The organism is Bacillus sp. iso_77, from assembly GCF_056173625.1.
Genome location: NZ_CM149683.1, coordinates 3335764 through 3740593, shown reverse-complemented (window position 1 = coordinate 3740593; position 404830 = coordinate 3335764). Strand labels below are relative to the sequence as shown.

Below are 404830 nucleotides of genomic sequence, written 5' to 3'. Positions count from 1 at the left end.
AAGGCTTCTCCCCCCTCCTTTTCTTTTTAAAATGACCAGTATCAAACTGTTATAGAACACGAAAAAGAGCAAATGGTCATCACCATTCGTGCACATACTTTGTTGAAAACAATTAATATAGTAGAAAAACGTCTTTTCGACAAATTACACAGGTTGTGGATAAACAATTCAACAAGCTGTGTAATAACTTTCCACAGGTTATCCACAAATTGTGGATAAGATAAATAGGCCAGATAAGTAATTAAGAGTTAAAACACAAATATAATATCAAAATAAACAAGATGGTGCAATGGGTGTCACAAACTTATCCACACACTTTACATCCTGTTGAAAAATAATTATCCACATAGGTTATTTGTGTGAAAAAAATGTCGATAATGGATGTGGATAGTCAAAATATGCCGGAAAAATATCCACAACCTTGTTTTGAAGGTTTTTTTGAAGGAAAAAAAGAATAAAATGCTGGAAACTAAAAAAGAAGGTTTCTTCACTTGATAACTTGTGTTATGCTTATAAGGTTGATAATAAGAGTTTTATCATTGATATTGACAATCGATGGGTTACACAAATATAATGAGTTAGACTGTCTTAAACAGCTATTCCTCAGGGAGGTGTCATAAATGAAAAGAACGTTTCAACCAAATAACCGTAAGCGTAGTAAAGTTCATGGCTTCCGCAGCCGTATGAGTTCTAAAAACGGACGTCTAGTTTTAAAGCGACGCCGCAGCAAAGGTAGAAAAAAATTATCAGCTTAGGCCACTGAATAATGTCAGTGGTCTTTTTTACATAAAATCGTAAATGAACTGTCAGTTTTTATCGGAGTGGAAGAAAACATGAAGAAGCGAAACAGGCTAAAAAAAAATGAAGAGTTTCAAACAGTGTTCAAAAAAGGTCAATCAATGGCTAATCGCCAATTCGTCATTTATCAGCTGGACCAACCAAATCAAGAAGAACTGCGTTTAGGATTGTCTGTCAGTAAGAAGATAGGTAATGCAGTGATAAGAAACCGGATTAAACGACTGATCCGTCAGGTGTTCTTAGAGGAAGGTCATAATCTAAAGCAAGAAAAAGACTACATTGTTATCGCACGAAAACCAGCAAGCGAATTGACCTTTGAAGAAACAAAGAAGTCTCTCCAGCATTTATTTAGAAAATCCGCTGTTTATCAACAACAACCGAAAAAGTCTTCGTAATAGAAACTTTCGTTGAATCAATTTTTAAAAGCGCTTCCTTCATCTAGTGAATTAAAATGAAACCACCACTTTGTAATGAAAAAATGTTACCATACTGATTAGGTGAGTCACTTTCGTAATCAATTCCAACTTAAATAAAGTTTGAAGTAATGGGAGGAATCTTGTTGAAAAGGCGATTATTACTAATATTTAGCTTGATTGGCGTGTTGGTTCTATTGGCAGGATGTACACAAATCAATGAACCAATCACATCAGATAGTAAGGGATTCTGGAATTCTTACATTGTATACCCGCTATCTCAATTAATCACTTACATGGCAAACTTAACTGGTGAAAACTATGGTGTAGCGATTATTATTGTAACTCTTTTGATTCGTTTGCTCATTTTACCATTAATGATTAAACAATTAAGAAGTACAAAAGCAATGCAAGCACTTCAGCCAGAACTAAAGAAGCTTCGTGAAAAATATAGCTCAAAAGATCAAAAAACACAGCAGCAGCTTCAACAGGAAACAATGGCTCTTTTCCAAAAGAATGGTGTAAATCCATTAGCAGGGTGTTTCCCAATCTTAATTCAAATGCCAATCTTAATTGGTTTTTATCATGCGATCATGAGAACAGCTGAAATCAAGAAGCATACTTTCTTATGGTTTGACTTAGGCAGTCCAGATCCATTATTCCTGCTACCGATTATTGCAGGTGTAGCTACTTTTATTCAGCAGAAGCTAATGATGGCTGGAAATCCTTCGGACAACCCTCAAATGGCGATTATGCTTTGGGTGATGCCAATTATGATCATTGTATTTGCAATCAGTTTCCCAGCGGCACTTTCACTGTACTGGGTTGTAGGTAACATTTTCATGATCATTCAAACTTTGGTCATTAAAACACCTCAAGTAAAAGTTGATACAAAAGAAAAAGCTGGCGGGAACAAAAAATGAAGGAAATAACTGCTGTCGGTCGCAAAGTCGAAGAAGCAGTAGATTCCGGACTGAAACAAATTCAACTACTACAAGAAGAAGTAGATATCACAATAGTAGATGAAGGAAACAAAGGGTTTTTAGGATTATTTGGTAAAAGACAAGCTGTTGTCAAGTTAGTAGAAAAGCGAGATGCGCTCAAATTAGCAACACAGTATTTAGATAAAATTGTTAAATCAATTGATCCTAAAGCAAACATTGTTTCGAAAAAAGAAACGAAAAAGATTTCTTTTCACATTAATGGAGACAAAACTTCATTAATGATTGGAAAAAGAGGACAAACACTGTACTCTTTAGAAACCTTGGTGCAGTTAGTGTTTAATCGTTATTCTGATCAGTATCATCATATTACAATTGATATTGGAGATTATAGGAAGAAACGACAAGAAGCACTTGAACAATATGCAATCAAAACGGCAAACCGTGTTTTAAAAACGAAGAGAAAGGTTCATTTAGAACCAATGCCTTCGAATGAACGAAAAGTCGTTCATGATACGATTGCAGCATTTTCTAAAGAACTTGCCACGGCATCTGAAGATACGGGCACCAAGCGTCATGTTGTGGTGCTTTATAAAAAATAGCAGAAAGGCTAAGATTCAGCAAAGCTGGATTTTAGTCTTTTTTTATTGAAAAATTACCTTTTAATAGTAGATTCCTCCTTTATTTCTAAAAGGTTATTGTGTTATTTAGATCGAAAACGTCATTTTCCCTTAGTTGCAAAGGGAGAAGGGCGTTTTAATTTATTGGATTTAGGTGTAAGATGTGAAGACAAGTTTAGAACGTCGTTATTCACATGTGGATAAGTTAAGTGTTAAAATAGACAGGGTGCAAAACTGTGGATAATTAAATGTGGGCTACTTTCGCTTCGCATGCATTTGTGGTATCTTTAAATTTTGGATTAAGCGTTTTTGATATAGAGATGGACAACGTCCATTTAATAGATATAAGACTGTCTATTGAATAGAGAAAGAGGTGAATGAGCGGTGGATACAATTGCAGCAATTTCTACACCAATGGGTGAAGGGGCAATTGCCATTATACGTTTAAGCGGGCCTGATGCAGTTCAGATTGCTGATCGCATGTATAAGGGGCCTAAGGAGAAAAAACTTGTATCAGTGGATTCTCATACAATTCATTATGGTCATATTGTAGATTCAAGTACCGAGCAAGTGATAGAAGAGGTCATGGTGTCTGTATTAAGAGCGCCAAAAACATTTACGAGAGAAGACGTTATTGAGATTAACTGCCATGGCGGAATTGTCACGGTCAATAAAGTCTTGCAGCTTGCTTTAAAAGAAGGAGCGAGATTAGCGGAGCCAGGTGAGTTTACAAAACGTGCTTTCCTAAATGGAAGAATCGACTTGTCACAAGCAGAAGCCGTAATGGACTTGATTCGTGCAAAGACTGACCGTGCGATGAATGTCGCAATTACTCAAATGGAGGGACGTCTCTCCGGTTTGATTAAACGTCTTCGTGGTGAGATATTGGAGACACTTGCCCATGTAGAAGTGAATATTGATTATCCAGAGTATGACGATGTTGAAGAAATGACACATCGAGTCTTAGTTGAGAAGGCGACATCTGTGAAAAAGGAAATTGAATCGCTTCTAACGACTTCACAGCAGGGGAAAATCCTACGTGAGGGCTTATCTACTGTTATTATTGGAAGGCCAAATGTTGGGAAGTCTTCCTTATTAAATAGTCTTGTTCAGGAAACAAAGGCGATTGTGACCGATATTCCTGGAACAACCAGAGATGTCATTGAGGAATATGTGAATGTAAGAGGAGTACCACTCCGTTTAGTAGATACTGCAGGTATACGTGAGACTGAAGACATTGTTGAGCGTATTGGGGTCGAACGATCAAGACAGGTCTTAAAAGAAGCTGACCTGATTTTACTTGTGCTCAATTATAGTGAAGAGTTATCTGAGGAAGATATTAAGCTATTTGAGGCTGTCTCAGGTATGGATATTATTGTGATTGTCAATAAGACTGATCTTGAGCCTAAACTTGATGTAGAAAAAGTAAAAGAGTTAGCGAAAGATCGTCCAGTCGTGACAACATCTTTATTACAAGAAAAAGGGATTGATGAGCTTGAAATGGCCATTCAATCTTTATTCTTCACTGGCTCAATTGAAAGTGGAGATTTAACGTATGTGAGCAATACTAGGCATATTGCGCTCCTTCAAGAAGCAAAACAATCGATTGAGGATGCTCTAGAAGGAATTGAAATGGATGTACCGATCGACATCGTTCAAATAGATTTAACACGCTGCTGGGAGCAGCTAGGTGAAATTATTGGGGATGCTGTTCATGAAAGCTTAATCGATCAGTTATTCTCTCAATTCTGTTTAGGAAAGTAAAGGGAGGAACAAAAGAAATGGGTTATGAAGCTGGCCAATATGATGTAATCGTCGTCGGTGCCGGTCATGCTGGTGTTGAGGCTGCTCTTGCTTCTGCAAGACAGGGCGCCAAAACACTTGTATTGACCATCAATCTAGATATGGTTGCTTTTATGCCATGTAATCCGTCCGTAGGGGGTCCCGCTAAAGGGATTGTCGTCAGAGAAATTGATGCGCTAGGCGGAGAAATGGCACGAAATATAGATAAGACGCATATTCAAATGCGTATGCTGAATACTGGGAAAGGACCTGCTGTCCGTGCGTTAAGAGCGCAAGCAGATAAGTTTCAATATCAGCACGAAATGAAAAAAACAATGGAAAATGAACCAAACCTAACAATGCTGCAAGGGATGGTAGATCATTTAATTGTAGAAGATGATGAATGTAAAGGTGTCGTGACTCAAACAGGTGCAAATTATCGCGCGAAGTCTGTTGTTCTAACGACTGGTACTTTCTTAAAAGGCCGCATTATTTTAGGTGATCTTTCTTATTCAAGCGGTCCTAATAATCAGCAGCCTTCCATTAAATTATCGGATCATCTAGCAGAATTAGGATTCGATTTGGTTCGCTTTAAAACTGGGACACCACCTCGAGTAAACAGCCACTCGATTGATTATAGTAAGACAGAAATTCAACCAGGTGATGATGTACCACGTGCGTTTTCTTATGAAACTGTGGAATATATTACAGATCAATTACCATGCTGGTTAACATACACGAGTTTAGAGACTCATCAAATTATTGATGAGAATCTTCACCGTTCTCCTATGTATTCAGGTATGATTAAAGGAACAGGTCCTAGATACTGCCCGTCTATTGAGGATAAGGTGGTTCGTTTTAATGATAAACCGAGACATCAAATTTTCTTAGAGCCAGAAGGCCGTAATACGCAAGAAGTGTATGTTCAAGGTTTATCTACAAGTCTGCCAGAGGATGTACAGCAGCGAATGCTGTCAACCATTCCAGGGCTTGAAAATGTACAAATGATGCGAGCGGGTTATGCCATTGAGTATGATGCGATTGTGCCTACACAATTGTGGCCGACACTTGAGACGAAGAAAATTTCTGGATTATATACAGCTGGCCAAATTAATGGTACCTCAGGTTATGAGGAAGCTGCAGGTCAAGGAATTATGGCAGGTATCAATGCAGGAAGAAAAGCATTGGGTAAAGAAGAAGTCATTTTAAGCCGATCTGATGCATATATCGGTGTTCTCATTGATGATCTTGTCACGAAGGGTACAAATGAACCTTACCGTCTTTTAACTTCTCGTGCAGAGTACCGCTTACTTCTGCGTCATGACAATGCTGATTTAAGATTAACGGAACTTGGATATAACATTGGTTTAATTTCTGAAGAGAGATTCCAAGCATTCACACAGAAAAAAGAGGCCATTGAAGCAGAGAAAAAACGTTTATATTCTGTCATTATTAAACCTACAGTAGAGACACAGGAATATATTCGTTCACTTGGTGGAAGTGAATTGAAGGACGGTATTCGCGCTAGCGATCTGATGAAGCGTCCAGAGATGAACTATGAATCTGTTGTGAAACTAGCTCCTGCTGACACACCGCTTCCTGCTGATGTGTGTGAACAGGTAGAGATTCAAATTAAATATGAAGGTTATATTGAAAAGTCGCTCCAACAAGTTGAAAAGCTGAAAAAGATGGAAAACAAAAAGATTCCGGATCGAATCGATTATGATGCCATCAAAGGGATTGCAACTGAAGCGAAGCAAAAGCTAAAAGAAGTCCGACCGCTTTCTGTTGCACAGGCTTCTCGTATTTCAGGCGTTAACCCTGCTGATATTTCTATCCTTTTAGTGTATTTGGAGCAGGGACGTATTGCGAAGATAGCAGAGTAGAAAGGATGTCGGCATGAACATTGAACAATTTACAGCAGCACTAGAGGAGAAAGGCATCACTCTTTCTCCAGTGCAGCTTGAACAATTTGAAACTTACTTCCATATGCTTGTAGAATGGAACGAGAAGATGAATTTAACGTCCATTACAGAAAAGGAAGAAGTATATTTAAAGCATTTTTATGACTCGATATCAGCAGCATTTTTTATTGATTTTCACAATGTGACAACAATTTGTGATATTGGAGCTGGTGCTGGTTTTCCAAGCATTCCTCTTAAAATTTGTTTCCCTCATCTACATGTGACCATTGTTGATTCTCTCCAGAAACGCATTACGTTTCTCAATGAGTTAGCAAAAGGGTTAAACTTACAAGATACTACTTTTTATCATGATCGTGCGGAGACCTTTGGACAACGTAAAGATCAACGTGAAAGCTATGACCTTGTCACCGCTAGAGCAGTTGCGCGCTTATCTGTCTTGAGCGAACTATGCCTACCTCTTGTGAAAAAGGAAGGATTGTTTGTTGCATTAAAAGCATCTGCTGCAGAAGAAGAGATGCAAGCAGGAAAAAAAGCCGTCACTGTCCTCGGAGGAGAGGTTGTTGAAAAGCATTCCTTTGTTCTTCCTTTAGAAGAAAGTGAACGGAACATCATTGTCATTGAAAAGAAAAAACAAACACCAAAAAAATATCCTAGAAAACCAGGAACACCTAATAAATCACCAATAGAGGGTTGATCATGTAAAAGGTCGGTTTTTCTTCAATATTTATGATTTTACAGAAGGAAAAAACATGAGAAAATAGAATTATAAAAAGGTAGTTTTTAAAGGTGGTGTAGGTTCATGAAGCATTCACTCTCACGCTTCTTCGGGCTTGGTGACAAAGAACATCCTGAGCGTGATACCGAAATAGAGGCAGAGATTGCTGAGCATGAAACATTAAAGGAAGAGATACAGGAGCTCCCGGTCGACACAATTATGCCTAACCGTTTTCAGCCACGCACCATTTTTTCAGAAGAAAAGATACAAGAGCTGGCCACAACCATTCATACCCATGGCATTATTCAACCGATTGTTGTTAGACCAACAGAAGAAGAAGGAAAATATGAACTGATCGCCGGCGAAAGACGTTGGAGAGCGGTACAAACTCTTCAATGGGAGAAGATCCCCGCTATTATAAAAGATTTTACTGATACGGAAACGGCATCTGTGGCATTGATTGAAAATTTGCAAAGAGAAGAGCTGTCTGCAATTGAAGAGGCTCATGCTTATGCACGTCTTTTAGAGCTTCATGATTTAACGCAAGAAGCGCTTGCTCAGCGTTTAGGTAAGGGACAATCGACTGTTGCAAACAAACTAAGACTTTTAAAGTTGCCTGAAGAAGTACAGCAAGCCATTTTGGAGAAAAAAATCTCAGAGAGACATGCCCGTTCACTTGTACCTCTAAAGCTGCCAGAATTACAGATCACGCTGTTGCAGGAAATCATCGAAAAGCAGCTGAATGTGAAACAGACTGAAGAGCGTGTAGTGAAGATGCTTGAACAAAAAACAGATCGCAAACCGAAGCCGAAACGTAAGGCGTTTAGCCGAGATACGCGAATTGCGATGAATACCATTCGTCAGTCTCTCCACATGGTAGAAGACAGCGGACTTAAAATAAATACCGAGGAAGAAGAATTTGAGGAATATATCCAATTAACGATTCGAATTCCTAAATAGAAAGAAGCTGATGAGCATTACTCGTCAGCTTTTTTTGTCTTTCTCTCCCTTCAATTCATGATATTTACTTATTATTAATTAATTGGTAAAATATGATTTTCATAGTAGAAGGGAGGTGACATATAACCGATGAAAATGAAAAAGACTATTTTTGCTATTATCTGTTATTTACTAATCTCTTTTTCTCTTTTTTCAAATGAAACGACTGTGTTTGCTGTGAGCACGTCAACGAATCATGAGACCTATTCAGCGGAAGAAACGATTACGAAAGAAGAACTGAGTACTCTGAAGAAACAAGGTGTGGTTTCGACAGATGTAACGGTTCAACAATTAAATCAAGAGCAAGCGTCTCAGGACGATGCGATCGATGTGATCACAGCTGATGATGATTTGGAGAACTATGGTTTAAGGCAAAACAAACAGGATGAAATGGTAACAGATGAAAGGCCGAATACCATTCGCCATCTTTTTGGTAAACCGTATCCTGGAACCGATATTATGCCTCAAAAAGGGGATATATTGGTGACGAGCACTGGTGCTTTGAATGGTTTAATTGGTCATGCAGGCATCGTCATTAATGAGAAAAGCTATGCATCCATTCCTGGGTTCCGGCAGCATCCAAATATTGATTCCATTCAAAGCTGGTTCCGCTATAGTGCCAATACAAAGGTGATTCGGATTAATCATCAGGAAAAGGCAGATTTAGCTGGGGATTGGGCGCACGATTACGTGAAAGACCATCCGAAGGCTCGATATTCGATCACTATGTCTATTCAATCTTTGGACCCTACATATTGTTCAAAGATTGTATGGCAGGCTTACGCGAAAACCGGGGACGCTGTTGGACATGCGACATTTACTATTAAAGCACCCTATGGTTTTTTGAAAAAGAAGAACTATAAAACAGTGACACCTAAAGTCATTGTAAGCGAAGGCCGAAAAATTGGCGGATTAAACTTTTGAATGTATCTCCCTCACTTTTCATGAAAAGTGGGGTTTTTTTGTCTCGTTATTTCTTTAAAAAGATATATTAATATATCTTTTAAGCACATTTTTATGCATCTATTCATGTACGGAAACACAGATTCATTCACGAATTTATAATGGGGGAACAAAAAAAGCAAACGTTTCATACTTTTTTTGATAGAATAGGAAGTATGAATGAATGAGAAACTTGTTAAGTTGAAAGTGGGTGACATCGTGGGGAAAATCATAGCGATTACCAACCAGAAGGGCGGCGTTGGGAAGACGACAACTTCTGTTAATTTGGGTGCGTGTTTAGCATACATAGGAAAACGAGTGTTGTTAGTTGATATTGATCCGCAGGGAAATGCCACGAGTGGTATTGGGATTGAGAAGGCAGACGTAGAGAAGTGCGTGTACGATATTTTAGTAGACGATGCAGATGTACTTGATGTGATTAAGACGACAGAGGTCGAAAATCTTGATGTCATTCCTGCGACGATACAGCTTGCAGGGGCGGAAATTGAGCTTGTGCCTACGATCTCACGTGAAGTGAGGCTGAAAAGAGCACTTGAATCTGTGAAGCAAAATTATGATTATATGATTATTGACTGCCCGCCATCGCTTGGGTTACTGACGATTAATGCGTTAACTGCATCCGATTCTGTTTTAATACCGGTTCAGTGTGAATATTATGCGCTTGAAGGATTGAGTCAATTGTTGAATACGGTTCGTCTTGTGCAGAAACATCTAAATACCGACCTTGCCATTGAAGGTGTTTTACTGACAATGCTTGATGCAAGAACAAACCTTGGAATCCAAGTCATCGAAGAAGTAAAAAAATACTTTAGAGATAAAGTCTATCAGACCGTGATTCCGAGAAATGTGAGACTAAGTGAAGCGCCTAGTCATGGGAAACCTATTATCTTGTATGATCCACGTTCAAGAGGTGCAGATGTCTATTTAGACTTAGCAAAGGAAGTGGATGCGAATGGCTAAAGGTCTTGGAAAGGGTATTAATGCGCTATTTAACAATGTGGATTCCAATGAAGAAACTGTCGAAGAAATTAAGTTGAAGGATTTGCGCCCGAACCCTTATCAGCCAAGGAAAACGTTTGATGATGATGCATTGTCTGATCTCAAAGAATCGATTCAGCAGCATGGTGTTTTACAGCCGATTATTGTTCGTAAATCGATTAAAGGATATGACATTGTCGCAGGAGAACGCCGTTTCCGTGCAGCACAACAAGCTGGTTTGACAACGATTCCTGCGATTGTCAGGGAATTTTCAGAAACACTGATGAGGGAGATCGCTCTTTTAGAAAACTTACAGCGCGAGGATTTATCTCCATTAGAGGAAGCGGAAGCCTATGCCTCCTTACTAGATCACTTAAGTGTGACTCAAGAGGAATTAGCCAAGCGGTTAGGAAAAAGCAGACCGCATATTGCGAACCACCTTCGTTTATTAACATTACCAGATGAAGTACAAAAGCTGATTGCGGATGGAACATTATCCATGGGACATGGACGCACGCTGCTTAGTTTGAAAAACAAAAAGAAGCTGGCGCCATTGGTAAAGAAGGTCGTGGACGAAGGATTGAATGTCCGTCAGGTTGAGAAACTTGTTCAGCAATTAAATGAAAATGTTCCACGTGAAACAAAGAAAAAAGAAGCACCAAAGGATCGCATGTTGAAAGAAAGAGAATCTTTCTTACAAAATTACTTTGGTACTTCAGTGACGATCAAGAAACAGAAGAAAAAAGGGAAAATTGAGATTGAATTTCTCTCAAATGAAGATTTAGAAAGAATCCTTGAATTGCTTTCTACGAGAGAATCATCGGAATGACCATCTTGATATGAGATGGTCTTTTTTATATTCTTCCCGTGATATTTTGAATAGGGGTAAAGAGAGAACGGCTTTTTTCTCTAGTCCAATCCATTTGATCAATGTGGGATAGACTTTCAGAAAGTGTATTGGCCATAGACATTACAAGATGAAGACGTGTGTTTTGGAGAACGAAGTATTCCATAAAACCGCTCACGTTGACGATTCCATTAATATGAATATTTCCTACTTCTGGTAGCTCTTTTTGCACACCTGCACCGGGCTTTAACGGTCCTTCTCCAATTTGAAACGATCCTACACTTTTCACTCTCCCTAAACAGGCATCAACGGCTACGATAAATGGGTGTTTATGAGCTTGTTCAATTTCAGCGAGCTTTTCCTTTAAATTGACCGCATGCACTGGGTCAGAGAGAGTGCCGTATACATGCAGCTTTTTTAAATCAAGACTTGAAAGCTTTGTTCCTACAAGTGGACCTAGAGAGTCACCGGTTGATCGGTCTGTTCCTATGCAGACGATGGCAACGGGTCTTTTTCCTGCTTTCTGGAGATGCGAGAATAAAATACTTTTAAGCTGCTGAATGGCATTTGTATCCGTATGGGACACGTATTCTTTCACCCTATTTCTTAAAAAAAGACCGTTCTTGCTATTCATAGGTCTCACTTCCTTGTCATAGTAGTTAGTATCAGTATACGGAAACAAGCTTAATTCTATACCTATGAGGTGATGATTGTGTGGAAGGCTGGTTCAAGGTGGACGCTTTTAATTTTAGGAAGCTTGATAGGAGCGGGATATGCCTCCGGTCAAGAAATTTGGCAGTTTTTTGGCCTTGATAGCGGACTAGCCATTCTACTGTTTACGCTCATGTTTATGCTGTCTACCTATGTGGTGTTAAAAATCAGTTATGAGGTGCGTGCCGATCATTTTGTGCCGGTGTTAGAGCGTCTTGTAGGTCCTTGGCTGGCCAAGGTGTATGATATTTTAATTGTTCTTTATCTATTCACGACAACAACAGTCATGATTGCCGGTGGCGGGGTGACACTTGAGATGTATCATGTGCCATTTTGGGTTGGAATCGGTGCATTTTGTTTATTCTCATTTATGATTTTTTTCTGGGATGTGAAAGGGCTCTTATCTGTGAATGCTTTCATTATACCAATTTTGGTGGCGGGGCTCATCTATGCGTTTGTTTTTTATTATATGAATCATGATCATATGTGGAGAATTGATTTTGGCCAGCAATACAATTGGCCTGCCAGTATCGTCTTTGCTTCTTTGAATATATTATCTGTTGTGGCGGTGCTGTCTTCAGTGGGGAAAGAAATGAAGGGGCTTGGAGAGGCCAAGGTTGCGAGTATATTAAGCGGTTTGATTTTTGGTGTCATTTCTTATGTGTATAACGAAATACTAGTTGATATTTCTGGGAGTCTTTCAGCAGAGGGGATTCCTTTGTTTACAGTATTAGAGGGGGCACCAACATCATTGTTTGTGTTTATGACCATTGTTCTTTGTTTAGCGATTTATACAACAACCGCTGCGGGATTATTTGGTTTATCCAGCCGCATGCTCTCTTTTGTACGAATGCCCCGCTGGTTCATTGTATTCATCATGCTTCTTTTGATGGCACCTTTAACCTCTCTTGGATTTGCTGATTTGATTGCTTTCTTGTATCCGATTTACAGCTTGCTCAATCTTTATTTGCTTGTCTGTTTAATGCTGTATCCGATTTTAAGTAAAAAGATATTTTTCCGTTCTAAAAATTATACTGATAAAATAAAATAAACACCTCTCTTTCAAAGAGAAGTGCTTATTTTATCCGAATGGAATCAATCGCTTCCTTGATATCGTCATATACAGGCATGTGCTGGAGACGCTGCATGCGTTCCTCTATTTCTGAGATGGCTTGTCCTTTTAAATGCTGGGATACATGTTGTTTGACAATGGTTGTTTGGTTCATCATGTCTTCTGTTTTGGACAATTGGTACTCCAAGTGCATGCGTGTGTTTGCCAATTCATCGTGAAGCCGCATTTTCAGCAATCGCTTTAAATCTTTTCGTTGTCCTTCTCTGCGCATGGCCTGAATAGCGGCAATTTCTTCAGGTGATTGCGATTGTGTTTGTGGTGCAGATTGACTTTCGAATACAGACATGGAGCGGCGGGCACTCACATTTTGCAAGAAACGCTGGGCGTCACTAGGAGGTTTATTTTGATTGATCATATGGCGACTCCTTTCTTAACGAATACCCATTTGCATCGCAAGGCGTCTATCTGCCTTGGCATAGTCATCACCCATTGTGTACATATGTCTTGAAAGGGTGGAAAGTTCTTGTTCGTAGTCTCTCAAGGTGTACAAGGCATTCAGTTGTTTTTCATGAGAATAAAAGGATGATTGCGGCTGCTCCATCCTTACTTCCTCTAACAGTGCTTCTACATCGCTATGGGTTAATAAATCATAGTGACCAAAGCCGACAAGTCCTTTCAGTTCTTGTTTTACATGATGGACGGCATCTTTTACACTATCATCAATTCCATCTATTTTCTCAAATACAGTGTGTACTTCATGTTCAATAATACTTTGTAGATCATAAGATGAATTTTTTAGTAAATGGGATTTTATGATAATTTCAAGCCCGCTTTGTGCATATGCACGGCCTGAATGGATTTCTTGTAAAAGCATCGCTGTAAAACTTGTATTGTGATCAAGCTGTTCATCTAAAATACGAGCGGTTCCATTCGGATGGAATGAATACCCATTCACTTTAAATTCTCCTGAAACGAGAGCTAAAAATGCATTTGTATCAAATGATTCGTTCCACTCTATATTCATTGATGCAAAAGCTGATCTTAAAAAGGTGTCAATTTCTCTTGGTTTATATTTTATGGATTCTTGGACCGATCCCTGCTCCCGGGGCGGTACGGTGTACTTGACTTGTCCAACTCCATGATCATGGCGATTGAGTAAACCTACATAATGATTGGGTTGAATATATTCTGTGAGAACATGGGTGTATTTTCCTTCTACTGCTTTTTGCTGAATGGAAGGTGCCAGGCTGCTCCATATATTTGGGCTATCGAATGTGATGGCTTTTTTGACAGCTGGCTGTTCTGTCACAATGTAAGCACAAACAGCACCGGCAAGCGCTTGTCCAGTGAGATAGATGGTTGCATTCGGGTGCTTCTGACAGACGTCCTCGATGTATTCCTTCCCTTTAAAAAAGACATGATCTTGTTTTCCGGCTAAGGATTTTCTTTCAATGGGGTAGGCATAATCCGTTTTTAACAATGATTGGGTAGCCGTTTGAACATCTTGTGTCGATGTCACCGTCATTTGTTTTGGCAGAGGACAGTGAAACGCGACAATGAACTCGTCTGACTGTTCCTGCTGCATCGTTAAACCATATAATTGATGATCTATTTTTAGAAAATCGTTGACAGTGAGCGTATGCTGACCTACTTCTATCGTATGGTTCTGCTGGTAATTCTCTGCGTTTCCAGCGTGATCGGATATGATTTTATAATCTTTGTCGGTTAATCTATCCTTTCGATTGACCATCGTACCTGCTCCCTCACATAACATTTATGCAGATATCATAAATCAAAAAATATGGAAAAACCACAGCGTTCTACCAATAAAAACCTTTTGACCTACAGTGTTTGTGACAATATTGAAAAAAAGCGGAGTTTAAGTAACTATTGGTCACAAATAAAATGATCTAAAAGAAGGGTTTTTTCTATAAAAAAGAACGGGATTGATACATGACAGCGGCTCTTTATTTTGTGCATTGCTCTCCATCGGCGTTTTTTTGTACAATAGATTTAATGAAGTGAGCAAGAGAGGTGAATGCTGATGGCAGACAAAGCATTTGGGTTACATGACGTCGTTGAAATGAAAAAACCCCATCCATGTGGTGCCAATCGGTGGAAAGTCATTCGTTTGGGCATGGATATTCGTATTAAGTGCGAAGGGTGTGGGCACAGCGTGATGATCCCAAGAAGAGATTTTGAACGAAAAATGAAGAAAATTCTCGTCAAGCATGAGGAGCCAACTGCTTAAGTAGGCCTCATGCTTTTTTGATGAAATTTGTCTTTTGTTCAGAGAAACAGATGCAATTTCTTATTTTAAAGCTCCGATTTAGTCTTTTTGGTAATGTTTCTTCTATTGAAAATGCATGATGGTTAGCTTGTCTTTTCATGTAAACCTACTTATAATTGCTCTAGGTTCATATTACGCAGTATAACGAGCACGTTTTATATAGAGGAGATGAAAGAATGGCTTTAACAGCTGGTATTGTTGGCTTACCTAACGTCGGGAAGTCAACGCTATTTAATGCAATTACACAGGCTGGAGCGGAGTCTGCTAACTATCCGTTCTGTACCATTGATCCAAACGTCGGAATTGTAGAAGTTCCAGACGAGCGTTTGCAAAAACTAACAGAATTAGTGCAGCCAAAAAAGACAGTTCCGACTGCTTTCGAATTCACTGATATTGCTGGTATTGTGAAAGGTGCATCTAAAGGAGAAGGTTTAGGGAATAAATTCCTTTCTCATATTCGTCAAGTAGATGCGATCTGTCACGTGGTGAGAGCTTTTGCTGATGATAACATTACACATGTGTCAGGTAAGGTTGACCCAGTGTCAGATATTGAAACGATTAATTTAGAATTGATTTTGGCTGATCTAGAAACGGTTGAAAAGCGTTTAACTCGTGTGAGTAAGCTTGCGAAACAAAAAGATAAGGAAGCGGTAGCTGAATTTGATATTTTGGAAAAGCTGAAGGACGCATTTGAAGCTGGAAAATCTGCAAGATCGGTTGAATTTACAGATGAGCAGCAGAAGCTTGTGAAGCAGCTTCATTTACTCACGTCAAAACCTATTCTGTATGTAGCAAATGTGAGTGAGGACGAAGTAGCAGATCAGGACGGAAACGAATATGTACAGCAAATTCGTGAGTTTGCATCTGGCGAAAACGCTGAAGTCATCGTCGTTTGTGCGAAGATTGAGTCTGAAATTGCAGAGCTTGAAGGAGAAGAGAAGCAAATGTTCCTTGAAGAGCTAGGCATCAAAGAATCAGGTTTAGATCAGTTGATCAAAGCGTCTTATTCACTTCTTGGCTTAGCTACGTATTTCACAGCAGGTGAGCAAGAAGTACGTGCTTGGACATTTAAAAAAGGAATGAAGGCACCAGAATGTGCTGGAATCATTCATACGGACTTCGAGCGTGGATTTATTCGTGCTGAAACGGTTGCTTATGAAGATTTACTAGCTGGCGGAAGTATGTCTGCTGCAAAAGAAGCAGGTAAAGTTCGTTTAGAAGGTAAAGAATATATAGTGAAAGATGGAGACGTCATTCATTTCCGTTTTAACGTATAGGTTCTTGTCATAGGCCAAGTAATTTGTTATAATATACAATTGTGAGTAATATAATTTATTGCTCCTTGCCCGTATAGGGCCGCTTAGACCAAAAGGAGGTGCAATCAGATGAGAAAGTACGAAGTTATGTACATCATCCGCCCAACAGTTGACGATGAGGCTAAAAAAGCAGTTATCGACCGTTTTAATAACGTGTTAACTTCTAACGGTGCGGAGATCACTGGAACAAAGGATTGGGGTAAACGTCGTCTTGCATACGAAATCAACGATTTCCGTGAAGGCTTCTACCAAATCGTAAACGTTCAATCTGACGCTGCAGCAGTTCAAGAATTTGACCGCTTAGCTAAGATCAGTGACGATATCATTCGCCACATTGTTGTTAAAGAAGAAGAATAAATCATTGAAATATATATTTAAAGGTGGTCTTTCAATATGCTAAACCGTGTTGTATTGGTCGGAAGACTAACAAAAGACCCTGAGCTTCGCTACACGCCTAATGGTGCGGCTGTAGCCACGTTTACTTTAGCTGTGAATCGTACGTTTACGAATCAATCTGGAGAGCGTGAAGCCGATTTCATTAACTGTGTTACTTGGAGAAGACAAGCCGAGAACGTGGCTAATTTCTTGAAAAAAGGAAGTCTTGCCGGTGTAGACGGTCGCTTGCAGACAAGAAACTATGAAAACCAGCAAGGACAGCGTGTCTTCGTGACAGAAGTTCAAGCTGAAAGTGTTCAATTTCTTGAGCCTAAAAGCGGCGGTGCTGGTTCAGGTGGATACAGCGGCGGTGGCAATAGCGGAGGCCAGTATTATGGCGGCAGCCAAAATGATCAGAATCCATTTGGAAATGAACCAAGTCAAAATCCATATGGCAATCAAAACAACCAAAATCGTAATCAGGGAAATAGCTTCAATGATGACCCATTTGCGAATGATGGTAAACCGATTGACATCTCCGATGATGATTTGCCATTCTAATTGATCTGAAAAAAATGACCAAAGGAAAGGTGTGAAAACAAATGGCAGGTGGACGCAGAGGCGGTCGTGCGAAACGTCGTAAAGTATGTTTCTTTACTTCTAACGGAATCACGCACATCGATTACAAAGATGTTGATCTTCTTAGAAAGTTTGTTTCTGAGCGTGGTAAAATTTTACCTCGTCGTGTAACAGGAACTAGCGCTAAGTATCAACGTAAATTGACATTAGCGATTAAAAAATCACGTCAAATGGCATTACTTCCATACGTTACTGGTGAGTAAGTCGTTGACTTAAAAGCGAAGGGCCTTGAGCTCTTCGCTTTTTTTATTTGTCTCACTTTTATGAGAAAGTCGTTTCTGGCAGTCTAACTAGGGGAAGTATGTAAAAAGAGAGTCAACGTGACAGTTTGTTCTATACAAATACTAGGTTAATCTGTCATATTGGTATTTTAAAATATACTTGCAGTCAGGGCGTGGGAAGATGATTGAATTTAAGAATGTATCGATGCAATTTTCTGATGACCGCTATGCCGTTCAATCTGTTGATTTGGAGATTCAGAAAGGTGAATTTTTTGTATTGATTGGACCTAGTGGAAGCGGGAAAACGACGACTTTGAAAATGATCAATCGTCTCATCTCTTCTACAGAAGGTGAGATTTACATAAAGGGTCGAACCATCAGCGATTATGATATTTATGAGCTGCGCTGGGATATTGGTTATGTGCTTCAGCAAATAGCGTTGTTCCCTCATATGACCATAGAAGAGAATATTGCTGTAGTGCCAGAGCTGAAACAATGGAAGCGGACTGAGACAAATCAGCGTGTTGATGAGTTGATGTTCATGGTGGGGCTTGAGCCTGCTACCTATCGACATCGAAAGCCAGCAGAGCTTTCAGGAGGACAGCAGCAGCGAGTGGGCGTAGCACGGGCACTTGCTGCTGATCCTGAGATTGTCCTAATGGATGAACCTTTTAGTGCGTTAGATCCACTGACGAGAGAGAAATTACAAGATGATCTGCTTGAGTTACAGCGCCGTATTCAAAAGACCATCGTTTTTGTGACACATGATATGCAGGAAGCCATGAAGCTTGGGGATCGGATATGTGTGATGAATGAAGGAAAAGTGGTGCAGGTTGGACGCCCAGAGGAATTGATTCAGCATCCAGTGAATCCATTTGTGCGGGAGTTTGTTTCAGGAGCTGCCCGTCATATAGACCATCAAGCATTTGAGCTGACAACTATTTCTCAGCCCATGCCTCAAGATGATCTGTTAGGCGATGAAGCGGTCTCCATCCATGCGACGCTGGAAGAGGTTCTATCTCGACTGGCAGAGCATGAAGAGCTTGTTGTTGAGAAGGATGGGGAACGGATCGGACTCATCACTCGTCAAGCAGTGATTCAGTATTTAGCCGGTACTTCTGCTGAGAGGGGCGAGACACATGAATGAATGGACCAGTGTGCTATGGGCTCGAAAAGATCAGCTCGGACACGCCTTACTTGAGCATATTCAAATTTCCTTCATTGCGTTATTTCTAGCGATTTTGATTGCCATTCCATTAGGGATTTATTTAACGAGAGTCCCTAAGATAGCAGAGTGGATCATTGGGGTGACGGCTGTCTTGCAGACAATTCCGTCTTTGGCGCTGCTTGGACTGCTGATTCCTCTCGTTGGGATTGGTCAAGTGCCCGCAATTATCGCTCTTGTCGTCTATGCTCTTCTTCCTATTTTAAGGAACACATATACAGGCATTCGTGAGGTCGATCCGTCGCTGCGGGAAGCGGCGCTCGCTATGGGAATGAATCACCGCAAACGCTTATTAAAAGTAGAACTCCCTCTTGCTATGCCTGTGATCATGGCAGGTATCCGAACGGGGATGGTCCTCATTGTAGGGACAGCCACTCTTGCAGCTCTTATTGGGGCAGGTGGATTAGGGAGTCTGATTCTGCTTGGAATTGATCGAAATGATATGTCGTTGATCATCATTGGTGCTATTCCAGCTGCATTACTTGCGCTCTTATTTGATGTGGTCTTGCGGACACTTGAGAAAATCTCCTTTAAAAAAACCGTGATCTCTGTGACGGTCTTTGCTGTAATAGCAGGAGCAGTTGTCTCTGCCCCATTGCTGTTTCAACAAGAAAAGAAAGAGATCACCATTGGAGGGAAGCTGGGGTCAGAGCCTGAAATTTTGATCTCCATGTATAAGCTTTTAATTGAGCAGGATACAGATATCCAAGTCAATCTTAAGCCTGGTCTTGGTAAGACGTCCTTTGTTTTTCAAGCACTGCGGTCTGGTGATATTGACATCTATCCTGAATTTACAGGGACAGCGATTTCTGAATTTCTGAAAGAAACAGCGAAAAGCACGGATAAGGAAAAAGTGTATGAGCAAGCGCGTCAAGGTTTGGCGTCATCCTTTCAGCTTCAGCTTCTTCAGCCGATGGCTTATAACAATACATATGCTTTAGCCGTGCCTCAATCACTAGCGGATCAATATGATTTATCAAAGATTTCAGATCTGGGTCAAATCAAGAATCGTATACGTGTTGGCTTTACTTTAGAGTTTTCTGATCGTCAGGATGGATATTTAGGCATTCAAAAAGCTTATCAGTTTTCTTTTGGCGATGTGGTCACGATGGAACCGAAACTTCGATATCGAGCCATTCAAAAAGGGAATATTCAGTTGGTCGATGCGTATTCGACAGACAGTGAATTGAGACAATACAAGTTGAAGGTGCTTGATGATGACAAGCATGTTTTCCCGCCCTATCAAGGAGCGCCTTTGCTAAGACAGGAGACATTAAAAGAGTATCCTGAGATTGAGGCCTCTCTCAACAAGCTCGCTGGTCAAATCACAGATGATGAGATGAGAGAAATGAATTACGAAGTCAATGTGAAGGGGAAAGATGCATTTCAAGTAGCCGAAGCCTATTTAAAAAAGAAAAAATTACTTCAATAATCAAGGGGAAGCAGGTCTGCTATATATAAAGCGGCCTGCTTTTGAAAACAAAAAAACAAAAATCATTGACATCTATTTCAAAAAAGAATATCCTTAATTCGAGATAAATATATTTTTTGGTCATATATCTCGAATTCGAGATAATATAAAAGCGTCAGTCAAGACATAATGAGTAGAGACATGTTACGTCATGAAGAGGAGGTCATTAGAAGTGAAGAAAACAGAAGGAATTCACCATATCACAGCAATTGTTGGTCATCCTCAGGAGAATGTTGATTTTTATGCAGGTGTTTTAGGTCTGCGTCTCGTGAAAAAGACCGTCAATTTTGATGATCCAGGCACATACCATTTATATTTTGGAAATGAAGGAGGTTCTCCAGGTACCATTATTACGTTTTTCCCTTGGCCAGGTGCACAAAAGGGACAAATTGGAGCAGGTCAAGTAGGTGTGACAACATATGTCGTACCGACCGGTGCCTTCTCTTTTTGGAAGGAACGCCTTGAGCAGTTTGACGTTTCTTATGAAATGATTGAACGCTTTGGTGAGGCCTTTCTCTCATTTGAAGATCCGCACGGTTTATTGATAGAACTTGTAGAGCGTGAAGAAGGAAAACAGAATGACTGGACATTTAATGGGGTGACACCAGAAGTAGCGATTAAAGGGTTTGGCGGAGCTGTTTTATTAACTTCACAGCCTGAGCAAACGATGCAGCTACTAGAGCAAACGATGGGACTTGAAAAAGTCGGCACAGAAGGAGATTATGTGAGATTCCGTTCGTTTGGAGAAATCGGCAATGTCATTGATGTGAACAAGACACCTGTTGCACGAGGACGTATGGGCGTTGGTGTTGTACATCATATTGCGTGGAGAGCAACAGATGATCAGGATCAATTAGATTGGCAAAGCCATATTGCGCAAAGCGGATATCAAGTGACGCCTGTGCAAGATCGAAATTATTTCAATGCGATTTATTTTAGAGAGCTTGGCGGCATATTATTTGAGATCGCGACCGATCCTCCAGGGTTTGCACACGATGAATCTGTGGAAACGATGGGTGAAGCGTTGAAACTGCCACCGCAATATGAGGCGCAGCGTAGTCAAATTGAACAAATCGTGCTGCCGATTGAGGTAAGAGAAATCAAAGGGAAAGGAGATTCATGATGAAGCATCTTTTTCAAAAAGGAAAGAATGAACAAAAGCCTGTCCTTCTCATGCTGCATGGAACTGGCGGGACAGAGCAAGACTTATTGCCGCTTGCAGAAGTGGTAGACCCTGAAGCATCTGTTCTTAGTGTGAGAGGAAATGTATCAGAAAACGGCATGCCGCGTTTTTTCAGGCGTTTGGCAGAGGGTGTTTTTGATGAGCAAGATTTAATTGAGCGTACACAGGAATTATATACATTTATCGGGGAAGCAGCAGATAAGTATGGATTTGATCGTCACAATGTGGTAGCCATCGGCTATTCAAACGGGGCGAACATTGCTGGAAGTCTGTTATTCCATTACGGAGATGCGTTGAAAGGAGCGATCCTGCATCATCCAATGGTCCCAAGACGAGGGGTTTCATTACCTTCATTAGCGGGGAAACAAGTCTTTATAGCAGCTGGTGAAAATGACCCAATGTGCCGTCCTGAGGAATCTCAGGAACTGGAGCAACTGCTTCAGGAGGCGGGAGCATCCGTAACGCTTCATTGGGAAAATCGTGGACATCAGCTAACGAGAGAAGAAGTCGATGCTGCGGCATTGTGGTATCGTCGTCAATTTAAATAAGGTGGGGAATACAGGTGGGATTTTTACAGAAGCTATTTGGGCAAACCAAACAAAAGGAGATGGAACAAGTGGAAAACGTAAAACTAGCGATTATTTATTATAGTTCAACAGGTACAAACTATCAGATGGCAAAATGGGCTGAGGCTGGAGCGAAAGAAGCTGGTGCTGAAGTCAAAATTTTAAAGGTTCCTGAATTGGCACCAGAAGCCGTTGTTGCATCAAATCCAGCATGGAAAGCACATTTAGATGAAACAAAAGATGTCCCTGAAGTTCAGTTAAGTGACTTAGAGTGGGCAGATGCCATTATTTTCAGCATGCCGACACGTTTCGGTAACTTACCGGCTCAAATGAAGCAATTCTTAGACACAACAGGCGGTTTATGGTTCCAAGGGAAACTAGCAAACAAAGCAGTGAGTGCGATGACATCTGCACAAAACCCAAATGGCGGACAGGAGCAGACAGTTCTGAGCCTTTATACAACGATGTTCCACTGGGGAGCCATTATTGCCGCTCCTGGATACACGGATGATTCCTTATACGGCGCAGGGGGTAACCCTTACGGTGTGAGTGTGACTGTTGACCAAAATGGAAAGATCCAAGAGGATGCGGAAGCAGCCGCAAAACATCAGGCGAAACGTACAGTGAATGTAGCAGAATGGATCAAAAAAGGTCAAAACGCTTAATAGATGTATACAAAAAGAATGCAGCCACTCCGCTGCATTCTTTTTTCATTAATAAGGATCTGAAGGTGTGCTGTTGTTGATCGCATCGTTGACAGCCTGTGCCGCGCCTGTTGATCCAATGGGTCCGCTTGGCTCCTCTTGTTTGAAGGTTTTTAAGCCATCGGCCACACGTTTTCCGTAGTCAGGATCAGCTTTTGTGAAGTTTTCGATCATTTGGTCTTGGATGTCTTTTTGACAGGTAGCTAAGGTGTTGACTAAGTTTTTAATCAGTTCCTCACGTTCCCAATCATTGAAGCGACGATAGGTTTCTCCGGCTTGTCCGAAATTGTTCGGGCGGTCAATGGCTTCCCGTTTGACTTCACCCTCTACAAAAGGCGTATGATCCTTTCCATCTTGCTGTGCTTCTTTTAATCCTCCGAGAATGGACGGTTCATAATTCACATGGGGGTTTTGTCCTTTTCCTTGATCCACATGATATTCCATTTGCCCATCTCGCTGATTGGTGGCAACATGCTTTTTCGGTGCATTGATCGGCAGTTGTAAATAATTTGGCCCGACACGATATCGCTGCGTATCAGAGTATGAGAAGGTACGTCCTTGCAGCAATTTATCATCTGAGAAATCTAATCCGTCTACAAGAACCCCCGTCCCAAAGGCAACCTGTTCCACTTCTGCAAAATAATTTTCTGGATTTTTGTTTAGCACCATTCGTCCGATCGGTTTCCATGGATAGTCATCCTTGTACCAGAGCTTTGTCGGATCGAGTGGATCAAAGTCTAGATGGGGGTGGGTGTCATCTTCCATGATTTGCGCGTATACTTCCCATTCAGGATGATCCCCTTGTTCAATGGCTTCATATAAATCCTGTGTGGCATGATTAAAGTTTTCCCCTTGAATGGCTTGGGCTTGTTCTTGTGTCAGGTTGCGAATTCCTTGCTTTGGTTCAAAGTGATATTTGACCAACACTGCTTTTCCTTCATGATTCACCCATTTATAGGCATGGACGCCAGAGCCTTGCATGTGCCGGTATGTGGCAGGAATGCCCCATGGCGAGAAGAGAAATGTCACCATATGTGTTGCTTCAGGTGATTGTGAAACGAAATCAAAAATGCGCTCGCCATCCTGACGATTGGTGACAGGGTCAGGCTTAAAGGCATGAACCAAATCAGGGAATTTCAAAGCATCTCGAATAAAGAAAATTTTGAGGTTGTTCCCAACGAGATCCCAGTTGCCGTCTTCTGTATAAAATTTGATCGCAAATCCCCGCGGATCGCGTAAAGTTTCTGGTGAATGTCCGCCGTGAATAACAGAAGAAAATCGAACGAAGACAGGAGTCTTTTTTCCTTTCTCTTGAAATAATTTGGCTCTTGTATAAGTGGAAATGGGTTCGTCACCGAATGTACCGTAGGCTTCAAAGTATCCGTGTGCGCCAGCACCTCGTGCGTGAACGACACGTTCAGGGATGCGTTCACGATCAAAATGACTGATTTTCTCTAGGAAATCGTAGTTTTCAAGCGTAGTCGGTCCTCTATTCCCAACGGTTCTCATGTTTTGATTATCTGTTACTGGGTGACCTTGGCGATTCGTCAAGGTTTCTTCTGACTCTGAAGATGATGTAGGCTGTTGATCTTCTTTCAAGGTAGAATCCCTCCTTCAATATCTCCTTAACAATATGGTCATGTTGCTCCCTATTTCATACAAGGATTGATATAATGAGTGAAAACTTTTATGAGGAGCGGACCTAATGATTCGATTGCACTGCCTTCACGCACATCCATCTAATATTTCTTACATTGACGACGCTTTTTATGACACAGGATTTGATCTGCATCACATCGTCGATTCATCATTTATGGAACGAGCCAAACAAGATCCCGCATTTGATCTTGAGCAGCAGCAAACCTATGCTATCAACAGACTCATGCAAGAAGGAGAGGCTGATCTTGTTTTATTAACGTGTACACAATACATTGCGGCTTTGGGGGAGCAGCAGCACCTGTTCAAACAACCAATTGTTTCGATAGATGAGCCGTTATTTGAGCAGATTTGTGAGCGAGAGGGTCCGCTTCAGCTAGTGTTTTCAAACCCAGATACAGTAGAAGGAACGATGAAGCGACTGTCTTCATATGTAAAAGAGCAGGGAAAGCAGTTAAAGGCAGAAGTGGTTGTGCTAGAGGATGTCTTTCATCTTTGCTTGAACGGTGATATACAAGCCTACCATGAGCGAATTATGGAACAGTTAAGGCGATCTGTGAAGCAGCATGGAGATATATGTGTGATGCAGCTCTCGATGGTTCACGCTGCAAAGCAGGTAGAGCAGGAAACAGGAGTGTCCATCATTCATCCGCTTTCACCACTTAAACCATTTGTTTATCAAAAAATAACGGCTTTAAAAGAGTGAACCCGTCAGGTTCGCTCTTTTTGTATAGAAACGTAAATGGGATGACATGTTAAAAAAATAATGGAGCGCAAACTATTTTTAACAGGTGCGCGTCTATCCAATGTAAGAAATAACAGATGCGCATTTAAGATAAAGGAGCTCTTTGTAAAATGAAGAAACGAAAGATTGATGATCAATTTGCGGATTACGTAATGGAGCATAAACACAGTTTTTATCGATTGTCCTATAGCTATGTCAAAAACCCAGAAGATGCGATGGATGTCGTTCAAGAGGCGATTCATAAAGCACTCAAATCTGTTCACCGATTAGAGGATGCGACCAAGATGCATAGCTGGTTTTATAAAATCGTCGTAAACGCTGCCCTCGACTTTTTACGAAAGAAGAAGCGTGTGCAAGTGACAGACGATGATACGCTGGAATTTTTATCACAGGGTGAATCGGATGTCTATGAGGATCAAGATGTCAGGCGGGCAATAGAAGATTTGCCGGAGATGTATCGGGTCATCATTATATTAAGATTCTTTGAGGATTTAAAGCTAGAGGACATTGCTCATATTCTTGGAGAAAATGAAAACACCATTAAAACAAGATTATATAAGGCGTTGCGGCTTTTAAAAGTAGAATTATCGCAGGAGGAAATATAAATGGATAAGCATTTGGAACAGTTAAAAGAGGAATATCTAGAAATCCCTATTCCCCCGGAATACGATGCTATGGTTGAACGGACATTAAAACGAAAAAACAAGCAACCTCATTTTCAGAAATGGACGATCGGACTTGTTGCTGCGGCTGCTTTATTTGTCACCACTGTAAATGTCAGTCCGCAGGCAGCAAGAGCGATTTCAGAAGTACCCGTCATTGGAGAGCTTGTGAAAGTCGTGACGTTCACAGAATTTAAAAAGAGCGATCAGGGAACAAATATTGATCTCAAAACACCACATGTTTCAGGGCTTGGGGACGGAAAATTACAAGACAGCCTGAATCAAAAATATTTAGCTGAAAACAAAAAGCTGTATCAAGATTTTGAAAAGGAAACAAAGGGTTATAAAAATGGTCATTTGAGTGTAGAGAGCGGATATGAAGTAAGAACAAACAATGATCAAATTCTTTCACTAGGTCGATACAAGGTGACGACTCAGGCTTCTGCGGCAGAGGAAATGACATATGATACGGTGGATAAGAAACACCATGTACTCATTACATTACCAAGTCTATTTAAAGATGACCGTTATATTGATGTGATTAGTGAAAATATTAAAGAACAAATGAAAAAACAGATGAAAGAGGATTCAAATAAGATTTACTGGATGACGAAGCAAGATACGGTTGATCCGTTTAAGAAGATTCAGCCAGATCAAAGCTTCTATATCAATTCAAAAGGCAAACTGGTGATTTCCTTCAACGAATATGATGTGGCGCCTGGTTACATGGGTGTAGTTGAATTCACGATTCCAACAAGCGTGCTAAAGGATATTCTCGTCAGCGATATGTACATTCATTAAAAGAAGAAAAAAGACTGCTGAAGATGTCAGCAGTCTTTTTATGTTTATGAAGAAAGTGCGTCTGTTAGTGCAGGCACGACTTGTTTCTTTCTTGATACAACACCTTTTAGTAAAGCAGTGTTGTTTTCAAGTGTGACATTGAATGCTTTTTCTACTTTTGCTGCTTCAGCACCAAGTGCAAGCGCAAGAGAGTCATTTTCTAGAATGTCTGTGATCACTAAAACAAATAGATCAAGACCTTTCGCTGCGATGACTTCATTGATTTTTGCTTCGATGTCAGCTTGTCTTGCTGTTACTTCAGCGATATCAACTGTATTAACTTGTGCAATTTCGACTTTGCTGTTACCTAGTGCAAATTCTTTTGCATCCAGTGTGATTAATTCTTGAACTGTTTTTTGGCTTAGGTCAGCTCCTGCTTTCAGCATATCTAAACCATATACTTCAGGGTCTACTCCTGCGATTTTTGCCAGCTCATGCGCAGCATCAACATCCTGCTGTGTGCATGTTGGGGATTTGAATAGCAAGGAATCAGAAATGATCGCAGACAAAAGCAAACCAGCGATTTCTTTTTCAATTGTGACTTGGTGCTCTTTGTACATTTTGTTTAAGATCGTTGCTGTGCAGCCAACTGGCTCAGCACGATAGTAAAGAGGTTCACTTGTTTCAAAGTTGGCAATACGGTGATGGTCAATGACCTCTGTCACTTGTACTTGATCAATATCGCTTACACTTTGTTGGAATTCGTTATGATCGACAAGAATGACTTGTTTTGTTTCGTTTGCAGCCGTTTCAATGAAACGAGGTGCTTCTTGTTTAAAGAAATCTAATGCGTATTGTGTTTCTCCATTGATTTCTCCAAGTCTGACAGCTTCTGCTTGAACGCCAATTTTGTTTTTCAGATCAGCATAAGCGATAGCAGAGCAAATCGTGTCTGTGTCAGGGTTTTTGTGTCCGAATACGAGTGTTTTTCCCATGTGAATTCTCCTTCTTACTTTTATTGATGATGTTTCTATTCTAACAGCTTTTGACCTTGAATTCAGGGTTTATAGCTAAGAATAATCTAAAAAATTGTAACATGCTGTCTGAAAAGTTGCATGTATAAGACGATCTAAGTTGTTCCACGTGAAACGCTCTTGGAATAGCCTGCATTTTACTTGCGATTTACGGCTATGGTAAAATAAAGGTTGGGTCAAGATATGACGGAGCGTACATCGTACGTATACATAGAAGTACACATTGAGCAAGATATAGAAAAATGATTGGATTGAGGTGAAGGTGTGAAACAAACAAAAGCGTTAGTAGAAGGCGCTATCATGATCAGTATTTTTGCGGTCATGACGCTGTTTTATTTGTATGTGCCACTTTTAGCCATTATTTTCTTCATGGCTGCTCCGATTCCGATCATTCTCTATACAATCAGGCATGGCTTGAAAAAAGGAATTGCGGCTGGCGCTATTGGCATAGTGATCAGCTTTTTAATTGGGTCTATTAATGGGCTGTTAAGTGCGCCAATGCTGATTGCTGTTGGAGTAGGTATGGGTGTTTTCTACAGCAGGAGGCAGCCAGGTCAGGCTATTATTACGGGTGCGCTGATCTACTTATTCAGTTTTCTCATTTACTTTGTTGTCAGTGTCCAGCTGTTTCAAGTAGATATACTGGGTGTCGCAAAGGAATCAATTGACCAAATCATGCCGATGGTAGAGAGTACCTTAAAACAATCTGGCGCTTCTGATCAGGAGATAGCAAAACAACTCAAGCAGTTTAGAGAGATGCAGGATACGGCATTAAATTCTTTACCTGTAGCGCTTTTGATTTTTGTCACGCTCATGTCTTTCGTCAATCATTGGTTTGTGCGACCGTTGATTAAACGGTTTGTTCCAGACATGCCAGCTCTTAAGAAATTTAAGGATATGCGGCTGCCAAAAAGCATGGTATGGTATTATTTACTCACACTGCTTTTGATGCTGATTCAGCCGGAGAAAGGCAGCTTTTTATCGCTCGTGCAAACGAGTGCTTTTCAAATTTTATTTATACTGGTGCTTATTCAGGGCTTTTCTTTTATCTTCTATTATTGCCACGAAAAAAACATCTCAAAAGTGGTACCCATTTTTGCCGTCGTATTGACGATTCTCTTTCCGCCAATCGGTGTGATTGTGCGTATTATAGGGATTGCTGACATAGGCTTTGATTTAAGAGAAAAAGTAAAAACAAATAATTCACTCTGAATGTTGAGGAGTTGATATCAGTGCCAAGCTTCTATCGAAAACCTGTCATCAAGTATCCGATCTTCGCGTTAATTGTTCTTGCGGTGATCACAGTCCTCCTCAACCTTTATTTTAATTGGATCATAGGAGCGGTTGGTCTTTTAGTCCTTGCGGGTGTGCTCTACTTTTTAAAGTGGGCAGATACGCAGGTGCAAAAAGAGATTGATTCATATATTTCAACATTATCCTATCGAGTCAAAAAGGTTGGAGAAGAAGCATTAATGGAGATGCCAATTGGTATTATGCTGTTTAATGACCAGTATTATATCGAATGGACCAATCCATTTCTCGCTTCGTGCTTCCATGAAAGCACACTTGTCGGCAGATCCTTGTATGATACATTTGAATCCATTGTGCCTCTTATTAAACAAGAGGTTGAGACAGAAAATGTGACGCTGAATGACCGGAAATTCAAAGTCATTATTAAACGGTCAGAGCGCCTTTTATATTTCTTTGATGTCACGGAACAAGTGCAGATTGAAAGACAGTATGAAAATGAACGAACGGTGTTATCTTATATCTTTTTAGACAATTATGATGATGTGACGCAGGGGCTTGATGATCAGGTGCGTAGCGCGATAAATAGTGAAGTCACATCGCTGTTAAACAATTGGGCACAAGAATACGGCATTTTCTTAAAAAGAATTTCATCTGAACGATTTATGGCTGTATTAAACGAGAGCATCTTAGCAGAGCTTGAAGCGTCGAAGTTTTCCATTTTAGACGAGGTTCGTGAGAAAACAGGGGCACATAGCGCCACACTTACCCTTAGTATTGGAATCGGTGCGTCTGTTCCTTCTTTAAAAGAACTTGGCGCACTTGCGCAGTCGAGTCTTGACCTTGCCCTCGGACGAGGCGGGGATCAGGTAGCGATTAAACAGCCGAATGGGAAAGTGAAATTCTACGGTGGAAAAACCAATCCAATGGAAAAACGGACACGAGTACGCGCACGGGTCATTTCACATGCTTTAAAAGAAATTGTATCTGAAAGCGGTAATGTCATGATCATGGGGCATAAGTTCCCCGACATGGACTCTATCGGTGCCTCGATCGGGATTTTAAAGGTTGCTCAAGCGAATGGAAAAGAAGGTTACATCGTCATTGATGCCAACCAGATTGGGGATAGCGTTCAACGCTTAATTAGTGAAATTAAGAATTATGAAGAACTTTGGTCCCGTTTTATCACGCCTGAGGAAGCGATGGAGCTTGCAAAGGATGACACATTGCTTGTGGTTGTAGATACACATAAACCGTCCCTTGTGATGGAAGAACGACTGCTAAATAAGATCGAAAACGTCGTTGTCATTGACCACCATAGACGTGGTGAGGAATTTATCCGAGATCCTTTACTTGTCTATATGGAGCCGTATGCTTCATCTACAGCAGAACTTGTGACAGAGCTGTTAGAGTATCAGCCGAAGAAATTGCGGATTAACATGATTGAGGCCACAGCACTTCTTGCTGGGATTATCGTGGATACGAAGAGTTTCTCCCTCAGAACGGGGTCAAGAACGTTCGATGCAGCATCCTACCTTCGTGCAAAAGGGGCAGATCCTGTCCTTGTGCAAAAGTTTTTGAAAGAGACAGTCGATCATTACATTAAACGGGCAAAGCTCATTCAGCATACAGAGCTGTATCAAAATCAGGTAGCGATTGCTTCCTTGCCGTCTGACAGATCTGAGTATTATGATCAAATTACGATCGCACAGACGGCTGATTCTCTCTTGTCGATGAGTGAGGTTGAAGCATCATTTGCTGTCGCAAGGCGAGATGACGATACGGTCTGTATTAGTGCAAGATCGTTAGGGGATATCAACGTTCAAATTATTATGGAAGCATTAGATGGCGGCGGTCATTTGACTAACGCTGCGACCCAGATTTATGGTATAACCATTGAAGAAGCGGTAGAGAAGTTAAAAGCTGCCATAGACGAATATTTCGAAGGAGGGGTTCAAAGATGAAAGTCATCTTTCTAAAAGACGTAAAAGGCAAAGGGAAAAAAGGCGAAGTCAAAAATGTAGCTGACGGATACGCTCACAACTTTCTCATCAAACAAGGGTTAGCTGTTGAAGCAACTCCAACGAACCTAAGTGCATTGGAAGGGCAGAAAAACAAAGAGAAAAAGAATGCCATCCAAGAGCTTGAGCAAGCGAAACAATTAAAAGAAACACTTGAGGCGCTGACAGTGGAACTCACTGCTAAATCAGGTGAAGGCGGTCGTCTATTCGGTTCGATTACAAGCAAACAGATCGCTGATAAATTGCAAAAAGAACATCAAATCAAACTCGATAAGCGTAAAATCGAGTTGAATGATGCCATTCGTGCGTTAGGATACACAAATGTACCGGTGAAGCTTCACCCAGAAGTACAAGCAACATTAAAAGTGCACGTCACAGAACAAGCATAAACAGAAAAGAACCCGTCTCCTCGTGAGACGGGTTCTTTTTTTATGATGGATCTGAAATATAGATGCTTCGTCCAGCACGCATACCGGATAAAAACATGAAAAATAGGACGATGATAAAGATGATAATAGATGGCGTCCATGTATGTGTCACATCAAAAAGGATACCGATCATGAATGGACCAACAGCGGCTAATAAATAACCGAGTGACTGCGCCATTCCAGAAAGAGCAGCTGCTTGTTCCATATTGGTTGTTCTTAATCCGATAAATGTGAGGGCAAGACTGATACTGGCCCCTTGTCCGACGCCGATTAATAGCACAGAGATAACAAGAATAGGCGTCGACCCTCCGAGAAGGAGACCAATCATGCCGAGTAAATACACAAGGACAAGGCCGACGACAAGCGGTCTTTGCGTTTTTAATTTTTCTGCAAAAACGGGCGTTAAGAAGGTGGATGGCAGACCGGTGAACTGCATAATAGAGAGCATCCATCCCGCTGTCGCTAGGTTCATGCCATGTGATGTCAAAATATCAGGAAACCATGCGATGCTGCTGTAGAAAAGGAATGATTGCAAGCCCATAAAAAAGGTCACCTGCCAAGCGACACGTGAACGCCATATTGGCTGCTCTTTGAGTGAAATGCTTTTGACAGCCGCTGTGTTCTGATGAAGAAGCTGCGGCGCCCACACCATCATCGCAAGAAGTGCAAGTCCGGCCCAGACAAGGAATGATGTATTCCAGCCGCCAGGCATTGCATGACTGAGCGGAACGCTGACACCAGATGCAAGTGCAGCAAAAACGGACATCGATGTCGTATACACGCTTGTCATTAATCCAGCATGTGCAGGGAATTTATGCTTCACAAGTCCAGGTAAAAGCACATTACAAATCGCAATCCCGACGCCGACTAGCGCCGTTCCCATCATTAAAAAGGTGATGCTGCCAAATGAACGAATGACAATCCCAAAGAGCAGGACAGCAAGCCCAAGCCAAAGTGTTCGTTCATTCCCAAGACGTTTTCCGATTTTAGGTGCAATGGGAGATAGCAATGCGAATGAGAGCAGTGGTAATGTCGTGAGGAAACCAGCAAGTCCATTTGAAAGCTGTAAATCGGAACGAATTGCGTCGATCACAGGGCCAACGGACGTAATGGCAGGCCGCAGATTAAATGCAATGAGCAAAATCCCAGCAATTAGCAGGATGGTTTGTCCTGTACTGCGAGGATGTAATGTTGATTTTTCTAGTTGTTGTTCCATGAATGTAAACTCCTTTATTTCTTTAAGAACGATCTTTCTTCTGTTCAAGATCCGCTAATTTAGCTAATAAGATATGCTGCGGCATATGCATAATTTGTTCTAACGGTACATTGAGTGATGCAGCAAGCTTTTGTGCGGTATCGGCTGAGATTTGTAAAGGTCTCATGCGCAAATCCCTCCTCTTTCAATCTATACGTTCCAATATACCATATCGACTTTGTGACTTGCTGATAAAAAATTAAGGTTTTCTTTTATAAAACCACTTGATGGCCGATAAGAAATTTTTTTGAAATTGTTTCAGATGGTGGCCCTCTCCTTGTTCAATGTGAAAGTGAAGCTTTCGTTCCTGCATCCCTTTCTGTAATAAAAGATCATGGAGTTGTTTGTTGAATAAAGGCATGTGCTGTTGGACAGATATTTTGCCTTTCCCTTCTTCACTGCCTACAGACAAATAGACAAGGTGGTCCACAGACTGAATGCTTTGTTGTTTAGCAAACGGTAGAAAATCTTGATACCAAAATGACCCAGAGATAGATGCGATGTTTTTAAAAAGAGCAGGGTACATCAATAAAGTATAAATTGCAAATAGCCCACCTAATGAAGCACCTATGTGACTATGTTCATGACCGGTCTGTTTGACTGGGTATTCTCTTTTGATATATGGAAGCAAGCCATTTGTTAAAAATGACACATATGTCTGTGCCTCACCTTTAAAGTCAGGGAATCCAGAACGCAGTGATGATGCTTTCCATGGTGTATATTCGTCAAGTCGATTGAATGGGTGTATACCGACGATGATGATTGGCGAGATGGTTTTGGCTTCAATCATGCTTTCGATCTCTAGCAGGTGGGTTCTAAACAAAGAAGAGCCATCTTGTACAAAGACAGCTGGAACATCAATAGAGGTGTCCGGTGGAAGGTAAATATCAAGCTGCCGCCCGTTCAATTCGTCATATAGAAACGTTCCGTTCATGTGTATTCTCTCCTTCAAGTTTTCAAGCTCTGCTGAAAAGAAGAACAAAGGGCTAAAATGTTTAGCCCTTTGTCAAGATGCGCATCTTTTTAGTTGGTTTGATCTAGCCATTTGACAGCCTGATCAAGGAAGGTTGTTTTGCTTAGTGCTGTTCCTCCCTGAAGCATAGGATCAACGACATTTTCATTGATGTGTCCATTTTTCACAGCTTTTAGGCTGTTCCAAATTTTATTTCCCTCTAAGTCCTTCAATGCATTTGGATTCGATGAGTTTTCCTCTTGGGAGAACTGAACAAAGATATAATCAGGATTGAGTTCGCCTAGGCGTTCCAATGAAATCATTGCTTGTGCTTTGGCTTTTTTGATATCACTTGGTGCTGTAAACCCTAAGTCCCCATATAAAGTAGAGTTGAAGTATACGTCTTCAGGGTACACGTACAGGTCGCCCTGTCTAATGCGTAAAATGACAGCTGTTTTGTTGTTGCTTTTGTCTTTCAGGGTTTCTTTCGCTTGTTTGAGATCTTTCTGATAATCAGAAATGATGCTTTTCGCTTCTTCACTTTTTCCAGTCAGTTCACCGAGTAATAAAAGGTTACTTTCCCAGTCGGAAGAGACATGTGATACTGGGATCGTCGTTTGGACTTTATCTAGTTTTTTAATTGTTGCAGGCGGGAACTTGGTTGATCCGAGTATCACGTCTGGTTTTAGTTTTAAGATTTTTTCTAGGTTCGGTTCTGTTTTTTCCCCAATGCCTTCTGTTTTTGCTGTAATGTCTTTAAATAATTCAGGGAAAGTGCCGCCTACAGTAGAAGCCCCAATAGGGTCGATACCAAGTAGTTTTGCATCTTCCATCGATTCTAGGCTTCCAGCAATGACGATTCGTTTCACTGGTGTTTTCAGTTTGTACGTTTGATCTAAGTATTTGATATTTGTTTCTGCTGCTTCAGCTGACTTGCTTTTGGTTGTGTTTGAAGCCGGTTTATTTTCTGCAGCACCACAGGCTGCTGCGATGATCGTCATGATACAAAGGATAAGCAATGCGAACCATTTTTTCATTTGTTTTCTCCTTTAAGTGATAATTGTTCTCAATTAAAGATTGTAGTAGTCATTCGTCCTTTTATCCATAGACAATGATCTGTCTAGTGATGGACTTTTTACGGAAAAAAAGATAAAAGGTCCTGAATGACTCGTTGATGACTGGCTGCTGTGTATTCACGCCAAGGGTCAGAAGCGAGTGGATAGACGGCTTGTTGCGTCACAGCCTTGAGATTTTGCCAAGCCTCCTGTTGCTTTAATTTTTGATAAAAAGCAAGGGTTTTTGGTTCTTTATGCAACAAGAGGAAGATTGCATCTGGGTCTAACTGCTGTATAGAGTGAATGCTGATTTTTTTTTCGATGAGCTGGCCATCATTCTGAAAAGCCGGCAGAAGGCCAATGTCATGAAAAATTACTTCTGACAAGGTGCGATTGACAGATAAGTAGAGCTGATCTTGAAAGATACGAAGAGGCAGGACGGTTCTTGGTGGATGATCAATAACGCATTCCTTTTTCGCTTGATTAACGAGTTCTTCGTAATGAAGCAGCCATTCTTCTGCTTCCCTCGTTTCGTTTAAGAACAGAGCTGTTTGTCTGAATTGAGTGCGCCAATCCAATTGTGTGAATGGAACAAAGTGCACAGGACAGATGGTTTTCAACGCTTGTTTTTCTGCCTCTGTCACATGATCATTGGCAATGATCAGCTCAGGTTGTGCTTCCTTCAATTGCTGTAAATTGGCTTCAGCGTGCTCGTTGATACGATGTGCACTCAGATGGATCGGAATTTCTTCTGCATAATGCTCAAAATCATGTGCTGTCCATTTAGGGTGAAGAGGGGCAGCATATGGGATGATATGAATAGGTGTGAGCTGCCCGAGTATGGAATGGCCATAGGCAGCCATTTTCCGTTGACGGCTTTTCATATAAGCAGAAGGAGTGATACCCGTTTTTTTCTTAAAGATGCGGCTAAAGTAATAGGGGTCTTGATAGCCGATGTCCTGTGCAATGTCTTTGAGCTTTGCATGACCTTTCGCCATTAACTGTTTGGCTCTAGCCAGTCTTTTCTTGGTGATATAATCAGTGACACTCACATCAAAATGCTTTTTAAATAGCTCACTGTAATGATTGGCGCTGATACCAGCCATATGAGATAGACTTGTAAGGCTGAGAGGTTCTTCGGAATGTTGATCGATATATTGTTTTGTTTTGAAAAGGGCGTGTGTTGTGTCACAAATGTCTTCTTTATGCAGTGTGAAAAGCTGCAGGATGAGCTGTTGAAAAAGGGTTTGGCTTCTAAAAAAGCTAATGGATTCAGGTTTTTGCCATTCTGTTGTCATGTCGGACAGTAAAGAATGAATTTGTTCAATCGAGCTAATATCGATAAATTGCCATACATTCAGTAAAGATCGGGCATGTTCAGTTGATACTTCTTCTATGTTTTGACCTTGTAGCGTGTACATCTGAAAGCGAAACAGATAGAGCTCGTGTTTTTGATAAGGCTCTGTTTTCAACATAAATGTTTCCCCAGGCATCATCGTATAGAGTGTCAGATTTTTCAATCGCCATCTTTGATCATTCAATTTAAGTAAACCGCTGCCGCTTATGCTAAAGAGGAGGCAGAAAGTATCTGACAACTGCTGCTCCGTATGTGGAAGATCTGCATTATTTATTTTTTCAGTATATGTTAATCGATAAATGCATTGTTCAGCATTTACCTTTGTACATAATTGATGATTGTTTCCCATAAAACCACCTGATCTCTTATTAATTGATAAACATTCTCAATTGAATTGTATCAGAAAGAGCTGGAAAATGGTGTGTTTATTCTGTTAAAAAAAGCACCCTGATGGAGATCAGGGTGCGATGATTTATTCCGTTTTTCCATGTGCTAACGCAGGTTCTTTTGTTAAGCTTAATGGCCGTAAGTCCTGCCAGTGTGTCTGGATATAATCAATGCAGGCATTTCTAGTGTCTTCACCAAAGACCTTTTCCCATCCATCTGGTATTGGTGCAAATGATGGCCAAAGTGAATGTTGTCCTTGTTCATTGACAAGCACAAGAAATACACCGTCTTCACGATCAAAGGGATTTGTCATTTGTCATCTCTCCTTTATTCTTAGTGCTTTTGTTTGACCCGGTGCAGAGCGTTGTCTAAGATGACACCAATTTCTGCTAGGGGTTTAGGCTGGCACATGTCTTTGTGCCGGCAATGAATGTCGTGCTGTTCAATGGTTCCGTTGATATAAGGTGCCCATGCTTCGGGATCAATCGGTGTAAACCAGTCTGGGATAATGGTAGATCTAAAGAATAATATGTCCCCTTGATAAGTTTTTGGCTGATATTCCCCGAGCAATCGCACTGAGTTGACATAGGTTTCTTTTAGATTTCTAATGGCATCCTCACTTAAGCTTGCTAGTGCACTGCCGTCTTTCTTCAAGATGTCGACAGCACTCTTCATCGTGAGCGGTTCACCTGTTAAGGTATCTGGATCATAACCGCCGAGTGCAAGAAGAGCGATTAGTGCTTCTTCTTCATCAGGTGCTTCTTTAATCGGTAAGAAATGGTTCGGATAGGCATCCAGCATCGCAACGAGAGCGATTTCTTCACCTTGCTGCTGGAGTTGAGTAGCCATTGCTTGTACAACGTTTCCGCCAAGTGACCAGCCAAGTAGATGATAAGGGCCTTTTGGCTGAATCGTTTGGATGTGCTTAATATAATCGGCAGCCATATCATCGAGTGTATGCGGATAGTCATCTTTTCTTGCGATTCCTCGTGCCTGTAATCCATAAATAGGGATGTCTTTCTCTAATGTATTCAAGAGACCTGCATAGCACCAGCTAAGACCACCTGCTGGGTGAACACAGAAGAGAGGATGTCTTTCTCCATTTGTTCGTAGCGGCAGTAAGATTTCTAGTGCGTTTTCATCGCTTCCTGTTTCTAGTTTCTCTGCCAAGCTGGCAACGTTCGGTGCTTCAAACAACGTTCCGATGCTCAGTTTCACACCAAGTGCATCACGAATGCGGCTAATTAAACGAACCGCAAGTAAGGAATGCCCGCCAATGTCAAAAAAGCGATCGTCAATGCTGATTTTTGGCAAATCAAGCACCTCTTCAAAAAGATGACACAGGACTTCCTCTTTCGGGTTTCTTGGGCCGCGGCCATCCGTCTGCTGTATATGCAATTGAGGAGCCGGAAGTGATTTTTGATCAAGCTTCCCGTTTGCTGTAAGTGGCATCGTATCAATCTGTACATAAGCCGCAGGCACCATGTAATCAGGAAGACTGGCTGCCGCAAAATGGCGAAGAGTCTCTGTATCGAAATGGTCTTCTTCAGTTGTGACGATGTATGCAACTAAGCGTTTGTCGCCAGGCTGATCCTCTCGCAAAATGACGGCAACTTGTGCAACTGCGTCGTGGCGTGATAGAACGGCTTCGATTTCTCCAAGTTCAATCCTAAACCCGCGTATTTTAATTTGATGATCAGCTCTACCAATGTAATCAAGTGCCCCTTCTTCTGTCCAGCGAGCGAGGTCGCCTGTACGATACATCCTTGTGCCAGGCGCTCCATAAGGATCGGCAGGGAATCGATCTGAGGTCAGGTCAGGCCTGCCTAGATAACCTCTTGCCAAACCAGCTCCAGCTACATACATTTCACCTGTTGTCCCAGGTGGAACAGGTTGTAGGTATCCATCTAGTACGTACACGTGTAAATCAGGAATTGGTTCGCCTATTAAACTGCTGGATTTCTTTGCGATCATGTCTCGATTGAGTACATTGTACGTAACGTGAACGGTGGTTTCTGTAATGCCATACATGTTAATTAATTTTGGCTTGCAGTCTGAGTGACGGCTGTACCAATCTTCTAATCTGCTAAGTTCTAATGCTTCACCGCCAAAGATGACATAGCGGAGTGATAATGCTTGACCAAGTGTTTGTGTTCCTTGTCTATCTGCATGAGCTGATAGAAGGCGGAAGGTGTTTGATTAAGTACAGTCACACCTTCATCGACTAGAAGCTGCATCATCTCTTCTGGAGAACGAGAGATGGTATGAGGAACAATGACAAGTCGCCCGCCATATAAAAGGGGTCCCCATATTTCCCAAACTGAAAAGTCAAAGGCATATGAATGGAACATTGTCCAAACATCCTCTTCATCGAAATGGAACCAATGTTCAGTAGATGTCAGAAGACGGATGACATTTTGGTGTGGAATGACCACTCCTTTTGGTTTCCCTGTAGAGCCGGACGTATAAATAATATAGGCCGGATGCAGAGAAGATAGCGGCTCAATTCTGTCTATATCAGCCGGATTGTGATTTGGCGTAGTCAGCAATTGATCAATTGTTTCTTTTTCGTCTAACAAAATCAAATCGCAGTCAGCAGGGAGATGCAATGCAGCTGCTTTTGTTGTGATGCTGCAAACTGGTTTGGCATCTTGTATCATGTATGCCAGCCTGTCTGCTGGATAGTCAGGATCAAGAGGAACATAGGCTGCGCCTGCTTTATGAACAGCTAATAAACTGACGAGCATATCAATTGATCTAGGCAGGGCAAGTGCAACAAACTGTTCTGGTCCAACGCCTCTTTGTATTAATAAATGAGCAAGACGATTGGCTTTGTTGTTTAACTCACCATAGGTCAGCTGCCTCTTGCCATCCGTTACAGCCACTCGATCAGGGAATTGTTGCACCGTTTTTTCAAATAAGGCTGGGAGATTAGGTGCTTGGTCTGACTGAGCGAATGTCTGTTTGTCAGGGAGAAATGTTTGTCGTTCTTGATCTGATAAAATGTTCATTTGACCAATCGGCAGATGTGGGCGCTCAACTATCTCTGTTAAAAAGCGCTTCATTCTGTCAGCGATTGCTCGAACGGTACTTTGTTTAAATACATCTGTGCTGAATTCAAACAATCCTGTTAATCCTGCTGCTGATCCAGTTTCAGTTCTTTGTTCTGTCAATTCGATGGTCAGATCAAATTTAGCTGATCCCACTGGTTTTACGTAGAGATCCGAATCAAGTTGTGTCAGCTTCATTTCTGCCTTTGGTGTATTTTGGAAGGCAAGCATGACTTGGAACAATGGATTCCGTGATCTGGAGCGGGTTGGATTTAGGATTTCCACTAGCCGTTCAAATGGCAGATCCTGATGCTCATAGGCTGCTAAGTCAACGTTTCGCACTCGCTTCAATAGCTCACTGAAGGTTGGATTACCAGCTGTATTTGTACGTAATACTAGTGTGTTCACAAACAATCCGACAATATCGTCAAGTGCATCGTCATTCCGTCCAGCAATTGGACTGCCGATTGGGATATCTGTCCCCGCCCCAAGGCGTGTCAGTAATGCTGCAAGTGATGCTTGAAGCACCATGAACAAACTCACTTGATGCTGTTTCGCAAGCTCAAGAAGGTTTTGATGTAAAGCCGGTTCGATCGTAAAGTCTATTGTCGCACCGTTGAAGCTTCCTTCCTGTGGACGTGGGAAGTCATAGGGAAGCTCAAGTTCTTCTGGCAGGTTATGTAAGGCACCTTTCCAATAGCTGAGCTGCTTGGCAAATAGACTATCCGTCTCTTTTTCACTGCCCAACAGTTTCTGCTGCCAAATAGCATAGTCAGCATATTGAACAGGTTCCGCTGGCAATGAGGTGGATTTCCCTTGAATACGAGCTTCATAAGCAGCAGCTAAGTCTCGTGTCAACGGTGCAAGTGACCAGCCGTCACCAGCGATGTGATGCAGCAACAGAAGCAGCACATATCGATTGCCATCAAGCGTGAATAATTCTGCTCGCAGTGCAGGTTCTTCTTCAATCTGAAAGCTATAGCGAATGGATTCATTTAATTGATTCTCAATTTGTTGATCACTTGAAGCTGTGACATGGAGCTCAGGCTGAACACTTTTTGGGTGTAAAATAACCTGTCTGGGCATGCCATTCTTATTTGGAAAAATGGTTCTAAGGGTTTCATGTTTTTCAGTGATATCTGCCAAAGCACCAGTTAGAGCTTGTTGATCTAGTGTACCTGTCAGCTGAATGACAAGTGGAATATTGTAAGTTGGACTTGGCCCTTCAAGGCAATGAAGGAACCAGAGCCGTTTCTGAGCAAAGGATAACGGAATCTCATCTGGCTTGTTTTCTACCTGAAGCGGCGGCCGAATGTCCTTTGCTTTATCTAAGTGCTGTGCAAGCTCAGCGACTCGGGGTGATTCAAAAATGGTGCTCATGCTTAGGTCTGCACCGAATGTATCGCGTATACGTCGAAGCAGACGAGCGGCAAGTAAAGAATGTCCGCCTAAATCAAAGAAACTATCATCTATGCCAATTTGAGATAGGCCAAGTGTTTCTGCAAATAAACTGCATAACATGTCTTCTTGGGGTGTTCTAGGTGTACGCTCAGAACTAACTAAAGACATATTTGGCACCGGCAATGCTTTGCGATCGATTTTGCCGTTTGGTGTAAGTGGCAGTTCCGGCAAAAAGACAACAGCAGAAGGCACCATGTAGTCTGGAAGTAATGCAGCCACAAATTGCCTGAGCTCTGAAGGGTGAAGAGCTGAGTCGTCTGTCAGCACAACATACGCACAAAGCAACTGTTGTCCAGGTTGATCTTCACGAACGATCACAGATGTATGCTTTATAGCTTGATGCTGCATAATCACGGTTTCAATTTCACCCAATTCAATACGGAAGCCGCGGATTTTAATTTGATGATCGGCACGGCTTATATAATCAATCGAACCATCTTCACGCCATCTGGCTAAATCTCCAGTACGATACATTCTCGTGCCTTTTGTGCCGAACGGATCAGCGACAAATCGTTCTGCCGTTAAGTCGTATCGTCCAAGATATCCTCTTGATACTCCTTCACCTGCAATATAAAGTTCACCGATTGATCCTGCTGGGACTGGGTTTAGTCCTTCATCTAAAATGTAAATGCTCGTATTCCAAATGGGTTTACCAATTGCCGGCCCGCTATTCTCTTGATGTGCTGTGACATTTTCCATCGTAGACCAGATCGTCGTTTCTGTAGGTCCGTACAAATTGGTAATGTCGCATTGAAGAGATTGCAGTGTGTGCAAAAGGGAGGCAGGAAGTGCTTCTCCTCCAACAAGAACACGCATACCTGTGATCACGTCAGGGTATTCATCTGCCAATGCATGCCACAACGTTGGTGTTGCCTGCATGATTGTGACATGATGAGAACGAATCATGTTTGAAAGCTTTGCTGGTTCTTGTATCGTTTCTTTTTTTGCCAATAAAATAGCAGCCCCATGTAAAAGTGGGAGGAACATTTCTAGCCCGGAAATATCAAAGGCTATGGTCGTTACCGCTAAAAGCTGGTCTCCTTGATCTAATAAAAATGCATCTTGCATGGACAATATAAAGTTGACTACATTTCGCTTTGTTACAACAACACCCTTTGGTTTGCCTGTCGATCCTGACGTGTAGAGGATATAGGCGGGGTGATGTGGAGAGCCCTCGCTCCAGGTAGGATTGAGATGCGGACTGCCTGCTATCTCCTGATGAACAGTTGCATCATCCAGTTGAACGATGTGCGGATAGTCCAAACCACCTGCTGTCTCATTGATTGTGAGCAAGCACGCCGGTTTGGCATCCTCTAGCATATAGACGACACGATCGTTAGGATAATCAGGGTCTAGTGGCAGATATGCGGCTCCCGTTTTGACGACGGCTAATAGACTTACGACCATATCGATGGATCGAGGCAGAGCGATTGCGACGAATTGTTCTGGTCCAATGCCACGATTTTTCAAATAATGAGCTAATTGATTTGCCCGCTGATTCAACTCTTCATAGGTCAAAATGATTCCTTCAAACTGTAATGCTTTTGCTTGCGGCGTTTTGCTCACTTGTTTTTCAAATAGTTCCCGTAATGATTCTTTTGGTAATTCTCGTTTTGTATCATTCCAGTGCTTGAGAATGTTCTCTTTTTCTTCAGACAAAAGAAGGTTGAATTGACTGATTGTCTGATCTTGCTCTAGTCCGGTTATTTCCTCCAGCAATTGAAGAAAACGATGTTGATGAGCGTCAACGGCTGTCTCTTTGTAAACAGCAGGGTTTGCATCAAAGTCGATTTGAAATCCGTTTCCATCCGCACGGTCGTATATGTTGATCGATAAATCATCTACCGGTCCTGCTGAGAGATTGTGTGCTCGACCAATGCTCTGATCGAACTTGAGATCATAATCAAATGGCATGATATTGATCTGTGGACCGAATAATCGTTGATTTCTTCCGATGAGCTTAAAGTCTCTCCTCATGTCTTCATGACGATATCGTTGATGAGGACGAATGGCTTTCAGTTCATCAGATACTTGACGAACAAGTGCTGAGAGCGTCATTTCTGGTTTGCATGTTAAACGAAGCGGTACCAGGTTCATGACCATTCCAGGTGTTTGCAAGGCGCACGATCCAAGGCGCATCATCACAGGTAATCCTAAAACAATATCATGTGCACCCGTCATACGATGCATATAGAGTGCGGATGCGGCAAGAATCATTTCATGCCACGTACTACCGAAGGCTTGGGCGTTTTTTTTCATTTTGCTTACCTTTTCGGCATCGTATCTAGCCGTTTTCCGGATAAAATGATCCGACGTTCTTGGGGCAAGCTCAGCAAGGCTGACAATTTCCGGTTGATCAGCAAAACGATTTTTCCAAAATGCTCGATCATCTTCAAATCGATTGGACTGTTGATAAGTGACCTCTTCTTGGACTACATCATGTAAAGCTCCAAATGTTTGAGGAGGCACAGGTGTCCCTTGCGATAGGGCTGAATAGACCTCAGCAACACGACGTGCAATGAGCGAAAAGGCGAATCCATCAATAGCAATATGATGAATGCGCTGATACCAAATGAATCGATCGTCAGCAAGTTGAAAAAGCACTTCACGGAATAATACATCTTTCTCTAAAGAGACTGGTGTGGAAAGATCGGCTTTCATCCATGCTTTAGCCGCATCAAACGGCTGTTTTTCATTTTGTAAATTGACATATTGAAATGGGATTTCTTTCTTAGATGTCATCCATTGCTTTGGACCGTCAGTATCCTCAACGAATTGCATATACAAGGAATCTGCTTCTAAGACAGTCTTTCGAATGGCTGCTTCAAAGTGTATGGGATCAATAGGACCTTTAATCTCTATATACTCAGCTGTATTGAAAATAGGGTTAGATGGATCAAGCTGCTGCGCATACCAAATGCCTGATTGGGCACCGGTTAGTGGGAATGAATCGACGGACTGGATCGACAAGGGCCTAAACCTCCTTTACAAGTAATCGATATTTGGGATAGATGGCTGTTTTTCTGGGAAAAGAAGAGTCCGCCAAGACATGAGCGTTGGATTTGCTGCAAGCTCAACGAAATTGACTGTTGCTCCTTGCTGTCTCCACTTTTCCGCTAGGCTCATCATTCTAATTGAATCAAGGCCAAGGTAGACGAGATTCTCGTCAAGCGGTATTTCATTTGGATTGATTTGAAGATACTCAGCTACTTGGTGAACGATGGCATCAAAGGATAGGTCATCACTGTTTGCTTCTTGTCCTGTTAAACGACTGATGATTTGGTTTGTCGTTGTGGTGACTGCACAGCGTTCAGCTGCATAGGTCATTGCCATTTTGTGATGCTTAAGTGAAAAGTCAGCGACGGCATCGGCGACAAAAAAGGTTTCAATATCGAACATGAATGCTTCTGCGGCTGTCAGCATACATCCAATATGTGCATATACGCCAGTAATGATCAGTTGATCACGTCCGCCTTCGTGAAGAAGATCTAAAAAGTTGGATTTTTTGAATGCGCTATAACGCCATTTTGTCAGCATTGTATCTGATTCAGATGGAGCAAGCTGATCAATGATTTTTGTCAATGCTTCATCATCACCAAGACCAGGTCCCCAAAAATCGGTTAATAAGGCACGATCCTTCGGGTCTTGATCACCAGGTTGAGCTGTATAGACGACTGGAATGCCGAGTTCTTTGCATGTATCACGTAATTGTTCAATATGCTGCACTAACTCTGTAATCGGTGAAGTATCTTGTTGAAATGCATTTAAAAAATATTGCTGCATGTCATGTATCAGCAAGACAGCACGTTTCGGATCAGGGATCCAGTTCACTTTATTTTCGGGTAAATCATGTATGCTTGGCATTGGATACGCAGGAATAGTAGGGATTGCCATGGTTTTCACTCCTCTTTTTTATACGTTGGCAGTATGGATTGCAGCTAATTCTCTTAATGCTTTTTTACTGATTTTTCCTACACCTGTTTGTGGGAACGCATCAATCCATTCAATGCGGTCAGGAATTTTATAGGCAGCGAGCCCACGTTCTCTTAGAAATAACTTTAAGACATGCGGTGCTGGTTTGTTGTTTCCTTTCGCAATAACAAAGGCACATGAGCGTTCGCCAAGAAATGGATCTGGCATGGACACCATGGCGGCATCATGAATGTCAGGATGCGCAAGTAAATGGTTTTCAACTTCTTCAGCAGCAACCTTTTCGCCACCACGATTGATTTGATCCTTGTCTCTGCCTTCTACAACAACATTTCCTTCTTTGGTTAATCGCACGATGTCACCTGTTCTGTAGAAGCCATCGGGTGTAAATGCTTTTTTGTTTTGTTCATCGGCTTTATAGTAGCCGCGAATCGTATAAGGTCCTCTTGTTAAAAGGTGTCCAGCCACTTCATTCGGGACGGGCTTGTCCTCATCGTCTACCACTAGTACCTCATCATATTCAGACATCGGGCGTCCTTGTGTATGGATAATGACATGTTCAGGGTCATCCAATCTGGTATAGTTGACCAGACCTTCTGCCATGCCAAAAACTTGCTGTAACTTACACCCAAGGGCAGGCATCACTCGTTTTGCTGCCTCAGCACTTAATTTAGCACCACCGACTTGTAAGACCTCAAGACTCGATAAGTCATCTGATCGATGAGGAGCGGCTTCGAGCCAAATCAATGCAATTGGTGGAACGACAGCGGTAATAGTCGCCCGTTCTTTTTCAATGAGTGGAAAGACGACATCAGGGCTTGATCCAGGTGCAAGAACGACTCTTCCACCAGCGTATAATGTCCCAAGAACGCCAGGCGAGCTTAATGGATAGTTGTGTGCAACTGGAAGTGTAGCTAGATACACACTATGTTGTGTGAGCTCGCACACCTCATTGCTTTTCCAAAGACTATAAATATAGTCATCATGTGTACGGGGTATGAGCTTAGAAAGGCCTGTGCTTCCTCCAGATAACTGAAGAAACGCAATGTCGCTTGCCTCTACATGTATTTGTGGATCGAGCGCTGGGTCCTTGCGCAAATCATCCAAGTCTAGGAATTCCTCAGCTTCTCCTGCAACAATGACATGAGGTAATGAGGGAAGTTTTTCTTTCACTTGACGAGCGAGTGATCGATAATCAAAGCCGCTATCGACATCTGGTATGACATATGCGTCTGCTTCGGCAAATTCAATAAAATAAGTGATTTCACTGCTTCTATGAGATGGCAGTGAGAAGACGGGTAAAGCACCGATACGAAATAAAGCGAAAACGACTTCAAAAAAAGCAGGAATGTTAGGTAGCTGCACGACAACTCGACTTCCCTTTTGGATTCCAAGCTGATGAAAACCGGCGGCAAGACTGCTGACGCGCTCATCAAGTTCTTGATAGCTCATGTGTGTATCAGCGTATGTAATCGCTGTTTTATTTCCTAACGATACGGCGCGTTCACGAAGCATCCCGCTAAAGGTTTCTCCACGCCAACAGCCGTTTTCACGGTAGCGTTTTGCAAATTCTTCTGGCCATGTAGGTGGTTGAACAAACATGTCTTTTGTCATCTCCTATGTATTTTTATAGCTGATGGATGCCCATCGCATGAAGCATCGTGTTGAATTTTGCAGATGTTTCGGCTAGCTCTTCTTCTGCCTTTGATCCTTTGACCACTCCTGCACCAGCAAAGAGGCGAAGGGAGTGACCTTCAGCTTCTGCACAGCGAATGGTGACAATCCAATCTCCATCACCATTTGCATCTGCCCAGCCGACCATTCCTGTGAAAAATCCTCGATCGAAGGGTTCAATCGCTTGAATGGCTTCACGTGCATCTGCTGTAGGTGTTCCGCATACTGCGGGTGTTGGATGGAGGCTAAGCGCTAAATCAATGGAGGACACATTGGAATCTGTTAATTCACCTTTGACCACAGTAGATAAATGCCACATCGTTTCTGTCTGTATGACGGATGGTGATGCAGGTACATCTAACGTATGACAGTAAGGAGCAAGCGCTTTAGTGACAGCATCGACAACCACTGCATGCTCGTGTAAATCCTTTGCAGAAGTAAGAAGTTCATCGTGACGACGCTGGTCTTCTACGGGGTCTGTACTGCGTGGCCGAGAACCAGCGAGTGGATTGGAAATCACAGATGAACCAGTTTTTGAAAGAAGCAGCTCAGGGCTTGCCCCAAGAAGTGTGCGCTTTTGGGAAGATTTCGGATCAGCTACGTTCGCAGCAAACGTATAACCAGTTGTATTATGACGAGCCAGCCGTTCGAGTATTGCTTTCGTATGAATGTCTTGATTTGATTTGAGATGGAGAGATCGAGAAATGACGATTTTGCTAAGCTCTCCTTTTTCAATTTTAGCTAACCCTTCGTTCACACCATTCATGTAGACTTCAGGAGAAGGGACAGGTGTCACCTCATAGGATGGTGATGTCACTTCTGATTCCTCATCACTTTGATGAAATTCGAGTGGATCACTAAACTGTACATGGACTGGCACATTTAAACGAACGGGTTGCGCCGGATCAAACGGAACAGCACCAGCAACAATCGGTGTTTGAATACCAGCTTGTTTGGCAGTCTCAAAAACATGGGCTACCTTTTTGGATAGTTCATCGAGTTGATTGGTTTTAATATGCTGGAATATCCCCTCTGCAAGTAACGCTCGTTTAGGAGAAGCAAGGAAAAATGCGCCTGGCTGATAGTCTTGGATCAGCTGTACTTTTTCTTCTGTCGACAATAATGAATGTTTCATGAAAAGGCCTCCTTTTTGATAAAATGCTAAATTCCGAGTGTTGCACCACCATCAATTGTGAGATTCTGCATCGTAATATGACTGGATTGCTCAGATGCAAAGAAGATGACTGCATCAGCAATCTGTTGAGGGTCAGCGATTTTTTGTAAAGGAATACCGGTTTTATACGTCTCTAATGAACCTTTAATCACCTGATCTGCTCCTTGCTCATCAGACCATAAAGCCCATTGCATAGGTGTTGCGGTAGAGCCGGGCGAGACGACGTTGCATCTGATGCCATAGGTAGCCAGCTCTAATCCAAGCGTTTTTGTAAAAGAAGTAGCTGCTGCTTTTGAAGCAGCATAGGCAGCCATATTCATTCTAGGAATGGCACCTGCGTTAGAACTGACAGTCACAATGACCCCTTCTGATCTTTTCATCATGTATTTGGAGACAGCTTGGGATATGTAAAAGAGACCATGTGTATTGACTGCGAAGGTTTGGTGCCAATCATCTGTACTAATCTGATCAATCGAACTAATCCGAAGAATGCCTGCTACATTGACCAGTAAATAAATGGGGCCAAGCTGCTTTTCAATTTGATCGACAATGTGCTGAACAGATGCTTGGTCGGTAATGTCACCTGGATAGGCAAAGGCACGTATGCCTTTATCATTCAACTTCTGCACGGTGCTTTGCAGCTGATCTTCATTTGTGTCAACTGCTGCAATGATCGCACCTTCATCTGCTAGTCTTTTGGCGACTGCTTGTCCGATACCTTGCCCTGCGCCTGTAATAAGGGCAATTTTATGAGACAGACCACTCTGTTTCATGTGTTCACTACCTTTCTTTCAAGTCTGTAGTTGTTAAAGGATCTTGATGATAAAATGCAAAACGAAAAGCGTCATTCATCAGCACTGGTAAAACAGACGTATGTCCTTCTTCAGGAAATTCGTGATAGGTCGTATGCAAGCCATACGAGGATAAAGGCAGCATACGATTGGCTAGAGACTTTGCATGAGCATTCATTTGACATGGATGATGTTTTTCTAACTCACCTACACCTACAAGTAGCCTTACATCCATAGGCACTTGACGGATGCGGTTGGTAAATTGGTGTTCTTTTTCTAGAAATAATTCTTTGTTCCAGTGGATAGAAGGACTGCCCGCAATATATGTCTGATAAGCGTCAGGGTGCTCAAATAGTGTGTGTAATACAAAAAGCCCGCCAAGAGAATGGCCAAATAGTGTTTGACGACTCTGATTGATCGGAAAGCGCTGCTCAATGTATGGCTTAACCGTCTTTTCTAAAAAAGAAAAGAAAGCAGAGGCGCCGCCATATGTATGGATGGAGAAGTCCTTTCTTTTACCCCCAATGGAAACGTCAGGGCCGGTAAGAGTGAGATCATAATGCCTAAGCGGATGATAGGGCGCTTCTGTCTGATAGCCAATTCCAACAATAATAGCAGGTACGACACCTGTTTTTTCAGGTCTTCTTGACTGTAAACGGATGGCTTCGACCATTGTGCCAAAAAGTGAATTCCCATCAAGCACGTACATGACTGGAAAACCAGTTTCGGGAGGAGTGGTATTCGGTTTAAATATAAAAAGTCTGTATGGGTGTGCTGTGATATCTAGTTGCTCCGTCCCAGGTATAAAAAAAGGACGGCTTTCTCCAAAAAGTGAATCATCAGTACCCATTCCTTCAGTGCGTTTGGCCATATGTGGAAAATCCCCTTTCTCAAATTGACCTCATATGATGATAAAAGCAGGCTTGCGGATAGTGGATGAGTGTAGTAATAAAAATTTAAATGAAAATGATTCTCAATTATCACGCAAGCAAATCAAATGATAATGTTTATCAATTAGGAAGTCAAATGTTCATAAAGTGGTATAATCGATAATTTGATCTAAATATTCAGAAAATAAAGGACTAACTAACTACCAAATGATTGGAAATAGAGAATGCCGGATTGTGTCATTAAAACAGAGTAGAAATGCCAAAAAACCTTGACAGTCTCAAAACATTTACCATTTTCTTCTGTTTGAATCATGATTAAATATAGGTTTTTCTTCTTGAAATAATTTTGAGAAAAATAAGTCTATAGACCTTCTTGTGTTTTTAGAAAAAAAGAGGTGGATTTTGGGGAAAGTTAGTGTTCTTAATTCACAACTTATTCAATATCATGCTTAAATTCATAGACAATTTTCTATGGAAGACAAGATCGCAGGGAATGTAGGTAGAATGAAACCCCCATTAGGAAAACTGAGGCTAAATCTGCTTGAAAATCAGCTCAAGCTGAAAAATACGTTTACAGTGGCGAAATATCATGAAGCGAAGCAATCATGACAAGCACTGTAGAGTGGCGAAATAACATATAGCATCAAAAATGAGGCAATAAAAAAAGTAAGGGATGTGCCCTTACTTTTTGATCAATTGGTGTACATATCTGTCAACATCATTCACTTAAAATCCATCTGTGACATCATATTCGTAACGGATATCGGCTTTGACATTGCTCATAGTAGATCTCGCCGTAGCTTTTGCGTTGTACTTAAAGCTCCATTTTTGAGCGACTCTTAATTGATCATCCAGAGATATACGATAAGAACCACTTGTTGCAGAGGAGAAAAGTGATTGATACCAAATGTTACTATCACTAGCCATCAGTTTGTGTGTGACATTCCCTTGGTTTGGTGTTTGAGTGCTAGTTGTCGTAATTGATTTAACGATTGCATTTTTAGGAATTGAAGAATTGTTCGTTAAATCCATTGTAATGACAGAAGAATCAACCCCTAAAAAATTTAAAGATGAATTCCCCAAGTTGGTAGCCGTCCCCGAAAAATTGAATGTCCCATTTCCAGATTTAATACGATCTTCAATGGAAACAGTAAAATACATATTCCCTGTATATGTACCACGGGTCACTTTCACAAAATAAGTTTCTGAAGTTGAAGTCAGGTCACCAGTATTTGCAAAAATAAAGGGTGTGACTGAATCAGGATTAATCACCCTGGAACCTGGCTTAGAACCCTTCGAATTATACACCTCGATTTTCATACCCGTATATTGCTTATTATAAGAACTTCGTACATAAACCCTTTCACCTTTATTAATCGTGAACTGATAATACGCTTCATTTTCACCTTCAGGTAAGATTGTCGTGTCTGAACGATTATTTTTCCAATAGCCCATTGAACTTGCAGTGTTAGGACTGTTATTCCCTGTAATAGCTGCTTCCGCTGACGTAGGTACAAAAAAACTAGTAACAAGCGCCAATAATAATGACGGTAATAATAAATGTTTAAAGATAGTATTTGTCATATATTAACCCCCCCTTGTAATAATTACTATATCGACATTAAACTAACAAATTTTAACTGAAATGCCGATATATTTAATAATCACTATTTTCTTAAAAAAGGAGAATTAAAATGAATATTAATACGTCATACACAGCCCGTGCTTCGAACAATTTGAACCAAATAGACGCTAAAGGTCAATCAGCTATTAAAAGTACAAACGAAGTGATGACCGAATCTGATAGACGAATGAAAATATTAGATGAAAAATACGAAAAAATAAATGAACAAAATAAACGATTCAAAGATCCTCATGGTCACATATTTGATAAGTATCGAAATCAACACTCTCCTTATTTCAGAAGTGATCTAACTAAAGTGGAGAGAGAAGCTGCTTATACGATGGAAATTGGATGGGCTAATTCTGGAACAGGTGGACAATATGACTTCAATGACGCTATTTTCCGTAATGAAAAACGGTACGATCCTACCCAAGAAAGTGTAGAAAAGAAACTATTAAATCGCCAAAAGGTGAACGAACAACTGCAAGCTTTGTTTTCTACCAATGGTTTGAATATTCCTAAAAATGCTAATTTAACTTTTACCATTGACCCTAATCATTTTAAATTAGTGGTGAGTGGAACAACTGATGAATCACTGATCAAACAAATAGAAGACATATTGAATACAAGCAACAATACAAGAGAACTATTTTTTCATATTATGAAAAGTAGAAATGATGATTCGACTCAATTCACGCCGGATTCACTTGCAAAGTTCCACCTTGTCAATCAAATCAAAACGGTGACAGGCTACAATTTAAAAGATTTAAGCATTGTAAACGGTCAATTTGTAACGGATACCGGAGCAAATATTTTTGATATCTACAAAGAAGAACTTCTGAAAAACCCATACACAGCAGAAAATGCCCGCATTGCTGCATCACATTATGGTGCACAACTCTTTGATTTAGCGAAGAACGGGTATGATTCTATTCCCGATTTGGTGTTATCTATTGGGTATGAAAACGGGTCTTTATATGACATTGGACAAAAGGTGAATTACGGAGTATCAAAGTGAAGATCAATACATCAAACGCAGCAACTGTTCTTAACAATCAGAACTTTACCGACTACAATAGCCAATCAGCTATTAAAAGTACAAACGAAGTGATGACCGAATCTGATAGACGAATGAAAATATTAGATGAAAAATACGAAAAAATAAATGAACAAAATAAACGATTCAAAGATCCTCAGAGTCATATATATGATAAGTATCGAAATCCATACTCTTCTTATTTCAGAAGTGATCTAACTAAAGTGGAGAGAGAAGCTGCTTATACGATGGAAATGAGTTGGGCAAGGAATAATAAAGGTGGACAATATGACTTCAATGATGCTATTTTCCGTAATGAAAAACGGTACGATCCTACCCAAGAAAGTGTAGAAAAGAAACTATTAAATCGTCAGAAGGTGAACGAACAACTGCAAGCTTTGTTTTCTACCAATGGTTTGAACATTCCTAAAAATGCTAATTTAACTTTTACCATTGATCCGAATCATTTTAAATTAGTGGTGAGTGGATCAACTGACGAGTCGCTGGTCAAACAAATAGAAGACATATTGAATACAAGCAACAATACAAGAGAACTATTTTTTCATATTATGAAAAGTAGAAATGATGATTCGACTCAATTCACGCCGGATACACTTGCAAAGTTTCACCTTGTCAATCAAATCAAAACGGTGACAGGCTACAATTTAAAAGATTTAAGCATTGTAAACGGTCAATTTGTAACGGATACCGGAGCAAATATTTTTGATATCTACAAAGAAGAACTTCTGAAAAACCCATACACAGCAGAAAATGCCCGCATTGCTGCATCACATTATGGTGCACAGCTCTTTGATCTAGCGAAGAACGGGTATGATTCTATTCCTGATTTGGTGTTATCTATTGGGTATGAAAACGGGTCTTTATATGACATTGGACAAAAGGTGAATTACGGAGTTAAGAAAACGATAGATTAAAAAACGCACGTGATATTTTCAATATTTGATCATGTGCGTGTTCATGCCATGTTGGAGTATCGATCACATGTGTGAACAACAACAGCTACAAATCCCATTAGCATACAAAGGACTCTATAACAATTTATGTTACAGAGTCTTTTCTATTTGAAGTGTGTTGTTTCGCTGTTCAACAAAACATCGACATGGTAATTTTGACTATAGTTGATGTTTTTCACTTTTTTATTGATGAAAATGTTAAAATGATGAGTAGCGTATTTTTTTATGAAAGGACGGTGCTTGGCATGACGGAACTTCTCGATGACCGGCTGCCGCCGCAAAATATAGAAGCCGAGCAGGCCGTATTAGGTGCTGTTTTTTTAGAACCATCTGCGCTAACGCTCGCTTCTGAGGTATTAATTCCAGAGGATTTCTATAGAATGTCGCATCAAAAGATTTACAATGCGATGCTTGTACTTGGTGATAGAGGGGAACCGGTTGACCTTGTCACGGTGACATCAGAACTTGCCAATACAGACTTACTAGAAGAGGTAGGCGGGATTTCGTATTTAACAGATATTGCGAACTCTGTCCCAACTGCCGCAAACATTGAATATTATGCGAAAATCGTGGAAGAAAAATCCATTTTAAGACGTCTGATCCGTACAGCGACAACCATTGCACAGGATGGATATACGCGTGAGGATGAAGTAGAAGATCTATTGAGTGATGCTGAAAAAACCATTATGGAAGTGGCTCAGCGTAAAAACTCAGGAGCTTTCCAAAACATTAAAGACGTTCTTGTTCAGACATATGATAATATTGAACAGCTTCATAATCGAAAAGGTGATATCACTGGGATTCCAACGGGTTTCTCAGAGCTTGACCGGATGACAGCTGGCTTCCAGCGAAATGACCTGATTATTGTAGCGGCTCGTCCGTCCGTAGGGAAAACAGCCTTCGCGTTAAATATTGCACAAAACGTTGCGACCAAGACAGATGAAAGTGTCGCCATCTTTAGTTTAGAGATGGGCGCTGAGCAGCTGGTCATGCGTATGCTTTGTGCCGAGGGAAATATCAATGCACAAAACCTAAGAACCGGTAACCTCACAGAAGAGGACTGGGGTAAGCTGACAATGGCGATGGGTTCGCTATCAAACAGTGGGATTTTCATTGATGATACACCTGGCATTAGAGTCAGTGAAATTCGCTCGAAATGCCGCCGTTTGAAGCAAGAAAACGGGCTTGGCATGATCCTGATTGACTACTTACAGCTCATCCAAGGGAGTGGACGATCAAGCGATAACCGTCAGCAAGAGGTATCTGAAATTTCTAGGGCTTTAAAGTCACTAGCAAGAGAACTTGAAGTGCCAGTCATTGCTTTATCACAGCTTTCTCGTGGGGTAGAGCAGCGTCAGGACAAACGTCCGATGATGTCTGATATTCGTGAATCAGGAAGTATTGAGCAGGATGCCGATATTGTGGCGTTCCTTTATCGTGATGATTACTATGACAAAGAATCAGAGAATAAGAACATTATTGAAATTATTATTGCGAAACAGCGTAACGGTCCAGTTGGAACGGTATCGCTGGCGTTCGTGAAAGAATATAACAAATTCGTCAACTTAGAAAGAAGATTTGACGATGCCGGTGTTCCGCCCGGTGCTTAAAGCCCAGCTCAAGAAGCTGGGCTTTTTTTGATCCATCTACATCGAAAGAATGACTGAAAAACAGTCGAAAAGAGGAGGAGTGGGAGAAAAAGAGAGCGTATACTAAAGGGAGAGAAAAGGAGTGATGACTGATGAAGTTTCAACAATTCGAAGCCGCTCAATTACGCATCGCACGTCCGACCGTCAACATGAAAGAGGTTGTTTCTTTTTATGAAGAAGGTTTAGGGCTGAAACGAATAGGCTCATTTGATCAGCATGAAGGGTATGATGGGGTCATGCTTGGGCTTCCTCACCAGCATGTTCATCTGGAAATCACCAAACATGAAGAAGACGAAAGCTTGCCTGTTCCCCACCCAGAGCAACTGCTTGTATTCTATATTCCGGATGAAGAAGAATTTCAGCAGATGAAAAAGAGACTGATCGCATCTGGCGGACGGCATGTCACCTCTACAAACCCGTACTGGGATCGAGGAGGCGTGACGATTGAAGATCCAGATGGATATCGAGTGGTGCTCATGAATACAGAAGGAATTACACCTGATTAAGAAAGACTCCCATCTTGTGGGAGTCCTTTTTGTTAGCAACGAGGCGTGACACGGAGCTTCAGTGCTTTTAGTCCATACATACCGCTGCTTGTCATTGGGACGTAAGAGAGAAGCTCTAGTGATTCATATCGTGACTGTATGGCTTTGATGGCAGTGCAGGCTTCCAGGCGAGCAAGTGGTGCGCCTAGGCAGAAATGAATGCCGTGGCCGAAGCCAATATGAGGATTAGGGTGCCGGTGTATATCGTACTCATGTGCGTTTGGAAATTGACGCTCATCCCGGTTCGCAGAAGCAAGAAAGACAATCACACTGTCTCCCTTTTTCAAGACTTTCCCTCCAAGTTCGGTGTCTTCTGTGACATACCGGACGATGGTAGGCGCAGGGGCACGAAAGCGGACAGCCTCCTCCACTGCACGAGGAATGAGGTCAGGTGATTGAGCGAGCGCTTCATACGACCCCGGATTTTCTAACAAAGTAAAGATCATATTGGAGATCAGGTTGGTGGTCGTTTCGTTGCCTGCTAACAGGAGCAGATTGCAGAAAGGAATTAATTCGTCTGCGGACAGCTTGTCTCCATTTTCCTCCGCTTGAATTAAAAGCGAAATCAAATCATCACTAAGGTTCTGCCGCTTCTTTTCAATGATGTCAGCAAAAAACGCCATCATGTCCGCTTCGCCTTGATCCCGTGTTTTTTGCCATTCAACGACATCTCTTTCTTCTTCACTTTTAGGCATGCTGACGAGAATATCGGACCATTCTTTAAAGGATTGTTTATGTTCTGTTGGCACACCTAAAAGCTCTGCAATGACAATCACAGGAAGCGGATAGGAGATGTCTTGAACAAGATCAATCTCTTCCTTACCTTCTATTTGTGCAATGAGATCATCCATTAACTCTTGAATGCGTGGTTCCCACAATTTCATCACCCGGGGTGTAAAGGCTTTGCTTACAATGGAGCGGATTCGTGTATGTTTTGGCGGGTCCATCATGACCATTGTTTTCATCAGTGAATGTTTCCGGTGGTCTTGAGGAGGTTGACTAGAAAAGGTATCTTTATCGATGGTGACGCGCTTTGCTTCTTCATAGGTGAAGACACTCCATGTTTGGCTGTGTTCATCAAAATGAACAGGAGATTCTTGACGCATTTTGGCGTACCAATCAAATGGGTGATACGGGTCCTGCTTATTTTTCCCTCTTAATAACGCTTTTTGAACGGCACTAGGTGTTGTTGTTTCCATGATCATCACTCCTTATAGGTTGTCAGATGATTCCTTTTTTTCACTGTGTTAGATTTAAAGGTAATTCATCAGGAGAAAGGATTCAACCAACAGAAAAGCGAAATCTGTTGAAGAAAATGGGAAGGGGAGAGCGGCTTGTGGCGGACTGCTACAGAGGGGATAAGCGCACAACTGAATCAAAGCAACAATTAAGAAAAGCATTATTTCAGTTATTAAAGGAGAAGGAATGGGGGAAGATTTCTGTACAAGATTTGACGAACAAGGCAGGAATCCATCGCACCACCTTCTATCAGCATTATGAGGATAAGTTTGACTTAGCTCAGCAGGTCATGGATGAGATGTTTGATGTCATGAAAACCGCTATTTTTGCTCCTGTACATGAAAATGAGTGGAAGAGCGATCATGCAGCATATGTGTATATTTACCGCTTTTATCAGCATTTGCAGGAACATGAAGAGGAGTATCAGATTCTCTTGAAAAGGGGAAGAGAGCTTAATATTCATCAGACAGCCAGTGCTTTTTTTGAAGAAAGCTTTACTTTGGGGCTAGAAGAAGTCACAGGTTCACCACCTGATCCACAACACGTTCCTCTCGAGATGCAGAAGCAATTTGTCATTTCTGCTTATGTTGGAACAGCTGAGTGGTGGCTGAGAAAAGGGAGACCATACTCACCCGACTTTATGGCAAGTTCGATGATTCAATTGATTGAAAATCACTGAACAAACGGAAATGAGAAAAACAGTAATTTTGATCGAAATCTTCTTATTTAAGCGTAGAATGAGCAATTAAAGCGCTTTTCCTCACATGTAAAACGAACAAAATTCGATTTCGAGATATTAATGTTCGGATTTCACGTTGACTTTTTCATTGTGCATTGATAAAATAAATGTGTTTGAAAGAGATAACGTTTTGAAAGGTTAACGGAGGTGCACGATATGTCTTCAGTAGTCGTAGTAGGTACGCAGTGGGGTGACGAAGGGAAAGGGAAAATTACCGATTTCCTTTCAGAAAATGCAGAGGTGATTGCCCGTTATCAAGGGGGAAACAATGCAGGTCACACAATCAAATTTGATGGAGTGACTTACAAGCTACACCTCATTCCGTCCGGTATTTTTTACAAAGAGAAAACTTGTGTCATCGGTAATGGAATGGTGGTTGATCCTAAAGCGTTGGTCACTGAGCTTGCGTATCTTCACGAACGGAATGTGAGTACAGATAACCTCAGAATCAGCAATAGAGCCCATGTCATTCTGCCTTATCACTTAAAATTGGACGAGGTAGAAGAAGAGCGGAAAGGGGCTAACAAGATCGGTACGACGAAAAAAGGAATCGGACCAGCTTATATGGACAAAGCTGCCCGCGTCGGAATCCGTATCGCAGATTTATTAGATCGTGAAGTATTTGAAGAGAAGCTTGCCCGTAATCTAGAAGAGAAAAATCGTCTTTTAGAGAAAATGTACGACACAGAAGGCTTCAAAATTGAAGATATTTTAGATGAGTATTATGAATATGGTCAGCAAGTGAAAAAATATGTCGTGGACACATCTGTTGTATTGAACGATGCTCTAGATGAAGGCCGCCGTGTTCTTTTTGAAGGGGCACAAGGCGTTATGCTTGATATCGATCAAGGGACATATCCGTTCGTGACGTCATCTAACCCAGTGGCTGGAGGCGTGACGATTGGTTCTGGTGTAGGTCCTACGAAAATTCAACATGTGGTCGGCGTATCAAAAGCTTACACAACTCGTGTAGGTGATGGCCCATTCCCGACAGAACTCCATGATGAAATTGGCGATCAAATCCGTGAAGTTGGCCGTGAATACGGTACGACAACTGGCCGCCCGCGTCGTGTTGGCTGGTTTGACAGTGTTGTTGTCCGTCATGCGCGCCGTGTGAGCGGAATTACAGATTTATCTCTTAACTCCATCGATGTACTGACAGGGATTGAGAAATTGAAAATCTGTGTTGCTTATAAATTGAACGGAGAAATCACTGAAGAATTCCCAGCAAGCCTTAATGAATTAGCGAAATGTGAACCTGTCTACGAAGAAATGCCAGGTTGGACAGAGGATATTACAGGCGTGAAGAATTTAAGCGAACTGCCTGCAAATGCCCGTCATTACTTAGAGCGTATTTCACAATTAACAGGTATTCCACTTTCTATTTTCTCAGTCGGACCAGACCGTTCCCAAACGAACGTTGTCCGCAGCGTGTACCGTCCATCATTATAGACTGATCAGACACCAGTAAAATCACACATTTTACTGGTGTCTTTTTTTGTTTAAATATTCCTTAATTTCTACGGAACGCTCTTCCTGTCATTACCAAAATATGATAACTGTATAAAAGGGAAGGAGCGTTCTAGTGAAAGAAAGAATACGATTATTAGATATTTTACGAGGTTTTGCGATATTAGGTACATTGGGTACAAACGTCTGGTTTTTTGCATACGCAGGGGATACCTTTTCGACAGATCAGATTGCGGATGAATATGAAAATGGTAGTTTTCTTGAAAGTCTTGTCTCTATGTTCGTTTATGGCAAAATGCTATCGTTGCTCACAATCATGTTTGGTGTAGGGCTAGAGCTGAAATACCAGCAGGCGAAAAGAAAAAATATGACTTGGCCGGGTACATATTTATGGATTCTTTTATTCTTATTGATTGAAGGCTTTGTCCATTTTGCGCTAGTGATGGAATATGATGTGCTCATGAGTTACGCCGTCACGGGTTTGCTTGTGGCGTTTATTGTCCGTGGAGGAAGTCGGCGCATCAAAAAAGGCATGATTGTCTCGGGTGTCATTCATTTGTTGGTGACGGCTTTTCTCGTTGTATTTTCTATCTCTGAATTGGAAAATGAATCCTATGACGAGAGCAGTGAACCAGCGTACGAAGAACAACTGCCGGAGACATGGATATCTCAAGTTCAAGACCGATTACAGCACTTTTTGATGTATCGAGAAGAAGCAATCTTTATTATCCCAATGAATACCTTTTTGTTTTTATTAGGTGTGCGGATGATGAGAGCCGGTGTATTTTATGCAAATGAGCGTGGGCAATCTCTGCGGAAAACATTGTTCCGAATGGGTTTGTGGATTGGACTGCCGCTGAATGCGCTCGTCTTCGTACCAAATGACATAGTAGAATTTGTGGTGCGCTATGTGTTTTCACCATTCCTCTCTATTTTCTATATTGCTGTCGTGGCGAAGCTTCTAGCACGCACGGAGTCATGGTTCATGTGGACTTGGTTTGAATATGTAGGGAAAATGGCGCTTAGCTGCTATATCCTGCAAAATGTCATCTGCTCTATCCTTTTTTACAGCTGGGGATTGGGTCTTGGCGGTCAAATCAACGCCCCCCTTATCGTCTTGTCATGGTTGTTGATCTCCCTGCTGCAAATCGCGATTTCAGCCCTTTGCTTACACGTCTGGCGAATCGGGCCAATGGAGTATATCAGATCACGGGCACTTCGCCGTGTGACAATGAAGAAAGCATCTTAAAGGGGAATAGATACAATGTTTTTCAAAAAAACGACGAAAAGAGAACAAGCCAATGCACAAAAAGCAGCAGGATCGGCGTTTGTTTTTTATCTTCTAGCATTAGGAGGACATGCGTCTTACGCTTTTTTTCAAGGTGAGAGTACACCTGTGACTTTTGTGATTTTAATGACAGGTCTTCTTGTGTTTTTCACCGCAGATTGGCTATACAACAAAAAACATTCATAAAAAAGAAGCCCTCTGATGAGAGCTTCTTTTTTATTTTAGGCTTTTATATTGGCCTTTTAAATTTTTACGAATATATTGAATGATTTTGCGCAGTTCGTTGGCATGCGGTCTGCCAAATGGACTTGTTTGTCTTTGCTGATAGAGGACTTGGCCTTTTTCGTTTAATAAGAAATAGGCAGGTTCTCCGTGCACCCCGTGATCTTCATATGGGGCATCTTCCCCGTGATAGAAGACTTCATAGGCTTTCAATGATGTGAGGTCTTGGTCAGACATGATGGGGAAAGAAAGTCCCTCTTTGTCTGCAAATTCTTTCAAGTCTTCAGGATTATCCGTTGAGATTGTCATTAAGTGAATATCCTTGTCTTGAAAATAGGATTGCTGTTTTTCCAGCTCTTTTAATTCTTCGACACATACTGGGCACCATGATCCTCTAAAGAAAACGATAAGGTGCCAGCTTTGATGCTCCTCTAAATGTTTGTAAAACTCAATGTGATCGCCCTGCACTGTTGGCAGTGAAAAATCGGGCATTTTATCTCCTAATTTAAATGAACTCATCCTATGCTTCCTCCTTTTTCAATCACCATGCTGTTTGTTTCTTGTATAACCAATATTGGTCGGAATCAAACGTTTCTGTGTGCTGGATTGGGCAGTAGCCATTAATTGAATGAAGGCGCTTTCGGATTTAGGCGATGTAACAGAAGATATCAAATCCGACACTTTTTTTAAAAAAATGTCGAAAAACGTATTGCCATATGTAATTACTCTATGATATTATAAATCTCGTTGTTGCAAAGGTCTCTGAAACTTGTTAAGATGCGATTTTCCAGCTTTTAAAGCGATTGGTTTGACGCAATACAGCTTCTTCAGATTCACTTTTCACAAACCGAGAGCCATTAGCTCAGTTGGTAGAGCATCTGACTTTTAATCAGAGGGTCGAAGGTTCGAGTCCTTCATGGCTCACCATGTTTTGGCCCGTTGGTCAAGCGGTTAAGACACCGCCCTTTCACGGCGGTAACACGGGTTCGAATCCCGTACGGGTCATTGATTTACTTTAGCGTTAAGCTAATTTTTCCTCACTTGCTTGAAGGAGCACCACGATTGCTTTTTCGGGCAAGTTACTGAGGTCCGGTAGTTCAGTTGGTTAGAATGCCTGCCTGTCACGCAGGAGGTCGCGGGTTCGAGTCCCGTCCGGACCGCCATTTATACATATTCATCTTTTGATGATGGCTCGGTAGCTCAGTTGGTAGAGCAACGGACTGAAAATCCGTGTGTCGGCGGTTCGATTCCGTCCCGAGCCACTTCCAAACGCATCTGCAATCGCAGGTGCGTTTTTATTATGAAAAGAAGGCATAAAAAGGGAGAAGCCGGACCTAGGTAGGGCCCGGCTCCATAAGAAGAAGACGTTACATGTATATAGACGTTTGGTGACTGGAAAAGTTTCAATAAAAAAGGAAAAAGTCATCAAATCTATTGGGTGAAGTTCTTCTATCCAACGTTTACTAGCAAAGAAAGCCGTTATTATTTTTATCTTTGCCTCGTAAAACGTTATAATAGACAGTGAGCCTTTTTTTCGTAAATGAAAAAGGCGTAATGAGACATGCAAAATGGAATGACATAGATGCTAAAAATGCAGGAGGAAATCACAATGGAAAAAAAGATTCTTGTCGTAGATGATGAAAAGCCGATTGCGGATATATTGGAATTTAACTTAAGAAAAGAGGGCTACGAGGTTCATTGTGCGTATGATGGAAATGAGGCCCTTGAAATGGTAGAAGAAATTAAGCCAGACATTATTTTGCTCGACATTATGCTGCCGAACAAAGATGGCGTTGAAGTATGCCGTGAAGTGAGAAAGAAATATGACATGCCGATTATCATGCTGACAGCAAAAGACTCTGAAATCGATAAAGTCATTGGTCTTGAGCTTGGCGCAGACGATTATGTCACAAAGCCATTCAGTACACGCGAGCTGCTTGCACGTGTAAAAGCAAATTTAAGAAGACAGACGGCTGCTCCGCAATCAGAGGAAGAATCTGAATCAAATGATATCGAGATTGGTTCACTTGTGATCTACCCAGATGCGTATGTCGTGTCTAAGCGTGACGAAACGATTGAGCTAACGCATCGTGAGTTCGAATTGCTTCATTACTTAGCGAAACATATTGGACAAGTCATGACACGTGAGCACTTACTGCAAACGGTTTGGGGCTACGATTACTTCGGAGATGTCCGTACAGTAGACGTGACAGTCCGCCGTCTTCGTGAAAAAATTGAAGACAACCCTAGCCACCCGAGCTGGATCGTAACAAGACGAGGCGTCGGCTACTATTTAAGAAACCCAGAGCAGGACTAAGATTCTTATGAGTAAAGTAGGTTTTTTTCGCTCGATTCACTTTAAATTGACCTTGATTTATGTGCTGCTGATCATTGTCGCCATGCAGATTATTGGCGTGTACTTTGTGAAGCAGCTAGAGCAGTCCTTAATTAATTCCTATGATAATTCCTTGAATCAGCGAATCTACTCGTTATCGTATTACCTAGAACAAGATTCATCGAAAAGCAAGGCAGAATTAAAAGAGGATGCTCAAAAGATACTAAATGATTTTAACAACAAAGATGAGTCTAATGAAATTTCTGAAGTCAGTTATATTGACGAAAGCAGAGAGGTCATTGCCTCTGTGAATAACGGCAGTCAAGAGATTGCCGGGAAGAAAATCACAGATCAAATCATTAGCCGTATTTTCGCGGTTGGCAAAGACTACGAGAAAAAATTCTATGACCCAGAATCGAATAAACGAGTCCGCATATCGGCGACAGCCGTGAAAAATGAGAACCAAGAAACCGTTGGTGTCATTTATGTGGTCTCATCCATGGAAAGTGTTTTTAACCAAATGCGAACGATCAACACCATTTTGGCGACGGGTACACTCATCGCACTTGGGACGACCGCTCTACTTGGTATATTCATATTCAGAACCATTACACACCCAATTTCGGATATGAGAAAGCAAGCGATCGAGCTCGCCAAAGGGAACTTTTCCAGAAAGGTCCGAAAGTATGGACATGATGAGATTGGTCAGCTAGCGACGACATTTAACCATCTGACGAGAGAGCTGGAGGAAGCGCAGCTGATGACAGAGGGTGAGAGGAAAAAGCTTTCTTCTGTTATCGCCTATATGACCGATGGCGTCATTGCCACGAATCAAAACGGTGCCATTATTCTATTAAACAGCCCGGCACTAGAGCTTTTGAATGTTTCACGTGAAACAGCTCTAGAGATGCCGATCACATCCTTGCTTGGCTTAGAAGAAACTCATACATTTGAAGATCTAGTCGAAAATCAAGACTCCATGCTGCTAGAAATTGAACGTGAAGATCAACTGTCTGTTTTGCGTGTCAATTTCTCAGTGATTCAGAAAGAGCATGGGAAAATTGATGGTTTAATTGCAGTCATTTATGACGTAACCGAGCAGGAAAAAATTGATGCGGAACGTCGTGAATTCGTGGCGAACGTATCGCATGAGCTGCGCACACCGCTTACGACGATGCGAAGCTATCTTGAGGCACTCGCTGAAGGTGCGATTGGTGATAAAGAGCTTGCGCCAAGGTTCCTCAGTGTCACGCAAAATGAAACAGAGCGCATGATTAGACTTGTGAATGACCTGCTTCAGCTGTCTAAATTCGACAGCAAGGATTATCAATTCAATCGTGAGTGGACGAATTTTATCAGGTTTATCTCGCTCGTCATTGATCGTTTTGAAATGACGAAGGAGCAGCATGTCGATTTCATCCGCAACTTGCCGCAGCGTGAAATATATGTGGAAATTGATCAAGATAAAATCACTCAGGTGCTCGATAATATCATTTCCAATGCTATGAAATACTCGCCAGAGGGTGGACACATTACGTTCACTGTCGATTTGGATGAGGAGCAAGGTCTTGTGTTATTCAGTGTCAAAGATGAAGGAATCGGTATTCCGAAGAAGGATATGGATAAAATCTTTGAACGTTTTTATCGAGTGGATAAGGCAAGAACAAGAAAGCTTGGCGGAACCGGCCTAGGCCTTGCGATTGCAAAAGAAATGGTTCAGGCTCATGGCGGAGATATTTGGGCTGACAGCATTGAAGGAAAAGGAACAACGGTAACCTTTACCCTTCCGTACAATGAAGAACAAGAGGATGATTGGGATGAAGCGTGAGACCTTTAAAACCATTATATTGACAATCCTAATTGCGATCAGTCTTGTGTTTACGTGGAATATTTGGATGTTCCAGCCCGTCATGCAGGATCAGGCGGATGCCGGCACACAGGTCGTGGAAACGAAGAAGATTTCAAGCGACGAGCCTCGGAGTCTCATTGATGTCGTGAAGCCGCGTGAGATGTTCATCCATTCCAATGGAGAGCATTTCAAAGTGGATCAAAAGGAACTCTTCCAAAACTTTTGGAATGATGTGAGCCTGTGGGATGTCAAAGAGATTGCTGATGTGTCGGACCAATATTCCGAGCAGAAATTTAAGAATTTCTTCTATGGACGCGAGGGGCAAGGCAAAACATTGGATCTTGTGTTCAATGATCCGATTCCGATTGATATTTTCCAAGCGCTGTTTAAATGGCCGAATAAATCCATTGAATACAACTCGTTTGACCGGATGATTGTGCCGTTCGCTCAGCCGGATAAGGCCAATAAGAAAGTTTATTTGGTTTCATACAGCAAGGAATCGGTGCTTGAGCTGACGATTGAATCTGCCAACTATCGTAATCTGATGGATAGTATTGCAGCCGCTCAAAACGAGATGCCGCGCTATGATCTATATACTTTCTCTACGAATTCAAAACGAGATTTCCTTCTGCCGCAGAAGCAAAAGCAGCTTGAAGCGAAAATGTTCTTTATCGAAACGATTAAGACAAGCAAATTCAAGGACGCTTTGTTTACAGACCCAAGTCTAGTTGGGGAGGAGTCTAATTTAAACCGGACGGTATATACAGATGGAACGAGTCGTCTTGAAGCAAATCAAAAAGACCACCGCATCCAATATCAGCATCGTAATATCAATTCTAGTACCGTATTCCAAACGGGGGATTTGATCAAGCGAAGCGTGAAGTATTTCAATGATACCGGAAGTTTTACCGATAATTATCAATACTTCGGCATTAACAGCAACCAGCAGCTGTCCTTTAATATGTTTATGGATGGACTGCCGATCGTCAACAGCACAAAACATCCATTTGGTATGACATCACTTGAAGTACAATGGGCGAATGATGACATCTTGAGTTATAAGCGTCCAAACTACATTCTCGGCAACAAAGCGAGTCAGAGTGAACAGGTCAAACTGATGAATGGGACAGAGCTGAAAAACTTGATCATCAAGCAGACGAAGTATGATGATTTAGAGAAAATTGAACAGATTTTCCCTGCCTATCAAGCGACATCCACGGCATCAGATCAGGATCAAGCGATGTTTGTCTGGCTAGAGCCGGTATGGTGTATGAAATATAACGGAAAAACCGTCATTTTATCGAATGATTTGCTGACAGAGGGGAGCGAGAATCATGGAGTGGAATAAGACCAAAACGATCTTTATCCTAGCCTTTCTCGTTCTCGATATCTTTCTAGGTTTTCAATACTTTGAAAAGCGATCGACCGATCATTTTGCGATTATCGAAAAAACAGATACGCTGGAAGAAATGAAGGCAGACGGAATCAAATATGGCAATCTATCAGATGAAGCGAAGATTGGATACCGCATTACAGCTGAGAAAAAGCAATATACGAAAAAGGATGTCGACGGATTAGCTGATCAAAAGACGAAAAGCACATTCCCGAAAACCGAGAAAGATGATCCTGTCACCCTGCTTGAAATGACCTTCAATAAACCAGTCGCATTGCCGAAAAAAGATATGAAAACAGCAGCGACCAATCTTGTGAGCCAGCGTTTACTGGATGGCAAGAATTATAAGCTCTGGAGCATCGATGAAGAAACAGGTGAAATCGTCTTTTTCCAAACGTATAAAGGAAAATACATCTTCCAAGAAGGTCTTGATGACACCGAAACCATTGGGAAGATCACATTGGATGTGAACGATCAAAACGAGGTCGTCTCGTATCGGCAGTCGATGGTGACATCGATTAATGAAGTGAGAAAAGAGACCCTTGTCCCGGCGCTTGAAACGGTGAAGGACTTATATACACAAAATATGCTGAGCCAAAACACGACAGTGAAAAAAGTGGAGCTTGGCTACTACACGCAATACCCAGGTGCAAGCACTCAAGTAATGGTTCCTGTATGGCGAGTAGAGATTGAAGGCGTGGCAACTGGTTCAAAGAAAAAGACAGAAGAAGAATATTTGATCAATGCCATTGATGGCTCAACACTTGATCATATAGAGAAAGAAGACAAATCTTCATTGGAGTGAGAGAACATGAGCTTGCAGTTCAGTGTACTAGCGAGCGGAAGTACGGGGAACGCTTTTTATTTAGAAACAGACGAGCATGCTTTTTTAGTAGATGCGGGCTTAAGCGGCAAACAGATGGTAGAGCTGCTTGGTCAAATCGATCGCAAGCCGGAAGACTTGGACGGAATTTTTGTCACACACGAGCACTCAGATCATATTAAAGGACTCGGTGTGATGGCAAGAAAGTACAAGCTTCCTGTCTATGCAAATGCGAAAACATGGAAGGCGATGGAGTCACATATTGGGAAAGTGGATACGGAGCAGAAATTCCACTTTGATATGGAGACGGTTCAATCATTCGGCGGTCTCGATGTTGAATCATTTGGCGTATCACATGATGCGGCAGAGCCCATGTTTTACGTATTCCATTATGGCGGGCGTAAACTTGCCCTTATGACGGATACAGGCTATGTGAGTGACCGGATGAAAGGGATTATTAAATCAGCCAATACGTTCGTATTTGAGAGCAACCATGATGTCGGCATGCTGCAAATGGGGCGCTACCCATGGAGTATTAAACGCAGAATTTTGAGCGATGTCGGACACGTATCCAATGAAGATGCAGCTCTTGCTATGACAGACGTGATTGGAGACGCCACCTCACGCATTTATTTGGCCCACTTGAGTCAAGACAACAACATGAAGGACTTAGCCCGTATGGCGGTCCAGCAGACGCTTGAAATGAAGGGCTTTGTTGTAGGGGACGGCTTTGATTTATATGATACGGACCCGAAAAAAGCAACCCCGCTTTGCGCCGTATGATTTTTACAATCGTATGATTAAGATAAGAGCTTCTTACCAACACTATATACATCATCTATTCACTGAAAGGAAGGAAACATAGTGGATTATCGCGATGTAGAGTGGAAGCCGAGACGAAGCAGAAAAGGATATTTCCTATCTGGTCTGATCGGTGTATTGGTAGGAGCTTTTTTAATGGGATTCTTTTTCCCCTATGTGTCTGGACAAAGCGGCAGCCCCTTTGGCTGGCAGTCAGCTGGAGATCAGCAGGCATCAGATGGCCCTTTAAAGACCGTCAATGTGAACGTGAATGATGCGGTCACAAAAGTGGTATCGAGTATGTCAGATACAGTTGTCGGCGTCATTAACATTCAAAAGTCGAGCTTTTGGGAAGAAGGCGGTGAAGCAGGCAGCGGGTCAGGTGTGATTTATAAAAAAAAGGGTGACACCTTTTATATCGTGACCAACCATCATGTCATCAAAGGCGCAAACCAGCTTGAAGTGAGCCTTCAGGACGGGACAAGGATCGGGGCAAATCTTGTCGGCAGTGATCAGCTTATGGATTTAGCGGTACTCACGGTCAAAAGTGATAAGATCAAGAAAACCGCCGCCTTCGGCAATTCAGACCATGTCAAACCAGGTGAGCCTGTCATCGCCATTGGAAATCCATTAGGCCTTGAATTTGCTGGCTCCGTCACACAAGGTGTGATTTCTGGAACGGAGCGTGCGATCCCTGTTGATTCTAATGGTGATGGACAGACGGATTGGAATGCGGAAGTTTTGCAAACGGATGCCGCCATTAATCCTGGGAACAGCGGCGGAGCCTTGATTAATATGGACGGGAAAGTGATCGGCATCAATTCAATGAAGATTGCTGAGTCAGAGGTGGAAGGGATTGGGCTGTCTATTCCTGCGAACCTGGTGATCCCTGTCATAGAGGATTTAGAGCGCTATGGAGAGGTGAAGCGTCCGTACCTTGGTGTTGGGATGAAATCACTAGCAGATATTGCGAGCTATCATTGGCAGGAAACGTTAAAACTGCCATCAAAGGTCACAACCGGAGTCGTTGTGATGAGTGTCGAGCCTTTGTCTCCAGCAGGAAAAGCGGGGTTAAAAGAGCTGGATGTCGTGACGTCATTTGACGGCAAGGAAGTACAAAATATCGTCGATCTGCGTAAATATCTTTATCAAAAGAAAGTCGGCGACAAGGTAAAGGTGCAATTTTACCGAAGCGGAAAGAAAAAATCAGTCGAGATCAAGCTCTCCCAAACCGATCAGTTCGGTGGCTAGCCAGTTCCTATAAGGGACTGGCTTTTTTTACATGCCCGGCATATGATAAAGAAAAGGGGGAGATACGATTGGTCACATTACTACCAATGTCGCAAACAGATTATGACGTCTTGATAGAGAAGGCCATTAAGCGGTACGCAGAAGAAAAGGTACACGCAGGGACGTGGAATCAGGAAGAAGCGCAAAAGAACGCAGAGGAACAATTTGACCGGCTGCTTCCTGAAGGACTTCAGACAGAAGATCATGAGTTGTGGAACATCTTACATGGAGAAGAAGCCATTGGATGGGTATGGCTTTGCTATGATCCAGATCATCCCCAGCATGAAGGATTTATTTATAATTTTATTTTGTTTGAAGCGTATCGAGGAAAAGGATTGGCAAAACAGGCCATGACGGCATTAGAAGAGCAGGCAAAGTCATTAGGTGTGAAGAAACTATCGCTGCATGTCTTTGCTCATAATCAAATCGCCCGCTCACTTTATGAGAAAACGGGATTTGCTGAGACTGGGATTTACATGAGCAAACCTTTATAAAAAAAGAGAAGTACCGTGCAGTGAGCGTACGGTACTTTTTTATGTTGACATCATGGCATCTTGCGCCGTGACTCGGTATAGGTCGACTTTGCATTTCACAAACGCACGGATGATGGCTGGGACTTGAGCTTCTGAACGAATCAACAATGAGGTCTCGTCATCTCTGATCACAAGGTCTGTTCCCACACTTTGTAAGTACTGCGTGAGAACAGGCTTCACCTCATCATCAATCCATGCATGCTTGAAGGTGGCACGAATGGTTGAGGACGTGATGGTTTTCTCTTGAGGATGAGTACTTGAGGACACGATTTTTCCTTCAGATATGAAAGCTGTTTTGGTACAAATAGGTTGGGTGAACCTTGGCTCGTCTGCTGTTAAAAAGACGGTTTTTCCTTCAAATTTTAACGATTCAATCACCCGCTGGATATGTAAGATAGAATCTGCATCAATATCCGCAAAAGGCTCATCAAGTAAAATAAAGTCAGGCCGATGAGCGATGGCCTGAGCCATTCCGAGCCGCTTCTTCATCCCAGGTGTAAAGGCACCGACTTTCTCTTGATGATAACGATGTAAGCCAACAAATTCGAGTAATTCTTCATAATAGCTCGTTTTCTGCCGAGTACCCGTAATTTTCGATAAATAGGCAATATGCTCAATAGCAGTCAGCCCTTCATATAAATCTGTATATTCAGGCAGAACACCGATATGATGACGTACTTTTTTTAACGACGTCATGTTCATCATGATAAATGTGCCAGAGGTGGGGCGGGAGATCCCTGTAATGATATTAAAAAAGGTCGTCTTACCAGCACCCTTCGGTCCAATGAGGCCGAAGATATCCCCTTGATGGATATCAAGATCAATATGATCTATTGCGACTTTTGTCCGATATTTTTTTGTCAGCCCTTTTGTGTGAAGCACTTAGACATCCCTCCTCTGAAACAGTAGTGCAGTTCCAACGAGTAAGACAACAGTCAATGCGGCATTCATCAGCACATAGGTCAGCGGTTCACTCCAGCGAGCATAATAGTAAGGCGTCACGTATTGGAACCAGTGAATCAACCGTTCTGAAGAAAGAACAGACATCATGCTCATGATTGGAAATAGAAAGGAAAACAACATGCCAACAAACATCGATTTCTGTGGTGTTGGAAAGAGCATGGACAAAAACAAAGCACAGGAGATGCCGACACTGATAAACGTTAATATTTTTAAGGCATCAGAGAACAGAAAACGATGTGAAATCACCATATTTAATATATATGTGGTCATAATGCAACTGAGCCAAAACAGCATCAGTCCAAGATATTTCCCGATGACAATGTTTAAACGGGTCGTTTTGCTGACGAGAAAACGAATGGTTTTCAAATGAATTTCACGGCTCAAAATATCATGAGATAATAAAAAAATAAGGAAGAAACCAAATAACGAAATCACTAGTTCATTCCCAATGGAATAGGGGTCTTTTGCCTGTTCCCACTTCCCTTGATAAGCAGCTATAAATGGAAGACTTGATACAAAAGTAGATAAAATGAAAATAATAACAATTGTTAAGATGGATTTTGTGCTTTTGAAGAGCTGCTTAAATTCATTCATACAGATGGTCCACACACACTGTACCTCCCTTCATCTTTATTATACCGCTAGAAAAGAAAGACACCATATCTCGCTCTTTAACATTTGCTTAAATTTTATAAAAAAGAAGACTCTTCCAAAACAGTTAACTCATTTTTAAAAATGTTCAGAAAAATATCTTGATTTATCAAAAAACATCATGTATGATAGCTTTAATTCAAGATAGTTAAACAGGCAATGACGAGAGAAAGTACAATCATCAATTTTTCCACAGAGAGCTTCGGCAGCTGAAAAGAAGCAAAAATAATGATTCGAAAAATGGTCTCTGAGCCTCGTGCTGAACATATCCATGATATTAGTAGGTGACGACGAGAGTTGGTACTCGTTATCAAAACCACAGTATATGAGCCAAATTGGAGCTTTGTACTTGTAGAGGCTGTTTAGCGCGAGCAAACAGTAAATAAAGGTGGTACCACGAGACAAATACCTCGTCCTTATGATTCATAGATAAGGATGGGGTATTTTTTATTGTCCACTTTTTTTTCATACAAATGTTCCACGTGAAACACCACAACCATTTTTTCAAATGAAAGGGAGATTAACATGAGTGAACATGCATTGGTTTTACAATCAGATTTCGGTATTGATGATGGAGCGGTCAGCGCAATGTACGGCGTAGCCAATACAGTGAGCAGCGGCATCCGCATTTTTGATTTAACTCACAACATTCCCCAATATGACATTTGGGAAGCGTCTTATCGCTTGCTTCAGACGGTTACATATTGGCCGGAAGAAACGGTATTTGTCTCCGTTGTTGATCCAGGCGTTGGATCAGAGCGAAAGAGCCTTGTCGTCAAAACAGCAAGCTCACACTACATCATCACACCAGATAATGGGACACTTACGCATGTCGCACAGGATATTGGCATCGTGGAGGCTCGGTATTTAGATGAAACCATCAACCGTCTGCCGAAGTCAGGAAAATCACATACATTCCATGGTAGAGACATTTACGCCTATACAGGCGCGAGAATTGCTTCAGGTGTGATTTCTTTTGAAGAGGTCGGGCCAAAGGCGAATATAGAGGACATTATTCACCTTCCAGTCGTACAAGCTTATGCGGAAGAAGAAGTGATCACAGGGACGATTGATATTTTAGATGTGCGGTTCGGAAACCTATGGACAAACATTCATCATACGTTATTTGAACAGCTTTCAATCAATTATGGGGATGCAATAGAAGTTACCATTGCCAACGGGCCAAAAAATGTGTATAAAAATATCATGACCTATGGACGATCTTTTGCCGATTTAAAGGTAGGCGAACCACTCGTATATGTCAATTCACTCGATCATTTAGGCGTGGCGATCAATCAAGGGTCATTTGCAAAGGCTTATAACATCGGTACAGGCACAGGCTGGCGCCTTTCGATTCGCAAAGCTCCGCGCATTATATATGAATAAGAGGAGGAAACATCATGGCAGGTAAACAACTTTCAACGAAAACTGTCGTTGCCATCGGAATTGGCGCAGCCGTCTTTGTCATTTTAGGACGCTTCGTCTCCATTCCAACTGGGATTCCGAATACACAAATTGAAACATCGTACGCGTTCCTTGCATTAATGGCCGTGCTATTTGGTCCTGTTGCAGGCGCATTGATTGGATTTATTGGCCATCTCATTAAAGATGCCACCACATTTGGACCTTGGTGGAGCTGGATTATCGTTTCGGGTGTTGTTGGTTTATTGATCGGCCTCATTTCGAACCGTTTAAAAGTAGAAGAGGGCGACTTTGGCTGGAAAAAAATCACGCTCTTCAACGCCGTCCAAGCTGGCGCACAAGCATTAGGCTGGTTTGTCATTGCGCCGGTACTCGACATTGTGATCTATGCAGAACCTGCAAATAAAGTGTTTGTTCAAGGCATCGTAGCAGGAATCTCAAACATCATCACAGTCGGTGTACTAGGCACCATCATTATTGCGGCTTATGCGAAAACAAGAAGCAAAAGCGGCAGTCTATCGAAAGAAACATCATGAAGCAAGGTGGAACACATAAATGAAGAAACCGATGATTCAATTCGAACATTTCGGATTCAAGTATCGCAGTCAGGCAGAACCAACATTGAAAGATATCAACCTGACCATCTATGAAGGAGAAAAAGTCCTCATCGCAGGCCCGTCTGGATCGGGAAAAAGCACACTAGCCCATTGTATCAATGGGCTAGTTCCTGCGTCTTATAAAGGTTCTATGGAAGGAAGTCTTCACATCGGCGGGAAAAATGCAGAGAAAGAGAACATTTTCTCCCTCTCACAGCTCGTCGGAACGGTGCTGCAAGATCCTGATGGACAATTTATCGGGCTGACCGTTGGAGAAGATATCGCGTTCACACTAGAAAATGATCAAGTCACACGCGAAGAAATGAAAACACGTGTCGAGAAAGCGGCAAAATTAACAGAGGTAGACGGCAAACTGGCATCATCCGTGCATGAGCTGTCAGGCGGTCAAAAACAACGTGTTGCCATCGCAGGCGTACTTGTCAACGATGTCGACATTTTGCTGTTTGATGAACCACTGGCAAGCCTTGATCCCGCAACAGGTAAAGAAGTGATCGATCTCATTGACCGTCTGCAAAAAGAAACGAAAAAAACGGTCGTGATGGTGGAACATCGATTGGAAGACGTCCTCTTCCGCCATGTCGACCGCATCATCGTTGTCAATGACGGCACGATTGCAGCGGATATGACACCAGATGAATTGCTCGCCTCAAATGTATTAGAAGCGGCGTATTTACGTGAGCCTTTATATGTGAGAGCGATGAAATATGCAGGTATTCCGATTGCAGCAGGAGATCAGATCGCTAATTTACAGCATCTCACCTTAAATGACGAGGCAAAAGAGAAAATCGAACAATGGATGGAAGCATCTGAGCCATCAGTCGAGCAGAATGAAGCGCCGGATTTACTAGAAGTGCGTGAGCTGAGCTTTGATTATCCGACAAGACCAAACACGCTGAGCAACATCTCTTTTAACGTCAAAAAAGGAGAAATGATCAGCATCGCCGGTGCCAATGGCGCAGGCAAGACGACACTATCCAAGGTGCTCTGCGCATTTGAAAAGCCAACAAAAGGGACAATCCTTTTAAATGGCAATGACATCACAGGAGACACCATCAAACAGCGCTCCGAACGAATCGGTGTCGTCATGCAAAACCCAAATCAAATGATTTCGAAACAAATGATTTTTGATGAAGTCGCACTCGGTCTCGTTTTAAGAGGTGTACAGGAAGACGACATCAAGGATCGTGTAGAGCGAGTCCTGAAAGTGTGCGGGCTGTATCCATTTCGGAACTGGCCGATCTCAGCCCTCAGCTTTGGACAGAAAAAGCGCGTCACCATTGCATCCATTCTTGTGTTAGAGCCAGAAATCATCATTTTAGATGAGCCAACGGCCGGTCAAGATTTTAGACATTACACAGAGATGATGACGTTTTTAGAGCAATTAAATCAGCAGGGCGTCACGATTTTGATGATCACCCATGATATGCATCTCATGCTCGAATACACGACAAGAACCATCGTCATTTCAGATGGAGAAAAAATCGCAGATGATACACCAGCCAAAGTGCTGACAGATCAGTTGCTAGTCCAAAAGGCGAGCTTAAAAGAAACGTCGCTGTATGAACTGGCGCTAAAAGCAGACTGGCCAAATCCAAATGAACTCGTGGATCGCTTCATTGAGGTTGACAGAAAGGAACGAATGACATGGCTGTAGACATGCTGTCTTATATCGATCGCCCATCGCCAATTCACCGGCTGACAGGGGCAACCAAACTCATTTGCTTTATCCTCTGGTCATCCGCAGCGATGCTCACATATGATACAGGCGTATTAGTGTTTATGCTAGTTGCCAGTATCGTGTTCTTTCAGCTATCAAACGTACGATTTCGTGATATCTCTTTCGTAGTGATTGTCTTGGCGATTTTTCTTGTCATCAATAACATCGCCATTTACGTCTTTGCGCCTCAGCAAGGTGTCGCCATCTATGGAGCGAAGCACGAGCTGTTTCACATTGCAGGCTGGTACAATGTCACACTTGAACAGCTTTTCTATCAATTGAACATTACACTGAAATACGTGACCGTGATGCCAGCGGCGCTTTTGTTTATCGTGACAACAAATCCAAGTGAATTCGCCTCATCGCTCAGCAGAATCGGGGTCAGCTACCGGATTTCGTATGCGGTAGCGATTGCTCTGCGCTACATCCCAGATATTCAGCGTGATTTTCGAACGATTGCCATTTCTCAGCAAGCAAGAGGCATTGATTTATCGAAGAATGAAAAACTGGGAAAACGGATTAAAAATGCGCTGTCGATTGTGATGCCGCTGATTTTCTCCAGCCTAGAGCGGATTGAAACGATCAGCAATGCGATGGAACTGCGCGGGTTTGGAAAGCATAAAAAGCGCACATGGTTTACGGCGAAAGACTTTCAAAAAGCAGATTATGCGGCGTTAATCTTTGTTGGAGCGGTACTGATTGTGTCGCTAGTGATTACATTTGTTAGAGGAACGAGATTTTATAATCCATTTTTATAGGAAGGAGCCTTCACAGGAGTGGAGGCTTTTTTATTTGGTTTGTGGATAAAAGGTGTGGAAAATGGTAAAAGACTATTAACATGTGAATAAATCGGTTATATTGAACAATGAGCGAAACACATGTGAATAACCAAACAACATATTGGAGGAATTAGAAACTTATGAACAAATCACTTTATGCTTGTGCAGAACATATAGAAACCGTATTAGACATGTACATAGATGATCACGAAACACCGCCAGAATTCAGAAAAATCGAACATACACACAGCTTATCCACAACCTGTGAATTGTGCGATGAACCTGCAATATATATAGTGGGGAACGAATGATCGGACACAAAATACACAAATTTTATCCACAATTGTTGATAACTTATATGAATAACTTGTTCTTAAGGTGGGGATGACCTGTGAATATATCAATTATCACAGTAGGAAAATTAAAAGAGAAATATTTAAAGCAAGGCATAGCCGAATACACAAAACGATTACAGGCATACGCAAAAATCGAGATCATTGAGCTCGCGGACGAAAAAGCACCCGAGAATCTTAGTGATCAAGACATGAAAATCATCAAAGACAAAGAAGGAGAACGCATCCTAAGCAAAATCAACCCAGACGCCCACGTCATCGCCCTCGCCATCGAAGGAAAAATGAAAACTTCCGAAGAATTAGCCGATACAATAGATAAGCTGGCAACATACGGAAAAAGTAAGGTGTGTTTTGTCATAGGCGGATCCCTTGGGTTAAGCGATGCTGTCATGCAGCGTGCGAATGAGAAACTGTCGTTTTCGAAAATGACGTTCCCGCATCAGTTGATGAGGTTGGTGTTGGTGGAGCAGATTTATCGGGCGTTTCGGATTGTGCGGGGTGAGCCTTATCATAAGTAAGTGAGGTTTTTTTATCATCCTACCATAATTAATAGTGTCTTGATGTAAAAGGTTTAGCTTAATGATCTAAAAAGATGTCTTTGCTAGGCATTGTAAACTTAAATCTTATGAATATCTGATAATGATACATTAAACTTTTCATTCGCTGTCTGCTCTGTTTTATCTTTTGTTGATGCATCATAGGAAAATCATTGAATTTTTCAATAACCAATATTTTTACTTTTTAAAATCGATAGGTTTATTCTTACTGTTGATTTTTTATGTCTAATTCCATAACTTATTTAAACAATAGTGAGTAGAAGAAATATGAATGATAATGAACCTATTTAGTGAAATTGTAGAGACTGACAATTTCTGTTAAAATATTATTCAATTGAATGAAGTTTTATTGAAATTAGGTAAGAAAATTAAATAATAGGAGACACAACTTGAAAAAATAAAATAAAAATAGATATGGATATCGCACTTGAACAGGCATTAAAAATATCTGGTGTAAAGATAGAGAAAGCTTTCTGACCAATACCTTTTCAGAACTTGTATCTCCAGCACATTATCCATATTGATTTTCAAGATAGCATACTAGAAAAAGATTCATAATTCTAATTATTAATCGGTTTTATAAATTAAATGTATTAAAAGAAAGGAGAATAAATAATGGCTACATCTATAGAAGTAAATAAACAGAGTGTAAAGCAACTGTTAGAAACAGGAAAAGTAAATAAATTTATTATTCCTGAATATCAACGTCCGTATGCATGGACTGACGAACAGATTCAAACGCTTTTTGAAGACTTAACAGAGTATACAGAAAATGATAATGGAAGCACTTATTTTCTAGGAACGATTGTTTCTTATGAAAATGATAGTGGTGAACAAGAAATTATAGACGGTCAGCAGCGAATTACGTCTTTATTCTTATTGTTACGAGCGCTTTACTTCAAACTTAAATCAATGAAAGAAACAAAAGAAGTAGCAAACTTTAAAGCACAAATAGAATCAGCATTGTGGGAACAAGATGAATTAACAGCTGAGGTTAACTTTGAAAAAGCTCTTATTGAATCTAGAGTTATAAGTGATGAGGGAAACAAAATTTTTGGTCAGATTCTTGTTAACGGGACTACTAAAGAAACTGCAAAAGATAACTATTCACTTAACTATAAATTATTTACAGAGTTAATTGAGAATTATGCTTCAAATGAACCGGAGTTATTTTTTTGGTTTATTAGGAATGTTTTAAACAAGGCAATTTTATTACCAATCACAGCTGATTCCCAAGATACAGCTTTAACGATCTTTTCAACTCTTAACGATAGAGGACTAGCTTTATCGGATGCTGATATTTTTAAAGCGAAAATCTATAATAATTTAAGTGTTGATATGAGGGCTGTTTTCATTGAGCAATGGCAACAACTTGATGATGAAGCGAAAGATGCTGGTGAAAGCATTCAAAAACTATTCTATTATTATATGTTCTATTTAAGAGCCTTAGAAAATGATCGAAATACTACAACTCCAGGTCTAAGAAAGTATTATTCAAGAAATAATTTTGAACAGTTATATAAAACTGATATTATTACAAACTTAAATTCAATGCTGAATTTATGGAGAGTGGTTAACAATCGTGTGGAAATAGAAGATGAGAATTGGTCTAAAAATATCGAGATTAAACAAATACTTGATGGGTTATCTTCGTATCCAAATGAATTTTGGAAGTATCCAGTAGTTATTTATTATCTTAATCATCATAAGTTACCAAATTTCGAAAACCTTTTTTTACGGTTTCTTAAAAATTTACTTGCTGTTTTGGCAGCTCGTTACATAGTTACGCCAACAATTAATGTAGTCAAGCGAGGGATTTTAAATCTAAACTCTGAAATTATTAATTCGCCTACACCTATATTTAATTTTAATAAGTTGGATGAACAAGAGCTAAAAATTAAGATTAAAACTGCGCATCGTAATACTGTTCGGATGATTCTAAAGATACTTGCTTATCAAAAGCAGGAGGAACTCCTTCCTGATAAATGGGAAATCGAGCATATACTACCTAGAAAATGGCAATCTAGTTATTTTCCAAATAATTCTGAGGAAGAGGTAAAAGAACTTGTGGAGCATTTGGGAAATAAAATACCTTTTGAAAAAAAGCTTAATATCATTGCAAGTAATGGATATTTTAAAAAGAAACAAGACAGCTACAATAAGTCTAAAGTTCAAATCTTATTAAATTTATCTAGCGAACATAAAGACTGGGGAATGAATGAAATTCGAGAAAGAGACATACGAATTTCTGACGAGCTATTAAATGTATTTAATGATTGGGGATTAAATCAACCCGATTTTCTAAGTAAAAGTGAAGAACAACCAACCCCAACCCCTGAAGATTTAAGAGCAATAAGGGAATTAAAAAGAAAAGGTCTAATTTAAAATTTATTTTTTAGAAGCTATGAATTTGAGTCACTTGTGTTATTTTCATAGCTTTAAAAATACTTAAAACTTCACTTAGATACGTCACGGAATTAAAAACATCAAATTAAATGAACAGTTAATAGAAATTAATTTTAAAAACTCTTAAAGGAGAAGAAGATAATTAAATCATTTATTATTACTTTTATTATATTACCTTCAATATTAGGAGCTGCAATGGCATTCACTGTAGAAATACTTCCCTTTATATGGAGTATCATTACACATAAAGGGACAAACTTAGCGTTTAAAGATTTAGCGATTATATTTGTTTTAGGCTATGTAATGTGTCTAGTGAATATTGTATATTATAAGGCGTTCATTCACAAAATTAATAAAAACAAAAGTCACAACTAACATATAGATACAAACTAAAAGCTCTTAGCGATTGCTAAAGCAAAACTAAGCATCGTAATATGCATTATTAAAAAACAAATTATTCCTACATAGTTGGATAAAGGTATCTATCAATATCATCCTATTCAGGCATCCTTCAATGACTCAGTGTCTGGGGAGTTTAAAAAGATAGGATGAAGAGTAAATATGTTATTAGAGGAGGAAAAATGGCTTCATATGTCTTGTTACTAAAAGAATACGAAAATCACACTACTGTCATATATAGATTTGGTCCAAATGAAAATAGTATGGGGAAAATTGAATTGAATAAATTGACGAAAAAAGTTTCAGAGATAGAAGCTATACCCGATGAGAATATTCCTTCAAAATTTTATTTTGATAGAGCTGCTCAAAGGTTAGCAGTGTGTCTAATCAGAGAGGGAGGGGTATTCCCAGAAAGAACTGCTTTTGAGTCATAAAAAAGATTCAAACACAACTTTATATATAGGAAGATGAGATACATGAGTCATTTAATATACCATGCATATTTTCCCGAGAACCATGAGTTTCATGTTTCACAGCAAGAAGTCATGAACAGTGGCATTAAATATTCTACGAAGTCAAATTATAAATATAGTAATGGTGGAAGAGTGAAATTAGAGATCACAGAAAACTTAAGACCTTCCAATATTCCTAAATGGATTCATTTCAAAGAAGCAATCGGCGCTGATATAATCAATCGTTTTTCAGAGTCTTTTTGTTTCCCTATATTTACGGACAAGATATTTGTATTTGATCGTGATATTTCGCTTTCTATTTATGATCAAGCGTTCTATGAAGATATGAAAGAGTTTGATGAGGAAGCTTTAAATTTTGACACTGGAGAAACGATGGAATATTGGATTGCGCAGTACTGGAAAAGTATGATCCCACTCAAAGATTATTTGAGGAAAAGGCCTTATCCAAAGCCAGAGGTATTAATATTTGAACCTGTACCGAAGGAAATCATTAGTTTTTGTGTAGAGTGATAAGCAATTTCTAATTTAAATATAGTTCTAGAGATCTTGCAACATAAAATAATATTCTAATAACCTCATTTAAAGGCATCACGGTGAGCCTTATACATAAGTGAGTGGGATTTTAAAAAAACAGAAACAGCACCAATCCATTGTAGGTGCCACCTTAGCTATGTTAATTATATTTTTTCTAAAAAAGAATTGAAGACTTACACATGTAATTATCTTCAATTAATAGTACACGTCCAATAATATCTCCAGCAGCAGTTTTATCATTTAGAACCATTACAAGATTACCTCCAACAAGGTTTTTCTGAAGAACTTCAATTAAAGATATCAGTGAGAATATTAACTAAGAGGAGATGAATTTATTCATCTCCTCTAGCACATCCCATAAGGTTCCTATTGTTTCTCTTTTACAAGCTTGATGGTAAGAAAGAAAAGAATGAATAAGATAAAATAATTCATTGGATTCTTAAATATGCTCATCTCTAGTGAAATCTGTAATAGAATCCAGAGGAAAAAAATGATTAGTATAGATGGAATGATGATTTTATACACCATGATCACCTTCCCTTTAGGATAAAAAGAGAGTACCCTTTTTGCAATTCATTAAAAACAAGATGCAGCAGCTCCTGTCATTGCTCCGCCAACAGTACCTGTGATTGCACCAACTGCACCAGCGCCTACAGTTCCGATACCAGGTATTGTGACAGTTCCTACAGCAGCACCAGCAAGACCAAGCGTACCACCTCCGGTTACTGCCCCACCACTAGTACCTAGAATACATTTTCCGACAGATTGAGTACTGATTTTCCCGCTTGTTTTTTCACTCACAACTTTAATTAAAATCCCATTTTTAATTTTTTCATAATGCAAGGTAACAGGATGATTGTTTTTATCGGTCGATGTTTTAGGAAGAACTTGTTTTTCATTCGTTATTTGATCTTCCAATATAGCATTTCCTTTAGAATCGATATGAACATCAGCATGATCGAACGTCATCTTTAATTCACTATCATTAAGGTTCTCCACTTTATATGTGGCTTGTGACTTTGTGGCATTTGCATCTTTAGGTGAAATTGGTAGAGCCACGGCGCTCATCAGAAATAGAGATGCTACCAATTTGATTAGAGTGCTTTTTAATTTAATATTCATCACTTATCATCCTCCTTTGGATGCCATACTAACATAGCTATACATGCTGTTAAATGATGAAAAGATAAAATAAGTAAATAATAATGTTTTAAATGAAATTTAATAATGACTTTTTTCTTATTTTTTAAAGTTGCATCTGTATTTTTATATTTAGAGGTTTCGATCTGATAAATCAGTTGTGATTACTTTTAATAGTAAGCGCTGCTTTGGCATATAAAGAAAGATGTTGCCAGTAAGAGATATAAAAATCTTGAATTGATAATTCAATGAGAAATAATAACTAGGAGAGGTAATGGGAATTTCTTGTTTCTTATAAGTTTATTATTTAAAGATTTTCTGTATTAAATATCGTATTATATAAAATGAAAACAACTATTCCAATAAATGAAATCATAGTAGGAAAAACATACTGATCTTATTCTAGTTATAAATAGTTAAAGGAGACTTTCATGGGTATTAAAGCTGACTTTAAACGTGAAATGCGTAACGTAATAAAAGACGTAGAAAAAGAAATAAATAAAACATGGAAAATTGAATATAAAGGGCATTCTATAGAAATTTCAAACCAAATAAAAGAAGAGCAACTAATCATTGATGGTGTGACAGTTGATAAAAAACAACGAAAAAGTTTATTGACTCATATGATCCCTTATTCAAAATTGTCAGGGATATTGGAGCTTCAAGATGGTACAAAACACAAAGTGTCCGTTAAACTTGGTGGGTATGTACGATTTCGTTGTATGGTGAAGGTAGATCATGAAACGGTTTTAGATGAATCAATGAAGATAGACTTTCTCCCATGGGATCATAAAGAGAAAATCGTTCCCTTTATTCAACAACAAATTCAATCACATCATAAAATAGTAGACGACCGTTTACCCGATGAAGATTATTTATTTGACGAAAATGAACCACGATTGGCTCCCGGTTTATCTGATTATTATGTAGATGAACGACCTGCCCCTTTTTATGTGAAGAAACTATTGAAGCTTTTTGAAATACAACTGAATCATCCTACAAACGAAACTAGAAAAAAAACATATGAAAAAATCATTTCTAACAATATGGCGAGTCGCAACAGTGAGCTAATTGAACGATTTCAGCAAACACAATGGGATGAATCCCGTGTACAGCAAGAAGCGTTATGGCTTCTTGAACATGCGGCACATCGGGAGGTCGTCAAATTTGCAGTCATGATACTGGGATGTACAAACTGTGAAAAATACAAAGAGCTTTTATTCACAATAGGTATGCATGAAGAATTTACTTCTTATGTCGTGTTTGCATTGAAGAATGGCACAATTCAAGGAAACGAACATGTTTGGCGTCTTGCAAAGTCCGTCGATGGATGGGGAAAAATTTCGGCTGTTGAGCAATTGGAAGCTTCGACGCCAGAAATAAAACGTTGGTTACTAACAAAGGGCTGCGAAAATACAATCATGAATGAATACTTAGCCTATACTTGCGCTCTTAATGGTGATCTGGAAACAGCTTTATCAGAAGATGAAATTTCCAAAGAATTATATGATGGAGCGAGTCTCATCATTCAAGCATTATTAGAAGATGAGGTTTCTATCTACGGAATCGATGAGTATTCAAATGCAAGCTCAGTTCTCTTCCGATTTATTCACCATGCTCATAAGCACTGCCAAACAATTGAGGACTTTTATCCAATATTGAAAATAAATGAGTTTTTAAATGATGAACAAGAGATTTGGGAAGACCGATTGAATGATTCATGGAAACAGGACGATTATAAGGCTATCCAGGAAGCTGTTCAACCGTTTATCAATGACAGTAGATGGCCAAAGCTTGCAACCGATTCGTTACAACAGGGTTTTAGCTCCCAAGCACTTGAAATCGCTCTCTTTTATCGTTTAGATGTGATTGAGCATCTATTTGCTTTACTTGAGAAAGATCCGACAAATAGTGAAATATACTTTGCTGTGATGGACACAAATCATCACCAGCATATTAGAGAGCTTTGTACATTTGCAGAAACACATTTATCGTTATCAAACCTCTCAGATGATGAAGTGGCTTGTCTACAATATATTGTGCAAGATTTATATGAACACGACGGTGTAGGATTGCCATTGATTCAAGCTGCACTTAGATCAAATGATGGAAATTTACAGTATCATGCTTTAAGTGTATTAAAAGAATGGTCTCCTTCGTATTCTCAGCAAGCGGCCACAAGAGAATTGATTGAACATATTGCTGTGAAGACAAAGGATAAAGAAGATCGAAAGTTAGCCAAATACTTATTAAAGAAATAGGCTTCGGTTTACCTTCGCACTACGATAATAAAATCTAAATATTAGAGAGCAGGCACACCATGCACACAATCAAAAAAATAGGCAACACCTTCTCCTACATCACACCAGTATCACTCACCGACCGCCCCATCCTAGGCTTGGTCGTAGGCAATAACAAAACATTAATGATCGATGCCGGTAATTCAGAAGATCATGCGAACTATTTTATCCAAAAGACCTTAAAACAAGAGAACGCCACGCCGGATATGGTTGTCCTCACTCATTGGCATTGGGATCATATTTTTGGTCTACCGGCGCTGCCTCATGCGGTTTCAATTGCTTCTGCAAAAACCAGAAAGGAAATGGAGAAGCTTGTTCCGTTTTCTTGGTCAGATGAGGCGATTGATCAGCGGGTGAGGGAAGGAACGGAGATTGAATTTTGCGCGAAGGCGATAAAAGAAGAATATCAGGATCATCGAGAGATTCAGGTGGTTTTACCGGATGTCACATTTGACCGTCGGATGGAGATTGATCTTGGCGGGGTCACTTGTGTTGTGCAGCATGTTGGGGGCGATCATGCTGCTGATTCAGTGATCGTGTATGTGAAAGAGGAAAAAATCCTGTTTCTTGCTGATTGCATTTATCCGAAAATGTATGCAGAAAAAGTACATTATACGGTGAAAGAAATTTTGCGTCTTATAGATGAATTAGATGCTTTTGATGCGGAGACGTATATTCCATCGCACCAAAGACCGTGGACAAAAGAGGAGTTTCGTCAGGAAACAGACAAGCTTCGAATGATGGCGAAATACACTGATCTTTATGGTGGAGATCAGGAGAGAATCAAGAGTGAATATCAAACACATGTGAACAGAGAACTAAAAGAAGATGAGTTAGAGACGATCGCATATTTTGTAAATGGTTATGAAGGATTAGCAGAGGGATAAACCTCTGCTTTTTTTATTTTCATGGCTCGTCCTTTTCCCTGAGTTTATATCAAGTTTATATACAGGCGATATACTCGAACCGGTGAGAAAAGGAGGAGAACGATTAATGAAAGTATTCAGATCATTTATTGATAAAATGTCTACAAAAAAAGGAGCTTGGCTGACTGTTATCATTTGGCTCGTTTTCATGATCGGGTTGAGTGCTGGGCCTAAATTGGGCGATCATAAAGTAAGCAATTTTCAATCTTTACCTAGTGATGCTCAGTCCATCGTGACACAAAAGAAGTTAGATCAGTATTTCCCAAATGATAAAGGGACTCCGGGATTATATGTGTTCCATAACCCTAATGGAAAGCTGGTTATACAAGATGTAAAAACGATCATTCAAGGAATCAAAGAGGCAAAGATTGAGGGAATTGAAGAAATTGTTGATGTGTCCGCATTGCCTCCTCAAGCGTTATCCGCTTTTTTATCAGAAGATGAAACGACGATGATTGTGCCAATGAATTTGAAAGCGGGATTAGGCAATGCTGATTATGCAAAGATTAATGATGAGACAACGGATGTCGGTACAAACATAGCGAAAGGGCTAGATGCTGATTTTTATATTACGGGTCCAGCAGGTATAGCGGGGGATACGGTGAAGCTGTTTGAATCTGCCGACTTGAAACTGCTATTAGCTACTGTTGCAATCATTTTGGTTTTATTGATCGTCATTTACCGTTCTCCGCTATTAGCGATCATTCCATTGTTCGCAACGGTCATTGTCTATCAAGTGGTGAATCAAGTTGTGGCTTTACTTGGCGTGGGTGGACTTGAAATCAATAACTCAACCACCTCGATTATGAGCATTTTGTTATTTGCTGCTGTGATTGATTATTCATTGTTTGTTTTCTCGCGTTATCGTGAGGAGTTACAACATCATGAAAATCAATTTGAAGCGATGAAAGTGGCGATGCGTTCAACAGCCAAACCGGTATTATTTGCAGGCGGTACAGTATTTGCGGCGATGATCATTTTATTTGTGGCGGATTTCCGTGATTATCAAAACTTTGCGCCAATCTTTGGTGCTGCGATGGTGGTCATTATGTTGGCTTCTGTCACACTGATTCCAGCCTTGTTTGCATTATTTGGCCGCAAAGCATTTTGGCCGAAAGTACCGACATATGGTGAAGCAAAAGAAGCAAAACATGGCATATGGGGACCTCTTGCCAAATTCGTGGTTCGAAAACCAGGATTAATTGGTGGTGCGGTCTTACTATTTTTACTTGTGACAGGTGCGAATATTTTCAATTTACATTATGAATTTAACTCGGTGAAAAATTTCCCGAAGGATTTACCTTCTCGTGTCGCATTTGAAATCGTTGAGGAAAAATTTAATAAAGGTGATCTAGCCCAGACAACAGTACTTGTGACTGGTCAAAAGCTAACTCAGGAACATTTACAAGAAATCTCCGCCCAATTCTCAGAAAATGAAGAGATAGGATCGGCTCGTCCTTCGGGGGTAACCAAAGATGGAGAACACGGCAAAATGACGATATCATTAAAAGTGAATCCATACAGTATAGAGGCCATTGAATTTTTAGGAGATTTCCGTACAGATCAAGCCATCTATCGATTATCAGATGGTCAAAAGGTACAGTTATCTTTTGCTGGCACAACAGCTAAATTAGTGGATGAGCAACAAGTGAATCAATCCGATATTAAAAAGATCGTATTACTGGAAACATTACTCATTCTGATCTTATTACTCGTTTTGACACGCTCCATGAAAATGTCGATTTATATGATGGCGACGATTTTAATCTCATTTGTATCTGCATTAGGCTTAGGTATTTTCTTAGTCGATGTGTTATTTGGATATGATGCGATTTCAACTCGCGCCCCTGTGTATGCCTTTATCTTTCTCGTGGCATTAGGAATTGATTATAACATCATCCTTGTGAGCCGTTTCTTAGAAGAACGCCAAACGTTACACGTCAAAGCTGCATTAGAAGTAGCGATACGAAATACAGGCGGGGTGATTTCTTCAGCGGGGATCATTCTTGCTGCAACATTTGCCGCATTAATGACCATGCCGATTACGGATTTATTTATCTTTGGATTTATTGTCGCTATTGGAATTATCATCGATACATTCTTCGTGCGAGGAATGTTGCTGCCGTCACTCATATTATTCTTTGAAAAAGACAAAGCTAAGGAAATAAAGGAGGAAGGATAATTGCATGTATTGGTTGTGGATGATGATGAAGCCATTTTGCAATTAGTGTCCATCCATTTAGAGCAGGCGGGATACCAAGTGACAAAAGCAAGCAATGCTGAGGCAGCGCTTGCTTTTTTGCAACAACAGTCATTTGATCTCATGATTATTGATGTGATGATGCCTGGGATGGATGGCTTTCAGCTGGCGAACATTGTGACGAAACAATATGAACTGCCTGTCATTATGCTGACAGCGAAAGGGCAGATTGAAGATAAGCAACAAGGATTTGAACAAGGGATTGATGATTATATCGTCAAACCATTTGAAACGAAAGAACTGCTATTCCGTGTAAATGCGATTTTACGACGATATCGTAAATCTATAGAAGCTATAACGACTGCGGGAAATGTTCAGATTGATACGAACCGTTGGGAATTAACGATTGCGAATCAGCAATATATCTGGCCCATGCGGGAATTAGAAATTCTGTATTATCTGCTGCAGCGGGCAAACCGCAATGTAAGCCGCTGGGATTTAATTGATGACATTTGGGGGGATACGTTAGATCAACCCGAATTCACATTAAACACGCATATTAATCGCATACGAGAACGTTTAAAAAGGGCGGAAGCGACGATTGAAATTGTCACAATACGTGGTTTCGGCTATCAACTTGAGGTAAAAGAATGAAACTACAACAACGTTTTATGCTATATACGTGTTTGATTGTTTTGATTAGTATCTTCATTGGATTTATTTGTTCTAACTTGATTTACAATCATGTTGTCAAAGAGCAAATGAATGATCGATATTTAGCCATTGCCAAGCAGTTATCTAAACAAATCAAAGAACATGAAATTACCTTGCGGGCCTCTTCTGATTTTTTGCAAACCATGAGCGATCTAGGGTACCAAATCGCTTTGGTTAAAGAAGATGGGGAGATGAAGATGTTTGGCGAACCATTTAAAACGAAAAAATGGAATGACCAAATGCACGCCTTATTTGAAGGCGGTAAAGCGTACAACGGGATCAAATCCTTTAAAAATTCATACTTAATCATGAGTCATTTCGCAAATGATATAAAAAATACGGTGGGGACAAAAATAGAAATTGACGGGGAAGAATGGGGCTTATTTTTACGCCCGAATAATATCAGTTTCTTTACAGAGTTTCATTTGATTATTTTTGGATTTATCTTCGCCGTTTTTGTGAGCAGTATCATTGGCATTTTATTCATGTCTCGAAAGGTAACCCAATCTCTTTCAGAATTGACGAGTGCGACGCAAGAGATGGCAAACCATAATTTTCAGTATCCATTAATGATCAATCGAAAAGATGAAATTGGTCAGCTTGCTGATCGTTTTCGGATGATGCAGCGGAAATTAGAGAATACCGATCAAGCAAGGAAGAAATTTGTGAATAACGTCTCGCACGATTTTCAGTCACCACTATTAAATATACGAGGGTATTCTGAATTACTAAATGAGGAGATTTCATCAAGCGAAGGGAAAAAATACAACCACATTATTCAAACAGAAGCAAAGCGATTATCTAACTTAACGAAACAACTTCTCATTTTAACCTCTATTGATCAAGGGACATATCCAACGAATAAACAAATCGTCAGAGTAGATGAGCAGCTTCATCAAGTGGTCCATTCGATGCTATGGCGGATAGAAGAGAAAGGTCTAGAAATTAAGTTGGATCTACAGCCTGTTTCGGTATATGCGGATCGGACTTTGTTGATCAATGTTTGGGAGAATTTAATTGGCAATGCCATTAAGTACAACAAAGAGTTTGGGGAAATCAGTATTCATTGTAATGAAAATGAATCGGAAGCGGTTGTGACGATTAGAGATACGGGGATTGGCATAGAACCACACACATTAGAAAAAATATTTGAACGCTTTTACCGGGTAGATCAGGCACGAAATAAAGAGGGAATGGGTCTTGGATTATCCATCGTGCAAGAAGTCCTGTCGTACCACAATGCTTCTATTGAAGTAGAAAGCAATGAAAAAGAAGGAACGACCTTTACGACGGTTTTTCCAAAGAAATAGTATTTGAGAAAAGTCTCGTTTGCGTGTGTCAAATGAGACTTTTCTTTTTAATGTTTATGGTAAACCTACAAAGTCTTCTGCATCACGAACTGTCATAGACATCTGTTTTGCATTTACAATAATGACACAATCCCATGTCGGCTTTATTTGCAGTTCGTCACTCTCATCAATACGGATCATTTCTTTAAATTCAACCGTTTGTTCTAGAAAAACCATTTTCTTTTCTGTATCATCTTTGACTGCTGTTAAATGGTCAGGATAGTGAATCGTCCAATCATAAAAAGCGGTTTTCTTCATAGTTTCTCCTATTTTCATTCGTACACATCTCCGAATACTTCTTTTGTTTGCCGGATTGTCAGTGATTTATTGGTTGGATCAATTGAAATGACACAATCCCAAGTAGGTTTGATTTGTAGCTCGTTGTTGTCATCCATCCAGATGATGCTATTTAGTTCAATGGATGGCTCTAAAATGACCATTTTCTTTTCATAATGATCGGTAATCGCTGTTAAGTCCGCTTGTAAATGGACGGTCCAGTCAAAAAAAGTGATTTTTTTCATTGTTTCTCCCCTCATCATCGCTTATATTTCCATTATAACTTGAGTGTTTTCTGACACTATTTTATAGCAAGTCTTCCATTACTAGAGAGGTAACTTACAGATGGATAAAATAACCAACCTATACGACACGTTCAAAACCAAAATATCGAAATATCGAATTGAACAAAATCATTGGCAAGCCTTCAAAGATGGAACAACGATTAAACAATTAAAAGCGGGTACATGCATAATCAAGGCTGGCGATCCGGTGAAGCATGCCTATTTCTGCATAACAGGTCTCTTCCGTCTCTTCTATGTGTTACCGGATGGAAGGGAGTACAACGTGGCTTTTACGTTGGAAGATGATTTTGCTACTTCTTATGCAAGTATGATCAACGGGCAGCCTTCTCCTTATTCGATTGAAGCGATGGAGGATTCTATCGTGATTGAAATTCCGTATGATCTGCTTCAAATGTTGATGGACAGCAGTCATATGTGGGAGCGGTTTGTTCGGGTGAGTGTAGAAAGGCTGTATACGAGAAAGGAAGAGCGTGAGAGGGAACTGCTATATTTGCCAGCCATTGAGCGATATCAGGCGTTTTTATTGAAATATCCCGGGTTACATCAGCGTATCGCTCAATATCATATTGCCTCATATATCGGTATTTCTCCGGTTTCGCTGAGCAGGCTGCTGCATCCTGCTGAACATTAACCTATGTTAATGCACATTCTCTAGATCTGGCGTACAATCATCACATCATAGAAGAAACGAGGGGCATGATGATGAAATATATGATGGTTGTTTTATTAGAGTTCTATCCATCTTGGCTTGCTTTACCACGAGAGGAGCGCAGAACCCATGCGGCTTCGCTGCAAGAGTTGATGCAGAAATATGAGGAACATGTGACGGTGCGCTTTTTTGATGCTGAAGCTCTTCCAGGTAAGGATTACACAGATTTTGTGATGTGTGAAACAGATGATCTGAAGTTCTATCATTTTATGTGGGAAGAGATTAGAGATTCTATTCCTTATACAAGTGGTTATGTCAAAATGAAAGAGGTCATCATGGGAATGGAAGATGCTTTTCAAACATATGAAAAAGAATCTCTGAAAATGGATCAGTAATCGAAAACCACCTGATAGCAAATGGTTTTTTGCACATTCTATTATTTGGTATAATCAGGGGTAAGGGAAGAACGGATAAATTTTTGAACGGAATCGGAGGTACTTATGAAGCAGCTATATATGAAGCAAAAGGTATTTAGTCTGAGCGGCAGGTTTACGGTAAAGGACCAACAGGAGAATGATGTATATGTGGTCGAAGGCAGCTTTATGAAGGTGCCAAAGACGTTTACCATTTTGAATACAGAACGAGAAGTCATCGCTTTAATTACGAAGAAAATGTTCAGCTTTTTACCGAAGTTTTTAGTAGAAGTCGGTGGGCAAGAGGTATTGACGATTAAAAAAGAGTTTACGTTCTTCAAAGCAAAATATTCAATTGATGCTGCTGGTATCGAAGTACAAGGGAACTGGTGGGATATGAATTTCCAAGTGCTGCAAAGCGGCGAAGTGATCGGTCAGGTAAAGAAGGAATGGTTTACTTGGGGGGATAGCTACAAGGTGGATATTTTGAAAGAAGAGATGGAGCCTGTGATGATTGCATTGGTTGTTGCGATTGATTGTGTGAAAGCGGATGAAGCGGCGTCTAGGTCTTCGTCGACGACGACTAACTAGAAACAGAATATAGTTATCCATAAAACACCTCAAAGAGCTTAAAGCTTTTCGAGGTGTTTTTGTAAATTGAGTTTTAATTGCTAATTCTTATGATTCATATATTATGAATTTTTTGGGTCATACTCTATTATTTAACTTTAGTGTTATAATAATCAAATAAATTGATTAAGGAGTATGAAAATGAAAAAAAAGACGTTATTTATTATTGGTAGTAGTGTAGTTCTGTTATTTATTATTATCTTTTTGGTAGCTGGACGTTCAGCAAATCCAGCAGATTTGGCAAAAGAATTTAAGGAAAAAGTGGAAAATGGGGATGCAAAGGGCCTAGTTAAATTAGTGAAGCTTCAAAATAAAGAGATGTCATGGGATAAAAATGATGCTGAAAGCATTATTAACTATCTAAAAAATGAAAGTAAAGAATTTGAAAATCAGGTTGAGTTATTAGAGTATCAAGCAAAGTATTATAATTCAGACGGTAAGGATAGTACATTTACTGAGAGTCTATTTGGAAAAGCCTTTTTGTCTATGGGACCATTCTTTATAGATAAAGAGAAAGGTTTTTTAGGGAGAGAGAAATATACGATTAAAGCGAGAGCTTATAAGGTAGAAGTGGAAGCCGCCAAGGGTGCTGAAATTTCTTTTAATGGAGAAAAAATCAACTTAAAAGACAGTAGTTCTAAAATGCTGGGCTATTACGGACCAGGTGTATATGATATAAAAGGAGAAAAAAAATTTAATTATACAACAGTAAATGATGAGGAGGAATTCACTCTTTTTGATGCCGATTCTTTTGAAAAAACAGTCAGTCTTAATTTTTCAGGTAATAATGTAGATGTTTCATCATCGATACCTAATACAGAAATAGTAGTGAATGGAAAAGGAACTGGAGAGAAAATAGAAGAAGGTACGACTTTTGGTCCTGTGAAAGAAGGGATCACTCTACAAGGTAAGGCTAAATTCCCATGGGGAGAAGGCAAAAGCAAAGAATATGAAGTGAAAGTTGAAGAAGATACAGATACGTCTTCTGTTTTCGGAGGATCAACAAATCAGTATGATTTAACACCTAATCCAATCATTGATAAAGCTTTTAAAGAAAATATGAAACAGGTGATAAATGATTTCGCAAAGCAGAGGGTCGAGGCTAAAAATTCTAAGGATGCAAATAAGTTAAAACAAGTGTCTGATAATCTTAAGAAAGAGTTTATAGAAGTGATTGCTGGGTATGATTCAAAGAATTATTATGAGGGAAAGGCACTAGGCACAAGAATTGATTTTTCGAAGGCTACCTATGAAATAGGAAGTGGAGGATCACATCTAATACATATTCCAGTAGAGTTTCATGATAAAGAAAGAGAAGTTCTTGAATACGTCGACAGTGAAAGCGAAGAAGGATTTTCAGAAGTTGAGCTTACTCTCGAATATATTGAAGATAAAAAATCATGGATAATTAGCAGTGTTGAAGACGATTACTCGTATAGTGATGATTATATGACAAGCACAGAGGTAGAAAAAACAAGTTTTTAATTTAGCAAAAGAAATGAGATAATTTTTACAGAAAGTACAATTTCTTTTAAAAGGAAATTGTACTTTCTGCGTTCCAATACTAATGGCCAGAAAGCAAAAGAGGTGAGCAAACGAATGACATTCCCATACAAAGTATTTCAAACAGTCGTCGAATGCGGCAGTTTTACAAAAGCCGGCGAGAAGCTTGGGCTGACGCAGTCTGGGGTGAGTCATAATATGGCGAAGCTTGAGTCAGAGCTTGGGATTGTGCTGCTTCATCGGAATCGAAACGGGCTGTCGCTGACAGATGCAGGTGAGCGAGTGATGCCCCATATTCGCCAAATCATTCATCATGCGTCATTGCTTGAGCAGGAGGCGGCGTTGATTCAAGGGATGGAAGTGGGGAGTATCAAGATCGGCACGTTCGCTAGTTTTTCTTCAAAAATGCTTCCGCAGCTCATTCATCGTTTTACGAAAAGTTATCCCAATATTCAATTGGAATTATACGAAGGTGGCTATGAAGAGATTGAAGAGTGGATCGCATCTGGCACAGTTGATCTTGGGTTTTTAACACAGCCATCTAGAGATTTGGAAACTGTTCCACTGTTTCAAGATGAATTGGTGGTGCTCATGCAAGAGGGTCATCGTTTCCATACAAAGAAGGTGATGGAAGTGGCTTCGTTCCAAGATGAACCATTTATTATGCCAAAAGCGGGCTGTGATCAACTCATTAAGAAAATATTAAAAGAAAGAGGCGTAAAACCCCATGTTTTGTTTGAGATTGGGGACAACAATACGCTCATCTCTATGGTTCAGGAAGGCCTTGGGCTCACGATCATTCCGAAGTTGATTTTGCCGCCTCAGGTGCCTCATGCGAACGTAATTCCACTTGAGACCCGTGTTTATCGCGAAATCAATATGGCGTTTAAATCTTTTAACGCAGCCTCTCCCTCTACTAAAAGATGGATTGAAGCAGTCAAAGATCATTTTAAATAGATTCAGCTTGAACGAGAGTCTCTATTCAAGCTGATCAATTTATAGCGTGACCACCCCACGAATGGTAATAACCGCTGCACCTGCTACTTTAATGACCGGCTTTGTTTCATTCGGAATGACCGTGATACGAAGCAATCCTGGTCTGCCGATTGCATCACCTTGGGCAATGCGCAGATGAGTGGTTTCTTGCTGAGGAATGATCCCTTCCAAATACAGATATCCGGCCAATGCCCCGTTTGCTGCTCCCGTTACAGGATCTTCGGGTATACCAATGCCAGGTGCAAAATCCCTTGTATAAAGATCATCACAGTCTTTTGTGGATTGAAACGTATAAAGATGAGTCGTTGTGATATCCTGCTCTTTATTCATTTTTCCTAAAGCTGCTAAGTTTGGTGCTGCTTGATCAATGTCATGCTGGTGTTTCAGCGGAACCAGGAGATGCCAGTTTCCGGTGTTTGCTAATTTTATAGGATAGGATGGATCAATCCTGTCACTGCTTATACCGAGCATGTCACTAAGCTCTTCTACATCGATGATAAAATCTCGCGTCTTTGGCGTGACCTGTGTCATCTCCACATCCACAACTTTGCCATTCTCTTCGTGCCATACAACGGGAACATGGCCGATCTTTGTTTCTAACACCACCCCTGATTTTTCTTTAGCCATCCCTAGCTCCGTCGCTAAAAGCCAAGTCAACCCAACCGTCGCATGCCCGCAGAAATTGACCTCTTCCGTTGGAGTGAAATATTTCACTCGATAATCGGCTTTCTCATCATGTGCCGGCAGCAAGAAAACGGACTCGGGTAAGTTCAACTCCTTGGCGATATTCTGCATCTCATCCTCCGTTAACCATTCCCCATCCAACACCACCCCAGCGGCATTACCTCCAAATTTCTCAGTTGTAAACGCATCGACATGATACACCCTAATATCTTTCATCTGAAGAATCCTCCTAACCATGTTGTTATGTTCATCATAAGTGTGTAGGATGCATTCGTAAAATGAATCTTTTTGATGTGATGTATTGGAATTGTTCATGTAATATCAAACAACTAGGCGCTAAGGTGGAAAGGTCTTACCGTTACAGGAAAAGGAATGTCAGAGAGTGGTAAGACGGTCAAGATGTTTAAGGCTGAAAAAAAATAATGATAGATCAAAAGGCAGGTTCAAAGAGAATCTGCTTTTTTGTAGTATGCTTGAACAAAACAAAAAGAAGGCGAGGGATTCAGCATAGCTTTAGGAGGATATATCAATATTGGATTGGTATTCTATGATGACATTCATTTAATAACCACTTTTCACAAACTGACTGACTATTTAACAAAGAAAGGCATTTCAATAACAAAAGTAAAGTTTAGTCAGGACGCTAATGGCGAAGCATGGATCGAACATGATGTAAAAGAGAATAAAATCAAAAACAATTACTTGGAAGGCTATTATACAGAATTTGAATTGACGGGAACATGTCTAAAACATACGACTATCAACATACAAAAAGAAGCTGGTTTTGTGGGATTCGTTCTATATTTAAAGTGGACAGAGGTTGTTTCACATGATGTCGTTCGTATTCAACAGGAGGATCGTACAGTGTCTTGTAGAACTTTATCATACTCTTCCGTTTGAGTATGCATTCATTGGTCATGAAATGGAAGTCGAGCTTCATCCAGATGATGTTGAAAAGATTCTGCAAGAACATCATGCTTTTCCAGTTGTTCTTATAGTTAAAGGGGATTATTTAGTCATTTTTTATGGTGATACTCTCATTGACGGGCTAACTACTCAAGAGAGAGGGAAGAAATATTTAATGGTTAAAAGAGAACAGTAGAAAAGCCTCCTGAATGTATCAGGGGCTTTTTCCTTTTATCACCCATAATAATTATTCGCCTGAATAAAAAATTGGGATTGCATGTAGTTATATGTGATTTTCGAGAAGTCGAAGGGCTGGCCGTTTGTGAGATGAAAGACGGTTTCGACGCGAAGAGCAGGATCATTTTGCTTAAGTCCGAGGTGCTTCGCTTCAGTTTCGTTTAGTTTGCCTACTTGTAAGTACATATCCGAGAAGCCAACTTTGAGCCCAAGGCCTTCGCTGATAAATTTAAAAACCGAATCGGCTGCAATTTCTGTGTTGAGGTAAGGAATAATGGTTTTCCGGTAATAGGACTCTTCTAAACATAAAGTTTGTCCATTGATGTAACGAATGCGTTTAAGGTAGAAAACATCCTCATCTAGTTCAATGTTTAAATTCAGCGCAGCTTCTTCTGGCGGTTTGACGGTATCTAACGTGAGAACTTCTGATGTCAGTTGAAATTCCTCTAAATCTTTTTTAAACCCTTGGTTGGATAATAGGCTAATATAGCCTTTGCGCCTATGCCTTCTCACAAAGATGCCGCTGCCCCTCACCTGATAGACAATCCCTTTTCTTTCGAGTAAATCTAATGATTTGATAATTGTACTTTTGCTCACAGCAAATTGATTCATGAGCGTCTCAAGCACAGGGAGTTTGTCTCCTTGCTGCAGCTCATGTGTGACAATATATTTTTCAATATCGCTCGCAATTTGTTGATACTTTAACATAGCCATTCCTCTTTGTTTTCACGATTTATTGTCTTTGTATTATAGCACATCCCGATTTCTCTTTGATATGCAAACTCAAATTATATATGTATTGATAAATTGTACCGGTATAATTATAATGTACGTATACTAGTAGTGATAAAGGGGGGGTTATATGTCAAAAGTGAGGGATTATCAAAAGCTTGCAGAAGACATTTTAGAAGCAGTTGGCGGAGAAGAAAATGTGGTGAGTGCCGCAAGATGCGCCACGAGGCTGCGTTTGGTGCTGAAGCGTTCTAATCCAAAGGCAAAAGAAGCAGTCAACGCCATGCCTGGCGTCATTACAGTGGTGGAAAACGGTGGTCAGTTTCAGGTTGTGATCGGTCAGCATGTAGGTGAGGTATATGAGCATTTTTCCAACCTGGTTCAGCTCCAAACGTCGGATGATGACCAGCCGAATGAAAACAAAGGAACGATACTGAATCGGGTCATTGCGACCATGTCCGCTGTGTTTGCGCCATTTGTGTATATTTTAGCCGCAGCTGGTATTTTGCAAGGTGCACTTATCTTAATAAATTTGATATTTCCAAGCTTCTCGAAAACAGGCACTTATGAAGTGTTTAGCTTTATTTCTTGGGCACCGTTTACGTTCTTGCCCATTTTTATTGCGATAACTGCAGCCAAGCATTTCAAAACGAATATGTATATCGCGGTTGCTTGTACAGCAGCGCTTGTTAGTCCAGCTTGGACAGAGATTGCCGGACGTGTAGCATCAGGGGAAGGTGTGACCTTTTTAGGGATTGCGTTATCTGAAACGGTTTATACATCATCCGTCTTGCCACCGCTTTTCTTAGTATGGATTCTTTCTTATGTAGAAAAATTCTTAAACAAACGAATTCATGAGGTCGTCAAACCGCTATTTGTCCCATTTTTATGTATGGTCGTCATGGTTCCGTTAACCATACTATTAATCGGTCCTCTTTCGACAGCAGGTGCAAATGGTATTGCAAACGGATACAATGTTTTAGCTGAAAATGTACCAGCTGTGGCAGGGGCCATTATCGGCGGTTTCTGGCAAGTACTCGTGATTTTCGGTGTTCACTGGGGCATCACGCCAATGGTACTTGCGAACTTTGAACAATATGGACGTGACTCCTTTCAGGCATATCAAACCATCGCTGTTATCGCTCAAGTCGGTGCGGTGCTGGGAGTTATTTTAAAAGCAAGAAATCGGGAAACACGGAAAGTTGGGGTTTCAGCTGGAATCACAGGACTCTTCGGTATTACGGAGCCTGCGATTTACGGTGTCACCTTACGTTTTAAAAAGCCGTTTATTTTCGGGTGTATTTCTGGAGCGGTCGGTGCCGTTGTGGCCAGCTTCTTTACGCCTTATTACTTTGCATATGCAGGGCTGCCCGGCCCGCTGACCATTGTGAACGGAATCAGTGCAGATTATCCAACGTCTATCATTGGTATTTTGATTGGTGTGGCCATTGCGCTGATCTACCAGTTGTGCTTATTCAAATGTTCGGATATGGAGAAGATACGGTAGAACAGTCAGCTGGTGAAACACCTGTTAAAGATCAAGACAGAGAAACGGCAAATACTTCTATGAACAATGAAGAAATGATCACGGCTCCACTTACAGGAAAGGTGCTTTCGTTATCTGAAGTGCCAGATGCCGTATTTAGCTCTGGGGCGATGGGGAAAGGCTTTGCCATTCATCCGACCGATAACAAACTGTTTGCACCGTTTGACGGCAGTGTCGTCATGCTTGCACCAACAAAACATGCGATTGGTCTGCGATCTGAATTTGGTGTAGAGTTACTTGTTCATGTAGGAATTGATACGGTCTCTCTAGATGGATCGGCATTTACACTCAATATCAAAGAAGGCGACAAGGTGAAAAAGGGTGACTTGTTGATGACATTTGATCAGGAAGCAATTGAAAGCAAAGGATTACAAACAATCACACCTGTTATCATTACCAATACCCAAGCATACGAAGATGTGATTGTAGAGGAACGTTCGACATGTCAACCAACTGACGTGATGATGACAATTGTGAAATAGGAGGAATAGATAATGACTTTACCAAAAGATTTCTTATGGGGCGGGGCATTAGCCGCTCATCAATTCGAAGGTGGATGGAATGCAGCTGGCAAAGGGCCGAGTGTTGTAGATGTGATGACAGCAGGTGCTCATGGTGTACCAAGACAGATCACGGAAACGATAGAAGAAGGAACTTTTTATCCAAACCATGAAGCCATTGATTTCTACCATCGTTACAAAGAAGATATCGCCATGTTTGCTGAAATGGGATTAAAATGCTTGCGAACATCGATCGGCTGGAGCCGAATTTTCCCTAAAGGGGATGAAGAAGAGCCGAATGAAGCAGGCTTACAGTTTTATGATGATGTGTTTGATGAACTGATTAAACATGGAATCGAGCCTGTCATTACGCTGTCTCACTTTGAAATGCCCCTCCATTTGGCAAGAGAATACGGCGGATTCCGAAGCAGAAAAGTCGCTGAATATTTCGCGAAATTTGCGGAAGTATGCTTCAATCGTTACAAGGACAAGGTCACGTACTGGATGACATTTAATGAAATCAATAACAAAATGGACGTCAACAACCCGTTGTTCCTTTGGACAAATTCAGGGGTATCTGTCAAAGAAGGCGAAAATGCCAAAGAAGTCATGTATCAAGCGGGCCATCATGAATTGCTTGCAAGTGCATGGGCAGTGGCAAAAGGAAAAGAGATCAATCCGTCCTTTCAAATTGGAGCGATGGTGTCCCATGTGCCAATTTATCCATATTCCTCAAACCCAGAGGATGTCATGCTGGCAGAAGAATATATGAGACAGCGCTATTTCTTCCCAGATGTCCAAGTGCGTGGCTACTATCCAAGCTACGCATTAAAAGAATTTGAGCGCGAAGGCTATCACATTCCATTTGAAGAAGGCGATGAAGAAAGTTTAAGAAAAGGAAAAGTAGATTACCTTGGCTTTAGCTACTACATGTCAACAACGGTCAAAAGCGATGCAGTATCTGATCACAACGGAGACATTGTCAATGGAGCACTGCCACATGGTGTAGAAAATCCGTATATCAAATTAAGCGACTGGGGCTGGTCCATTGATCCGACAGGCTTAAGATATACATTGAATCGTTTTTACGATCGCTATCAAATCCCGCTATTCATTGTGGAAAATGGCTTTGGTGCCATTGATCAAGTGGAAGAAGACGGCTCTATTCATGACCCAGAGCGAATTCAATATCTCGCTTCTCATATTCAAGCACTGAAAAAAGCGGTTGAATATGACGGTGTGGACCTCATCGGCTACACACCTTGGGGCATCATTGATATCGTGTCATTCACAACCGGTGAAATGAAAAAACGCTACGGCATGATTTATGTTGACCGGGATAACGAAGGTAATGGTTCAATGAAGCGTCTTAAAAAAGATTCGTTTACTTGGTATCAAAACGTCATCGCAACGAATGGTGAAGAAGTGTAATAAAGAAATGACTGGCCCGGATGAGCGTGGGATTCGCTTGTTCGGGTTTTTTTATTTCCTATGCTTCAATGTAGCTTGAATACAAAGAAAAAAGAGAGTGATCACAATAAAATAATTCATTGGATTGTGAAAGATATTGATGCTAAATGCTAATTGAAGAAGAATCCAAAAACCGAATATCACTGTAACAGCTGGGATGATTTTTTTATACACATTGATTCTCCTTTCGAGAGTAGTTTGTTTTTAGGTGGCATTGTCTCATATCATTGCAGAGATGAAAAGAGAGAAAGATATTAATAGGTTCTATTGCACAATTTGGTATAATTGGTCTACAAAAACGATAAATGGTAGATAAAGAATAGGAGTTGTTGAAATGAATCAAACTCTGCAAATGGGTGCCAATACCGTACTAAACTCTCCAAAGGGGCAATTATCCATCAGTTATGAAGTGTCATCTGCAATTGATATTTCTTTAACGGCGTTTCTCTTAACAGATTCAAATCTAGTTCAAGGAGATAATGGCATTATTTTTTACAATCAGCCGGAGAGTACTACGGGTGTCGCGACACTTTTACCAGCAGAGATATCAGATCAGTTGAAAAGACATCAATTGAATTTTGATATGAGCAAAGTGCCTGTCGGAATCACAAAGATGGCTATTACACTAACAGAGGATCGAGGAATCGGCTTTTCTCATGTGAAGAATCTGCAAGCAGAAATTCGAACAGGTGATGAGGTGCTATACCTAACACCAGTTAGCTTTACAAATGAAAAGGGTATTGTCGTAGTAGAGCTATACATAAGAAATAGTGAAACGAAAGCACGATCTATCTGGCGTGGCTTCGATTCTGGATTGGAAGGGCTATGCAAGCTTTATGGGGTGGAGGTTGAACCTGATGAACAGGATGTTTCTACACCTCCTCAAATGGTTTCTGAAAAACAAATTAATGAGCCTGCTCCAATGAAAACAGCCGCTAAAGAGAAAGTCGCTGCACCTATTAGCTTAGAGAAAGTTCAAGGTAAAATTAGTCTAGACAAAGGTCATAAACCGATCATCATTGAAAAAACACCAGAGATTACGGCTACAGTATCTTGGGAGTCTGGAACCGATTATGATATTTACGCATTGGTCTATACGAAGTCAGGAAAACAAATAGATGTGGCCATGTTTGGCGCAAAAGGTGTTCCCGCTCTCAAAAGTTACGGTAACGGGGCTGTTGAGCATATGGGAGATGTCGGTAGAGATCGTGAATCAATGAAAACAGAAGTCATTAAACTAAGGTTAAATGATGATATCCTTGCGGTGGTACCCGTTGTTTACTCTGCTCAATCAAATGGAACAGGTTCTTTCTATAGATATAGAGTGTCTATGAGTATCGATAATCATCAAGGAACGTCTGTCACGATTCACGCGAAACATGCAAATGACAATGATCGAATTTATTCTTGTGTTCCAGGTATTCTTCAAAACACAAATGATGGCGTGATCATCCGTCCACTAGAGCTTTACAGTAAACCAAACTCTGAGCGTAGACCGAAGTTAAAAATGAAATATTCAAATGAGATCGATGTTTTGATGGATAAAGGACCAATCAATGATTATAAGTAACGTGAACATGTGGCCAGACAGAGTATAATGAACTGTCTGGCCTTTTCTATATCTCTACAATGGATAAACTCGTTTATCCATTGTAGAGGGTAAATTGAATAGAGAGTCCATTCCATTTTTTATGTCATTTAGCCTATTTTTCCGTTTTGGAGGTCACGGTAAAATAGACTTTATGATCAATAATGGAGGGAGTGGCTTAATCTGGGCAAGATACTTGATGCAAAAGCACTAACCAGTGCCATGGATACAAGGGCAAAACACTATCAGGAACTCCGCGAACAAATGATAGATTTAAAAAAGGCACTTCAAGGTGTTGCCAACCTCGGTGACGACTTCACTGGAAAAGGTGCCGATAACATTAAAAGCTTCTACAAAGAACTCGCCGGAAATGTGGACATGTTTATCAGCTTCATCGATAAGCAAAAGGCCTTTCATGAAGGTGTTTCTGGGACGCTTGATGATACAAATTTTGGCGGCGACACCTTTGTAGAAGAACACTTTTTAGACAACGCTGTACATATGGGAATCAAGAATGCCAAAAGCATCGTGAAGGATCAAAAAAAGGCACTCAAAACGATTTTTCAAGATATTGATGACCTCATTTCTCTGGAGGTATTTGATAGTAAAACCTTTGACGAAAAGATTTCAGATGCGGAAGATGAACGGAAGAAAACGGTTAAAGATTTAATAGAACTTGATCAAAATCTAAAAGATGAATATGCTTTGTCAGAGACTGAGGAGAAGGCTACAATGGCATTGTACGCAGAAATGATCAATGCAACAAATGACGGAAAGTCCATTTCGCCTATGAATTTTGACAAGAAAGCGTATCAAAATAGCGAAATCTACAAGGCAAAAAGCGATATTGAGAAGCAAACTTCTGAATATCTAAAAATCAAAAAAGATCAAGAAGAAGCTCGCAAGATCGCAAAGGAACAAGAAGCGCTAGCCAACCGTCCGTGGTATGAAAAAGCTCTTGATTACGGAGGAAATATCGTCAATGAACTGACAGGCGTGAACGATGCAAAACGTGCCGCAACAGGTGTCGATCCGATCACAGGTGAAGAACTCACCGCAGGCCAACGAGTCGCCGCAGGCGGCATGGCAGCAGCAGGCTACATCCCGATTGTCGGCTGGGCAGGACGCATTTTTAAAGGCGGGAAAGCCGTCTATAAAACGACTCAAGCCACGTCCGCCGCAGTCAGAGCGGTCGACATTTACAAGACATCACAGAAGTCTTTCGATGCGTTGAAAACATCACAAAAAGGCTTATATGGACTCACCGTGACCAACGGCTTCAGCGAAGCGATTACGGGTCGAGATATGTTTGGAAATAAAGTCTCGAAAGAACAGCAGGAAGCGAGTATGAATGCGGCTTTGGGGATGCTTTTGCCGTTTGGGGCGAAAGGGTTTCATGGGAAGATGGGTGTGAAGGATAGTGCTGGTAAAGGTGGATTTAAACATAAGTATTCTGACAACAGCAAAAATCATCTAATACGACCAGAAGGTGTTAGTAAAACAGGTGTAAGTGGTGGTCATAATGAAAAGGAATTTTTCAATTATTTAAATGAAAAAGAAATTCCCTATAAATTGGAGAGAAAGGAACGCCATCCTTCGGTCCATGGAATAAATGATGTGTACTATAAAATAGCAAAACAAGAGCGTGGTATGTATACAAAAGAATTTAAAGCCTCTACTCATAAGAAGACTGTTTATGATGATAATGTATTTACTGATGAACAAATTTACCAATATGGACAAGAGGCAATGGAAAATGGTACTGAGTATGTAACTAGAGGCGGTCAACATGTAATACAAGGTACATCAAATGGTTTAAAATTTGAAGGATGGAAAAATCCAAAAACAGGGGAAATTGAAAGCTTGTACCCAGTATTAGAATGGAAAAAATATAGTAATTAGGAGGATCTTGATGTTAAAAAATATGCAGGCGATTATTCAAGACTTTTTTTCTTTTTTGAAGAATGATTTAGTTGAGGTGTTAGAGTGTTTGTCCCACAGAGAACCTTGGCAAGATCATATGATGGGATATGAACTTCCAGAGCATTCAGAGGATGTTGAATTTAATAATGGAGTAATGATATTTATGGACACAGCATCTTATCATGAAATTGTAATGGATAATCTAGATTTCTATAGTTGCTTGGAGGAAATTTGTATGGAGTATGTTGCTGAAACTCCAGAACAGGAGGCACAAGTTTATTTACTTTTGGACAAGGTAAAGACTACTTTAAATTTGTGAAAATTAAACCTAACTGAGTAAACCTTTAATACGAAGGTTGATTAACTTATATGAGGTATTCAAATGTATTTAAGGAGCAATATTTCGAAGTGTAGGGGAGAGATAAAAATCTTTAAAAACATCTATTTCAATTAATAAAATCAAAATGTGTAATGTTAATTGGATAAAGCTCGGAGGAGACAATAGAGTTTGTCTAATCACAAAAGGAATGTATTAAATTATGTGTTTTTCATTAGAGCATTTAAAACATCACAAAATTAAAGTTGATTGGAAAACTATATATGTAGGAATTAGGCTAGATTTGATCTCATACAAAGAAATAAGCAAGTATGCAGTGGAATACTTATCTAATCATACTGAATGTGAAAATTCTTTAATCCTAGAATTAGCTTGGGGTGCTGGCGATCCAGATGAGGATTATAGAAAACTCCAAATGATATTAGTAGAATTATACAATGATTTGGTAGAAGAAGAATCTAGCCAATGGGACATTGAAAAAAGGAAATGGAGATATGGTATAACGTCTCACTTAAAAGAAAAAAATAAGAAGTCACCTGAAGAGTTATTGGATGAATTGTGTGAAGTATACGCTGATTTTGGTTACCCTGAGGATATGGAACCATTTATTCATTATATGCCTCCTTCAGATGGTTATAATCCGTTACTATATTCAAAAGAAGAGAATATAAATAGATTAGTATCTTTTTTTGATGAGTTTTTACAAAAAGAAAAAGCAGTTGTCCAATTCGAGCAATTTTAATTACTGATTAAAGGTGACTAATGAAAATAAAACTTGAATTCGAACAAGGTGTGTCAAACTACTATAAGTGGTTAGATCAGAAAATAAATGAATGTAAACAGTTAAGTGTATATAGTATAAACGGATATCACTTTTTAAATGATGGTGGAATAGAGGCTTTTCAAAGTTATTGTCAAAATGAATTAATCGAAATTTTTAGCGGGCAATTAACTAATTACCATTTTTATATCTTTCTAAGTAAGAAAGTAAATGATGTACATTCGCGAATAGAGAGATTCCGAAAAGTATGGAAATCAATTGATTCGGAAATAAATACTTCAGGTTTTGAAAAGGGGCTAGAATTACTTTTAGATGAACAAGAAAATCAATTTTATGTCAGTATGGCCAAAGTACCTCAATCTGATTTAGATAAGGCATTGCGAATAATGGATCAGTATCAATCTAGTTGCATGATTGCCAGTAGAAAATGAGGCCGAATTGGCAATGATTTTAAATCAAGATCATACCCAGAAAATACAGGAGCGAATACAAAGCCATTCATAGTATCTCTAAAAGAGAATAATCCGTAATATTTTAAACAATCCCCACATTTGGGACTTGCCCTCCCTTTTTTGTGAGACTGGGAGCAAAAAACCGTATGAAACAGCCAGTTGTCGAAACTCTTTCGGTGACTGGTTGTTTCATTTCCCCCTTTTTTAGAGATCAAAAAAAATCATTTGTTTTGTCAGAAGGTATTTACTTTCCTGCAATCAAGAGAACATAAAAGTCAAATACATGGAGACAACTAACTAGAGCATATAGAAAAGCCTACACAACTGTTAACGGAAATGGCCTTAAGGGTGATAGCGACTCCTAAACAAGGGAGATTGCTGTTTTTCTGAGATCATGAAATTGAATTGCTCTTGATGAATGTAGATGAAGTGTTTCATCATTTAACGAAACTTCTTGAACACATCAAATGCTCAAGTGGATATGGTGATTTCATTTTAATAGCAGAGGATTTTCATTTTGGATGATGCATAGAGCGTAAAGAATATTTTTATGAGTTTAGTCTTTGGGGAATGTGAGTTTAGAGGGATTTTTTCTATCACCATTTCCCTCAAATTTAAGCAATTCACTATCATTACCTTTCACATTCATATAAAATAAGAGCTAGTGAAAATTTGAAGAGATGCTTGATAAATGAAGGGCATGTAAGCTGTGAGCTGCATGAAATGATGAGATGTTTCAAGTACGTGAAGGTTGCAAAGCTGTTTCTCCTCACGCATGAATCTTGTAAGCGTAACCATTATTTGTCACTTCATTGCAATGTGTTGAGGGGTGTGTCAGCATGAGGAATCCGTATTTGAGAACGGCTTCTAGTCTTTATATCAATTATTTTTTATTAGGTATGGTCAATATTATTTTGGCTTCTAATATGCCATTTTTGATCAAACAATTAGATACAAATAGTGCGGGGATAAGTTATATGATATCTGCACTCGGTATTGGCAGGGTGCTCACGTATGGTTTATCGGGCGTACTGTCAGATCGTTTTGGACGAAAGCCGGTCATTTTGGTTTCCGGGGTGCTGATGGCGGTGTTCCTCATTGGAATCCCGTTGTCTCCGAATTATCAAATCGCGTTTGCGTTTGCGATTTTGGCAGGGGTGGCGAATTCGGCGATGGATGCAGGGACGTATCCGGCTTTAATGGAAGCTTTTCCTCAAAACTCGGGATCTGCAAATGTGATGGTGAAGGCGTTTATTTCGATTGGGGCGACCATTCTGCCGCTCGCTATTTTCTTTTTAGCAGAGCATGATCTGTTTTATGGATTTGCGTTTTTTGTACCTGCTTTTATCTATTTAGTGAATGTGATGATGCTGTGGACATTGCCATTTCCGAATCATCGCAAGGTGGAGCAAGTTCAGGTGACGGAGCATGATGGACTTCCGCGCTTCTCATCAGAGCCTACGTTTTGGAGAGAAGGGGTCGCACTGATTGTGATCAGTTTTACATCAAATGGTCTGTACGCCTTGCCGCAAATTTGGCTGCCTACGTACGGTGAGGAAATATTGGGAATGGCTTCTGGCAGTGCTGTGAAGCTGCTTAGTTACTATAGCATGGGCGGTTTGCTGTCTGTCTTATTGCTCGCATTTCTTTTGCGCCGCATTGTTCGTCCGGTCACCGTGCTGCTATTCTATCCGATTATTACATTAGCCTCTATCTGTGTGCTATTGGTCGTGAAGTCTCCAGTCATCGGGACCGTCAATGCATTTGTATTGGGCTTTTCAACAGCGGGTGTCTTTCAGCTGACGTTAACCGTAATGGCTGAGTTCTTCTGGAAAAACAAAGGGACGATGACAGGAATTATCTCAACAGCAGGCGGAGTGTCCGCCATTGTGATTCCAGTCGTCACTGGTTTGATCGAAACCCACTCGACCATTTTGCAAATCTTTATATTTGATGCGGGTGTGGCTGTTGTGGCGATCATCGGCGCGGTGTATATCCTTTATCGATATCGCCGTGTGATGATACACGAATAAAAAAAGACGACTTCCAAAGCGGAGGTCGTCTTTTTTCTGTGTTTCGTTTAGAAACGGTCATTTTCAAATAGAATTTGTTTCACTTGTTCAACAGGCATATCCTCGCCAGTAAAGAGTTTGTACGCAAGGGCACCTTGCCATAGCATCATGCCAAGACCGTTAATCGTTTTGGCACCAGCTTCTTGTGCTTGAGCAAGAAGTTTTGTTTTTTGCGGGTTGTAGACGACATCTGTTACGATTAAGTCTTTGCGTAATACATCAAGAGTATCGTCAATAATGCTGAGCTCATCTAATGGTTTCATGCCAAGGCTTGTCCCGTTTGCTAAGATCGCACTTTCAGCTACTTCACGACGGAAAGCGTCTTTGTCTTCAAGTGGGAAGATATTCGCTTTGACACCGAATGATTTCATTTCGTTGTTGATGTAATTTACATTTTCTTCTGCTTGAACAAAGTATTGATCATTACGAGCAAAAATACTAATTTCACGAATACCTGATTGTGCAAGCTGAATGGCGATCGGTGTTGCAGCGCCGCCAGATCCAACGAGTGTAACCTTTTGTCCAGCTAATTCAACGCCGTGTTCAATTAAGTTTCTTACATAACCAAGACCATCTGTGTTGTAACCAACCAGCTTGCCATCTTTGTTCACAACTGTGTTGCTTGCGCGAGTATATTTTGCAGAATCATCTAGTTCATCTAAGTAATCGAGTACTTTCATTTTGTTCGGCATGGATACGTTAAATCCAGCTGCACCCATTGCTTTCATCCCGTTTACTGCTGCTTCTAGTTCATCATTTCCTACCTCAAAAGCAAGGTAAGCATAGTTGATTCCCGTTAGTGTATAGCCAAGGTTGTGCATCCGTGGTGACAGGCTGTGTCCGATTGGTGTTGCAAGAAGACCGACTAATTTTGTTTTTCCATCAATATTACGTTCATGTATGTTTGTCATGATTGACATCTCCTTTAATTATCTAAACAATTTTTTCATGCGTCGTAAAACAAAGACTGCTAACAATACGCTGATGACCGCAATGATCATATCAAAGAATAAAGTCATTTTAATATCGTACGTGCTGACGAGTCCGCTTGTAATCAGCGGAACAAGGATAAACGCTGAGCTTGCCGCAATGTTGACATATGATGAAGCCGTTGCTTTGTTTGTAGGGAATAATTTCATCATAATACTCATCGCCAACTGGAAAATGCCGGCTGTAAATAATCCTAAGAAAAAGGTACTAACAATGACAATGCCGTACGTTTCGATTTGAAATAGTGAAAGCATGGCAAGGAATGCCCCGATTGGGTAAATAATGGCGACCATAATCGGTGAAATGAATTTATCTAATACGATTGAAAGCAATAGAACAGATACGAGTGCACCAATACTAAAATAAGAAAGAAGCTGTGTCGCTTGTCCTGAGCCAAGCCCAATCAATTTCAACCCGAGCTGTGGAAGCCAAGTTTGCCATACGACAAATAATGAAGTAGACGTGAATCCCATAAGTACAACAGCTAAACCTTCACCAAACATTTTCGGTTCTTCCTTCATTTGCTCTTGAACGGGAAGATCGTTTTGAGAAGCCGTTTGCTTATGATTTGGGAAGGGCATAAAGATTAAGTAAATGCCTACAAGTAAATAGAGAAGTCCTAGACCAAAGAATGCCCAGCCCCAGAAGATGTCATGTGCAATAAGGAATGCCAAGATAAATGGAAGAACAGTCGCACCAATTGATACAGACGCCTTCACTAATACAGAAGCTGAACTTGCTTTTTTAGGAAATGATTCTGTCAAAGCAGGATATGTCCCTGAATCAAGCAATGAGTTTGCAATCCCTGCGGAAATGGCAAAGATGAAAGCCAATGTATAATTGGTCGTTGTTGGAATCCCAATTAAGAATAATAAGTAGAGAAAGTTACCTGTAATAATGACAGGTTTTCGCCCCCAGCTGTCTGCCAGCCGGCCAGAGAAAAAGAGAGCAATTAATTTACCGATCCCGATTGCTGATACAAGCAAGCTGATTTTTGGAATATCTACATGGTAGCGTTCAGATAAGCTTTCCATGTTTGAGGCCACAATAATATTGATCATGCCTAGCATAAAATAGTTTAAGTACATGCCAAGTGATGATTTAATGTATGGATTTTTCATGTTCCCACTCCTATATTTGAAACCCTGTTCGGGCCAAATTCTTGTTACCCTTTGTTATTTCCTTAAACGTAAATAATATTAAGTCCATCACAACACCCCTTGTGTGATTGATGAAAAAAATAATGAATATTCATCTGTTCTTCAAATAAGTACATCGTTCTACTAAATAATTAAAAATAATAACAGTTATCATAAGTTGATGGACTTCCTCGATTTGATCAGAATCAAAAGATCCATCTTTAACTGTAGTTGATATGATAAATAACGATATGTTTACAAAAGGTATAACGATATACTAAAAGAAGCAACGAGATAAATATACTCCTGTGTATAAAATGTGTCAAGTTTATGACTTTGTGATTTAAAAAAAGAAAAATGTAATAAAGAAATAGTTGACTTGCTCAATAAAAAAAGGAGAATCGCTTTGCAATTCTCCTTTTCATGATCATGTCGAGGTTTCTCGAATATGAAGTTGAGGCTTTAATATCAATCGCTGCAGTTCTTCATCCTGCTCGTTCATTTTATGATACAAAAGGTTGGCTGCTTTGACTCCAATAGATCGTGGAAATGATGAGACTGTGGTGAGCGGCGGGTGATACATCTCCGCTTCAGGGATGTTATCGAACCCAACTACATCAATGTCTTTACCAGGCTTGATGTCACGCGCTGCCAATTCTTGAATCACCCCAAACGCCACTAAATCACTGAAGCAAAAAATAGCAGTAGGTGGTTCGGGAAGGTCAATCACTTGGGCAAGGGCTTCTTTCCCGCCTTCACGGGTAGGCACCATATCAATAATAAGAGATTCATCCATCGTCAGGTCCTCATCATCATGGGCTCTTTTGAACCCTTTCATCCGTTCAATCCAAGTCGAGGAGGATTTGACTCCGCCTAAGAAAGCGATGCGGCGATGCCCTTTTTGAAGAAGATGATGGACCGCCATCCAAGTGCCTTGTTCATAATCAACGCCGACATAATCACAATGGACATCTGCTAATTCACGGTTTGCCAATACTTTTGGTGTGCGAATGTTGTTTAATTGTTTCACCGTTCGTGTCGAACTTTTCGATGCTGGATTTAAGATGATTCCACCCACTCGGTGCTCTACCATTGTGGAGATGAGCCGCTCCTGCTTATCCACACTATCAAAGGTTGTCCCAAGTAAAACGGTATAGCCAAGTGACTCAAGGGTGGTTTGCACACCGATTAAAAATTCAGAAATAAAGGTGTTTGAAATATCCGTGACGATCACACCTACAATATTTGAACTTTTCGACCGCATGTTGGCAGCGACGCGATCGTACACGTATCCCAAATCCTCCATGGATTGCAGCACTTTTTTCCGGGTGGCTTCAGAGATCCTAGGGTTGTTGCGAACAACGAGTGAGGCCGTTGAAGTCGATACACCGGCATGCCGAGCGACTTCTTGTAATGTCACACGCTGTTTGTTCATTTTTTTCATTTGTCCTCACCAACTTCATTGGATTGCCTAACTATGGTTCATCATCAAGATGGATGTCTCCACCAAACGAGCCGAACATTCTTTGTTTCATTATACCTTAATCAAGGGGTGTTGATGAAGTGATGTCATATCAGCTTCAGATAAGGAGGAAACAACATCTTAAAAGATTACCATTGACAGCTTTCTTTTAGAGGCGTAAAATATAAAATTATTCAGAAATAGCAACATTTAAAGTAAATATCGAAGGCTATGATTGCTGTGGGTCACACTATGGCAGGAGCAGCTTCTGGAGAGACCGCATGTATGTGCGGCGCCGAAGGGTTCACAATCTCAGGCAAAAGGACAGAAGAGTACGAAATATTGTATTTGTGATGCATGGATCATACTGTGTATTGCTTTTCTCTATTTTGCTATTCTTTTATGACCGTGAGATTGGAGCGCATCCAATCTCTTTTTTTATGGACTTTTTGAGAGTTCATTATTTCAGTATAGGATCGTGTCGTAGGAGGGTGTTGAAATTGGCACAACAAGAGTTAAAGCGAGATTTATCAAACCGTCATGTTCAATTAATTGCCATTGGCGGAACGATTGGAACTGGGCTGTTTTTAGGGTCTGGAAAGGCCATTCAATTGGCTGGACCATCGATCATTTTTGCGTACTTAATTGTCGGAATGGCCATCTTTTTTGTCATGAGGGCACTTGGAGAATTGCTCTTATCTAAGGCGGGCTATCAGTCTTTAACGGATATAGCAGAGGATTATCTTGGACCATGGGCTTCCTTTGTGACAGGATGGACGTATTGGTTTTGCTGGATTATGACAGCGATGGCGGATGTTATTGCGGTCGGGGTGTATGTGCAGTACTGGTTTGATATTCCGCAGTGGATTCCTGCTATTATTTGTTTATTGATTTTGCTAGGATTTAATTTATTAACGGTGAAGCTTTTTGGAGAAATGGAATTTTGGTTTGCACTGATTAAAGTGATTACGATATTACTGTTGATTGGCGTTGGAATTGTCCTGTTAATCATTGGTTTCCAAACAGATGCAGGGCCCGTGACGGTAACGAATCTGTGGTCACACGGAGGATTATTTCCAAATGGTGTGACAGGCTTCTTATTGTCATTCCAGATGGTGATTTTTGCGTATGTGGGCGTGGAACTTGTCGGTGTGTCAGCAGCAGAAACAGCGAATCCGCAAAAAAATATCCCGTCCGCGATTAATAAAATTCCATTAAGAATTCTATTTTTCTATGTAGGTGCGATTTTTGTATTACTATGCATCAACCCATGGACAGAACTCAGTGCATCAGAAAGTCCTTTTGTGAAAACCTTTGGGCTCATTGGGATACCAGTAGCGGCGGGACTCATCAACTTTGTCGTCCTGACATCTGCGGCGTCTGCTTGTAATAGCGGCATGTTCTCAACGAGCCGAATTTTGTATAATCTCAGTCATCAAAAACAAGGACCGGCATCTTTTGGCCGACTGAATAAACATGCTGTTCCAAGTAATGCCCTGTTTGTGTCGACAATTGTGGTGTCAGTAGGGGCTCTTTTAAGCAAGCTAATTCCTGAACAAGCCTTCGGTATTGTGACAACGATTAGTGCCATTTGTTTCATTTGGGTATGGAGTATTATTTTAATATGTCATTTGAAATATAAGAAGACACGTCCTGAACTGCATAAGGCGTCTACCTTTAAAGCGCCATTTACACCTTTTGTGAATATAGCGGTTCTTGTGCTCTTTGCTGCCATTCTTGTCATCATGCTTTTCGCTGATGCAACACGTCCAGCCCTGTTATTGACACCCGTATGGTTTGGGTTCTTATTTTTGATTTATGCACGACAGAAACGTCGGTCAGCATAATGAACAAAAAAGCACAGCCTTTTTAAATGGCTGTGCTTTTGCTTATTTAACGATTTCGAATCTTCAACATATAGTATGCATTAAGAATGATCAGAACAAGTCCAACGACGATGATGGAGAAGAGCTGAGAGTGATTGGCGCCAAGAGAATAGACAATCAAAATAAACATGGCACCGGTCAATAAAATATTCATCATTTGAAAAGTGTGAAAAAGCCCATCGAGCATCACATGCTTTTCGCCTTCATCAGAAATGGCGAGCAGTTTTTTGCCATAATCTTTATCGGTTGGACTAGGTAGGTGACGATTAGGATAGACGAGCTTTAGGACAGAGATCGATGCATAAGAAAGAATGACGGTGATCAAAAATAAGGCAGCATTTGCGAGAATCAGCCAGAGTGGTTGCTCGGTTACGATGGAAATACCAATTGCAATAATCGATAAAATGGTACTCACCGTATTAGCTAACGTTACATCAGTAAAGGTTCGGTACTGTTTTACCTCCAGTTCATCCTCCTCATCACCAGATACCGAAAGAGAGACTCTTTTCTTCATGCGTGAAATGCCTGAAAAACAATAAATGATGAATAGAACTGTCAAGCCAGTGATGACAAGAGTCGCTTCAAATGCAGCTTGCAGAAGTGTCAGCTCAAATTCGGCTGCCAGTAAACAGTAAGCACCGAGAAAACCAAGGAGAGCACCTAAGAGCATTTTGTATACAGTTTTCATGTGAGTTCATCCTCCTCGAATAGAAAAATTTGTTCAATGGGTTCTTGAAAAATACGTGAAAGCCTCATAGCAAGTAAGAGAGACGGCATTAATTCATCTCGTTCCATTAAGCTGATCGTCTGGCGGGAAACCTTTGCCCGTTTCGCAAGCTCCGTTTGGTTTAAACCATCACGTGCCCGCAGCTCTTTTAGCCGATTTTTCATTCTGTCACCTCAACTCTGATCAAAATGTTATCTTGATTGTAAAGTATTATATTCATTTTGACAAGTATAGTTGTCAAAATGATAAAAATAATTGTCAGAAAGATCGCCTTTATTCAAAAGGAAATCAATGATACGCTAAAGAAAAGAGAAACGGAAAATAGGTGATGCCCATGTTCATTGATCAATTAAAAAGTGACTTACATCAATCACAGCCGCTATTTATCGGAGAAGAGACAGCGTTCAAAGCGGCAGTCCTTGTCCCTTTGGTGCAAGTAAACGGGGAATGGCATGTTTTATTTGAAGTGCGATCACTGACGATGAGAAAACAGCCTGGCGATATTAGCTTCCCTGGCGGCAAACTCGACGGCGACGAAACCGCACAAGAAGCTGCACTGCGGGAAACATATGAAGAACTAGGGATTCCGCCCGAATCCGTCAAGGTGTTAGGACAGCTCAGTCCTTATATTGCCTCTCCATCCTTTGTGGTATATCCATTTGTCGGAATCATTGATGAACAGCAGGTCAAACATTCCTTTAATCAAGAAGAAGTAGAGGAGACCTTTACTGTGCCTCTATCATGGCTCAGCCAATACGAACCATACTTACACCATGTATCGGTGCAGCCAACACCAGGAGAGGACTTTCCTTATGAAAAAATCATGAATGGTGAAAAATACAGCTGGGGGAGTCGTTCGATTGAGGAGTGGTTTTATGATTACGATCGTTACACCATTTGGGGATTAACTGCCCGCATATTAAAACATTTTGTGATGGTTGCAAAAAGAAATTCCTAGAGAATCAGCTCTAGGAATTTGTTGTGGAAAGGCGTTCTTTTGCGGTTTCTTTTCCTTTCCCTTTTCCAATTAGGATGGGTGCTTTAGCTTGGCTCAATCCATATGAAGGCATGTTCACGTAGATAGATTCATATGATCCGGCTTGAATTTGATACGTTTCATGATAAATTCCGACCGCGTCATTATTTCGTGCTCTTTGGTTAAATCCTTTCCAAGCAGCCAAATGCTTCTCCATCTTGGCGTAGGCAAGGAGATCATCTGTTGATTTCCAATATTGGATCATGGTGGTGGTGCGTAAACCGAAGTAATTTTCTGTCCCGAGAAAACCAAGCTCTTCTTGATGTGTATAAAGTTCTTTGATCATCCCCGGCATCGCCTTAAATACTGGCAACCATTGATGGACAGCCCAGCGTTTATTGATTCTCATTCCGATAATGAACACAACAATCGGCTCAGAATTGTCTGTTGTATACCTGCCAGCACGTATATTTTTTTTCATTTGTTCATCCTTCTTTCTTCATCGATTCACAGGTCTCCACGCACCAATCAATTCCAGCCTGCGCCACTTTCTTTCCGTAATCTAATGTATATAGCCAATACTTCGCATCAGCTTCATCTGGATACAGCTCTTGAATGTTTTGTTCAATCGCAACATATGTCTCATAACGGATACGGAGCTGCCTCTCATAATCTTGTAAAAGCACCAATTTTTTCTCAAACGAAAGATATTGACCAAAGAATAACTTTAATAACACTTCATTTCGTTCTGATGGTACTTGATCGAGCGGCTGCGCCAGCCATTGCCTCAACGTGTCCAGCCCTTTTTCAGTCAGATGATACTCCCGCTTGTCTGAGCGCCCAGTTGTAGAAGCGGGTGAAACCTTCGCAAGCCCTTCCTCGACTATTAACTTTAAAGCTGGATAAATTTGTCCATAACTAATTTTCCAAAAGTGATGCAAGCTCCTATCAATTAATTGCTTCACTTCATACCCAGACTTACAATCTGTCGTTAAAATCCCCAAAATCGCATACGTCGTATCATTGTATTTTTTCATTGATTAACACACCTATCTAAAAGATATATCATTTAGATATATAATAAACGATGTATAACTGCAGATACAAGAGGTATGAGAAAAAAATAAATGCTAGAAAGGAGGTGAAGAGATCACTGATTGGTTAATCAATAAGATGAATCCTTCATATAGAGTGAACGATCATAGTTTGGAGGGGACATATGAGTAAATCAAAAATCTGGATCATGACTATTCTGGCGGTACTACTGATTGGTGGAGGCGGCTGGATAGCCTATCAAGCAATCGCAAAAAAGAGTGGTTTGAATCATCCCTACGCCTTTGCATATAAGACTCATGATCGTGTGAACTGGTTCAAGGTAACGGAAAGAAACGGAAAAGTAACAGGTCATCTGAATGAAACCATTTTAGAGGAAAATCCGAAAAGGCATTATGATCCCAATCTATTTATCAACAAATATCAATTAACTGGGAAATCAATTGAAAACGGTTACGAATTTTATGTGAAGCAAGGGAAAGAAACGGTCACATATGAAGTTCACCTTGCCGAAAAGGATCTTTCTGTGAAAAAACAAGGTGAAAAGCACAGCATCACATATAAAGCAGTTGATCAAAAAAACCTACGTGCTGTTCAACAGGACATTCATACTCGATATGAGAAACTGATGGATGACACGGAAAATAGATTTCATGATTATGTACGAAACTTCATTAAGAAAGTAACAGGCGCTTATGGTTATCTGTATACGGCAGAGGATGGTTCATACCAACTATTTCTAAAAGTAAAACGAATGTATATGCAGTCTGAATGGGCAGGTTCTTTTCTAATGAGAAAGGCCCCAGGAGATGGTGGTGAACCTTATAAAGAAACGAAACATACAGCCGGTGGAGTTTCAGATGGGATGATGTTTGATTTGAGTACTTATCCTGCAATTGAAAAGGGTTTTATTTTAGGTGAAACTGACCGAGACGCAACATACATTAAATTTCCTTTTAAAATGGCAGGCGGGACAATAGAATTTAAAGCGGTCACGAAAGAGGAATATCAAGAACAAACAGAAGCATTCAAAAAGAAGGCGAAAGAATGGCAAAAGTAGATCGTGTTGGAACAGATGAATGTTGTGAATGGCATTTCAGGGCGATCAGAATAAATAGGGATCATGAAGGTTTTTCAAAACATATTTGAGTGGAGGTACGTATGAGTAAACTGAAAATGTGGGTCGTGTCTATCCTGGCAGTACTCATCTTAGGTGGAGGCGGCTGGACAGCATATCAAGCAATCGCACAAAAGAATTCATTGAATCATGCCTATGCATTTGCGTATAAAACGAAGGATAGAATGAGCTGGTTTGAGATATCTGAGAATAAAGGCAAAGTAACGGGGCATTTGAATGAAAAGTATATAGAAGAAGTGAGGTGGGATCCGCAAATCTATAAAAAACAATTTGTCGTATCTGGCAGTTCAAAAGAAAATGGGTATGAATTCAAAGTCACACAAGGTAAAGAAACGATCGTATACGAAGTTCACTTTTCAGGAAAAGACCTTTCAGTAAAAAAACAAGGTGAAAAGAAAGGCATGATATATAAGGCAATCAATCAAAAAAAGCTAGATAAATATCATAAAGAGATTCAAAAACGATATGATTATCTATTCGATACCGCTGAAGATAGGTTTTATGATAGTATGAGAAACTTCAAGGAGAAAGTGGCGAAAGTATATGGTTTTCTCTATACGGCAAAGGACAAACAACTATTTTTACAGGTGAAAACCATGCATATTGAGCTTGGATGGTCCGGCTTCCTTCTAATCACAACTGTTCCCGGAGAAGAGTGTAAGCCTTATAAAGAAATGAGATTAGAAGTCATGGGTGATACGGATGGAAGAAATTTTGTAATGGGCCATGAGCCTTCAATTGAAGATGGGATCATTAAAGGTTCCACTGATCGAGATGTAAAATCAATCAAACTTCCATTTAAAATGACAGGCGGTACTGTAGAGTTAAAAGCGGTTACGAAACAGGAATACCAAAAACAAGCGAAAGCATTCAAAAAGCAGGCGGAAGAAAGAAAAAAATAGATGATATGAAACCAGATGAGTGAACTTATCTGGTTTTTTATTAATAAAGAGTTCTTATTGATGATAAAAAATATTGGTGTATAAAAAAAGTGAGAAAGGTTGCTTTAACTAAATTAAAGAAAATTAATTTAGGTATATAGACCTTAATAATTTTTAGAAAAATAAATGTTGACGCTTTCATATAATCAATATATACTAAAAACAAATCCAATATAAATAAATTAGACATGTGACTGGTCATGCAGGCAGGATCTAAAAACGATGAATTTCTTTAATTTGTCGTTTTAGGTCCTTTTTTTATTGCCAAAATATAGGTCTCATGTATGAGAAAAGGAGGAGAAAAAATGGATTACACACAAGTCGCCAAAGATGTTTTACAGCATGTAGGTGGTAAAGAAAACATTGCGCACCTTGAGCACTGCTCAACAAGACTTCGCTTCACACTAATTGATCAGAAAAAAGCAGATGTACCAGCATTAGAAAAAACACCAGGTGTCATAGCTGTCAGAATGTCAGGACAATGCCAAGTGGTCATTGGGAATGACGTGATTGAAGTGTATCAAAAGGTAACAAATTTAATGGGCGGCAGCTCATCCGGGCAAGGCGTGCCATCCAATCAGCCAAAAGAAAAAAGAAAAGCAGGCACAGTTCTATTAGATTTCATTGTGGGTGTCTTCCAGCCGCTTGTTCCGGCTATCGCAGGCGGAGGAATTTTAAAATCATTTCTTCTCCTTTTCTCTTTATTAGGCTGGGTGGATGCAAAAGGCCAAACCTATCAAATACTGAACATGGTGGGTGACGCACCACTATACTTCCTGCCATTACTAGTCGCTGTCACAACGGCAAATAAACTAAAGGTAAACCCTCTGGTCGCATTATCAGCAGTCGGTGCACTCCTTCTTCCGAACATGACAGCCATGCTTACTGAAGGTGCGCAATTAATGTCATTCGACGTAAAAAATATAGCTTATGCGTATCAAGTGTTTCCAGCAATCCTTTCTGTATTGCTTTACGCTCAAATGGAAAAATTCTTCACACGATTTTCACCAAAACCAATTCGGATTTTCTTTGTCCCAATGATGTCATTAGTCATTACTGTACCAGTTACGTTACTGTTATTAGGACCACTTGGTTTTACAGCAGGACAAGGGTTTTCATCCGTTATTCTTGCGATGTTTAATACAGTAGGCTGGGTAGCTGTCGCAATTTTAGCAGCGGTACTCCCGTTTATGGTTGCATCAGGCATGCACAAAGCAATGGTCCCTTATGCAGTGACAACGATGGGGAACCTCGGGAAAGAAGCACTTTATTTACCAGCATCACTTGCGCATAATATTGCGGAAAGTGGAGCATGTTTCGCAGTGGCACTACGCACGAAAGACAAGGTACTCAGATCAACAGCCATTTCGGCAGGAATTTCAGCATTTTTTGGCATCACAGAGCCTGCTTTGTATGGTGTGACACTTCAAAATAAACGCGTACTTGGAAGTGTCATGATTGGTTCGTTTGTTGGCGGGATCTTCATTGGATTAGTTGGTATACAAGCTTTTGTACTTGTTGGTCCTGGATTAGCAAGTATGTCGATGTTTATATCAGATGAGCTTCCACGAAATCTAATGTTTGCTGTCATTGGAGCTGTCATTTCCTTCGTTGTTGCTTTTATCGCTGCTTTTGTATTAGGTAAGGATAAAAAAGTAGAAGAAAAGACAAATGATCAAGAAGCATTTGCTGAACAAATTGGAGCAGGGGAAACTTTCAAAAGCCCTGTGATTGGTCATATGATCTCTCTATCTGAAGTAAAAGATGATATTTTCTCTTCAAAGGTCATGGGAGACGGAATTGCCATTGTTCCTTCAGAAGGAGCGTTATATGCACCAGTAGATGGTGAGGTCACCTTGCTGTTCGAAACAAACCATGCACTTGGTATGAAAACGGACAAAGGGGTGGAAGTATTATTCCACATTGGCATTGATACTGTACAGTTGGAAGGACAGTATTTTTATCCAAAAGTGCAGGCAGGAGATCGTGTACAAGCAGGGGATTTACTCATTGAATTTGATGTAGAAAAAATCATGGAAGCAGGATACGATCCAGTTACGCTTGCTGTCATCACGAATACAGATCAATATGATATTAAGGTACAGCCATTACAAGAGGTCAATCGCCAAGATACATTGATGGTTATCACCCAATTAGGAGGCTAAACATATGACGACAATAAAAGGTTTTCCAAAAGGATTTTTATGGGGCGGCGCCATTGCCGCCAACCAAGCAGAAGGCGCTTGGAATGTAGATGGAAAGGGCCCATCTGTTGCTGATATTGCGATGTACCGGTCTAATTTGAGTGTAGAAGATTATGAAGGGCATCTAGCTGTTACTTCTGAAAATATAGATAGAGCGATGAAAGACCCAGATGATAAAAAGTACCCAAAACGCAGAGGTGTTGATTTCTATCACCACTATAAGGAGGATTTGGCTCTATTTGCAGAAATGGGTTTTAAAACTCTTCGCATTTCTATTGCATGGAGCCGTATCTTCCCAACTGGAGAAGAGAAAGAACCAAATGAAAAAGGACTCCAATTTTACGATCGTTTATTTGCAGAAATGAAAAAACACAACATAGAACCGATTGTGACACTGTCACATTATGAAATGCCGTTAGCACTGAGCGTGAAATATAATGGCTGGGTTGAAAGAAAAGTCGTTGATCTCTTTGTTAAGTTTGCCAATGTATGTTTTGAACGCTATAAACATGATGTGAAATATTGGCTTACCTTTAATGAAATAGATAGTATTCACCGCCACTCTTTTATTACAGCAGGAATTATTCCTGATCGCTGCCCAGAAGGGAAAGAGGAAGAAACGGTTTATCAAGCACTCCATCATCAATTCATTGCCTCTGCACTCGTAACAGCAGATTGTCATCGCATCATACCAGGCAGTCAAGTAGGGTGTATGCTGACAAAATTAACAACGTATCCGCACACTTGTCATCCGAATGATGTGGAGCGGGCATTGAAACAAAACTTAGAAAACTATTTCTATGCAGATGTTCAGGTATTTGGTGAATACCCGCCGCTTATCAAGCGCATGCTTGAGAGAAAAAACATTCATATCCAAATGGAATCAGATGATCTTTCTATTTTAAAAGAAAATACAGTAGATTTTATCTCGTTCAGCTACTATATGTCTTTAACTGAATCAGCTGATGAAGGATTAGAAAAAACGGATGGAAATACCATCCGTGGGGTCAAAAATCCTTACCTTCCATCTACTGATTGGGGATGGCAGATTGATCCGGTTGGTCTGAAAATTTCTTTAATAGAATTATATGATCGTTATCAAAAACCACTGATCATTGTAGAAAACGGCATGGGTGCAAAAGATGTTGTAGAAAGTGATGGATCAATTCACGATGATTATCGTATTAACTATTTCAAAGAGCATTTCCGCCAAATGAGAGAAGCGGTGGAAGAAGGCGTTGATCTCTTCGGATATACGAGCTGGGGCTCAATTGATATTATTAGTGCAGGTACATCACAGATGTCAAAACGATACGGGTTCATTCATGTAGATCAAGATGACGATGGAAACGGTACATTAAAACGTTCTCGTAAAGACTCATTTTATTGGTACAAAAAGGTCATTGAAACAAATGGTGAATCGCTTGATTGAAAAACCACAATCATGAAAACAGGTGATGACGATGTTTAAAATCAAAAAAGTTTTAAACTCGAGTGTGGTTCTGGCTGAAGATCAGAACCAACAGGAGATGGTTCTATTCGGCCGGGGGATTGGTTATGGACAAAAACCAGGTCAAATGATTGAAGAAAAGAAGGCAGATCAAGTGTTTATGTCTGTCGATAACATGAGAGCGAAGGAATTTCTCCAACTGTTAGATTCAATGCCGCAAGAGTTTATCGATTTAACTCAGCATATTGTTCAATATGCTGAAAAACGCTTAAACTCAAGTCTGAATTCTGGTGTCTATTTTACCTTGATGGACCACTTGAATTTTGCAGTAGAACGGCACAAGAAGAATATTAATATTACAAATCGAGTATACTGGGAAATCAAAAACTACTATACCGAAGAATTTGAAGTAGGTAATTATGCGCTTGAGTTAGTCAACAATACATTGGGCATACAATTACCAAAGGAAGAAGCGGCCAATATCGCCTTCCATTTAATTAATGCGTTAGGTGAAGAGTCCGATTCCAAAGATGGCATGAAGTATGCCAAGATGATCGGAAGTATTGTGAATCTTGTCCGCTATACGTTGAATATGAAAATGGATCAAGAGAATATTCATTACAGCCGATTTATTACACATGTGAAATTCTTTGTTGAAAGATTTTACGCAAATAAATTATTATCAGATCAAGAAAATGAGTTGTTTGAACAAATTGCACACTTGTATCCTCAAGCGATGGATGTAGCTTTCAAAATCAAAGATTATATTAAACAGGTGCATAGTATTGTTATTCCTAATGACGAACTTACGTATCTGGCGGTACATATTCACCGCCTCATTTCTTATCAAGAACTAAAATAAATGTGGACCACTTGCCTTGTAACGAGGCAAGTGGTTATTTGTATTGTATCGGTTTATGTTCCGATAGGTCGTTCTGCTGGGCCAAGATGTGTATCATTTAACGAATTGTAAGACACCGTTTGTCCGAAAACAACGATGGCTAAAGCGAAAATGAGTAAACTCACTTTTTTCATCATAATTCCTCCAATTAAGTGTAGTGTGTTCTAATTGATAGGCATCCTTCAAAAAGAGGTATGCTTGGTGAATTGAACCTAGCTCTTCAAAGTGTTTGGCAGCTAGTGCACTTAATTCACGGGCACCTTCAACATCCTTTAATTCTTTCAGAATACTGATGTCATCGAAACAGGTTTGAGCTTTTTTGGATATGTCTTCAGTGAAATATAGGTGATAGAGAAAATTCATTTTTGCTGTATAGATGGGGTTTCTGTCTATTTCTTGTTTTTGTTTGACCAATTCAAAATAATAGAGAGCTTGCGACTTTTCATCAATGGAGAGTAGCTCTTTTAGTAACATAAACATGGAGTGTTCGAAATAACAAGATGAAAGGTAGTCATCATCACTAAGAGCCTTTTCTAGGGCATCAATACATTTTTTTGATTCTCCAACTTCGGCATATAGAATACTGATATTGTGATAAAGCTGTGATGCTAAAAAATGATCGTTTAATTGATTTGAGATGTGTAATGCTTTTGTGTAGTAATTCTCAGCTCTTTTGAAATCGCCAATATCCATGAAGTTGGTGGCTGCGATCACAAAAGCTGCTGCCAGTCTTCTTTCATAGCCATCATGACCTTTGAAAATATCGATAGCATTCTGAATATAATGAAGTGAAATCAGGCTTTGGCGAAGCATCATATATAGGTTTGCGACCTTCGTATGGAATTCTGCTACTTCTATTTCATCAGGAATGTTTTGTAGTTTTTTCTCAGCAATTTTAAACAGTCCGATGGCTGATGCATAGTCTCTGTTATATGAAGCGTAAAGGGCTTTATATAGGTAAAAATAATATTCAATTAAGTCGTTTGTTTTAGAAGGGTATTCTAGCACTGTCGGTTCATTCAGTTTTTTACCTCTTCGTTCATATAACATGAGCTTAAACTTGCCTTCTAGCAATGAATAGTAGGTCAAGACCTCCTGATTCTCTTCCATCTCTTGAAGTAATTCCTTTAATTCTGTGTAGATTGTCTTTGCATTGTGCACATCATGCTTACGAATGGCAATTCGCCAATCATTTAAACGGTTCCCCACCTGTTCAGCTGAAATGATTTTCATGGAAATTTCACCTCTTTAACATCCTTTCGCCTGTTTCAATAAAAAACGATATCACAATTTTTGGTAAAATATAATCGTTTCTGGGAGGTGATTGACAGGAGGTAATAAAAAGGACCTTATGTCATGAGATGTACGTTATTGTATTGATGATTGATTGTTTATTCAAATGAGTAAAATCTTTTTTTGGAAGTCTAAAAACGTGATAGATACTATTAGTTTTAAGTTTATGGTCGAAAATACCATCCGAATATATGAAATAAAGCTTTTTTAGCTATGAGAGAAGAACAATGAAAGGTCGATCTAGAAGGGAAAATCAGTTATGATGTTGCTAGATGATTTTGGAAAAGAAACTGGTAGTTACTGAGAAAGGCGAATATCCGAGACAAGTGTTGACCTTTCAGAAAGGATGTTGAAATGAAAAAAAGATTTCAAATGTTAAACTGGCAAATGACAATTGTGATGACGACGCTTTTACTTGTTTTAGTCACTCTTTATATCTCAAAGAGATACTTTTATAGCAAAGAAATTGAGTTGCTGACAGAATCTTGTCAACAAGAAGACGGCAAAATCATACTAGAAACAAATAGTTTGACTATGGATTACTCCTTTGAGTGTAAGAAAAAATAAAACAGGCAGCTTTCTGCCTGTTTGACACCAATTAAAACCCTAAGTTTTGTAACCACTTGTTTAACAAGGCCTCTCGTTTCTCAGCGGTAAAGCGATCGTATTTTCCTAAATTTAAATGGGCTGAAATTTCACCGTCATTCATAAACAAAATTCTTTCAGAGCAAAGGGCCACTTTTGGATCATGGGTGACGAGAAGCAGAGTTGTTCCTTCAGAATTGATTTGTGAAAAAATATCCATGACTTCCTTTGTGGTGCTTGAATTAAGAGCACCTGTGGGCTCATCGGCAAAAAGAATGTTTGGTTCATTCATAAGAGCTCGACAGATAGAGGCTCTTTGGAGCTGTCCTCCTGATACTTCTGATAAATATCTATCAGCTAAATGATCAATATCAAGTTTCTCCATTAAATATTTCGCTCGTTCATTGATTTCTTTTCTCGGCATTTTCTTCGCTAAGTAAGCTGCAGCAATGATGTTATCAAATAGAGTGAGGTTTTTTAGTAAGTGGCTGTGTTGAAAGACGAATCCCATCTCTGATAAGCGTAAAGCTGTTAACTGTTTGTCTGTCATTTCTGATAGCAGTTGACCTTTATATTTGATTTCTCCTCTGGAGGATGTCTCTATACCGCTAAGTTGATAAAGCAAAGAAGTTTTTCCGCATCCTGAAGGTCCCATAATGGTGACAAATTCTCCACGTTTAATGGTTAAGTGAATATTTCTAAGAATGGTCTGTTTTTGTCCTTTTAATGAATCAATTTGTAAAGACAATTGCTTCGCTTCAATTAATTGTTCCATGTGAAACATCTCCTTATGAAAGAGTATGACGGCTGATTTTACTAGAAAAAAAGGACTTCAATAGCCACGAGATGACAGTTAAATTCACCATAAACAGCAGGAGGGGATACACGATCCAAACCCATTTTGGGGCTAACCACTGAAGGCTGGATGCTCCTAATGATGCTCCGCCTGCACTCATCAACGCCGGACCAATAGTATGAACAGCGATTGCTCCAATGAAGGCGCCAATAGAGAGAACGACAATAAAACTTGTTAAGTATTGATAGGTTACATCTTTTTGAGAAAAACCAATCGTTCTTAACAAGTGAGTACGATTTAAATCTTTCGCCCTTAACATGTGCAGAAACATCATTAACATTAGGCTGGCTGTTCCAAAAGCTGCGATGGTTGAAAATAATGCAATCACTTTTACTAGAGATGCGGTGCTTCCTATTGTTTGATGCACATATTCTTTCATATCTGTCACTTTTGCAGGAGACTTATTTGTTTCAAGTGCTGCTTTTTTCTCTGCCATATCTATTCCTTGTTTTAATTGTATTTGAATGGTTTTCCAAAGGGATGAATGAGGAAAAGGCTGAGATAATGCTTTAGCTGTTTTCCCTCCGTTGGTGACGTCTTGATAAATGCCGGTAACCATTTTTTGAACTTGCTGTCCATTTGTGGCGAGAGTGACTTTTTCGCCTATCTTTTTCTGAAGTGAGTCAGCACTCAACACCGATAAAGCAATCTCTTCCTCCTTCAACGGTTCCCTTCCCTGTAAATAGGTGAGAGGGAATGCTGATAGATCACCTGTTTCTAAATAGAGCGTTTCTAAAGTATTCTCCATTGTTTTGGCTTGTAGAGAAGTTGTTTCATAGACGGCAGATGTTTGAATGTCTTGGTCTACGCTAATCATAGACGCTATTTTATTTGTACTTTTCTCTAAATGACTTCCCTGCCGAATATCAATTCGAAGGTCACTTTTTCCAGAGCCAAGATATGTGATGAAATCTGGTGATTGTAATGTGTACCATAACTGAATCGGCATTAACATTAAAAATGTACAAAGCGCAATAATACAGGTAATTGTTGAATACATCTTTATTCGCGAGAACAGATCTTTCAATCCAAACCAAAAATTGACTGGGAGGAATCTGTTTTTCTGGAGGTACATAGGAATTTGTTTTTTACGGCTTGGTGAGCTTATGCCGCCTTGAATAGCTTGAGCGGCTGATATTTGACCAAATCTCCTTAGGACAGTATAGCTGAATGAGATGACGATCATTGCCGTCAAAATTGACACCAAAAGCGGGATCACCTGATGAATAAAAGAGAAGCGATTCCCCATATATTGCTGAATATTGGCTGTAAACAAATCACCAAACATGAGTGTCATCAAATATCCCGCTATACACCCTATACAGGCAAGCACAGCATATTTCCCAACGTATAATTGTTTGATTTTTGATAAAGGGATTCCTAGTACTTTTAAGATTCCAATTTCACGTTCATCCTCTTCTATAGCGGCCGTCATAGCGAGACGAAGAGAGAGGAGGGAAATGCTAATGAGCAGAAAGCAGACAAGAAGGAGAATGGCGATCACCATACCATCTGTTAGGGCATTCAGCATGCGAAGCAGGGGTAATGTGACAGCAGGCCCCTGTTGTGGCAGCTCAGATGATTGATAGAGTGATTGAAAAGCATCTGCTTGACTAGCATCATGCAATAAAAATTCAATTAAGTACTCCTTTTTTTGAAACACTTGATTCAGTGCTACCCAGTCCGCATCATGCAGAAGAAACCTCTTTGAACTGACAAGACTTGGATTCATTTGGGCATCTCGTAAGAACGTTTTGATTTGAAAAGAGAATTGATGAGAGCCTTTTGAAATGAGTAACCTTTCGCCAATCTTTAAATGGTATTTTTGTTGAAAATAAATAGGGACTGCTACTTCTCCTTTATTTACAGTGAGCTTTTCATTTCGTTCGTTTAAAAGGAAATCAAAATAGCGATTTTGCTTTACAAATAAATGATCCATCACACCCGCTTGAGCAGGCTCCTGCCCGAACTTGATGCTGACGTGTTCGATCGGAATCATTGGAACAATTTGATGTGCCTTCACCATCGACTGTTTAATTGAAAATATATCGACCGCTTTTTCATCTAAGCTGCCATCGTGCATTTGGACAAAGTCTGGTGCTTTGGCTGATTGGAGTAGATCAGAAATGGAACCATTCAGCTGGACCGTCATTTGCGCAGCGCTTGTTGCTAAAAATGATGTCATCATGATGCAAAGGGTTAAGCCGATTGAAATGAGACGGTGGCGGGTTAGGTCTTTCTTGATAAACGTCAATCTCATGAGGCTGATTCTCCTTCATGTCGAAGCATATTTTTTGTAAGGAAGGCAAGTGCAAACATCAAGGCACTGACGATTAACACGGTCACATACATGCTGGCAGAAAAAGTGTTGAACAAGAACCCGTACATCATTTGCCCGAGCGGTGCAGCACATTGAGAGACCATTGTTAGATTGGCCATGACTTTTCCTAATTGAGCATTGGGTGTTTTCTTTTGAACATGTGAGATGACAACGATCGAAATCATGGTGAGCAGCATGGCAATTGGGAGACACCCTGCTAAAAAGAGAAAATAGGCTGGAAATGTACCAAATTGAAGAGTCATCTTGGATGTTGAAAAAGCAACAGGCAGCAAAATGACTGCGATGACGAGCAGCCAGCGATACAAAGTAGGAATTCGCCAATGTTTCGCTACAAGCCCAACTAGCAGGGCGCCTGCGATGACGGCAAACTCAATGATGCCCATTCCTATTCCATACATGATGTCACTGCTTTTCATTGTGACCCTTAAAATAATGGGACCTCCAACGATAAAAAATGGTGTGAGGATGAAATTTAGTAGCGCTGCAAGCAGCATGGCTCTTTTTAAAAATGGCTGGCTTCCGATATAGGAAAAGCCTTGTTTCATATCTTTCAAGAGTACTTTGGTCATCGGTTCTGCGAGTGGGCTAGGTGAGAAAGAGATATTTAACCGTAAAAGCATGCATGCTGATAGAAAAAATACAATGCTGCTAACGCCTATGATGACCTGGCTCCCAATGAGTCCGTATAAAACGCCGCCAATGATAGGAGCGACAACACCTGAAAGGGCCTGTACGCCATTCACGATGCCATTCGCTTGTTCTAATTTTTCTTCTTTCACTAGCTGAGGAATACTGGACATCACAGCAGGAGCATAAAACGTACTCATGACACCAAGGAGAATCATGACGGCTCCAATCATATAAAGTGAATCATGACCTGAAAATAACCAGAAATAAAAAGACAGAATCATAATGCCAGTAAGAACATCAAATAAAATCATCAAATTTCTTCTGTTAAACCGGTCAGCAATTGCTCCTGCTAATGGCGAAAGGAGGAGCGGGATATTGGATAAAGCGAAAAGCAGAGCATATAAATCAACACGATGTGTCATATCCAAGACATGTAAAGATAGAACAAAACGAATCAAGGAAGACCCGAAAACGGAAATAATTTGCCCGAGAACGAGATAGATAAAATGGGTGGAGCCATTTTTGGCTGATAACGACATGAAAATCACTCTCCTTTTAGACCGACCGTCAGTCTATAATGTATGCAGGATTGGTATTGAAGTGACCAATCACTGATTATTGTCTTCCGGTTCTCCAGTTAAACGTTGGAGAAGGAAGGAGAAACTCCCCTTTTCTGCATGTAATGAGGCTTCAAGGATTGCGATAAATGCTAGAGCTCGTTGTATGCTTTCCGCTGTGGTCCATTGGAAAAGTCCCTCATCAAAGATAACCTGTGCAGAAGCGAGGAGAAATTCGACAGTTTCTTGCGGGTAATCCGTTTGAAATATCCCTTCTTCTACCCCTTGCTGAATGACTTCTGCTAAAACGGGTGATAGCTCTGTAATGGCTTTGATCAAGCTTTTTTGATGCATCTCTGCATTAGCAGGCTGATGAAATTGTTCAATCATGCCTTCTTTATGGCTGCCCTGTTTAGGAGATTGTGCCATGATGATGCGAAATAATTTATCAACCACTGAGATATCTGGATCAGCGGCAATACGCTTTGCCTCGATGATATCTGCCTTTATGATCCGATCAATGATTGCATCCATCACTTCTTCTTTGGAAGTAAAGTAATAATAGAATGTGCCTTTTGCAATGCCAACGGCTTTGAGGATGTCAATAATTGTGGTTTGCTGATAGCCTTTGGTTGAAAAAAGCTTCTCTGCTGCATTTAAGATGTCATTTTTGCGTTCCTCAGGATGTTTAACGGTTCTCATAAAGCCATCCTTTCTTTTGATTAGACTGTCGGTCGGTCCCTTGATTTGATTAAACACTTTTTTGCGTATCTTTGTCAACGGCTGTTTTTTGAAGCTTTGCATTTATTGTGCAATGACACTATGATACATTGAATGAAAACCCCTTCAGGAGAGATGCTGAATGCAATTTTTAACCAGTGAATTGGCGCAAGAGATGGTTGAACGTACGATGCATATTTTACATCAAAACATCAATGTCATGAATGCAGATGGTGTCATTATTGGGTCTGGTGAACGAAAAAGGATTGGACAAAAACATGATGGAGCACGTCTAGTGCTGTCAAGCGGAGATAGTGTGGAGATTGATCAGGAGACATCCCGCTGCTTAAAAGGCGTGAGGCCTGGAATCAATCTGCCTATTTGCTTTCGCGAACAAGTCGTTGGTGTCATTGGGATTACGGGTGAGCCAGGGGACATTCGTCATCATGCCGAGCTGGTGAAAATGGCAGCTGAGCTCGTATTAGAGCAGTCTTTTCTACTTGAACGCTTCCAGTGGCGGCAGCGAATAGAGAGTGAAATTGTGAATCAGCTCATCTCCGAATCTGACATGGGTGATCATCAGCTGAAGCATCGTGCTGACTGGCTTGGAATGGATTTAGACAAGCGGCGAATGGCTATTGTTTTTCAGCCGATTCCATCGTCCGAGGACACTGTACATAAAATGATGCATGCCATTCAATACGATAAGAATGCGGATGATTTACTAGGCATGACCTTCCGTCATGAATTGATCCTATTAAGACAGCCGATATGTGACCATCAATTCAAGCATGTGATCGAACAGCTGCAACAAACAATGGCAGGTGCAGTTGATGGACAAGTGCTAGTGGGTGTAGGAACTGTCGCTGAGGACATGAGTCAATTACCGTTGTCCTTTCAGCATGCGAGAGAAGCCCTGCGGTTAGGAAAGGTGCTCCATCCAGAGGAAAGCATATATGTTTTTGAATCTTATCAGCTTGAAAGCTTGTTTATAAAAGCGAGAGCCGCCAAAGAGGGCAAACGGTGGAGTGATTTTTATCATCCGCTGATACAAGAAACGGAGCTCATTCAAACGTTAAAGGTTTACATTGAAGAGGGCGGGGATTTACAAAGAATCGTTGATCGTCTATTTATTCACCGTAATACACTGCGATATCGTTTAGATAAAATCCAGGCATTGACCGGAAAAGATCCTCGTCATGTGAAACAGTTGATGGAGCTGTACATAGCACAATTGGACAATCAACTGTCTTAATTGTGCATTTGCACAACTGGATGAAGAAATAAATAAAAGAAGTTCATCTAGATTCACAACTCGATCCCGATGGGTAAACGCTTACAATTAAGAAAAGACAATCAGGAGGGATGGAGTATGGGTGGAGATGTGACAGTGAGTACATTGGGCGCATTGACTGCGCTTGTGATCGCTATTGTTCTCATTCTAAAAAAAGTATCACCTGCTTATGGCATGCTGGCAGGCGCATTTATTGGCGGTTTGGTTGGCGGTGTAGATGTTGTGCAGACCGTGAACGTCATGATGGAAGGCGCAAAGGACATGATTCCGGCTGTTCTTCGAATCATGGCGGCAGGTGTACTGGCAGGGGTTTTAATTGAGTCGGGTGCAGCGTTATCTATTGCGGAGGCCATCGTGAAAAAGCTTGGAGAGGCGAGGGCACTTTTAGCACTCGCACTTGCAACAATGATTTTAACAACGGTGGGTGTTTTTGTAGATGTAGCAGTCATTACAGTAGCACCAATCGCACTTGCCATTGCCAAGCGTGCAAAACTTTCTAAAACGGGGATTTTACTTGCGATGATTGGAGGAGGGAAGGCAGGGAATATCATGTCACCGAATCCGAATGCCATTGCAGCCTCTGATGCTTTTGGTGTCCCGCTTACTTCTCTGATGGCGGCAGGTGTCATACCGGCTATTTTCGGGATAGCCGTCACGTATGTATTAGCCAAAAAGCTTGCGAATAAAGGGACACCTGTTTTGGAAGAGGGAACAGACCAAGGCGAGGTTCAAGTACCTGGTTTTCTACAAGCGCTTGTAGGCCCGCTTGTGACCATTCTCTTGTTAGCCTTAAGACCGTTGTTTCAAATAAATATTGATCCGATGATTGCCTTACCAATAGGAGGAATTGTAGGCGCTCTTTTCATGAAAAAAGGGAAGTTTCTCAATGATTATGCGATGTCAGGGCTGCATAAAATGTCAGGTGTAGCGATCATGTTACTAGGTACAGGCACATTAGCTGGAATTGTATCGAATTCTTCCATGAAAGAGGTATTTATTCAGGTGCTTGACGCTTCGGGATTACCTCCTTACTTGCTTGCACCAACGTCTGGAATTTTTATGTCGGCAGCCACAGCTTCGACAACTGCAGGGACGGCAGTTGCAAGTGGTGTATTTAGCGGAACTCTTATTGGTCTTGGTGTATCTGCCCTTTCAGGCGCAGCTATGATTCACGCTGGCGCAACTGTGCTAGACCATATGCCACACGGAAGCTTTTTCCATGCAACGGCTGGAAGTGTTCAAATGGATATAAAAGAACGGTTGAAATTAATGCCCTTTGAATCGTTAATTGGTTTGACATTAACCGTTGTATCGACCATTATCTTTGGTATTTTCCAGCTGTTCGGCTGAGGACTTAATGAGAAACGAGGGGTTTTTGGATGAAAATTGTGATCGCACCAGATTCATTTAAAGAAAGTTTATCTGCTTATGAGACAGCATGTGCCATTGAACGAGGATTTCGCTCTATTTTGCCAGATGCAGAATATATGAAAATCCCAATGGCAGATGGAGGAGAAGGCACAGTTCAATCGTTAGTGGATGCGACAGGCGGAACCATTGTCAAGCAAGTGGTCACAGGCCCGCTTGGCAAACCTGTGGATGCCTTTTTTGGTATGTTGGGAGATGGTCAGACAGCTGTCATAGAGATGGCAGCAGCATCAGGATTACATCTTGTCCCGCCAGAAAAACGGAACCCCTTATTCACGACGTCTAGAGGGACAGGAGAATTAATGCTTGCAGCGCTGGATAAAGGAGCGAAGCATTTAATCATTGGGCTTGGTGGAAGCGCAACAAATGATGGTGGCGTTGGCATGATGCAAGGTTTAGGGGCTTTTTTTCTCGATAAAGCAGGCCAAGACCTCACGCCGGGCGGTGGATCACTGAATCAATTAGCTTCTATTGATCTATCTCGACTGGATCCAAGATTGCAATCTGTCCGTCTGGAAGTGGCGTGTGATGTGGATAATCCTTTAACGGGTGAAAGAGGAGCGTCTGCTGTGTTCGGTCCTCAAAAGGGAGCAGATACAGAAATGGTTCAACTGTTGGACAAGAATTTATCTCATTTAGCACAAGTGGCTAAGCAGCATCTTCATGTCTCCTTTGGTGATGCGGCAGGTGCAGGAGCGGCAGGAGGACTTGGTGCGAGTTTATTAGGCTTTTTACAGGCTGATCTGCAAAAGGGAATTGATATTGTACTGAAAGCCGTACATTTTGCTGACGTACTCAAGGACGCTGACCTAGTCATTACAGGGGAAGGGCGGATTGATCAGCAGACCATTTACGGCAAAACGCCAATCGGTGTAGCCAAAGCTGCGAAACAATATGGACTCCCTGTGATTGGTATCGCTGGGTCCCTCTCAAAAGACAGTGCAGTCGTACATGATCATGGCATTGATGCACTTTTTAGTATTGTCCCTGGCGTCACGACTCTGGCTGAAGCCATGCATGATGCTAGTGTGCATGTAGAGAGAACAGCAAGGAATATTGCGGCTGTCATGACATTTGGAAGAGATAAGTAAATGATGAAAAATGTTTCCTTTTCTATCACATTCCTCTCTATAGAAATGTGGTAAAATGGTTCTAAATGAAAAAGAAAGTTGGAGGAAACACAAATGTCTAATCTACCGAATTGTCCATCGTGCAGTTCAACTTATACATACGAGGATGGCAGCATGCTTATTTGTCCAGAATGTGCGCATGAATGGTCGCTAGAACAAGAACAAGCGGAAGAGGAACAGCTTGTTGTCAAAGATGCGAATGGAAATCTATTAAGTGATGGTGACACGGTCACTGTGATTAAAGATTTAAAAGTCAAAGGCTCTTCTTCGGTTTTAAAAATAGGAACGAAGGTCAAAGGGATTCGTTTAGTCGAAGGCGATCATAATATTGATTGTAAAATTCCTAGCTTTGGCGCGATGAAGTTAAAATCGGAGTTTGTGAAGAAAGTATAATATATGAAAAGAGGCTGTCGATCATCAGCCTCTTTTTTATTTCGATATTTATAGGTGAAAGGTATAATCTTAAACATCATTTCATACATATGTACCTATTGAAAATCATTCTTTTTTTAAAAAATCAAGCCTCTTTTCTTATAAAAATTCACGCTTTTCTTAACTCTACCTTAAAAAAGGCAGATGATTCTCTAAATTTTGCCTAATCCCCTTCACAACTTTTGGGCATTGCTGTACCATATGGAAGTGTTCTTCTATTTTTGACGGATCATGGTGTTTATCAGGAAATAGATGATAGATGATACTTAGACAAAGAAGGAGAGGTAACGTGACGAACGTTTTAGAACTGCAAAATGTATCTAGGCATATTCGCGGGAAAAAGATTGTTCAAGACTTGAGTTTCTCTGTCCAAGCGGGCGAAGTCTTTGGCTTCTTAGGGCCGAATGGCGCAGGAAAAACAACAACCATTCGCATGATGGTCGGTCTTTCTCCCATTACATCCGGTGATATTCTGATTAATGGTCATAGTATTCAAACCTCATATCAGCATGCCATCCAAGATGTCGGTGCAATTATTGAAAATCCAGAAATGTATAATCATTTAACGGCAAGACAAAACCTTGTTCATTTTGCCAGAATGAATGGAAAAGTGGATGAAGGTCGAATTGATGAACTGCTAGAACTAGTTAGTTTGCAGCATGTGAAACATAAGCGTGTCCGTACGTTTTCATTAGGAATGAAGCAGCGTTTGGGGATTGCTCAGGCATTGATACATAAACCGAAACTGCTAATCTTAGATGAGCCGACCAATGGACTAGATCCAGAGGGAATTCGTATGATACGAGATTACTTGAGAAGGCTGGCAAAGGAAGAAGGGCTTGCTGTCATTGTTTCAAGTCATCTCATGTCAGAAATGGAATTGATGTGTGATCGTTTCGCCATTATCCAAAAAGGAAAGCTGATTGCGATTGAGGATCAGCGTGCGGAGACGAAACAGGATGATTTGGTCAATTATCGAATGAAAGTAGCATCAAGTGAGCTTGAAGAAGCTCAAAAGCTCATTGAAGCATTTGAGGAAGGCATCACAGTTAGAGAAGAGGAGCAGTACTTATTCTTCTCCATCCTAGAAGAGAAAATGCCACAATTGATTCGTCATTTGAGTGAAGCTTCTATTCATTTGTACGAAATCAAAATAGAAAAACAAACCTTAGAAGATAAGTTCTTAAGCTTAACAGGTAAAAAGGAGGCAGACGTATGATTCGCCTCATTCAAAACGAGTGGATGAAAATCAGTTATCGTGTGGGTACTTGGATTATGGTTGGGCTTCTTGTTTTAGGTATGATTGCGACGTTGATTTTTGCTGTTAAGACAAATGACGGAGATCAAGCATCCGGTGATTGGAAAACTGAGTTGCAAGAAATCAATAAAGCAAATAAGAAAGAATTGAAAGAGGATAATATAGGATTTTACAAGAGATCCCTTGAAACCGATATAGCGATCAATGAGTATCGAATCAAACATGATTTACCTCCAGCCGATCAATTCGGTAAAAATGCATGGACTTATGTGAAAACAAATGCTAATTTGCTTCAGCTGGTCGGTGTATTTGTGATTATTATTGCAGCCACAATTGTCTCGGCTGAATATAAGCATGGTACAATTAAATTATTACTGATTCGTCCGCCATCCAGGTTGAAGGTTCTTTTGTCTAAATACTTTACCGTTCAACTATATTCACTTTTCTTGATCGCTGTCCTATTTATCTTATCCTTTATCTTAGGTGCGATATTCTTTGGACTAAACCATGATTATGTGTATTTGGCTTATCAAAATGGTGAAGTCATTGAACGGTCTCAGTTTGCAAATATGGTCTCTTATTATTTGGCGCATTGTGCTATGTTTGTTGTATTAGGGACACTTTCTTTTGCCATCTCAACGGTGTTTAGAAGTGAGGCCATTTCCATAGCGATTAGTGTCTTAGCCTATGTTGTCGGAGCATCCATCACAAGCATTTTGATGTTCTTCTTTGATTGGGCGAAATACTTATTGTTTGCCAACGATCCTGTACAGTATTTCGCAGAAACACCTACTTATATCGAAGGCATGTCCCTAGGATTCTCACTAACGGTCCTAGTCATTTATTGGGCCATCTTCTTGGCGGTTGCTTTAATCGTCTTCCAAAAGCGAGAAGTAAAAACAGGTTAATTTAACTTTTTAGGAGGTTTCTATCAATGATTAAGCGTAAAGGTGAAAAAATTATGGGGATTATCAGTATTGTCCTCAACGTAATTGGTGTTGGTTTTGGGGCGTTGATGCTTTCTGTGGACCCAGCAGTTTATGAAGAATTGAATGAAGTGTTAAAAGAGGAAGGCAGCGCCTTGCCAGTTGAAACACTCGAGGCATCGGTTCATGCCTTTGGCGTTCAGTTTATGGTTGTTTCCGCAATTGCGGCTGTTTTAGCCCTTGTTGGTGTGATTGTTTTGAAAACAGACCGCCGTGCCGTGCTTTCTGGTATTCTTTTCTTGGTTTCCGCTGTGACTCTTTTAATTGGAACTGTTGGTCTTGCTTTCGTTCCGATGATCTTGTTGCTAATCGTTGGATTGATGTCACTCATTAGAAAACCGAAAACAGACATTCACACGAGTGAATATCCTTCATAATTCAAAAGAAAAAGACATGCGCTGGTTTGCGCATGTCTTTCTTTTTATATGATGCCAATCAGTTTGGCGATGATGAGTAAAACGATACTGAACCCCCACATCCAAAAGAAGGAGTAGCGGATATGTTTCCCCATATCGACCCCTGCAAGACCGATGGCAAGCCATACAGCAGGTGCAAGAGGGCTGACAAAGGTGCCGATGATATTTCCAATCATCATGGCGTATGCCGCAGATGTCCCTGACACGCCAACCTCTGATGTAATCGATTCGACAATCGGCAGAAGTGCATAATAATAGGCATCCGTACTTGTCAGCATATCAAGCGGAACCCCAAATATCCCCACAATGATATGTAAAAATGGCAGTAAGAAAGCTGGCAAAATGTGAATACTGTCCACTGCAATCGCCTTCAGCATGCCCGTTCCTTCAAGAATTCCTAAAAAAGAACCTGCGGAGAAAATTACAGCTGCCATCATTAGTGCACTCGGGGCATGCGCCTTAATTCGCTCCATTTGTACATTTACATTTGGAAAGTTAATCAGAAGTGCTAGTGAAAGACCAATCATAAACATATAACTAGCAGGAATCACGTTCAGCACGAGAAGGACAACAACAGCTAAAAATAGAATGAGATTGACCCACATTAAGTGATAACGCTTTAAAGACGCATCGCCTGTTTCGCTGATCGATTGAATGGCACGATCCCAATCAGCGCCTTCTAATTGGACAGCAGCTATTTCATTTGCCGCGATTTTCACCCGAATTCGTTTTTCTTCTCTTTTTCCTAAAATGAATGCCATTCCTAATACGAGCACGACCCCGATCAGCTGAATGGGAATAAGCGGTACCCACAGTTCAGATGGGTCCATATTTAGGACACTAGCTGCCCGTCCTGTGGGGCCAGCCCATGGAATCATATTGGTTAATCCAGCACTCGTCCCGATTAACAATAGCAATAAATAAGGACTCATATGTAATTTTTTATAAAGCGGAAGCAGTGCAGGTACAGTTAATAAAAAGGTTGTAGCGCCTGCTCCGTCTAAGTGTGCGATGACTCCAATCAAGGCAGTTCCCATCGCAACTGTGACAACATTCCCTTTTGTCAGCTTGATTAACGCTTTAATTACAGGTTCAAAGAACCCTGTATCTTGTAAAATGCCAAAAAATAAAATGGCGAAGATAAACATGGTCGCCACTGGCAAAACTTTGATAATCCCTTGTTCAAAGAAAGTTTGAATGTCATTGATACCAAATCCTGCGATGAGCGCCCCTATTAAAGGCACCATGACCATGGCGACAATTGGACTTGCTTTCCCCCAAATCAGCAAAACAACAATCGTTAAAATAATCAACAATCCAACAAACGTTAACATAAGCCCCTCCCCCTACAATAAACCGTTTACATTTGTTTGTTTTTTTACCAATGCAATCCCACATTTGCATTGAAAAAAAGAGTATCAAAAATATGAGTATTAGGCAACCGCTTTCATACCTATACAATGGTAAAAAAGGATGGCGGGGCCAATCATGATGCGGTGTTCAATATGTCAAAAAATTTAGATAAAAAATAATACTTCTATTGATAATCTACTATCGGGAGAAAATATATAGGTATTTAGATTCAACAAAAAGTAAAAAGCGCCCGTTGGATGGACGCTTCTTTCACACTATTTTTTCAAAATAACGTATTCGTAAGGATTCAGTTGTAACTGTTGAGATGTATGCTGTCCAGTCAGCATATTTTCATAGCTTTCCGATGAATCTAGTGAAATGTTCTGTTGCTGTTCTGTAAAATTCATCATAAACACAAAGTCCTGCGATCCATCTGTTCGTTTCTGGACGCTGACTCCCTCTGGAATTGAAGAGGAGAGGATCGGTTTTATCCCTATTCCTGTGATGAGATCTTCGTAAAAATCATCATAAAACGCTTGCTCATTTTCAGAAGCCATATAGTATGCTTTCCCTTTGCCAAATGGACGGACAGTAAGGGCGGGCTGTCCTTCATAGCAGCCATTCTCAAAATGCCCTAACACAGAGGCTGATTCTGGGTGAATGGATTCGCAATATTGCCCGACATGGTAGGTGCGTCCATTTCCTGTGGTCATTAAAACGTGTTCATCTGGCATCAATGTGTTGATTTCCTCTGCCCAAACACCAAGTACATGGCGGAGAGGGCCAGGGAAACCACCTAGGAAACAGAGGTCGTTTTCATCAACCATGCCGCTCCAGTACGTTGCTACAAAAATGCCGCCCTCTTTGACAAAGGCTTCAATCTTTTCTGCCACACCTGGTTTGATCATGTAGAGCATTGGTCCCACAAGCACTCGATAGGATGAGAAGTCCTTTTCCATCCCGACAATATCAACAGGGATACCCTTTTTCCAGAAACTGCGATAGTGAGTTTGGCAAGCCTCTACATAGCGTTTGTTGGTATTATTTAAGCCTTGCGCATCATCAATTGCCCAATGGTTTTCCCAATCATATATGATGGCGACCTCTGGTTGAACGGATGTACCCGCAATCGGCTGAAGCTGCTCCAGCTGTTTTCCTAAATCAGCGACTTCTTGAAACACACGCGTATGTTCATGTCCTGAATGATCCACAACAGCGCCGTGGAATTTTTCAGAGGCGCCTCGACCTTGTCTCCACTGGAAATAAAGGACGGAGTCGGACCCGTGGGCAATCGCCTGCATGGCAGAGAGCTGTGCCATTCCTTTATGCTTCACCTTATTCACTTCATGCCAGTTCACGAGGCTTGGTGTGCTTTCCATCACAAGAAACGGCTGACCACCCTTTAATGAACGATACAAATCGTGAACGAAGGCGACGTTTGACGCTAATTCTGCAGTGGATTCTCTGCTGCTATGCCATGCTGGATAGCTATCCCATGAGATCACGTCGACTTCTTTTGCAAATTGATGATAATCCAGTCCAAGGAATGGACGCATATGCGGATAGTCGCCCATAAAATTGGTGGTTACTGGCACATGAGGTGTTAATTCTCGTAGTGGTTCGATTTCATTTTGATAAAAATTGATCGTTTGCGCTGTGACAAAACGCTTCCAGTCTAGGTTCATGCCATGAATCATGTGCTCGCCATGAGGGGCTGGTGACTCGATTTGTGACCAATCGGTAAAGGTGTGGCTCCAAAATCCCGTCCACCATGCTTGATTCAAAGCTTCAAGGTCATGGTTGTATTTGTCTTTCAAATAGTCTCTAAATGCTTCTTGGCAAAGATCACAATGACATTCACCGCCGTATTCATTTGAAATGTGCCACATGATCAGCGCTGGATGGTCCTTGTAGCGTTCAGCAAGCAAACGATTGAGTGTATTCGTTTTTTCTCGATAAACCGGCGAGGTGAAGCAATGATTATGGCGAAGTCCGTGTAAGTTGCGCTGGCGGTTTGCTTCAACGCGTAAGACTTCTGGATATGTTTGCGAGAGCCAAGCAGGTCTTGCTCCGCTTGGCGTGGCGAGAATGGCGTGAGCTCCCTGCGCTGCCAAGCGATCCATGATATCATCCAGCCAGGCAAAATCATATTCCCCTTCTTTTGGCTCGAGCTTGCTCCAAGCGAAAATGTTGATAGAGAATGTTTGACAGTGTGCAAGCTTCATTAATCGAAAATCTTCGTCAATGATCTCCGGCATATGAAGCCATTGATCAGGATTATAGTCGCCACCATGCAAAAAGCCTTTCACATTTGGGTGAACGAGTGGGTAACGCTTTCCCATTTTGTCACGTCCTATCTGTTTAATTACGGTGTCATTTGTTTAAATACATCAAGAGAAGGCAGGGCTTTTCCGTTGAAATCAAACATGGCCTGATTTTCCCAAGCATTCCCGACTGTGCCGGTTGTTTGAATATAAGCGAGCCCGTATTGACTAGACCATGGCGCACCTTTTGCTGGAATCCAAAGCGGCTCCCAATAAAAGAACCCTTTCCCGCGATTGTTTTTTACTTGTGAAATTTTTTCTGATAGATCTCGTATAAAAGATGCCTGCCCTTGTGGTGATGCTGGATAACCGGCCGTATTGACTGAATCTTGGTTAAATGAGTTATCGAGGTTGTCACCATTTGCTGTCGTAAAGCCGTAGGCGGTTTCTACCACGATGACATCTTTGTTATAGCGGGCGCTAATATCATTCATGTTGTTAGTAAGACCGCTAAATCCCCCGTCCCAATACGGGTAGTAAGATAAACCGATCGTATCGAACGAAACGCCTCGTTTGGTGATTTCATCAAACCACCAGCGAGATGCACCATTGTCCCCTCCGTGTGCAAGATGAAGCATGACTTTGATGTTTGAATCGACAGAGCGGACAGCATTTGTCCCCGCTTTTAGCAAAGCAGCGAGTCGGTCAAATTCACCGCCGCCTTCACCCCAGCTCTTTCCGTTCGGCCAAAGCATACCTGAATTTAATTCATTCCCGACCTGTACCATATTTGGTAGGGCATTTTGTGCTTTCATCGCTTTAAGTACATCGCTTGTGTAAGTGCCAACAGCTTTTTCTAAATCGCTTTGGGAGAGATTGATCCAAGCTTTCGGTTTGAACTGTTTACCGGGATCGGTCCAGAAATCACTGTAGTGAAAATCAAGCAGCACTTTCATGTTTTGTGCTTTTGCACGTTTCGAGAGAGCAATGGCGGTATTTAAATCGTTTGTCCCCCCGTTATAGGCACGGCCTTGGTTGTCGTATGGATGGTTCCAGAGTCTGATGCGCACATAGTTGACACCTTTCTCTTTTAATAGCTTGAGCGGATCAACCTGCTGCCAGTTTTGGTTGTAGTATTTGCCGCCGCTTCGCTCCACTTCTGCGAGCATGGAGATATCGGCTCCTTTGATGAAATCACCTTGCAATCCATTGATCGGTTTCACCGAAATCGTATCAGCCTTTGCTTCAGGCAGAATACCTAACCCCATCAGAAAGAAAACGACAATAGTGACAAGCAACCATTTCTTCATCAAATCTCCCCTTATCCTTTTGTCCCGCCTTGTGTGAGGCCGGATACAAATTGTTTTTGTAAAACAAGAAACAATAAAGCAACTGGAATCGCAATGAGTAAAGCCCCTGCTGCAAAGGTCGTGTAGCTGGCACCCATTTTGTCTGATACAAGATTGTATAGACCGATTGGGAGCGTATACATTTCGGGTGAGCGGACAATGACACTGGAGATAATGAAATCACCGAGCGGTCCTGTAAATGAGTTGATGGCAACAACGGCTAAAATCGGCTTGGAAAGTGGCATAATAATTTGGATGAAAATCCGGAAATGCCCTGCGCCATCCATTCTGGCTGATTCATCGAGATCCTTTGGAATCGCATCAAGATAGCCTTTCATTAAATACGTATTCATCGGAATTTGTCCGCCTGCATAAATCAAAATCAATGCAAGATGGCTGTTAATGAGTCCAAGCATTTGAGCCAATACAAATATGGCAATCAGCGCTGAAAATTGAGGAATCATTTGCAGCAGCAAAAAGAGCATCAGTCCATTCTTGCGTCCTTTGAATCGGAATCTAGAAAAGGCATAACCTGTAAAGCTGACAAGGATCAACGTTAAGAGCATACTCGCAATACTGATTTTCATTGAGTTCCAATACCATTTTGCATAAAGTGCTCCCTGACCGAAGAAGAGTTCTGTAAAGTGGCTGAACGTTGGATTCTTCGGAAACATGCTTGTGCTCATCAGGCTGTTCCCAGGATTAAAGGAAGCGCCGATCGTCCAAAGGAGTGGATATAGAATACAAACGGAGGCAATGAAAAGGATGAAATAAGTGATACTCAGGCGAATGAGCTTATTTTGTTTTGATCCCATATCACATCATGTCCTCCTCTTTGAATGAATTCGTTCTCTTAAACTGCCAAAGTGCAATGGCAATGACGAAGATTGACAGTAAGATCGTAACAGCGGCAGCGAGTGCATATTGAGAAGACTGCATCGTCAGTTTGTAAATCCAAGACACCAAGATGTCTGTGCCCCCCGCTGTAGATCCAGCAACAGGTGGCCCCCCGCCATTAAATAAATAGATGATATTAAAGTTGTTAAAGTTAAACGTATATTGCGTGATTAATATAGGTGCAATTGAATAGAGGACAAGCGGTAATGTAATGGAACGGAATTTCTGAAAGAAATTTGCCCCATCAATGGTTGCAGCCTCGTATAAATCTTCAGGAATGGCCTGCAAAACGCCAGTTGTCATAATGAACACAAAAGGAAAACCAAGCCAAGTCTGCATCGCAATAAGAGCGATTTTGCTCCAAAATGGATCTGTCAGCCATGGTTTTGGATCAATTCCAATCGATGCAAAAAGGGTATTGTTGATCGCACCAAACGTGTCGTTAAACAATCCAGCAAACACCAAAATGGTCACAAATCCTGGAACAGCCCACGGCAGAATCAAAATCGTTCTGAAAAACCGTTTTCCTTTTAAATCTTTTTGATTGAGCAGAACCGCTAGGAAAATGCCGACAGCACATTGAAGGGTCGATGCAGCCAACGTCCATACGACCGTCCAGCCTAGTACATCAATGAATGTGTCTCTCCAAATATCGATTGAAAAGATATTTTGAAAGTTTTTGATTCCTACCCAATCAATGAGATTGGCAGGAGGCGAGTGGTATAAATCATAGTTTGTAAAGGCCAGCGCAAAGCTGAACATAATAGGAAAGACAACAGAGAATAGAAGTAAAAAGAAAGCAGGAGTGCTCATTAAGTAAGGAAAGCCTTGATCGATGAGCTGATGGTATTGAGCACGGATGGAATGAAGCGGAACCCCTTGATCACGTTTCTTTCCGTTCATAAATGCATCTCGTATCATGAGTACATAAAAACCGATGCCAAATCCAGCTGTTAAAAGTGCAATAATTCCTTTTGCTAAAAGGAAAACAGAGTTGTCACGAGGTAGCATCGTACCAAGTGTGAACAGCCCCCAGAAGCCAATATTGAATAAATCATAAAACACAAGTAGAAAAGAAACGCCAAACAGGAAAAAGAGTGTCCCTTTGCCATACTGTTTGTTGTATATTTGCCCCATCCCGGGTATAAGAGAGAACATTAGCGCCCGTCTCCGGTGTGTCTTTGATTCCACTATGTGTGTGCGGTCTAGTTCAAGGTTACCCGTCACGTTTAACACCTACTTCATATGAAATTAGATCAAGTGCAGGCAGCATGACAGATGAACAGCTACCTGCGCTTGATGTTTATTTGGAGTGATTCGCTTTAATTTGCGAGTCGATTTGTTTAACCGCATCATCAAATGCCTTTTTCACATCGGTACGGCCAGTCGCAATCAGCCCTAATGCGCTGTCAATCGGCTTCCACACCTCTGCCATCTCTGGATTGTTCGGTGTCAGCGTGGCATATTTCGTTTGCTTTGAAACAGCATCCGCATTAGCGTTTTCAGTAATGACTGGGTCTTTCATCAGCTTTTTCACTGGTGGAATTTCCTCTGTTACTTCAAAGCGCTTTTTCGAATTTTTTTCGTTCGTGATAAACTCAACAAATTTCTCGGCAAGTTCTTTATTTTTAGAATAAGAGGAGACGTTGTAGCTCTTTACACCTAAGAACGAGCTCATATGTTTTCCGTTAGGGAGTGTTGGTAGCTCGGACACGCCATAGTCGATACCCGCTTCTTTATAAGGACCAAATGACCATGGACCAGAAATCACAGCCGCTGCCTTTTTCTCAGTGAATAAGGAATTGAGGACATTGATTCCTTGCTCACCAATGATGCCTTTCGGGAAAAGTCCTTCGCTAAAGAATGTCTGAATGTATTTTCCGCCTTCGATGGCACCATCGTTATTAAGACCAATATCATTGACGTCATAAGAACCATCGTTTTTCTGTTTGAAAATATAGCCACCTGAACCGCCTAATACACTTTCTGCGTAGTAAATTTCATCCCACTTCGCAACAAAACCGTATTTCCCGTCCTTTGTCAGCTTTTTCGAAAGGTCATACCAGCCATCGAGTGTCGTTGGTGCCTTTTTGACAAGGTCTTTGTTATAGAAAAGCACAGTGGTTTCAACGGATTTTGGCAGGCCATACAGCTTACCATCTATCGTTTGTGATTGAATCGATTCGTCTGTGAAGGAATTGATCACTTTTTCATCTGGTTTGATTTCTTGTAACAATCCCTCTGTGACAGCTGATCCAATTTGGTCGTGAGGCATGGTGATGACATCTGGACCAGTGCCGGCTGCGCCATCGAGACGAAGCGCTTCAATTTGGTCGGCATATGCTTTTTCGACTACTTTGACTTTCACGTCGTTTTGTTTTTCAAATTCTTTGACGGCGTCTTGAATCCCATCAGACTTTTTGACATCCTCCCACACTAGCAAGGTCTTTGTACCTGTAGATGCCGGCTGTGTACCGCTTGAATTGTCATCTCCTGGTCCGCATGCTGACAGCAGCAGCACAGCAGTACCAACGACTGCCGATAATGTCGCCCATTTTCCCTTTTTCATTCGTAATCCCCTCTCGTTCTTTTTTCACAGATGATAAGAAAACGCTTTCTTAATGTGAGAATATCAACTTGAGTAAAAAAAGTAAACACATTTTATTAAATTTATTAAGTAAAATTTTTTACTGTAATAAAGAGAAAAGAAGCCCACCATATACGGCAGGCCTTCCAGCTGTTTATATCGTGCTTTTCCGAAAGACAGGTTCTGAGGCAATCAGCACGGTTTTTGGTAATGTTCTGCCATCAACAAGTCTTTCTAAAAGTAAATCGACAGCTGTTTCGCAAAGTAAAGAGGTATGGATGTGATAAGTTGTGAGCGGTGGTGACACATATTGAGAGACGTGAATATCGTTGATACTAAAGACACTCACTCGATTTGGTAAAGAAAAACCGCGTTCATTTAATGCTTGTAAACAGCCTATCGCAAGAGGATCACTTGCGACACAAAAAGCGGTTGGCAGGTGATCGCCGAGCTCGTCGATCGCCTTCATCATCAATGAATAGCCTTCATCTACAGAGAAGTGGTGACCGATATAGACCAATTGTTCATCCAGTTTGTTGTGTGCTGTCATGTACTGGCGGAAGGTCGTTTCACGAATATCTGGAATCCGCCTATTTGTATTGAGATCAAGATCTGTCCCGCCAATAAATCCGATGGATGTGTGCTGTTTTTCGATAAAAGAATCGATAATCTTTTCTACAATTCGTTTCAGGTTTGGTTTCACAGAATCAAAGCGGTCTTCATCTGGTGATGTATCAATAAAGACGATATGTTTTGTGATCGCATATAATTGATCAAGCTCAGTTTTTTTAAATCGACCGATGGCGATGATGCCTTCTGTAGAAGGATCAATCGATTGAAGACCATCAGATGGTTTGTAAGCGGTAACATTTAAGCTTCTGGTATTGGTGAGTTCCTCAATGCCTAGACGAATGGATTTAAAATAAATATCTTCAAGCTCTTCTTTTTCGGTCATCCAATAGAGAAAGGCAATTTTTTTTAGTGAATGTTTGAATGTCTTTTTTTGATAGGACAAAGCTTCTGCTGCCGCGTATACTCTCTCACGTGTTTGATCCGTAACCGATAGGTTGGGATCTTGGTTCAGTACGCGAGACACGGTGGCGATGGATAATCCGGCTTTTTCCGCAATGTCCTTTATTTTAGCTGCCAAGTCAGCACCTCCTATAGAAAATATCTCCTTTCAGTATAGAGTCTTTAAAAAAATTAGTAAATATTTTTATTAAATTGATTGGTTTAGGCTATTCTTTACGAGTTGGAAAGGAATTAGTAAGATATATGTATTGAAGATGTAGGATTAAGATTTCTGATAGGAGAGGGACAGATGTATTATGATGCACTGAAGACATTTGTGACAGTGGTAGAAGAGAAGAACTTTACAAAAGCAGCCCAGAAGCTACGCATTTCTCAACCGAGTGTCAGTCTTCACATTAAGAACTTGGAGCAGGAATTTCAGACGGTTCTGCTCAATCGTTCGCCAAAGCAATTAACGGTGACGCCAACTGGGGATATGCTGTACCATCGATCAAAACAAATCATTCGTTTATATGAACAGGCGAAGCAGGATATTTATGAGCATCATCATCTGGCACGAGGGAAGCTCACGATTGGAGCGAGTTTTACCATTGGGGAGTATGTGCTGCCGCAAATTTTGGCACAATTTCATCAGCTCTATCCGCATGTTGATATTGAAGTAGTCATTGATAATACAGAGGCGATTGCTAGACATGTTCGGTTGTTCCATGTCGACATCGGACTGATCGAAGGACAAACCAATGACAAAGAACTCTCTGTAGAAACGTTCCTAGAGGATGAACTGTATATCGTTGCTCCATTAGACCATCCGTTTGCAAAGAAAAAGGATGTCACCATTGATCAATTACAAAATGAAACATGGATCACAAGAGAAGAAGGATCTGGGACAGGAGAATACTTACAGCACGTCCTGAAATCAAATGGACTGAAAGCGCGGACCTTTGTGACATTTAGCAGCAATCAAGCGATTAAAGAAGCTGTCATTCATGGAATGGGGCTGTCTGTTTTATCTAAATATGTGCTCCAGCGGGGCAGCATTGGCGGGGAATTGGCTGTCATTTCTGTGAGGGGAATGGACTTTAAACGGACATTTTCCTATGTCGAATCCCCGATGACAGGTGGGAATAAAAATAAGGAATTGCTTGTTGAGTTGTTGAGAAAAGAGAAAAAAGACGCTTCTCCGCAGTAGGAGAAACGTCTTTTTTTATAATCCTTTGATGTTGATTTCATCGACTGGGAGGAAAATCTCACCTGTATCTGTGTACTTCATGGTGACTTGATCGCCTTCTTTTAAATAAATAATAAGAGGCTCTTTTTCAGATGACATGGTGTAGTTTTTCCCATCGTCTAGTAAGAAGGTGACGGTTGTATAATCACCGGTCTTTTCCTTATACACCCTCTTCACTTTGCCTGTTGACTCTTTCTTTTCTTGCTTTGATGAACTATTGACGGTACCGCCGCCTTTTTGAAGAGCTGTTTTATAGGCTCTTAGTGCTTCGTTTGGTGTAGAAGCGTATGCGGCGATTTCAGGATTGGCTGCCGAAACAATAAAGTAGTTTTGCAGGAACCCGTTTGAATCGAGAACAGGTGTAAGCCAGCTAGCTTCCCCGTAGAAATTATAAAGAATCGGCATGCGGCCCTTCCATTTCTTCTCGATAAATCGTTTCTCAATAATTTGCAAAGCTCCCTGTGAATCCATGTAGGATTCTTCAAGATTACCCGTATAATACGTGGCTTTTCCTGTTCGGGCATTTGTTAGTGCATACCCGAGCATGGAATCAACGCCCTCTTTTGGACTGGTGAAATCTGTGAAGTAATACATATCCCCTTTTGAATCAAACACCGGACTTACATTGGCTTCCGTTCCCTCGTCTGAAGGTAGCTTCACATCTGATTTTCCAAAGAGGCTGTTCCAGAAACCATGTACATAGTTGCCGAAGCAACTATTTTGCAGACTGACGGCCTCTGGTGACACAGCGCCATCAATAAAGGCTGGTACTTTGTCTAAGGAATATTTCTTCGTTTCACCCGTTTTGGCATCCACAACAACTACACCGGAAGCTTTAAACCCGTTTCGTGCAGAGATGAAATCTCCAAATGTTTGGATGTAATAAGGCTTGCCATCATCATTGATCTCGAGCTGCGTGTCTCCATAGAAAATCAAATCTGGGTACTGAAGACGGATATGCCGCTCAATTTCCTTATTGAAATAGGAAGAAGGCGTATAGACCATCTCGGTTTTCACAAACTTTGGATTGGCAGATGAGTCGGTCGCACTTAGTGTAAAGTAACCCGGTGTGCTACCAGAACGAATCCATTTAAAGAAATCGGAGAACTCGACGGGTGCGATATACACATACTCACCATTGACCTTCTGAATTTGCAAGCTGCCAAGCTCGTAGTAACTCGTGTTTGGCACCTGTCCGAACGATTTCTTCATCTTATTGCGAGCAAATTGCGGTGGTACACTCGCAGGTGTCTCTGTCTCATCGAACGCTTTGATTTCGACTTTTTGCTCCATTTTAGACACGTCGAATTTCTCATTTGCATTGAATAGAAAAGCGGTTGCCATATAAACACCGAGCAGCAATAAAATGAGAAATAATACGCCTTTGATCTTCCGCTCCAATCCCACTGATAAAAAGGCACCTGCTGCTGTCACAACAAGTCCAATGAGCCACAGTGATGATGGGTTGCGGTCTAAATTGGTGATGTAGTAGAAGCCGAAAATCCCGATGATAAACAGCAGTGCCAGTCCCGCAATCCACATAAGCGGCACCTGTTGTTCAGTCCCTTTCTTTCTAACGATTAACCTGAGTGGTGTGAGCAAAAGGGTCAGGACAAAACCGATCACAACCGAAAATAACAACATATATCCCACAAACAGAACTCCTTTCAAATCAATCACTCTTTTAGTATATACGAGTGAGACGGGGAAAAGATTCACCGGATGGCAGGTTCATTTAAATGCCGATCGAATCAATGGCTGATTGAACATCTTCTTTCAGCTCAAAAAATGTGAGTCTTTTTTCAATTTTTTCGATTAAGGCGTCAATGGCTTCACCTGACATATGGGTTTGGATGTTCCTTTGATGTTTGTACACGTTAATCAGAAGGTCATCAATCAGATCTACTATTTTTTTGGCTTCTTGGCGATCCTCTGCAAATTCATTTTGAAGTTGATGCCGGATGGCTCTGATCAGCGCTGTTTTCTGTTCTTCTTTGATCTTTGCCTTCAAAGCAGCCAGCTCTGCTGGTGTCATGTCTTCCGTGTTAAAGTTTGCTTGAGAGAAGATGGAGCTTGATGTATGCGTATCTGTCACTCTCTGCAAAAAACGATCTGCGTCTGTTGGTTGTTTCTTTGAAAATTCCATTTGTCGTACTCCTTAAGAAATACCCATATTCTTGGCAAGGGTTGTATCTGCATCGTGGTATTGTTTTCCTAGCTGGCTCATATCATCTGATATTGAGTCCATCCACCTTTTCATATCCATCGCATGATCAATCGCTGCATCATACTTTTTGACCGAATAGAATTCATTTTCAAGACCCTCTGTTTTTAAGTGGCGAATCACAGCATCCACATCTGAAGCCGTCAGCTGGTCATACGAACCAAAACCGACAATTTGTTTGTATCTTGAACGGACGCGTTCCACCGATTGATCCACTTTGTCATCGAGTTTCTCAATTTTACGAATGATTTGCTGCATATGGTGCTCGGCATATGTGGAGAATTTACGACCTGTGTTCATGAGAACATGCGACTTGATTAAAATCGCTACCACACTTTGCGGATGGACATTTGATTGGCTCAATTGATGTAACATGGCTGCAGTGAGAGAAGGGTTTTTTCTCAACATATCATCAATGGTTTGAACGGAGCCATCTGACGAAAAGGAATACCGGTCTAAGCCATGGCTGCCGGCGAGGGCTTCAAGAAATAAATTCGCATCAAGTGAAGGGTTCACACTCATTGCCCGATTGAGGAGATTTTTCATAAATTGGACGGCTTTTGAGGAGTCCTCAGTGTAATCGACGCCTTCAGGTAAAGCGGCATCATACATCACTTTCACACGACCGATTTCTGTCGTATGACGATTTAAGAGAGAAAGCCCGTCATTGAGATTGATATATTCTGTTAATCTACTACGGTAATCACCTTTTAATGCTTTGGCTTGCAGACCATCCGATAGATTTGGGTAAATATTCGGATTCTCAAAGGTGACCCCGCCTTGAATAAAATCATTTTTGACAAGAACATAAGAAGCATTTGACCCGCCAAGTGAATGCCCTGTCACATACATCTTCGCATTCGGCATTTTCTTATGGATCTCTTTTGCATACCGGTCCGCTTGCACCATTTGATTCTCTGCGCCGTGTTCAAAAGGGATATTTTTAATCAAATACTTCGTATCTGAAATCAACCAATCTTGTACAATCTCATTTGTATAGGTCGTTGTCCCTGTCGTCACTTTCGTCGTGACTTCCTTTGACGTCTCTGACTGGCTAAAAGGAGGCAGCTTTGTCAAAATGGTAGAAAGAAGATCATCTGACTCTTTTTTTCCATGTTTTTTAATGGTATCTTTATATTGGCCTGCCCCAATCGGTTCTGAGCCACGGTAGGCGATGACGGCGTTTTTGATTTTGGTGAGGTCTTTTCCGCCATCGGAGCGCTCGAAATCTTCTTCTGATACAAGGGTTAGTGAGTTAAGCCCTTTTTTTGTTTCTTGGTGGTCAACAACATACATTATTTTACCATTTTTCAAGTGTATATCTTTAGAATTTTCATAGTTGAAGATATCATAAGAGGCTGATGATATTTCATTATATTCTTTATCGCTAAGTTGATTAATTGCATATTTTTTGGCCAACATTTACACTCCTGTAATAATTATCATGTATATTATAAGATATTGTATGGTAAATATCTATAAAAAAAGGTATAAAAACCTATCGGTTGAATATTTAAAAGGTGGGATATTTTTTGTGAAAAAGACATTTAAGGTTGTACTGATTGTTTTGATTACTATCGTTTTTATTCTAGTATTATCACTTGTTTTTCAAAAAGATAAAGAAAAAAAATTGAATGAATCAGAAGGTGAAACAATCGTGAAAGAGAAGAACGATTTAGAACAAGCAAAAGAATTCGCAGAAGAAATGAAACCGAAAGTAGAAGAACGTTTACATAAAATAGATATTCACAACTTTATTAAAACCATTACGTTCGATAAGGGAGTAAATGTTAATCCAATGGGTTATATAATAATTAGAGGGTATATTAATGGTAACCCAGAAAAGTATGACTTCTCTGCATCATTAGAATACCGATCTAAGGAAGTAGGTACCATGACTTTTTCTCCTGAATTATCTTATCGATTTAAAGACTGGGATAAATTCAAAGATGAACCTGAACTAAAGGAAAACTATCTTAAAAGACTCTCCGAAAAAGAACGTGAACAGTATCTTAAAGATATTGGAGAAAAATAATAAAACAGGTAATCACCTACCTGTTTTTTATTTTTCATTATTAAGAAGGTGGCAACGGTAGACATGAAAAACACAATAAAGCTTTTATCTGTATTGTTTGTAGTCATCCTTGTCGCAGTGACTTCGTTAATCGTTCAGGTTAAGCATATTCAATCTAATAATGCGGTCAAGGAAAAGAGTGATCAAGCAAAAGCAGAAGAACTTGCAGAGAAGATGAAACCCAAGGTTGAAGAGCACTTGCACAAAAGAGATATTCATAAATTTATTAAAACCATAACGTTTGAAAAAGATGTGACCATCAATCCTATGGGGGATATTATAATCGATGGCTATATAAATAATGAACCGGAGAAGTACGGATTTTCAGCTTCTTTACAATATAGAGCTAAAAAAATCGGTTCAATGAGTTATGATCCTGAGTTGTCATATCGTTTTAAAGATTGGGATAAATTTAAAGATGAACCAGAATTAAAGGAAAACTATCTTAAACGACTCTCTGAAAAAGAACGAGAGCAATATCTCAAGGACATTGGAGAAAAAGAGTAGAACAGGTACTAGCCTACCTGTTTTTATTTTGTCAAATTCAATAGTCAGCTGATTAAAGTTCATTAAGGAGTTTTGCTTTTTATGAAAAATATCATGAAATTTTCTATCATAATTGTGGTCGCCGTCATCACCGTAACTGTGTTTGTTGTAGAGTACATTCATCAGAGTTTTTCAGATGAAGTAGTGCAAGAGAAAAGCGATCAAGAAAAGGCCGAAGAATTCGCAGAAAAGATGAAACCAAAAATTGAAGAATATTTACATGAAAAAGATATTCACAATTTTATTAAAACCATCACATTTAAAAAAAATGTATCTATAAGCCCTATGGGTTATGTCACAGTTGATGGATATATAAATAATGATGCAGAAAAATATCATTTTTCTGCATCATTAATATACAAATCTAATGAAATAGGTTCGATGAGTCATTCTCCTGATTTATCATATCGCTTTAAAGACTGGGATAAATATAAAGATGAGCCTGAAATAAAGGAAAACTATCTTAAAAGACTCTCTGAAAAAGAACGTGAACAGTACCTCAAGGATATTGGGGATAAATAACAAAAAGTTAATTTTTCATTATTAAGAAGGTGGCAACGGTAGACATGAAAAACACAATAAAACTTGTATCTGTTTTGGTCGTTATCATCATTGTCTCAGTGACTTCGTTAGTCACTCAGCACAATAAGCAAAGTAAATCAAATGATGTGGTAAAAGAAAAGAGCGATCAAGAAAAAGCAGAAGAGCTCGCAGAAAAAATGAAGCCTAAAATAGAAGAATGTTTACGCAAAGAAGACATCCATCACTTTATTAAGACCATAACGTTTAAGAAGAGGGTAACTATTGATCCAATGGGCTACATCGTAATTAGAGGATATATAAATGATGAGCCAGAAAAGTACGAGTTCTCCGCTTCATTAAAGTATAGAACAAAAGAAATCGGTTCAATGAGTTATTCATATGAGTTATCAATTCGTTTTAGGGACTGGGAAAAATATAAAGATGAACCGGAATTAAAAGAGAATTTTTTAAAAAATCTCTCCAAAAAAGAACGCGAACAATATTTGAAAGATATTGGAGAAAAAGTGAAATAACAAGTCGACAAAGCCGATTGATTCCCTAAATCAATTTCAAAATATGCTATCATTCCCCTAACAACACTTACAAACAAGGGAGAGCTTTCAAACATGGCAAATAAAAAGAAATTGATCTTGGATGTAGACACTGGAATTGATGATGCGATTGGTATTTTGCTTGCAGTGAAAAGTAAGCGGTTTGATATGTTGGGGATCACAACGGTGTGCGGGAATGTGTCTGTTGAAGCGGCGACGTTGAATACGTGTAAAGTGCTTGAGTTGGTTGAGGCAGAGGAAATCCCTGTCATCAAAGGTGCAGTAACGCCTCTTTTGAGAGCCCCTCATTATGAACATCGGGTGCATGGGGAGGATGGAATTGGCGGCGCTTTAAAAGATGTCGAGCCTAAGAAGACCGCAGATGAAGGTTTTGCGCCTGATTTTATCATTGACCAAGTGCTGAAGTATTCGAAGCAGGTTACGCTAGTGTTGACAGGACCGTTAACGAATTTAGCCCTTGCGGTAAAAAAATGCCCTGAGCTGATTCATCACGTGAATGAAGTCATTTTTATGGGGGGTGTCGTGCAGGGACAGGGGAATGTCACACCGGTTGCGGAATTTAATACATATGCAGATCCAGAAGCGGCGAAATTGGTGCTGGAGGCTGGTTTCCCTTCATTGACTCAAGTAGGGCTGGATGTCACGAGACAGGTCTTGTTAACGGATGAGAGAATTAATGCCATTCAAAATGAAACGTTAGCCAGTTATATCAGAGAGAGCACAAGCATTTACCGCCAGCGCTCTTTTGAGCGGAATGGGGTGTGGGCATGTGCCATGCATGATCCGCTTGCTGTAAGTCTTGCAATTGATAAACAACTTGTGAATACACAGGCTTTTCATGTAGAAGTGGAGACGAAGAGTGAGTTCTGCGATGGTCAAATGATATGTGATTTTCAGCATCAATGGGGAAAAGATCGCAATCTTCAAGTGTGTATGGATGTAGATGCTGAAGGGTTTTTTGATTTAATGATCAAAGTCTTGAATTCTTAAAAAAGAAGTCTGTGCAAACAGGCTTCTTTTTTATAAGATGGGAACATGAGGAAATGTATGCGCTCACATGAATGAGGAAGGAGTGAAGTCAATTGGCTTCTGTCAGTTTAAGTAGTATGGATAAGATAAGGGCAGCAAGCAGAGGATTGCCGCCAAAACTGAAAGCAATTGCTGAGCACATTACGAGTGAGCCCCGCGACATCATCCATTTGTCGATTGTCGAGCTTGCCAAAAAGACAGCGAGCTCAGAGGCAACGATTTTTCGTCTTTGTAAAAGGCTTGGATTTGAGGGGTATCAAGATTTGAAGATTGCTATTGCCCAGGAAATAGACCAAACGAAGCCTGATTATGTAGATGAAGAGATGAGTCTTGACGATGATACTGCTGTTTTTATGCAAAAGGTATTTCAGGCGAACATCACTGCATTAAAGGATAGTTTTCAAGTGTTGAATCCAGAAGATGTAGAAAGAGCCGTACAATTAATCCATGAAGCAGAGCGCTTAGAGTTTTATGGCAGCGGTGGGTCTGGCCTCATCGCCACAGATGCTTTTCACAAATTTATGAGAACAGGCATCAACTGTATTGTTCATACAGATTCTCACTTTCAAGCGATGTCGGCAGGTCTGCTTGATCAAAAGAGCACAGTGCTTGGTATATCTCATTCTGGTCGAAATAAGGATTTACTGGATGCGATGAAAACAGCTAAGGAAAAAGGAGCGAAAACCATTGGCATTACAAGCTATCAGCGTTCTCCATTGAGTCAGCTTGCAGATGTCACGCTGTATACATCAACGCAAGAAACGGCTTTCCGAACAGAAGCGATGTCTGCTAGGCTTGCCCAGCTTACTGTGATTGATGTGCTATATTTTGCGCTTGCACATTTAAGGCAGCAGGAAACATTAACAAACTTAAAGCAAATGAGAGAAACCATTTCTCAAAAAAGAGTGTAATGGTTTCAAAAATAAATTTTTCTATTAGTGAAAAATGCTGTTGTGGTAACGATTCTGAGGTTTTTAGTGAAAATTATTTTCTTTTTGATCGTTGAATGTCGAAAAAAATATTCCTATAATGGGATTTATCAGGTACACCGGCACCACGACACTTTATTTCAAATCAATGATTGGGCGTGATACAGATGAAGGGAAACCAGGCGGTAATTGGTTTGGATATTGGAACAACAAGTACAAAGGCGGTTCTATTTGGATCACAGGGGAAAGTCATATCAAAGCATTCTGTTCCTTATGACCTCATTCACCCCCAGCCAGCATGGGTTGAGCAGAACCCTGAACATATTTTAGATGCTGTGATTGCGAGTGTAAGAGGCGCATTGACGAAAGCAGCATTTGATGCAAAAAACCTCATAGGTGTGGGAATTAGTACGGCGATGCATTCCTTAATCGTCATGGATGAGAATGGAAAAGCATTAACAAACAGTATCATTTGGGCTGATAACAGAAGTGCAGAACAAGCGAAACGAATCATAACGGACTTAGATGGCTTTCAAATTTATAAAAGAACCGGAACACCGATCCATCCAATGTCACCGCTTTCAAAAATACGATGGATCAAGGAAATGACACCTGACGTCTTCAATCAGGCAGCAAAATTCATTTCCATCAAAGAGTATGTCCTTTATCATTTCTTCGGTCAGTATGTGGTCGATTATTCAATCGCATCAGCAACAGGACTGTTCCGATTGGAAACGCTTCAATGGGACGAGGAGGCACTACGTATTGCAGGAATTCAGGTGAATCAGCTGTCTGAACTTGTTCCAACGACGCATCAGCTGCGTGGTCTTCAGCCAGAAATTGCGCTGCGAATGGGCATTGAAGAAGATACACCATTTGTTGTGGGTGCAAATGACGGTGTCCTAGCGAATCTTGGTGTTGGTGCGATTGGCAAAGGTGAGGTAGCAGTCACGATTGGGACAAGTGGTGCAGTACGTACAGTCGTAGATCAGCCAATTACAGATGAGCAATCAAGAACATTTTGCTATGCATTGACGGACAAGCATTGGGTCGTCGGAGGACCGACCAATAACGGCGGGATTATGCTGAGATGGCTGAAGGATGAATTTGGGTCGTCAGAGGTGGAGGTAGCGAAGCGTCTAGGTGTAGACCCTTACGACCTGATGATTGATATTGCAGAAAAGGTTCCAGCTGGCTCAGAAGGACTGCTGTTTCTACCATTTTTAACAGGTGAGCGAGCACCTTATTGGAATCCAAACGCAAGAGGCACGTTCTTCGGGATCGGTCTTCAGCATAAGCGCGAGCACTTTATTAGAGCCGTGTTAGAAGGCGTCATTATGAGTGTTTTCTCGATCGGTGTGGCACTAAGAGATTTAACAGGTCCAGCGAAGGATGTCAGGGCTTCTGGTGGATTTGCGAGATCCCCTCTATGGCGGCAGATTTTGGCGGATACAATGGGCAGAGAAGTGCTTGTTCCAGAGAGCTACGAGGCTTCCGCACTTGGGGCGGCTGTCCTTGCACTTCATAGTTTAGGTCATATGGAAGAGATAGAAGAGGTGCAGGAATGGATTCGTATTTCTGCCCGCCATGAACCAAATATGAAGAACAACGAAACATACATAGAGCTGTTTTATTTATATGAGCGTCTCTATGACAAACTGAAGGATGAATTTGATGTCATTAGTGCGTTGCAATTAAAACAAAATCGTTAAACATCGGGGAAAAGGTGGGAGAACATGCTTTTATTCATTGTGATTGCGGCGATTGTCCTTTTACTCATTCTCATTACAGTCGCTAAGTTGAATCCGTTTGTGAGTTTGATCATTACCTCTATGCTAGTAGGCTTTGCTACAGGAATGGATTTACAGGAAATCATTCAATCGATTAAAACGGGATTAGGGAACACGTTATCGTTACTGGCGATTGTGCTAGCGCTTGGGACCATGCTTGGGAAAATGATGGCTGAGTCAGGGGGCGCTGAGCGGATAGCTCAAACACTCATCAGTCGTTTTGGGACGAAGAATGTGCATTGGGCGATGATGTTTGTAGCCTTTATCGTGGGGATACCTGTCTTTTTCCAGGTCGGATTCGTTCTTCTCATTCCCTTACTCTTTACCATTGCAATTGAAACGGGCATTTCGCTCGTGACGATTGGGATTTCATTAATCGCAGGATTGTCTGTTGTGCATGGGCTAGTTCCGCCTCACCCAGCTGCCATGGCAGCAGTAGGCATCTATCATGCCAACGTGGGAAAAACGATTTTCTTTTCAATCATCGTCGGTTTGCCAACAGCTATTATTGCTGGACCGCTGTACGGTAAGTGGATTGGAAAGCGGATACATAAACCAGTTCCAGAGCTGCTCAGAAAGCAATTCACGGAACGACATGCTGATCGGAAGCTTCCTGGTTTTGCGAATACGATGTTTACCATTTTGGTGCCGGTCATTCTTATGTTGCTTGCCACGTTGGCGGATATTATTTTGCCAGAGGATAGTATGTGGTATCAGATGTTCAAGTACATTGGAGATCCCATAACAGCTTTATTGATTGCAACAGTGTATTCTTTCTTTAGTCTTGGTTTTATACAAGGGATGAGCCGTGACCGAGTGCTGTCATTCAGTAACGATTGTTTGGGACCGATCGCTTCCATTCTGCTTGTGATTGGTGCGGGCGGAGCGTTCAATAATGTACTGATCGATTCAGGCGTTGGGGATTATATTGCTGATTTAGCCAAACACTCCCCAATTTCACCGATTTTACTTAGCTGGCTGATTGCTGCGGTTATTCGTGTGGCAACAGGATCTGCTACAGTATCCATGATGACAGCGGCCGGAATTGTAGCCCCAATCGCTGCATCCATGCCGGATGTGAGCAGAGAGCTGCTTGTTTTAGCAACAGGAGCGGGTTCACTGATTTTGTCTCATGTCAATGACTCTGGTTTTTGGCTGATCAAAGAGTATTTTGGTATGACCATTAAAGAGACGTTCTTGACTTGGACGGCTATGGAGACCATCATTTCCGTTAGCGCCATTGCATTTATTATGATTATTAATATGTTTATATAACGGGACAACAGCTCAATTCTTCGGAATTGAGCTGTTTTAGCTTGTTGTTATGCCGCTTTTGACAATTTAGGATAAAATAATGATATTGAGCTATGGGAGGCGGACATGATCGAACCATTAAAACATGTATATAATGAACCATTTATTCAACATTTAGCAGAAAAACTGGCGCAAGCGTCAACTGTATTTGATGCTGATCACTTTCAGCAGCTCGTGTTTCAAGAGGATTGGGAGCAGCTGGAGTTAAAAGGACGAATGAGAAGAGTGACTGAATCGATGCACGCCTGTCTGCCTGAAGATTATGAGAAGGCAATCGATGTACTGCGTCAGACAGCACCGCATTTTACAGGGCTCAGTGCGCTCGTATTTCCAGACTATGTCGAGACATATGGTGTTGACCATTGGGATATCTCGATCAAAGCACTTGAATTCTTTACACCGTTTTCCACTGCTGAATTTGCCGTTCGACCTTTTCTCATTCAAGATCAAGAGAAAATGCTGGCGCAGATGCTTGTGTGGTCACAGGATCAAAATGAACATATTCGCCGTCTCGCTAGTGAAGGGTGCAGGCCTCGTTTGCCGTGGGGATTATCCGTCCCTGTGCTGAAAAAGGACCCTTCTGTCACGCTGCCCATTCTAGAAAATTTGAAGTCAGATTCGGCCAAGTATGTGCAAAAAAGTGTAGCGAATCATTTAAATGATATTTCTGCAATTCAGCCAGACCTCATGAAGCAAATGGTCAAAAGCTGGTATGGAACCAATGAACATACAAACTGGATTGTCAAACATGCATCCCGTACGTTATTGAAAAAAGGTGATCCAGATATCATGGCTTTATTTGGCTATGGAGATGATCCGTCTATCCAAGTAACGGATTTGAAGGTGACGCAAGACCCCGTTCGTATTGGAGAGAAGCTGACGTTTCATTTTATTCTTCAGGCAGATAAGTCATTAAAGCTGCGCGTAGAGTATGCCATTGATTACGTGAAAGCTCGTGGTACACGCAATCAAAAGGTATTTAAAATCACAGAATTTGATACAGGATCGGCCCTGCATAGAGAATTTGTCCGATCACAGTCGTTTCAAAATATGACAACGAGAAAGCACTATGAGGGCATTCATACATTAACCATCATCATCAACGGCATCCCAAAAGCGTCTGTCGATTTCGAAGTCACAGCAGCTGCTCATGAAAAAACCCGCCACTGAGGCGGGTTTCAGCGTGTAGACAAACCCTCGCATTCTTTGTCAGTCCTGCGTGCTGGTGCTCACGAATATCAAATTCGCTCTGCGCCAGTACTCGTCCTTCCTGGACTGCAAAGGTTTTCTATCACGCTGAAAAGAAGACAAAGGGCTAAAATCAAGTTCATTTTAGCCCTTTATCAACAATCTGATACCCGCCATTGAGGCGGGTTTTTGCTTGCGTTTCTAAGCTTTCTTTTTCATTAAGAATGAAGCAATGATGGCGGCTGCTAAGAAACCGATACTGATAATCGAGCTAGGTAAGTTCTCTGGTCTGAATAGGAACAGAACAAAACTGACACTGAGTACAAGACCAGCAAATAAAGTGAAATACGGAAATAACCAAACTTTGAAATACGGCTCCTGCGGATATCTTGGACGCAATTTCAAATGAGCCAGACAGATGCTGATCCAAATAAGAGAAACCGCAAAACCAGGAATAGCCAGCATATAGCTGAAAATTTGATCTGGGTACAAGTAAGCAAAGAAGGTTCCGATTAAAAGAAACAGAACGGTCACCCATAAACTTAAAATAGGTACACCTCTTTTGTTGACCTGTGCCAGCTTTTTTGGACCGCCGTCTGATTTAGATAGAGAATGAATCATTCTCGTCGTGCCGTAAATACCAGAGTTGGCGGCAGATAGAACGGCTGTAATTAAGACGAAATTAATGAAGTGAGAGGCACCTTGCATGCCAGCTGCTGAAAAGACTTGGACAAAAGGACTGTTATTCGGATCAATTTGATTCCAAGGAATGAGTCCACAAATAATCAAAATCGGCAGTGTGTAAAACAAGATGATGCGCCACATCATACTTTTGACAACACCAGGTAATACCTTTTCTGCATCCTTTGTTTCTGTAATGGTCAGCCCGATCAATTCAGAGCCTCCATACGAGAAGATCACCACTAATAATGAGGCAAAGACAGCACCCCATCCGTTCGGGACAAAGTTTTGGTAATTGGTGAGAACAGGCGTGCTTTGTTCGCTCGGAATGATTCCAAATAATAATGCAGCACCGAGAAGAATAAACACAATAATAACGAAAATCTTCATTCCAGCGAACCAAAACTCAATTTCACCAAAGTATTTTACATTATTTAAATTAATTCCGATGACTAAGAGCGAGCAAAGTAAACATAAAGACCATAATGGTACGTTCGGCATCCAATATTGAAGCAAACTGCCCGCTGCAATAATTTCAATGACACATACAGTGAGCCACATAAAACAGTAAACCCATCCTACAACAAATGAAAAACGTTGACCAAGCGCAATCTGTATGAGGTCGCGAAGGTTATTCCCCGGGTAGACGATGGCCATTTCAGCTAAAGCCGCCATGACAATGAGAAGAAGCAATCCAGCAAATACATAGGAAAAGATGACTCCAGGACCTGCTAAGCCGATTGTATCGGCACTTCCTTTAAAGATTCCTGTACCAATGACCCCGCCCATCGCAATCATGCGAATATGACGCGGCGATAAAAGCTTTTTTAATTCGTGTTGTTCCTGATTCGCGCTCATGACGTTCTCCTTTTTTAAAATGCTTATGTTCCATTTTCTTTTTTCGAGCGGTCAGTGTCAATATAAAAAAAGAGATTTTTCAGACAAAATAGGCGGTTGATTCTATCAATTGAGCCGTTTTCTTCCATAAATCTTTTCCATGACCCATCCCCAAAATCTAAAACTTCGTGAAAAAATGAACATTTGCCTTCATTCTGACATAAACAATTTTCAGTTTTTGTCGATATATCTTTTGTGTTACTAAAGTCCTAATAAAGAATTGTTTATAATTGTAAAATATTTCAAAAATGTATGAAAGAATGAAAGGAGTTATTGAAGATGTTTATGAGAAAAGCAAGTGATTCATCGTCGGAAGCCCTTCTTAGTGAAAGCAGTCAATTAGTTGAACGAATTGAGAAGGGAGATTTTTCAGCCAGAATTGATACTGCTGCATTCTCTTCTAGTCAAACAATAGAAGCAGTGGCTCAAATAAATGAAGCGTTGCAAAAGATGCAAGAAGTGCAAGAAGATATTCATATGCGTATGAATTTAGTGACAAAAGCGATTCAAGTGGGTCTATGGGATATGACGGTTGTAGCAGGAGATCCTGTGAATCCAAAAAACGAATTCACATGGACAGATGATTTCCGCAAAATGCTAGGTTTTCAGAATGAAAACGATTTTCCGAATGTCTTAGACAGCTGGGCATCTCGAATTCATCCAGATGAGCAGGAATACACCTTGAATGCATTCTCTGCGCATTTATTGGATCATTCTGGCCGTACACCGTATGATATCGAGTATCGTCTGAAGTTGAAAAATGGCGAGTATCGCTGGTTCAAAGCAACTGGAACGACGATTCGAGATCGAAATGGGGTACCTCTTCGTGTGGCAGGGGCTCTTTTTGATATTCATGATCAGAAATTGAAAGAAGAAGAGCTGCAAGCATTCGTGACAAGATATGACTTGATCAACCGTGCGCTTGTGGAAGCTCCTTGGGATATGGTTGTAGAGGCTGGCGATCCTGTCAATCCAAACAATGAATTCTGGTGGTCTCCGCAGTTTAGAAAAACGCTTGGTTTTATAGATGAAAAGGATTTCCCGAACGTGTTGAGCAGCTGGAGTGATCGTTTGCATCCTGAAGATAAAGAATCGGCTCTCCAAGCCTTTGCGGATCACTTAAATGATCATTCTGGCCGTACACCATTTGACATTGATTATAGATTGCAGAGTAAAAATGGCGAGTACCGCTGGTATCATGCGGGCGGTGAAACCATTCGTGATGAGAAGGGTGTCCCTTTACGTGTCGCAGGAACGATTCGTGATATTACGTTAGAAAAAAATAAAGAAAAAACAGCCCATGAAATGGCTTCCCAAGTAGAGCAGCTTTCAAGTTCTATTAGTGAGATGGTATCTGGCATCAGTTCTGTGACAAACCAAGCACAGGAGCTTGCTGTCGCCCAAGAGCAGTCAACGTCTGCTGCTAATCTGGCGAAAAACAGTGCAGATGAGACGAAGAACATTTCAGACTTGATCAAAGAAGTGGCAAACCAAACGAATCTGCTTGGTTTGAATGCCGCAATTGAAGCAGCAAGAGCAGGCGAGCAGGGCCGCGGTTTCTCAGTCGTTGCCGATGAAGTACGTAAGCTAGCGCTTCATAGTGCCAATGCGACAGAAAATATCGAATCTAGTTTAACTGAAATGAAAACACAAATCGATCAAATTCTTGAAAATATCTCCAATATGACAGCTCTTACGCAAACACAGGCTGCTTTGACAGAGCAAGTGAACGCTTCAGTTGATGAAGTGAATCATATGTCTCAGCGTCTGGTGGCATATTCAAAGAGTATCTAATGCCAAAAAACCGCCTTTTCATCAGAAGGCGGTTTTTTTATTTAAGCATGATCTGCTGGGAAAACAATACCGGCGTCTTTCCTAGCGGTTTCAAGAACCTTCATGACAGAAAGGCTGTCATCAAGCCATTCATAACACTTTTCGACATTTCCTGTTTCAATGATATGCTGAAATGCTTCTGCTTCATAAAACAGGCGGTTTGAATTGGTTTGTGCATTGAGTGAAGTGACTTGTTCACCTATATGCAGCAACACTTCCTCACAGCCATTCGCACCATTTTTCACATGCAGGAACCCTTTTTCCCCTTGAATCAAAGCGAAATTCATACTGCTTGTATCTTTGCTGCCAACACTTGTGGCGATGAAATCATTGTAAGTAAAAGTTAAAACACCAGATGTGTCGATGCCGTTTGGATGGCGGTTGGCCTGGTAACGAATGTCTTTCGGTGAACCAAATAGATTCATAATGAAATGAACATTGTAAATGTTAATATCCATGAGGGCACCGCCAGAAAACTCTGGGTTAAAGACATTCGGCGTTTCCCCGGCGAGCAGCTGATCATATTTACTTGAATATTGACTGTAGTTGCATTGAACGAGTTTGATTCTGCCTAATTGATGAAGGTGTTTTTTGATTAAATGATAGTTGGGCATATGAACGGTCGTAATGGCTTCAAATAGGAAGAGCTGCTTTTCCTTTGCGAGAGCGATTAAGGCTTCTAGTTCTTTCACATTAGAGGTAAAAGGCTTTTCGCAAATCACATGTTTTCCGTGTTTCAATGCAGCCGTGGCATGCTCGCTATGTAAACGATTGGGTGATGCGATATATACCGCTTCTATATGGGGATCTTCTAACATAGTGGTTAAATCCGTATAAGTCGTTTGCACCCCAAATTGATCTGCGAGTTTCTTTGCCGTCGTTTCCTTTCTTGAATAGACAGCGTGGCAAGAAGCACCTTCAAGCTGTTCAATTGCCTGGAGGAAACCTTCCACAATCACACCTGTTCCAATGGTTGCTATTCTCATTCTATTCATAACCCCTTTCATACGATTGATGTCACGTCAAGCTGTCTCTAGTATACCTGATGTTTTCATACAACGTGTACTTAACAGCTAGGCGCAGAGGGGTGCCAGTAAAAAATACCGGCACATCTTTGGCAGTCTCTACAATTAACTAATGTTAGCTAATGTTTGTTTCGTTAACAGTTGAATGGCCGCCTTCCTCTTTTTTAACTCTTGAATGGATTTTTGAATATCTTCTACTTTTTGTTCGAGCAGCTGTTCCGCTTCTGTTTTTGACTGTTTCTCGAATAGTGACGTGATAATTTCTCGAATTTCTTTGAGTGAGAAATCTAGCTTTCTTGCTTCAGTGATAAAGGATAGCATGAGTACATATTTTTTATCATATAAACGATAGCCGTTATGTGCTCTCTTAGGCTCGGGGAGCACACCCTCATTTTCATAAAAACGAATGGTTTCAATATGTACACCAGACATTTTTGACAATTTTCCTCTCGTAAATGTAATCATTCCCTGCACCTCCTTTCTTTGCTATCCATCATACAATTAGATTTGCTAGTTTCAAAATATTCTCCGATGAACATTTGTTCCTTTTCATAGTGTTAAAATGACAGGTCTCTTCTATTCACAGCGGATTCCATAGAATAGGTTATAATAGATGAGGATGAAGTGATTTTTTGTTACAGATAGGAACAAGTAGACAGCGTGAGAAAAAAACGATAGGCTAAAATAGGTACATAGTATGATGAATAGCATGTGATTATGTAGATGATCACTCAAAATAGTGACAGCACGTTTTGCTGAGAAAAGGGGAGCAGTGAATGTATAAATTAGTCGCAATTGATATGGATGGTACGTTATTAAATGATCAGCATATGGTGCCGGATGAGGTGTTTGAAGCCATTCAACAGGCGAAGGCAGAAGGCGTTAAAATTGTTTTATGTACAGGCCGGCCGATTGGCGGGGTGCATCGCTATTTAAAAGAGCTGCAGCTTGATCAAGAGGGGGATTATGTCATCGCCTATAACGGAGCGCTTGTACAAAACAGCCATACAAATGAAGTCGTATCAGAATTAACTTTATCCTATGATGATTTGACTTCTTTATATGAACTGAGCCGTCAGCTGGATACACCTATGCATTATTTCGATTCGGCTCATCTATACACACCAAATCGGGATATTAGTGAATACACGGTACTTGAATCGTATTTAACGAAATTGCCGCTTAAGTATTTACCTGTCGAAGAGGCAGACCCATCCATGAGACTTCCGAAGATGATGTATATTGATCAGCCGGAACGTTTGGAAAAGACGATACAAGCCATTCCATCTGAAGTGAAGGATCAGTACATGATGGTAAAAAGCACAGATTTCTTCCTAGAAATTCTTCATCCTGATGTGAGCAAAGGGAATGCCGTGAAGCTTCTAGCGCATGAACTGGGGATTTCTCGTGAAGAAGTGATGGCGATTGGTGACAATGGGAACGACGTGTCGATGCTAGAATTTGCGGGCTGTGGCGTTGCGATGGGAAATGCCATTGAAGATGTCAAAGCAGTTGCGGATGTTGTGACAAAATCCAATAACGAAGCAGGAGTCGCACATGTCCTGCATGAGCGAGTCATCGGAAAATAAAGAAAGAGCGGTCTACCAATGAGGTAGCCGCTTTTTTATATGTGTGAGAAAAAGTAAACAAGCATACGTCTGCTGTTCAAATTTGTTTTTTCGAGCATCGCCTTTACATGATCATGCACCGTATGAGGCGAGATAAATAACGTACTGGCAATTTCCTTTGTGGATTGTCCTTTTATTAAACAGTCAAGGACGTTCATTTCTCTTTCTGTTAGCCGATATGTTTTCGCTATATAAGGAAGGATTTCACTTGTTTGAGCTCGTTTAATATGAATCATGACAGCCTCTTCCTGCCCGGCTGCCTGTGCTAAACGAAATGCTTGAAGAGAGAGAAAACGCCCTGTCGGCATTCTGGTGATGCTGACCGCTGTTTGGTCACCGCCGCCATATAAAAGCTTAGCACCTAATGCTCTAAACGGACGGGGCATGATGGCACCGTCATGAATTTGCTCAAAGGTTTGGAAGGTGTGGAGCCAATGAAGTCCGGTTTCATTTCCATAAAGAAGATGGTAATCGTGTGAAAGAATGAGGAAGCCTTGGTGTTCCGCCGTTTCATCTTCTTCCGTTTCTCTTCTTTTAAAAAGTTCATCTCTCAGTTTGGCTGCGAGTGCTGGTGTTTGGCGACTAACCGCTTGTATATCTTGTTCATGAAAAGGTTCCTTCTCCTTTTTCCGATAAAGGCTGGCGATTCCCCAGCATTCACCTTGAATCACAAGGGCTGCCCGCAATTCATCTGCCCATCCGTTAGGTAATAAAATGTGCTGGTATCGACCACTATTGATGTATTCTCCGCTTTGGACGAGACTGGCAGCGTGGACAGGACCTTTCGCTAGATCTTCATGCTGGTGCACATCTTTTTTTAAATATTCATTTTGAAACAGCTCGTTATGTATGGCTTCAATCGGTTCATCTGTAAAAGAACCCGTCGAGAGGAGAGTAGCTGGATCAATGGTTGTGATACAGGCAGCATCAAAATCACAGATAGCAGCAAGTTCATCTCGAATGCTTTTTCTCAGCTGCTGAAAATGAGCGGCTGGATTGTTCATTTGATCTCCTCCTCAATATCCCTACTTTTAGGGATCGTTTTTTCTCATCTATCTTCTTACAATGAAGATAACATACCGTTAGTGTAAAGGAAACGAAGCAAAGAGGAAACTGGAGGAGAAGACATATGAGTGTAAATCAACATTGGCATGATCCTGTTGCTGAATCCTATGCAGCGACAATTGCACATAAAGTACCGGGCTATCATCTTTTGCATGAGCTGACAGTGGATAGAGTAGAAATCGAATTAATGGGAGCGGCTTCTCGCATGTTAACAGTCGGAGCAGGTGGGGGCGAAGAGATCATCAACATGCTTCAAAGAAATAAAAACTGGCATATCACAGGGGTTGATCCATCTCCAACCATGCTTGAGATGGCCAAGCGCAGAGTGGCACAGCTTCATATGCAAGATCGCGTCACATGGTATGAGATGGCCTTAGACAAAGTGCCGGTTGAAAAGTTGTACGATGCAGCAGTAAGTTTGCTTGTCATTCATTTTGTAAAAGATCAGCTGACCTTTTTACAGGAGATCGCCCGCCGGCTTCAACCAGGGGCTCCTCTCGTGTTGGCGTTTATTCAAGGAGACCCGGAAACGCCGACATTTCAGCAGGAGCTTCATATGCTTTCTCTATTCATGAAGCGTCAAGGCTTGGGAAAGGAAGTGTTTACGTCCTTCCGAGAAAGGCTGGGTGTCACAACATATCCCGTGTCTGAAGAAAAGATGACAGCACAATTAACCGAAGCAGGATTTCAAGACATCAGACCTTATTTTCAAGCGGGCATGATCAAAGGGATTGTTTGTAAAAGAGGCGATAGAAAGGCGGTTGGAAAATGAGGTCAAAAGTGATGGTGATAGGCGGTTATGGACATGTGGGGCAGCAAATATGTCTTCAATTAAGTGACGTGTATCCTGGGCAAGTCTTTGCGGCTGGCCGAAGTTATGAGAAGGCTGAACAATTTGCACGCCAAACGAATGGGCGTGTACGTCCATTTCAGATAGACGTAAGACAACCAATGGATACGGACTGGATGGATGAAACGAGACTCGTGATCATGTGTCTGGATCAAGATGACACGTCATTTGCTGAAACATGCTTACGATCAGGTATTGATTATCTCGATATTTCGGCAAAAGGAGCCTATATTGAGAAGCTAGCAAAGGTCCATCAACAGCAATTGAACGCAACGGCTGTGCTGAGCGTAGGCCTTGCACCTGGTCTCACCAATTTGCTTGCAGCGAAGGCGGCATCTATTCTGACCTCTGTGGAGCAAATTGATATTAGTATCATGCTTGGGCTAGGTGACCAGCATGGAAAAGCAGCTATTGAATGGACGCTTGATCATGTGCATACGGATTATGAGCTGACGAAGAATCATCAGCGAAAGAAAGTCAAAAGTTTTACTGGAGGGAAACGCATTGATTTTGGCAAAACGCTTGGAAAGCGGCAAGCCTATCAGTTCCCTTTCTCTGACCAGCAAACATTGCCTTCGACGCTCCATGTGCCTTCTGTGACAACAAGGCTCTGTTTTGATTCTGGCGTAGCGACACGTGCATTTGCTCTCACAAGGAAACTCGGAATGACGTCCCTTCTCACGATGCCGAAAATCAAGGAACGTGCCATTTCACTGATTCAATCTGCTCAAATGGGTACAGATCAATATGCAGTGAAAGTGGAAGCGGTAGGAATGAAGGGTAACGAAATTCATCAAGCAGCGCTTGGAATAAAAGGTCGCGATGAGTCTCAAGCAACGGCTCAAGTCGCCAGTGCTGTGGCACTGCATGTATTGAGCAAGCAGTTTCAGGCAGGTGTTTTTCATATCGAAGAATTATTTTCATTAGCGTATGAGAATGGTGATTTTGCGTTGGTGGATCAAAAAACGAAGGAAAAGCACGCACTAGCATTGAGAGCCAGCCTTTTAACGGCATAAAAGAAAACGACAAAAGATACGCATCAGCTCAAAAGTACAGGTCAGTCATGTGGGCGCTTTATTCATGATCCATTTCAAAACAAGGTGTCTATGATCCGAAAACAACCGCTTGCTCTCGATGTAAATGGCCGAGAGGTGGAAGAGATTTAAATCAAGGATTGTAGTCGGACCTGATATAATGGTTACATTGGGCAAATAAATCTCAAGTGGGTGTTTACAAGTGTTAGATACAGAACAAGATGTAGTGAAGAATTATATAGATTCACCCCAAAAATTGAAAAATTTATATAAACGAGTATTGTTTGTTGTCAGTCTATCGCAAATATTTGGAGGGGCTGGAATAGCTGCAGGGATTACGGTAGGTGCCATTTTAGCACAACAAATGCTTGGAACTGAAGCATATGCAGGAGTCCCAATCGCTTTATTTACTTTGGGGTCAGCTGGGTCAGCTTTCATTGTAGGAAAGCTTTCGCAACGTTATGGACGACGCATCGGTTTATCGACAGGTTTTGTTGTTGGAGGGCTCGGAGCAATTGGCGTTGTGCTGGCAGCTATGATGAATAGTGTCATTTTATTATTTGCATCGCTCTTCATTTACGGAGCAGGAACATCCACGAACTTACAAGCGCGTTATGCTGGGACGGACTTAGCAAATTCTAAACAGCGTGCAACTGCAATTAGTACAACAATGGTCATGACAACATTTGGAGCAGTAGCAGGTCCGAATTTAGTTGAAGTGATGGGTAAATTTGCAGTGTCCATTGGTGTTCCAGCACTTGCCGGTCCTTTTATTTTATCAGCAGTAGCATTTATTGTAGCTGGTCTTGTCCTTTTTATTCTGCTGCGTCCTGATCCATTAGACATTGCCCGAAGAATAGCAACTTACAAAGCAGAACATGGGCATGGAAATAAATCAGATGCTGCTGATAAAAAAACAGATAAAAAAGGGCTTACAGTAGGTGCCACAGTGATGATCTTAACTCAAATTGTCATGGTGGCACTCATGACCATGACACCGGTGCATATGCAGCATCATGGTCATGGATTAGCCGAAGTGGGCATTGTGATTGGTTTTCATATAGGAGCCATGTATCTTCCTTCACCTATCACGGGTGTACTTGTAGATAAACTAGGACGAACAGCTATGAGCATAGCGTCGGGCATCACATTGTTACTTGCTGGTTTATTAGCAGCATTCGCACCAAGTGATTCAATGGTTCTATTAATCATTGCTTTGTCTTTACTTGGATTGGGATGGAACTTTGGTTTAATTAGTGGTACTGCTCAAATAGTGGATTCTACAGAACCATCAAACCGGGCAAAAACCCAAGGAACACTCGATGTTTTTGTTGCGTTAGCAGGTGCTTCTGGCGGTGCCCTTTCAGGAATGGTCATGGCGAATACGAGTTATGCTACATTATCTTTAAGCGGAGGAATTTTATCGTTAATTCTCATCCCTGTCATCGTTTGGTCTTTTAAAAGTAAAACATAATGCAGCTCCGTGCTCATCCATCACAAAAAAAGACATGCCTCCAATCATAGGAAAGCATGTCTTTTTTGAATCTCTCTTCACAGGATGCTAGTCTTCTTATGATGCCGAGGACACATCTCCTTTTTTCTTGATACTGGCTTTAATGAGCTCAGTCAATGTGTCAGAGCCTTTTGTGGAAAGATGAACACCATCTGGCTGAAAATAGGATGGCTGTCCGGTAGCGGCTGAATGCCAATCGACTAAGCTCACATTGTGGTGTTGATTGGCCACACGCTCAATGACTGCATTCACATCATTTTCCCAAGATCTTGGAACGCGAGTGTTCACAAGAAAAATATGTGCCTTCGAGAAATGTTGAATGAATGAGGTCAAAGTCCCCTCTGTAAAATAACCATTTGTGCCAAGCTCAATAATAACAGCGGCATCAGCCTTGTTAAAAGAAGCATATTGAGGGGCGATGCGGATGGCTTCGTTCATTTGCCTTCCGACCCTTGCGTCAATGGTGATGGGTTCATAGGCCTTTTCTAAATTTGAACCAATGTCTAACATGACGGAATCACCAATGGCAAGAACTTGGTGAAATTGTTTAGGATCCGCTGCTTTTTTCTCATGTTTGTCTTTCTTTTTCTTCACTTTTGATTCTGTCTGACCGCCTGCCTTTTGGGGCGCTGTCTTAATTTGTGTGACTTCTTGCGCATGCGGGGATATATGAGACGAGCTAGACATGCCAATGGTAAATAAAATCAAAAGGACTGCGGCAATCCCAAGAAACACTTTATTGGACATAGACCATTGCTTGATTCCTGTTTTCCAAATCGACCAAGAGGCAAAATAGTGTCTAAACCCGAGTTTACGAATCGGCTGTTCGATCAAACGATAGGAAGCCTCTGATATGAGTAGAATTGCGATGAGCTGCAATGTGACACGTCCCATGGAAGGCTGTCCAATCTCAATGACCGGTGTGGTCAGCACGATAATTGGATAATGCCATAAGTAGATGCCATAAGACCGCTTTCCGAGCCAAACGAGTGGTTGAAAAGACAGCCATTTCCCAATAAGACTGGCAGGATGGCAGACACACGCAATTAAGATCGCTGCATTCAAACAGAATAAAAGCATACCGCCTTGGTAGAGAAAGCCGTCAAATTCGTCGACTGCATAAACACATAAGAGGAAAATGACCATCGAACCGAATCCGGCTATTTGTAACATACGTCTGCCGATAGGAAGTAATTTTCTGCTGGAAAGTCTGTGCATGGGCCAGACAAATGCAAGACTGCACCCGATGAGGAGTGCAAACGCACGTGTGTCTGTTCCATAATAGATCCTGCTCGGGTCAGTATCCGGTGAATAGAGAATGGCCATCCATAAAGCAGATACAAGTGCCAGACCAAAGGTGATCATAGGAAGATGGGATCTATTTTTCACCCATTTCAGTCCAGCAATCAACAGTACCGGCCAAATGAGATAAAATTGCTCTTCAATCGCCAAAGACCATAAATTTTTTAGTGGAGATACAGCATTGAAGCTGTCAAAGTAAGAGAGCTGATGAAAAATGTACCACCAGTTACTCACATAAAAAAAGGACGATAAGGCATCGCCACGAATGGACATTAATGCATTTGAACCAGCAATGGCGCACCAGCTGACGATTAAAAAAATCATGACGTAGGCAGCTGGAAGCAGCCTTCTGATGCGGCCCATCCAAAAAGGCAGAAGCTCTTGATAGCCCAAATCCTGCTTATGCAGCAAGATGGTTGTAATCAAGTAACCAGAAATCACAAAAAACAAATCAACGCCAAGAAACCCGCCGCTCGCAGGTCCAATATGTAAGTGATAAGCAATGACCGCCAATACGGCAACAGCTCTCAGCCCATCTAATCCTAATATGTAACGTAAACGGTTTTCCTTGCTGTTCATGAAAAAGAATCCCCCATCAATGTCAAACGCGTCTTTTTTGTTGTCACTCCAAAAGAACAACGATTCTTTTATTTTATATAAGATTAGACGAATCAGCATTACATTTTGTTGGCGAATTTCTGTCTTTTTTTAAATTTTTTTATATGAAGAAACATTCTAAGGCTTGAGGGATTCTTATTTTTATACTCAAACCGAAAATCCCTGTCATAATAAAAAAAGAAGGAAAGGGGATGTGTTGAATGAAAACGATTGAAAATGATCTGTTATTGGTTCAAATCAATGAGAGAGGTGCCGAGGTGAGAGAGGTGCTTCATAAAGAAAGTGGACGTCAATATATGTGGTCTGGTGACCCTGCTTATTGGGGCAGGGTGTCGCCCGTCTTATTTCCGATTGTAGGACGGTTGAAGGATGATCAATACAAGATAGACGATCAAACGTATCAACTCTCGCAGCATGGATTTTTGCGTGATGTTGATTTTGAACTATTTGAAGAAGCAAAAGATCAGGTGGTTTTTCAATATCAATCAAATGGCCGTCACACGTCACAATATCCGTATGAATTTACAGCGCGCATCAGTTATGCACTGTCGGAAAATGGACTAACGATTTCCTGGGAAATTGTTCATGAAGGAGATGGCACGATGTATTTCTCGATTGGCGGGCATCCGGCATTTCATGTCCCGCTTGTTGAAGGCGAGCAGACAGCTGATTATTCACTCACATTGATACCTTCCACCGAACATGATCCAATTCAATATGAACTTCATGATTCACTTGTGAGAGAGAAGGAGAAAGGTGTTGAGTTTGAGCCGATTCAACTTCACCCAGAACTTTTTCAGAACGATGCAATGATCTTTAGTCATATTGATCAAGTATCATTGACTTCTCAAGCAGGTCACGGCGTTGAGGTCGATCTCAGTGGTTTTCCGTTCGTTGGTATTTGGTCTCCATATGATCAAGAAAAGGGAACAATGGCTCCTTTTGTTTGTATTGAGCCTTGGTATGGGATCGCTGATATGGAAGGGACAAACGGGCAGTATAAGGAGAAATTCGGCATTCAAACCTTAGAGAAGCAAGAGACCTTTCACGCAGCCTACACCATTTTCTTTAAATGAACATTTGTGCATGGTGAAGTGAACAATTTGTTATGATAGAGGAGAAAAGGAGGCGTACGAATGGATCGGGAGAAACAGCAATTAAGTATTGAAGCAGCAAGGCTCTATTACTTATCTGATTACAGTCAGCAGGAAATCGCCAAGCAGCTTGACCTGTCGAGGCCAACGGTGTCTCGTCTGCTTCAGTATGCGAAGGAAAAAGGGTACGTCCAAATTACAGTGATGGACCCATTTGAGGATTTAAATGAGCTATCCTTATTGTTGAAAGAAAAATATGATCTGCTCGAGGCTCATGTGGTATTTTCGCCAAAGGACGATTATCCAACGATTACTGATTACTTGAGCCGGTTTGGTGCAGATTATCTTCAGAATACGGTGAAAGACGGCGATATCGTTGGAGTGAGCTGGGGCACCACGATGTATCAAATTGCTCAAAAGATGCAACCTAAACAGGTAAAAGGGGTAGAAGTGGTTCAGCTGAAAGGTGGAATCAGCCATTCACATGTGAATACTTATTCTGCGGAAACGATTCAGCTGTTTGCATCAGCTTTTCAAACGGCACCACGCTATTTGCCACTGCCTGTTGTGTTCGATAGTGCCGCCGTTAAAGAGATGGTCGAACAGGACAGACATATTCAGCGCATTATTGAAATGGGCAAACAGGCAAATATCGCTGTGTTTACTGTTGGGACGGTAAGAGATGAGGCGCTTTTGTTTAGGCTTGGTTATTTCCGTGAAGAAGAAAAGGCGCTGCTCAAGACATCCAGTGTTGGAGATATCTGTTCGCGTTTTTATGATCAAGAAGGACGCATTTGCAGTGAAGCGATTAACAATCGCACAATCGGTGTGGAGCTGGATGATTTGAGAACAAAAGAGCGCTCCATTCTTGTGGCTGGTGGACATCGAAAGGTTGCCTCTATCCATGGGGCGCTGAGAGGAAAATATGCGAACGTATTGATGATCGATCAGCACACAGCAAGAGCTCTTTTAAATGTCACAAAATAGATGAACAAAATTTAATAACTATATTTACAATTGTTCAATAGTCATTTAAGATGAAAGTATCATATTTAAAAGGAAGTGTGAATCATGACAATAGCAAAGCTCATTGATCATACAGCACTAAAACCAGATACATCTAAAGCTGCGATCATGCAGTTACTAGAAGAAGCAAAGACATATCAATTTGCTTCCGTTTGTGTGAACCCAACTTGGGTATCTCTTGCGGCGAAAGAACTAGAAGGAACAGGCGTTGATGTATGTACAGTCATCGGTTTCCCGTTAGGTGCAAACACCACAGCAGTGAAAGCATTTGAAACAAAGGATGCCATTGAAAACGGTGCAACTGAAGTGGACATGGTCATCAATATTGCGGCATTGAAAGATGGCGAATATGATGCAGTTGAACAAGATATTCGTGCCGTTGTAGACGCAGCAAAAGGCAAAGCCTTAGTGAAAGTCATCATTGAAACTTGTTTACTCACAGATGAAGAGAAAGTACGAGCTTGTGAACTTTCTGTAAAAGCTGGCGCTGATTTCGTCAAAACATCGACTGGATTTAGTACAGGCGGTGCAACAGCTGAGGACATCGCATTAATGCGTAAAACAGTTGGACCTGACATCGGTGTCAAAGCATCAGGCGGCGTGAGAACAAAAGAAGACGTAGAAGCGATGACAGCTGTAGGCGCAACCCGTATTGGTGCCAGTGCAGGCGTTTCCATTATTAAAGGGGATCAATCAGCTCCTTCTAAAGACTATTAATTCATACGATCCTATGGTAGGATAACAATCATGACTCATTAGATGATGAAAAAGTCATATGCGGAAGGATCTCATTTCTGGGATTTTCTTCCGCAATTTGTTTGCGAAATAGGGTTTGTTCCATACAAGCACATTAATGTAAACGAATTCATTCAAGGAGGAAAAACATGAAATACGTCATTGGTATTATCGGTTTGCTGGTGATTCTCGCCATTGCATGGCTGGCAAGTAACGGGAAAAAGCGAGTGAAATTCCGTCCAGTCATTGTCATGATTGTACTGCAATTTATTTTAGGTTATATTCTGCTCAATACAGGTGTTGGGAACTTCCTAGTCGGGGGCTTTGCAAAAGGATTCCAAATGCTTCTAGGCTATGCTGGTGAAGGGATCAACTTCGTATTTGGCGGTTTAATGAATGATAATGCGTCAACTTTCTTTATCAATGTCTTGCTGCCGATCGTCTTCATTTCTGCCTTGATTGGTATCCTGCAGCATTGGCGTATCCTTCCGCTGATCGTACGCGGAATTGGGTATTTGCTTAGTAAAGTCAATGGAATGGGGAAACTAGAATCTTACAACGCCGTAGCGTCAGCGATTTTAGGTCAATCCGAAGTGTTCATTTCCATTAAGAAGCAGCTTGGATTATTACCTCAACAGCGTCTTTATACATTGTGTGCATCTGCGATGTCGACTGTATCAATGTCCATTGTCGGTGCGTATATGCAAATGATTAAACCGGAGTACGTTGTTACAGCACTTGTGCTGAACCTATTTGGTGGATTTATTATTGCGTCTATCATCAATCCATATGAAGTGTCTAAAGACGAAGACATGCTTGAAGTCGTAGAAGAAGAAAGACAATCTTTCTTCGAAATGCTCGGCGAATACATTATGGATGGTTTCAAAGTAGCCATTGTTGTGGCTGCGATGTTGATTGGATTCGTTGCATTAATTGCGATGATTAATGGCATTTTCACAGCTGCCATCGGTGTTTCTTTCCAAGATGTACTTGGATATGTGTTTGCACCATTTGCTTTCCTTGTTGGTGTACCTTGGAGTGAAGCGGTACAAGCAGGAAGTATTATGGCGACCAAAATGGTATCTAACGAATTTGTAGCGATGCTTGCTCTATCTGGCGACGGTCTTCATTTCACTGCTCGTACAGAAGCGATCATTTCTGTATTCCTTGTGTCATTTGCGAACTTCTCGTCTATCGGTATCATTGCTGGAGCAGTGAAAGGCTTAAATGAAAAACAAGGAAACGTTGTCGCACGCTTTGGATTAAAGCTGTTATTCGGTGCAACACTCGTCAGCTTCTTAACAGCAGGCGTTGTCGGTTTGATTTACTAAACTAAAAAAGGAATGGTGAAAACAATGAGAATGGTAGATATCATTGCGAAAAAACGTGACGGAAAAGAATTATCTTCAGAGGAAATTTCTTTCTTTGTCAAAGGTTATACGGACGGAACAATTCCTGACTACCAAGCAAGTGCCTTGGCGATGGCGATTTTCTTCCAAGATATGACGGATCAAGAACGTGCAGATTTAACACTCGCTATGGCAAACTCAGGGGACACGATTGACCTGTCTGCTATCGATGGCATTAAAGTAGACAAGCATTCAACAGGCGGTGTAGGCGATACAACAACGCTTGTACTCGCTCCTCTTGTTGCAGCACTTGATGTACCTGTTGCAAAAATGTCTGGGCGTGGTCTTGGACATACGGGTGGAACAGTCGACAAGCTAGAGGCAGTCAAAGGCTTCCACGTTGAAATTACAAAAGACGAGTTCATCGAGCTGGTGAACCGTCATAAAGTAGCGGTCATTGGACAATCAGGCAACCTGACACCTGCTGATAAAAAACTGTATGCCCTTCGTGATGTAACAGGAACTGTTAACTCAATCCCGCTCATTGCAAGCTCGATTATGAGTAAGAAAATCGCTGCTGGCGCAGATGCCATTGTACTAGATGTGAAAACAGGTGCAGGTGCTTTCATGAAAACACCTGAAGACTCTGAGAAGCTTGCAAAAGCAATGGTTCGTATCGGAAATAATGTTGGCAGACAAACGATGGCTGTCATCTCAGACATGTCTCAGCCGCTAGGATTAGCGATTGGAAATTCCCTTGAAGTGAAAGAGGCGATTGACACGCTTAAAGGCGAAGGCCCTGAAGACTTAAACGAGCTTGTGCTCACATTAGGAAGTCAAATGGTCGTTCTTGCGAAAAAAGCAGAGACACTTGATGAAGCAAGAGAAAAGCTAATTGAAGTCATGAAAAACGGCAAAGCACTTGAGAAATTCAAGGAATTTTTAGAAAACCAAGGTGGAGACGGCTCGATTGTAGATCAACCGGAAAAACTGCCACAAGCACCTTATCAAATCGAAGTGCCGGCAAAAGAATCAGGTGTGATCGCTGAAATCGTCGCAGACGAAATCGGTGTTGCAGCGATGATTCTTGGAGCAGGACGTGCAACAAAAGAAGACGATATCGATCTATCTGTTGGCATCATGCTCAACAAAAAAGTAGGCGATCGTGTAGAAAAAGGTGAATCTCTCGTGACGCTGCATGCAAATCGTGAAGATGTTGCGAATGTCATGGAGAAAATTTATGACAACATCCGCATCGCTGACCATGCTGATGCTCCGACTTTGATTCATACAGTGATTACAGAATAAAGAGAAGAAGACAAAAGTGATGAATCGCTTTTGTCTTTTTTTATGTAAATTTTAGGTAGCGCTTCTTCTAGATATGATAAGTTAGATGAGTGGGAGGGGATAAACCATGAGAATGCTCAAACTCATTCTCTTTATTTTTGTAGTCTTGATGATCATTGGATTTATCAGCTACTATGTGGGACCAACATCGACACCAAGTTCTTAAGACGAGCGTACAGCTCGTTTTTTTATTGAAATAAAAAATTTCACTTTATGAAACAAACCTCTTGCAATCATGAAACAATGGGTGTATATTAGTTGACGAGTCAATGATTGATATATCAACTAATTGATCTGAATAGAAAAGAGGGGATGGCATTGACTGCATTTTGCTCTGAAGAAGCAGAGGTATTATATCGTTTGCAGTGCGTGAACCGTATGATGGGTGTGAAGTTCGAAGCATGCACGGGCATCAGCCAATCAAGACTGGAGTTGCTATCACTGTTATTCCAAGCCGACGAAATCAGCCAATCCGATTTGCAGAAAAAAGTAAATATTGATAGTGCGGCTGTGACGCGTCACTTAAAACAGTTAGAAACAAAAGGAATGGTCACGCGCAGAAGAAAGCCGGAAGATAATCGAGTCACGCTTGTTCGTCTGACAGATGAAGGCAGAACAAGAATCGAAGCTTCTAAAAAAGAAAAAGAACGATTTATCTCAGAAATGCTTGAAAACGTAAGTGATGAAGAACGAAAGCTTCTCACTGATGTGCTCATCCGTATACAACAAAACATCGAGAAGATTCAAACAACCTAAAGGAGTGTTACACATGGCTACAACATTAAAAACAAACGATTTTATGGATATTATGAAAGGGCGCCGCTCCATTCGTAACTATGATCCAGCAGTGAAAATTAGCAAAGAAGAAATGACGGAGATTTTAGAAGAGGCAACAACAGCACCATCATCAGTGAATGCACAGCCTTGGCGCTTCATGGTCATTGACAGCCCAGAAGGAAAAGAAAAGCTCGCACCACTCGCAAAATTCAACCAAACACAAGTAGCTACATCATCAGCTGTCATCGCTGTGTTTGCAGATATGAAAAACAATGAATACTTAGAAGAAATTTATTCAAAAGCAGTAGAAAATGGCTACATGCCGCAGGAAGTAAAAGAAAGACAAATTGCTGCATTAACTGCACATTTTGAAGCTCTTCCAGAGCAAGTGAATCGTGAAACGATCTTAATTGACGGTGGACTTGTGTCAATGCAGCTGATGCTTGCTGCTCGTGCGCATGGCTATGATACAAACCCAATTGGCGGATATGACAAAGAAGTCATCGCTGAAACATTCGGCTGGGATAAAGAGCGCTATGTACCAGTTATGCTTCTATCCATTGGGAAAGCAGCTGACGAAGGTTATGCTTCTTACCGTTTACCGATCGATCGCATCACAGAGTGGAAATAATTTTTAAAAAAAGGGAGACGATCATATGATTATTATTCATGCAGGGATGACCATTCATCCAGAGAAAGAAAACGTATTTCTAGAAGAAATCAACGGTTTAATGAAAGCTTCACAGGAAGAAGCAGGCAATGTGTCCTACAAGCTTTTCAAGGATACAGAGAAAGAAAACACCTTTTTAATGGTAGAAGTGTGGAAAGATGAAGCAGCGGTTCAAAGCCATAATGCAAGTGCACATTTCCAAGCTTTCGTCGCAAAGGCAAAAGAATTTTTAGCCGCTCCACTTGATGTTATTGCATATCAAGGAGAGCAGCTTTCATAGAAAAACAACAAACACCCTAGGCATTTATAGCCTAGGGTACTTTTATTTTCGACAATTCGTTCCACCTATTTCAATCTCGTATTGTGCATTTTCCACAAAGTTTCTGAAAATAAAATGTTTTTCGACTTAAGTATATTGGAATATGCTAGAATTAGATATTATTTATTACCAAATTAGGGAGGAACCAATATGAAAAAAGGGAAATGGACGAGCATCGCACTAACAGCTGTCCTCAGTTTAGGCACATTGACAGCTTTCAGCACCCCTCTATCTGCCCACACCTCAGAAAAGTCAACATCCTCAGATGGTGGTCATTATTCAGGTATTCCATTCGACGCAAGTGTTGTCAATGAAGACCGCCTCATCAAAGCCTTGAAAAAACAAGGAAAGATCAAAAAGAATGCCAATGAGGCAGAAACCCAAAAAGCATTAAAGAACTACTTAAAGAAAAAAGAAGAAGCAGCGATGAAACAAAGCGCAAGTACCTTAACAGAAGAACCTGAATTCCTAAAAGAATACAAACAAAATGTACATAATAAACTAGCCAAAAAGAAAAAGTTAAAGAAGCATAAAGGAAAAGAAGGCAATCAAGTAAAGCCGGTGAAAAAGGAAAAATATAAAGGCGACGTCCGTAATGATAAAGTTTTGGTATTATTAGTAGATTTTAAAGATTATAAGCATAATAGTATTAAAAAAGAAGAGACTGATATGTACTATGACAAGTACGATCAGCAGCACTACCAAGACATGCTTTTCGGAAAAAATGGCTACATCGGTCCAGATGGTAAAAGAAAAGTATCTATGAAGCAGTATTACGAAAAGCAGTCCGGTGGAAGCTACACGATTAGTGGAACAGTAGCTGGATGGTATACAGCCAAGCATGAAGCAGCATATTATGGCGGGAACGTACCAGACGAATCAGGCAGTGACGGCAGACCGCGCGAATTGGTGAAAGAAGCCCTCGAAGCAGCGGCAAAGGATCCAAACATTGACCTTGGTGAATATGATCAATGGGACCGCTATGATATGGATGGAGACGGTGTTTATAATGAGCCGGACGGTATCATTGACCACCTCATGGTTGTACACGCTGGCGTAGGTGAAGAAGCTGGCGGCGGACAGCTTGGCTCTGACGCGATTTGGTCGCATCGCTGGTCACTTGGTGATGTATTTGAGATTCCAAACACTGAATCAGAAGTGGGTCAAGGCGGAAAGTTAGGCGCTCTAGATTATACGATTGAGCCTGAAGATGGCGCAGCAGGCGTGTTCACACATGAATTTGGACATGATCTTGGTCTGCCTGATGAATACGATACACAATACACAGGCAGAGGAGAGCCCGTTTCTTATTGGTCTATCATGTCAAGCGGAAGCTGGGCAGGTAAAGTACCTGGTACGGAACCAACAGGTTTTAGTCCATATGCAAAAGAAATGCTTCAAAACTTGCATGGCGGCAACTGGCTTTCTGGAAAAACCATTGATGGTAAGACATTAACAAAAAGCAAAACAGTTTTAATCGATGAAGCAGCAACAAAAGGAACCAACCATGATGCGGTTCGAGTCGATTTGCCAGATAAAGAGATTGTGGTCACTCAGCCTGCACAAGGGCAATATTCATACTTCAGCGGAACAGGTGACAATTTGAATGCTACCATGACGACATCAGGGATTGATTTGTCGAAGGGAAGCAAAGCCGAGCTTACGTTTAAAGCATGGTACGATATCGAAGAAGATTATGACTATGCGTATGTAGAAGTTCGTGAAACTGGGACAGACAAATGGACAACCATTGCTGGTAATATTACGAATGATCGAAATGAGGCAGGAGCGAATGAAGGCAATGGCATCGATGGAAAATCGGATGGCTGGGTAGATGCATCCTTTGACCTTTCTGCTTATGCAGGGAAGAAGATCGATCTGCAATTCCGCTATACAACCGATGCAGGATATTCACTGCCAGGTTTATTTGTAGATGATCTAAAGATTACAGCAGATGGAGCAAAAGTGTGGTCAGATGATGCCGAGGGAACGTCCACGTTCACTTTTAACGGATTCTCTCAATCTAATGGAAAACAATATGCCGCTCAGTATTATTTACTAGAATGGCGCTCTTATGCTGATGTCGATAAAGGCTTAAAGCATATCAAACGAGGAGCAAGTCTGATGAGCTATAATAACGGTTTGGTCGTGTGGTACGTCGATCAATCGTACAGTGATAACTGGGTTGGAAAACATCCAGGGAACGGCTTCCTTGGAGTCGTAGATGCAGATCAACAAGTGTTGAAATGGAGTGACGGCTCTATTGCAGCGACAGGTTTCCAAGTACATGATGCTGCATTCTCTTTGAATCCAAGCACGAAGCTGAATATTGATTATACAGCGACAACAGGCTTAACCTTAGAGGATCGCTATATCCGCCCAACGCGTACATTTAGTGATAAAAAGAACTATGTGAATCCAAATAACCCGGATGCAGGACGTGATGTGCCAACATACGGCCTATCCTTTAAAGTCGTCGGACAAAGTAAGGACCGTTCTGTTGGAAAGGTATTAATTTCTAAAAGCAACTAAACAAAAAGCCGGATTCTATCCATGAATCCGGCTTTTTGATACGTTAAGACATGGATTTTTAGCGTATGACTCGTCTTTGATCGAATGTTTGTTCTTTTTTATTTTGATATCCGAATGAAACCATTATATAATAGAGATTGGAAGGTTTTTCTTTCATTCAATGTTCTTTTTAGTTGTTAAAAAACCAAGAAAGGATGAGCGTTACCAATGAGTTGTGTCACTGCCAAGCAATTAAAGGTGATTCGAGGGACGATGCAGACTTTTTGCAGCCATTTAGAGTATGATGGCCACGGTAAGCTTCATATTAATACCATCATGGCTTTTATTAAAAAGGAATTTGGTGTAAGAAAAATGAAAGACATTCCACAAAGTCGTTTTCATGAGGCGTTAGAGCTAATCCAAGACTTTGATTTATACACGGACAAAATACAAATACGAGACCGTCTATCAGAAAGGAATTCACTAAATTGAATATTTTAGCAATGATTTTAGTAGGAATTGTCGCTTTAGAGCACATTGTCATCATGTTACTAGAAATGTTTTTTATGGAATCAAAAATGGCGAGAAGATCTTTCAATCTGCCTGAACACTTACAAAAGGATCCAAATGTGAAAGTGATGTTTGCTAATCAAGGGCTATACAATGGCTTTCTAGCTGCTGGACTCATTTGGGGGCTCATTCTTGGTTCGAATACCGTAGGATATATGATTCAGCTATTTTTCGTTCTTTGTGTGTTCATCGCAGCAGTATTTGGCGGTGTGACGTCTAATAAATCGATTATCATCAAACAAGGGTTACCAGCTTTTCTTGCATTAATTGCACTTATCCTGGCTATATAATCCTATCAGCGTGATAGAAAACCTTTGCAGTTTAGGAAGGACGAGCATCGGAGCGAATTTGACATTGGTGAGCACCGAAGCGCAGGACTGACACTGAATGCGAGGGGTTTGTCTACACGGTAAAGCCGCCCTAGAGGGCGGCTTTTATCTTTTACGCATTCCCATCAAACGAATAATGGACGTAAGACAAAGGGCAACAGCGACAGCCAATATGATTTTTCCATACATGACGCCCGTAAGATTCATTAAAAAGACAGCCAATATGATACAGAGCGTGATGATAATCATCACAATCGAATAGGTTTTCATCTCTTTTTCCACTCCTTTTAAATTCCCTCTAGCGCAAGAGGCCTGTCAATTGTTTCTCATATTATATCATTTCATCACAATTTTACATGAAATTCCCTGTCAATAGAATGTGACAGAATGATTAGATTTGAAGTGAGGCTATATTTTTTAAAAAATCGGGTATAACATAAAGAGTTGTATCCAAGTCTGATTGCTTGATATTTAATTGTGCAAAATATAAAATAGCCACATGATAAATAGAAAGGATGATAAAGTTGAGCAAGAACGTTTTATTAGTATCAACAAGCAGCTCAGAAATGAACGGACACCCAACAGGCTTATGGCTAGAAGAATTAGCCGAGCCATTTCATATTTTTAAAGAAAATGGACTCAACGTGCAAATTGTTTCAATAAAAGGTGGAACAGTACCGATCGATAAAAATTCAATTCCTGAAGGAGTTCCAGCACAATATCAAGATGTGTATGAATTACTTCAAGACACAAAGGCACTGACCGATGTAAACCCAGCTGAGTATGATGGCATTTTCTTTGCTGGAGGACATGGCCCAATGATCGACTTTGCGTCCAATCAATTGGTTGCCGATGCGATTTAGCGATTTCAGACAAAAATGGAGCCGTTGGGGCAGTTTGCCATGGCGTTTCTGCCTTTGTTGATGTGAAGGATCGTGATGGAAAATCATTTATCGACGGCAAGAAAATAACAGGATTCACAAATGAGGAAGAGGATGCTGTTCAATTGACATCTAAAGTTCCATTTTTATTGGAAACAAAACTTCGCGAGCAAGGGGCAGCATTTGAAAAAGGCGATGCATTTGCGCCATTCGCCGTTGTAGACGGACAAATCATTACTGGACAAAATCCAGGATCAAGTGCAGAAACAGCACGTTTATTTGTCAAAACCATTGCATAAATCATCAAAAAACCAGTCGTGACGCATACGGCTGGTTTTTTGTTATAAAAATTTCCTAAAAAAGCCCAAAACAAGTATTAGAAAAATGGTAAAATAATCACAGGGTAAAAAACCCAAATTAGGGAAAAGGGGATGTTCCTGTGAGAGCATTTTATGTCAAAATCACCGCCGCCTTACTGTCTATTTTATTGGTCACAACAGGTTTATTTTCACCAGCAATCAAAGCAGAAGATGCACCAAAATCAAGTGAAAAAGTATCGCCACTGACTGAAAAAGCCATTCAGCAAGTGCAAGAGTCGTTTGAAAAGCAGGATAAAGGGACTGCGGTTCAACAGAAGGAAGTAAAAAAATCATTTAAAGTAGATAAGAAAAAGGGAATAAGTATTAAACGAAAAGCGGCTACAGATGGAAAGATGCGCACGTCTGCCGTTCGCTCTATTGATGGACTAGCCATTAATCAATCGGCAGTTTTAAACGAGGAAGATCCAGTTGATTTATGGTTCTTAAGTACATCGTCCTCTCAGGCGCTCATCAGCCGGATTACCTCTCCAAATGCTGATTATTTCGTTCAATTATTTGTTATTGATTATGAAGAAGGACAAGCTTATCCAACGGATCTGATTCAACCGGCAGGCAGTCTGCTTGCGTTAAGCAATTTACCAGCGGGTGATTATGCGTTTGGTATTACTAGCGGTGGAGACTTTGGAGACTCATATACATTACAGGTGAATGCAAAAAACCCACCAAATTTCACAGGTGCTGAATCCCTGTCATCAACATTGCAATACTTTGTTGCTTCGTATGCCAATGGGGATGTTTTCGCAAATGGTACAAAAGTATATAACAAACAATCTAAGACCGCTGATTATAAATGGGAGCGTGTATTTTATTTCTCATATGATGGAAAATATCAACAGAGAACGCATTCTGTTGACAGTGTAAAAGTGAAGAGTATTTCGGCACCAGTATCGTACTCTGCTCCATATGCGAGTTCCTCTGAGGCCATTCTTGTCTACTTAGATGTGGAGACATTATTTATGTATCATGAATCATCGTTTGCTAGTGGGCAGTACTACCATAGCAGCTTTGTTGATACTCTCGGAAAGACAACGCCAAGGCGTTTAGACATTGATGACCTGACAAATTACGGCGATCATATTTTGGCTGTTGATTTAAAGACAGGAAAGCCAATTGATTTCTTCAGTGTCCTTAATTTCTACTATGCGGCAGGGATCGAGAAGCTGCCAACGATCAATACATTGAATTAAGATCGGCGGTTGACATCAAATCGCCACATGTGTAGAGTAAAGATAATTAAATGACAAAAGTCCACTAGGGGAGTCATGTATGACTGAGACAAGAGGAAATCTTGGACCCTTTGAACCTGATCTAGTTTGTACTAGCGGAGGGAAGTGGAGCTGGACCTTGTCTTATTCATGATTGAATCGATAAGAAGGCCGCTCCATTTGGGGTGGCTTTTTCATTTATTCAACTGAAAAAGAGGAGGCTTTTTTTATGACATTTTCAACCCAATTAAGGCAAGAAGCAGAACCATTATTTGAAGCGATTTATCAGCATCCGTTTGTGAGAGGACTCGCAGCAGGAGAACTCGAAAAGGAACAGATCATTCATTATGTCAAACAGGATGCGGAATATTTAAATGCCTTTATTAAAATTTATGCGGCAGCCATCAGCAGATGTACAGACAGAGAGGACATTACTTTTTTCCATCAACAAATGGCTTTTGTCCTTGATAGTGAGACACATCCTCATCAAAACCTTTGCCGAGTGGCAGGTGTCGCTTATGATGAACTGCAAGGTGCGTCTTTGGCGCCAAGTGCTCATCACTATATTCATCACATGCTGCAAGTCGCAAAGGAAGGGACGCTAGGAGAAATCATTGCGGTTTTGCTCCCTTGCCCTTGGACCTATTGGGAAATAGGCAAACGAATGCTTAAAGATGTTGAGCCCGACCCTGCCCATCCATTCTATGAGTGGATCACGTTTTATGGCGGGTTAACGGACTCTGTTACAGTGGAGCTTTGCAAACGGCTTGATCAGTGGGCGGAAGGAGCAAGTGAGAAGGAAAAGGAGAAAATGAAACAGCACTTCATCTTAAGCTGTCAGCTTGAGTATAAATTCTGGGACATGGCCTTTACTGTCGAAGAGTGGCCTGTCCAAATGGAGGTGCATTCTTCATGACATGGAAGATGAAAGAAGTCGTTCTTGCTGTCATTTTATCAGTGGCATGCGGAGTCATCTATTTAGGGTGGTCGACTCTTTATTTACCGATTACAGCCCTTGTCGGTCCAGCAGGAGGCAACATCATGTTCGGAATTTGGGTCATTGCCAGTCCAATCGTTGCTTACATTATCCAAAAGCCAGGAGCTGCCCTCATCGCAGAAACAGCTGCCGCTGCCGTGGAATTACTGACAGGCAGCCACTTCGGTCTTTCTGCGCTTTTGATTGGTGTATGCCAAGGACTTGGAGCAGAAATCGCCTTCGCTCTTTTTGGCTATAAGCGATATCGCATGTGGACACTCATGTTGTCTGGTGCCTTTGCAGCAGTAGGGGCAATGGCATATAGCCTCATTGCCAATGGATTCGGCTATTACACGCCTCAAGTGTTACTCATGACACTTGTCACTCAAGTCATTAGCGGCATGTTACTCGGTGGTTGCTTGGCAAAGGTTGTGGTGGATGCTTTATCTAAAACGGGTGTGCTGAATCAATATGCCATCATGAAAGAAAAACGAAGTAAGGGTGACCAGCATGGATTCATTTCTCGCGTGCAGTAATCTCGCTGTCCGTTTTTATGAACAGCCGAATCCCGTTCTTCATCAAGTATCTCTTTCTATTCAAAAGGGGGAAAAGGTGCTGATATTAGGACCAAGTGGAAGCGGGAAATCTACGCTGATTTCTGTGCTTGCTGGCATTATTCCAGAGCATATGGAAGCTGAAGTACAGGGAGAAGTGATGCGGCAAAGGCATACTGGTGTCATGTTTCAAGACCCAGATTCGCAGTTTTGTATGCACCGAGTCAATGAAGAAATTGCGTTTAGCTTAGAGAATCGATCTGTCCCTCGAGAACAAATGGATGACATGATTCAGCATCTCATGAAAAAGGTACAGCTGGATGTCGACCCAAATACAGATATTCATACCTTATCTGGCGGAATGAAGCAGCGGTTGGCGCTTGCTTGTTTACTAGCATTAGAGCCAGATGTCCTGTTCTTTGATGAACCGACAGCACAGCTTGATCCAGCAGGAAGAATGGAGATATTTCAATTACTTCAGCAGCTTTCGGCTGAACAGAATCAGACGATGATTTTTGTGGAGCATGTGTTAGACGGTGTCATCGAGTGGATGGATCGGGTGATCTTATTAGATCATCAAGGCCGTATCATAGCAGATGGAACGCCAAAAGACGTGATGAACACATTTGAGGGAGAAATGAAAGAAGCCGGCATTTGGCGTCCGAAAATATTTCCCGAGAAATGGTCCAATGTCTTACAAGATCCGTTTCATTCACTGAGTCAAACACTCTTGCAAACCTTTGAGGCGAGAAAAGAACGTCATGAGAAATTGTCATCAACAGATCGAGAGGTCATTATTCGCACAGATCATCTACAATTAAGCTACGGGAAAAAAAGCATTATAGATGACCTGCACCTTAATATAAAAGCAGGAGATTGGGTTGCGATCATCGGTGAAAATGGCAGCGGAAAAAGTACGTTTCTTAAACATGTCATCCGTTTAGAACCAATAAAGAAAGGTCACATTTACTTAAAAGGAAAACATCTGAAAAAGTGGTCTGACCGAACATTATATGAAAAAGCAGGCTTTGTATTTCAAAATCCAGAACTTCAATTTATACAGGACACAGTGTTTGATGAAATCGCATTTGGTGGGAGACAGCGAAATTGGCCAGAGCCTGTTGTGCAAGAAAAAACGAATCAGCTATTGGTAGAGTTCGGCCTAGAGAAGCATAGAGACGCGCATCCTTTCACCTTAAGCTTAGGACAAAAAAGAAGATTAAGTGTTGCCACGATGCTTCTTTTTGATCAGGATGTACTCATTTTAGATGAGCCGACCTTCGGGCAGGATGAGAAAACGGCGAGGGAGTTAATCCGGCGTTTAAAAGAACGTCAACGACAAGGCACCACTATTATCATGGTCACACATGATATGGAACTCGTTGATGAGTGCGCTGATCAGGTGCTTGTTTTTCATCAAGGGGAGCATGTTTATGATGGTACGCCTTTTGATTTATTTTCTCATCAGGAACTTGTCACTTCCTGTGAGCTGAGAGTGCCGTTACATTACCGCTATATGGTTGAAAGAAAGGAAGTGATGACGATTGCAAAGTAATCACTCCTTTCTATCCACTGTAAATCCAGTCATGAAATTACTCGCCCATCTCCTTGCGATGTGCTGTCTGATGGCGATTTCTGATCCTAAAACGACGTTCATCATCTGGCTGTTTGCACTTGGAATTGGACTTGTCCTAGGCGGCTGGAATTTGAAATACCTCATCACCAGACTTGTACCTTATCTGCTCTTTTTCATTCTCGTGTTTTGGATGATCGCGGCCTTTGGCAAGGGAGATCATACAGTTTGGAAATGGGCATGGTTTCATATCACAGAGGAGAGTTTAAGAAATGGGCTGACCATTTCTTTTAGAATGCTTGGCTTTGTGACATTTGGTCTCCTTTTTACATCAACAACTGATTTGACGGCCTTTATGATGAGCTTAATCCATCAATGCCGAATGTCACCCAAATGGGCATATGGAATGCTGGCAGGCTTCCGGTTTATCCCGTTGTTTCAAAGTGAATTGAAGCAAATGAAGGCTGCACATAAAATTAGAGGCTACAAGCAAAAAAACAGCTGGAAAGCCTTTATACGTTATGCACTCCCACTTTTCACGCAAGGTGTACGGAAATCTGAACGACTAGCCATTGCGATGGAAGCAAGAGGCTTCACAGGGACGAGGGAGAGAACGTATTATCATGTCATCAGCACTTCATGGATCGACTGCATGTATCTTTTTTTTATCGTCATTAGTGTGTTGATATGCATCTTCTTCTTTTAAAAACAGCCACATTCTCTTGATAGAATGTGGCTGTTTTATATGTCTTAGGTCATTTGGTTGATATTAGTACACATTGCAGGCTGTAATAGATCATATAAAGAACCGATAAAGAGAGTGTACTGAGAAAAAGAGAGGATGAACGTGAGCGAATGTCACAGAGAATTGATAACATAATAGACGCTTTACCAATCGTTGGACTAGCTATGAGAGAGCAGCTAACCTTTTCTGTATTAGGGAAAGAGAAGGTTCTTTATTATCAGCAGCACGGGAACATTGACTTAGGGTTTAAAGCTGGGGATGTTGTAGCTCCCGGGTTCCAAAACTTTTCAATGTTGAAAAATGGGAGAGAGCCATCGTTTATCCAGATTCCTAAAGAGGTGTACGGAATTCCTATGGACATCGTCGCCGTCCCGATTAAAGATGACAATGGTCAAGTGGTCGCTGCCTTCTGTGTAGCATATGACCAAACGAATCAACAACGATTAGAACACATTATGACGGAAAGTAACGATGCTTCCGAAAAACTAGTCGCGATGGTACAGCAAGTGGCTGCACATTCAGAGGAACTACAAGCGACAAGTGAACAAATTCTACAAAATACAAAAACCACTGTCGAAAATTCCTCTAAAATCAACCAAGTGTCTAATCTCATCAAAGGTATCTCTGATCAAACGAACTTACTTGGACTCAATGCATCCATTGAGGCTGCAAGAGTAGGTGAAGCAGGAGCAGGCTTTGGGGTGGTTGCTACGGAAGTGAGAAAGCTGTCTACTCACGCGAAGCAAGCAACGACTGATATTGAAACAGCGCTAAAAGATGTGCAAGGCTCTATCAAAGGAATGGAAGAAGAAATAGCACAAATCGTGGCTTCTTCTGAACATCAAGCAGAACTCGTTGGCACTTTCACAAAAATTATTGAGGGGCTGCACGAAACGAACGAAACGATGAAAACATTGGCAACAGACTTAGTGAATTATCAAGTGAAATAAATAAACGAATCACAAAACCTCCAGCTGTATCGGAGGTTTTTTAACGTGTTGAAGTGAGTTTTTTGTCATGATATTGACGGGTTTTTCACTGACAGGGAAGTTACACTTCTGTATGATAGAAAAAGATAGACCTGTTTTGATCATTAGACCTATTCATAAGGAGGAAGACCATCTTGACACAATCAGCAAAGCTGCAAGAAGTACTTGCGCCTTACCGTCCATCGTTAGATCAAACTGAAAAACCACTGATTCAATTACAGATAAAACAAGGAAAAACAGGACCATATGACAGCAAAATAGCAGGTGATCCTTATTTCCCAAAAAACGACGAATATCCCGTTGATGGAGAAGGCCATCCTATGAAGCTGCTGGCACAAATCAATTTCGGCCAGCTGCCAAAGCTGAAAGATTACCCAGAAACAGGACTTTTGCAAGTGTTTATTTCTGTACATGATGATCTTTATGGGATGAATATTGACCAAAAAACAGAGCAAAAAGATTTTCGGATCAAATTTATTGAGGAACCTTTCTTAGCTGAAGAAGACTTATTGACTGATTTTTCATTCGTGAAAATTCCTGACGATTTTTATTTTCCAGTTACGAAGGAAGGTGCGATTACAGGTGAATTATCAAGCGAAACGATCAGTGTAGGAGATTTCCGCTTTGAAAAAGTCACAGGAAAGCAAAGCTGGGATCTATTCGAAGATGCTGTTGGTATTGATGGTGATGAAGCAGATCAATTGCTAGATGAATTTTATGAGACAGCAAGTGGTTTTGGCCATAAAGTTGGCGGATACCCAGGTTTTACACAAGAAGACCCGCGTACCTATGTAGACCAAGAACATACTGTGCTATTATTGCAAATTGACTCAGATGATGAAGTGGACATGTTGTGGGGAGATTGCGGCATTGCTAACTTTTTTATCAAACCAGAAGACCTCAAACGAAAACATTTCGAAAATGTCGTCTATAACTGGGATTGCTCCTAATTTTGTAAAAAACACTCTTTTTGAAGAGTGTTTTTTGTCTATTTTTAGCCTTATTGCCCCTAAATCGTCATTTCTGAGAGGTAATATGTCATTCTTTCTAGTTGACCGTATCAAAAAAAAATGTAAAATCATCTTAAAGTCCTCTTTTTTGAAAATAATAATAAAATGACATATCAATCAACAATGAAATGCTCGAAAAAGCGGAATGTACTGGGGGGGATCAATTGATCATTTCGAAAGTAATCAACAATAATGTGGTCAGTGCGTATGATGACGAGCAGCATGAGCTGGTCATTATGGGCAGAGGGATTGCGTTTCAAAAGAAAAGCGGAGACCCGATTGACGAAGAACGTATCGAAAAAGTATTTTCCATTCAAAATAAAGATATATCAGAAAAATTCAAAACCCTGCTTTATGATATTCCGATCGAGTATATGCAAGTGTGTGAGGCAATTATCGATCACGCGAGAACGACCCTTAACAAAAATTTAAATGACAGCATCTATGTCACGTTAACGGATCATATTACCTTTGCTATTGAACGTCATCAAAAAGGAATGGACATTAAAAATGCCTTGCTTTGGGAAATCAAACGGCTGTACAAAGAGGAATTCATGTGTGGTGTAGAAGCGATTCGGATCATACAGGACAAGCTCAACATCCATCTTCCCGAGGATGAAGCAGGCTTTATTGCGATGCATATTGTCAATGCAGAACTGAATGAGGAAATGCCGAATGTCATTCAAATTACAAAACTGATTCAAGATATTTTGAACATCGTAAAGTATCATTTCCAAATTGATTTGGACGAAGAATCATTAAATTATTTCCGTTTTGTCACGCATTTGAAGTTTTTTGGACAGCGTCTGTTTAACGAAACACAAATGGAAAATCAAAATGAGTTTCTGTATGAAGTGGTAAAGGAAAAAAATACAGCCGCTTTTCAATGTGCGGAGAAAATTAATGACTATGTTCAAAAAGAATACAACCGAAGTCTCATAGAAGATGAGATGTTATACTTAACTTTGCACATCGATCGAGTCATAAAAAGAAAATAAATCAAAAAGAAAGCGTTGACATATCAAAATTAACATGCTAATTTATAACTATAAACTTAATAACCCACAATCTTTTAGGATTGTTACTGGTCAAGCAGGCAAAACCTAAATCATTGTCCCTATCTTTGATAAGGCATGATTTAGGTTTTTTTGTATCTAAAGGCTTATAAAATTGAATAACGATCAATCGCTATGAAGGATTGTTACTGGTTAAGCAGGCAAAACCTAAATATCGATTAATGTCTGAATCGCTATTTTTCGGGCATTAATGGATGTTTAGGTTTTTTCTATATCAAGATGAAATCAACGATTGGAGGGTAACACAATGAACCACAAACAAACAGCAAAAGAAGTTCTAGAGCTTGTCGGCGGTGAAAAGAATGTAAAGCAAGTCACGCATTGTATGACAAGGCTCCGCTTCAACCTATACGATGAAAGCAAAGCGGATAAAGAGAAGCTGCAATCAACAGACGGCGTCATGGGCGTGAATCAAAGCGGCGGTCAATACCATGTCATTATTGGCAACGACGTATCAAACGTCTATCAAGCAATGATTGCTGATTCTGGGTTATCAGCCGATGTGAAATCAGGCGGTTCAGAAGAAGCTTCAAAACAAAATGTGATTTCTAAACTTTTCGATTTTATCTCTGGTGTCTTCACACCGATTCTTCCAGCCATCGCTGGAGCTGGTATGATCAAAGGGATCTTGGCATTAATGCTGACGTTCCAATGGATCTCAGATAAAAGCAGCACATATGCGATTTTAACAGCTATCGGAGACGGAGCCTTTTACTTCTTACCGATTCTGCTTGCTGTAAGCGTAGCCAAAAAAATTGGCACAAATCAGTATATCGCCGCTGCCATTGCAGCAGCCGCACTGCACCCGCAGTTAACGGCTTTACTAGGCGCAGGAAATACAGAATTTCTAGGCTTGCCAGTGGTTGCCGTTGTGTACTCTTCATCGGTGATTCCAATTCTACTCACGATCTGGCTCGGCTCATATGTTGAAAGATTCGCGGAAAAATATAGTCCGAAATCACTAAAAATCATTCTTGTTCCAACAGTTACACTTCTTGTCGTGGTACCAGTTATGCTCATCGCGGTTGGACCGCTTGGTGGTATTATCGGAAATGGCCTTTCAGGTGGAATTGATTTATTGTTCAAACATGCAGGTATTTTGGCCGGACTCTTAATCGGTGGCTTTATGTCACCATTGATCATTACGGGCATGCACTATGCACTACTTCCAATCATGATCAACAACATTACATTAAACGGTTTTGACTTCATTCTTCCAATGATGTTTGTAGCGAATATGGCACAAGCAGGCGCAGCATTCGGTGTCTTCTTAAGATCAAAAAACAAAACATTCAAATCATTGGCGATGTCTACAAGTATCACTGCGTTAATGGGTATTACTGAACCTGCTATGTATGGTGTGAACATGCGATTGAAAAAACCGTTCCTTGCAGCCCTCATTGGTGCAGCAGCAGGCGGCGTGTTCATGTCTATCTTCAAAGTAAAGTCATATGTGATATCAGGATCAGCAGGTCTTCCAGGTCTCCCAACGTTCATTGGACCGACATTTGTTTACTCCATCATTGGATTAGTGATCGGCTTTGTTGTAGCAACCATCATGACACTTGTTCTAGGTTTCAAAGATGTACCAGTGAAAGATGATACAAAAGCAGACAAACCAGAAGAAAAGAAAGACACAGTAGCGCTTCAAAATGAAGTGGTACAAAGCCCGCTTGAAGGTCAACTAAAGCCGCTCAATCAAGTAAATGATGCAACATTCTCTAATGAAATCATGGGTAAAGGAACAGCCATTGTCCCAACAGTTGGACGTGTAGTAGCACCGTTCAACGGCAAAGTTGAAACCATTTTCCAAACGAAACATGCCATTGGTTTAAAGAGTGATCAAGGCACAGAGCTTCTCATCCATGTGGGGATTGATACAGTAAAACTTGGCGGTAAACATTTCACAAGTCATGTGCAGTCAGGTGATCTCGTTCAAGCAGGAGATCTGCTAGTTGAATTTGATATCAAGGGCATTCAGCAAGAAGGCTATGATGTAACAACGCCAATTATCGTCACCAACACAAATGATTATGCACAAGTTGATGCGAAAACAGATGGGGCGATTACAGTAAAAGAGACATTGCTTACAGTCAGTGTAGAAGAAAATGAGGAGGGCATTCAACATGACCAATTTAGAAAAAACATTTCCTAAAGGTTTCTTATGGGGCGGCGCAGTAGCCGCCAACCAAATTGAAGGTGCTTATAACAAAGATGGAAAAGGCTTATCAACAGCGGATGTATCACCACACGGTATTATGCACCCATTCGATGAATCAATGAAGGACCTTAACTTATATCATGATGCGATCGACTTCTATCATCGTTACAAAGAAGATATTGCCCTGTTTGCAGAAATGGGATTCAAGTGCTTCAGACTATCCATTTCTTGGCCACGTATTTTCCCAAATGGCGACGATGCGGAACCGAATGAAGCGGGCCTCGCTTTCTATGAAAAAGTATTTGATGAACTGCATAAGCATGGAATTGAGCCAGTTGTCACGATCTCTCACTATGAAATGCCGCTTGCACTTGTGAAAAACTACGGCGGTTGGAGAAACCGTAAGCTTGTGGGTCTTTATGAAACATACGCTAAAACATTGTTCACTCGCTTTAAAGATAAAGTAAAATATTGGATGACCTTCAATGAAATTAACGTCGTCTTACATGCTCCTTTCACAGGGGGTGGCCTTGTATTTGAAGAAGGCGAAGACGAGAAAAGCATTCAATATCAAGCAGCGCATCATCAGTTTGTTGCAAGTGCTCTAGCTGTTAAAGCAGGACACGAAATCATTCCAGATGCGAAAATCGGATGTATGATTGCAGCGATGACCACATATCCGTACAGCTCAAGACCTGAAGATATGTTTGCTGCGATTGATCAAGATCGTAAAACATTGTTCTTCTCAGATGTACAGGCAAGAGGCTATTACCCTGGATACATGAAACGTTATTTCCTGGAAAATAACATCAACATTGAATTCCAAGACGGTGACGAAGACATTCTAAGAAACCATACAGTCGACTATATTGGCTTCAGCTATTATATGAGTTTTGTGACAAGTACAGATCCAGAGGTACTTGGACAAGTGACTGGTGGCAACCTATTTGAAGGCGTGAAAAACCCTTATCTAGAAGCAAGTGATTGGGGCTGGCAAATTGATCCAAAAGGACTTCGTACAACACTAAACCAACTATATGACCGCTACCAAAAACCATTGTTTATCGTAGAAAATGGATTGGGTGCTGTGGATCAAGTAGAAGAAGACGGCTCCATTCAAGACGATTACCGAATTGATTACCTCAGAAGTCATTTGCTTGAGGCAAGAGAAGCGATCGCAGACGGCGTTGATCTGATCGGCTATACAAGCTGGGGCCCAATTGATCTTGTCAGTGCATCAACAGCTGAAATGAAAAAACGCTACGGCTTCATTTATGTCGACCGCGACAATGAAGGCAACGGTACATTAGATAGAAAGAAAAAGAAAAGCTTTGATTGGTATAAACAAGTGATTGCGACAAATGGAAAGCATTTAGACGCATAAAAAAGAGAGACAAACCGCTGATCAAACGGTTTGTCTCTTTTTATTGTGAGTGGACTATGATGTCCACACTTGATCCGCAATCTCAATCACATGACGCAGCTTTTCCCATTGCTGTTCTTCTGTTAACAAATTGCCTTCCTCTGTTGAGGCGAATCCACATTGTGGGCTCAAACAGATTTGGTTGATGTCCACATATTGTGCCGCTTCCTCGATTCTTCTTTTGATCTGATCAACGGGTTCAAGTTCCCCATACTTTGAAGTGACAAGACCTAGTACGATTTGAAGGTTTGAATTTTTCACATAACGAAGGGGTTCGAATCCGCCAGAACGGTCATCGTCGAATTCTAAGAAGAGACCATCCAAATCCAGACCGGCAAAAATCGTTTCTGCCGCTGCCTCATAACCACCTTCGGCTGCCCAAGTTGATTTAAAGTTACCACGGCAAATGTGCATGGTGATCACTAAATCATCTGGTCGATCGGCAACCGCTTCATTGATTGTTTTCGCAAACGATTCACGCAGTTCATCTTCCTCGCGGCCAAAAGCTTTGATTTGTTCATGTCCTTTTTCAGAAAAGAACACGGCCCATGCTGTATCATCCAGCTGTAGATAACGGCAGCCTGCATCATAAAAAGCACGGATGGCTTTTTTATAAGCCTGTGCCACGTCATGGTGAAAATCATCTAAGCTGTCGTACACACCTTCTTCAAGCTTTCCACGGAAAAAGAGCATATTCGGACTTGGAATCGTCATTTTAGCCGTATGATCACCCGCGATGCTGTGAAGGAAGCGATAATCCTCCAGCATTGGATGATCAGTAAAATCAATCTTACCTGTTACTTTGATGCCTCTGGCTTTTGTTGTCGTATTGTGGAATTGAATGCCTTGGTCTGCTTCAAATCCTTCGACCCCATCTAGCCCTTCTAGAAAGTCAAAATGCCACCAAGCACGTCTGAACTCTCCATCTGTGACAACCTCTAATCCAATCTCCTTTTGCTTCTCGACAATACGAGTAATTTCTTCATTTTCAATTTGTCGGAGCTGCTCTGCTGTGAGTGTACCGTCTGCTTTTTGCTTGCGGGCTTCTTTGATGCGTTCAGAACGAAGTAAACTCCCTACTTGATCTGCGCGAAATGGCGGCTTTGTCGTTTTCTTACCAATGGTTTGTACTTGTGTCATGTTGAATCCCTTCTTTCTTCAGGTTATAAATCAAATAAAAAAGCTCTTCCTTGGATAAGGAAGAGCATCATATACTGTGAGATCTCTGCCTTATCTTCAAACAAGCATCAGCTTGTTTAAGGAATTAGCACCATTCTGTTCCTAGGAACAGCGGTTGCCGGGTTTCACAGGGCCAGTCCCTCCACCACTCTTAATAAGGTTACCTTTGATTTAATTTTCTTAATAAACACAATTATTCAATCTTTTTGAGAAAAAGTCAATGGTTTTTCCTATTTATTTTCCTACATAAACAAATCAGCGACGAGAACACCAGCTAATCCAACAAGTGAAAGAACAGTCACCATCAATGTCCAAGTTTTAAAAGTTTGAGCCATCGACAGATTAAAGTATTCTTTGTAAATCCAGAAACCCGCATCATTCACGTGAGAGAATGTAATACTGCCGGCGCCTGTTGCAATTACCATTAATTCTGGGCTGACTCCCGTCAAACCAATCAGCGGTGCAGAAATGCCAGCTGCTGTGAGACCCGCGACAGTCGCTGACCCTAAAGAGACACGAAGGACAGCTGCAATCAGCCAAGTGAGGAGCAGAGGAGACAGTGTGCTTCCTTGCATAATCCCTGCAATGTATTGATCAACACCGCTGTCAATGAGAACCTGTTTAAAAGCACCGCCGCCTGCAATGATCAATAGAATCATCGCAATGGAGCCAATTGAATCCTTAATCGATTTCATGACGTCCTGCATGCTCTTTCCTCTGCCAAGACCAAATGTGTAGATGGCAAGCAGCACAGAGATTAATAGGGCAATCGCCGGCTCACCTAAAAACTCAGCCGCCGGTAGCAGCGGGGAGGACGGGAAGAAAATTTCTAAACATGCTCTGAATGTCATGAGCAATACAGGTAAAATAGCGGTGAAAATACTAATGCCGAAGCTTGGCATTTCCTCTTCTGTAAATTCCTTTGGATTAAACAAGTCCTTTGGAATGTGTGCATGCAGTTGATCTTTCTTAAATAGTTTCGTAAACAAAAGTCCGCCTACTAAAACAGCAGGAATGGCTAAAATAATTCCAACCAATAAGGTTTGTCCCATGTTGGCTTGAAATACATTGGCAATGGCTGTCGGCCCTGGGTGAGGAGGGAGGAAGCCATGTGTTGTAATGAGTGCAGCGACGAGCGGCATTCCCACATACAACACAGGAAGTCTTGCGGCTTGAGCAATGGTAAAGACTAATGGAATAAGAATAATGAATCCGGTTTCATAAAATAGAGCAATTCCGATAACAAATCCAGTCAGCATCGTCGCCCATTGGATTTTCCCGATACCAAAGCGGTCGATGAGTGTCATGGCAATACGCTGAGCACCGCCAGAATCAGCCATCAATTTACCAAGCATCGCTCCAAAGCCAAGAACCAACGCCAGATGGCCGAGTGTACTTCCAAGCCCTTTTTCGACTGAAGCAATCGCTTCAAGTGGTGACATGCCTTCTAAAACGGCAACGATTAAAGAGACAATAATCAACGAAATGAAAGCGTTTAACTTAAAGACAACCATGAGTAAAAGTAATAACAAAACGCCAAGTCCGATAAAAACTAACGACATGATCTTTCCTCCTTTGTGCTGCATAAGGGAGCGTGAACGCCCCCTCTGCTTTATCCTTCAAGTATGTCTACTGCTTCTTTTAACGTATCCTTTGAGCCAACATTTCCCGGGAAAATCACATAAGACATAAATGGGAATTTGCTTTCTTCTCCTGTTTGCCAAACGGGAATACCTGGTCTGATTTGACCTGCGACGGTCGCACGTTTGACGCTGAGTCCTCTTGTTCCAATATCGCTAGAGGTGATTCCACCTTTGGCAATGAGGTACTTAGGGCGAATGGAGAGGCGCTGAACAATGCTTGTCACAGCATCACTAATCTGAACAGACAGTTTCAATTCTTCCTCTTGACGATCGTCCCCAAGATCAAGCCGTTCTCTCCTTGTATAAACAGCAACCGATTGCCCGGTTGTTAAAAGCCGTTCAGTTTGTTGAATCACGCGGTCAATTTCCTCTTGAAATGCTTCAGGTTCTAACACGAGGTGTGTATCAAATTCAATAAATGCAATGTCTTTATTTTGCTGCAGCGCTCGCAATTGTTCGGTTGTTTTTTTGACATGGGAACCGACCATGATGAGGCCACCGTGCGTGCTTTCTTCCTGTATTAAGTCTTGTCTAGTTAATAGTGCTTGATCCTCAACACCGCCAAGCACTTTTGTGAGAGCTGCCGCACTTCTAAATAGAAAGTGCTGACCTGCTTTGATGGCATCTATGAGGGCAATGACAAAGACTTTGACATCGTCATAGTCCACTGCATTTACAACCACTTTTTGAAAATCCTTCACGGTCATCAGCTGATCCTTGATTTGTTCATTACGTAAAGCCCGGATATCTTCTAAAGAAATATAAGTAGTGTTTTCCTTAGTGAACGATCCGTTTGATTTCTCTTCGATCCATTCTCCGAGGTGAGAAGATTGAAATCCGAATGTACGATCCAATGCAAATTCTGTGTCACCAGCAGGAATTAATTCGTGACCTTCCTGTACGTAGTGAATATTGCCAATCGTAAAGCGGCCGCCTTCTTTAAAAAAGGGAAGAAGGATTTCGCCGTCAAATTGGCGGGAGCTTTGCTGTTCAATGGTCGTTCTGAGAATGTCAGTCTCTAGCGGGAAGTGTCCACGCAGGGTGGAGTCCCCCCGGCTGACAATGATGAAATCTTGATCAAGCCGTTCAGCCGTTTTCACAATCGTTGATGCGATCGTTTCATGAAGAACCGCCGTTTCTTTCTCTGTCATACTGCGAGAGTTGGTTAAGATAAAGAACATACGGCTGTCTTCAAGAAAACCAGCTTCAATGCTTTTCTCTGACCAATCGGTGAAAACAGAGACGCCGTGTACGGTTTGAATGCCTGTTGGGTCATCGTCTAATACAATCACTTTATGGTGAAAATGGTTTAGTGCTTGTTCGTATGCTGATTGAATGCGGTCTGAATCCGCTTTCGGAATGGCATTTAGTAACTCAATGCTTTGTTTCATAGAACCTCATCCTTTCTTCACTTCAACATGAGCCATTTTTTCGTAATATTGAACGATTCCGCCGTGATCAAGTCCAGACTTTCCGTCCGCTTTGAGGGCGTGGAAGATTTCCAGCAGCTGACTAGAAAGCGGGAGAGGAACGCCGATATCGTGGGCAGTTTCCATGACATTGGTTAAATCCTTTAAGTTGATGTCAATACGTCCGCCAGGCTCAAAGTTTCGTTCTAAAATGAGAGGAACCTTCGCATCGAGTACAGCACTTCCTGCCAGTCCACCTCGGATGGCTTCATACATTTTATCAATCGCAATGCCAGACTTAGCGGCAAGGACGAGTGCCTCGGACATGGCAGCGATATTTAAGTTGACGATGATTTGATTCGCAAGCTTTGCGGTTGTCCCGCTTCCATTTGATCCAACTAATACGACATCTGTGCCCATGGCATAGAGGACATCCTTTACTTGTTCAAAAATCTCTTTTTCTCCGCCCGCCATAATCGCAAGTGTCCCGTCTATCGCCTTTGGCTCTCCGCCACTGACAGGAGCATCGATAAATTCGACCTGATGCTGTTTTGCCAGTGCCGCTAATGCTCTAGAAGTAACAGGTGAAATAGAGCTCATATCTATAATAATCGTGCCAGGTCTTGCTGTAGCCAATATGCCTTGTTCACCTGCTACAACTGCTTCTACATGCTCACCTTTTGGAAGCATCGTGATTATGATATCGCTTTCAGATGCTGCCTCAGCAGCTGATGCAGCGGCATTTGCGCCCAATTCTTTTAATGCTAGAACAGCTTCTGTATGAATATCGAAAACAGTCACAGTATGACCGGCTTTTAATAGATTGAGTGCCATAGGTTTCCCCATAATGCCTAATCCAATGAATCCAATTTGCTTTGCCATTTTGTCCGCCTCCTATTTAGAAACCCCTTACAAAAAGCGCTTTCTTTTCTTTTTGTTAGTATATATACTATCGATTTAAATTAATAGTAGGAAATAAACTATTGTTCATTTAATGTACATGACGAAATAGGAATGTGTCAACGGAAAATATGAGAAAAGTCACAAAAAAAAGACCGGAAACAGCTCCGGTCTATGGTCGATTATGTTTTATTTTTAGCTACAGCTAATCGAGAACGTTTGACGTTGTCGATTGCATTTGATCCTAATTCTAAAACAGCTGTGACGTACAAAACATCAATAATCACAAGCTGATTAATACGAGAAATCATTGAGTCAGAACGATAGGTTGTTTCTCTCGATGAACTGAGCAGATGAAAGTCGGATTTCTTGGCGAGCTCTGATTTCGGATAGCTCGTAATCGAGGCGACCGTTGCACCTTTTTCCTTTGCAAATTGCACGGCATCAAGGATTTCTCTACTTTCTCCTGAATGTGAGATCGCGACGATAAAATCATGTTCCGTTGCATGTGTTGCAATCATATTCATCATATGAGGATCACTGCATAGACTCACTTCAAAGCCAAGCTGGAGAAACTTATGATAGGCATCTCCGGCAATAAAACTGGAGGCACCTGCTCCAAAGAAGACGGTTTTATGAGCCTGTTTCATTTGCTCAATAAATTGTGTCACAGCTTGGTCTTCTAAAATATGTTTCATATCCTGAATAGAGTTGGTGGTTAACTCTATGACCTTATGTTTAATATCTGCGACACTATCAGATGCTTCGATCTCACCGTATATGGATTGAGGTGTATTGGTCGCAATATCCTGCGCGACATGGACACGAAACACTTGATAGGACTCATAGCCAATTTTTCGCAGAAAACGAAAGATCGTCGTTTCACTTGTGTTGCATTCAGCAGCGAGTGCACTAATCGAATGAAGCACAACTTTCTGAGGGTTTTGTAAAATGTAATTGGCAATCTTTTTCTGGGTAGGGGACAAACTATGAAATGTTGTCCGGATATGACTAAAAATATTCTCTTCTATGATAAACACCACACTTCATCTAACATTCTATCTTAAGCATACAGGAACTTATGAAAACGGTAAACAAACCTCACATGAAAAATAAAGAATAATATGGAAGAAAACACTTCTTTTGGTTCTTTTGTCATGGTATACTCAATTGGTAATAGACAAAAATGGGGGTTTTTACTATGACAATGAAAAAAGGCCTAACGATCAGCCTGCTCATTTTTTCGCTGATTGTTTCATTGTTTGCGCCAGTTGGATCTGCGGATGCCAAACAAGTGAAAAAAGCAAAAGTAAGTACACACTATTATAAAAAGAAAAAAACGTTTAAATATGCACAGGTGAAAAACCTTAGTAAAGCGCATATGAAAACCATCAATCGTGATTTAAAAGATGATATTGCATTCTCTTATTCTACGTACTTGTTCTTAAAGGACGAAGCGAAAAAAGAAGGCATTGGGAAGATCACATACGAGAGATCGTTTAAAACGAAATTTAACAATGGGAAGAAACTAAGTATCCTAAACTATGATTACATGAATGACGGTAGTATGCACGGGGATACGATGGTTACGAGCATGAACTATGTGTTAACAAAGAAAAAAACAAAGCAACTGTACTTTACAGATGTGGTAAAAACAAAGAAAAAGCGTACAAAAGTAAGAGATTATATCTATAACTACACAAAGAAGCATAAAAGTAAATTCTATGCGAATCTGAAAAAAAGCGATATTCAAATCGGCTACGACACGCAGTACTACTTCACGAAAAAGGGAATCGCTGTTGTCTTCCAGCCATATGAAATTTCACCGTACTATGTAGGAATTCCTATGATTCAAGTACCTGCGAAGGTGTATAAATAAACAAGAGAAACGGCCATGAATTTGGTCGTTTTTTTATACATAAAAAGAGCCCCTGGTGATGAGGCTCTTCTTTTTACATTTATACTTGTTTGGGTGCATCGTTTAGTGGGTGACGGCGTTTGCCGTTGTAGTGGCGGCGCATACGAAAGATTTCAAACTCCGAAAGCTCTGCGCTTTTTCGTTTTTGGGTGCGGTTATCTTTTTTGAAAGAGAATAGTAAGTAGCAGCAAAGTGAAGCGATAATCAATAAAATCATCATATGACATTCCTCCAATTCATCCTATTCTTTAAGTGTAGACAGGGTGAGTGATGTTTATAACTGAAAATAGTTAGCAAATAGCGTTTAGTTCTAAAGGTTTATTCTTGCTGCTTTTTTAGGTCTAAAATACTGGTTGTTTTTAACTATTATATTTCCAGTTATTGCACTCGTCAAGAAGAATTTTTCTGGGGTTGTCTCTATTAGTACGATTAAGTGTCATAAAAGTTTCAGAAAATTGTAAACTTTTATTAAAAAACCGTTCCCGAACAGGAACGGTTGTAAACATGTTTATGCTTTTTCTTCAAATAAACGTGCAATTTCCACGATCACTTCTGACGCTTTCAGCATGTTCTCTACAGAGATGAATTCATATTTACCGTGGAAGTTTTCCCCGCCAGTAAAGATGTTTGGCGTTGGAAGTCCTTTATATGAAAGCTGTGAGCCATCTGTACCGCCGCGGATTGGTTCAATGACAGGTGTCACTGAGCGGTTTTCCATGGCTTCATGAGCGATGTCTACGATATGTTTGACTGGCTCAATTTTTTCTCTCATATTGTAATATTGATCCTGAATGCTAAGGGTGATGCTGTTTTCGCCGTAGACCGCTTTTAAGTCGTTTGCGATTTTTCCAAACAGTGCTTTGCGCTTGTTGAATTTCTCTTTATCAAAATCACGAATAATATATTGCAGCTCTGCTTCTTCTACTTCTCCTACAAACCTTGTGAGGTGGAAAAAGCCTTCGTATCCTTCTGTGTATTCTGGAGATTCATCTGAAGGAAGTTTGTTGTGAAAGAGCATGCCGATCTTTGCAGCACTGACCATTTTGTCTTTTGCTGTCCCTGGATGGACGTTGTTTCCTTTAATTGATACTTTTGCACCTGCGGCGTTGAAGCTCTCATATTGAAGCTCTCCTAGCGGGCCGCCGTCAATCGTATAAGCATAAGAAGCGCCAAAGGCATCAACATCGAATTTGTGAGGTCCTCTGCCGATCTCTTCATCTGGTGTGAAGGCGACACGAATTTTTCCATGCTTGATTTCTGGATGCTCAATCAGGTAATGCATGGCGGTCATAATTTCTGCGATACCTGCTTTGTTATCTGCACCAAGCAGGGTCGTGCCATCAGTCGTGATGAGCGTATGTCCTTGGTATTTTTGTAAATTTGGAAACTGTGCTGGAGATAATACGATATGTAGATCTTCGTTTAACGTGATGTCCCCGCCTTGATAGTTCTCATGAATCTGCGGTTTCACGTTCTTGCCAGTGAAGTCAGTGGCTGTGTCGATATGAGCTAGGAAGCCAATGGTTGGCACTTCTTTGTCTGTGTTAGATGGGATCGTGCCCATGACATAACCGTTTTCATCCATTGTCACTTCTTGAATGCCGATGGATTTCATCTCTTCAACAAGCTGCCTTGCTAGGTTCAGCTGTCCTTCAGTGGATGGGCAGCTCTCTATGTCTGCATCAGACTGTGTATCCACTTTTACATAACTTGTGAATCGCTGGATCATTTCCTCTTTCATCAATACGTCACTCCTTTTGTAGAATATGTTCATTTTATCATGTCTTGAATGCGCTTCATAACAAGAAAGGCTTTCTCTGGCAATTAGAGAGGAAAAAGACCTACTTTTATTTTGCGATGTGCTGAATGGTTCTTTAGGGTGATTTTTTTGGGTGTCTTTTTATTTATAATGAGGACATATAAAATCATCCATTTGTACGTTAATTTGGGAGAAAGGGGTGCGAAAGTTGGATTCTAGTCAAACACTTGCACTCGCTCAAAAGTTCCAGGAAGCTGCTGATGGCATTCGTCAGTCGAAGCAGCTGCTTGAGAATCGGCTGAAGGCAGTTGGATCAGGCTGGCAAGGGGAAGCAAGAGATAAATTTGATCAAAGCTTTGAGGAAACAGTGACACGCTATGATCAATTTGAAAAGGACTTGCTTGAAACAAGTCAGGAACTGCGGGATGCTGCTGTCAAAATCGAGGAACGTAAAGCTGAAATCGCCAGAATGGAAGAGCTTGAGCGAAAAAGGCGAGAAGAACGGAGAGAAAGAAACCGAGAAGGGAGATGATGTGATGGCGCGTGACATTGTAGTAGATCCAGATCAGCTGACAGGGCTGGCGAATGATTTTGTAGGAGAGCTTTCGGCCATCGAAACAAAGCACCACGATTTACATAGTGAACTGGATGGTCTCATCCTAGGCTGTGATCCCCGTTATCGAAGCTGTTTTTCTGGAGTAGGAGATGCATGGGGTTCTGGACAAGCCTTAATGAGCAAATTGAGCAGTGACGACATTGCCATTCGTCATGCAACGGATAAAATGGTCGAAGCTGATGATATTTTAAGGAAAATGTACAGTCTGTATGATCAATATGGTACACTCACGAGCCTAGCTGGTATTGTGATGATGCAGGCAAAATACTATGGACTTGGCATGACGACCTTTATTAAAGAAAATGGCCGCTATGCTGCGCAGCATTCAAAGCTCCTTCTTGATGTGACCGGACGGGTAGAAGGAACGAGATTTGACCGGTTGGCAAGGATTTGGCTGAGTAAAAAAGAATTATTAAAACGATCCAATTGGTCGATGGCTGACCTTGTCCATAAGAAATTTACGAAATTTTATCCTAGCGATACAGTTGCGTTCACGAACAGTGTACGTGATTTCACAAAAGGAAGTATCAATTGGAAGGACACAGCTGGCATCAAGTCTGTTCTGAAAAATGGTGCAAGGTTTGCGAAAGGAAATGCCATCATTGCAACGGTCGTCACGGGTGCAACAGAAACGGTTGGCTGCGGTCTGAAAATTGCGGAGAACTATGCGGAATTTGGGGATCAGCCGGAAGTTCTCAAGCGTGAAAATGCAAAGGCTGTTGGAAATGCAGTGAATAATACGGTCTTTATTGCAGGCGGATCTGTTGCAGGTGCCGTTGTGGGCGGCGCTCTTGGAAGTTTTGCAGGACCGATTGGAACAGTCGTTGGCGGTGCGATAGGATCAGCAGTAGGTGGCTTTATTGGTGAAAAAGTCTCCAAGCTTACTTCTGGTTTTGCAGAACAGGTCGCAGTGAAATTAAAAGACCCAATTCATGCGGTTGTCGATAAAGGAAAAAAAGCATTTGAACTGGCAGGTCAAGGTGTTAAAGCAGTCAATGACACCATTGATCAAGCAAATCAGGTGATACATAAAGGAATAGAAAAAACAAAAGAAACCGCAGATTCGCTGTTGAAAGGTGCAGGTGATTTCTTGAAGGGCGCATTTTCTTTTGGATAAGGAGAGATCAAGTTGGATCAGCTAAGTCTAAGTATCGAGGAACTCATCTTTAGTTTTTACAGTGAAGGCTATTTTGAGCAAGGGATGTCTTTAAAGGAAGCCTATTATCCAGATGTAGAGGATGAACGTCTTGGATTTTTATTTGAAATTGCATGTCGCTCTTTGCTGGCAAAAGACGTGCTGGAATTTCGAAATAGACAATACCGTTATAAAGAAAAATACCGGCATTTCATTCAAGCCATGAACGATGCATCACATACCGTGAAAGCTTCAAGGTTTGGTGCATTAGATGAAGAGGTCAGTACGTCCTTTCATACGACTCAGGCAGGTGTGTATTCACACCATACGCTTTATGATCAACAAGTGCATCAGATTCACAAACTAAAAGACGATCAGCAGACTGTGGAGCAAGTGACAACCTTTTTGAACATACACATGAGCGAACAACTTACACCAGTCATCAATTTGCAGGCGGAAGAATTTGAACTGCTGTTAGAACAAGCCAGTCAAGGGAATGATGATTGGCCTTCTTTTCTAAATAAAGCAGAGAACCAAGAGCTTGTGCGGGCATTTGTTTCTGATGTAAGGGTCAGAAAAGGAAAAATGGATTCTTTGATGAAGGTCACTTATGATAAAAATAATACGCCGGATGTAGAGTCTATGATATTTGTTATTCCGGGGCAGAAGCATTCTTGGCTAGTGTCGGGCATGAAGGAAAATGAATTTCGGATAGAGACGGCTCATAAGGACGGATTACGTTCTATATTCTAATGGAGAAAAGGAGAATGGCGCTTGAATCCAAGTGAAGTAATAGAAGTGAGGAGCAGACCCTTTCTAAGAGTATGGGCATTCTTAGCAACGGGCGGATTTGGCATCATCGGTATTTGGTTATTTTCAGAAGCTCTTACATTTGAATCGAATTATACGTTGTTTTTATTTTTAGGCGGATTATTAGGCATTGTCTATGGGTGGATCTCTTTTTTGATGATTCTTCCGGCTTTTACGAAGAGGGGAAATGTGATTTTTCGTATTCAGCGAGGAGAGAATGGCGCTGTTTTATACCGGCAACAAACAATCCCTTTTCAAGACATACAATCTATTGATATGCGCAGGCATCGTTACAGTATCAGGGGATTTCTGTTCATGGATGTGCTCATTCGGAAAATTGATGGGAAATTGATCAAGATTCCGGCGTACAGTATTTTAGATGAAGAAGTATTTGAGCAAACGGTGAAACAAGACATTTATCCATATTTACATGAGACCGCCCAAGAGAATTGGAAACAGCAGCATGGTCATGGTGAAAAGCAGAATCAATAGATGTTTTCGCCATCATTCCATGAGGTGAGACGCCACTTTTTTTAAGAAATCGTGTAAGATGTCAGTAAAGACTGAACAATCAAGAGGTGATGAGAGATGGACAAAGAAATGGTAATTGACCTCGTCACAGAACAAATGGCACGAATTCGAAAAGAAAAAGACTATACACAGGACCGCATGGCTGAGGTGCTTGGGCTAACCAAACGGCATTTGCAGCAGGTTGAAAAGAATCGTCTTCGCCTCAACTGGACGCAATCTGCGGCCGTATGTGCATTATTCAGGGATAGTGACATTTTAAAAGGGACACTTGGGGATGATCCGCTTGAGATTTTGGAAGTCGTCGCCCACGATGAATTGCATTTATCTGTTGAACGTACGATTGGCGGAAAGGTTTGGTGGCGGACGTCTGTGAGAAAAGGTACGTTTCGTCTTCAGCAGAATGTGCTAAGTCAGCATTACCGCATCTTAGATGATGAGAATTATCGCTATTATAGTTCCTTTAATAAAGAAGAAGCGAAGCGGCGGTTAGAGGAATTAAGTGAGCTGTCGTAAGCAGAAAAAGAGAGGTCCCTCTATGACAGGGACCTCTCTTTTTTGTGTTGTTTATACTTTCAGAGTGTTTTTCGCCCGAATAAAGGCAACAAGCTGTTTAATTTCTTCATCTGTTAGTGGAACGCCGTCTACATGGATGGTTCCTTCTTTTGCTTCCGTCAGCTCAATTTTGATATCAGAGATTTTGCGTTGTATCTCTGGCTCGTCCGTTCTACCAAGTAAAAAATCAATGGACGTATCATACAAATCAGCCAGCAGTTTCACTGCTTCAAGCGAAGGTCGTCGGTACCCAGATTCGTAACCGGCATAGGTGCTTTTGGCGATACCTAGGCGATCTGCCGTATGCTGGAGAGACCATTTTTTCTTTTTTCTAAGGGTGGTTAAACGATCGAGTATCATACATGAACGCTCCTTTATATACAACAACAGTATATCATATTTTGACAAAGAGTGTACGCGTTATGCGTAATAATTTCTTGATTAATTCGCGTTATGTGACTATAATGGCAATGAAGGTACGCGTAAAGCGTATATTATAGAATAGCACAAGCTGGCTTATAATATGTGTGACAAACGAAGTAATTTTACTGAAAGAGGTGGACCTGTTGAAGAAATTATTGCTTTTAACCACTGGTGGGACGATTGCATCTGTAGAAAGTGAAAATGGTTTAGCTCCAGGTGTTAAAGCTGAGGACCTTTTAAGCTATTTAAACGAAATTAATGCAGACTACACAATGGACACAAAGTCCCTAATGAGTATAGATAGTACCAATATGCAGCCTGAATACTGGGTTGATATCGCAACAGCCATTTATGAAAATTATGATCAATATGACGGATTTGTCGTCACGCATGGTACGGACACAATGGCCTATACATCAGCAGCACTATCGTATATGCTGCAAAATCCTGATAAGCCAATTGTCATTACAGGGTCTCAAATTCCAATTACGTTTAAGAAAACAGATGCGAAGAAAAACATTACAGATGCGATTCGTTTTGCATGTGACGGTGTTGGCGGCGTGTATGTCGTGTTTGATGGCAGAGTCATTCAAGGAACTCGCGCAATCAAACTAAGAACGAAAAGCTACGATGCATTTGAAAGTATTAACTACCCATATATTGCATCGATTGAAAATCATCAAATTGAATACAATAGCAAAGTAAAAAGATCATCAATGAAACCGCTTAAATTAGATGCATCCTTGAACACAGACGTTTGTTTATTAAAACTGCATCCAGGACTGAAGCCTGAGTTTTTAGATTCAATCAAAGGTTTGTACAAAGGAGTCGTCATTGAAAGCTACGGCAGCGGCGGAATTCCTTTCGAAGGAAGAAACCTTTTAGAAAAAATCAACGAATTGCTGGAAGAAGGCATTTCTGTTGTGATCACCACTCAGTGTCTCGAAGAAGGAGAAGACATGAGTGTGTATGAAGTAGGACGTAAAATCAATCAAGAACTGGTTGCTCGTTCAAGAAACATGAACACAGAAGCTATCGTGCCAAAGCTCATGTGGGCATTAGGTAAAACAACAGATCCACGAGAAGTGAAAAAGATTATGGAAACGCCAATCGCAGAAGATTTAGTGATTTAACTATTCTATAGAAAGCAGGTCATACGAGATGGTTCAAGCAACTTATCGTTACGAGAAGGATTTTCTAGGTGAAAAAGAAATTCCCGCAGACGTGTATTATGGTGTTCAAACGCTTCGTGCAAAAGAGAATTTCCCGATTACAGGATATCGCATGCATGAAGAACTCATTCGAGCATTTGCCATTGTCAAAAAAGCAGCAGCTCAAGCCAACATGGAAGTCGGACGTTTATATGAAGGAATTGGAAATGCGATCGTTCAAGCTTCAGATGAAGTCATTGAAGGCAAATTCCATGAATATTTCATCGTAGACCCGATTCAAGGCGGCGCAGGAACGTCTATGAATATGAATGCCAATGAGGTCATTGGAAACAGAGCCCTCGAGATCATGGGACATCAAAAGGGCGAATACATTCATTTAAGTCCAAACACACATGTGAACATGTCACAATCGACAAATGATTCGTTCCCAACGGCGATCCATATTGCAGTGCTCAAGCAGTTAGACATTTTACTTGAGACGATGCAGGCCATGCATGACGTATTTCAAAAGAAAGCAAAAGAATTCGATCATGTCATCAAAATGGGGCGTACTCATTTACAAGACGCTGTTCCGATCCGTTTAGGACAAGAGTTTGAAGCATACAGCCGTGTGCTGAGCCGTGATATTAAACGAATCAACCAATCAAAACAGCATTTATATGAAGTAAATATGGGTGCGACAGCTGTTGGGACAGGCCTCAATGCAGATCCTCGCTACATCGAAATCGTCGTGAAGAAGCTTGCTGATATTTCTGGACTGCCACTAGTAGGCGCAGAGCACCTCGTAGATGCGACGCAAAATACAGATGCATACACAGAAGTATCTGCTGCCTTAAAAGTATGCATGATGAACATGTCTAAAATTGCGAATGACCTTCGCTTAATGGCATCTGGCCCACGTGCAGGTCTTGCTGAGATTGCATTGCCAGCCCGTCAGCCGGGATCATCCATTATGCCTGGAAAAGTCAATCCAGTCATGGCAGAGCTCATTAACCAAATCGCATTCCAGGTCATTGGGAACGACCACACCATCTGTCTTGCTTCTGAAGCAGGCCAGCTTGAGTTAAATGTGATGGAGCCTGTTCTGGTCTTTAACTTGCTTCAATCTATTAGTATAATGAATAACGGATTCCGCTCATTCACAGATCACTGCTTAGCGGACATCGAAGCAAATGAAAAACGTTTGAAAGAATATGTCGAAAAAAGTGCAGGTGTCATTACTGCGGTAAACCCTCACTTAGGCTATGAAGCCGCGGCTAGAATCGCAAGGGAAGCCATTTTAACAGGACAATCGATCAGAGATCTTTGCCTGCAAAATGATGTGTTAACAGAAGAAGAACTTGATATTATTTTGAATCCTTACGAGATGACAAAGCCTGGCATTGCGGGTGCAGAGCTCCTAGAGCGATAATAATATCAAAAATTTTATTTTATTAATATGTGGAATTGCCTGTGAAATAGAGAAAAACAGGCAATTCACTTTCTTTCGAATTGACACACTTTTTTCACAATATTTTGAAAACGCTTAACGCACGCACAAAGGGAGGAAACAAAATGAAAACACCACGTCTACCGTCTATTTTAGAAGTCGTGTCTGTACTTGGCTTATTTTTAGCAATTGTTTTATCATTCACTCTTTACTTCAAACTAGATATTCAGCTAGCATTGTTCATCTCATGGTTTATGGTTATCGCTTTAGGAATTCGTTTAGGGCATTCGTACAAAGACCTTCAAAATGCGATCACAAAAGGGATATCAAATGGATTAGAGGCTGTTTTAATCTTAATTGCAGTAGGTGCACTTGTTGGTACATGGATTGCCGGCGGTGTTGTACCCACGTTAATTTATTACGGACTGGAATTTATTCATCCTAATATCTTCTTATTAGCTACACTGATTATCTGTTCTATTATGTCTGTTGCTACTGGTACGTCTTGGGGTACAGTTGGAACAGCAGGGATTGCGATGATTGCGATTGGTGAAGGATTGGGTATCCCATTACCGATCGTAGCTGGGGCTGTTTTATCTGGCGCTTATTTTGGTGATAAATTATCTCCTTTATCTGATAGTACTGTGCTCGCTTCCTCTCTTTCAAAAGTGGACGTGCTGGCGCATGTAAGAGCCATGATGGTCTTATCCATACCGGCCTTTGTGATTACGGCTATTATGTTTACAATTACTGGATTTATGTATGGTGGAAGAAATATTGATCAAGATAAAGTAGAGTTTTTGAAACAAGCATTGCAGGATACATTCACGATTAATATTTGGATGATCATTCCGGCAGTCATTGTTGTCCTATTACTTGTATTGAAAAAACCGTCAATGCCTGTTATCGCAATTGGTGCACTGCTTGGGGCAGTCTGGGCGATGGCATTCCAAGGAATGAACCCAGCTGATGCGCTTGGTACAGCTTATAACGGCTTCTCTATTAATTCAGATGTAGATTTCTTAAATACGCTGTTAAATCGTGGCGGTATTGTGAATATGCTTGGATCGCTAGTGGTCATTATTCTCGGACTTGGTTTTGGTGGCGTACTTGAATATCTCGGCGTCTTAAAAGTAATTGTCGCTACTTTCGAGAAGAAATTATATAATGCAGGAAATGTAACCCTATCTACACTTGTAGTAGCATTCTTTGCGAATATCTTTGGTTGTGCAATGTATGTCTCATTAATTCTTACACCAAAAATCATGGAAAAAAGCTATGACAAATTAAAATTAGACAGACGTGTGTTATCTAGAAACTCTGAGGTTGGTGGAACACTTACGTCTGGTATGGTTCCGTGGTCAGATAACGGAATTTACATGGCAGGGATTCTAGGCGTCTCGACATTCTCTTATTTACCATTTATGTGGCTGAGCTTTGTTGCCATTGGTCTTGCCATTATCTACGGCTATACAGGGAAATTCATTTGGTACGTGAAAAATCAACAAGACTCAGAAGAATCGGCATCATAAGCCGCTGCAAAAGCCGCCCCTCCCCCGGGCGGCTTTTGTTTGTCCTAGGACCGTAAGGCTATGTGTGTTTCCAGAAGGGTGGTTGTGTATTTTGACCCCCTATAAAAGAGGGCTTAAGGTGTGGTATGAAGCAGATTGAAAGCATATTTATACCATAAAAAGGGCACAAATCCCTATTCAAACATGAGTCTTTGAACCTTATAATAACAATATTGGAAAAAGTGCGATTCACCATTACGCTCGTTTAGAGGGACTCTAAGCAGCGTTTTTATTTTTTGACAGGAGGAGGAACCCATATGAGCTTATCGGATATGCTGTCTGCCCTTAACGGTGGCATTTCAAATAAAAAGGCAGAGATCGAAGAGAAAATTGCTCGACTCAAAAAAGCAAAAAGTAAGGTTGAACGTGAACAAGATGCCGCAGAAACAGATCTAAAACAAATCAAGCAGCCAAAAGCTTGGGGCCTCTTGGAAAGGTGAGCGGAGCCAAGATTTCAAATCAGAGCGAAATGAAGCGCATGATGCGCTGCAAACGATCATAAGCGATAAATACCCACGCTACGTGAGCCGAATCGAATTCAAAATCAGTACACTAGAAGCAGAGCAGGCTGCCTTATCCTTTGCCAGCTCTTTAGCTGGAGATGCCGCACGTTTGGCTGAAAAAGGAGAAGACGCAGTAGAAGACGCAAAACGCTTGATCTCAAAAGCATGGAGCAGCTTGTAAGCGAGCTTCATGCTGAACAAATCTGGAGGATATCATAATGGGACAAATTAAGTTAAACTACCAAACAGTGATGGATAAACTAGATGAAGTCTCCCAAGCAGTTGAAGCTTTAACAATGAAAAAAGCAGCAGATAAAGCTGGTGAAAACAGCCTTGAATTTGTAACCAAATGGACGTCACGTGAAGCAGAGGTGGGCGAAATGGTCTCAAGCTTTAAAGAAGCCTTGATCAAAAACGTTCAGGATACACGCTCAAATGTGAAGACACTAAAAGAACAGGATGAAGCGATTGCGGCAAAATCATAAGCCCCAATCGTTTTATTGATAGCGTAGCTGAGTACGATGTAAAATATAGTCGTAAAGACTCATATATAATTCGGGATTTATGACCTTAGATTATTCCGTTTTTCTTCCAAACACCATGTTAAAAGGACACCTTTTCCCTATTTAAGCCTAAGGCTTTTCGCCTTATACTATACTTAATGAAAGCGAACGATAGAAATGTCAGTACTGGAAAAAGCAGATGATCTGCTCGGTTTCAAAAATGCTGACGCCGTGCTTTCTTATGAGGTCTAATAGAGGTGGATGACATGAGTTTATCCGAGATGCTGCACCATCTGCATATGGGGATTGAAAACAAACGTGCAGAATTTGACGAAATGATCTCTCGGTTAAAGACAGCTAAAAGTAATATTCGAACAGAACAAGATCTTGCGCAGTCTGACATAAAGGAAATCAAGAAGCCTGCTCTAGATTCGTCATGGAAAGGTGAGAGAGGAACGGACTTTCACCGTCATCGGAAAGAAGCCTTTCACGTGCTGCACGACATTGTGAACAATGAGTATGAAACCTATATGACGGAGATAGACCAAAAAATTATGCACTTTGAGTTGAAAAAAATGGAACTCGCTGTCGCCAGTAATTTTGCAGGAAGAGCCCAAGATGTGATGGAAAAAGGCGAGGATTTTGCAAAGGATGTCAAACATTTAATTGAACGGGGCTGGAAAGCTCTTTAATAAAATAAACGAAACAGCCGGCTGAACAAGCGGCTGTTTTTTTGGTTTAGTCACATCCGCCGCTACCACCTGAATCACCACCGCAGGAGGCATCAGAAGCGTGATGTGTATACGAATCAGTATAGTTACTGGTTGTTGAACTGTGATGTGCAGAATGCTTAGAAGATGAACGCTTATCTTTTGGTGTAAACATGTGGGCGGTAATGGCGCCTAAAGAAGCTAGTATGATGATGATAACAAACATGATGTATCCCTCCTCTTGTTTCATATTCATACGTTTGAGCCATAACAAAGTTCCCGGTCGGAAAGAAAAACTGGGCAAAGAGTTCTATTTTCGTTTATGATGATAGGCAAAAGTAATTGACCAAGGGAGGGGAGTCTATGTTATCTCTACGTCAGGAGGAGCTGTTGAGGCGGTTAATGCAGGCAGAGCAGGAGCTGACAGGTGAAGAAATTGCACGCCTGATAGGCGTCACATCACGAACAGTTCGAACAGATATGAAAGCGCTTAAATCGATATTAGAAGCACATGGGGCAACACTTCATATGAAACGTGGAGCAGGGTATACATTGACTGTCGAAGATTATGGAGCATTTCGTACTTTTTTGAAAAACTCAATGAGAGAAAGAAATGAAAAAAAGAATCAAGTCATTCCAGATCAGCCGGAGGATCGTATCTCTTATTTATTGAGAAGGCTTTTATTGTCCGAAGACTATATGAAATTAGATGAATTGGCCGAGGAATTATTTGTGAGTGAATCTACTGTGAAAAATGACCTGAAAGCAGTCAAGCATATTTTCTCTTTACATGGCCTCTCTGTTGCACACCGTCCTAAATATGGACTGAGGCTGACTGGAGATGAAATGAAATTAAGGTATTGTCTAGCTGAGCATGTGTTTCAGCAGGAGCATCCGAATCCTGCCCTTTTACCTGAAGAAACATATCAATTGATTCAAGATATGGTGCGTTCACGTACAAAGGCAAGCGGCCTTCATGTGTCAGAGATCGGTTTAAGCAACTTAGTGACACATATCGCCATTGCGTGCAAACGAATTGAAGAGAAAAAATTGGTGATGATGCCGGAAGGAGAACTCAAAGACATTCAAACACAGCCCGCTTTTCAAGTGGCGAGGCAAATGGCAGAAGATATGCGTCACGTACTCGGTATAGATTTTCCATTATCTGAAATGGCCTATATTGCGATTCATTTAATGGGGGCAAAAATGATGGCGTATGGAGAAACGGGCCACACGCTATTTCACATGCTTGATGAAGAGCATTTCCGTTTAACTCACCAATTACTTGGTTATGTGGAAGAGCACATGTCACTTGATATTCAGACAGACAAGGAATTGATTGTGGGACTAAGTCTTCACCTGAGATCAGCGATTCATCGGTTCCGATATGATATGAACATCCGTAACCCCTATTTATCAGACATAAAAAGGCATTATCCGATTGCCTTTGAAGCAGGTGTCTATATGGGAAGATGGCTGAAGGAAAAAGAGAATGTAGAGATTCATGAAGATGAAATCGGATATTTGGCGCTGCATATTGGTGCTGCCATAGAGCGGACAAAAACTCAGACTGTGAGGAAAAAATGCTTGATTGTGTGTGCAACGGGTGTCGCAAGCAGTCAGCTTCTTCTCCATAAGCTGAAGGCCGCCTTTAGCGAAAGGCTAGAGATTGCTGGAACCGCAAGTGTCAGTGACCTTTTGTCGTATGACTTGAGAAGTATCGATTTGATCATTAGTACCATCCCGCTTCAGAACACACTACCTGTGCCAGTGATTGATGTACATACGATCCTCAGTGAAGACGATATGTCGAGGCTGAAACGATTTGTACAGGGGTCACAAGAAATGGGGGTCTTGCGATATATCAGTCCGAAGATGACTTTTTTTCAGCAAGATCTACAAACAAGGGAAGAGGTTCTTCAATTTTTCGTGAATGTATTGCAGGAACAAAACCGAATCCCCGATGATTTTGAACAGCTATTGCTGGAAAGAGAGGAAGTGTCACCTACGTCGTTCGGTCATTTGGTCGCAATTCCTCACCCAATCAAACCGGCAACAGATGATACGTTTTGTGCGATCTGTACGTTGAGAAAACCAGTGCTGTGGGGCGAAGAGCGGGTACAGGTCGTCTGTTTATTAAGTATACAGAAGACGTATCAGAAAGAATTGCAGTCACTTTATCAATTTCTTGTGCGTTTGACAGAGCAGAAGGAAGTGGTGGAGCAAATCATCAAAGCTGCTTCATTTGAAGAACTGACGGCGGCGCTGCACGTGTTGGAACAGCCAGATGAAAAAAAAGGACACCCATTTCCGCATCTGTGAGGAAAAAGATTAGATGTTAATGAAAGCGCTTTTAAAATAACATCAAAAAGGAGGATGATCACGAGTTTTTGTAAAGGGGGAGACGGATCATGAGCTTTAAAGAGAGAGCGGCCGACGTCATGGGACATGTCGCTTATCGTATTACAAATCAGAAATATATTATGGCGATTAAGCAAGCATTTGTCACATTAATGCCAATCATCATTACAGGGGCTTTTGCTGTACTGGTCGCAAATATGATCATGAGCCCGGAAACGGGGCTTGCCCATTTTGAGATATTCAGGTTTTTAGCAGAGCTTCAGCCAATTATGAAGGCAATCAATTATGCCACGCTGAACTTTTTAACGATCGGGGCTGTGTTCCTCATCGGGATTGAGCTCGGGAAAATCAATGGACATAAATCATTATTCCCAGGATTAATGGCATTGATTTCATTTATATCCGTTATTCCGACGACACTTCTTCTTGAAGTCGATGGATCGATGCGTGAGGTTGTCGATGTGCTAGCGAGGCAATTTTCCGATCCAAAAAGCTTATTTTTGGGTATGATCATTGCCATCGTCTCTGTAGAGATCTTTTGTAAGCTTACCGAGGTGAAGTGGCTGCAAATTAAGATGCCAGATTCTGTTCCATCAAATGTGGCGACATCTTTTTCTTCACTTTTCCCATCAATTATTACGATTACAATCATTAGTTCATTCGGGTTTGCGTTTCACCGTGTGACAGGCATTTATTTGCATGAAGCGGTGTATAACGTCGTGCAGCGTCCGCTTGAAAGTGTTGTGCAGGGACTGCCTGGTATTTTAACGTTAATGTTTGTGGCTCAATTTTTTTGGGTGATCGGTATTCATGGCAACCAAATGATTAAACCGATTCGCGAGCCGCTGTTATTAGGATCAATTGCAGTGAATATGACAGCATTTCAAGAGGGCAAAGAGATTCCAAATATTATCACGATGCCATTTTGGGATGTGTATATGAGCATTGGTGGTTCGGGTGTGACGATTGGTCTGTTGATCGCCATTTTTATAGCGGGTAGAAGGGAAGAGATGCGTAGCATTGCCAAGCTTTCATCAGGACCTGGACTGTTTAACATCAATGAACCAGTTATTTTCGGATTACCCGTCATGCTGAACCCTGTGATGGCGATTCCGTTTATCGTTACACCACTCGTGACAGGTACGATTGGTTATATCGCAACCGCTACAGGTTTTGCCGGGAAAGCGGTGGTGATGGTGCCGTGGACGACACCTCCGATTGTGAATGCTTGGCTGTCTACCGCTGGCAGTATGGGGGCTGTCATCACACAGCTCATCTGTATTGTTGTCGCTGTTTTCATCTATTTACCTTTTGTCCTCTTATCCAACCGGAAGCCAGAAGCAGCACCTGATTCAGAATAGAAGGAGGGCTCATGAATGAACATGCAATTTAGATGGTATGGCAAAGAAGACCCTGTCTCCCTTTCATATATTCGGCAAATTCCCGGCATGAAAGGGATTGTCAGTGCAGTCTATGATGTGCCGGCTGGTGATCTGTGGCCGGAGGAAAGTATTGCTCATTTAAAAGCGGAAATCGAACGTCACGATCTTGCTTTTGAAGTCGTAGAAAGTCTCCCGATCCATGAAGATATTAAACTGGGAAAGCCCAGCCGGGATGTTTATATCGAGCATTATCAAGAAAATATCCGCAGATTAGCAAGGCATGGTGTGAAGGTCATTTGTTATAACTTCATGCCAGTCCTTGATTGGACACGAACACAGCTCGATTTCCCACTAGCTGATCAATCGACGACCCTTGTTTATTTTCAGCATCAGCTTGAACAGATGGATATAGAAAAAGATCGACTTTCCTTACCAGGGTGGGATACGTCTTATACGCAGGAAGAAATGAGAAAGTTGATGGCTGCATACAGGGCATTGGGGGCGGAAGGGTTGTTTGAGAACCTAGACTATTTCTTGGGAAATATCCTTCCAGTTGCAGCGGAAGAGAACATGAACATGGCACTGCATCCAGATGACCCTCCTTGGAATATATTTGGTCTGCCCCGCATTGTCAGCTGTGAAGAACAAATAGATCGTATCCTTCAGCTCGATGAACGCTCACAGCATGGACTGACCTTTTGTTCCGGTTCCCTAGGCTGTAATGCGAAAAATGATGTTCCTTCACTTGCGAGAAAGTATGCCAAAAAAGGGCGTATACACTTTGCTCATTTACGCAATGTCAATTTGTATGAAAACGGTGATTTTGAAGAGTCGGCACACCTGTCGTCAGCAGGCAGCCTCGATATGGGAGCGATTGTGAACGCATTGTTTAAGGAAGGATTTGCTGGCTATGTCCGGCCAGATCATGGACGAATGATCTTTGGCGAGACGGGCAGACCTGGTTATGGATTATACGACCGAGCACTTGGAGCTATGTATTTACAAGGGATGTGGGAAGGACTTCAAATTCACACGAAGAAAGGTCAGGTGGTAACATGAACAAAATCGACATACCCAATGACTTTATTCTAGGTGCTGCGGCTTCTGCTTGGCAGACGGAGGGTTGGAAAGGGAAGAAACCGCATCAGGATTCGTATATAGACCTTTGGTATAAGGAGGGGTATCACGTATGGCACGAAGGATACGGACCAGCAGGAGCAACGAATTTTTACGAGCGCTATCCTGAAGATGTCGCCCTTATGAAGGAAATTGGGTTATCTCATTACCGGACATCGATCAATTGGTCGAGGTTTCTCATAGATTACGAGAATGGAATTGTAGATGAGACCTATGCTCGTTATATTGATGATTTCATCAATGAATTACTTGAAGCAGGTGTAGAGCCGATGTTTTGCTTAGAGCATTATGAGCTTCCTGCCGTTTTGCTTGAAAAGTACGGCGGTTGGTCATCTAAACATGTTGTCGAGCTGTTTGTTCTCTATGCAGAAAAGGTGTTTGAACGCTATGGAGACCGGGTCAAACATTGGTTTACCTTTAATGAACCAATTGTTGTTCAGACTCGTGTGTATCTAGATGCTATTCGTTATCCTTTCGAGCAAAATACGAAGAAATGGATGCAGTGGAACTATCATAAAGCCTTGGCGACAGCAAAAGTGGTGAAGCTGTTTCAGGAAATGGGGTTGAAGGATTCAGCCGGTGCAAAAATCGGGGTCATTCTCAATCCAGAAGTGACGTATGCGAGATCGACTGCTCCGCATGATCAAGAAGCGGCCCGCATGTATGATTTGTTTTTTAATCGCGTGTTCTTAGATCCCTCCATTAAAGGCGAGTATCCAGAAGAACTGCTTGATGTGTTGAAAAAGCATGACATTCTTTTCGATGCAACGGAAGAAGAGCTTCAGATCATTAAAGATCATACAGTCGATGTGGTCGGTCTTAATTTATACTATCCGCATCGCGTTAAGGCACCTAGCAAGGCTTGGAACGAAAATACACCGTTTCATCCATCTTATTATTACGATCTATTTGAGCTCCCAGGGAGAAAAATGAATCCATTCAGAGGCTGGGAAATCTATCCGAATATCGTCTATGATATGGGCATGAGAATAAAAGAAGAATACGGCAATATCGAGTGGTTTGTGGCTGAAAACGGTATGGGGGTCGAGCAGGAAGAGCGGTTTAAAAACGAAGACGGCATCATTGATGATCAGTACCGAATTTCATTTATCAGCCAGCATTTGAAAAAAGCCCTCCAAGCGAAAAAAGAAGGTTCAAACTGCAAGGGGTATATGCTGTGGGCTTTTACGGATAATGTCTCACCGATGAATGCATTCAAGAATCGCTACGGATTAGTAGAGATCCAGCTGGAGAAAGAACGGAATCGCCAAATGAAAGCGTCAGGATACTGGTACAAGACATTAATCCAAACGAGGAAATTAAGGGATGAACCAGATGTCATTTATCAATAGGAGTGATGGGATATGAAACGAATCATTCTCGCTTGTGCAGCAGGAATGTCGACGTCGATTGTGGTATCTAAAATGAAGGCAGCCGCAGAAGGAAAAGGGCTGGATTATGAAATTTATGCGATACCTGAAGGGGCCATTGCGGACGAATTAGAAGAGCATGGGGACGATGTAAAGGTCATTTTGCTAGGACCGCAAGTTAGCTTTATGAGAAAGGCAGCAGAAAAAACAGCGGCACCTTATCATATACCTGTCGATGTGGTAAATGTAAGATTATATGGAACAGCGAATGGAGAAAAAATTCTAGAACATGCACTGAAACTAGCAAATGAATCTTGAGCAATCGGAGGAGAAGCAGATGACGGTATTAGAGGAAATGCAGGGAGCAGCCTTTCAAATCATTGCCCATGCAGGTGAGGCACGAAGCCATTATGTAGAAGCCATTCGTCTAGCAAGAGCGGATGACTTTGAAGCAGCACAGCAGTTGATTGAAAAAGGGGAGGAAGCGTTTCGAAGCATCCATGACCTGCACTTGTCGCTGATACAAAAAGAGGCGGCAGGGGAACAGCTTCCCTTTTCCTTACTGCTCATACATGCAGAAGACCAAATGCTCACAACAGAGACCATCCATCTGCTTGCCATTGAAATGATCGAAATGTGTAAAAAAATGAATACCCTGTCAAAATAGATGTCAATGAATAACCAATTTCTGTTATAATCATTCGGTAGATAAAGAGAAAGCAGGATTGGTGAATGAAAAAAACATGTATGTGGCTTGCAGTTGGTTTAGTCATGCTGCTCATTTCGGGCTGTATGGGTACGAAACAGCAAACAGAAGGAAACCAGCAAGCCATCAAAGAGGTAAAGGGTCAAGTACAAACGAAAGAAACAACAGAAACGCAGCAAATTGAAGCGGCAGAGATAGACAAACAAAACTGGATTCAGCAAAAGGAACCCGTTGCGCTTCCAATCTTGATGTATCACAGTATTTCCAGCGGTAATTCGTTACGTGTGCCAAAAAGCGAATTTGCGGCTCATATGAAATGGCTGAAAGACAACGGCTATGTCACGCTGTCGCCGAAAGAGGCATATCAAGTTCTCGCGACCAATTCGACACCAAGTGAAAAGTATGTTCTTATCACATTTGACGATGGATACACGGATAACTACACAAAGGCATTTCCGATTTTAAAGGAATATGGTATGAAAGCCACGATTTTTATGATCGAGCAGTCCATTGGCCGTCCGCATCATTTAACCGATGCCCAAATGGATGATATGATGGCGCATGGTATTTCAATAGAGAGTCACACCATTCATCATTTAGAACTCAATCGTTTAACACAGAAGCAGCAGGAAGAAGAATTAAAAGGATCGAAGGTATTCTTTGACCAGCGGTTTTCTCAACAAACGATCATGGTCAGCTATCCGGTCGGTCGCTATAACGAAGACACACTGAAGCTGGCGAAGGAAGCAGGATATGAAATGGCTGTAACCACTGAACCAGGACATGCGAAAAAGGAACAAGGCATGATGTCATTACACCGCCTGCGCATTTCACCGGGACTTTCACCCGAAAGCTTTGGCAGGCTGATAGAGGGAAATTGATCAATATTAGATCACAGATGTTTCACATGAAACATTTTACGACATGTTTCGTGGAGATGCTTTGTGGATCGACAACATCATAGGGCTTGAGTACACATCTAGATATATTCTTAGACGTGATCGTCACGCATAATGTTTTTTAAATGATGTGAAAAGGGAGAGAGCAAAGATGTCAAATTTTCTTGGAATTGATCATGTCCAGTTAGCTGCCCCAAAGGGGAGTGAAGAGAAAGCACGTTTGTTTTTTGGGGAGATTCTAGGAATGAAGGAAATACCTAAACCTGTTCACCTAGCAAAACGTGGCGGTGTTTGGTTTCAGTGTGGCAATCAACAGCTTCACATTGGCATTGAAGATCAGTTTCAAGCAGCGAAAAAAGCTCATCCAGCTTTTCAAGTAAAAAAATTATCAAATTTAAAAGAGACATTAATGAAACATCATATTCTTATAAAGGAAGATCAGCCGTTAGATGGAGCCATCAGGTTTTATGTAGATGATCCATTTGGAAATCGAATTGAATTTTTAGAGAGACTGTAGAAAATAAATCTTGTGAGAAACAATAAGGATGTCGAGAAAATCTCGACATCCTTATTTTATGAAAGTATGTTATTGATAAACAGGATAACCCGTTATCTTTATATCTTTTCCGAGTGGTTCAAGAGAGAGTTGATCCAGTTCAATTGCATCACTCATGAGGCGTATGCCTTCGCCTCCGAAAAAAGAAGGAGAGAGTCGTCCGCCAATGAGCTTGGGCGCCATGTAGATGACGAGTTTATCGACAAGCTGCTGTTCTAAAAATGAGGCATTGATTTGCCCGCCGCCCTCAATCATTAGGGAGGAGATATTTCTTTCTCCAAGCACTTGAAGTACTTCTTGTAAGGGCACCCGGGTATCGCTATCCGTCATGATGACGCTGACGCCAGCTTCTTCTAAAGCGGCTCGTTTTTCTTCATTGGCTTGTTTTGTTGTAAAGATCCATGTTGGCGCCATTTGATCTGTGACCACCTTTGCTGTCAGCGGGATAGACAGCTTAGAGTCTAAGACAATTCGAATTGGATGATGACCGTTTGGAATCCGTGCTGTTAATGAAGGATCGTCGTGAATGACGGTTTGCGCACCGACCAAGATGGCATCGTTGATACTGCGAATGTGATGTGCATCATAACGGGACGTCTCTGATGTAATCCACTTGCTGTCAGACGTAGCAGATGCAATTTTTCCGTCTAACGTAATGCCCGCTTTGAGCGTCACGAAAGGTGTTTTTTTCGTAATAAAGTGATTAAATACTTCATTCATCAGAATGGATTCCTGTTCAAGTACGCCCGTGATAACTTGTATGCCTGCATCTTGTAAAATGGCAATCCCGCGCCCGGCAACAAGCGGGTTCGGATCCAGTGCAGCAACGACTACTTTTTCTACGCCAGCTTTCACAAGTGCTTCAGCGCATGGGCCTGTGCGGCCATGGTGGGAACAAGGCTCTAGTGTCACATAGATCGTGGCACCTTTTGCCTTATCTCCAGCCATTTTGAGCGCATGGATTTCTGCATGTGGTTCGCCGGCCTTCATATGCGCCCCGACCCCAACAATTTCATTTTCTCGCACAATCACAGCCCCCACGAGCGGATTGGGAGATGTCTGACCTTTCATTGCTTCGGCATTTTCAAGGGCTAGTTTCATATATCGCTCATGATGTGGCAATCGTACGCACCTCTTGATCCGCCTTCATATGACCTGAGCGGTTAATTTTTGTCTGCAAGTATTTTTCATTGAACTCAGAGACATCACCCCAAAGTGGAATCCGTCCAGAAAGAGAAAGGCCTGCATGACTGATAGCATCGGTCTTTTTCGGATTATTGGTAATAAGTCTGACTGGCTTTGTACGCAACGTTTGAAGAACAGCAATCGCTTCTTCATATTGACGTGTATCATCTTCAAAGCCTAGTGCTTCGTTTGCTTCTACTGTATCGTAGCCGTTTTCTTGCAAGATGTAGGCCATGGCTTTACTGAAAAGACCGATCCCGCGTCCTTCATGGTTGGCTAAATAAAACAGTGCGCCTGCTCCATTGTCCTCAATCATCCGCATAGACTGTTTCAATTGGAACCCGCAATCGCAGCGTTTGCTTCCGAAAATATCGCCGGTGTGGCAGATGGAATGCATGCGGATCAGCGCTTCATCAGCATGTTCGAAATCTCCGTAAACAAGGACACTTGATTGCTGATGATCTGCAAGCTCACGGGAGGAAAGGCTTTCGATTAAAGCTTCATCTGATAATGGTTCTTTCCCGTCATCTTTTAACCATGAATACCAGTTAAACATGACCGTTCTACCGTCTAAATTCACTGGCAGTTTAATAGGTCCAGTGATATATATAAATCCGTCTTCTTGCTGTACTCGTTTGATTTTATCTTTTAAAATGGCTGTTTTAACCTCTGTGTGTTTGTCCATATTCTGCACCTTCTTTTTTGTCTGTTTCTTCAATCTGTAAACGAACGAGAACGCCAAATGGATCAATAAATTCGTTACTTTTTCCTGTCGTGTTCATGTGAACGCCTGCTTTTGTCAGACGTTCGACGACGGATGTTCTATCGTCTTCTTTTGGGAAAACCAGTGTATAGCTTCTAATTCCTGAAAAACGTGGATCAATGGCTCCTTTTCTCCCGCGTCCCCATGCATTAAAGGCAAGGTGGTGATGATAGACGCCACCAGCAACGAATAAGCTGGCTGGGGGAGCCATTCGGATATGAAAACCGAGCGTGTTCACATAAAAGGAATCGGCTTCTTCTGGGTTGAGATGGAAATGCAAGTGTCCCATGACTGTACCAGCCGGGAGTCCTTCCCAGGTGGAATCAGCGGCTTCTTGCAGGAGACCATCTCCATCAAGCGGAGCATTTCCGCCACCTTTCAGCTCTCCATGCTCACCTACCCATATGTCCTGAGGACGATCAGCATAAATCTCAACGCCGATGCCATCTGGATCACTTAAATAAATGGCTTCACTGAAAAAGTGATCGCTTGCTCCAATTAAAGGATAGCCTTTTTTGAGCACATGCGCCAGCCATGTGCCCAGGTTTTTTCTGGTAGGTAATAAAACCGCAAAATGATAAAGTCCTGGCTCATGATCCGGCTTCTCTTTCAGCTGCACATCTTCTTTCAGCACAAGGATTGGTTCCTTTGCGTTGCTGCCAAGCGTGACAGTAGAATCCGTCTGTTCTAATAAAGTAAAACCTAAAATGTCTGTATAAAAAGGCAAAGAACGCTCAAAGCTGGACACATGTAATTCTGTTACACCTAATCTTACCTGCTCTATTGTATTCAAAGCTCGGTCATCTCCTTCATGTTATATGCATCTGCATGTTCAATGGTTTATTGAAAATTGATAAAAATGATTACCTTGTTACTTTTAGTAACTAAACTATATAATAGTTAGTGACTTATTTCAAGTAATTAATTATGTTATAATGAAAAAAAGTAGAGAAAAGCAGGAGGGAGTAAAGTATGGCTCAAGTAGATGGCTGCCCAATTACAGATGCCATGGAGATTTTAGGGAAGAAGTGGGTGATTCTGATCATCAATCAGCTTTTGACAGGGCCAAAACGTTTTTGTCAGCTAGAAAATGAAATGAACATCAGCGGACGGTTATTATCAGAAAGGCTGAAAGATTTAGAAGCTGAAGGCCTTGTTGAGAAAAAAGTTTATCCCGACATTCCCGTGCGGATTGAATATGAACTAACAGAACAAGGAAAGAAAATTGAACCAGTCATACGGGAAATGTATGCTTGGTCTTTAGAGCGAAAAAATAGTGAAAAGGGTGAACATGTCCCTTCTTAATCGATTTCGATCAGTGTCCCTGATCGATTTTTTTTGTGATTTTCCAGAAATCTAAGTCAATAGTATGAAAAATGATGTTGACAATAATTTCATTCATCATATAATATCAAGGAGAAGAGGGTTCTTTTCCCTGTAATGGAATGGGGAGGTTATGCCATGGTATCATGAATGGGACAGATTACCTAAACCGTGTATCACTACATCATGTAGCAACAGACATCTTTGACTTGTCAAAAGCAAAGATTTATTTTTTGGTCTCTATTGATAATGATTATCATAATCATTTATGAGTGTGATTCATACGCTGATAAAGGTTATTTTTTTTATTGTCTATTGAGAATAATTATCAATATCATTTAGGAGGATATATATGAAATCACTTCGTTCAGCATCACACGTCTTATTATTCTTTAGCTTTGTTCTATTGTTTGCTCTAGCCCCGGTTAGCTCTGCCTCAGCAGCAGGCTTAGCAGATGGTCAATATTCAGCACAATATGTGGTATGGAAAGCAGATAGTGATTCAACGTCAACAGCAAATACGTATTTTGAAAAACCAGCTAAGCTTGTTGTGAAGGACGGAAAAATCAAAGCGCAAGTCACGTTAACGAACAGCTCTTGGATTACAAGCTTTAAAACATTGGATCAAGGTGTCTACAAAGATGCGAAGGTGATCAGTACAAACGCAGCTGCCAACAAGAGAACGGTAGAGTTCAATGTCAACAGCCTGACAGATGTTGTACCAGCAAAAGTGAGTGTGACTGTACCGGTCATTGGATATACAGGCAATTACGATATTCGCGTCAAGTTTGATGCAGCAACTGTTCAATAAAAAGGGAGGAAATTCATTTGATGAAAAAATGGATCAGGATGCCAGCCTTCATGGCTGCATTGCTGCTGGCACTTATACTGCCTTTTTCAAATGCACAGGCTGCCTCATTAAATGATGGTACATACTCCGTCAATTACACTGTGATGAAGGCGGAAGGAACTGCAGTTTCGATGGCAAATGATTACTGGCTGAAGCCGGCAAAAGTGATCGTGAAAAATGGCAAGCTAACGGTTCAAATGACCATTAAAAACAGCAGCTGGGTAACGGAATTTAAAGTGCCGGGAAATGGCGGCTATGTTGATACGACGGTTCTATCAACGAATAAGAAAGCCAATACAAGGCTTGTTCAATTCCAAGCACAGAGTTTGTCTAAACCAATCAAGTCAAAAATCCATGTCACAGTCAAATCGGCTGATTATGATCATGACTATACCATCCAACTGAAATTCGATGAAAGCAGCATCAAGTCACTTTCTTCTGACAGTTCAAAAGAAACAGCAGGTGCAGCAAAACATCAAGAATCATCAAAGGAAACAACCAAAACAACTGATTCATCCACCAAAACAAAACAAGAAGAAAATCCTCAAACTGGTGATACAAGCCAGATGGGATGGCTCCTTGTGCTTGTCTTATGTTCAGGCGGGTTTTTAGCGAGAAAGTGGATCATCAAGCATTAACGGAAGGAAGTGTCATCTTTTGAAACGTCTTTTTCATCTACAGACAGCTATTCTGCTCGTTTTATTCAGTTTGTTGACTGCGTTTCAGCTGCCTCAAGGAACGGCTCAGGCGGCATCATTGGTTGATGGTGAATATACGGCCGGATTCACCATTTTAAAAAATGGCAGCACTGAAGCATCCATGATGGATACGTATACAGAAAAGCCAGCTAAGCTCGTCATCGAAAATGGCAAGACGACTGCCTATTTGACGCTGAAGCAAAGCAAAGAAATCACAGATTTCAAGGTCGAACAAAATGGCTCTCTCGTCACCACTGAAACGGTCAGTGAAGATGAGACAGCGAATACGCGTGTGATCAAATTTGATGTAGCCGATGTATCAGCCAAATTAAATGGCTGGGTCAAAATTTACTGGGACTTAGGCGGCTTTATTTATGATGAGGCGTATGACGTACAGATCGCTTTCGACGAGAGCAGTCTCACACTTGTCACGCCTGCGAAGCCAGACGATAGTGAAACAACACCAGATGATCAAAACGGTACGACGCCAGGCGACAGTGAAACAACACCAGATGATCAAAGTGGTACGACACCAGGTGACAGCGAAACAAAGCCGGATGATCAAAACGGCACAACACCAGACGATCAGCCGGAAACGCCAGACAATAACAACGGCACAACACCAGTTGATTCACCGCAGAACCAATTAAAAGATGGTGTGTATCGTATCAACTACAGTGTGCTGAAGGGCGATGAGGATGAGGCATCTCGGATGAGCCAATACTTCTCACATCCAGCATCTTTAACCGTTAAAAATGGAACGCAAACCGTTTCCTTTACGGTGAAGGATCATACGTCAGTTGATTCTTTGAAAATAGAGAAAAACGGTTCTTATCAAGAAGTGAAAAACGTGAGCACAGATCAAGCAAAGAACACAAGAGTGGTTTCATTTGAAGTGTCTGATCTGAAAAAAGCAGTTAACGGAAAAGTACACATTGTGGTAGCAGCCGCTCACTATGATCAAACGTACGATATTCGTTTTCAATTTGATTCAAAAAGTATCGTTCCACTGAAGGACGGTCAAATAGAGGAAGAAACACCGGCTACACCAGAAACACCAAAACCAAATAAACCAGCACCAGACACAACGAACGGCGGAACGAATCAAGAGACAGTTCAGCTAAAAGACGGGGTGTACAAGCTTCCTTTTTCAATGAAGAAAGCGGACAAAGATGAGCTTTCTCGCATGAACGATTACGTCGTGAGCCCTGCGACATTGGTGGTGAAAAATGGCCGCCATTTCGTTTCATACACTGTGAAGAACAGCTCAGCCATCACGTCGTTCCAAGTAGGAAGCGGCGGTAAATTTGAAGAGACGCTAGTTGCAAAGACTGATCAAAAAGCAGATACACGAGTGATTCAATATGAAGCAAAAAGTGTAAGCAGTGATCAGGCAGCACGCGTGAAAATTGACATTCCAGCTGCCAATTATCATGAGCAGTACGATGTCAAACTTGTCTATGATACGAAAGGCATTTCACTTGGTGAAGGAAGCGGAATTGCGACGGTAATCGGAGACGATGAGAGCATCGGCTTTGTGAAAAATCCAAATGATCACGATTCTCAACCAAGCCAGCTTGCGAATCTCGCCCCTGAGGAAACGGGTGCAGAGCAGATGACCTTTACGCCATCAGATGACCAAACCAAGTCTGAGACAGGTCAGCTGAACCCAAAAACAGGAGATACTTCACTTCTTTGGGTGTACATTCTTTTATTCGGCGGATCACTATTCGTGCTCGTCAGAAAGTATCAAACTCGTACAAGATAAAGAATCTATTTTAAGTGAGGTGCGCCATTCATCTCGGCGCATCCACTTCCTTTTTTTCGAAAGGAGGCTTCTGTTTTTTGAAGCATCGAATGTTATGTACCCTGATCACGGCTCTATGTGTGTGCGTCTTCTTAGCAGGCTGCTCACAATCAGCTGAAAGCTCAGCGAAAGGCAAAAAAAGCGCAGCATCAAATGCCCGCATTGTGGCAACGACTGTAGCTGCTGCTGAGATCATGGATGCGCTAGAGGTAGATCTTGTCGGGGTGCCAACAAGTCAAAAATCCTTGCCGGCTCGATACAAAGGACTCCCAGCAGTCGGTAACCCAATGAGCCCAGACATGGAAATCATCCAATCACTTCAACCGACAGATGTCCTGTCTGTCACGACCCTTCAATATGATTTAGAAACGCCTTTTCAACAAGCTTCTGTCCCTGCGACATACCTCAACCTTGAGAGCCTGGACAAGATGGAGAACGCCATCACAAAGCTTGGAGAAAAATATGATAGAAAGACACAAGCGAAACGCATTGTGGATGATTTTGAACAAAAAAAGAAAGACATACAAGAGAGAACGAAGGGAAAGACGAAGCCATCCGTTCTCATTTTGCTTGGTGTACCAGGCAGTTATTTAGTGGCAACAGAGAATTCGTATATCGGTGATCTTGTACGTATTGCAGGAGGAAAGAACATCGTAAAAGGTGAGAAAATGGAGTATTTGGCATCCAATACGGAGTATTTACAAAAAGCCAATCCAGATATCATTCTCCGTGCCGCACATGGGATGCCGGATGAAGTCGTCAAAATGTTTGATCAAGAATTTAAAACAAATGACATCTGGAAACATTTCCATGCGGTCAAACAAGACCGGGTGTACGACCTCGAAGAAAGCTTATTCGGGACAACAGGCAACTTAAAGGCAGCAGAGGCATTAGATGAATTGACTCGTATGTTGTATCCGTCATAAGCGGCGAATCTTAATGATAAAAGGACGTTCAAGATGAAAAAAACAGGGATTTTATTTCTGATAGTCAGTCTCTTACTAGCCGGCGTATTTATTTATTCCGCCATTACGGGGAGCATTCATGTTACACCAATTGAATTATTGGAAGGGCTTATGACCGGTCAACATGCACAGGTAGAAATCATTAAAGATTTAAGAATCCCCCGCATGCTCATTGCGATGTTTACAGGGGCGGCTTTATCTGTCTCCGGTGTCCTCTTGCAGTCTGTGATGAGGAATCCATTAGCAGATGCCGGTGTTATTGGTATTTCATCAGGAGCTAGCTTCTTTTCTTTAATGGCAATTACAGCGCTTCCTCAATTTTATTTCTACTCTCCTTTATTTTCAGTTTTAGGCGGGGCAATTGCCTGCTTCCTCGTATACGTGTTGTCTTGGAAAGGCGGCTTAAGCCCGATTCGAATGATTCTGGTGGGGATCGCCATCAATGCCATGTTTACAGGGATGGCAGAAGCGTTTGTGACCATTTGCAGCTATTTCAATATCACCATTAATCAGTGGGGACAGTCGAATCTGACGATGAAAACGTGGGGAGATGTCCGTTTAATCGGTGTCTATGGCGTCATTGGGCTTGTGGTTGCGCTTTTCTTTAGCAGATGGTGTAACTTGCTTGCCCTTCAAGATAAGACGGCAAAAAACTTAGGATTGCGTGTGACCAGAATGCGCCTTTTGATTTCAATCACGGCGGTGTTATTAGCAGCGGTGACTGCTGCGGTAGCGGGCGTGATTGCCTTTGTCGGCTTGCTCATTCCCCATATCTCTAGAAGGCTCGTCGGCTCGGACCATCGGGTACTGATTCCATTTTCTGCGTTAAGCGGGGCCTTGCTCATTTTGACGGCTGATACGCTCGGCAGAACGCTTGTGGCACCAAATGAAATCCCTGCTTCTACAATCATGGCTGTTATTGGCGGGCCGTTTCTGATCTTTTTATTAAGAAGGGGGGATCGTCTTCATGGACATTCGTGAGGTGTCGTTTTCCTATGATCGGCAGAGGGATATTGTTCAATCGGTCACTACAAAGATTGAAAAGGGGAAAATCACCACCATTATCGGTCCAAATGGCTCGGGCAAATCCACACTGCTTTCCTTGATGGCACATAACCATTGTCCACATAAAGGACAGATTCATTTAGATGGGCAAGAACTGAATGCGTTCAAGCCAAGGGAACTCGCGAGAAAGCTGGCAGTCGTACATCAGCAAAATGAAGCGCCGCTCGATTTAACGATCGAACGAGTCGTGGCATTTGGGAGAACGCCCTACCAGACGATGCGCGGCAGTGACAAGGAAGAGGATGAGAAAGCAATCGAGTGGGCACTGTCCTGTACAAAGCTGACGGATAAGCGAAAGGTGCCACTCGCCTCATTGTCAGGCGGAGAACGGCAGCGTGTATGGATTGCGATGGCTTTAGCGCAAAAAACACCGATCCTTTTCTTAGATGAACCGACGACTTATTTGGATATGTATTATCAATTTGACATTCTGGAGCTCATTCGAGAGCTCAATGTCGAGCATGGATTAACCATCGTGATGGTCCTGCACGATATGAATCAGGCGATTCGCTATAGTGATGTCATCATCGCCATGAAAGATGGACAAATTATCCGCGAAGGACGGCCAAATGATGTGTTAACAGAAGAGATGGTGCGGCACATTTATCATGTGTCCGTCACAATTAAGCAGGATGCAGAAACAGGGATGTATATCGTGCCTGTAGGCATATAAGTTGTGCAAAAAGCAGGTGAGACAGTGTGAAACGAGGGAAAAGGATCGGGCAGCGAATGCTGACGATCGTCTGTTTAGGTGTTTTTCTATATAGCGGTACTGCCATTGGCTTGGAGCTCTTTGGCAATTATCAAAATCGTCAGGTGCTTGCAAAGGCTCAGACACTTTACACACACGAGGATGGAATGAAACAGCGAAAACCTGGAGAAATCCGTCAGTCATTTGATGATTTGCGAAAGGTGAATGAAGACATTGTCGGTTGGATTGACATGAAGGACACGATGATTCAGTATCCAATTGTTCAGTCAAACGATAATGCATTTTATTTAACTCGTAATTATGTAAAGGATGACACACGGGCAGGCAGTATCTTTATGGATTATCGTAATGACGTCTTGCATGAAAGTCCCAATACAGTGTTATACGGTCATCGGATGAGGGATGGGTCTATGTTTGCTGGTCTCACAAACTATTTGAAAAAAGATTTCTTCCAAGATCATCGCACATTTCAGTACGATACGCTGTACCAAAGCTATGAAGCAGAGATTTTTGCTGTGTATGAGACGACAGTCGATTTCGATTATATTCAGACTGATTTTCAGGATCTTGGTGAATATGCGCACTACTTGCAAGCTGTGCGTAAGAAGTCAATCTATCAAACGAAAACAGACGTATCCACAGATGACTTGATTCTCACATTATCGACCTGTGATCATGTGCTGGCACCTAAAAACAAGCGCCTCGTGGTACAGGCGAAGCTAAAGAAAGTTTACTAGAAAAGGAGAGACAGACGGTTGAAATGTTTACATGTGATTTGGGCAGGACTCGTCGTCGTGCTTCTCCTCGGCGGATGCAGCCAGGCGGCGCCTGTCGAGAATGGGAGCGGGCAAGGTGCGCTCAACATTCAGGATTTTGCCGGCAGAACATTATCGTTTCATGAATCACCTGAACGGATCGTCTCGTTGTCAACTGGCGACATGAGCATCATTTATGCTCTAGGTGGTCAGGTGGTCGGCCGGCCAACTGCCGAATTGCCAGAGAATCTACAAAAGGCAAAGTCCGTACAATCAATTGGCACAACCCATCAATTTGATGTCGAGCTGATCACGAGTTTAAAGCCCGATGTGGTGCTTGGGAATGAATCATTAAACAGCAAGGATATCTCTACTATAGAAGGAATTGGTTCACAGCTTCTTTTGACAAGTGCCAACTCAGTGAAGGACATCCAGCGTCAAGTTACTTTATTTGGTGATTTACTTGGAAAGCAGCAAAAGGCCAAAGCACTCAATGCTCAAATCGATCAGCGGATCAAGCAAGTGAAGCAGCCTGAGAAAAAGGTAAAGACACTCGTTGTATATGGTGCGCCCGGCACATATATGGCGGCACTTCCACAATCTTTAAGCGGTGATCTGCTGCGGATCGCTGGTGGGGCGAATATTGCTGAAAATGAACCAGCACTCGAAAAGTTTCCGCAATATGCACAAATCAATGCAGAAAAGGTAATCGAGGCCGATCCGGATCTCATTTTGCTGATGACACATAGCAATCCTGAAGATGTCAAAGCAGGCTTTATGAGTGAAATGAAGCAAAATGCGGCTTGGCACGATGTATCAGCTGTCAAAAATGGACACGTTGAGATTCTGCCAAGTGACCTATTTGGGACAAATCCAGGCGCAGAAGTCATCAGAGCGATCGATGAATTAGAAAAGAAATTGAAGCGATTGTCATCATGAAGATGAATGCAGAACTAGATTTTCAAAAAAGGCAGTCAAGACGAAAATGGCTGTTACCAGGATTGTTTCTCTCTTTATGTGTGGGCGTCTGTCTAGGACTTGCGGTAGGTTCTGTCCAATTATCGCTGACGGATTTAATGGCTGTGTTCACGGGATCAGGTCTGCCTGTTCATGAAAAAATTGTCATGGATTTACGGCTTCCCCGTGTGCTCATTGGTTTTCTCGTTGGGGCCTGTCTCGCAGCATCAGGGGCGATTTTACAAGGAGTTGTCCGAAATCCACTTGCTGACCCTGGGATCATTGGTGTGACTGCGGGCGGCGGGTTAGCTGCTGTACTCAGCATGATTGTTCTCCCGCAGTTCACGTATTTGCTTCCGGCAGCTGCTTTTCTGGGCGCCTTATTAGCAGCTCTTGTCGTGTATATGCTGTCATTTGATCAAGGGGTTTCACCGCTTAAATTGATCTTGGCAGGTGTTGCCGTCAATGCCCTGCTTGGTGCGGTGATGAATGGGTTTATGGTGCTATATAGTGAGCGTGTGCAGGCTGTTTTGCCTTTTCTATCAGGGGGATTAAACGGGCGGAGCTGGCATCATCTTAGCTTTGTGTCGCCATATGCGCTGGCTGGATTATGTCTTTGTTTTTTCGCCATTAAACCGTCCAATCTCCTTTTGCTTGGTGATGAATCGGCTCAGCTATTGGGCCTTCGAGTAGAGCGGACTCGATTTTTTCTCATTGCGCTGGCTGCTCTTTTAGCTGGAGCGGCTGTCAGTGTCAGTGGTTTAATCGGATTTGTCGGGCTTGTTGTACCTCATTTTATCCGTCTTTTAATCGGAGATGATTACCGGTATTTGCTGCCGATTTCAATGCTTGGAGGGGGCGTGCTTGTGGTCTTTGCCGATACAGCGGCACGGGTCTGGTTTACACCGGTTGAATTGCCTGTAGGGATCTTGCTTGCCTGCATCGGTGCACCTTTCTTCCTCTATTTATTAAAAAAGAAAGGGAGGGGTTAAGATGGATGTCATTGCAATGGATGACGTGAGTCTCAGTCAAGGCGGCTTTCGGCTGTCTTCCATTTCAGCAGCTGTTCCTAAAGGGAGTGTAACCGGAATCATTGGCCCGAATGGGTCAGGTAAGTCAACTTTTATCAAAGCGGCCGCACGACTGACCTCAATCGAAAGCGGCATGATTTACATTCACGACATCCCGCAAAAAGAGATGACGGCACAGGAGATCGCCAAGGAGGTGGCGGTTCTCATGCAAACAAGAACCGCCATTCCATCGATGACAGTACGTGAGCTGGTCGCACTTGGACGCAGCCCGCACCGTTCTATCTGGAAAAAAAGCAGTACGTCAGATCATGAAGCGATTGAGTGGGCGCTTGAGGTGACGAATAGCCGCATCAATGAAAACAGAATGCTTCATACATTGTCAGGCGGAGAAAGACAAAAGGCATATATTGCAATGGCACTGGCTCAGAAGACAGAAACCATCATTCTCGATGAGCCAACCACTTATTTAGACATTGCGCATCAGCTTGAATTACTGGAGCTGCTCAAACAGCTGAATCAAACACATGGTATCACCATTTTAATGGTTCTCCATGACTTGCAGCAGGCCGCAAAATATTGTGACCGTCTCATTGCTATGAAGCGAGGTCAAGTGCATCAAATTGGCTCACCAAAAGAAGTGTTAACAGAAGACTTTTTCAAGGAGGTTTTTGGGATTCAGGCAGAGGTTCACTTAGACGGTGAGCATCCGCTCATTATCCCAATCGCCTCCATTCAACAACAAAAGGGAGATGAACCAAACATGATTATTGTAAACAACCAAGTAAGAGTAGAAAAAGGCAGTGCCGACCACCTTGTTAAACGGTTTAACAAGCAGGGGCAAGTAGAATTTATGGAAGGCTTTTTAGGAATGGAAGTATGGGTCACTCAGCAGACAACTGATTACGATGAAGTGACCATTCACACCCGCTGGAATCGAAAAGAAGACTTTGTGAATTGGACAAAATCTCAGGCATTTGGTGATGCGCATGCTCATGGAAAGGCGAAACCTGAAGGCCTGTTAAAAAACAAAATTACGTACTATGAAGTGCAAGTCACAAGACCCGCTTTACAGAAAAAAGCCTAAATATTCAAAAGCGCTGCAGCGAAGAAGCAGCGCTATTTTTTTTGTGATTGTCTCTTTCCGTCACATATTTTTGACAAAGTATTCAAACAACTGACACAATCCTATCCAAATTTTAGGTAAAATTTACTTTATTTTTGAAGCACATGGGTGTAAAGTACAGGTATAAATAACTAACCGAATGAAAATCAAGAGTAAAATTTCACCGAGTGAACTATATCAAATGGACTTTCACTTGTGAATCATTGAACAAATAGTGAACTTTTTGTGAAATGGTGAGCATAAATATCTCGAATCATTCGGCATGCGAAAGTAAGGGAGGATGTAAGGCTGTGAGTGAGCTGTTTTTAGCAAGATTTCAATTTGCCTCAACGACATTATTTCATTTTATTTTTGTTCCTATGTCTATAGGTTTGGTATTTATCGTTGCATTGATGCAAACCCTTTATGTGGTGAAGAAAAAAGACATCTATAAAAAGATGGCAAAATTTTGGGGTCACCTTTTCTTAATTAACTTTGCAGTAGGTGTGGTGACAGGGATTCTGCAAGAATTCCAGTTTGGGATGAACTGGTCAGATTATTCAAGGTTTGTCGGTGATGTCTTTGGTGCACCGCTTGCCATTGAAGCGCTATTGGCCTTTTTCCTTGAATCGACCTTTATTGGTCTTTGGATATTCGGCTGGGATCGTCTACCGAAAAAAATTCATTTGTTATGTATTTGGCTCGTTTCTCTTGGTACGATCTTTTCGGCGTTTTGGATTTTACTCGCCAACTCATTTATGCAGGAGCCAGTTGGATTTGTGATTAAAAATGGCCGTGCAGAAATGAATGACTTTGGGGCGCTCGTGACAAATCCGCAACTTTGGGTAGAGTTCCCGCACGTTCTGTTTGGTGCATTGGCAACCGGTGCTTTCTTTATCGCGGGTGTTAGTGCCTATAAAATGATCAAAAAACAAGAAGTGACCTTTTTCAAAAAATCTTTCCAGATTGCCATGGTGCTTGCTTTCATTTCTGGCTTAGGTGTGGCGTTCTCTGGACATGATCAAGCGAAGCATTTAATGGAATCACAGCCGATGAAGATGGCAGCAAGTGAAGCCCTTTGGAAGGATAGTGGAGATCCAGCGGCTTGGACACTATTTGCCAACATTGATACAGATAAAAAAGAAAACTCTGCGGAGATCAATATTCCGTTTGCTTTAAGTTACTTGGCCTATTCGAAGTTTAGTGGAGATGTGCCAGGCATGCTGACCCTTCAAAAAGAATATGAAGCAAAGTTTGGTCCTGGAGATTACATTCCTCCAGTCAAAACAACCTTCTGGAGCTTTAGAATCATGGTGGGTGCCGGCATGTTGATGATTTTTGCTAGTATGATTGGTTTGTATTTGAGCTTTAGAAAAAAACTAGAATCAAACAAATGGTTTTTACGCTTCATGGTATGGATGATTGCGTTCCCGTTTATTGCAAACTCAGCGGGCTGGATCATGACGGAAATTGGGCGTCAGCCGTGGACAGTCTTTGGTATGATGACAACCGCACAATCCATTTCACCAAACGTATCGTACGGCATGTTGCTATTCTCAGTCATTAGCTTTACGACCATTTATCTGATTCTTGCCATCGTGCTTGCCTACTTATTCATTCGAGAAATTAAAAAAGGTGCACATTCTGAAGAGAATACAGATCAAAAGGATGAAACGGACCTGTCTACAGATCCATTTGATGGAGGCGCATATCATGGCATATCTTAACGAGATTTGGTTTATTCTTGTCGCAGTATTGTTTGTTGGATTTTTCTTCTTAGAAGGATTTGATTTTGGTGTCGGGATGTCCATGCAACTGCTTGGAAAAGATGCACATGAGCGCCGCATTTTAATCAATACGATTGGCCCTTTCTGGGATGCGAATGAGGTCTGGCTGATTACAGCTGGCGGGGCTATTTTCGCCGCTTTTCCTCACTGGTACGCTACGATGTTCAGCGGATACTATATTCCATTTACGATTCTCCTATTAGCGCTCATTGGGCGGGGGGTCGCCTTTGAATTTAGAGGGAAGGTCGAGAAGGCTTCATGGATCAAAACGTGGGACTGGATCATCTTCTTTGGCAGTCTGCTTCCGCCATTTTTACTCGGAGTGCTATTCACAAGTATGTTACGAGGAATGCCAATTGATCAAGATATGAATATGTACGCTGGATTTACAGACTTTGTGAATCTTTATTCAGTGATCGGCGGGGTAGCCGTGACGGTGCTTTGCCTCCTGCATGGATTGATTTTCGTCACACTCCGCACTGAGGGTGATTTAAGAAATCGTGCAAGAAAGCTCGGTCAGCGTGTTTTATTGATTGCACTACCAGTTCTTGTTCTATTTGTTGGTGTGTCTATTCTTGAAACAGACATTTATACCGTGCGTCCGATCATCACAATCCCTTTAACTGTACTCATTGTGGTTTGTTATGTAGCGGCTCTATTCTTTATGAGAAAAGAGCGTGATGGATGGACATTTTTATTCACAGGTGCAGGTATTATGGTGACGGTGACCATGCTTTTCACAGCATTATTCCCGCGTGTCATGATTAGTTCGATCAACCATGCATTCGACCTCACCATTCAAAACGCTGCATCAGGATCTTATTCACTGACGGTCATGACGATTGTTGCCATTTCTTTGCTACCTTTTGTGCTTGGGTATCAAATCTGGAGCTACTATGTCTTCCGTAAACGTGTAAGCGGTAAGGAGCCAATGACCTACTAATGGATAAACGTTTGCTTCAACTAAAAGGAATGAGGGGGCTTCTTGCCCTCTTAGGTATTGTGTCAATCATCCAAGGAGCAAGTATTATTTTTCAAGCACAGTGGCTGGCACATGCCATAACAACGCTGTTTGACGGGAAGAGCCTCATGCAGGCAACACCTTATGTCTTGCTGTTTCTTGCTGCCTTTCTGGTGCGGCACGGTCTCACCTTGATGCGGGAGAAGGTCATGTTCACCTATTCTTCCCGAATTGGAGCAGACGTGAGAAAGCAGCTGTTGGACCAGCTGTTCCGTTTAGGGCCAGCTTTCACGAAGAAAAAAGGAACAGGAAAGCTTGTGACATTGGCGATGGAGGGCATTGCCCAATATCGTCAGTATTTACAGCTGTTTTTGCCGAAAATGGTGAACATGGCAGTAATTCCGGTGATGGTGCTTGTCTATGTTTGGACATTAGATGAAACATCTGCTGTCATTCTCATTGTCACGCTGCCGATTTTAATTGTTTTTATGATTTTGCTAGGACTTGTCGCTCAGCGTAAAGCGGCCAAACAATGGAGATCGTATGAGAAATTATCCAATCATTTTACTGATTCTCTCCGTGGTCTTGAAACGCTTCGCTACTTAGGGATTAGCAAAAAGCATTCTCGCAATATTGGAGAGGTCTCAAAGCGTTATCGAAAGGCGACGATGAGCACACTGAAAGTCGCCTTTCTTTCATCTTTTGCTCTCGATTTCTTTTCAATGCTGTCCATTGCGACTGTCGCTGTATTTCTCGGCTTGCGCTTAATTGAGGGAGATCTTTTGTTATTGCCCGCTTTGACCGCACTGATGCTTGCGCCAGAATATTTCTTGCCAGTCCGTGAAGTGGGAAATGATTATCATGCGACGTTAAACGGTAAAGAAGCGAATGAGGCGATTCAGGTGATTTTAGAGGAAAAGGGCTTCCGAGAGCAGGAGACACAATCCGTGCAGCTGAACGAGTGGAATGAGCAATCTGAGCTCATACTGCAAGATGTCAGTGTGTTGCATGATGAACATGCTCCTTATTCGATTCAGGATGTGGACCTCACTGTGAAAGGAAAGAAAAAGATTGGGATCATCGGTGCCAGTGGTTCGGGGAAATCGACGTTAACGGATGTCCTCGGCGGTTTTGTTGAACCGTCTGCAGGTGAAATGATCCTAAACGGAAAGCCGCTTGCTCATTTACAGCTGGCGGCATGGCAAAAAGAAGTTGTTTATATGCCGCAGCATCCTTATTTATTTCACATGACACTGAGAGAAAACATTCGTTTTTATGAACCGAATGCAACAGATGAAGACGTCGAAAGAGCGGTGCAAGAGGCAGGTTTGTCTCAGCTCGTAGCTGATCTCCCCAATGGACTGGATGAGGTCATTGGCGAACAGGGCAGAGGACTGAGCGGTGGACAAGCGCAGCGGATTGCCCTCGCTCGCACAGTGCTCGGCCAGCGATCCATTATGCTGTTAGATGAACCAACGGCTCATCTGGATATTGAGACAGAGTATGAATTGAAGAAAACAATGCTTCCATTGTTTGAAAATAAACTTGTGTTTTTAGCCACACACAGACTTCATTGGATGACGGATATGGATGAAATCATTGTGATGGATCATGGGACGATTGCAGAGATGGGGACTCATGTATCATTAATGGAAAGAAAAGGTATGTACTATCAATTGGTACAGGAACAAATGGGGGCGGTCACACATGGTCAGTAAAGGCTGGTTTATACCTTATATCAAGGAGAATCAAAAGCTGTTTGCCTTGGTGCTTTTTTTAGGGGCGATTGCGGTGTTTTCTGCTTCTATGCTCATGTATACGTCAGGGTTCCTCATTTCAAAAGCTGCCACAAGACCTGAGAATATCTTGATGGTCTATGTCCCAATCGTGGCAGTACGTACCTTTGGTATTTCACGCTCAGCGGCTCGTTATGCAGAGAGACTGGCGAGTCATCAGCTCATTTTGACGATGATTGAAAAAATGCGGGTACGTCTTTATGATATGGCTGAACGAAGTGCCAAACAGACAAAGCTAGGAACAGGTGAAATGCTTGGGCTGTTGTCAGAAGATGTGGAGAGATTACAGGATGCATATTTAAAAACAATCTTTCCATCCATCGGTGCGCTGCTTTTATATGCCGCTTCGATTGGAGCACTTGGGCTTTTTTCATGGCCTTTTGCCGGGTTGATGCTGCTTTATATGGCGCTGCTCGTATTTGTATTCCCATACATCACTGTACTTGTGAACCGGGCGCGACAAATTCAAATGAAGAAAGGCAGAAATGAACTGTACAGCCATTTAACAGATGCTGTCATGGGCGTGAGTGATTGGTTGTTTAGCGGCAGACAGAACGATTTTGTTGAGGGCTATGAACGAAAAGAAGCAAAGCTATTAGCACTCGAAGCGGCAAAGCACCGGTTTATCCGTCTGCGCCAATTTTTAGCACAGCTAGTGATTGGAGGAGCAGTCGTCCTTGTCGTGTATTGGAGCGGCTCAGTCGTTCAGGCTGGTTCTATGCCACACACGCTCATCGCAGCCTTTGTGCTTGTGCTGTTTCCATTAACAGAAGCCTTTCTTCCGCTGTCAGATGCAGCAGGCGATATTCCTGTTTATCAGCATGCCGTCAGCAGATTAAATCATTATGAAGAGCAGTCGTATGAAGGATTAGTGGAGAGGAAGGCAGCAGACGAGTCACTCGTCTCTGATGGCGTTGAAGCGGTCTGTTTTGATCAAGTCACCTTCGGATATGAAGTAGATCAACATGTACTAAAGCATTTTTCGTTTTCCCTGAAGCAAGGTGAATCGCTCGCTCTTTTAGGAAAAAGCGGTGCAGGCAAATCGACCATTTTAAAGTTGTTAGAAGGGGCAGTCGTGCCAAATCAAGGGGTTGTCAGCATTCAGGGGAAACCAGTACAAAGCATTCAAGAGGAGATATCCTCTTATGTGTCTGTGCTCAATCAACAGCCCTATTTATTCGATACGTCTGTTTTAAACAACATTCGCTTAGGTTCTCCAGAAGCGACAGAAGAGCAAGTAAAAGAAGCCGCGCGGCAAGTGCAGCTGCACGATTACATTGAGTCTTTGCCAGAAGGTTATCACACAGGTGTACAAGAGACAGGGGTTCGTTTCTCTGGTGGAGAAAGACAGCGTATGGCTCTAGCACGGATTTTGCTGCAAAACACACCGATTGTTGTATTAGATGAGCCAACCGTCGGGCTTGATCCACGCACAGAGCGTGAATTGCTTGAAACAATCTTCCGTGTGTTAAAAGGAAAAACAGTCATTTGGATCACCCATCATCTCACTGGCTGTGAGGCATGTGACCGTATGATGTTTATTGAAGGTGGACGTATTGAGATGGAAGGGCACCATCATGATTTGCTGAAAGAAAATGTGCGTTATCAAAAGCTGTATGAAATGGATCGTCCATTTTCGAACGTGTAAAAAATGTATGACAAGAACGTTCGGACAGAAGATTTCTGCCCGAACGTTTTTTTGGGCTTAAGGGTTTACTTTTCCTACACCCGCATTTGATACAACTTCTGATTTCACATTGTTCACGTTAAGCAAAGAGTAGTTATAAGGAGGGTTGTACGTACCTGTTGAAGACGTTGGCAGACTGCCTGTGCTATTAATATATGAGTTGTTGATGACATGCCATGTACCGACTTGACGGCTGTCCCAGCTGCCAATGGCATTGTTTGTATTTTCAAATACGTTGTGCTCAATTCTCATTTTTGCGCCCATACGAGAGTTAATCGCAGTTGTATGGATGCCTTTGTAGTAGTTGTTATACACATGACCTTCTCCGTAGCGCATAGACGGTACACGAGAGTTCAAGTTTTCAAAGCGGTTGTTGTGGAATGTGATTTTTCTGTTGTAGTTATCGTTATCGGAGCTGCCCATCAGCATTGTTTTCCAGCTGTCATGGACATAGTTCCATGAGAACGTAATGTAATCGGAGTCATTTTTCACATCGAATAACCCATCATAGTCATCTTTCCCAGAGTTCAAAGTGTTGTAGAGTTCATTATGGTCGACCCATACGTTTTTAGAGCCACCTTCGATTCCGATGGCATCTTTATCACCGATTTTGCTGTGATGGATTTTGAGGTTGCGGATGATGACGTTATTAGCACGCCATACTTTAATACCAATCCCATTAAATTCGCCGTTTGTCCCTTTACCGACGATGGAGACATTGTTTGTATCTTTCACATCAATTTTATTGGCCGAAGTATTAGAAGGAGTAATCGTTCCGTCTACCACGATTTTCAATTTTTCATTTGTTCCTTTGCTTTTGAGGGCAGCTAATAGTTCATTTCCGGTTTTCACCGTCACCGTTTTACCGCCTTCACCGCCTGTTGTACCGCCATTTAATGTGGAGAATCCTTGCTGATTAAAATTGGCCATAATCGAAGGGCTTTCTGGATATTTCGTTGCTGCTTTTGCCTCCCCATTTGGCGCAAATAATGAAGTCACGAGACCAACCGCTAACACACCAGCTAACATTGGAACTTTTTTCTTCAACATGAACATCTCCATTCTCTATTTTGTTTTAATGTAAACGTTTCCAAAATAAACTGCGATTCAACCGCTCCTCCTTCCTTCGCCAGCATCGCCTCTTTCGGAATGTAGGAAGAGCATAGCACGCAAAAAGGTATCATCGGCTAAGAATTGGAACGAAGTATTCCACGATTTTCAAGGAAACTAAGGCAATGATTATTTCAATTTATCTACATGAGACAAGGATCATTGACGATAGGTATTGGGGTAACCTAGTGATTATGAAAAGGACGTTCTTCTTTTCAAGGAAAATCAAGATGATTACGAAAGCGTCATTTTGTTAGAGACAAAGACATGTCATAATCATTACATAAGAAAAAATTGGATATCAAATAGATCCATGCGCTAAACAGCAGATAGAAAAGGCTCTAATTTAAAAAAAGATGGTCTATTTTAAACGATGCGATCACCGGTGTCGTCTAATCAATAAGAGATAGAAAGGAAGGAGGGACGTGTTTGGAGCAGACCGAGGAGACTTTATGGATCAAGCGGGCAAAACAGGGGGATGATGCCGCATTTACCGCCCTTTATCGGCATCATTATTCGTTTCTTTACCGTTATTTGATGAAATTGACCCTTCAACAAGAGCTGACAGAGGAGATCATGCAAGAAACGATGCTCAAAGCGTACATGAAACTTTCTTCTTTTAGAGGAGATTCATTATTTTCAACATGGCTCATGTCCATTGCATCTAGACAATTTTTAGATCATCAAAAGAAAAGAAAACGTGAACAAACGAGAGAAGGAAAGGCGAATCAAGAAGCCATCCGCCGGTTCAAATGGGATGTTCAGCAAAAAGGCTATACTTGGCATGACATGTGGGATGCTCTAAATGAGTTAAAGGCTCAGGAGAGAGCACCGATCCTTCTCCATTACTATTATGGCTTTACTTACCCTGAAATCGCTTCGATGCTCGGGGTGAGAGAAGGTACGGTGAAATCGAGGGTTCATCATGGGATCAAGAAAATTCGAAAGGAGTGGGACTGATGAAAGAAGATCGTTTCGCCGATCGTTTAAAAGAGGAGTTGCAGGAGCTCGATGAACAAATCGAAGTAGAAAAGCCGAGTGAACAAGCTTTGATGTTGATGCTAAAGCAGGCAAAGGAAAAAGAGAAAAAACGTTTTAAACAAGAAGTGCTGGCGTACATCATCGTCAGTCTGACCATCATGACACTTTTTGCAGCTGCCATTACTCATTTGCCCATCATCTTCATTCTTCTCCAAGTGGTGAGCGTGCCACTCTGTGTGGTTGTCGGCATCAAGGAATATCAACATATTAAAGGAGGGTCCTCCTTATGAGTCAGACGGAAATGATCATCTTATTGTGCGCATTACCGTTACTGTTTGCACAAGGATTTCTCTTATTTATGGATGCTAAGAAAAGAGGGCGTTATAAATGGTTCTGGGGCATCATTGGGTTAATCAACTTCCCATCTTCTTCTATTTTATATTGGCTGTGTGTTGTCTTACCTGATCGTAAAAGAGGAGAAAAGCTCAGGAAAGATTGAAAGACGTTGTAAAACTTTTGACCTTTTTTTTGAATGATCATCATCTAGAAAAAATGAAAGTTTCATGAATGTGTCAAAGAAAGCGGGATGTTGAACGTCCAGTTCGTCATTTCTAGCACGATAGTCATTCTTTGAGCGGGTCATTTTCATGACGGAAGGTACTTCTGCTTGATCTATCTCATTTCGGCATCGTTTTCATCTGTTATCAATATTGATCAGTTTTTACAAATGGTGTTAAATTAATCTCAATATGCGTTAGAAAATCTAACAACCAAAGAGTGAGATTTTGACAAGGAGGCAGATGAGACATGTTGACCTTAGATCGAGCAGCACAAACAGCACAAAGCTACATCCACCGTGTGCTAGAGGATGTAGAAAAACGTAATCCAGGCGAGGCGGAATTCCAGCAAGCCGTGAAAGAAATTCTGGAATCCCTCGTCCCGGTTTTTGCAAAACACCCAGAGTATGAAAAACAGGGGATCTTAGAACGCTTAATTGAGCCTGAGCGGCTTGTAATGTTTCGTGTACCGTGGGTAGACGATGAAGGCAAAGTACAGGTGAACAGAGGATTCAGGGTTCAATTTAATAGTGCCATCGGTCCTTATAAGGGGGGCATTCGTTTCCACCCATCGGTCAATGCCAGCATCATCAAGTTTTTAGGGTTTGAACAAATCTTTAAAAACGCACTGACAGGTTTGCCGATCGGCGGAGGAAAAGGTGGATCAGATTTTGACCCTAAAGGGAAATCTGATGGAGAAATCATGCGCTTTGTTCAAAGCTTTATGAGTGAACTCAGTCGTTATATTGGACCTGATCAAGATGTGCCGGCAGGAGATATTGGGGTAGGCGCACGCGAAATCGGCTATATGTTCGGCCAGTACAAAAAAATGCGTGGTGCGTATGAAGCAGGTGTCCTGACAGGAAAGAGCCCTGGCTTCGGAGGCAGTTTAGCAAGAAAAGAAGCGACCGGCTATGGACTGGTGTACTTTATGGAGGAAATGTTAAAAGCCCACGGAATGCAATTTGAAGGACGATCTGTTGTTGTATCTGGGTCAGGAAATGTATCGATTTATGCGATGGAAAAAGTATTGGAATTAGGCGGAAAGGTTGTGGCTTGTAGTGATTCAAGCGGAGCCATTTACGACCCTCAAGGCATTTCACTTGAGACAGTGAAGCAGCTGAAGGAAGTCGATAACCAGAGAATTAGTGCCTACATAGACATTCACCCGCATGCTGAATTGATTGAAGATTGCGAACAAATTTGGTCTCTCCCTTGTGACATTGCGCTGCCATGTGCGACCCAAAATGAAATTTCAGAGTCGCAAGCACAGCAGCTAGTGGCAAACGGTGTCATCGCTGTAGGAGAAGGGGCCAATATGCCGTCCACACTTGGGGCCGTCAAAGTATTTGAACAACATGATATTTTGTTTGCACCAGCAAAAGCAGCAAATGCTGGGGGAGTGGGTGTTTCGGCGTTAGAAATGGCGCAAAACAGTGCGAGAATGTCTTGGACTTTTGAAGAAGTAGATGGTCAGTTGAAACAAATGATGCAGTCGATTTATCGTCAGTGTACTGAGACAGCTGAAGAATACGGATACGCTGGAAACTTAATGGTAGGCGCAAATATTGCAGGATTTCGCAAAGTGGCAGATGCCATGATCGCACAAGGCGTCATTTAACTCCTGCTCTCCCGCACCTGTTTATTTCATGACAAGATCGGGAATCGTCTTGTAAGAATGACAATAAGGAGGCGCGGGAGAAAATGAAAAAGTGGCTGAAACAAATTGTCAAATGGGCACCAGTGATTTATCCAGTGGTGAGGAAAATATACAAAGAACGAAAAGTATCCAAAAGTCGTAACGTATCAGCCGGGTAATCCGGCTTTTTTTTATGAAATGAATGAAACAAAAAAATATGCTGTGTGAATGATCCATTTCACTTCTCTCTCCGTTAAGTACATAACAAACGGAAAGAGGAGGCAAAACAGATGAAAATGAAAAAAGCATTTTTAACGATCCCGCTTAGTGCAGCATTATTATTACCAACTGCTCAAATGGCAAGTGCACACGAAGGACATATGCATGGGGATGCAAAAAAGTCGTCATCATCACAAGAGGTGTCAAATAAAGCAACGGATCTTCGCGCAGCGCTTGATCAGCTCTTCTCAGAGCATGCTTATTTAGCAGTGATCACGATGCAAAAGGGAATTGACGGCAGTAAAGATTTTGATCAAGCAGCCGCAGCGTTAAATGAAAACACGAATGATCTATCGGATGCGATCGCCTCTGTGTATGGAAAAAAAGCAGGGAAACAATTCAAAGAGATTTGGTCAAGCCATATCGGCTACTTCGTTGATTATGTACAAGCGACAGCGAAAAAAGATGAAGCAGGTAAAAAGAAAGCGGTCAAAGAGCTTGATCAATACCGCATGAAACAAGCTGATATGCTTGATAAAGCAACAGGTGGAAGATTGAAAGCAAGTGAACTTGAAGAAGGTTTAAAGATGCACGTCAATGAACTGCTAAAAGCTTTTGACAGTTACACAGAAAAAGATTTTGATACAACCTATGAAACGGTCAGAAAATCCATTCATCATATGTTTGAAGTAGGTAAAGGTGTATCATGGGCGATTACAGATCAATTTCCTGGGAAATTTGATCAAAAATCAGTCGATACTCCAGCGGCAGATCTTCGTGAGGATTTAAACTACTTATTCTCAGAGCATTTGGCACTCGCGGTAGTGGCTATGCAAAAAGGGAATGATGGCAGCAAGGACTTTGACCAAGCGGCAGCAGCCTTAAATGAAAATACAAATGATTTATCAGATGCGATCGCTTCTGTTTATGGAAAAGATGCAGGAAAACAATTTAAAACGATCTGGTCAAGTCATATCGGATATTTAGTTGATTATGTTAAAGCGGATGCATCAGGAGACGAGCAAGCAAAAGAAAAGGCTGTCAAAGATCTAGATGCTTACCGTATGAAACAAGCAAAATTTTTAGATCAAGCGACAGATGGACGATTGAAGGCGGCTGACTTAGAAGCTGGGTTGAAAACCCATATTGATGAGCTCATCAAAACGTACACGTCTTATCATCATGGTGAATATGATCAGCTGTACCCGACTGTCAGAGAAGCATACGGCCATATGTTCATGGTTGGTCAAGATGTCGCATCAGCTATTGTCGATCAGCATCCTGACATGTTCAAATCCAACATGCCAAATGAGATGCCGAAAACAGGTATGGGAGGCACAGCCGGTCCATTAGGTATGTCATATGAAGCATTTGCTGGGATGATGGCAAGTCTCATCTTAGCCGGAGGTGCAGTGGGGGCGTTCTTCCTCATTCGCCGTAAACCATCAAATTAAGCAGGCATCAAGACAAGAGGGAACGTGCACAATCGTGCCGTTCCTTTCTTCAAAAGGAGGTCGACTTGCGTGAAAAGATGGCTGTTTGGTATTCTGACGCTTTTCATCATCACGGGCTGCGCATCCCAATCAATAGATGAAAAGTCATCCTCTGAAACTGCATCATCTCCTGAGCCAATGACAGCAAAACAAGCCAAGAATCAATCTCATTCACACGACACGTTAAAAGATGAGCCATCGGGTATTGTGCCAGCTGACATCTCCATTCCAGCGATTGATGTCCAAGCAAAAGTGGAGAAAACGACTTTATCAAAGGATGGCAGTATGGGTGTTCCGCAAAATTCAGATCACACAGCTTGGTTTGAAGATGGTCCGAAGCCTGGTGATAAAGGGAATGCTGTCATAAATGGTCATGTTGATAATAAATGGGGTCCAGCTGTTTTTTATCGACTAAAGGAGCTAAAAAAGGGAGAAAAAGTCATTGTGACATCCTCGTCAGGGGAAAAGCGAACCTTTGAGGTTCTCAAGGTGAAAAGCTATCCGCGCGAAGAGAAACCAAATGCTTTTTTCGGGTACGCCTTTACACGGAATCTCAATTTCATCACATGTACGGGAACTTTTGATCATGCAGCCGGTACACATGAAAAAAGATTGGTTGTCTTTACACAACTGATTTCCTCATAAGAAAAAGGCGGATACACGGAGGTGTAACGCCTTTTTTTTCATGATTTCGACAACAGCATCTTAGAAGAAGATTCATAGGTCATTAGATATGGTTGGTTGTATAAATAGGGGCGTTTGTCATATAAATGAGTTGGCAATTTTTATTTCTTTTCAGTAGAATATGAGTAATGAAGAGAACTGTAAGCGTATACAACCTGTCCGAACAAGGCAGATTCTCCACCCTAAATGAAGGAGGTCGACCTAATGCTGAGTAAAAGACTGGCGCACATTTTAAGTCAGCTGATGGCAGCTGAGACTCCTCTCACGAGCGCTGCGCTTTCTGTCAGTTTACAAGTGACAAGCCGCACCATCCGAACAGACATCAAGGAACTGAATGAGCGTCTAGCCCCTTATCAAGCAGCTGTATCAGCTGTTAGAGGCGCTGGCTATGAGCTGTTGATCAACGATGAGAATGCCTTTCGCCGTTTTATGAAGGAAGAAGTCGAACAGGAAGAACCGCTTGCTGTTCTTCCAGAAGAACGAGTTCGATTTATTTTGAAAAAGCTGCTTCTAGCGGAATCATATGTGAAGCTGGAAGACTTACAGGAGCAGCTGTTTATTAGTAAATCGACGATGAGTAATGACATGAAATGGGTCAAACGTAAGCTCGAACCCTTTGATCTGAAGCTGGAAGCAAAGCCGAATAAAGGCTGCCGGATCAAAGGATCTGAGATGAAAATCCGTTATTGCATGTCAGAATATTTATTCAATGAACGGCGTTCCTATCAAACAATGCTGAACACGGCGGTTACGATTTTGCCAAAACATGAGCTGGAATTGATTCAGAGAACCATGATTGATTATATCAACGAGGAAAAAATGAATCTATCAGACATTTGCATGAATAATTTAATTGTTCATATTGCTATTGCCTGTAAACGGATTAGACACGGAAACTATGTATCTGTGCTGCCTGAAGAAATCAACGAAATCCCAAGGGCAAAAGAATACAAGGTAGCCAAAAAAATGGTTGAGCGTCTTGAAGGGCTGCTGGATGTCTCATTTCCACAAGAGGAAATCGTTTATATCGCCATTCATTTGCTAGGAACAGCCAAAATGGTACAGTCTTTTTCAACGGGCGGTCAAAAACAAATTGTGGATGATGACACGAGCCGTCTTGTTCAGCTGATGCTGAAAGCCATTGATCAAAAATTGCAGCTGGATTTAGCGGGAGATGCAGAATTGCTGATTGGCCTCAGTTTGCACTTAAAGCCAGCGATCAATCGGTGTAAGTATGGAATGAATTTAAGAAATCCAATGCTTGATGAGATCAAAGCGGGCTATCCAATTGCCTTTGAAGCAGGGATTGTGGCGAGCAGGGTCATTGAAGAAGAGACAGGTTTGTCCATTCATGAAAATGAGATCGGCTATATGGCACTTCATTTTGGTGCGGCCTTAGAGCGCAGGAAAATGGAAATACCACCGAAGCGATGCCTGATTGTCTGTGCGTCTGGTGCTGGGAGTGCAAGGCTACTTCAAGATCGTTTGCGGTCACAATTTGGGTCGAAGCTGACCATTTTAGGCACAGCAGAGCTTTATTCCCTTCCGCATGTTTCTTTACATGCATTGGATTTAATTATTACGACCATTCCTATTCATATGGATTTACCGATTCCGGTCATTCAAGTGAACACGATTTTAGGAGGCAGTGATTTTTTAAAAATAGAAGAAGCTTTGACAAGTGAAACAAGAGTGACATTAGCTACGCAATATATGAAAAAGGAATTGGTCTTTACAAAACGCGCCTTTCAAACAAAGGAAGAGGTCATACACTTTCTCACGCAAAAGGTCATTGACATGGGCTTAGCGCCAGCAGAACTTACACAATCTGTGATGGAAAGAGAAGAGTCTGCACCGACTTCATTTGGGCATTATACAGCGATTCCGCATCCGATGACCCCGCTGACAAAAGAGACGTTTTGGGCGATCTGTACATTAGAAAAACCGATTATTTGGGGAGAGAAAAAAGTTCAATTTGTGTGCTTGCTTTGTGTCGAAAAAGAGAATGCCAAAGACTTAAAAGGCATGTACCGTCTGCTTGGAGAGCTTGTCCATCATGTGAAATTTATTCAGCACCTCATCACCTGTGACACCTTTGAAGACATGCTGGATGTCATGGATAAAAAAGCGCCTTCGTACAAGAACTAATGGTGTGATATTAACTTTTTCCGCTTCCTAAAGGAAAAAGTATGGGTGTTTGTGAAAGCGGTTTCATAATATGATGAATGTGTAAAGAAAAGCTTCATATTTCAAAAAGGGGGCGTTTACAATGAACATTTTATTAGTTTGTGCAGCAGGTATGTCAACAAGTTTACTTGTCACAAAAATGGAGAAAAGTGCACAAGAACAAGGAAAAGACTATCGTATTTGGGCAGTATCTGGAGATGCTGCAAAAAATCATATTGATCAAGCCGATGTGCTTTTATTAGGACCTCAAGTTCGTTATTTATTACCGCAAATGAAAAAACTCGGAGAAGACAAAGGAATTCCAGTAGACGTAATTAATACCGTGCATTATGGCGTATGTAATGGTGCTGAGGTTTTAAAATCTGCTGAACAGTTAGTGAACGGATAAAGGGGGCGGAAGGGATGAATGGATTCAACCGATTTCTAGAAGAGAAGGTTATGCCGTTTGCAGGGAAGATTGCCGCTCAAAGACATTTACAAGCATTGCGTGACGGAATTGTTTTAACCATGCCTCTCATTATCGTCGGTTCACTGTTTCTTATTTTAGCCAACCTTCCGATTCCAGGATATAGCGATTTTATGGCAAGTGTCTTCGGAGCCGAATGGGCCACGAAACTATCCTATCCTGTGAATGCCACCTTTGACATTATGGCACTTGTTGCGACCTTTGGGATCGCGTACAGGTTAGCTGAAAAGTATGCAGTCGATGCACTGTCATCTGGTGCAATTGCTGTCGCAGCTTTCCTCCTAGCCACACCTTATCAAGTACCGTTCACACCTGAAGGATCAACAGAAGCTATCCTAGTGAATGGCGGTATTCCCGTCACACTGATGGGCAGTAAAGGGCTATTCGTTGCCATGATTATTGCCATGCTTTCCACCGAAATTTATCGCTTTATTGTACAGCGGAATATCGTCATCAAAATGCCTGATGGTGTACCGCCAGCAGTTAGTAAATCGTTTATCGCACTTATTCCAGGTTTTGTGGTCATCACGCTGATCTGGGTCGCTAGGCTTCTGATTGAGATGACACCTTTTGAGAGTATTCATAATATCATCACGGTCTTAATCGGCACACCACTATCCATTCTTGGTGGAAGCTTAGGCGGAAGTATCGTTGCCATTGGTGTGCAAATGCTCCTCTGGGCATGTGGTATTCACGGAGCCACCATTGTCGGTGGAGTCATGGGTCCGATTTGGCTCGGTGCGATGGATGAAAACCGTCTTGCCTTCCAAGCAGGAGAAGTGCTGCCGAATATTTTCACAGCGCAGTTCTTTGAAATCTTTATCAATGTCGGCGGAAGCGGCGCGACGCTTGCTTTGGTACTGACCATGATCTTGCGTGCGAGAAGTAAACAAATGAAACAGCTTGGCCGTCTTGCGATTGGGCCAGCCATCTTTAACATCAACGAACCGATCATTTTTGGAATGCCGATTGTGATGAACCCAATGCTTCTCATTCCGTTTATCCTTACCCCAATTATGATGATCATCACCACATATATCGGAATGAGCACAGGACTTGTAGCAAAACCGGCAGGGATCGCTGTCCCGTGGACAATGCCGCCAATCATTTCAGGCTATCTCGCAACAGGCGGGAAAATCTCTGGTGCGGTCATGCAGCTGATTAACCTTGCCTTGTCATTTGCGCTATACTATCCATTCTTTAGAATGTGGGATAAGCAGAAATTGAAAGAAGAAAATGAGCTTGAAGCAAAAGCATCAACAGATGAAAATGTCGTCAGCATGTAATAGAGGGAACAAGGGGGATGCGGCCGATGGAAATGGAACAAATTGTGTTTCAACTCATCTTGCACGGTGGCAATGGTAGAAGCTCGGCCATGGAGGCCATTACATGTGCAAAGCAAGGCAATTTTGATGAGGCGAAGCAAAAATTGCAGGAAGCACAAGACGCGTTAAATGAGGCGCATCACGCACAGACAGAGCTGATCCAAGGAGAAATCAGAGGAGAGAAAACCGACGTCAGTCTCTTGATGATTCATGCACAGGATCATCTGATGAACGCAATGACCGTCAAGGAGCTTGCAACTGAAATCATTGAGCTCCATGAAAAAATGAAGCAATTCGGAGGTGTCAATTCATGAAAGACGGAATCAAAATTGTCACAATAGGCGGTGGATCAAGCTATACGCCTGAGCTCGTCGAAGGGTTTATTAAACGATATCAAGAATTGCCTGTAAAGGAATTATGGCTTGTGGATATTGAAGCGGGTCAGGAAAAGTTGAACATCGTAGGTGCCCTTGCAAAACGTATGGTCGAAAAAGCAGGTTTGCCGATTGAAGTGCACCTCACTCTTGACCGCCGGGCAGCTCTGAAAGATGCGGACTTTGTCACGACACAATTTCGTGTAGGACTGCTCGAAGCCAGAGCCAAGGATGAAAGAATCCCGCTCAAATACGGCGTCATTGGACAGGAAACGAATGGTCCAGGCGGGTTATTTAAAGGTCTACGCACCATTCCAGTCATTCTAGACATCGTGAAGGATATGGAAGAGCTTTGTCCAGATGCCTGGCTGGTGAACTTTACAAATCCAGCAGGCATGGTCACAGAGGCGGTGTTACGCTACACGAATCTGAAAAAAGTGGTCGGTCTATGCAATGTGCCGATTGGAATCAAAATGGGCATTGCAAAAGCGCTGGATGTCGATGTCGAACGCATTGAAGTGCAATTTGCAGGCCTCAATCACATGGTCTATGGCTTAGATGTGTATTTAGACGGGGTCAGCATTATGGATCAAGTGCTCGATGAGTTAGGAAATCCAAATAGCCAGTGGTCCATGAGGAATATTGAAGCGAAAAACTGGGAGCCTTCTTTCGTCAAAGGCTTAGGGGTCATTCCATGTCCGTATCATCGTTATTACTATAAAACGAAAGATATGCTGGAGGAAGAACAAAAAGCGGCTCAAGAAAAAGGAACAAGAGCAGAGGTTGTGCAGCAAGTCGAGCATGAACTATTTGAGTTATATAAAGACCCAGATTTATCGATTAAACCGCCGCAGCTCGAAAAAAGAGGCGGGGCTTATTACAGCGATGCAGCATGTAATTTGATCAGCTCCATCTATAATGATAAACATGACATTCAACCGGTAAATACAGTGAACAGAGGAGCGATTGCCAGCATTCCGGCCGAATCAGCGGTTGAAGTGAACTGTATTATTACAAAGGACGGACCGAAACCAATCGCGACAGGTGATCTGCCTGTGGCTGTGAGAGGACTCGTTCAACAAATCAAGTCCTTCGAGCGTGTGGCAGCTGAAGCAGCTGTGACAGGAGATTACGAGACGGCTCTTGTCGCCATGACCATCAATCCACTCGTTCCTTCTGACGAAATTGCAAAGCAAATCTTAGATGAAATGCTTGAAGCGCACCGTGAATATTTACCGCAGTTCTTCAAATCAGTGAATGCGTAAAATAAAATGGCCCCTTTATGGGGTCGTTTTTTATGATTTTTTCATATGGAAACCGGAGAAAGCAGTGTATGATAGAAAAAACAACATGTACTGCTTCAAAGAAAGGACGGTTAGAATATGGTGGCAATTGGTTTAATGCTTTACGGCTTTATCGTTCAACCTCTACTTAGTTACGGCACAGTGGTTTTGTTTTTGTATGGAATCATCGCTTCATTTATTGGCCTGATTCGGCATAGACAGGATGTGTGGATGTATGTTCTCCGCCTGCTCGTTTGTTTTACTATTCCAGTAACCAATCTGTTAATGTATTTCGCAACCATCGGTGGAGATGAAAGAGACTTTGATTTCCAGCCGATTCCGCCAGTTTATCATCTTGTTTTTATCCTAGAAATCATCATCGTCTTTTTACCAGAGATCTTTTTACTGATCGAGAGAAAGCGGAGTATCAAAGGGAAACAGTGGATATATGCAGGGGTCATTGTGGGGATATCGGTCTTGTTTTGGTGCACGATTTGATGAGAGGCTGACTGACATCTAAGTCTTTTTCGCCTTTTTATTGCGTAACCTCTTTCGCCTCACTTTTACAAAAGTAATGGAAAGAACAAGGATAGAAATTCCGAGAAACTTAAATAAAAAACGGGTGAAGAACGGTGAATCATCGAAACCTGTAGCGATGATGATCGATCCGATGCAAATCCCAAAGAACGCTAGTAAATAAGTAAAAAACATATCATCACTCCTTAAGCGTGGAATAGATCCATATTTTCCATTATGAGGTAGCGAAGGAGATAAAGAAACAAAAAAAGAACCCTTCATCAAATGAAAGGTTCTTTCGCTTGCTTATGCCTGTTTGACAACCGAATCGACTTCTACTGTCCAGCCGAAGATATCTGGCTGAGTTCCTTTTTGGATTCCAGTAATCGCTTCGTACAATTTCTTCGATACTTCGCCTGTTTGACCATTTTGAATGACGTATGGCTGATCGTGATAAATTAATTCACCGACAGGAGAAATGACGGCTGCCGTTCCTGTCCCGAAGATTTCTTCAAGTTCACCTGACTGATGTGCTTCGATTAACTCATCAATTGAAATTTTACGTTCTGTCACAGGGATTTCCCAATGCTTTAACAGCTCAAGCACAGAATTCCGTGTGATCCCTTCTAAAATGCTGCCGTTCAGTTCAGGCGTCACGATTTCTCCGTTGATTTTAAAGAAGATATTCATACTACCGACTTCTTCAATATACTTTTTCTCGATGCCATCAAGCCACAGGACTTGTGAAAATCCTTTCGTTTCAGCAACTTGCTGTGCTTTCAGGCTTGATGCATAGTTTCCAGCTGTTTTGGCATTTCCTGTTCCGCCTTTAACAGCGCGGACAAATTCGTTTTCCACCGCAATTTTGACCGGATGAATGCCTTCTTTATAATAAGAACCTACTGGAGATAAAATGATGATCAGCTTATAGGTGCTTGACGGTGCAACACCTAAATAGGGCTCAGTAGAAATAATGAATGGACGAATATACAAAGAAGTGCCCTCTGCATCAGGTACCCAATCCTTATCAATGCGAATGAGTTCATTTAAGCCTTCTAAAACCGTTTCTGTATCAATTTGCGGGATACATAGGCGATCATTTGATCTGTTTAAGCGTTCCATATTTTTTTCGGGACGGAATAAGAGAATCTTTTGATCCTCAGACACATACGCCTTCAAGCCTTCAAAAACAGATTGGCCATAATGATAAACCATAGAAGCTGGATCCATTGGAATCGCCTGATAAGGAATAATTCTCGGATCATACCAGCCTTTATCAATTGAATAATCCATCACAAACATGTGGTCTGTGAAGATTTTTCCGAATTCAAGTTGATCAGATTGAGGTTTTGGTTTTTTTGTTGAACTAAGTTCAACGCGGATGGGTTGTTTTGGCATCGTAAATCTCCTTGCTGTTTGATTATTTGAAAATTCTAATAATATGAAATAATTATGATTCTATTCTATACCTTCACAAAATATTAGCAATAGGTTTTCTGGAATTCAGACAAGAAAAATCTGTTAAAGCGCTTTCCTCCTCTCTGTCGTGGTTTTACTGAAGTTTCCCCTTAGAAATAAAATCCAATTTCATTATTAACTGATTAATCTGACAATTTAAAAGCGATTTGTTTTCCTGTAAGATATTCTTTCAACCATACACCTTTTGACTAGTACATTGCAAGGGGCATTGCCATATTTTAATCCTCTTTTTTTTAACCGATAAAGGTAGAAGAGAGTGGAAGGGAGCAAACAACGAGATGAAACGAATGATATCAGGCGCCTTATTGATTTTATTGATGACCGCCATTAGTTTTGGCTGTCAAGCGATGACGGAGGAGGCTGGTGCGAAGCAAGGTACTGCCTATTACGTCGCAGCAAATGGGAACGACAAACATCCAGGGACAAAGCAAAAGCCTTTCCGTACGCTGAAAAAAGCGGCAAGTATCGCGAAAGCTGGGACAACAGTTTATATGAGAGGCGGTACATACAAAGAGAGATTGATTGTCCGCCATTCTGGAACAAAGAAAGCACCAGTTGTTTTTCAAGCGTATGGAAAAGAGAAGCCTGTCATTAGCGGAGCATCTCTTAAAGGAAATCAAGCAGACGGAGGTCTCGTGAAGCTTGATCAAAAAAGCTATATCACCCTGAAAGGTTTGACAGTCGGTCATATTAAAACGAATAAAGAAGATGTGACACCCATCGGTATATTCATCACAGGAAGCGGCAAAGGCGTCAAACTGCTTAACAACCGTGTGTACGACATTCAGACGACACATCAAAATGGGAATGCTCATGGCATTGCGGTCTATGGAACGAAAGCACCTGCAGCCATTGAAGACATCGAAATCAAAGGAAACACTGTGGAAAAGTTAAAGCTAGGTTTTAGTGAAGCCCTTGTGCTAAACGGAAACGTGAAAAAATTCCGCGTGACACATAATACAGTCCGGCATACGGACAATATCGGGATTGATTTAATTGGTTTTGAGAATGTCGCACCTTCTAAAAAGTATGATCAAGTGCGAAATGGTGTCGTATCTAGAAACAAAGTTTATGAGATTACGAGTGTTGGGAATCCAGCGTACGGCAAGGACATCTCCGCAGGAGGAATCTATGTGGATGGCGGGAAAGACATCGTGATTGATCATAACATCAGCCATCATAATGACCTTGGGATTGAGGTCACAAGTGAACATAAAGGGAAGATGGCCGAACGCATTCGCATTGAGCACAATCAAGTATATTTAAATCGTTATACAGGCATCTCCATCGGCGGCTATGACAAGAAGCGGGGCGGAACCACAAACACGACCATCTCCCATAACATTTTGTACAAAAATGACACAGCCGGCTTAGAAGGCGGTCAATTGCTCATGCAATATCAATCGGTGAACAATCGAATCACGAATAATATCATGACAGCCAGTGCTTCGCATTACTTAGTCGTGAATCTTTACGAAGTGAACAAGAAGAATACATTCCAAAAGAATGTCTACGATGACCGCAAAGGTGCAAAAGCCTCACAGTGGGTATGGCGCGGGAAATGGCTGGAAGGCTACAAAACGTATCGCTCGAAAAGCGGTCAAGATAAAGGATCAGCACACCTCAATCCCCAATTTGTGAATGAGAAAAAATATGATTTCCGTCTTAAGGCATCATCACCTGCTAAGAAAATCATCGGCAGTTAAACAAGGCATTCGGTGCAAATGATCATTTTAGAAATTTTCAAAAAAGTCATTGACATTGATGAGACATCACATTAAAGTAAAGAAGACATTTCAACTAAAACAAATTTCATAACGGATCTCTTATCAAGAGAGGCAGAGGGACTGGCCCTATGACGCCCAGCAACCGTTTCTATTTAAGAAATTGGTGCTAATTCCTGCAAAGCTGTTACAGCTTTGACAGATAAGAGAGGAAGACTTCCCGATACATGTTTCATGCAACGGTGATCAAGCCTCTCTTTATCAAGAGAGGCTTTTTTTGATCTCTTTTTTTAGAATCAAAAGACTGGGTTCACAGGCATATTTCCACTTCTTTACCTAGTTTTCCGATGTGAAAAATAAAACAACTTGAGGAGGAACAGCAATGAAACGTAAATATTGGACATCATCTCTTGTATTATTGACGGTCCTGACCGTGCTATTATCTGGTTGCGGTACGGGATCAAGCGCAGGCTCAAAGGCTAGTGCAAACGAAAAGGTCTCCTTTGACAATGTCCCGAAGCGATTTGCAAAAGGACAGGGAGCAAAAATTAAAGTCATCCGTAAAATTGGCGGGGACGATCATACTGCTCAGTTTTTAGCAGGAACGAAGGCAGAAGGTGAAGCGCTAGGCTTTACAGTAGATGTCTACACGGCAAATGGTGATACGGCGAAGTTTCATGATGCCATTTCTCAAGCACTAGAAGAAAACTATGATGGCTTTATCATCTCTCATGGGGATGATGAGGCGACAGTCGCTGATGTGAAGAAGATCACAGCGAAAGGCATTCCAGTTGTGGCGTTTGATTCAAATCCGAAGCTGAAGGACATCAAAGGGGTCACAGTGACGTCTCAAGATGACGAGCAATTAGCGAAAAAATCATTAGATGCACTCGTGGCTGATTTTAAAGGGAAAGCAAATATTGCGTATCTTTGGGTAGACGGATTCCCTCCAATGGTGAGACGAAACAAGGTGTACCAAGAAACGCTCAAACAGCATACAGGAATCAAGGAACTTGACCGATTTGGCGTTGCGGCCTCTGATACATCAGTTCAAACACAAAATGCGGTTGCGGCTATGCTAAATAAATATCCAAAGGGTAAACTGGATGCGATTTTTGCCACGTGGGATGCATTTGCGATTGGTGCCGCAAGAGCTTTAAAAGAAGCAGGAAGAACCGAAGTGAAAATATACGGTATTGATGTGTCTAATGCCGATCTGCAAGAAATGACTGCGAAAGACAGCCCTTGGAAGTACACTGCCGCTGTCGATCCGAAGCTCATTGGCGCAATCGACGTAAGGATTCTTGCGAAGAAACTAGCTGGCGAGAAAACGCCATCTTCCTATGACCTTGAGGCCTCTCTCATTTCACAAAAGCAGCTTCAGGATGCAGGAAAGGCCATCAATATGGTCAATCTTGCAGATGAAGTAAAAGGATTCGGATCATCGACTGCTTTTGAAGAAGACTGGATGAAGACCTTGAAGAAGCATTATGCAAAATAAACAACGTGCACTCTCTTTTCATAGAGGGTGTTTCGTTTTTCAATTGACGATCAGGAGAGAAGGAGGACACCTATGACAACGCCGCTTGTTCATATGAAAAACATTTCGATTGAATTCCCAGGAGTCAAAGCGTTAGATCAAGCAAATTTCACATTAAAAAAAGGCACAGTCCATGCCCTGATTGGGGCGAACGGCGCTGGGAAGTCAACGTTAATGAAAGTTCTCTCTGGTGCTCATTCACATTTTGAAGGAACCATCCACATCAATGGCGAGGCGGCGACCATTCATACACCGAAGGATGCGGCCTCATACGGTGTGCAGACCGTCCATCAAGAAGTGGATACAGCTCTCGTGCCTTATTTAAGTGTTGGCGAAAATATGATGATTCATGAAATGGAGAAAAAACCATTCGTCTGTTGGAAAGAGATTCACCGCAAGGCAGCACAGCTGTTACAAGAGATGGACATTGACATCTCAACGAAGCGTCTTGTGAGTGATTTGACACTGGCAGAAAAACAAATGGTGCTCATTGCCAAGGCTGTGTCGATCAAATGCAGCATTTTAATTTTAGATGAACCAACCGCTCCACTTAGTCATGCAGAAACAAGCAAGTTATTCTCAATGATTCATCAATTGAAAAAGAACGGCACAGGCATCATTTTTATCTCGCATCGCATGCCGGAGATTTTCAACATCTGTGATGAACTGACTGTGATGAAGAATGGAACTGATGTGGCGGCGCACCTCATTAAAGAAACAGATCCAAAGCAGGTCATTGAAGAAATGCTTGGCGCGCCATTAGAGGATCAATTCCCATCTCGTACAACGCTTGAGGATGCACCGATTGTGCTTGATGTGAAAGAGTTGCATGACCAACATAAATTAAACAACATTCATCTTCATGTGAAAAAAGGAGAAATTCTCGGGATTGCAGGACTAGTCGGTGCTGGTAAAACAGAATTGTGCAAAGCCCTATTCGGCGCCTCAGAAAAAAAATCAGGCACTGTGCAGCTGCATGGTCAAACCATTCATATCAAGTCGCCTCATCACGCTGTGAGAGCGGGTATTGCCCTTGTGCCTGAGGAACGGAGAAAAGAAGGGATTCTAACAGAAGAAACTGTTGGATGGAACGTAACAGCTGCAAGTCTACGTTCGTTTACACGGCCGTTCAGCTTCTTACATCGTTCTAAGGAACGGAAGGCAGCAGATGGAATCGTCAAGCGGCTTGGCGTCAAGACACCTTCTCTTGAAGCGAAGGTGAAGCATCTATCCGGTGGAAATCAACAAAAGATTGCGATTGGAAAATGGCTGTTGGCTGAGGCGGATGTCTATCTCTTTGATGAACCAACCAAAGGTGTAGACGTTGGAGCAAAAAAGGACATTTTCTCCCTCATTGCAGAACTAGCTGCAAGAGGAAAAGCGGTTATTTATGCTTCAAGTGAGCTTTCAGAAATTGCAGGAATTGCCGACCGAGTATACGTCTTATATGATGGCAGCATTGCCCGGGAAATGACGGCACCAATGACTGAAGAAGAGCTTTTATATCATTCAACAGGAGGACAATCATGAGTGAACGACAAGTTTCAGCCCCAGTTCAACAAATCAAGAAACAGCGGCCATCCTTTCATCTGTTTGATTTCTTTTATCAATATGGCACCATCTTAACGATTGTCGTATTGATTGTTGTCTTTGCAGCAGCCAATCCGGCATTTTTACAGTCAGGAAATATCATCAATATTTTACGATCGATCTCGATTGTAACCATCATTGCGGTAGGGCTGACGATCTCCCTAGCAGTGAATGGCTTTGATTTATCTGTAGGCTCAGTTGCTACGTTATCAAATGCAATTGTGATCTCCATGTTTGTATGGTTCTCGCAAAACCCACTCATTGCGATCCTTTCTGCGCTGGCGGCTTCTCTTATTGTCGGTTTGCTGAATGCTTGGATGATTGTCAAAATGAAGATCCCAGATATGCTCATGACACTAGCCATGATGTTTATCATTCAAGGGCTGGCACAAACCTATACGAAAGGTGCGACCATTTCTGAAAATATGGTGCTGCCTGATGGCACTTTTTCAACTGGCACCATCCCTGCCTTTTTCAGCAAGATTGGGCAGGTCCCCTATATCATTTTGATTATGGCGGCAATTGTGCTTTTTGCCCATGTTTTTATGACTTACACAAAGCATGGGCGATTGATGTATATTATCGGTGGAAATAAAGAAGCCGCTCGATTATCTGGTATTCATGTGAACAAATACAAAATCGCAGCATATTTGTTGTCTGCCTTATTTGCGGCGATCGGTGGTATCGTGCTGGCATCAAGGGTGATGACAGCAGAAATTAACGCAGGAACGCCATATTTAATGGATGGGGTAGCTGCTGCTTTTATTGGGTTTTCAGTCATGGGAGCAGGTAAACCAAACGCATTCGGTACGTTTATTGGTGCGGTACTCATCGGTATTTTGCAAAATGGACTTGTGATGATGTCTGTCCCGTATTATGCAATGGATATCGTGAAAGGATCTGTGCTTGCACTGGCACTCGCGCTGACTTATTACAAACAGCGTGGCTAAGATGTATTTTTTTAAAACCATTTGTGTCCTCTCTCCGTCTAGTAAACGGAAAGCAGTGTAACAGCTGTTTGCCAAAAGGAGATGACAAAAAGAATGAATATGTCAGCAACTCATGTAGAAGATTTGAAAAGTGTCATGGAAGACTGGAAAAATGAATTATTAGTATATAAATTTGCATTAGATGAAATGGATACAAAGTTTTCGATTATTAGTCAGGAATATAATTTAATCCATGGACACAACCCAATAGAGCATACTAAATCACGGATCAAATCCTTTGAAAGCATCGTGAATAAACTCGCGAGAAAAGGATGTGACATCACCACACAATGTGCTAAGGAGTACATACATGATATCGCTGGTGTCCGTATCATCTGTTCGTTTATTCAAGATATCTATAACATTATTGATGTTCTGAGGCAAAGAGAGGATTTAAAGATCCTTGAAGTGAAGGATTACATTCAGCATCCGAAACAAAATGGCTATCGAAGTCTTCATTTAATTGTTGAGATTCCTGTTTACTTAACGAATCGTGTGGAGCATGTGAAGGTTGAAATTCAGGTGCGGACCATTGCGATGGATTTCTGGGCGAGTCTCGAACATAAAATCTATTATAAACTGCAAAACGATGTTCCTCATCAGCTCACCGATGAACTAAAGGAAGCGGCAGATATCGCTCACTACTTAGATGAAAAAATGCAAAATATCAAACGAGAAATTGATTAACCAATAAAAAGAGTAGCTGTTTTGAATGACAGCTACTCTTTTCAGTCTTATTAAGGGTTGGTGCCTCGATCTCTCTTTTGAATGATCGTACCGTCATCTTGCGATTGTGCAGACGGGCTGCCTTTTTGTGTAGAAGTGCCAATCCAAACACCTGTGAACAAGAGCGCAAAAATCGCACTTGAGATCAGCCATTTTTTCATCATACATCACTCCATCTTCTTAACAAGTTTTGAATGACAATGCCTTGTTCTGAAAATACATCGCTTCTTTCGGAAGACCATTTTCAGTTAAGTAGGCGGCTACATCCTGACAGATAGCCTCAAGATCAACAAGGAAATTCATAGATTCTAATTGGTCACAATAAGAAATGATCTGCTCAATCATGTTGTCTGGCTGGAGCATCAATGTTTCTAAAATGGATAATTTAAGTGAAATGTTCCGTTGTTTTAAATTTTCTGCTTTTTGAAGTGAAAGCTGTACATAATAGTGGAACAAACCAGGCTTTTTCAGCTTAAACAGCGCTTTCGTGTAGGCATACAAGGCCAGTAAATAGCCGCCTGGAGAAGAAGTTTCGAATGCCTCAATCAATAAAGCCTTTTCTAGGAGCGGTACAGCTTCACTGTATTCATTTCTTAGACTTTTAATAAAGGCTGCATTGCAATACGCGTGACCAAGTAAATCTGGGTCCTCCATCTGTTCTAGTGAGTGAATCACCTGTTCAAACAAAGTTTCTGCCTCATCATATTTCGATTGATCCGCATAATTCAGAGCAAGCATCATTTGACAGCTGATTGATTTTTTCACATAACATGGATCTGCGTCGTAAATAGACGAAGCCTTTTTTAAGTGGTGGATGGAGAGAAGTGTGGATCTTATATTATAGTATAGACAGCCTGTTTTATAATGGAATTCTGCCTTTTCAATGTCATCATGTACGAGATCTAATTTATCCTCGGCCAATTTCAAATGGTGAAATGCTGTATCTTGATTCCCTCTGCGCATTTCATACATGCCTTTAAAGAAATAGAAATAGTAGCTGAGCATATCATCTGTACGAATCGCATTTTCATCCACAAAAAGACTGTGATCTAACGAAGCTGTATCTTCGACTAAATCTTTGAAACGGTATTCTAAAAGTTGATAGTAGAGTAAGACGTCTTGATTCTCTTCCATTCGATCAAATGCTTGAAGAATCTCTTCTTTTAGCTGTATTGCTTCTTGTATGTCTCTTTTTTTCATCAAGACATACCAGTCATTTAGCATATTTGCTACATCAACGGATGACAAAACACCTGTTTCTGCCAATTGGTATCCTCCTTTCTTCACCTATTCATTTCTGCTGATTCTTATTTGTCTGAATCATCTTTCCATATTAAGTATCTTCTTATATTTTAAGCGGTCTATCTCAATTTGTAAAACATGTTTTTTGATGTAAATTCAACCAGTAGTGAAAAAAATAGGGAGTAACGACTGAATTGTATACGTTTACATTTTTTTAGGTAAAAAGAGGATATTGAAAAAAATATATCAGGATATCAATAGAGGAAGAGAGACAGTGAAAGAGGGTTTTTTCATAGGTGAGAAAGAAGTGTTATTTATAAAGGAGTGTTCGCGATTTTTTGTGAGATTATATCACATGAATATTGTGAAACATGCTTCTTTCAGAATAAAATGAGTTATTCGCAAAAAAGTAAAATTTAAAGAGACTATCGATCTAGAATTGTATGGATCTTTGGTATTGATAAAAAATATCACACAGTATAGCTTTAGCGTGGTATAGTAAGATTGTTGTTGCGAATATTTAGACAAAACTGACAATTGGGGGTCGTGTTTTATGAAGAAATCGATGTTACTGATCATGGGACTAATTGTTGTGCTCGTCATGGCAGCCTGTGGTTCAAAATCAGACAGCGGTTCGGGAGAAGGCAAAGGCACATATAAAATCGGGATAGATGTAACATATCCGCCATTTGAATTTGAAAAAGGCGGTAAAACTGTGGGAATAGACGTTGATTTAATTAACGCCATTGCGAAAGACCAAGACTTCAAAGTGAAGCTTGAAGCAATGGATTTCTCAGGGATTATTCCAGCGATGCAAGCAGGTCAGCTTGATGTTGGAATGGGTGGTATGAGTATTACAGATGAGCGTAAAAAGAAAGTGGATTTCTCAGATCCATACTTCGACGCTGGTCTGACAGTTGTTGTGAAAAAGGACAGCAGCATCAAATCAATTGATGATTTAAAGGGGAAAAAGCTAGCTGTTAAAAATGGGACAACAGGTGCAAAATTTGCAACAGATAACGCAGACAAATATGGGTATGAAGTAGTTCAATTCAATGACAGTCCATCTATGTTCCAAGAAGTATCTAATGGAAATGCAGATGCTTTAATTGAGGATTATCCTGTCATTACGTACGCGATCGCACAGCAAGACTTGAAATTGAAAACAGTTGGAGATCGCTTGAATGGAGACCAATACGGGATCTCAGTGATGAAGGGGAAAAACCAGGACTTATTGAAGAAAATCAATAAAGGGCTGAAAAACCTAAAGAAAAACGGTGAATATGACAAAATTATTGAGAAATATTTGAAGTCATAACACAAGCGAGGCGCGCTCAGAGCGCGCTTTCTTTATGTGTCAACCGTATGTGAATTAGGGAGGGAGAAACATGGATACGATTGTTAATGCATTTCCGTATTTAATGGAGGGTTTGCAAACCACTTTATATATCTTTGTTGTTGCTATCATTTTAGGTTTTATCATCGGGTTGATTGTGGCGCTATTCCGCCTGTCACCATTTAAAATCTTGAACTTTATTTCACTCATTTTTGTCAATGCCATTCGAGGTACGCCATTTATCGTACAGCTATTCTTCATTTATTTTGGGCTAAATACACTTGAATTCATTTCACTTGACCGAGTGCCGGCAGGGATTATTACAGTAGCGATTAACGCAGGAGCTTATTTCTCAGAAATTATTCGTGCAGGGATTCAGTCCATCGATAAAGGACAAACTGAAGCCGCACGCTCTTTAGGATTCACAGGTGGACAAAACATGCGCTTTATCGTCCTTCCACAGGCATTTCGCCGTATGCTTCCAGCCATTACTAACCAAGCCATCATCAGTTTGAAGGACACCTCTCTTTTATCGATTATCGGTATTGCTGATATCATGCAGCGGGGACAAGTTCAAGCATCGGCTACCTTTGATCCTTTGAATGTCTGGCTCATTGTCGGTGTCATTTATTTCGTGATCATTTATTTACTTTCTCTACTGGCTAGCTACGCAGAAAGGAGATTTGATGTGAAATGAGTATGATTACGGTGAAAAACTTAAAGAAATCCTTTGGTGACAACGAAGTTTTAAAGGATATTAATGCAGTCATCGAGGAAAAAGAGGTTGTATGTGTCATTGGTCCTTCAGGATCAGGGAAAAGCACATTTCTAAGATGTCTCAATAAATTAGAGGATATTACGGCTGGGGAAGTTGTTGTCCACGGACATACGATTACAGACCCAAAAGTGAATATCAATAAAGTACGACAAGAAGTTGGTATGGTGTTTCAGCACTTTAATTTATTTCCTCATAAAACCGTGTTAGAAAATATCACGATCGCACCGGTGAAAGTAAAAGGGATGGAGAAGAAAGCCGCAGTCGATAAAGCATTAGACTTGCTTGAAAAGGTCGGCTTGAAAGACAAGGCCAAAAGTTACCCTAACCAATTATCTGGTGGACAAAAACAGCGTGTTGCCATTGCAAGAGCTTTGGCGATGGACCCGAAAGTGCTCTTATTCGATGAGCCGACATCTGCTCTTGACCCTGAGGTCGTTGGGGATGTTTTAGCTGTTATGAAACAATTAGCAGTCGAAGGAATGACAATGATTGTCGTCACACATGAAATGGGCTTTGCAAGAGAAGTGGGAGATCGCGTGATCTTTATGGATGGCGGATATATCGTCGAAGAAGACAAACCAGAAGCACTCTTTGGAAACCCACAGCACGAGCGTACCAAATTGTTTCTTAGTAAGGTGCTATAAAAAAAGAGTAAGAGCAGGTATGCTCTTACTCTTTTTCTTTGTGACGAGAATGAATATACCGATTCGCATGCATTTCCTAGGAAATATTATCGTTGGAAGAACTCAATCCACTCTTGGTCTGGCCCTCGGAAAAAGAAGTAGCAATAGCCATTGGGCAATGTTGTGATTTCTTCATCTATTAGCTCAATTTGCAGCTTTTGAATACGGTTGAATTCCGCGTGAATATTATCTGTTGTGAAGGCGAGGTGGTGGACCTTTCCTTCAGATGGAAGGTCGCTGCTATACCCTTGAATGAGTTCAATTTCCGTTTCCGCTTCGTCTTTAAAGCCAAGAAAGGCAAGTTCAATGACTCCGTTTGTATGAGTGATGCGATCCTTTAATTTCATGCCCACCACTTTTTCATAAAAATCAATGGACTGATCAATATTTGTCACCATAATCCCTGTATGATCTAAGCGTAATGTTGTCAAAAAAGAGCCTCCTCCAAGTCGAGTTGATATTTTTCTCCTCATCTTATCATAATAGAAGTAACGTATACATTCATATGGTAGGATAGAGAGAGTCAATTTAGGATAAGGATGACACAAATGAAAAAAATCTCATTAAAACAAACATTTGCAGAACAAGTGAAAAAGGGATATCCGCTTATTTCAAAAGATGCTGTGTCGCGTGTGAACGGTGTACAGGAAGGCGAGCTCATTGAATGGGTAGATGAAAGAGGCTCTTTTTTAGGGAAAGGATATTATGGTGTGCAAAATAAAGGCATCGGTTGGGTGCTTTCCTTTGACGCTAACGAAAAAATAGATCAGGCCTTTTTTGTTTCTAAACTTGAACAGGCATCCAAAAGCAGAACGCATCTATTTCGTGATGCACAGACGACGGCTTTCCGAGTGTTCAATGGGGAAGGGGATGGAATTGGTGGAATCACGATTGATTATTATGATGGATTCTATCTCATCCAATGGTATAGCGAAGGTGTTTATACATTAAAAGAAGATGTATTGGCTGCGATTGAGCAGGTGTACCCTGACTATAAAGGAATTTATGAAAAGAAGCGATTTGATACGTCTGGACAATATATCGAAGATGACGATTTTGTAAAAGGGGAGAAAGGTGAATTTCCTCTTATCGTCAAAGAAAATGGGATGAACGTGGCGGTTTATCTAAATGATGGTGCGATGACAGGTATTTTCCTTGATCAGCGTCATGTGCGAAAAGCAATTCGAGATCGCTATGCAAAAGGAAAGACCGTCCTTAATACGTTCTCTTATACCGGCGCTTTCTCTGTAGCAGCAGCGCTTGGCGGGGCAAGCCGTACGACAAGTGTAGATGTTGCAAACCGCAGTTTGAAAAAAACATCTGAGCAGTTTGAAGTGAATGGCATTGATGTAGACGGGCAGGATATCAAAGTCATGGATGTCTTTAAATATTTCCCGTTTGCGGCGAAAAAAGGCTGGAGCTATGATGTCGTGATCTTGGACCCACCTTCCTTTGCACGAACGAAGAAACACACATTCAGTGCAGCGAAGGATTATAAGAAACTATTAAAAGAAGCCATCCAGATCACAGCTGAGAACGGCGTCATTGTGGCGTCAACCAATAGCAGTGCATTTGGGATGAAAAAGTTTAAAGGATTTATTGCACAGGCCTTTAAAGAATCTGGGAAAACGTATCGTATTCTTGAGGAATATACACTTCCTGAGGACTTCCGTACAACGAAAAATTATCCTGAGGGGAACTATTTAAAGGTTGTCTTCATTCAAGCATAAGAAAAAGCCATTTTCCGATAAGGGGAAATGGCTTTTTCTATAAGGCAAACGACATCAGGATAGGCGCTGCACATAATGTAATAATGGCCGAAATGATCATGGACACACTTGAGATCGTGCCTGAGACCGAGCTCAGTTCAAAGGCTTTCGATGTGCCTGCACCATGTGCTCCTGTACCAAGCAGAACGCCCATTGCAATGTCATTATCGATACGGAAATAACGGATAACCAATGGCCCAATGATTGAGCCAAATAATGCTGTTAAAATGACGAAGACAGCCGTAACGGACGGCATCCCGCCAATCATTTCAGACACACTCATCGCAACGGGTGTTGTGACGGATCTTGGGACGAGGCTCTCGATCAGACTCGTGTCCAAATGAAACAATTTGGCGATAAACGCTGTTGATAAAATTGCAACGATAGAACCGCAAGCCACATTCAAAATAATTTCTACTGCATGCTTCTTCAGAATGTGAAAATACTTATATAAAGGAATGGCAAATGCCACAGTCGCAGGTTGAAGCATATTTGTCAGCCATTTTCCGCCTTGATTGTAAGCATCGTAAGGAATGTTCACGATTAACAGCAAGACCACAAGAACAACCGGTGTCACAAGTAAAGGGGAGACATAGACTTTCGGGTGACGTTTATAAACCGCTTTTGATCCGAGATAGATCAGAATGGTTAGGATCAAGAATAGTCCGCCAACTAACATAGCTTTTTTCGCTCCTTTCTTTTCGCAATCATCTGCGTCATCATGCCAGTCGAGAGCATGACCACAAAGGTACTAAGTAAAACCACAAGGACAATACTTGTGCCAGATTGAGAAAGTAATGTTCCGTAATCAATCACACCTACTGCTGAAGGGATAAAGAAGAGTAGCAGTTCTCCGAGCAACCATACGGCGCCAAGTTCAATCCATTTTAATTTAATGATGTTAAAATGAAGTAATAAGAAAATGACAAGAATGCCTAAGATCGTGCCCGGAATTCTTAAATGTAAAAAGGCCGCCAGCACATTCATCAATTTCGCAAAAGCAAATAAAGCCATAACCTGAAGGGTAGCAATCAGCGACGTTTTGAGCAATTGCACTTTCTGTTCACTCCTTTTTCTATATAAATTGTTCACTGTTTCACAAAAACAACACAACGTTCTAATCGGTGAGCTTACTTTAAAGTGTACAGCACGTTCTATTATAGGTAAAATACATATATCGAATAGTTAGTATTCCTTTTGTCTATAGAAAGGGTGAACCATATGGACATCAGACATTTAACATATTTCTTAGAAGTGGCACGGTTAAAGAGTTTTACGAAAGCATCGCAATCGCTCTATGTGTCGCAGCCGACCATTTCCAAGATGGTCAAAAACCTAGAGGATGAGCTAGGTGTGCAGTTGTTTTACCGTAATGGCAGACAGGTTGAAATGACAGATGCTGGACAAACCATGTATACACAGGCGAGTGAAATCACACAGTCCTTTCAGAATTTAACGAGTGAATTAAATGATTTAATGAATGTGAAAAAAGGACATATCCGAATAGGACTGCCGCCCATGATTGGATCAAGCTTTTTCCCAAATGTGATGGGGGAATTTCGCCAGCAGTATCCAGATGTCACCTTTCAATTGGTGGAGCACGGCTCCATTAAAGTAGAGGAAGGGGTAGAGGATGGATCATTAGATATTGGTGTCATTGTTCTGCCTGCAAATGATAAAATTTTTCATACATACACCATCATTAAAGAGAATATGAAGCTTGTCACCCATCCATCACATCCGATGGCAGGACGTGATGAGGTTCATTTGGCTGATTTAAAGGAAGAGTCTTTTATTTTCTTTCGAGAAGATTTCGTTCTGCACAGCCGAATCTTAAATGAATGTATGAATGCGGGATTCAGGCCGAACGTTATTTATGAAACGTCACAATGGGATTTCATCAGTGAAATGGTTGCTGAGAACCTTGGAATCGGGCTTCTGCCTGAACGGATTTGCCGTGATCTAGATCCTGATAAAGTGAGGATCATTTCCTTAAATCCGTCTATTCCGTGGCATTTGGGTGTCATTTGGCGAAAGGACCGCTACTTGTCCTTTGCTGCAAGAGAATGGTTAAAGCATACAAAATCCTATGTGTGGGATGCAGAGTAAAAGGGAGGACGATACAGATGAAATTAAGCTGCGTGTCTCATCTTTTGGAAAAGGTTCGAGCGGAAAATCCGCTTGTCCATAATATCACCAACCAAGTTGTGACGAACTTTACAGCGAATGGACTGCTTGCTTTAGGTGCTTCTCCAGTCATGGCAAACGCCAAAGAAGAAGTGGCAGAAATGGCGCAATTAGCGGATGCACTTGTGCTGAATATCGGCACACTAACAAAGGATACAGTGGAGGCAATGGTCATTGCTGGACAAGCGGCCAATGAAAAAGGTGTGCCGGTTCTATTAGATCCTGTTGGTGTTGGTGCGACAACGTTTCGGACGAGTGCGGCGAAACAGCTGTTACAGCAAGTGGGCATCACTGTTGTCAGAGGGAATGCTGCTGAAATAGCTCATTTAATTGGAGTGAATGGCTGGCAGTCAAAAGGGGTTGATGCAAAAGGGGCAAATGGAGATGTATCGTCTTTAGCAAAGCAGGCGGCAAAAGCCCTTCAAACCGTTGTGGCGATTACGGGAAAAGTGGATGTCGTGTCAGATGGAGAAGAGGTTCTATCTATTCATAATGGACACGAATGGTTAACCAAGGTGACAGGGACTGGCTGTTTACTCACCTCTGTCATAGGGGCATTTTGTGCAACAGGGGAACGGCCCATTCATGCGTCGGCATCAGCTCTGCTGTTTTATGGTGTCGCTGCAGAAAAGGCAGCTCAGCAGACAGAAGAGAAAGGGCCAGGCACCTTTCAAATCGAATTGTTAAACACGCTATCCAATACAAATGGTCAAGATGTGATCACGTTAGGGAAAATAGGGGGAGTTTTGCATGACGAAGGTTGATCAGCAGCTAATCAAACAGCAATTATCGGTTTATTTTATTATGGGAACAGCGAATACAAGCCGGCATCCGCTTGATGTGGTGAAAGAGGCCATTCAAGGCGGATCACGATGTTTCAGTTTCGTGAAAAGGGTGAAGGTGCTCTGCAAGGTGAAGAAAAGAAAAAAATCGCTCAACAGATTCAAGCACTTTGCCAAGAAGCGAATATCCCCTTTATCGTAAATGATGATGTACAGCTTGCAATAGATCTTGATGCAGATGGTGTCCATGTTGGGCAGGAAGATACACTTGCACAAGATGTACGGCAAAGAATCGGGAATAAAATATTAGGCGTGTCCACGCACAATCTAGATGAAGTGAGGCAAGCGATGAAGGACGGGGCAGACTACGTTGGGATGGGTCCAGTCTATCCTACAGAGACAAAAAAGGATACACGCAGTGTCCAAGGTGTTTCTTTAATCAACGAAGTACGTCAACACGGTCTTCACATTCCTATTGTGGGCATCGGCGGTATCACGTATGAAAATGCGGCACCAGTCATCCAAGCGGGAGCCGATGGCATTAGCATCATCAGCGCCATTAGCCAAAGCGCTGATCCGAAAAAAGCTGCGGAAGAACTAACATCTCTTGTCGAGTCAGAGAAAGCAGCTCTTTCATCTGTAAAAGACATGGATTGACTCATCCATGTCTTTTCTTATCTGCGTGAAAAATAGACAGTAGAGATACAATTGTGTACAATCTAATCGTTCGATTGTTTTCGAAATGACAGGTAAATAAAGGAGAATGAATGATGGAAGTGCTCGATACGTATTTTCGTCGATATGATGAAGCGGGAAAAGGGCAAGAGCAAATGAACGAATTGCTGGGATTGTTTTCAGATGATGTCATGATTGTCTTAAATGGTGCTGAAAAGCCTGGCATCCAAGCGTTCACGCAGTTTTTGAACACATTTTTCCACGTACATGAAGACATTAAGCATATGTGGGATGGCTGGGTGAAACGTGAAGATGGGAAGTATGAAACAAACTGGGCTGTTTGCGGAAAGTTAACAGACGGTCGTGTATATACAGCAGAAGGCATTGATATTGCGGAGCTGGATGATCAAGGAAAGATCGTTTATTTAGAAAACGTCCCGAAAAACCCAGAGTTATTCCAGCGATATTAAAAAGCCGGCAGAGCAGCCGGCTTTTTTTATTTGTCTAACGAATAAGCGTCAATCGCTTCTTTAGCAGATGTTTCTTGATCAAAAAGAAGATATCGGCTGTACACTTCGCTTAAATGCAGGGGACCTTCGTCTAAGTCTTCGACTAGCTCAAAGATATCGAGTACGGCTACTAGTTTTGTGGTTGTTTGTCCATGATCTCCATTTTCAAATGTCTCATCTGGAAATTGGTCTTTGACGATTTGTTTCACTTTTCGATTGTTTTTTGCTCTCACTAAAATGATTCGTTCCTCAAAGATTTTATCCGGTCTCACCTTTGGTGAGGAGCTAGATTCAAATAATAATTTTGCTGAGTACAATTTATGCATATGTTTCACTTCTTCCTTGTGGGGTGACTTTCCCAGTATATGTTTAAAATGATAACATAGGAATAACAAGAGAATTGAAGTCTATGGGGGTAATAGGGTTGAAAAGAATCATTGATAACAGAGGAGAAGTTCATGAAATTCTGCTGATCATCATCACATGCTGTTCGTTGATCACGTTGAGGAAATGTGACAAGTTAGAAAGATATAAAGAGAGATTAAAAGGCCAATTTATCCCATATTGAGTACAGTTTTGAAATAGCAAGAACACTGAAAAAGCCGGCTGCTCTGCCGGCTTTTTCTCATCAATCTGTATCCATATGCATACCTGTGTGTGCTTTTACTTGAATTTCTGTAAAGGTGTCTTCATCTGCTTTTTCAGAGGAGAAAATGGTGCCTAAGTAAGCCGCAAGGAATCCAAGCGGGATCGAGATAATCCCAGGGTTCGATAGTGGGATAAGCGGCTCTCCTGTGAAAATGGCTGCCCCTGATGGGTCCCAGACGCTTGGGCTGAGTGACACGATCAGGAGTGCGCTCAGAAGACCTGTTAAGCTTCCTGCGATAGCCCCTGTTGAGTTAAATCGTTTCCAAAAGACAGTGAAGATAATCAACGGTAAATTCGCACTTGCTGCCACTGCGAAGGCAAGTGACACAAGAAAAGCGACGTTTAAAGATTGCGCAAATAATGCAAGAATGATGGAAAGGATGGCCACGCCGATAGAAGCAAAGCGTGCCGCCTTCACCTGTTCACGTTCACTTGCTTTTCCTTTGCGAATAATCTGGCTATAAAAGTCATGAGCAAAGGCAGACGCGGCGGATAAAACGAGACCGGTGACCACTGCCAGTATAGTCGCAAAGGCAATAGCGGAAACAAAGGCAAATAATAAATCTCCCCCTAGGGCCTGTGCAAGCAGTGGTGCTGCCATGTTTCCTGCTGCATCGGCTGCCGTAATTGCATCTGTTCCGACAAAAGCAGCGGCACCGAAGCCGAGGAAAACCGTCATTAAATAAAAAATCCCGATGATCCACGTAGCGGATAGAACAGATTTACGCGCAGAAATGGCATCCTTTACCGTATAAAAACGGATCAAAATATGCGGCAAACCTGCTGTTCCAAGCACAAGTGCAAGGTTCAGAGACAGGGTCTCTAAAGGCACATCATATTTATTTCCCGGGTGAAGAAAAGCTTCACCAAGCGGGGTCGCTGTTTTCATCTGTTCAAACATCTTCAGCAGACTAAAATCAAACTTGGCAAACACAAGCAGCGAAATAATCAGCGTGCCCAGCATGAGAAGCACAGCTTTCGTGATCTGTACCCAGCTTGTTGCGATCATGCCGCCAAACACGACATAAATGGTCATCAAGACACCTACGATCAGCACCGCAATCCAGTAATCAATGCCAAGAAGCAGTTTGATTAATGCACCTGCCCCAACAAGCTGTGCAATCATATAAAAAGTTGAGACTGTGATTGTGTTAAATGCGGCTACCCCTCGAATGGCAGGGCGTTTGAATCGTGCAGCAATCATATCAGCCATCGTATATTTTCCTAGATTTCGAAGCGGTTCAGCCACGACATAAAGGACGACAAGATACGCTACAAGAAAACCAATACTATAGAAAAAGCCGTCAAATCCATTTAAGGCGATCATGCCGGCGATCCCTAAAAATGAAGCAGCAGACATATAGTCCCCGGCAATGGCAAGGCCGTTCTGAAACCCAGTCAGACCGCCGCCTGCGGTGTAAAAATCACTCGCATTGCTGGTTTTTTTCGCAGCAAAATACGTGATGACCAATGTGAGCCCTACGATCGCTATGAATAAAATAAAAGCGGTCATACTCATTCGTCATCACCTCTTGATTCAACTTTTAAAGCGCTTACATATTTGTCGAACTGAGCTGCTTTTTTTGCATAAAGTCCACATAAAACCCATGTCATCACAAATTGCGTGAGGGCAAATAACCAAGCCCACGTGATCGCTCCAATTGCTGGCGTGTTCAAAAAGGTGAAGTAGGATGTAGCAACCGGAAGTGAAAAGTAAAAGAGAAAAAAGAAAATCGTCATCGGTACGATAAATCTGCGTTTTTCCTCAAGAAGTTTTCGAAAATCCTTTGAAGCGGCAACCTTCTTATAATGAACGTTTTTGTCTGCCATTGTTTCCTCCTTTGTACGAATTAGGGACAAGGTACTCCAATGCATATGAGACGATCTGGTTGTTTATGACAGTATATCATAAAAAAGGCACCCGAAAAGGGTGCTTTCTATCGATAATTTGCAAGAAATGTTTGTCTTGCTTTTTCATATGCTTCTGCATCAAAATGATCTCCGCATTTGTGAATACACCAGGGCTCTTCTTGCCTTGCAATCCCAACCTCATATCCCTGCTGTGCAAACTCAAAAGATTGTGACACATCATAAAAATGAAACCCGTCTAAGAGGTCCTCACGCCACTTGATATCATATTGTGTTGCCATAAAAAGACCGTCAATAGCAGAAGCTTTGATATAACCTTGGGGCTCTGTCTGTGGATGACCAGATTCAAACGTTAGCAGCTGATAGGTGTCGTGCCGATATTCAATGACTTTCCCTCTGCAATCATGGCTCTCCCACCAGATTCCATTGTCTGGCACACTTTCTGCACCTATTACCCCAAGCATGCCAAGTGACGGATTTTGCAAGAAAAGTGGAATCAGCTCGAGAAGCATATGCTGTTTGACGATGAGTGTATCTTGATGAAGGTAAATTTTAAACTGTGCAGGATGAGTGAGAGCTTCATTGTATGCAGAGGTCATACTTGATGCATGTCTAATGGGCAAAACCTCTACATGATACCCGTGCGGAGCAGGAAGTGAAGCAAGCTGCCGGAAGCAAGCTTGGAACATCGACTCATCATTTACACATAAAACAAATAAGATGGTGGGGCTACTCATTGAGTTGAACCGCCTCAACCACGTATTGATAGGCTGTCGCTGCCTCGTTAAAATCAAAACGGATGCCATGTTTTACGAGTAATTCATGTAGATCATTCATGACGCCCGTATAGGAAGGGTGTTGTACACGAATGGTTTCAAGCTCACGAACATGAAATCCGGCTGACTGAAAGAGGGCATGAATTTCGTGAAGGGTAAAGAAGCGTAAATGTGTTTGATCCATTAACCCTGCATCTGTATAAGTAAATCTCCCGGCTAGTAATTCTAAAACCGTTGAAATATGACCAATATTCGGAATGGAAGACAAGATGGCCCCTTCCCTTTTTAGAAAGGGTTTGACCTTTTTTAAAACGGCCCAAGGGTCCAATAAATGTTCAAGAACATCTCCGAAAATGATGCAGTCAAATTGTTCATGCTGATAAGGCAGCGCCATCTGTTCAATATTGCCGCATAAAACATGATCCAGCGTCTGCTCAGCCTGCTTTGCCGCATCTTCAAAAGATTCAATTCCATATATGGTACGGTCTTGTTGTTTTAGGACTTTGCCAAGCTGGCCTGTGCCGCATCCGATATCCAAGATAGACGTCCATTCCTTGCGAATACGATGGACAATCACAGGGTTCACACCGTGATAATATTGATCCTTCTTTTGATGATAATAAGATAGGGAATCTGAACTCACGCGCCACCCACCTTTCTTCTTTCTTGTGTCTTATGCTTAATATATGGGTGGGGAGCTTGGTTTTATAACGAAAATGGGCAATTTTCATGAATGACAGCTAAAAAGGGGTCATATAAAGAACAGGGAACGGACTGTCCTCCTAAAAATAGAAAGACAGAACCCCATTGAGTGGAAGGGATTGGTATGATGAGGTGTTCAATTATTGTAGCGTATCGTCATGAAAGGATGTTTAAAAGGTCAATTGACAGGTTAGAACTTTAGCCAAAGCAATCTGAAAGACAAAGGATAACGGCGTTGATTACGGTTTGTTTATCATCTTCTGATCACCGTTGGATGTTAAAAAAGCTTGTATTTCCTCGATGCCTAGTCCAATTTTTTTCGCTTCTTGAATCAAATAAACCCACTCTTCGTCAACTCTTCTTTTCACTTGCGTATCCATAATATCCTCCAGTTCAATAAGACATATTCATCTGCAACCAATGACTTGAACAAACCGTCTAGTAACTGTACGTGTATGTGAATGGAGTACAAAAATAGATTTTTGTCGAAAAATGATGACATTTAACCTATTTTGTAAAATCTATCACCTACCACGTCCCTAAAAAAATGACTAAAAAACCCATAAATATTGAATTCTTACTTCTCATAATAAACAATTGTAAAGTCAGTTAAAAGATTATAAATTAAAATAATGATAAAGACCTAAATCATTTGACTCATATAAACCAATAAGGTTGACATATGCCATCAGCGTGAACAAATTTCATCTTTACAGGACGCACATATTGTTCGTTTGGGAAGTTCTTCTTAAGATGGTATTCTAAAAGAAACAGAATTCACCAAGAAGGAATGAAGAAAGACATGTATAGCCTTTTTCAAAAGTATCAAGAAGTTGTCATGTATCTGATCATGGGTGTGTGTACAACCATTGTCAACATAGTCAGCTTCTATTTATTCGTTGAGATGTTTTCTATGGATTACAAAACAGCAACGGTTGTTTCATGGGTATTTGCTGTGCTCTTTGCTTATATCACCAATAAGAAGTATGTCTTCAAGCAAAAGGCTCGTGACACAAAAAGCCTGATGCGTGAGCTTTCTTCATTTTTTAGTGTCCGTCTCATGTCTCTAGGTGTAGATCTGGGGCTGATGATTTTATTTGTGAGCCAAATGGCGCTCAACGAAACCGTCGCAAAAATTCTTGTTAACTTTGTGATTGTCGTGGTCAATTATGTCGCCAGTAAATGGTTCGTCTTCAAGAAAACAAAAGAAGATGCGATTTAACACATGAAAAAGATAGGTGATGTGAAATGAGCAGCAGGCCAGACGAATTATATGATGCCATATATCAACAAACAGAAAAGCAGCATGAACAAGTGTTGAGGCTAGTCAAGGAAATGACCGCACATCCAGAAGCATTTTCTGAACAAGAAAAGGAAAAGATCAACCGGATGGACATTGCGCTTCAAACAGCAACGGACATTTTAGAAAATTTAATGACCCCTGATACGCAAATGACCATTGTTTTAAGACAAGGGAGAATTCGTGTTGACCTGACGAAAGCGTAAAAGAAGCAGCCAATTGAAAAGCGGCTGCTTTTTATTATGCATCGCTTGTTTCCCGGAGTTGCTTTGGAGACATGCCGATTTTCTTTCGAAAGACTTTATTCAAGTAATTCGCGTTTCGGTAGCCGCACTGTGTGGCGATTTCTTCAATCGAGTATTTCGTTGTTTTCAGTAACGTTTCCGCCTTTTCTAAACGAATATTGGTTAAATAATGAATCGGTGTGAAGCCAGTTGCCTTTTTGAATTCCCTCGTAAAATGACTTTTGGATAAACGTGCCGCAGCTGCCATATCGTCAGGCCCAATCTCCTCGTGAAAATGGTGGCTTGCAAATAAGGCCGCTTGGACGATGGGCTCAGGCCATTTCTCCATTTGTCCCTCAAGCTTTGGCAAATATGAATACAGTTCCATGACAAATTGATAAGCAAGGCTAGACCCCTCAAATGGATTGGTAATCCGTCTTTCACTGGCTTCATCATAAATCTTCTTTAGCAGGCGGATCGGTTTGGAATTCGGATGAAAACGCATGACCTGCTTTCCTTGATCGATAAATTGATCAAAGCAAAGGTCACAGGTTTCCCCATAAAGTGTTAAATAGAGAAATTCCCAATGTTCACTGTCTTCTGGAAAATAGTATTGATAAGCACTAGGGCTTTTCACCAGAAAGGCCTGTCCAGGCAATACTTTGAATCGTTTCTGTCCGATTTCAATCATGCCGTGTCCAGACAGTGTGAGCTGAAAGATGCACTTGCCCTGATCCTTCCGCTCTACGCCATTCCAGCTGTATAACGAAGATGATTGAACTTCCCAGCCAACAGACCAGATTTGGGCCGGCAATGTCACATCAGAATGGTGAAAACGAAATGCAAATGCTTCTTTCTTCAAATTGGAAACCCTCCTTCACAGCAAAAAACAACCTTTTTCTATTTTGAATCATGGTACACCTCATATCACATCGTACCATTCACAGCAAAAAAAGGGTATTTTTTAACGATTTTTTTACCATTGAACTTCAGCTGACAGGGCAACTAAAATAAGATTATCAGAAGAGAAAAGGGGAATGGATATGATCGACACATTACGAGCAGCATTTCACCAGCAATTTGGAGATCAGGAAGAACTCCGCTATTTTTTCGCCCCAGGCAGAGTCAATCTGATTGGTGAACACACAGATTATAATGGGGGCCATGTCTTTCCATGTGCACTCACCCTTGGTACATATGCTGCGGGAGCAAGACGATCAGATGGACGCGTCAGAATGTATTCCTTGAATTTTGAAGAAGAAGGTGTGAAAGAGTTCGACCTTTTTGAAATCGCTTTCTCAGAATCGGACGGCTGGGCGAACTATCCGAAGGGAGTATTCCAACAGTTTATCGAAGCAGGCATGGATGTGAAAGATGGCTTTGATATTGTGTATGCCGGCAATATCCCAAATGGCGCAGGCCTGTCATCCTCTGCCTCTATTGAGCTCGTCACGGCTGTCTTGATCAATGAATGGTCGTCATTCGGCGTAACGCAAATCGACCTAGCCCTTCTTGCGCAGCGTGCTGAAAATGAGTTTATTGGCGTGAACTGCGGCATTATGGATCAATTTTCAATTAGTCTTGGAAAAGAAGGTCACGCTATTTTGCTCAATTGTGACACGCTTTCCTTTGAATACAGCCCATTTCGGCAAGAGGGTCTGGCACTTGTCATTGCCAATACAAATAAAAAACGAACACTTGCAGATTCCAAATACAATGAACGCCGTTCAGAATGTCAATCTGCTTTAAACGATCTTAGAAAAGAACGAGATATTGCGCATTTATGTGAGCTCACGGTGGATGAATTCGCTAAGCATGAACATTTGATACAAGATGAAACGTGTAGAAGACGTGCAAGACATGCCATCACGGAAAACGAGAGGACCATGAAAGCAGTAAATTTTCTGAAAGATGATAAAATGGAAGAACTAGGTGCACTCATGAAGGCATCTCACCTTTCTTTAAAGAATGATTATGAAGTCACGGGGCTTGAGCTAGATGCACTGGCTGAAGCCGCATGGCAACATCCAGGGGCGATTGGTTCTCGTATGACAGGTGCTGGTTTTGGGGGCTGTACCGTCAGCATTGTGAAAGAAGAGCTGCTGGACTCATTTATAGAAGAAACAGGTGCGATTTATCAAGAAAAAACAGGCATTCAAGCCTCTTTTTACACAGCTGGAATTGGAGGCGGCGCTAGAGAATTAACGAAGGAGGACATTTGATGGCAATTTTAGTATGTGGAGGAGCAGGTTTTATTGGCAGTCATGCGGTAGCGGCTCTTTTGGCTAAAGGAGAACAAGTGGTGATTGTAGATAATTTGCAGACAGGTCATAAAGAGGCAGTCGTAAAGGGTGCCGTATTAGAAGAGGGAGATTTAAGGGATCACGCTTTTTTAAGACGTGTTTTTCAAACACATGACATTGAAGCGGTCATGCACTTTGCGGCAGATTCACTTGTTGGAGAAAGTGTAACAGACCCGCTGAAGTACTATGACAACAACGTCGGAGGGGCAACGGCTTTACTTCAGGTGATGAATGAATTTGATGTGAAACGCATTGTATTCTCTTCAACTGCTGCGACATATGGTGAACCAAAGCGTGTACCGATCGTTGAAACGGATGAGACGAACCCAACGAATCCTTATGGGGAAACAAAGCTCGCGATTGAAAAAATGCTGAAGTGGTCTGAGCAGGCATATGGTATCGAATATGTTGTGCTTCGCTATTTTAATGTAGCCGGTGCTCATACAGAAGGAATTGTCGGTGAAGATCATCAGCCAGAAACGCATTTAATCCCGATTATTCTGCAAGTAGCCTTAGGAAAACGTGATCAAATCATGATTTACGGTGATGATTATGAAACAGAGGATGGCACATGCATTAGAGACTACATTCATGTCATGGATTTAGTAGAGGCGCACATTCTAGCGGTTGAGCGTCTGCGTGAAGGAAAAGGAAGCGCGACGTACAACTTAGGGAACGGCACAGGCTTCTCTGTGAAGCAGGTCGTAGAAGCCGCAAGAGAAGTGACGGGCCATGCCATTCCAGCACAGGTGGCAGAAAGACGTGCGGGTGATCCAGCTAAGCTGATTGCTTCATCAGAAAAAGCGCTGAAAGAACTAGGATGGAAGCCTCAATATGCAGATCTCCACACCATCATTCAAAGTGCATGGGATTGGTTTCAGAAACATCCAGATGGCTATCAAAGTGAGTAACGTGTAGCAGGCAGGGGAGGAGACAAAGGGAATGGCGATTGATATTTTTGAAAAGCTGGAACAGCTGATTCAATATGGGGTTAATAAAGAGCTGATCTCACCACTAGATATGGATTATACAAGGAACCGGCTGCTAGAGGTGCTTGGTCTCGATGATGCTGAGGCAAGAACAGTCTCAGGAGACAGCGACCTTGAAGACATCTTAATGCCGATGCTCGATTGGGCAGTTGAAACAGGTCTTATTCCTGACGGGACAGATACGTATCGTGATTTATTAGATGCCAAAATCATGGGCTGCTTGGTGGCGCCTCCGAGTGTCATCTATGCAAAGTTTGAAGAGAAACGCAAGCATTGCGGACCAAAGGCAGCGACAAGCTGGTTTTATGAAATGCAGCAGCATGCCCACTATATTCATACCGGCAGAATCGCCAAAAATGTGCAGTGGTTTACACCAACAGAAGATGGTGAGCTTGAGATCACGATTAATCTATCGAAACCGGAAAAGGACCCAAAAGCGATCGCTGAAGCCAAAAAGCTTAGTCAAAAGCAATATCCTCTTTGTCTCCTTTGTAAAGAAAACGTAGGGTTTGGGGGACGCATCAATCACCCAGCAAGACAGAATCACCGGATTATTCCGGTGACACTTACAAATGAGTCGTGGTTTATGCAATTCTCGCCGTATGTGTATTACAACGAACATTGTATTGTGTTCAAGGGCGAGCATGAACCAATGCAGATATCTAAAAAGACCTTCGAGCGTCTGCTTTCCTTCATATCTATATATCCGCACTATTTCATAGGATCAAATGCTGATCTTCCCATTGTTGGAGGCAGCATATTAAGTCATGACCACTTTCAAGGTGGTGCTCATGAATTTCCGATGGCGAAAGCAAAGATGGAAGAAGTGTTTTCTCTCGAAAAGTTTCCGAGGGTGAAGGCGGGTATTGTGAAATGGCCGATGTCAGTGATCAGGCTTCAAAGTAGCGACCAGCAGACGCTTGCGGAGGCAGCAGATTTTATATTACATGAGTGGAAAATGTATTCAGATCCAGAAGCGAGTCTTTTCTCTCATACAGGAGAGACCCCGCACAATACCATTACACCAATTGCACGTCGTCATGGGGATGAGTACGAATTAGATCTCGTGCTACGAAATAATCGTACAGACAAGCAGCACCCCGACGGAATCTTCCACCCGCACAAAGAAGTTCATCATATTAAAAAAGAGAATATCGGTTTAATTGAGGTCATGGGTCTCGCCGTCCTTCCTGGAAGATTAGCAGAGGAATTAAGCCAGCTAAAAGCGGCGCTGCTATCCAAACACCCTCTTGAAGAAATCAAAGCCTGCCCGTCTATCATGAAGCACGAATCATGGGCAGCGCGTCTGATCGAAGAGAATACCTTTACGAAGGACAACGTAGAAGCCATTTTACAAAAAGAAATCGGCCTCATTTTTTCTCGTATACTCGCGCAGGCGGGTGTGTTTAAAAGAACAGAGCAAGGGAAAACAGCATTTAAACGTTTCATTCAAACACTCCATACAGGCAGGTGATGAGTTGATGATTGAACAGGTAAGAACTTTAATGGAAGAAAAGCAACTCGATGGTGTTCTGATTCAAAAGCGTAATAACTTTTCTTGGCTTACAGGAGGAAGAAGAAACCACATTGTGTTAAACACGCCAGAGGGCGTTTGTCAGCTACTTGTGTTGAAAGACGATATTGTCCTAGTTGTGAATCAAATGGAAGAAAAACGAATCATTGAAGAAGAAATGGCGTATTTTGACCATCCCTTTCAAGTCGTCACAATGGATTGGTTTGAGGATGAGACTCCTTACATTCAAACACTCATAAAAGACAAACGAATTGGTGCGGACATTCAAATGGAAGGAGTGGAATGGATCGAACCCGATTTGTCTCGTGTTCGATCGATCCTTTCAGCGCCACAGCTCAGCCAATACGAAACCCTTTGTCATGACACTGCGGTTATTGTAGAAAGTGTCTGTCAAGAAATCGTTCCAGGACAGACGGAGCATGAAATTGCTTCGCTTGTTGCTCAAAGAGCGATCGGGCAGGGAATGACGATAGAAGTGCTGCTTGTGGCAACAGATGACCGGATTCATCAATATCGCCACCCGATCCCAACAGAAAAAGCACTTCAAAAGCATGCACTGGTTGTCCTTTGTGCTGAACGGCATGGACTCGTGGCAAATGTCACAAGATCCGTTTACTTTGGACAGCTACCAAAGGAGCTTGAAGAAAACAAGGTAAGGCTTGCGCGAATCGACACGGTCATGAATGCGGCTACTCGTCCAGGGAACACCATTGGAGATGTATTGAAGGCCGGCATTGCTCAATATGAAAAAGAAGGATTTCCTGATAGCTGGAAAAAGCTTCACCAGGGTGGCAAGACTGGATTTGTGTCTAGAGAGATCATTGCAGTTCCTACATCGGTGGAAGAGATCCAGCTTCATCAAGTATTCACTTGGAATCCTTCCTTACCAGGATTGAAATCAGAAGATACGATGGTCGTCGAGAAAGAGGGGAATCGCTTTTTAACCTATACAGGCAAGTGGACGTATATAGACATAGAACATGAAGGAAGCATCTATAGACGACCAGACATTTTGGTGAGAGACGAATAATGAGAAGCCGGCGATGAGCCGGTTTTTTGCTGGAAGTCTTTAGTGAGTTTCCACTCATTTATCACCATTACCAATCATTACAGCGCATAGGTGGAGGATCGATACTTTCTTTTCTTGTCGACTTGCGTTAAAATGAGTAAGGTTTTTGTTAAATATGGGGATACCTATTTCAGAATTGTTTACCTAGATAAAATTTCATAAAGTTAAATTGAAATTTGACCAAACTTTTTTATTGTGGTAAACCTAAATTTGACAAAGTTCTTGATTGTATGTCCTTTGCCTTCAACTCTCAACTTTTCAAAATCCTAGAAATTTATTGTGTGTGCAATAATATAAATTTATGGCGAATTTATGACATTTCAATAGAAATCTGTTGAAAAATAAATGAACTTTTGAAAAAAGGGGAGCTAACTCCAACAGATTTTGATAGCATTACAAAGGGAAGAAAAGTTTTCGAAGGCAGATGGCTTTTCACAATTATTCAGCAATTTATACATTATTTAAGGAAGGATGGTGATCTTCTTGTTCAGAGCCATTAAACCTATGCTTTTATTAGCGATGCTCGTGAGTGTTTTTGTATTAGGAGGTTGCAGCAATATCGCTGTTTTAGATCCTAAAGGACCAGTCGCAGCACAACAAAAAGACTTAATCCTATTATCTATTGGATTCATGCTCTTTATCGTTGGTGCGGTATTTGTACTGTTTACCATCATTTTGGTTAAATACCGTGAGCGTAAGGACGTTGGAAACGCCTCTTATAACCCAGAACTACACGGGAATACGCTTCTAGAAGTTGTCTGGACAGTGATCCCAATATTAATCGTTGCTGCCCTTTCAGTTCCAACTGTAAAAACCATTTACTCTTTGGAAGAGGCGCCTCAAGCAACAAGTCATAAAGATCCACTTGTCGTTTATGCTACAGCAGTTGATTGGAAATGGATCTTCAGCTATCCAGAGGAAAATATTGAAACAGTGAACTACTTAAACATTCCAAAAGATCAGCCGGTTTTATTCAAAATCACTTCCGCTGATACAATGGCATCACTATGGATTCCTCAGCTAGGCGGGGAGAAGTATGCGATGGCTGGAATGGAAATGGAACAATATCTTCAAGCTGATGAAGTAGGCACATATGAAGGAAGAAACGCCAACTTCACAGGCGAAGGCTTTGCTCAGCAAAAATTCAAAGTCAATGCGATGACGCAGTCTGACTATGATAAATGGGTAAATAAAACGAAAAAAGAAGCACCGAAGTTAACGAAGAAAACGTATGACTACTTGATGCTTCCTGATGCTGCAGATGTGCAGACATTCTCATCAACACATTTATCTTTTGCGAAGCACGGAGAGGATTCTGAATATGCACTCCAAGCACGCAAACGTTTAGGTTACCAATCAGTTTCTCCGCATTCCAAGACAGATCCTTTCGAGAATGTGAAGAACTATAAAAGAAAACTAGAAAACGAATAAACTGACTAAGGAAAGGAGGAGGCCGTTATGCATTTAAAATGGGATGAGTTTTTTGTAACTGGAGACCCATTAATTCTTGGTGCGCAAATTTCTATCGCTCTTACTTCCATTGCTATTGTGTTTGTTTTAACCTACTTCAAAAAGTGGAAATGGCTCTGGAAAGAATGGCTGACATCAGTTGATCATAAAAAGCTTGGAATCATGTATATCCTTGCTGCTGTGATTATGTTCTTCCGCGGTGGGGTAGACGGACTGATGATGCGCGCGCAGCTGGCGCTTCCTAATAATACGTTTTTAGATTCAAACCACTATAATGAAATTTTCACAACGCATGGTACGATCATGATTTTATTCATGGCGATGCCATTCTTAATTGGTTTAATCAACGTCGTGGTTCCTCTTCAAATTGGTGCACGTGACGTTGCATTCCCGTATTTGAACAACCTGAGCTTCTGGACATTTATGGTCGGAGCAATGCTGTTCAACATTTCCTTCGTTATTGGAGGATCACCAAGTGCAGGCTGGACGAGTTACATGCCGCTCGCCGGAAATGATTTCTCACCAGGACCTGGACAGAACTACTACTTGCTCGGGCTCCAAATTGCAGGTATTGGTACACTAATGACAGGTATTAACTTCATGGTGACCATCTTAAAAATGCGTACAAAAGGTATGACGCTTATGCGTATGCCGATGTTTACATGGACAACATTGATCACGTCTGTCATTATCGTTTTCGCATTCCCTGTTTTAACAGTTGCTTTAGCACTTATGACATTCGATCGTTTATTCGGTTCAGCATTCTTTACACTTGAGGCAGGCGGTATGCCAATGCTTTGGGCGAACCTTTTCTGGATTTGGGGACATCCTGAGGTATATATCGTTATCCTGCCGGCTTTCGGTATTTTCTCAGAAATCTTTGCGACGTTCTCAAGAAAGCAGTTGTTTGGTTACAAAGCGATGGTTGTATCGATTGTGGCAATCTCTGTTCTTAGTTTCCTTGTGTGGGTTCACCACTTCTTTACAATGGGGAACAGTGCAGCGGTTAACTCATTCTTCTCGATCACAACAATGGCGATTTCTGTACCAACAGGTGTGAAAATCTTTAACTGGCTCTTTACAATGTATCGAGGCCGTATCAGTTTTACTTCACCAATGCTTTGGGCACTTGGTTTCATCCCGAACTTCGTAATCGGTGGTGTGACTGGGGTTATGCTTGCGATGGCAGCTGCGGATTACCAGTACCATAATACGTACTTCCTTGTATCCCACTTCCACTATGTATTAATCGCAGGTACTGTCTTTGCATGTTTTGCTGGTCTTGTTTTCTGGTATCCAAAAATGTTTGGTTACAAGTTAAACGAGCGAATCGGCAAATGGTTCTTCTGGGTATTCATGATCGGATTTAACATCTGTTTCTTCCCGCAGTACTTCTTAGGACTGCAAGGAATGCCAAGACGTATTTATACGTATGGACCAGAAGATGGCTGGACTGCACTAAACTTTATTTCAACAATTGGTGCATTCATGATGGGTATCGGATTCATCATCCTTTGCTATAACATTTACTACAGCTGGAGACACTCAAAACGTGAAGTGTCTGGAGACAGCTGGGGAGAAGGACGTACACTTGACTGGGCGACATCTTCTGCAATTCCGCCGCATTATAACTTTGCAGCACTTCCAGAAGTGACGACACCAGATGCATTCCATCATTGGAAGCAAAACAATGTAGACGTTCATCCTGAAAAAGAATTCAAGAAAATTCACATGCCGCACAATTCAGGCAGACCGCTGATCATGTCTGCATTCTTCGGACTTGGTGCATTCGGTCTTGTATTTGAATGGTACTGGATTGGCGTTATCGGCTTAATCGGAGTATTCGCAACAATGATTTTACGTTCATTTGAATATGACGATGGCTACTATATTCCTGTTGAAGAAGTGATTGAAACAGAGAAAAAGAATAAGGAGGCGCAGAAGTAATGGGACATAATGATAGCAGCTATGCAAATGCACCGCTTGAATATCAGTCTGAAACAGGACGTTTAAACATCCTTGGTTTCTGGATATTCCTTGGCGCGGAAATCGTGTTATTCTCAACACTTTTTGCGACCTACTTTGTTCTTCATGGCAGAACAGCTGGCGGCGTTTTGCCAGCTGAGCTATTTGATATGAAGCTTGTATTGATCATGACATTCCTGCTATTGGTGAGTTCATTTACATGTGGGATTGCCGTTCATGAAATGCGCCGTGGAAGTACAAAAGGGGTTGTCATTTGGACGATTCTGACACTGCTTCTAGGTGCAGGTTTCGTTGGTTTTGAGATTTTCGAATTCTTCCATTATGTACATGAGGGTGCGAGCATCCATACAAGTGCATACTGGTCTGCATTCTTTGTTCTTTTAGGAACTCACGGATTACACGTATCCATCGGTATCTTCTGGATTACAGGTGTCTTGTTCCAAATTAAAAAACGTGGATTAACACCACAAACAGCAGCGAAGATCTTTATCTCAAGTCTATACTGGCATTTCCTTGATGTTGTATGGATTTTCATCTTCACAGCTGTGTACTTGATCGGATTAGGGGGGCTTTTGTGATATGGCTGGAAAAACACATTCCTCAGCAGAGCACGAACACTTCCCTTGGAAACACGTAGTCGGCTTCATTCTCTCCATTGTGCTAACCATCTTAGCATTCTGGATTGCCATCGGAGCTGAAATTGGCAGTTCCGCAAAACTATGGATTATCTTTGGTTTTGCCTTCATTCAAGCATTCTTGCAGCTGTTCATGTTCATGCATATGACAGAGAGCGAGAATGGAACTGTTCAAGTCGGAAATACTTTATTTGGTCTGTTCTGTGCGATCATTTTCGTCATCGGGTCTGTATGGATCTTCGCGGCTCACTACAGCCACGGAGAGAACAGCAAAGACGGTTATTCACCATCTGCGCCAAAGCAGTCTGAGCATTCAGAGAAATAATAAAAAACCACTCATCTTTCATAGGTGAGTGGTTTTTATGCTGATTGTGATAACGCTTCCAATTGATGATGCAATATCTATCTGCTGCTGAATCTTTTGCGAATGAATGGAAGTCCATAGATGAGGAATGCTGCAATGTGAGCCAGAATCACGTTAATGGCAAAGAATGCGATCATGAAGGTATGTCCTGCTGGAGATAAACTGCTTGTCATGTAAAGACCGAAGAAAATCCACATAATCATGATGGGTGGAATAGATGCTAATGCAATCTTTCTGTTTTCCAACCATAAAAACAGGGGTGTAGCTGTTGCAATACATAGGTACGCAAAGAACATATCCATCGTATCCAACTCCTTTGTAAGTTGATGTTCAATTCAAATGAGAGGTCAGGATGCAATTGTGTCTGTTTTTAGGAGATATTGTGAACATTTTGTTACAAATATTATACCACAATTGACTTTGAAGTAAACTCAATAATTGGAAAATGGGCCTTATTCCGCAGAAATTGTTTTTTTCTTATACCTCAGTTAAGCTTATGCTGGCAAGATGTTAACCTTTCATATCGCCACATAAGTCATTGAATTTTCCCCTTAAAATCTGTAAAATAATCTTTTTAAAGGACTTATGATCGGTTGTCATGATAGAGTAGAAAGGGATTTTTTCCTATTATTAGGATGAAAAGTTTTTCATTTTTTGAAATTAGAATGGAACCTTTCAGGTGTCACTTCCGTCATATTTAAGGTGAGTTGCTTTTGTGAAAATTTCAATCTAATATAAATAAGGGCTTTTATGTTTTGTAATAAGGGTGGTTAGTTCATGAACAAGCAGAATACATCTCCTTACTATCAAGGAGATTTGATTTTTATATTTTTAGCCTTCTTTGCCATCAGTGTCATCGCTATTTATGCTGCGGGACAGTTTGGGCAATATGGATCTAATGCATGGACCAGACAGATCATTTACTACATGGTCGGGGTCATCTGTATTGTGGCTATTAATTACTTCGATCTGGAACAATTAGAAAAGTTAAGTCTATATATTTTTATAGGCGGCATTATGCTCTTAATTCTTTTGAAAATTGCCCCTGCACAAATTGCAGGTCATGATTTTGCTCCAATTAAAAATGGTGCAAAAAGTTGGTTCGTGTTACCGGGAATTGGAACATTTCAGCCTTCAGAGTTCATGAAAATTGGTTTGATTATGATGCTCGCCTCTGTCATTGGGAAGGCAACCCCAAGAGGAAAACGAACATTAGAAGATGATATTTTCCTACTATTAAAAATTGCCGGCGTGGCTGCTGTACCAGTCGGACTCATCTTTTTGCAAGATGCAGGTACGGCTGCGGTATGTATGTTTATTGTCGTTGTCATGGTCTTTTTATCAGGGGTCAACTGGAAATTGATCTCTCTCATCGGTTCAGTGGTTGTGCTTTTAGTTGCCGCTGTGTTAGCCGTGATTATTCTATTCCCTGATTTCGCACAAAAGATCGGGATTCAGCAGTATCAAATCAACCGGATTACCGCTTGGCTGCCTGATAGTTCTTCGACAGCTAACCAAGCCCAGACACAGGATGCATCTGGATCGGATAAATATCAAGTCGAGCAAGCCATTATGGCAATTGGGGCAGGACAAATTTTCGGGAACGGTGTTAAGAACTTAAAAGTATATGTTCCAGAAGCTCAGACAGATATGATTTTCTCTATCATAGGGGAAGCCTTTGGTTTTGTCGGCTGCGCATTTGTGGTCATCATGTTCTTCTTCCTGATTTATCGGCTTGTTGTGCTGATTGACCGTATCCACCCTTATAGCCGGTTTGCGTCATTTTTCTGTGTAGGATATACAGCATTGATTGTTATCCATACATTCCAGAACATTGGTATGAACATAGGCGTCATGCCTGTAACGGGGATACCGCTCTTATTCATCAGCTTCGGGGGAAGCTCTGTTTTATCTGTTCTTATTGGATTTGGTATCGCCTATAATGCAAGTGTTCAATTAACGAAATATCAAAGTTATTTATTTAAATAAAACGGGTAAAGGGCAGTCTAAGCGTAGGCTGCTTTTTTGGCTTGAGTTCTAACTTTTGAAAAGTAATATTCAATTGACTTATGATAGTAGGAGTGAAGGAGGTCTTCGAATTGAATAAAACGATAGAAACCATTTTAAATCATCGGTCCATCCGTTCGTTTACAGATGAGCGTCTGACAGAGGAAGAAGTGCTGACACTTATCAAAAGTGCACAGGCTGCTTCGACATCAAGCTATGTACAGGCGTATAGTATCATTGGTGTAACAGATCAGGAGAAGAAGGCGAAGCTTGCTGAACTGGCTGGAAATCAGCCATACGTTGAGAAGAATGGGCATTTTTTTGTTTTCTGTGCAGACTTGAAACGCCACGACTATATCGCAAAAAAAGCAGGAAAGAACCATCAAGAAGCGCTTGAGAATACTGAAGCCTTTCTTATTAGTGTGATTGATGCGGCGCTCGCTGCGCAAAATGTCAGTGTCGCCGCAGAATCTATGGGACTTGGCATCTGCTATATCGGCGGACTGCGTAATCAGCTGAAGGAAGTATCCGAGTTACTTGAAACGCCTTCCTATGTGCTGCCGCTATTCGGATTGGCTGTAGGACATCCTGCCAATCCATCATCTCAAAAGGAACGGCTGCCCGTTGAGCTGATCTATCATGAAAACACATATCAGCAAGACGAAGCTCATGTGGATCGTTATTTAAAAGAATACGATGATCGTATTTCATCATATTATGAAGAACGAACAAACGGTGAGAGAAAAGATACATGGTCTGAGCAAATGCTTCGAGGCTTTAGTCAGCCAAAACGTGCTTTCCTCGGAGATTTTGTGAAAGAGAAGGGCTTTAATCGAAAATAAATCAGGAAATCCCCCTTTCGAGTGAGAGAGGGGGATTTGTGTAAGAGGTGCGACATCATGAAATTAAGTATACTGGATCAATCTCCTTTGATTGGAGATGCGACGCCTGCTGAGGCACTGAAGCAAACAGTCGAGCTGGCGAAGCAGGCAGAGAAATGGGGCTATCATCGTTTTTGGGTGTCAGAGCATCACTTTTCAAACCGGCTCGCAGGATCGAGTCCAGAGGTGCTTCTCGGTCATTTATCAGCTGTGACGTCACATATCCGTATTGGTTCAGGCGGCGTCATGCTGCCCCACTACAGTGCCTATAAAGTAGCGGAGAACTTCAGAGTGCTCGAAGCCTTGGCTCCGGGCAGAATTGATCTTGGCATTGGACGTGCTCCTGGAGGTATGCCGATCTCCTCCATTGCCCTTCATCATGGAGAACGGAAGCGACTTGGTGATCAATACCCTGAGCAGGTAGAAGAATTAAGGGTGTATTTACATGATTTAGCCGATGAATTTTATCCGCTGCCTCACCTGACTGCTTCTCCGAAGGTAGAAACTGCCCCAGAGGTATGGATGTTAGGTTCTTCTGGAGGAAGTGCACGGCTTGCCGCAAAAGCTGGTGCAGGCTATACGTTTGCTCTTTTCATTAATGGAGAAGGCGGAGAAGACTCTGTGTCGCAGTATATCAGCCGATTTGAACCTTCGGAATTTGGTGATGAGCCGCGTGTCAGTCTTGCGGTCTTCGTTTTATGTGCAGAAACAGAGGAACAGGCAGAAAAATTGGCTGTTAGCTTAGATTTATCATTATTAGCTAGCGAACAAGGACAGAACCTTGGCGGCTTTCCTTCATTTGAACAGGCAAAGGCCTATTCCTACAGTCCATATGAACAAAAACGAGTAGCAGCCAATCGGCAGAGGATGGTTGTTGGCACGCCGTCCTCTGTGAAGCAACAGCTGACAGCACTCGCAAAGGCGTATCGTACAGATGAAGTGATCGCTGTGACCATCACACATCACATACAAGACCGTCTCACATCGTATCGTTTATTAAAAGAAGCTTTTGATGCATAACGTATGTCATTTTACCATTTGCGCAGCCAATAAAAGGGATAGAGGAGCATCATGGTGAGAATAAAGGCAGCTGTCACCGCCAAGCTAAGAGGATAAATGCAGGTGGTATAGACAGTCAGTTCACATGCTTGATGAAAAGGACGAGGGTGTTTTGCATGTAAAAAGGTAAAAAAATAAACCAAGGTGATCGTGAGAAAAAAAGCCGTCATAAAAGAAACGATCCATAGCCATATCAACATGAATTTCTCTTTCCTCCATACATGATAGAAAAGCCTTGTTGAGCTGATGGGCTCATACAAGGCTTTTTATGTGATTCTTGTTTATTCAGGATAAATATCGAATGGTTCTTTCGTTTGAACCGTATCTGATTTACCTTTCAGGCTCGCATACGCAAGCATTGTATACTCACCTGCTTCTAACTTCTGTCCTTTATTGATCGTGCCATTCCATTTCACACGATGCTCTCCTTTATCAACATGTTGATAAACTCCTGCTTCACCTAAATACTCTCCATCTGTCGAGTAGACGAGGAATGCAAGGTTCTCAGCACCGCCTGGGAGATAGCTGCTAATAACATAGCTTCCAGCACGGTTATCCGGCTCTACAGAAACCGAAGTGACGCGCGGGTAATCAGGCTCTTTTACAATCAATAAAGTAGGGATTTCAGTGACCTTTCTGCCATTTTCGCGAATGGTGATACTGCCTTGGTACGTTCCTTTTTTCGTTTTTCCATAATTCACTTGTACTGCGGAAGTAAAGGACCCTGTGGAATTCCCTTTTACTGTGATTTTTTTCGTGCCGTTTGTGCTAATGCCGTTGCCATCGAACTTGTAATCAATGGTATAGGTTTTCGGTGCTTTTGACAGGTTTTCTACCTTGAACTTCTTCGTTTTGATTTGAACGCCCTTTTCTTTTAAGAAAGTGCCGTACGAATAGCTTGCATCAGACACAATAGAAGACGCTTGAAGTGATTCGATGATTCGAACGCTGCCTGTGCCCTGCGTATTGTGAGGGAACGGGTTACCATTTGGGTCATACAACGTTTCTGCTGTATTCATCATTAACGCTTTAATTTGTTCTGTAGAATAGGATGGTTTTGCTTGTTTAATAATCGCTGCTACTCCGGCTACATGAGGAGATGCCATGCTTGTTCCTTGCTTCGATCCATAGCCGTATGGCTGAGAAGGATCGTGTGTCGGAATGGTGCTGACAATACTCACGCCAGGTGCTGAAAGATCTGGTTTGATCATCCACGTATCGACAACAGGTCCACGAGATGAGAAGTCAGCGACTTGTTCACTTAACTCTTTCACAAATTGAATCGAGAAAGTCGTTGTATTGTTACCAGCCTCAATGGCTTTAACAAGCGCTGTTCCTTCCGCTTTTGACAGCTTAATCGTCGGAAGGGCTAGACCTGGTACATCCACAGGGATTTCTCCATCGGTATTGTTGTACATGACAACGCCGATCGCACCAGCAGCCTTCGCATTGTCCACTTTATCAACAAAGGCAATGGCTCCACGTTCAATCACTGCCACCTTTCCTTTGACATCGATGTTTTCAAAAGCTTTTTCGTCACCGATGCCTGCTTGGACGAGTGTGACTTGTTTTTGGTCAAGTGCTTTTAAATCATTTTCTTGATAGTAGCCCATCACTTTTGCTGTTGAATAGTTCGGGAATTTCACGTTGTATAGACTGTACGGAAGCTGAGTGGCTCCGACAGAAATAGCATCTCTTGATGTCCCAGGAGATCCAACGGTCCAGCTGTTTGGCCCACTGTTTCCATTTGATGTCACAGCGACAACCCCTTCAGACATGGCCCAATCCAGTGCGATGCTTGTTGCATAATCAGGGTTATTCACACTGTTTCCAAGAGAAAGGTTCATGACATCGGCTCCGTCAGTGACAGCCCGGTCGATGCCTGCAAGGACATTTTCAGTTGTTCCTGATCCGCCTGGTCCAAGGACACGGTAGGCGAGAAGGGTAGCATCTTTTGCGACACCTTTAATTTGTCCATTTGCCGCAATTGTTCCTGCGACGTGTGTACCATGATCTGTCGATTCGCCTCTAGGATCTCCTTTTGGTGTTTCTTGTGGAGAATAGTCATTATCAACAAAGTCATAGCCTTTGTATAATCCGAAGTTTCCTTTTAAATCAGGGTGGGTATAATCTACTCCAGTATCAATGACAGCGACTTTTACTCCTTTTCCAGAGTAGCCGGCATCCCAAGCTTTTGGGGCACCGATAAATGGAGCACTTTTATCCATGAGTGGAGAGACATCCTCATGAGGAAGCTGGACGCTTTTCTTTTTCACTTCATCTGTTTGATATGTAACATCCGGATAAACGGCTTTTACTCCGTCAACTGCGAGCAGTTTCGGGATTTCGTTTGCAGGAAGTTTCATAGAGAAACCAGAGAAGACTTTTTCATATTCTTGACGAACACTCGCTTTATCTAACTTTTTGAGTGCTGCATTCTTTACTTTAGTTCGAGATTTTTTGAGGGAGGCTTTTGTTTGTGCTTCGCCTTCTTGCTTGGCTTCAACTAAGGATTTTTCCTTTAATTCAACAATGACAGTGGTGTGTTTTCTAGACTTAACATTGATTTTGCCGAAGATTTCTGCTTTTTCCAGTTCCACCTGTTTGTTCGATGGAGCGGCTGCAGCCTGACCTGAAAAGAATGTGGATAAGGTAAAAATAGTGGAGAACAATAGAACAGAAGAACGAGAGATTACTTTTTTCAATTAATTTTCCCCTTTCTAGCTGTGTATTTAGGGAGATAGCCTTTCTTTTTGTGGATAAATAGGAAAGATTCACTGCCCGTTATTAAGTATTCCATACGATGAAACCAATTCCTTTACTGAAATGGTCTTATTTTACATAGTCACAAAGAACTATTTTGTTTATAAAGTCACACTTATGCACAATGATCTGTTGATAACTCAATTATTCAGATATATATATGGAAAATAAAAAAATCTCATACACAAAATCTAGTAAGAGGGTGTTGATATGTGGATAAACCCTGTTGATAAGATGTGCTTATCTTTGGGATATTGTGTGTATAAAATTTTCATAGAAACATTGTGGAACATGATCATCTTCTGCACTTTTCAACAAAACTTCTGAAAACTAGTTCGTTTTTTCACCCAGATTGTGACAAACCTCTCTTTTTTCTCGGGATATGATAGGAACAGTTAATTTGCTAGAACTGCTAGATTCTAAGGAAAGCGGAGGGATGTTCAGTGAAGAAATGGAAGAACTGGTTGAGTGTATGGTTTGGTTTTGTGATGAATGTGCTTGTGAATCCTGGTGAGCTGCTGAAGAAGCAAGGGGTGAAAGTGGCAGCAGTGGATGGAGGATTCTTTCTTGCGGTGAATGAGAGAAAGCTAGAAAAACTGGCAGATGAAAAGAAGAAGAAGCGCAGGACAGAAAAGCTGTTTCAAGAAAGTCTGATGATGCTTTATGAAAAGACAACGAGAGAGGCGCGTGCCGGTCCGTTCTTATCTTTACAGAAAAGTTGAAACAGGGTAAAATCCCACATAAGACACGTTATCTGTGGGAGAGGATGCCTCTTGAAGATATATAAAATATTGAATAACAATGCAGTGGTTGTAAAGGAGGGTGATCAGGAGAAAATTGTGATGGGGCCCGGAATTGCTTTTCAGAAGGGGAAAAATGACGTCGTTCCCGTTCAAAAAATAGAGAAAATTTTTGTTGTGCGTGAAGAAAATGAGAAGTTTAAACAAATTCTTGCGACATTGCCAGAAGCGCATATTGAGGTGGCAGAGCATATTATTAGTTATGCAGAGGGTGAACTCATGATGCCGCTCAGTGATCATATCCACATTTCACTGACAGATCATTTATCCTTTGCCATTGAACGCGTTCAAAAAGGCATTGTGCTATATAATAAATTGCTTGGTGAGATCAAAGTCTTATATAAGCAGGAATATGATATTGGAAAGTATGCCATTCGTTATGTAAAGGAGCGGCTTGGGGTTGACCTGCCGGACGATGAGGCAGGGTATGTGGCACTTCATATTCATACGGCCAAAATGAATACGGAGTCCATGAAGAAGACGGTCAAATACACAACGATGATCAAAGAAATGATCGAGCATATCGAAAGCGTTTTTGAGCGCTCGATTGATGAGGATAGTATTTCGTATCAGCGGCTTGTGACACATTTGAGGTATGCATTGGGCAGGTTGGAATCGAATGAAGCATTTCAAATCATGGACGATGACATGCTGACTTTTATCCAAACAAAGTATGATTCGGCTTACCGGTGTGCACTTGGACTGGCTGATTTGCTGAAAAAAGAATATGGACTTCATCTCCCTGAATCGGAGATCGGCTACATCACGCTGCATGTCCAGCGTCTGCAGGATGCCGAATTGGTGTAAAGGTTGTGCCTGTCCGCAGGCTTTTTTTTATGCACACTACTCTAATTAGTGTATATGGGTCATTTGATTCGAAAAAATAGGTTGACGCAGGTCACGCTCTTATACTATGATGAAAGCGTAATCAAAAACCAATATCGTGGGATTGTGACTGTCAGGCAGGCAAGACCTAAAATTTGCGTAACGAGGGGACGTGTATGTCCTTTGATCGTTAGTGAATTTTAGGTCTTTTTTGTTTTAAAAAAAGGGGGAGACAACATGGATTATCAAAAAACAGCCAAAGAATTAACAACATTATTAGGCGGCAAAGAAAATGTCATTAGCGCAACACATTGTGCCACACGACTCCGATTGGTGATGAAAGATGAGGCGTTGATTGACAAAGATGCCATTGAAGAACTTGAGGGTGTGAAGGGTGCCTTCTCAAGCTCGGGTCAATTCCAGATCATATTTGGAACAGGTTCTGTCAACAAAGTATATGAGCCTTTTGCTCGTGAGACAGGTCTTGAGGCAGACGACGAGAATCAAAAACCTGCCAGCCATGATGAAGCCGTGAAGCAAAAAATGAATCCACTTGCACGTTTTGCCAAGACGCTATCGAATATTTTTGTACCAATCATTCCAGCGATTGTAGCAAGCGGTTTATTAATGGGCCTATTAGGTATGATGAAAGCCTTCAAATGGGCTGATCCAAGCTCTGCCATCTTCCAAATGCTAGATATGTTCTCAAGTGCTGCCTTTATCATTTTACCGATTTTAATTGGGGTTAGTGCAGCCAAAGAGTTTGGTGGAAATCCATATTTAGGAGCTGTCATTGGGGGCATTATGATTCACCCGAGCTTGCTGAATCCATGGGGACTGACAGACGCAAAACCAGAATATATGCATCTATTCAACTTTGATATTGCGCTTCTTGGTTACCAAGGAACGGTCATTCCCGTGTTATTAACTGTGTATATCATGTGCGTGATTGAAAAGAATTTAAGAAAAGTTGTGCCGAACAGTATTGATTTACTTGTGACGCCGTTTGTGACGGTGATTGTGACTGGATTTGTGACGTTTATTGCTGTAGGACCGCTAGGGAGAATGCTCGGTACAGGAATCTCAAATGCACTCACTTATGTTTATGATCATGCAGGATTCTTAGCTGGACTTATTTTTGGAGGCGCTTATTCTTTAATTGTACTGACAGGTGTTCATCACAGCTTCCATGCGATTGAGGCAGGACTTCTAAATGATATTGGACGGAATTATTTGCTGCCGATTGGGCCATGTCTAACGTCGCTCAAGGCGGAGCAGGGCTAGCGGTCTTTTTCTTAGCAAAGCGTGCAAAAACGAAAGAAATTGCATTACCAGCAGCATTTTCTGCTTTCTTAGGTATTACTGAGCCGGTCATATTCGGTGTGAATCTTCGTTATCGTAAGCCATTTATTGCTGCAATGATCGGAGGTGCATTAGGCGGGGCGTTTGTCGTCTTCACGAAGGTAGCCGCCAACGCTTATGGTTTAACAGGGATTCCGATGATTGCAATTGCAGCCCCATTTGGTTTACAAAATGTGGTAAATTATGTTATTGGTATGTTTATAGCTGTTGCTGTTTCATTTATTCTTACCATCATCTTTAAAGTCAAAGAAGTCGAAAAATAATCAAGGAGTGGTCACAGTGATGACAACAACGGACGCAGCACTTCGTCAAAAGGTAACAGATCGTATTCGAAACTATGAGCATTTGGTGAAAAAAGATGTGTACCGTCAGAACTTCCATTTAATGCCGCCAGTCGGTCTTTTAAATGACCCGAATGGATTGATTCAGTGGAAGGGAGTCTACCATGTGTTTTATCAATGGCAGCCATTTAAAACAGGACATGGGGCAAAATTCTGGGGTCACTACACATCAACCGATCTAGTGAATTGGCAGCATGAAGAGGCTGCCCTCACGCCAAGTGATTGGTTTGATCAAAATGGCTGTTATTCTGGCAGTGCAGTCATTGATGATGGTCGTATGTACGTGATGTATACCGGAAATGTCCGTGACGAGCAAGGGAATCGTGAGACATATCAATGTTTAGCTGTGTCAGAGGATGGGGTTCATTTTGAGAAAAAAGGTGTCGTGGCGACTTTGCCAGCGGGATTCACTGCACATTTTCGTGACCCGAAGGTGTGGAAGCGGAATGGAAAGTGGTACATGGTCCTTGGAGCACAAAGTGAAGATCTCAAAGGACATCTTGTCTTATTTACATCTGATACATTAGACAATTGGATGTTTCAAGGCATTATTGCAGGCAGTGGAAAGAATGGATTAGATCATTTCGGATACATGTGGGAATGTCCAGATCTATTTGAATTAGACGGTCAGGATGTATTGATCGTGTCACCACAGGGGCTGAAGCCTGATGGATTCAAATACAACAATACACATCAATCTGGTTATTTTGTTGGTACATTGGATGATCGTACCTACCAATATACGCATGGAGCGTTTGAGGAGCTGGATCGTGGCTTTGACTTTTATGCACAGCAGACTTTCCAAGATGAATCGGGCAGACGCATTTTAATGGGATGGATGGGTGTACCAGATCAAGGGGAAGAGCATCATCCAACCATCTCTTATCAATGGATCCATTGTTTGACGATTCCGAGAGAGCTTCGTTTAGATGATGAAGGACGTCTTATTCAACAGCCGGTAAGTGAACTTCGATCTATGCGGACAAATGAGCAGGAGCATGTTTTTCACGTTAAACGATCTGTTCATTCGATTCCTGTTGAAGATTTGACGAGCGCAGAGGTATTCATTGATCAAATTGAAACACAAAAAGGATTTGAATGCTGTATCCGTGCTGCTGCTCGTATCATTTATGATAAAGATGAAGGCAAACTAACGTTAGAGCGAGATCGATTTGAAGATCGAACAAAGGAAGTTCGTGAAGTAGAAATTGATGAATTACAGGAATTGCATATCTTTATTGATGCATCATCGATTGAGATTTTTGTCAATGGAGGCCGGGAAGTATTTACTGCACGTTATTTTCCTTCCCCGGGAAATAAATCAATCTCCATTAGTGGTAGAAATGAAACGAAGCTTAAATTGAAGACGTGGCATTTGCAAAAAGAAGCAGATCATTGATCTGCTTTTTCTAGTGAGATCAGCCTGTATCTTAAAGCCTATATCATGTATATACAAGGTTGGCCTGAAGCGGTTTGATGACGTTTTACATATATGATAACAGGTTCGATTATGGTATCATTTTAAAATATATACAGCTGAGGCTGACGTTTATCCAAATGCGGTAGGACAAAAAGGGGTTGTTTACTTGAATTCAAAACAGCAGCCGACGACTAGAAAACGCTTGGAGACAATGGCAGATCATGTTGAAGATAAACGTGAAGAATATAAAGAATTGCTGATTCAAGTCCAATCTATTCTCGGTGAACCTTCTCTAGAGCAGGAAGAATTAAAAGAGAAGCTGTCAGATACGTATAAACAAATGAAAGAATATGCCTTATTTGTTGAATCCATTGAAGCCTTTATTCGAAAAATGGCGAAAGAATCTGATCAGCAAAAGTAGGTAAAAAAGTATGGTGAAAGAGTGTACCTGGGTGCGGGTATGCTTTTTTTATTTAAAGATTATCTATGTCAGTTTTATTCTAAATCTTAATGTATGAAGATAAATAGAAATTTGTAGATAGAATATTTAATGTATATGAGTTATAAAAGTGCAAGAAACATTACAATGCGGAAGGATAACCATTCTTCTCAAAACAGAGAACTGATATCCATATTTTATTTAATATATGAGTAGATAGTAAAAATAATCCTAAGGTCTGTCTTAGGATTATTTTTTGAAATTCTTTTATGTATTTCTTGAACCCACTTTCAATCCAGTAAAGTGAGATCAATTATTGTATTTTGTATCTTATTGAATTGTGGAATTTATTTTTATGGCTTTAATAATAGTTTTTGATCTCCGTATATAACATTTCTTCTAGTTTTTTTTCCTCTAGTATACTAAGGACTGTTACAGCTTTTTCAGTATACTCTTCAGGTGAATCCATGTTTAAGTTTTTTAGACATATCCCTTTACGACCATAGCAGATGGCCATCTCCCTGTATGCACCATGTCTTTTACAGAGAGGGATTGCTTCTTCTAATACAACTAATGCCGACTTAAATTTATTGTATTTTATTAAAAGAAGCGAAAAATTAACTCGAATATTAATTTCAATTTTATAAGTATCTTGAAAATTCTTATATATATTAAGTCTTTTCAATGCATTCTTTGCTATATGTATAGCCGTTTCTATAGGAAATATAAAAAGTATAGAGTTTATCAGTCTAATATCAATCAGGTACCAATTTTCATGCTTAGAAAGACGTTCCCAAACATTATCTACGTGATTGCGTGCTTGTTCAATACTACCCGTTTCATGGAGCACTATTAAAGCTGTACAAATACATTGAATATCACTGACCAATTGGTCCTCAGAATCTGATAGCAACCTTTCAGATTCTGTTATCAATTGTCTTAATTTGTTTGGATGATTGAAAGTCGTACGAAAAAAATCGTTAATAAACTTTTGCCTTCGAGTATATTGAAAATCGTTCATAATATAGTGAAACTCATCTAAAGAAACGTCTACTTTTTCCAGTAAAGCCATAAAAGATGACGCAAGTATGTCGATTCGATGTAGTTCAAACTTTGAATAAGCACTTTGTGATAGTAAACCACTAGAAACATAATGCTGAGTATATCCTTTGTTCTTTCTAATTGATCGCATAGTCCGTCCTATATTGTTAAGCAATTTTAATGTCCCCTTTCAGTCTTATTTGACTAAAATGTTATGAATGGTTCACACCATAATATAATAAATCCTGGAAATTGAAAAAGCGTAGAGAACTATTTATAAACAGCATTACAAATATAGAGGAGAGTTGACTAAATGATAATTTGGGCTTTAATCACTACAATAGTATCTTTTATTTTAATTTTTTATTTTTGGAATGAAGATAGAAAAACATCATATGTATTCATAATGGCGACTATTTTTCTTATTTTCCTTGACCTTGGTTTAATATTTATTTGAGTATTAAAATTGTGTTCATTTTGCAGGTTGAAATAAGAATATTTGTCGTGATGATGATTTCTCGCCTAGTATTAATAACTGCTTCTATAAACTTTAAAGAATACTTAGGTAATAGAGAAGTAATCGTCGATGTTGTTGTACCGAAATAAAAAATTTCTTTTGAGATGAAATCAGGAGAAGTTCGACTTAAAGAGTACCAAAAATTGTCGCTTTATGTGAACTCTATGTTCCACGGAAGATGTGGAAAGATAGTATCAAAACGAATTAAGATTGATTAAATCAAATGAATGGAACATTCGGAGTTTATAAAAATAGGAGAATTCAGGAAATATTTAAGTGGAAGAACTCTTATAATGACTGAGCGGAAGGCTTGTAATACTGATATAAGTTGAACCCCCAAAATTTACTTATTACATATAGAATGCAACAAATATAAAAAGGGAGTTCAACTGTTGATGAATTGTGCAATATTAAAGGAATGACTAGTTTACACATCAATACGCTCTGTAAGTTTTATAAATTACTTTGAAATTTATTTATACATATGGTTTATTGCGTTGCTTCTGTATCCTTTGAGTTTTCCCCTTATTTGTCCAAACGATGTGCGGAATGTTTCGTTGGTCCGATGTATTCGTTTAGTTGGAACGAGCCTTTAATGGCAGCTGTGATGAATTCTTTTGCTGCATAAATGGCTTCTTTCACGTCTGAGCCGTTGGCTAGTTCAGCTGTGACTGCGGCTGAGAATGTGCAGCCTGCGCCGTGTGTGTATTCTGTGTCGATCTTATCTGTTTCAAGGCGTTCGAAGGTTTGTCCATCATACAGCAAGTCAATCGCTTTATCTGGGCTTAGCTTACCGCCGCCAGTGATGACCACATATTTTGCACCAAGTTCATGGATGCGTTTTGCGGCTTCTTCCATTTGTTCCATCGTTTTGATCTCGCCAATGCCGCTTAATTGACCTGCTTCGAAAAGGTTAGGTGTGATAACTGTTGCCAGTGGTGTGAGCTTTTCGCGCAATGCTTCAGCGTGCTCTGGGTAAAGGACTTCGTTCGCACCTTTACATACCATAACAGGATCAATGACGACATTTTTCAGCTCATATGTTTTGATCGTTTCAGCTGCGAGTTCAATGACGTCAACTGTTGGCAGCATACCTGTTTTTAACGCATCTACACCGATGCCTTCCACGATCGTCGAGAGCTGCGCGCGGATGGTTGATGTATCGATTGGAAACACTTGATGATCCCAGTTGTTATGAGGATCCATTGCAACGACAACGGTTAAAGCTGTCATCCCGTAGACGTTTTTTTCTTGAAACGTTTTTAAATCTGCTTGGATACCTGCACCGCCGCTTGAATCCGAACCTGCGATGGTGAGTGCTTTATTCATAGACATAGTTGCTGAACCTCCAATGTGATGTGTAACAGTTACTGTTCTATTCCTTATTATAATCAGCTTTTCCATTTATCACAATGAAACGGCATAAAAAAGCGTTCCACTCTTCATGGAACGCCTCATTCTTTATCTTTTACAAATCACCAATTTCCCTTTTTTCAGCTCCTCTACAAGCGTTAAGGCTAATTCTTGATCGGCGCCGGTCGACATCATTTTGGCCATCAGTTCATCATCCCTGGTGCGAATGACATTGGCGATCTGATCTAAAATCCCTTGATCGACAGCTGTCATGCTCTTTGCTTCCGTATACTCAGTAACGGTATCAGAGCGTTCGGGGTCATACGCAAAAACAAACACATCGTCCTTTGCTGACTGTATCTGTTCGATCGTCTGTTTGGCTTCTTTACTATTCTCAACTGTGAAAAATTCCATCATCATCACTCCTTTTCATCAAAAATTCCCATTTTCTCGATCAATCAAACCGTCTTTTATATCATGAGAAGAAAGCCGATTTATGTTTTAATGAAAAAGACGAATCTATTAAAGGAGTTAGGCCGATATGAAGATTTCTTTATTAATTGTGACACATAACCGGCTGAGCGCATTGTGTGAACTGCTTGAATCCATCTCGAGACAAAGCGTACAGCCTTTTGAAATTGTGGTCGTAAATGATGCAGGAGAGCGAGTGGACGTGATTCAGGAACTCTATCCAGAGCTGCCAATCCGCTTGATTCATTTAGATGAGAATGTCCAGCATGTGAACGCAAGAAATGTTGGGGTGCGGGAGCTGACAGGTGACGTCATTATGCTGAGTGATGACGATGATTATTTTACACCTTGTCATATTGAACGTATGAGCAAGGCGCTAGAAGACGCTGATTTTGTCTTTTCGGATGCGGAAATTGTTTCGTTTGAAGAACGAGGTGCGACTCGTTTTCCAGTATCAAGACGTTTGTTTGCTTATACAGCGGACATTGAGGACATGCGTGTTTTTTCTACATATGTTCCTTCTGGTAGTATGTACAAACGCCGCATACACGATGAGATCGGCTATTTTGATCCAGCGATGCATCACTACTGGGACTGGGACTTTTTCCTGCGTGTTACGCAGCATGCACGAGCCAAACGAGTGCCGACTGCCAGTGTGATCTATGCGTTCTTTGATGGTGGGGGCAATCAGTCGAGTGATCTTGGTGAAACAAGGAAGACCTACTTAGATGATCTGAGTGAAAAGCATGGGCTGGGTGATTTGCCGACAGCAAACTTTGCTGTCCTATTAGAAGAACCAGCGATGAAAAAACGAGAATCAGAGAGTGAGATTGTATGGGATGGAAAACCGATGATCTCAAGATTGGCACAGCAGACAGAAGGAGGACAACCGCAATGAAGCCATTTTTAAATGATAGCTGGTGGGCTGTGATGAAAAGTGAATTTGAACAGCCATATTATCAGGAATTACGTGAGTGGGTAAAGGAAGAATATCGTACGCAGATCGTGTTTCCAAAACCAGATGACATTTATCGTGCCCTCCATTTGACGTCGTATGAAGATGTGAAGGTCGTGATTTTGGGACAAGACCCTTATCATGGCCCAGGACAGGCACACGGATTAAGCTTTTCTGTTCAGCCTGGTGTCAAACATCCGCCATCTTTGAGAAATATTTTTCAGGAGCTAAAGGATGACCTGGGCTGTCCGGTCCCTAACCATGGCTCGCTTGTCAGTTGGGCAGAGCAGGGTGTCTTGCTGTTAAACACCGTGCTCACTGTAAGAAAAGGGGAAGCGAACTCGCATAAAGGCAAAGGCTGGGAACGTGTGACAGACCGCGTCATCGACGTCCTGAATGATCGAGAACAGCCAGTCGTTTTTGTGCTTTGGGGCAGACATGCGCAAAATAAAAAAGAACGAATTGATCAAAGCAAGCATTACATCATTGAGTCACCTCATCCAAGTCCTTTTTCTGCAAGAAACGGCTTTTTTGGCAGCCGTCCGTTCTCAAAAGTAAACGCCTATTTAAAGCAAATGGGGATTGATGAAATCAACTGGTGTATCAAGGACATCGAATCAAAATAGGACGAGGGAAAATCCCTTCGTCCTGTTTATTTTAAAAATTTGCGGACAATGTCGAGTCCGTTTTTCGCATTTGGATATCGGAAAGAAAAATCAAAGCGATTGGTCTGGCGCAGGACACTTTTTTCATGCGTAAAGGTGAAAAAGCTTTCTTTTCCATGATATCGTCCGATACCACTTTCACCAACGCCTCCAAATGGTAAATATGGAGTGGCGACATGCATCAGTGTATCATTGATACAGCCTCCGCCAAATGAGAGGTTGTCTAGAATATAGTCTTCTGTTTCTTTATTGGTTGTAAATAAGTAAAGAGCGAGCGGCTTCGGTCTTGCCTTAATCATGTCAGCTGCCTCTTGAAGAGAGTCAAATGAGATGACAGGCAAAATAGGTCCGAAAATTTCCTCCTGCATCACAGGATCTTCCCATGTAATGTGATCTAGAATGGTCGGTGCGATTTTGAGCTCTTGTTCATTACGCTGTCCACCTGTCACAATCGTGCCATTTGAGAGAAATTGTGAAAGCCGATCAAAATGACGCTGGCTGACATTTTTTCCGAAATGCGGATTTGTTTCAGGCTGGTCCCCGTAAAAATCACGGATACAGGTAGTCATTTCACGCAATAGGTTCTCTTTGATCGATTCATGAACAAGTAAATAGTCTGGTGCAATGCATGTTTGACCAGCATTCGTGAATTTACCAAAAGTAATTCGTTTCGCAGCGAGCTTGATGTCTGCATCAGGCATGACAATGCATGGACTTTTTCCGCCGAGCTCAAGTGTGACAGGTGTGAGATGCTTTGCGGCCGCTTCCATGACGACTTTGCCGACGGCTACACTTCCAGTAAAGAAAATATAATCAAAAGGCAGTCTCAGAAGCTCTGTGCTGACATCCACACCGCCTTCAACGACCGCTGCAAGATCTTCTTGAAACACGCTTTCCACAATCGTGCCAATCACGTTTGAGACGTGCGGCGTTAATTCTGACGGTTTTAAAGTAACGGCATTTCCGGCAGAAATGGCTCCAACTAATGGCGAAAGGGCCAATTGGAAAGGATAGTTCCAAGGGGCAATAATCAGAACACTTCCGTACGGTTCCTTAATGATCATACTTTTCGATCCGATATGGGTCAGAGGTGTTTTCGCGCGAGATGGTTTGGCCCATTTGTGAAGATGTTTGACGGTATGATTGATCTCTTCATATACCATGCCAATTTCTGTTGTATAGGCTTCCTGCTCGGATTTATGTAAATCATGGGCCAAGGCTTGTAATATGTCCTTTTCATGATGTTTAATGGCTTTTTTCAAATCGTTAAGAAGGCGGATTCTATCTTGAACCGCTGGTGTTTGCACGTTTTTTTGTTTGTGAATGAGTTCAGTGAGTTTGCTCATCTTTCAGTCCTTTCAAAGACGATATTGTTTCTTTTTTATTATGTGTGAATCTTGGGTAAGGGTCAAATAAGAGGAACAGAAGCACACAGCTTTGAAAAAAGGAACCCATTCAGTTTGTTCATTTGGTAAAATAATGTTGGAAAACGAATTTTTTAGATTGGAGGGTCTACCCTTGAATATTCATATATCAAGTCTGCTTCAAAAAATGGAGGAAGCCATTCAAAAAGCAAAACAAAGTGGAAATGATGAAGAGGTGAAACGTCAAGCGGCGGTCATCTCTTCACTATGTGATGTCATTCTCGACACATCATCACAGGTGCAAATGCCGCAGTCTTCGGTCATTTCACCGCCTCCATCTATACAGACACCATCTGCACCGGCTGTGTCTACGGATCAAGCCATGCTAGAGAAATTGATGGGCACTAGCGGTGCAAAGAAATTTCAGCATAAAGAAGAGGGTCAACAAGAGAAAGATGGCAACGGTGACTCTATTTTTGATTTTTAATGGTCTTGTCACGACAAAGGGAAGGTGATCGGGTTGAAACTATTTTTGGGCGCCATTCAGTGGATGGCATTTTTTATCGCAGCTTCTATTGCTGTGCCGATTGCGATTGCACAAGCATTTGAATTAAATCAAGTGCAGTCGGCGGAACTGATTCAGAGTACATTCTTTTCACTTGGACTTGTGGCGATGGTGCAGTGTTTATGCGGTCATATGTTGCCGATCAATGAAAGTCCAGCAGGGCTGTGGTGGGGGGTATATACCCTATATGCAGGCATGACAGGGACGATTTTTGCCACATATCCTGAAACCTTGCAAGCATTACAAGGGGCTTTAATTTTTAGTGCTGCGTTCTTTTTTATTTTTAGTCTCTTTAAAATCATTAATTGGCTTGCGTCTTTATTTACGCCGGTTGTCACAGGTATTTATTTGCTGCTACTTGTTGTGCAGTTAAGTCAGCCAATCATGAAAGGGCTGATGGGGATCGGCTATCGGGGAAATCAGGTAGATGGGCTTGTCTTTTGTCTATCGATCTTGATTATTGTCATCACCTTCATGATCAGCCGCTCAAAATGGCATTATTTAAGACAGTTTTCTGTGTTATTCGCACTTGCAGGCGGCTGGCTGTTATTTGCTTTACTCGGACTAGCGAAGCCAGTTCGCATTCCTGAGCAGATCATTGAGTTTCCAAAACTGTTTCCGTTTGGCATGCCAGTCTTTGACAGTGGACTGCTTGTCACGTCCTTTTTTATTACGATCTTACTCATTGTGAATATGCTGGCAAGTATTCGAATTGTGGAAAGTTCCGTCAAGGCATTTGGTGAACTGCGTGAGCGGAAACGAGCCAGACCGGCTGGTTTTGTCGCCGCATTTGGTCATTTGCTAAGCGGACTGATTGGTGCGATTGCGCCTGTCCCTATTTCGGGGGCAGCGGGCTTTATACAAACAACCAAAATTCCATCGAGAAAGCCATTTTTTATTGGCAGTCTGCTCATTGTCCTCATTAGTTTATTTCCATTATTGATGAGCTTTTTCTCTGCATTGCCTTCTCCTGTGGGGCTGGCTGTGAACTTTGTGGTGTTCTCTTCTATGATTGGGATTGCTATGTCTGAATTCGATCAGTATGAAAAAGAAGACATCCCGCGCATTCGATTTGTGCTTGGCATCGCTGTTTTAGCAGGTGTGGGCGCAATGTTTGTGCCGCAGGGGGCATTGAAAGGCATGCATCCTGTGCTGATTTCTTTATTGAGCAATGGTCTTGTGCTTGGCACACTGATTGCGATTGTGGTCGATCAAGTGCTACTGCGAAAGAAGAAGAAATCCGACAATCTCGTGTCAGCATCATAGGAAAGTTGAATGTTGGATAAGACCCGCGCTATGATAAACATAATTGATGAGATAAGGAGAATGACGAATGAAACTATTTTTCATATTAGGTGCCATTAACGCCATGCTTGCGGTTGGTCTTGGAGCCTTCGGTGCACATGGACTGGAAGGGAAAATTCCTGAAAAGTATATTGAGATATGGAATAAAGGGGTTCAATATCAGATGTTCCATGCCATTGGCCTATTTATTGTCGCCTTTCTGGCAGATAAGCTGTCAGGTGTTTCCCTAGTGCCGACCGCTGGCTGGGTGATGCTGGCAGGCATTCTTTTCTTCTCAGGAAGCCTTTATGTGCTTGCCTTGACTCAGGTGAAGATTCTAGGTGCCATTACACCAATTGGCGGAGTGGCATTTATCGCTTCTTGGATCATGCTAGTGATTGCAGCAGCAAAAAATTTATAAGATAAAAAACCGATGCTCTCATAGGGGCATCGGTTTTTTTCTTAACTCCAATAAGGAGAATAGTTCGGAGGTGCTTGATAATAAGGTACATAGTGGGAAGGGGGGACAGGGTGCGTTTGTGTCTCTTCCTCCCGGTGGCAGAAAGGTCCGATAAACACACCAGGTTTCACAGGCTGCGTCGCCTGCTTCCACTGCGTTTCGTTCATGCAATAAGTATGTGCCATGATGTGAGAAGGCGTGAGGGTTAGAAGGTCTGAACCTAAGATGACTTCTGGCGTCGATGCGTTAAAAATGGCTAACAAATGGGTTTTGTCCTGCAAGGCGACTTCGTAATGCCACCAGCCTTGTGGCACATTGGCTACCTGCCCAGGGGTAATGGTGTAGGTGGACAGCTTTTTGGTAAAAGGGTTCAACATGGATACAGCAGCAGAGCCGGCGATACAATAAACAAGCTCGGCAGCATTTTGATGATAATGAGGCTCTACTACTTTGCTTTTACTCAAATATATATCCAGCAGAGATACTTGATCGAGCGAATTTAATTGTTTTTTTCCTAAAACATTAATCAGGTTGTGTTGGTCATATTTCACAAGGGGGCTTTGGTTCAGATCAAATGAATATTTGACATTCGGCGATGTATAATCCAGCTCAACAGTCATTGATGTCACCTCTAGGCGTTTAATAAAAACTACTAGGCATCTTATGAGCCTTCCCCCGAAGGTGTGTCAAAAACCTAGACAAAAGAAAAAAGCAAGGGCGTCTGCACCTTGCTGCTGATAGGACCTTGAGGTTATCTCGGAGAATACGTAGACATCGAGTATGGATAGTCATATTGAATTTCCCCATCAAACGTAATGTAATCAAGGTAGATTGTTAACAATAAGTATCGTGTCCCTGTTTTGTTATCACTAATGATAATGTGATCACGTCCTGCGGCCTCAATGACCCCTCTAAAAATCTTAGAGTTCCATTCTTTACTTGCCTCAAACGTCATATAGATCGTGGCTACTTTGCCGCGGTTTAATCGTAAAATATTTTCAATATAGGACTGCTCAAGCGGCAGCTGACCGGTGACGTTCTGCTGATAAATCGGTCCCGAAGGAATTTGATAGGGCTGCCCGCCACTTTGCCCACCTTGGCCTCCTTGTGAAGTACCAGTAGACGGCATTGGCGAATACCCCTGCTGCATTTGACCTTGCATTTGACCCTGCGTTTGGGGAGGGACTGAATAACCCATCTGCTGCGCAGGATACGGATTTGCTCCATATTGTTGCTGGCGAAAATCTTGACCTTCGAAACCCGAACCTTGCCCAAATTGATTTTTCAATTTCATAACGTTCCTCCTCTTTCCTCATGGTGTTCTAAACAGAAGGCAGAAAAGCGCCTGTTGTTTCCATAGCATTCTTTTTCTCTTTCACACTATGAGACAGGAAGAGAGAATATGTACATTGAACGAAAAAAAGGAACTGCTTTGTGCAGTTCCTCAGCGTGTAGACAAACCCTCGCATTCGGTGTCAGTCCTGCGCTTCGGTGCTCACGAATGTCAAATTCGCTCCGCGCCGATGCTCGTCCTTCCTAGACTGCAAAGGTTTTCTATCACGCTAAAAAGAAGACAAAGGGCTAAAATAAAGTTCATTTTAGCCCTTTGTCAACAATCTAAGGAATGCCTGTTTACATCAACCAATTCATAGCCCGCTGGACGTCATAGAGAAGGGTCATGATGAGGAAAAATAAGGCGATCGGTGTGATGGCAATGATAAAGGCCTGCCATATTCTCAGCTTCATCACAGCTACAAGGCCTAAAACAGCCATCCCAAATATCCATGTCTTGGTATACGCATCAACCAGTGGTAAAACACTGAGATAATACCATACTTCATAGTGCTGGTCTAAATAGGGTGAGATTTTCACAAATGTATACGGACCAAGCAACCCCACAGTAAAAATCCAAGTAAGAGCAAATAAGGTGGAAGGAAAAATGACCGTCAGTGTGCAAGCTTTGAGCACATCTCGATACGGCGCTTTACTGCCAAAAAACAGTCGCCCTAACCACTGTAAAATGAATGAACCGAAAAATAGAAGAAAATTGCCTACTAAAATACCAAAACCTGCTCCGTGTAACAGAATAAAAGGATATGGAATATGATTGCCCATATACTCACTAAAATACCCTTCGTACATCCAGCTAGTACCAGCGATACTTGCAAGGAGTATCATCAGCCACATGGGAATAGAGGTATGTTCATATGAGCGAATAATCGTTTTTGTCGCGACAAAAATTTTAAAGAATCGAAAAAAACCTTTTGCTTCCTCTTCTTGGGAGAGATCACTCTTCATATACTCCAATGTTCTTTACTCCTTTAATACACATAAATGATTACTTATATTACCAAAATTTTTACGTTTTTCAAAGATAGATCATGAAAAAAATCCAATTTTATAAAAAATAGGTCACTCTACAGTCTCTTTAAGAGGAGACACATATGATAACCATAGTTTAAAAGAGACCGAGGTGAAAACATTGACGAAAGTAACGGTCATTATGACGAGCTACAACAAAGCGGCCTACGTTGGAAGATCAATTGAAGCGGTGCTGCAGCAGACCTTGTCAGACTTTGAACTTTTTATAATGGATGATGGATCAAACGAACAAACCCTTGCTGCTATTGAGCCTTTCCGTAAAGATCCACGCATCCATTTTATCCAAAGCGGGGTGAAAACGCTGGAGGAAAGAACGGCGAAAACACGCTATGCCGTCCTCATTAATCAAGCATTAGAACAGGCAAAGGGCGAGTATATTTCCTATGCCACAGATGACAATGTCTATGCACCAGACCGTTTAGAGAAGCTCACGAATTATTTAGATGCTCGTCCGAATGAACATATTGTCTATTCTAGTTCAAAAGTTATCTATTTAAATAGCGAAAAACAGCCAGTAAAGGAAACGATTCGACCTGCGCAAACGGTGCAGTGGAATGCACCTTGTGCTATTGATCACTGTTCAGTTGTACATCGTGCATCCATTTTAACAAAGATTCAAGCTGAGTTTGGATCCTACTGGGACGAGAGTCCGCATTTTTATCGAATAGGGGATGCGCGGTTCTTTTTTAGATTAAATCACTTTTATCCGTTCTACCCTTTTGATGAGGTATTGGATACAAACTACATCACAGAACAGTCTATTCATTATCAGTTGGCAGAAGATGAGAAAAGCGATTTTATTCAAGCACTTCCTCCCCAGTCTACCTGCAGGGAGCTCCGCCATATATTAAAACAAAGACATGGGAGGTGACCTTAAGTGTCGCATTATATTCATCATTATTGGCAGGTGTACTTTGAGTATGTGAATCTGATGAAAGACTTATCCTATCGCCACATCCCCCTTGGATTAATCAGTAATTTTTATCAATACATCAGCCCTGAAGTGAGGGAACGTATGGAAGATAAGGCGTTTGGTGAAGAGCTGACAACAACTTGTCCAAAGCCACAAGACATTCAGCCCTTTTTTGATCAGCATAAACAGCAGATCAAGCGTACCCCTTATCGTCCGAGTCATGGAAAGGTGCTGCTTCACTTTGAACACCTGCGTTTTACTGAACAAAATTACACGCGGTTCCATCCGAACCAAACAGTGGTGCTCGCGCGCTGGAAGAAGGCTGATTATTTCGGATTACCAGTGATCAGCAAGCCGGAATTAGCCGGAGAGGTTAATAAAGAAGCCCATGTTGAATATATTGAAAAAGCAAATGCTCTATTGAAACCTTACGCCCAGCATCCTGTCTTTGGCAATGTCTTTTTTAGAGAAAAGCTTCGGAAGGACATTGTGCAATTTATTGATGTGATTGACCAAATAGAAACGCTATTTGAGATGCAGCCGATCACAGCTGTCGTGGTTGGTACGACGGAGGATGCATATAGCCGTGTGCTCGCCTTGCAAACCGTGAAGCGCCATCTCACAAGTATTTGTCTTCAGCACGGTGCGCTCATGGGAGACGAAGCCTTTTTGCCGATTTTCACCACCTGCCACGGAGTGTTTGGAAAATATGAAAAGGACTGGTATGTAGACAAAGGCTGTCAGCCTGAGCAGGTGGAGATCACAGGTCACCCGAGATTTGATTTGGTGCAGGAGCGAACACCGCTTCAACAGGAAATGGTCTTTCGTAAATTGAACTTCAATCCTGCCAAAAAGACTGTGCTCGTGGCAACACAGCCGTTTTCAGAAGCCTTTTACGGTGATGTTCTTAAAACAATTGCAAAACGGAAAGATATTCAGCTGATTATGAAGCCGCATCCGTGGGAAATTGCTCGAAATCGGTTAAATGACTACACAGCGATTGAACGTGCGGGGAACCATGTGAGATTAATTAAAAAAGAGATCGACTTGTATGACCTCCTGCCGTATATGGATATGGTCATAACGCTCACATCAACAGTTGGTCTGGAAGCAATGCTCTTTAAAAAGAGTGTACTGATTGGAAAAATGACAGAAGGCAGAAGATACCCTTATTACGAGTCGCTTGGCAGCTGCCACATGGAAAACCCTATTGAGCTGGCCGAGAAAGCGATCCGTATTTTATCGGATGAACAAGAAATGAAGCTGGCGAAACAGCAAGGAGCTCGTTTCATTCAAGAGCATTATCCGCATGCACAATCGACCGATGTTCTGCTTTCTCTGCTCAAAACAAAAACAGGCGTGGATTTTCAGAGATGAAGATAGGGGTGTGCAAGCGATATGGGACAAAAGAGAGCACAATTTCTTACTTATGCACTGCCTTTTATTGAACAGGAAGAAATTGATGAAGTCATTGGAACATTAAAGTCCGGCTGGTTGTCCACCGGACCAAAAGTTAGACAGTTTGAAGAAGAGTTTAGGCAGCTGACTGGAGCGAAGCACGCAATAGCAGTCAATTCATGTACAGCTGCTCTATTTTTAGCGTTAAAGGCGAGAGGCATTGGAGCTGGTGATGAGGTCATCACAACGCCTCTGACGTTCTGCGCAACAGCCAATACGATCATCCATACGGGGGCAGCCCCTATTTTCGTGGATATTGATCCGGCGACACTCAATCTAGATGCGAAAAAATTAGAAGCGGCCATTACACCACATACGAAAGCGGTTGTCCCTGTACATTTTGCTGGTCAATCGTGTGATATGGACCAAATTTTAGCGATTGCCAAAAAATATGATTTGTTCGTGTTGGAGGATGCCGCTCATGCCCTCTATACGACCTATCATGATCAACCGATTGGATCAATTGGTGATGCGACCGCTTTTAGCTTCTATGCAACGAAAAACATAGCGACTGGTGAAGGCGGCATGCTGACGACAAATGATGATGCACTTGCGGCTAGAATCAGAAGGCTGGCGCTTCACGGGATGAGCAAGGGAGCGTGGAATCGTTATGGAGAAAAGGGAACATGGTATTACGAGGTCGAGGAACCGGGCTATAAAATGAACATGTTTGACGTGCAAGCATCGTTAGGGCTCGTTCAGCTAAGCCGGTTGAAGGAGATGCAGACACGTAGAGAACAGATTGCGAAGACATACAATCAGGCATTTCAACATGAAGCTGGTCTCATCTTGCCGCCTGTACATGATGAGGGAAGACATGCGTGGCATTTATATGTGCTGCAAGTTGATCCAAAAGAAGCAATGATCACACGCGATGACATGATTGATCAGCTGCAAAAGGAATATAAAATCGGCACGAGTGTTCATTTTATTCCCGTTCACTTGCATCCATATTATCAAGAGACCTACAACCATTCACCAGGGGATTTCCCTGAGGCACTCACTTATTACAAACGAACGCTTTCGCTCCCGCTCTATCCAAGTATGACAGATGAAGATGTGCAGGATGTCATCACCGCAGTTGTGTCAATTTTAAAAGACAAGAAGGCCTCTTCATGAAAGTCGTTCATGCAATAGATGATCAGGTGCTGGCAGCTTGGCTGAAAACATATGGTCATGAAGCGGAACGCATGGCAGGATTCCAGCAGTTTGCTCTTGTCAGCGGCGCTAAGCTCAAAGCAGTGCTGTTATACGAATGGTCCAAATGGGAGAGCGGCATTTTTGACAAGCATATTTTTCATGTGAAGTTTGTGGAAGCAGAATCAGCGCTGCTCTTTAAAGAATTGATGGAGAGATTCATTAATTGGATGAGAACAGAAAAATGTGATTTTTTCTTTTTACGTCTTGAGGCGGCTGATCTTGAAAAAAACCGCATTGTTCAAAAACTATCTCATGTGTATTATGTCGGTGGTCTCACTAGGCTTGAGGCACCGCCTGCCCTCATGGAGATGCCATCATCAGATCAAGATGTGGTGATGGGTGTGCCAGATGAAAAGGATTACGATGAGGCGGTCTTACTAGGTGATCAGGCTTTTGTGAAAAGCCGTTATGCCCTTGATCCATATTTAGACCAGCGTGTTGTTCAGCATTTTTATCAGGAGTGGATGAGAAACAACTTACTCGGACGCGCAGATATCAACCTCGTTGCTAAGGTGAATGATGAAGTGGTTGGCTTGATTCAAGGTATGACAAAGGGGCATGAGATGGGGCTTGAGCTTTTTGCGATTAGACCGGATGTTCAAGGAAAAGGGATCGGAAAAAAGCTGTTTATTGAGATGATGAAAGTGTCTCATCACAGAGGGCATCACTTCATTTCTGCGGGGACACAGCTTCATAATACGACAGCCATCCAGCTGTACGAAAAGATGGGGTTTAGGACAACAAATGCCTTTTTGTATTACCATGTGTGGCCGAAAAAAGGAGAGAGGTAAGATGGCGCATTTCTATATCGGAGATCGCAAAGTGGGAGATGATGCGCCTGTCTTTATCATTGCAGAGGCAGGCATTAACCATGATGGAAAGCTGGATCAGGCACTTGTTTTAATTGATGTGGCAAAAGAAGCAGGGGCTGATGCGGTGAAGTTTCAAATGTTTCAAGCGGATCGGATGTATCAAAAGGAACCGGGGTTATACGAAACGGCCAAAGGAGAAGAAGTGTCTATTTTTTCTTTAGTGGAACAAATGGAGCTGCCGCCGGAATGGCTGCCTGTCTTATTGAGGCGTTGTAAGGAAAAAGGATTGATGTTTTTAAGCACCGTGTGTGATGAAGAATCGGCTGATTTATTGAATCAAACGAATCCACCTGCTTTTAAACTGGCATCCTATGAAATCAACCATTTGCCTCTTTTGCGTCATACGGCTTCTTTTCACAAGCCGATCATTTTTTCAACAGCTGGGGCCACCATTGCTGATGTTCATGAAGCATACGAAACGATTACGAGCCAGCAAAATAAGCAAGTCGCCATCATGCATTGTGTGGCAAAGTATCCAGCGCCTAGAGCATATACGAACCTGCGGGTGATTCAAACCTTAAGGTCCGCTTTCCCTGAAGCAGTCATTGGCTTTTCAGATCATAGTGAACACCCGACGGAAGCGCCAGTAGCCGCTGTGAAGCTCGGGGCAGCAATGATTGAAAAACATTTTACAATAGATAAAACATTACCCGGAGCGGATCATTCATTTGCTCTTAATCCTGAAGAATTAAAGGAAATGGTTCAGCACATTCGAGCAGCAGAAAAGCAGCGGAATCAAGCGGAAATAGACGTTCATTCATTACCAGAGGAGCTTCTTGGCAGTTCTTATAAAACGACAACAGCCATTGAAGGGCAGATTCGAGAATTTGCGTATCGAGGAATTTTTACGACCAAAGGCATTGCAAAGGGAGAGACCCTCACGTCAGAAAATGTAGCTGTGCTGCGCCCTGGACAAAAAAATCAGGGGTTGCATCCGCGATATATGCCGATTTTACTTGGCACAAAGGCTGTGAGAGACATCCCAGCTCATACAGGTGTTTCGTGGAAAGACGTACTCATGCAGGAGTCTCGAGATGATGCATGATGTACTTTTTGTCATTCAGGCTAGGATGGGGTCAACAAGACTGCCCAAAAAAGTGATGAAACCGATCGGCGGCATGGCGCTGATTGATTTGATTGTGGAGCGGGTGAAGCAATCAGATGATTACCATCACAAAATGCAAAACCTTATGATTGCCACAACGGTCGAACCAGAGGATGACTATTTGGCTCAATACTGTATGTCAAAGGGTTATAAGGTGTTTCGAGGCAGTGAGGCAGATGTGCTTGAGCGGTTTGCGCAGATTGTCCGCCAATTTGAACCTAAAACGGTTGTACGTTTAACGGGAGACAATCCATTTATAGATCCTTCGCTTTTGTCGAAAATGCTTGAAAAACATAGACAGGAAAAGGCTGATTACACATATACGAACGGAACACCACTCGGTATTTCCGGGGAAATGATTGAGGCATCTATTTTATGTGAAATCGACAAATTTCCCCTCACTTATTCAGAACGTGAGCATGTCACGCTGTATATCAGAAAGCATCCCGAGCAATTTCACCTTCAATTATTCACACCGCCCAAAGAACTTGCATATCCTGCTTATCGATTCACGATTGATACAGAAGAAGATTATGTGTTTGCTACCTGTTTATTAGAGAAAGCTGGTGGTTCTATTGCTGTGCCGACAGCTGAGCTCATTTCCATCTGTGAACAACATCCAGACATTGTTCGTTTGAATCAATCTGTGAGACAGAAGGATGCTGAATGAACAAAAAAATCATGATTGTTGTTTATGGGGGTTTTTTAAGAGGAATGGGTCATGTCGTCAGAATGAAACGTTTGGCAAAAGAACTGCTTCAGGAAGGGAACGACTTATATTTCTATACAAATGATCAGATTTGTGTAGAAATGCTTTCGCACCCAGAGTGGCACGTTCACATGGTGCATGAGTCGAATGCGCTTCTTCAAATCCAACAAGACATCAAAAAGCTAAAGCCTGACCTTTTAGTCATAGATGTCCTTGATTGTGATCTTCAGTTTCTTCAAACGATCAAAGATTCCTGTGGCAGTGCGAGGCTGGTCTTATTTGAGGAAAAAAGAGAGGAAGCCTGTCAGCTTGCAGACACGGTCATAAACGGCATTTATGGCGGTCTGGACGGGAAGCACGAGCAGGTTAATGGCACGGTTTATTATCATGGAACGCCCTATTTATTGTTAGATCACGAGTTTAAACGATTCAAAGACACATATGAGGTTCGGAAAGAATGTAAAAAGGTGGTCATCAGCCTTGGCGGCAGTGATCCGTGCGGCCTGTTATCAAAGGCTGTATCGGCGCTTCTTCAAACAAATCACCTTGACATTTTAGCGGTCGCAGGAAAAGCCTCTCACATCAAAGAGCAAGTAGAGGCGGAACATATCCAATTCATTCAACATACAGATCAACTACCGGTTCTTTTATCAGAAGCTGATGTGGCTATCGTAGCAGGCGGTATGACGTTATATGAGGTAATTTGTATCGGGGTGCCCAGCATTGTCCTATCGCAAGTAGACCACCAAGCAGTGACAGCGAGCATGTTTGCGCAAAAGGGCGCTTGTTTTCACCTTGGATTAGGTGACCTTGTGGAAGAAAAAGACCTGTTGCAAGCTGTTCAAAAACTGTCTGACAGCTATTTTCTCCGCAGAAGCATTCATCTTAATGGACGTTCACTCATTGATGGAAAAGGAATCGAACGAGTGAAAAACATTCTTATACACCTCATGAATTCACACCAAAAAGAACATAAGGATGTGTAGATGTGAAGGGAGTTATTTTAGCAGGAGGAAAAGGATCACGGCTGGCACCATTAACGAAGATTTTTAACAAACACTTGCTGCCGGTTGGTCCATACCCGATGATTTATTGGTCATTATTCAAACTGAAAGAAGCAGGAATTGTAGATGTGATGCTGATTTCACAGGAAGAACAAATTCCGTTGTTTCAAAAGTTACTGGAAGATGATCGTGCACTTGGGATGAACATTGTGTATCAAGTACAGCCAGAAGCGTCTGGTATTTCCGATGGTTTATCCTATGCAAAGCCCTTTGCTCAAGGGGAAAAATTTGTGCTGATGCTTGGTGATAATGTATTTGAAGATTCATTACGCCCTTTTGTTGACGCCTTTAGGCAACAAGAAAGCGGAGCCAAGGTTTTATTGAAAGAGGTGGCAGATCCAAAACGGTTTGGCATTGCAGAAATTGATCCTGCTCATCATCGAATTTTATCAATAGAAGAAAAGCCAGAGCACCCAAGGTCATCTTACTGCGTCACGGGCATCTATTTTTATGATCAAGACGTCTTTCAATATATCGAGGAAATCTCGCCGTCAGATCGAGGTGAACTAGAGATTACTGATGTGAACAATCTCTACATCTCAAATAGCCAGCTGACCTATGATATGTTAAAAGGGTGGTGGATTGATGCAGGAACACATGAATCTCTCCACGAAGCATCTATAAAAATGTTTGAAACGATGAAGGAAAAAGAGGGATACGAATGACGAAGTCTTATTTAATTACAGGTGGAGCAGGGTTTATTGGACTGAATTTTGTGAAGCTGCTGCTTCAAGAATCCGATGTCCGGCTTACCGTATTTGATAAATTAACATATGCCAGTCATCCAGAGGAGATGGAATATTTATCAAATCTACCTCATTTCCGTTTTGTCCAAGGAGATATCACGCTGCAAGACGAACTGGATCAAGTATTTGATGAAGCCTATGATGCCATCATTCATTTCGCAGCAGAATCACATGTCGATCGCAGTATTGAGTCAGCAGAACCCTTTATTCAAACAAATGTCCTTGGTACCTATCGTATGCTTGACGCTGTCTTAAAGGGAAAGGCGAAAAAACTTATTCATATTTCCACAGATGAAGTATATGGAGATTTGGAGCCGGATGATCCTGCTTTCACAGAACAAACACCACTCTCACCGAATAATCCTTATTCAGCAAGCAAGGCAAGTTCAGACCTGCTTGTGAAATCTTATATCCACACCCACCAACTACCCGCCATGATCACAAGATGCAGCAACAACTACGGACCTTATCAGCATGAAGAAAAATTAATCCCGACCATTATTAGAAAAGCGGTCAATGGTGAAAAGATTCCGATATACGGAGACGGCCAGCAGATCCGCGATTGGCTGTATGTAGAGGATCATGCGAGAGCCGTAAAACAAGTAGTAGAAAACGGAACAGCCGGTCAGGTGTACAATATTGGCGGTGGCAACGAGAAAACAAATCTTGATTTAACCAAAACCATTCTCACACATCTAGGCATCTCTCATGACCAAATCGCGTTTATTCAAGACCGGAAAGGGCATGACAGGCGGTATGCCATTGATGCCAGTAAGCTAAAAGAAGAGCTTGGCTGGGTGCAGGCAACTTCATTCGAAAAAGGTATCGAAAAAACGATCGATTGGTATCGTGCCAAATATGATCAAAGTGAAGAAGGGTGACCGATGAAAGTTTTAATCACCGGTGCAGGCGGCCAATTAGGGAAAGAATTGACGAAACAGCTGAAAGAAAAAGACATCACAGTCATTGCTTTAACAAGGAGTATGCTGAATATCACAGATCAGCAGGCAGTCAGACATGCAATGAGACATTTCCGTCCGGATATTGTTGTCAGTGCGGCTGCTTATACGTCTGTGGGTCAATGCGAAACAGAAACGGAAAAAGCCTATCTTGTGAATGGGATTGGCGCCTACTATACAGCGCTTGAAGCTAAAAACGTAGGGGCTGATGTATTACATGTCAGCACAGATTATGTGTTTGATGGGCAAGCGGATACCCCTTACCAAGTTGATGCACAAGCAGATCCGCAAACCATTTATGGAAAGAGTAAAAAACTTGGAGAAGAATTGATTCATCTTGTGTCAGATGAAGTGAAGATCATTCGGACATCGTGGCTTTATGGACATGAGGGACATAACTTTGTGAATACCATTCTTCGTATGGCTGAAACGAAGGATCATTTGCGCATCGTCAATGATCAGTTAGGGTCTCCTACTTATACAAAGGATGCCGCAGAAGCTTTGATTCACTTGTTTGACCAGAAAGCAGGTATTTATCATGTCAGTAACCGAGCAAGCTGTTCATGGTTTGACTTTGCGGCAGAAATTGTGGCAGCAAGCGGTCTGTCTACGACAATTGAGCCCATTTCCACTGAAGAGTATGGTTTCCAAACACCTCGGCCCGCCTACTCTGTTTTAGACCTGCAAGCGATTGAAGCGACAGGTTGGAAGCCAAGACATTGGAAGGATGCACTTCACGAATACTTGCAGAAAGAAGGGAGATTCGAGCAGCATGATTGATGGTGTACAAACGAAAAAACTCATGAAACATTGTGATGATCGCGGCTTTTTCGCAGAGCTTATTCGAGATGACGAACCGATGCTGAAGCGATTTGGGCAGGCGTCGTGGTCGAAAAGTTTCCCAGGAGTGATCAAAGCCTTTCATTATCATGAAAAACAAGACGATGTTTGGTTTTTCCCAGCAGGTCATGCACAGGTCGTTTTATACGATTTGAGAGAAGATTCCCCGACAAAGGGTCAAACCGATGTGTATTATATGGGAGAAGATAATCCGATGCTGCTCCTCATCCCAAAGGGAGTTGCCCATGGCTACCGCGTATTAGGGGAGACGCCGCTGCAGATTGTGTATTTTACAACAGAATCGTACGACCCAAAAAACCCAGATGAGAAGAGAATTGCGTGGAATGATGAGGCGATCGGATTTAATTGGGAAACGACATTTAAATAGAGAAGAGAGGCCTTTCGCAGGAGAAAGGTCTTTTTTTGTTGAAATACATTCTGTATGTGTCATTTTATGTATATTGATGAAAAGGGATGTGGATGAGTTTGTCTAAAAGAATTGCATTTGTAACAGGGGCAAGTACAGGCATTGGAAAGGCAATCGCAATAAAACTTGCCGCCCAGAGCGATATGAAGGTGATCATCAACTCTAGAAATATGGCCTCACTTGAACAGACGAAACAGCACATTCAAGATATGACAGAAACAAAGGAACCGCTGTCTCTATTCTGTGGAGATATGTCGCTTGAAGCGGTGAGGTCGGAAGCCTTTGAAGAAATAGAAAAGGAGTTTGGCAGACTCGATGTGCTGATCAATAATATTCCAGGAGGAAAACCAGATACATTTGATTCATGTGAAACTGACCAGATGCTGGCTGCTTTCTCCCAAAAAGCCATCGCCTACGTAGATACAATGAAGCGTGCAGTAGCATTGATGAAAAGACATGAATATGGACGGATCATTCAAATTGTCGGGAACCTGTGGAAGGAACCTGGTGAACAAATGTTTACGAATAGTATGATGAATGCAGCGATTATTAATGCCAGTAAAAATGCAGCCACACAGCTTGCGTCGTCTAGTATTACGGTGAATTGTTTAAATCCTGGTTTTATTGCAACCGATCGGTATGAACAATTTATCGGCAATATGATGACGAAGCAGGGAGTGTCACGAGAGCAGGCTGTACAAGCTGTCGCATCAGGTATCCCAATGCAAAGAGTAGGCTCAGCGAGTGAGATGGCGTCATTGGCAGCTTTTATGGCATCAGAGGAAGCTTCTTATATCACAGGCCAACAAATCTCCGTAGACGGTGGAACGATGAAAAGTATATAAAATGAAAAAAACCCGCTATAGGCGGGTTTTTTGATGAAATCGAATGGGGAGGATGGACAGACGGTCGATAAAGAGAGCAAGCTCTTCAATCGGAGCAACCATGGAAATGCGTACATGACGGCTTCCATTGGCTCCAAATACTCCTCCAGGCGTGACGACAACATCGGCATGTTCGAGTAAATAGTCAGCAAAGGCATGAGAATGTTCAAAGTCATCAGGAATCGGAGCCCATAAATAAAAGGCGCCGGGTGGACGTTTGATTGTCCAGCCAAGCTTTCTCGCCGCTTGCCGGATGAAGAAATTGATTCGTTCAAGGTATACCGCCCTTAATGATTGAATATGACAGTCATCACTTTGCAAGGCAGCAGTCGCTGCATGTTGAAATCCGCCATACATACTGACAAACACGTGGTCTTGGAAGGTGTTGATGGCATGAATGATCTCCTCATTTCCAACAGCAAAAGCGACTCTCCATCCTGCCATATTAAAAGTCTTTGATAGAGAATATAATTCGACGCCTACACTTTTCCCGAGAGGAGTATTCATGAAGCTCACGGGTGTTTGTTCGTAATGAAATGAACCATAGGCGAAATCATGAATAACATACAGTTCGTGAGCGGCCGCAAAGGTAGCAGCCTCTTCAAAGAATGCCTCATTTGCGACAGCACCCGTGGGGTTATTCGGGTAATTCAAGAACAGTACTTTTGCTTTTTTGACTACATCACGATCAATTGAGGAGAGATCTGGTAAATAACCATTTTTCTCTTCAAGTTTGATACTGTATGGCTTGGCGTCCGCCATCAAAATGCCTGAATGATATTCAGGGTATCCTGGATCGGGAACGAGTGCAATATCTCCTGGATCAAGCAGACACTGACTCATGACATACAGTCCCGTTTTTCCACCAGTGAAAAGAGCAATTTCCTTCTGCGGATCAATCTCAGCACCGAATTCCGATCTATAAAAATCTGCAATGGCTTGTTTGAAAAAGTCAAAGCCTCTAAAAGGGGCATATTGTTGAAATGGCAAAACACCCGCTGACTCCTGTAGGGCACTCACGATATGGGCAGGAGTTGGTAGATCAGGGTTTCCCTGACCTAGATTCATGATGTTTGCTCCGTTTTTTGTCTTTTGAGCAATTTTTTCAAAGACGGTGCCGAATTTCTGTTCAGGCAGCCGTTCAATCATTTTAGATGCTAACATTTTCACCACAGCAGCCTCTCTTTCTATCCCTTCACTAATTCATCCATTAACTGAATCGTTGCCTGTTTCTGAATGTTGCGGATGGACGCGGCAACGTCTTGTGAGGATGATCCTTTTAATTCAAGAGATACGATTCCATTAAAAGCTTCAAATAAGGCAAGATTCACCATAGTCCCTTTGGTAGGGAATGATTGATTGACAATTGCAGTATCTCCAACGAATGCCTCCTCTGGAATAGACACATGATCAATGGTGATATGTGTGGCTTCAGGTGGGATAAGCCCACTCTCTTTAAAATGCTGAGGGTACAGGTGGCAGTCCGCTACATAAAATGTATGTCCAGAAAGCAGCTGTTTTGGCAGTACAGCCTTTTTACCATCAACTAATACATCAATCAATAGCTTGGCCATATCGACGCCAAAGACCTTTTTAATATTCGGGATCATATTCCAGCCAGCGAATCGAGCCGCTGATTCGATCAATCCAGTTTCTCGATTTTTCATGAGTTTGATTTCTGTATGGGTTGCACAATGTTCAAGACCTAGTCCTTCATTTGCCTTTCTTGCTGCTTCAATGATGATTTGCTTTGCTTCATTGTCTAAGATCGTCGGAGTGATATGAGCCGTTTCTGTAAAACCGATTTGAGGGGTTTTATCATGTATGACAAAAGGGAGATATTCGCCCTCTACGACCAGCCCTTCTACACTGACATAATCAGCATATCCTTCATCTTCATACCAATCTTCGTAAGCACCCTCTAAATACGTTTCAGCAACAAACGGTGCTTCATACGTGACAGCGTCTGGGACTGGTATGGTTTCCAAATACGATTGTACTTGTAAAAACAGATCATCACTTCCAGCCTTGTCATGAAACAAGGTGACGCCAATAGAACTGGCTAAATATGTAGGCTTTAAAATGAGCGGTGTTCCGATAGACTCAATGGCTTTTTGGAAATCAGATAAAGTCGTGACAGGCTGAGTTTTCACCGCTTTGACGCCAGAGGCGTTGAATGCAGCCCTCATTTGGCTTTTATCACGCGCCATTTCGGCTGCCTTGACACCAGCACCTCGCAGCCCAAGACGTTCAGCGGCCTTTGCCATCGGTGCAATGAATAATTCATTATTGGTGGTGATTGCATCTGCTTTGAAAAAGGAAGCCACTCGAATGAAGTCTTCCACAACTTCTTCTTCTGATTTTGGATAATCATCATGTGCCCAGTAAATAGAATCAGGGTGTTCAAAAGAAGAGTGTGTATCAAAATAATCACGGTCTTTGATGACCGCAATGGAGTATTTTTCGATTAGCTCGGCATGTCCCTTTGTAATTGCAAAGGGTCTCGGGATATAAGAAACGATATGATACGATGCCGCCACGCTTTCATAAAACATATGGGGCGGGCACCCACCTAGATCAGCAATGACAAGTACAGTTTTTTTACTCAATGAAAGCACTCCTTTTTATCTAGCGGTGTAACCTCCGTCTGCTGTGACGACACTTCCAGTCATATAGCTGGATAGATCAGAGGCGAGAAAGAGCATCACGCCAGCAATTTCTTCAGGTTTTCCAAGACGCAGCATAGGATTCACCTTTGCTTTTTCCTTTTTGACGATCTCGAGACTTTCTGTGTGGTTGTCTAAAAAGGACTTCTCGTTTAATGGTGTATCAATGATGCCAGGGGCAATACAATTCACCCTGATTTGATGAGCGGCATAGTCAATGGCCATTGATTTGGTGAGCTGAATGACACCGCCTTTTGTTGCATTGTATGCCGGAATGTCAGGCCAGCCCACAAGACCTCCGACAGATCCGGTATTGATAATACTTCCACTTTTCTTTTCAAGCATATGCGGCAAAGTATGCTTACTCATGAGAAAGACGCCGGTCAGATTGACCTGAAGAATACGATGCCAATCCTCCAGTGCCATCTCATGAATAGGTGAGACAATTTCGATGCCTGCATTGTTAATGAGGACATCAATGGCACCGAATCGGCTCAGCACGCTCTGAACGGTTTGGTGACAGTCAGACTCTTTCGTAATATCTGTTTTAAAAAATGCAAGGTGCTCATGCGGTAATGATTCAATTAGTTGGTTGCCGCTGCTTTCATTGATGTCAGCGACAGCTACTTTTGCTCCATGCTCGAGGAAGAGCTTGACAGCAGCAAGCCCAATCCCCGACGCACCTCCTGTAATGAGGACAACTTTTCGATCCAGCTTCATTTCTTCACCTTAGATGCCTTTGGTTTTAAGCGATTATAGCGAGGAGGGAAGAAGAGATTAATAGACTTTGATGCTTCTGGCTTTGGATTGATGGCCCCATGATCTTCCCTTGGATCACAGAAATAGGTGGTGCCAAATTCCATCTTTTCTGTAAAGCCTTCGATCGTCATATCATACCCTCCGCTGATGCAAATGCCGATTTGTTCATTTCTATGTTTATGAAAAGGCATTTCTCCACCGTTTCCAGGGATATTGGCAATCATCAGCTCCATCCAATCCTCCACAAAAAAAGTCACTTCCATGCCAGGGAGTAAATCCCGTGTTTTGAAAATGTCTAAGAAATAAGTGGGGGGAGCTGTATATTCTTCGTCATCCTTTAATCTCTTAATATCAATGGCGATCACTTCTTCATCTGTCAGATTTGAAGCGCCGTGAGGGACAAACGGTGGTGCGATATAGGCTGATTCTAATGGGGTGAGCAGTTGAGTCGATTGGCCGACAGTCATTTGAAGCTCACCTTTTAATACAATGCCGATTTGTGCTTCGGGATGTTCGTGAGGTTCAATGATCGTGCGGGGAGGGACGTATGAAATTAACACTTCCGTACCGCCTCTTACAGTGGAATATTGGATAACGCCATTATCCCATTCTAATTTTTTCGCTTGAGGAAAATATCGTTCTTGCGTCTTTTGTTCAGTTTGCATCTTACATCTCTCCTTTTCCGAATATGGACCAGCTCATGGGTATACTTTTAAACGTTCGAATGAAGATGAGGCCATATGTGGCTCTTGCCACCTCATTCGTTAAAGCAAAATCAAATTCGCCGTCTCTTACTTTCTGCGCGGCAGTACTTGTAGAATTAACAAGTTCAAATTCAGCATTTTGGTGAATGAAATATTGAATTAAATTGACAGGTGCAGGATGTGAGACAATTTTTAATTGGTGGAGCATTTGTTCATTGAATGGGAAATCAGGTCTGACAGCCAAACCATACATGGGCGTGTCACATCTGAAAATTTGTAAAAGCTGTAGATCTGGTCTCATGTAGAAGTGTTTGATGCCTTCATATGCGTGTGGAACGAGAGTAAATTGAAGTGGTTGAGAGAGAGTATGTTCAATGCAAGTTTCGAATGTGTCATAAAGGGATAGTTTCGTATGAGTGCCGAGTGTAGTGGTGGATTGAGAGATGAAATGTTTTGCTGCGTATTCACTGCTTGTCCCCTTAGGGCCTAGTGTGTTGACTGTAAACATCTTAGGTGAAGGGCTTGGCTCTTCTTTGAAATGAAACACATCATCATTCTTTAGGATCATGTTTACCATCCAATCTTTTTCAAATTTTTACTAGATTATAAAATTTAAAATTGGCAATTGTCAACAAAATTTATAAAAAATGTAATATATGACGATATTAAAAATTGATCTAAAAAACTGCACATATCGAGATGTGCAGTGAAATGTGCTTACGTTTCAAGAGTAGTTGGCTGTTTTTTCTGTAAGGCACGTTCTCGTTTATAGCTGCCGAAGCTGATGATGAAACCAACAAGTGTGATCAATGCACAGACAAGACCTACCGTATGATATCCGAAATGGACATAAACGGGTCCCATCAGTGCGGAACCGAGCATAACAGCAAGGTTGGAGGCCAGGCTGTAAAAAGCCATCACTTTCCCGCGATGGGTTTGAGAGCAGTCGCTTAGAACGGTGCTTAGAAGCGTGACAGATAAGCTTTGCATAGCACCCCAAATAAATAGGGCGAAAATCAGCAACATCCACGAGAATGGCGCATAAGGAAGCAAGGCTAGAACAAGCGCAATTCCACCCAGCACAAAGACAAGGGAACGGGTTTTACCGAACCAGTCTGCTAATTTTCCAGTAAACATACTCATAGAAAAGCCGACGCCATAAGCCATAATAAGAAGTCCAGCTGTTGATTGTCCGCCATCAAACAGACTTTGCAAATAAGCACCTAAAAACGAGTACATGCCGTAAAATCCAAGCATATTGCAAAACGTCACAGTCAAATAGGCAGGCACACGATCAATTTTCAAAGCCCCCCATAAAGCGCCTGTTTTCTCACTAGCTTGAGGTGCCTTCGGATCAGCTGCTCTGACTTGTTTTCTTGATTCAAGGATGACGAGCAGCAGGACAATGAGACTCATCATAGCGAAGATCCAAAACGTCCAGCGCCAGTTTAAACTCTGGCCGATAAAGGCGCCAATGGGCACACCAAGGACAAGAGAAAGAGACCAGCTCGATACAATGAGTCCCATCACTTTGCCGCGATATTCGTATGGAACCCGGTCGCCCACAAGAGCATAGGCTGTTGGCACAAATACACCAGTTGCCAGCCCAGAAATAGCACGGCCTGCAAAAAACACGGCCAAATTTGGGGCAGCAGCACACATCACTGTTCCAATCAAAAAGAAAGACAGCCCAATCATCAAACACAGCTCTCTTGAATATCGGTCCCCTAAAGGAACGAGCAGCGGAGCACCAACCAGCACAGCTAACCCATAAATGCTGATGGAAAGAGCGAGAACATCAAGAGAGTGCTGAAAGGAGTTTGATAAATCAGGCAGCAGTGGTGAAATCACCAGTTCCTCCGATCCCGCCGCAAAAACGCCAAGTGTGAGTGCAATGGCAAGTGTGATGGGAAATGTTTTAGAAGCCTGGCTGTCTAAAGATTCTTTCATCAAGTGATCCCTCCATACTTGCTTTTTCATTCAATTCCGTTAAAATAAATTCTACCATTATTTAGTTTTATTTTACATTTCGTATCATAAGTATCATCATAAAATACTTTTCAAATGGAACGATTTTGGGATAGGAGCGTAACGAATGAAAATCACCGATGTGGATGTGCATATTTTAAACGAATTGAGAGAAGATGCCCGCTTATCAATGAGGGAATTGTCCAAACGAGTGAATTTATCGGCGCCTGCGGTAGCAGAAAGAGTGCGAAAACTGGAGGATGCAGGGATTATCGAAGGGTATTCTGTTCAAGTCAATTATAAAAAGTTGGGTCTGATGATAGACTGTTTACTGGAAGTCACCGTATTAAATGGGGAGTATCAGCGTTTTGTGACATTTATGAACCAGCATCCACGTGCGTTCTTTGCTTATCGAGTGGCAGGACAGTCCTGTTTTTTCATTAAGCTGTCTGTTTCTTCTCTTGAAGAAATTGAAGCGTTTATTCAAGATGTGTCTGGCTTTACAAAAACGGTCTCTCATATTGTCTTATCAGAGCATTCCTTTACCCATCCCATTCAGGAACGTGTGAAACAAATAGAAGAGCCAGAAATGACCGTGGTGAAATAGAAAAAGGACCTGCCCTCAGGTCCTTTTGATTCGTTTATCTGACTGATAGCTCATGATTGTAATGATCAATCCAATGAATGTTACACTTGCCGCAAAGAGCGGGACAAGCTGTAAATGTGTGATTTCGATAGCAAGACCGCCAAGCGCTGCACCGCCTGCATTTCCAATATTAAAGGCAGAATGACTGAGCGTTGATGCGAGTGTCGGGGCTTCATGTGCCATGTTCATCGTGCGGTATTGCAAGGTAGGAACGAGAATAAATGAAATAATTCCCCAAACAAAAATCGTCAGCACGGCAGGCACTTTAAAGACAGATGTATATGTGAATAACAACAGAACAGCCATCAGCAAGATCAATGTGACGATAATACTCGGCATCAGCTTCCAGTCTGCAAGTTTTCCACCGACTAAATTCCCAATGGTGACCCCAAGCCCAAAGAGGACAAGAATGAGGGTGACCCCGTTTTCCTGAAAGCCAGTCACTTGCAGCAGGATCGGGCTGATATACGTAAAGGCGGTAAACACACCCGCAAAACCGAATATCGTCATCGCAAAGGAGACGAGGACCTGCGGCTTTTTCAACACCGATATTTCATTTCGAATATCTAATACTTCTTCTTTTGATTGATTGGGTACTAAACTGATAATACCGATTAAGGAAATGAGACCAATGACAGCAATAACGAGAAATGACATGCGCCAGCCGAATTGATTTCCGATAAAGGTGCCAAATGGCACACCCAGTACATTGGCTACTGTCAGTCCTGTAAACATGAAGCTGATCGCACTTGCGCTTCGCTCCTTAGGAACAAGCCGTGCAGCCATAATGGCGCCGACACCAAAGAAGGTACCATGGGCAAATGACGTTAAAATACGTGCAGCCATCAAGAGACCATAAGAAGACGATACAGCTGCGACAGCATTTCCTGCTACGAAAAGAATCATTAATAGAATGAGGAGACGTTTTCTCGACATTTTTCCAGTTGATAACGTTAAAATAGGGCCGCCAACTGCGACACCGAGTGCATATCCGGTAATCAGCTGACCTGAAGCAGAAATAGATACATGAAGATCATTTGCGACATTTGGCAAAAGTCCCATGATCACAAATTCAGTCATGCCAATCGAAAACGCACCGAGCGTTAACGCAAAAATAGCGATGGGGAAGTTTTTCATGATGAGATCACCTTTCTAAACAAATACATAAAAAGGCTTCGGAGAGATCCGAAGCCTTAAGAGTTTATCATACATGGAAATAAGACGCTAGTTGCTCGTTTGCTAATCGGTTTCCAACAAAGAAGGAACCAAATTCGCCGTAACGTGCACTCACTTCATCAAATCGCATTTCGTAAACCAATTTTTTAAATTGAAGCACATCATCAGAGAAAAGAGTGACGCCCCACTCATAATCATCAAAGCCAACAGAACCTGTAATGATCTGTTTTACTTTCCCAGCATAGCTTCTGCCAATTAAACCATGGCTTCTCATAAGGGATTTACGTTCATCCATTGAAAGCATGTACCAGTTGTCATTGCCAGAACGTCTTTTATCCATTGGATAGAAACAGACATATTGAGAAGAAGGAAGCTCTGGATAGAGGCGCGCACGTACATGCGGGTTCTCGTAAGGGTCTCCGCCATCTCCGCCTCCTGCCAAGTAGTTGCTGAGTTCAACAACTGACACGTAAGAATAAGCTGGAATCGTAAACTCTGCTAGTCGTGTCTTGTTAAATTCAAGTTCAATTTCACCCAGTTCTTCCATGGTCGGACGTAAAATCATGAGCATAATATCTGCTTTTTGGCCGACAATACTATAGATTGTTTGGCTTCCAGCCTGATTGTGCTCGGCTGTTTTCCATTTTTCTAATAGACCTGTGAACTCATGAATGATGGCTTGACGCTCATCGCTTGTCAGCAGCTTCCAAGCTGTCCAGTCGATCGTTCTAAAATCATGCAGTGCATACCAGCCATCTAGTGTTTGAGCTGCTTCATTTGTTGTATGTTGTTCGCTCATTTCTTTCACTCCTATTTACAGTTTTCCATCTGTTCCAACTATAACATAGTTTGTCCAAATGAAGATGTGATCAAAACTTGAACGACGAAAACGCTTTTCTAGAAATTGATTTAATTAGTTTGAAAAATAAGAATTTAAATTGTAAGCGCTATAATGTAAGTTGGTAGTTTGAATTTATGTAGAAGAAGAGTATGCTTAAAAGAGAACGCTTTTTTTGTAAAATCAAGGAGGGTATTGAAGTGGCAGATATTTTTTCAACAGTTCAGGAAAAGGTTGCAGGTAAAGGAGTTAAGATCGTTTTTCCTGAGGGAATGGACGAACGCATTCTAACAGCCGTTCAAAAACTAGCAGATGGCAAAGTATTGCAGCCAATTGTTGTAGGTAAGAAGGAAGAAGTAGAAGCAAAAGCAAAAGAATTAGGTCTTACACTTGATGGTGTTGATGTGTATGATCCTCATACATATGAAGGTTTTGAAGATCTTGTACAAGCTTTCGTCGAAAGACGTAAAGGCAAAGCGACAGAAGAGCAAGCGAGAAAAGCATTACTGGATGAAAACTACTTCGGCACAATGCTTGTGTATAAAGGTCTTGCAGACGGCCTTGTAAGCGGAGCAGCACACTCAACTGCTGATACAGTGCGCCCAGCACTTCAAATCATTAAAACAAAAGAAGGCGTAAAGAAAACTTCTGGCGTCTTCATTATGGCTCGCGGCGAAGAGCAATATGTGTTTGCTGATTGTGCGATCAACATTGCACCAGACAGCCAAGATATTGCTGAAATTGCGATCGAAAGTGCAAATACAGCAAAAATGTTTGACATCGAACCACGTGTAGCAATGCTTAGCTTCTCTACAAAAGGTTCAGCAAAATCAGACGAAACAGACAAAGTATCTGAAGCGGTTCGCATTGCAAAAGAAAAAGCACCTGAGCTTGTTCTTGATGGAGAGTTCCAATTCGATGCAGCTTTCGTTCCTTCAGTGGCAGCGAAAAAAGCACCAGATTCCGTCATCAAAGGCGATGCTAGCGTATTTGTTTTCCCTAGCCTTGAAGCTGGAAACATTGGCTACAAAATTGCCCAGCGCTTAGGTAACTTTGAAGCTGTAGGTCCAATCCTACAAGGTCTAAATCAGCCAGTAAACGATCTTTCAAGAGGCTGTAATGCCGAAGACGTTTACAATCTTGCGCTTATCACAGCAGCTCAAGCACTATAATATAATCATCCAAGAAGCTAGCTTCGTGTCAAAACGAAGCTAGCTTTTTTTATGTGAATTAGGTATAAAAACCCAATACATACGATTCATTTTTTATTGAATTCGTTTTCAATCATATGCCTCTTGTGCTAGTAAATGGTAACATAACGGAGGACTATTTGAGGAATAGAGGTGTTTGACGATGTCTGGAGCTATCATCGGTTATACAACAGCCTTGTATTCGTTAAAGGCAGACATATCCATAAAAAAAGAACAAATCATAGAACTGAACATGTGTCGAAAAGAAATAAAAGAAGCAAAGTCTGCTCTGGCAGATGCTAACAAGAAAATGACTCATCCAGATCTGACATCACATACATGGTTTGGCCATCTCGCAGATACGTTTGATGACATTCGAGACGAGATGGCATCCGCCAGTCAAGAGATAAAAAGTGTACAGCTAACCAATCTATTGAATCGAATTGATGAGAAAATCAGCGACTTAAAATCAGAGATCCATTCATTAGAACATGAAATTCATTCGGTTGAAAGAAAAATAGAGAAAGAAAAGCAAAAACAACTGGAAGAAAAAAGAGGGTAGTCACATGAGCAGAGAAATTAAAATAGATGCCAGTCAGGTCAAACGAGTATTACAGCATGCAAAACAATCAGGCGCTCAAATGAATGCAACACTTCCAACAACCATCAAAGGAAGAAATCAGCTCCTGACGGCAGACACATTAGAAAAAATCAATCAGCAGCTGAACGAATTAAGTACATCCTACATAGACATTCTTCAGAAACAACTTGTACAAACAGAACAAGCGGTGAACACCATGATCGAAACGGACAAGGCGCTTGCTTCCAGCAGTAAAAGAAAATAAAGGAGAACGCAATGAAAACCCTTGATGCTTTTGCGCTAATAAACGGAATTGACCAAACGCTGAATACATTAAAGCAGCAATCACAACAGATTAGCTCCATAGAAAAACAAATCCAACAGATCATCTCACTTGATGGCGCACTAAAGGGAGAGGCGGGACAAGCCATCCGCTCCTTTTATACAGAATGCCATATTCCCTTCCTGCAATTTTTTCAGGTCATCATTGAGGATTATAGCGCTGCATTGAAAAACACAAAGCAGGCGCTTCATGCCCTTGAATCAAATCAGCACGGCTTTATATCACAAGCATTTATTGAACACGAACTTGATTCAGGTTTGAAAAAAGCGGAGCGAGCGATTTCTGACACGGTTTCAAATGTGAGCCAGGCGATCGGCAGGGTCAGTCATATCGTTCACTTGCCTCATGTAGACGAGTCTGCTTTTCAACAGAGCTATCAAAAAGCGTGGCTTGAGACATCCAGAACCATTGGACTGCTCCATGCCTTTGACAGAGAACAAACAAGTGCTATGAATGAAACAACAAGTGCATTGCAAACAATGAAGCAATACATCAATACTTTAAGCACCATGTTCACCGGCCCAAAAATCGACATCACTAGCTATCAAAAAGGGTCTATTTTCAAAAATGGAAAAGAAGAAAAAATAAGCAGCACGATCAGCGGATTGAATGACAAAATAGACAACCCGAAAGACAATCCGATGATGATCATGCTGAAGAAATTGAATGATAAAGAACAGGCGAATGTGGATACAGTGGTTCGAGAAATGTCGTCTAGTAAAATTAATCAAACCACCGTAACCTTAAATGGAAAAGTATACAAGTTAAATGAGTACAAAAAGATTAACTTCGAAAATGCAAAGACGGTTGAAGTCATGAGAGATGGAATGCTGTATCGGTTACGGATATCAGAAAAAAACAAAGTAACGATTGAGAGCGTTAAACCGATTTCTGATGTGAAAACAGGCGATCAACCCCAAAATATTTTAAATACAGCAGTTGAATTTACAGGAATAAACGACGCGATTCGGGTTATTACAGGAAGAGATCCAATAACAGGTGATAAAGTCGCAGGTATGGATCGTTTGGTATCAGGGGTGTACATGGTTCCAAGCGCTAACATTGTTAAAGTGGGGAAATATGTTTTTAAGATTATTAAAGGGGAGAAGGTAGCTAAGAGGGTTGAGAAGAGTGCAAAGGGTATTGGAAGAGGAGAACAAATATTAGATAAAGTTAAAACCTATGAACAAGCCAGAAATAAGACAGTAGACTTAGTTGGAGATCTAGGACCCAATGCACAACCATATACAGGTACGCTTAAGTCGAGTGCTGGGTATGGTAAAGTTGTTGGTAGGCAGTCTGCTGACGGAAAAGTAAGATGGAGATTAGATTATGATCCTAATAAGGGACCACATATAAATATTGAAGATTTTCGTAATGGTAAAGGAGCTAATGCAAAGAAAATCGCTATACCATTTGAAGGTAACGAAGGTACTTTTAAATCTTTATTAAAACATCTGAATAGATAAGGAGATTTTATATGAGTTTATTTGAAGAATGTATTGAGGCACTTGGTGAGAATGTACACGTTTTATATGATAATAGTAGGGAGAAAATATTAAGCCATTTTGAAAGTTCATTTCCTTTTTCTGATTGGGGGCAAATTGAATGGAAGAATTTATCTTCTTATGCTGAAGTGAATACGTTTGATGAGATACAATCCTTTTTAAATCAAAAAATGGATGAGTATAATGATGTTGTTTATGTAATTTGGGATGAAGGGACGTTACCAATTATTCAATCTACTTTAGATAAAGTTTTTGAAGCTATAGATGATGTTACTGCAGTCAGTTTTGATACATGGATTTTTTCACCATCTTCTGGTTATGTTATTGAAATATTTCATGATGGTGAAGTGAAAGTAGGATTAAAATAGAATTGATGAACTCTCAAAAATGAATTAATTTGATTCTCTTTGAGGGTTTTTTAATGTTCCTGTTGTGGATAACAAGCATATTTTCTTTACTAACCAATCCACCCCACTACAGCGATTTTAATGCACTCTGTTGAATAACTTTTTTAGATCTATTTGAGGTGAACTAGATATCGTAAAGTAGACAAAATCCCAGAAAGTCGGAGCCGAGGCAATGCGAAACGCATATTAGACGGTGAAGTTGTCTCAACAACCGAAAACATCATCCTAGAATACAGCGGAATCTATGACGGTTATCGAGCCGTCACCGGCAAAGACCCTGAAACCAGCCAAAACATCAGCAGCACAGAACAAGCTCTGTCCGCAGCTTCAATTATCCCAATCGCGAAAATAGTGAAGGTAGGGAAATATGTTTTTAAGATAGATCAAGGGAAGAGTGCGGTAAAGAGGATTACTACTAGTACAGGGAGTAAGATAGATTCTGATACAATAAAAAATATGTTAGAGATATAGAAGGACGAACAGGAAGAGAGTTACTAAAAACCAAATAGATAATTTGAAAGCAGCATTAAGAAATAAAGAGTATAGCAAAATGTCACCTATAGAAACGGCTAAGCATCGGGCGAAATTTGATAGTGTGAAAAATAAAGTAATCAAAGAGTGGGAAAGAAATACTGGACAAAAGTGGCCAGTGTATAATGAGAATATTATTTCAGGGAAAACTGGTAAAGTAATTAGAAAAAAAGGAGATAAGTATGATGCTCACCATATAATTGAAAATACTTTTGGAGGAGAGCATGAGTGGTGGAATATGCATCCTGCAAAATTTCCAAATGAGCATCAAGCAGGTATACATGGGACAGGTTCACCAGCAAATACATTATTTAAAGGAGTTAAAAAATAATGGGGTATGAAATTATTAAGAAAAACGAAGAAAATAGTTTTTTTTTAGTAACTGAAAAAGAAATCTTAGATGTTGAAAAGGAACTTGATTTAAAGTTTCCTAAGGAGTTAATTCGTTTTTATATAGAGGTAGGTTACGGTTTTATTAATGGGTCTGAGTTTAACACTAATCGCATCATGGACCCTTATTCTGTAAGAGACTTTCGATTAAGGGTTAATGATTTTGAATTTTATCCTGACATTGAAATCTATGATGAATTTGAGAATAACAAATTAATCTTTTTTGAAGCAAATGAGTCAGCTTTAATGTCAATTGAATTGAATGAAAAGGATAGAAGCGCAATATATTATTATGATATACAAATCGCTAATTCTTTGGAAGAATTTTTAACCAAAATACAAGAGGATTATAAATATTATCTAGATTTACTAGCAGACTAATAAAAGCCTTTCAAAAGTTATTTTGCATTGATCAACTAATAGATGAGAATTGGAAAAGGGGAAATTCATAATTTGGAATATAAGTGACCTGTTAAGTAAAATTTAAAGATAAATCAAAAATTTATAAACATAGCACTCATCGAGGAGGATTCAAATGATCGATGTAATCCAAATTCCAGGTTTAATCATCAACAAACCAGAAACTGATATAAACATCAAAGAGGCAGAATCCCAGCTAAACATGATGCTGCCCCATACATATAAAGCATTGCTAAAACAGACAAATGGATGTTCTGTTGGAGGCGATGTTCTTCGATACGGAACTGAGGACATAGTGGAACGCAATAAAACATGGGAAGTCCATCATTATGCCAGCGGCTATGTAGCCATTGGTGACGATGGCAGCGGGCGAGTATTTCTTATGCGGCAGGCAGAAGAGGAGAAAAAAGTGTGGATCGTCGAAGCTGGTGTGATGGACCCTCAGCATGCGGAATTGGTGGCTGAAGACTTGTTGGCATGGTTCAGTAAGGGATGTATCGTTGAAGCGTAATCAACAACAGGGGAGTGAGCGTATTGTCTTGGAACTCATCAACTAATGTCGGGCTTGGGATTAGATATCTTCTATTTTGATCTGAATCGGAGTTAGTATATTGAAGATGTCGGTTATGTGACTTTTCATGCATATAGCTTTTTTATTACTTTTCAAACCTAAAAGGTGGCCTTAGACATTTCTAGGCCACCTGTACAGATCAAACTAATTTATTTTTCAACTGCCCTATTTGTCCAATTGTTACTTCCATTTCATCCCCAGCTTAAAGCCAATTCTGTTTATCCGGTGTATATCCCAAGATGACACCTTCTAGCGTACCTGAGAAAATAACTTCGCCTGGTTTAAGCGTCATATACTTAGAAATGTAGCTAATGAGAGTGGCACAGCTGAAAATCATATTTTTTGTATTACATGATTGTCTACCATCTCCGTTAATTTTACATTCAATTGATAGATTTGTTGGATCATATAGAGACCAATGGTGACAACCTTTAAAATGAGATCAGGGACTTCTGCTTTGGCAGGAGTCTTTTTATAGTTTCCACTACGAACAAAAATTTTGCCGGGGCGTCTTTCAAGATGGGAAGATAATGTGAAATGGTTTGACCTGACCTGTGCTAGTCACTTCTTAAGTGTAATTAAAAGTATAAAAGTAGTGTATCTTTATAGAAACCTTCCTAGACCACTGCTTTTATCAAAAACAAGAGATTTGATTACATTCTTTCTTTTAAAGGAGATATATTCACTATTACAGCTTGAGTAGGAGACAAAGATCCATCTTCCTTTAAATGTGGTCCGTGTACTATACACTGACCTTTCTTTAGATTTCCTAGCATATTTTCCCAGTATTTTCTATCATAATATTCATTTGCGATACTAGAAGAAATAGTAGATAACTCTTGCTCGGGTGGAGCAAAATATATTTTTTGGGATGCATTTTGCATTCTAGCTAATTCACTAGCATCAAGTTGAGATTTCAAAAATTGTGTAGCGTACCAAGCAGACCAACCGAACTTTCTACCTTCAGTTAAAATCCTAGCAGAAGGTGACTCTTCTGTATGGTCTAGATTTTGCGCTTCATCTAATAGTACAGGCATTGGTATATGTTTATCTCCCTCTCTGACTGAAAAATTCCACAAATCCCATAGGATAAATTCAGTAATAATTAACTGAACATCGCGTGGATAACCTGTCAATTGAAGAATGAAAACCTCTCCTTTTTTATCAATAATAGTCTGCCAGTTAATTGTTGAGGAAGTAGTGAATGGATCTCAATCAATAAAAGGCCTCAACTGTGAAAGAGTTTTTAAAGCAGTACTAGAGCCTTCTTCTTCTAATAAAGCTTTTAGATGCATTAAGTTCATTTTGTTATCAAACCTTTGCATTCCTATTAATATACAATTATATAAAGTGTTTAATTGCTGAATTCCTAGTGTCTTATACACAGAAGCAAAAACACTTTTTACCCTTTCAGCTATATCTGTATCTGATTCTGGCAGTTTAATACCACCGATATCCCTTATATTTCTGGAGAAAGGATTAATCGGTAATTTATTATTGTAAACAATTTGTTGTACAAGTTTAGAACCTAAGTTTTCAACAAACTCATCTTCTAATTGATGTGGTAAAAAACCATCTGTATAGTCAATAACAATACTTGATATCTCCTGCTTTGACTTTTCTAGTAATAAGCATTGCATAAAATAAGTTTTCCCTTGACCAGATTTTCCTGATATTAAAAGATGTCTATTGGCTAGTTGAGTGTGACCATACTCCCAAAAAACGTCTTTATTGGAGTTTTCAATTTTCCCGATTTTTATTCTAGTACGTTCTAAACTATCTTTTTCCTGTGTAAATTCAGATTGGGTATTATTTTCGAATTCTTTAGATACAGCTACCTCATCTAAATATAGAGATAAATTCTTTTGATTATATGCTAAATCTATATTTGGGTTTTTGATTGTACATGTTAATTTCATATTTTTAATAACAGAATTTGTAGATTTATATTCATATTCTGTTTTGTATAGAGAAGATAACATACGTTCTTTAATGAAATCAGTTTCTTCATAGTGTAAGTGTTGATGTATATCGCTAAGGTTCTTGGTAATACCATGGAATCCATCTTCTAAAGAATAGTTTATTAACAAAACTTCATTTTCTAGACTAGAGGAACGTGCAGTAATTCCATTTCTAAAACTAATTATTGCACCTTTTCCTATATAGTCCAGTAAATGATCAGTAATTTGAAAATCTAGTTTAAGAAGACGTTCTATCACTGTTTGTTCTATTTTATAATTTTTCTCTGGCCATATTTTGCCTTGAAACATTTTATTTGCATTAGAAAGAAGTAATTGAACAAAGAAATTTTTATAGAAATCACGAATATTAAAGCATCTTCATCCTCACTTTTTAATATGTAATGTCTTCCCTCATTAAGGAATGATAAGAGTACTTCCTCTTGTTTATCTGAACATCAACATAAACTTGGTGGAACATATGAAACCTTTGCACTCTGTTTAAATGAAATCAAATTAGTTATTGCTTACACAAACAAAAAAGTGAAAGCTGATTATTTAGCGCTCATTAGAAATAAGGTAAGTGAGCAAGAAAAAGAATGGGAAAACACCTCTTTAATAAGTATCGTCTCAGAACAATTAGATACTATCCCTGGGGGAAGCTTAGATCTACAAGGTGAAGGCATGCCACTCCATGTCTTAACTATTTCAAAGAATTTAAAGAGTAAAATTTGTGACAGCAATTTAACTGAATCAGAAAAAGTATTACTTATAAACCAATTAGAGCTTCTAATTGAAGAACACAAAGTAATTAAATTGTCATTTTTTGATTTCAAAGACGTTTTAGGCACTTTAGCAAAAGGGACAATAGGAGATAGCAATTATAGAGAATTAGGTTTATTTCAAGACCCTGAACTTAATTCTTTTACAGGTGAAAGTTTAAAAAAGAGAATCCGTGAAAATAGAAATCTTTTTGAAACAGTTAAACAATCAAATGAATATAATGATCGAGAAGCACAACTTCAAAAGATTTTTTTACCAAGCATGGCAAAAAAGCTGACTTGCGAAGGATGGGAAAATTTCTTATTCAGCGAAATCATTAAAGAATATACTCTATATGAAGAACAATTTAAAACTAAAAAAGTCGAAATACAAGATATCACAAGTTTAGAAGAATTAATCCTGTGGGACCGTCCTCAATCCGATTCAGAAAATGGAAAGAAAAAAGGAAACATCATTGTGTTTAATTCCGAAAATACAGATGAGATTACTGTTAATATAGAGTTCTCTTTTAAAGGTCCTATCAATTAAAAATTTGGTAAATTCACGATAATCATTACACTCTATATATAAATTTTCAATTTATATGCAATCATTAAAGGGTGAAATGGAGTGAAATAAACGGTTTATCGCTTTCAAAAAGGGAAATAAACAAGTAACACTAGAGATCTAATATTTAAAGTTCCAGAATTAAATAGAAAATCTTCTATAAAACGAACTTTGCGGAAGTGTTGGCGACGGGAAATCTCATTTATTAGCTTATCTAAGTGAAGAAAAAAAAGAATTGGCATCAAAAGTTAATATTAAAGACTTTTTTCTAAAAGTACCTTCTTAATATATTTACACTATGTGTCTAATCTCATTTAAAAAATACAATAATTTCATTTAATGAGATTAAGTTTAATTCTCCCATAAACGCGCTTTTTTTCATCATTTTTTGGAATTAGACAAAGAATATGAATCAGTTATTATAAGTGATATAATTAAAATGATTATTACGTACGTAAATGGGGTGTGAAGCATGGATGTAACCTTCTCTTATAATTTTCCTGCTATTAGGGGCATTCAAGCGGGTAAAGAGTATTATGTTGTGATGTGTCCCTTAAGATTGATTCCTAAAATTTTTTTGTTCGATGAAGAGGAAATTCCTGTTGAATATAGAGCTCAGCGCATTCTAAATAAATCAAGAATACCTACTTTAACTCAATATATTGTTGATAATCTAAAGGACTATGTGTTTTCATCAATCACAGCCTCTATTGATGGCCAAATTATTTTTGAACCAATTAATAATGCTTTTAATAGTGATTTAGGAATGTTAAGAATTTCGATGGATTCTCGTTTTCTAATCAATGATGGTCAGCACAGAAGGGCTGCCATTGAAGAAGCATTAAAGTTGTCTTCAGAATTAGGAGATGAGACAATTTCTGTAGTGTTTTTTCATGATGATAGACTAAAAAGATCTCAACAGATTTTTTCCGATCTTAATTTACACTCGATAAATACCACATCGTCTATAGGTATACTATATGATCAGCGAGATCCTCTTGCATTGGTCACTAAAGAAATAGTAAGTCAAAACCTTTTTTTAAATAAGTATACAGATAAAGAACGAGTTTCTTTATCTAAGAATTCTCCAAAAGTTTTAGCGCTTAATTTTATTTATAATACAAATAAAAGGCTTCTTTCTAAAAGTAAAGGGAGTTTGCTTACTGAAGAGGAGCAAGTTTTTCTTAAAGATTTTTGGGAAGTAGTTTGTCAATCTATTTATGAATGGGTACTTGTTTATAATAAAGAGCTTTCACCGAAACAATTACGTTTAAATTATATTTGTGGACATAGTGTCTTTGTAGAGGCTCTTGGCGATGTAGGTAACAAGTATCGTAGTCGATTCCCCGGAAACTGGAAGGTGCAATTAACAAAGTTAAAGAACATTGATTGGAATCGGACGAATAAAATTGACTGGTTGGGACGAGCTTTTAACGAAAATGGTCGAATTCAAAAAACAAACCAGACTATTAAATTAACATCCGAAAGGATTGATTACCTACTGCAAAATGTGGAGTAATTAATTAAGAAAGTAAGGAGTGACTTTTTTGAATAACGGATTAATTTCAAATTTATTCTCCAATGAGAAGACATTGGTAGATGAAGCGAAGGAACAAATTAAAGAAGCTTATAGAGAAGACCCTCGCCCGTGGGTAGTTGGTTATAGTGGAGGGAAAGATTCCACTGTTGTCGTACAATTAGTATTTGAAGCTCTGGCTGAACTCCCTTCTGACGAGAGGTCAAAAAAAGTTTATGTCATTTCATCTGATACATTAGTGGAAACTCCATTAATCATTAACTCAATCAATACTACCTTGTCTCGGATTCAAAACAAAGCATTGGAATTAGAACTGCCAATTGAAACACATAAAGTAAGACCAGAACCTGAAAATTCTTTTTGGGTAAATTTGATTGGTAAAGGGTATCCTTCTCCTAGCCAAAATTTCAGATGGTGCACAGATAGATTGAAGATTGAACCTGCAAATGCTTTTGTTATGAGTAAAGTTTCGACGTTCGGTGAAGTCATTATGGTTTTAGGGGTTCGTGAAGATGAGAGTGTTTCACGTGGAAATAGCATTAGAGAGCACACAATTAAAGGACATCGTTTTATGAGACATTCAACTTTATCTAATGCCTATGTGTATGCCCCCATTAGAAATTTCACTCTAGATGATGTTTGGAGTTACTTGTTAAATTCGCCATCGCCTTGGGGAGACGATAATAATGAGCTATATCGATTGTATCAAGACTCCAATAGTGGTGAATGTCCTCTTGTAATTGATCAAAATATCAAAGAAAGTGCAGGATCATGTGGAAATAGTCGATTTGGCTGTTGGGTTTGTACAGTTGTAACAGAGGATAAAGCATTAACGGGTTTTATTCAGAGTGGACATGATTGGATGAAACCATTATTAGATTTCCGTAACTGGCTTACATCTATTAGAGATCAACGCAATATGAGAATGAAACATCGGATGAACGGGCAAATCTATTTTAGAGATGTGAAAGTAATAGAGGAAGATGAACAAAAATTCGTTTTAATTCCAAAAAAAGCAGCGAGAAAAGAAAGGAAAATTCCCTTTGAGCAATTTGAGGTTGTTGAAAAGGAAGAGCATCGTAATTATATAGCACAAAATAATATAGACTTAAGCTCGCCAGAAGATCATATGGTATTATTTCGTTATCATGAAGAGACTCTAGATGGTCAAATCGTTGAAAAATATGCTCAACTAGGTTTAGGACCTTATACAGTCGAGGCGCGTAAGGAAATTTTGACCCGTCTTCTTGCTGTCCAACGTACAATTAGTCATCCTGATGACGATTCATATGAATTGATTTCGGAAGAAGAATTAAAGGAAATCCGCAGAATTTGGTTTAAGCAAGGAGAATGGAATTATTCTGTTCCAGATATTTACCAAAAAGTTTATGGAGACAATGCCTCTATTAATTGGGAGGTTGATGACCTACCTATGTTGGATCAGGAGCAAGTTTCGCAATTAAGTCTACTTTGTCAAGAGTTCAATGTTGACTTGAAAGTGATGAAAAAACTTATTAATATTGAAAAAGATTTTGCTGGATATAAAATTCGACGTGGACTTAATAACGAAATAGGCAAAGTGCTACAGCAAGATTATTTACATTTATAGAAGAGGGTTACACTATGCATTTAAATAATGTTTTACTCGAAAATATTGGTCCATATAAAGATAGAAATAAGTTTAACTTCGAGACGTCTTCAGATAAAACTGTCATATTAATTGGCGGAGAAAATGGAGCTGGAAAAACGACACTATTGCAAGCTATTAAACTAGGCTTGTTTGGTTCGTACGGCCTGGGTTATAAAACTGAGAATGCTGATTATTTTAAACATGTGAATAGCTTATTAAACAATAGTGCAAAACGAAATGAAGAAAAAAATTTCAGTATAGAAATTGAATTTATGATAGTAGATAATTTAAAAACTTACGAATACAAATTGAAACGTGAATGGGTTTATTTAAATGGTACTTTAAAAGAAAATGATTATCTCGTCGAAAATGGATCGTTTTTAGATGGTACAAAGAAAGAGATCTTTCATGCAAAATTAAAAGAAGTTATGCCACCGAAACTCTTGGAATTTTGTTTGTTTGATGGTGAAGATATTGCGCGTATAATCTCGCAGAATCAAATTGGGGAATACATTAAAGAGCTTTCTAAAGTTGTTTTTAATTTAGATTTATTTGAAAACCTCGAAATGGATCTAGATCAGTACTCGAAGCAAGAACTGGATCAAACGAAGAGAGCTTCAATTGAGGATCAATTATATGCTGTTAATTTAAAAGAAAAAGAGTTGAGAGAGAATATTAATAGTACAATTAACTCTTTAAAAGAGAAAGAACAAGATCTGAAAGAATTACAAGATGATTATTTAAAAGAAAAGAATCAATTTGAAAAACATGGAGGATTGAAAAAGAAAGAACGAGAAACAATCCTTTTTAATATTTCAGGGATAGAACAAAAGCGTAAACAAAGATCTGGAGAGATAAAACAGTTTATATCCTCCTTGCTCCCGTTCTTCTTAATGCGAGACTTAGTAATAAAAACGAGAGAGCAATTAAAGAATGAAGAGTCACTATTACTAGCCCAACAACTAGACAAAAAATTAGATATTAAAAAATTAGATGCGATTTTGACTTCTGTAAATGTAGATAACTCAGATGAACAAGCCCTAGAATTAAAAAACAAATTGCTTCACCTGATATATCCTAAAGATCAAGTTGAGATGATACATGGAGCTTCTTTTTCTGAGTATATGGAAGTGGAGCGGATTTTTAACATTTTAAATCAGGACTTACTTAAGGAAAATTTAGATCTACTACAAGATAACTCAACTAAGCTAAAAGAACTGCAAAAATTAAAAGAACAAGTCTATATAAATGACTCTGCATACGAATTTGAAGATATGCTTCGAAAAATGGAAAAATACAACAAAAAAATTATTGATTTGCAGCGAGAAATAGAAAAAAAGAACCAATATTTGAATGAATTAAAAAGTGAACTTGCTAAAGTTTTAGGGAAAATAGAAAAAATTAAAACCGAGCTGCGTAAATATAATAAAACATCAGGTTCTTTTTTTGAAGCTCAAAAAGTCATTTCACTTAGCAGACGTTATAGGGAGATACAAATAAAGAAAAAGCTACAAGATATTCAACTATTAGCAACTAAGAATTTAAAAACGATACTAAGGAAAAATGATTATATCTCTTCAATTAGAATCGACCCAGAAAATTATGATATAACTCTGTTTGATAATAATCGGAATATACTTGCAAAGCATACTTTGTCAGCTGGGGAAAAACAAATTTTAGTGATATCTATTATTTGGGCTATTTTTGAATGTTCTGGAAGGCAAGTTCCCTTTATATTTGATACTTTGCTAGGCAGGCTAGATAAAACTCACAAGGCATCCGTTTTAAGTGTCTTTATTCCAAGCTTAAAAAGACAAACTATTATTTTATCAACAGATAGCGAAATTGATGAATATCACTATCAATTGCTATCTCCGTTTATCTCACGTGAGTATACTTTGAATTTTAATTCATCAAAACAGCTTACTTTAATTTCGGAAAATTACTTTAAGGGATGATATGATGAACTTTCGTCTAAAAACTTCGAAAGAAACAGAAGAGATCCTTAGAACATTACAAAGTTCTTTAGGTCTGACGTGGAATGTTCTTTCTCGATTAGCAGTATCACTTTCGCTTAATGACCCAAGCAGCCCTCCAGAGGTTACAGACACTTCTGGGATTGAAATTAATCGAAATACTATGACAGGAGAGCATGATTATGTTTATAAAGCATTGATTAGACAACATGCTGGTTGTCATCTATCTGATGAGGAATTTTTTCCTGATTATTTTAATCGGCATCTATCTAGAGGAATAGTTCTTTTAGAAGGAGAGTATCGATTGGCAGGAAATTTCGAAAAATTATTCACAAAATTTTTCAGTGAAGGAAATAGGTGAGGACATTGTTGTATTTAGATAATTCGGCAACTACTCCAGTTCATCCTGAAGTAAAAGAAGCGATGTTGCCATATTTAAGTGATATTTTCGGTAATCCCTCCAGTAAATATTATTCACAAGCTGTTTCTTCAAAATCGGCAGTCTCTATTGCTCGACAAGAAGTGGCACGTCTCATCGGGAGTAAAGAAGATGAAGTTATCTTTACTAGTGGGTCAACGGAGAGCAATAATTTTATTATTAAAGGAATTTCTGACCAACGAAAGCATAGGGGTAAACATATTATTACGACTTCTGTGGAGCATCCATCTGTGTTAGAAGTTTTTAAGTACCTTGAACGGAATGGATATGTTGTCACGATCTTGCCTGTTAATGAAGATGGATTTATAAATTTAAAAGAATTTAAACAAGCTATTCGTCCTGAAACAATTTTGGCAAGTATACAATGGGGGAATAGTGAGCTTGGCACAATTCAGCCTATTGAAGAATTGTCTGAGATTTGTAAAGAACATAGGGTTTTTTTTCATTCTGATGCTACTCAAGTTGTAGGTAAGGTAAACATAGAACTAGACAGCTTACCGGGTCTTTCTTCAATATCCTTGTCGGCTCATAAATACTATGGGCCAAAAGGGGTGGGAGCCGTTTTTCTAAGGAAGGATCAGTATAGTATGTATCCCGATATAACACCACTGTTGCATGGTGGGGGGCAAGAAAACGGATTAAGAAGCGGAACTCTTGCAGTTCACAATATTGTAGGGATGGGTAAAGCTAGCGAAATTGCATATAATAATTTAGAAGCTAATAAGTTAAAGTTAATCGACCTTGAAAGCTATTTAAAACAGGTGTTAAGTGAGAAATTTGGTTCAAATATAAAATTTAATAATCCCACAAAAAATAAAATCCCTGGTATTATAAGTGTTCAATTTTTGGGTATTAATAACGAAATACTTGTAAAAAAACTATCGTCTACTATAGCTGTCTCAACTGGCTCAGCATGTAGCGCATCCAAGCCATCACATGTACTCGCAGCCATAGGTATGAGGATCAACGAGATCAGACAAACTATAAGATTTTGTCTATCTCCGTATATTGATAAAAATGAATTGGATATTTTTATATCTTTATAACTCTTGCACAGGGACAATATCTTGTCCCTGTTTTGATTTGTATAGCTAATTTATAACTGAATGGTTAACGGTTAATCATCAGTTTATTATCAAATAATTTTAAGTGTTGAAAAGGGTTTTGAAAAATTTTATGAGTGTCCCTCCATGTTATAATAAACACAGTTTATGAACGAGAGGATATGCAGGACATGAAAAATGAACCTATTGAGTTATTGACGCAGCCGACATGGCGAATCATAGATCAATCGAGCCTTGGTCTCTATGTAGATCCAAAGCAATCTTTTGCGATGGATGATACGCTTTGTGCGTCGGTCGGGAAAGGACTCTCACCAGCGACAGCGCGTTCTTGGGTACACCACAATACGATCGTTCTTGGGATTCAGGATACAAGACTTCCATTTCTCCAAGAGGGTGTAAAGCTTCTTGAGGAAGAGGGATATCGCGTCATTGTGCGCAATTCAGGTGGTCTTGCTGTTGTGCTGGATGAAGGCGTACTAAATGTGTCTTTAATCTTTGCGGAACAAAAGAAGGGCATTGATATTGACCGTGGATATGATGCGATGGTGGAATTGATCCGCCGGATGCTGTCGATGTATGATGTGGACATTGAAGCCTATGAAATTGTCGGCTCTTACTGTCCAGGTAGCTACGATTTGAGCATTAATGGAAAGAAATTTGCCGGCATTTCTCAGCGTAGATTACGAGGAGGGGTCGCTGTGCAAATTTATTTGTGTGCAGATGGAAGCGGTCGAAAACGAGCTGAGTTGATTCGCCGTTTTTATGAGGCGGCCTTAAAGGATAGAAGGCATGAGGTGAAAGCGGTATTCCCTGATATAAAGCCTGATACGATGGCATCCCTATCAGAATTAACTGGAGAACCCATTGATTGTGCGCTTCTCATGCGTCTTTTACTAGAAGAACTTCAAAAGCTGAGCGAGCAACTGACTGCTTCAGGGTTGACAACCGAGGAACAACTGGAGTTTGAGAAAAACATGGCGCGGATGATTGAGCGGAATGAGAAAGTGTTCTCGTAAACATATCGTCCCATCTTAAAAATAGGGGTGATGTAATGGAAACGAAACTTCTGAAAGCTATTGAACTTCGAGAAAGTGGACATCTTCAAGAATCCAATGACATGCTCATCCGTCTTGTAGAAGAGTATCCAGATCATGCCTCCATTCACTATCAATGTGCTTGGAGTTATGATGTGTTAGGGAAGGAAAAACAAGCTGTCTTTTTTTATGAGAGGGCCCTTGAACTAGGTTTGTCTTCAGAAGAAAGAGAAGATGCTTTCTTAGGATTAGGAAGTACATACAGAACCTTAGGGGAATATGAAAAGTCAAAACAAATATTCCTCCATGCGATGGAAGCTTATCCGCATAATAAAGCCATTCAAACGTTTTATGCCATGACTTTGTATAATTTAAATGAACATAGCAAAGCCATGGAAATATTACTGAACTGTTTAACTGAGACGACAAATGATCCTGCTATTTTGAGTTATCGAAGGGCCATTGATTTTTATTCAAATCAGTTAGATCGATTGTGGAAATGATTTATATAGAAATGGAGGGGCAATCTAATGGAAGAATCCCCTCCTTTGTTATGACATTTTATATGTGATAGTCCTTTATGACATAAGAAAGAAGGAAAATGTATTGTCATTCATCACCACGTATTACCCGCTGTTTATGCTTTGTATGTTGTCTCTGTTGTATATGATATATCGTATCCAACCAATGGCTTCTACTGTGAAAAAAATCATCATTGTGCTTTGTGTGTTAACAAATGCTGCCTATATTTGCTGGCGTCTCTTCTTTACATTGCCGCATGAAGGTACTTTTAATATTGTCATGGGCATTTTGCTTGTTGCCTGTGAATGCATTGGGTTTATCCAGCTGCTTGTGTTTTATACACTTGTTTGGAAGCCTTCAAATCGGAAACAAGTCATGATCAGTGATCTTGAAAGGCTGCCAACAGTTGATATTTTCATAGCTACATATAATGAACCAATTGAGGTGCTGAAACGCACTGTTGCAGGTTGTTTGAATCTCTCTTATCCGAAGGAAAGCGTTCAAATTTATTTATGTGATGATGGCAATAGGGAAGCAGTAGCGCAGCTTGCTTCTGCGTTTGGTGTTCATTACCTGACAAGAACAGATAACAGATTTGCTAAGGCAGGTAATTTAAATCATGCGATGTCTCAAACGGATGGAGAGCTGATTCTCACACTTGATGCAGATATGGTCCCTCTTCCTTCCTTTTTAGAAAAAACAGTGCCCTATTTTCATGATGGAGCAACTGCGTTTGTTCAAGTTCCACAGGCGTTTTATAACGAAGATCCTTTCCAATATAATATGTTCTCGAAAGATCGAATTCCAAATGAGCAGGACTTCTTCATGCAAACTCTCCAAGCTGGTAAGGATCGGTTTAATGCCGTCATGTATGTTGGGAGTAATACGGTATTTAGAAGAACGGCATTAGATGAAATTGGCGGATTTGCTACTGGAGTGATTACAGAAGACATGGCAACAGGAATGCTTCTCCAAGGGAAATTCAAATCTGTGTCTGTCGGAGAAGTATTAGCCGTCGGTCTGGCACCTGAAAGCTGGCTTGATCTGTTAAAGCAAAGAGATCGCTGGTCGAGAGGGAACATTCAGTGTGCCCGTAAGTTTAATCCTTTGAAGGTGCGCGGCTTAACGCTTATGCAGCGTGTTCTTTATTTAGATGGCATTGTGTATTGGTTTAACGGTTTGTTTAAAATGATTTATATTCTCACACCGATTTTGTTTTTATTGTTTGGTATTCAAAGTTTCTGGGCAGATTTCCAGTCCGTTTTCATGTTTTGGCTGCCGGCGTTCTTTAGCTCGTATTTAGCTTTTAAACTTGTGTCGAATCAAAAAAGAAGTATGTTTTGGAGTCATATTTATGAAAGTTCAATGGCATTCCACTTAGCTGGTGTGGCACTCAGTGAACTGTTCTTGAAGAAACGGGTTGAATTTCTGGTGACACCGAAGGGAACTCAAACGGACAAAAGGCATTTTCATTTGAAAACGATGATTCCCCATCTGATCTTCTTGCTGCTCTCATTGCTTGCCCTTGTGAAAATAGGTTACGATGTGAAGGTAAATGGGACGATGAACGCTGATCTCCTGTTGATTAATATTTTTTGGGTGCTTTATAACGGTGCAGGCTTATTCATGGCACTGCTTGTGGCGTTTGATCGACCGCGTTATCGGAAATCAGAGCGGTTTGTCATTGAAAAAGAGGGGCATCTTCGTTCTGATCATCAAGATCAGTCGATTGCTTGTTTTCTACTAGATATGAGTGATTCAGGTGCACGTCTGTCCATTCCATTGGACCAAGCGTCTTCTCTTTATCAAGGACAAACGCAATTGTTTTTTTCAGAGAATGAAAGCGTGTCGTGTGATGTGGTTTGGAGCTATCCAGAGGGAGACAAGCTGATGGTTGGTGTTGCTTTTACTGACACAAAAAAATCAGAGTATTTATCACTGATCCGTTTCTTATTCACACGAGAGCATGTAGCGATGACGGATCGTGAGAAAAAATCTCATGCTGTTCGGACGTTTCTCCGCTTTTTAAGAGAAACGGAGAAGGTACCAAAGGCTCTGCGGCGCAAATGGATGAGAAGGCCTTTGCAAGGTGTGACAGGCACGATCGCCTATGAGGACCGACTAGAAGAGAAGGTGCCGGTGATCATACATGATATCAGTTTATCTGGGTGCAAAATTGAGTTTGAAGATTCAATTGAATTAAATGGGAAAGTGCTGATTACCATTGACACAGAGTCTCTAACGGATCAGCCAGCGATTGCGATTTGGACATCACAAAAACGCAGACGTACAATGGCCGGACTCAAGTTTGTTCAGCCTGAAATCAAGCAGATAGAAGAAAGAGAGGGAGTGGTTTCTTGAAATCTAAAAATGGCGGTTACCTCTATTTACTATGGCTTCCTGTCATCATAGGAGCCGGCTACGGCATTTCGCTTTTCGTGCCGTTTCTTCAGCCTGTACTGACGCTTGGTATCGCAGGGCTTTATATTTTTATCTTTGGTGATTTTCAGGTGAGGCAAGTTAGGTACATTTTTATGTTCGTCTTCTTGATCAATGTCCTTTTTAGCGTGATGCTGTTTTTGGGTATTTAAAAAAGTGCTTCCCGCAGGTGGGGAGCACTTTTTGGTTATTCAGCCATTTTTTCAAGGTTGCCGTTACGATCCATTTTAAAGGTTGGTGCGGCACTGTCGTCCTCTTCAAACAAAACTAGTTTTCTTGCACGGTTCATGATTTTGACGAGTGTTTCATAATCTTCTTGAATCGTGAGCTGATCCTTTTCAAGCTTTTTCACTTCAGCTTCTAGCTGCGACACTTTATGTGAAAGTTCATTGTTTTCTTGTTTTAACCGGCTGTTTTCCATGCGTAAGGCAGAAGATTGCTGCCCATTGCCTTCATAGCGGCGTAAGAAATCAATGATATCTTCAATGGTTAGCTCTTGGCGCTGCCCAAATGGATTGGTTTCTGGCTTTTTCTCTGTCACTTGAGAAGCCTGTGACAATAAATGTGATAAACTAGCTAACTCTTCATTGTAGCTTTGATCCACAAACTGAAGCTGTTCGGCTGTTTCGGCTGCAGGTGCAAACGTTTCTTCTTGCGCAGGTTCCAGTTCTTGAGAGAACTCTTCCTGTGTGATCGTTTCTTCAACTTGCGGCTGATAGAGCAAACGTTTTTTCGCAGGCTGCCCATTGCCGAGTGCACGCATGCGTTGTTTACGCTGTTTTTTGGCAAGTGCCAATGCTTTTTCATATTGATGCCTCACGACAGCATTCCATCTAAATCCGCATGCCGCTGAGGTACGGTTTAGCTTGTCTCCCACTTCTTCAAATGCGTTCAGCTGTGTACTGCCCTCTCTGACGTGACGTAAGACGGTTTCTGCCAGAAGGAGATCATTTTCCTCTGACCAAGCATCTTGTCTTTGTTTTGACATGTGTTTAAACCCCCATAAGATTTGATGGTATTAGATTAGCCAAGTTGAAGAAGGTTTATACAAGTTTGCTAAAAGGATAGTGGAAAATACTAGCTTTTATGTGAATACGTCTCTGTGCTGACAAAGCTTCTTGCAACTCCAGTCGCTTCGATGTACAATGTTGGGTGGTATATTATTCACTCTTAGTTGTCCAACTGTTTCATATAGAATGAAGTTTCATCATTGAAAGGAAGCGTAAGAACATGGCTAATGAGTTTCGCGTATGTGACGATTGTGATGCGACGAACCTAAAAACGTTATTGCCTCGACTTAAATCGGTTGACCCTGATGCAAAAATTGAGATTGGCTGTCAATCGTATTGCGGTCCAGGACGAAAAAAGGCTTTTGCGTTTGTGAACAATCGCCCATTATCCGCACCAACAGAAGATGAGTTACTCGAAAAGGTTCAAAAAAAAGTCAAATAAATGTCACTGAATGTGTTCAGTCGACCTAAAAAGAGGTCCGTCCCTGTCAGGTCGGGCTTTTTACGTCCGTTCAATCTATGAGAACACATTCGCCAGCAAATTCAAGGATGTTTTCGGGAAAAGTTACCCGATATAATAGAAACACGTCTTAAAAAAAGAGGGACGAAACGATGGCGTATCCAAAAGGAAAATTATCCGAAGAAAAGGTATTTAAAGATCCTGTGCACCGCTATGTTCACGTACGGGATGCATTGATATGGGATTTAATCGGAACGAGAGAGTTCCAGCGCCTTAGACGAATTAAACAGCTAGGCACCACTTATTTAACGTTTCATGGGGCAGAACACAGCCGATTTAATCATTCACTCGGTGTATACGAGATTGTCAGACGAATTGTGGATGATGTGTTTAAAGGAAGACCCGAATGGGATGAAGGGGAGCGTGAGCTTGTACTGAGTGCCGCCCTGCTTCATGACCTTGGACATGGTCCGTTTTCTCATTCCTTTGAAAAGGTCTTTCATTTAGATCATGAATCGTTTACAAGAGATATCATTTTAGGGCAGACGGAAGTAAATGAAGTGCTGCGCCGGGTCAGTGACGATTTTCCAAAGCATGTAGCAGAAGTCATTGCCAAAACGTATCAAAACAAACAGGTGGTCAGTTTGATTTCAAGTCAAATTGATGCCGACCGAATGGATTACTTGCAGCGTGATGCTTACTATACAGGCGTCAGCTATGGTCACTTTGATATGGAACGTATTTTACGCGTGATGCGTCCAAGAGAAGATCAGATTGTGATGAAACAGAGCGGGATGCATGCCGTAGAGGATTATATTATGAGCCGCTATCAAATGTACTGGCAAGTCTATTTCCATCCAGTGACACGCAGTGCGGAAGTCATTTTAACAAAAATTCTCCATCGTGCAAAAGAGCTGCATGAAACGGGATATATTTTCACACATGCTCCTGTGCATTTTTATTCAATTTTTGAAGGAAATGTCACCACAGAGGACTATATTAAGCTGGATGAATCCATTGTCTTATTTTATTTTCAGGCGTGGGAAGATGAAGAAGATCACGTGTTGGCTGATTTGTGCCGCCGTTTTATGAACCGCCGTTTATTCCAATATACAGAGTTTAATCCAAACGAAGAAATGACGAAATATTTCAAGCTGACGGCTTTGTTCAAAGAAGCAGGAATTGATCCTGACTATTATTTAGTGGTCGACTCTTCCTCTGATTTGCCTTATGACTTCTATAGACCGGGCGAAGAAGAAGAACGGCTGCCGATCCATCTCTTGACGCAAAGTGGTCATATTAAAGAACTGTCGAGACAGTCAGATATTGTTGACGCCATTTCCGGTAAACGAAGAACCGATCATAAACTTTATTTCCCGATGGACTTAATTGTAGATATGTCGGAAAAAGCTGAAGAAAAGAAGGCGATCATGAAGCTGCTTGGATTGGGATAAGGAAGTACTGAAAAAGGAGATGTCGGGAATTTGTTGAAAGAGCATGCAAAGTTGATGAAGGTGTTCTCTGAATCTGGGGAAATCGTTGGACGGAAGAAGCTGCAAAAAATGATTTACATAGCAAAAAAGCTAGATTTGCCTTTTTACGAGAAATACGATTTTCATTTTTATGGCCCCTATTCAGAGGAGTTGACGCTCAGAATTGAAGAGCTGTGCAACCTTGGATTCTTGGACGAAATGAAGGAAAAAAAGGGCGGATACTTTCAATATCGCTATTCGCTGACGGACAATGGGAAAGAGTTTCTCGATCAGTGTGAAGTGGACATGCCTGACCTCAAAGTGCTGACGCAGCAGATGAATGAGCAATCGTCTCGTTTTCTAGAGCTTGTCTCAACGATTTTATACTTTGATGATCTGCCAAAAGATGAGGTAAAGGAAAAGGTCTTCACCATTAAAAGCAAGCAGCGCTATACGGACGAAGAATTTGAGGCAGCCCTTGCGTATATTGATCAGTTGAAGGAATTGAACTAACGATAAGAACCAGTATGTAATAGCCAATGGCTAGAACAGACTGGTTTTTATTTTGCACGCATATAGAAACAGAAACAAGTCGACCTCATGGATCGACTTGTTTTTTAGGAATGATGATAAGAAAATCTCGCTAAAAATTGTTTTGTCCGTTCTTCCTTCGTCTGTTCAAAGACTTCTACTGGGGTGCCTGATTCAACAATGACCCCATCCTCCATGAAAATGACCCTGTCGGCAATATCATAGGCAAAGCTCATCTCGTGGGTGACGATGATCATGGTGACCCCGGTTTGTGCCACTTGTTTAATGACGTCAAGTGTTTCACCTACAAGCTCGGGATCTAAAGCGGAGGTCGGCTCATCAAACAAAATGACTTCCGGATTCAATGCAAGTGCTCTTGCAATGCCTACTCGCTGCTGCTGTCCGCCAGATAATTGATGCGGATAGGCATCTTTTTTCTCTAGTAACCCTACTTTTTTGAGCAATTGGAGTGCTGTGTCATAGGCATGGTCTTTCGGTTGTTTACGGGCAATGACTAAGCCTTCCATGACATTCTCAAGTGCTGTCTTATGAATAAACAGGTCGTATTGCTGAAAGACCATGGCTGTTTTTCGGCGAATTGCCAGAATGTCTTTCGGTTTTGCTTGATTGAATGTGACACTGGTGTGATCAATGCTGATCTCGCCTTGATCCGCACGCTCAAGAAAATTTAAGCATCTGAGAAATGTTGATTTCCCAGAGCCGCTCGGACCTAAAATGACAACGACTTCGCCTTTTTCTACCGTTAAATCAATTCCCTTTAGAATCTGGTTTTGACCGAATGCTTTATGCACTTGTTTGATGTGAATCATGCCAATCGCCTCCTTTTGTTTTTGTGTCCATATTTCTCATATCCGGCTGTAATGGCTTCAATAGAGGCACACAGCGCCCAGTAAATAAGGGCAACAGCAATGTAGGCTTCAAGATAACGATAGTTCACATTGGCTTTGATTAAAGCGCCGTTTAAAATATCGACCACAGATACCATAGAGACGAGAGAAGAGGCTTTGATTAAACTGATGAGCATGTTGTTCAGTAAAGGAAGAGAGATGGGAAAGACTTGTGGAATGATCACTCTTCGCAACACCTGTCTGCCTGTGAAACCAACGGATAGAGCGGCATCAAATTGGCCCTTTGGGATGGACGCAAGAGAGCTTCGAAATATCTCTGATAACCCGCTGACGGCATATAAAGAAAGGGCGAAAATGGCAATCCATCGTCTATCTAAATCGCTAAAACGGATTGGCAGCGAAAGAGATGCAGCCAATTGATCGAGCGAATCGGAAAAAATAAGATAAGATACGAGCAAGATTAATACAACAGGAATGGCTTTAAAAATCGCCACAAACCATTTGAACAATGGAGACAATATAGGCACTTGATAAAAACGAATAAGGGCAATGCCAAAGCCAAAGATGGAGCCGAATAATAGCGGGAGAAAACCTAATAGCAGCGTCGTTGGCAAATAATGAAGTGCGGCTAGAAAGGCCTGAAACATAAAAGCAACGTCAAAATCCACTCAGATCGCTCCTTTCTTATGATGTAGTAAAGTCTCCGCCCAATATTTTTTTAGACAATTCAGCGAGCTTCCCGTTATCGATCAGTTTTTGCAGGGCTTGATCAATGTCTTTTTGAAGTTTTGTATTGTTTTTTTGATATAGATAATACGTTTTAGATACGTTTACAGGCTTTCCGGATGTCACAAGATTGGCATTGAACTGTTTGTTTAGCTTATTGACGTCATACTTTGTGAGTAAGGCAGCATCGACCGTGCCATTCTGCAGGTTTTTGACTAAAATTTCGTTCCCGCCATCCCCGTAGACAATGTCAATTTTCCGATCATGCTTTGCGTTATATTGCTCTAGAAGATAAGCGAAATTACTTCCTGTAGAGGTGTGCACTTTGTGTCCAGCTAAATCGTCCAGGCTTTGAAAGTCATGACCGGATGCTTTATTCACCACCACATAGCTTGTATAATCTGTGTAGCCAACTTTTCCAAATAGATATTTCTTCTGACGCTCGTCATTGATTTCATATTGGTGGGCAGCGAGATCAACTTTACCGGCATCTAAAGCAGGCAGAATATTTTTAAACTCAAAGGATTCATATTTAAACTTATATTGTGGAAGCAGCTGATCCACTTCATCTAATACAGCCTTCTCGTAGCCTGTTAATTTGCCGTTTTCATCTAAGTAAACGAAAGGCTGATAGGCGTTCCCCGTCCCAATGACGATTTCTTTTGCATCTGGGTCATTATTGTTTGCTTCTGCTTTGACTTCATCCGATTGCTCATTATTTCCGCAGGCGGCAAGCAGCAATGAACCAAGTAGAAGCAGACCGATGATGTAATGATTTCTGAATATTCTGTTATTTTTCATGTGAATTCCTCCCCAGTTTATTTTGCACGTTTTTCTACAGTGAAGGCCGCTTCGGCTCTTTTTAAGGGAAGCAATGCCGTCTGTCGCTGTTTTTTTGTTTTCGGTGTATTGATCCGTTTTTCCAATAGGTCAAATGATTTTTCTAACACCATACTTAAAATGATAAATATAACGGCAGCAATAAAGTATCCTTCTAATACGCGATAGTATAAAGCCCCTAATGTTTGAACCTTTCCGATCATGTCCATCACACCTAATGTAAAGGCGAGGGAGGTATTTTGTAATAAGTTGACAATGGCCACGCCGATATTAGGAAGGGCGATTCTCCCTGCTTGAGGAATAAGCGTTCTTCTATAAATCTGCCATTTCGTCAGTCCAATCGAGGCGGCCGCTTCATATTGAGATGCTGGGACACTCGATAGGGCAGATCGGAATATTTCTGAAAAATACCCAGCTGTATTGAGTCCATATGTAATATACAGAAAGATCAATTTGTTCCACATGGAGATATCAAGCCCAATTGTTGCAAGCACACCAGGCAGGCCATAAAACACAATAAACATTTGCACAAGGATAGGTGTTCCACGAATAAATGAGACATAAATTGCACTGAGCTGATGCAGGATGGGAATACGCTCAATTCGGAAATAAGCAAGAATGAATCCAAGAAAACTGCCAATCAAAGTGGCAAATAAAACGATCAGTAAGGTTGTTGGAAGGGCTGACAATACTTTAGGGAAGAGTGTGACGACATACTCCCATTTGAAAAACTCCCCCATGTTGAATCACCTCCTATGTTGAAGTCGTTTGGACTTTTTCTTCTGTGGGCGGTGCGCCTAATATGGCGGCATCAAACCGTTCAGGGATGAGGACTTTATACATTAATACACCTAAGTCGCCATTATCGGCTTCACGTTCAATATATGCTGTATAGCCTTTTCGTTCGTACATCTCTAGAAGCCAGGGGTGCTTTCGGCCAGAAGTGCCCAGTGTGTATGCTGGTGCTTTAAATGTCTGCCGGAGCAAGGTGTTTTCTACATAATCGAGCAGCTTATTTCCGATCCCTTGACCGGCTAAATCAGGAGCTGTGGCAAACCACCAAACAAATGGATAGCCTGAGACCGGTTGAGTACTCTCCCAGGGAAAACGTATGGTGATGGTTGATATGAGCCGCCCGTCTCGTTCTAACACAACAGCAACGGATTGTTTGATGTTTTCTGTGACCATTTCAAGTGTGGCGTTCGTGGATGGCCAATCAATGCCCATTTCTCCAAGCGGTTTAAATGCACTGGACAGCAATTCTAGAAAAGCCGGTGCATCTACTTCGGTAGCGATGCGAAAAATATCTCGACTCATGACAAACCTCCAATCAAAAGGGTAGTGTGTAATGTCAGCTCAACGCTTTTCGTAAAGTATCGATATCTGGATTCAGCAATGCTTGATACACGTGGGTATCACGGCTGATTTCTACTACTGGCACATAACGGACGCCGTATTTTTCTTCTAAAATATTTCTGTAATGATCATGCTCTGTTACATCAATGGTTGAATAAGTAATGTGCTGTTCGTTGAAATAGGACTGAATGTCCTGACAATAGCTGCATCCATTTTTGCTCCATAAAATGATTTTTTGTTTATTTGACATTAGACGCTCACCTCTTGGTTTATTTGGTTTTTGGCTGTTAGTTCATGATCAAATGCTTCTTTTAATAATGTGATAGACGCTATTCTTGCCTCAATGTCTACAATCGGAGATAGAACAATGAACTCGTTGATATCATATGTCTCGGCTAGTTCAGTCAGCCGGCGATGAACGGTTTCTTTTGTGCCAGCGGTATAACCGGTTTTTTGAACGTGAATGTTGTAGTGTTCTTTTTTTGTTCCTTTCACCAGCTTTTCTGCATCTTCTAGTGACGTCACATTAAGCTTTCTTCCATCGGAAAAGGAGACTTTTACTGTTTCCTTTTGCTTGATGTACGAGAGGGCTTGTTTGTGGTCTTCCGCTACAGATACGGTGATGGCGAGAAGAAATTGCTGGTGCGTGTTCTGTGTCTTGAATTTTTGAAAAGTCTCTCTTGCTTCTTTTAATAATGCGTCATCCCCGTTAATAAAATAGGCAAACACAAAGGATATCCCAAGTTTTGCTGCAAATTCCGCGCTCTCAATACTGCCGCCTAGAAGGAACATGTCGGGTGATACGCTAGGAATTGGCTGAGCATTTAATTCATTTGCTTGTTCAGTTAGATACGTTTTGAGATCCACTAATTTTTGAGAAAAGTCTTTCCGTGACGCTTGATAATCTTCCTGAAGCGCTTGTGTTGAGAGGTTCAACCCTCCCGGTGCTTTCCCAACGCCTAAATCGACTCTGCCAGGCGCTAGAGATGCCAGTACATGAAATGTTTCAGCCACCTTAAACGGGCTGTAATGCTGAAGCATGACACCTCCAGACCCAATTCGCAAATGGTTCGTTTTTGCTAAAAGATAACCAGCGAGGGCTTCAGGGGATGAACCTGCCACTTGAGAATTATTGTGATGTTCAGACACCCAAAACCTGTGATAACCAAGCTGATCTGCTGCTTCAGCCAATCTGACAGTATGCTGAATACCCGTCTCTGCTTTCTCGTTTTCACTGACGAGGCTTTGATCAAGAATACTAAGGGTGAGCGACATTGGCTGTTCCTCCTATTAGACTTTGATATTGAGATAGTGCGAGGTTTAATCTGTCTGTGGCATCTGGATCAAGCACATAGCTATTTGAATCCTGCTTTGTGACCTGTTGATCCACAACATACACGCCAGATTGAACGACGGTTGCACCGAGTTGATGAATGATCGGTTTAAGTGCATATTCAATGACGAGCAAATGCCCGTATGTTCCTCCTAAAACACAAGGAAGGACGGGTTTATCTTGTAATGCTTTCTGGGGAAGTAGATCTAAAAAAGTTTTTAAAATACCGGAAAAAGACGCTTTGTAGACAGGTGTTAACACAATGACACCGTCGCTCTCATTCACAAGCTCAATGGCTTTCACAATGTCCTCGTTTGAAAAATCTGCTCCTATTAAGGCGCCGCTAGGAAGCTGGTGGACTTGAATGACATGAACATCAACCCCATGTAACGCCAAACGATGATGGATATGCTGCAGGACACCGGTTAACCGAGATTGGACAGAATGCCCGCCTGCTATAATCGTTACTTTTGCCAATTCGTCTCCTCCATTTCTGATAATTCCTTCTAAACAACTTGGAATAGTTGATAATATAAATTATAATAAGGCAAACCAATAGAAAAGTATAATTAGTAATCATAAATACACGATTCAGATATTTAAAATACAGGGAGAAGAGGGGTTTTCATAGAGATTCGAGCGATACGCACCTTTGCCACGATCGTGAAATACGGAAATTTTTTAAAAGCAGCAGAAGCGCTGAATTATTCTCAGCCAACCATCACTTTGCACATCAAACATTTAGAAGAGGAAATTGGAGAGAAGCTTCTAGAAAGAGGGAAGACCTTAAAGTTAACAGCATCAGGACAGCTTTTTTATGAAAGAGCCAATTCTTTACTCAATGAATATGAGAAATTGACGAAAACACTCCAAGATTTAGAAGTGGGCATTGCGGGGTTCATTCGCATCGGTGTTTCTGAGCCCACTGCCAGCTTAGAATTTCCTGCCCTTATTGCAGAATTCAAGGAAAGGTTTCCGAATGTAGAATTTTCTGTGCAAGTAGCGGATGCGAATACGTTGAGTTCCTTACTTTCGCATGATGAGATTGATTTTGCGATTTGCGGAGCACCAGAAGCTTCGATGGAGAATAGCTATAAGCCTCTTTTTCAAGATGATATCGTGCTGCTCGTCCCGTCTTCCCATCGATTAGCGGAAAAAGGGGTAGTGGAGGTGACCGATTTAAAGGATGAGACCATTTTATTCACGCCACACAATTGCCCCATCCGTATTCAAATCGAACAACAAATCGTCGATGTCATTGGGACCAATTACAATAAGTTAGAGATTACGAGCAGCATGTCCCATAAACATTATGTTCAGGCTGGATTAGGTGTCTCTCTTTTTACACGAACTGCTCATTCCTTTACTCTTCCAGGCACCAAGGTATTAGAAATAAAGGGCATTCATGTTTCCCCGCCAGTTGGTCTATTGAGGAAAACAAATGATTCGCCAGGAAGAGCCGTACTTCAATTCATTGATCTCATCGAAAATCGACTGCATCAACCAACATGAAAAGAGGGGTAGCCTTTGAGCTAACCCCTCTTTCATGTTTATTTCACTGTTTGTTTAAGAAACTGATTCTTCTTGATAGGCAGACCCAAATTTTCACGAAGGGTATGAGCTGGATAATTCGGGTCGTAATATCCTCTTTCTACTAATATCGGGATGACATGCTCCGTCCATTCAGATAAACCGCTTGCTAGAATAGGCGCGCCAAAAATAAATCCATCTGCGGCATCTTCTTCGATCCATTGGATCAGCTGGTCTGCCACTTGTTCATAAGTTCCGAAAAAAGCGCTTTTGGGAGTAGTTACTCGTAGAGCGACTTCTCTTAAGGTCAAGCTTTGTTCTTTCGCCATTTTTTTAATCGATTCAGTTGTGGATTGAAAGCTGTTTGAACCGGCATCACCGATATCAGGAAATGGCTCATCAAGTGGAAATTGACTGAAGTCCAAGTGATCAAAGAACCTGCCCAGGTAATGAAGGGCTTCTTCAATAGAGACCAGATGTTGAATGGCTTCATATTTTTCTTCTGCTTCTTCGACTGTTCTCCCTGTAATCGGGTGGATACCGGGGAAAATTTTGATGTCAGATGGATTTCTGCCCAGCGCTGCGGCTCTATTTTTCACGTCGCAGTAATATGCTTTCGCTTTCTCAAGTGAGTCTGCATTCGTAAATACTGCGTCCGCTTCTTTTGCGGCTAGATCCTTTCCTGCCTCTGACGCACCTGCCTGGAAAATCACCGGTTGCCCTTGTTCAGATCGTTCGATATTCAAAGGACCTTTGACAGAAAAGTGTTTGCCATGATGGTTTAATGTGTGCAGTTTATCCCGATCGAAGAAAACCCCTGTTGATCGATCCCTTAAAAAAGCATCTTCTTCCCATGAGCTCCAAAGGCCGTTCACTACTTTTAGGTATTCTTCTGCAATTTCATACCGAAGTGAATGGCTAGGATGCGGACGAATGATGTGGTTTTCAGCAGAGCCTTCAAGTGGAGAAGTCACAACATTCCATCCGGCCCGCCCCTTACTTAATTTATCTAGGGATGCAAATTGCCGGGCAATGGTAAAGGGCTCACTGTAGGAAGTGGATACAGTGCCCACAAGTCCAATCTTTTTGGTGACCGCAGCAAGAGCGGATAAGATGGTTAATGGTTCAAATCGGTTCAAGAAATGAGGAATTGAATGTTCATGAATATATAAGCCATCTGCGACAAAGACAAAACGGAAACCCGCTGCTTCTGCCTTTTTTGTCATTGCTTGATAATAATCAATGTTCACACTTGCATCTGCTGGAACGGATTCATCCTTCCATGCATTCATATGACCTCCTGGACCATGTAACATCAATCCAAATTGTATGTGCTTTTTTTCAGACATGTGGATCGTCCCTTCTGTTTTGAAATAGCATTGTTTTATGTTCTTCATCATAAGGGAGAATCGCAAAGAAGTATAATTCGTATCAGTAAAGTCTGAATTTATCTTTTCTAATATCAATTTTTGCTTCTTTATATGGTGTGGCTGGGTCTATAACAGCACTTTAGAAAAAGATGGATGTTTACTAAGCGAATGTCCCGGATCAAAAGTTCTGCTTTTTGATAAAATGTGTGTCAAAATATCCGAAAAATTAGTGAAAATGACATGTTTCGACTTTCTTCCTGTATATCCAATTCCCTGTTTTTGACTGAATAGAAGGAAAATGGTGAATTTTCAGTGAATATATAACCTTGTGAAAAACAAAGGAGGGATAGGAATGAAAAAGCGTTCAGTCTTTTTGTCATTTTTATTGGTAGGTAGTTTGTTACCGGGGGTAAGTTCAGCTTCAGCACCAGTTGCAAGTGCAGGTCATGGGCATGATCATGGTCATGCGCCGTTTGAAACACATATTAGTGAAGGGTTGCCAAAGGCAAACGATTTTAAAGATTTGACGAAGGCACCTCCTATTGAAAGAGATGTGACAACAAAGATTTTAGATGAGTCTGGTAAACAGGTAGGGTCTAGAACCTTTAAAGCAAATACAGGAGATTCGATTTCAACAAAAGCTAGTACAGGCAGTCAGAAAGTGACCGTCTATGCAGTAGCTGATGCGCAGTATCGTGCGAAATATAGTGATTGGCAGACGCGCATTGTCAGCATCATTGAGCAAGCGGATGTGACATTTAACCGTGATCATGATGTGGACTTTGTCGTACAAGCCGTAGGGTCTTGGACGTCTTCAGGATCAAACGCATCACAAATTTTGTCCAACCTTCAGCGCAGCTTTGATGGCAGAGGATACGATTTTGTCACTGGATTTACAGCAAATCCAAACTTTGATGCTGGCGGCATCGCTTATGTATACAATAGTGCACCGAGCGGAAGTGCATTCGCCGTTAACCTTGACCAAGGAACAGCGAATACAGCAAAAGCGGCTACGCATGAATACGGCCATAACTTTGGCTTACCGCACGACCCTCAAGGCAGCGGAATTGTCTGCTTAATGAATTATGATTATTCTTACACTGTCGATTTCTTCGATGCGGCTCATAAAAATCAAGTGAACCGTAATAAAGCTTGGTACAGATAAGGTAAGAGAAAAAAGGACAAACACCGAAAAAGTGTTTGTCCTTTTTATATGCTTACAGGTCGCTCATTCGCTTTCCTGCTACAGCATAATGTTCTTTTTTCATCTCTTCAATAATGACAGAGACTTTCTCTGCACCTGCGCCTGTTGTTTCAACAACGGCATCTGTGACTTTCTCCACAAGAGCCCTTTTCTGCTCATCTGTTCTTCCTTCAAGCATTTGAACGGTGATAATCGGCATGATGGCAACCTCCTTTTTCCTGTAGTGCTACGCTTCCCTTTAGTTTAAGGGACTTCTTATAGTATACTGAATGAAGTAAATCATTGTATAGAAAGAAAGAGGGATTCATGCCTTTGGACCAATTTCTTGTTTATCCATTAGAACTGATTCCATATGTCGCCATTACGCTTGTTGTGGCTTTTACGATGCACGAGCTGGCGCATGCATATGTTGCGTATCGTTTTGGAGATCCGACAGCTAAAAATCAAGGGAGACTGACGCTCAATCCATTGAAGCACCTTGATATTTTCGGGACGATCTTGATCTTTGTGGCTGGGTTTGGCTGGGCGAGGCCTGTACCTGTGAATCGGTACCATTTCAAAAACCCGCGCTTAGCAGGAATCTGCGTCTCGATTGCAGGCCCATTAAGTAACTTGGTGTTGGCGTTTCTAGGCTTTTTTGTGTATGTGCTTCTTCAGAAATTTGGCGGGGAGTCGCTCATGCGCTTTGAGCCGGGGGTCGATTATTTCTTCCAAATCTTTATTAACTTGAACGTGATTTTGTTCCTATTTAACTTATTACCGATTCCGCCGCTGGACGGATATCGTATTATTGAGGATGTTGTCAGTCCCGGCATCCGTGCAAAGATGACGCAGTTCGAACAGTATGGAATCATCATTTTCCTCATCTTCGTCATCACACCGCTAGGTCAGTTTGTTTTTGTTCCATTGATCGGAATGCGGGATCAAATCATATACTGGTTTAATCTTATTTTGAAGCCGCTGCTTTAGGAGGTCTAATGAATGGAAGGTAAAAAGAAGAAACCAATTGGTTTTAATATCATTAAAAAAACAGATGCAACGGATGGGCATGGAGGTTTTGGGGCAGGTGCCCTCAGCCTTGATAATATCTCGCCGGTGATCATTGATGTGGAGGAAAAGGAAGCCGTCATTGATATTGGTGCGATGCATGCAAGAAGTGCCGTCGAAAAAGGAATTAAATTTTTAAAAACCAAAGAAGAGGTACCTAACGGAAAACCGTATTGGCTCGTATGGGTGACGATTGACCGCAGAGAAGAGGGGCCATATTATGCAGGAGTCACAGCTTGTGAAATGACAGTTGACCGCTCGATCCGCAGAGGATATAAGTCACTTCCTGAGCATGTAAATTTAATGGATAAATCCATGAAGCGTAAAATCGTTGTCAGTCATATGGATGATGGTTCGAAAAAGGTGCTCGCTGATTTCTTGAAGAGTCACAATGAAGCGTTATGGGAAGCATCCACAGATGAATTAAAAGAAGGATTGGCTGTTCCTGAGTAATTGTGAAATTTTTGTGAAGAATGATGAATGGATACCAATTCCAAGCGTTTTTTCAGTAAACTGGTGTTAAAGCTAGGACATGGAGAATCCCGAGATGCAGATCTCGGGGTTTTTCATGTCCATTTTTAACGTTTCAGCCACTTTTCCCACCATTTCTTAGGCTGTTGATCTTGAGCTTTGTCTTGCTCAGAAGCTTTGTTCTCGGCACCATAGCAGACACCGGTCGGCTCCGTTCCTTCTATAAAATAGGTAAATACCTTTGATTCGCATCCTGGGCCTGCGAGATCACCGGTTTTTGGATTGATATATACGCCTTTTACACCGTCTGGCGGCATGAAGGAGGAGGCTGGCTGGTTTGAGAGGGCTGATTCCATAAAGGAAGCCCATATCTTTTTCGCATAGGCGGTTTCTTTGACCGAGTCAATGGTGCGTCCTTTATCATAGCCGGTCCACACACCTGTGACGAGCTGGGGAGAGAAGCCGATCATCCAGCTGTCAGCACCTGTCGTCCCCGATTTCCCTCCATACGTTCTGGTAAGATCTTTTGAAATGGTACGACCTGTGACACTTGTATAGCCATTTAATTGATGATTGAACATCCCTGACATCATGTCAGTGGTGACAAATGCTGCTTTTTCATCTAGTACTTGCTCTCGTTTTTGTTTCTCCTCAAAGAGTACGTTGCCCTTTGCGTCCGTTACTTTCGTAATAAAGGTTGGCTTGACGCGTTTTCCTCCATTGACCAGCATCGCGTAAGCATTGGTCATTTCGATTGGTTTGACAGGTGAAGTACCTAGCGCAAGTGAAGGCACTTGATCTAGTTTTTCGTGAATCCCGAACGTTTTACCTGCACGTACAAGCTGTTCCATTCCTAAAAATAGATGGGTTTTGACCGCATAAATGTTATCAGATAGAGCCAAAGCCTGAAGCATCGTAATGCCGTCATTGGCATAATAGCCGTGATAGTTGCTTGGTGAATAAGCGGCGCCGCTTCCTTGATCATCCAGTTCAAAAACGGTTTCCTCACTGCGCATGACGGTTGCTGGTGTAAACCCATTTTGCAAAGCCATGTAATAGAGGAGTGGTTTCATTGTTGAACCCGGCTGTCTTTTTGCTTGTGTGACCCGATTGAATGGGCTTTTCTCGTAATCTCTCCCGCCTATGAGGGCAAGCACATGACCTGTCTGGGGATGAATGGCGGTAAAGCCAATTTGGATACCTGATTCAGAATCCATGATGTTGGTTAAAGTCTTTTCAGCGATTTTTTGTAATTCAGGTTGTAATGTCGTTTCGATATGAAGACCATACGTTTCAATTTGTTCCTCGGTTAAGCCCAGTGTTTGTTTCAGTTCGCGAATCACATCATCATAAAAATACGGGGCCTGCTTTGCTTGCAGCTGCTTTTGTTTGAGCGGGCGATAGGACAGCTTTTCCTTGCTGGCATCAGCAGCCGCTTTTTTCGTAATCATGCCATCCTCTTGCATTTGCCTCAGAATCATATTCTTTCTTGCGCTGGCTTTCTCCTCATTCACATAAGGGGAGTAGAGAGAAGGACCCTTTGGAATACCGGCAAGCAAGGCAGACTCAGCTAAAGTTAAGTTCTTCGCTTTTTTCCCAAAGTAAAGGCGGGATGCCGCTTCCACACCGTATGCGCCGTGGCCATAATAAATGGTGTTCAAGTATCCTTCCAATATCTCATCTTTTGTATAGTTTTGTTCTAAGCGGATGGTGTAAAAGGCTTCATTCCACTTCCGCTTCCATGTTTTATCATGATCTAAATATAAATTTCGTGCGTATTGCTGGGTGATCGTGCTGGCGCCTTGTACCTTTGCCATTGCACGAATATCTGCCACCGCAGCACCCGCCATTCGTTTCACGTCAAAGCCGTGATGCTGATAAAAGGTTTTATCCTCAACCGCGACCACTGCCTGCTGTATATGAGGGGACATGTCCTTTAACGGAACCCAGTATCTCTTTTCTCCAAAGCTCGATTCGCCAAGTTTAGACCCATCGGCTGCATAAATGGTCGTGGATTGGGGAACTTGAACAGAGGGAGCGCCTTGCCACTTAGCTAGTAAAAGAATCGTCAAAAAGACTGTGCCAGCAAATAGAAAAGCGAGCAAGCCGATAAAAAAACAGGCCCGAATCGTTTTCACGGTCATGCGGATTTTTTTATTACTCATGATTGTGTCCATGCAAAGCCCCCATTTTGACGGTTTTTTATCAGTATGGGACAAAGAAAACCGTTTTAAACAGGCGACTGCAAGGGTGTGCTTTAAAAATGAAGTTATCTCATGCGGTTCTTTACAATTTGATATGAATCCACTATACTTTTTTCTTGGACAATCGATATAGTCATAGCCGATAAAAGGCGCTAACAATAGATGTTTGTTTATTATTGGATGAGAGGAAGATGAACGATGAGCGAACTTTGGTATACAGAGAAGCAAACGAAGAATTTTGGCATTACATTGAAGGTGAACAAAACCCTTCACACAGAACAAACAGATTTTCAGCATTTAGAAATGGTGGAAACAGAAGAGTTTGGCAATATGCTGTTTTTAGACGGTATGGTGATGACATCAGAGAAAGATGAGTTTGTATACCACGAAATGGTGGCACATGTTCCTCTTTTCACTCATCCAAACCCGGAAAATGTTCTTGTCGTAGGCGGAGGAGACGGTGGTGTCATTCGTGAAATCCTGAAGCATCCAAGTGTGAAAAAAGCGACACTTGTTGATATTGATGGCAAGGTCATTGAATACTCGAAGAAGTTCCTTCCTTCAATTGCTGGGAAACTAGACGATCCTCGTGTAGAGGTGAAAGTCGGAGACGGCTTTATGCACATTGCGGAAGCCGACAACGAATATGACGTGATCATGGTTGACTCAACTGAGCCAGTTGGACCAGCTGTGAATCTGTTCTCTAAAGGTTTCTATGCAGGAATCTCAAAAGCACTCAAAGAAGACGGTATTTTCGTTGCACAAACGGACAACCCTTGGTTCACACCTGAGTTAATTACAAATGTACAGCGTGATGTAAAAGAAATTTTCCCGATTACCAAGCTATACACAGCGAATATCCCAACATATCCAAGCGGTCTTTGGACATTTACTATCGGTTCTAAGAAGTATGATCCACTTGCTGTAGAAGACAGCCGCTTCTTTGATATCGATACGAAATATTACACAAAAGAATTGCACAAAGCGGCATTCGTTCTGCCGAAATTTGTGAGCGACTTAATCAAATAAATCAAGCGAAGTGGAAATGCGCAAATGACCGTTTGCGCATTTTTTGAAGCGTAAAAGGAGGAATCTTGTATGAGATTCGACGAGGCTTACTCAGGAAAAGTGTTTATTGGAAGTCATCCGACATGGGAAGATGCGAAAGTCATTTTATACGGGATGCCGATGGATTGGACCGTCAGTTACCGTCCAGGCTCACGTTTTGGCCCGAACCGTATTCGTGAAGTATCCATTGGATTAGAGGAATACAGCCCTTATTTAGATCGTGAACTGCACGAGGTGCCATTCTTTGATGCTGGCGACATCCCGCTTCCATTTGGCAATGCACAGAAAAGCTTAGATTTAATTGAAGAGTATGTCGACAGCATTTTAGAAAAAGGGAAGTTTCCATTAGGAATGGGCGGCGAGCATCTTGTGTCTTGGCCGGTTTTCCGTGCGATGTATAAGAAATACCCTGATTTGGCAATCATCCATATGGACGCACATACCGATCTTCGTGAGGAATATGAGGGTGAGCCGCTTTCACATTCGACACCGATTCGTAAAGTTGCAGGACTTATTGGACCTGAAAATGTATACTCTTTCGGCATCCGTTCTGGGATGAAAGAAGAATTTGAATGGGCAAAAGAAGCAGGCATGCACATTTCTAAATTTGAAGTGCTGGAGCCATTGAAACAAGTATTACCAAAGCTGAAAGGCCGCCCAGTTTATGTGACAATTGACATTGATGTACTTGACCCAGCTCATGCACCTGGTACAGGAACGGTAGATGCTGGCGGTATTACGTCAAAAGAACTGCTGGCATCTATTCATGCCATTGCTGGTTCTGATGTGCATGTCGTTGGTGCAGACCTTGTAGAGGTAGCGCCTGTATATGATCATTCCGATCAAACGGCGAATACAGCAAGCAAACTTTTACGTGAAATGCTGCTTGGATTTGTGAAATAACATTGATAGAGGAGCTTGTCATCTCATATGGACAAGCTCTTTTTTTACATTGGTGACATGATAAAGGAGGCAGGTCGTGTTTTCTTCTGTATTGATGGTATTACTCGCTTTATGTGTGTTAGCGGCAGGCTTTCTTACGCTGAAAAGAGAGCTTGCAGCGAGTCCGCCCACGTTCACCTCGAAAAAAGAGACAAAGGATGAGATGGTTCATCTGTTTCAGGATCGAGGCTTTTTCTATCTCACTGGCATAGCGCTGTTGATGCAGTTTGTTTATAAGCAAGGGCATCTTCTCCCATTTGATTTCTTTCAGGCATTTTTGGCAAGTTCAGGTATCCAAGCACTGTTTTATCTCATCAATCGAAAAAGCGCAGGGCTCAAGACTGGACTCGTGATAGGCGTGAGCTTCATTTTTCTTTTTTTCTAAAGAGACATGTGAAGATCAAAAAGGGGGTTTCATCCACACGAAGATGAGAAATGATGGGATGATAGGCAATCGGGATTATGGTATACTATTTTAGTTAAACGGGTCTTAGCAAAGGAAGTGCAAAATGACACAAAACCAAATTTCAATTCATGTAAAGTCAGTGATGAAACCAGAGACGGAACCGGCTGAAACGATCGAATTCCGAACAACTGGAACGTATCAAGAGAAGAATGACAAAACGTATCTCACTTACCATGAAGAACATGAAATGGGTCAAGTAAAAACTGTTGTCAAAATAAGTGAAAAAGAAATTTTTGTCATGAGATCAGGTGCAATTCAAATGAAGCAGCGCTTTCTCACTGGAGAAACAACCGTGACACATTACACGATGCCATTTGGCACACTTCAGCTCGATGTGCACACACATGGTATTGATCTTGATGTAGACAATGGGCTTCTACACATTACGTACGATATGCTGACAGGTGAAGATCAAAAGCATTTACATACATTATCGATTTCATATAAGGAGGATTTACGTTCATGAATATCGCAGAACAGGTCAAAGATGCGTTAAAAGAAGAAATCATTGCGGCAGTCGTCAAAGCAGGACTTGCTGATGAAAGCCAGGTGCCGGATGTTCTTTTGGAAGTGCCAAAAGACAAAACTCACGGTGATTATTCCACCAATATGGCGATGCAGCTTGCTCGCATTGCGAAAAAAGCACCACGTCAAATCGCCGAGGACATTGTGAATGCATTTGACAAAGGCAAAGCGTCAATTGAAAAACTGGATATTGCAGGTCCAGGATTCATCAACTTTTATATGAACAATCAATATTTAACGAAACTGATTCCGGCAGTTCTTGAAGCAAAAGAGGCTTATGGCGAAACGAATACAGGCGGCGGTCAAAAAGTACAAGTCGAATTCGTCTCAGCCAACCCAACAGGTGACCTTCACCTTGGACATGCCCGCGGCGCAGCTGTAGGAGATTCTCTTTGCAACATCCTTGATAAAGCAGGCTTCGACGTGAGCCGTGAATACTATATCAACGATGCAGGCAATCAGATCAATAACCTTGCTCTATCTGTAGAAGTACGTTACTTTGAGGCGCTCGGTCTTGAAAAAGAAATGCCAGAGGACGGGTACAGAGGAGAAGACATCAAAGGCATCGGGCAGAAACTTGCGGATGAATTTGGTGACCGTTTCGTGCATGAATCAGAAGAAGAGCGTATGAAATTCTTCCGTGAGTACGGTTTAAAATATGAACTAGAAAAACTACGTGTCGACCTAGAAAATTTCCGTGTCCCATTTGATGTGTGGTATTCTGAAACGTCTTTATATGAAAACGGAAAAATCGAACCAGCGCTAGAAACACTTCGCGCTAAAGGCTATGTCTTTGAAGAGGACGGCGCAACATGGTTACGTTCAACTGATTTTGGTGATGACAAGGACCGTGTCCTGATTAAAAAAGACGGCAGCTTTACGTACTTGCTTCCAGATATCGCATATCACAAGGACAAATTGGATAGAGGTTTTGACCAGCTCATTAACATTTGGGGAGCGGACCATCACGGCTACATTCCTCGAATGAAAGCGGCGATCCAAGCACTCGGATATCCAGCGGACAAACTGGAAGTCGAAATCATTCAGCTCGTTCACCTTTACAAAAACGGTGAAAAAATGAAGATGAGTAAACGTACAGGTAAAGCCGTCACAATGCGTGACTTGATTGAAGAAGTGGGCTTAGATGCCACTCGCTATTTCTTTGCAATGAGAAGTGCGGCGACACATATGGACTTTGACCTAGACTTAGCGATTTCTACGTCTAACGAAAACCCTGTGTACTATGCACAATATGCACATGCGAGAATTTGCAGCATGCTGCGTCAAGGGGAAGAAAAAGGCTACGAGCCAAACCTTGAAAAAGCAGATTTCTCTCACATTCAGTCGGATAAAGAATACGATCTTCTGAAAATCATCGGCAGCTTCCCAGAAGTTGTAGCAGAAGCAGCAGAAAAACGTATTCCGCACCGCGTCACAAACTATATCTATGATCTAGCATCAGCCCTTCACAGCTTCTACAACGCCGAAAAGGTCATTGATGTTGAAAATGAAACAAAAACAACAGCACGTCTATCGCTCATGAAAGCAACACAAATCACGCTTGCGAATGCATTAAAACTTATCGGCGTATCGGCTCCGGAAAAAATGTAATTATACGAAGAAACCCACTCGGAAAAGGAGTGGGTTTTTTGTTTGTATTTTTCATCGTTCAGCTTTTAAATCACTTTTATGTCTCTGGAAAATCTCAATTTCGTAATCCTCTAATGCTTGTTTAGGAAGTTGCTTTTCTAATGCAGATTGCAAACCTGCCATATCTTTTGAAGTATTGATGCCGATGGAAATTGTGGGATCTGTCTTGATAATCTGATAGTTAAACAATTCATGCTCTTCCCATAATGAGTCCAATACATGGATGATCTTTTCATCTAATTCCTCTTCAGAAAGGGTGAGAGTTTTTGAAGTGAAGCTTAATCCAGCAATACAAAGAGAAAAAACAAACCAATCAGACGTTTTATCATTATATCTCCTTTATGCAGTTAATATATTCCTAAAATAGATCATAACATCCAAATGTGTTTGTAGAAACAAGTTCATAAAGAGTTTTTTGACTTGATGATAATCAAGCAAGGTTCCTTATAGTTATTTAAATTGCTCTATTCAGAATCTGTTAAATAAAAACATCCGCTATCTACTAGAGACAGCGGATGTTGAACATTACCCAAGCGTATTAATAATGTTAGAAATAGAATCGAATAATTGACTAAGTACATCAGAGAACATGAGCGTATCCTCCTTTCAGAAAGCATGTAGTATGTGCGTGTCATAGGAATTACCCAAGTGTGTTAATGATGTTAGAAATAGAATCAAATAATTGGCTAAGTACATCAGAGAACATGTTTTTGCCTCCTCTCTTTTCTTTTTACATCTACTTAACGAAGGGGATGAAGGGTTGGATCACTTTTTCTAAAAAAATTTTAAAAAGAAATGATGGCATAGAAAAAGCACCCGCATATGAGGGTGCTTTTTAGGTTTTTATTTATGCATGAACACGCCATTGGATTTGTCCGCCGTCGCAGGAGAGCTCGGAACTCCCGCCAATCGGCAAGGTGAAGACCGGCTGTGTATGTCCGATATCGACATCGTAAATCACTGGAATGTGTTGAAGCATTGGGTCCTTATCTAGGATGAACCTCAAATGTTCCTCTGTCATTTTGGATTTCTTTTGAAAACGTCCGATGATTAACCCTTTAATGGATTCGGCATGCTGCAAGAGCGAGGCAAGGTCTCTGGCGAATGTTTCAGGAAAGACCAAGTCATCATCTTCTACAAATAAGATGGCATCCTTGATGCGAGGCATAAAGGGTGTCCCTTGCAGTAAGTTCAGTGTACAAAGATTTCCGCCATACAAGGTGCCTTCAGCTGTTCCTTCCTGATAAATCCCCCATGTTGTCGGATGAAACTGCCTATTTACTTGATCAAGATACCACGCATCATCACTCCACTTTGTAGAAGGGGTGAAATCAAATGGCTCGCTACTCATCACGCACGCTTGAAACAATGCTGTCTGCTCCTCTTGTCCTTGTTCCATTTGGAAACTGGAGAAATGAGGGCCTGAGTACGTCACCATGTCACATTTGGCGGTAATGGCGTTTGCAAGTGCGGTAATATCACTGTAGCCGCAAAGAACTTTTGGGTGCTGACGAATCAAATCATAATCTATATAAGGCAAAAGCTCATTGCAGTTAAAGCCGCCGATTGCTGTCAAAATGCCGTCGACTTCATCATTTGAGAATGCCTCATGTAGATCAGATAAACGGTGTTCAATAGAAGAAGAGGAATGCAGATCACATTCAAACACGTGTTGTCCAAAAGAAACAGTGAACCCTAATGCCTCTAAACGTTTTTTCGCCTGAGCCATTCCTTCTTTTGATAAAATGCTGGCACTTCGACTTGGAGCAATTACCCGAATGTGGCTTCCCTTTTTTAAAGCAGATGGTGTACGCATAAGTCATTTATCCTTTCCTTCACATATTTTCCATTATATCGGATCAAAACGTTCCAGTCTGTAAAAGCTAAAAGAAAGCAGCAAACTGTGCGTTTCAGACGAGCTGTGCAAAGGGTATGGAAAAGAAAAAGACAGAATGAGGGCGGAGAATGTGAAAAAGAGGAGACTGGAATTTCTATTTTTATATTTCATGATATTCGGGGCATATGTGGTGTTTTGGTGGCCGGTTCCAGCGTGGGGTTTTCAGCTTTACGCAGCTAGTTACATCGCCATCATTTTATTTAGTATTATTTCGCTTATGCTAGAGAACCGGACATCACAGCACACGCTGTTATGGATGTATGTACTGATCTTTTTCCCGATCATCGGCTATATGTTTTATTTGTTCTCAGGACAGCTTTATGTCAAAGGACATTTGTTTAAATCAAAGAGAATGTATAACCGTGAAAAATTACGCAGAATATCAGAGCTTGAGAGTAAACCGGATGAGACGCGTTTAACCGATAATCAGCGTGCTTTTTTTCATTACACAGAAAAAGCAACGGGTATGCATGTAAATACAAATAGTGATATGGAGATTTTAAAGAATGGAGAGGAAACCTTTCCTCGTATTTTTGAAGAATTAAAAAAGGCAAAAACGTTCATCCATATAGAATATTACATGTTCAAATCTGATTTCCTCGGTCACCGGATGATGGAGATCCTGATTGAAAAAGTGAAAGAAGGAGTAGAGGTTCGATTCATCTATGATGCGGCTGGCAGCATTCGCTTCTCACGAAAAGATATTAAACGATTGAAGCAGGCGGGGATAAAGGTCGCTCCTTTTCTGCCATTAAAATACGGATTCTTTAATCAAAAATTTAATTTCCGAAATCACCGAAAAATCGTGATTATTGATGGAGAAACAGGATTTGTTGGCGGGCTCAATGTCGGGAAGGAATATGTAGGACGCGATGAAAACATCGGCTTTTGGCGTGATACGCATACGATGTTAAAGGGTGAAGCCGTTCAGACACTTCACTCCATATTTATGCTGGACTGGGAGTATGTATCAGATGAAGTGTTAATTGATGATCCGAAGTATCACACCCCGCATCCTGTGACAGGAGAAGATGTCATTCAGGTCGTGCCGACTGGACCTGATATGAAGGAAAGTATGAGTGATTTATATGACGCACTCATTTCGAATGCACAGCAATTTGTTTGGATTGCGACGCCTTATTTTGTCCCAAATGAATCCATTCGCACAGCGTTAAAAATTGCGGCGACAAGAGGGGTGGATGTGCGTGTGATGGTGCCTGAGATTAATGATGGATTTCTCACGCAATACGCCACACGATCTTATTTTTCTGAGCTTTTGAAAGAGGGCATCAAGGTGTATCACTATCAAAAAGGATTCATGCATCAAAAGGTCATGATTGCAGATGGAGAACTTGCCTCTGTCGGAACGGCCAATGTTGATATGAGAAGCTTCCAACTCAATTTTGAGGTCAATGTCTTTACAGCGGCAAAGAAACCGATCGAGCAATTGATGGCTCATTATGAGGAAGATATGAAAGAATGTGAGCAAATGGGGCCGGTTCATTTTTATAAAAGGGGCTTAAAGGAACGTTTAAAGGAATCGTTTGCGCGATTGTTTTCAGGTGTATTGTGAGGGTTTCCAGGGAAAGAAATCATTTCCTGATCTAGTATTTCGATAATGATTCCTCTATAATTGAAAATGATTATCAATTATAGAGGAAGTGAGGTTCTTTTACATATGCTAAAACGCTTTTTTGCCTATTACAGGCCCTATCGTGGTCTGTTCTTTTTAGATTTCTTTTGTGCTGTGGCCGTCGGACTCATGGAACTAGGTTTCCCGCTGATCGTGAACTACTTCATTGATACATTATTACCAACAGGAAACTGGACGGTCATTGCCTGGACCGCACTTGCGCTGTTTGTCATTTACGCACTCAGCTCAGTGATGCAATTTATCGTGTCGTATTGGGGACACATGCTTGGCATTAACATTGAGACCGATATGAGAAAAAAGCTATTTGATCATTTTCAGCGTCTCTCATTTAAGTTCTTTGATAACAACAAAACGGGTAAGCTTATGTCTCGAATGACCAATGACCTCATGTACATTGGTGAGGTGGCTCATCACGGACCTGAGGATTTGTTTATTGCGATTATGACCATTCTTGGCGCCTTTGCCGTCATGCTCATGATTAACTGGCAGCTTGCCATTTTAACCTTCTTGATTATGCCAGTCATCATCTGGTTAGCCCTTCATTTTAATAAAAAAATGACACAGGCGATTACACAACTCAACAATGACATTGGAGATTTTCATGCAAGGGTTGAAAACAATATTGGCGGTATTCGTCTTGTTAAAGCCTTTGCAAACGAACATTTCGAGAAAAAGCGCTTTGCTGAAAATAACAACCGCTTTCGAAAAGCGAAACTTCTTTCCTATAAAATTATGTCAGTTAACGGATCAATCAGCTATATTCTCACAAGGCTTGTGACGCTGTTTGTCCTTCTGGCAGGTACATGGTTTGTTCTTCAAGGTCAATTAACGGCAGGCGGATTTATCGCCTTTGTCTTGATCACAAATGTATTATTCAGACCCATTGATAAGATCAACACGGTGATTGAAATGTATCCAAAAGGCATTGCCGGTTTTAAAAGCTATGTCGATTTGCTTGAAACAGAGCCAGATGTGAAGGACACAGAAGGAGCACGTGATCTTTACGGCTTGAAAGGTGAAATTGAGTATCGAGACGTGACATTTGGCTACGATGAGCACAGTCATGTATTGAAGGATATCAACTTAAAGATCAAACAAGGGGAAACTGTTGCGTTTGTCGGGCCTTCAGGAGCGGGGAAATCGACCATTTGCAGTCTGCTGCCTCGTTTTTATGATGTGGACGAAGGAGACATCACCATTGATGGTGTGAGCACAAAATCGATGACCTTGTCCTCTTTAAGACAGCAGATTGGCATTGTGCAGCAGGATGTCTTTTTATTCTCAGGCACCATTCGTGAGAATATTGCGTACGGCAACCTAGAAGCGAGTGATGCAGACATTTGGGAGGCGGTGCGACGTGCCCATTTAGAGGAGCTCGTTCAGCGTTTCCCAGAAGGGTTGAATACGGTCATTGGAGAACGCGGCGTTAAGCTATCCGGCGGTCAAAAGCAACGCCTGTCAATTGCACGGATGTTTTTGAAAAACCCGTCTATTCTTATTTTGGATGAAGCGACGTCAGCACTTGATACAGAAACAGAAAAAGCGATCCAAGACGCACTAAGCGAACTGGCAGTCGGCCGGACGACACTCGTCATTGCTCACCGCCTTGCGACAATTAAACATGCAGACCGAATTATCGTCGTGACAGAGGAAGGCATTGAAGAACAAGGCCGCCATCAAGACTTAATCCAAATGGGCGGCGTCTATAGCAGACTGCATGAAGCGCAGTTTGGTCATTGAAGAGAAGTGATTGAATGAGTCCAGCTATTAAGCTGGGCTCTTTTTGATAGGATAAAATCTTCTTTTCCATTTAAATGGAATGTTGATATACTATAAGGCAATTGGATTCAAAAGGAGAGGATGGCTTGAGTGAAACGGCAAAAACAGTCATGATCAAAAGCATTCACTATGTGACGCTCGTTGGCTTATTTATTTTAATCATTCCCGCTGGACTCAATCCAGTCTTTTTTTATGTGGGAATGATTTTGTTTGGCATCAATACTGGAGTGAACGTCATAGGTAGTTCTCTGAGCAGAAAAAAGATATTTGCGATGCTGGCCATCAGTTTTGCTGTCATATTGTTTGGGCTGTTTAAGCTCTTATATTAAATCTGAGCCCTTTTGAAAAAGGGCTTTTTTTGCTAGGATAGTAAAAACTCGTGTAGGAAGGATCTGATGGAATGAAGGGGCTTCGGCATTTACAGAAGGGCGATAAAATAGGTATTTATTCTCCCTCAAGTCCAGCATCTGCCACCTCGCCTCTTAGGTATGAGCGGGCGAAGGAATGGCTTGAACAAAAGGGATTCATTGTGGTACCAGGATCATTAACAGGGAAAGAGGATCACTATCGTTCGGGAACGATTCAAGAACGAGCAGCTGAGCTGAATGAGCTGATGGCGAGAGAAGATTTGTCCTGTATCATGTCGATGATTGGGGGGACGAACTCGAATAGTTTGTTGCCTTATCTTGATTTTGAGCTGCTGAAGAAGCATCCGAAAATCATGATTGGTTATTCAGATGCGACGGCGATTCTTTTAGCGGCTTATGAAAAAACGGGTTTTCCTGTTTTTTACGGGCCTGCACTTGTGCCGTCTTTTGGAGAGTTTGAACCATTTGTTAATCATACATATCAATCTTTCGAGGATATTCTCATTCATCCGCAGCCCATCCCATATCAGGTGAAAAAACCGCCCTTCTGGACGGACGAACGGATCAACTGGGAAGAGAAAATACGAGAAAAAGAAAAACGTCCAAACGATTGGATGTGCGTCATTGAAGGGCAGGCAGAAGGCAGACTGATCGGCGGGAACCTAAATGCCATGTATGGCATATGGGGAAGTGAATTCATGCCTCAAATCCAAAAAGGCGATATCCTTCTCATTGAAGATTGTATGAAAACCGCCTCCATCGTCGAAAAGAACTTCTCTCTGTTAAAGATAAATGGTGTGTTTGAACGGGTATCTGGTATCCTCTTAGGGAAACATGAGCTGTTTGATGATGAAGGAACGGGCAAAAGGCCGCACGATCTTTTACTTGAAGTACTGGGAGATACAAAGAGGCCGCTCATCGCGGAATTTGACAGTGCCCATACGCATCCGATGCTCACGATGCCAATCGGTACACAAGTAAAAATGAATGCAACGTCACGCGAGGTTTGGCTGACAGAAGCATGGATATAGAAAAAGAGAGCAGCCCTAAGGCTGCCCCAGCGTGTAGACAAACCCTCGCATTCGGTGTCAGTCCTGCGTGCCGGTGCTCACGAATGTGACATTCGCTCCGCGCCGGTACTCGTCCTTCCTAGACTGCAAAGGTTTTCAACTACGCTGAAAAGAAGACAAAGGGATAAAATAAGGTTCATTTTATCCCTTTGTCAGCCTAAGGCTGCCTTTCTTTACGAAGCATTCTCTTTTTCAAACGGCTGAAGAAGGTCTTGTGCCTCTTTTCCTTCTACCACGATTAAATAGTCTGATTCTAAATGAGTAAGCCTAAAGGTTTCTAGCTCTACGATGTTCTTAATGTTGCACATTGTTTTTTTAGAATATACATATAAACGATGCTGAGCGTGTTGGCACTTTTCGTATAGAGAAATAAGCTTATGTAAATTCAATGCTTTCGCAGCAATTCGGATTGAATAGATTTGTGACATCTTCATATCCTCCTGTTAAATACTTTCTCACAATAGCTTTGTTACCCCCGTTGTGATAGAGGTAAACCTTTCTCTACGATTTCCACTCAATGGTGCCTCCGCTCGTCCGCCGATTGCCTCTGATCGCTGACAGCTCCTCAACAAGACGGAGCAAAGCCTGATCCTTTTTCTTTGCCTCAATCATAAAATCCACATCACGACCATACGACTTTAAAGCTTGAAAAAGTGGCAATACAAAGGACCTCTCCACTCCATCCGCATGGCTTCGTATCGCCTTTTCTGATTTTGGTGAGGATAAGTGGATTTTAGGCGGTATGCCAGTGTTTGCCCACGTGTCAAACACTCTTGGCAAAATGTCATCAAGTGCCGCATCATCATCTTTGTTTGCAATGTGATGGTGGTAATCAAATACAAACGGGATGCCATGCTTTTCACAAACATCAAGCGTTTCCAATGACGTATAGGTTTTGTCATCATTTTCAAGCGTCATTCTCGCCTTGATATGTGCAGGAAGCTGCTTTATATTTTCATCAAAACGCTGTAAAGCAGATGCCTTGTCGCCATATGCACCTCCGACATGAATGTTCATATAGCCTTCCTTTTCAAGCTTCATGGCCTCAAGCATTTCATAATGATAGGTCATATCAATGACGGCGTTTTCTGTAATGGATGGCTTTGGACTTGTGAACAAAGTAAATTGATTGGGGTGAAAGCTCACTCGTAATCCGTGCCGCTTTACGAGTTGACCAATCTCTAGAAATTCTTTGCGAAAGGGTGTCACAAAGTCCCACCGCACCTCAGGATGGGTGGCGAGCGGGACAATCGAGCTTGAAAAACGGTAAAGCGGAATATCATGGGCAATCGCAAAATAAAGCGTTCTTAATGTATTGACGAGGTTGGCTTTCGTCGTTCGCAATAGAGCTTCTGTCCCCTCTTCCTTTGAGAGCTTACTGTATCTTGCAAAGGTCAGCGACTTGGCAGGTGAAGCTTCCCATAAAGTGACGGCGTTGGATACATAACCAAATCGATAACGCATAGGTCAACTCCTTTATAAAAAATACGAGAACAGGGCGCCTATCCACTCAATTGGACGCGTGAGAAGTGGGCGTTGTTTGTATTTTTCTTCAATCATCAGTTCTGACACTTCCATGTGTTCACGAATCTTTTCCTCTACATGTGCGGTGAAGGCGGGATCATCAATGGCCACATCCACTTCTTCGTTGAAAAACAAACTTCGTTTATCAAAGTTCGCTGTACTGATCATACAACGGCTATGATCGATGAGAATGGCTTTCGCATGATAAAACCCTTTATAAAAACGATACACAAGACATCCAGCAGCAATCAGATCTTTCAAATAATGAAATCCAGCTTCTTTCACAAGCGGGTGATCTGCCTTCATTGGGATGATGATGTCGACAGTCACGCCTCGCTTCCGTGCGTCAAGAAGGGCGCTTAGAAGAGGAGCAGATGGAATAAAATAGGGCGTGCAGATGGTGATTTGCTTTTTCGCTTGTTGAATATCGTGAAGAAATAAGGCTTCTAAAGAAAAACCTGCCGTCGCACGTGTAGTGCACTGTAATGTTCCCGGTTCCAGTGTAGGAAAAACCTCGTATTGCAGCTGGTGAATACCAGATGACCGGTACAAATCATTCAGAAACACGTGCTGGAGGTCTGCGACAACCTGTCCTGTCATGCGCAGGTGATAGTCTTTCCAAATGCCAAACCTGCCGTTTTTCCCTACATATTCATCGCCGATATTAAACCCGCCAATGTAGCCGATCTTCCCATCGATCACCGTGATCTTGCGGTGATTTCTCATGTTCAAGCGATAAATGAAAAAAGGAAAACGTGGTTTGTTTAAAAAGTAAAATTGAATGCCACTTTTTTCGAGCATCTGAATGGATGTTTGATCAAATGGATAGGAGCCTAACCGATCAGTGAGCAAAAAAACCGAAACACCTTGCTCTGCTTTCGCTTTAAGTGCTTGCAGAATCCTTTGCCCAATCTTGTCGTTCTTTACAATAAAGAACATCATATGAATAGAAGAAGAGGCTTGCTGTATATCCGTAAGCAGCTGATCAAACAGTGGTTCGCCATCATGATAAAAAACTGCATCGCCGCTTGTTTGGTCAAAAGACCGTTCAAAAGCATGGGTAGAAAAATATTTTCTCCCTATATAAAGATCTAGCCTGACGAGTAGAACAATGACGAAGACGACGAGTAGAATGATCCATGCGATCATGAAGGTTCCTCCTTTTTTACATATGACGATAGTGTACCCAAATGGGCAAAAAATATTGACTGAATACTCATTCATTATTTATGATAGAGGTACAACATGGAAACGGAACAAAGTGGGTCTTGGGGAATGAAAGGGGGAGCAAGATGAATAGCCTTTTAATTGTTAACTTGATTGCATTTGCGGCAGTGACCGCTTACGCTGTGTATTTGTTTATTTATCTCATTCGAACACGAGCCGCGTATATTCGTCTTGGCAAAAAAGAAGAATTTCAGAAAGACATGAAAAAACGCTTAGAACGTGTTTGGGTGAATGTGTTTGGTCAAAAGAAACTGCTGAAGGACAAGAAGAGCGGCATCATTCATGTGCTGTTTTTCTATGGATTTATTTTAGTGCAGTTCGGAGCCCTTGATTTTATTATGAAGGGACTTGTTCCAGACAGCGGGCTACCATTAGGTCCGCTTTACGGTGTCTTTACGTTCTTCCAAGAGGTAGTCACACTTCTCATTTTAGTGGCGGTGGTTTGGGCGTTCCATAGAAGATATGTCGAGAAGTTAGTCCGTTTAAAAAGGGGCTTTAAGTCAGGGCTTGTCCTTTTGTTTATTGGCGGATTGATGCTGACCGTATTACTAGGAAACGGAATGAACATCATTTGGCATGGGCACTCACTATCAGCAACTGAGCCAATTGCTTCCGGCATTGCTTTCTTGCTGGGCTGGCTGTCACCACTTGCGGCAACAATTGTTTTCTATGTCGCATGGTGGGTGCATCTTCTTATTTTACTGACGTTCTTAGTGTACGTCCCGCAGTCTAAGCACGCCCATCTTATCGCTGGCCCGGTCAACGTATTTGTCAGCAGATTGGACCCGCCAGGCAAACTGCAAAAAATTGATTTTGAAGATGAGACACAAGAAACGTTCGGCGTTGGGAAAATTGAAGACTTCCGTCAATCTCAGCTGATTGATCTTTACGCTTGTGTGGAGTGCGGGCGCTGTACGAATATGTGTCCGGCGACAGGGACGGGGAAAATGCTGTCTCCAATGGATTTGATTTTACGATTAAGAGATCATTTAACAAATAAAGGGGCTGCCATTACTTCAAAGACACCGTGGGTTCCGCAGCTTGCTTTCAAACAGACGACAGGAAATCAACTGGCATTACAGGCAAGGGGAGCTGGAGCGGAAGAATCTGCGGCGAGCGCAATGTATCATCCTTCTCTCATTGGTGAGGTCATTACAGAAGAAGAAATCTGGGCATGCACGACCTGCCGAAACTGTGAAGACCAGTGTCCTGTCATGAACGAACACGTCGACAAAATCATTGATATGCGCAGATACTTAGTGCTGACAGAAGGAAAAATGGATGCAGATGCACAGCGTGCGATGACAAGCATCGAGCGCCAAGGGAACCCGTGGGGATTGAATCGAAAAGAAAGAGAAAACTGGCGTGATCTAAGAGAAGATGTGCACGTACCGACAGTGAAAGAACTGAAAAAAGCAGATCAGACCTTCGACTATTTATTCTGGGTTGGATCGATGGGTGCATATGACAATAGAAGCCAAAAGATTGCTCTTGCCTTTGCAAAACTGCTCAATGAAGCAGGGGTTTCTTTTGCCATCCTAGGCAATAAAGAGAAAAACTCAGGTGATACACCGAGAAGACTTGGGAATGAATTTTTGTTCCAAGAGCTTGCTGCAAAAAACATCGAAGAATTCCAAAAAAATGACGTAACCAAAATCGTCACGATCGATCCGCATGCTTACAATTTATTTAAAAACGAATACCCAGACTTTGGACTTGAGGCAGAGGTGTATCATCATACAGAATTACTGGCAGAGCTAGTAAAAGAGGGGAAATTAACGCCTATTCATGAAGTGAACGAAGTCATTACTTTCCACGATTCTTGCTACCTAGGCAGATATAACGAGGTCTATGATCCGCCAAGAGATATTTTAAAAGCCATTCCTGGTGTGACACTGAAAGAAATGGAACGGAATCGTGAATCGGGGATGTGCTGTGGTGCCGGCGGTGGCTTAATGTGGATGGAAGAAGAGACAGGTACTCGAATTAACACAGCGAGGACGGAGCAGGCCTTACAGGTACAGCCGTCCATCATCAGCTCAGGGTGCCCATATTGTTTAACCATGCTTGGGGATGGGACGAAAGCGAAGGAAGTAGAAGAGCAGGTCGGCACATTTGATGTCGCAGAACTTCTTGAAAAATCAGTGTTTGGCGAAACGAGAACGCAGGCTTCATAAAGGTGTCAGGCCGATGGATCTACTGTCCATCGGCCGATAAATGCCGAATTTTTAAGAGCTGTCTAGCATTTATGTAAGCGGTAACAAATAGGAGGGGAAGAAATGAGCACGACGGTCATTGTATCTGGAGCGAGAACACCATTTGGAAAACTAGGTGGAACTTTAAGTCGTTTGACTGCTGCAGAATTAGGCGGGATGACGATAAAAGCTGCGCTGGAAAGAGCCTCAAATGTTCATGAAGTGGATGAAGTCATCATGGGCAGTGTCCTTCAAGGAGGACAAGGTCAAATTCCTTCAAGACAGGCAGCTAGACATGCAGATCTCCCTTGGTCGGTTCCGACGCAAACCATCAACAAAGTCTGTGCTTCAGGAATGCGCAGTGTCACGACAGCCGATCAAATCATTCGAGCGGGAGATGCCAAGGTGATCGTGGCAGGCGGCATGGAATCCATGTCTCATGCTCCTTATCTTCTGAAAAAAGCACGATGGGGTTACAAAATGGGAGATGGTGCTGTACAAGATGCCATGATTTTAGATGGATTAACCTGTTCGTTTACAGGTGTTCATATGGGTGAGTATGGAAGCATGGCGGCGAAAGAGCTTGGCATTACACGAGAAGAACAAGACCTTTGGGCGTTAAGAAGTCATGAACGAGCCATTGAGGCGCAAAAAAGCGGCTTTTTTAAAAATGAGATCATCCCCGTTACCGTCAAGAATAAAAAAGGAGATCAGCTGATTTCAGAAGATGAAGCCCCGCGGCGTGATACGTCATATGAACGTTTGTCAAAACTGATGCCCGTTTTCGATCAGGCAGGTACGATCACCGCTGGTAATGCACCTGGTGTCAATGATGGTGCAAGTGCGCTTCTATTAATGAAAGACACATACGCCATGCAGCAAGGTGAAAAACCTCTGGCAGTTGTGCTTGGGCATGCGCAAGTAGCAGTAGAGGCAAAGGATTTTCCGAAAACACCAGCCTATGCCATCGAAAAAGTGTTAAAGAAAACAGGGAAGCGAGTAGAGGATATCGATTTGTTTGAAATCAATGAGGCTTTTTCAGCGGTTGCATTGGCATGCGAAAAAATTCTTGGACTGGATCGGCGGAAAATGAATATGAACGGAGGGGCAGTCGCGATTGGTCATCCGATTGGAGCAAGCGGAACACGTATTATACTGACCTTGATCCATGCACTCAGACAAAGAGGCGGCGGGATCGGCATTGCGGCGATTTGCAGCGGCGGGGGTCAAGGTGATGCGATCATGATCAAGGTGGATTAAAAGGGAGGCGTTCATTGTCATGAGTATAGAAGAGACCGTCATGGTCGTTGGGGCTGGTCAAATGGGCTCGGGTATTGCCCAAGTATTTGCACAGTCAGGTTATACCGTCCTGCTCCATGATACGGAAGAGGAGCAGATTCATCGAGCCATTTCCTCTATGACCAAACAACTGACGAAACGAGCAGAAAAAGGAAAGCTGGCACATCAGGCAGTCCGTGATATTACACAGCGACTGGCTGTTTCAACAGATTTAAAGGATGTACAGCAGACGCATTTAGTGATTGAAGCCGCATCTGAACAAATGAAGATCAAAAAACAAATCTTTGAAACCCTCGATCAATTTGCACCTGATGACACGATATTTGCGACAAATACGTCTTCCTTGTCGATCACAGAATTAGCAGCCGTGACGAAGCGGCCTGAGAAAGTGATCGGCATGCATTTTATGAATCCAGTTCCCGTGATGAAACTTGTGGAAGTAATCCGTGCGCTACAAACGGATGATGCCACGTACCAATTTGTTTTTGACACCGCAAAGACATTAGACAAAACCCCAATAGAAGTGGAAGACTTCCCTGGGTTTGTGTCAAACCGTATTTTGATGCCGATGATCAATGAAGCCATTTATACCCTTTATGAAGGCGTCGCAGATGTAGAAAGTATTGACGGCATCATGACGCTTGGAATGAACCATCCAATGGGCCCGCTTCGTCTCGCCGACCTCATCGGGCTCGATACTTGTTTATTTATTATGAATACCCTTCACGAGGGTCTTGGAGATAGCAAATATCGACCTTGTCCTCTTTTGAAAAAATACGTGAACGCAGGCTGGCTGGGCAAAAAGACAAAGAGAGGTTTTTACACTTACCACGACCACTCATAGGGGGAGTCAAGATGGATGTGTTGCTGACAGAAAAACAACGTCTTTGGAGAAAACGAGTAGCAGAATTTGCACGCCAGCATGTATTCCCTGAAATAGAAGCGATGGAACAGGGCGTGTTCCCGAAAACGCTTTTAGCTGAAATGGGTCGGCAAGGCTTTTTAGGCATTCCGATCCCAGATAAGTATCACGGATTAGGGGCAGATTTCACAACCTATATCATGGCGATTCATGAATTTTCCAAAGTAAGTGCAACCATCGGTGTCATTGTATCCGTTCATACATCCGTTGTGACGATGCCGATTTTGGCGTTTGGAACGACTGAACAAAAAGAATCCTACGTTCCCAAGCTTGCGTCCGGGCAGAAGCTGGGCGCCTTTTGTCTAACTGAACCGAAGGCAGGATCAGATGCCTCTAGTATTCAGTTGAAAGCAGAGCAGGTAGACGATCACTATGTGTTAAATGGAACGAAAATTTTTATCACAAGCGGCGGTGAAGCGGAAGTCTATCTTGTATTTGCCGTGACAGACCCGGCTTCTGCTAAGAAAAATATATCAGCGTTCATTGTGGAGAAGGGGACACCAGGATTTACGATCGGAAAAGATGAGAAGAAGATGGGCCTGCATGGATCAAAAACAGTCACACTTCATTTTGACGGTGTTCGAATTCCAAAAAAACAGCTGCTCGGCGCAGAAGGAGAAGGCTTTCGGATTGCCATGTCTAGCTTAAATGCGGGGAGAATTGGCATTGCGGCTCAAAGCCTTGGTATTGCAGAAGCCGCATTAGCTGAGGCGGTCACGTATTTAAAGCAGCATCCAGCTGGCCTTGAAACGACCATTCGGTTGGGCGATCTGGGCACCAAGCTGGAAGCGGCAAAACTTCTTGTCTATCAAGCGGCTTCTTATAAAGAGGCCAATCGCCCTGTCACGAAGGAAGCGTCGATGGCGAAGTTATTTGCATCTAAAACAGCGGTTGATATTAGTACTGAAGTCATCCATTTGCTTGGTCTAGCCGGTTACACGAAGCAATACCGAGCAGAGCGGTACTTTCGTGATGCGAAAATTTGTGAGATTTATGAAGGAACAAGTGAAATACAAAGGCTGGTTATTTGTAAACAGCTAATATGAAGTGAGGTGGCTCATGATGCAGTTCCAATTAAGTGACGAACACGAAATGATACAAAAAATGGTAAGAGACTTTGCGAAAAATGAAGTGGAGCCAACAGCAGCAGAGCGAGATGAAACAGAATCGTATGATCCCGCTATTTTTCGTCAAATGGCGGAGCTTGGTTTAACGGGAATCCCTTGGCCAGAAGAAAATGGGGGGATTGGTAGTGATTATTTGGCCTATGTCATAGCGGTTGAAGAGCTCTCACGAGTGTGCGCCTCAACAGGCGTCACCCTATCTGCTCACACATCACTCGCCTCATGGCCAATCTATACATTCGGAACAGATGAGCAAAAGGAGACGTATTTAAAGCCGCTTGCAGAAGGGCAGAAGATCGGCGCATACGCACTGACCGAGAGCGGCTCGGGTTCAGATGCCGGCGGAATGAAAACAACAGCAGTAAAAGCAGGGAATGAATACGTCTTGAACGGGGCAAAGATTTTTATTACCAATGGAGGCATTGCGGATTATTATATTGTGTTTGCTGTTACTGACCAAGATGCTTCATCGCGCAATACAACCGCTTTTATTGTAGAAAAAGAGACGCAAGGCTTCTCAATCGGCAAAAAAGAAAGCAAACTGGGCATCCGCTCATCGCCAACGACAGAAATCATCTTTGAAGACTGTCGTATACCCGAAAGGAACCGGCTTGGTCAAGAAGGCGAAGGTTTTAAGATAGCGATGATGACACTTGACGGCGGCAGAAACGGTATTGCCGCACAAGCTGTTGGCATTGCTCAAGGTGCTCTGGATGCAGCAGTCAATTATGCAAAGGAGCGTAAACAATTCGGCAAACCAATCATTCAGCAGCAAGGCATTGCTTTTAAGTTAGCGGATATGGCAACGGCAATTGAGGCCTCAAGACTGCTCACCTATCAGGCAGCATGGCTTGAAACGAAAGGGCTTCCGTATGGGAAAGAATCAGCTATGTCCAAGCTCTTTGCCGGTGATACAGCCATGAAGGTGACGACAGAAGCCGTACAAATCTTCGGCGGATACGGCTATACAAAGGATTACCCAGTCGAACGATACATGCGTGATGCGAAAATCACTCAAATCTATGAAGGTACACAAGAAATCCAGCGGCTGGTCATCTCACGGAAACTGCTAGATATGTAGAAACCAAGTAAAGACCACCTGATATGAGGTGGTCTGTTTTTGTATCAAATGTGAAATCTCTCCAATATGATCTCATATCACCTGATCACTATGGTAAAATTGGGAAAAGAACCAAAATGGAGGTTATCATGATGAACACAACATTTATTGGCATTTTAGGAATCGTCACGATGATCATATGGATTATGGTCTCCACAGAGCTTTCAAAGTCTCCAAAAAGGAAGGAAGAAAAAGAAAACAGCCGCAGAAAACTCATTGTACTCGTGTCTGCGGGCACTTTATTCACCGTACCTTTGGTTTTTTCACTCATTCAGAATATCCAGCTGTAACATATCCATTCGACTAAACCGCTGCTGTCTGTTTTAATTTCACCCATTTGAAAAAAACAAAACGGACAAGCGGTCCCATAATCAACATTTGCAAAGGGAACGCCAACATGACATTATGACCGAAAATCGTTAAGTAATCAGATAGAATCGATTGTGTTTGAAATCCTGTGCTGATGCTTTGAACGACATATCCGCATAAAGACATGAGACACACCATCCCAAACACGATAAAGATAGAAAGAGTGAGAATAAAATAGATTTTCTTGCCTTTTGGGGCAAAACGGTTGGCTGCTTTTTTTGCTGAAGGCCCAACAATACACATCTCAATCAACAACGTGATGGCAAAACCGATCACATAGGTGAGTACACCTTCTAACCATGTCATATGTCCAAGCCGTCCATTTAGAAATAGATTATAAAAGAACATCACTGAAAACATACAAAAACACATCAAGACACCAAATTGTATATCTTCTTTTTTTGTCATTGGCAATTCGATCAACCTCTCAAAAATTAGTCTATTTATTATAGATTTCTGTTTCAATTCGTCGTAAGTGAACATTTTGTGAAGGAATAAATCCCCTTTTTTAAGAAGAGTAAATGGCTTTGTATTTATCAAAAGAGAAGACAAAAAAGCATGCAAAACGTGTGCTTCACACATGAATTATGCCAATTCGGCGCAAATGATTGACCGCTAGAGGCTCCTCTTGTGAAAAAATCAAAAATTAACATCAATAAAGGTGGCATAAACTCCCCTAATTTGTTTATAATGAGAGGTATGGTTTGTCGTAAGAATAAGGTATAAATACTTATTATTTCACTGATAAATGGATACATACATGTAATAGAAAGGGAGTGTCTGACCTTGAGTTTGAAAGAATACTCACAGGAACAGCTCAAACAAATGTCTTTAGTTGAACTTGCTTATGAAATTTTCAGAGACAGCAAAACGCCGATTACGTTTTCCGAGTTAATAGATGAAATGGTCCGTTTGCAAGGGATACAAAAATCTGATCTTGATGATCGACTTGCTCAATTTTATACAGACTTAAATATAGATGGCCGCTTTATTTCGTTAGGTGATCAGAGATGGGGACTTCGCAGCTGGTATCCAGTTGATCAAATCGAAGAAGAAGTTCAGCCAGCTGTGAAAACAAAAGCGAAAAAGAAAAAAACAAAAGCTGCTGTCGTTGAAGAAGACTTCGATGATATTGAAGAGGAAGAAGAAATCGACGAGCTTGAAGAAGATCTTGATCTTGTTGAAGACGACGAGGACCTTGACCTAGACGATGAAGAAATCGATGAAGAGATAGAAGAGTTCGACGAAGATGATGATGAAGATGATGACGGCTTAACGGAAATTGATGAAGACGATTTAGACGATGATGAGGAAGACAAATAACCCTCACAAACCGGTCCTGAAAACAGGACAAAACCGTCTTGACTTTCCAGAGCGAACTATGTAGTATGTATTTTGGGCTCTCTAAAAAAGAGTACGTAAAGATACGTTCATTTACGCTCCCTTTCATTTATTTGAAAGGGAGCTTTCTTATTTTTCAAGAGATTTAGGGATACACTCTAAAAGGATGAAGCTGTGCATGTCTAGTCATGCAAGGGTAAAAAAGAGAGGAGCATACGAAATGACAAAGTATATTTTTGTAACAGGAGGAGTTGTTTCCTCACTTGGAAAAGGGATCACGGCTGCATCGTTAGGCCGCCTTCTGAAAAATAGAGGGATGGATGTCACCATTCAAAAATTTGATCCATATATCAACGTAGACCCAGGGACAATGAGTCCATATCAGCACGGTGAGGTATTTGTCACAGACGACGGTGCTGAAACAGATCTTGACTTAGGTCACTACGAGCGCTTCATTGATATTAACTTGAATAAATACAGCAACGTCACAACTGGTAAAATCTATTCTACAGTCCTGAAAAAAGAGCGCCGCGGCGACTATTTAGGTGGAACCGTACAGGTTATTCCCCATATTACAAATGAAATCAAAGACCGTGTGTACCGTGCAGGGAAAGAAACGGGTGCAGATGTGGTCATTACAGAAATCGGTGGAACAGTTGGAGATATTGAATCCCTTCCATTCCTAGAAGCGATTCGTCAAATGAAGAGTGACATCGGCCGTGAAAACGTGATGTACATTCATTGTACCCTTGTTCCTTACATCCGTGCTGCAGGCGAACTGAAAACAAAACCAACACAGCATAGTGTAAAAGAACTTCGTAGTCTAGGTATTCAGCCAAACGTCATTGTGGTCAGAACTGAAATGCCATTGGCACAAGACATGAAGGACAAAATTGCGCTATTCTGTGATATTGATACGAAAGCAGTCATCGAATGTCAGGATGCAGATACCCTTTATTCGATTCCGCTTGATTTACAAAAACAAGGATTAGACAAGCTTGTATGTGAGCACATGAAGCTTGACTGTCAAGATGCGGACATGACGGAGTGGACGGCGCTTGTTGATAAAGTGCAAAACCTTTCAAAACAAGTCACAATCGGTCTTGTAGGGAAATATGTTGAGCTGCAAGATGCATACATTTCTGTCGTTGAATCACTTCGTCATGCGGGCTATGCATTTGATGCGGATGTTCAAATCAAATGGATCAACGCAGAAGAAGTCACAGCAGAAAATATGGCTGATTTCGCTCAAGATGTAGACGGCATTATTGTTCCTGGAGGCTTCGGAGACCGCGGAGTAGAAGGGAAAATCATTGCAACACAATATGCGCGCGAAAACAAAGTGCCATTCTTCGGAATTTGCTTAGGTATGCAAGTCGCATCTATCGAATATGCGAGAAACGTACTAGGTTTAGAGGGAGCACATTCCGCTGAAATTGATCCGGAAACAGCATTCCCAATCATCGACCTTCTTCCAGAACAGAAGGATGTTGATGACTTAGGTGGAACACTTCGCCTCGGCCTATACCCTTGTAAATTAAACGAAGACTCAAAAGCATTTGCTGCATACAATGACGAAGTCGTGTACGAACGCCACCGTCATCGCTATGAGTTTAATAACGAATTCAGACAGCAAATGGAAGCAGCAGGTTTTGTCTTCTCTGGTACAAGCCCAGACGGACGCCTTGTTGAAATCATTGAACTGAAGGATCACCCATGGTTCCTTGCTTCTCAGTTCCACCCAGAATTCATTTCAAGACCGACAAGACCACAGCCGTTATTTAGAGATTTCGTTGGTGCTTCACTACAGGCATCTGAATCAAAATAAAACAAAAAACTGCCGAGAATATCATCTTCTCGGCAGTTTTTTTATTCATATTCCTCAACGATTTCTTTCACAGTAAACGATAGAGCATGGTAGACATATAAGCAGGTCATCAATGCAGGATAGCCGAACCTTGTTCCATCTTCAGCAGGCACAAGTGGTTTTTTGAGCTGAAAATCAATGTGGACATCACAATGCTCTTCAATGAATGACGTCTCCTTTTGTGCAGGACCGACCCCGACAATAGGTGTACCTTGTTCGTGAAGCTCTTTGACAAGGGATTGAATCTCTTGATCTTCTGGATCTGAATAAAATAAAAGCACTCTGTCACTTGGATGAAGTAAGCTGCGCTCCTTTTGATCCAGCGGCAGAACCTTCGCACCCGGAAACGGCTCCTTGCTCTCAGATGCCTCTAAGGCTACAGCCGCCAGTTCATTCTTGCCATGAAAATACACGGCATGTCCACTGACAACGGCCTGAGCAAGAAGGCGTGCACCGTCTTCGATCGCTTCGGCCTGCTTATCTCCAATACGTGAAAAAATACCTGATAATTGGGTAGTGAAAATTTTTAACAAGACTCATTTCCTCCTTCTGTCAGATCATTTTATAATAGAATATAAAGAGAATATTAGGAAAAATGCTCAGAAAATGTCGTAAAGTAAACTATTATAATTAAAGGAAATGTGAAAATCAAACAGAATTATTTAACAACAGCTCTTTTTATGGCGAAAAATGAAAGCAATGGGGTGTAACAGATGAATGAGAAAATTTTAATTGTCGATGATCAGTACGGTATTAGAATATTGCTGAATGAAGTGTTTCATAAAGAAGGCTATCAAACCTTTCAAGCCGCTAACGGACTACAGGCATTAGATATTGTGAAAAACCATAGACCAAACCTCGTCCTGCTTGATATGAAGATTCCCGGAATGGATGGCATTGAGATTTTAAAACGCATGAAATTAATTGATGAAGACATCCGCGTGATCATTATGACAGCTTATGGCGAACTAGATATGATTCAAGAGTCTAAAGAGCTCGGTGCATTAACGCATTTTGCTAAACCATTTGATATTGATGAAATCCGTGATGCAGTCAAAGAATACTTGCCGCTCGAAACAAATGGCTAGATGGAAATGATTGAATCAAGTCATTCTGTTGCCGATTTGTCGAATAATTGGTATTCTAGATAAGAAGAAGAAAGCGATCTGACTTTGAAAGTTTACATATGGCGAGAAATTCTGGTCATGCTAGGGTGGAGAGCTTTTTTTAGTAAGCAAATTAGCTACATAGGGAGGATTTTTCATCATGCCTTTAGTTTCAATGACAGAAATGTTGAAAGACGCAAAGGAAAAAGGTTACGCTGTTGGACAGTTTAACTTAAATAACTTAGAATTCACGCAAGCGATTTTACAAGCTGCTGAAGAAGAGAAATCTCCAGTTATCTTAGGAGTATCTGAAGGAGCAGGACGCTACATGGGCGGCTTCAAAACAGTTGTCGCAATGGTAAAAGCGTTAATCGAAGAATATAATGTAACAGTTCCTGTTGCGATTCATTTAGATCACGGTTCAAGCTTTGAATCTTGTGCAAAAGCCATTCATGCAGGATTTACTTCTGTGATGATTGATGCTTCTCACCATCCATTTGATGAGAACGTAGCGACAACTGCAAAAGTAGTTGAGCTTGCACATTTCCACGGTGTATCTGTAGAAGCTGAGCTTGGAACTGTTGGTGGACAAGAAGACGACGTCATCGCTGAGGGCGTTATTTATGCTGATCCAAAAGAGTGCCAAGAGCTTGTAGAACGTACTGGTATTGACTGCCTTGCGCCTGCACTAGGTTCAGTTCATGGTCCATACAAAGGTGAACCAAACCTTGGTTTCGCTGAAATGGAAGAAATTGGTAAAACAACTGGACTTCCACTTGTTCTTCACGGCGGAACAGGTATCCCGACTGCTGACATCAAGCGTGCGATTTCACTTGGTACAGCAAAAATCAATGTAAACACTGAAAACCAAATTGCTTCTGCGAAAGCAGTTCGCGAAACACTTGCTGCAAAAACAGAAGAGTATGATCCACGTAAATATCTTGGACCAGCTCGTGACGCAATTAAAGCGACTGTTATCGGCAAAATGCGTGAATTTGGTTCTTCTAACCAAGCATAATTTGATGAGAACCGAAAGCCGCCTGAGTCACAGGCGGTTTTCTCCATATCTTGAGAAAGCGCAATCAAATTTACATTTCAGACAATTTATTGATAGGAGAGTGGCACAGTTATGTTATTTTTCGTAGACACAGCGAATATCGCAGATATCAAAGAGGCACACGAGCTTGGCATTTTAGCAGGCGTGACAACAAACCCTAGTTTAGTAGCGAAAGAAAAGGACGTATCGTTCCACGACCGCCTTCGTGAAATCACTGATGTGGTATCAGGTTCAGTTAGTGCGGAAGTCATTTCTCTCAAAGCAGAAGAAATGATCGAAGAAGGAAAAGAGCTTGCTGCTATTGCACCAAATATCACAGTGAAAATCCCAATGACAACAGACGGTCTTAAAGCAGTCAAAGCGTTAACTGACCTTGGAATTAAAACAAACGTCACGTTGATTTTTAGTGCAAACCAGGCACTTCTTGCAGCTAGAGCTGGTGCGACGTATGTCTCTCCATTCCTCGGCCGCTTAGATGACATTGGCCAAAATGGTCTTGATCTCATTAGTGAAGTGAAAACCATTTTTGATGTTCATGGATTAGATACACAAATCATTGCTGCATCCATTCGTCACCCGCAGCATGTGACAGAAGCTGCGCTTAGAGGTGCTCATATCGGCACAATGCCGCTGAAAGTCATCAAGCAGCTGACAAAACACCCATTAACGGACGCAGGCATTGAGCAATTTTTAGCAGACTGGAATAAATAAGTGATTGTGGCAGACGGATACGCATCCGTTTGCCGCAGTTTTCCTTAAATACGCTAAGAAATGTTTTGTGCAAAGAAGAGAACATCACAGCCTCGCAAAGCTTCGATTATTTTTCTTCCGACAAATTTCGTTTAACCTGTATTCTTTCTCTTGATATTGGCTAAATTTTGGACAAGACCTTTTAAAGCGCGACATCCACAAACAGTATAACTCCAACAGTGATCTTCTTTAAGAAGGGAGACAAATATGGAAAAGTTAAACATTGCCGGCGGTGACCCCTTGCGCGGGACCGTACATATTAGTGGTGCGAAAAATAGTGCTGTGGCACTGATTCCTGCCACGATTCTCGCTGATTCTCCAGTAACCATTGAAGGCCTTCCGCATATTTCAGATATTGACACATTACGAGATCTGTTAGAAGAGATTGGCGGAAAGGTCACGTTTGAAAAAGGTGAGATGGTTGTCAATCCTGCCTCCATGATCAGTATGCCGCTTCCTAATGGGAAAGTGAAGAAACTACGAGCATCCTATTATTTAATGGGCGCCATGCTCGGTAGATTTAAGCAGGCTGTCATTGGGTTGCCAGGGGGATGTCACTTAGGACCTAGACCGATCGATCAGCATATCAAAGGCTTTGAAGCACTTGGAGCCGAGGTGACAAACGAACAGGGTGCGATTTATTTGCGTGCTGAAAAATTAGTCGGAGCCCGTATTTATCTTGATGTTGTCAGTGTAGGTGCGACCATCAACATCATGCTGGCAGCCGTGCTGGCTGAAGGGAAAACAGTGATTGAAAATGCCGCAAAAGAACCCGAAATTATTGATGTAGCGACACTGCTTGCAAGCATGGGAGCTAAAATCAAAGGTGCGGGGACAGATGTGATTCGGATCGAAGGTGTGGAATCTCTTCATGGCTGCAGGCATTCCATCATCCCTGACCGCATAGAAGCAGGTACATTTTTAATTGCAGGTGCAGCGATGGGGGATGAAGTTGTGCTTGATAATGTGATCCCAACTCATTTAGAATCAATTACGGCGAAACTTAGAGAGATGGGATTCACAATTGAAACAAGCAACGATCAAATGCTGATCGTTGGCAGAAATGAAGGACTCAAGCCTGTCGATATCAAAACCCTTGTGTATCCGGGCTTTCCGACCGATCTTCAACAGCCGATGACGGCTTTGTTAACAAAAGCGAAAGGCACGAGTGTCGTGACAGATACCATTTACTCTGCCCGCTTTAAACACATTGACGAATTGCGTCGAATGGGTGCTAATATGAAGGTGGAAGGAAGATCTGCCATTATTACAGGTCAAACGCAGCTTCAAGGTGCAAAGGTCAAAGCAAGTGATCTGCGAGCAGGTGCTTGTCTCGTTGTTGCAGGGTTAATGGCAGACGGTGTGACCGAAATCACAGGGCTTGAACATATAGACAGAGGATATAGTATGCTTGAGGAGAAGCTTGAAGGCTTGGGTGCAACCATCTGGCGTGAAAAGCTGAATGACCAAGAAATAGAAGAACTTCAAAATTCATAAGGCTTTGACTGTGAGAGGAGATTTGGACAAAAATGGAAAGAAGTTTATCGATGGAACTAGTACGGGTGACAGAAGCAGCTGCATTAAAATCTGCTCGTTGGATGGGTAGAGGTTTAAAAGACGAAGCGGATGATGCTGCAACAAGTGCCATGCGTGATGTATTTGATACGATTCCGATGAAGGGAACTGTGGTCATCGGCGAGGGAGAAATGGACGAAGCGCCAATGCTTTATATTGGGGAAAAGCTTGGAAACGGATATGGACCTCGCGTGGATGTCGCTGTTGATCCATTGGAAGGAACAAATATTGTGGCAAGCGGCGGCTGGAATGCTTTAGCTGTTATCGCTGTTGCAGATCATGGCAACTTGCTGAATGCACCTGATATGTACATGGATAAGATCGCAGTAGGTCCAGAAGCGGTAGGTTGCATCGACATTGAAGCGCCTGTCATTGACAATCTTCGTGCTGTTGCAAAAGCAAAAAACAAAGATATTGAAGATGTTGTTGCGACAATTTTAAACAGAGAGCGACATGAAAAGATTATTGCTGAGCTGAGAGAAGCTGGAGCAAGAATCAAGCTGATCGATGATGGTGACGTTGCAGGAGCCATTAATACAGCATTTGATCACACAGGTGTTGATATTCTATTTGGTTCAGGTGGAGCGCCTGAAGGTGTCCTTTCTGCTGTTGCGTTAAAAGCACTTGGTGGAGAAATCCACGGTAAGCTTCTTCCACAAAGTGAAGAAGAGCTGAGACGCTGTGAGAAAATGGGACTGGATGTTGGAAAAGTCCTCAGAATGGAAGACCTCGTGAAAGGCGATGACGCCATTTTTGCAGCGACAGGTGTAACAGATGGCGAGTTATTAAAAGGTGTTCAATTTAAAGGCTCTGTTGGAACAACACATAGTGTTGTCATGCGTGCGAAATCAGGTACTGTTCGATTCGTCGATGGCAGACACAGTTTAAAGAAAAAACCGAATCTTGTCATTCGTCCGTAATCTGAAAGCGGGTATTCTTTACCCGCTTTTCATATAGGTGTCAAATATATATCATTTTCTTTTTAAAGTTGAATATTCCCTGCAAATGAGGTAAAACTAAAGAGTGCTGCGAAATTTTCTGCGAATTTACTTCTTTTAAGCTTCAACAAGTTTAAATACTGCCGCATCATGACGATATACTCATTATCCTTCTCTATGTTGACAAAGCTCAATTTCACATTGTTCCTATCTTTACGATAAAACGAGTGGGAGCGTTACCATGAGAGCGAGGTCATTCCAACAAAAACGGAATTAAAAGCTAATCAAATACAATGGTCATGCATTTGTAATGAAATACATTGACTAGAAAAGTGTGGTGTCCATATTGAAAGATGTTTCGATTTCATCTTTGGAAAATATGAAATTAAAAGAGCTGTATGAGTTAGCAAAAAAGTACAAAATCTCTTATTACAGCAAACTAACAAAAAAAGAATTAATTTTTGCCATCTTAAAGGCGAATGCTGAGCAAGAGGATCTCTTATTTATGGAAGGGGTTCTAGAAATTATTCAGTCAGAGGGATTTGGTTTCTTAAGACCAATTAACTACTCCCCAAGTTCTGAAGACATTTATATTTCAGCTTCACAAATCAGACGCTTTGATTTAAGAAATGGTGATAAGGTGTCTGGAAAGGTACGACCTCCAAAAGAGAATGAACGCTACTATGGCCTCCTTCATGTCGAAGCGGTAAATGGGGACGACCCAGAATCAGCTAAGGAACGTGTTCACTTTCCTGCACTCACGCCGCTATTCCCTGATCGTCAAATGATTCTTGAAACACAGCCTAATCACCTGTCTACTAGAATTATGGATATGATGGCGCCAGTTGGGTTTGGGCAACGTGGTTTAATTGTTGCACCGCCTAAGGCTGGGAAAACCATTTTGCTCAAAGAAATTGCCAACAGCATCTCTGAAAATCATCCAGAGGCAGAACTGATTGTTCTTCTTATTGACGAACGTCCAGAGGAAGTAACAGATATCGAACGTTCTGTTGCAGGTGATGTCGTTAGCTCAACCTTTGACGAAGTACCGGAAAACCACATTAAAGTAGCAGAGCTTGTATTAGAGCGTGCGATGCGTCTTGTTGAACATAAAAAAGATGTCATCATCTTAATGGACAGCATCACAAGGCTTGCTCGTGCATACAACCTTGTCATCCCGCCAAGCGGCCGAACGCTTTCCGGCGGTATTGATCCAGCGGCTTTCCACCGTCCAAAACGCTTCTTTGGTGCTGCGCGTAACATCGAAGAAGGTGGGAGCTTGACCATTTTAGCTACTGCACTTGTTGATACGGGATCGCGTATGGACGATGTGATTTATGAAGAGTTTAAAGGAACAGGAAACATGGAGCTCCATTTAGATCGTTCTCTTGCAGAAAGAAGAATTTTCCCAGCCATCGACATTCGTCGTTCCGGTACAAGAAAAGAAGAACTGCTTGTGCCTAAAGAACATCTTGATCGTCTATGGGCGATGAGAAAATCAATGTCAGATACACCTGATTTCGCTGAGAAATTCATGCGCAAAATGAGAAAAACAAAGACAAACCAAGAATTTTTCGATATTTTAACGCAAGAATGGAAACAAGCAAATATGTCTGCATCAAGAAGATAGCTTCCTGAAAAAATACATTTGCAATCATAGACTCACACTGTTATAATTTTATCATGTGCGTTTCAGAATTTATTCTGAGATATTAACTCTGTTTCCGAATTGGATTCAGGGCGGAAGGAGATGACAGTAGATGAAAACAGGAATTCATCCTAACTACAAAAAAGCTACAGTCAAATGCGCTTGTGGAAATGAGTTTGAAACTGGATCAGTAAAAGAAGAGGTACGCATCGAGATTTGCTCTGAGTGCCATCCTTTCTATACAGGCCGTCAAAAATTCGCTTCTGCTGATGGACGTGTTGACCGCTTTAACAAAAAATACGGTCTTAAGTAATAATAGATACAATAAACAGGCAGGAATCCGTTCTTGCCTGTTTTTTTACGTGGATTGATGGAACTTTAAAACGGGGGAGAAGACCTTATGTATGTGATGAAACAAAGCGGTTGGCTTGAAGTCATCTGCGGAAGTATGTTTTCTGGAAAGTCGGAAGAATTGATTCGGAGAGCCAAAAGAGCCACCTTTGCCAAACAAGAAGTAAAAATATTCAAACCAGCGATTGATAACCGGTATAGCACAAGCTCAGTTGTGTCACATAACGGTTCATCCGTCGATGGGATTGCAGTAACCTCACCAAAAGACATAATAACGCACATATCAGAACGAACCGATGTCATTGGCATTGATGAGGTGCAATTTTTTGATGAGACAATCATTGATATTGTCACTCAGTTGGCTGATAAAGGCTACCGAGTCATTGTTGCAGGCCTTGATCAAGACTTCAGAGGAGAGCCATTTGGTGTTGTTCCGCATTTAATGGCATGTGCAGAGCTTGTAACAAAACTTCAAGCAGTTTGTTCGGTATGCGGCTCCCCAGCGAGTAGAACACAACGCTTGATCGACGGTAAACCCGCATCCTATGATGATCCCATTATTTTAGTAGGTGCGCAGGAATCATACGAAGCACGATGCAGACATCACCATGAAGTACCAAAACTAGATGTTGGTACAACACTTGACAATTAAAAAAATAGCAAATGCCGCTGTGTTTCGTTTTTCGAGTTTTTGGCTGAACACCCATCATTTGTACTTAAATAAATTAAATAACGCTACGAAAAAATTATCTAATTTTCAACGCTTGCGTTTTGGTATAAGCAGGCATAAAATGACTAACTGTAGTGTAAAGCATTTAAACGAAAAGTTCGATTTCTTGTCATAATTTTTTTGATTAAGGATTTTTCTCCTTGATCGTTCTTTGTATTAATAGTTCACTTTATTTATATTTTAGAAAGAGGGTAGTTTTTGATGAACAACGTGAAGAAAACAAAAGAAGGGTACCTCGAAACCACTTTGACAGGTAAAGATGTATTATCGATTCCAACGTTGAACAAAGGCGTTGCTTTCTCTGAAGAAGAAAGACAAGAGCTTGGACTAGAAGGATTACTTCCTCCAACTGTTCTGACTTTAGAACAGCAAGCGGAGAGAGCGTACAAGCAATTTCTAGCTCAGCCAGATCGTCTTCGTCAAAACGTATACTTAAGTGATTTGCAAAACCGTAACGAAGTATTATTCTATAAGCTTCTAACGGACAAGCTTCGTGAAATGCTTCCTGTTGTTTACACACCAACTGTTGGTGAAGCGATTCAAGAATACAGCCATGAATACAGAAGACCTCATGGTGTCTACCTTTCAATCGACAACATTGACGGCATCGAGAAAGCATTTGAAAACTTACATGCAACAGCAGGCGACATCGACCTCATCGTAGCAACTGACTCTGAGAGTATTCTTGGAATTGGTGACTGGGGTGTTGGTGGTATCAACATCGCAATTGGTAAATTAGCTGTTTACACGGCTGCAGCTGGGATTGATCCAAGCCGCGTGATTCCAGTTGTATTAGATGTTGGAACTAACAATGAAAAACTATTAAATGATCCATTGTACATCGGGAACCACCACAAACGTGTACAAGGTGAAAAATACGAAGAGTTCATTGATGCGTATGTCAAAGCAGCACTTAAATTCTTCCCGAAAGCATTGCTTCACTGGGAAGACCTTGGAAACAAAAATGCGCGTAACATCATGAAAAAATACAACGACAACATCTTAACATTTAATGATGATATCCAAGGTACTGGTGCCATTACTTTAGCGGGTGTTCTTGCAGCTGTCAAGAAAACTGGTACTCAATTGAAAGATCACCGTGTGATGATTTTCGGAGCTGGATCAGCTGGAATCGGAATCGCCGATCAAATGCGTGACACAATGGTTCTTGAAGGTCTAAGTGAAGAAGAAGCAAACAATGCATTCTGGACGTTAGACTACAGAGGGTTGCTAACAGATCAGTTTGAAGATGAAGTGCTTGATTTCCAAAAACCATACCTTCGTTCTTCTGATGAAGTAGAAGGCTGGGCTCGTGATGAAAAAGGACAAATCTCATTTGCTGAAGCTGTTCGCAAGGTGAAGCCAACCATTCTTATTGGTACATCAGGTCAAGGCGGCGCATTCACTGAAGAAATTATTAAAGAAATCGCAGCTCATACAGAGCGTCCAGTGATCATGCCGATGTCTAACCCAACTCCACTTGCTGAAGCAGTACCGGAAGATCTATTCAAATGGACAGACGGTCGTGCGCTTGTTGCAACTGGAAGCCCATTCGAAAATGTCGAGTATAACGGAATTGAACATGAAATCGGACAATCAAACAATGCGTTCGTTTTCCCTGGACTTGGTCTTGGTTCAATCGTAACGGAATCAAAAATTATCACAAAAGGCATGTTCGTTGCTTCTGCAAATGCGATCGCTGAAATGGTTGATCATGAAAAACCAGGCGCTGGACTGCTTCCAAGCATTGATAAATTGCAAGAAGTATCAATCAAGGTAGCTGTTGAAGTAGCAAAAGCAGCAATTAAAGATGGTGTCGCAAGAAGAACACCTGACAACATCGAACAAGCTGTGAAAGATGCTATGTGGATTCCTGAATATAAAAAAATTGTAAGAGCATAATAAAATGTGTAACGCGGCATTGTTTCGGGTAATGTAAGCAATGCCGCTATAAAATAAGAAACATGTAAAGGATTCAAGGAGGAATAGTAAGATGGACTTTTTAAATATTTTGATCCTCCTAGCACCGATTTTTTTCGTTATCGCGCTGGGTTGGTTCGCAGGGAACTTCGGCAGCTATGACGCTAAATCTGCAAAAGGTGTAAGTACACTTGTTACAAAGTATGCTTTGCCAGCGCACTTTATCGCCAGCATTCTGTCAACACCAAAAGATAAATTCTATAGTCAAATTCCATTTTTCGTTGCATTGATTCTCGGAATCGTAGGCTTTTATATCATTATCCTTTTAGTTACGAAATTTGCTTTTAAATATGATTTAACAGATTCATCTGTTTTCTCATTAAACTCAGCACAACCGACCTTTGCATTTATGGGGATTCCGGTCTTGGGCAGTTTATTTGGGGCTCAAGAAGTTGCAATTCCGATTGCTATTACCGGAATAGTTGTAAATGCATTGCTTGATCCAATTGCTATTATTGTGTCAACTGTCGGTGAAAAAACAAAAGGAAAAGCCAAAGACGGCGAAAGTTTCCTAAAAATGACGACGAAAGCGATTTTGCACGGTTTATCAGAGCCGCTTGCGCTTGCACCGTTAGCAAGTATCATTCTTGTTCTTTTAGGATTTAAACTTCCTGAAATCGGACATGAAATGCTAGAGGAAATTGGAAGTGTGACATCAGGGGTTGCGCTCTTTGCAGTCGGTGTCACAGTCGGTATCCGCAAAATTAAACTGAGCTTACCAGCTTTCAGTATCGCATTGCTCAAAGTAGCTGTACAACCGTTACTTATGTATTTTATCGCCATTCTTATGGGACTTTCGGCGGACGAAATTACAAAAGCTGTATTGCTTGTTGCCTTCCCAGGTTCAGCTGTTGCGGCCATGATCGCCACTCGATTTGAGAAACAGGAAGCAGAAACAGCATCGGCATTTGTGATCAGTGCGATCATGTCACTCATTACATTACCGATCATTATTGCACTTACCGTATAATATAGTAGAAAGGCTGCCTTATAGGCAGCCTTTCTTAGCGAAATGAATGAAACAGAGGGAAGAGCACACGCTTTTTTTTCATTTCGGGGTGTGCCTTTTCCTTTTCTTCTTCTTTTAATGGTTTTGGTTTTGTCAATGTGGCTGTGAGGCGTTCTAATTTTGCAGTTAATTCTTCAATTTCTCTTCTGTGCTGGAGGAGCTGGTAGGAAACGCCTTCATCTGCTTTCTTAGCGAGTTTCCGTTCTATTTCTTGAAAACGGGCTTCAATATGACTGACATGTGATTGCTCTTGAAGGAGCTGTTTTACTTGTTCTTCTAAGGCTTCTATCCGTTTTGATGAGTCAGAAGTTTCTACAGCAGGTGATAATTGCTGGGCTGTTTCTTCATGGATCGGCAGTCTAATGTCATGGAGAATCACACCTTCGTTCATTTGGTGTTGGACCTCTTTGAGCAGCTGGACAATGTCATCATGAAATTCGTAATGTCCAAGTTCATTCCGGGCGACAGGGATGTTGAGCTGTTTGACCCAGCGCTGAATGGTTTTTGAAGATACACCAATTTCCTTTGCAACCTCATTTGTATTCAAACCAAATGCCCTCCCTTTTTTCAATTACAAGTACCATTCTCTTTCGTGAGCATCCGTTCCTTCACGTTAGACAAAACAAGTAACCAATCGCCAAAGATCGTGTTTTCTAGTGAAAAATTGCAGAAAATCAATTGTTTTGGAAATTTTTTTGACTGTCATACCCCGCTATACTATAATTAGACTGTTACGCACAAAACAGAGGTGAAGACCATGTTAGACCGTTTAAAATCAATTGAAGAACGCTATGAAAAGCTAAATGAATATTTAAGTGACCCTGAAGTGGTGAACGACCCTAAGAAGCTTCGTGAATATTCGAAAGAACAATCTGATATTCAAGAAACTGTTGAGGTATATAGACAATATCGTGCGGCATATGATCAGCTAAGTGATGCGAAAGCCATGCTGGAAGATAAGCTCGATGCCGATATGCGCGACATGGTCAAAGAAGAAATTTCAGAGCTCACAGAGGAAACAGAACGTTTAGAAGACGAGCTGAAAATCTTGCTCATCCCGAAAGATCCGAATGACGATAAGAACGTTATTGTGGAGGTTCGTGGTGCAGCGGGCGGAGAAGAGGCTGCGCTGTTTGCAGGAAACCTGTACCGTATGTACAGCCGTTATGCTGAAATGCAAGGCTGGAAAACGGAAGTCATGGAAGCGAGTGTCACTGGAACTGGCGGTTATAAGGAGATCATCTTTATGATTAGCGGTAAAGGTGCATATTCTAAACTAAAGTTTGAAAACGGTGCACACCGCGTGCAGCGTGTTCCTGAAACTGAGTCAGGCGGCCGTATTCATACATCAACAGCGACAGTTGCTGTATTACCAGAGGCTGAGGAAGTTGAAATTGATATCCACGAAAAAGATATTCGTGTGGATACATTCGCATCAAGCGGACCAGGGGGACAAAGTGTTAACACCACAATGTCTGCTGTTCGTTTGACTCACCTTCCAACAGGTGTAGTGGTTTCCTGTCAGGATGAGAAATCACAAATCAAAAACAAAGAAAAAGCGATGAAAGTTTTGCGTGCGAGAATTTATGATAAATTCCAGCGTGAAGCACAAGCTGAATATGATCAAACCCGTAAATCTGCTGTTGGAACAGGGGATCGTTCAGAGCGTATCCGTACGTACAATTTCCCGCAAAACCGCGTGACGGACCACCGTATCGGATTGACGATTCAAAAGCTTGATCAAATTTTAGAAGGAAAACTTGACGAGGTCATTGATGCATTAATTATGGAAGACCAAGCAAGAAAACTTCAAAATGCAAAATAAAGAGCGAACGATCTTTGAAGCCCTTAAATGGGCTTCTTCTTTGTTAACGGAAGCGGGCAGAGACCAAAACGCAGCAGAGTTAATGTTGATGCATGTGCTTGGATGGAGCAGAAGTGAACTTCTTGCCCGTTTTCATGATCCACTGCCAGAGGAGCAAGATTCACAATTCAGCAAGTTCGTCGCACAGCACAAGCGTGGAGTGCCTGTGCAGCATTTAACGGGTGTTGAATTTTTTTATGGGCGTCCTTTTGAGGTAAACAAACACGTTCTGATTCCTCGTCCTGAAACGGAGGAAGTGGTGCTGGCGGCATTGAATATGATGAATCGCGTTTTTCCTAATGATCAGCCGCTCAAAGCTGTTGATGTAGGAACAGGTAGCGGTGCAATTGCGATTACGTTAGCTCTTGAAAAAGAATCTCTCACTGTGACAGCGACGGATATTTCACATGAAGCACTTGAAGTAGCAAAGCGAAATCAAGAAGCGCTTGGTGCAG

Annotated in this window: 392 protein-coding genes, 4 tRNA genes, 7 pseudogenes, 4 riboswitches and 1 other annotated feature (1 of these 408 cut by a window edge); of the genes and pseudogenes, 280 read left to right on the top strand and 123 right to left on the bottom strand. The window is 41.4% G+C overall.

The window, feature by feature from the left end:
• The first annotated feature begins 620 nt into the window (after positions 1–620).
• From rpmH to AC0VYC_RS19135, 11 genes are all read left to right on the top strand, one after another.
• The gene (gene rpmH, locus AC0VYC_RS19185) at positions 621–755 is read left to right on the top strand and encodes a 50S ribosomal protein L34 (protein ID WP_008360908.1); all 135 of its coding nucleotides are present in this window, start codon (positions 621–623) and stop codon (positions 753–755) included.
• 78 nt (positions 756–833) lie between these two features.
• Positions 834–1193 carry a ribonuclease P protein component gene (gene rnpA, locus AC0VYC_RS19180; protein ID WP_159160116.1) on the top strand — a complete coding sequence of 120 codons (360 nt, stop codon included), beginning with the start codon at positions 834–836 and terminating at the stop codon, positions 1191–1193.
• A 158-nt stretch (positions 1194–1351) separates the two neighbouring features.
• Entirely contained in the window at positions 1352–2134 is a 783-nt protein-coding gene (gene spoIIIJ / locus AC0VYC_RS19175) for a YidC family membrane integrase SpoIIIJ (protein WP_089374159.1), read from the top strand.
• Entirely contained in the window at positions 2131–2754 is a 624-nt protein-coding gene (gene jag / locus AC0VYC_RS19170) for an RNA-binding cell elongation regulator Jag/EloR (RefSeq protein ID WP_475389115.1), read from the top strand. Before spoIIIJ ends, jag begins: the two co-directional genes overlap by 4 nt.
• A 402-nt stretch (positions 2755–3156) precedes the next feature.
• Positions 3157–4536, top strand: a complete 1380-nt coding sequence (gene mnmE, locus AC0VYC_RS19165) for a tRNA uridine-5-carboxymethylaminomethyl(34) synthesis GTPase MnmE (protein ID WP_039169035.1) — start codon at positions 3157–3159, stop codon at positions 4534–4536.
• A gap of 17 nt (positions 4537–4553) precedes the next feature.
• Positions 4554–6440: a tRNA uridine-5-carboxymethylaminomethyl(34) synthesis enzyme MnmG gene (mnmG, locus tag AC0VYC_RS19160; RefSeq protein WP_008347584.1), complete on the top strand. Its 1887-nt coding sequence runs from the start codon at positions 4554–4556 to the stop codon at positions 6438–6440.
• A 13-nt stretch (positions 6441–6453) separates the two neighbouring features.
• Positions 6454–7173 (top strand): 16S rRNA (guanine(527)-N(7))-methyltransferase RsmG, encoded by a 720-nt coding sequence (rsmG, locus tag AC0VYC_RS19155; RefSeq protein ID WP_024718431.1) that lies wholly within the window; start codon positions 6454–6456, stop codon positions 7171–7173.
• 105 nt (positions 7174–7278) lie between these two features.
• Entirely contained in the window at positions 7279–8154 is an 876-nt protein-coding gene (gene noc / locus AC0VYC_RS19150; protein WP_024718432.1) for a nucleoid occlusion protein, read from the top strand.
• A 129-nt stretch (positions 8155–8283) separates the two neighbouring features.
• Positions 8284–9117 (top strand): orthopoxovirus pf05708 family protein, encoded by an 834-nt coding sequence (locus AC0VYC_RS19145; RefSeq protein WP_475389111.1) that lies wholly within the window; start codon positions 8284–8286, stop codon positions 9115–9117.
• Between the two features lie 237 nt (positions 9118–9354).
• Positions 9355–10116: a sporulation initiation inhibitor protein Soj gene (gene soj / locus AC0VYC_RS19140; protein WP_008360890.1), complete on the top strand. Its 762-nt coding sequence runs from the start codon at positions 9355–9357 to the stop codon at positions 10114–10116.
• Entirely contained in the window at positions 10109–10963 is an 855-nt protein-coding gene (locus AC0VYC_RS19135) for a ParB/RepB/Spo0J family partition protein (RefSeq protein ID WP_017359871.1), read from the top strand. Before soj ends, AC0VYC_RS19135 begins: the two co-directional genes overlap by 8 nt.
• A gap of 25 nt (positions 10964–10988) precedes the next feature.
• On the opposite strand, the gene yyaC is transcribed toward AC0VYC_RS19135, so the two are convergent.
• The gene (yyaC, locus tag AC0VYC_RS19130; protein WP_025208343.1) at positions 10989–11615 is read right to left on the bottom strand and encodes a spore protease YyaC; all 627 of its coding nucleotides are present in this window, start codon (positions 11613–11615) and stop codon (positions 10989–10991) included.
• 72 nt (positions 11616–11687) lie between these two features.
• On the opposite strand from yyaC, the gene AC0VYC_RS19125 reads away from it, so the two are divergent.
• A complete protein-coding gene (locus AC0VYC_RS19125; protein WP_079919768.1) occupies positions 11688–12743 on the top strand; it encodes a YkvI family membrane protein in 1056 nt (351 codons plus the stop codon).
• A 25-nt stretch (positions 12744–12768) separates the two neighbouring features.
• On the opposite strand, the gene AC0VYC_RS19120 is transcribed toward AC0VYC_RS19125, so the two are convergent.
• Both AC0VYC_RS19120 and AC0VYC_RS19115 read right to left on the bottom strand, forming a co-directional pair.
• The gene (locus tag AC0VYC_RS19120; RefSeq protein WP_007497462.1) at positions 12769–13179 is read right to left on the bottom strand and encodes a hypothetical protein; all 411 of its coding nucleotides are present in this window, start codon (positions 13177–13179) and stop codon (positions 12769–12771) included.
• Positions 13180–13194: 15 nt separating this feature from the next.
• Positions 13195–14514, bottom strand: a complete 1320-nt coding sequence (locus AC0VYC_RS19115; RefSeq protein WP_475389108.1) for a hydrolase — start codon at positions 14512–14514, stop codon at positions 13195–13197.
• A gap of 294 nt (positions 14515–14808) precedes the next feature.
• Here AC0VYC_RS19115 and AC0VYC_RS19110 point away from each other — a divergent pair, with 294 nt between their 5' ends.
• From AC0VYC_RS19110 to wrbA, 10 genes are all read left to right on the top strand, one after another.
• On the top strand, positions 14809–15015 hold the full coding sequence (locus tag AC0VYC_RS19110) for a DUF951 domain-containing protein (protein ID WP_008347561.1): 207 nt from the start codon (positions 14809–14811) through the stop codon (positions 15013–15015).
• Positions 15016–15230: 215 nt separating this feature from the next.
• A complete protein-coding gene (gene ychF, locus AC0VYC_RS19105; RefSeq protein ID WP_007497458.1) occupies positions 15231–16331 on the top strand; it encodes a redox-regulated ATPase YchF in 1101 nt (366 codons plus the stop codon).
• Between the two features lie 108 nt (positions 16332–16439).
• Positions 16440–16727, top strand: a complete 288-nt coding sequence (gene rpsF / locus AC0VYC_RS19100) for a 30S ribosomal protein S6 (RefSeq protein WP_008347557.1) — start codon at positions 16440–16442, stop codon at positions 16725–16727.
• A gap of 36 nt (positions 16728–16763) precedes the next feature.
• Positions 16764–17306, top strand: coding sequence for a single-stranded DNA-binding protein SsbA (ssbA, locus tag AC0VYC_RS19095; protein ID WP_007497456.1), 543 nt, complete (start codon positions 16764–16766; stop codon positions 17304–17306).
• 41 nt (positions 17307–17347) lie between these two features.
• On the top strand, positions 17348–17587 hold the full coding sequence (gene rpsR, locus AC0VYC_RS19090) for a 30S ribosomal protein S18 (RefSeq protein WP_008347556.1): 240 nt from the start codon (positions 17348–17350) through the stop codon (positions 17585–17587).
• Positions 17588–17786: 199 nt separating this feature from the next.
• Positions 17787–18752, top strand: coding sequence for an ABC transporter ATP-binding protein (locus tag AC0VYC_RS19085; RefSeq protein ID WP_475389104.1), 966 nt, complete (start codon positions 17787–17789; stop codon positions 18750–18752).
• Positions 18745–20262: an ABC transporter permease/substrate-binding protein gene (locus AC0VYC_RS19080; RefSeq protein WP_475389102.1), complete on the top strand. Its 1518-nt coding sequence runs from the start codon at positions 18745–18747 to the stop codon at positions 20260–20262. The genes AC0VYC_RS19085 and AC0VYC_RS19080 overlap by 8 nt, the downstream gene beginning before the upstream one ends.
• 190 nt (positions 20263–20452) lie before the next feature.
• Positions 20453–21424: a ring-cleaving dioxygenase gene (locus tag AC0VYC_RS19075; protein WP_172793269.1), complete on the top strand. Its 972-nt coding sequence runs from the start codon at positions 20453–20455 to the stop codon at positions 21422–21424.
• Positions 21421–22032, top strand: coding sequence for an alpha/beta hydrolase (locus tag AC0VYC_RS19070; protein ID WP_475389100.1), 612 nt, complete (start codon positions 21421–21423; stop codon positions 22030–22032). The genes AC0VYC_RS19075 and AC0VYC_RS19070 overlap by 4 nt, the downstream gene beginning before the upstream one ends.
• Positions 22033–22091: 59 nt before the next feature.
• The gene (gene wrbA / locus AC0VYC_RS19065; RefSeq protein ID WP_045034926.1) at positions 22092–22715 is read left to right on the top strand and encodes an NAD(P)H:quinone oxidoreductase; all 624 of its coding nucleotides are present in this window, start codon (positions 22092–22094) and stop codon (positions 22713–22715) included.
• Between the two features lie 48 nt (positions 22716–22763).
• Here wrbA and katX read toward each other — a convergent pair whose 3' ends face one another.
• A complete protein-coding gene (gene katX / locus AC0VYC_RS19060; protein WP_056703823.1) occupies positions 22764–24353 on the bottom strand; it encodes a catalase KatX in 1590 nt (529 codons plus the stop codon).
• A 106-nt stretch (positions 24354–24459) separates the two neighbouring features.
• On the opposite strand from katX, the gene AC0VYC_RS19055 reads away from it, so the two are divergent.
• The 3 genes from AC0VYC_RS19055 to rsiV all read left to right on the top strand — a co-directional run bounded on the left by AC0VYC_RS19055 (position 24460) and on the right by rsiV (position 26618).
• The gene (locus AC0VYC_RS19055; protein ID WP_047946680.1) at positions 24460–25116 is read left to right on the top strand and encodes a hypothetical protein; all 657 of its coding nucleotides are present in this window, start codon (positions 24460–24462) and stop codon (positions 25114–25116) included.
• A gap of 149 nt (positions 25117–25265) precedes the next feature.
• The gene (locus tag AC0VYC_RS19050) at positions 25266–25760 is read left to right on the top strand and encodes an RNA polymerase sigma factor (protein ID WP_007497431.1); all 495 of its coding nucleotides are present in this window, start codon (positions 25266–25268) and stop codon (positions 25758–25760) included.
• Positions 25761–26618 carry an anti-sigma-V factor RsiV gene (rsiV, locus tag AC0VYC_RS19045; RefSeq protein ID WP_178896598.1) on the top strand — a complete coding sequence of 286 codons (858 nt, stop codon included), beginning with the start codon at positions 25761–25763 and terminating at the stop codon, positions 26616–26618.
• A 44-nt stretch (positions 26619–26662) separates the two neighbouring features.
• Here the strand turns inward: rsiV and AC0VYC_RS19040 are convergent, their stop codons facing one another.
• On the bottom strand, positions 26663–27592 hold the full coding sequence (locus AC0VYC_RS19040; protein WP_008347534.1) for a manganese-dependent inorganic pyrophosphatase: 930 nt from the start codon (positions 27590–27592) through the stop codon (positions 26663–26665).
• Between the two features lie 303 nt (positions 27593–27895).
• Here AC0VYC_RS19040 and AC0VYC_RS19035 point away from each other — a divergent pair, with 303 nt between their 5' ends.
• The 3 genes from AC0VYC_RS19035 to rplI are packed head-to-tail and all read left to right on the top strand — an operon-like array spanning position 27896 to position 31289.
• Positions 27896–28843: a YybS family protein gene (locus AC0VYC_RS19035; RefSeq protein WP_017359883.1), complete on the top strand. Its 948-nt coding sequence runs from the start codon at positions 27896–27898 to the stop codon at positions 28841–28843.
• A 20-nt stretch (positions 28844–28863) separates the two neighbouring features.
• Complete coding sequence (locus tag AC0VYC_RS19030) at positions 28864–30843, top strand: DHH family phosphoesterase (protein WP_017359884.1); 1980 nt, start codon at positions 28864–28866, stop codon at positions 30841–30843.
• A complete protein-coding gene (rplI, locus tag AC0VYC_RS19025) occupies positions 30840–31289 on the top strand; it encodes a 50S ribosomal protein L9 (protein ID WP_007497423.1) in 450 nt (149 codons plus the stop codon). Before AC0VYC_RS19030 ends, rplI begins: the two co-directional genes overlap by 4 nt.
• A gap of 40 nt (positions 31290–31329) precedes the next feature.
• Here the strand turns inward: rplI and AC0VYC_RS19020 are convergent, their stop codons facing one another.
• From AC0VYC_RS19020 to AC0VYC_RS18960, 13 genes and pseudogenes are all read right to left on the bottom strand, one after another.
• Positions 31330–32544, bottom strand: a complete 1215-nt coding sequence (locus AC0VYC_RS19020; RefSeq protein ID WP_475389096.1) for a CynX/NimT family MFS transporter — start codon at positions 32542–32544, stop codon at positions 31330–31332.
• Between the two features lie 22 nt (positions 32545–32566).
• Entirely contained in the window at positions 32567–32710 is a 144-nt protein-coding gene (locus AC0VYC_RS19015) for a YycC family protein (RefSeq protein ID WP_327861876.1), read from the bottom strand.
• A gap of 72 nt (positions 32711–32782) precedes the next feature.
• Positions 32783–33517 carry an alpha/beta hydrolase gene (locus AC0VYC_RS19010; protein ID WP_272511318.1) on the bottom strand — a complete coding sequence of 245 codons (735 nt, stop codon included), beginning with the start codon at positions 33515–33517 and terminating at the stop codon, positions 32783–32785.
• Between the two features lie 89 nt (positions 33518–33606).
• A complete protein-coding gene (locus AC0VYC_RS19005) occupies positions 33607–34572 on the bottom strand; it encodes an iron-hydroxamate ABC transporter substrate-binding protein (protein WP_035704087.1) in 966 nt (321 codons plus the stop codon).
• Positions 34573–34670: 98 nt separating this feature from the next.
• Positions 34671–36296: an ABC transporter substrate-binding protein gene (locus AC0VYC_RS19000; protein WP_475389093.1), complete on the bottom strand. Its 1626-nt coding sequence runs from the start codon at positions 36294–36296 to the stop codon at positions 34671–34673.
• A gap of 123 nt (positions 36297–36419) precedes the next feature.
• Positions 36420–36647, bottom strand: coding sequence for an MbtH family protein (locus AC0VYC_RS18995; protein ID WP_024718451.1), 228 nt, complete (start codon positions 36645–36647; stop codon positions 36420–36422).
• A gap of 20 nt (positions 36648–36667) precedes the next feature.
• A pseudogene (locus AC0VYC_RS18990) lies at positions 36668–43815 on the bottom strand (amino acid adenylation domain-containing protein).
• Between the two features lie 15 nt (positions 43816–43830).
• On the bottom strand, positions 43831–44739 hold the full coding sequence (locus tag AC0VYC_RS18985; protein WP_039169005.1) for an isochorismatase family protein: 909 nt from the start codon (positions 44737–44739) through the stop codon (positions 43831–43833).
• 18 nt (positions 44740–44757) lie between these two features.
• Positions 44758–46377, bottom strand: a complete 1620-nt coding sequence (locus AC0VYC_RS18980) for a (2,3-dihydroxybenzoyl)adenylate synthase (protein WP_113767269.1) — start codon at positions 46375–46377, stop codon at positions 44758–44760.
• 25 nt (positions 46378–46402) lie between these two features.
• Positions 46403–47584, bottom strand: a complete 1182-nt coding sequence (gene dhbC, locus AC0VYC_RS18975; RefSeq protein WP_475389090.1) for an isochorismate synthase DhbC — start codon at positions 47582–47584, stop codon at positions 46403–46405.
• Positions 47585–47610: 26 nt separating this feature from the next.
• On the bottom strand, positions 47611–48396 hold the full coding sequence (locus tag AC0VYC_RS18970; RefSeq protein WP_024718455.1) for a 2,3-dihydro-2,3-dihydroxybenzoate dehydrogenase: 786 nt from the start codon (positions 48394–48396) through the stop codon (positions 47611–47613).
• Between the two features lie 7 nt (positions 48397–48403).
• A complete protein-coding gene (locus tag AC0VYC_RS18965; RefSeq protein WP_045034903.1) occupies positions 48404–49285 on the bottom strand; it encodes an alpha/beta hydrolase in 882 nt (293 codons plus the stop codon).
• Positions 49286–50030: 745 nt separating this feature from the next.
• The gene (locus tag AC0VYC_RS18960; RefSeq protein ID WP_475389087.1) at positions 50031–50888 is read right to left on the bottom strand and encodes a hypothetical protein; all 858 of its coding nucleotides are present in this window, start codon (positions 50886–50888) and stop codon (positions 50031–50033) included.
• Between the two features lie 110 nt (positions 50889–50998).
• Between AC0VYC_RS18960 and AC0VYC_RS18955 the strand changes: the two genes are divergently transcribed.
• The 4 genes from AC0VYC_RS18955 to AC0VYC_RS18940 all read left to right on the top strand — a co-directional run bounded on the left by AC0VYC_RS18955 (position 50999) and on the right by AC0VYC_RS18940 (position 55093).
• Positions 50999–51946, top strand: coding sequence for a DUF4885 family protein (locus AC0VYC_RS18955; RefSeq protein WP_475389085.1), 948 nt, complete (start codon positions 50999–51001; stop codon positions 51944–51946).
• On the top strand, positions 51943–52899 hold the full coding sequence (locus tag AC0VYC_RS18950; protein WP_475389083.1) for a DUF4885 family protein: 957 nt from the start codon (positions 51943–51945) through the stop codon (positions 52897–52899). Before AC0VYC_RS18955 ends, AC0VYC_RS18950 begins: the two co-directional genes overlap by 4 nt.
• Before the next feature lie 284 nt (positions 52900–53183).
• Positions 53184–54548, top strand: coding sequence for a replicative DNA helicase (gene dnaB / locus AC0VYC_RS18945; protein WP_003214779.1), 1365 nt, complete (start codon positions 53184–53186; stop codon positions 54546–54548).
• Between the two features lie 131 nt (positions 54549–54679).
• Complete coding sequence (locus AC0VYC_RS18940) at positions 54680–55093, top strand: VOC family protein (RefSeq protein WP_024718459.1); 414 nt, start codon at positions 54680–54682, stop codon at positions 55091–55093.
• 32 nt (positions 55094–55125) lie between these two features.
• On the opposite strand, the gene AC0VYC_RS18935 is transcribed toward AC0VYC_RS18940, so the two are convergent.
• Positions 55126–56331 carry a cytochrome P450 gene (locus AC0VYC_RS18935; RefSeq protein WP_407708790.1) on the bottom strand — a complete coding sequence of 402 codons (1206 nt, stop codon included), beginning with the start codon at positions 56329–56331 and terminating at the stop codon, positions 55126–55128.
• 137 nt (positions 56332–56468) lie between these two features.
• On the opposite strand from AC0VYC_RS18935, the gene AC0VYC_RS18930 reads away from it, so the two are divergent.
• From AC0VYC_RS18930 to AC0VYC_RS18915, 4 genes are all read left to right on the top strand, one after another.
• Positions 56469–57050 (top strand): TetR/AcrR family transcriptional regulator, encoded by a 582-nt coding sequence (locus AC0VYC_RS18930; RefSeq protein WP_327229616.1) that lies wholly within the window; start codon positions 56469–56471, stop codon positions 57048–57050.
• A gap of 216 nt (positions 57051–57266) precedes the next feature.
• Positions 57267–58562, top strand: a complete 1296-nt coding sequence (locus AC0VYC_RS18925; RefSeq protein WP_007497400.1) for an adenylosuccinate synthase — start codon at positions 57267–57269, stop codon at positions 58560–58562.
• A gap of 133 nt (positions 58563–58695) precedes the next feature.
• Positions 58696–59829: a DUF418 domain-containing protein gene (locus tag AC0VYC_RS18920; protein WP_475389080.1), complete on the top strand. Its 1134-nt coding sequence runs from the start codon at positions 58696–58698 to the stop codon at positions 59827–59829.
• 15 nt (positions 59830–59844) lie between these two features.
• Complete coding sequence (locus AC0VYC_RS18915; protein ID WP_024718463.1) at positions 59845–60054, top strand: hypothetical protein; 210 nt, start codon at positions 59845–59847, stop codon at positions 60052–60054.
• A gap of 30 nt (positions 60055–60084) precedes the next feature.
• Here the strand turns inward: AC0VYC_RS18915 and AC0VYC_RS18910 are convergent, their stop codons facing one another.
• Entirely contained in the window at positions 60085–60609 is a 525-nt protein-coding gene (locus AC0VYC_RS18910; protein ID WP_007497396.1) for a peroxiredoxin family protein, read from the bottom strand.
• Between the two features lie 332 nt (positions 60610–60941).
• On the opposite strand from AC0VYC_RS18910, the gene AC0VYC_RS18905 reads away from it, so the two are divergent.
• From AC0VYC_RS18905 to AC0VYC_RS18855, 11 genes are all read left to right on the top strand, one after another.
• Positions 60942–61017: transfer RNA gene (locus tag AC0VYC_RS18905), tRNA-Lys, on the top strand.
• Positions 61018–61023: 6 nt separating this feature from the next.
• Positions 61024–61095: transfer RNA gene (locus AC0VYC_RS18900), tRNA-Glu, on the top strand.
• 81 nt (positions 61096–61176) lie between these two features.
• Positions 61177–61253, top strand: a tRNA-Asp gene (locus tag AC0VYC_RS18895).
• 26 nt (positions 61254–61279) lie between these two features.
• Positions 61280–61352, top strand: a tRNA-Phe gene (locus AC0VYC_RS18890).
• 347 nt (positions 61353–61699) lie between these two features.
• Positions 61700–62407, top strand: coding sequence for a response regulator YycF (gene yycF / locus AC0VYC_RS18885; RefSeq protein WP_017359978.1), 708 nt, complete (start codon positions 61700–61702; stop codon positions 62405–62407).
• A 7-nt stretch (positions 62408–62414) separates the two neighbouring features.
• Positions 62415–64253 carry a cell wall metabolism sensor histidine kinase WalK gene (gene walK / locus AC0VYC_RS18880; RefSeq protein WP_007497390.1) on the top strand — a complete coding sequence of 613 codons (1839 nt, stop codon included), beginning with the start codon at positions 62415–62417 and terminating at the stop codon, positions 64251–64253.
• A complete protein-coding gene (yycH, locus tag AC0VYC_RS18875) occupies positions 64243–65622 on the top strand; it encodes a two-component system activity regulator YycH (protein ID WP_024718466.1) in 1380 nt (459 codons plus the stop codon). Before walK ends, yycH begins: the two co-directional genes overlap by 11 nt.
• Positions 65609–66472 carry a two-component system regulatory protein YycI gene (locus tag AC0VYC_RS18870; RefSeq protein ID WP_024718467.1) on the top strand — a complete coding sequence of 288 codons (864 nt, stop codon included), beginning with the start codon at positions 65609–65611 and terminating at the stop codon, positions 66470–66472. The genes yycH and AC0VYC_RS18870 overlap by 14 nt, the downstream gene beginning before the upstream one ends.
• Positions 66473–66478: 6 nt before the next feature.
• Complete coding sequence (locus AC0VYC_RS18865) at positions 66479–67273, top strand: MBL fold metallo-hydrolase (RefSeq protein WP_007497388.1); 795 nt, start codon at positions 66479–66481, stop codon at positions 67271–67273.
• Between the two features lie 81 nt (positions 67274–67354).
• A complete protein-coding gene (locus AC0VYC_RS18860) occupies positions 67355–68542 on the top strand; it encodes a S1C family serine protease (protein WP_035704177.1) in 1188 nt (395 codons plus the stop codon).
• 68 nt (positions 68543–68610) lie between these two features.
• The gene (locus AC0VYC_RS18855; RefSeq protein WP_017368440.1) at positions 68611–69075 is read left to right on the top strand and encodes a GNAT family N-acetyltransferase; all 465 of its coding nucleotides are present in this window, start codon (positions 68611–68613) and stop codon (positions 69073–69075) included.
• Positions 69076–69114: 39 nt separating this feature from the next.
• On the opposite strand, the gene AC0VYC_RS18850 is transcribed toward AC0VYC_RS18855, so the two are convergent.
• Both AC0VYC_RS18850 and AC0VYC_RS18845 read right to left on the bottom strand, forming a co-directional pair.
• Positions 69115–69996, bottom strand: a complete 882-nt coding sequence (locus AC0VYC_RS18850; RefSeq protein ID WP_017359972.1) for an ABC transporter ATP-binding protein — start codon at positions 69994–69996, stop codon at positions 69115–69117.
• Positions 69997–70686, bottom strand: coding sequence for an ABC transporter permease (locus tag AC0VYC_RS18845; RefSeq protein ID WP_008347476.1), 690 nt, complete (start codon positions 70684–70686; stop codon positions 69997–69999).
• A gap of 192 nt (positions 70687–70878) precedes the next feature.
• Positions 70879–71149: a binding site (T-box leader), on the top strand.
• A 104-nt stretch (positions 71150–71253) separates the two neighbouring features.
• On the opposite strand from AC0VYC_RS18845, the gene AC0VYC_RS18840 reads away from it, so the two are divergent.
• From AC0VYC_RS18840 to AC0VYC_RS18800, 9 genes are all read left to right on the top strand, one after another.
• Positions 71254–72114 carry an SAM hydrolase/SAM-dependent halogenase family protein gene (locus AC0VYC_RS18840; RefSeq protein WP_475389074.1) on the top strand — a complete coding sequence of 287 codons (861 nt, stop codon included), beginning with the start codon at positions 71254–71256 and terminating at the stop codon, positions 72112–72114.
• Between the two features lie 14 nt (positions 72115–72128).
• Positions 72129–72686 carry an ECF-type riboflavin transporter substrate-binding protein gene (locus AC0VYC_RS18835; RefSeq protein ID WP_041508071.1) on the top strand — a complete coding sequence of 186 codons (558 nt, stop codon included), beginning with the start codon at positions 72129–72131 and terminating at the stop codon, positions 72684–72686.
• Positions 72687–72705: 19 nt separating this feature from the next.
• The gene (locus tag AC0VYC_RS18830) at positions 72706–74421 is read left to right on the top strand and encodes an energy-coupling factor transporter ATPase (protein ID WP_475389072.1); all 1716 of its coding nucleotides are present in this window, start codon (positions 72706–72708) and stop codon (positions 74419–74421) included.
• A complete protein-coding gene (locus AC0VYC_RS18825; protein WP_058336411.1) occupies positions 74412–75242 on the top strand; it encodes an energy-coupling factor transporter transmembrane component T family protein in 831 nt (276 codons plus the stop codon). The genes AC0VYC_RS18830 and AC0VYC_RS18825 overlap by 10 nt, the downstream gene beginning before the upstream one ends.
• A 161-nt stretch (positions 75243–75403) precedes the next feature.
• Complete coding sequence (locus tag AC0VYC_RS18820) at positions 75404–75574, top strand: CxxH/CxxC protein (RefSeq protein ID WP_008360116.1); 171 nt, start codon at positions 75404–75406, stop codon at positions 75572–75574.
• Between the two features lie 80 nt (positions 75575–75654).
• A complete protein-coding gene (gene rlmH, locus AC0VYC_RS18815) occupies positions 75655–76134 on the top strand; it encodes a 23S rRNA (pseudouridine(1915)-N(3))-methyltransferase RlmH (protein ID WP_025093694.1) in 480 nt (159 codons plus the stop codon).
• Positions 76135–76788: 654 nt separating this feature from the next.
• Positions 76789–78558, top strand: a complete 1770-nt coding sequence (locus AC0VYC_RS18810) for a DUF262 domain-containing protein (protein ID WP_171465974.1) — start codon at positions 76789–76791, stop codon at positions 78556–78558.
• Between the two features lie 602 nt (positions 78559–79160).
• Positions 79161–79412: a hypothetical protein gene (locus AC0VYC_RS18805; RefSeq protein ID WP_171465987.1), complete on the top strand. Its 252-nt coding sequence runs from the start codon at positions 79161–79163 to the stop codon at positions 79410–79412.
• A 42-nt stretch (positions 79413–79454) separates the two neighbouring features.
• A complete protein-coding gene (locus AC0VYC_RS18800) occupies positions 79455–79961 on the top strand; it encodes a DNA polymerase III (RefSeq protein WP_265154222.1) in 507 nt (168 codons plus the stop codon).
• A 390-nt stretch (positions 79962–80351) separates the two neighbouring features.
• Here the strand turns inward: AC0VYC_RS18800 and AC0VYC_RS18795 are convergent, their stop codons facing one another.
• On the bottom strand, positions 80352–80510 hold the full coding sequence (locus tag AC0VYC_RS18795) for a hypothetical protein (RefSeq protein WP_025093698.1): 159 nt from the start codon (positions 80508–80510) through the stop codon (positions 80352–80354).
• 51 nt (positions 80511–80561) lie between these two features.
• Positions 80562–81107 (bottom strand): Pathogenicity island protein, encoded by a 546-nt coding sequence (locus AC0VYC_RS18790; protein WP_475389068.1) that lies wholly within the window; start codon positions 81105–81107, stop codon positions 80562–80564.
• Between the two features lie 449 nt (positions 81108–81556).
• Between AC0VYC_RS18790 and AC0VYC_RS18785 the strand changes: the two genes are divergently transcribed.
• The 5 genes from AC0VYC_RS18785 (at position 81557) to AC0VYC_RS18765 (ending at position 88575) form a co-directional block, all read left to right on the top strand.
• Positions 81557–83386, top strand: a complete 1830-nt coding sequence (locus AC0VYC_RS18785; RefSeq protein ID WP_475389066.1) for a hypothetical protein — start codon at positions 81557–81559, stop codon at positions 83384–83386.
• Between the two features lie 59 nt (positions 83387–83445).
• Positions 83446–84312: an MBL fold metallo-hydrolase gene (locus AC0VYC_RS18780; RefSeq protein ID WP_475389064.1), complete on the top strand. Its 867-nt coding sequence runs from the start codon at positions 83446–83448 to the stop codon at positions 84310–84312.
• A gap of 106 nt (positions 84313–84418) precedes the next feature.
• Positions 84419–86533: an MMPL family transporter gene (locus AC0VYC_RS18775; RefSeq protein ID WP_475389062.1), complete on the top strand. Its 2115-nt coding sequence runs from the start codon at positions 84419–84421 to the stop codon at positions 86531–86533.
• On the top strand, positions 86534–87205 hold the full coding sequence (locus tag AC0VYC_RS18770; RefSeq protein WP_039164830.1) for a response regulator transcription factor: 672 nt from the start codon (positions 86534–86536) through the stop codon (positions 87203–87205).
• The gene (locus tag AC0VYC_RS18765) at positions 87202–88575 is read left to right on the top strand and encodes a sensor histidine kinase (RefSeq protein ID WP_475389060.1); all 1374 of its coding nucleotides are present in this window, start codon (positions 87202–87204) and stop codon (positions 88573–88575) included. Before AC0VYC_RS18770 ends, AC0VYC_RS18765 begins: the two co-directional genes overlap by 4 nt.
• A 54-nt stretch (positions 88576–88629) precedes the next feature.
• Here the strand turns inward: AC0VYC_RS18765 and AC0VYC_RS18760 are convergent, their stop codons facing one another.
• Together AC0VYC_RS18760 and AC0VYC_RS18755 are read right to left on the bottom strand one after the other, a co-directional pair.
• Positions 88630–88872 carry a hypothetical protein gene (locus AC0VYC_RS18760; protein WP_327872239.1) on the bottom strand — a complete coding sequence of 81 codons (243 nt, stop codon included), beginning with the start codon at positions 88870–88872 and terminating at the stop codon, positions 88630–88632.
• A gap of 14 nt (positions 88873–88886) precedes the next feature.
• The gene (locus AC0VYC_RS18755) at positions 88887–89135 is read right to left on the bottom strand and encodes a hypothetical protein (RefSeq protein ID WP_058336403.1); all 249 of its coding nucleotides are present in this window, start codon (positions 89133–89135) and stop codon (positions 88887–88889) included.
• Between the two features lie 100 nt (positions 89136–89235).
• Here AC0VYC_RS18755 and AC0VYC_RS18750 point away from each other — a divergent pair, with 100 nt between their 5' ends.
• The 5 genes from AC0VYC_RS18750 (at position 89236) to AC0VYC_RS18730 (ending at position 93347) form a co-directional block, all read left to right on the top strand.
• Positions 89236–89826, top strand: a complete 591-nt coding sequence (locus AC0VYC_RS18750) for a Crp/Fnr family transcriptional regulator (protein WP_475389058.1) — start codon at positions 89236–89238, stop codon at positions 89824–89826.
• Between the two features lie 71 nt (positions 89827–89897).
• Positions 89898–90239, top strand: a complete 342-nt coding sequence (locus AC0VYC_RS18745; protein WP_039165381.1) for a darcynin family protein — start codon at positions 89898–89900, stop codon at positions 90237–90239.
• A 105-nt stretch (positions 90240–90344) separates the two neighbouring features.
• Entirely contained in the window at positions 90345–90848 is a 504-nt protein-coding gene (locus tag AC0VYC_RS18740) for an LURP-one-related/scramblase family protein (RefSeq protein ID WP_268372407.1), read from the top strand.
• A 180-nt stretch (positions 90849–91028) separates the two neighbouring features.
• Complete coding sequence (locus AC0VYC_RS18735; RefSeq protein WP_008347442.1) at positions 91029–92372, top strand: TcaA 3rd/4th domain-containing protein; 1344 nt, start codon at positions 91029–91031, stop codon at positions 92370–92372.
• Between the two features lie 114 nt (positions 92373–92486).
• Positions 92487–93347 carry a LysR family transcriptional regulator gene (locus AC0VYC_RS18730; protein ID WP_475389055.1) on the top strand — a complete coding sequence of 287 codons (861 nt, stop codon included), beginning with the start codon at positions 92487–92489 and terminating at the stop codon, positions 93345–93347.
• 39 nt (positions 93348–93386) lie between these two features.
• On the opposite strand, the gene AC0VYC_RS18725 is transcribed toward AC0VYC_RS18730, so the two are convergent.
• Complete coding sequence (locus tag AC0VYC_RS18725) at positions 93387–94286, bottom strand: PhzF family phenazine biosynthesis protein (protein ID WP_475389053.1); 900 nt, start codon at positions 94284–94286, stop codon at positions 93387–93389.
• A 321-nt stretch (positions 94287–94607) separates the two neighbouring features.
• On the opposite strand from AC0VYC_RS18725, the gene AC0VYC_RS18720 reads away from it, so the two are divergent.
• Both AC0VYC_RS18720 and AC0VYC_RS18715 read left to right on the top strand, forming a co-directional pair.
• Entirely contained in the window at positions 94608–94970 is a 363-nt protein-coding gene (locus tag AC0VYC_RS18720; protein WP_475389051.1) for an Imm64 family immunity protein, read from the top strand.
• Entirely contained in the window at positions 94900–95172 is a 273-nt protein-coding gene (locus AC0VYC_RS18715) for a hypothetical protein (RefSeq protein ID WP_475390089.1), read from the top strand. Before AC0VYC_RS18720 ends, AC0VYC_RS18715 begins: the two co-directional genes overlap by 71 nt.
• 38 nt (positions 95173–95210) lie before the next feature.
• Here the strand turns inward: AC0VYC_RS18715 and AC0VYC_RS18710 are convergent, their stop codons facing one another.
• Positions 95211–95921, bottom strand: a complete 711-nt coding sequence (locus tag AC0VYC_RS18710; RefSeq protein WP_017368418.1) for a GntR family transcriptional regulator — start codon at positions 95919–95921, stop codon at positions 95211–95213.
• Between the two features lie 154 nt (positions 95922–96075).
• Between AC0VYC_RS18710 and AC0VYC_RS18705 the strand changes: the two are divergent.
• The 9 genes and pseudogenes from AC0VYC_RS18705 to AC0VYC_RS18665 all read left to right on the top strand — a co-directional run bounded on the left by AC0VYC_RS18705 (position 96076) and on the right by AC0VYC_RS18665 (position 106575).
• A pseudogene (locus tag AC0VYC_RS18705) lies at positions 96076–97973 on the top strand (beta-glucoside-specific PTS transporter subunit IIABC).
• A gap of 9 nt (positions 97974–97982) precedes the next feature.
• Positions 97983–99422, top strand: coding sequence for a 6-phospho-beta-glucosidase BglA (bglA, locus tag AC0VYC_RS18700; protein WP_475390085.1), 1440 nt, complete (start codon positions 97983–97985; stop codon positions 99420–99422).
• Between the two features lie 373 nt (positions 99423–99795).
• Positions 99796–101031 (top strand): TerD family protein, encoded by a 1236-nt coding sequence (locus AC0VYC_RS18695; protein ID WP_135009489.1) that lies wholly within the window; start codon positions 99796–99798, stop codon positions 101029–101031.
• A gap of 240 nt (positions 101032–101271) precedes the next feature.
• Positions 101272–102951: a T7SS effector LXG polymorphic toxin gene (locus AC0VYC_RS18690; protein WP_475389049.1), complete on the top strand. Its 1680-nt coding sequence runs from the start codon at positions 101272–101274 to the stop codon at positions 102949–102951.
• Between the two features lie 10 nt (positions 102952–102961).
• Positions 102962–103291: a hypothetical protein gene (locus tag AC0VYC_RS18685; RefSeq protein ID WP_024720470.1), complete on the top strand. Its 330-nt coding sequence runs from the start codon at positions 102962–102964 to the stop codon at positions 103289–103291.
• A 220-nt stretch (positions 103292–103511) separates the two neighbouring features.
• Complete coding sequence (locus tag AC0VYC_RS18680; RefSeq protein ID WP_144678996.1) at positions 103512–104051, top strand: DUF2247 family protein; 540 nt, start codon at positions 103512–103514, stop codon at positions 104049–104051.
• Between the two features lie 20 nt (positions 104052–104071).
• Positions 104072–104521: a hypothetical protein gene (locus AC0VYC_RS18675; RefSeq protein ID WP_475389047.1), complete on the top strand. Its 450-nt coding sequence runs from the start codon at positions 104072–104074 to the stop codon at positions 104519–104521.
• A gap of 426 nt (positions 104522–104947) precedes the next feature.
• The gene (locus tag AC0VYC_RS18670; RefSeq protein WP_475389045.1) at positions 104948–105067 is read left to right on the top strand and encodes a YxiF family protein; all 120 of its coding nucleotides are present in this window, start codon (positions 104948–104950) and stop codon (positions 105065–105067) included.
• Positions 105068–105381: 314 nt separating this feature from the next.
• A complete protein-coding gene (locus AC0VYC_RS18665; protein WP_041092675.1) occupies positions 105382–106575 on the top strand; it encodes an MFS transporter in 1194 nt (397 codons plus the stop codon).
• 47 nt (positions 106576–106622) lie between these two features.
• On the opposite strand, the gene AC0VYC_RS18660 is transcribed toward AC0VYC_RS18665, so the two are convergent.
• The 3 genes from AC0VYC_RS18660 to AC0VYC_RS18650 all read right to left on the bottom strand — a co-directional run bounded on the left by AC0VYC_RS18660 (position 106623) and on the right by AC0VYC_RS18650 (position 110187).
• Positions 106623–107525 carry a shikimate 5-dehydrogenase gene (locus AC0VYC_RS18660; RefSeq protein ID WP_008344408.1) on the bottom strand — a complete coding sequence of 301 codons (903 nt, stop codon included), beginning with the start codon at positions 107523–107525 and terminating at the stop codon, positions 106623–106625.
• An 18-nt stretch (positions 107526–107543) separates the two neighbouring features.
• Positions 107544–108725, bottom strand: a complete 1182-nt coding sequence (locus AC0VYC_RS18655; protein ID WP_335350473.1) for an MFS transporter — start codon at positions 108723–108725, stop codon at positions 107544–107546.
• A gap of 445 nt (positions 108726–109170) precedes the next feature.
• On the bottom strand, positions 109171–110187 hold the full coding sequence (locus AC0VYC_RS18650) for a LacI family DNA-binding transcriptional regulator (RefSeq protein WP_256688869.1): 1017 nt from the start codon (positions 110185–110187) through the stop codon (positions 109171–109173).
• Positions 110188–110463: 276 nt separating this feature from the next.
• A riboswitch (glycine riboswitch) is annotated at positions 110464–110543 on the top strand.
• Between the two features lie 162 nt (positions 110544–110705).
• Between AC0VYC_RS18650 and AC0VYC_RS18645 the strand changes: the two genes are divergently transcribed.
• A complete protein-coding gene (locus AC0VYC_RS18645; protein WP_047946697.1) occupies positions 110706–112052 on the top strand; it encodes an amino acid permease in 1347 nt (448 codons plus the stop codon).
• A gap of 46 nt (positions 112053–112098) precedes the next feature.
• Here the strand turns inward: AC0VYC_RS18645 and AC0VYC_RS18640 are convergent, their stop codons facing one another.
• Together AC0VYC_RS18640 and AC0VYC_RS18635 are read right to left on the bottom strand one after the other, a co-directional pair.
• Positions 112099–112779, bottom strand: coding sequence for a DUF3169 family protein (locus tag AC0VYC_RS18640; protein ID WP_076821448.1), 681 nt, complete (start codon positions 112777–112779; stop codon positions 112099–112101).
• Positions 112776–112982, bottom strand: a complete 207-nt coding sequence (locus tag AC0VYC_RS18635; RefSeq protein WP_025208285.1) for a helix-turn-helix transcriptional regulator — start codon at positions 112980–112982, stop codon at positions 112776–112778. The genes AC0VYC_RS18640 and AC0VYC_RS18635 overlap by 4 nt, the downstream gene beginning before the upstream one ends.
• Before the next feature lie 170 nt (positions 112983–113152).
• Here AC0VYC_RS18635 and AC0VYC_RS18630 point away from each other — a divergent pair, with 170 nt between their 5' ends.
• Positions 113153–113776, top strand: coding sequence for an NUDIX hydrolase (locus AC0VYC_RS18630; protein WP_024720463.1), 624 nt, complete (start codon positions 113153–113155; stop codon positions 113774–113776).
• A 10-nt stretch (positions 113777–113786) separates the two neighbouring features.
• Here AC0VYC_RS18630 and AC0VYC_RS18625 read toward each other — a convergent pair whose 3' ends face one another.
• Positions 113787–114275 (bottom strand): DUF4188 domain-containing protein, encoded by a 489-nt coding sequence (locus AC0VYC_RS18625; RefSeq protein ID WP_024720462.1) that lies wholly within the window; start codon positions 114273–114275, stop codon positions 113787–113789.
• Positions 114276–114279: 4 nt separating this feature from the next.
• Positions 114280–114831, bottom strand: a complete 552-nt coding sequence (locus AC0VYC_RS18620) for a PadR family transcriptional regulator (RefSeq protein ID WP_008347390.1) — start codon at positions 114829–114831, stop codon at positions 114280–114282.
• A gap of 182 nt (positions 114832–115013) precedes the next feature.
• On the opposite strand from AC0VYC_RS18620, the gene AC0VYC_RS18615 reads away from it, so the two are divergent.
• From AC0VYC_RS18615 to AC0VYC_RS18595, 5 genes are all read left to right on the top strand, one after another.
• Positions 115014–115907, top strand: a complete 894-nt coding sequence (locus AC0VYC_RS18615; RefSeq protein WP_047946699.1) for a hypothetical protein — start codon at positions 115014–115016, stop codon at positions 115905–115907.
• A gap of 101 nt (positions 115908–116008) precedes the next feature.
• Entirely contained in the window at positions 116009–116887 is an 879-nt protein-coding gene (locus tag AC0VYC_RS18610) for a hypothetical protein (protein ID WP_056703957.1), read from the top strand.
• A 344-nt stretch (positions 116888–117231) separates the two neighbouring features.
• Complete coding sequence (locus AC0VYC_RS18605; protein ID WP_338705891.1) at positions 117232–119091, top strand: beta-glucoside-specific PTS transporter subunit IIABC; 1860 nt, start codon at positions 117232–117234, stop codon at positions 119089–119091.
• Between the two features lie 4 nt (positions 119092–119095).
• Positions 119096–120562, top strand: coding sequence for a glycoside hydrolase family 1 protein (locus AC0VYC_RS18600; protein ID WP_025208280.1), 1467 nt, complete (start codon positions 119096–119098; stop codon positions 120560–120562).
• A gap of 31 nt (positions 120563–120593) precedes the next feature.
• The gene (locus AC0VYC_RS18595; protein WP_008347382.1) at positions 120594–121442 is read left to right on the top strand and encodes a PRD domain-containing protein; all 849 of its coding nucleotides are present in this window, start codon (positions 120594–120596) and stop codon (positions 121440–121442) included.
• Positions 121443–121535: 93 nt separating this feature from the next.
• On the opposite strand, the gene AC0VYC_RS18590 is transcribed toward AC0VYC_RS18595, so the two are convergent.
• From AC0VYC_RS18590 to AC0VYC_RS18570, 5 genes are all read right to left on the bottom strand, one after another.
• Positions 121536–122714 (bottom strand): response regulator aspartate phosphatase, encoded by a 1179-nt coding sequence (locus AC0VYC_RS18590; protein WP_024720457.1) that lies wholly within the window; start codon positions 122712–122714, stop codon positions 121536–121538.
• A 658-nt stretch (positions 122715–123372) separates the two neighbouring features.
• Positions 123373–124134: an ABC transporter ATP-binding protein gene (locus AC0VYC_RS18585; protein ID WP_025208278.1), complete on the bottom strand. Its 762-nt coding sequence runs from the start codon at positions 124132–124134 to the stop codon at positions 123373–123375.
• Between the two features lie 13 nt (positions 124135–124147).
• Entirely contained in the window at positions 124148–126475 is a 2328-nt protein-coding gene (locus tag AC0VYC_RS18580; RefSeq protein WP_335352148.1) for an ABC transporter permease, read from the bottom strand.
• Positions 126472–127725 carry an MFS transporter gene (locus tag AC0VYC_RS18575; protein ID WP_475389037.1) on the bottom strand — a complete coding sequence of 418 codons (1254 nt, stop codon included), beginning with the start codon at positions 127723–127725 and terminating at the stop codon, positions 126472–126474. Before AC0VYC_RS18575 ends, AC0VYC_RS18580 begins: the two co-directional genes overlap by 4 nt.
• Positions 127726–127794: 69 nt before the next feature.
• A complete protein-coding gene (locus AC0VYC_RS18570; protein ID WP_008347371.1) occupies positions 127795–128445 on the bottom strand; it encodes a TetR/AcrR family transcriptional regulator in 651 nt (216 codons plus the stop codon).
• 160 nt (positions 128446–128605) lie between these two features.
• On the opposite strand from AC0VYC_RS18570, the gene AC0VYC_RS18565 reads away from it, so the two are divergent.
• The 7 genes from AC0VYC_RS18565 to AC0VYC_RS18535 all read left to right on the top strand — a co-directional run bounded on the left by AC0VYC_RS18565 (position 128606) and on the right by AC0VYC_RS18535 (position 135368).
• A complete protein-coding gene (locus AC0VYC_RS18565) occupies positions 128606–129718 on the top strand; it encodes a CdaR family transcriptional regulator (protein WP_144679003.1) in 1113 nt (370 codons plus the stop codon).
• Between the two features lie 117 nt (positions 129719–129835).
• On the top strand, positions 129836–131107 hold the full coding sequence (locus AC0VYC_RS18560; RefSeq protein ID WP_056703976.1) for a GntP family permease: 1272 nt from the start codon (positions 129836–129838) through the stop codon (positions 131105–131107).
• 29 nt (positions 131108–131136) lie between these two features.
• A complete protein-coding gene (locus tag AC0VYC_RS18555; RefSeq protein WP_056703980.1) occupies positions 131137–132276 on the top strand; it encodes a glycerate kinase in 1140 nt (379 codons plus the stop codon).
• A gap of 93 nt (positions 132277–132369) precedes the next feature.
• Positions 132370–132708, top strand: coding sequence for a zinc ribbon domain-containing protein YjdM (locus AC0VYC_RS18550; RefSeq protein WP_024720449.1), 339 nt, complete (start codon positions 132370–132372; stop codon positions 132706–132708).
• Between the two features lie 328 nt (positions 132709–133036).
• The gene (locus AC0VYC_RS18545) at positions 133037–133966 is read left to right on the top strand and encodes an ABC transporter ATP-binding protein (protein WP_008347360.1); all 930 of its coding nucleotides are present in this window, start codon (positions 133037–133039) and stop codon (positions 133964–133966) included.
• Entirely contained in the window at positions 133963–134913 is a 951-nt protein-coding gene (locus tag AC0VYC_RS18540) for an ABC transporter permease subunit (protein ID WP_047946708.1), read from the top strand. The genes AC0VYC_RS18545 and AC0VYC_RS18540 overlap by 4 nt, the downstream gene beginning before the upstream one ends.
• A 26-nt stretch (positions 134914–134939) precedes the next feature.
• A complete protein-coding gene (locus AC0VYC_RS18535) occupies positions 134940–135368 on the top strand; it encodes a DUF4064 domain-containing protein (protein WP_024720447.1) in 429 nt (142 codons plus the stop codon).
• A gap of 44 nt (positions 135369–135412) precedes the next feature.
• Here AC0VYC_RS18535 and AC0VYC_RS18530 read toward each other — a convergent pair whose 3' ends face one another.
• From AC0VYC_RS18530 to AC0VYC_RS18500, 7 genes are all read right to left on the bottom strand, one after another.
• Positions 135413–136741 (bottom strand): CitMHS family transporter, encoded by a 1329-nt coding sequence (locus tag AC0VYC_RS18530; protein WP_024720446.1) that lies wholly within the window; start codon positions 136739–136741, stop codon positions 135413–135415.
• A 294-nt stretch (positions 136742–137035) separates the two neighbouring features.
• Entirely contained in the window at positions 137036–139102 is a 2067-nt protein-coding gene (locus AC0VYC_RS18525) for a beta-galactosidase (RefSeq protein ID WP_327862290.1), read from the bottom strand.
• A gap of 23 nt (positions 139103–139125) precedes the next feature.
• The gene (locus AC0VYC_RS18520; RefSeq protein WP_427243449.1) at positions 139126–140334 is read right to left on the bottom strand and encodes a glycoside hydrolase family 53 protein; all 1209 of its coding nucleotides are present in this window, start codon (positions 140332–140334) and stop codon (positions 139126–139128) included.
• An 11-nt stretch (positions 140335–140345) separates the two neighbouring features.
• Entirely contained in the window at positions 140346–141188 is an 843-nt protein-coding gene (locus AC0VYC_RS18515; RefSeq protein WP_475389033.1) for a sugar ABC transporter permease, read from the bottom strand.
• A gap of 1 nt (position 141189) precedes the next feature.
• Positions 141190–142428, bottom strand: coding sequence for a carbohydrate ABC transporter permease (locus tag AC0VYC_RS18510; protein WP_024720443.1), 1239 nt, complete (start codon positions 142426–142428; stop codon positions 141190–141192).
• 145 nt (positions 142429–142573) lie between these two features.
• Positions 142574–143839, bottom strand: a complete 1266-nt coding sequence (locus AC0VYC_RS18505; RefSeq protein WP_056703990.1) for an extracellular solute-binding protein — start codon at positions 143837–143839, stop codon at positions 142574–142576.
• A 172-nt stretch (positions 143840–144011) separates the two neighbouring features.
• On the bottom strand, positions 144012–145007 hold the full coding sequence (locus tag AC0VYC_RS18500; RefSeq protein WP_110487214.1) for a LacI family DNA-binding transcriptional regulator: 996 nt from the start codon (positions 145005–145007) through the stop codon (positions 144012–144014).
• Positions 145008–145178: 171 nt separating this feature from the next.
• Here AC0VYC_RS18500 and AC0VYC_RS18495 point away from each other — a divergent pair, with 171 nt between their 5' ends.
• Complete coding sequence (locus AC0VYC_RS18495; protein ID WP_025208260.1) at positions 145179–146078, top strand: LysR family transcriptional regulator; 900 nt, start codon at positions 145179–145181, stop codon at positions 146076–146078.
• Positions 146079–146093: 15 nt separating this feature from the next.
• On the opposite strand, the gene AC0VYC_RS18490 is transcribed toward AC0VYC_RS18495, so the two are convergent.
• The 3 genes from AC0VYC_RS18490 to AC0VYC_RS18480 form a co-directional block, all read right to left on the bottom strand.
• The gene (locus AC0VYC_RS18490; protein WP_475389030.1) at positions 146094–147770 is read right to left on the bottom strand and encodes a hypothetical protein; all 1677 of its coding nucleotides are present in this window, start codon (positions 147768–147770) and stop codon (positions 146094–146096) included.
• 82 nt (positions 147771–147852) lie between these two features.
• Positions 147853–148263 (bottom strand): hypothetical protein, encoded by a 411-nt coding sequence (locus AC0VYC_RS18485; RefSeq protein WP_024720438.1) that lies wholly within the window; start codon positions 148261–148263, stop codon positions 147853–147855.
• A gap of 12 nt (positions 148264–148275) precedes the next feature.
• A complete protein-coding gene (locus tag AC0VYC_RS18480; protein WP_226650541.1) occupies positions 148276–149763 on the bottom strand; it encodes a lipase family protein in 1488 nt (495 codons plus the stop codon).
• Between the two features lie 112 nt (positions 149764–149875).
• Here AC0VYC_RS18480 and AC0VYC_RS18475 point away from each other — a divergent pair, with 112 nt between their 5' ends.
• From AC0VYC_RS18475 to AC0VYC_RS18435, 9 genes are all read left to right on the top strand, one after another.
• The gene (locus AC0VYC_RS18475) at positions 149876–150376 is read left to right on the top strand and encodes a DUF1433 domain-containing protein (RefSeq protein ID WP_041092634.1); all 501 of its coding nucleotides are present in this window, start codon (positions 149876–149878) and stop codon (positions 150374–150376) included.
• Positions 150377–150439: 63 nt separating this feature from the next.
• The gene (locus AC0VYC_RS18470) at positions 150440–150922 is read left to right on the top strand and encodes a DUF1433 domain-containing protein (protein ID WP_025208257.1); all 483 of its coding nucleotides are present in this window, start codon (positions 150440–150442) and stop codon (positions 150920–150922) included.
• An 81-nt stretch (positions 150923–151003) separates the two neighbouring features.
• Complete coding sequence (locus AC0VYC_RS18465; RefSeq protein ID WP_427243453.1) at positions 151004–151483, top strand: DUF1433 domain-containing protein; 480 nt, start codon at positions 151004–151006, stop codon at positions 151481–151483.
• A 44-nt stretch (positions 151484–151527) separates the two neighbouring features.
• A complete protein-coding gene (locus AC0VYC_RS18460) occupies positions 151528–152016 on the top strand; it encodes a DUF1433 domain-containing protein (RefSeq protein WP_138279184.1) in 489 nt (162 codons plus the stop codon).
• Positions 152017–152109: 93 nt separating this feature from the next.
• Entirely contained in the window at positions 152110–153045 is a 936-nt protein-coding gene (locus tag AC0VYC_RS18455; protein ID WP_427243455.1) for a nucleoside hydrolase, read from the top strand.
• 116 nt (positions 153046–153161) lie between these two features.
• A complete protein-coding gene (locus AC0VYC_RS18450) occupies positions 153162–153995 on the top strand; it encodes a MurR/RpiR family transcriptional regulator (protein ID WP_202394314.1) in 834 nt (277 codons plus the stop codon).
• 185 nt (positions 153996–154180) lie between these two features.
• Positions 154181–155725 carry a gluconokinase gene (gene gntK, locus AC0VYC_RS18445; protein ID WP_427243457.1) on the top strand — a complete coding sequence of 515 codons (1545 nt, stop codon included), beginning with the start codon at positions 154181–154183 and terminating at the stop codon, positions 155723–155725.
• Positions 155726–155749: 24 nt separating this feature from the next.
• The gene (locus AC0VYC_RS18440; protein WP_008347326.1) at positions 155750–157078 is read left to right on the top strand and encodes a GntP family permease; all 1329 of its coding nucleotides are present in this window, start codon (positions 155750–155752) and stop codon (positions 157076–157078) included.
• A 108-nt stretch (positions 157079–157186) separates the two neighbouring features.
• Positions 157187–158287 carry a DNA alkylation repair protein gene (locus AC0VYC_RS18435; protein WP_058337124.1) on the top strand — a complete coding sequence of 367 codons (1101 nt, stop codon included), beginning with the start codon at positions 157187–157189 and terminating at the stop codon, positions 158285–158287.
• A gap of 219 nt (positions 158288–158506) precedes the next feature.
• Here AC0VYC_RS18435 and AC0VYC_RS18430 read toward each other — a convergent pair whose 3' ends face one another.
• Positions 158507–159844 (bottom strand): amino acid permease, encoded by a 1338-nt coding sequence (locus AC0VYC_RS18430; RefSeq protein WP_041092624.1) that lies wholly within the window; start codon positions 159842–159844, stop codon positions 158507–158509.
• A gap of 318 nt (positions 159845–160162) precedes the next feature.
• On the opposite strand from AC0VYC_RS18430, the gene AC0VYC_RS18425 reads away from it, so the two are divergent.
• Complete coding sequence (locus AC0VYC_RS18425; protein ID WP_217967684.1) at positions 160163–161677, top strand: methyl-accepting chemotaxis protein; 1515 nt, start codon at positions 160163–160165, stop codon at positions 161675–161677.
• A gap of 41 nt (positions 161678–161718) precedes the next feature.
• Here the strand turns inward: AC0VYC_RS18425 and AC0VYC_RS18420 are convergent, their stop codons facing one another.
• Both AC0VYC_RS18420 and AC0VYC_RS18415 read right to left on the bottom strand, forming a co-directional pair.
• Entirely contained in the window at positions 161719–162702 is a 984-nt protein-coding gene (locus tag AC0VYC_RS18420; protein WP_268430830.1) for a Gfo/Idh/MocA family protein, read from the bottom strand.
• Positions 162703–162846: 144 nt separating this feature from the next.
• Positions 162847–163206, bottom strand: coding sequence for a MerR family transcriptional regulator (locus tag AC0VYC_RS18415; RefSeq protein WP_007498034.1), 360 nt, complete (start codon positions 163204–163206; stop codon positions 162847–162849).
• Positions 163207–163517: 311 nt separating this feature from the next.
• Between AC0VYC_RS18415 and yidA the strand changes: the two genes are divergently transcribed.
• Positions 163518–164330, top strand: a complete 813-nt coding sequence (gene yidA / locus AC0VYC_RS18410; protein ID WP_008345739.1) for a sugar-phosphatase — start codon at positions 163518–163520, stop codon at positions 164328–164330.
• A 35-nt stretch (positions 164331–164365) separates the two neighbouring features.
• On the opposite strand, the gene AC0VYC_RS18405 is transcribed toward yidA, so the two are convergent.
• Positions 164366–165373: a helix-turn-helix transcriptional regulator gene (locus tag AC0VYC_RS18405; RefSeq protein WP_475389024.1), complete on the bottom strand. Its 1008-nt coding sequence runs from the start codon at positions 165371–165373 to the stop codon at positions 164366–164368.
• Positions 165374–165498: 125 nt separating this feature from the next.
• Between AC0VYC_RS18405 and AC0VYC_RS18400 the strand changes: the two genes are divergently transcribed.
• The 3 genes from AC0VYC_RS18400 to AC0VYC_RS18390 all read left to right on the top strand — a co-directional run bounded on the left by AC0VYC_RS18400 (position 165499) and on the right by AC0VYC_RS18390 (position 168792).
• Positions 165499–166206, top strand: coding sequence for a class I SAM-dependent methyltransferase (locus tag AC0VYC_RS18400; RefSeq protein WP_475389023.1), 708 nt, complete (start codon positions 165499–165501; stop codon positions 166204–166206).
• Positions 166203–167300, top strand: a complete 1098-nt coding sequence (locus tag AC0VYC_RS18395) for a saccharopine dehydrogenase family protein (RefSeq protein WP_039164978.1) — start codon at positions 166203–166205, stop codon at positions 167298–167300. Before AC0VYC_RS18400 ends, AC0VYC_RS18395 begins: the two co-directional genes overlap by 4 nt.
• Positions 167301–167520: 220 nt before the next feature.
• Positions 167521–168792, top strand: coding sequence for an MFS transporter (locus tag AC0VYC_RS18390; protein WP_475389021.1), 1272 nt, complete (start codon positions 167521–167523; stop codon positions 168790–168792).
• A gap of 96 nt (positions 168793–168888) precedes the next feature.
• Here the strand turns inward: AC0VYC_RS18390 and AC0VYC_RS18385 are convergent, their stop codons facing one another.
• Positions 168889–170712, bottom strand: a complete 1824-nt coding sequence (locus tag AC0VYC_RS18385; protein ID WP_475389019.1) for an acyltransferase family protein — start codon at positions 170710–170712, stop codon at positions 168889–168891.
• 239 nt (positions 170713–170951) lie between these two features.
• Between AC0VYC_RS18385 and AC0VYC_RS18380 the strand changes: the two genes are divergently transcribed.
• From AC0VYC_RS18380 to AC0VYC_RS18330, 11 genes are all read left to right on the top strand, one after another.
• A complete protein-coding gene (locus tag AC0VYC_RS18380) occupies positions 170952–171827 on the top strand; it encodes an aldose 1-epimerase family protein (RefSeq protein ID WP_475389017.1) in 876 nt (291 codons plus the stop codon).
• A 60-nt stretch (positions 171828–171887) separates the two neighbouring features.
• Positions 171888–172832 carry a sugar-binding transcriptional regulator gene (locus AC0VYC_RS18375; protein WP_007498020.1) on the top strand — a complete coding sequence of 315 codons (945 nt, stop codon included), beginning with the start codon at positions 171888–171890 and terminating at the stop codon, positions 172830–172832.
• An 84-nt stretch (positions 172833–172916) separates the two neighbouring features.
• The gene (gene deoC, locus AC0VYC_RS18370; RefSeq protein ID WP_327862299.1) at positions 172917–173588 is read left to right on the top strand and encodes a deoxyribose-phosphate aldolase; all 672 of its coding nucleotides are present in this window, start codon (positions 172917–172919) and stop codon (positions 173586–173588) included.
• Positions 173589–173755: 167 nt separating this feature from the next.
• A complete protein-coding gene (locus AC0VYC_RS18365; protein ID WP_017358632.1) occupies positions 173756–174937 on the top strand; it encodes a NupC/NupG family nucleoside CNT transporter in 1182 nt (393 codons plus the stop codon).
• A 24-nt stretch (positions 174938–174961) separates the two neighbouring features.
• Positions 174962–176263: a pyrimidine-nucleoside phosphorylase gene (locus AC0VYC_RS18360; RefSeq protein ID WP_039164991.1), complete on the top strand. Its 1302-nt coding sequence runs from the start codon at positions 174962–174964 to the stop codon at positions 176261–176263.
• Between the two features lie 351 nt (positions 176264–176614).
• Positions 176615–177058 carry a MarR family winged helix-turn-helix transcriptional regulator gene (locus AC0VYC_RS18355; RefSeq protein ID WP_045033720.1) on the top strand — a complete coding sequence of 148 codons (444 nt, stop codon included), beginning with the start codon at positions 176615–176617 and terminating at the stop codon, positions 177056–177058.
• Between the two features lie 13 nt (positions 177059–177071).
• A complete protein-coding gene (locus AC0VYC_RS18350; protein WP_017368360.1) occupies positions 177072–177710 on the top strand; it encodes a nitroreductase family protein in 639 nt (212 codons plus the stop codon).
• A 25-nt stretch (positions 177711–177735) separates the two neighbouring features.
• Entirely contained in the window at positions 177736–178029 is a 294-nt protein-coding gene (locus tag AC0VYC_RS18345; protein ID WP_100324610.1) for a putative quinol monooxygenase, read from the top strand.
• Positions 178030–178218: 189 nt separating this feature from the next.
• Positions 178219–180600, top strand: coding sequence for an immune inhibitor A domain-containing protein (locus AC0VYC_RS18340; RefSeq protein WP_100324611.1), 2382 nt, complete (start codon positions 178219–178221; stop codon positions 180598–180600).
• A 207-nt stretch (positions 180601–180807) separates the two neighbouring features.
• Positions 180808–181071, top strand: coding sequence for an ORF6C domain-containing protein (locus AC0VYC_RS18335; protein ID WP_008345710.1), 264 nt, complete (start codon positions 180808–180810; stop codon positions 181069–181071).
• A complete protein-coding gene (locus tag AC0VYC_RS18330; RefSeq protein ID WP_475389013.1) occupies positions 181068–181439 on the top strand; it encodes a DUF1304 domain-containing protein in 372 nt (123 codons plus the stop codon). Before AC0VYC_RS18335 ends, AC0VYC_RS18330 begins: the two co-directional genes overlap by 4 nt.
• Before the next feature lie 144 nt (positions 181440–181583).
• Here AC0VYC_RS18330 and AC0VYC_RS18325 read toward each other — a convergent pair whose 3' ends face one another.
• Positions 181584–181748, bottom strand: coding sequence for a hypothetical protein (locus tag AC0VYC_RS18325; protein ID WP_008345707.1), 165 nt, complete (start codon positions 181746–181748; stop codon positions 181584–181586).
• A gap of 254 nt (positions 181749–182002) precedes the next feature.
• Here AC0VYC_RS18325 and AC0VYC_RS18320 point away from each other — a divergent pair.
• The 11 genes and pseudogenes from AC0VYC_RS18320 to AC0VYC_RS18270 all read left to right on the top strand — a co-directional run bounded on the left by AC0VYC_RS18320 (position 182003) and on the right by AC0VYC_RS18270 (position 194412).
• Positions 182003–182658: pseudogene (locus AC0VYC_RS18320) on the top strand (type 1 glutamine amidotransferase domain-containing protein).
• A 140-nt stretch (positions 182659–182798) separates the two neighbouring features.
• Entirely contained in the window at positions 182799–183926 is a 1128-nt protein-coding gene (locus tag AC0VYC_RS18315) for a hypothetical protein (RefSeq protein ID WP_144667485.1), read from the top strand.
• A gap of 56 nt (positions 183927–183982) precedes the next feature.
• A riboswitch (TPP riboswitch) is annotated at positions 183983–184086 on the top strand.
• Between the two features lie 87 nt (positions 184087–184173).
• Positions 184174–184860, top strand: a complete 687-nt coding sequence (gene tenA / locus AC0VYC_RS18310) for a thiaminase II (RefSeq protein ID WP_017358641.1) — start codon at positions 184174–184176, stop codon at positions 184858–184860.
• Positions 184857–185456: an ECF transporter S component gene (locus tag AC0VYC_RS18305; RefSeq protein WP_019743666.1), complete on the top strand. Its 600-nt coding sequence runs from the start codon at positions 184857–184859 to the stop codon at positions 185454–185456. Before tenA ends, AC0VYC_RS18305 begins: the two co-directional genes overlap by 4 nt.
• The gene (locus AC0VYC_RS18300) at positions 185431–187029 is read left to right on the top strand and encodes an ABC transporter ATP-binding protein (RefSeq protein ID WP_475389010.1); all 1599 of its coding nucleotides are present in this window, start codon (positions 185431–185433) and stop codon (positions 187027–187029) included. The genes AC0VYC_RS18305 and AC0VYC_RS18300 overlap by 26 nt, the downstream gene beginning before the upstream one ends.
• Positions 187019–187753, top strand: coding sequence for an energy-coupling factor transporter transmembrane component T family protein (locus AC0VYC_RS18295; protein WP_024719222.1), 735 nt, complete (start codon positions 187019–187021; stop codon positions 187751–187753). Before AC0VYC_RS18300 ends, AC0VYC_RS18295 begins: the two co-directional genes overlap by 11 nt.
• A 149-nt stretch (positions 187754–187902) precedes the next feature.
• A complete protein-coding gene (locus tag AC0VYC_RS18290; RefSeq protein ID WP_116306502.1) occupies positions 187903–188742 on the top strand; it encodes a methyl-accepting chemotaxis protein in 840 nt (279 codons plus the stop codon).
• Positions 188743–188915: 173 nt separating this feature from the next.
• A complete protein-coding gene (locus AC0VYC_RS18285; protein ID WP_475389008.1) occupies positions 188916–189731 on the top strand; it encodes a YwqG family protein in 816 nt (271 codons plus the stop codon).
• A gap of 224 nt (positions 189732–189955) precedes the next feature.
• Entirely contained in the window at positions 189956–190789 is an 834-nt protein-coding gene (gene licT, locus AC0VYC_RS18280; protein WP_017368351.1) for a BglG family transcription antiterminator LicT, read from the top strand.
• A gap of 325 nt (positions 190790–191114) precedes the next feature.
• Positions 191115–193022: a beta-glucoside-specific PTS transporter subunit IIABC gene (locus tag AC0VYC_RS18275; protein WP_047947030.1), complete on the top strand. Its 1908-nt coding sequence runs from the start codon at positions 191115–191117 to the stop codon at positions 193020–193022.
• The gene (locus AC0VYC_RS18270) at positions 192994–194412 is read left to right on the top strand and encodes a glycoside hydrolase family 1 protein (protein ID WP_035702586.1); all 1419 of its coding nucleotides are present in this window, start codon (positions 192994–192996) and stop codon (positions 194410–194412) included. The genes AC0VYC_RS18275 and AC0VYC_RS18270 overlap by 29 nt, the downstream gene beginning before the upstream one ends.
• Positions 194413–194466: 54 nt before the next feature.
• Here AC0VYC_RS18270 and AC0VYC_RS18265 read toward each other — a convergent pair whose 3' ends face one another.
• The 5 genes from AC0VYC_RS18265 to AC0VYC_RS18245 form a co-directional block, all read right to left on the bottom strand.
• On the bottom strand, positions 194467–195591 hold the full coding sequence (locus AC0VYC_RS18265; RefSeq protein WP_475389005.1) for a 5-methyltetrahydropteroyltriglutamate--homocysteine S-methyltransferase: 1125 nt from the start codon (positions 195589–195591) through the stop codon (positions 194467–194469).
• An 87-nt stretch (positions 195592–195678) separates the two neighbouring features.
• A riboswitch (SAM riboswitch) is annotated at positions 195679–195791 on the bottom strand.
• A gap of 81 nt (positions 195792–195872) precedes the next feature.
• A complete protein-coding gene (locus AC0VYC_RS18260) occupies positions 195873–197192 on the bottom strand; it encodes a gluconate:H+ symporter (protein ID WP_475389003.1) in 1320 nt (439 codons plus the stop codon).
• Positions 197193–197242: 50 nt separating this feature from the next.
• The gene (locus tag AC0VYC_RS18255; protein WP_475389001.1) at positions 197243–198664 is read right to left on the bottom strand and encodes a four-carbon acid sugar kinase family protein; all 1422 of its coding nucleotides are present in this window, start codon (positions 198662–198664) and stop codon (positions 197243–197245) included.
• A gap of 6 nt (positions 198665–198670) precedes the next feature.
• Complete coding sequence (gene garR / locus AC0VYC_RS18250) at positions 198671–199564, bottom strand: 2-hydroxy-3-oxopropionate reductase (protein ID WP_475388999.1); 894 nt, start codon at positions 199562–199564, stop codon at positions 198671–198673.
• A gap of 200 nt (positions 199565–199764) precedes the next feature.
• Positions 199765–200622, bottom strand: coding sequence for a MurR/RpiR family transcriptional regulator (locus AC0VYC_RS18245; protein ID WP_024719230.1), 858 nt, complete (start codon positions 200620–200622; stop codon positions 199765–199767).
• A 161-nt stretch (positions 200623–200783) separates the two neighbouring features.
• Between AC0VYC_RS18245 and AC0VYC_RS18240 the strand changes: the two genes are divergently transcribed.
• Positions 200784–201461, top strand: a complete 678-nt coding sequence (locus AC0VYC_RS18240; RefSeq protein WP_024719231.1) for a DUF3298 and DUF4163 domain-containing protein — start codon at positions 200784–200786, stop codon at positions 201459–201461.
• Between the two features lie 79 nt (positions 201462–201540).
• Here the strand turns inward: AC0VYC_RS18240 and AC0VYC_RS18235 are convergent, their stop codons facing one another.
• Together AC0VYC_RS18235 and pepT are read right to left on the bottom strand one after the other, a co-directional pair.
• Positions 201541–201720 (bottom strand): hypothetical protein, encoded by a 180-nt coding sequence (locus tag AC0VYC_RS18235; protein ID WP_008345664.1) that lies wholly within the window; start codon positions 201718–201720, stop codon positions 201541–201543.
• 288 nt (positions 201721–202008) lie between these two features.
• The gene (gene pepT / locus AC0VYC_RS18230) at positions 202009–203241 is read right to left on the bottom strand and encodes a peptidase T (RefSeq protein WP_268361333.1); all 1233 of its coding nucleotides are present in this window, start codon (positions 203239–203241) and stop codon (positions 202009–202011) included.
• A 226-nt stretch (positions 203242–203467) separates the two neighbouring features.
• Between pepT and AC0VYC_RS18225 the strand changes: the two genes are divergently transcribed.
• The 5 genes from AC0VYC_RS18225 to AC0VYC_RS18205 all read left to right on the top strand — a co-directional run bounded on the left by AC0VYC_RS18225 (position 203468) and on the right by AC0VYC_RS18205 (position 206864).
• The gene (locus tag AC0VYC_RS18225) at positions 203468–203791 is read left to right on the top strand and encodes a WXG100 family type VII secretion target (protein ID WP_008345659.1); all 324 of its coding nucleotides are present in this window, start codon (positions 203468–203470) and stop codon (positions 203789–203791) included.
• Positions 203792–203795: 4 nt separating this feature from the next.
• Entirely contained in the window at positions 203796–204992 is a 1197-nt protein-coding gene (locus tag AC0VYC_RS18220) for a glycine zipper domain-containing protein (protein WP_475388997.1), read from the top strand.
• Between the two features lie 12 nt (positions 204993–205004).
• The gene (locus AC0VYC_RS18215; RefSeq protein WP_159145246.1) at positions 205005–205763 is read left to right on the top strand and encodes a hypothetical protein; all 759 of its coding nucleotides are present in this window, start codon (positions 205005–205007) and stop codon (positions 205761–205763) included.
• A gap of 21 nt (positions 205764–205784) precedes the next feature.
• Positions 205785–206312, top strand: coding sequence for a YfjD family protein (locus AC0VYC_RS18210; protein ID WP_056704059.1), 528 nt, complete (start codon positions 205785–205787; stop codon positions 206310–206312).
• A 96-nt stretch (positions 206313–206408) separates the two neighbouring features.
• Entirely contained in the window at positions 206409–206864 is a 456-nt protein-coding gene (locus tag AC0VYC_RS18205) for a helix-turn-helix domain-containing protein (protein ID WP_041091561.1), read from the top strand.
• Positions 206865–206915: 51 nt separating this feature from the next.
• Here AC0VYC_RS18205 and AC0VYC_RS18200 read toward each other — a convergent pair whose 3' ends face one another.
• The gene (locus tag AC0VYC_RS18200; protein WP_017368336.1) at positions 206916–207263 is read right to left on the bottom strand and encodes a helix-turn-helix domain-containing protein; all 348 of its coding nucleotides are present in this window, start codon (positions 207261–207263) and stop codon (positions 206916–206918) included.
• A gap of 206 nt (positions 207264–207469) precedes the next feature.
• Between AC0VYC_RS18200 and AC0VYC_RS18195 the strand changes: the two genes are divergently transcribed.
• The 7 genes from AC0VYC_RS18195 (at position 207470) to AC0VYC_RS18165 (ending at position 213196) form a co-directional block, all read left to right on the top strand.
• Positions 207470–208459, top strand: coding sequence for an asparaginase (locus AC0VYC_RS18195; protein ID WP_017358664.1), 990 nt, complete (start codon positions 207470–207472; stop codon positions 208457–208459).
• A 28-nt stretch (positions 208460–208487) separates the two neighbouring features.
• Entirely contained in the window at positions 208488–209909 is a 1422-nt protein-coding gene (aspA, locus tag AC0VYC_RS18190) for an aspartate ammonia-lyase (RefSeq protein ID WP_017368335.1), read from the top strand.
• 143 nt (positions 209910–210052) lie between these two features.
• Positions 210053–211459 (top strand): Na+/H+ antiporter NhaC, encoded by a 1407-nt coding sequence (gene nhaC, locus AC0VYC_RS18185; protein ID WP_024719537.1) that lies wholly within the window; start codon positions 210053–210055, stop codon positions 211457–211459.
• A gap of 296 nt (positions 211460–211755) precedes the next feature.
• Positions 211756–211938 carry a hypothetical protein gene (locus AC0VYC_RS18180; protein WP_475388993.1) on the top strand — a complete coding sequence of 61 codons (183 nt, stop codon included), beginning with the start codon at positions 211756–211758 and terminating at the stop codon, positions 211936–211938.
• Positions 211939–212020: 82 nt separating this feature from the next.
• Positions 212021–212182: a hypothetical protein gene (locus tag AC0VYC_RS18175; protein WP_475388991.1), complete on the top strand. Its 162-nt coding sequence runs from the start codon at positions 212021–212023 to the stop codon at positions 212180–212182.
• Positions 212183–212219: 37 nt separating this feature from the next.
• Entirely contained in the window at positions 212220–212486 is a 267-nt protein-coding gene (locus AC0VYC_RS18170; RefSeq protein WP_039165060.1) for a YwqI/YxiC family protein, read from the top strand.
• Positions 212487–212770: 284 nt separating this feature from the next.
• Positions 212771–213196: a YwqH-like family protein gene (locus tag AC0VYC_RS18165; RefSeq protein WP_096882049.1), complete on the top strand. Its 426-nt coding sequence runs from the start codon at positions 212771–212773 to the stop codon at positions 213194–213196.
• Between the two features lie 46 nt (positions 213197–213242).
• Here the strand turns inward: AC0VYC_RS18165 and AC0VYC_RS18160 are convergent, their stop codons facing one another.
• The gene (locus tag AC0VYC_RS18160) at positions 213243–213440 is read right to left on the bottom strand and encodes a hypothetical protein (RefSeq protein ID WP_017358669.1); all 198 of its coding nucleotides are present in this window, start codon (positions 213438–213440) and stop codon (positions 213243–213245) included.
• 137 nt (positions 213441–213577) lie between these two features.
• Here AC0VYC_RS18160 and AC0VYC_RS18155 point away from each other — a divergent pair, with 137 nt between their 5' ends.
• The 8 genes from AC0VYC_RS18155 to AC0VYC_RS18120 all read left to right on the top strand — a co-directional run bounded on the left by AC0VYC_RS18155 (position 213578) and on the right by AC0VYC_RS18120 (position 221586).
• Positions 213578–215536, top strand: a complete 1959-nt coding sequence (locus AC0VYC_RS18155; RefSeq protein WP_475388988.1) for a BglG family transcription antiterminator — start codon at positions 213578–213580, stop codon at positions 215534–215536.
• An 89-nt stretch (positions 215537–215625) separates the two neighbouring features.
• Complete coding sequence (locus tag AC0VYC_RS18150; RefSeq protein WP_024719533.1) at positions 215626–216936, top strand: PTS sugar transporter subunit IIC; 1311 nt, start codon at positions 215626–215628, stop codon at positions 216934–216936.
• A 15-nt stretch (positions 216937–216951) separates the two neighbouring features.
• Positions 216952–218016 (top strand): mannonate dehydratase, encoded by a 1065-nt coding sequence (gene uxuA / locus AC0VYC_RS18145; protein WP_335350503.1) that lies wholly within the window; start codon positions 216952–216954, stop codon positions 218014–218016.
• The gene (locus AC0VYC_RS18140) at positions 218013–219446 is read left to right on the top strand and encodes a glycoside hydrolase family 1 protein (protein ID WP_335350504.1); all 1434 of its coding nucleotides are present in this window, start codon (positions 218013–218015) and stop codon (positions 219444–219446) included. Before uxuA ends, AC0VYC_RS18140 begins: the two co-directional genes overlap by 4 nt.
• Before the next feature lie 12 nt (positions 219447–219458).
• Positions 219459–219782, top strand: coding sequence for a PTS sugar transporter subunit IIB (locus tag AC0VYC_RS18135; RefSeq protein ID WP_008345616.1), 324 nt, complete (start codon positions 219459–219461; stop codon positions 219780–219782).
• Between the two features lie 19 nt (positions 219783–219801).
• Entirely contained in the window at positions 219802–220131 is a 330-nt protein-coding gene (locus tag AC0VYC_RS18130; RefSeq protein WP_008345614.1) for a PTS sugar transporter subunit IIA, read from the top strand.
• Positions 220132–220196: 65 nt separating this feature from the next.
• The gene (locus AC0VYC_RS18125; protein ID WP_024719530.1) at positions 220197–221051 is read left to right on the top strand and encodes a polysaccharide deacetylase family protein; all 855 of its coding nucleotides are present in this window, start codon (positions 220197–220199) and stop codon (positions 221049–221051) included.
• Positions 221052–221220: 169 nt separating this feature from the next.
• The gene (locus AC0VYC_RS18120) at positions 221221–221586 is read left to right on the top strand and encodes a VOC family protein (protein WP_024719529.1); all 366 of its coding nucleotides are present in this window, start codon (positions 221221–221223) and stop codon (positions 221584–221586) included.
• Between the two features lie 69 nt (positions 221587–221655).
• Here AC0VYC_RS18120 and ribD read toward each other — a convergent pair whose 3' ends face one another.
• The 3 genes from ribD to AC0VYC_RS18105 are packed head-to-tail and all read right to left on the bottom strand — an operon-like array spanning position 221656 to position 224366.
• Complete coding sequence (ribD, locus tag AC0VYC_RS18115; protein WP_475388984.1) at positions 221656–222747, bottom strand: bifunctional diaminohydroxyphosphoribosylaminopyrimidine deaminase/5-amino-6-(5-phosphoribosylamino)uracil reductase RibD; 1092 nt, start codon at positions 222745–222747, stop codon at positions 221656–221658.
• Positions 222734–223495: a GTP cyclohydrolase II gene (locus AC0VYC_RS18110; protein ID WP_008345606.1), complete on the bottom strand. Its 762-nt coding sequence runs from the start codon at positions 223493–223495 to the stop codon at positions 222734–222736. The genes ribD and AC0VYC_RS18110 overlap by 14 nt, the downstream gene beginning before the upstream one ends.
• Entirely contained in the window at positions 223473–224366 is an 894-nt protein-coding gene (locus tag AC0VYC_RS18105) for a VOC family protein (RefSeq protein ID WP_096882044.1), read from the bottom strand. Before AC0VYC_RS18105 ends, AC0VYC_RS18110 begins: the two co-directional genes overlap by 23 nt.
• Positions 224367–224545: 179 nt before the next feature.
• Here AC0VYC_RS18105 and AC0VYC_RS18100 point away from each other — a divergent pair, with 179 nt between their 5' ends.
• From AC0VYC_RS18100 to cydC, 15 genes are all read left to right on the top strand, one after another.
• On the top strand, positions 224546–224878 hold the full coding sequence (locus AC0VYC_RS18100; protein ID WP_007497926.1) for a winged helix-turn-helix transcriptional regulator: 333 nt from the start codon (positions 224546–224548) through the stop codon (positions 224876–224878).
• 370 nt (positions 224879–225248) lie between these two features.
• Positions 225249–225707, top strand: coding sequence for an NEAT domain-containing protein (locus AC0VYC_RS18095; protein ID WP_058337097.1), 459 nt, complete (start codon positions 225249–225251; stop codon positions 225705–225707).
• 20 nt (positions 225708–225727) lie between these two features.
• The gene (gene isdC / locus AC0VYC_RS18090) at positions 225728–226384 is read left to right on the top strand and encodes a heme uptake protein IsdC (protein WP_110487238.1); all 657 of its coding nucleotides are present in this window, start codon (positions 225728–225730) and stop codon (positions 226382–226384) included.
• A 19-nt stretch (positions 226385–226403) separates the two neighbouring features.
• A complete protein-coding gene (locus AC0VYC_RS18085) occupies positions 226404–228212 on the top strand; it encodes an NEAT domain-containing protein (protein WP_268430374.1) in 1809 nt (602 codons plus the stop codon).
• A 77-nt stretch (positions 228213–228289) separates the two neighbouring features.
• Positions 228290–229177, top strand: a complete 888-nt coding sequence (gene isdE, locus AC0VYC_RS18080) for a heme ABC transporter substrate-binding protein IsdE (protein ID WP_045033776.1) — start codon at positions 228290–228292, stop codon at positions 229175–229177.
• Positions 229178–229210: 33 nt separating this feature from the next.
• Positions 229211–230197 (top strand): FecCD family ABC transporter permease, encoded by a 987-nt coding sequence (locus AC0VYC_RS18075; RefSeq protein ID WP_475388980.1) that lies wholly within the window; start codon positions 229211–229213, stop codon positions 230195–230197.
• On the top strand, positions 230184–230954 hold the full coding sequence (locus tag AC0VYC_RS18070; protein WP_024719523.1) for an ABC transporter ATP-binding protein: 771 nt from the start codon (positions 230184–230186) through the stop codon (positions 230952–230954). The genes AC0VYC_RS18075 and AC0VYC_RS18070 overlap by 14 nt, the downstream gene beginning before the upstream one ends.
• Before the next feature lie 26 nt (positions 230955–230980).
• On the top strand, positions 230981–231730 hold the full coding sequence (gene srtB / locus AC0VYC_RS18065) for a class B sortase (protein WP_135009534.1): 750 nt from the start codon (positions 230981–230983) through the stop codon (positions 231728–231730).
• An 18-nt stretch (positions 231731–231748) separates the two neighbouring features.
• Complete coding sequence (locus AC0VYC_RS18060; protein ID WP_039165096.1) at positions 231749–232687, top strand: ABC transporter substrate-binding protein; 939 nt, start codon at positions 231749–231751, stop codon at positions 232685–232687.
• Positions 232684–233697 carry a FecCD family ABC transporter permease gene (locus AC0VYC_RS18055; RefSeq protein ID WP_008345586.1) on the top strand — a complete coding sequence of 338 codons (1014 nt, stop codon included), beginning with the start codon at positions 232684–232686 and terminating at the stop codon, positions 233695–233697. The genes AC0VYC_RS18060 and AC0VYC_RS18055 overlap by 4 nt, the downstream gene beginning before the upstream one ends.
• Position 233698: 1 nt before the next feature.
• Positions 233699–234820: a heme oxygenase gene (gene isdG / locus AC0VYC_RS18050; protein ID WP_100324624.1), complete on the top strand. Its 1122-nt coding sequence runs from the start codon at positions 233699–233701 to the stop codon at positions 234818–234820.
• A 329-nt stretch (positions 234821–235149) separates the two neighbouring features.
• Entirely contained in the window at positions 235150–236565 is a 1416-nt protein-coding gene (locus AC0VYC_RS18045; RefSeq protein WP_045033780.1) for a cytochrome ubiquinol oxidase subunit I, read from the top strand.
• Positions 236552–237568 (top strand): cytochrome d ubiquinol oxidase subunit II, encoded by a 1017-nt coding sequence (gene cydB / locus AC0VYC_RS18040; protein WP_024719518.1) that lies wholly within the window; start codon positions 236552–236554, stop codon positions 237566–237568. Before AC0VYC_RS18045 ends, cydB begins: the two co-directional genes overlap by 14 nt.
• Positions 237568–239304, top strand: a complete 1737-nt coding sequence (cydD, locus tag AC0VYC_RS18035) for a thiol reductant ABC exporter subunit CydD (protein ID WP_475388976.1) — start codon at positions 237568–237570, stop codon at positions 239302–239304. Before cydB ends, cydD begins: the two co-directional genes overlap by 1 nt.
• Positions 239294–241030 (top strand): thiol reductant ABC exporter subunit CydC, encoded by a 1737-nt coding sequence (gene cydC, locus AC0VYC_RS18030; protein ID WP_427243505.1) that lies wholly within the window; start codon positions 239294–239296, stop codon positions 241028–241030. The genes cydD and cydC overlap by 11 nt, the downstream gene beginning before the upstream one ends.
• Before the next feature lie 57 nt (positions 241031–241087).
• Here the strand turns inward: cydC and AC0VYC_RS18025 are convergent, their stop codons facing one another.
• Positions 241088–242119: a pectate lyase family protein gene (locus AC0VYC_RS18025; protein ID WP_008345573.1), complete on the bottom strand. Its 1032-nt coding sequence runs from the start codon at positions 242117–242119 to the stop codon at positions 241088–241090.
• A gap of 489 nt (positions 242120–242608) precedes the next feature.
• Here AC0VYC_RS18025 and sigY point away from each other — a divergent pair, with 489 nt between their 5' ends.
• The 13 genes from sigY (at position 242609) to AC0VYC_RS17960 (ending at position 253885) form a co-directional block, all read left to right on the top strand.
• On the top strand, positions 242609–243139 hold the full coding sequence (gene sigY, locus AC0VYC_RS18020) for an RNA polymerase sigma factor SigY (protein WP_251185126.1): 531 nt from the start codon (positions 242609–242611) through the stop codon (positions 243137–243139).
• A complete protein-coding gene (locus AC0VYC_RS18015; RefSeq protein ID WP_035389913.1) occupies positions 243139–243450 on the top strand; it encodes a YxlC family protein in 312 nt (103 codons plus the stop codon). Before sigY ends, AC0VYC_RS18015 begins: the two co-directional genes overlap by 1 nt.
• Positions 243447–243659, top strand: coding sequence for a hypothetical protein (locus tag AC0VYC_RS18010; protein ID WP_008345569.1), 213 nt, complete (start codon positions 243447–243449; stop codon positions 243657–243659). Before AC0VYC_RS18015 ends, AC0VYC_RS18010 begins: the two co-directional genes overlap by 4 nt.
• Before the next feature lie 308 nt (positions 243660–243967).
• Positions 243968–245338 carry an NADP-specific glutamate dehydrogenase gene (gene gdhA / locus AC0VYC_RS18005; RefSeq protein ID WP_268356595.1) on the top strand — a complete coding sequence of 457 codons (1371 nt, stop codon included), beginning with the start codon at positions 243968–243970 and terminating at the stop codon, positions 245336–245338.
• 83 nt (positions 245339–245421) lie between these two features.
• Positions 245422–245535, top strand: coding sequence for a hypothetical protein (locus AC0VYC_RS18000; protein ID WP_226650551.1), 114 nt, complete (start codon positions 245422–245424; stop codon positions 245533–245535).
• Positions 245536–245646: 111 nt separating this feature from the next.
• Positions 245647–247029, top strand: a complete 1383-nt coding sequence (locus AC0VYC_RS17995) for a hypothetical protein (RefSeq protein ID WP_019743488.1) — start codon at positions 245647–245649, stop codon at positions 247027–247029.
• Positions 247030–247098: 69 nt separating this feature from the next.
• Complete coding sequence (locus AC0VYC_RS17990) at positions 247099–247713, top strand: class F sortase (RefSeq protein ID WP_251210581.1); 615 nt, start codon at positions 247099–247101, stop codon at positions 247711–247713.
• 243 nt (positions 247714–247956) lie between these two features.
• Positions 247957–249900, top strand: a complete 1944-nt coding sequence (locus AC0VYC_RS17985; protein ID WP_475388972.1) for a BglG family transcription antiterminator — start codon at positions 247957–247959, stop codon at positions 249898–249900.
• Between the two features lie 121 nt (positions 249901–250021).
• A complete protein-coding gene (locus AC0VYC_RS17980; protein WP_007497889.1) occupies positions 250022–250327 on the top strand; it encodes a PTS sugar transporter subunit IIB in 306 nt (101 codons plus the stop codon).
• Positions 250328–250341: 14 nt separating this feature from the next.
• Positions 250342–251691: a PTS cellobiose transporter subunit IIC gene (gene celB, locus AC0VYC_RS17975; protein WP_007497888.1), complete on the top strand. Its 1350-nt coding sequence runs from the start codon at positions 250342–250344 to the stop codon at positions 251689–251691.
• 26 nt (positions 251692–251717) lie between these two features.
• Positions 251718–252044 carry a PTS lactose/cellobiose transporter subunit IIA gene (locus AC0VYC_RS17970; RefSeq protein ID WP_073413130.1) on the top strand — a complete coding sequence of 109 codons (327 nt, stop codon included), beginning with the start codon at positions 251718–251720 and terminating at the stop codon, positions 252042–252044.
• Positions 252041–253369, top strand: coding sequence for a 6-phospho-beta-glucosidase (locus tag AC0VYC_RS17965; protein ID WP_007497885.1), 1329 nt, complete (start codon positions 252041–252043; stop codon positions 253367–253369). The genes AC0VYC_RS17970 and AC0VYC_RS17965 overlap by 4 nt, the downstream gene beginning before the upstream one ends.
• Positions 253370–253486: 117 nt before the next feature.
• The gene (locus AC0VYC_RS17960) at positions 253487–253885 is read left to right on the top strand and encodes a hypothetical protein (RefSeq protein WP_475388970.1); all 399 of its coding nucleotides are present in this window, start codon (positions 253487–253489) and stop codon (positions 253883–253885) included.
• A gap of 324 nt (positions 253886–254209) precedes the next feature.
• Here AC0VYC_RS17960 and AC0VYC_RS17955 read toward each other — a convergent pair whose 3' ends face one another.
• On the bottom strand, positions 254210–255301 hold the full coding sequence (locus AC0VYC_RS17955; RefSeq protein ID WP_008345553.1) for a branched-chain amino acid aminotransferase: 1092 nt from the start codon (positions 255299–255301) through the stop codon (positions 254210–254212).
• 359 nt (positions 255302–255660) lie between these two features.
• On the opposite strand from AC0VYC_RS17955, the gene AC0VYC_RS17950 reads away from it, so the two are divergent.
• The 5 genes from AC0VYC_RS17950 to ywaC all read left to right on the top strand — a co-directional run bounded on the left by AC0VYC_RS17950 (position 255661) and on the right by ywaC (position 261912).
• Entirely contained in the window at positions 255661–257088 is a 1428-nt protein-coding gene (locus AC0VYC_RS17950; RefSeq protein ID WP_326241742.1) for a right-handed parallel beta-helix repeat-containing protein, read from the top strand.
• A 117-nt stretch (positions 257089–257205) separates the two neighbouring features.
• Positions 257206–257315, top strand: a riboswitch (SAM riboswitch).
• Between the two features lie 173 nt (positions 257316–257488).
• Positions 257489–258607, top strand: a complete 1119-nt coding sequence (locus AC0VYC_RS17945; RefSeq protein ID WP_056704095.1) for a sugar ABC transporter substrate-binding protein — start codon at positions 257489–257491, stop codon at positions 258605–258607.
• A 72-nt stretch (positions 258608–258679) separates the two neighbouring features.
• On the top strand, positions 258680–260176 hold the full coding sequence (locus tag AC0VYC_RS17940; RefSeq protein ID WP_475388967.1) for a sugar ABC transporter ATP-binding protein: 1497 nt from the start codon (positions 258680–258682) through the stop codon (positions 260174–260176).
• On the top strand, positions 260173–261186 hold the full coding sequence (locus AC0VYC_RS17935; RefSeq protein WP_017368303.1) for an ABC transporter permease: 1014 nt from the start codon (positions 260173–260175) through the stop codon (positions 261184–261186). Before AC0VYC_RS17940 ends, AC0VYC_RS17935 begins: the two co-directional genes overlap by 4 nt.
• 93 nt (positions 261187–261279) lie before the next feature.
• Positions 261280–261912, top strand: coding sequence for a GTP pyrophosphokinase YwaC (ywaC, locus tag AC0VYC_RS17930; protein WP_135009543.1), 633 nt, complete (start codon positions 261280–261282; stop codon positions 261910–261912).
• Positions 261913–261962: 50 nt separating this feature from the next.
• On the opposite strand, the gene AC0VYC_RS17925 is transcribed toward ywaC, so the two are convergent.
• The gene (locus AC0VYC_RS17925) at positions 261963–262115 is read right to left on the bottom strand and encodes a hypothetical protein (RefSeq protein WP_155720705.1); all 153 of its coding nucleotides are present in this window, start codon (positions 262113–262115) and stop codon (positions 261963–261965) included.
• Positions 262116–262131: 16 nt separating this feature from the next.
• Positions 262132–263217, bottom strand: a complete 1086-nt coding sequence (locus AC0VYC_RS17920; RefSeq protein ID WP_047946590.1) for a Rap family tetratricopeptide repeat protein — start codon at positions 263215–263217, stop codon at positions 262132–262134.
• 529 nt (positions 263218–263746) lie between these two features.
• Between AC0VYC_RS17920 and AC0VYC_RS17915 the strand changes: the two genes are divergently transcribed.
• The 3 genes from AC0VYC_RS17915 to AC0VYC_RS17905 all read left to right on the top strand — a co-directional run bounded on the left by AC0VYC_RS17915 (position 263747) and on the right by AC0VYC_RS17905 (position 265951).
• Positions 263747–264511: a transporter substrate-binding domain-containing protein gene (locus AC0VYC_RS17915; RefSeq protein WP_268372607.1), complete on the top strand. Its 765-nt coding sequence runs from the start codon at positions 263747–263749 to the stop codon at positions 264509–264511.
• 70 nt (positions 264512–264581) lie between these two features.
• Positions 264582–265226 carry an amino acid ABC transporter permease gene (locus AC0VYC_RS17910; protein ID WP_039165129.1) on the top strand — a complete coding sequence of 215 codons (645 nt, stop codon included), beginning with the start codon at positions 264582–264584 and terminating at the stop codon, positions 265224–265226.
• A complete protein-coding gene (locus AC0VYC_RS17905) occupies positions 265223–265951 on the top strand; it encodes an amino acid ABC transporter ATP-binding protein (RefSeq protein ID WP_007497858.1) in 729 nt (242 codons plus the stop codon). The genes AC0VYC_RS17910 and AC0VYC_RS17905 overlap by 4 nt, the downstream gene beginning before the upstream one ends.
• 86 nt (positions 265952–266037) lie before the next feature.
• Here AC0VYC_RS17905 and AC0VYC_RS17900 read toward each other — a convergent pair whose 3' ends face one another.
• Positions 266038–266421 (bottom strand): VOC family protein, encoded by a 384-nt coding sequence (locus AC0VYC_RS17900; protein WP_008345541.1) that lies wholly within the window; start codon positions 266419–266421, stop codon positions 266038–266040.
• Between the two features lie 117 nt (positions 266422–266538).
• Between AC0VYC_RS17900 and AC0VYC_RS17895 the strand changes: the two genes are divergently transcribed.
• Positions 266539–267720: a class I SAM-dependent rRNA methyltransferase gene (locus AC0VYC_RS17895; protein ID WP_019743483.1), complete on the top strand. Its 1182-nt coding sequence runs from the start codon at positions 266539–266541 to the stop codon at positions 267718–267720.
• Positions 267721–267757: 37 nt separating this feature from the next.
• On the opposite strand, the gene AC0VYC_RS17890 is transcribed toward AC0VYC_RS17895, so the two are convergent.
• Both AC0VYC_RS17890 and AC0VYC_RS17885 read right to left on the bottom strand, forming a co-directional pair.
• Positions 267758–268438 carry a CidB/LrgB family autolysis modulator gene (locus tag AC0VYC_RS17890; protein WP_007497850.1) on the bottom strand — a complete coding sequence of 227 codons (681 nt, stop codon included), beginning with the start codon at positions 268436–268438 and terminating at the stop codon, positions 267758–267760.
• Positions 268432–268815 (bottom strand): CidA/LrgA family holin-like protein, encoded by a 384-nt coding sequence (locus AC0VYC_RS17885; protein ID WP_475388962.1) that lies wholly within the window; start codon positions 268813–268815, stop codon positions 268432–268434. The genes AC0VYC_RS17890 and AC0VYC_RS17885 overlap by 7 nt, the downstream gene beginning before the upstream one ends.
• Positions 268816–268980: 165 nt before the next feature.
• Here AC0VYC_RS17885 and cidR point away from each other — a divergent pair, with 165 nt between their 5' ends.
• The 4 genes and pseudogenes from cidR to AC0VYC_RS17865 all read left to right on the top strand — a co-directional run bounded on the left by cidR (position 268981) and on the right by AC0VYC_RS17865 (position 271873).
• Entirely contained in the window at positions 268981–269868 is an 888-nt protein-coding gene (cidR, locus tag AC0VYC_RS17880) for a cidABC operon transcriptional activator CidR (RefSeq protein WP_008345526.1), read from the top strand.
• Positions 269869–269885: 17 nt separating this feature from the next.
• Positions 269886–270710 carry a hydroxyethylthiazole kinase gene (gene thiM / locus AC0VYC_RS17875; RefSeq protein WP_340958840.1) on the top strand — a complete coding sequence of 275 codons (825 nt, stop codon included), beginning with the start codon at positions 269886–269888 and terminating at the stop codon, positions 270708–270710.
• Positions 270697–271385: pseudogene (thiE, locus tag AC0VYC_RS17870) on the top strand (thiamine phosphate synthase). Before thiM ends, thiE begins: the two are co-directional and overlap by 14 nt.
• A gap of 110 nt (positions 271386–271495) precedes the next feature.
• Positions 271496–271873 (top strand): nuclear transport factor 2 family protein, encoded by a 378-nt coding sequence (locus AC0VYC_RS17865; protein WP_475388960.1) that lies wholly within the window; start codon positions 271496–271498, stop codon positions 271871–271873.
• 26 nt (positions 271874–271899) lie between these two features.
• Here the strand turns inward: AC0VYC_RS17865 and AC0VYC_RS17860 are convergent, their stop codons facing one another.
• From AC0VYC_RS17860 to AC0VYC_RS17835, 6 genes are all read right to left on the bottom strand, one after another.
• Complete coding sequence (locus AC0VYC_RS17860; RefSeq protein WP_475388958.1) at positions 271900–272238, bottom strand: DUF4288 domain-containing protein; 339 nt, start codon at positions 272236–272238, stop codon at positions 271900–271902.
• A 302-nt stretch (positions 272239–272540) separates the two neighbouring features.
• Complete coding sequence (locus tag AC0VYC_RS17855; protein WP_007497838.1) at positions 272541–274079, bottom strand: solute symporter family protein; 1539 nt, start codon at positions 274077–274079, stop codon at positions 272541–272543.
• Positions 274076–274390, bottom strand: coding sequence for a DUF485 domain-containing protein (locus tag AC0VYC_RS17850; RefSeq protein WP_024719499.1), 315 nt, complete (start codon positions 274388–274390; stop codon positions 274076–274078). Before AC0VYC_RS17850 ends, AC0VYC_RS17855 begins: the two co-directional genes overlap by 4 nt.
• 107 nt (positions 274391–274497) lie before the next feature.
• Complete coding sequence (locus AC0VYC_RS17845; RefSeq protein ID WP_058337077.1) at positions 274498–275166, bottom strand: glycosyltransferase family protein; 669 nt, start codon at positions 275164–275166, stop codon at positions 274498–274500.
• Entirely contained in the window at positions 275159–275848 is a 690-nt protein-coding gene (locus AC0VYC_RS17840) for a class I SAM-dependent methyltransferase (RefSeq protein WP_268372598.1), read from the bottom strand. The genes AC0VYC_RS17845 and AC0VYC_RS17840 overlap by 8 nt, the downstream gene beginning before the upstream one ends.
• Before the next feature lie 298 nt (positions 275849–276146).
• Entirely contained in the window at positions 276147–276287 is a 141-nt protein-coding gene (locus AC0VYC_RS17835; protein ID WP_008345506.1) for an anti-repressor SinI family protein, read from the bottom strand.
• Between the two features lie 458 nt (positions 276288–276745).
• Here AC0VYC_RS17835 and AC0VYC_RS17830 point away from each other — a divergent pair, with 458 nt between their 5' ends.
• Together AC0VYC_RS17830 and AC0VYC_RS17825 are read left to right on the top strand one after the other, a co-directional pair.
• A complete protein-coding gene (locus tag AC0VYC_RS17830) occupies positions 276746–277129 on the top strand; it encodes a GtrA family protein (RefSeq protein WP_024719496.1) in 384 nt (127 codons plus the stop codon).
• Positions 277130–277155: 26 nt separating this feature from the next.
• Complete coding sequence (locus AC0VYC_RS17825; RefSeq protein ID WP_008345502.1) at positions 277156–277413, top strand: hypothetical protein; 258 nt, start codon at positions 277156–277158, stop codon at positions 277411–277413.
• A gap of 34 nt (positions 277414–277447) precedes the next feature.
• Here the strand turns inward: AC0VYC_RS17825 and AC0VYC_RS17820 are convergent, their stop codons facing one another.
• The gene (locus AC0VYC_RS17820; protein WP_178929755.1) at positions 277448–278293 is read right to left on the bottom strand and encodes an AraC family transcriptional regulator; all 846 of its coding nucleotides are present in this window, start codon (positions 278291–278293) and stop codon (positions 277448–277450) included.
• A 181-nt stretch (positions 278294–278474) separates the two neighbouring features.
• Between AC0VYC_RS17820 and AC0VYC_RS17815 the strand changes: the two genes are divergently transcribed.
• The 8 genes from AC0VYC_RS17815 (at position 278475) to qoxD (ending at position 287742) form a co-directional block, all read left to right on the top strand.
• Positions 278475–279653 carry a galactokinase gene (locus tag AC0VYC_RS17815; RefSeq protein ID WP_411801756.1) on the top strand — a complete coding sequence of 393 codons (1179 nt, stop codon included), beginning with the start codon at positions 278475–278477 and terminating at the stop codon, positions 279651–279653.
• Positions 279653–280645, top strand: a complete 993-nt coding sequence (galE, locus tag AC0VYC_RS17810; protein WP_024719494.1) for a UDP-glucose 4-epimerase GalE — start codon at positions 279653–279655, stop codon at positions 280643–280645. Before AC0VYC_RS17815 ends, galE begins: the two co-directional genes overlap by 1 nt.
• A 31-nt stretch (positions 280646–280676) precedes the next feature.
• Positions 280677–282197, top strand: coding sequence for a UDP-glucose--hexose-1-phosphate uridylyltransferase (gene galT, locus AC0VYC_RS17805; protein ID WP_475388953.1), 1521 nt, complete (start codon positions 280677–280679; stop codon positions 282195–282197).
• Between the two features lie 7 nt (positions 282198–282204).
• Positions 282205–283287 carry a M24 family metallopeptidase gene (locus AC0VYC_RS17800; protein ID WP_475388951.1) on the top strand — a complete coding sequence of 361 codons (1083 nt, stop codon included), beginning with the start codon at positions 282205–282207 and terminating at the stop codon, positions 283285–283287.
• A gap of 513 nt (positions 283288–283800) precedes the next feature.
• Positions 283801–284757 carry a cytochrome aa3 quinol oxidase subunit II gene (gene qoxA / locus AC0VYC_RS17795; protein WP_089374137.1) on the top strand — a complete coding sequence of 319 codons (957 nt, stop codon included), beginning with the start codon at positions 283801–283803 and terminating at the stop codon, positions 284755–284757.
• Between the two features lie 27 nt (positions 284758–284784).
• On the top strand, positions 284785–286743 hold the full coding sequence (qoxB, locus tag AC0VYC_RS17790) for a cytochrome aa3 quinol oxidase subunit I (RefSeq protein ID WP_024423835.1): 1959 nt from the start codon (positions 284785–284787) through the stop codon (positions 286741–286743).
• Entirely contained in the window at positions 286743–287360 is a 618-nt protein-coding gene (gene qoxC / locus AC0VYC_RS17785) for a cytochrome aa3 quinol oxidase subunit III (RefSeq protein WP_007497820.1), read from the top strand. Before qoxB ends, qoxC begins: the two co-directional genes overlap by 1 nt.
• 1 nt (position 287361) lies before the next feature.
• Positions 287362–287742, top strand: coding sequence for a cytochrome aa3 quinol oxidase subunit IV (gene qoxD, locus AC0VYC_RS17780; protein WP_007497818.1), 381 nt, complete (start codon positions 287362–287364; stop codon positions 287740–287742).
• Positions 287743–287819: 77 nt separating this feature from the next.
• Here the strand turns inward: qoxD and AC0VYC_RS17775 are convergent, their stop codons facing one another.
• Entirely contained in the window at positions 287820–288083 is a 264-nt protein-coding gene (locus AC0VYC_RS17775; protein WP_008345491.1) for a spore morphogenesis/germination protein YwcE, read from the bottom strand.
• A gap of 475 nt (positions 288084–288558) precedes the next feature.
• Between AC0VYC_RS17775 and AC0VYC_RS17770 the strand changes: the two genes are divergently transcribed.
• The 3 genes from AC0VYC_RS17770 (at position 288559) to AC0VYC_RS17760 (ending at position 291689) form a co-directional block, all read left to right on the top strand.
• Entirely contained in the window at positions 288559–289770 is a 1212-nt protein-coding gene (locus tag AC0VYC_RS17770; RefSeq protein ID WP_008345489.1) for an FtsW/RodA/SpoVE family cell cycle protein, read from the top strand.
• 110 nt (positions 289771–289880) lie between these two features.
• Complete coding sequence (gene nfsA / locus AC0VYC_RS17765) at positions 289881–290630, top strand: oxygen-insensitive NADPH nitroreductase (RefSeq protein ID WP_047945824.1); 750 nt, start codon at positions 289881–289883, stop codon at positions 290628–290630.
• Positions 290631–290684: 54 nt separating this feature from the next.
• Positions 290685–291689 carry an LLM class flavin-dependent oxidoreductase gene (locus AC0VYC_RS17760; protein WP_342495503.1) on the top strand — a complete coding sequence of 335 codons (1005 nt, stop codon included), beginning with the start codon at positions 290685–290687 and terminating at the stop codon, positions 291687–291689.
• 11 nt (positions 291690–291700) lie between these two features.
• Here the strand turns inward: AC0VYC_RS17760 and AC0VYC_RS17755 are convergent, their stop codons facing one another.
• Positions 291701–291928, bottom strand: coding sequence for a hypothetical protein (locus tag AC0VYC_RS17755; RefSeq protein WP_217967720.1), 228 nt, complete (start codon positions 291926–291928; stop codon positions 291701–291703).
• An 81-nt stretch (positions 291929–292009) separates the two neighbouring features.
• On the bottom strand, positions 292010–294433 hold the full coding sequence (locus AC0VYC_RS17750) for a S8 family serine peptidase (protein ID WP_475388947.1): 2424 nt from the start codon (positions 294431–294433) through the stop codon (positions 292010–292012).
• A 501-nt stretch (positions 294434–294934) separates the two neighbouring features.
• Here AC0VYC_RS17750 and AC0VYC_RS17745 point away from each other — a divergent pair.
• From AC0VYC_RS17745 to AC0VYC_RS17725, 5 genes and pseudogenes are all read left to right on the top strand, one after another.
• Positions 294935–295213 carry a hypothetical protein gene (locus AC0VYC_RS17745; RefSeq protein ID WP_331832154.1) on the top strand — a complete coding sequence of 93 codons (279 nt, stop codon included), beginning with the start codon at positions 294935–294937 and terminating at the stop codon, positions 295211–295213.
• Between the two features lie 51 nt (positions 295214–295264).
• Positions 295265–296098, top strand: coding sequence for a PRD domain-containing protein (locus AC0VYC_RS17740; protein ID WP_026050173.1), 834 nt, complete (start codon positions 295265–295267; stop codon positions 296096–296098).
• A gap of 255 nt (positions 296099–296353) precedes the next feature.
• Positions 296354–297741 (top strand): annotated as a pseudogene (locus AC0VYC_RS17735) (sucrose-specific PTS transporter subunit IIBC).
• Between the two features lie 19 nt (positions 297742–297760).
• Positions 297761–299218: a sucrose-6-phosphate hydrolase gene (locus AC0VYC_RS17730; RefSeq protein ID WP_475390080.1), complete on the top strand. Its 1458-nt coding sequence runs from the start codon at positions 297761–297763 to the stop codon at positions 299216–299218.
• A gap of 187 nt (positions 299219–299405) precedes the next feature.
• Positions 299406–299660 carry a hypothetical protein gene (locus AC0VYC_RS17725; protein ID WP_008359596.1) on the top strand — a complete coding sequence of 85 codons (255 nt, stop codon included), beginning with the start codon at positions 299406–299408 and terminating at the stop codon, positions 299658–299660.
• Between the two features lie 379 nt (positions 299661–300039).
• Here the strand turns inward: AC0VYC_RS17725 and AC0VYC_RS17720 are convergent, their stop codons facing one another.
• The 3 genes from AC0VYC_RS17720 to AC0VYC_RS17710 all read right to left on the bottom strand — a co-directional run bounded on the left by AC0VYC_RS17720 (position 300040) and on the right by AC0VYC_RS17710 (position 303009).
• Positions 300040–300894 (bottom strand): helix-turn-helix domain-containing protein, encoded by an 855-nt coding sequence (locus AC0VYC_RS17720; RefSeq protein WP_178929761.1) that lies wholly within the window; start codon positions 300892–300894, stop codon positions 300040–300042.
• Between the two features lie 867 nt (positions 300895–301761).
• A complete protein-coding gene (locus AC0VYC_RS17715; RefSeq protein WP_008343648.1) occupies positions 301762–302571 on the bottom strand; it encodes a bifunctional hydroxymethylpyrimidine kinase/phosphomethylpyrimidine kinase in 810 nt (269 codons plus the stop codon).
• 126 nt (positions 302572–302697) lie between these two features.
• Positions 302698–303009, bottom strand: coding sequence for a general stress protein (locus AC0VYC_RS17710; protein ID WP_475388945.1), 312 nt, complete (start codon positions 303007–303009; stop codon positions 302698–302700).
• Positions 303010–303130: 121 nt separating this feature from the next.
• On the opposite strand from AC0VYC_RS17710, the gene AC0VYC_RS17705 reads away from it, so the two are divergent.
• A complete protein-coding gene (locus AC0VYC_RS17705; protein ID WP_041091348.1) occupies positions 303131–303958 on the top strand; it encodes a glycosyltransferase family 2 protein in 828 nt (275 codons plus the stop codon).
• Positions 303955–304641, top strand: coding sequence for a uracil-DNA glycosylase (locus AC0VYC_RS17700; protein WP_047945809.1), 687 nt, complete (start codon positions 303955–303957; stop codon positions 304639–304641). Before AC0VYC_RS17705 ends, AC0VYC_RS17700 begins: the two co-directional genes overlap by 4 nt.
• A 26-nt stretch (positions 304642–304667) precedes the next feature.
• Here AC0VYC_RS17700 and AC0VYC_RS17695 read toward each other — a convergent pair whose 3' ends face one another.
• Positions 304668–306026, bottom strand: coding sequence for an aldehyde dehydrogenase (locus AC0VYC_RS17695; RefSeq protein WP_340958860.1), 1359 nt, complete (start codon positions 306024–306026; stop codon positions 304668–304670).
• 172 nt (positions 306027–306198) lie between these two features.
• On the opposite strand from AC0VYC_RS17695, the gene AC0VYC_RS17690 reads away from it, so the two are divergent.
• The 3 genes from AC0VYC_RS17690 (at position 306199) to AC0VYC_RS17680 (ending at position 308314) form a co-directional block, all read left to right on the top strand.
• Positions 306199–306531, top strand: coding sequence for a YwdI family protein (locus AC0VYC_RS17690; RefSeq protein WP_008343634.1), 333 nt, complete (start codon positions 306199–306201; stop codon positions 306529–306531).
• 33 nt (positions 306532–306564) lie between these two features.
• Positions 306565–307875: a purine/pyrimidine permease gene (locus AC0VYC_RS17685; protein ID WP_041507947.1), complete on the top strand. Its 1311-nt coding sequence runs from the start codon at positions 306565–306567 to the stop codon at positions 307873–307875.
• 67 nt (positions 307876–307942) lie between these two features.
• The gene (locus AC0VYC_RS17680) at positions 307943–308314 is read left to right on the top strand and encodes a DUF423 domain-containing protein (RefSeq protein ID WP_003215282.1); all 372 of its coding nucleotides are present in this window, start codon (positions 307943–307945) and stop codon (positions 308312–308314) included.
• A 41-nt stretch (positions 308315–308355) separates the two neighbouring features.
• On the opposite strand, the gene AC0VYC_RS17675 is transcribed toward AC0VYC_RS17680, so the two are convergent.
• The 3 genes from AC0VYC_RS17675 to AC0VYC_RS17665 form a co-directional block, all read right to left on the bottom strand.
• Positions 308356–308973, bottom strand: coding sequence for a cupin domain-containing protein (locus AC0VYC_RS17675; protein WP_019743221.1), 618 nt, complete (start codon positions 308971–308973; stop codon positions 308356–308358).
• Positions 308974–309104: 131 nt separating this feature from the next.
• Positions 309105–309647, bottom strand: coding sequence for a spore coat protein GerQ (gene gerQ / locus AC0VYC_RS17670; RefSeq protein ID WP_007497781.1), 543 nt, complete (start codon positions 309645–309647; stop codon positions 309105–309107).
• A 338-nt stretch (positions 309648–309985) separates the two neighbouring features.
• On the bottom strand, positions 309986–310660 hold the full coding sequence (locus AC0VYC_RS17665) for a YIP1 family protein (protein WP_073413058.1): 675 nt from the start codon (positions 310658–310660) through the stop codon (positions 309986–309988).
• A gap of 175 nt (positions 310661–310835) precedes the next feature.
• On the opposite strand from AC0VYC_RS17665, the gene AC0VYC_RS17660 reads away from it, so the two are divergent.
• The 12 genes from AC0VYC_RS17660 (at position 310836) to AC0VYC_RS17605 (ending at position 321873) form a co-directional block, all read left to right on the top strand.
• Complete coding sequence (locus tag AC0VYC_RS17660; RefSeq protein WP_304717716.1) at positions 310836–311606, top strand: glycosyltransferase family 2 protein; 771 nt, start codon at positions 310836–310838, stop codon at positions 311604–311606.
• Positions 311607–311612: 6 nt separating this feature from the next.
• Complete coding sequence (locus AC0VYC_RS17655) at positions 311613–313025, top strand: capsular polysaccharide export protein, LipB/KpsS family (RefSeq protein WP_212359618.1); 1413 nt, start codon at positions 311613–311615, stop codon at positions 313023–313025.
• A 21-nt stretch (positions 313026–313046) separates the two neighbouring features.
• Complete coding sequence (locus AC0VYC_RS17650) at positions 313047–314225, top strand: DegT/DnrJ/EryC1/StrS family aminotransferase (RefSeq protein ID WP_427243527.1); 1179 nt, start codon at positions 313047–313049, stop codon at positions 314223–314225.
• Positions 314222–315097 (top strand): GNAT family N-acetyltransferase, encoded by an 876-nt coding sequence (locus AC0VYC_RS17645; RefSeq protein ID WP_047945799.1) that lies wholly within the window; start codon positions 314222–314224, stop codon positions 315095–315097. The genes AC0VYC_RS17650 and AC0VYC_RS17645 overlap by 4 nt, the downstream gene beginning before the upstream one ends.
• 1 nt (position 315098) lies before the next feature.
• Positions 315099–316223, top strand: coding sequence for an N-acetylneuraminate synthase family protein (locus AC0VYC_RS17640; RefSeq protein WP_375805845.1), 1125 nt, complete (start codon positions 315099–315101; stop codon positions 316221–316223).
• On the top strand, positions 316213–316953 hold the full coding sequence (locus tag AC0VYC_RS17635) for a cytidylyltransferase domain-containing protein (RefSeq protein WP_039165189.1): 741 nt from the start codon (positions 316213–316215) through the stop codon (positions 316951–316953). Before AC0VYC_RS17640 ends, AC0VYC_RS17635 begins: the two co-directional genes overlap by 11 nt.
• Complete coding sequence (locus tag AC0VYC_RS17630; protein ID WP_282900733.1) at positions 316950–317978, top strand: glycosyltransferase; 1029 nt, start codon at positions 316950–316952, stop codon at positions 317976–317978. Before AC0VYC_RS17635 ends, AC0VYC_RS17630 begins: the two co-directional genes overlap by 4 nt.
• 2 nt (positions 317979–317980) lie before the next feature.
• Positions 317981–318721, top strand: a complete 741-nt coding sequence (locus tag AC0VYC_RS17625; RefSeq protein WP_047945793.1) for a sugar phosphate nucleotidyltransferase — start codon at positions 317981–317983, stop codon at positions 318719–318721.
• Positions 318718–319683 (top strand): dTDP-glucose 4,6-dehydratase, encoded by a 966-nt coding sequence (gene rfbB, locus AC0VYC_RS17620; RefSeq protein ID WP_427243530.1) that lies wholly within the window; start codon positions 318718–318720, stop codon positions 319681–319683. Before AC0VYC_RS17625 ends, rfbB begins: the two co-directional genes overlap by 4 nt.
• Before the next feature lie 3 nt (positions 319684–319686).
• The gene (gene rfbD / locus AC0VYC_RS17615; protein WP_475388942.1) at positions 319687–320541 is read left to right on the top strand and encodes a dTDP-4-dehydrorhamnose reductase; all 855 of its coding nucleotides are present in this window, start codon (positions 319687–319689) and stop codon (positions 320539–320541) included.
• Complete coding sequence (locus AC0VYC_RS17610; RefSeq protein WP_008343612.1) at positions 320534–320989, top strand: dTDP-4-dehydrorhamnose 3,5-epimerase family protein; 456 nt, start codon at positions 320534–320536, stop codon at positions 320987–320989. Before rfbD ends, AC0VYC_RS17610 begins: the two co-directional genes overlap by 8 nt.
• 92 nt (positions 320990–321081) lie before the next feature.
• Complete coding sequence (locus AC0VYC_RS17605) at positions 321082–321873, top strand: SDR family oxidoreductase (protein ID WP_272914028.1); 792 nt, start codon at positions 321082–321084, stop codon at positions 321871–321873.
• A gap of 15 nt (positions 321874–321888) precedes the next feature.
• Here AC0VYC_RS17605 and AC0VYC_RS17600 read toward each other — a convergent pair whose 3' ends face one another.
• The 6 genes from AC0VYC_RS17600 to AC0VYC_RS17575 all read right to left on the bottom strand — a co-directional run bounded on the left by AC0VYC_RS17600 (position 321889) and on the right by AC0VYC_RS17575 (position 327991).
• Positions 321889–323082: an aminotransferase class I/II-fold pyridoxal phosphate-dependent enzyme gene (locus AC0VYC_RS17600; protein ID WP_475388940.1), complete on the bottom strand. Its 1194-nt coding sequence runs from the start codon at positions 323080–323082 to the stop codon at positions 321889–321891.
• Positions 323083–323099: 17 nt separating this feature from the next.
• Positions 323100–324521, bottom strand: coding sequence for an ATP-grasp domain-containing protein (locus AC0VYC_RS17595; protein ID WP_138279127.1), 1422 nt, complete (start codon positions 324519–324521; stop codon positions 323100–323102).
• Between the two features lie 15 nt (positions 324522–324536).
• Entirely contained in the window at positions 324537–325298 is a 762-nt protein-coding gene (locus AC0VYC_RS17590; RefSeq protein ID WP_039165203.1) for an SDR family NAD(P)-dependent oxidoreductase, read from the bottom strand.
• Complete coding sequence (bacB, locus tag AC0VYC_RS17585) at positions 325295–326002, bottom strand: 3-((4R)-4-hydroxycyclohexa-1,5-dien-1-yl)-2-oxopropanoate isomerase (RefSeq protein WP_017368257.1); 708 nt, start codon at positions 326000–326002, stop codon at positions 325295–325297. Before bacB ends, AC0VYC_RS17590 begins: the two co-directional genes overlap by 4 nt.
• Before the next feature lies 1 nt (position 326003).
• Positions 326004–326609 carry a bacilysin biosynthesis protein BacA gene (locus tag AC0VYC_RS17580; protein WP_039165206.1) on the bottom strand — a complete coding sequence of 202 codons (606 nt, stop codon included), beginning with the start codon at positions 326607–326609 and terminating at the stop codon, positions 326004–326006.
• Between the two features lie 149 nt (positions 326610–326758).
• A complete protein-coding gene (locus AC0VYC_RS17575; protein WP_039165208.1) occupies positions 326759–327991 on the bottom strand; it encodes an MFS transporter in 1233 nt (410 codons plus the stop codon).
• A 145-nt stretch (positions 327992–328136) separates the two neighbouring features.
• Here AC0VYC_RS17575 and AC0VYC_RS17570 point away from each other — a divergent pair, with 145 nt between their 5' ends.
• A complete protein-coding gene (locus AC0VYC_RS17570; protein ID WP_008343601.1) occupies positions 328137–328616 on the top strand; it encodes an Lrp/AsnC family transcriptional regulator in 480 nt (159 codons plus the stop codon).
• Between the two features lie 15 nt (positions 328617–328631).
• On the opposite strand, the gene AC0VYC_RS17565 is transcribed toward AC0VYC_RS17570, so the two are convergent.
• Positions 328632–329792 carry an MFS transporter gene (locus tag AC0VYC_RS17565; RefSeq protein WP_138279124.1) on the bottom strand — a complete coding sequence of 387 codons (1161 nt, stop codon included), beginning with the start codon at positions 329790–329792 and terminating at the stop codon, positions 328632–328634.
• 67 nt (positions 329793–329859) lie between these two features.
• Positions 329860–330630 carry a hydrogen peroxide-dependent heme synthase gene (gene hemQ, locus AC0VYC_RS17560; RefSeq protein WP_024719459.1) on the bottom strand — a complete coding sequence of 257 codons (771 nt, stop codon included), beginning with the start codon at positions 330628–330630 and terminating at the stop codon, positions 329860–329862.
• A 239-nt stretch (positions 330631–330869) separates the two neighbouring features.
• Between hemQ and pta the strand changes: the two genes are divergently transcribed.
• The 8 genes and pseudogenes from pta to AC0VYC_RS17520 all read left to right on the top strand — a co-directional run bounded on the left by pta (position 330870) and on the right by AC0VYC_RS17520 (position 336549).
• Entirely contained in the window at positions 330870–331841 is a 972-nt protein-coding gene (gene pta, locus AC0VYC_RS17555; RefSeq protein ID WP_475388935.1) for a phosphate acetyltransferase, read from the top strand.
• A gap of 181 nt (positions 331842–332022) precedes the next feature.
• Entirely contained in the window at positions 332023–332421 is a 399-nt protein-coding gene (locus AC0VYC_RS17550; RefSeq protein WP_041507929.1) for a YwqH-like family protein, read from the top strand.
• Between the two features lie 4 nt (positions 332422–332425).
• Entirely contained in the window at positions 332426–332704 is a 279-nt protein-coding gene (locus tag AC0VYC_RS17545) for a YwqI/YxiC family protein (protein WP_008343583.1), read from the top strand.
• An 11-nt stretch (positions 332705–332715) separates the two neighbouring features.
• A complete protein-coding gene (locus AC0VYC_RS17540) occupies positions 332716–334251 on the top strand; it encodes a T7SS effector LXG polymorphic toxin (RefSeq protein ID WP_427243542.1) in 1536 nt (511 codons plus the stop codon).
• 11 nt (positions 334252–334262) lie between these two features.
• Positions 334263–334658, top strand: coding sequence for a CDI toxin immunity protein (locus AC0VYC_RS17535; RefSeq protein ID WP_274660496.1), 396 nt, complete (start codon positions 334263–334265; stop codon positions 334656–334658).
• Positions 334659–334823: 165 nt separating this feature from the next.
• A pseudogene (locus AC0VYC_RS17530) lies at positions 334824–335559 on the top strand (pre-toxin TG domain-containing protein); the annotation flags it as partial.
• Positions 335559–335999 carry an SMI1/KNR4 family protein gene (locus AC0VYC_RS17525; RefSeq protein ID WP_335350529.1) on the top strand — a complete coding sequence of 147 codons (441 nt, stop codon included), beginning with the start codon at positions 335559–335561 and terminating at the stop codon, positions 335997–335999. The pseudogene AC0VYC_RS17530 and the gene AC0VYC_RS17525, both read left to right, overlap by 1 nt.
• Before the next feature lie 154 nt (positions 336000–336153).
• A complete protein-coding gene (locus AC0VYC_RS17520; RefSeq protein ID WP_335350530.1) occupies positions 336154–336549 on the top strand; it encodes an SMI1/KNR4 family protein in 396 nt (131 codons plus the stop codon).
• A 262-nt stretch (positions 336550–336811) separates the two neighbouring features.
• Here AC0VYC_RS17520 and AC0VYC_RS17515 read toward each other — a convergent pair.
• The 3 genes and pseudogenes from AC0VYC_RS17515 to AC0VYC_RS17505 all read right to left on the bottom strand — a co-directional run.
• A pseudogene (locus AC0VYC_RS17515) lies at positions 336812–337009 on the bottom strand (fumarylacetoacetate hydrolase family protein); the annotation flags it as partial.
• A gap of 253 nt (positions 337010–337262) precedes the next feature.
• Entirely contained in the window at positions 337263–337745 is a 483-nt protein-coding gene (locus AC0VYC_RS17510; RefSeq protein WP_475388932.1) for an ATP-binding protein, read from the bottom strand.
• A 75-nt stretch (positions 337746–337820) separates the two neighbouring features.
• Positions 337821–338879: a helicase HerA domain-containing protein gene (locus AC0VYC_RS17505; RefSeq protein WP_475388930.1), complete on the bottom strand. Its 1059-nt coding sequence runs from the start codon at positions 338877–338879 to the stop codon at positions 337821–337823.
• 231 nt (positions 338880–339110) lie between these two features.
• On the opposite strand from AC0VYC_RS17505, the gene AC0VYC_RS17500 reads away from it, so the two are divergent.
• The 10 genes from AC0VYC_RS17500 (at position 339111) to AC0VYC_RS17455 (ending at position 350689) form a co-directional block, all read left to right on the top strand.
• Positions 339111–339878 (top strand): hypothetical protein, encoded by a 768-nt coding sequence (locus tag AC0VYC_RS17500; RefSeq protein WP_335350532.1) that lies wholly within the window; start codon positions 339111–339113, stop codon positions 339876–339878.
• Between the two features lie 490 nt (positions 339879–340368).
• A complete protein-coding gene (dndB, locus tag AC0VYC_RS17495) occupies positions 340369–341415 on the top strand; it encodes a DNA sulfur modification protein DndB (protein WP_335350533.1) in 1047 nt (348 codons plus the stop codon).
• Positions 341416–341434: 19 nt separating this feature from the next.
• Positions 341435–343042 (top strand): DNA phosphorothioation system sulfurtransferase DndC, encoded by a 1608-nt coding sequence (dndC, locus tag AC0VYC_RS17490; RefSeq protein WP_335350534.1) that lies wholly within the window; start codon positions 341435–341437, stop codon positions 343040–343042.
• Between the two features lie 14 nt (positions 343043–343056).
• A complete protein-coding gene (gene dndD, locus AC0VYC_RS17485) occupies positions 343057–345021 on the top strand; it encodes a DNA sulfur modification protein DndD (protein ID WP_335350535.1) in 1965 nt (654 codons plus the stop codon).
• Position 345022: 1 nt separating this feature from the next.
• Positions 345023–345400, top strand: coding sequence for a DNA sulfur modification protein DndE (gene dndE / locus AC0VYC_RS17480; protein WP_475388928.1), 378 nt, complete (start codon positions 345023–345025; stop codon positions 345398–345400).
• Positions 345401–345408: 8 nt separating this feature from the next.
• Positions 345409–346524: a cysteine desulfurase family protein gene (locus AC0VYC_RS17475; protein ID WP_335350537.1), complete on the top strand. Its 1116-nt coding sequence runs from the start codon at positions 345409–345411 to the stop codon at positions 346522–346524.
• Between the two features lie 188 nt (positions 346525–346712).
• Positions 346713–347558, top strand: a complete 846-nt coding sequence (gene lipL / locus AC0VYC_RS17470; RefSeq protein ID WP_475388925.1) for an octanoyl-[GcvH]:protein N-octanoyltransferase — start codon at positions 346713–346715, stop codon at positions 347556–347558.
• 35 nt (positions 347559–347593) lie between these two features.
• Positions 347594–348079, top strand: a complete 486-nt coding sequence (locus tag AC0VYC_RS17465) for a tetratricopeptide repeat protein (RefSeq protein ID WP_061420532.1) — start codon at positions 347594–347596, stop codon at positions 348077–348079.
• A gap of 103 nt (positions 348080–348182) precedes the next feature.
• Complete coding sequence (locus AC0VYC_RS17460) at positions 348183–350459, top strand: glycosyltransferase (protein ID WP_475388924.1); 2277 nt, start codon at positions 348183–348185, stop codon at positions 350457–350459.
• A complete protein-coding gene (locus AC0VYC_RS17455; protein ID WP_041507923.1) occupies positions 350456–350689 on the top strand; it encodes a DUF5970 family protein in 234 nt (77 codons plus the stop codon). The genes AC0VYC_RS17460 and AC0VYC_RS17455 overlap by 4 nt, the downstream gene beginning before the upstream one ends.
• A 35-nt stretch (positions 350690–350724) precedes the next feature.
• On the opposite strand, the gene AC0VYC_RS17450 is transcribed toward AC0VYC_RS17455, so the two are convergent.
• Positions 350725–351525, bottom strand: coding sequence for an RsfA family transcriptional regulator (locus AC0VYC_RS17450; RefSeq protein WP_045033901.1), 801 nt, complete (start codon positions 351523–351525; stop codon positions 350725–350727).
• 242 nt (positions 351526–351767) lie between these two features.
• On the opposite strand from AC0VYC_RS17450, the gene AC0VYC_RS17445 reads away from it, so the two are divergent.
• The 3 genes from AC0VYC_RS17445 to AC0VYC_RS17435 all read left to right on the top strand — a co-directional run bounded on the left by AC0VYC_RS17445 (position 351768) and on the right by AC0VYC_RS17435 (position 353992).
• Positions 351768–351989: a YuzB family protein gene (locus AC0VYC_RS17445; RefSeq protein ID WP_003215259.1), complete on the top strand. Its 222-nt coding sequence runs from the start codon at positions 351768–351770 to the stop codon at positions 351987–351989.
• A 170-nt stretch (positions 351990–352159) separates the two neighbouring features.
• Positions 352160–353461, top strand: coding sequence for an HD domain-containing protein (locus tag AC0VYC_RS17440; RefSeq protein WP_007497716.1), 1302 nt, complete (start codon positions 352160–352162; stop codon positions 353459–353461).
• 30 nt (positions 353462–353491) lie between these two features.
• Positions 353492–353992: a YwgA family protein gene (locus tag AC0VYC_RS17435; protein WP_024719448.1), complete on the top strand. Its 501-nt coding sequence runs from the start codon at positions 353492–353494 to the stop codon at positions 353990–353992.
• Between the two features lie 104 nt (positions 353993–354096).
• Here the strand turns inward: AC0VYC_RS17435 and AC0VYC_RS17430 are convergent, their stop codons facing one another.
• From AC0VYC_RS17430 to ssuE, 8 genes are read right to left on the bottom strand one after another with little or no spacing between them, the layout of a single operon-like run.
• Entirely contained in the window at positions 354097–354840 is a 744-nt protein-coding gene (locus AC0VYC_RS17430; protein WP_144679082.1) for an amino acid ABC transporter ATP-binding protein, read from the bottom strand.
• Positions 354837–355547, bottom strand: coding sequence for an ABC transporter permease subunit (locus tag AC0VYC_RS17425; RefSeq protein WP_135009577.1), 711 nt, complete (start codon positions 355545–355547; stop codon positions 354837–354839). The genes AC0VYC_RS17430 and AC0VYC_RS17425 overlap by 4 nt, the downstream gene beginning before the upstream one ends.
• A 16-nt stretch (positions 355548–355563) precedes the next feature.
• Positions 355564–356406 carry a transporter substrate-binding domain-containing protein gene (locus AC0VYC_RS17420; RefSeq protein ID WP_041091389.1) on the bottom strand — a complete coding sequence of 281 codons (843 nt, stop codon included), beginning with the start codon at positions 356404–356406 and terminating at the stop codon, positions 355564–355566.
• 17 nt (positions 356407–356423) lie between these two features.
• Complete coding sequence (locus AC0VYC_RS17415; RefSeq protein ID WP_008343545.1) at positions 356424–357185, bottom strand: amino acid ABC transporter permease; 762 nt, start codon at positions 357183–357185, stop codon at positions 356424–356426.
• Between the two features lie 13 nt (positions 357186–357198).
• On the bottom strand, positions 357199–357762 hold the full coding sequence (locus AC0VYC_RS17410) for a GNAT family N-acetyltransferase (protein ID WP_338704456.1): 564 nt from the start codon (positions 357760–357762) through the stop codon (positions 357199–357201).
• 34 nt (positions 357763–357796) lie between these two features.
• Positions 357797–358051: a glutaredoxin family protein gene (locus AC0VYC_RS17405; RefSeq protein WP_024719443.1), complete on the bottom strand. Its 255-nt coding sequence runs from the start codon at positions 358049–358051 to the stop codon at positions 357797–357799.
• Positions 358051–359076, bottom strand: a complete 1026-nt coding sequence (locus tag AC0VYC_RS17400) for an LLM class flavin-dependent oxidoreductase (RefSeq protein ID WP_039165233.1) — start codon at positions 359074–359076, stop codon at positions 358051–358053. The genes AC0VYC_RS17405 and AC0VYC_RS17400 overlap by 1 nt, the downstream gene beginning before the upstream one ends.
• The gene (gene ssuE, locus AC0VYC_RS17395) at positions 359060–359611 is read right to left on the bottom strand and encodes an NADPH-dependent FMN reductase (RefSeq protein WP_096881982.1); all 552 of its coding nucleotides are present in this window, start codon (positions 359609–359611) and stop codon (positions 359060–359062) included. Before ssuE ends, AC0VYC_RS17400 begins: the two co-directional genes overlap by 17 nt.
• 150 nt (positions 359612–359761) lie before the next feature.
• On the opposite strand from ssuE, the gene AC0VYC_RS17390 reads away from it, so the two are divergent.
• Complete coding sequence (locus AC0VYC_RS17390) at positions 359762–360646, top strand: LysR family transcriptional regulator (RefSeq protein WP_008343536.1); 885 nt, start codon at positions 359762–359764, stop codon at positions 360644–360646.
• A 38-nt stretch (positions 360647–360684) separates the two neighbouring features.
• Here AC0VYC_RS17390 and AC0VYC_RS17385 read toward each other — a convergent pair whose 3' ends face one another.
• Positions 360685–362013, bottom strand: coding sequence for an LLM class flavin-dependent oxidoreductase (locus tag AC0VYC_RS17385; RefSeq protein WP_475388921.1), 1329 nt, complete (start codon positions 362011–362013; stop codon positions 360685–360687).
• A 373-nt stretch (positions 362014–362386) separates the two neighbouring features.
• Between AC0VYC_RS17385 and AC0VYC_RS17380 the strand changes: the two genes are divergently transcribed.
• Complete coding sequence (locus AC0VYC_RS17380; RefSeq protein WP_024719439.1) at positions 362387–363199, top strand: zinc-dependent metalloprotease; 813 nt, start codon at positions 362387–362389, stop codon at positions 363197–363199.
• Positions 363200–363251: 52 nt separating this feature from the next.
• Here the strand turns inward: AC0VYC_RS17380 and AC0VYC_RS17375 are convergent, their stop codons facing one another.
• A complete protein-coding gene (locus AC0VYC_RS17375) occupies positions 363252–363437 on the bottom strand; it encodes a 2-hydroxymuconate tautomerase (protein ID WP_008343530.1) in 186 nt (61 codons plus the stop codon).
• Between the two features lie 113 nt (positions 363438–363550).
• Here AC0VYC_RS17375 and AC0VYC_RS17370 point away from each other — a divergent pair, with 113 nt between their 5' ends.
• A complete protein-coding gene (locus AC0VYC_RS17370) occupies positions 363551–364207 on the top strand; it encodes a site-2 protease family protein (protein ID WP_234710282.1) in 657 nt (218 codons plus the stop codon).
• Between the two features lie 12 nt (positions 364208–364219).
• Positions 364220–364738 carry a YwhD family protein gene (locus AC0VYC_RS17365; RefSeq protein ID WP_007497712.1) on the top strand — a complete coding sequence of 173 codons (519 nt, stop codon included), beginning with the start codon at positions 364220–364222 and terminating at the stop codon, positions 364736–364738.
• Between the two features lie 125 nt (positions 364739–364863).
• On the opposite strand, the gene AC0VYC_RS17360 is transcribed toward AC0VYC_RS17365, so the two are convergent.
• Positions 364864–366933 (bottom strand): transglycosylase domain-containing protein, encoded by a 2070-nt coding sequence (locus AC0VYC_RS17360; protein ID WP_216895494.1) that lies wholly within the window; start codon positions 366931–366933, stop codon positions 364864–364866.
• A gap of 225 nt (positions 366934–367158) precedes the next feature.
• Between AC0VYC_RS17360 and speE the strand changes: the two genes are divergently transcribed.
• The 5 genes from speE to argS all read left to right on the top strand — a co-directional run bounded on the left by speE (position 367159) and on the right by argS (position 371572).
• A complete protein-coding gene (gene speE / locus AC0VYC_RS17355; RefSeq protein WP_017360074.1) occupies positions 367159–367989 on the top strand; it encodes a spermidine synthase in 831 nt (276 codons plus the stop codon).
• Positions 367990–368058: 69 nt separating this feature from the next.
• Positions 368059–368931 carry an agmatinase gene (gene speB, locus AC0VYC_RS17350; protein ID WP_017360073.1) on the top strand — a complete coding sequence of 291 codons (873 nt, stop codon included), beginning with the start codon at positions 368059–368061 and terminating at the stop codon, positions 368929–368931.
• 76 nt (positions 368932–369007) lie between these two features.
• Positions 369008–369355: a hypothetical protein gene (locus AC0VYC_RS17345; protein ID WP_024719436.1), complete on the top strand. Its 348-nt coding sequence runs from the start codon at positions 369008–369010 to the stop codon at positions 369353–369355.
• 124 nt (positions 369356–369479) lie between these two features.
• Positions 369480–369902 (top strand): YwiB family protein, encoded by a 423-nt coding sequence (locus AC0VYC_RS17340; RefSeq protein WP_008343509.1) that lies wholly within the window; start codon positions 369480–369482, stop codon positions 369900–369902.
• Positions 369899–371572, top strand: a complete 1674-nt coding sequence (gene argS / locus AC0VYC_RS17335; RefSeq protein ID WP_008343507.1) for an arginine--tRNA ligase — start codon at positions 369899–369901, stop codon at positions 371570–371572. Before AC0VYC_RS17340 ends, argS begins: the two co-directional genes overlap by 4 nt.
• A gap of 51 nt (positions 371573–371623) precedes the next feature.
• On the opposite strand, the gene AC0VYC_RS17330 is transcribed toward argS, so the two are convergent.
• Complete coding sequence (locus tag AC0VYC_RS17330) at positions 371624–371902, bottom strand: YolC/YozM family protein (RefSeq protein WP_475390077.1); 279 nt, start codon at positions 371900–371902, stop codon at positions 371624–371626.
• A gap of 556 nt (positions 371903–372458) precedes the next feature.
• On the bottom strand, positions 372459–373427 hold the full coding sequence (locus AC0VYC_RS17325; protein WP_047945764.1) for a S66 family peptidase: 969 nt from the start codon (positions 373425–373427) through the stop codon (positions 372459–372461).
• Between the two features lie 151 nt (positions 373428–373578).
• On the opposite strand from AC0VYC_RS17325, the gene cls (AC0VYC_RS17320) reads away from it, so the two are divergent.
• The 4 genes from cls (AC0VYC_RS17320) (at position 373579) to AC0VYC_RS17305 (ending at position 378340) form a co-directional block, all read left to right on the top strand.
• A complete protein-coding gene (gene cls / locus AC0VYC_RS17320) occupies positions 373579–375081 on the top strand; it encodes a cardiolipin synthase (RefSeq protein ID WP_025208143.1) in 1503 nt (500 codons plus the stop codon).
• A 105-nt stretch (positions 375082–375186) separates the two neighbouring features.
• Positions 375187–376902, top strand: coding sequence for an ABC transporter ATP-binding protein (locus AC0VYC_RS17315; protein WP_335350544.1), 1716 nt, complete (start codon positions 375187–375189; stop codon positions 376900–376902).
• Positions 376903–377027: 125 nt separating this feature from the next.
• Positions 377028–377270 (top strand): hypothetical protein, encoded by a 243-nt coding sequence (locus AC0VYC_RS17310; protein ID WP_061420503.1) that lies wholly within the window; start codon positions 377028–377030, stop codon positions 377268–377270.
• Between the two features lie 71 nt (positions 377271–377341).
• On the top strand, positions 377342–378340 hold the full coding sequence (locus AC0VYC_RS17305) for a S66 family peptidase (RefSeq protein ID WP_475388913.1): 999 nt from the start codon (positions 377342–377344) through the stop codon (positions 378338–378340).
• A 212-nt stretch (positions 378341–378552) separates the two neighbouring features.
• Here the strand turns inward: AC0VYC_RS17305 and AC0VYC_RS17300 are convergent, their stop codons facing one another.
• The 3 genes from AC0VYC_RS17300 to cls (AC0VYC_RS17290) all read right to left on the bottom strand — a co-directional run bounded on the left by AC0VYC_RS17300 (position 378553) and on the right by cls (AC0VYC_RS17290) (position 381052).
• On the bottom strand, positions 378553–378807 hold the full coding sequence (locus tag AC0VYC_RS17300; RefSeq protein ID WP_008343494.1) for a hypothetical protein: 255 nt from the start codon (positions 378805–378807) through the stop codon (positions 378553–378555).
• Between the two features lie 73 nt (positions 378808–378880).
• On the bottom strand, positions 378881–379843 hold the full coding sequence (uvsE, locus tag AC0VYC_RS17295) for a UV DNA damage repair endonuclease UvsE (RefSeq protein ID WP_475388911.1): 963 nt from the start codon (positions 379841–379843) through the stop codon (positions 378881–378883).
• A gap of 12 nt (positions 379844–379855) precedes the next feature.
• Positions 379856–381052 carry a cardiolipin synthase gene (gene cls / locus AC0VYC_RS17290; protein WP_475388910.1) on the bottom strand — a complete coding sequence of 399 codons (1197 nt, stop codon included), beginning with the start codon at positions 381050–381052 and terminating at the stop codon, positions 379856–379858.
• Positions 381053–381195: 143 nt separating this feature from the next.
• Between cls (AC0VYC_RS17290) and AC0VYC_RS17285 the strand changes: the two genes are divergently transcribed.
• The 6 genes from AC0VYC_RS17285 (at position 381196) to AC0VYC_RS17260 (ending at position 388080) form a co-directional block, all read left to right on the top strand.
• Entirely contained in the window at positions 381196–383307 is a 2112-nt protein-coding gene (locus tag AC0VYC_RS17285) for a (Fe-S)-binding protein (protein WP_024718768.1), read from the top strand.
• A gap of 102 nt (positions 383308–383409) precedes the next feature.
• A complete protein-coding gene (locus AC0VYC_RS17280) occupies positions 383410–384585 on the top strand; it encodes an acetyl-CoA C-acetyltransferase (protein WP_475388908.1) in 1176 nt (391 codons plus the stop codon).
• 19 nt (positions 384586–384604) lie between these two features.
• Positions 384605–385468, top strand: a complete 864-nt coding sequence (locus AC0VYC_RS17275) for a 3-hydroxybutyryl-CoA dehydrogenase (RefSeq protein WP_007497692.1) — start codon at positions 384605–384607, stop codon at positions 385466–385468.
• Between the two features lie 11 nt (positions 385469–385479).
• Positions 385480–386592: an acyl-CoA dehydrogenase family protein gene (locus tag AC0VYC_RS17270; protein WP_427243561.1), complete on the top strand. Its 1113-nt coding sequence runs from the start codon at positions 385480–385482 to the stop codon at positions 386590–386592.
• A 16-nt stretch (positions 386593–386608) separates the two neighbouring features.
• Positions 386609–387751 carry an acyl-CoA dehydrogenase gene (locus AC0VYC_RS17265; protein WP_017360057.1) on the top strand — a complete coding sequence of 381 codons (1143 nt, stop codon included), beginning with the start codon at positions 386609–386611 and terminating at the stop codon, positions 387749–387751.
• 128 nt (positions 387752–387879) lie between these two features.
• The gene (locus AC0VYC_RS17260) at positions 387880–388080 is read left to right on the top strand and encodes a hypothetical protein (RefSeq protein ID WP_226650561.1); all 201 of its coding nucleotides are present in this window, start codon (positions 387880–387882) and stop codon (positions 388078–388080) included.
• A gap of 13 nt (positions 388081–388093) precedes the next feature.
• Here AC0VYC_RS17260 and AC0VYC_RS17255 read toward each other — a convergent pair whose 3' ends face one another.
• Entirely contained in the window at positions 388094–388567 is a 474-nt protein-coding gene (locus tag AC0VYC_RS17255) for a DUF2798 domain-containing protein (protein ID WP_370539276.1), read from the bottom strand.
• A 378-nt stretch (positions 388568–388945) separates the two neighbouring features.
• Here AC0VYC_RS17255 and rpoE point away from each other — a divergent pair, with 378 nt between their 5' ends.
• Both rpoE and pyrG read left to right on the top strand, forming a co-directional pair.
• Positions 388946–389482 carry a DNA-directed RNA polymerase subunit delta gene (gene rpoE, locus AC0VYC_RS17250; protein WP_017360054.1) on the top strand — a complete coding sequence of 179 codons (537 nt, stop codon included), beginning with the start codon at positions 388946–388948 and terminating at the stop codon, positions 389480–389482.
• 238 nt (positions 389483–389720) lie between these two features.
• A complete protein-coding gene (gene pyrG / locus AC0VYC_RS17245) occupies positions 389721–391328 on the top strand; it encodes a glutamine hydrolyzing CTP synthase (protein WP_017360053.1) in 1608 nt (535 codons plus the stop codon).
• A 41-nt stretch (positions 391329–391369) separates the two neighbouring features.
• Here pyrG and AC0VYC_RS17240 read toward each other — a convergent pair whose 3' ends face one another.
• Positions 391370–391900, bottom strand: coding sequence for a DUF2529 domain-containing protein (locus AC0VYC_RS17240; RefSeq protein WP_008343445.1), 531 nt, complete (start codon positions 391898–391900; stop codon positions 391370–391372).
• A gap of 180 nt (positions 391901–392080) precedes the next feature.
• On the opposite strand from AC0VYC_RS17240, the gene AC0VYC_RS17235 reads away from it, so the two are divergent.
• The 10 genes from AC0VYC_RS17235 (at position 392081) to AC0VYC_RS17190 (ending at position 402472) form a co-directional block, all read left to right on the top strand.
• A complete protein-coding gene (locus tag AC0VYC_RS17235; RefSeq protein ID WP_003214681.1) occupies positions 392081–392455 on the top strand; it encodes a response regulator in 375 nt (124 codons plus the stop codon).
• A 178-nt stretch (positions 392456–392633) separates the two neighbouring features.
• Entirely contained in the window at positions 392634–393491 is an 858-nt protein-coding gene (locus AC0VYC_RS17230) for a class II fructose-bisphosphate aldolase (RefSeq protein ID WP_007497678.1), read from the top strand.
• A gap of 111 nt (positions 393492–393602) precedes the next feature.
• Entirely contained in the window at positions 393603–394241 is a 639-nt protein-coding gene (fsa, locus tag AC0VYC_RS17225; RefSeq protein ID WP_003215343.1) for a fructose-6-phosphate aldolase, read from the top strand.
• A 246-nt stretch (positions 394242–394487) separates the two neighbouring features.
• Positions 394488–395777: a UDP-N-acetylglucosamine 1-carboxyvinyltransferase gene (locus tag AC0VYC_RS17220; protein WP_007497673.1), complete on the top strand. Its 1290-nt coding sequence runs from the start codon at positions 394488–394490 to the stop codon at positions 395775–395777.
• Between the two features lie 32 nt (positions 395778–395809).
• A complete protein-coding gene (gene glpX / locus AC0VYC_RS17215) occupies positions 395810–396775 on the top strand; it encodes a class II fructose-bisphosphatase (protein ID WP_007497670.1) in 966 nt (321 codons plus the stop codon).
• 364 nt (positions 396776–397139) lie between these two features.
• Positions 397140–398423, top strand: coding sequence for a transcription termination factor Rho (gene rho / locus AC0VYC_RS17210; protein WP_007497667.1), 1284 nt, complete (start codon positions 397140–397142; stop codon positions 398421–398423).
• 130 nt (positions 398424–398553) lie between these two features.
• The gene (rpmE, locus tag AC0VYC_RS17205; protein WP_003215407.1) at positions 398554–398754 is read left to right on the top strand and encodes a 50S ribosomal protein L31; all 201 of its coding nucleotides are present in this window, start codon (positions 398554–398556) and stop codon (positions 398752–398754) included.
• A gap of 87 nt (positions 398755–398841) precedes the next feature.
• Entirely contained in the window at positions 398842–399444 is a 603-nt protein-coding gene (locus AC0VYC_RS17200) for a thymidine kinase (RefSeq protein ID WP_007497666.1), read from the top strand.
• A gap of 279 nt (positions 399445–399723) precedes the next feature.
• Positions 399724–401424 carry an oxaloacetate-decarboxylating malate dehydrogenase gene (gene malS / locus AC0VYC_RS17195; RefSeq protein WP_024718762.1) on the top strand — a complete coding sequence of 567 codons (1701 nt, stop codon included), beginning with the start codon at positions 399724–399726 and terminating at the stop codon, positions 401422–401424.
• A gap of 91 nt (positions 401425–401515) precedes the next feature.
• Positions 401516–402472: an AEC family transporter gene (locus AC0VYC_RS17190; RefSeq protein ID WP_007497662.1), complete on the top strand. Its 957-nt coding sequence runs from the start codon at positions 401516–401518 to the stop codon at positions 402470–402472.
• A 34-nt stretch (positions 402473–402506) separates the two neighbouring features.
• On the opposite strand, the gene racA is transcribed toward AC0VYC_RS17190, so the two are convergent.
• Positions 402507–403058 carry a chromosome-anchoring protein RacA gene (racA, locus tag AC0VYC_RS17185; RefSeq protein WP_047945750.1) on the bottom strand — a complete coding sequence of 184 codons (552 nt, stop codon included), beginning with the start codon at positions 403056–403058 and terminating at the stop codon, positions 402507–402509.
• A 210-nt stretch (positions 403059–403268) separates the two neighbouring features.
• Between racA and prfA the strand changes: the two genes are divergently transcribed.
• Together prfA and prmC are read left to right on the top strand one after the other, a co-directional pair.
• Positions 403269–404336, top strand: coding sequence for a peptide chain release factor 1 (gene prfA, locus AC0VYC_RS17180; protein WP_008343422.1), 1068 nt, complete (start codon positions 403269–403271; stop codon positions 404334–404336).
• Positions 404326–404830: the 5' portion of a peptide chain release factor N(5)-glutamine methyltransferase gene (gene prmC, locus AC0VYC_RS17175; protein WP_045033923.1), read on the top strand. 383 nt of this gene lie beyond the right edge of the window; only the first 505 of its 888 coding nucleotides appear in the window; the start codon lies at positions 404326–404328; its stop codon lies beyond the right edge, outside the window. Before prfA ends, prmC begins: the two co-directional genes overlap by 11 nt.

What these genes read in the sequence shown, in the direction of transcription:
- rpmH (WP_008360908.1), top strand. Translation starts at nt 621, where the DNA reads ATGAAAAGAACGTTTCAACCAAATAACCGTAAGCGTAGTAAAGTTCAT.
- rnpA (WP_159160116.1), top strand. Translation starts at nt 834, where the DNA reads ATGAAGAAGCGAAACAGGCTAAAAAAAAATGAAGAGTTTCAAACAGTG.
- jag (WP_475389115.1), top strand. Translation starts at nt 2,131, where the DNA reads ATGAAGGAAATAACTGCTGTCGGTCGCAAAGTCGAAGAAGCAGTAGAT.
- mnmG (WP_008347584.1), top strand. Translation starts at nt 4,554, where the DNA reads ATGGGTTATGAAGCTGGCCAATATGATGTAATCGTCGTCGGTGCCGGT.
- rsmG (WP_024718431.1), top strand. Translation starts at nt 6,454, where the DNA reads ATGAACATTGAACAATTTACAGCAGCACTAGAGGAGAAAGGCATCACT.
- noc (WP_024718432.1), top strand. Translation starts at nt 7,279, where the DNA reads ATGAAGCATTCACTCTCACGCTTCTTCGGGCTTGGTGACAAAGAACAT.
- AC0VYC_RS19145 (WP_475389111.1), top strand. Translation starts at nt 8,284, where the DNA reads ATGAAAATGAAAAAGACTATTTTTGCTATTATCTGTTATTTACTAATC.
- AC0VYC_RS19135 (WP_017359871.1), top strand. Translation starts at nt 10,109, where the DNA reads ATGGCTAAAGGTCTTGGAAAGGGTATTAATGCGCTATTTAACAATGTG.
- yyaC (WP_025208343.1), bottom strand. Translation starts at nt 11,615, where the DNA reads ATGAATAGCAAGAACGGTCTTTTTTTAAGAAATAGGGTGAAAGAATAC.
- AC0VYC_RS19125 (WP_079919768.1), top strand. Translation starts at nt 11,688, where the DNA reads ATGATTGTGTGGAAGGCTGGTTCAAGGTGGACGCTTTTAATTTTAGGA.
- AC0VYC_RS19120 (WP_007497462.1), bottom strand. Translation starts at nt 13,179, where the DNA reads ATGATCAATCAAAATAAACCTCCTAGTGACGCCCAGCGTTTCTTGCAA.
- AC0VYC_RS19115 (WP_475389108.1), bottom strand. Translation starts at nt 14,514, where the DNA reads ATGGTCAATCGAAAGGATAGATTAACCGACAAAGATTATAAAATCATA.
- AC0VYC_RS19110 (WP_008347561.1), top strand. Translation starts at nt 14,809, where the DNA reads ATGGCAGACAAAGCATTTGGGTTACATGACGTCGTTGAAATGAAAAAA.
- ychF (WP_007497458.1), top strand. Translation starts at nt 15,231, where the DNA reads ATGGCTTTAACAGCTGGTATTGTTGGCTTACCTAACGTCGGGAAGTCA.
- rpsF (WP_008347557.1), top strand. Translation starts at nt 16,440, where the DNA reads ATGAGAAAGTACGAAGTTATGTACATCATCCGCCCAACAGTTGACGAT.
- ssbA (WP_007497456.1), top strand. Translation starts at nt 16,764, where the DNA reads ATGCTAAACCGTGTTGTATTGGTCGGAAGACTAACAAAAGACCCTGAG.
- rpsR (WP_008347556.1), top strand. Translation starts at nt 17,348, where the DNA reads ATGGCAGGTGGACGCAGAGGCGGTCGTGCGAAACGTCGTAAAGTATGT.
- AC0VYC_RS19085 (WP_475389104.1), top strand. Translation starts at nt 17,787, where the DNA reads ATGATTGAATTTAAGAATGTATCGATGCAATTTTCTGATGACCGCTAT.
- AC0VYC_RS19080 (WP_475389102.1), top strand. Translation starts at nt 18,745, where the DNA reads ATGAATGAATGGACCAGTGTGCTATGGGCTCGAAAAGATCAGCTCGGA.
- AC0VYC_RS19075 (WP_172793269.1), top strand. Translation starts at nt 20,453, where the DNA reads ATGAAGAGGAGGTCATTAGAAGTGAAGAAAACAGAAGGAATTCACCAT.
- AC0VYC_RS19070 (WP_475389100.1), top strand. Translation starts at nt 21,421, where the DNA reads ATGATGAAGCATCTTTTTCAAAAAGGAAAGAATGAACAAAAGCCTGTC.
- wrbA (WP_045034926.1), top strand. Translation starts at nt 22,092, where the DNA reads ATGGAACAAGTGGAAAACGTAAAACTAGCGATTATTTATTATAGTTCA.
- AC0VYC_RS19055 (WP_047946680.1), top strand. Translation starts at nt 24,460, where the DNA reads ATGATTCGATTGCACTGCCTTCACGCACATCCATCTAATATTTCTTAC.
- AC0VYC_RS19050 (WP_007497431.1), top strand. Translation starts at nt 25,266, where the DNA reads ATGAAGAAACGAAAGATTGATGATCAATTTGCGGATTACGTAATGGAG.
- rsiV (WP_178896598.1), top strand. Translation starts at nt 25,761, where the DNA reads ATGGATAAGCATTTGGAACAGTTAAAAGAGGAATATCTAGAAATCCCT.
- AC0VYC_RS19040 (WP_008347534.1), bottom strand. Translation starts at nt 27,592, where the DNA reads ATGGGAAAAACACTCGTATTCGGACACAAAAACCCTGACACAGACACG.
- rplI (WP_007497423.1), top strand. Translation starts at nt 30,840, where the DNA reads ATGAAAGTCATCTTTCTAAAAGACGTAAAAGGCAAAGGGAAAAAAGGC.
- AC0VYC_RS19020 (WP_475389096.1), bottom strand. Translation starts at nt 32,544, where the DNA reads ATGGAACAACAACTAGAAAAATCAACATTACATCCTCGCAGTACAGGA.
- AC0VYC_RS19015 (WP_327861876.1), bottom strand. Translation starts at nt 32,710, where the DNA reads ATGAGACCTTTACAAATCTCAGCCGATACCGCACAAAAGCTTGCTGCA.
- AC0VYC_RS19010 (WP_272511318.1), bottom strand. Translation starts at nt 33,517, where the DNA reads ATGAACGGAACGTTTCTATATGACGAATTGAACGGGCGGCAGCTTGAT.
- AC0VYC_RS19005 (WP_035704087.1), bottom strand. Translation starts at nt 34,572, where the DNA reads ATGAAAAAATGGTTCGCATTGCTTATCCTTTGTATCATGACGATCATC.
- AC0VYC_RS19000 (WP_475389093.1), bottom strand. Translation starts at nt 36,296, where the DNA reads ATGGGAAACAATCATCAATTATGTACAAAGGTAAATGCTGAACAATGC.
- AC0VYC_RS18995 (WP_024718451.1), bottom strand. Translation starts at nt 36,647, where the DNA reads ATGACAAATCCCTTTGATCGTGAAGACGGTGTATTTCTTGTGCTTGTC.
- AC0VYC_RS18985 (WP_039169005.1), bottom strand. Translation starts at nt 44,739, where the DNA reads ATGGCAATCCCTACTATTCCTGCGTATCCAATGCCAAGCATACATGAT.
- AC0VYC_RS18980 (WP_113767269.1), bottom strand. Translation starts at nt 46,377, where the DNA reads ATGTTTGTTCAACCACCTACATGGCCAGAAGAATTTGCAAAACGCTAC.
- dhbC (WP_475389090.1), bottom strand. Translation starts at nt 47,584, where the DNA reads ATGAAACATTCATTATTGTCGACAGAAGAAAAAGTACAGCTGATCCAA.
- AC0VYC_RS18970 (WP_024718455.1), bottom strand. Translation starts at nt 48,396, where the DNA reads ATGAAACAGAGTGGTCTGTCTCATAAAATTGCCCTTATTACAGGCGCA.
- AC0VYC_RS18965 (WP_045034903.1), bottom strand. Translation starts at nt 49,285, where the DNA reads ATGGCCAAACGCACTGAAGGAATGGGTACTGATGATTCACTTTTTGGA.
- AC0VYC_RS18960 (WP_475389087.1), bottom strand. Translation starts at nt 50,888, where the DNA reads ATGACAAATACTATCTTTAAACATTTATTATTACCGTCATTATTATTG.
- AC0VYC_RS18955 (WP_475389085.1), top strand. Translation starts at nt 50,999, where the DNA reads ATGAATATTAATACGTCATACACAGCCCGTGCTTCGAACAATTTGAAC.
- dnaB (WP_003214779.1), top strand. Translation starts at nt 53,184, where the DNA reads ATGACGGAACTTCTCGATGACCGGCTGCCGCCGCAAAATATAGAAGCC.
- AC0VYC_RS18940 (WP_024718459.1), top strand. Translation starts at nt 54,680, where the DNA reads ATGAAGTTTCAACAATTCGAAGCCGCTCAATTACGCATCGCACGTCCG.
- AC0VYC_RS18935 (WP_407708790.1), bottom strand. Translation starts at nt 56,331, where the DNA reads ATGGAAACAACAACACCTAGTGCCGTTCAAAAAGCGTTATTAAGAGGG.
- AC0VYC_RS18925 (WP_007497400.1), top strand. Translation starts at nt 57,267, where the DNA reads ATGTCTTCAGTAGTCGTAGTAGGTACGCAGTGGGGTGACGAAGGGAAA.
- AC0VYC_RS18915 (WP_024718463.1), top strand. Translation starts at nt 59,845, where the DNA reads ATGTTTTTCAAAAAAACGACGAAAAGAGAACAAGCCAATGCACAAAAA.
- AC0VYC_RS18910 (WP_007497396.1), bottom strand. Translation starts at nt 60,609, where the DNA reads ATGAGTTCATTTAAATTAGGAGATAAAATGCCCGATTTTTCACTGCCA.
- yycF (WP_017359978.1), top strand. Translation starts at nt 61,700, where the DNA reads ATGGAAAAAAAGATTCTTGTCGTAGATGATGAAAAGCCGATTGCGGAT.
- walK (WP_007497390.1), top strand. Translation starts at nt 62,415, where the DNA reads ATGAGTAAAGTAGGTTTTTTTCGCTCGATTCACTTTAAATTGACCTTG.
- yycH (WP_024718466.1), top strand. Translation starts at nt 64,243, where the DNA reads ATGAAGCGTGAGACCTTTAAAACCATTATATTGACAATCCTAATTGCG.
- AC0VYC_RS18870 (WP_024718467.1), top strand. Translation starts at nt 65,609, where the DNA reads ATGGAGTGGAATAAGACCAAAACGATCTTTATCCTAGCCTTTCTCGTT.
- AC0VYC_RS18865 (WP_007497388.1), top strand. Translation starts at nt 66,479, where the DNA reads ATGAGCTTGCAGTTCAGTGTACTAGCGAGCGGAAGTACGGGGAACGCT.
- AC0VYC_RS18840 (WP_475389074.1), top strand. Translation starts at nt 71,254, where the DNA reads ATGAGTGAACATGCATTGGTTTTACAATCAGATTTCGGTATTGATGAT.
- AC0VYC_RS18835 (WP_041508071.1), top strand. Translation starts at nt 72,129, where the DNA reads ATGGCAGGTAAACAACTTTCAACGAAAACTGTCGTTGCCATCGGAATT.
- AC0VYC_RS18830 (WP_475389072.1), top strand. Translation starts at nt 72,706, where the DNA reads ATGAAGAAACCGATGATTCAATTCGAACATTTCGGATTCAAGTATCGC.
- AC0VYC_RS18825 (WP_058336411.1), top strand. Translation starts at nt 74,412, where the DNA reads ATGGCTGTAGACATGCTGTCTTATATCGATCGCCCATCGCCAATTCAC.
- AC0VYC_RS18820 (WP_008360116.1), top strand. Translation starts at nt 75,404, where the DNA reads ATGAACAAATCACTTTATGCTTGTGCAGAACATATAGAAACCGTATTA.
- AC0VYC_RS18810 (WP_171465974.1), top strand. Translation starts at nt 76,789, where the DNA reads ATGGCTACATCTATAGAAGTAAATAAACAGAGTGTAAAGCAACTGTTA.
- AC0VYC_RS18805 (WP_171465987.1), top strand. Translation starts at nt 79,161, where the DNA reads ATGGCTTCATATGTCTTGTTACTAAAAGAATACGAAAATCACACTACT.
- AC0VYC_RS18800 (WP_265154222.1), top strand. Translation starts at nt 79,455, where the DNA reads ATGAGTCATTTAATATACCATGCATATTTTCCCGAGAACCATGAGTTT.
- AC0VYC_RS18790 (WP_475389068.1), bottom strand. Translation starts at nt 81,107, where the DNA reads ATGAATATTAAATTAAAAAGCACTCTAATCAAATTGGTAGCATCTCTA.
- AC0VYC_RS18785 (WP_475389066.1), top strand. Translation starts at nt 81,557, where the DNA reads ATGGGTATTAAAGCTGACTTTAAACGTGAAATGCGTAACGTAATAAAA.
- AC0VYC_RS18780 (WP_475389064.1), top strand. Translation starts at nt 83,446, where the DNA reads ATGCACACAATCAAAAAAATAGGCAACACCTTCTCCTACATCACACCA.
- AC0VYC_RS18775 (WP_475389062.1), top strand. Translation starts at nt 84,419, where the DNA reads ATGAAAGTATTCAGATCATTTATTGATAAAATGTCTACAAAAAAAGGA.
- AC0VYC_RS18765 (WP_475389060.1), top strand. Translation starts at nt 87,202, where the DNA reads ATGAAACTACAACAACGTTTTATGCTATATACGTGTTTGATTGTTTTG.
- AC0VYC_RS18760 (WP_327872239.1), bottom strand. Translation starts at nt 88,872, where the DNA reads ATGAAGAAAACCGCTTTTTATGATTGGACGATTCACTATCCTGACCAT.
- AC0VYC_RS18755 (WP_058336403.1), bottom strand. Translation starts at nt 89,135, where the DNA reads ATGAAAAAAATCACTTTTTTTGACTGGACCGTCCATTTACAAGCGGAC.
- AC0VYC_RS18750 (WP_475389058.1), top strand. Translation starts at nt 89,236, where the DNA reads ATGGATAAAATAACCAACCTATACGACACGTTCAAAACCAAAATATCG.
- AC0VYC_RS18745 (WP_039165381.1), top strand. Translation starts at nt 89,898, where the DNA reads ATGAAATATATGATGGTTGTTTTATTAGAGTTCTATCCATCTTGGCTT.
- AC0VYC_RS18740 (WP_268372407.1), top strand. Translation starts at nt 90,345, where the DNA reads ATGAAGCAGCTATATATGAAGCAAAAGGTATTTAGTCTGAGCGGCAGG.
- AC0VYC_RS18735 (WP_008347442.1), top strand. Translation starts at nt 91,029, where the DNA reads ATGAAAAAAAAGACGTTATTTATTATTGGTAGTAGTGTAGTTCTGTTA.
- AC0VYC_RS18730 (WP_475389055.1), top strand. Translation starts at nt 92,487, where the DNA reads ATGACATTCCCATACAAAGTATTTCAAACAGTCGTCGAATGCGGCAGT.
- AC0VYC_RS18725 (WP_475389053.1), bottom strand. Translation starts at nt 94,286, where the DNA reads ATGAAAGATATTAGGGTGTATCATGTCGATGCGTTTACAACTGAGAAA.
- AC0VYC_RS18715 (WP_475390089.1), top strand. Translation starts at nt 94,900, where the DNA reads ATGATGTCGTTCGTATTCAACAGGAGGATCGTACAGTGTCTTGTAGAA.
- AC0VYC_RS18710 (WP_017368418.1), bottom strand. Translation starts at nt 95,921, where the DNA reads ATGTTAAAGTATCAACAAATTGCGAGCGATATTGAAAAATATATTGTC.
- AC0VYC_RS18695 (WP_135009489.1), top strand. Translation starts at nt 99,796, where the DNA reads ATGAATCAAACTCTGCAAATGGGTGCCAATACCGTACTAAACTCTCCA.
- AC0VYC_RS18690 (WP_475389049.1), top strand. Translation starts at nt 101,272, where the DNA reads ATGGATACAAGGGCAAAACACTATCAGGAACTCCGCGAACAAATGATA.
- AC0VYC_RS18685 (WP_024720470.1), top strand. Translation starts at nt 102,962, where the DNA reads ATGTTAAAAAATATGCAGGCGATTATTCAAGACTTTTTTTCTTTTTTG.
- AC0VYC_RS18680 (WP_144678996.1), top strand. Translation starts at nt 103,512, where the DNA reads ATGTGTTTTTCATTAGAGCATTTAAAACATCACAAAATTAAAGTTGAT.
- AC0VYC_RS18675 (WP_475389047.1), top strand. Translation starts at nt 104,072, where the DNA reads ATGAAAATAAAACTTGAATTCGAACAAGGTGTGTCAAACTACTATAAG.
- AC0VYC_RS18665 (WP_041092675.1), top strand. Translation starts at nt 105,382, where the DNA reads ATGAGGAATCCGTATTTGAGAACGGCTTCTAGTCTTTATATCAATTAT.
- AC0VYC_RS18660 (WP_008344408.1), bottom strand. Translation starts at nt 107,525, where the DNA reads ATGACAAACATACATGAACGTAATATTGATGGAAAAACAAAATTAGTC.
- AC0VYC_RS18655 (WP_335350473.1), bottom strand. Translation starts at nt 108,725, where the DNA reads ATGAAAAATCCATACATTAAATCATCACTTGGCATGTACTTAAACTAT.
- AC0VYC_RS18650 (WP_256688869.1), bottom strand. Translation starts at nt 110,187, where the DNA reads ATGAAAAAAATGAACAAACAGCGTGTGACATTACAAGAAGTCGCTCGG.
- AC0VYC_RS18640 (WP_076821448.1), bottom strand. Translation starts at nt 112,779, where the DNA reads ATGAAAACTGTATACAAAATGCTCTTAGGTGCTCTCCTTGGTTTTCTC.
- AC0VYC_RS18635 (WP_025208285.1), bottom strand. Translation starts at nt 112,982, where the DNA reads ATGAAAAATCGGCTAAAAGAGCTGCGGGCACGTGATGGTTTAAACCAA.
- AC0VYC_RS18630 (WP_024720463.1), top strand. Translation starts at nt 113,153, where the DNA reads ATGTTCATTGATCAATTAAAAAGTGACTTACATCAATCACAGCCGCTA.
- AC0VYC_RS18625 (WP_024720462.1), bottom strand. Translation starts at nt 114,275, where the DNA reads ATGAAAAAAAATATACGTGCTGGCAGGTATACAACAGACAATTCTGAG.
- AC0VYC_RS18620 (WP_008347390.1), bottom strand. Translation starts at nt 114,831, where the DNA reads ATGAAAAAATACAATGATACGACGTATGCGATTTTGGGGATTTTAACG.
- AC0VYC_RS18615 (WP_047946699.1), top strand. Translation starts at nt 115,014, where the DNA reads ATGAGTAAATCAAAAATCTGGATCATGACTATTCTGGCGGTACTACTG.
- AC0VYC_RS18610 (WP_056703957.1), top strand. Translation starts at nt 116,009, where the DNA reads ATGAGTAAACTGAAAATGTGGGTCGTGTCTATCCTGGCAGTACTCATC.
- AC0VYC_RS18605 (WP_338705891.1), top strand. Translation starts at nt 117,232, where the DNA reads ATGGATTACACACAAGTCGCCAAAGATGTTTTACAGCATGTAGGTGGT.
- AC0VYC_RS18600 (WP_025208280.1), top strand. Translation starts at nt 119,096, where the DNA reads ATGACGACAATAAAAGGTTTTCCAAAAGGATTTTTATGGGGCGGCGCC.
- AC0VYC_RS18595 (WP_008347382.1), top strand. Translation starts at nt 120,594, where the DNA reads ATGTTTAAAATCAAAAAAGTTTTAAACTCGAGTGTGGTTCTGGCTGAA.
- AC0VYC_RS18590 (WP_024720457.1), bottom strand. Translation starts at nt 122,714, where the DNA reads ATGAAAATCATTTCAGCTGAACAGGTGGGGAACCGTTTAAATGATTGG.
- AC0VYC_RS18585 (WP_025208278.1), bottom strand. Translation starts at nt 124,134, where the DNA reads ATGGAACAATTAATTGAAGCGAAGCAATTGTCTTTACAAATTGATTCA.
- AC0VYC_RS18580 (WP_335352148.1), bottom strand. Translation starts at nt 126,475, where the DNA reads ATGAGATTGACGTTTATCAAGAAAGACCTAACCCGCCACCGTCTCATT.
- AC0VYC_RS18575 (WP_475389037.1), bottom strand. Translation starts at nt 127,725, where the DNA reads ATGTCGTTATCAGCCAAAAATGGCTCCACCCATTTTATCTATCTCGTT.
- AC0VYC_RS18570 (WP_008347371.1), bottom strand. Translation starts at nt 128,445, where the DNA reads ATGAGAACCGTTAAACATCCTGAGGAACGCAAAAATGACATCTTAAAT.
- AC0VYC_RS18565 (WP_144679003.1), top strand. Translation starts at nt 128,606, where the DNA reads ATGCAATTTTTAACCAGTGAATTGGCGCAAGAGATGGTTGAACGTACG.
- AC0VYC_RS18560 (WP_056703976.1), top strand. Translation starts at nt 129,836, where the DNA reads ATGGGTGGAGATGTGACAGTGAGTACATTGGGCGCATTGACTGCGCTT.
- AC0VYC_RS18555 (WP_056703980.1), top strand. Translation starts at nt 131,137, where the DNA reads ATGAAAATTGTGATCGCACCAGATTCATTTAAAGAAAGTTTATCTGCT.
- AC0VYC_RS18550 (WP_024720449.1), top strand. Translation starts at nt 132,370, where the DNA reads ATGTCTAATCTACCGAATTGTCCATCGTGCAGTTCAACTTATACATAC.
- AC0VYC_RS18540 (WP_047946708.1), top strand. Translation starts at nt 133,963, where the DNA reads ATGATTCGCCTCATTCAAAACGAGTGGATGAAAATCAGTTATCGTGTG.
- AC0VYC_RS18535 (WP_024720447.1), top strand. Translation starts at nt 134,940, where the DNA reads ATGATTAAGCGTAAAGGTGAAAAAATTATGGGGATTATCAGTATTGTC.
- AC0VYC_RS18530 (WP_024720446.1), bottom strand. Translation starts at nt 136,741, where the DNA reads ATGTTAACGTTTGTTGGATTGTTGATTATTTTAACGATTGTTGTTTTG.
- AC0VYC_RS18525 (WP_327862290.1), bottom strand. Translation starts at nt 139,102, where the DNA reads ATGGGAAAGCGTTACCCACTCGTTCACCCAAATGTGAAAGGCTTTTTG.
- AC0VYC_RS18520 (WP_427243449.1), bottom strand. Translation starts at nt 140,334, where the DNA reads ATGAAGAAATGGTTGCTTGTCACTATTGTCGTTTTCTTTCTGATGGGG.
- AC0VYC_RS18515 (WP_475389033.1), bottom strand. Translation starts at nt 141,188, where the DNA reads ATGGGATCAAAACAAAATAAGCTCATTCGCCTGAGTATCACTTATTTC.
- AC0VYC_RS18510 (WP_024720443.1), bottom strand. Translation starts at nt 142,428, where the DNA reads ATGTTCTCTCTTATACCCGGGATGGGGCAAATATACAACAAACAGTAT.
- AC0VYC_RS18505 (WP_056703990.1), bottom strand. Translation starts at nt 143,839, where the DNA reads ATGAAAAAGGGAAAATGGGCGACATTATCGGCAGTCGTTGGTACTGCT.
- AC0VYC_RS18495 (WP_025208260.1), top strand. Translation starts at nt 145,179, where the DNA reads ATGTATTATGATGCACTGAAGACATTTGTGACAGTGGTAGAAGAGAAG.
- AC0VYC_RS18485 (WP_024720438.1), bottom strand. Translation starts at nt 148,263, where the DNA reads ATGGAATTTTCAAAGAAACAACCAACAGACGCAGATCGTTTTTTGCAG.
- AC0VYC_RS18480 (WP_226650541.1), bottom strand. Translation starts at nt 149,763, where the DNA reads ATGTTGGCCAAAAAATATGCAATTAATCAACTTAGCGATAAAGAATAT.
- AC0VYC_RS18470 (WP_025208257.1), top strand. Translation starts at nt 150,440, where the DNA reads ATGAAAAACACAATAAAGCTTTTATCTGTATTGTTTGTAGTCATCCTT.
- AC0VYC_RS18465 (WP_427243453.1), top strand. Translation starts at nt 151,004, where the DNA reads ATGAAAAATATCATGAAATTTTCTATCATAATTGTGGTCGCCGTCATC.
- AC0VYC_RS18460 (WP_138279184.1), top strand. Translation starts at nt 151,528, where the DNA reads ATGAAAAACACAATAAAACTTGTATCTGTTTTGGTCGTTATCATCATT.
- AC0VYC_RS18455 (WP_427243455.1), top strand. Translation starts at nt 152,110, where the DNA reads ATGGCAAATAAAAAGAAATTGATCTTGGATGTAGACACTGGAATTGAT.
- AC0VYC_RS18450 (WP_202394314.1), top strand. Translation starts at nt 153,162, where the DNA reads ATGGATAAGATAAGGGCAGCAAGCAGAGGATTGCCGCCAAAACTGAAA.
- gntK (WP_427243457.1), top strand. Translation starts at nt 154,181, where the DNA reads ATGAAGGGAAACCAGGCGGTAATTGGTTTGGATATTGGAACAACAAGT.
- AC0VYC_RS18440 (WP_008347326.1), top strand. Translation starts at nt 155,750, where the DNA reads ATGCTTTTATTCATTGTGATTGCGGCGATTGTCCTTTTACTCATTCTC.
- AC0VYC_RS18430 (WP_041092624.1), bottom strand. Translation starts at nt 159,844, where the DNA reads ATGAGCGCGAATCAGGAACAACACGAATTAAAAAAGCTTTTATCGCCG.
- AC0VYC_RS18425 (WP_217967684.1), top strand. Translation starts at nt 160,163, where the DNA reads ATGTTTATGAGAAAAGCAAGTGATTCATCGTCGGAAGCCCTTCTTAGT.
- AC0VYC_RS18420 (WP_268430830.1), bottom strand. Translation starts at nt 162,702, where the DNA reads ATGAGAATAGCAACCATTGGAACAGGTGTGATTGTGGAAGGTTTCCTC.
- AC0VYC_RS18415 (WP_007498034.1), bottom strand. Translation starts at nt 163,206, where the DNA reads ATGATTACATTTACGAGAGGAAAATTGTCAAAAATGTCTGGTGTACAT.
- yidA (WP_008345739.1), top strand. Translation starts at nt 163,518, where the DNA reads ATGTATAAATTAGTCGCAATTGATATGGATGGTACGTTATTAAATGAT.
- AC0VYC_RS18405 (WP_475389024.1), bottom strand. Translation starts at nt 165,373, where the DNA reads ATGAACAATCCAGCCGCTCATTTTCAGCAGCTGAGAAAAAGCATTCGA.
- AC0VYC_RS18400 (WP_475389023.1), top strand. Translation starts at nt 165,499, where the DNA reads ATGAGTGTAAATCAACATTGGCATGATCCTGTTGCTGAATCCTATGCA.
- AC0VYC_RS18395 (WP_039164978.1), top strand. Translation starts at nt 166,203, where the DNA reads ATGAGGTCAAAAGTGATGGTGATAGGCGGTTATGGACATGTGGGGCAG.
- AC0VYC_RS18385 (WP_475389019.1), bottom strand. Translation starts at nt 170,712, where the DNA reads ATGAACAGCAAGGAAAACCGTTTACGTTACATATTAGGATTAGATGGG.
- AC0VYC_RS18380 (WP_475389017.1), top strand. Translation starts at nt 170,952, where the DNA reads ATGAAAACGATTGAAAATGATCTGTTATTGGTTCAAATCAATGAGAGA.
- AC0VYC_RS18375 (WP_007498020.1), top strand. Translation starts at nt 171,888, where the DNA reads ATGGATCGGGAGAAACAGCAATTAAGTATTGAAGCAGCAAGGCTCTAT.
- deoC (WP_327862299.1), top strand. Translation starts at nt 172,917, where the DNA reads ATGACAATAGCAAAGCTCATTGATCATACAGCACTAAAACCAGATACA.
- AC0VYC_RS18365 (WP_017358632.1), top strand. Translation starts at nt 173,756, where the DNA reads ATGAAATACGTCATTGGTATTATCGGTTTGCTGGTGATTCTCGCCATT.
- AC0VYC_RS18360 (WP_039164991.1), top strand. Translation starts at nt 174,962, where the DNA reads ATGAGAATGGTAGATATCATTGCGAAAAAACGTGACGGAAAAGAATTA.
- AC0VYC_RS18355 (WP_045033720.1), top strand. Translation starts at nt 176,615, where the DNA reads ATGGCATTGACTGCATTTTGCTCTGAAGAAGCAGAGGTATTATATCGT.
- AC0VYC_RS18350 (WP_017368360.1), top strand. Translation starts at nt 177,072, where the DNA reads ATGGCTACAACATTAAAAACAAACGATTTTATGGATATTATGAAAGGG.
- AC0VYC_RS18345 (WP_100324610.1), top strand. Translation starts at nt 177,736, where the DNA reads ATGATTATTATTCATGCAGGGATGACCATTCATCCAGAGAAAGAAAAC.
- AC0VYC_RS18340 (WP_100324611.1), top strand. Translation starts at nt 178,219, where the DNA reads ATGAAAAAAGGGAAATGGACGAGCATCGCACTAACAGCTGTCCTCAGT.
- AC0VYC_RS18335 (WP_008345710.1), top strand. Translation starts at nt 180,808, where the DNA reads ATGAGTTGTGTCACTGCCAAGCAATTAAAGGTGATTCGAGGGACGATG.
- AC0VYC_RS18325 (WP_008345707.1), bottom strand. Translation starts at nt 181,748, where the DNA reads ATGAAAACCTATTCGATTGTGATGATTATCATCACGCTCTGTATCATA.
- tenA (WP_017358641.1), top strand. Translation starts at nt 184,174, where the DNA reads ATGACATTTTCAACCCAATTAAGGCAAGAAGCAGAACCATTATTTGAA.
- AC0VYC_RS18305 (WP_019743666.1), top strand. Translation starts at nt 184,857, where the DNA reads ATGACATGGAAGATGAAAGAAGTCGTTCTTGCTGTCATTTTATCAGTG.
- AC0VYC_RS18300 (WP_475389010.1), top strand. Translation starts at nt 185,431, where the DNA reads ATGGATTCATTTCTCGCGTGCAGTAATCTCGCTGTCCGTTTTTATGAA.
- AC0VYC_RS18290 (WP_116306502.1), top strand. Translation starts at nt 187,903, where the DNA reads ATGTCACAGAGAATTGATAACATAATAGACGCTTTACCAATCGTTGGA.
- AC0VYC_RS18275 (WP_047947030.1), top strand. Translation starts at nt 191,115, where the DNA reads ATGAACCACAAACAAACAGCAAAAGAAGTTCTAGAGCTTGTCGGCGGT.
- AC0VYC_RS18270 (WP_035702586.1), top strand. Translation starts at nt 192,994, where the DNA reads ATGACCAATTTAGAAAAAACATTTCCTAAAGGTTTCTTATGGGGCGGC.
- AC0VYC_RS18265 (WP_475389005.1), bottom strand. Translation starts at nt 195,591, where the DNA reads ATGACACAAGTACAAACCATTGGTAAGAAAACGACAAAGCCGCCATTT.
- AC0VYC_RS18260 (WP_475389003.1), bottom strand. Translation starts at nt 197,192, where the DNA reads ATGTCGTTAGTTTTTATCGGACTTGGCGTTTTGTTATTACTTTTACTC.
- AC0VYC_RS18255 (WP_475389001.1), bottom strand. Translation starts at nt 198,664, where the DNA reads ATGAAACAAAGCATTGAGTTACTAAATGCCATTCCGAAAGCGGATTCA.
- garR (WP_475388999.1), bottom strand. Translation starts at nt 199,564, where the DNA reads ATGGCAAAGCAAATTGGATTCATTGGATTAGGCATTATGGGGAAACCT.
- AC0VYC_RS18240 (WP_024719231.1), top strand. Translation starts at nt 200,784, where the DNA reads ATGACAATGAAAAAAGGCCTAACGATCAGCCTGCTCATTTTTTCGCTG.
- AC0VYC_RS18235 (WP_008345664.1), bottom strand. Translation starts at nt 201,720, where the DNA reads ATGATGATTTTATTGATTATCGCTTCACTTTGCTGCTACTTACTATTC.
- pepT (WP_268361333.1), bottom strand. Translation starts at nt 203,241, where the DNA reads ATGAAAGAGGAAATGATCCAGCGATTCACAAGTTATGTAAAAGTGGAT.
- AC0VYC_RS18220 (WP_475388997.1), top strand. Translation starts at nt 203,796, where the DNA reads ATGGCGCGTGACATTGTAGTAGATCCAGATCAGCTGACAGGGCTGGCG.
- AC0VYC_RS18205 (WP_041091561.1), top strand. Translation starts at nt 206,409, where the DNA reads ATGGACAAAGAAATGGTAATTGACCTCGTCACAGAACAAATGGCACGA.
- AC0VYC_RS18200 (WP_017368336.1), bottom strand. Translation starts at nt 207,263, where the DNA reads ATGATACTCGATCGTTTAACCACCCTTAGAAAAAAGAAAAAATGGTCT.
- aspA (WP_017368335.1), top strand. Translation starts at nt 208,488, where the DNA reads ATGGTTCAAGCAACTTATCGTTACGAGAAGGATTTTCTAGGTGAAAAA.
- nhaC (WP_024719537.1), top strand. Translation starts at nt 210,053, where the DNA reads ATGAAAACACCACGTCTACCGTCTATTTTAGAAGTCGTGTCTGTACTT.
- AC0VYC_RS18180 (WP_475388993.1), top strand. Translation starts at nt 211,756, where the DNA reads ATGAGCTTATCGGATATGCTGTCTGCCCTTAACGGTGGCATTTCAAAT.
- AC0VYC_RS18170 (WP_039165060.1), top strand. Translation starts at nt 212,220, where the DNA reads ATGGGACAAATTAAGTTAAACTACCAAACAGTGATGGATAAACTAGAT.
- AC0VYC_RS18165 (WP_096882049.1), top strand. Translation starts at nt 212,771, where the DNA reads ATGAGTTTATCCGAGATGCTGCACCATCTGCATATGGGGATTGAAAAC.
- AC0VYC_RS18160 (WP_017358669.1), bottom strand. Translation starts at nt 213,440, where the DNA reads ATGTTTGTTATCATCATCATACTAGCTTCTTTAGGCGCCATTACCGCC.
- AC0VYC_RS18155 (WP_475388988.1), top strand. Translation starts at nt 213,578, where the DNA reads ATGTTATCTCTACGTCAGGAGGAGCTGTTGAGGCGGTTAATGCAGGCA.
- AC0VYC_RS18150 (WP_024719533.1), top strand. Translation starts at nt 215,626, where the DNA reads ATGAGCTTTAAAGAGAGAGCGGCCGACGTCATGGGACATGTCGCTTAT.
- uxuA (WP_335350503.1), top strand. Translation starts at nt 216,952, where the DNA reads ATGAACATGCAATTTAGATGGTATGGCAAAGAAGACCCTGTCTCCCTT.
- AC0VYC_RS18140 (WP_335350504.1), top strand. Translation starts at nt 218,013, where the DNA reads ATGAACAAAATCGACATACCCAATGACTTTATTCTAGGTGCTGCGGCT.
- AC0VYC_RS18135 (WP_008345616.1), top strand. Translation starts at nt 219,459, where the DNA reads ATGAAACGAATCATTCTCGCTTGTGCAGCAGGAATGTCGACGTCGATT.
- AC0VYC_RS18130 (WP_008345614.1), top strand. Translation starts at nt 219,802, where the DNA reads ATGACGGTATTAGAGGAAATGCAGGGAGCAGCCTTTCAAATCATTGCC.
- AC0VYC_RS18125 (WP_024719530.1), top strand. Translation starts at nt 220,197, where the DNA reads ATGAAAAAAACATGTATGTGGCTTGCAGTTGGTTTAGTCATGCTGCTC.
- AC0VYC_RS18120 (WP_024719529.1), top strand. Translation starts at nt 221,221, where the DNA reads ATGTCAAATTTTCTTGGAATTGATCATGTCCAGTTAGCTGCCCCAAAG.
- AC0VYC_RS18110 (WP_008345606.1), bottom strand. Translation starts at nt 223,495, where the DNA reads ATGGACAAACACACAGAGGTTAAAACAGCCATTTTAAAAGATAAAATC.
- AC0VYC_RS18100 (WP_007497926.1), top strand. Translation starts at nt 224,546, where the DNA reads ATGGCTCAAGTAGATGGCTGCCCAATTACAGATGCCATGGAGATTTTA.
- AC0VYC_RS18095 (WP_058337097.1), top strand. Translation starts at nt 225,249, where the DNA reads ATGAAATCACTTCGTTCAGCATCACACGTCTTATTATTCTTTAGCTTT.
- isdC (WP_110487238.1), top strand. Translation starts at nt 225,728, where the DNA reads ATGAAAAAATGGATCAGGATGCCAGCCTTCATGGCTGCATTGCTGCTG.
- AC0VYC_RS18075 (WP_475388980.1), top strand. Translation starts at nt 229,211, where the DNA reads ATGAAAAAAACAGGGATTTTATTTCTGATAGTCAGTCTCTTACTAGCC.
- AC0VYC_RS18070 (WP_024719523.1), top strand. Translation starts at nt 230,184, where the DNA reads ATGGACATTCGTGAGGTGTCGTTTTCCTATGATCGGCAGAGGGATATT.
- AC0VYC_RS18055 (WP_008345586.1), top strand. Translation starts at nt 232,684, where the DNA reads ATGAAGATGAATGCAGAACTAGATTTTCAAAAAAGGCAGTCAAGACGA.
- isdG (WP_100324624.1), top strand. Translation starts at nt 233,699, where the DNA reads ATGGATGTCATTGCAATGGATGACGTGAGTCTCAGTCAAGGCGGCTTT.
- cydB (WP_024719518.1), top strand. Translation starts at nt 236,552, where the DNA reads ATGGCATATCTTAACGAGATTTGGTTTATTCTTGTCGCAGTATTGTTT.
- cydD (WP_475388976.1), top strand. Translation starts at nt 237,568, where the DNA reads ATGGATAAACGTTTGCTTCAACTAAAAGGAATGAGGGGGCTTCTTGCC.
- cydC (WP_427243505.1), top strand. Translation starts at nt 239,294, where the DNA reads ATGGTCAGTAAAGGCTGGTTTATACCTTATATCAAGGAGAATCAAAAG.
- AC0VYC_RS18025 (WP_008345573.1), bottom strand. Translation starts at nt 242,119, where the DNA reads ATGTTGAAGAAAAAAGTTCCAATGTTAGCTGGTGTGTTAGCGGTTGGT.
- AC0VYC_RS18015 (WP_035389913.1), top strand. Translation starts at nt 243,139, where the DNA reads ATGAAAGAAGATCGTTTCGCCGATCGTTTAAAAGAGGAGTTGCAGGAG.
- AC0VYC_RS18010 (WP_008345569.1), top strand. Translation starts at nt 243,447, where the DNA reads ATGAGTCAGACGGAAATGATCATCTTATTGTGCGCATTACCGTTACTG.
- gdhA (WP_268356595.1), top strand. Translation starts at nt 243,968, where the DNA reads ATGTTGACCTTAGATCGAGCAGCACAAACAGCACAAAGCTACATCCAC.
- AC0VYC_RS18000 (WP_226650551.1), top strand. Translation starts at nt 245,422, where the DNA reads ATGAAAAAGTGGCTGAAACAAATTGTCAAATGGGCACCAGTGATTTAT.
- AC0VYC_RS17995 (WP_019743488.1), top strand. Translation starts at nt 245,647, where the DNA reads ATGAAAATGAAAAAAGCATTTTTAACGATCCCGCTTAGTGCAGCATTA.
- AC0VYC_RS17985 (WP_475388972.1), top strand. Translation starts at nt 247,957, where the DNA reads ATGCTGAGTAAAAGACTGGCGCACATTTTAAGTCAGCTGATGGCAGCT.
- AC0VYC_RS17980 (WP_007497889.1), top strand. Translation starts at nt 250,022, where the DNA reads ATGAACATTTTATTAGTTTGTGCAGCAGGTATGTCAACAAGTTTACTT.
- celB (WP_007497888.1), top strand. Translation starts at nt 250,342, where the DNA reads ATGAATGGATTCAACCGATTTCTAGAAGAGAAGGTTATGCCGTTTGCA.
- AC0VYC_RS17970 (WP_073413130.1), top strand. Translation starts at nt 251,718, where the DNA reads ATGGAAATGGAACAAATTGTGTTTCAACTCATCTTGCACGGTGGCAAT.
- AC0VYC_RS17965 (WP_007497885.1), top strand. Translation starts at nt 252,041, where the DNA reads ATGAAAGACGGAATCAAAATTGTCACAATAGGCGGTGGATCAAGCTAT.
- AC0VYC_RS17960 (WP_475388970.1), top strand. Translation starts at nt 253,487, where the DNA reads ATGGTGGCAATTGGTTTAATGCTTTACGGCTTTATCGTTCAACCTCTA.
- AC0VYC_RS17955 (WP_008345553.1), bottom strand. Translation starts at nt 255,301, where the DNA reads ATGCCAAAACAACCCATCCGCGTTGAACTTAGTTCAACAAAAAAACCA.
- AC0VYC_RS17950 (WP_326241742.1), top strand. Translation starts at nt 255,661, where the DNA reads ATGAAACGAATGATATCAGGCGCCTTATTGATTTTATTGATGACCGCC.
- AC0VYC_RS17945 (WP_056704095.1), top strand. Translation starts at nt 257,489, where the DNA reads ATGAAACGTAAATATTGGACATCATCTCTTGTATTATTGACGGTCCTG.
- AC0VYC_RS17940 (WP_475388967.1), top strand. Translation starts at nt 258,680, where the DNA reads ATGACAACGCCGCTTGTTCATATGAAAAACATTTCGATTGAATTCCCA.
- AC0VYC_RS17935 (WP_017368303.1), top strand. Translation starts at nt 260,173, where the DNA reads ATGAGTGAACGACAAGTTTCAGCCCCAGTTCAACAAATCAAGAAACAG.
- ywaC (WP_135009543.1), top strand. Translation starts at nt 261,280, where the DNA reads ATGAATATGTCAGCAACTCATGTAGAAGATTTGAAAAGTGTCATGGAA.
- AC0VYC_RS17925 (WP_155720705.1), bottom strand. Translation starts at nt 262,115, where the DNA reads ATGATGAAAAAATGGCTGATCTCAAGTGCGATTTTTGCGCTCTTGTTC.
- AC0VYC_RS17915 (WP_268372607.1), top strand. Translation starts at nt 263,747, where the DNA reads ATGAAGAAATCGATGTTACTGATCATGGGACTAATTGTTGTGCTCGTC.
- AC0VYC_RS17910 (WP_039165129.1), top strand. Translation starts at nt 264,582, where the DNA reads ATGGATACGATTGTTAATGCATTTCCGTATTTAATGGAGGGTTTGCAA.
- AC0VYC_RS17905 (WP_007497858.1), top strand. Translation starts at nt 265,223, where the DNA reads ATGAGTATGATTACGGTGAAAAACTTAAAGAAATCCTTTGGTGACAAC.
- AC0VYC_RS17895 (WP_019743483.1), top strand. Translation starts at nt 266,539, where the DNA reads ATGAAAAAAATCTCATTAAAACAAACATTTGCAGAACAAGTGAAAAAG.
- AC0VYC_RS17890 (WP_007497850.1), bottom strand. Translation starts at nt 268,438, where the DNA reads ATGTTAGTTGGCGGACTATTCTTGATCCTAACCATTCTGATCTATCTC.
- cidR (WP_008345526.1), top strand. Translation starts at nt 268,981, where the DNA reads ATGGACATCAGACATTTAACATATTTCTTAGAAGTGGCACGGTTAAAG.
- thiM (WP_340958840.1), top strand. Translation starts at nt 269,886, where the DNA reads ATGAAATTAAGCTGCGTGTCTCATCTTTTGGAAAAGGTTCGAGCGGAA.
- AC0VYC_RS17865 (WP_475388960.1), top strand. Translation starts at nt 271,496, where the DNA reads ATGATGGAAGTGCTCGATACGTATTTTCGTCGATATGATGAAGCGGGA.
- AC0VYC_RS17860 (WP_475388958.1), bottom strand. Translation starts at nt 272,238, where the DNA reads ATGCATAAATTGTACTCAGCAAAATTATTATTTGAATCTAGCTCCTCA.
- AC0VYC_RS17855 (WP_007497838.1), bottom strand. Translation starts at nt 274,079, where the DNA reads ATGAGTATGACCGCTTTTATTTTATTCATAGCGATCGTAGGGCTCACA.
- AC0VYC_RS17850 (WP_024719499.1), bottom strand. Translation starts at nt 274,390, where the DNA reads ATGGCAGACAAAAACGTTCATTATAAGAAGGTTGCCGCTTCAAAGGAT.
- AC0VYC_RS17845 (WP_058337077.1), bottom strand. Translation starts at nt 275,166, where the DNA reads ATGAGTAGCCCCACCATCTTATTTGTTTTATGTGTAAATGATGAGTCG.
- AC0VYC_RS17835 (WP_008345506.1), bottom strand. Translation starts at nt 276,287, where the DNA reads ATGGATACGCAAGTGAAAAGAAGAGTTGACGAAGAGTGGGTTTATTTG.
- AC0VYC_RS17830 (WP_024719496.1), top strand. Translation starts at nt 276,746, where the DNA reads ATGTATCTGATCATGGGTGTGTGTACAACCATTGTCAACATAGTCAGC.
- AC0VYC_RS17825 (WP_008345502.1), top strand. Translation starts at nt 277,156, where the DNA reads ATGAGCAGCAGGCCAGACGAATTATATGATGCCATATATCAACAAACA.
- AC0VYC_RS17815 (WP_411801756.1), top strand. Translation starts at nt 278,475, where the DNA reads ATGATCGACACATTACGAGCAGCATTTCACCAGCAATTTGGAGATCAG.
- galE (WP_024719494.1), top strand. Translation starts at nt 279,653, where the DNA reads ATGGCAATTTTAGTATGTGGAGGAGCAGGTTTTATTGGCAGTCATGCG.
- galT (WP_475388953.1), top strand. Translation starts at nt 280,677, where the DNA reads ATGGCGATTGATATTTTTGAAAAGCTGGAACAGCTGATTCAATATGGG.
- AC0VYC_RS17800 (WP_475388951.1), top strand. Translation starts at nt 282,205, where the DNA reads ATGATTGAACAGGTAAGAACTTTAATGGAAGAAAAGCAACTCGATGGT.
- qoxB (WP_024423835.1), top strand. Translation starts at nt 284,785, where the DNA reads ATGCATTTAAAATGGGATGAGTTTTTTGTAACTGGAGACCCATTAATT.
- qoxC (WP_007497820.1), top strand. Translation starts at nt 286,743, where the DNA reads ATGGGACATAATGATAGCAGCTATGCAAATGCACCGCTTGAATATCAG.
- qoxD (WP_007497818.1), top strand. Translation starts at nt 287,362, where the DNA reads ATGGCTGGAAAAACACATTCCTCAGCAGAGCACGAACACTTCCCTTGG.
- AC0VYC_RS17775 (WP_008345491.1), bottom strand. Translation starts at nt 288,083, where the DNA reads ATGGATATGTTCTTTGCGTACCTATGTATTGCAACAGCTACACCCCTG.
- AC0VYC_RS17770 (WP_008345489.1), top strand. Translation starts at nt 288,559, where the DNA reads ATGAACAAGCAGAATACATCTCCTTACTATCAAGGAGATTTGATTTTT.
- AC0VYC_RS17755 (WP_217967720.1), bottom strand. Translation starts at nt 291,928, where the DNA reads ATGTTGATATGGCTATGGATCGTTTCTTTTATGACGGCTTTTTTTCTC.
- AC0VYC_RS17730 (WP_475390080.1), top strand. Translation starts at nt 297,761, where the DNA reads ATGACAACAACGGACGCAGCACTTCGTCAAAAGGTAACAGATCGTATT.
- AC0VYC_RS17715 (WP_008343648.1), bottom strand. Translation starts at nt 302,571, where the DNA reads ATGTCTATGAATAAAGCACTCACCATCGCAGGTTCGGATTCAAGCGGC.
- AC0VYC_RS17710 (WP_475388945.1), bottom strand. Translation starts at nt 303,009, where the DNA reads ATGATGATGGAATTTTTCACAGTTGAGAATAGTAAAGAAGCCAAACAG.
- AC0VYC_RS17705 (WP_041091348.1), top strand. Translation starts at nt 303,131, where the DNA reads ATGAAGATTTCTTTATTAATTGTGACACATAACCGGCTGAGCGCATTG.
- AC0VYC_RS17700 (WP_047945809.1), top strand. Translation starts at nt 303,955, where the DNA reads ATGAAGCCATTTTTAAATGATAGCTGGTGGGCTGTGATGAAAAGTGAA.
- AC0VYC_RS17695 (WP_340958860.1), bottom strand. Translation starts at nt 306,026, where the DNA reads ATGAGCAAACTCACTGAACTCATTCACAAACAAAAAAACGTGCAAACA.
- AC0VYC_RS17680 (WP_003215282.1), top strand. Translation starts at nt 307,943, where the DNA reads ATGAAACTATTTTTCATATTAGGTGCCATTAACGCCATGCTTGCGGTT.
- AC0VYC_RS17675 (WP_019743221.1), bottom strand. Translation starts at nt 308,973, where the DNA reads ATGACTGTTGAGCTGGATTATACATCGCCGAATGTCAAATATTCATTT.
- gerQ (WP_007497781.1), bottom strand. Translation starts at nt 309,647, where the DNA reads ATGAAATTGAAAAATCAATTTGGGCAAGGTTCGGGTTTCGAAGGTCAA.
- AC0VYC_RS17650 (WP_427243527.1), top strand. Translation starts at nt 313,047, where the DNA reads ATGGGACAAAAGAGAGCACAATTTCTTACTTATGCACTGCCTTTTATT.
- AC0VYC_RS17645 (WP_047945799.1), top strand. Translation starts at nt 314,222, where the DNA reads ATGAAAGTCGTTCATGCAATAGATGATCAGGTGCTGGCAGCTTGGCTG.
- AC0VYC_RS17640 (WP_375805845.1), top strand. Translation starts at nt 315,099, where the DNA reads ATGGCGCATTTCTATATCGGAGATCGCAAAGTGGGAGATGATGCGCCT.
- AC0VYC_RS17635 (WP_039165189.1), top strand. Translation starts at nt 316,213, where the DNA reads ATGATGCATGATGTACTTTTTGTCATTCAGGCTAGGATGGGGTCAACA.
- AC0VYC_RS17630 (WP_282900733.1), top strand. Translation starts at nt 316,950, where the DNA reads ATGAACAAAAAAATCATGATTGTTGTTTATGGGGGTTTTTTAAGAGGA.
- rfbB (WP_427243530.1), top strand. Translation starts at nt 318,718, where the DNA reads ATGACGAAGTCTTATTTAATTACAGGTGGAGCAGGGTTTATTGGACTG.
- rfbD (WP_475388942.1), top strand. Translation starts at nt 319,687, where the DNA reads ATGAAAGTTTTAATCACCGGTGCAGGCGGCCAATTAGGGAAAGAATTG.
- AC0VYC_RS17610 (WP_008343612.1), top strand. Translation starts at nt 320,534, where the DNA reads ATGATTGATGGTGTACAAACGAAAAAACTCATGAAACATTGTGATGAT.
- AC0VYC_RS17605 (WP_272914028.1), top strand. Translation starts at nt 321,082, where the DNA reads ATGAGTTTGTCTAAAAGAATTGCATTTGTAACAGGGGCAAGTACAGGC.
- AC0VYC_RS17590 (WP_039165203.1), bottom strand. Translation starts at nt 325,298, where the DNA reads ATGAAGCTGGATCGAAAAGTTGTCCTCATTACAGGAGGTGCGTCGGGG.
- bacB (WP_017368257.1), bottom strand. Translation starts at nt 326,002, where the DNA reads ATGCAAACTGAACAAAAGACGCAAGAACGATATTTTCCTCAAGCGAAA.
- AC0VYC_RS17580 (WP_039165206.1), bottom strand. Translation starts at nt 326,609, where the DNA reads ATGATCCTAAAGAATGATGATGTGTTTCATTTCAAAGAAGAGCCAAGC.
- AC0VYC_RS17575 (WP_039165208.1), bottom strand. Translation starts at nt 327,991, where the DNA reads ATGAAAGAATCTTTAGACAGCCAGGCTTCTAAAACATTTCCCATCACA.
- AC0VYC_RS17570 (WP_008343601.1), top strand. Translation starts at nt 328,137, where the DNA reads ATGAAAATCACCGATGTGGATGTGCATATTTTAAACGAATTGAGAGAA.
- AC0VYC_RS17565 (WP_138279124.1), bottom strand. Translation starts at nt 329,792, where the DNA reads ATGAAAAACTTCCCCATCGCTATTTTTGCGTTAACGCTCGGTGCGTTT.
- hemQ (WP_024719459.1), bottom strand. Translation starts at nt 330,630, where the DNA reads ATGAGCGAACAACATACAACAAATGAAGCAGCTCAAACACTAGATGGC.
- AC0VYC_RS17550 (WP_041507929.1), top strand. Translation starts at nt 332,023, where the DNA reads ATGTCTGGAGCTATCATCGGTTATACAACAGCCTTGTATTCGTTAAAG.
- AC0VYC_RS17545 (WP_008343583.1), top strand. Translation starts at nt 332,426, where the DNA reads ATGAGCAGAGAAATTAAAATAGATGCCAGTCAGGTCAAACGAGTATTA.
- AC0VYC_RS17540 (WP_427243542.1), top strand. Translation starts at nt 332,716, where the DNA reads ATGAAAACCCTTGATGCTTTTGCGCTAATAAACGGAATTGACCAAACG.
- AC0VYC_RS17535 (WP_274660496.1), top strand. Translation starts at nt 334,263, where the DNA reads ATGAGTTTATTTGAAGAATGTATTGAGGCACTTGGTGAGAATGTACAC.
- AC0VYC_RS17525 (WP_335350529.1), top strand. Translation starts at nt 335,559, where the DNA reads ATGGGGTATGAAATTATTAAGAAAAACGAAGAAAATAGTTTTTTTTTA.
- AC0VYC_RS17520 (WP_335350530.1), top strand. Translation starts at nt 336,154, where the DNA reads ATGATCGATGTAATCCAAATTCCAGGTTTAATCATCAACAAACCAGAA.
- AC0VYC_RS17505 (WP_475388930.1), bottom strand. Translation starts at nt 338,879, where the DNA reads ATGTTTCAAGGCAAAATATGGCCAGAGAAAAATTATAAAATAGAACAA.
- dndB (WP_335350533.1), top strand. Translation starts at nt 340,369, where the DNA reads ATGGATGTAACCTTCTCTTATAATTTTCCTGCTATTAGGGGCATTCAA.
- dndD (WP_335350535.1), top strand. Translation starts at nt 343,057, where the DNA reads ATGCATTTAAATAATGTTTTACTCGAAAATATTGGTCCATATAAAGAT.
- dndE (WP_475388928.1), top strand. Translation starts at nt 345,023, where the DNA reads ATGATGAACTTTCGTCTAAAAACTTCGAAAGAAACAGAAGAGATCCTT.
- lipL (WP_475388925.1), top strand. Translation starts at nt 346,713, where the DNA reads ATGAAAAATGAACCTATTGAGTTATTGACGCAGCCGACATGGCGAATC.
- AC0VYC_RS17465 (WP_061420532.1), top strand. Translation starts at nt 347,594, where the DNA reads ATGGAAACGAAACTTCTGAAAGCTATTGAACTTCGAGAAAGTGGACAT.
- AC0VYC_RS17450 (WP_045033901.1), bottom strand. Translation starts at nt 351,525, where the DNA reads ATGTCAAAACAAAGACAAGATGCTTGGTCAGAGGAAAATGATCTCCTT.
- AC0VYC_RS17445 (WP_003215259.1), top strand. Translation starts at nt 351,768, where the DNA reads ATGGCTAATGAGTTTCGCGTATGTGACGATTGTGATGCGACGAACCTA.
- AC0VYC_RS17440 (WP_007497716.1), top strand. Translation starts at nt 352,160, where the DNA reads ATGGCGTATCCAAAAGGAAAATTATCCGAAGAAAAGGTATTTAAAGAT.
- AC0VYC_RS17430 (WP_144679082.1), bottom strand. Translation starts at nt 354,840, where the DNA reads ATGATTCACATCAAACAAGTGCATAAAGCATTCGGTCAAAACCAGATT.
- AC0VYC_RS17420 (WP_041091389.1), bottom strand. Translation starts at nt 356,406, where the DNA reads ATGAAAAATAACAGAATATTCAGAAATCATTACATCATCGGTCTGCTT.
- AC0VYC_RS17415 (WP_008343545.1), bottom strand. Translation starts at nt 357,185, where the DNA reads ATGGGGGAGTTTTTCAAATGGGAGTATGTCGTCACACTCTTCCCTAAA.
- AC0VYC_RS17410 (WP_338704456.1), bottom strand. Translation starts at nt 357,762, where the DNA reads ATGAGTCGAGATATTTTTCGCATCGCTACCGAAGTAGATGCACCGGCT.
- AC0VYC_RS17405 (WP_024719443.1), bottom strand. Translation starts at nt 358,051, where the DNA reads ATGTCAAATAAACAAAAAATCATTTTATGGAGCAAAAATGGATGCAGC.
- AC0VYC_RS17400 (WP_039165233.1), bottom strand. Translation starts at nt 359,076, where the DNA reads ATGTCGCTCACCCTTAGTATTCTTGATCAAAGCCTCGTCAGTGAAAAC.
- AC0VYC_RS17385 (WP_475388921.1), bottom strand. Translation starts at nt 362,013, where the DNA reads ATGTCTGAAAAAAAGCACATACAATTTGGATTGATGTTACATGGTCCA.
- AC0VYC_RS17380 (WP_024719439.1), top strand. Translation starts at nt 362,387, where the DNA reads ATGAAAAAGCGTTCAGTCTTTTTGTCATTTTTATTGGTAGGTAGTTTG.
- AC0VYC_RS17375 (WP_008343530.1), bottom strand. Translation starts at nt 363,437, where the DNA reads ATGCCGATTATCACCGTTCAAATGCTTGAAGGAAGAACAGATGAGCAG.
- AC0VYC_RS17365 (WP_007497712.1), top strand. Translation starts at nt 364,220, where the DNA reads ATGGAAGGTAAAAAGAAGAAACCAATTGGTTTTAATATCATTAAAAAA.
- AC0VYC_RS17360 (WP_216895494.1), bottom strand. Translation starts at nt 366,933, where the DNA reads ATGGACACAATCATGAGTAATAAAAAAATCCGCATGACCGTGAAAACG.
- speE (WP_017360074.1), top strand. Translation starts at nt 367,159, where the DNA reads ATGAGCGAACTTTGGTATACAGAGAAGCAAACGAAGAATTTTGGCATT.
- speB (WP_017360073.1), top strand. Translation starts at nt 368,059, where the DNA reads ATGAGATTCGACGAGGCTTACTCAGGAAAAGTGTTTATTGGAAGTCAT.
- AC0VYC_RS17340 (WP_008343509.1), top strand. Translation starts at nt 369,480, where the DNA reads ATGACACAAAACCAAATTTCAATTCATGTAAAGTCAGTGATGAAACCA.
- argS (WP_008343507.1), top strand. Translation starts at nt 369,899, where the DNA reads ATGAATATCGCAGAACAGGTCAAAGATGCGTTAAAAGAAGAAATCATT.
- AC0VYC_RS17325 (WP_047945764.1), bottom strand. Translation starts at nt 373,427, where the DNA reads ATGCGTACACCATCTGCTTTAAAAAAGGGAAGCCACATTCGGGTAATT.
- AC0VYC_RS17315 (WP_335350544.1), top strand. Translation starts at nt 375,187, where the DNA reads ATGCTAAAACGCTTTTTTGCCTATTACAGGCCCTATCGTGGTCTGTTC.
- AC0VYC_RS17305 (WP_475388913.1), top strand. Translation starts at nt 377,342, where the DNA reads ATGAAGGGGCTTCGGCATTTACAGAAGGGCGATAAAATAGGTATTTAT.
- AC0VYC_RS17300 (WP_008343494.1), bottom strand. Translation starts at nt 378,807, where the DNA reads ATGTCACAAATCTATTCAATCCGAATTGCTGCGAAAGCATTGAATTTA.
- uvsE (WP_475388911.1), bottom strand. Translation starts at nt 379,843, where the DNA reads ATGCGTTATCGATTTGGTTATGTATCCAACGCCGTCACTTTATGGGAA.
- cls (WP_475388910.1), bottom strand. Translation starts at nt 381,052, where the DNA reads ATGATCGCATGGATCATTCTACTCGTCGTCTTCGTCATTGTTCTACTC.
- AC0VYC_RS17285 (WP_024718768.1), top strand. Translation starts at nt 381,196, where the DNA reads ATGAATAGCCTTTTAATTGTTAACTTGATTGCATTTGCGGCAGTGACC.
- AC0VYC_RS17280 (WP_475388908.1), top strand. Translation starts at nt 383,410, where the DNA reads ATGAGCACGACGGTCATTGTATCTGGAGCGAGAACACCATTTGGAAAA.
- AC0VYC_RS17275 (WP_007497692.1), top strand. Translation starts at nt 384,605, where the DNA reads ATGAGTATAGAAGAGACCGTCATGGTCGTTGGGGCTGGTCAAATGGGC.
- AC0VYC_RS17270 (WP_427243561.1), top strand. Translation starts at nt 385,480, where the DNA reads ATGGATGTGTTGCTGACAGAAAAACAACGTCTTTGGAGAAAACGAGTA.
- AC0VYC_RS17265 (WP_017360057.1), top strand. Translation starts at nt 386,609, where the DNA reads ATGCAGTTCCAATTAAGTGACGAACACGAAATGATACAAAAAATGGTA.
- AC0VYC_RS17260 (WP_226650561.1), top strand. Translation starts at nt 387,880, where the DNA reads ATGATGAACACAACATTTATTGGCATTTTAGGAATCGTCACGATGATC.
- AC0VYC_RS17255 (WP_370539276.1), bottom strand. Translation starts at nt 388,567, where the DNA reads ATGACAAAAAAAGAAGATATACAATTTGGTGTCTTGATGTGTTTTTGT.
- pyrG (WP_017360053.1), top strand. Translation starts at nt 389,721, where the DNA reads ATGACAAAGTATATTTTTGTAACAGGAGGAGTTGTTTCCTCACTTGGA.
- AC0VYC_RS17235 (WP_003214681.1), top strand. Translation starts at nt 392,081, where the DNA reads ATGAATGAGAAAATTTTAATTGTCGATGATCAGTACGGTATTAGAATA.
- AC0VYC_RS17230 (WP_007497678.1), top strand. Translation starts at nt 392,634, where the DNA reads ATGCCTTTAGTTTCAATGACAGAAATGTTGAAAGACGCAAAGGAAAAA.
- fsa (WP_003215343.1), top strand. Translation starts at nt 393,603, where the DNA reads ATGTTATTTTTCGTAGACACAGCGAATATCGCAGATATCAAAGAGGCA.
- AC0VYC_RS17220 (WP_007497673.1), top strand. Translation starts at nt 394,488, where the DNA reads ATGGAAAAGTTAAACATTGCCGGCGGTGACCCCTTGCGCGGGACCGTA.
- glpX (WP_007497670.1), top strand. Translation starts at nt 395,810, where the DNA reads ATGGAAAGAAGTTTATCGATGGAACTAGTACGGGTGACAGAAGCAGCT.
- rpmE (WP_003215407.1), top strand. Translation starts at nt 398,554, where the DNA reads ATGAAAACAGGAATTCATCCTAACTACAAAAAAGCTACAGTCAAATGC.
- AC0VYC_RS17200 (WP_007497666.1), top strand. Translation starts at nt 398,842, where the DNA reads ATGTATGTGATGAAACAAAGCGGTTGGCTTGAAGTCATCTGCGGAAGT.
- malS (WP_024718762.1), top strand. Translation starts at nt 399,724, where the DNA reads ATGAACAACGTGAAGAAAACAAAAGAAGGGTACCTCGAAACCACTTTG.
- AC0VYC_RS17190 (WP_007497662.1), top strand. Translation starts at nt 401,516, where the DNA reads ATGGACTTTTTAAATATTTTGATCCTCCTAGCACCGATTTTTTTCGTT.
- prfA (WP_008343422.1), top strand. Translation starts at nt 403,269, where the DNA reads ATGTTAGACCGTTTAAAATCAATTGAAGAACGCTATGAAAAGCTAAAT.